Source organism: Paenibacillus thiaminolyticus (assembly GCF_007066085.1).
Lineage (GTDB): Bacteria > Bacillota > Bacilli > Paenibacillales > Paenibacillaceae > Paenibacillus_B > Paenibacillus_B thiaminolyticus.
The window spans coordinates 1-461,373 of record NZ_CP041405.1; the positions used below are offsets into that span (position 1 = coordinate 1).

385 protein-coding genes, 20 pseudogenes, 5 riboswitches and 2 other annotated features (1 of these 412 only partly in view) are annotated in these 461,373 nt (G+C 50.1%); of the genes and pseudogenes, 297 read left to right on the top strand and 108 right to left on the bottom strand.

Annotated features, from left to right (window positions below; all coding sequences use genetic code 11):
- Nucleotides 1–324 (top strand): glycoside hydrolase N-terminal domain-containing protein (locus tag FLT43_RS00005; protein WP_143797139.1); only part of this gene is annotated, 324 nt, incomplete at its 5' end.
- Nucleotides 325–366: 42 nt separating this feature from the next.
- On the opposite strand, the gene FLT43_RS29110 is transcribed toward FLT43_RS00005, so the two are convergent.
- On the bottom strand, nt 367–516 hold the full coding sequence (locus FLT43_RS29110; protein ID WP_185974557.1) for a hypothetical protein: 150 nt from the start codon (nt 514–516) through the stop codon (nt 367–369).
- Nucleotides 517–526: 10 nt separating this feature from the next.
- On the opposite strand from FLT43_RS29110, the gene FLT43_RS30690 reads away from it, so the two are divergent.
- The 6 genes and pseudogenes from FLT43_RS30690 (at nt 527) to FLT43_RS00035 (ending at nt 5,928) form a co-directional block, all read left to right on the top strand.
- Nucleotides 527–1,045, top strand: a complete 519-nt coding sequence (locus FLT43_RS30690; protein ID WP_423250186.1) for a hypothetical protein — start codon at nt 527–529, stop codon at nt 1,043–1,045.
- Nucleotides 1,021–2,714: pseudogene (locus FLT43_RS00015) on the top strand (glycosyl hydrolase family 95 catalytic domain-containing protein). The gene FLT43_RS30690 and the pseudogene FLT43_RS00015 overlap by 25 nt, the downstream one beginning before the upstream one ends.
- Nucleotides 2,715–2,837: 123 nt before the next feature.
- Nucleotides 2,838–3,251, top strand: a complete 414-nt coding sequence (locus tag FLT43_RS00020; protein WP_143797142.1) for a hypothetical protein — start codon at nt 2,838–2,840, stop codon at nt 3,249–3,251.
- Nucleotides 3,248–3,508: a hypothetical protein gene (locus FLT43_RS00025; RefSeq protein WP_143797143.1), complete on the top strand. Its 261-nt coding sequence runs from the start codon at nt 3,248–3,250 to the stop codon at nt 3,506–3,508. The genes FLT43_RS00020 and FLT43_RS00025 overlap by 4 nt, the downstream gene beginning before the upstream one ends.
- Nucleotides 3,509–4,707: 1,199 nt before the next feature.
- A pseudogene (locus FLT43_RS00030) lies at nt 4,708–5,272 on the top strand (TetR/AcrR family transcriptional regulator).
- A complete protein-coding gene (locus FLT43_RS00035; RefSeq protein ID WP_087443919.1) occupies nt 5,269–5,928 on the top strand; it encodes an HXXEE domain-containing protein in 660 nt (219 codons plus the stop codon). Before FLT43_RS00030 ends, FLT43_RS00035 begins: the two are co-directional and overlap by 4 nt.
- 89 nt (nt 5,929–6,017) lie before the next feature.
- Here the strand turns inward: FLT43_RS00035 and gltS are convergent.
- The 3 genes and pseudogenes from gltS to FLT43_RS29830 all read right to left on the bottom strand — a co-directional run bounded on the left by gltS (nt 6,018) and on the right by FLT43_RS29830 (nt 8,172).
- Nucleotides 6,018–7,203, bottom strand: a pseudogene (gltS, locus tag FLT43_RS00040) (sodium/glutamate symporter).
- The gene (gene hutG, locus FLT43_RS00045) at nt 7,187–8,011 is read right to left on the bottom strand and encodes a formimidoylglutamase (protein ID WP_244951368.1); all 825 of its coding nucleotides are present in this window, start codon (nt 8,009–8,011) and stop codon (nt 7,187–7,189) included. The pseudogene gltS and the gene hutG overlap by 17 nt, the downstream one beginning before the upstream one ends.
- The gene (locus FLT43_RS29830; protein WP_244951369.1) at nt 7,921–8,172 is read right to left on the bottom strand and encodes an arginase family protein; all 252 of its coding nucleotides are present in this window, start codon (nt 8,170–8,172) and stop codon (nt 7,921–7,923) included. The genes hutG and FLT43_RS29830 overlap by 91 nt, the downstream gene beginning before the upstream one ends.
- A gap of 136 nt (nt 8,173–8,308) precedes the next feature.
- On the opposite strand from FLT43_RS29830, the pseudogene FLT43_RS00050 reads away from it, so the two are divergent.
- A pseudogene (locus FLT43_RS00050) lies at nt 8,309–9,205 on the top strand (LysR family transcriptional regulator).
- A gap of 39 nt (nt 9,206–9,244) precedes the next feature.
- Here FLT43_RS00050 and FLT43_RS00055 read toward each other — a convergent pair.
- Nucleotides 9,245–10,261, bottom strand: coding sequence for a PocR ligand-binding domain-containing protein (locus tag FLT43_RS00055; protein ID WP_087443915.1), 1,017 nt, complete (start codon nt 10,259–10,261; stop codon nt 9,245–9,247).
- Between the two features lie 207 nt (nt 10,262–10,468).
- Here FLT43_RS00055 and FLT43_RS00060 point away from each other — a divergent pair.
- The 3 genes and pseudogenes from FLT43_RS00060 (at nt 10,469) to FLT43_RS00070 (ending at nt 14,750) form a co-directional block, all read left to right on the top strand.
- A pseudogene (locus FLT43_RS00060) lies at nt 10,469–11,598 on the top strand (glycerol dehydrogenase).
- A gap of 2 nt (nt 11,599–11,600) precedes the next feature.
- Nucleotides 11,601–13,361 carry a dihydroxyacetone kinase subunit DhaK gene (gene dhaK, locus FLT43_RS00065; RefSeq protein ID WP_087443913.1) on the top strand — a complete coding sequence of 587 codons (1,761 nt, stop codon included), beginning with the start codon at nt 11,601–11,603 and terminating at the stop codon, nt 13,359–13,361.
- A 969-nt stretch (nt 13,362–14,330) separates the two neighbouring features.
- A complete protein-coding gene (locus FLT43_RS00070) occupies nt 14,331–14,750 on the top strand; it encodes a hypothetical protein (protein ID WP_115057784.1) in 420 nt (139 codons plus the stop codon).
- A gap of 204 nt (nt 14,751–14,954) precedes the next feature.
- Here FLT43_RS00070 and FLT43_RS00075 read toward each other — a convergent pair whose 3' ends face one another.
- Nucleotides 14,955–15,251 (bottom strand): hypothetical protein, encoded by a 297-nt coding sequence (locus FLT43_RS00075; RefSeq protein ID WP_143797144.1) that lies wholly within the window; start codon nt 15,249–15,251, stop codon nt 14,955–14,957.
- A 151-nt stretch (nt 15,252–15,402) separates the two neighbouring features.
- Here FLT43_RS00075 and FLT43_RS00080 point away from each other — a divergent pair, with 151 nt between their 5' ends.
- Nucleotides 15,403–15,621, top strand: coding sequence for a helix-turn-helix domain-containing protein (locus FLT43_RS00080; protein WP_172879231.1), 219 nt, complete (start codon nt 15,403–15,405; stop codon nt 15,619–15,621).
- Nucleotides 15,622–16,588: 967 nt separating this feature from the next.
- On the opposite strand, the pseudogene FLT43_RS00085 reads toward FLT43_RS00080, so the two are convergent.
- A pseudogene (locus FLT43_RS00085) lies at nt 16,589–17,594 on the bottom strand (IS3 family transposase).
- Between the two features lie 113 nt (nt 17,595–17,707).
- Between FLT43_RS00085 and FLT43_RS00090 the strand changes: the two are divergent.
- The 5 genes from FLT43_RS00090 (at nt 17,708) to FLT43_RS00110 (ending at nt 21,488) form a co-directional block, all read left to right on the top strand.
- On the top strand, nt 17,708–18,640 hold the full coding sequence (locus FLT43_RS00090) for a restriction endonuclease (RefSeq protein WP_087443910.1): 933 nt from the start codon (nt 17,708–17,710) through the stop codon (nt 18,638–18,640).
- A 142-nt stretch (nt 18,641–18,782) separates the two neighbouring features.
- Entirely contained in the window at nt 18,783–19,022 is a 240-nt protein-coding gene (locus tag FLT43_RS00095; protein WP_087443909.1) for a hypothetical protein, read from the top strand.
- A gap of 308 nt (nt 19,023–19,330) precedes the next feature.
- The gene (locus FLT43_RS00100; protein WP_127510923.1) at nt 19,331–20,419 is read left to right on the top strand and encodes a hypothetical protein; all 1,089 of its coding nucleotides are present in this window, start codon (nt 19,331–19,333) and stop codon (nt 20,417–20,419) included.
- Nucleotides 20,420–20,486: 67 nt separating this feature from the next.
- Nucleotides 20,487–20,666 (top strand): hypothetical protein, encoded by a 180-nt coding sequence (locus FLT43_RS29575; protein ID WP_115057785.1) that lies wholly within the window; start codon nt 20,487–20,489, stop codon nt 20,664–20,666.
- Between the two features lie 174 nt (nt 20,667–20,840).
- Nucleotides 20,841–21,488, top strand: coding sequence for a phage integrase N-terminal SAM-like domain-containing protein (locus tag FLT43_RS00110; RefSeq protein ID WP_087443907.1), 648 nt, complete (start codon nt 20,841–20,843; stop codon nt 21,486–21,488).
- A gap of 291 nt (nt 21,489–21,779) precedes the next feature.
- Here FLT43_RS00110 and FLT43_RS00115 read toward each other — a convergent pair whose 3' ends face one another.
- From FLT43_RS00115 to FLT43_RS00125, 3 genes are read right to left on the bottom strand one after another with little or no spacing between them, the layout of a single operon-like run.
- Nucleotides 21,780–22,523 (bottom strand): ABC transporter permease, encoded by a 744-nt coding sequence (locus FLT43_RS00115; protein WP_087443906.1) that lies wholly within the window; start codon nt 22,521–22,523, stop codon nt 21,780–21,782.
- Nucleotides 22,510–23,244, bottom strand: coding sequence for an ABC transporter ATP-binding protein (locus FLT43_RS00120; protein WP_087443905.1), 735 nt, complete (start codon nt 23,242–23,244; stop codon nt 22,510–22,512). Before FLT43_RS00120 ends, FLT43_RS00115 begins: the two co-directional genes overlap by 14 nt.
- 60 nt (nt 23,245–23,304) lie before the next feature.
- Entirely contained in the window at nt 23,305–24,066 is a 762-nt protein-coding gene (locus FLT43_RS00125) for a MerR family transcriptional regulator (protein WP_087443904.1), read from the bottom strand.
- Nucleotides 24,067–24,254: 188 nt separating this feature from the next.
- Between FLT43_RS00125 and FLT43_RS00130 the strand changes: the two genes are divergently transcribed.
- The 3 genes from FLT43_RS00130 to FLT43_RS00140 all read left to right on the top strand — a co-directional run bounded on the left by FLT43_RS00130 (nt 24,255) and on the right by FLT43_RS00140 (nt 28,019).
- On the top strand, nt 24,255–24,803 hold the full coding sequence (locus tag FLT43_RS00130) for a histidine phosphatase family protein (RefSeq protein ID WP_087443903.1): 549 nt from the start codon (nt 24,255–24,257) through the stop codon (nt 24,801–24,803).
- Nucleotides 24,804–24,987: 184 nt separating this feature from the next.
- Nucleotides 24,988–25,692 carry an ABC transporter ATP-binding protein gene (locus FLT43_RS00135; RefSeq protein WP_087443902.1) on the top strand — a complete coding sequence of 235 codons (705 nt, stop codon included), beginning with the start codon at nt 24,988–24,990 and terminating at the stop codon, nt 25,690–25,692.
- Between the two features lie 2 nt (nt 25,693–25,694).
- Complete coding sequence (locus FLT43_RS00140) at nt 25,695–28,019, top strand: ABC transporter permease (protein ID WP_087443901.1); 2,325 nt, start codon at nt 25,695–25,697, stop codon at nt 28,017–28,019.
- Nucleotides 28,020–28,128: 109 nt separating this feature from the next.
- Here the strand turns inward: FLT43_RS00140 and FLT43_RS00145 are convergent, their stop codons facing one another.
- Complete coding sequence (locus FLT43_RS00145; RefSeq protein ID WP_087443900.1) at nt 28,129–28,854, bottom strand: CAP domain-containing protein; 726 nt, start codon at nt 28,852–28,854, stop codon at nt 28,129–28,131.
- Between the two features lie 415 nt (nt 28,855–29,269).
- On the opposite strand from FLT43_RS00145, the gene FLT43_RS00150 reads away from it, so the two are divergent.
- From FLT43_RS00150 to FLT43_RS00160, 3 genes are all read left to right on the top strand, one after another.
- Nucleotides 29,270–29,731: a GNAT family N-acetyltransferase gene (locus FLT43_RS00150; RefSeq protein ID WP_087443899.1), complete on the top strand. Its 462-nt coding sequence runs from the start codon at nt 29,270–29,272 to the stop codon at nt 29,729–29,731.
- A 168-nt stretch (nt 29,732–29,899) separates the two neighbouring features.
- Nucleotides 29,900–30,247, top strand: a complete 348-nt coding sequence (locus FLT43_RS30695) for a serine hydrolase (RefSeq protein ID WP_115057786.1) — start codon at nt 29,900–29,902, stop codon at nt 30,245–30,247.
- A gap of 318 nt (nt 30,248–30,565) precedes the next feature.
- Nucleotides 30,566–32,086, top strand: a complete 1,521-nt coding sequence (locus FLT43_RS00160) for a serine hydrolase domain-containing protein (protein WP_087443898.1) — start codon at nt 30,566–30,568, stop codon at nt 32,084–32,086.
- Between the two features lie 210 nt (nt 32,087–32,296).
- Here the strand turns inward: FLT43_RS00160 and FLT43_RS00165 are convergent, their stop codons facing one another.
- Nucleotides 32,297–32,989: a metallophosphoesterase family protein gene (locus FLT43_RS00165; protein ID WP_087443897.1), complete on the bottom strand. Its 693-nt coding sequence runs from the start codon at nt 32,987–32,989 to the stop codon at nt 32,297–32,299.
- Nucleotides 32,990–33,021: 32 nt separating this feature from the next.
- Between FLT43_RS00165 and FLT43_RS00170 the strand changes: the two genes are divergently transcribed.
- From FLT43_RS00170 to FLT43_RS00195, 7 genes are all read left to right on the top strand, one after another.
- Nucleotides 33,022–33,534 (top strand): GNAT family N-acetyltransferase, encoded by a 513-nt coding sequence (locus FLT43_RS00170; RefSeq protein ID WP_244194293.1) that lies wholly within the window; start codon nt 33,022–33,024, stop codon nt 33,532–33,534.
- Nucleotides 33,535–33,574: 40 nt separating this feature from the next.
- Nucleotides 33,575–34,438, top strand: coding sequence for an alpha/beta hydrolase (locus tag FLT43_RS00175; protein ID WP_087443896.1), 864 nt, complete (start codon nt 33,575–33,577; stop codon nt 34,436–34,438).
- A gap of 78 nt (nt 34,439–34,516) precedes the next feature.
- Complete coding sequence (locus FLT43_RS30700) at nt 34,517–35,011, top strand: DUF6933 domain-containing protein (RefSeq protein WP_373994928.1); 495 nt, start codon at nt 34,517–34,519, stop codon at nt 35,009–35,011.
- A 68-nt stretch (nt 35,012–35,079) separates the two neighbouring features.
- Nucleotides 35,080–35,490 (top strand): NUDIX hydrolase, encoded by a 411-nt coding sequence (locus FLT43_RS00180; protein ID WP_087443894.1) that lies wholly within the window; start codon nt 35,080–35,082, stop codon nt 35,488–35,490.
- 289 nt (nt 35,491–35,779) lie between these two features.
- Nucleotides 35,780–36,634 (top strand): MBL fold metallo-hydrolase, encoded by an 855-nt coding sequence (locus tag FLT43_RS00185; RefSeq protein WP_087443893.1) that lies wholly within the window; start codon nt 35,780–35,782, stop codon nt 36,632–36,634.
- Nucleotides 36,635–36,871: 237 nt separating this feature from the next.
- Nucleotides 36,872–37,324 carry a GNAT family N-acetyltransferase gene (locus FLT43_RS00190; protein ID WP_087443892.1) on the top strand — a complete coding sequence of 151 codons (453 nt, stop codon included), beginning with the start codon at nt 36,872–36,874 and terminating at the stop codon, nt 37,322–37,324.
- Between the two features lie 128 nt (nt 37,325–37,452).
- Entirely contained in the window at nt 37,453–37,731 is a 279-nt protein-coding gene (locus FLT43_RS00195) for a hypothetical protein (protein WP_087443891.1), read from the top strand.
- 602 nt (nt 37,732–38,333) lie between these two features.
- On the opposite strand, the gene FLT43_RS00205 is transcribed toward FLT43_RS00195, so the two are convergent.
- Nucleotides 38,334–38,594: a hypothetical protein gene (locus FLT43_RS00205; RefSeq protein WP_087443890.1), complete on the bottom strand. Its 261-nt coding sequence runs from the start codon at nt 38,592–38,594 to the stop codon at nt 38,334–38,336.
- 45 nt (nt 38,595–38,639) lie between these two features.
- Here FLT43_RS00205 and FLT43_RS00210 point away from each other — a divergent pair.
- Nucleotides 38,640–39,104, top strand: a pseudogene (locus FLT43_RS00210) (shikimate kinase); the annotation flags it as partial.
- 121 nt (nt 39,105–39,225) lie between these two features.
- Nucleotides 39,226–39,453: a GNAT family N-acetyltransferase gene (locus FLT43_RS29835; protein WP_315971114.1), complete on the top strand. Its 228-nt coding sequence runs from the start codon at nt 39,226–39,228 to the stop codon at nt 39,451–39,453.
- Nucleotides 39,454–39,693: 240 nt separating this feature from the next.
- Here the strand turns inward: FLT43_RS29835 and FLT43_RS00220 are convergent, their stop codons facing one another.
- Nucleotides 39,694–40,740, bottom strand: a complete 1,047-nt coding sequence (locus FLT43_RS00220; protein ID WP_087443889.1) for a phosphotransferase enzyme family protein — start codon at nt 40,738–40,740, stop codon at nt 39,694–39,696.
- A 186-nt stretch (nt 40,741–40,926) separates the two neighbouring features.
- Complete coding sequence (locus tag FLT43_RS00225) at nt 40,927–41,193, bottom strand: CD3324 family protein (RefSeq protein WP_087443888.1); 267 nt, start codon at nt 41,191–41,193, stop codon at nt 40,927–40,929.
- A gap of 915 nt (nt 41,194–42,108) precedes the next feature.
- Between FLT43_RS00225 and FLT43_RS29580 the strand changes: the two genes are divergently transcribed.
- From FLT43_RS29580 to FLT43_RS29840, 18 genes and pseudogenes are all read left to right on the top strand, one after another.
- Nucleotides 42,109–42,234 (top strand): class III lanthipeptide, encoded by a 126-nt coding sequence (locus FLT43_RS29580; protein ID WP_187144231.1) that lies wholly within the window; start codon nt 42,109–42,111, stop codon nt 42,232–42,234.
- A 586-nt stretch (nt 42,235–42,820) separates the two neighbouring features.
- Nucleotides 42,821–44,095 carry an EF-P 5-aminopentanol modification-associated protein YfmF gene (gene yfmF, locus FLT43_RS00230; RefSeq protein WP_087443887.1) on the top strand — a complete coding sequence of 425 codons (1,275 nt, stop codon included), beginning with the start codon at nt 42,821–42,823 and terminating at the stop codon, nt 44,093–44,095.
- A 5-nt stretch (nt 44,096–44,100) separates the two neighbouring features.
- Entirely contained in the window at nt 44,101–45,384 is a 1,284-nt protein-coding gene (gene yfmH, locus FLT43_RS00235) for an EF-P 5-aminopentanol modification-associated protein YfmH (RefSeq protein WP_087443886.1), read from the top strand.
- 619 nt (nt 45,385–46,003) lie between these two features.
- Nucleotides 46,004–48,610: a class III lanthionine synthetase LanKC gene (gene lanKC, locus FLT43_RS00240; RefSeq protein WP_164776400.1), complete on the top strand. Its 2,607-nt coding sequence runs from the start codon at nt 46,004–46,006 to the stop codon at nt 48,608–48,610.
- 41 nt (nt 48,611–48,651) lie between these two features.
- A pseudogene (locus FLT43_RS30705) lies at nt 48,652–48,768 on the top strand (hypothetical protein); the annotation flags it as partial.
- Nucleotides 48,769–48,781: 13 nt separating this feature from the next.
- Nucleotides 48,782–48,928 (top strand): class III lanthipeptide, encoded by a 147-nt coding sequence (locus FLT43_RS29115; protein ID WP_164776402.1) that lies wholly within the window; start codon nt 48,782–48,784, stop codon nt 48,926–48,928.
- Nucleotides 48,913–49,044, top strand: coding sequence for a class III lanthipeptide (locus tag FLT43_RS30710; RefSeq protein WP_187144230.1), 132 nt, complete (start codon nt 48,913–48,915; stop codon nt 49,042–49,044). The genes FLT43_RS29115 and FLT43_RS30710 overlap by 16 nt, the downstream gene beginning before the upstream one ends.
- Before the next feature lie 13 nt (nt 49,045–49,057).
- Nucleotides 49,058–49,198 (top strand): class III lanthipeptide, encoded by a 141-nt coding sequence (locus tag FLT43_RS29120; RefSeq protein WP_164776404.1) that lies wholly within the window; start codon nt 49,058–49,060, stop codon nt 49,196–49,198.
- Nucleotides 49,199–49,234: 36 nt separating this feature from the next.
- Nucleotides 49,235–49,369, top strand: a complete 135-nt coding sequence (locus FLT43_RS30715; protein WP_206108492.1) for a class III lanthipeptide — start codon at nt 49,235–49,237, stop codon at nt 49,367–49,369.
- A gap of 36 nt (nt 49,370–49,405) precedes the next feature.
- Nucleotides 49,406–49,531 (top strand): class III lanthipeptide, encoded by a 126-nt coding sequence (locus FLT43_RS29600; RefSeq protein WP_206108493.1) that lies wholly within the window; start codon nt 49,406–49,408, stop codon nt 49,529–49,531.
- 33 nt (nt 49,532–49,564) lie between these two features.
- Nucleotides 49,565–49,690, top strand: coding sequence for a class III lanthipeptide (locus FLT43_RS29605; protein ID WP_187144229.1), 126 nt, complete (start codon nt 49,565–49,567; stop codon nt 49,688–49,690).
- A 33-nt stretch (nt 49,691–49,723) separates the two neighbouring features.
- Nucleotides 49,724–49,849, top strand: a complete 126-nt coding sequence (locus tag FLT43_RS29610; RefSeq protein WP_187144229.1) for a class III lanthipeptide — start codon at nt 49,724–49,726, stop codon at nt 49,847–49,849.
- A gap of 33 nt (nt 49,850–49,882) precedes the next feature.
- Nucleotides 49,883–50,011: a class III lanthipeptide gene (locus tag FLT43_RS29615; RefSeq protein ID WP_220182441.1), complete on the top strand. Its 129-nt coding sequence runs from the start codon at nt 49,883–49,885 to the stop codon at nt 50,009–50,011.
- 165 nt (nt 50,012–50,176) lie between these two features.
- Nucleotides 50,177–51,019: a class I SAM-dependent methyltransferase gene (locus FLT43_RS00245; protein WP_087443884.1), complete on the top strand. Its 843-nt coding sequence runs from the start codon at nt 50,177–50,179 to the stop codon at nt 51,017–51,019.
- 177 nt (nt 51,020–51,196) lie between these two features.
- On the top strand, nt 51,197–52,957 hold the full coding sequence (locus tag FLT43_RS00250; RefSeq protein ID WP_087443883.1) for an ABC transporter ATP-binding protein: 1,761 nt from the start codon (nt 51,197–51,199) through the stop codon (nt 52,955–52,957).
- 612 nt (nt 52,958–53,569) lie between these two features.
- The gene (locus FLT43_RS00255; protein ID WP_164776295.1) at nt 53,570–54,025 is read left to right on the top strand and encodes a pyridoxamine 5'-phosphate oxidase family protein; all 456 of its coding nucleotides are present in this window, start codon (nt 53,570–53,572) and stop codon (nt 54,023–54,025) included.
- 526 nt (nt 54,026–54,551) lie between these two features.
- Nucleotides 54,552–55,058 carry a DinB family protein gene (locus FLT43_RS00265; RefSeq protein WP_087443882.1) on the top strand — a complete coding sequence of 169 codons (507 nt, stop codon included), beginning with the start codon at nt 54,552–54,554 and terminating at the stop codon, nt 55,056–55,058.
- Nucleotides 55,059–55,700: 642 nt separating this feature from the next.
- A complete protein-coding gene (locus FLT43_RS29840) occupies nt 55,701–55,955 on the top strand; it encodes a hypothetical protein (RefSeq protein WP_244194292.1) in 255 nt (84 codons plus the stop codon).
- 271 nt (nt 55,956–56,226) lie between these two features.
- Here FLT43_RS29840 and FLT43_RS00275 read toward each other — a convergent pair whose 3' ends face one another.
- Nucleotides 56,227–56,637, bottom strand: a complete 411-nt coding sequence (locus FLT43_RS00275; RefSeq protein ID WP_087443881.1) for a winged helix-turn-helix transcriptional regulator — start codon at nt 56,635–56,637, stop codon at nt 56,227–56,229.
- Between the two features lie 153 nt (nt 56,638–56,790).
- On the opposite strand from FLT43_RS00275, the gene FLT43_RS00280 reads away from it, so the two are divergent.
- The 8 genes from FLT43_RS00280 (at nt 56,791) to FLT43_RS00315 (ending at nt 65,762) form a co-directional block, all read left to right on the top strand.
- A complete protein-coding gene (locus FLT43_RS00280) occupies nt 56,791–57,351 on the top strand; it encodes a DJ-1/PfpI family protein (RefSeq protein WP_087443880.1) in 561 nt (186 codons plus the stop codon).
- Nucleotides 57,352–58,223: 872 nt separating this feature from the next.
- Nucleotides 58,224–58,907, top strand: coding sequence for a response regulator transcription factor (locus FLT43_RS00285; RefSeq protein WP_087443878.1), 684 nt, complete (start codon nt 58,224–58,226; stop codon nt 58,905–58,907).
- Nucleotides 58,908–59,909, top strand: a complete 1,002-nt coding sequence (locus FLT43_RS00290; RefSeq protein WP_087443877.1) for a sensor histidine kinase — start codon at nt 58,908–58,910, stop codon at nt 59,907–59,909. It abuts the gene before it with no gap.
- A 94-nt stretch (nt 59,910–60,003) separates the two neighbouring features.
- Nucleotides 60,004–60,687, top strand: coding sequence for an ABC transporter ATP-binding protein (locus FLT43_RS00295; RefSeq protein WP_087443876.1), 684 nt, complete (start codon nt 60,004–60,006; stop codon nt 60,685–60,687).
- Entirely contained in the window at nt 60,684–63,281 is a 2,598-nt protein-coding gene (locus tag FLT43_RS00300; RefSeq protein WP_087443875.1) for an ABC transporter permease, read from the top strand. Before FLT43_RS00295 ends, FLT43_RS00300 begins: the two co-directional genes overlap by 4 nt.
- 138 nt (nt 63,282–63,419) lie before the next feature.
- Nucleotides 63,420–63,857, top strand: coding sequence for a LytTR family DNA-binding domain-containing protein (locus FLT43_RS00305; RefSeq protein WP_087443874.1), 438 nt, complete (start codon nt 63,420–63,422; stop codon nt 63,855–63,857).
- Between the two features lie 12 nt (nt 63,858–63,869).
- Nucleotides 63,870–64,325 carry a DUF3021 family protein gene (locus tag FLT43_RS00310; protein ID WP_087443873.1) on the top strand — a complete coding sequence of 152 codons (456 nt, stop codon included), beginning with the start codon at nt 63,870–63,872 and terminating at the stop codon, nt 64,323–64,325.
- Nucleotides 64,326–64,463: 138 nt separating this feature from the next.
- Nucleotides 64,464–65,762, top strand: a complete 1,299-nt coding sequence (locus FLT43_RS00315) for an alpha/beta hydrolase family protein (protein ID WP_087443872.1) — start codon at nt 64,464–64,466, stop codon at nt 65,760–65,762.
- Between the two features lie 501 nt (nt 65,763–66,263).
- Here FLT43_RS00315 and FLT43_RS00320 read toward each other — a convergent pair.
- Entirely contained in the window at nt 66,264–66,788 is a 525-nt protein-coding gene (locus FLT43_RS00320; protein ID WP_087443871.1) for a hypothetical protein, read from the bottom strand.
- Between the two features lie 45 nt (nt 66,789–66,833).
- Nucleotides 66,834–67,739 carry a LysR family transcriptional regulator gene (locus FLT43_RS00325; RefSeq protein WP_087443870.1) on the bottom strand — a complete coding sequence of 302 codons (906 nt, stop codon included), beginning with the start codon at nt 67,737–67,739 and terminating at the stop codon, nt 66,834–66,836.
- Between the two features lie 260 nt (nt 67,740–67,999).
- Here FLT43_RS00325 and FLT43_RS00330 point away from each other — a divergent pair, with 260 nt between their 5' ends.
- The 19 genes from FLT43_RS00330 to FLT43_RS00425 all read left to right on the top strand — a co-directional run bounded on the left by FLT43_RS00330 (nt 68,000) and on the right by FLT43_RS00425 (nt 110,911).
- Nucleotides 68,000–69,616 carry an ABC transporter substrate-binding protein gene (locus tag FLT43_RS00330; protein ID WP_087443869.1) on the top strand — a complete coding sequence of 539 codons (1,617 nt, stop codon included), beginning with the start codon at nt 68,000–68,002 and terminating at the stop codon, nt 69,614–69,616.
- Nucleotides 69,600–70,589 (top strand): ABC transporter permease, encoded by a 990-nt coding sequence (locus tag FLT43_RS00335; protein ID WP_087443868.1) that lies wholly within the window; start codon nt 69,600–69,602, stop codon nt 70,587–70,589. The genes FLT43_RS00330 and FLT43_RS00335 overlap by 17 nt, the downstream gene beginning before the upstream one ends.
- Nucleotides 70,586–72,217, top strand: coding sequence for an ATP-binding cassette domain-containing protein (locus FLT43_RS00340; RefSeq protein WP_244194291.1), 1,632 nt, complete (start codon nt 70,586–70,588; stop codon nt 72,215–72,217). Before FLT43_RS00335 ends, FLT43_RS00340 begins: the two co-directional genes overlap by 4 nt.
- 27 nt (nt 72,218–72,244) lie before the next feature.
- A complete protein-coding gene (locus tag FLT43_RS00345; protein WP_087443866.1) occupies nt 72,245–72,985 on the top strand; it encodes an ABC transporter ATP-binding protein in 741 nt (246 codons plus the stop codon).
- Nucleotides 72,986–72,993: 8 nt separating this feature from the next.
- A complete protein-coding gene (locus FLT43_RS00350; protein ID WP_087443959.1) occupies nt 72,994–73,632 on the top strand; it encodes an aspartate/tyrosine/aromatic aminotransferase in 639 nt (212 codons plus the stop codon).
- Nucleotides 73,633–73,636: 4 nt separating this feature from the next.
- Nucleotides 73,637–74,269 (top strand): hypothetical protein, encoded by a 633-nt coding sequence (locus FLT43_RS00355; RefSeq protein ID WP_087443865.1) that lies wholly within the window; start codon nt 73,637–73,639, stop codon nt 74,267–74,269.
- A gap of 746 nt (nt 74,270–75,015) precedes the next feature.
- Nucleotides 75,016–82,176: an amino acid adenylation domain-containing protein gene (locus FLT43_RS00360; protein ID WP_244194289.1), complete on the top strand. Its 7,161-nt coding sequence runs from the start codon at nt 75,016–75,018 to the stop codon at nt 82,174–82,176.
- Nucleotides 82,177–82,186: 10 nt separating this feature from the next.
- Nucleotides 82,187–88,585, top strand: coding sequence for a non-ribosomal peptide synthetase (locus tag FLT43_RS00365; protein ID WP_164776296.1), 6,399 nt, complete (start codon nt 82,187–82,189; stop codon nt 88,583–88,585).
- A 13-nt stretch (nt 88,586–88,598) separates the two neighbouring features.
- Complete coding sequence (locus FLT43_RS00370; protein WP_087443862.1) at nt 88,599–90,659, top strand: condensation domain-containing protein; 2,061 nt, start codon at nt 88,599–88,601, stop codon at nt 90,657–90,659.
- A gap of 18 nt (nt 90,660–90,677) precedes the next feature.
- Nucleotides 90,678–99,488: a non-ribosomal peptide synthetase gene (locus FLT43_RS00375; RefSeq protein ID WP_087443861.1), complete on the top strand. Its 8,811-nt coding sequence runs from the start codon at nt 90,678–90,680 to the stop codon at nt 99,486–99,488.
- 158 nt (nt 99,489–99,646) lie between these two features.
- On the top strand, nt 99,647–100,546 hold the full coding sequence (locus FLT43_RS00380; protein WP_087443860.1) for a GHMP family kinase ATP-binding protein: 900 nt from the start codon (nt 99,647–99,649) through the stop codon (nt 100,544–100,546).
- A 60-nt stretch (nt 100,547–100,606) separates the two neighbouring features.
- Nucleotides 100,607–101,878: an MFS transporter gene (locus FLT43_RS00385; RefSeq protein ID WP_087443859.1), complete on the top strand. Its 1,272-nt coding sequence runs from the start codon at nt 100,607–100,609 to the stop codon at nt 101,876–101,878.
- Nucleotides 101,879–102,211: 333 nt separating this feature from the next.
- Nucleotides 102,212–103,738 carry an argininosuccinate lyase gene (locus FLT43_RS00390; RefSeq protein WP_087443858.1) on the top strand — a complete coding sequence of 509 codons (1,527 nt, stop codon included), beginning with the start codon at nt 102,212–102,214 and terminating at the stop codon, nt 103,736–103,738.
- Nucleotides 103,728–104,780: a PLP-dependent cysteine synthase family protein gene (locus FLT43_RS00395; RefSeq protein ID WP_087443857.1), complete on the top strand. Its 1,053-nt coding sequence runs from the start codon at nt 103,728–103,730 to the stop codon at nt 104,778–104,780. Before FLT43_RS00390 ends, FLT43_RS00395 begins: the two co-directional genes overlap by 11 nt.
- Entirely contained in the window at nt 104,755–106,011 is a 1,257-nt protein-coding gene (locus tag FLT43_RS00400; protein ID WP_087443856.1) for an ATP-grasp domain-containing protein, read from the top strand. The genes FLT43_RS00395 and FLT43_RS00400 overlap by 26 nt, the downstream gene beginning before the upstream one ends.
- Nucleotides 106,008–107,063 carry a low-specificity L-threonine aldolase gene (gene ltaE, locus FLT43_RS00405; protein ID WP_087443855.1) on the top strand — a complete coding sequence of 352 codons (1,056 nt, stop codon included), beginning with the start codon at nt 106,008–106,010 and terminating at the stop codon, nt 107,061–107,063. Before FLT43_RS00400 ends, ltaE begins: the two co-directional genes overlap by 4 nt.
- A 366-nt stretch (nt 107,064–107,429) precedes the next feature.
- On the top strand, nt 107,430–108,323 hold the full coding sequence (gene prpB / locus FLT43_RS00415; protein WP_087443854.1) for a methylisocitrate lyase: 894 nt from the start codon (nt 107,430–107,432) through the stop codon (nt 108,321–108,323).
- Nucleotides 108,324–109,448: a bifunctional 2-methylcitrate synthase/citrate synthase gene (gene prpC / locus FLT43_RS00420; RefSeq protein WP_087443853.1), complete on the top strand. Its 1,125-nt coding sequence runs from the start codon at nt 108,324–108,326 to the stop codon at nt 109,446–109,448. It abuts the gene before it with no gap.
- 23 nt (nt 109,449–109,471) lie between these two features.
- Entirely contained in the window at nt 109,472–110,911 is a 1,440-nt protein-coding gene (locus tag FLT43_RS00425) for a bifunctional 2-methylcitrate dehydratase/aconitate hydratase (protein WP_087443852.1), read from the top strand.
- Nucleotides 110,912–111,137: 226 nt separating this feature from the next.
- Here the strand turns inward: FLT43_RS00425 and FLT43_RS00430 are convergent, their stop codons facing one another.
- Both FLT43_RS00430 and FLT43_RS00435 read right to left on the bottom strand, forming a co-directional pair.
- Nucleotides 111,138–112,835 carry a sensor histidine kinase gene (locus FLT43_RS00430; protein WP_087443851.1) on the bottom strand — a complete coding sequence of 566 codons (1,698 nt, stop codon included), beginning with the start codon at nt 112,833–112,835 and terminating at the stop codon, nt 111,138–111,140.
- Nucleotides 112,832–114,367: a response regulator transcription factor gene (locus tag FLT43_RS00435; protein WP_164776298.1), complete on the bottom strand. Its 1,536-nt coding sequence runs from the start codon at nt 114,365–114,367 to the stop codon at nt 112,832–112,834. Before FLT43_RS00435 ends, FLT43_RS00430 begins: the two co-directional genes overlap by 4 nt.
- Before the next feature lie 349 nt (nt 114,368–114,716).
- On the opposite strand from FLT43_RS00435, the gene FLT43_RS00440 reads away from it, so the two are divergent.
- The 11 genes and pseudogenes from FLT43_RS00440 to FLT43_RS00490 all read left to right on the top strand — a co-directional run bounded on the left by FLT43_RS00440 (nt 114,717) and on the right by FLT43_RS00490 (nt 125,569).
- A complete protein-coding gene (locus FLT43_RS00440; protein ID WP_164776300.1) occupies nt 114,717–116,315 on the top strand; it encodes an extracellular solute-binding protein in 1,599 nt (532 codons plus the stop codon).
- A gap of 20 nt (nt 116,316–116,335) precedes the next feature.
- A complete protein-coding gene (locus FLT43_RS00445; RefSeq protein WP_087443848.1) occupies nt 116,336–117,226 on the top strand; it encodes an ABC transporter permease in 891 nt (296 codons plus the stop codon).
- A 27-nt stretch (nt 117,227–117,253) separates the two neighbouring features.
- A complete protein-coding gene (locus tag FLT43_RS00450; protein ID WP_087443847.1) occupies nt 117,254–118,117 on the top strand; it encodes a carbohydrate ABC transporter permease in 864 nt (287 codons plus the stop codon).
- A gap of 150 nt (nt 118,118–118,267) precedes the next feature.
- Nucleotides 118,268–120,493 carry an amylo-alpha-1,6-glucosidase gene (locus FLT43_RS00455; RefSeq protein ID WP_181823477.1) on the top strand — a complete coding sequence of 742 codons (2,226 nt, stop codon included), beginning with the start codon at nt 118,268–118,270 and terminating at the stop codon, nt 120,491–120,493.
- 146 nt (nt 120,494–120,639) lie between these two features.
- Nucleotides 120,640–120,771: a DUF4937 domain-containing protein gene (locus tag FLT43_RS30720; RefSeq protein WP_390943647.1), complete on the top strand. Its 132-nt coding sequence runs from the start codon at nt 120,640–120,642 to the stop codon at nt 120,769–120,771.
- Nucleotides 120,722–121,024: pseudogene (locus FLT43_RS29845) on the top strand (DUF4937 domain-containing protein); the annotation flags it as partial. The gene FLT43_RS30720 and the pseudogene FLT43_RS29845, both read left to right, overlap by 50 nt.
- Before the next feature lie 158 nt (nt 121,025–121,182).
- The gene (locus FLT43_RS00470; protein WP_087443844.1) at nt 121,183–122,259 is read left to right on the top strand and encodes a FecCD family ABC transporter permease; all 1,077 of its coding nucleotides are present in this window, start codon (nt 121,183–121,185) and stop codon (nt 122,257–122,259) included.
- Nucleotides 122,256–123,035 (top strand): ABC transporter ATP-binding protein, encoded by a 780-nt coding sequence (locus FLT43_RS00475; protein ID WP_087443843.1) that lies wholly within the window; start codon nt 122,256–122,258, stop codon nt 123,033–123,035. The genes FLT43_RS00470 and FLT43_RS00475 overlap by 4 nt, the downstream gene beginning before the upstream one ends.
- A 28-nt stretch (nt 123,036–123,063) precedes the next feature.
- Entirely contained in the window at nt 123,064–124,131 is a 1,068-nt protein-coding gene (locus FLT43_RS00480; protein WP_244194305.1) for a methyltransferase domain-containing protein, read from the top strand.
- A gap of 33 nt (nt 124,132–124,164) precedes the next feature.
- Nucleotides 124,165–125,181, top strand: a complete 1,017-nt coding sequence (locus FLT43_RS00485) for an ABC transporter substrate-binding protein (protein ID WP_087443841.1) — start codon at nt 124,165–124,167, stop codon at nt 125,179–125,181.
- Between the two features lie 25 nt (nt 125,182–125,206).
- The gene (locus tag FLT43_RS00490) at nt 125,207–125,569 is read left to right on the top strand and encodes a (2Fe-2S) ferredoxin domain-containing protein (protein ID WP_087443840.1); all 363 of its coding nucleotides are present in this window, start codon (nt 125,207–125,209) and stop codon (nt 125,567–125,569) included.
- A 561-nt stretch (nt 125,570–126,130) separates the two neighbouring features.
- Here the strand turns inward: FLT43_RS00490 and FLT43_RS00495 are convergent.
- The 4 genes from FLT43_RS00495 to FLT43_RS00510 form a co-directional block, all read right to left on the bottom strand.
- A complete protein-coding gene (locus FLT43_RS00495) occupies nt 126,131–126,445 on the bottom strand; it encodes a DMT family transporter (protein ID WP_087443839.1) in 315 nt (104 codons plus the stop codon).
- The gene (locus FLT43_RS00500; RefSeq protein ID WP_087443838.1) at nt 126,445–126,783 is read right to left on the bottom strand and encodes a DMT family transporter; all 339 of its coding nucleotides are present in this window, start codon (nt 126,781–126,783) and stop codon (nt 126,445–126,447) included. The genes FLT43_RS00495 and FLT43_RS00500 overlap by 1 nt, the downstream gene beginning before the upstream one ends.
- A 57-nt stretch (nt 126,784–126,840) precedes the next feature.
- The gene (locus FLT43_RS00505) at nt 126,841–127,410 is read right to left on the bottom strand and encodes a TetR/AcrR family transcriptional regulator (RefSeq protein ID WP_087443837.1); all 570 of its coding nucleotides are present in this window, start codon (nt 127,408–127,410) and stop codon (nt 126,841–126,843) included.
- A gap of 140 nt (nt 127,411–127,550) precedes the next feature.
- Nucleotides 127,551–128,711, bottom strand: a complete 1,161-nt coding sequence (locus FLT43_RS00510) for a hypothetical protein (protein WP_087443836.1) — start codon at nt 128,709–128,711, stop codon at nt 127,551–127,553.
- Between the two features lie 138 nt (nt 128,712–128,849).
- Here FLT43_RS00510 and FLT43_RS00515 point away from each other — a divergent pair, with 138 nt between their 5' ends.
- The 5 genes from FLT43_RS00515 to FLT43_RS00540 all read left to right on the top strand — a co-directional run bounded on the left by FLT43_RS00515 (nt 128,850) and on the right by FLT43_RS00540 (nt 134,054).
- Nucleotides 128,850–129,773, top strand: a complete 924-nt coding sequence (locus FLT43_RS00515) for a VanW family protein (protein WP_164776305.1) — start codon at nt 128,850–128,852, stop codon at nt 129,771–129,773.
- A gap of 200 nt (nt 129,774–129,973) precedes the next feature.
- Nucleotides 129,974–130,471 carry a GNAT family N-acetyltransferase gene (locus FLT43_RS00520; protein WP_087443834.1) on the top strand — a complete coding sequence of 166 codons (498 nt, stop codon included), beginning with the start codon at nt 129,974–129,976 and terminating at the stop codon, nt 130,469–130,471.
- A 447-nt stretch (nt 130,472–130,918) separates the two neighbouring features.
- A complete protein-coding gene (locus FLT43_RS00525) occupies nt 130,919–131,506 on the top strand; it encodes a hypothetical protein (RefSeq protein WP_244194288.1) in 588 nt (195 codons plus the stop codon).
- Nucleotides 131,507–131,510: 4 nt separating this feature from the next.
- A complete protein-coding gene (locus FLT43_RS00530; protein ID WP_087443832.1) occupies nt 131,511–132,746 on the top strand; it encodes a hypothetical protein in 1,236 nt (411 codons plus the stop codon).
- A 588-nt stretch (nt 132,747–133,334) separates the two neighbouring features.
- Nucleotides 133,335–134,054 (top strand): HEAT repeat domain-containing protein, encoded by a 720-nt coding sequence (locus FLT43_RS00540; RefSeq protein WP_087443831.1) that lies wholly within the window; start codon nt 133,335–133,337, stop codon nt 134,052–134,054.
- Between the two features lie 223 nt (nt 134,055–134,277).
- Here FLT43_RS00540 and FLT43_RS00545 read toward each other — a convergent pair whose 3' ends face one another.
- Nucleotides 134,278–134,484, bottom strand: coding sequence for a hypothetical protein (locus FLT43_RS00545; RefSeq protein ID WP_240927463.1), 207 nt, complete (start codon nt 134,482–134,484; stop codon nt 134,278–134,280).
- A 331-nt stretch (nt 134,485–134,815) separates the two neighbouring features.
- Between FLT43_RS00545 and FLT43_RS29130 the strand changes: the two genes are divergently transcribed.
- From FLT43_RS29130 to FLT43_RS29620, 7 genes are all read left to right on the top strand, one after another.
- Nucleotides 134,816–134,980, top strand: coding sequence for a hypothetical protein (locus FLT43_RS29130; RefSeq protein WP_164776308.1), 165 nt, complete (start codon nt 134,816–134,818; stop codon nt 134,978–134,980).
- Nucleotides 134,980–135,639, top strand: a complete 660-nt coding sequence (locus tag FLT43_RS00550) for a response regulator transcription factor (protein ID WP_208620095.1) — start codon at nt 134,980–134,982, stop codon at nt 135,637–135,639. Before FLT43_RS29130 ends, FLT43_RS00550 begins: the two co-directional genes overlap by 1 nt.
- Nucleotides 135,640–136,121: 482 nt before the next feature.
- Complete coding sequence (locus FLT43_RS00555) at nt 136,122–137,321, top strand: FAD/NAD(P)-binding oxidoreductase (RefSeq protein ID WP_087443828.1); 1,200 nt, start codon at nt 136,122–136,124, stop codon at nt 137,319–137,321.
- A 93-nt stretch (nt 137,322–137,414) separates the two neighbouring features.
- Nucleotides 137,415–138,860 carry an MBL fold metallo-hydrolase gene (locus tag FLT43_RS00560; RefSeq protein ID WP_087443827.1) on the top strand — a complete coding sequence of 482 codons (1,446 nt, stop codon included), beginning with the start codon at nt 137,415–137,417 and terminating at the stop codon, nt 138,858–138,860.
- Nucleotides 138,861–139,060: 200 nt separating this feature from the next.
- Nucleotides 139,061–139,450, top strand: a complete 390-nt coding sequence (locus FLT43_RS00565; protein ID WP_087443826.1) for a hypothetical protein — start codon at nt 139,061–139,063, stop codon at nt 139,448–139,450.
- A gap of 235 nt (nt 139,451–139,685) precedes the next feature.
- Nucleotides 139,686–141,098 (top strand): TraB/GumN family protein, encoded by a 1,413-nt coding sequence (locus FLT43_RS00570; RefSeq protein ID WP_373994953.1) that lies wholly within the window; start codon nt 139,686–139,688, stop codon nt 141,096–141,098.
- A gap of 62 nt (nt 141,099–141,160) precedes the next feature.
- Nucleotides 141,161–141,616, top strand: coding sequence for a hypothetical protein (locus FLT43_RS29620; RefSeq protein ID WP_208620093.1), 456 nt, complete (start codon nt 141,161–141,163; stop codon nt 141,614–141,616).
- A 1,630-nt stretch (nt 141,617–143,246) separates the two neighbouring features.
- Here the strand turns inward: FLT43_RS29620 and FLT43_RS00590 are convergent.
- From FLT43_RS00590 to FLT43_RS00610, 5 genes are read right to left on the bottom strand one after another with little or no spacing between them, the layout of a single operon-like run.
- On the bottom strand, nt 143,247–144,461 hold the full coding sequence (locus FLT43_RS00590) for a M24 family metallopeptidase (protein WP_087443822.1): 1,215 nt from the start codon (nt 144,459–144,461) through the stop codon (nt 143,247–143,249).
- Nucleotides 144,462–144,484: 23 nt separating this feature from the next.
- Nucleotides 144,485–145,240, bottom strand: a complete 756-nt coding sequence (locus tag FLT43_RS00595) for an amino acid ABC transporter ATP-binding protein (protein WP_087443821.1) — start codon at nt 145,238–145,240, stop codon at nt 144,485–144,487.
- Nucleotides 145,241–145,255: 15 nt separating this feature from the next.
- The gene (locus FLT43_RS00600) at nt 145,256–145,900 is read right to left on the bottom strand and encodes an amino acid ABC transporter permease (RefSeq protein WP_087443820.1); all 645 of its coding nucleotides are present in this window, start codon (nt 145,898–145,900) and stop codon (nt 145,256–145,258) included.
- 27 nt (nt 145,901–145,927) lie between these two features.
- Nucleotides 145,928–146,752 carry a transporter substrate-binding domain-containing protein gene (locus tag FLT43_RS00605; protein ID WP_087443819.1) on the bottom strand — a complete coding sequence of 275 codons (825 nt, stop codon included), beginning with the start codon at nt 146,750–146,752 and terminating at the stop codon, nt 145,928–145,930.
- A gap of 42 nt (nt 146,753–146,794) precedes the next feature.
- Nucleotides 146,795–147,376 carry a TetR/AcrR family transcriptional regulator gene (locus FLT43_RS00610; RefSeq protein ID WP_087443818.1) on the bottom strand — a complete coding sequence of 194 codons (582 nt, stop codon included), beginning with the start codon at nt 147,374–147,376 and terminating at the stop codon, nt 146,795–146,797.
- 441 nt (nt 147,377–147,817) lie between these two features.
- Here FLT43_RS00610 and FLT43_RS00615 point away from each other — a divergent pair, with 441 nt between their 5' ends.
- The 12 genes from FLT43_RS00615 (at nt 147,818) to nrdF (ending at nt 160,844) form a co-directional block, all read left to right on the top strand.
- Nucleotides 147,818–148,372 carry a histidine phosphatase family protein gene (locus FLT43_RS00615; RefSeq protein WP_087443817.1) on the top strand — a complete coding sequence of 185 codons (555 nt, stop codon included), beginning with the start codon at nt 147,818–147,820 and terminating at the stop codon, nt 148,370–148,372.
- A 49-nt stretch (nt 148,373–148,421) separates the two neighbouring features.
- Nucleotides 148,422–148,883 (top strand): DinB family protein, encoded by a 462-nt coding sequence (locus FLT43_RS00620; protein ID WP_087443958.1) that lies wholly within the window; start codon nt 148,422–148,424, stop codon nt 148,881–148,883.
- Nucleotides 148,884–149,019: 136 nt separating this feature from the next.
- A complete protein-coding gene (locus FLT43_RS00625; RefSeq protein ID WP_087443816.1) occupies nt 149,020–150,249 on the top strand; it encodes an aminopeptidase in 1,230 nt (409 codons plus the stop codon).
- Between the two features lie 254 nt (nt 150,250–150,503).
- Nucleotides 150,504–151,547, top strand: a complete 1,044-nt coding sequence (locus tag FLT43_RS00630) for a helix-turn-helix transcriptional regulator (protein WP_164776430.1) — start codon at nt 150,504–150,506, stop codon at nt 151,545–151,547.
- A 120-nt stretch (nt 151,548–151,667) separates the two neighbouring features.
- Entirely contained in the window at nt 151,668–152,609 is a 942-nt protein-coding gene (locus tag FLT43_RS00635; protein ID WP_164776429.1) for an ABC transporter permease, read from the top strand.
- Nucleotides 152,606–153,382, top strand: a complete 777-nt coding sequence (locus FLT43_RS00640) for an ABC transporter permease (protein WP_087443813.1) — start codon at nt 152,606–152,608, stop codon at nt 153,380–153,382. The genes FLT43_RS00635 and FLT43_RS00640 overlap by 4 nt, the downstream gene beginning before the upstream one ends.
- Before the next feature lie 61 nt (nt 153,383–153,443).
- Complete coding sequence (locus FLT43_RS00645; protein WP_164776427.1) at nt 153,444–154,190, top strand: ATP-binding cassette domain-containing protein; 747 nt, start codon at nt 153,444–153,446, stop codon at nt 154,188–154,190.
- Nucleotides 154,172–154,900, top strand: coding sequence for an ATP-binding cassette domain-containing protein (locus tag FLT43_RS00650; RefSeq protein WP_087443811.1), 729 nt, complete (start codon nt 154,172–154,174; stop codon nt 154,898–154,900). Before FLT43_RS00645 ends, FLT43_RS00650 begins: the two co-directional genes overlap by 19 nt.
- 24 nt (nt 154,901–154,924) lie before the next feature.
- The gene (locus FLT43_RS00655) at nt 154,925–156,511 is read left to right on the top strand and encodes an ABC transporter substrate-binding protein (RefSeq protein ID WP_087443810.1); all 1,587 of its coding nucleotides are present in this window, start codon (nt 154,925–154,927) and stop codon (nt 156,509–156,511) included.
- A gap of 830 nt (nt 156,512–157,341) precedes the next feature.
- Nucleotides 157,342–157,713: a class Ib ribonucleoside-diphosphate reductase assembly flavoprotein NrdI gene (nrdI, locus tag FLT43_RS00660; protein WP_087443809.1), complete on the top strand. Its 372-nt coding sequence runs from the start codon at nt 157,342–157,344 to the stop codon at nt 157,711–157,713.
- 10 nt (nt 157,714–157,723) lie between these two features.
- The gene (gene nrdE / locus FLT43_RS00665; protein ID WP_244194304.1) at nt 157,724–159,778 is read left to right on the top strand and encodes a class 1b ribonucleoside-diphosphate reductase subunit alpha; all 2,055 of its coding nucleotides are present in this window, start codon (nt 157,724–157,726) and stop codon (nt 159,776–159,778) included.
- A 70-nt stretch (nt 159,779–159,848) separates the two neighbouring features.
- Entirely contained in the window at nt 159,849–160,844 is a 996-nt protein-coding gene (nrdF, locus tag FLT43_RS00670; protein ID WP_087443807.1) for a class 1b ribonucleoside-diphosphate reductase subunit beta, read from the top strand.
- A gap of 578 nt (nt 160,845–161,422) precedes the next feature.
- Here nrdF and brnQ read toward each other — a convergent pair.
- Nucleotides 161,423–162,784 carry a branched-chain amino acid transport system II carrier protein gene (gene brnQ, locus FLT43_RS00675; protein WP_087443806.1) on the bottom strand — a complete coding sequence of 454 codons (1,362 nt, stop codon included), beginning with the start codon at nt 162,782–162,784 and terminating at the stop codon, nt 161,423–161,425.
- 60 nt (nt 162,785–162,844) lie between these two features.
- Nucleotides 162,845–163,101: a binding site (T-box leader), on the bottom strand.
- 330 nt (nt 163,102–163,431) lie between these two features.
- Here brnQ and FLT43_RS00680 point away from each other — a divergent pair.
- From FLT43_RS00680 to FLT43_RS00730, 11 genes are all read left to right on the top strand, one after another.
- On the top strand, nt 163,432–164,871 hold the full coding sequence (locus FLT43_RS00680; RefSeq protein ID WP_087443957.1) for a pyridoxal phosphate-dependent decarboxylase family protein: 1,440 nt from the start codon (nt 163,432–163,434) through the stop codon (nt 164,869–164,871).
- A 253-nt stretch (nt 164,872–165,124) separates the two neighbouring features.
- On the top strand, nt 165,125–166,336 hold the full coding sequence (locus FLT43_RS00685; protein ID WP_087443805.1) for an MFS transporter: 1,212 nt from the start codon (nt 165,125–165,127) through the stop codon (nt 166,334–166,336).
- A 61-nt stretch (nt 166,337–166,397) separates the two neighbouring features.
- On the top strand, nt 166,398–168,239 hold the full coding sequence (locus FLT43_RS00690) for an ABC transporter ATP-binding protein (RefSeq protein WP_087443804.1): 1,842 nt from the start codon (nt 166,398–166,400) through the stop codon (nt 168,237–168,239).
- On the top strand, nt 168,236–169,975 hold the full coding sequence (locus FLT43_RS00695; protein ID WP_087443803.1) for an ABC transporter ATP-binding protein: 1,740 nt from the start codon (nt 168,236–168,238) through the stop codon (nt 169,973–169,975). Before FLT43_RS00690 ends, FLT43_RS00695 begins: the two co-directional genes overlap by 4 nt.
- A 156-nt stretch (nt 169,976–170,131) precedes the next feature.
- Complete coding sequence (locus FLT43_RS00700) at nt 170,132–170,530, top strand: hypothetical protein (protein ID WP_087443802.1); 399 nt, start codon at nt 170,132–170,134, stop codon at nt 170,528–170,530.
- A 3-nt stretch (nt 170,531–170,533) separates the two neighbouring features.
- Nucleotides 170,534–171,130, top strand: a complete 597-nt coding sequence (locus FLT43_RS00705; protein WP_087443801.1) for a gluconate 2-dehydrogenase subunit 3 family protein — start codon at nt 170,534–170,536, stop codon at nt 171,128–171,130.
- A complete protein-coding gene (locus tag FLT43_RS00710; RefSeq protein WP_087443800.1) occupies nt 171,127–172,701 on the top strand; it encodes a GMC family oxidoreductase in 1,575 nt (524 codons plus the stop codon). Before FLT43_RS00705 ends, FLT43_RS00710 begins: the two co-directional genes overlap by 4 nt.
- Before the next feature lie 223 nt (nt 172,702–172,924).
- Entirely contained in the window at nt 172,925–173,656 is a 732-nt protein-coding gene (locus FLT43_RS00715) for a hypothetical protein (protein ID WP_087443799.1), read from the top strand.
- Between the two features lie 32 nt (nt 173,657–173,688).
- A complete protein-coding gene (locus FLT43_RS00720; protein ID WP_087443798.1) occupies nt 173,689–174,135 on the top strand; it encodes an Imm63 family immunity protein in 447 nt (148 codons plus the stop codon).
- Nucleotides 174,136–174,194: 59 nt separating this feature from the next.
- On the top strand, nt 174,195–174,593 hold the full coding sequence (locus tag FLT43_RS00725) for a hypothetical protein (protein WP_087443797.1): 399 nt from the start codon (nt 174,195–174,197) through the stop codon (nt 174,591–174,593).
- Between the two features lie 10 nt (nt 174,594–174,603).
- Complete coding sequence (locus FLT43_RS00730) at nt 174,604–175,590, top strand: SMI1/KNR4 family protein (RefSeq protein WP_087443796.1); 987 nt, start codon at nt 174,604–174,606, stop codon at nt 175,588–175,590.
- Nucleotides 175,591–175,647: 57 nt separating this feature from the next.
- On the opposite strand, the gene FLT43_RS00735 is transcribed toward FLT43_RS00730, so the two are convergent.
- Complete coding sequence (locus tag FLT43_RS00735; protein ID WP_087443795.1) at nt 175,648–176,277, bottom strand: GNAT family N-acetyltransferase; 630 nt, start codon at nt 176,275–176,277, stop codon at nt 175,648–175,650.
- A 319-nt stretch (nt 176,278–176,596) separates the two neighbouring features.
- On the opposite strand from FLT43_RS00735, the pseudogene FLT43_RS30625 reads away from it, so the two are divergent.
- The 7 genes and pseudogenes from FLT43_RS30625 to FLT43_RS00765 form a co-directional block, all read left to right on the top strand.
- Nucleotides 176,597–176,873, top strand: a pseudogene (locus FLT43_RS30625) (GntR family transcriptional regulator); the annotation flags it as partial.
- 308 nt (nt 176,874–177,181) lie between these two features.
- The gene (locus tag FLT43_RS29135) at nt 177,182–177,598 is read left to right on the top strand and encodes a condensation domain-containing protein (RefSeq protein WP_373994952.1); all 417 of its coding nucleotides are present in this window, start codon (nt 177,182–177,184) and stop codon (nt 177,596–177,598) included.
- Between the two features lie 27 nt (nt 177,599–177,625).
- Entirely contained in the window at nt 177,626–177,775 is a 150-nt protein-coding gene (locus FLT43_RS29140) for a hypothetical protein (RefSeq protein WP_164776425.1), read from the top strand.
- A 156-nt stretch (nt 177,776–177,931) separates the two neighbouring features.
- Complete coding sequence (locus tag FLT43_RS00750) at nt 177,932–178,549, top strand: TetR/AcrR family transcriptional regulator (RefSeq protein WP_244194302.1); 618 nt, start codon at nt 177,932–177,934, stop codon at nt 178,547–178,549.
- 67 nt (nt 178,550–178,616) lie between these two features.
- On the top strand, nt 178,617–179,852 hold the full coding sequence (locus FLT43_RS00755; protein WP_087443793.1) for an MFS transporter: 1,236 nt from the start codon (nt 178,617–178,619) through the stop codon (nt 179,850–179,852).
- Nucleotides 179,849–180,106: a thioesterase II family protein gene (locus FLT43_RS30725; protein ID WP_087443792.1), complete on the top strand. Its 258-nt coding sequence runs from the start codon at nt 179,849–179,851 to the stop codon at nt 180,104–180,106. The genes FLT43_RS00755 and FLT43_RS30725 overlap by 4 nt, the downstream gene beginning before the upstream one ends.
- Nucleotides 180,091–180,585 (top strand): annotated as a pseudogene (locus tag FLT43_RS00765) (thioesterase II family protein); the annotation flags it as partial. The gene FLT43_RS30725 and the pseudogene FLT43_RS00765, both read left to right, overlap by 16 nt.
- Before the next feature lie 417 nt (nt 180,586–181,002).
- Here the strand turns inward: FLT43_RS00765 and FLT43_RS00770 are convergent.
- Nucleotides 181,003–182,256, bottom strand: a complete 1,254-nt coding sequence (locus tag FLT43_RS00770; protein WP_087443790.1) for a M48 family metallopeptidase — start codon at nt 182,254–182,256, stop codon at nt 181,003–181,005.
- Nucleotides 182,257–182,676: 420 nt separating this feature from the next.
- On the opposite strand from FLT43_RS00770, the gene FLT43_RS00775 reads away from it, so the two are divergent.
- Nucleotides 182,677–185,520 (top strand): KAP family P-loop NTPase fold protein, encoded by a 2,844-nt coding sequence (locus tag FLT43_RS00775; protein ID WP_244194287.1) that lies wholly within the window; start codon nt 182,677–182,679, stop codon nt 185,518–185,520.
- 108 nt (nt 185,521–185,628) lie between these two features.
- Nucleotides 185,629–186,786: a DUF6348 family protein gene (locus FLT43_RS00780; protein WP_087443788.1), complete on the top strand. Its 1,158-nt coding sequence runs from the start codon at nt 185,629–185,631 to the stop codon at nt 186,784–186,786.
- Between the two features lie 132 nt (nt 186,787–186,918).
- On the opposite strand, the gene FLT43_RS00785 is transcribed toward FLT43_RS00780, so the two are convergent.
- A complete protein-coding gene (locus FLT43_RS00785; RefSeq protein ID WP_087443787.1) occupies nt 186,919–187,695 on the bottom strand; it encodes a Cof-type HAD-IIB family hydrolase in 777 nt (258 codons plus the stop codon).
- 165 nt (nt 187,696–187,860) lie between these two features.
- Here FLT43_RS00785 and FLT43_RS00790 point away from each other — a divergent pair, with 165 nt between their 5' ends.
- The 18 genes from FLT43_RS00790 to FLT43_RS00865 all read left to right on the top strand — a co-directional run bounded on the left by FLT43_RS00790 (nt 187,861) and on the right by FLT43_RS00865 (nt 213,155).
- On the top strand, nt 187,861–189,789 hold the full coding sequence (locus FLT43_RS00790; RefSeq protein ID WP_087443786.1) for a hypothetical protein: 1,929 nt from the start codon (nt 187,861–187,863) through the stop codon (nt 189,787–189,789).
- Nucleotides 189,790–189,875: 86 nt separating this feature from the next.
- A complete protein-coding gene (locus tag FLT43_RS29850) occupies nt 189,876–189,989 on the top strand; it encodes a YjcZ family sporulation protein (protein WP_240927465.1) in 114 nt (37 codons plus the stop codon).
- 209 nt (nt 189,990–190,198) lie between these two features.
- Nucleotides 190,199–190,741 carry a hypothetical protein gene (locus tag FLT43_RS00795; RefSeq protein WP_087443785.1) on the top strand — a complete coding sequence of 181 codons (543 nt, stop codon included), beginning with the start codon at nt 190,199–190,201 and terminating at the stop codon, nt 190,739–190,741.
- A 63-nt stretch (nt 190,742–190,804) separates the two neighbouring features.
- Complete coding sequence (locus FLT43_RS00800; protein WP_087443784.1) at nt 190,805–191,188, top strand: hypothetical protein; 384 nt, start codon at nt 190,805–190,807, stop codon at nt 191,186–191,188.
- 447 nt (nt 191,189–191,635) lie between these two features.
- Nucleotides 191,636–192,019 (top strand): hypothetical protein, encoded by a 384-nt coding sequence (locus FLT43_RS00805; protein ID WP_087443783.1) that lies wholly within the window; start codon nt 191,636–191,638, stop codon nt 192,017–192,019.
- A gap of 782 nt (nt 192,020–192,801) precedes the next feature.
- Entirely contained in the window at nt 192,802–194,253 is a 1,452-nt protein-coding gene (locus tag FLT43_RS00810; protein WP_164776423.1) for a BglG family transcription antiterminator, read from the top strand.
- Nucleotides 194,254–194,415: 162 nt separating this feature from the next.
- A complete protein-coding gene (locus FLT43_RS00815) occupies nt 194,416–194,781 on the top strand; it encodes a hypothetical protein (protein ID WP_087443780.1) in 366 nt (121 codons plus the stop codon).
- A gap of 231 nt (nt 194,782–195,012) precedes the next feature.
- The gene (locus FLT43_RS00820) at nt 195,013–196,731 is read left to right on the top strand and encodes a methyl-accepting chemotaxis protein (RefSeq protein ID WP_087443779.1); all 1,719 of its coding nucleotides are present in this window, start codon (nt 195,013–195,015) and stop codon (nt 196,729–196,731) included.
- A gap of 262 nt (nt 196,732–196,993) precedes the next feature.
- The gene (locus FLT43_RS00825) at nt 196,994–198,796 is read left to right on the top strand and encodes an RICIN domain-containing protein (RefSeq protein ID WP_087443778.1); all 1,803 of its coding nucleotides are present in this window, start codon (nt 196,994–196,996) and stop codon (nt 198,794–198,796) included.
- Between the two features lie 267 nt (nt 198,797–199,063).
- A complete protein-coding gene (locus FLT43_RS00830; protein WP_127510999.1) occupies nt 199,064–199,483 on the top strand; it encodes a hypothetical protein in 420 nt (139 codons plus the stop codon).
- Between the two features lie 22 nt (nt 199,484–199,505).
- Complete coding sequence (locus FLT43_RS00835; protein WP_087443776.1) at nt 199,506–201,779, top strand: TULIP family P47-like protein; 2,274 nt, start codon at nt 199,506–199,508, stop codon at nt 201,777–201,779.
- A gap of 112 nt (nt 201,780–201,891) precedes the next feature.
- Nucleotides 201,892–203,367: a TULIP family P47-like protein gene (locus tag FLT43_RS00840; protein WP_164776694.1), complete on the top strand. Its 1,476-nt coding sequence runs from the start codon at nt 201,892–201,894 to the stop codon at nt 203,365–203,367.
- Between the two features lie 23 nt (nt 203,368–203,390).
- Nucleotides 203,391–205,127, top strand: a complete 1,737-nt coding sequence (locus tag FLT43_RS00845; protein ID WP_087443774.1) for a TULIP family P47-like protein — start codon at nt 203,391–203,393, stop codon at nt 205,125–205,127.
- Nucleotides 205,128–205,460: 333 nt separating this feature from the next.
- Nucleotides 205,461–205,619: a hypothetical protein gene (locus FLT43_RS30980; RefSeq protein WP_479691902.1), complete on the top strand. Its 159-nt coding sequence runs from the start codon at nt 205,461–205,463 to the stop codon at nt 205,617–205,619.
- 281 nt (nt 205,620–205,900) lie between these two features.
- Complete coding sequence (locus FLT43_RS00850; RefSeq protein WP_087443773.1) at nt 205,901–208,462, top strand: binary toxin-like calcium binding domain-containing protein; 2,562 nt, start codon at nt 205,901–205,903, stop codon at nt 208,460–208,462.
- Between the two features lie 62 nt (nt 208,463–208,524).
- A complete protein-coding gene (locus FLT43_RS00855; protein WP_087443772.1) occupies nt 208,525–211,077 on the top strand; it encodes a binary toxin-like calcium binding domain-containing protein in 2,553 nt (850 codons plus the stop codon).
- Nucleotides 211,078–211,223: 146 nt separating this feature from the next.
- Nucleotides 211,224–212,468, top strand: a complete 1,245-nt coding sequence (locus tag FLT43_RS00860; RefSeq protein WP_087443771.1) for an anthrax toxin lethal factor-related metalloendopeptidase — start codon at nt 211,224–211,226, stop codon at nt 212,466–212,468.
- Between the two features lie 75 nt (nt 212,469–212,543).
- On the top strand, nt 212,544–213,155 hold the full coding sequence (locus FLT43_RS00865) for an ADP-ribosyltransferase (RefSeq protein WP_087443770.1): 612 nt from the start codon (nt 212,544–212,546) through the stop codon (nt 213,153–213,155).
- Between the two features lie 198 nt (nt 213,156–213,353).
- Here the strand turns inward: FLT43_RS00865 and FLT43_RS00875 are convergent, their stop codons facing one another.
- The 3 genes from FLT43_RS00875 to FLT43_RS00885 all read right to left on the bottom strand — a co-directional run bounded on the left by FLT43_RS00875 (nt 213,354) and on the right by FLT43_RS00885 (nt 216,052).
- Nucleotides 213,354–213,593: a transposase gene (locus tag FLT43_RS00875; protein ID WP_087443769.1), complete on the bottom strand. Its 240-nt coding sequence runs from the start codon at nt 213,591–213,593 to the stop codon at nt 213,354–213,356.
- 18 nt (nt 213,594–213,611) lie between these two features.
- The gene (locus FLT43_RS00880; RefSeq protein ID WP_087443768.1) at nt 213,612–214,418 is read right to left on the bottom strand and encodes an N-acetylmuramoyl-L-alanine amidase; all 807 of its coding nucleotides are present in this window, start codon (nt 214,416–214,418) and stop codon (nt 213,612–213,614) included.
- A gap of 215 nt (nt 214,419–214,633) precedes the next feature.
- Nucleotides 214,634–216,052 carry an AcpB/EbpR/MafR family transcriptional regulator gene (locus FLT43_RS00885; protein WP_087443767.1) on the bottom strand — a complete coding sequence of 473 codons (1,419 nt, stop codon included), beginning with the start codon at nt 216,050–216,052 and terminating at the stop codon, nt 214,634–214,636.
- A 390-nt stretch (nt 216,053–216,442) separates the two neighbouring features.
- On the opposite strand from FLT43_RS00885, the gene FLT43_RS00890 reads away from it, so the two are divergent.
- The 3 genes from FLT43_RS00890 to FLT43_RS00900 all read left to right on the top strand — a co-directional run bounded on the left by FLT43_RS00890 (nt 216,443) and on the right by FLT43_RS00900 (nt 219,727).
- Entirely contained in the window at nt 216,443–217,726 is a 1,284-nt protein-coding gene (locus FLT43_RS00890; protein ID WP_087443766.1) for a helix-turn-helix domain-containing protein, read from the top strand.
- A 534-nt stretch (nt 217,727–218,260) separates the two neighbouring features.
- Nucleotides 218,261–218,473 (top strand): aspartyl-phosphate phosphatase Spo0E family protein, encoded by a 213-nt coding sequence (locus FLT43_RS00895; protein WP_087443765.1) that lies wholly within the window; start codon nt 218,261–218,263, stop codon nt 218,471–218,473.
- 45 nt (nt 218,474–218,518) lie between these two features.
- On the top strand, nt 218,519–219,727 hold the full coding sequence (locus tag FLT43_RS00900) for a transcriptional regulator (protein WP_087443764.1): 1,209 nt from the start codon (nt 218,519–218,521) through the stop codon (nt 219,725–219,727).
- 88 nt (nt 219,728–219,815) lie between these two features.
- On the opposite strand, the gene FLT43_RS00905 is transcribed toward FLT43_RS00900, so the two are convergent.
- Nucleotides 219,816–220,772 carry an alpha/beta hydrolase gene (locus FLT43_RS00905; protein ID WP_087443763.1) on the bottom strand — a complete coding sequence of 319 codons (957 nt, stop codon included), beginning with the start codon at nt 220,770–220,772 and terminating at the stop codon, nt 219,816–219,818.
- A 378-nt stretch (nt 220,773–221,150) separates the two neighbouring features.
- Here FLT43_RS00905 and FLT43_RS00910 point away from each other — a divergent pair, with 378 nt between their 5' ends.
- A complete protein-coding gene (locus FLT43_RS00910; RefSeq protein ID WP_087443762.1) occupies nt 221,151–221,987 on the top strand; it encodes an ATP-grasp domain-containing protein in 837 nt (278 codons plus the stop codon).
- A 308-nt stretch (nt 221,988–222,295) separates the two neighbouring features.
- On the opposite strand, the gene FLT43_RS00915 is transcribed toward FLT43_RS00910, so the two are convergent.
- The 4 genes from FLT43_RS00915 to FLT43_RS00930 form a co-directional block, all read right to left on the bottom strand.
- The gene (locus tag FLT43_RS00915) at nt 222,296–222,631 is read right to left on the bottom strand and encodes an antibiotic biosynthesis monooxygenase family protein (protein ID WP_087443761.1); all 336 of its coding nucleotides are present in this window, start codon (nt 222,629–222,631) and stop codon (nt 222,296–222,298) included.
- Nucleotides 222,632–222,878: 247 nt separating this feature from the next.
- The gene (locus tag FLT43_RS00920; RefSeq protein ID WP_087443760.1) at nt 222,879–225,437 is read right to left on the bottom strand and encodes an ABC transporter permease; all 2,559 of its coding nucleotides are present in this window, start codon (nt 225,435–225,437) and stop codon (nt 222,879–222,881) included.
- A 5-nt stretch (nt 225,438–225,442) separates the two neighbouring features.
- Entirely contained in the window at nt 225,443–226,147 is a 705-nt protein-coding gene (locus FLT43_RS00925; RefSeq protein WP_087443759.1) for an ABC transporter ATP-binding protein, read from the bottom strand.
- Between the two features lie 224 nt (nt 226,148–226,371).
- Nucleotides 226,372–227,349 (bottom strand): DMT family transporter, encoded by a 978-nt coding sequence (locus FLT43_RS00930; protein WP_087443758.1) that lies wholly within the window; start codon nt 227,347–227,349, stop codon nt 226,372–226,374.
- Nucleotides 227,350–227,453: 104 nt separating this feature from the next.
- Between FLT43_RS00930 and FLT43_RS00935 the strand changes: the two genes are divergently transcribed.
- Complete coding sequence (locus FLT43_RS00935) at nt 227,454–228,422, top strand: AraC family transcriptional regulator (protein WP_244194285.1); 969 nt, start codon at nt 227,454–227,456, stop codon at nt 228,420–228,422.
- A complete protein-coding gene (locus FLT43_RS00940) occupies nt 228,419–229,891 on the top strand; it encodes a protein adenylyltransferase SelO (RefSeq protein WP_087443757.1) in 1,473 nt (490 codons plus the stop codon). The genes FLT43_RS00935 and FLT43_RS00940 overlap by 4 nt, the downstream gene beginning before the upstream one ends.
- A gap of 244 nt (nt 229,892–230,135) precedes the next feature.
- Here the strand turns inward: FLT43_RS00940 and FLT43_RS00945 are convergent.
- A pseudogene (locus FLT43_RS00945) lies at nt 230,136–231,651 on the bottom strand (FAD-dependent monooxygenase).
- A gap of 468 nt (nt 231,652–232,119) precedes the next feature.
- Between FLT43_RS00945 and FLT43_RS00950 the strand changes: the two are divergent.
- From FLT43_RS00950 to FLT43_RS00960, 3 genes and pseudogenes are all read left to right on the top strand, one after another.
- Complete coding sequence (locus FLT43_RS00950; RefSeq protein ID WP_087443756.1) at nt 232,120–232,668, top strand: GNAT family N-acetyltransferase; 549 nt, start codon at nt 232,120–232,122, stop codon at nt 232,666–232,668.
- A gap of 1,132 nt (nt 232,669–233,800) precedes the next feature.
- Nucleotides 233,801–234,010, top strand: a pseudogene (locus tag FLT43_RS00955) (glycine betaine ABC transporter substrate-binding protein); the annotation flags it as partial.
- A gap of 80 nt (nt 234,011–234,090) precedes the next feature.
- Nucleotides 234,091–234,801: a DsbA family oxidoreductase gene (locus tag FLT43_RS00960; RefSeq protein WP_087443755.1), complete on the top strand. Its 711-nt coding sequence runs from the start codon at nt 234,091–234,093 to the stop codon at nt 234,799–234,801.
- An 80-nt stretch (nt 234,802–234,881) separates the two neighbouring features.
- Here the strand turns inward: FLT43_RS00960 and FLT43_RS00965 are convergent, their stop codons facing one another.
- On the bottom strand, nt 234,882–235,244 hold the full coding sequence (locus FLT43_RS00965; RefSeq protein ID WP_087443754.1) for a winged helix-turn-helix transcriptional regulator: 363 nt from the start codon (nt 235,242–235,244) through the stop codon (nt 234,882–234,884).
- A gap of 145 nt (nt 235,245–235,389) precedes the next feature.
- Between FLT43_RS00965 and FLT43_RS00970 the strand changes: the two genes are divergently transcribed.
- The gene (locus tag FLT43_RS00970) at nt 235,390–235,989 is read left to right on the top strand and encodes a nitroreductase family protein (protein WP_087443753.1); all 600 of its coding nucleotides are present in this window, start codon (nt 235,390–235,392) and stop codon (nt 235,987–235,989) included.
- Between the two features lie 239 nt (nt 235,990–236,228).
- Here FLT43_RS00970 and map read toward each other — a convergent pair whose 3' ends face one another.
- From map to FLT43_RS00985, 3 genes are read right to left on the bottom strand one after another with little or no spacing between them, the layout of a single operon-like run.
- Entirely contained in the window at nt 236,229–236,975 is a 747-nt protein-coding gene (gene map / locus FLT43_RS00975) for a type I methionyl aminopeptidase (protein WP_087443752.1), read from the bottom strand.
- A gap of 11 nt (nt 236,976–236,986) precedes the next feature.
- Complete coding sequence (locus FLT43_RS00980) at nt 236,987–238,270, bottom strand: acyl-CoA thioester hydrolase/BAAT C-terminal domain-containing protein (protein WP_087443751.1); 1,284 nt, start codon at nt 238,268–238,270, stop codon at nt 236,987–236,989.
- Nucleotides 238,267–238,944: a TetR/AcrR family transcriptional regulator gene (locus FLT43_RS00985; RefSeq protein ID WP_087443750.1), complete on the bottom strand. Its 678-nt coding sequence runs from the start codon at nt 238,942–238,944 to the stop codon at nt 238,267–238,269. Before FLT43_RS00985 ends, FLT43_RS00980 begins: the two co-directional genes overlap by 4 nt.
- 1,307 nt (nt 238,945–240,251) lie before the next feature.
- Here FLT43_RS00985 and FLT43_RS00990 point away from each other — a divergent pair.
- Nucleotides 240,252–240,704, top strand: a complete 453-nt coding sequence (locus tag FLT43_RS00990) for a 6-phosphogluconate dehydrogenase (protein ID WP_087443956.1) — start codon at nt 240,252–240,254, stop codon at nt 240,702–240,704.
- Nucleotides 240,705–240,902: 198 nt separating this feature from the next.
- Nucleotides 240,903–242,879, top strand: a complete 1,977-nt coding sequence (locus FLT43_RS01000; protein ID WP_087443748.1) for an elongation factor G — start codon at nt 240,903–240,905, stop codon at nt 242,877–242,879.
- A 74-nt stretch (nt 242,880–242,953) separates the two neighbouring features.
- Here the strand turns inward: FLT43_RS01000 and FLT43_RS01005 are convergent, their stop codons facing one another.
- The 4 genes from FLT43_RS01005 to FLT43_RS01020 form a co-directional block, all read right to left on the bottom strand.
- Nucleotides 242,954–243,415 (bottom strand): SRPBCC family protein, encoded by a 462-nt coding sequence (locus tag FLT43_RS01005; RefSeq protein WP_087443747.1) that lies wholly within the window; start codon nt 243,413–243,415, stop codon nt 242,954–242,956.
- Nucleotides 243,416–243,458: 43 nt separating this feature from the next.
- Nucleotides 243,459–243,836: a VOC family protein gene (locus FLT43_RS01010; protein ID WP_087443746.1), complete on the bottom strand. Its 378-nt coding sequence runs from the start codon at nt 243,834–243,836 to the stop codon at nt 243,459–243,461.
- Nucleotides 243,837–243,907: 71 nt separating this feature from the next.
- Entirely contained in the window at nt 243,908–244,753 is an 846-nt protein-coding gene (locus FLT43_RS01015) for a helix-turn-helix domain-containing protein (RefSeq protein WP_087443745.1), read from the bottom strand.
- Nucleotides 244,754–244,776: 23 nt separating this feature from the next.
- Nucleotides 244,777–245,766, bottom strand: coding sequence for a zinc-binding dehydrogenase (locus FLT43_RS01020; RefSeq protein ID WP_087443744.1), 990 nt, complete (start codon nt 245,764–245,766; stop codon nt 244,777–244,779).
- Between the two features lie 132 nt (nt 245,767–245,898).
- On the opposite strand from FLT43_RS01020, the gene FLT43_RS01025 reads away from it, so the two are divergent.
- The 18 genes from FLT43_RS01025 to FLT43_RS01105 all read left to right on the top strand — a co-directional run bounded on the left by FLT43_RS01025 (nt 245,899) and on the right by FLT43_RS01105 (nt 263,049).
- A complete protein-coding gene (locus FLT43_RS01025) occupies nt 245,899–246,762 on the top strand; it encodes a LysR substrate-binding domain-containing protein (protein ID WP_087443955.1) in 864 nt (287 codons plus the stop codon).
- 87 nt (nt 246,763–246,849) lie between these two features.
- Nucleotides 246,850–247,971 (top strand): DUF3626 domain-containing protein, encoded by a 1,122-nt coding sequence (locus FLT43_RS01030; RefSeq protein WP_087443743.1) that lies wholly within the window; start codon nt 246,850–246,852, stop codon nt 247,969–247,971.
- Between the two features lie 54 nt (nt 247,972–248,025).
- Entirely contained in the window at nt 248,026–248,547 is a 522-nt protein-coding gene (locus FLT43_RS01035) for a hypothetical protein (RefSeq protein WP_087443742.1), read from the top strand.
- 157 nt (nt 248,548–248,704) lie between these two features.
- A complete protein-coding gene (locus FLT43_RS30630; RefSeq protein ID WP_307719739.1) occupies nt 248,705–248,887 on the top strand; it encodes an NUDIX domain-containing protein in 183 nt (60 codons plus the stop codon).
- Between the two features lie 56 nt (nt 248,888–248,943).
- The gene (locus FLT43_RS30635; protein ID WP_307719738.1) at nt 248,944–249,126 is read left to right on the top strand and encodes a hypothetical protein; all 183 of its coding nucleotides are present in this window, start codon (nt 248,944–248,946) and stop codon (nt 249,124–249,126) included.
- A 16-nt stretch (nt 249,127–249,142) separates the two neighbouring features.
- Nucleotides 249,143–249,364, top strand: coding sequence for a helix-hairpin-helix domain-containing protein (locus tag FLT43_RS01045; RefSeq protein WP_087443741.1), 222 nt, complete (start codon nt 249,143–249,145; stop codon nt 249,362–249,364).
- 573 nt (nt 249,365–249,937) lie between these two features.
- A complete protein-coding gene (locus FLT43_RS01050; protein ID WP_115057891.1) occupies nt 249,938–250,501 on the top strand; it encodes a hypothetical protein in 564 nt (187 codons plus the stop codon).
- A gap of 171 nt (nt 250,502–250,672) precedes the next feature.
- Nucleotides 250,673–251,716 (top strand): helical backbone metal receptor, encoded by a 1,044-nt coding sequence (locus FLT43_RS01055; RefSeq protein WP_087443739.1) that lies wholly within the window; start codon nt 250,673–250,675, stop codon nt 251,714–251,716.
- Nucleotides 251,717–251,752: 36 nt separating this feature from the next.
- On the top strand, nt 251,753–252,733 hold the full coding sequence (locus FLT43_RS01060) for a FecCD family ABC transporter permease (RefSeq protein WP_164776252.1): 981 nt from the start codon (nt 251,753–251,755) through the stop codon (nt 252,731–252,733).
- A 3-nt stretch (nt 252,734–252,736) separates the two neighbouring features.
- The gene (locus FLT43_RS01065) at nt 252,737–253,549 is read left to right on the top strand and encodes an ABC transporter ATP-binding protein (RefSeq protein WP_087443737.1); all 813 of its coding nucleotides are present in this window, start codon (nt 252,737–252,739) and stop codon (nt 253,547–253,549) included.
- Nucleotides 253,533–254,051 carry a HugZ family pyridoxamine 5'-phosphate oxidase gene (locus FLT43_RS01070; protein ID WP_087443954.1) on the top strand — a complete coding sequence of 173 codons (519 nt, stop codon included), beginning with the start codon at nt 253,533–253,535 and terminating at the stop codon, nt 254,049–254,051. The genes FLT43_RS01065 and FLT43_RS01070 overlap by 17 nt, the downstream gene beginning before the upstream one ends.
- A 29-nt stretch (nt 254,052–254,080) precedes the next feature.
- Nucleotides 254,081–254,551, top strand: a complete 471-nt coding sequence (locus tag FLT43_RS01075) for a DinB family protein (RefSeq protein ID WP_087443736.1) — start codon at nt 254,081–254,083, stop codon at nt 254,549–254,551.
- Nucleotides 254,552–254,649: 98 nt separating this feature from the next.
- On the top strand, nt 254,650–255,591 hold the full coding sequence (locus FLT43_RS01080; RefSeq protein ID WP_087443735.1) for an ABC transporter ATP-binding protein: 942 nt from the start codon (nt 254,650–254,652) through the stop codon (nt 255,589–255,591).
- An 11-nt stretch (nt 255,592–255,602) separates the two neighbouring features.
- Nucleotides 255,603–256,361 (top strand): ABC transporter permease, encoded by a 759-nt coding sequence (locus FLT43_RS01085; RefSeq protein ID WP_087443734.1) that lies wholly within the window; start codon nt 255,603–255,605, stop codon nt 256,359–256,361.
- On the top strand, nt 256,358–257,350 hold the full coding sequence (locus tag FLT43_RS01090) for an ABC transporter permease (RefSeq protein ID WP_087443733.1): 993 nt from the start codon (nt 256,358–256,360) through the stop codon (nt 257,348–257,350). Before FLT43_RS01085 ends, FLT43_RS01090 begins: the two co-directional genes overlap by 4 nt.
- A 100-nt stretch (nt 257,351–257,450) precedes the next feature.
- Nucleotides 257,451–260,039 carry a winged helix-turn-helix domain-containing protein gene (locus tag FLT43_RS01095; protein ID WP_087443732.1) on the top strand — a complete coding sequence of 863 codons (2,589 nt, stop codon included), beginning with the start codon at nt 257,451–257,453 and terminating at the stop codon, nt 260,037–260,039.
- A 51-nt stretch (nt 260,040–260,090) separates the two neighbouring features.
- Complete coding sequence (locus FLT43_RS01100; RefSeq protein WP_255321568.1) at nt 260,091–261,203, top strand: GNAT family N-acetyltransferase; 1,113 nt, start codon at nt 260,091–260,093, stop codon at nt 261,201–261,203.
- Between the two features lie 256 nt (nt 261,204–261,459).
- Nucleotides 261,460–263,049: an alkaline phosphatase family protein gene (locus FLT43_RS01105; RefSeq protein ID WP_244194283.1), complete on the top strand. Its 1,590-nt coding sequence runs from the start codon at nt 261,460–261,462 to the stop codon at nt 263,047–263,049.
- 172 nt (nt 263,050–263,221) lie between these two features.
- On the opposite strand, the gene FLT43_RS01110 is transcribed toward FLT43_RS01105, so the two are convergent.
- Nucleotides 263,222–265,270 (bottom strand): serine hydrolase domain-containing protein, encoded by a 2,049-nt coding sequence (locus FLT43_RS01110; RefSeq protein ID WP_087443730.1) that lies wholly within the window; start codon nt 265,268–265,270, stop codon nt 263,222–263,224.
- Between the two features lie 454 nt (nt 265,271–265,724).
- Here FLT43_RS01110 and FLT43_RS01115 point away from each other — a divergent pair, with 454 nt between their 5' ends.
- Nucleotides 265,725–266,537 (top strand): GNAT family N-acetyltransferase, encoded by an 813-nt coding sequence (locus FLT43_RS01115; RefSeq protein WP_087443729.1) that lies wholly within the window; start codon nt 265,725–265,727, stop codon nt 266,535–266,537.
- 177 nt (nt 266,538–266,714) lie between these two features.
- Complete coding sequence (locus FLT43_RS01120) at nt 266,715–268,796, top strand: serine hydrolase domain-containing protein (RefSeq protein WP_087443728.1); 2,082 nt, start codon at nt 266,715–266,717, stop codon at nt 268,794–268,796.
- Nucleotides 268,797–268,858: 62 nt separating this feature from the next.
- Here FLT43_RS01120 and FLT43_RS01125 read toward each other — a convergent pair whose 3' ends face one another.
- From FLT43_RS01125 to trhO, 3 genes are read right to left on the bottom strand one after another with little or no spacing between them, the layout of a single operon-like run.
- The gene (locus tag FLT43_RS01125) at nt 268,859–269,131 is read right to left on the bottom strand and encodes a YuzB family protein (protein WP_087443727.1); all 273 of its coding nucleotides are present in this window, start codon (nt 269,129–269,131) and stop codon (nt 268,859–268,861) included.
- Nucleotides 269,128–269,793 (bottom strand): helix-turn-helix transcriptional regulator, encoded by a 666-nt coding sequence (locus tag FLT43_RS01130; RefSeq protein WP_087443726.1) that lies wholly within the window; start codon nt 269,791–269,793, stop codon nt 269,128–269,130. Before FLT43_RS01130 ends, FLT43_RS01125 begins: the two co-directional genes overlap by 4 nt.
- Before the next feature lie 17 nt (nt 269,794–269,810).
- The gene (trhO, locus tag FLT43_RS01135; RefSeq protein WP_087443725.1) at nt 269,811–270,710 is read right to left on the bottom strand and encodes an oxygen-dependent tRNA uridine(34) hydroxylase TrhO; all 900 of its coding nucleotides are present in this window, start codon (nt 270,708–270,710) and stop codon (nt 269,811–269,813) included.
- A gap of 346 nt (nt 270,711–271,056) precedes the next feature.
- Between trhO and FLT43_RS01140 the strand changes: the two genes are divergently transcribed.
- From FLT43_RS01140 to bshB2, 7 genes are all read left to right on the top strand, one after another.
- A complete protein-coding gene (locus FLT43_RS01140) occupies nt 271,057–271,593 on the top strand; it encodes an NADPH-dependent FMN reductase (protein ID WP_087443724.1) in 537 nt (178 codons plus the stop codon).
- Nucleotides 271,594–272,450: 857 nt separating this feature from the next.
- Nucleotides 272,451–273,182, top strand: coding sequence for a LytR/AlgR family response regulator transcription factor (locus FLT43_RS01145; protein ID WP_087443723.1), 732 nt, complete (start codon nt 272,451–272,453; stop codon nt 273,180–273,182).
- Nucleotides 273,183–273,465: 283 nt separating this feature from the next.
- Nucleotides 273,466–281,448 carry an S-layer homology domain-containing protein gene (locus tag FLT43_RS01150; protein ID WP_087443722.1) on the top strand — a complete coding sequence of 2,661 codons (7,983 nt, stop codon included), beginning with the start codon at nt 273,466–273,468 and terminating at the stop codon, nt 281,446–281,448.
- Between the two features lie 290 nt (nt 281,449–281,738).
- Complete coding sequence (locus FLT43_RS01155; protein ID WP_087443721.1) at nt 281,739–283,145, top strand: BglG family transcription antiterminator; 1,407 nt, start codon at nt 281,739–281,741, stop codon at nt 283,143–283,145.
- Nucleotides 283,146–283,816: 671 nt separating this feature from the next.
- The gene (thrS, locus tag FLT43_RS01160; protein ID WP_087443720.1) at nt 283,817–285,730 is read left to right on the top strand and encodes a threonine--tRNA ligase; all 1,914 of its coding nucleotides are present in this window, start codon (nt 283,817–283,819) and stop codon (nt 285,728–285,730) included.
- Between the two features lie 150 nt (nt 285,731–285,880).
- Entirely contained in the window at nt 285,881–286,231 is a 351-nt protein-coding gene (locus tag FLT43_RS01165) for a YojF family protein (RefSeq protein WP_087443952.1), read from the top strand.
- 27 nt (nt 286,232–286,258) lie between these two features.
- Nucleotides 286,259–286,936, top strand: a complete 678-nt coding sequence (gene bshB2, locus FLT43_RS01170; RefSeq protein ID WP_087443719.1) for a bacillithiol biosynthesis deacetylase BshB2 — start codon at nt 286,259–286,261, stop codon at nt 286,934–286,936.
- Between the two features lie 90 nt (nt 286,937–287,026).
- On the opposite strand, the gene FLT43_RS01175 is transcribed toward bshB2, so the two are convergent.
- The 4 genes from FLT43_RS01175 to FLT43_RS01190 all read right to left on the bottom strand — a co-directional run bounded on the left by FLT43_RS01175 (nt 287,027) and on the right by FLT43_RS01190 (nt 292,341).
- Complete coding sequence (locus tag FLT43_RS01175; protein ID WP_087443718.1) at nt 287,027–288,145, bottom strand: mandelate racemase/muconate lactonizing enzyme family protein; 1,119 nt, start codon at nt 288,143–288,145, stop codon at nt 287,027–287,029.
- Between the two features lie 82 nt (nt 288,146–288,227).
- Nucleotides 288,228–288,611 (bottom strand): YmaF family protein, encoded by a 384-nt coding sequence (locus tag FLT43_RS01180; RefSeq protein ID WP_087443717.1) that lies wholly within the window; start codon nt 288,609–288,611, stop codon nt 288,228–288,230.
- A gap of 240 nt (nt 288,612–288,851) precedes the next feature.
- Nucleotides 288,852–291,494: a magnesium-translocating P-type ATPase gene (mgtA, locus tag FLT43_RS01185; RefSeq protein WP_087443716.1), complete on the bottom strand. Its 2,643-nt coding sequence runs from the start codon at nt 291,492–291,494 to the stop codon at nt 288,852–288,854.
- A 373-nt stretch (nt 291,495–291,867) separates the two neighbouring features.
- Nucleotides 291,868–292,037, bottom strand: a riboswitch (M-box (ykoK) riboswitch).
- 70 nt (nt 292,038–292,107) lie between these two features.
- Nucleotides 292,108–292,341 (bottom strand): hypothetical protein, encoded by a 234-nt coding sequence (locus FLT43_RS01190; RefSeq protein WP_087443715.1) that lies wholly within the window; start codon nt 292,339–292,341, stop codon nt 292,108–292,110.
- A 249-nt stretch (nt 292,342–292,590) separates the two neighbouring features.
- Here FLT43_RS01190 and FLT43_RS01195 point away from each other — a divergent pair, with 249 nt between their 5' ends.
- The 10 genes and pseudogenes from FLT43_RS01195 to FLT43_RS01240 all read left to right on the top strand — a co-directional run bounded on the left by FLT43_RS01195 (nt 292,591) and on the right by FLT43_RS01240 (nt 303,348).
- Nucleotides 292,591–293,022 carry a ribonuclease domain-containing protein gene (locus FLT43_RS01195; RefSeq protein WP_164776244.1) on the top strand — a complete coding sequence of 144 codons (432 nt, stop codon included), beginning with the start codon at nt 292,591–292,593 and terminating at the stop codon, nt 293,020–293,022.
- 15 nt (nt 293,023–293,037) lie between these two features.
- Nucleotides 293,038–293,313, top strand: a complete 276-nt coding sequence (locus FLT43_RS01200; RefSeq protein WP_087443713.1) for a barstar family protein — start codon at nt 293,038–293,040, stop codon at nt 293,311–293,313.
- Between the two features lie 340 nt (nt 293,314–293,653).
- Nucleotides 293,654–293,842: riboswitch (cyclic di-AMP (ydaO/yuaA leader) on the top strand.
- 109 nt (nt 293,843–293,951) lie between these two features.
- Nucleotides 293,952–294,133, top strand: a riboswitch (cyclic di-AMP (ydaO/yuaA leader).
- A gap of 119 nt (nt 294,134–294,252) precedes the next feature.
- Nucleotides 294,253–294,669: a hypothetical protein gene (locus FLT43_RS01205; protein ID WP_087443712.1), complete on the top strand. Its 417-nt coding sequence runs from the start codon at nt 294,253–294,255 to the stop codon at nt 294,667–294,669.
- Nucleotides 294,670–294,800: 131 nt separating this feature from the next.
- Nucleotides 294,801–294,863 (top strand): potassium-transporting ATPase subunit F, encoded by a 63-nt coding sequence (locus FLT43_RS30730; RefSeq protein WP_369124651.1) that lies wholly within the window; start codon nt 294,801–294,803, stop codon nt 294,861–294,863.
- Between the two features lie 32 nt (nt 294,864–294,895).
- Entirely contained in the window at nt 294,896–296,575 is a 1,680-nt protein-coding gene (gene kdpA / locus FLT43_RS01215; RefSeq protein WP_087443711.1) for a potassium-transporting ATPase subunit KdpA, read from the top strand.
- A 12-nt stretch (nt 296,576–296,587) separates the two neighbouring features.
- Nucleotides 296,588–298,621 carry a potassium-transporting ATPase subunit KdpB gene (gene kdpB, locus FLT43_RS01220; RefSeq protein WP_087443710.1) on the top strand — a complete coding sequence of 678 codons (2,034 nt, stop codon included), beginning with the start codon at nt 296,588–296,590 and terminating at the stop codon, nt 298,619–298,621.
- A gap of 31 nt (nt 298,622–298,652) precedes the next feature.
- On the top strand, nt 298,653–299,273 hold the full coding sequence (gene kdpC / locus FLT43_RS01225; protein ID WP_164776248.1) for a potassium-transporting ATPase subunit KdpC: 621 nt from the start codon (nt 298,653–298,655) through the stop codon (nt 299,271–299,273).
- Between the two features lie 82 nt (nt 299,274–299,355).
- Nucleotides 299,356–301,671 (top strand): annotated as a pseudogene (locus FLT43_RS01230) (universal stress protein).
- Nucleotides 301,672–301,868: 197 nt separating this feature from the next.
- Nucleotides 301,869–301,979: pseudogene (locus FLT43_RS29860) on the top strand (VOC family protein); the annotation flags it as partial.
- Between the two features lie 169 nt (nt 301,980–302,148).
- Nucleotides 302,149–303,348, top strand: coding sequence for an oxalate decarboxylase family bicupin (locus FLT43_RS01240; RefSeq protein WP_087443707.1), 1,200 nt, complete (start codon nt 302,149–302,151; stop codon nt 303,346–303,348).
- A 135-nt stretch (nt 303,349–303,483) separates the two neighbouring features.
- Here the strand turns inward: FLT43_RS01240 and FLT43_RS01245 are convergent, their stop codons facing one another.
- The 7 genes from FLT43_RS01245 to FLT43_RS29150 all read right to left on the bottom strand — a co-directional run bounded on the left by FLT43_RS01245 (nt 303,484) and on the right by FLT43_RS29150 (nt 306,672).
- A complete protein-coding gene (locus FLT43_RS01245; protein ID WP_315974111.1) occupies nt 303,484–304,548 on the bottom strand; it encodes an alpha/beta hydrolase family protein in 1,065 nt (354 codons plus the stop codon).
- A complete protein-coding gene (locus FLT43_RS29865; RefSeq protein ID WP_244194281.1) occupies nt 304,549–304,863 on the bottom strand; it encodes a hypothetical protein in 315 nt (104 codons plus the stop codon). It lies immediately after the preceding gene.
- Between the two features lie 109 nt (nt 304,864–304,972).
- Entirely contained in the window at nt 304,973–305,131 is a 159-nt protein-coding gene (locus FLT43_RS29870; RefSeq protein WP_244194280.1) for a hypothetical protein, read from the bottom strand.
- A gap of 1 nt (nt 305,132) precedes the next feature.
- The gene (locus tag FLT43_RS29875) at nt 305,133–305,372 is read right to left on the bottom strand and encodes a MerR family transcriptional regulator (RefSeq protein ID WP_244194279.1); all 240 of its coding nucleotides are present in this window, start codon (nt 305,370–305,372) and stop codon (nt 305,133–305,135) included.
- Between the two features lie 206 nt (nt 305,373–305,578).
- Complete coding sequence (locus FLT43_RS30420; RefSeq protein ID WP_255321566.1) at nt 305,579–305,701, bottom strand: hypothetical protein; 123 nt, start codon at nt 305,699–305,701, stop codon at nt 305,579–305,581.
- Between the two features lie 63 nt (nt 305,702–305,764).
- Nucleotides 305,765–306,244: a helix-turn-helix domain-containing protein gene (locus FLT43_RS01255; protein ID WP_164776242.1), complete on the bottom strand. Its 480-nt coding sequence runs from the start codon at nt 306,242–306,244 to the stop codon at nt 305,765–305,767.
- Nucleotides 306,196–306,672 (bottom strand): hypothetical protein, encoded by a 477-nt coding sequence (locus FLT43_RS29150; RefSeq protein ID WP_167386826.1) that lies wholly within the window; start codon nt 306,670–306,672, stop codon nt 306,196–306,198. The genes FLT43_RS01255 and FLT43_RS29150 overlap by 49 nt, the downstream gene beginning before the upstream one ends.
- 490 nt (nt 306,673–307,162) lie before the next feature.
- Between FLT43_RS29150 and FLT43_RS01260 the strand changes: the two genes are divergently transcribed.
- From FLT43_RS01260 to FLT43_RS01275, 4 genes are all read left to right on the top strand, one after another.
- A complete protein-coding gene (locus FLT43_RS01260; protein WP_087443704.1) occupies nt 307,163–308,218 on the top strand; it encodes a FecCD family ABC transporter permease in 1,056 nt (351 codons plus the stop codon).
- Nucleotides 308,219–308,223: 5 nt separating this feature from the next.
- Nucleotides 308,224–309,258 carry a FecCD family ABC transporter permease gene (locus FLT43_RS01265; RefSeq protein ID WP_087443703.1) on the top strand — a complete coding sequence of 345 codons (1,035 nt, stop codon included), beginning with the start codon at nt 308,224–308,226 and terminating at the stop codon, nt 309,256–309,258.
- A gap of 51 nt (nt 309,259–309,309) precedes the next feature.
- The gene (locus FLT43_RS01270) at nt 309,310–311,040 is read left to right on the top strand and encodes an ABC transporter ATP-binding protein (RefSeq protein WP_087443702.1); all 1,731 of its coding nucleotides are present in this window, start codon (nt 309,310–309,312) and stop codon (nt 311,038–311,040) included.
- Between the two features lie 135 nt (nt 311,041–311,175).
- A complete protein-coding gene (locus FLT43_RS01275) occupies nt 311,176–312,012 on the top strand; it encodes an ABC transporter ATP-binding protein (protein WP_087443950.1) in 837 nt (278 codons plus the stop codon).
- 549 nt (nt 312,013–312,561) lie between these two features.
- Here the strand turns inward: FLT43_RS01275 and FLT43_RS01280 are convergent.
- From FLT43_RS01280 to FLT43_RS01290, 3 genes are all read right to left on the bottom strand, one after another.
- Nucleotides 312,562–313,959: an ATP-binding protein gene (locus FLT43_RS01280; protein WP_087443700.1), complete on the bottom strand. Its 1,398-nt coding sequence runs from the start codon at nt 313,957–313,959 to the stop codon at nt 312,562–312,564.
- A gap of 61 nt (nt 313,960–314,020) precedes the next feature.
- Nucleotides 314,021–316,006: a DUF4339 domain-containing protein gene (locus tag FLT43_RS01285; RefSeq protein WP_087443699.1), complete on the bottom strand. Its 1,986-nt coding sequence runs from the start codon at nt 316,004–316,006 to the stop codon at nt 314,021–314,023.
- A 53-nt stretch (nt 316,007–316,059) separates the two neighbouring features.
- Complete coding sequence (locus tag FLT43_RS01290) at nt 316,060–317,268, bottom strand: tetratricopeptide repeat protein (protein WP_087443698.1); 1,209 nt, start codon at nt 317,266–317,268, stop codon at nt 316,060–316,062.
- Between the two features lie 312 nt (nt 317,269–317,580).
- Here FLT43_RS01290 and FLT43_RS01295 point away from each other — a divergent pair, with 312 nt between their 5' ends.
- From FLT43_RS01295 to FLT43_RS01310, 4 genes are all read left to right on the top strand, one after another.
- On the top strand, nt 317,581–318,369 hold the full coding sequence (locus FLT43_RS01295) for a class I SAM-dependent methyltransferase (RefSeq protein WP_087443697.1): 789 nt from the start codon (nt 317,581–317,583) through the stop codon (nt 318,367–318,369).
- 18 nt (nt 318,370–318,387) lie between these two features.
- The gene (locus FLT43_RS01300; RefSeq protein ID WP_087443696.1) at nt 318,388–319,272 is read left to right on the top strand and encodes an aminoglycoside 3'-phosphotransferase; all 885 of its coding nucleotides are present in this window, start codon (nt 318,388–318,390) and stop codon (nt 319,270–319,272) included.
- Entirely contained in the window at nt 319,244–319,861 is a 618-nt protein-coding gene (locus FLT43_RS01305) for a DNA-3-methyladenine glycosylase family protein (RefSeq protein ID WP_087443695.1), read from the top strand. The genes FLT43_RS01300 and FLT43_RS01305 overlap by 29 nt, the downstream gene beginning before the upstream one ends.
- Before the next feature lie 78 nt (nt 319,862–319,939).
- On the top strand, nt 319,940–320,623 hold the full coding sequence (locus tag FLT43_RS01310) for a DNA alkylation repair protein (protein ID WP_087443694.1): 684 nt from the start codon (nt 319,940–319,942) through the stop codon (nt 320,621–320,623).
- 173 nt (nt 320,624–320,796) lie between these two features.
- On the opposite strand, the gene FLT43_RS01315 is transcribed toward FLT43_RS01310, so the two are convergent.
- The 4 genes from FLT43_RS01315 to FLT43_RS01330 are packed head-to-tail and all read right to left on the bottom strand — an operon-like array spanning nt 320,797 to nt 323,459.
- Entirely contained in the window at nt 320,797–321,615 is an 819-nt protein-coding gene (locus FLT43_RS01315) for an SPL family radical SAM protein (protein WP_087443693.1), read from the bottom strand.
- A 12-nt stretch (nt 321,616–321,627) separates the two neighbouring features.
- Nucleotides 321,628–322,344, bottom strand: a complete 717-nt coding sequence (locus FLT43_RS01320) for a 2OG-Fe(II) oxygenase (RefSeq protein ID WP_087443692.1) — start codon at nt 322,342–322,344, stop codon at nt 321,628–321,630.
- The gene (locus FLT43_RS01325) at nt 322,337–322,885 is read right to left on the bottom strand and encodes a methylated-DNA--[protein]-cysteine S-methyltransferase (protein ID WP_087443691.1); all 549 of its coding nucleotides are present in this window, start codon (nt 322,883–322,885) and stop codon (nt 322,337–322,339) included. Before FLT43_RS01325 ends, FLT43_RS01320 begins: the two co-directional genes overlap by 8 nt.
- The gene (locus FLT43_RS01330; RefSeq protein WP_087443690.1) at nt 322,869–323,459 is read right to left on the bottom strand and encodes a bifunctional transcriptional activator/DNA repair enzyme AdaA; all 591 of its coding nucleotides are present in this window, start codon (nt 323,457–323,459) and stop codon (nt 322,869–322,871) included. The genes FLT43_RS01325 and FLT43_RS01330 overlap by 17 nt, the downstream gene beginning before the upstream one ends.
- A gap of 1,224 nt (nt 323,460–324,683) precedes the next feature.
- Here FLT43_RS01330 and FLT43_RS01335 point away from each other — a divergent pair.
- The 7 genes from FLT43_RS01335 to FLT43_RS01365 all read left to right on the top strand — a co-directional run bounded on the left by FLT43_RS01335 (nt 324,684) and on the right by FLT43_RS01365 (nt 330,969).
- Nucleotides 324,684–325,019: a hypothetical protein gene (locus tag FLT43_RS01335; RefSeq protein WP_087443689.1), complete on the top strand. Its 336-nt coding sequence runs from the start codon at nt 324,684–324,686 to the stop codon at nt 325,017–325,019.
- A gap of 169 nt (nt 325,020–325,188) precedes the next feature.
- Nucleotides 325,189–325,617: a MarR family winged helix-turn-helix transcriptional regulator gene (locus tag FLT43_RS01340; protein ID WP_087443688.1), complete on the top strand. Its 429-nt coding sequence runs from the start codon at nt 325,189–325,191 to the stop codon at nt 325,615–325,617.
- Nucleotides 325,618–325,689: 72 nt separating this feature from the next.
- On the top strand, nt 325,690–327,978 hold the full coding sequence (locus tag FLT43_RS01345) for an ATP-binding cassette domain-containing protein (RefSeq protein ID WP_087443687.1): 2,289 nt from the start codon (nt 325,690–325,692) through the stop codon (nt 327,976–327,978).
- Between the two features lie 38 nt (nt 327,979–328,016).
- On the top strand, nt 328,017–328,331 hold the full coding sequence (locus FLT43_RS29880; RefSeq protein WP_244951370.1) for a hypothetical protein: 315 nt from the start codon (nt 328,017–328,019) through the stop codon (nt 328,329–328,331).
- Between the two features lie 569 nt (nt 328,332–328,900).
- Complete coding sequence (locus FLT43_RS01355; protein WP_087443685.1) at nt 328,901–329,155, top strand: hypothetical protein; 255 nt, start codon at nt 328,901–328,903, stop codon at nt 329,153–329,155.
- 143 nt (nt 329,156–329,298) lie between these two features.
- Nucleotides 329,299–330,249, top strand: a complete 951-nt coding sequence (locus FLT43_RS01360; RefSeq protein WP_087443684.1) for a LacI family DNA-binding transcriptional regulator — start codon at nt 329,299–329,301, stop codon at nt 330,247–330,249.
- Nucleotides 330,250–330,330: 81 nt separating this feature from the next.
- The gene (locus FLT43_RS01365) at nt 330,331–330,969 is read left to right on the top strand and encodes an HAD family hydrolase (RefSeq protein WP_087443949.1); all 639 of its coding nucleotides are present in this window, start codon (nt 330,331–330,333) and stop codon (nt 330,967–330,969) included.
- Between the two features lie 74 nt (nt 330,970–331,043).
- Here the strand turns inward: FLT43_RS01365 and FLT43_RS29885 are convergent, their stop codons facing one another.
- The 7 genes from FLT43_RS29885 to FLT43_RS01395 all read right to left on the bottom strand — a co-directional run bounded on the left by FLT43_RS29885 (nt 331,044) and on the right by FLT43_RS01395 (nt 337,116).
- A complete protein-coding gene (locus FLT43_RS29885; protein WP_244194278.1) occupies nt 331,044–331,385 on the bottom strand; it encodes an aldo-keto reductase family protein in 342 nt (113 codons plus the stop codon).
- Complete coding sequence (locus tag FLT43_RS29890) at nt 331,310–331,588, bottom strand: polysaccharide pyruvyl transferase family protein (protein ID WP_244194277.1); 279 nt, start codon at nt 331,586–331,588, stop codon at nt 331,310–331,312. The genes FLT43_RS29885 and FLT43_RS29890 overlap by 76 nt, the downstream gene beginning before the upstream one ends.
- Nucleotides 331,589–331,941: 353 nt before the next feature.
- Nucleotides 331,942–333,075 carry a glycosyltransferase gene (locus FLT43_RS01375; RefSeq protein ID WP_087443683.1) on the bottom strand — a complete coding sequence of 378 codons (1,134 nt, stop codon included), beginning with the start codon at nt 333,073–333,075 and terminating at the stop codon, nt 331,942–331,944.
- Nucleotides 333,072–333,800 carry a glycosyltransferase family 2 protein gene (locus FLT43_RS01380; protein ID WP_307719683.1) on the bottom strand — a complete coding sequence of 243 codons (729 nt, stop codon included), beginning with the start codon at nt 333,798–333,800 and terminating at the stop codon, nt 333,072–333,074. The genes FLT43_RS01375 and FLT43_RS01380 overlap by 4 nt, the downstream gene beginning before the upstream one ends.
- 384 nt (nt 333,801–334,184) lie before the next feature.
- Nucleotides 334,185–335,063: a sulfate ABC transporter permease subunit CysW gene (gene cysW / locus FLT43_RS01385; RefSeq protein ID WP_087443682.1), complete on the bottom strand. Its 879-nt coding sequence runs from the start codon at nt 335,061–335,063 to the stop codon at nt 334,185–334,187.
- An 80-nt stretch (nt 335,064–335,143) separates the two neighbouring features.
- Nucleotides 335,144–336,007, bottom strand: coding sequence for a sulfate ABC transporter permease subunit CysT (gene cysT, locus FLT43_RS01390; RefSeq protein WP_087443681.1), 864 nt, complete (start codon nt 336,005–336,007; stop codon nt 335,144–335,146).
- Between the two features lie 38 nt (nt 336,008–336,045).
- Nucleotides 336,046–337,116 (bottom strand): sulfate ABC transporter substrate-binding protein, encoded by a 1,071-nt coding sequence (locus FLT43_RS01395; RefSeq protein WP_087443680.1) that lies wholly within the window; start codon nt 337,114–337,116, stop codon nt 336,046–336,048.
- Between the two features lie 662 nt (nt 337,117–337,778).
- On the opposite strand from FLT43_RS01395, the gene FLT43_RS01400 reads away from it, so the two are divergent.
- Nucleotides 337,779–340,316, top strand: coding sequence for a DUF4855 domain-containing protein (locus tag FLT43_RS01400; protein WP_087443679.1), 2,538 nt, complete (start codon nt 337,779–337,781; stop codon nt 340,314–340,316).
- Nucleotides 340,317–340,427: 111 nt separating this feature from the next.
- Here FLT43_RS01400 and FLT43_RS01405 read toward each other — a convergent pair whose 3' ends face one another.
- Nucleotides 340,428–340,721, bottom strand: coding sequence for a YerC/YecD family TrpR-related protein (locus FLT43_RS01405; protein WP_087443678.1), 294 nt, complete (start codon nt 340,719–340,721; stop codon nt 340,428–340,430).
- Between the two features lie 319 nt (nt 340,722–341,040).
- Between FLT43_RS01405 and hppD the strand changes: the two genes are divergently transcribed.
- The 9 genes from hppD to FLT43_RS01450 all read left to right on the top strand — a co-directional run bounded on the left by hppD (nt 341,041) and on the right by FLT43_RS01450 (nt 350,154).
- A complete protein-coding gene (gene hppD / locus FLT43_RS01410; protein ID WP_087443677.1) occupies nt 341,041–342,153 on the top strand; it encodes a 4-hydroxyphenylpyruvate dioxygenase in 1,113 nt (370 codons plus the stop codon).
- A gap of 30 nt (nt 342,154–342,183) precedes the next feature.
- Entirely contained in the window at nt 342,184–342,795 is a 612-nt protein-coding gene (locus FLT43_RS01415; protein ID WP_087443676.1) for a flavin reductase family protein, read from the top strand.
- A gap of 25 nt (nt 342,796–342,820) precedes the next feature.
- A complete protein-coding gene (locus FLT43_RS01420; protein WP_087443675.1) occupies nt 342,821–343,756 on the top strand; it encodes a fumarylacetoacetate hydrolase family protein in 936 nt (311 codons plus the stop codon).
- 58 nt (nt 343,757–343,814) lie between these two features.
- Entirely contained in the window at nt 343,815–344,996 is a 1,182-nt protein-coding gene (locus FLT43_RS01425) for a homogentisate 1,2-dioxygenase (RefSeq protein ID WP_087443674.1), read from the top strand.
- Between the two features lie 38 nt (nt 344,997–345,034).
- Nucleotides 345,035–345,763, top strand: coding sequence for a CoA transferase subunit A (locus FLT43_RS01430; protein WP_087443673.1), 729 nt, complete (start codon nt 345,035–345,037; stop codon nt 345,761–345,763).
- The gene (locus FLT43_RS01435) at nt 345,760–346,419 is read left to right on the top strand and encodes a 3-oxoacid CoA-transferase subunit B (protein ID WP_087443672.1); all 660 of its coding nucleotides are present in this window, start codon (nt 345,760–345,762) and stop codon (nt 346,417–346,419) included. The genes FLT43_RS01430 and FLT43_RS01435 overlap by 4 nt, the downstream gene beginning before the upstream one ends.
- A gap of 20 nt (nt 346,420–346,439) precedes the next feature.
- Nucleotides 346,440–347,558 (top strand): histidinol-phosphate transaminase, encoded by a 1,119-nt coding sequence (hisC, locus tag FLT43_RS01440; protein WP_087443671.1) that lies wholly within the window; start codon nt 346,440–346,442, stop codon nt 347,556–347,558.
- A 111-nt stretch (nt 347,559–347,669) separates the two neighbouring features.
- Entirely contained in the window at nt 347,670–348,848 is a 1,179-nt protein-coding gene (locus FLT43_RS01445) for an acetyl-CoA C-acetyltransferase (protein ID WP_087443670.1), read from the top strand.
- Nucleotides 348,849–349,092: 244 nt separating this feature from the next.
- Nucleotides 349,093–350,154, top strand: coding sequence for an LLM class flavin-dependent oxidoreductase (locus FLT43_RS01450; RefSeq protein ID WP_087443669.1), 1,062 nt, complete (start codon nt 349,093–349,095; stop codon nt 350,152–350,154).
- A 193-nt stretch (nt 350,155–350,347) separates the two neighbouring features.
- On the opposite strand, the gene FLT43_RS01455 is transcribed toward FLT43_RS01450, so the two are convergent.
- On the bottom strand, nt 350,348–350,704 hold the full coding sequence (locus FLT43_RS01455) for a DUF1801 domain-containing protein (RefSeq protein WP_087443668.1): 357 nt from the start codon (nt 350,702–350,704) through the stop codon (nt 350,348–350,350).
- A gap of 447 nt (nt 350,705–351,151) precedes the next feature.
- On the opposite strand from FLT43_RS01455, the gene FLT43_RS01460 reads away from it, so the two are divergent.
- Together FLT43_RS01460 and FLT43_RS01465 are read left to right on the top strand one after the other, a co-directional pair.
- Complete coding sequence (locus FLT43_RS01460; protein ID WP_087443667.1) at nt 351,152–351,610, top strand: hypothetical protein; 459 nt, start codon at nt 351,152–351,154, stop codon at nt 351,608–351,610.
- A gap of 458 nt (nt 351,611–352,068) precedes the next feature.
- Nucleotides 352,069–352,953: an endonuclease/exonuclease/phosphatase family protein gene (locus FLT43_RS01465; RefSeq protein ID WP_087443666.1), complete on the top strand. Its 885-nt coding sequence runs from the start codon at nt 352,069–352,071 to the stop codon at nt 352,951–352,953.
- A gap of 205 nt (nt 352,954–353,158) precedes the next feature.
- On the opposite strand, the gene FLT43_RS01470 is transcribed toward FLT43_RS01465, so the two are convergent.
- Nucleotides 353,159–354,043, bottom strand: coding sequence for a LysR family transcriptional regulator (locus tag FLT43_RS01470; RefSeq protein WP_087443665.1), 885 nt, complete (start codon nt 354,041–354,043; stop codon nt 353,159–353,161).
- Between the two features lie 168 nt (nt 354,044–354,211).
- Here FLT43_RS01470 and FLT43_RS01475 point away from each other — a divergent pair, with 168 nt between their 5' ends.
- The gene (locus FLT43_RS01475; protein WP_087443664.1) at nt 354,212–354,961 is read left to right on the top strand and encodes an SDR family NAD(P)-dependent oxidoreductase; all 750 of its coding nucleotides are present in this window, start codon (nt 354,212–354,214) and stop codon (nt 354,959–354,961) included.
- A 261-nt stretch (nt 354,962–355,222) separates the two neighbouring features.
- On the top strand, nt 355,223–356,197 hold the full coding sequence (locus FLT43_RS01480) for an NAD(P)H-dependent flavin oxidoreductase (RefSeq protein WP_087443663.1): 975 nt from the start codon (nt 355,223–355,225) through the stop codon (nt 356,195–356,197).
- Nucleotides 356,198–356,285: 88 nt separating this feature from the next.
- Here the strand turns inward: FLT43_RS01480 and FLT43_RS01485 are convergent, their stop codons facing one another.
- The 3 genes from FLT43_RS01485 to FLT43_RS01495 all read right to left on the bottom strand — a co-directional run bounded on the left by FLT43_RS01485 (nt 356,286) and on the right by FLT43_RS01495 (nt 360,218).
- Nucleotides 356,286–356,840, bottom strand: coding sequence for a GNAT family N-acetyltransferase (locus FLT43_RS01485; RefSeq protein WP_244194276.1), 555 nt, complete (start codon nt 356,838–356,840; stop codon nt 356,286–356,288).
- Nucleotides 356,841–357,035: 195 nt separating this feature from the next.
- The gene (locus FLT43_RS01490; RefSeq protein WP_244951380.1) at nt 357,036–358,319 is read right to left on the bottom strand and encodes a lytic polysaccharide monooxygenase; all 1,284 of its coding nucleotides are present in this window, start codon (nt 358,317–358,319) and stop codon (nt 357,036–357,038) included.
- Nucleotides 358,320–358,739: 420 nt separating this feature from the next.
- Nucleotides 358,740–360,218 (bottom strand): aldehyde dehydrogenase family protein, encoded by a 1,479-nt coding sequence (locus FLT43_RS01495; RefSeq protein ID WP_087443660.1) that lies wholly within the window; start codon nt 360,216–360,218, stop codon nt 358,740–358,742.
- A 288-nt stretch (nt 360,219–360,506) separates the two neighbouring features.
- Nucleotides 360,507–360,605: riboswitch (glycine riboswitch) on the top strand.
- 149 nt (nt 360,606–360,754) lie between these two features.
- Here FLT43_RS01495 and FLT43_RS01500 point away from each other — a divergent pair.
- The 9 genes from FLT43_RS01500 to FLT43_RS01535 all read left to right on the top strand — a co-directional run bounded on the left by FLT43_RS01500 (nt 360,755) and on the right by FLT43_RS01535 (nt 375,175).
- Complete coding sequence (locus FLT43_RS01500; protein WP_087443659.1) at nt 360,755–362,095, top strand: alanine/glycine:cation symporter family protein; 1,341 nt, start codon at nt 360,755–360,757, stop codon at nt 362,093–362,095.
- Between the two features lie 467 nt (nt 362,096–362,562).
- On the top strand, nt 362,563–362,715 hold the full coding sequence (locus FLT43_RS29155) for a hypothetical protein (protein WP_167386825.1): 153 nt from the start codon (nt 362,563–362,565) through the stop codon (nt 362,713–362,715).
- Nucleotides 362,716–363,037: 322 nt separating this feature from the next.
- The gene (locus FLT43_RS01505) at nt 363,038–365,560 is read left to right on the top strand and encodes a GH39 family glycosyl hydrolase (protein WP_244194275.1); all 2,523 of its coding nucleotides are present in this window, start codon (nt 363,038–363,040) and stop codon (nt 365,558–365,560) included.
- A gap of 168 nt (nt 365,561–365,728) precedes the next feature.
- Complete coding sequence (locus tag FLT43_RS01510) at nt 365,729–367,024, top strand: MFS transporter (RefSeq protein ID WP_087443657.1); 1,296 nt, start codon at nt 365,729–365,731, stop codon at nt 367,022–367,024.
- Nucleotides 367,017–369,317, top strand: a complete 2,301-nt coding sequence (locus tag FLT43_RS01515) for a beta-glucosidase family protein (protein WP_087443656.1) — start codon at nt 367,017–367,019, stop codon at nt 369,315–369,317. Before FLT43_RS01510 ends, FLT43_RS01515 begins: the two co-directional genes overlap by 8 nt.
- 5 nt (nt 369,318–369,322) lie before the next feature.
- On the top strand, nt 369,323–371,632 hold the full coding sequence (locus tag FLT43_RS01520) for a glycoside hydrolase family 3 protein (protein WP_087443655.1): 2,310 nt from the start codon (nt 369,323–369,325) through the stop codon (nt 371,630–371,632).
- 354 nt (nt 371,633–371,986) lie between these two features.
- Nucleotides 371,987–372,877 carry a carbohydrate ABC transporter permease gene (locus FLT43_RS01525; protein WP_087443654.1) on the top strand — a complete coding sequence of 297 codons (891 nt, stop codon included), beginning with the start codon at nt 371,987–371,989 and terminating at the stop codon, nt 372,875–372,877.
- Nucleotides 372,877–373,761, top strand: coding sequence for a carbohydrate ABC transporter permease (locus FLT43_RS01530; protein ID WP_087443653.1), 885 nt, complete (start codon nt 372,877–372,879; stop codon nt 373,759–373,761). Before FLT43_RS01525 ends, FLT43_RS01530 begins: the two co-directional genes overlap by 1 nt.
- 64 nt (nt 373,762–373,825) lie before the next feature.
- Entirely contained in the window at nt 373,826–375,175 is a 1,350-nt protein-coding gene (locus FLT43_RS01535; protein WP_087443652.1) for an ABC transporter substrate-binding protein, read from the top strand.
- 102 nt (nt 375,176–375,277) lie between these two features.
- Here FLT43_RS01535 and FLT43_RS01540 read toward each other — a convergent pair whose 3' ends face one another.
- The gene (locus FLT43_RS01540) at nt 375,278–375,739 is read right to left on the bottom strand and encodes a VOC family protein (protein WP_087443651.1); all 462 of its coding nucleotides are present in this window, start codon (nt 375,737–375,739) and stop codon (nt 375,278–375,280) included.
- Nucleotides 375,740–375,855: 116 nt separating this feature from the next.
- Here FLT43_RS01540 and FLT43_RS01545 point away from each other — a divergent pair, with 116 nt between their 5' ends.
- Nucleotides 375,856–376,737 carry a Mur ligase family protein gene (locus tag FLT43_RS01545; RefSeq protein WP_244194273.1) on the top strand — a complete coding sequence of 294 codons (882 nt, stop codon included), beginning with the start codon at nt 375,856–375,858 and terminating at the stop codon, nt 376,735–376,737.
- Between the two features lie 103 nt (nt 376,738–376,840).
- The gene (locus tag FLT43_RS01550) at nt 376,841–377,020 is read left to right on the top strand and encodes an H-type small acid-soluble spore protein (protein WP_087443650.1); all 180 of its coding nucleotides are present in this window, start codon (nt 376,841–376,843) and stop codon (nt 377,018–377,020) included.
- 61 nt (nt 377,021–377,081) lie between these two features.
- Here the strand turns inward: FLT43_RS01550 and FLT43_RS01555 are convergent, their stop codons facing one another.
- From FLT43_RS01555 to FLT43_RS01565, 3 genes are all read right to left on the bottom strand, one after another.
- Nucleotides 377,082–377,951, bottom strand: a complete 870-nt coding sequence (locus tag FLT43_RS01555) for a cation diffusion facilitator family transporter (RefSeq protein ID WP_087443948.1) — start codon at nt 377,949–377,951, stop codon at nt 377,082–377,084.
- Nucleotides 377,952–378,110: 159 nt separating this feature from the next.
- A complete protein-coding gene (locus FLT43_RS01560; RefSeq protein WP_087443649.1) occupies nt 378,111–379,349 on the bottom strand; it encodes a cation:proton antiporter in 1,239 nt (412 codons plus the stop codon).
- A gap of 2 nt (nt 379,350–379,351) precedes the next feature.
- Nucleotides 379,352–379,843 carry a cation:proton antiporter regulatory subunit gene (locus tag FLT43_RS01565; RefSeq protein WP_087443648.1) on the bottom strand — a complete coding sequence of 164 codons (492 nt, stop codon included), beginning with the start codon at nt 379,841–379,843 and terminating at the stop codon, nt 379,352–379,354.
- A gap of 234 nt (nt 379,844–380,077) precedes the next feature.
- Between FLT43_RS01565 and FLT43_RS01570 the strand changes: the two genes are divergently transcribed.
- Both FLT43_RS01570 and FLT43_RS01575 read left to right on the top strand, forming a co-directional pair.
- On the top strand, nt 380,078–381,040 hold the full coding sequence (locus tag FLT43_RS01570) for an ABC transporter ATP-binding protein (protein WP_307719682.1): 963 nt from the start codon (nt 380,078–380,080) through the stop codon (nt 381,038–381,040).
- A 6-nt stretch (nt 381,041–381,046) separates the two neighbouring features.
- Nucleotides 381,047–381,883, top strand: a complete 837-nt coding sequence (locus tag FLT43_RS01575; RefSeq protein ID WP_087443647.1) for an ABC transporter permease — start codon at nt 381,047–381,049, stop codon at nt 381,881–381,883.
- Between the two features lie 174 nt (nt 381,884–382,057).
- Here FLT43_RS01575 and FLT43_RS01580 read toward each other — a convergent pair whose 3' ends face one another.
- The 3 genes from FLT43_RS01580 to FLT43_RS01590 form a co-directional block, all read right to left on the bottom strand.
- Entirely contained in the window at nt 382,058–382,684 is a 627-nt protein-coding gene (locus FLT43_RS01580; protein ID WP_087443646.1) for a uridine kinase family protein, read from the bottom strand.
- A 32-nt stretch (nt 382,685–382,716) separates the two neighbouring features.
- Nucleotides 382,717–384,174 (bottom strand): RtcB family protein, encoded by a 1,458-nt coding sequence (locus tag FLT43_RS01585; protein WP_087443645.1) that lies wholly within the window; start codon nt 384,172–384,174, stop codon nt 382,717–382,719.
- A gap of 313 nt (nt 384,175–384,487) precedes the next feature.
- Nucleotides 384,488–384,700, bottom strand: a complete 213-nt coding sequence (locus FLT43_RS01590) for a cysteine-rich CWC family protein (protein WP_087443644.1) — start codon at nt 384,698–384,700, stop codon at nt 384,488–384,490.
- Between the two features lie 174 nt (nt 384,701–384,874).
- Nucleotides 384,875–385,133, top strand: a binding site (T-box leader).
- A 71-nt stretch (nt 385,134–385,204) separates the two neighbouring features.
- Between FLT43_RS01590 and FLT43_RS01595 the strand changes: the two genes are divergently transcribed.
- The 22 genes from FLT43_RS01595 to FLT43_RS01700 all read left to right on the top strand — a co-directional run bounded on the left by FLT43_RS01595 (nt 385,205) and on the right by FLT43_RS01700 (nt 410,889).
- On the top strand, nt 385,205–386,884 hold the full coding sequence (locus FLT43_RS01595) for a glutamine--tRNA ligase/YqeY domain fusion protein (RefSeq protein ID WP_174818150.1): 1,680 nt from the start codon (nt 385,205–385,207) through the stop codon (nt 386,882–386,884).
- A gap of 260 nt (nt 386,885–387,144) precedes the next feature.
- A complete protein-coding gene (locus FLT43_RS01600) occupies nt 387,145–387,798 on the top strand; it encodes a FusB/FusC family EF-G-binding protein (protein ID WP_087443642.1) in 654 nt (217 codons plus the stop codon).
- Nucleotides 387,799–387,998: 200 nt separating this feature from the next.
- Entirely contained in the window at nt 387,999–388,811 is an 813-nt protein-coding gene (speD, locus tag FLT43_RS01605; RefSeq protein WP_087443641.1) for an adenosylmethionine decarboxylase, read from the top strand.
- 139 nt (nt 388,812–388,950) lie between these two features.
- A complete protein-coding gene (locus FLT43_RS01610) occupies nt 388,951–392,424 on the top strand; it encodes a BadF/BadG/BcrA/BcrD ATPase family protein (RefSeq protein ID WP_087443640.1) in 3,474 nt (1,157 codons plus the stop codon).
- Nucleotides 392,425–392,456: 32 nt separating this feature from the next.
- The gene (locus FLT43_RS01615; RefSeq protein WP_087443639.1) at nt 392,457–394,094 is read left to right on the top strand and encodes a 2-hydroxyglutaryl-CoA dehydratase; all 1,638 of its coding nucleotides are present in this window, start codon (nt 392,457–392,459) and stop codon (nt 394,092–394,094) included.
- An 880-nt stretch (nt 394,095–394,974) separates the two neighbouring features.
- A complete protein-coding gene (locus FLT43_RS01620) occupies nt 394,975–395,517 on the top strand; it encodes a MarR family winged helix-turn-helix transcriptional regulator (RefSeq protein ID WP_087443946.1) in 543 nt (180 codons plus the stop codon).
- 133 nt (nt 395,518–395,650) lie between these two features.
- Nucleotides 395,651–396,136 carry a hypothetical protein gene (locus FLT43_RS01625; RefSeq protein WP_087443945.1) on the top strand — a complete coding sequence of 162 codons (486 nt, stop codon included), beginning with the start codon at nt 395,651–395,653 and terminating at the stop codon, nt 396,134–396,136.
- Nucleotides 396,133–396,999, top strand: coding sequence for an SDR family oxidoreductase (locus tag FLT43_RS01630; protein WP_087443637.1), 867 nt, complete (start codon nt 396,133–396,135; stop codon nt 396,997–396,999). Before FLT43_RS01625 ends, FLT43_RS01630 begins: the two co-directional genes overlap by 4 nt.
- A 355-nt stretch (nt 397,000–397,354) precedes the next feature.
- The gene (locus FLT43_RS01635; RefSeq protein ID WP_087443636.1) at nt 397,355–398,077 is read left to right on the top strand and encodes a response regulator transcription factor; all 723 of its coding nucleotides are present in this window, start codon (nt 397,355–397,357) and stop codon (nt 398,075–398,077) included.
- The gene (locus tag FLT43_RS01640; RefSeq protein ID WP_087443635.1) at nt 398,067–399,083 is read left to right on the top strand and encodes a sensor histidine kinase; all 1,017 of its coding nucleotides are present in this window, start codon (nt 398,067–398,069) and stop codon (nt 399,081–399,083) included. Before FLT43_RS01635 ends, FLT43_RS01640 begins: the two co-directional genes overlap by 11 nt.
- A gap of 98 nt (nt 399,084–399,181) precedes the next feature.
- The gene (locus FLT43_RS01645; protein WP_087443634.1) at nt 399,182–400,102 is read left to right on the top strand and encodes an ABC transporter ATP-binding protein; all 921 of its coding nucleotides are present in this window, start codon (nt 399,182–399,184) and stop codon (nt 400,100–400,102) included.
- Nucleotides 400,095–400,829 carry an ABC transporter permease gene (locus FLT43_RS01650; protein WP_087443633.1) on the top strand — a complete coding sequence of 245 codons (735 nt, stop codon included), beginning with the start codon at nt 400,095–400,097 and terminating at the stop codon, nt 400,827–400,829. The genes FLT43_RS01645 and FLT43_RS01650 overlap by 8 nt, the downstream gene beginning before the upstream one ends.
- Before the next feature lie 40 nt (nt 400,830–400,869).
- Nucleotides 400,870–401,469: an undecaprenyl-diphosphatase gene (locus FLT43_RS01655; protein ID WP_087443632.1), complete on the top strand. Its 600-nt coding sequence runs from the start codon at nt 400,870–400,872 to the stop codon at nt 401,467–401,469.
- Between the two features lie 176 nt (nt 401,470–401,645).
- Nucleotides 401,646–401,918, top strand: coding sequence for a hypothetical protein (locus FLT43_RS01660; protein WP_127510978.1), 273 nt, complete (start codon nt 401,646–401,648; stop codon nt 401,916–401,918).
- 228 nt (nt 401,919–402,146) lie between these two features.
- Complete coding sequence (locus FLT43_RS01665) at nt 402,147–403,145, top strand: beta-ketoacyl-ACP synthase III (protein ID WP_087443630.1); 999 nt, start codon at nt 402,147–402,149, stop codon at nt 403,143–403,145.
- Nucleotides 403,135–404,343 (top strand): ATP-grasp domain-containing protein, encoded by a 1,209-nt coding sequence (locus FLT43_RS01670; protein ID WP_087443629.1) that lies wholly within the window; start codon nt 403,135–403,137, stop codon nt 404,341–404,343. Before FLT43_RS01665 ends, FLT43_RS01670 begins: the two co-directional genes overlap by 11 nt.
- On the top strand, nt 404,340–405,338 hold the full coding sequence (locus FLT43_RS01675) for an NAD-dependent epimerase/dehydratase family protein (protein WP_087443628.1): 999 nt from the start codon (nt 404,340–404,342) through the stop codon (nt 405,336–405,338). Before FLT43_RS01670 ends, FLT43_RS01675 begins: the two co-directional genes overlap by 4 nt.
- Nucleotides 405,339–405,497: 159 nt before the next feature.
- A complete protein-coding gene (locus FLT43_RS01680; RefSeq protein WP_087443627.1) occupies nt 405,498–406,370 on the top strand; it encodes an MBL fold metallo-hydrolase in 873 nt (290 codons plus the stop codon).
- Nucleotides 406,367–407,689 carry a F390 synthetase-related protein gene (locus FLT43_RS01685; RefSeq protein ID WP_087443626.1) on the top strand — a complete coding sequence of 441 codons (1,323 nt, stop codon included), beginning with the start codon at nt 406,367–406,369 and terminating at the stop codon, nt 407,687–407,689. Before FLT43_RS01680 ends, FLT43_RS01685 begins: the two co-directional genes overlap by 4 nt.
- On the top strand, nt 407,686–408,849 hold the full coding sequence (locus tag FLT43_RS01690; protein ID WP_087443625.1) for a GNAT family N-acetyltransferase: 1,164 nt from the start codon (nt 407,686–407,688) through the stop codon (nt 408,847–408,849). Before FLT43_RS01685 ends, FLT43_RS01690 begins: the two co-directional genes overlap by 4 nt.
- A 14-nt stretch (nt 408,850–408,863) precedes the next feature.
- Complete coding sequence (locus tag FLT43_RS01695) at nt 408,864–409,733, top strand: SDR family oxidoreductase (RefSeq protein WP_244194272.1); 870 nt, start codon at nt 408,864–408,866, stop codon at nt 409,731–409,733.
- A gap of 193 nt (nt 409,734–409,926) precedes the next feature.
- Complete coding sequence (locus tag FLT43_RS01700) at nt 409,927–410,889, top strand: stalk domain-containing protein (RefSeq protein WP_087443624.1); 963 nt, start codon at nt 409,927–409,929, stop codon at nt 410,887–410,889.
- A gap of 181 nt (nt 410,890–411,070) precedes the next feature.
- On the opposite strand, the gene FLT43_RS01705 is transcribed toward FLT43_RS01700, so the two are convergent.
- Entirely contained in the window at nt 411,071–412,051 is a 981-nt protein-coding gene (locus FLT43_RS01705) for a DMT family transporter (protein WP_087443623.1), read from the bottom strand.
- Between the two features lie 118 nt (nt 412,052–412,169).
- Between FLT43_RS01705 and FLT43_RS01710 the strand changes: the two genes are divergently transcribed.
- Complete coding sequence (locus FLT43_RS01710) at nt 412,170–412,739, top strand: helix-turn-helix domain-containing protein (protein WP_087443622.1); 570 nt, start codon at nt 412,170–412,172, stop codon at nt 412,737–412,739.
- 206 nt (nt 412,740–412,945) lie between these two features.
- Nucleotides 412,946–413,362, top strand: coding sequence for a DUF1259 domain-containing protein (locus FLT43_RS01715; RefSeq protein ID WP_087443621.1), 417 nt, complete (start codon nt 412,946–412,948; stop codon nt 413,360–413,362).
- On the opposite strand, the pseudogene FLT43_RS30425 reads toward FLT43_RS01715, so the two are convergent.
- Nucleotides 413,359–413,583 (bottom strand): annotated as a pseudogene (locus FLT43_RS30425) (GMC oxidoreductase); the annotation flags it as partial. The gene FLT43_RS01715 and the pseudogene FLT43_RS30425 overlap by 4 nt on opposite strands.
- 442 nt (nt 413,584–414,025) lie before the next feature.
- Here FLT43_RS30425 and FLT43_RS01730 point away from each other — a divergent pair.
- From FLT43_RS01730 to FLT43_RS01740, 3 genes are all read left to right on the top strand, one after another.
- The gene (locus tag FLT43_RS01730) at nt 414,026–414,808 is read left to right on the top strand and encodes an alpha/beta fold hydrolase (RefSeq protein WP_244194271.1); all 783 of its coding nucleotides are present in this window, start codon (nt 414,026–414,028) and stop codon (nt 414,806–414,808) included.
- Nucleotides 414,805–415,653, top strand: a complete 849-nt coding sequence (locus tag FLT43_RS01735; RefSeq protein ID WP_373994951.1) for a DUF2785 domain-containing protein — start codon at nt 414,805–414,807, stop codon at nt 415,651–415,653. Before FLT43_RS01730 ends, FLT43_RS01735 begins: the two co-directional genes overlap by 4 nt.
- Nucleotides 415,654–415,818: 165 nt before the next feature.
- Entirely contained in the window at nt 415,819–416,388 is a 570-nt protein-coding gene (locus FLT43_RS01740; protein WP_244194270.1) for a YkoP family protein, read from the top strand.
- Nucleotides 416,389–416,420: 32 nt separating this feature from the next.
- Here FLT43_RS01740 and FLT43_RS01745 read toward each other — a convergent pair whose 3' ends face one another.
- Entirely contained in the window at nt 416,421–417,290 is an 870-nt protein-coding gene (locus tag FLT43_RS01745) for a metallophosphoesterase (RefSeq protein WP_087443620.1), read from the bottom strand.
- Between the two features lie 172 nt (nt 417,291–417,462).
- Between FLT43_RS01745 and FLT43_RS01750 the strand changes: the two genes are divergently transcribed.
- Complete coding sequence (locus FLT43_RS01750; RefSeq protein ID WP_087443940.1) at nt 417,463–418,572, top strand: MGDG synthase family glycosyltransferase; 1,110 nt, start codon at nt 417,463–417,465, stop codon at nt 418,570–418,572.
- Between the two features lie 119 nt (nt 418,573–418,691).
- Nucleotides 418,692–418,856 (top strand): annotated as a pseudogene (locus tag FLT43_RS30430) (response regulator); the annotation flags it as partial.
- 735 nt (nt 418,857–419,591) lie between these two features.
- On the opposite strand, the gene FLT43_RS01760 reads toward FLT43_RS30430, so the two are convergent.
- On the bottom strand, nt 419,592–420,527 hold the full coding sequence (locus FLT43_RS01760) for a DMT family transporter (RefSeq protein ID WP_087443618.1): 936 nt from the start codon (nt 420,525–420,527) through the stop codon (nt 419,592–419,594).
- 149 nt (nt 420,528–420,676) lie between these two features.
- On the opposite strand from FLT43_RS01760, the gene FLT43_RS01765 reads away from it, so the two are divergent.
- The 3 genes from FLT43_RS01765 to FLT43_RS01775 all read left to right on the top strand — a co-directional run bounded on the left by FLT43_RS01765 (nt 420,677) and on the right by FLT43_RS01775 (nt 424,689).
- Nucleotides 420,677–422,083 (top strand): aminotransferase-like domain-containing protein, encoded by a 1,407-nt coding sequence (locus FLT43_RS01765; protein WP_087443617.1) that lies wholly within the window; start codon nt 420,677–420,679, stop codon nt 422,081–422,083.
- A gap of 198 nt (nt 422,084–422,281) precedes the next feature.
- On the top strand, nt 422,282–423,469 hold the full coding sequence (locus FLT43_RS01770; RefSeq protein WP_087443616.1) for a multidrug effflux MFS transporter: 1,188 nt from the start codon (nt 422,282–422,284) through the stop codon (nt 423,467–423,469).
- Between the two features lie 779 nt (nt 423,470–424,248).
- Entirely contained in the window at nt 424,249–424,689 is a 441-nt protein-coding gene (locus FLT43_RS01775) for an RNA polymerase sigma factor (protein WP_164776575.1), read from the top strand.
- Between the two features lie 355 nt (nt 424,690–425,044).
- Here the strand turns inward: FLT43_RS01775 and FLT43_RS01780 are convergent, their stop codons facing one another.
- Genes FLT43_RS01780 through FLT43_RS01790 form a run of 3 tightly spaced genes read right to left on the bottom strand, consistent with a single transcriptional unit; the run spans nt 425,045 to nt 428,711 of the window.
- Nucleotides 425,045–426,235, bottom strand: a complete 1,191-nt coding sequence (locus FLT43_RS01780) for an MFS transporter (RefSeq protein ID WP_087443614.1) — start codon at nt 426,233–426,235, stop codon at nt 425,045–425,047.
- 2 nt (nt 426,236–426,237) lie between these two features.
- A complete protein-coding gene (locus FLT43_RS01785) occupies nt 426,238–427,518 on the bottom strand; it encodes a hypothetical protein (RefSeq protein ID WP_087443613.1) in 1,281 nt (426 codons plus the stop codon).
- 20 nt (nt 427,519–427,538) lie between these two features.
- Entirely contained in the window at nt 427,539–428,711 is a 1,173-nt protein-coding gene (locus tag FLT43_RS01790; protein ID WP_087443612.1) for an ROK family transcriptional regulator, read from the bottom strand.
- 647 nt (nt 428,712–429,358) lie between these two features.
- Between FLT43_RS01790 and FLT43_RS01795 the strand changes: the two genes are divergently transcribed.
- Nucleotides 429,359–429,460: a CPBP family glutamic-type intramembrane protease gene (locus FLT43_RS01795; protein ID WP_244194269.1), complete on the top strand. Its 102-nt coding sequence runs from the start codon at nt 429,359–429,361 to the stop codon at nt 429,458–429,460.
- Between the two features lie 6 nt (nt 429,461–429,466).
- On the opposite strand, the gene FLT43_RS01800 is transcribed toward FLT43_RS01795, so the two are convergent.
- Nucleotides 429,467–429,784: a hypothetical protein gene (locus FLT43_RS01800; protein WP_127510959.1), complete on the bottom strand. Its 318-nt coding sequence runs from the start codon at nt 429,782–429,784 to the stop codon at nt 429,467–429,469.
- A gap of 355 nt (nt 429,785–430,139) precedes the next feature.
- Here FLT43_RS01800 and FLT43_RS01805 point away from each other — a divergent pair, with 355 nt between their 5' ends.
- The 4 genes from FLT43_RS01805 (at nt 430,140) to FLT43_RS01820 (ending at nt 433,267) form a co-directional block, all read left to right on the top strand.
- Nucleotides 430,140–430,406, top strand: a complete 267-nt coding sequence (locus FLT43_RS01805; protein WP_087443610.1) for an FAD/FMN-containing dehydrogenase — start codon at nt 430,140–430,142, stop codon at nt 430,404–430,406.
- A gap of 69 nt (nt 430,407–430,475) precedes the next feature.
- Nucleotides 430,476–431,183 (top strand): response regulator transcription factor, encoded by a 708-nt coding sequence (locus FLT43_RS01810; RefSeq protein WP_087443609.1) that lies wholly within the window; start codon nt 430,476–430,478, stop codon nt 431,181–431,183.
- Nucleotides 431,176–432,540 carry a sensor histidine kinase gene (locus FLT43_RS01815; protein WP_087443608.1) on the top strand — a complete coding sequence of 455 codons (1,365 nt, stop codon included), beginning with the start codon at nt 431,176–431,178 and terminating at the stop codon, nt 432,538–432,540. Before FLT43_RS01810 ends, FLT43_RS01815 begins: the two co-directional genes overlap by 8 nt.
- 79 nt (nt 432,541–432,619) lie before the next feature.
- A complete protein-coding gene (locus FLT43_RS01820) occupies nt 432,620–433,267 on the top strand; it encodes a histidine phosphatase family protein (RefSeq protein ID WP_244194268.1) in 648 nt (215 codons plus the stop codon).
- A gap of 40 nt (nt 433,268–433,307) precedes the next feature.
- Here FLT43_RS01820 and FLT43_RS01825 read toward each other — a convergent pair whose 3' ends face one another.
- Nucleotides 433,308–434,051 (bottom strand): YheC/YheD family protein, encoded by a 744-nt coding sequence (locus FLT43_RS01825; RefSeq protein ID WP_087443607.1) that lies wholly within the window; start codon nt 434,049–434,051, stop codon nt 433,308–433,310.
- A 357-nt stretch (nt 434,052–434,408) separates the two neighbouring features.
- Between FLT43_RS01825 and FLT43_RS01830 the strand changes: the two genes are divergently transcribed.
- The 4 genes from FLT43_RS01830 to FLT43_RS01845 all read left to right on the top strand — a co-directional run bounded on the left by FLT43_RS01830 (nt 434,409) and on the right by FLT43_RS01845 (nt 439,020).
- Entirely contained in the window at nt 434,409–434,891 is a 483-nt protein-coding gene (locus FLT43_RS01830) for a carcinine hydrolase/isopenicillin-N N-acyltransferase family protein (RefSeq protein WP_244194267.1), read from the top strand.
- Nucleotides 434,892–435,267: 376 nt separating this feature from the next.
- Nucleotides 435,268–436,800 carry a spore germination protein gene (locus FLT43_RS01835; protein ID WP_087443606.1) on the top strand — a complete coding sequence of 511 codons (1,533 nt, stop codon included), beginning with the start codon at nt 435,268–435,270 and terminating at the stop codon, nt 436,798–436,800.
- Nucleotides 436,793–437,890: a GerAB/ArcD/ProY family transporter gene (locus FLT43_RS01840; protein WP_087443605.1), complete on the top strand. Its 1,098-nt coding sequence runs from the start codon at nt 436,793–436,795 to the stop codon at nt 437,888–437,890. Before FLT43_RS01835 ends, FLT43_RS01840 begins: the two co-directional genes overlap by 8 nt.
- Before the next feature lie 8 nt (nt 437,891–437,898).
- Nucleotides 437,899–439,020 (top strand): Ger(x)C family spore germination protein, encoded by a 1,122-nt coding sequence (locus FLT43_RS01845; RefSeq protein WP_255321621.1) that lies wholly within the window; start codon nt 437,899–437,901, stop codon nt 439,018–439,020.
- 135 nt (nt 439,021–439,155) lie between these two features.
- On the opposite strand, the gene FLT43_RS01850 is transcribed toward FLT43_RS01845, so the two are convergent.
- Nucleotides 439,156–439,551 (bottom strand): hypothetical protein, encoded by a 396-nt coding sequence (locus tag FLT43_RS01850; RefSeq protein ID WP_127510960.1) that lies wholly within the window; start codon nt 439,549–439,551, stop codon nt 439,156–439,158.
- Nucleotides 439,552–440,055: 504 nt separating this feature from the next.
- Here FLT43_RS01850 and FLT43_RS01855 point away from each other — a divergent pair.
- The 10 genes and pseudogenes from FLT43_RS01855 (at nt 440,056) to FLT43_RS01900 (ending at nt 447,031) form a co-directional block, all read left to right on the top strand.
- Entirely contained in the window at nt 440,056–440,994 is a 939-nt protein-coding gene (locus FLT43_RS01855) for an ABC transporter ATP-binding protein (RefSeq protein ID WP_087443602.1), read from the top strand.
- On the top strand, nt 440,991–441,722 hold the full coding sequence (locus FLT43_RS01860; RefSeq protein ID WP_087443601.1) for an ABC transporter permease: 732 nt from the start codon (nt 440,991–440,993) through the stop codon (nt 441,720–441,722). Before FLT43_RS01855 ends, FLT43_RS01860 begins: the two co-directional genes overlap by 4 nt.
- A 106-nt stretch (nt 441,723–441,828) precedes the next feature.
- Nucleotides 441,829–442,458 (top strand): 3-hydroxyacyl-CoA dehydrogenase family protein, encoded by a 630-nt coding sequence (locus FLT43_RS01865; protein WP_307719722.1) that lies wholly within the window; start codon nt 441,829–441,831, stop codon nt 442,456–442,458.
- Between the two features lie 187 nt (nt 442,459–442,645).
- Nucleotides 442,646–442,818, top strand: a pseudogene (locus FLT43_RS29900) (transposase); the annotation flags it as partial.
- Nucleotides 442,819–442,853: 35 nt separating this feature from the next.
- Nucleotides 442,854–443,102 carry a phosphopantetheine-binding protein gene (locus tag FLT43_RS01875; protein ID WP_087443600.1) on the top strand — a complete coding sequence of 83 codons (249 nt, stop codon included), beginning with the start codon at nt 442,854–442,856 and terminating at the stop codon, nt 443,100–443,102.
- On the top strand, nt 443,099–443,833 hold the full coding sequence (locus tag FLT43_RS01880) for a thioesterase II family protein (protein WP_087443599.1): 735 nt from the start codon (nt 443,099–443,101) through the stop codon (nt 443,831–443,833). The genes FLT43_RS01875 and FLT43_RS01880 overlap by 4 nt, the downstream gene beginning before the upstream one ends.
- Nucleotides 443,834–443,838: 5 nt before the next feature.
- Nucleotides 443,839–443,976, top strand: a complete 138-nt coding sequence (locus FLT43_RS29160) for a hypothetical protein (RefSeq protein WP_164776578.1) — start codon at nt 443,839–443,841, stop codon at nt 443,974–443,976.
- 12 nt (nt 443,977–443,988) lie between these two features.
- Complete coding sequence (locus FLT43_RS01885; protein ID WP_087443598.1) at nt 443,989–444,573, top strand: class I SAM-dependent DNA methyltransferase; 585 nt, start codon at nt 443,989–443,991, stop codon at nt 444,571–444,573.
- A gap of 523 nt (nt 444,574–445,096) precedes the next feature.
- Nucleotides 445,097–445,696 (top strand): annotated as a pseudogene (locus tag FLT43_RS29165) (DUF2239 family protein); the annotation flags it as partial.
- Between the two features lie 444 nt (nt 445,697–446,140).
- Nucleotides 446,141–447,031, top strand: a complete 891-nt coding sequence (locus FLT43_RS01900) for an alpha/beta fold hydrolase (protein WP_087443596.1) — start codon at nt 446,141–446,143, stop codon at nt 447,029–447,031.
- Between the two features lie 680 nt (nt 447,032–447,711).
- Here FLT43_RS01900 and FLT43_RS01905 read toward each other — a convergent pair.
- Nucleotides 447,712–448,029, bottom strand: a complete 318-nt coding sequence (locus FLT43_RS01905; RefSeq protein ID WP_087443938.1) for a magnetosome magnetite crystal formation protein family — start codon at nt 448,027–448,029, stop codon at nt 447,712–447,714.
- Between the two features lie 138 nt (nt 448,030–448,167).
- Between FLT43_RS01905 and FLT43_RS01910 the strand changes: the two are divergent.
- Nucleotides 448,168–448,363, top strand: a pseudogene (locus FLT43_RS01910) (SDR family oxidoreductase); the annotation flags it as partial.
- 448 nt (nt 448,364–448,811) lie between these two features.
- Here FLT43_RS01910 and FLT43_RS01915 read toward each other — a convergent pair.
- Nucleotides 448,812–449,939, bottom strand: coding sequence for an SGNH/GDSL hydrolase family protein (locus tag FLT43_RS01915; protein ID WP_087443594.1), 1,128 nt, complete (start codon nt 449,937–449,939; stop codon nt 448,812–448,814).
- Between the two features lie 204 nt (nt 449,940–450,143).
- Nucleotides 450,144–451,085 carry an LCP family glycopolymer transferase gene (locus tag FLT43_RS01920; protein WP_115057889.1) on the bottom strand — a complete coding sequence of 314 codons (942 nt, stop codon included), beginning with the start codon at nt 451,083–451,085 and terminating at the stop codon, nt 450,144–450,146.
- A gap of 234 nt (nt 451,086–451,319) precedes the next feature.
- Here FLT43_RS01920 and hpaB point away from each other — a divergent pair, with 234 nt between their 5' ends.
- The 3 genes from hpaB (at nt 451,320) to abc-f (ending at nt 455,442) form a co-directional block, all read left to right on the top strand.
- Nucleotides 451,320–452,771, top strand: coding sequence for a 4-hydroxyphenylacetate 3-monooxygenase, oxygenase component (gene hpaB / locus FLT43_RS01925; protein ID WP_087443592.1), 1,452 nt, complete (start codon nt 451,320–451,322; stop codon nt 452,769–452,771).
- 309 nt (nt 452,772–453,080) lie between these two features.
- Nucleotides 453,081–453,773, top strand: a complete 693-nt coding sequence (locus FLT43_RS01930) for an aspartate/glutamate racemase family protein (protein WP_087443591.1) — start codon at nt 453,081–453,083, stop codon at nt 453,771–453,773.
- A gap of 112 nt (nt 453,774–453,885) precedes the next feature.
- Nucleotides 453,886–455,442 (top strand): ribosomal protection-like ABC-F family protein, encoded by a 1,557-nt coding sequence (abc-f, locus tag FLT43_RS01935; protein WP_087443590.1) that lies wholly within the window; start codon nt 453,886–453,888, stop codon nt 455,440–455,442.
- A 546-nt stretch (nt 455,443–455,988) separates the two neighbouring features.
- Here the strand turns inward: abc-f and FLT43_RS01940 are convergent.
- Both FLT43_RS01940 and FLT43_RS01945 read right to left on the bottom strand, forming a co-directional pair.
- Nucleotides 455,989–456,294, bottom strand: coding sequence for a DUF5316 domain-containing protein (locus FLT43_RS01940; RefSeq protein WP_087443588.1), 306 nt, complete (start codon nt 456,292–456,294; stop codon nt 455,989–455,991).
- 221 nt (nt 456,295–456,515) lie between these two features.
- Complete coding sequence (locus FLT43_RS01945; RefSeq protein ID WP_244194265.1) at nt 456,516–460,388, bottom strand: glycosyl hydrolase family 18 protein; 3,873 nt, start codon at nt 460,386–460,388, stop codon at nt 456,516–456,518.
- Nucleotides 460,389–460,490: 102 nt separating this feature from the next.
- Nucleotides 460,491–460,573, bottom strand: a riboswitch (cyclic di-GMP riboswitch).
- Nucleotides 460,574–461,085: 512 nt separating this feature from the next.
- Here FLT43_RS01945 and fabG point away from each other — a divergent pair.
- Nucleotides 461,086–461,373, top strand: partial view of a 3-oxoacyl-ACP reductase FabG gene (fabG, locus tag FLT43_RS01950; protein WP_087443586.1) — the beginning only. Its footprint extends 492 nt past the window's final position; the window shows 288 of its 780 coding nt (coding positions 1–288); the start codon lies at nt 461,086–461,088; its stop codon lies beyond the right edge, outside the window.

A 461,373-nucleotide genomic window follows, 5' to 3' on the forward strand; every position in this document is an offset into this window, starting at 1 on the left:
GGAATGCAGGAAGGAGTCATCATGCATACGGTATTCTATGAAAATGCCCCAGGCGGCTGGAACGAGGCGTTGCCGCTCGGCAACGGGCATTTCGGCGGAATGATGTTCTTCGAGGATAATAGGTTGACGCTGGCGATGAATCATTACGAGGTGTATTACCGGAAGCTTCACCGTTATAGCCAGGCGTATCGCTGCGGTGAGAGGCGATCGTACCGGAAGATGTACGGCCGCACTTACGAGGAACTGAAGGAACGGGCGCGCGAGATGTACCGCGATCCGGGCAGGAGCCGTTCTTCCTCTATGGCGATGCGCTGTCGGGCATAATCTGCATCGCCGCTACGGCAAGCCGGCCGGCGGCGTGTCTCATTATCCGACGGGGAGATCGCCCTGTTCCCATCCGCGGAGCTGGCAGACCCCGACCGCTATGTCCTGCAGCTTGATGTCGAGCAAGCATGTGTCCGGCTGCGGATCGAGCAAGGAGAGGACAAGCTGGAGGCCTGCACGATTATCGCCCAAGACGGGGACTATGTCCTGCGAGATTCGGCAGACGTCTCCATCGCTGCTGGAGGCGGTCTCACTATCCCTTCCGGTCCGGAGATATGCGGAGTTGGCCGCGGATTATTGGCGGGTCGATGACACGACCTTTTGCTATCAGGGCTCCTTCTATCCGGACGGCGAAGACCGTGGGGTGTATGAGCCGTTTTCTTTTCTCGTCATGACGAGGATCGCCGGAGCGCAGGGGATAGCGGACATAAGCGACGATGGAATGCGAATCCGCCTTGCGGCTGCCGAGCCGTCGGTGACGCTGCTGACGACCGTGGTGACCGGGGCGCCGGATCTGGAGGCCGTCGCCCTAGAGCGGCTGAATCGGGAGGCTGCGGGTCGAGCGGCTGAAGGAGCGCCATCGTGTACTGGACGCGCTTCTGGGAACGCTCCTCCGTCTCGCTCCCCGATCCGCTGCTGGAGGATCTGTGGCATATCAATCTGTATGCGATCGCCTGCAGCAGCGAAGGCGGGAGAATGGCCGAGCAGGCCTGCGGTCTGAACGGCCTGTGGGATATTAAGCAGCCGACCAAATGGGGCAGCATGTGGTATTGGGACGTCAATATTCAGGCGGCGTTCTGGCCGCTCTATACGACGAATCATCTGGAGATTGCCGAGGTGTTCCACGACGGGCTGCTGTCGTATGCCGATGAAGCGGAGCGGATGGCGCGGAATTTTACGGGCTGGACGGCATCGCGGGCGATTATCCGCATGCGCTGTACTACAGTATCTGGCCCTGGTGCGCGCAATTTTTGTGGGACTATTACCGCTACAGCATGGACCGGGAATTCTTGAAGGAGAAGGCGTATCCGCTGTTCAAGCGCATTCTGCGGTTCTGCGAAGGGATTGTGGAGGCGGACGGCGAGAGCGGTACATATGCCGTCTTCCCCGATATCTCGCCGGAGCAGGGACCGCTGACGCGGAATTCGGTCAGCACGCTGTCGACGGTGAAGCATCTGCTTCGCATCGCTGTTGAAGCGAATAGGCTGCTGGGCGAGGCGGAGGAGGATCGCCGCCGCTGGAGCGAGCTGGCGGAGCGGCTTGCCCCTTATCCGACGGGCGAGTCGAAGCGTTACGGCTCCGTGCTGCGCGATTCGGAATGGGCGCCCGCCGGCATGCCTCTGCGCCATCCCTCGCTGCTGATGCCGATCTATCCGATCGGCGAGCTCAGCAAGCATAGCGCGCCGGAGCTGCGGCAGTTGGCGGAGAACACGCTCCGCTATGCGGAGCATCATACCGAATATGGCGTGTTCCAGTTCGGCTGGCTCTCCTGCGCGGCCTCGCGGCTGGGCAAGGGGAACGCCGCGCTCCGGCTGCTCTATGAGCAGGGGATCGATCTGTCGCTGCGGGGCAATGGCTTGTTCGCGGAGGAGACGGAGCGGTGGATGAATTACTGCAACATTACGAATGAACCGCTCTATCATCCGCATATGATGGAGGCTTCCGGGAGGTGGTCGCCGCTATCAATGAAATGCTGCTGCAAAGCTGGTCCGGCGCCATCGAGGTGTTCCCCGCCATCCCGTCAGGAGCCGGAGCCGGATCGGATGGCCGGTCTGTATGCGCATGAGGTCGGCCACAAGGTTCGTCCTTACGCCAGGTGGGAGGAGTGCAGCTTCCGCAATCTGCTGGCGGCAGGGCGTTCGAGGTCAGCGCCGCCCGGAGGAGGGGCGCACGGCCTGGGTCCGGCTGAAGAGCAAGGCGGGACAGCGCGCCGTATTGGTCCATCCGTTCGGCCCGGAGGCGGAAGCGGCCGTGGCGCGGCTGGACGAGTCCGGTGGAGGAGGATTCCGCATCATTTGGAGCAGGGGCGGCTCGGCTTCGACACGGAGGCCGCCGGAGATTATGCCGTGTATCCGGCGGCGGTGGATGGTGGTCTCTCACTGGTTTTGTGCGGGAGGCGGGAGCCGAGGATGCGGCCGCCGGGTCGGCAGTTGGACAGTCGGATGAGCCAGGCCAGTCCGATAATCCTGGTGAGGCCTGCCAGTCTGGTGATGCGGGTCGGGGCGGTATGGCAGATCGATCTGCTGAGGCGGGTCAATCTGGTGTTGTGGAGCAGTACGGTAAGATGGGGAAGTTCGGTGAGTCGGGTCAGTCTGGTAAGGTGGTGCAGTGCGGTGAGGCAGGGCAATCTGGTGAGATGGAGCAGTACGGTAAGACGGGAAGTCCGGTGAGTCGGGTCAGTCTAGTGAGATGGAGCAGTACGGTAAGATGGGTCAGGCAGGTGAAGTGAGGCAATCAAGTGAGAAGGGCCGTTCAGTGAGGCAGGCCGTTCCGGCGAGACGGGCGAATCCGATGTGCCCGGTCAAGCTGCTGTGCCGGGTCCGGGCCGCAGCTCGCCGCGTGTGCGCGAGGCGCATACGGGCCGGCGGGTCTTTCTCGGGAAGGACCGGGATACGCGGCATTATCAGCTGCTGGATCATTTCACCTTCGATTATTATGCGGGCAATTACCGGGAATCGCGTCTCGCCGCCTACCGGATCGATTGCGGCCCGGGGAAGCGGGCCAAGGATTACGGCCAGGCCTTGCCGCGGCAGGTCCATATAGACGGCATCGTAGGCCAGACGTTCCGCCCGTTAACGCCGCAGATGGCCTTTACGCCTTATACGGGCATCGGGTGGATGGACGGTGGGGAGCTGATCGCGGAAGACCGCGGGCGCCGGATGAGCTGCGCCGGGATTTCATCGGCGGGACGGAGGAGGCGCTCTTGATCGAGCTGCCGCGAGGCCGCTACGATCTGCTCTTCGTCTCCGGAGACAGCGCCAGCCCTTCGTATACGGCCATCGAGATCGAAGGGCAGTGCGTCTGGCAGCCGGAACGGCCGCTGCGCACAGGAGAATTCGCGACCGACATTGTGCCGATCGCGCAGAGACGGGACGGCTGCGCGGCGATCCGCTTCAGTGCCGGGAAAGGTTTGCCGTGGCGGGTGAATGTACTCATTGTGAACAAGAATTATCCGTATTTGTGAGATCTCGATGTTCAAAGAGTAGGCCGATGTTAGCGAATGTCGCAATTAGTGCGGTCGTGCCGAAGTAATCCGAGTAAATTCGTAGGTCAGCCATGTCTGCAGCCGGATAGCGGGCATTGCGGCGGATTGTAACTCGCTGCTGCAGCGGGGTCGCGGAAGCTTAATGCGCGCGTGCTGGGTGTGACCAGTAGTATGAGTCGTGCTGCGTCTGGAACAAGTAGTGTGGGGATGGTGCTTCCGCGGAAGTAGTATGGGTTGCATGACTCATCTGGGCCAGTAATATGCAGTGAGTGCTGCGTCTGCAACAGTAGTTTCTTTAGACCAGGGGCGATGGCCCCTGGTTTTTTGGGATATTCCACTGATGAAAGGGGAGTGACGACCTGGAATCCTGCGAAACTACAGTATTTTTTCCACTTGGCGGGTAATATGGGGGAAATTCCTGCATGGGTACATCATTTTGCTCGATTCGTGTCCAAACCAAGCGATAACATACAAAATTGGTGCATTTTTGCAGGATTCACTCGTTCGAATAGCGGGGTCTATGAAAATACTGTACTTTTGCAGCATTTTGGAGGGGAGAGGAGCTAAGTCTATATAATTGTGTAAAAAGCAAATGGCAAAAAAGAGCCATAGCGGGGAGTATAATTGGCCCGGACGAGTGCGAAGGCGAGTGTGAGCGCAGCTGGTCCTGGCACGCTCCGGACGCCCGGGAGGAGGATGCGAGCGCGGCTCTTCGCGGGCGTCGGCGGCGGCTTCTTGGGGTTGGAGGGCCTTGGCGCAGACAAAGGCAAGACAGCGGTGAACAGACAAAGGCGAGGCAATGGTGCAGACAAAAGTGAGACAAAGGCGAGACAATGGTGCAGACAAAAGTGAGACAAAGGCGAGACAATGGTGCAGACAAAAGTGAGACAAAGGTGCGGATCAAACGGTGGACAGAAGGTTTTTGTTATGGCTAGCGGATTGCTTTGTTCTGGAAAAGGTGTTACACTCGTTTTAAACGATGATTTAAACATCGTTTAAAAGGATTTCATTTTAAAAGAATGTTCTCTTTCATTTTCAAGAGGTTGTTCTCTTTCATTTTTAAGAGAATGTTTTCCTCCATTTTTAAGAGATATCTTCCTTCATTTCAGCTCGACCAAGACCAACGCAAATTGGGCAAGTGTAATGCTCTTACATCAATTCAGAATAAGGAGGGTTCGATGACACCGCCAGACCAGAGTACTGATACGAAAGAGAAGATTTTGCAGACGACATTGGACGTCATCAAGCGGGAAGGATTCGACAGCGTGACGGTTCGCAAGATCGCGTCCCATTCCGGCACGAACATCGCGCTTGTCAATTACTATTTTGGTTCCAAGGATAAGCTGATCAACGAGGCGATCAAGGGCTTGCTGATCGGCTTTCGCGATACATTCGATGTGCTGGATGACGTATCTGTCCCGCCGAAGGAGCGATTGAAATTCTTTTTGGCCCGCTATGTTCAGGTCATTCAGCAATATCCGGAGCTGGTGCTTCATACGATAGCCGCCGGCTCGGCGATGTTCGCGTCCCAGCATGAGTATGGGGAATTTTTGCGGGCCACGGCCGGAATCGTTAGTGATAATGATTACGCAAATTTTTGGCGCCATTTTTCTCCCCGCATTAATGAAGCCGCTGCTTGAATCCGGGGCCGGGGTCAAGCAAGCTCCTATCGACAGGCAAATCGATTTTTTGTTTGAACGCTATTTTCCTGAACAGGGAGAAGCAAAGGAGCGAGGGGAATGAAATTTCTAAGAGATTATTGGCAGGATCTAGGTCTCGTTGTCGCCTTCTTCGTATGCATTGGCCTGCTGGCAAATGGAGATCGCACACCGGAAATCGAGATTATCTTATGGCTCAGCTTTGTGGCGATATTGGTGCATCAATTCGAAGAATATCGGTGGCCGGGTTATTTCGGAGGGCTGTTTAACGCCGTCATTTTTCGAAGCGAGCACCCGGAGCGCTACCCGTTGAATACGCAATCCGCCATGATCATCAACCTCGGCATCGCTTATCTGTTCTATCTTCTACCCGTCTTTGTACCGCATCTCATCTGGCTCGGGCTTGCCCCCGTTTTCATGGGCTTTTTCCAATTTATATGGCATGGCATCTTTGCTAACCTCAAGGCGAAAACAATATATAACCCCGGCTTGGGCGCCGTTCTGCTGCTTCATTTTCCGATCGGCGGCTGGTATATCTATCATATCTTGACTCACAATCTGGCAAGCGCGTGGGATTGGATTTTGGGCACGGTTTATTTTGTGATCGCCGTCTATCTTTTCATCATCAAGGGGAATATGTGGCTGAAGAACGAACACTCGCCCTATGCGTTTACTCCGAAGCAGCTTGGCCCGTACAACTTGTCCGCAGAACGAAAAACGCAGCACGGGGATCGGGACTAGCCAACGTTCGCAGCGGATACTTGCATGACAAGGTCCGTCTTCTTCAGCCTTTTCCGTAATGAAGCGGCGTTGATGCTTGTGAGACTTTTTTACTTAAATAAGTTAAGCGTCGTAATAATGATTGGCATAGCGAACACATCAATCAGAAAGGCGCCGACAATAGGAACGATCAGGTACGCTTTGCGGGAAGGGCCGAAGCGCTCCGTGACCGCGGCCATATTGGCCATCGCATTGGGCGTGGCGCCCAGTCCGTGGCCCGTGAAGCCTGCGACCATTACGGCGGCGTCATAGTTTTTGCCGAGCAGCCGGAACAAAATGAAAATACCGAACAGGACGATAAATACGACCTGGACCAGCACGATGACGAGGATTGGAAGCGCCAGATCGGCTACCTCCCAGCTTGATGCTCATGAGCGCCATGGACAGGAAGATGCCAAGCGTAACGTCGCTAATCAGGTTGATGCTTTTCATATCGATCGCTTGTGGCTTGAATTTATCCACGGTATTGCGGACGATGACGGCGACGAACATGGCCCCGACATAACCGGGCAGGACGAAGCCGGTGGCTGACGAGAACAGATCTCCCAAATATGTCCCTAACGCCATGCAGAAGGTAATGAGCAAGACTTGAATGAAGAAAGTATGAGTCGTAATCGGCTGTGCGTGTTCTTTTACGTCCACAGCATCCTCAATGGCTTCGGTTGGTTTCAGATTGTATTTGCCAAGCAGATACTTGACCGTCGGGCCGCCGACCAAGCCTCCGGCGATAAGACCGAACGTGGCCGCCGCAATCCCGATGGACAGTGCGGACGGGATGCCCATCTCTTCGATGGTTTGTCCAAATGCGGTTGCGGCTCCATGTCCGCCTTCCATAGACACCGCTCCGGCCATCATCCCGATCAGGGGGTGGATGCCGAACAGGGAAGCGAGGGAGACGCCGATGACATTTTGCGCCAGAGCGAGGAAGCCGCAGGCTAGCCAATAGATGACGAGCAGCTTGCCGCCCAGCTTGATGAGCTGGAAGCTGGCGCCCAAGCCTACCGTGGTGAAGAACGTGAGCATGAACAGGCTTTGGAGCGAGGTGTCTAATGTAATGGATAACAGGCCTGTCGTCTTCAGAATTGTAGCGATAATGGCGAACAAGAGACCTCCGACCACGGGGGCCGGAATACAAAACCTTTGCAGCACGCCTGTCTTTTTGACAATGAATGTCCCGAGTACGAGCAGCGCGACGGCCAAAAATATCGTGTTCACTTGATTAAGTGCCAATGTCATCGTTGTCCCTCCCTAAAATGGCCATGATGGCTTCATTCGTCAAGTAAGCACCTAACTTTACGGTTCTGCCCTGTTCGTCTACGGCCGGATTCACTTCGCAAATATCAAAAGAAAGCGCTTTCGAATGTGATGCTGCCGCTCGGATAAGGCTGCGGACAATCATCGGATTCAATCCGAAAGGGGACGGGGCGCTGACTCCCGGCGCAAATGCCGCATTGATCACGTCGGTGCACAGGGTAAGCATCACATAATCGTGCTGGTCGATAAATTCGTGCAAGGCGGATGTAATCTCATCCATCAGTCCATCCTGCATCTCTTCTTCCAAAATATAGCCCGCGCCAAGCTCGTCCGCCTTGTCGAACAGCTCCTGGGTATTGCCGAAGCGCTGAATGCCGAGCACAAAATAATGGCTGTTGCGGTCCTGCTCCAATATTTGGCGGAACATCGTGCCCGAGGAAGGCTGCTGGTCATAGGCGCGCAAATCGAAATGAGCGTCAATGTTGATGATGCCCAGCGAAGCGTCTGCGCCGATATAGCGGCGGACCCCTAGATAATGCCCATACAGCGTCTCATGGCCTCCGCCTAATATAATCGGAGTAGCCGCTGCGGACAGGATGCGGTAGACCGCCTGGCCCAATGCTTCCTGGGCTTCTTCCAGCTGTTCGCCGCGGCAGCTTATATTGCCGGCGTCGGCAAGCCGATGGCCTTCCTCGGCTCTCAAGGAATGCTTGCAAGCGCCCGCCGGATCGCATTCGGAGCTTGTGCCGCCCCGACTCGGCCCTGATTCCGCCGCACGCCTTCCTCGCATTCAAACCCGATAATGGCGCAAGTCTTGGCAGAGGCAGCAGAGGCAGTCTGCCATGTATCCAGATCGATCGGTTCCACGATTTGATGGTAGCGGAAGCTGCTTCTTCTCTCTGCATGATCCGTCCGTCCGGTCCACACATCAGATCCAACCTTGTTTTGCAATTTTCCCATCCTCTCTATGAGTTTCTGACCTGTATTCGGTTGTTTGTATTATTATAAGATGACATTCTTATAATTTAAAATATATAATATTAATAAATTAATAGCTTGGAGTTATAAATTAGAAAGGAAGATAGCGTTGGACATCAAGCAATTGTTTTATTTCGTGACGGTTGCCGATCAGTTGAGCTACTCCAAAGCGGCGCAAAACTGCATATTTCCCAGCCTTCGTTAAGCAACGCCATTAAAATCTGGAGCATGAGGTCGGTTCGCCCTTGCTGGAACGAAGCACCCGAAAAATAGAGATGACGGACGCCGGCAAAGTGCTGTATAACAAATCGCTTCAGCTCCTGTCCCATATGAACATTTTGAAAAGGAGATGCAAGAGGTAAGGCTGACGGGAAGCGGGAGCTTATCATCGGCATGATCGAGTCGGTGAGGCATTGGGTTCCGAAAGTCATTCGCGAATACCAGGGCCGGTTCCTTCGATACGGATCAAGCTAATCGAGGTGTTGAGCCGGAAGGCGGTCATCGATTCCTTGCGGAAATATCATACCCATCTCATCATTACCAATCAGTGTATTGAGGAGGAGGACATCGAATCGCTTCCTTTATATAAGGAGAAATTGGTGCTCGTGCTGCACCGGGATCACCCTCTGTCCGTGAAGGAATCCATTACCTTTACAGAGCTGGCCGAGGAGCCTTTTATTATTAGCATGGAGGGTTCCAGACGAGGGAGGATATTTTGAAAGCCTTCGCGCTTGAAGAAGCATCCCCGAACATCCAATTTGAAATTGAACGCTTTGAGACCGCTTTGACACTCGTCCGAGAAAATCTGGGGGTTGCCATCATCCCTGAAAATTATCTAGTTGAACCGAAGGATGCCTCCATGGTCCGGAAAATGATGGATTCGCCTGCGCTCGAACGAACGGTGTATCTAACGTATATGAAAAACCGCTATTTGGCTCCCGCGGTCCAGAGCTTCCTGGAAGACATTCAACGGTGCTTCGCCTCAGACCACAAAGCCAACGTCTGACGGACGTTGGCTGCGCCGCTCGCGATGGAGCAGATCTCTCTAGCGCTGGTAAATCTGCCGATAGCGGGCCGGCGTAATGCGCTCGAATTTTTTGAACGTTTTGATGAAATAGCTTGGTTCGCTGAACCCGAGATCGTTGCTGATCTGCGAGACGGACAGCTCCGTCGTCTCCAGCAGCTGCTTGGCCCATTCCATCTTCAGGCGGGGGATGAACACGGAGAAGTTCTCTCCGGTCTCCTTCGTAAAGATGCGGCTGAAATAGCTCGGACTGACATGACAGAGGACCGCCATATCGGCCAGCTTCACATTTTCGCTTTTATGACTATAAATATAATCGAATGCCGGCTGCAGAATCGGGTTGGACGCTTCCGTTCTCTGCTGGGTCATGCTGTTGATGTGACTGTTGAGCAGCGTGTTTTCCAGTTCGCTTTTCATGGTCTGAATATTGCGGAACGCATGATCGGCCAACGAATCGATGATCGGGTTATTGCCGGTTAACGCTTGCCGGTACATGTCGATGGTCGCATTTTTATGAATCGCTTCCTCTACAATATAATTGCATAGATGATACAGCATCTCCGAGATCGTCACCACTTCGTCATACGACAGGACCGGCAGCGAATCGTAGTCCTGCTCCAGGGTGCGGAATTTGGCGTTGGCGACGGCATTGGAGGGACGCGTCACGATCTGCTCCAGGTCCATCGGGTTGTCGCGCAGCTTGACCTGACCGGCCATGATGGCGCCCATATATTGATTGTGAACGATAATCGGGATGGCAATATCGACAATATTGAAGTGGCAAAGGTAGATATAAGGCTTGTTCAGCCGCACCGCTTCCAGACCGCCCCGAGCGTCGCATTTTTGGCAGTAGGGCGACAAGGCTTCGTCCCGGCGTATCGCCTGGCAGAAGCTCTGGCAGTGACTGTGCTTCGTGACGGGCACGCCTTTATAATCGGTCGTGATGACGGCCATTTTCGTAACGAGAGAGAGCGAGTCCTGCAGCGTCTGCCATTTTTCCATATCAATGATGCTGTCCAAATGAAACCGCGAGGTCATAATCACTCATTCTCCTTCCGTACGCTCTTCCCTATTATAGCACATAATAATCGGATGACAGGACAAGATAATACTATTTTTGAATAAGAGGATAAGAAAATACGATGAGAAAGCGCTTTATTTTGCAGGGATAGTTCCATGATCTTGTACCCGGCCGCAACTATAATGGAAGTGGAAGTTCACACAACACAGAGGAGGATTACGCAAATGAGAAAAGCGTTTATCAGTCCAGCCAAATATGTACAAGGTGAAAATGAACTCTTGAATCTCGGATATTTTATCAAAACCTTCGGAAAATCGGCTCTGCTGATTGCCCATGCCGATGATGTGCAGCGCGTCAAGCCGAAGCTTGAACATACGATGAAGACATATGGAGTGACGCTAGTTGAGAGCGGTTTCAACGGAGAGTGCTCCCGTCAGGAAGTGCAGCGGTTGAAGAAGCTTGCGGCGGAGCATAATTGTTCCTGCACGATCGGGCTGGGCGGAGGCAAGGCGATCGACACCTCAAATGCGTCGCGGAAGGCGAAGCGCTCATTATCGTTCCGACGATCGCGGCGACGGATGCGCCGACAAGCCATTCCGCCGTGCTGTATACGCCGGAAGGAGAGTTCGACGATTATGCTTATTTCAAGCAAAGTCCGACGGTCGTCATGATCGATACGACGGTGATCGCGAATGCGCCGACGCGCTTCCTGGTCGCCGGGATGGGGGATGCGCTGTCGACGTATTTCGAAGCGAGAGCGACGTCGAATTCGTATTCGCGAGTCAATGCAGGGCTGCCATGCGGCGAGCAAGAGGGGGTAGGTCCGGCAGTCGGCACCCGTGCCGCGCTGGCTCTGGCCAAGCTGTGCTATGAGACTTTGCTGGAGGATGGAGCCAAGGCCAAAGCGGCCTGCGACGCGAATCTGGTGACGCCTGCGTTTGAAAATATTGTGGAAACGAATATCCTGCTGTCCGGCCTGGGCTTCGAAAGCGGCGGTCTCGCGGCGGCTCATGCGATCCACAATGGCTTGACGGCACTGGAGGGTACGCATCATTATTATCATGGGGAGAAAGTGGCCTTTACGACGCTGGTGCAATTGGTTCTGGAAAATGCGAGCACCGCGGAAATGAATGAGGTGCTGCAATTCTGCGTCAGCGTGGGCCTGCCGGTCTGTCTGGCTGATATCGGCGTGACGAGCGTGACGGATGAAGAGCTGCGGAACGTGGCGGCCAAAGCCTGCATCGCGGAAGAGTCGATTCATTCGATGCCATTCCCGGTTAATGAAGAGATGGTGGTGGCCGCGATTCGCGTCGCGGATCAGATTGGCCAGCAATTTAAGCAAAAGGGTGAATAATCGTGAAGAAGATTATCAATAAGCCGGAGACACTTGTCCGGGAAATGTGCAGCGGCCTGGTGCTTGCTCATCCGGAGCTGGAATTCATCAGCAAGTACAAGATCGTGAAGAAGAGAGAGCTGAACGGGGAAAAGGTCACCTTGATCAGCGGCGGAGGAAGCGGCCATGAGCCGGCGCATGCCGGCTTCGTCGGGCAAGGGATGCTCGATGTGGCGGTGTGCGGCGATGTGTTCGCCTCCCCGTCCCAGATTCAGGTCTATCAAGCGATCAAGGCTTCCGCCAGCAAAAAGGGCACGCTGCTCATCATCAAAAATTATAGCGGCGACATTATGAACTTCAAAAATGCGGCCCATCTCGCGGAAGAAGACGGCATCAAGGTCGATTATGTGAAAGTGGACGACGACATCGCGGTGGAGGACAGTCTGTATACGGTCGGCCGCCGAGGCGTGGCCGGAACGGTGTTCGTGCATAAGATCGCCGGCGCTGCCGCCGAAGCGGGCCTGGAATTGGCGGATGTGAAGGCTGTCGCCCAACACGCGATCGACCGGACGAGAAGCATCGGCTTCGCCCTCACGTCCTGCACCGTCCCGGCCAAAGGGACGCCGACCTTCGAGCTGGGCGAGGATGAAATCGAGTACGGCGTCGGCATTCACGGCGAGCCCGGCATTCGCAGGGAGAAGATGCAGTCGGCGGATGAGCTGGCGAAGAAAATGGTGGCGGATCTGTTCCGCGATATGAAGCTGGATGATGGCTCCGCTGATGAGCTTGCGGTGCTGGTGAACGGGTTCGGCGGCTCGCCGCTGCAGGAGTTGTATCTGCTCGCTAACGCGGTCGTGCGGGAAATCCGCAGTCGTGGAGTCTCCATTTTTAAGGTCTTCGTCGGCAACTATATGACGAGCATCGATATGGCCGGGGCTTCCGTGTCTTTGATGCGGCTGGATGAGCAGTTGAAGCCGTTTTTGGAGGCGGACTGCGATACGCCGGCGCTGCAGGTCAGCGGGCCGTTCGCGCCGCTGGCTGTCCAGGAGGAGGCAGCGGAGACGGCGGAGAAGCAAGCGGTGTCTTATCGCTGCGAGACGGATCCTGCCTATGCGAAGATTGAGGGGAATGTGTTCTCGCTGAACAACTTGATCTATCTTACCGACAAGATGAGCGAGATTATTATCGAGAATGAAGTGCCCTTCTGCGAGCTCGATTCGCATGCCGGGGACGGCGACTTCGGCATGAGCGTCGCGAAAGGCTTCAAGCAATTGAAGCGCGAATGGCATGAGATTCTGGCGCATCACGCCGGGAATATCGGCGAGTTCTTCCATGCTTGCTCCCTGGTCATTATGGAGCATTGCGGCGGCGCTTCCGGGCCGATCTGGGGCTCGGCGTTCCGGGCGGCCGGGAAATATGCCGGGGACCGCACCGAATTGACGGTCCCTGAATTCGCGGGGATGATGCAGGCGGTGGTCAAAGGGATTCAGGACACCGGCGAACGCTCCTTCGGCCGCGGTGCTGTCGTCGGCGACAAGACGCTGATCGACGCGCTGGCTCCGTTCGCGGACGCCTGGGAGCGGAGCGCCGTAGCGGGCGACGAGGTGAAGACGGCAGCGACCGCAGCGGCGGAAGCTGCCGTCCAAGGCGCGAAGCATACGGAGACGATCGTCGCCCGTATGGGCCGGGCAGGCACGGTTGGCGAGCGCAGCCTCGGCTACCCGGACGCCGGCGCCTATGCGCTCGGCGTGATTTTCACGGAGTTGGCGCGGGTGATGGAGTAGCACTTGGCCCCTGCGGTTGCAGGGGCCAGGCTCAGGTGCAGGCGCTGCGGCAGATGCCAGTGGCAGGTGCACAGGTGGAGCGCTGCTGGACTTCTGAACTGCCGGGCTTCCGGGGGGAAGTGCCCCGTCCGGGGGACAAATGCTGCAAAACTACAGTAATTTACTCCTTTGGCAGGCGGATAAGGTCAAAAAGCTGCGCTGGTGCAGCTTTTTGACCTTTTTTGCCCCGTCAGGAGCAAAAGTGGTGAAAATTCCTGTAGATTTGCAGGAATCATTTTCGGGTAGCTAGTTGTCTCGGAGAATACTGCAGTGGTGCAGCAATTTCTGAACTTTCGAGGGATCAAAGTCGCATTAACAAGTGTCTTTTAAACAAATTTATGATTTATTTCTTTGATGTGCTGAAAACAAAACGGATGTTATAGATGACGGGATGAGTTAGTCTAAATGATTTCCAGCAAAACGCACGAAAATCTCCATTAAAGCTGGTGTTCGTATATTGTTAACTGAAAGCATCGGAGACACTTCGCTCTTCCTAAAGGTAGGGGAGGTGTCTCTTTTTCTATGTACGATGATATTTCCAACATTACACTCTGTAGGTATACTTAGGGGAGGAGCAAGCGTTGTGAGAGGGAATTTGGAAAGGTAGAGTGAAGTGGAGTTGGCGTTATGATCCTGCTCGTCGGATTATACGTATACGCGCCTCTTTGTAGGCTAAATTTAGAATACAGTAACGAGAGTTATGACAAATGATTTTTTGATTTATTCAGACACCAACTGGCAGAAAGTAGACATGAAATTAGTCAGGTTCTGAGCTTAAAAAAATGATATAATGAAAAAAATAAAAAGACAGATGATATAGTGTTTTCCACTCTAAAAGAAATGTGTGATTATAATTTATTTGAGCCTAATATGAGTCCTAATGAATTTTTTAGACAAAGTTGGATCATTGATGTCCATGAGGCAGACGAGATGACGCAGCGATTCGTTGTATTTCTCATCATAGATGCAATTGATACATACCTCGCTCGTCTACGGGACTCAGCCTTGGATGATGAGTTTAACCGAGCGTTACGATTAATGATTGTTATTGATGAGGCTAGAAAAGTACTTGGGTTTGGGCAACCTTCTCTGATTAATATAGTAAGGACAAGTAGATCAAAAGGCGGGGCGGTACTCTTTATAACGCAATCTCCAGATGACTTTGCTCAAGATGACGAGAATTATCTTGAAAATATTGGCTTACCAATTTGTTTTAGAACTAACGCCAGAAACTCCTCCTTAAAATCTGTTCTCGGCGGTTCGGTTGATCTTGCAGGACTTGGTAATGGTGTTTGTGTAACCAGATTACCAGAAAATCCTACACTGGTTAGAGTTCAAGCTTGGCAGTAATCCTCCTGATAGATCAATACTTTGTAATTAAGAGCGGTAGTACAGAATTCAATACTGAACTGCCGCTTTTTTGTGTTTATTTGGAAATGTTTCGATAGTATGTCCTCATCTTGTTTAAGGATTCAGTTTACTTAACTTTATATTTATTGTCCTGACAAGTGTTGTAGACGATCCAAGATAATAAAAAAGGACAAGGTAAACAAGCTAAAAAGAAAAGGGCCGCAAGGCCCTTAATTCATTGAATATGTAATTCATTAAAAGATACAAGGCATCTTTAAATCCTTGTAAATATATTTTACTTTCCAAAACGATTTGTAATGAAATTTGGGCGTCTTCATAGAGAAATAGGGTGTGTTGAAGGTTATCTGGAAGCGAATCTCGAATTAGTTTTAGATACTTCTGACATTCAGAAGAAAGTTGTTCAAGGTCTGATTTTGAGTATAGCGTTTCTATACGATTGCGAATTAAAGGTTCAGCTAAGACTTCAAAGGATTCAGGCAATGACTTACCTCCTCTCTTTAACTCTATAAGATTATTATATACCTTCGTAGGGTTAATTGTAAAGAGAATTATTAACTTTATAAGGTGAAATGATGACTTCTAATTGAAAAAAATGATTTTCAGAGAGATAATATATTGAGCATGGGAGGGAATCTGTTTGATAAAGTGTAATATCAGAGTTTTAATGGCTGAGCACCGAATAGATGATATAACAGAGTTAATGACCAGATCTGGACTGAGTAGAAATTCAATTAACAAACTGTATAAAGAAATAAATATTGAGACAACAAAATTAGAAACATTATTTAAACTGTGCGATACATTTGGATGCAAACTATCAGATTTAATTGAATACACGCCTGATAATTAAAGAGTACTAAACGACGAGGGAATATTCGCAGAAGGACCCCACCGTACAATGCATCTACGCTGTGGTACATTCGCCCCTTGGTTGTCAGATGTATAAACAAAAAGAATATTCAGACAACACACGACCCAACCTAAGATAAGAGTTATCTAAGCCCGGGTCGCGTCTTTTTACATTGCTCTGGGGTTGATGGGGATTATGGAGTTAATGTTAATTACACTGATCAAAAACAATTAAACATGAATTGATTGAGAGATAGTTATCGTAAGAGAATAAGAAGACTTAAGGTATGCTTTTATATAAATGTTAGTTAATTGGTAACTATCTTTCTTCAATTTTGGTATGTGATGAGTAATTGGGAAATGATTAATATATAGAATCTCTGAAAGACCTATTGATAGCTATTCAATAAAGGCCCAACTTCAGCTAACATCATATCTACGTTGCGGACTGCACCCTTGGTTCGCAAGCCAGAGAAGTTGATTCAGCGAACAACCCTGCGAGGCTAAGTGCTTCGCACCCAGTCGCTGGCGTATCTTTAAGCCTCTCGGGCTCGTGAATATAGAAATGTCCTGCGAAATAATTCCGAAACGAAAGGTGATTGTTTTGAACGAAGTTGAAGTAACACTACAAGATGTTTTTGCAGAAGAGCTTGATTCGATTCTCGGCTGATATTATATCTATGATGAATTTATTAAGTACTGGCCAGGTGTCTATATTAACGATATAAAGTTTCAAAGTTACTCAGTATCAATTTCATCATTATATTCGATGATGCGTTTTCTGGTTTTATAACTGAAGAAGACTTCAACGATTTTCTTCATACCTTTCTGGGAACCGGAAACATGCTTCAATGAACTACGATTACCTGAAAGCGGTGTAATGATCGCTAGCGTACAAATTAAAGAACCTATAATAAATATTAGATTTAACAATGAAATCTTATGAATCTTGGATTGTCAACAGTATATCAAACAGCTTTCTTAAGGGCTGATCTTCTGTAGTCAACAGGACTCATATAGCCTAAAGTTCCATGTATTCGGTGATTGTTATACCAATTTACGTAGTCGTACAGCTCTAACTCAAGATGCTGAAGGCTCTGGAAGTTCATCTGGAACTCAGTAAGTGTCTATCGATCAACTTGTTCTTGAATTCACTACCACGATCCTTGTGGAATAACTGAATTTGACGTAGAGGCAAAGGCATACCGACCAGGGGGGCATCCTTTTTCAGGCCTGCGCTAAAGCCAATGATCTCTCGATTAAAGAGGTCAACCAGTACACAAATGTACTGCCATCTGTTTTGACTTTGACATACGTCAGAACGCTTACAACGACGCGTTTCGCTTCAGTTTGCTGGAACTGACGGTTCAGTTCAATTGGCTGCTGCGACTGGTTACATGCCGCTTTGTGAGGTTTGTATTGAGTCACCGTGTACGTAGAAACAAGTCCCTGTTCCTTCATGGATGCGTCCAATTCGACGTCTAGATCGATAAGTCCGCGTTCATGAAGCTTGGCTTTGATCTTTCTTGTGCCATAGGCTTTCCGGTTCTTTTCGAAGATTTCAACGATAGGTTTTGTCATCTCGTCTTCATAGTGACGTTCTTTTTCTTCATAATAGTACGTGCTTCTAGAAATTTGCAGGACGTCGCACATTGCTGATACCGAGTATTTGTCACGATTTCGTTTGATGACACTTACTTTCGTCCCATGATAAGCGCGGCTTGCTTTAAAATGTCGTTCTCCATTTTGAGTAGCTGATTTTCTTTTCGCGGAGCGATAAGTTCATTTTCTTCTGGCGAACGATTGTCCTTCTCTGAGAAGGGACCTGACAGATGAGCTTGTTTGATCCAGCGATCTAATGCAGATGCTGTTAGTTCTTATTCACTTACAATATCTGCTCTTGATTTTCCTTCTCGTATAACTGAACCATCTGTTTTTGAATTCATCTGTAAATGTACGTCTTTTCCTTGGCATAGTAGATCCGCTCCTTGGTCTGATGTGTTCATTCTACTAGCCCATATTTTTTCTGTCCAATTAAGTATAGCCGATCCAGACTAATAAAATTAAAGCAAAGGAAGAATTCCACAGTGCTTTTAGAAAATTATTATACTGAAAATTATAAAAGCTTTGATGAATGGTTTGAACTGATTAGAAAAGGGGAATTTGTATATCCACAGCTAAGGATACCTTACGAAGAGTGGCTTGAAGAATATATTGACAACATAAAGACAAAAACAATACACGAAGTAAAAGAACTTTTAAGATGCTTATTAGTTCCAATACATCGAAAAATTGATGTTGAGGATTATAAACTGTATCGTACCTTGAAGGATTCTGACCCCCTAAAAATTGAAATGAAAGAATTATTATTAAGTATGGACTCAAATGAAATGTACAAAAGAATAGAAAATGGAAACGATGCTTGGGAAGGTTTGACTTGGGTGTTAGAACTATTACCCTTCTCACCTTATCAAGCGGTTGTTGCATTAGAAGGTTATGCCTATTCCCAGCCTAACCTCCCTGATGATAGGATCATAGGACTTAGCCAGTGTGTAAAAATTATCTATGCTAGATTTATTTATCTAAATAAACCGAAAAGAAATCTATTGAAATTACAACCAATTGAATTTGAATGGCTAATTGAATACTTATATTCAAAAATGGGCTACAAAACTCAATGGACATCTGCAACGAGGGATGGAGGAAAAGATATTATCGCCTCAATTACACGAATAGACGGTGAAGAACGTGTCTATATTGAGTGTAAGTTATACAATACCACAGAATTAACTAATAACCATGTTAAATCATTCGCATATACAGTTAATAATGACAAAATCAATAGAGGTGTTATATTCTGCACTGGCTATGCAAGTGCGACTCTTAGTAATATTGATCAAAGAATCACCATTATTAATTATGAGAACATCATTTTACTCTTGAATTCTCACTTGGGTAGTGACTGGGATGAGAGACTCGAAACTATTATAAAACTTCAAAAAAATAAGTTGATTAAATAATTGGCTATAAAGCAGGTACTTAATCTAACACTGTTTTTACACTTCGGGCGTGGCGGCCCTCGGTTCGCGAGAAGTAGTTGGCAGGGGAGGGTTTCAGTGGCCGCATCGGCTAACTGGTCGCGGCGGGCTCCTCACGGAGTCGATGTTCACGGGCAGCCTCCATGTCGTGTGCGGCATCCATCTTGATGAAGAGCGGGATGAGTTGTGGGTATACGAGACGCCCGCTGTCCAGATTAGGAAGTTCAGAACGGCAGAGTTGATTCAACGATATAATCCTTATCAATGGTCCAATTCGCGGTACATGATCTCCAACGCCGTGTCCATCAGCGCCCATGCCGGAGTGGCCGCCATCAGCCATGAGGGGAGGATTCGGCTTGGTTGAAGTGAAGCTCCGAATGGAAGATATGTCGAATGGCGGTTCGCCTTAGTTGAGGTTGAAATCGCGTTTATGGGAAGGGGGAGGCTATGTTTTCCTATGATGCGCTGCCCGAATCGATACGGACTCGTATTGCGGACAAAGTGGCGGAGCTTATGGATGACAGGATTTTTCGAACCTATGGTTTGCATGAGGATCCTTATCATGTTTTAAATTGGTGTGTTACTTCTTATCTGGCACCCGACAGAATTTCAAAAGTATATTTGGGGCCCATCTATATCGGCGTGATCCAGGACAAAAATAGGGAAGAATCCTTGCGGCATGTATTAACGAGGCTCTATTATATTACGGATATCGTGACGAAGGCGGATGAACTGCGCCGGTTGGTAATGCTGGCAAAAATCCATAGTGTCTCGGTCATCGTCGACGAAGCGGTGGAGACCCCGTTCATTGTGTCCATTCGCACGGGTCCGAGGTATGATTTCAATGATACCAAGATTGTCGTGAAGGTAAAGCGGCATGACGTGGCAAGCTTGCGCGATGTAGTGGCAGGGAACTACAGGAGAGAACTGGTGCACGGGGCACTCTATGCGCTGCTGGGGTATCCGGGGAACGAGAAATATGGATTAACCCGCTGGCTTCGTTCGCTTGGTATCCGTACCGGCCCGGAGGCTGTGTATGCGATCAAAGGCTGGCAGCGGTTCTTCATGACGGCTACAGTGAACGGCACAGAATATCTCTTCGGGATTCCGCATTCCAACGTGCCTGTTAACGACAAATTGTTCACCCGCAGGGCGTTGAACCTGAACGATGGCCAGCTTGTTCGGGAAGGCACGATGGAGGATATCTCCATCTTCACGCAAATGCTAAACCTGTATTTGGGTGAGGCTGCGGTGCCTTGGGCTCTATCCAACAGCAGAACGGCACAGGAAAACGTCTGTTCAGAAGAGGTTACAACAGCCGTGTTCGACGGGAAACGCTTCCGGATGGTACTGCCTGGGGATGTGCAGTCGGCATGGATTGTACGGCATGCGAATATGCCGCGGAGCCTAGAGTTACCGTATACTTTTCCGCAGCTAGGTACGATTCTGTACCTGATGGTGTTGTATGGATGTGGGCTATTGGATACGTCCACCGGATTGGGGCAGCAGTGGGCTGAGATGAAGCTGAATATTCAGCCTAAGGAACTGCTAGGCGAATCCGGTGTGTTCGTCGACAATAAGGGTACCTGTCTCGTGCAGGCGAGCATCGATGGGACAACTTACTTAGGAATGGACCGATACAAATCCGCAGCTTGGTATATACTTGATATTCCGGCCCGGCGCTTCGTTCCAATTGAGGACAGGCAGCATGACCGAATTGTAAGCGCCCTTGAGGAATACGCGGCGTACCTGTTAGCTTAAACGCGGAATTGAACAAGTCATACGCATATTCAATTTGTTCGAGAAATTTATGAGAAACAGATAATTAATGCAGGAAGGGTGGGTTTACAAAGTAGAGCTAAAGGTATTAATTAATGACGAAGAAATTCAATTAAAGGTTACAAAGTACAACTTTCAAAAAGCTGCTCATTCAATTTTAGCAGGAGAGTGCCCATATAAAGAAGACTTTGCAGAACACATCCTAAATCCACCATATGAAGGACCATAATGTTCTTAGACATTCGGGGGCATTAGCTAAACAGGACTTCTAAAAGTAAATCATCGTTTGCCGAAAGAATCGGAGGCGCTTCATTCTGGTATAGGCGGCGGAGGTGTCTCTTTTTCTATGTAAGATGATATTTCCAATACTAGACACTGTCGGTATACTTAGGGGGAGTAAGCGTTGTGGGTAAGAATTTGGAAAAGTTCAGTGAAGTGGGGCTTGCGTTACGCTTCGTATGATGCTGAGTTGATAGAGCGGACGAAGAAATTGTCCCGTATATTTTGGAGTCCACGGCATCGCGCGTGGATCGTGCCAGATGAACAGTCCATTTATGAAATGATGGAGATTTTAAAAGGTGAAGGGGTGAGCATCTTCACAGTTGTTAAGGAAAATGAGCTCCTTGGATTTTGGATGCAGAAGAATCTAGTAAAAGCGACTACCAAACATAATATTAAGGGAGAAAGTAAGAAGCAGGCTCTTGTTGATGCAATGCGTGCTCACGGCTACAGTGCGAAAACGATTCGCGCCAATGTTGGTCATGTCAATCGTTATAAGGCCTACCTGAATCAGGGCGGACAGGTGAGAAATGATCAATGTCTTCAAGAGTATGCTCTCCATTTATTGTCTCGTTTCTGTACACACTCTTATGTAAATCAGGCAATTAGCGCAATATCGCTTCTGCAAAAAGAAGTATGGAAAATGGATCTCGCGGAGAGGGGACGGAGAAAAGGGGGAGGTAAGAGACCAGTTCGTCCTCGAGGCAGGCAGGTTTCGTACATTCCCGCGAATTTGTATAGGTATCCGCGTAGTTATCACACTATGAGTTGATTTTTTGCGAACTTGGAGGAATATCAAGGGAGGAATTAATTTGCCTTGACTTATGGTGTATTTTGCAATTTCAAAACCCCTATCGTCTGGTGATCTTAGTCCTGATCTTTTATTAGTAAGCATCACTCTGGATGCTATTCATATGGTAGGTCAGATATCCAGGGAAGAAAAAGGTGTGACTCATCTCGTACATAACGATCACCCCACCACCAAACCGCGCCGCGGCCAGTCAATTCGTGGACGTAAGGTGGTGGGGCGTCGTATCGTTTTCCGTGAAATATCCTTCGGCTGCTATTCCCACTTGAAAAATCGAAGCGAAACGCTAGTGCAGATTATCACAAGTAGAATCATCACGATAACCGGAAGTAGAACACTCTGGATAGGCAAGCCAAGCGAAGCAGCTTTCATCAGCTTAATGCCCTGTGTCAGCGGGAGTATATCGGCTGCTTTTTGAAGTGCCTTGGGCATAACCTCATAAGGTAAGGTAGCACCCGAAAAGATGATCATTGGAAAATATAACACACTGGCTAAGATACCTGCTATTTTACTGTTTGGCGCTATTCCACCTACCAGCAGTCCTATGCTGAACATAGAGAGCATCACCAATAGGTATGAACCTATAAAGTGGGACCACGACCCGTTCAATTGGTACCCAAAGAAAATCGTTGCCGTAGCATAAACAAGGAGGAGAGAAATGATGGAATAAAGCGCGTAGATGACAACCTGTACCGCTAAAATAAGGGAAGGACTGGTCGGCGTTACCTTGAACCGCTTCAAGATTTTCTTATGGCGGTAGTCGGATATGACTAAAGGAAGTCCCATTACTCCACCAGCACAGATGGCAATCGATGCCACTGCTCCAAAGGATTGCTCCAGAAAGGTATAGTTCGCACTATCGAAGGCTGGCTTATTGCCAAAAACAGCACCAAGAATGATCACGACTGCAACAGGCATGCAAATGGCAAAAATGAACATGTCCATCCCACGCAGGGATAACTTGAGCTCCGTTTTGAGCAGAGTGCTAAATGCTTTCATTCTCTTCTTCCTCCCCGTCCGTATGCCAGAGATAGGCATCCTCCAATTTTTCATAAGGGCTGGCTGAAACGGCTTCCTGCACAGTTCCATAAAAGATGCTTTTCCCGTTTTTTAAAATCATGATTTTGTCACACAGAGCTTCTACCTCGTCCATAAAATGAGAGGTCAACAGGATGGTCAGTCCTTTCGCCTTTAAATCAGAAAGAGATCTCCAAACATCACGCCTCGCTCTTGTATCCAGTCCGGTGGTCAGTTCGTCCAAAAACACAACCTCGGGATTTGGAATCAACGCAAGGACAATGAATAAGCGCTGCTTTTGCCCCCCCGAAAGTTCGCTTACCTGGCTTTTTAATTTTTCTGAAAGTCCGAACTGCTTTATTAAATCCGTGTAATGTAAAGAAGTCTTGTAAAGGGACTGCGTAACCTCACAAAGCTCGGCTACCGTTATTTTGTCTTGATAATGAGCCTCTTGAAATTGAACACCGACTCTCTCAAACAGCTTTTTGCGGTCTTTTTGCGGATCCATCCCCAAAATAGATATCGTCCCGCGGTCATGTTTTTTTGTGCCCAGCATGCACTCAATGGTGGTGCTTTTTCCCGCACCGTTAGCTCCGAGCAAACCGAATACTTCCCCCTGGCTAACGGAAAAATCGATATTTTCTACTGCATTGAGAGCGGCATAAGACTTACTCAATTGATTTACCTGGATTGTTGTTTTCACGCTGCGAAACCCTCCTTTTTATACTATGAAAAAAGAATAACACCAGGCTTAAGTCTGGTGTTAAAGTGTAGGGTTTGTGTTGAATCGCTTTTTCATTTTTTTCAGACGGGTAAGCATATCGTATGCGTTCTTTTCAGCATATTGCAGGGAAGTAAGCAGCTTGTCGCACACGGAAATGATGTCCTCATCTTCTTTCGGGGTATCAATTATTTTACGGATATCTGCTTGGGGATTGCTGGATAGAGCGCAGAGCATCCGCAAAATCGCGGCAAGAGAATAATTCGCGCATCGCAGAGAACGTATGATTTTCAGCCGCTGAAGGTCTTCATCGGTATACACCCGATAGCCATTTTGCTTTCGTTTCACAGTCAGTAACCCATTAGATTCCCAATTTCTTAGCGTATCCATGGAAATTTGCAGGTGGTTGGCTGTTTCCTGTCTGGTGAGAACAACGCGGTCCATTTCTTGTTCATGGCCCGATAGTAACTGCTCGGCAATAGCGATAGCTTCTTCGGCATTTCTTTGTTCTTTTTTAATTTGCTGCAAATAACTTTTTGCAAGTTGGATGGCTTTGTCAAAATTTCCGGTAGCCGATGTCTTAATGGTCTCAATTGCCATTTTGCGCAGTCCGTTTTGCAGAACTTCTACCTGTAAAGCGGTTCTGACCAGCTTGATTTGCTCCATGTGAAAATCTGTGAAAATGCGGTAGCCGTTAGGTTTGCGCTCTGGTGTAGGGATTAGCGCAAGTTCTTCATATAGACGCACCGTATTGGGGTGGATGCCGTTGCAACGCGCTATTTCTGCTGTCTTATAGGTAATCATTTCATCAGCCACCTCCGATTGTGTAACAATTATAGCATCCGCTAAAAGTCTGGTGTTATAGTGGAGGCTTCCCCAACACGAATGGGAGCCTTCCCTCACGGAAACAATAAATTTGCTGCTGTCTTTTTTGGTGTCTAAAGGAAAACAAAGCGTGTTGTCGAATGGTTATGCATAAAGGAGGCTGGAACATGATCTATGTGGTTCGACACGGGCAAACCGATGTGAATAAAGAAGGTAGGATCCAAGGGAGAAACGGGCTGCCCTTAAATGAAAATGGGATCAAGCAAGCGGAGGATCTCAGAGAGTCACTTCAACATATTACGTTTGATTACGTATTTTCTTCTCCACAAGCAAGAGCTGTGCAGACAGCCGAGATTGCAACGGGGATGCAAGCTGCTGTCGATCCCAGGCTGAATGTGTATGATCTGGGGGAAGCGGATGGGTTGCCGAAGAGCGAAGTGAAAATGTCGGGGGGCATTCCGGATCCTGCTGTCTATAAAGGGGTAGAAGATCCCCGCAGCTATGCGCAGAGAGTATTTGCATTTATGAACGAGATGATGGCGAAGGACAATTTACAGGAAGCGAATATCCTCATATCGGGTCATAAATGCATCACGGGATGCATTGGCGCCTATTTCAATGGGATTCCTGACGATTGGAATATTTCGATATACTCTTCAGGCAATGGCGAGTATAAGGCATACCCATTCCAATTCAATCGTAATGTCCAATTATAAATAAAGGTGTAGAGTATGGACCAAGTGTTGCGGCACTTGGTTTTTTTTTATTGGCGGCAGATCGAACTCCTTCTGGAGACCGAGGCCAAGATACATCGGCTGCAGGATGCAGCTTTTTTCGTTTGGTATATTATGGAGGTTACCACTTACTGTATCGTATGACGATAGCGAGGAGATGTAATAAATGAAAAAGTTAATCGAATTCAAGGCAGTAACGAAAGAATACAAAATAGGAGAAGTGCCAATCAAGGCTCTTGATGGTGTTGATTTTTCCATATCAGAGGGAGAATTCGTCGTCATTTTAGGAGCAAGCGGTGCTGGTAAAAGTACGATTTTGAATATACTTGGCGGGATGGACACGGCTACCTCCGGTCAAGTGTTTGTCGGTGATCAAGAAATAACAAGATTGAGCGAAAAAAAATTAACAGCATATCGCGGTGAGAAAGTTGGCTTTGTATTTCAATTCTATAACTTAATTCCGAATTTAAACGCGCTAGAGAATGTTGAATTTGCCACGGAAGTATGTAAAAACCACCTGGATGCGAAAGATATTCTACATAAAGTCGGCTTAAAGAATCGCATCAAAAACTTCCCTTCCCAGCTGTCTGGAGGAGAACAGCAACGAGTCGCTATCGCGAGAGCTGTGGCCAAAAATCCTTTACTCTTACTCTGTGATGAACCAACCGGAGCTTTGGATTATGTTACAGGCAAGTCTGTCTTGAAGCTTCTTCAAGATTTGAACAGGGACACGAAAAAGTGCGTCGTTCTGGTCACCCATAATTCCGCAATCGCTCCTATGGCCGATAAAATTATTAAGGTGAAAAGCGGAATGATCGAAAGCGTTACGATTAATGATGAAAAACAAAGTGTTGAAGGGATCGAGTGGTAATTATGAAATTATTTTTAAAATTATTAAGGGATGTTAAACAATCGATAGGGCAATTTATAGCCTTAGTTTTGGTTATCGCAGTAGGGGCTTTTTTCTATACGGGGTTAGTCACCTATAGTGGTAATCTTAGTGCTTATGTAAAGGATTACTATAAAGAACATCATTTAAGCGACTTAAATGTATATTACAGTCAAATTTCCAAAGACGATGTAGCTACTTTAAGCAAAATTGAAGGGATTAATAAAATAGAGGGACGTTATACCTTTGATGCCACGCAAGCCTTTGAAGATTATAAAGCTACATTAAAAATTCATTCGATCCCGGTACAAAATGAAATTAATACGCTTTCTATGATTGAAGGGCATATCCCGACAAAAAAGGATGAGATCTTCTTAGATTCCCATTATGCCAAAGAACATCAGTATCGTGTCGGTGATCAAATCAGTATAAGTGCTAATGAAAAAAATTTTACATTTACCATTAGCGGCTTGGGTGAGAATGTTGAACATGCCAAAAAGAATGAAACACAAGACCATAAAACCTTCGGAGTAGCTTATATTGCTGAAGAGACAATACCAGAAATCGCAGACGGCTTTACCTATAATGAAATCATGATTGATGCTAAAGAAGGTTACGATATTGACAAGTTAGGTAAATCAATTGAAGCACAAACTAAACAGCTTCCTTATTTGGATCAAGTTAGTAAAGAACGGACTTTCAGTTATTCTAAAATAAATCAAACAATCTATAATAATGGGATGATGAGTAAGGTTATCCCTTTCGTTCTCTTTTTGATTTCAGCTGTTATCCTGTTTCTTACCATGTCGATGATGATAGATTCGCAAAGAAATCAAGTAGGTATTATGAAGGCTTTGGGTGTAAAAGACAGAAACATCATGCTTCATTACATGGGATATCCTGTTCTGGCAGGTATCGTAGGCTCAATCTTAGGTTGTGTCATTGCTGCTAGTGTGTTTATTCCATTTGTAACTGTGTCGAGTGCAAGGTCCTTCTCTCTGCCAGACATTACATACTCACTTTCTTTATTTTCGATCATTCCTCCCATTATTTTCTCAAGTGCTTTTGGAATGCTGGCATGTTACTTAAGCGGTAGAAACATACTAAAAGAACGCGCAGCTCAAGCTATGCGTCCAAAACCGCCAAAGACGATGAAGAAGCTATTAATCGAGAGAATTCCGGGTTTATGGAGTCATATTTCCTATAGTTATAAACTCATTTTGAGAAATATATTTTTAAATAAACAAAAAGCAATAGCAAGCTCAGTTGGTATTGTTGTAAGCACGACTTTATTGATAACTGCTTTGGGTACACAAGCAGCCTTGTTAAAAGTTGCTAGCCAAGTTGAAGATGTTTATTCCTATGATTTACGAATAGATTATACGAGGGGAACATCTTCTGATTCGATAAAACTACCCTCCGGTATTACAAATCGTTATGATTTAGCAACCTTTCCTGTTGAATTGATAAAAGATGGTGAAAAAGAGAATGCCTCGTTAGTCGTTACGGAAAAAGAAAACAAACTCATTCATTTCTTTGACGAAAATGACAATAAGTTATTTTTAGAAAATAATGGCGTACTGGTACCCAAATCTTACGCCAACAAATATCACATTGTAGAAGGGGATACCATCCAAATCAAGTTCACAGCACCAGAGTTTCAGAATAAAACTGTAGATATGAAGGTTATAAAAATATCTAATCAGTATTCAAATCCGTCGTTTTATGGTACACCAGCCTATGTAAAGAGCTTTGACATAGAATATAATCCATCCACGCTTTTAGTTGAATCAAATAGCTCTTCAGATCTTATAAGCGTACGTAACTTCTTTGAACAAGACCCTCAAGTAGATACAATTATAGACAAAAATGATCTAAAGAAATCAGCTCAATATATTTTGAAGCAAAACAGTTTTGTATTTATCATGTTTATCATTTGTGCCGTCGTACTCTCCTTTGGCGCGATCTATACGATATCTTCCATAAATATTTATGAAAGGAACCGTGAGCTTGCAACACTTAAGGTATTAGGCTATCAAAAAAATAAAATAAACCGGCTTATCTTTTTTGAAAACATCATATTAACCACATTTGCAGTACTTGTAGCTTTACCGCTAAGTAGCTATATGTATTCAATGATTATAAAGGTGCTGTCTAGTACCCATCAACAAATCCCAGATAAATTAAACATTTTTATCATGTTGGTTTCCATTATTCTTGCGTTCTTACTTACCATTCTCTCTAACTTACTGCTTAGGAGAAAAGTTAGCAAAATAAATATGACTGAATCATTAAAAAGTATAGAATAAAATGGTGAACCCTCGACAAGCGATTACGGATTGGCGCAGGACTCACAAGAAGTATCAAAAACCCGCATGGGGGTTTTTGATACTTTTTTAGTTGGGGAGATGAAAGGCGTTATCCCTTAAATTCCTGGACCCATGTATTGTTATAGTAAGCAATACCGATATGGGTATAACTATTATTCAGTATATTTGCTTTGTGGCTCGGGCTATTCATCCAATCATTCATAACCTGGGTAGGGCTGGGTTGCCCTTTTGCGATGTTTTCTCCAGCGGAATTGTATGTGATCCCGAATTTCTTCATCATATCGAAGGGGGATCCATGTGTTGGAGAATTATGATCAAAGTAATTGTTGTTGTACATGTCCTGTGCCTTGACCATAGCCATATTTGACAATTCTTCACTCATACTCAAGGAACTTAGCCCTGTTTTGGATCTTTCTTGATTTACTAGATCCAGAACCTGTTGCTCGAATTGGGAGGAATCATTATTCTTAGTATCATTTAGACCTTCCTGTGCTTGTCCTGTTGAACCTGTCGGCTCCTTTGTTTCAGGATTTCCTGTAGGTGCCTGGTTTGCTGGATTTCCAGCCGGTGTTTGAATCAGCTCCAACAAATCCAATGGAACTCCATTTTCTGCTTCTTTTGTTGTAATAGATGATCTCTCTGTCCCAGACGTAGCTGTTGATGATGCTTGTGTGAGGACAGAGTTTGGCGCAGCAGTATGAGCATGAGGTGAAATTCGTGTTTGCTCAGGAGTCGCTTGCTTTTGCATCATATTGTTCTGGGCCGAACAGCCTGTGACCAATAATAATACTGCTAAGACGAAAAACCTTACCATTTTCCAACCTCCTAGGTCCGTTAATTCATGCAGTTACCGGATTTAGGATTTCCTGCATGTCCTTTACTTATTCCTCATTATGATTTTTCTCCTTAAACCGGCATGACCGGTTTGTAAGCGCCCTTGAGGAATATGCAGCGCACCCGTTAGCTTACACGCTTCCGCCGGAAACGCCTTATGGTCTAAAGGAAAACAAAGCGTGTTGTCGAATGGTTATGCATAAAGGAGGCTGGATCATGATCTATGTGGTTCGACACGGGCAAACTGATGTGAATAAGAAGGTAAAATCCATGGCGAGTATAAGGCAGACCCATTCCAATTCAATCGTAATGTCCAATTATAAATAAACGTGTATCAAATAAAGGTAAGCAATATTAGCATATGAATGGATGGACAGACATGAGGAGATCTAACTATGAGAAAACTATCTATATGTCCCGTCACACGGGATAATTGGGAGAAAGCCATTCAAATTAGGATTCATGAGGAGCAAGTGCTTTTTGTTCCTAGCATTTATGAAGCATTGACGTATGCGTATATCAAGCCATGGGATGAGGCGCTGGATCCTTTCCTTATATATGAAGAAGAGGTCGCGATAGGATTCTTCTACATTAGTTATACACCGAATAGCGCGGATAATTACTGGCTTGGCGGGTTCCAAATCGATAAATCATACCAAGGAAAAGGATACGGCAAGCTGGCATTGAGAAGGATCATTGATTTCATTCGCGAGACTCATCCTCTATGCAGGCTGATCTCCTTAACGGTTGAACAGGACAACAAGGCAGCTCAACGGCTGTATGAAAGTATTGGCTTTGTGAACCAACAGGAGAATAATCAAGACGGTGAAGTCATTTGTAAATTTTTTCAAAATTAATTGAAGGTTGAAATCATGGCAGCGCCAACATGAATTGATAACAAAGTTATACCATTAATTACATATACTGAAGAAGAAAGCGAAAGGTTCGGGTCTTCAGCAGCTTCTATTGTGATAATTCAGGACAACAAAATTTTAACAGAATGATATTCATGCCCTGAATACGAGTTGGGCAATACCATAATAAGAGATTCAGCAACAAAATCAGGTGCTAAATATTTTGGATCAAATCGTATTGAACGCGAGGAAGTTGCGTGTGACCTCATAAAAGAACTTACAGGATATAATATTGCTGAACTAATTACAGAACGAATATGTAAACCGATGAACTTAACTGACACGGAGTGGATTTCGGTACCTAAAGAAAAATTAGTTTGTGATTTTCAAGCTACAGACGGCTATGCATCCGTTAGAATTGAGTCACATGAAGGCCATGAAAGAAATCTGTATGCAAGTGTGAGAGACCTGGCACAGTGGGGGAATTTACATCTAAATAAAGGTTTAATAAAATCATAATCAGTTAGTATCACCTGAAGTTTTTATGCTCATTGAAAAATTACGAATGGATACCCAAGATAAGAACCGTATTTTTGGATGGTACTATCAGGATAAGTGCTATTATGCATCAGGTGCAGCAGGTTATCACTGTGTAATTGTGCTAATGATATTGTTAGTACGCGCTGCGGCATCTACCGGAGCCTTGGTCTGCAAGATGCGATTCGAAGTAGTGATTAGACAGCCCATGAGGATAAGTCCGTGGCGCTCCTCTTAGCCTTCCAGTCGTCAATACAAAACGTTATATGCAGTCAGTGAATCTATCTATAGGAATTAATAGTGAAGAATCAGTTAGTGAGGTGGAAAGTGAGAAGGTTTACATGTAGATTATGGCTTGGTTTAAGCCTTTTTATTTTTTTGCTTGTATTTCATCCATCTGAGATTTTTGCTGACATTAATCATTTAGATGAGACAATCAAACGGATCGAAATTGAAATAGAGACGAACATGAAGACACATCATATTCCGGGTATGGCGTTTGCACTCGTTGACAAAAAGGGTGTTTTATATTCCAGGGGATTTGGTTTGTTGGATATAAGGGATGATTCTGCGAAGGTGAATGAACAAACGAATTTTATGCTGGGCTCATTATCTAAAGTATTCGTTTCGTTAGCTGTCATGCAGCTTTATGAGAAGGGCATTCTGGATATTGACCTGCCGGTAGTCCATTATCTACCGTGGTTTTCGGCAAAAGAGGCTACGCTTTCCAACCAGATCAAGGTACGCCATTTGCTAAATCATTCAAGCGGTTTGCCTGACAGACTGAATGTACATGACATTACTTCACTCGATAAACAAGACCGGATCAATAAGATGATCCGCAAGATTAGCGAGGTGCAATTGACCGGACAGCCAGGCGAAATATTTGAGTATACGAATATGAATACGGATTTGCTGCAGATTCTGATCGAAGAAGTTACGGGGGAGCCATTTGCACAATACATGAAGCAGCATATTTTTGTTTCGCTTGATATGGAACGAACCGGGTATTTTGCTTTTGATGGGAGTCACCTGTCCAATTCAGCGACTGGACATCGCTATCACTGGGGACAGCTAGAACCCTTTAAGGAAGAATTGTCCTATGCCACCTCCGGTTCAGCAGGATTATCGTCCAATGTTAGCGACTTGGCGAAATTTATCGTAAATTTATTGAATGATGGTGAAGGACATAGAAGTTCGCCCATCTCATCAGACAGCATTGATCAAATGTTCATGCCTAATCAATATGGAGCAGGATTCAACTGGCATGTATTTCCTCATAATATTTATATGGAAGGCGGATTGCCGGGTTTTACGACAATCCTGATTCTTTCTGCTGACAAATCTTTTGGTCTTGTTCTTTTGTCCAATTCCAAACAAGACATTACTTTTCATTCCGGTTTTAATCTATTCCGAATCGTGGCAGGAGGAACTCCCAAGCCTTTACTTGCATCTGATTTTCCGCACGTAAGTTTAAGCGCCAGGCTCATTGTGATGCTCACGGCGCTGATAGGCCTAGGGTTGGTATGCGTAGCAGGAATGATCGGTTGGGGTTTATGGAAAGGAAGGAGAAGATTTGTTTTCGGTAAGCCCAATGGAAGAAAGCTGGCTATTCCACTGCTTATCCTGTCATTGTTCTTTGGTTTCATGTATTACATTTACATTTTGCTTCCCGTCAATATCGGGGTGCCTTCATTGCACGACTATAAAAAAGATCCAGATATCGTGCAGGGCCTAGAGATATTTACGAGCACATTTGCTGCATTTACGATCATACTGTGCTTGAAGCTGCTTTTCTTCGTAAGGGGGAACGGGCGATGAGCGAACCCATAGGGATAAGCCGTTCAGAATGACTATCCGTATATGTTCGCTTGATACGCATGTCTGTGGTGTAATAAATGAAGAGGCTTTTCAATTAAAAGCCTGAAAAGCTTCTTCAGTGTTCATACCATGATTCATTCTTTCCGCGAGATGCAGTGTACTTTTCGAAGTCCTGTTTAACTAATGCCCTCCCCCCGTTTGTCTAGAAAATTATGGCCCTTCGTATGGTGGATTTAAGATGTGTTCTGCAAAGTCTTCTTTATATGGGCACTCTCCTGCTAAAATGGAATGAGCAGCTTTTTGAAAGTCGTACTTAGTAACCTTTAATTGAATTTCTTCGTCATTAAGTAATAACCAGCAAGCACCTTTAGCTCTGCTTTGTAAACCTACACTTCCTGCATTAATTATCTGTTTATCATAAATTTCACGAACAAATTGAATATGCGTATGACCACATATCATTTTATCTTGTTCAATTCCTTTTATCATTTCATAAACTTCACTTTCTGGAGTGTCAACTCGTATTGACTCTGTATCACTTCTTGGAGATCCATGAACAAATAATTTACCTTCAATTTCATAAAACTTACGAAAAGACACAATCCATTCTAATTGTTCCTTGGTAAGCTGTTCAACACACCAGCAATTCATCTCATCAACAAAATCTTCAGGGTGTTTTGGATTCAGGTAGTATTCATACATCTCTCTATCACTATTACCCATGATAAAAATAAATTTTTCTTTTTGTGAGTAAAGGAAATCCATAACTTCTCGTGGTTGCGGTCCCCAAGATAAATCCCCACCAATTATAACTTTCTCTACATCCTCTTCTTCAAGTTCGTGAAATACAGATTTTAAAGCATGATAATTACCATGAATATCATAAACCGCAGCGATTTTCATTATCTCACCCCACCTGCACTGTATGAGAGATATTGGCTACTATATTTTCTTTACCATTCATCAGAGGACTTTACTTGCATTTTCTTCCTGAACTCGGAAAAATAAAGCCGATGTCACCGCCGGCCAATTTTTCGTATGAAGTGGTTGGGAAGGATGAAGTTTCCAAGTTGTTGGGGCTCGAAGGATTTGATAATGCAATTATATCTGATATGACTCATCCCTATCATACTGTATTGGTCATACTTGCCAAGAAAAATGGTAAAATTGTTGGCATGGCAGGGGCGTGTAATGTATGTACAAAGATGTGGCAAATTGGTATAGAGGTACTTCCTGGATACCGTCATTTGGGATTGGCAACTTATCTTGTAAACTGCCTAACTTTTGAAGTATTAAATCGTGGTCGTGTACCACTTTACGATGTTATCTCAAGTAATATCGCCTCACAGAGAGTGGCTTACCGGGTAGGATATTATCCGAAGGCTTCTGTACTTTTTTTAGATGGGACACGCTGCGTGGCTACCGCCCCTTGGTTGTCAGATGTATAATCAAGGAAGAAATACGTTAAAGCGAAACGGAGATGAAGCAATGAAAGAAACAAGAATATATAAACAAGTTAATAACTGTTCAATATATGCAGATATTTATTACCAGGGCGCGAATTCGCCGGTTATTGTGTACATTCATGGAGGAGCATTGATTTTCGGCGGCAGAGAAATGCTTTCCTCAGAACAAATCGAGTTTTTTACCCATTCAGGGTTCAGTTTGGTTAATATTGATTACCGGCTAGCACCAGAAACAGAATTTGAATGTATTATAGAAGATATTAGAGATGCATTGGATTGGGTGAGAACAACAGCAACAGAATGGTATGATTTTGACATCGAGAATATTGCGGTAATGGGTAGTTCCGCAGGCGGTTACCTGAGTTTATTAACGGGAACAATGGATATAAAACCTAAAGCCATTGTCTCATTCTACGGATATGGAGATATTCTAGGTGAGTGGTATGCTCAGCCTAGTGAGTTTTACTGCAAGAAACCGATGATTACTAGAGGATCCGCAATAAAGCAAATAGGTGATGAAGAACTAACCGCTGGTAAGTGGAATAGATTTGAGTTTTATCTTTATTGCCGCCAACAAGGGGTTTGGATTCAAGAAGTAACAGGAATGGATCGTATGAATGATTTAGATAAACTAACCCAATTTAATCCAATAAATAATGTTTCGGCAGACTATCCACCCACATTATTTCTTCATGGGGATCAAGATACGGATGTTCCCTATGAACAATCTGTAATTATGCATGAGAAGCTCAAGGGAAAGGGAGTTTACTCTAAACTCATTACAATGGAAGGTGCGGATCACGTTTTCGATCGTAATTTTAAAGAGCCATCTGTGCAAAGAGCATTTCATGACGTCTTGGATTTCCTTAAAGCCTATTTGGTGTAAGTGATTCGAAGAAGTACCGCACGTCAGCGAGCACAATGTTCACGCACCGGGGCATAGGGCCCTCGGTCCGCCCGAGGCATTTACGGGGGAGCGGCGGACACCCCTGCGAACCTAACCGCGTCGCGGCCGGCAGCTAAAGCTCCTGTTGAATTAGGGGAGACAGACCCTCTGTTTAGTTGGCATGTGAATATTTTGCAACTCAGGAGAAAGCACATCATATTTGTTAATGATTCTAGTCGCTTATGTTTAATCGTTAATGGCATCAGGAGTTCCCAAGTAGTCAAATTGCAAGAGAAGTTTATATCCGAACTGAAAGAATATTTACTGTTAGAAGGAGTGAAAAGAAGTCTAATCAATCAATATTTATTTGAAGCAGGGGAAGTAAGCATAGGCAAAACAAATGCTAAGAGTGTTCTTGGAACCATGAATGAAATGTCATTTTATTGTAAAAGCGCGGAGTTTGACCATACGTTTGATCTGTGTGCTTGGTTAAACTCGCTGATGTATAAACCAATTAATTATGAAGAACCTATTAAAGTATTCAAGCAAACCCTGGAAACCAAATATTCATAAAACTTTCTGAATGTATCGAGGGAGGCACTGGCATTACATATCGACTATAAATGCAAGGAGGATCATAAATGTCATTCCCAAAGCATCAAGTAACAGCAGGAGCCGTCATATATAATGATCAAAATCAAATCGTGCTAATAAGAAATCCAAAGAGAGGATGGGAATTGCCAGGAGGACACATTGAAGAAAAAGAAAATATTAAAAATGCACTAATTAGAGAAATTAAAGAAGAAACAGGTCTTGATATAGAAATAAGTAAGTTTTGTGGGATTAGTCAAGAAGTCAGCAAGTCAATCATTAACACTTGGTGGACGGGAACCGTAATTGGAGGGGAGCTTTGTACTAGCATTGAGAGTATTGAAGTTGACTACTTCGAGAAGGAAGAGGCAATAAATCAAATCGAGAAAGAAGAATTTAAGATAGAAATCGAACATGTGATGAACACAGAATTACACCCATTTGTAATAATCTTTAATTAAACAGAGAAATGTTTCGAAGAAGTCATAAGACTTCAGATAGTAACCGTGTCGCTAAGTGGATTTTCGATGATGCGAATTCAGACGACACCTGCACTGGTTCTGGCTAAGCCCCGGGTGACGTACATAAGTGTTCCGGAACACATACCAACATTATAGGAAATCAGCGAAAAGGAGGTGATTCCATTGGTAAAAAAATAAAATGAGAAAATCTATATGTTAACCGAAAAGTAGCATGCAGATTTTCTCTGTACGATTGAAAAGCTATTATTAACTATAGAGGAGATTTGACATGCTAAATAAAATAGGGAAATCTATCTATTATTTATCTAACCAAAATGATAAAGAAAGACCGACATTAGGATTAGTGTGCGGGGATAAATATAGCCTTGTAATTGACGGCGGAAATTCAGTTCAACATGCTAAAGATTTTTTACATGAAATAGAAACTTTAAATGTTCCGCCCGTTAAATATTTGGTCATCACTCATGCGCATTGGGATCATTTCTTAGGGATGAATGAATTCAATGCTGCGATCATTGTTAATCGTCTAACTCATCAACGGATGAATGAGTGGCGAAGCTATTCTTATGATGATCGTTCTCTCAAAGAATATGTAGATTCCAATAAGATGACTTTACAGTGTATGGAGATTATACAGAATGAAATACCGGAGAGGGACTCTTTTAAATTAAACACTCCAGATATAGTTTTCGAAGGGTCTCTCCATATTGATTTGGGGAATAAGGTTTGTATTCTTGAAAGAATTAGAAGTACTCATACTGATGATTCCACAATCGTTTATATACCGGATGAAAAAGTCATTTTTTTAGGAGACAGTGCTTATGGAACAACGACTAATTCATTATTTCATTACAAACAATCTCGGTTGCTGCCGATGATCGAGGATATTCAAAAGTATGATGCGAATCATTTCTTACTTGGTCATGAATCAATTTGTGATATTAATGAGATGAATGTATTTTGGCAAGAGCTCATCTCCAGCAGCAGAGCCGCAAAATCCATATCTTTAGACAGAGCTATAGAGTGTTTTGAGCAAGATAATAATAGGTATCCTAATGAGAATGAACTTTTCTTTTTAAAAGCTTTTGTTAACGATCATATATTAAATCAGAATAGAAATTAACAGAATAAAAGTGGATCGATGAGGTTGCTGACATCCTATAACACGTAACACCGTATCTATGCTGCGGACCGTTCGGTCCTTGGTCTGCAAGAGGCAATTCAAAGAAGTACATTCAGCAGAGAACCCTGCACCGACTAAGCGCATGATTCCCAGCCTGACGGTCTTAAGTCGGTGAGGGTTCGTAGATACACGAACGTTATCTGCAATTACCTAACACATTAGAAAGAAGGCGATCTCGTGGAAGTAGTATTAAAGGACATAGACGAAACGAACTGGCAAGAATGTATTTTTCTAACGACTGATCCTGATAAAAATCATTACCTTGTAGAGAAATTTGTAGCTTCAAATGCAGTATCGATTGCCCAATCAAAGATAGAAAAAGGATGGATAATAAAAGCAATTTATAGTGAAGATACTATGGTGGGATTTACAATGTATGGGTATTCAGAGGAGGATAAATGTTTTGAATTATGCCGTATTATGATTGATTATAAATTTCAACGTCAAGGATTCGGTAGAAAGGCACTAAGTCTCATCATTAAAGAGATGAGTAAGAACAAGGAATGCTCAGAAATATATTTATCGTTTGACCCAGAAAACCATTCCGCAAAAAAACTATATGAAGAATTTGCATTTGAAAATACAGGTAAAATCGTAGACGACGAAGTTCTTTATTGCTTGAAATTATAAGATAATTGCAGGTGAAATCTACGGACAACCCTGCGCCGACTAAGCGCAGGCTCCCAGTCTGACGGCCTGAAGTCGGTAGGGTTCGGATAAAACCATCTAAACCAATCAAACATGAAAGGGGGACATTAGTGAATAAATTACTTCTATCTGCTGGATCAATTTTTTTAATATCTGGAGTTATTTTATTCGGAATGGTACATATGGCAATAGCCAATTACGCGCCTAATATGCCTGGATGGAGTGACCCGCCTGGAAAGTTTTCATTGGCTATGGAAGCAACAATGCTAATAGCTCCTTATGTTACTGGTATTCTGTTTATGATTATTGGAATATTACTATTTCTAGCCTTATATCGAGATCTAAGTAAGAATAACAAAAACAAAGTGCAGTGTATTGATCAGAAATAAAATCCTGATAAAGATTATTCATTTCGTTTTTCAGAGAAGTCTCGGCCATCTGATAATACCGTAACTAAGCTGCGGGCTACGCCCTTGGATCGTAAGATGCAATAGGCAGAAAAGTTGAATCAGCGAGCAACCCTGCGAGGTGAACTCCGTCGCACCTAAGTAGCTTACATCCTTTAAGCCTCACGGGTTCGTAGATATACACGAACGTTATACGCAAGTTCGTTAAGCTTTTATGAAACAACTAAATTCTCAAAATCTATTAAACCATAGGTATAAAGAAAATGGACACCTAATATAGCATCGAAACCATAGGGTTCTTTAGTAAGTCCTAGTTGAATTGTGAAGTCTTTAAGAAGGATGCTATCAATAGAGAGATTTGAGACAATCTGTTAGTAACATAATTCGCTTAAGCCACCAACTCCATACATCCGCACCGATTTTCCGTTAATAAAGTCTATATCTAAGCCAATAGGTTCAACGAGATCAGTATCGAAGATTGTGGTGGAGCAACCGGTATCCAGTAAGACATTATGTAGAAGAGTTGATTTATTCTTATAAGATAAAGAGAGAGACAATAGGAAGACCATTTATAAGATGGATTTTCATTGAAGGCCTCTAATTCCGCTAAAGGGCTGTTCAATGACTTCAATACATTCATTTCCGGTGTAGAACACATAGAGTTCTCTAGCGGGCTCTGACCGATGAAGTTTTTTATAGGAAGCCCAGGCATATTTAGGGTTGTCATATTCACAAATTACAGACATTTCCTCAATCGTTCTCTTGTGATTATTTGAATGAGCAGCCAGAGCTTCAACTAGAACCCAACGCTCGGGATAAACATCACGGATATTTACCCATTTCATATATGAACACCTCCGAAAAGACCTGATAAATCAATTGTACAACCCTATATGTCGATTGCTTTCGTATCCCAATTTTTTGATTATGGAACTCCTTCTGGGAAGCGATTAGTCAATTTGATTCGTCGTGAAATTTTTGAGGAAGTTTCCAAAAGCGATCTGCCAGGCTTGATCTTTACCTATGTATGGGGGCTAGACCTCAAAAATGACTGGGACTATATTGATCGAATCACAGAGATATTTGAATCAAGGGGCGGAACTGTCTATTTAGTTGAATTAGAAGCAGATTACGAAGAGAGACTTAAGCGGAATAAAACCGAAAACAGGCTCAAACATAAGCCTACAAAAAGAGATATTCAAAGATCGGAAAAAGATTTAATAGATACAAATGAGAGGCATCGATTAAATTCATATCCCGGAGAAATAGCAAAGAAGAATTATATAAGAATCAATAACACTCATATTGATCCAAACATTGTAGCTAAGATGATAAAGGAAGAACTTGATCTTTAGAAAAGCTTCCGAGGAGGAACACGATGAACATTCGATTGGCAACAAATGAAGATGTTGATCAGCTTATTCGAATGAGATGGGATTTTACGAATGAATATAGGGAGAGCTCCGATTGAAGAAGATGAATATACCTAGACCTGGGAGGAAGACAAATCCATTTACATATATGACAAACGTATATACATTGCCGGAACATCGGGGAAAGGGATTAGGAAGCCAGATGCTTAGACAGATTGAACGGTGGTCAAGGAAGAATGAATTTGAATTCATCATCTTTTGGCCAAGTGAATGGAGTATAGAGTTTTATGAACGAAATGGATATAAGCATGTAAAGAACCCATGGAATTAATGTTGGAATAGATTATCGGGCGTACTCCTTGTCAATCAGGTAAGGCCGAATTTGATAGCGAAAGCAATAGTTTGAATATAGATGCATATCTGCCTAGGGGACTTACGGCCGTAAAAATGAATGATGATGGTAAGGTAGATGAAATCATATTTGTACCAAGACTATCTATTGATGTAACTGGATGAAAAGATTTTCTGCAGAGCTGCGACGCAGGTCAAACGCTGCATTGGCAGCTCTTTTTCATTCCTTACTCAGGGGAGCGGCAGCAGAATAGCCCATGCTCACTGGCTCGATTCTCCGAAATAAAAACGATGATTGTTGTAAAAACTTTCGTAAATACGCTAATGCGAAAGGTTGTTCGGATATGAGATTGTTCGTCTCTTCCGGGTTGGAAGCATGATGACAGCCGTTCTCGATCATGAACATGACGAAAAAGCATTCTACATCGCGAACGTAGTCCAGAGGCAGCTTTCTCGCGCTCTCATATCCTTCAATAAAATATTCTCGCTGCTTCGGGCTAAGCTCTAATAAAGCCCCTGCCATATCATAGAGGTAATAGCCATATCCACATCGTCCAAAATCAATCGGACAAGGCTCTTCTCCGTTAAATATGATGTTCCCGGAATGTAAATCCCCATGGATCAGACCATAGTTATCCTCATTTTTCTCCATAACGGAGACATGCGACATGATTTTTTCTGCGGCAGCTTGGTATATGCTCCATGCTTGTTCGGATAAGAAACGAGAATAATAACGCTCCAGCTTCTTCATCTCGCCTGCAAAGCTGTCCACTCCCCATTCCGGACGAGTAAAGCCGGGAGGCAGCGTAATCCTGGCTGCTGACTCATGAAGACGTCCCATCATCGCCCCCATTCGATAAATTTGGTTGTCCGTCATTTCACTAGCGTGTTGTCCTTCCACCCAGCGCATTAACGTAACATAGGGCCGGCGATATCCCATTTCTGTATCAATTTCCATGACATAGGAGCCATCCTTGCCCGCTACTCCTTCCGGCACGTTCAGTCCTTCGGATTGAGTCAGAGCCTGTAGCAGCGCAAGCTCTGAGCATATCTCTTCTTTACTGCACCGTTCTGAATGAATACGAAGCAAATAGCGCTGCTGCATGCTCGTCTCGATCTGATACGTAATCGTATCCGATAGCTGAATGAATTGTATTCTTTCCCATTCGATCTCATACCGCTGCAGTGCGGTGAGAGCTACAATTCTCGCTCGCGCTAACAGTAATCTTCTCTCTTTATCCGTGTCCAATTGAAAGAAATCTAACATTTGTCTCCAACCCCTATTTTGAGGATTTTTTAACCTCTCGTCATCAGGATTCATACCAAATCATGCAGCTCGCCTGTTGGTATTATTGTATATAGAGGCATACAATCCGGATAGGGAAAAGATAATTAAAAACAAACATTACAAAAAAGCTGCACCAGATGATGCTCTGATGCAGCCTAACAACCTCTATGATTTTGCATATACGATCTTTTTGATGCTTTCCTCCGACAGGCAGTACTGTTCCGCAAGATCATCAATCGTTAAACCTTCTTCGAATTGATGGCGGATATCCGCGTTTCTCCGGTTCAACAGCTGTCTGCTGCCTGTATTCTCGCCCCACTTCTTATGCAGCGACTTGGGTGTGGGGATATACACCAATCCGCCTTGGATATATTTCTGTATTTCCCGGATTAATGCCTCTGGGAAAACATGATCTGCGTTCACATATTTCATCCTCGCTCTGCTCCTTATATAAATACTGATGAAGGAAGCAAAGTCCAAGCTATCAGTAGCTGCAGCATAAGATGCGATGTATGGGCGGTAGCGAATTCTCCAGCTCTATGCAAACAACCGCCATTGTTCATAGTTCAGACTCTGCATAGAGCATCCGGTAAACCTTCCTCGATAATTCATGAGTTCCTCCTTCTGATAGGTCACATGATTACTTCGATTTATACTTCTTCGTCGCCTCTCATATTCCTTCTTTCTCTAATTAAGACGCCTCCCATCTTCCAAACACCGCATCATCACTTCTAAAAGCATCTAAACTGGTGTTCATCTCTCAGCCGCTGGTAGATCCGTATGCCGGTATGCCGCTGTTTCCGGGGAAAGCAGGCGAACTTCTTCCAGCCATGTGTCCACGATCTCCAGATAGGGCCCCATAACTGGTCTTTTACGCTTTCTTTAAGTATGGATTCTCATAATATGCCTATTTTAGTAAGAATTTATCATAAGCGATTATGAAATCAAGAGGTATTATTTCAGAAATACGATATGCTTAATTTCAATTATTTCGTAATCAAACATTTATTTACCAATTAATAAGCTTCCATTACAAATAATGGTGTGATAGAATATAATCAGCAGGTAGAAAATGAAAATAGTTATATCTAGTTGTTAATTATACATATATCAGGAAAATAGGGGGGCGCTTAACCTTCATGGCTCATATTATGCTCGATTCTATTAAAATGTGATTTTAAATTGAAAATAATGGTCATTTTTATATCCAGCACAATTTTCTTTTAGATTAGCCATTGGTGTTTATACAGGGAGTTCAGAAATAATTTTAGCATGAATGGGGGTAGGTCGACACCAAGTATTCGGTACGGTTAATGAAAGCCAAATTATTTAAAGGAGGTGAAAAAAATGAATGCCGTATTGGAACTGCAAAAATTAGCGCATGACACTGATGGTAAAGGCCAGGCAGCGGATGCAGGAATCACAACAATCATAACAATATGCTCGGTATTAAGTGTTTATAAGTGCTGCTAAATGAAAGCCGAATTTATTCTTGATCAAACCAAGTAACAGTTACTAAATAATTCTGGGTGCTTAGTTGAGTGGAGTTCAGCAAAGCACCCAGAATTAACTCATTAAACTCATAAATCATCAAAAATCAAGAGAGGCTGATAAATATCGAAAAAGTAGCCAAAAACCCCGAGCCATTTGAGGAGGGCACACAAGAAATTTGGCTTGATCCAGAATTTAGTAATATCCTTGCGCCAGTAGAGACATATAGGCTCTTCGCTCTACTGGACGGGGAACTGCCTTTCAAGGAGATTGATAGATTGAAAATCGGACAAGGGAATTGGTACAGATGCGAGCGATGCGTGGCTCCATGCTGTCACCAGTTCTTTTTTGTATTTGGGGACCAGAATACGATATGCTTAATTTGAATTATTTCGTATTAATAAGCTTCCAGTACAAATAATGGTATGATAAAATATAATAATACAGGTAGAAAATGAAAGTAATTATACCTAGTTGTGAAGTATACACATATCAGAAAAAGAGGGATTTACTTCAACTTTTTTATCAAAAAGAATAACAATAATTGCCAATGAGGGGGATATAGGAGATGGATGAAATAGCTATTCGTTCGAGTGAACAAAACGGGTTGCACCTTCATCTTTGCAACACAGATAAATTTAAGACAATTAGTATAATGTTGACGATGAAGTCACCTCTTCAAAAAGATTTAATTACTGCAAGAGCATTAATTCCCCATATTCTGAATGGAGGTTCAAAAAATTACCCACACCATAAGCTAATAAAACAAAAGCTTGATGAGATGTACGGTGCAACTCTTTCCCCAGATGTAAAAAAAGAGGGAGACAATCATATTATATCTTTTAGAATGGAGATCCCTGCAGCTCAATATCTTAATGTGACTAATGCGTTACTAGAATCAGCTTTGGATTTATTACACGATATTGTTTACAGTCCCGTTCTTGAAAATGGGGTATTTAATTCTTCAATCGTCGAACAAGAAAAGCGCTCCTTAAAGCAACGACTTGCCTCAATGTATAATGAGAAAATGTTATATACTAGTGTTCGTTTGATAGAAGAGATGTTTGAAGGTGAACCGTATCAGCTTCCTGCATATGGTAGCGAGAAAGATATTGATTCCCTTAGTGATTTATCCATTTATCAAATCTATGAAGATCTGCTTCAAAACGATCGGTTTGATTTATACATCGTTGGTGCTTTTAATGAGGATGAGGTTAAACTTATGGTCCATGACGTTTTTTCTGAACAGCATAACAACAAACCTGTAAATACCATTTCTCCAGCTAGAAAAGATAGAAATGGTATTAAGATTATTCAGGATAAACAGGACGTAAATCAAGGAAAGCTTCTTTTGGGTTATAGAACTTATTCGACAATACAAGATGAGGATTTTGAAGCTACAAGGTTGGCAAACGCGATTTTTGGCAGATATCCATCTTCCAAATTATTCATTAATGTGCGTGAAAAGAAAAGTCTTGCTTATTTTGTATTTTCCCAACTAGAGAGCAATAAAGGGTTGTTATTAACGATGGCCGGAATTGATTTCGATAATTATGAACGTGCAGTTGAAATTATAAGAGAACAAGAGTACGCAATGAAAGAAGGTAACTTCACTGAGGATGAAGTTGAACAAGGTAAAGCAATGTTAATTAACCTATTACTTGAAGCATATGATACTCCTTTAGGAATTATAGATATATCCATGGAAGCGGTTGATAGCGGGTTTTCAAGTAACATAGTTGATCAGATAAACAGAATAAATAGGGTATCCAAAAGCGATGTCATTCGCGCTGCTAACAAATGGGAACTTGATACAATCTACTTTTTAAATAGAAAGGAGTAAATAAGATGGAGTCAATGGTCTATAAAAGAGTACAAGAGACAATATATTATGAAAAGCTCACCAATGGTCTTGAAGTTTTCATACTTCCTAAGAAAGGATTTCATAAAACATTTGCCACATTCACAACAAAGTATGGTTCAGTAGATAATAAATTTTCAACTCCAGGAAATAATTGTGCCACTCAAGTTCCAGATGGAATAGCGCATTTTTTAGAACATAAAATGTTTGAAAGTGAGAAGGTTGATGTTTTTCATACATTTGCAAAACAAGGAGCTTTTGTTAATGCATTTACCAGTTTTACTCGCACGGCGTATACATTTTCAGCAACATCTAACATAAATAACAATTTGATAACCCTTCTAGACTTTGTTCAAGAACCATATTTTACGGATGAAAACGTAGAAAAGGAGAAAGGAATCATTGAACAGGAAATAAAAATGTATCAGGATAGTCCAGACTGGCGTGCTCGATTTGGAATCTTAGAAAATATGTATAAGAGTCATCCGGTGAAAATTGATATAGCTGGAACAATAACTTCTATCAATCAAATCACTAAAGAGGATTTATTCACTTGCTATAATACTTTCTATCATCCTAATAATATGTTACTTTTTGTTATTGGGCCTGTAGTTCCTGAAGAAGTAATAAGGCTTATCCGAAGCAACCAGAACCAAAAAACATTTCGAGAACCAACAGAAATTCATCGAATATACCCCGAAGAAGAAGCAAAAGTGAACAGAAGGTCAAGTATTATGAAGATGCCAGTTGAAACACCTAAAGTGTTAATAGGATTTAAAGAATCTAACCCTAAAAGACAAGGTCAAGACATGCTTAAATATGAGTTATCTCTAAATGTTTTACTAGAATTAATGTTTGGTAATAGCTCTGAAGCGTACGAAAAGATGTATAACAATGGTTATTTAGATGAGACATTTACTTTTGATTATACAAATGAACAGGGCTTTGGTTTTTCGGTAATTGGCGGAAACAGCCAAGAGCCCGAAAAACTCATAAACATTGTAGATGAAACGATTGTTGGTTTTAAGAAGAAATCAATAAAGAAAGAGGACGTACAACGTGTAATTAAGAAAGAGATGGGTAACTTCTTAAGAGCCATTAATTCACCTCAATTTATCGCCAATCAATTTACACGTTATCGCTTTAATAAGATGGACCTATTTGAAATTTTGCCAACACTTGAGAATCTAATCGAAAAAGAGCTTGAGGAAGTACTCCATCAACACTTTTCTGATATATCCAGAACAACATTAATTGTAAACGGGGATTAAATTTAATTACTGCTAAATTTTTTATATAATACAAAACTAGAGAGAACAGTACTCTATTACTAGAAAATAAAAATATAGTATTAAATAACTAAAAATAATCAGAAAGCGTTGACACAGTCATCTCCAAATGTTACTATAAACTCAATATTATTATTAATGGTAATAATTACTATATTTTCTTACACCATACTTCTAGGCTACTACATTCGTACAGAAAAGTGGCTAAGTGATTTTATCCCCTTTTGTATGCACATTACAAGCTTATATCTAATCAGCAAGCTTTTTTGTGACAGCCAGACATCTCCAATAGTCAATCATAATACTCACATTCAATCCTGTCTCAATCACTAGATTTACCTTCCATAATAAACCATGCTAGAGGGTTTATAATAACTGAGATAGGACACACCCATGTTGCTTCCCTTATTACAGACTAGGTAGTATTACATTATAAAAAATTTCCAAGAGCAAAAAAAGAGATTTCCGATATCACGATTTCAAATCCTTTTATTGGCATCTTACCTGAAGAATATGTAAGGAAATGTTGCGGAAAATAGGCGATATTTCCCTATACATATGGAATATACATAGAGAAAGAATAAAAAATGGGGGGATATGTATGGAAGGAAATATGCTTTATCATCAGTACATGAAACCGGATTCAGAATATTACGAAAAAATGAGCGCGATAGAAAAGGCATATGAAGTGAATGAGATTCCTGATACATATGATGTTATTTCAGACAGTGACTCCGTTTGGAAGCACTATCATTTCAAGGGATTAACACTACCAGAACAGGGATGGAAAATTCATGTAACTGCAACATTTGAAGATTCACAGAGTGTGCTAGAAAAGGTTGCTCGATTATGTATAGATAGAAAAATTGAGTTCAAGCACCTTAAGGATAGAAACAGTTTTATTGAGATGAATTCGAAAAATGCTAATCGTGCTTCTTCTGGGAAATTTATAACAATATACCCTATTAATAATGAAAGCTTTGTTGAATTGTTGGAATTGATTTCTTCAACAATTCAGGATTTTCAAAAAGGACCTTATATTCTTAATGATAAGAGATGGAAGAATAGCAATGTATTCTATAGATATGGAGGATTTAAAACTATAATTAATGAACATGGCGAACATTGCATTAGAGATGAGCAAGGAAATTTAATTAAGGATCAAAGAACTCCTTTTTATCAGGTTCCTGACTTTGTAAAGGATTTCGATGATTATCTGAATACCATTAATAATGACTTGGAAACTAAAGCGGAAGGCAATTTAGAGAAATATGATATTGAAACTGCACTTACCTATAGTAATGCTGGTGGGGTATACCGTGCGACTCGAAAGAAAGATAATATGAAAGTGATTATCAAGGAGGCCAGACCAAATGCTGGTTTAGATGGGGCAGGTCAAGATGCCTTATCCAGGCAAAAAATTGAATATGATGCCTTAAAAAAACTTAAAGATGTACCCGGTGTTGTTAATTTGATTGAGTATTTCCAAGAATGGGAACATTACTTTTTAGTAGAGGAATTCATAGAAGGGCAAGACTTAAGGCAATGGATTGCCCGAACTTTTCCATTCGTTAAAGACAGTGAACTTATAAGGGATCACGCTAAAAACGTTAAAAAGATACTGTTACAACTTTTCCCGCTTATAGATCATATGCATCAAAATGGAGTAGCTATGGGTGATTTGCAACCATCAAATGTAATGGTAACCGAGGACTTAACCGTTAGGATAATAGATTTTGAAACTGCTATGCCTGTAAACTCTGAAGACAACCCTAGTATGGCTACGACTGGATTTGTTTCGCGAGAAATGAAAGTTAGTGGTGCAAGAGATTGGTTCGGATTAAAGAAAATTGTAATGTTTTTGGTGCTTCCAGTCCTTTCGTCAGAAGACTTAGAGGGGTATCTACAATCTAACCATCATAATTGGATAAAAGAAAACTATGGAGATTCATTTTATCGTTTCATTGTAGATTTACAAGAAAAATGCAATAAGAGAATAAATGATTATCAACAGTATACGCCTAAAGAAATTAACCTTAGTGATCAGTCAAGTGACTTTAACATCTCGTCTATTATTTATAAGTTAATAAAAGGAATCGAAAATAATTTAACCAATGATGAAAGGTTCATTAACGGTGACATTCGTCAGTTCATGATGAGCGGGGGGAAATTTAACTTTTTGACTGGAGGAAGTGGCACCGCTTTTACACTTACTAAACAACAATCTAAAACTGTAGAAGTAGATAACTGGATTCAAAGTTTTTTATTAGACAATTTAGCTCGAATTGAAGACAATGGATTATTGACTGGAAAGACAGGAATATTGGCTTTGCTTTATGCAAAAGGTTATAAAGAAGTTGTCTTTAATGAAGTGAGGGTTTTAAAAGATAATATTAATGAAACTAATATTTCTTTACGCTCTGGTCTTTCAGGGATAGGTTTATTCGTAATTAGTTTATACCTGGAAACAGAAAACAAGGAATATTTACAATTTGCAATAGAAATAGAAGAATTAATTGACTTTAACAGAGTTAAAGGTGAACCGTTAAGAGTTAATGACTGGATGGCGGTTGATATAGGTGCAATTGATGGATTATCTGGGGTATCGCTGTTTTATTCAGCACTTTATTCAGCGACCAATAATAAGAAGTATCTAGAAAAGGCTGAGTTAGTACTAAAGGAAGATTTAGAATCAACAAAAAAAGATGATGTAAGTGGTGTATTACAAACATTGGATAAGAGAAATCGCCTATTGCCTTATCTTTCTGGAGGATCTATTGGAATTGCTATTTCAATTTGGTTTTTAAATCATGTCAGTGGACAAGACCTTTATAGAGAAGAGATGGATGCGGTTTCAAAATTATCAAAGATTTGTTGTACAATTAGTGGAAGCTTATTTGATGGCGCAGGTAGTTTTCTTTTAATCCCTTCTATGATGGAACATGGTGAAAATCGCGAGGAAATTGTTAGTGAGGTATTGAAGTTACTTAATCTCTTTTTAATTGAGAAGAATGGTTATTATGTATACCCAGGACAATTTTCTTTTAGATTAGCCGATGATGTTTATACAGGAAGTTCAGGAATAATTTTAGCATTAATGGGGGTAGTTAAAGATAATCCACTCTATTGGTTACCATTGATTAATTCGGATGAATTTCTAGAAAAAACAAAGGCCAAGGCTCTAGTAGTCACTAGTGAACAACGGTGATATGATTACATGTTTAGCTTGCAAAATAAGCGCATGACACTGATGGTAAAGGCCAAGCGGAGGATGCAACAGTCACAACAATAATAACGACTCTAGCAACTATTTGGTCGACACCAAAGTTTTTCGGTAAGGCTAGAATGAAAGTCAAATTAATTTAATGGAGGTGAAAAAATGAACGCCGTATTGGAATTACAAAAATTAGCGCATAACACAGATGGTAAAGGCCAAGCAATAGATGTAACACCAACAACGACTGTATTTCCACCGCCTATTTATTCAACTGTTAGTGTTAGTGCTTGGGAGTGTTACAAAAATTAGCGCATGACACAGATGGTAAAGGCCAACCAGCGGATGTAACACCAGTAATAACAATTACAAGAACAATATCAGATACTTGTTGGTCGACACCAAGTAATCAAAGCCAAATTATTTAAAGGAGGTGAAAAAATGAACGCCGTATTGGAATTACAAAAATTAGCGCATGATACAGTTGGTAAAGGTCAAGCAGCGGATGTAATACCCACAATAACAACGATTACAAATACTACTAGGTGGTCGCTAACAAGTAATTTTTTGTGCCGCCAATGAAAGCCAAATTAAGATTATTTAAAGGAGGTGAAAAAAATGAACGCCGTATTGGAATTACAAAAATTAGCGCATGACACTGATGGTAAAGGCCAAGCTGATGTAATACCCACAATAACAACGATTACAACTACTAGGTGGTCGCTAACAAGTAATTTTTTGTGCCGCCAATGAAAGCCAAATTAAGATTATTTAAAGGAGGTGAAAAAAATGAACGCCGTATTGGAATTGCAAAAATTAGCGCATGACACTGATGGTAAAGGCCAAGCAGCGGAAAGAACAATCACAATCATCACTATAGGAAAGTCGACATTAAGTGTTTATAAGTGCAATTAATGAAAGCCAAATTATTTAAAGGAGGTGAAGAAAATGAACGCAGTATTGGAATTGCAAAAATTAGCGCAAGCCACTGATGGTAAAGGCCAAGCAGCGGAAGCAACAATCACAATCATAACTGTAGGAAAGTCAACCTTAAGTGTTTATAAGTGCAATTAATGAAAGCCAAATTATTTAAAGGAGGTGAAGAAAATGAACGCAGTATTGGAATTGCAAAAATTAGCGCAAGCCACTGATGGTAAAGGCCAAGCAGCGGAAGCAACAATCACAATCATAACTGTAGGAAAGTCAACCTTAAGTGTTTATAAGTGCAATTAATGAAAGCCAAATTATTTAAAGGAGGTGAAGAAAATGAACGCAGTATTGGAATTGCAAAAATTAGCGCAAGCCACTGATGGTAAAGGCCAAGCAGCGGAAGCAACAATCACAATCATAACTATTGGAAAGTCGACACTAAGTGTTTATCAGTGCAATTCATGAATCTTCAAAAATTAAATAGGATTTAACTGAATGCAAAAGTTCAATTTTTGATCAAAGCAAGTAACAATTACTAAAATAATTCTGGGGTGCTTAGTTGAGTGGAGTTCAGCGAAGCACCCAGAATTCACTCATTATACTCAAAAATCATGAAAAAATCAAGAGAGGGTGATAAATATCGAAAAGTTATTAGAAATAGCCAAAAACCCCGAGCCATTTGAGGAGGGCACACAAGAAATCTGGCTTGATCCAGATAGAGCTGATCTTGTTTTGAAGGGTCACTTTGACGAGAATATACCTGGTGGTAGCAGGGATAGCAGTTTTATTGATGAAACTATTGATTTTATTAATAACCTTGCACCAGTAGAGAAATATAAAAAGGTTATTGACTTAGGTTGTGGTCCAGGGCTCTATTCACAAAGATTAGCAATGAGGGGTTACGATGTTGTAGGTGTAGATTTTAACCAAAATTCCATTGACTACGCAATTAGGGAAGCTCAAGAAAAGAATTTATCAATAGATTATAGGAATGAAGATATTACTAATATTGACCTAGAAAATGATTTTGATTTAGCCCTTTTAATTTATCAGATTTATGGTGTGTTTAATCCAACTAAGAGAAAAAAAATACTTAGCAATATCCACCGTGGGTTAAAACCGGGAGGATTAGTATTATTAGACGTGTTATCAGACACTAGTTATGAAAAGTTCGAACCAAAAATTGTGTGGGTATTATCTAATGAAGGTAGCATATTTTCAGATAAGAGCCATTTAACTTTATACGCGGCACTTAAGTATCCTAATAAAGTTACTGTGGAAAGAAGTATTCTAGTTTTTGATGATGGTGAGTTAGTAAATTATAATTATTGGAATCAAAATTTCACTATTGAAGATTTAGAAAAAGAAGCGGATGAAGCAGGATTTACTCTTGAAAAGGTATATGCAGATGTTAATGGTGGAGAATACGTCAACAATAGCGAGTCCTTCGCCGCAGTTTTAAAAAAGAAATAATCAGATAAGAAAATCCCATTTAAGGATTCAGTGTTTGCAAGAATAGGAATAATTTAATCCCCTGGCTCTAACACTGAATCCTAAAGGTAAAATGTCTAAGGATATGAAAGTTTCACATATTTAATATGTGTTTAAATAAGTCGTTCAAAAATAAAAATAAAAGGATAAACATAAAATATGAAAAGACTCACTTTAAAACAATTTATCGGTATTCTAGATAAGTACAGACCTTCTGGGTGGTTACTTTTCATAGCACTTGTATTATCGATAATTCAAACGGGTATATCTTTAATAATTCCATTAGTTTCCATGGAACTTGTCGATTTATTGGTTGTAGAAGAATTTAACATTTTCACTTTATTAGGCTTGTTACTTCTTTTTATGTTCCAAGTTTCACTTTCTGGTATTTCTCTTTATATGATGATTTATATTGGTGAAGGAATAATTGTCCGCCTAAGAGAAGATTTATGGAGAAGAGTAGTAAGATTTCCTGTTAAATTTTTTGATGCAAATAATTCAGGAGAAATAATGAGTAGAATTACAAATGATACTATGGTAATGAAGAATTTCTTTGTAGAGCATTTGATTCCTTTCTTTACAGGGCTAATTACTATTACAGGTTCTCTTTTCATTCTTTTTCTAATAGATTGGAAGATGGCGCTTATTTTTTTACTAGTTTTTCCTGCTGCATTTTTGGTTCTAAACCCACTTGGTAAAAAGATGTACAGGGTTTCCAAAGATGTGCAAACTGAAACAGCCTTATTTCAAGGAAATCTTAGCAGGGTATTAAGTGATGTTCGTTTAGTAAAGCTTTCAGTTGCTGAAAATGAAGAAGCTGTTCAAGGAGCTAAGCGCGCAAGAAGATTATATAAATATGGCTTAGAATCTGGGAAAGTAATAGCAGTAGTATCACCTCTTATTACAACAACGCTCCTTATTGTATTAGTTGGCATATTTGGTTATGGAGGCTATCAAGTTGCAACAGGCTCTTTGTCAGCAGGAGCTTTAGTAGCTATAGTATTTTATATATTCCAAATTATGACTCCTGTAACATTAATGGCTCAATTTTTCACTCAAGCCCAAAAAGCAATGGGAGCAACAGAACGTGTCAATTCATTATTAGTAGAAGAGCTTGAAGAAGTTGTTGTATCCAACAAAGAAAATGTCAAAGAAGACATTGAAGCTGGAATTACCTTCTCAAATGTTGTATTTTCTTATAGTGAAAAGGGAGAAGTATTAAATAATATTAGCTTTACAGCTAAGGAAGGTAAAAAGACGGCAATTGTGGGTGAAAGTGGAGTCGGTAAAACAACTTTATTCTCATTACTTGAACGATTCTATATTGTTGACAGTGGGGATATTTTTTATAATGGTAGATCGATATATTCTCATGAATTAAGTGAATGGAGAGAGAAGATTGCATACGTTAGCCAGGATACCCCTATTATGGAAGGCAGTATTAAGGACAATTTAGTGTATGGCATAAAGAAAGATATAAGTGATTCCATTATTTTTGATGCACTAAAGAGTGCAGACTTAGACTCTTTTGTGTCATCACTGCCTCAAGGACTAGATACGGAGGTTGGTGAAAAAGGTATCCGCTTATCAGGTGGACAAAAACAAAGAATAGCAATTGCTAGAGCCATCATAAGAGATCCAAAAATACTACTATTAGATGAAGCTACAGCTCATTTAGATAGTCAATCTGAGGCACTCGTTCAAGAAGCTTTCAATAATTTAATGAGAGATAGAACAACGATAATTATTGCACACCGTCTTTCAACTATTAAGGATGCAGACTGTATTGTAGTTATACAGGAAGGTAAAGTATCAGGGTGTGGTTCACATTACGAATTATATGAAACAAATCAGTTATATAAGAACTTATTTAATCAGCAAACATTTTCTAAAGAATTGGTTCTTAGTGGGAATGTGTGAAAAATTTCAATGAAGAAGGCCTTTTTGATGTATTTTTTATCCCCTCAAAGGTAGACCTATTTACATAAAAATCTGGATACTCGAGGGGATTTTCTATTTTCTCTAATTGGGATTCGAGATTTCTTTGTATCCCGATTTACCCCATATGACTTGTCACAGTTGATCCTTAAAGTTCAATTCTCATTTACTATCTATGCATTAGTTCCACATTTACGAGCTTTCCTAATTTGGCGCGGCGCCGGCCATCGAGTTCTGCCGTTTGGTCCGCATATGGGCAAGGCTCTATGCAAACAACCGCGTTCATAGTTCAGACTTTGCATAGAGCATCCGGTAAACCTTCCTCGATAATTTATGAGTTCCTCCTTCTTCTAGGTCACATGATTACTTCGATGCTATACTTCTTCGTCTGCGCTCCTCATATTTCTTCTTTCTCTAATAAAGACGCCTCAACTCTATTGAACTCTAACACCGTATTCAGCTTTTGCCCCTTGGTAATCAGATGTATAATTATGGAATAGGACTCAGACAACACACGACCCGGCCAAAGATAGGAGCTATCTAAGGCCGGGTCGCGTCGTCAATAAGGTAATTATTCAAAGGGAGGGAAAAATCATGAGAATAATTAGATCTCGGGGAAAAAGCTTTGATTTAGATAACTTCTTAAAGAAACCGTTATTTGCTCATCTGTCAACCATGTCGGAAGAGGGTCCACGAGACTCTCCAGTTTGGTTTCATTGGGAAAGAGAACGGATATGGATTATTGGAATTACTTCTACAGATAGTTTTCCAAAGAGAATCGAGAAAAATTCAAAATGTGCAATTGGAATTGTTGATTTTGATCTTTATAGTGGACTTGTTTTACATGCAGGATTTAGAGGTGATGCAGAGGTTAAATCATTTGATCATGAGATAGCATATCGATTACTGTCACGATATTTAGGTCTGCATGAAGAACGATGGGATCCAAGATTTCGGAATTTAGATGACAGCAATGTATTGATATGTTTTAGACCGGAAACCGTCGTAATCCGAGATCAATCATACGTTCCAGCAAAAGAAATGATATAGATCGGCGCAAAGCATAAATATCCATATATCAGACAAGCCAGTGCTGCAGAATTCAATACAACTTTATCGTACGACTCAAGCGAATTTGATGGTCATGCTCTTTCTCAACACGGTTTATATCCATATAAATATTTGGATCATCAGTGGACAGATGAATACCGATATCCTTTTTGATTAAGATCGACGATGAAATAGCAGGTTTCATCTTTGTACTAACAGGTGTACCCAAAGAATATGTTAAATTGAGTACAGCCAATGAGACAAATGTCATTAGTGATTTCTTTATTATTCGGAAGTTCGGAAGAAGGAATTATGGGAAGCAGGCGGCGTTCTACCTTTTTGACAGATTTCCTGGTGCATGGGAGATTAGACAAACAGAAACAAATATACATGCCACTCAGTTTTGGAAGAGAGTAATTGATGAATATACGAAGGGGGAGTACATAGAAAAGCATGTTGAAGATGACCGATGGCGGGGACCCGTTCAATGTTTTCAATCCGCAAAATAAAAGAAAGGAAGATGTCCATGGAACTGAAAGAAATCAAGCAAAAATTAAAAGAAACAAGAGATGAATTACTTGAAATTGTTAATGCATTGAATGGAGATCAATTAAGCAAGCGTAAAGAACCAAACAGTTGGACTATAAGTCAGGTATGTCAACACTTAATTAAGACAGAAGAATTATATGTCATGGCAATAAAGAAAGGATTAAAGAGTACAGAAGATTCGTTTAGCGAGAATATACCCCAATGGGAGCTTTTGGTTGATAGAAGTAATAAGATAGAAGCTCCTGACATTGCTAAACCGGACGCTGAAGCTTTAGAAGGTACAGAAATAATTGAAAAATTAACTCATTCAAGAGAGAAGTTAAACGAAGTATTAAACACGGTTAAAGACCCATCACTGCTAAGCAGAAGATATTTTGTACACCCGGTTTTTAAAGAGATGTCATTAATGGAATGGGTTAAATCACTGTACTTGCATGAACAAAGACATATTAAACAAATTATTCAAATTAAAGATGGAATTTAGTAAGCAATTGCATGTTAGAAGAAGGCGGATACATTCGATAACACCGTATCTACGCTGTGGGCTTCGCCCTCGGTTGCAAGATGGGGGAGGCGAGGAAGAAGATTCAGGTCTCAAGTTTTAAAAGCGGAGGCATCACCACGTGGATCGTGAAAATCGATGAGTATGGTATAGAGATAAATACACAAGAAATAATTCACCGATTGCAGGCTAGACCAGAGGTGAGCATAGGTAGTCATTGTGGGCAATTGATTATAAACAGATTACAGGGGTCTATAGTTACCTAGGTTTTTCTTCTTATGCCCATCATATGTGCGGGAATCAATGTATTTTATGAAAAAGCCCTCTAACAATTCAATTCGTTGGTCCTTAAAGGACAACTTATGGGATTTGACATTGTTCAACTGCGCTTCTAACCCACCTATTTTTCTCATTGCCTCCTGCAACTGTCGTTCGCAATCTGGGAGCCTGGAGCGGAGGCAAGGCCGCCTTCCCCGCGGCTCTAGTATTTTGCTAAAAAGATCAACATCAGGAGGAACCGATGAGCGATTAACCGATCGATATTGCCACTTTTCATGAGACGATTTTTCAACTTCTAGGAATAGCCGCGATAGAAAGCGGCGTCGAGAACCTGGAGCCTATTCGATGCGGAGATGCTGCCGCTCTCCGCATACGCTCATCTGCCTCATGCCGCGCTGTGGCGGACGGGAGGGGGGGCTGGAAAATGAAGTTCTTATCCAGTTCGAGTTCGCCATCGATCAGTCGGTAGAAGGCTTGCAGTCACTGGAATTCCTTGCTTGGTTCGTCCGGGATTACGCGCGGGGCGGCAAGAAAATTCAATTGCGCCCCTTCGCGCTTCCTCCAGAAACGCCTTATGCCAGACATTGGGGAAGACGCTGAAATTTCATATCGATCTATTTGTGGATGGAAACGAGGACACGTTAGAGCCCCTTGTGAGGATTGAGACGACGCAATACAGTCGCGGTTTTACGAACGATTCGGGTTTGCTGTGGAGCGGGCTGTCCCGGACGGCTTCGCACCGGGCTTCGATCTTGTGGAGATGGAGCTCGATCTCTCGAAGCAAGACAATGCAGAGCAATGGTCATGACAAAAGTACCGGCAATGTGATGTTCCGAGAAGCGTGACGGCGCAAGGTGCGACCCTCATGGTGCTATCCTTTGTCGCACGTGTTGGAGCATTCCTCCGAGCCGGCTTCTCCCATTTCCAATTTCAGTTGGGAGATCCGCTTTTCGCCCCAATCGTACATCATCTGAATGATCGGCAGCAGGGTCATCCCCAGCTCGGTCATTGAGTACTCCACGCGCGGCGGCACCTCCGGGTACACTTCCCGGTGCACGATGCCGTCCTCCATCAGTTCTTTCAGTTGGCTCGTCAGCATTTTGTGCGTAATTTTGGGGAACAGGCGCTGCAGCTCGCTGAAGCGATGCGGTCCTTCCACCCCGAGATGCCACAGGATGACCACCTTCCACTTGCCGCTGAACATGGAGAGGGTCAGTTCCTTGGAACAGGTAAAATCACCGTTTTTGAGCTTTTCCTTGATTTCTTTTCGTATGTCCGTCATCGATAAACTACACCTCTTCGTTGTTCTTATCCAATAGTACCTTTTTCGTAACCACCGCACAAAAAAGTGCATTCTTCCCGCACCTCGCGATACGGGATATAATGGCGTTAATCGAACATCATTCTTCTTATATTGTAAAGGAGTGACACGACAATGTCTAAAAAAGTGCTGATTCTGACCGGCGATGCGGTTGAAGCATTGGAAGCATACTATCCCTATTATCGTTGCTTGGAGGAAGGATTCGAAGCTACCATCGCTTCGCCGACGGATACGAAAGTACTGCATACCGTCGTCCACGATTTTGAAGACTGGCAGACGTTTACGGAAAAGCAGGGCTACCAGTTGGAAGCCCATGCTTCATTTGAGCAGATCGATCCCGAGCAGTATGATGCCCTGATTATCCCGGGCGGACGGGCACCCGAGCATATTCGCCTGCATAAAGATTTCCCGCGGATTGTCCGCCATTTCTTCCAGAAGGATAAACCGGTCATGATCCTATGCCATGCCAGCGTTGCGCTGACCGTGATCGCCGAAGAGATCAAAGGGCGGGAAATGTCGGCCTACTTCGCTTGCCGTCCGGAAGTGGAAGCGGCAGGGGCGAAGTATATGGAAACCCGGTTCCACGTGGATCGCAACCTGATTTCAGGCCATGCATGGAACGACTTGCCGCAGCTGATGAGAGAATTCGTGAAGCAGGTCAATGCTTTAGCCTAAATGTAATCAAATAGGAAGAGCAAAGGACAGCATGAGGTTGCTGTCCTTTGTTGTATTATACGTTTCCACTATTATGAAATGAAGTTATACTAAGGGGAGTAAGCGAACACAGCAAACACAGAGCTGACGCGTTTCGCAGCAAGGGAGTTGTTGAAGGGTGTTTCAAAGAAAAATTCCGATCTCGGTTCACATGAATCTGTTATTCGGACCTTTTGGTGCAAAATTAATAGTGCCCATATTTTGTTTTTACATGCTCATGTATGTTTCTCTTTTCAATTCCTTAATAGCGAACCGAACTGCTATTTTTTTCGCTATACCTTTTCTCATCATGTACGGTGTTTATTATCTTTTCATCCAAAGAAAATATATGAGAACGATTAAACTGCTTAGGATTGGACTGGATGTCTTGCAGCCGTTTCTGTAATAATCATATTTCTATTTGTATATAAAGCAGGAAGAGGTTAAGTTTAACGTCTTCTACGATGATCATAGTGTACAGGATCTATATTGCGAGTTGTATATCAATATATTAGTGCAAGACAATGTTCTTGAATTGAAAGAGACGGACACTGAATATCGGGAGAATATAGTAAGAGCCTAGGCAAGTAGCGGATGATTGAATTGCCCTTCCTCTATTAACCCCCAAAACCCTTGCTTAACAAGGGTTTTTCCCGCCCCTTCTTCGGCGCTATCTACCTGTTGCCCCCGCCATCCTTTGCATTTTCCCCCGCCTGGGTTGCGCTTCCACCGCATCCTTTTCATACGAGCTATATTATCAAAACAGTATCCGTTTGTTATAATGTCTGAACGAAGTTGGAAGAATGGATGTTATATACTTGTCTCAAAGTAAATAGAGTTAGGATGAGCGTCAGATGAAAATTTTGTTGGTGGAAGATGATAAAACGATCGCGTCCGGACTTGAATATTCACTGCAGCAGGATCATTTCTCTACGGTGCTTTGCCATGATGTTGCATCGGCCAAACAGGTGATTGCGGAAGATCTGGCTCAATTCGCATTATGTCTGTTTGATTTATCCCTACCCGATGGCAGCGGCTATGAATTGTGCAAGCTCGTCAAAGAGCGGAGAGATATTCCGGTCATCTTTTTAACGGTGATAGATGATGAGGTCAATGTTGTCATGGGGTTGGATATGGGGGCGGATGATTATATTACGAAGCCTTTTCGCGTTCGCGAGCTTCTGTCGCGAATCAAATCCGTCTTACGGAGATACCATAAGCCGTCTCAGACCAGGTCGATCATCGAGATAGATCAGGTTCGCATTAATATGCTCGAGGGAAAGGTGTATAAACACGGCGCGGAAATTCCGCTGACGGCTTTAGAGTATCGCTTGCTGCTCATTTTCGCCAATCATATTGGGCAGGTGCTTACGAGAAACCAGCTGCTGGAGCAGATCTGGGATGTCGCAGGGGACTTCGTGAATGATAATACATTAACGGTGTATATCAAAAGGCTGCGGGAAAAGCTGGAGGATCAACCGCAGCGTCCGACGCTCATCAAAACCGTCCGCGGTCTGGGCTATAAGGTTGGTGATTAGATGCTGCGGAACCGGGAGATTCAAATTTTGCTGCTAACGATGGGCTTCATCAGCTTGACGGCGACCGTTGCTGCCGCTTGGATATCGCCAGTCGCTGCGGCGCTCGTGTTCGCTGCCTCCGCTTTGCTTATGGGGAGCAGCCTCGTATTCACGCGGTGGAGATATCGCGAACTCGAAAAGCTGTCTTCCTATTTGCGCCAAATTAGCAGCGGCAATGATTCGCTTGATGTTCGCGATAATCAAGAAGGCGAGCTTAGCATTTTGAAGAATGATATTTATAAAGTGACACTCATGTTGTCTGAGCACCGCTCTCTTTTACAGCAAGATAAAATCCAACTGACCGATGCCATTTCTGATATCTCCCATCAGCTCAAAACGCCGCTGACTTCCATGACGGTCATGGCCGATTTGTTGCGCGATCCCGAGCTGCCTCAAGCGAAAAGAACGGAGTTTACGCGCAATATTCGGATTCAGCTGGAACGAATCGATTGGCTGGTCACTTCCTTGCTGAAGCTCTCGAAAATTGAAGCAAAGACGGTTTCCTTTAAAAAAGATCGGGTACCGGTGAACATACTCGTGCAAAAGGCGTTAGAGCCTGTTCTCATTCCGATGGATATTAAAGATATATCGGTTTCGGTTCAGGGAGAAGATACCGTCGCATTTGATGGCGATCTCCAGTGGACGGCCGAAGCGCTCATCAATATTTTGAAGAACTGTGTCGAGCACACGGAGGAAGGCGGAGCGATCGCCATTTCTTTTTCGGAAAATGCGTTATTTACGGAACTCATTATCGAAGATAATGGCAAAGGAATCCCGAAGGAAGATTTGCCCTATATTTTTAAACGGTTTTATAAAGGGAAGAATGCGAGCGAGGGCAGCATCGGCATTGGTCTGTCGATGGCTCACAGCATGATTACAAGTCAGAACGGTGTGATTGACGTAGCGAGCGGCAAGGATAAGGGGACGCAGTTTCGGATTAAGTTTTACAAGCAGGTGATTTAAGCCCAGGTGACTAAACTGTCATTTTCGGAGTCACTGGAAAGTCATTTTAGACAGATAAAATGAGTTCCATCAGCACATCTATGGAGGTTGTATCATGACCATTTTACAAATCGAACATCTGTCTAAAATTTACGGGAAGGGCGAATCATCGATTAAAGCGCTTGATGATGTTTCTTTTTCGGTCCAAAAAGGGGAGTTCGTCGCCATTATCGGTCCATCCGGATCAGGGAAATCGACGCTGCTGCATCTGTTAGGCGGCGTGGACCGGCCGACCAGCGGCAAAATCCTCGTTGATAATACGGACATGTACAGCTTGAATGAAACGCAGTTAGCGATTTTTCGACGCAGGCAAATCGGCTTGATCTATCAGTTCTACAATCTGATTCCCGTCCTGACGGTGGAAGAAAATATTACGCTGCCGCTCTTGCTTGATAAGCAGAAGGTGGATCGGAAGCAGCTTGACGATCTCGTCAAGACATTGAGCCTGCAGCAGCGTCTGAACCACCTGCCGAATCAGTTATCCGGCGGACAGCAGCAAAGAGTCTCGATTGGCCGAGCGCTCATTGGCAATCCGGCGATTATGCTGGCGGATGAGCCCACCGGCAACCTGGACAGCAAGAATAGCAGCGAGATCATCGACTTACTGAAAATGTGCAACAAAACCTATCAACAGACGCTGATCGTGATTACCCATGATGAACGGATTGCTCTGCAAGCCGACAGGATCATCTCGATTGAAGACGGACGGATCGCCAAGGATGAGGTGATTCGCCCATGAATATCGTCAATAGACTCACCGTCAGACATATGAAGCACAACAAGAAACGAACGCTGGTGACTATCATCGGAGTCATGATTTCGGTGGCGATGGTGACGGCTGTGTCCACGCTTGCTTTTTCTTATTTGGATGTCATGAAAAGGCAAACCATCGCGGATGGAGGGGAATGGCATGTCCTATACAAGGATGTAAACAGGGAACAACTTGAAGCGATTCAAAATGATGATGCAACAAAAACCGTTGTGCTCATAAGAGATCGCGGCTACGCTCCTTTGGCGGGAGGTCAAAATCCAAGCAAGCCATATTTGTTCATCAAGGAGTATAATGCACAAGGTTTAGCGGAATTCCCGATTGAGTTGAGCAAAGGGCGTCTTCCGCGCACAGACAATGAAGTCGTGATTTCCGAGGCCATCGCAACGAACGCAAAGGTCAACTGTGAGATCGGCAATCAGCTCCAGCTCCAGGTTGGCGAACGGTTCACTGAAGGCACGGATAAGCCGCTGAATCAATGGAAAGCATTACGAGTGGAAAATGACAAGGTGACCGAGACCTTACAAAATGTCGCGACAAGGGAGTACACGATTGTCGGCATCATCAAGCGCCCTGCCTGGGAACCGACGTGGGCGCCGGGATATACGGCGATTAGCTATGTGGATGAGAACCTGCTGGGGGCGAATGATCGAGTCAATGCGGCGGTTGTCTTGCAGAAAGTCAATCGTTCCTTGTTCGCTCATGCGGAAGATTTGGCAAAGAACAACAACATCGAATCCGTCCAATATAATCACGAGTTGCTTCACTATTATGGCGTGGCCAAGACCGAAGCTGCGCAAAACACGTTGTTTTCCTTATCAGCCATTATTATGGCCGTCATTATGATCGGTTCGGTTTCGTTGATCTATAACGCGTTCGCGATTTCCGTCTCGGAGCGTTCCCGTCATTTAGGGATGCTTGCGAGCGTAGGGGCTACGAAGAGGCAGAAGAGAAATTCAGTGTTCTTTGAAGGTGTTATCATTGGGTTGATCAGTATTCCCACGGGAATGATATGCGGTCTTGCCGGGATTGGGATGACCTTGTGGTTCATCAATTCCATGCTTCAAGGGGCATTGGGGATTACGGAAAAATTAACGGTCATCGTCACGCCCCTGTCGCTCTTGATTGCCTGTGTCGTTTCGATGCTGACGATTTTCATTTCAACGTATTTCCCAGCCATAAAAGCGTCTAAGATCTCCGCCATTGATGCGATTCGCCAAACCACCGATGTGAAGCTTGCGGTTAAAGCCGTGAGGACGCCGATGTTCATTCGCCGGCTCTTCGGAATCGAAGCAGAGATAGGATTGAAAAACTTAAAAAGAAACAAGCGAAGGTACAACGCGATTGTATTTTCACTCGCGATTAGTATCGTTCTGTTTCTTGTCGTCTCCTTTTTCACCGCCAGCTTGAAAGAATCGTTGGTACTCTCCCAGGATGGCGTCAATTATGATCTTCAAGTGTCGTACGGCAATGAAAAAAGAATAGACGATCGGTTGCTTCAATCCATTGCATCCCTTGATGATGTAGAGGAATACAGCGTCATTCACGAGTTATACGGGGAGGCTTGGTTGGAAGAAGCAGTAATCGCTGATCAATTGAAAGAGATGGCAAAGGAGGATCAAAGCAGGCTTAGGGATGGAAAATACCCTTACTTTATTCGGATAAATGCATTAAATGATCCTAACCTGAAGGCTTATGCTAAAGCAGTTGGTGCAGATTACAACCAGCTAACGGACCCAACACATGTAGCGGCGATTGTAATCGATACGATTCACTATAAAGATATGGAAACTGAAAAATACGTCGAAGCGAAGGCCATTTATAAGAAAGTTGGCCAAAGTATCGATGTAATCTCTACACGTATAGATGGGGACTCAGTAAAAGAAATACTTGTAAACAAAGTGAAAATAGCTGCACTGACCGATCAATATCCGATGGGGATGGTTACAGAAGGGTTAGGCAGATTAAATATTATCGTGTCAGCGCGAATCATGGATCAGTTTATGTACGATAAGGGGAAGGATGTGAGTCACACCTATCTCTACCTGCAAAGCTCGGATCCAATGAAAACGCAACAGAAAATTGAAGATATGAAAGAGGCGAATTTGGTTGTTCACAATCTGTATCAATATCGAAAACAGAACGAACAGAAGATTCTGTTGATGTCCGTATTTTCTTACGGCTTTATCGCATTAATTTCATTGATTTCGATTGCGAATATTTTTAACACGATCTCCACGAGCATCTCTTTGCGCAAGCGGGAATTTGCGATGCTGAAATCGGTTGGAATTACTCCTAAGGGCTTTAACAAAATGATGAACTATGAAAGCATCTTTTATGGAATCAAGTCGCTGTGTTACGGGCTTCCTAGCAGCTTCGTCGTGATGTACTTGATCTACAGAGCGATGATGAACAAATTTAACTATGGATTTGTATTTCCATGGATGAGTGTTATGTATGTTATCGCTGTCGTATTTATCATTGTTAGTTCAGCGATGCTCTACTCCAGCGCCAAAGTAAAAAAGGAGAACATTATTGATGCAATAAAGCAGGAAAGTATATAGGTTGGAGTAAATAGACCCTGATGTTGAAGTCAGGGTCGTTTTTATTGCGGAAAAGATATTCTCGGCTTGACATAATCGAATAGAGAGGGATATGAATGGATAGTCGGAGTACATAAATAGGCGGTGGCATAAGAAGCGATGAAAATATCAATCGAAGAAATCAATATCCTAGAGGACGAAGAAATCATCATACGATGTCATGAGGTCAATGAGGAAATTTTGAGCCTTGTGCGCCGGATGAAAGTGAAAAGCAAGGTGCTAATGGGCTTTCATGAAGATGCGATTCACCAAATCAAGCTTAGCGATGTGTACTATTTTGAAGCGGTGGATAACAAGGTGTTTATGTATTGCCGGGATAAGGTCTTTGAAGCGAAACAGAAGCTATACGAGCTCGAACAGTTATGTGAGGGACGGAAATTTTTCCGCGCATCGAAATCCAGCATCATCAATATCGCCAAAATTTCGTACATCAAACCGTCACTTAGCGGGAGGTTCGAGGCAAGAATGGATAATGGGGAAACGGTTATGGTGTCGCGTCAATATGTACCGATTCTTAAAACGATGCTTGGACTATAGGGAGGGGAGAAAATGAATTTTTCAGAGATTCTAAAAAGACTGGCAAGAGATTACTTGCTTATTTTTGCAGGAATTGTTATTTGTGTCTCTCTGTTTAATCACATATATGCCGTGATGAACGCTCTGGATGCTTCGGAGTTCTCACTCGGTCTCCGTCATATATACGCAATCATGATGTGTGCATTGGTGGGCGTATTGCCAAGTCTTATCTTCTATTTTCCCTCCACAATCAGTGAAAAGGGAATGCGTATGCGAATCCTGATCCATTTTATTATCGTGGAAGCCGTGCTGCTTATTTTCACGAATAGGATGGGCTGGGTTACGGGAACAGCCGGAGCAACGATACTTGCATTACAAGTTGCCATCATATACATGCTGGTCTGTTTGCTTGGATGGAACAATGACCGCCAAGTCGCTAGGGAAATCAATGAGCAACTAATGAAGCTTAAAAAAGCAGATGAACAGTAAGGCGGGGAAGCAGCAGCTTACCCCGTTTTTTTTACAGCTTACCTTGCTTATCATGCAGCATGCCGCAATGCATATTTACGCTGCGCACAGGGTTGTGTATGCTGATGCTGCACTAGATAAACAAAGGGGGCTTGGATTATGGGGATCCTTCTCTTGGTTATTGCAGCCGTTTTTGAGGCAGCATTGGCTGTATATTGCATTTGGACAAAGTCGAATCAGAACAAAGTCAGAGGCATGATGAGAATCGGGGCGTTGGCCTTATTCGTTATGTTCACGCTGGCTTCGGTCATTGAGTGGAGCTTCCGCTGGGTGGGAATTGGCCTGCTGCTGCTTGTCTGGGCGGTGCTTGGAGTGAGAACGCTGATACGCAGCAAGGAGGAGCGGCAGCAATACAGATGCGGCCGCATTGTCAGAAATGCTGTCGTTATGCTTGTGCTTGTCGTAATAGCTGTAACTCCCGCCCTCGTATTCCCGCAGTATGCATTGCCGCAAGTTACGGGGGAGTATCAAGTCGCACGCGTATCTTACACCTATATGGACAAAAACCGCATGGAACAGTTTACCGCCACGGGAGAAAACCGAGTCGTCAATGTTGGGTTTTGGTATCCCGACAATGCAGACGGAACCTACCCGCTTGTGGTATTCTCGCATGGAGCCTACGGCATCAATGAAAGCAACGCCTCTACCTATATGGAGCTTGCAAGCCACGGCTATGTGGTGTGTTCGATTGATCATCCTTATCATTCCTTTTATACGGCATCGGTCGACGGAACAGTCGCACTCGTCAATTCGGAATATATGCAGGAAGTCAACAATTCCAACAAGGGCGTGTACACGGTTGAGGAAACCTACGGGCTTATTCAAAAATGGATGAAGCTGCGCACGGATGATATGAACTTTGTGATCGATACGATTCTGGAAAAAGCCAAAACTGGCAGTGAGAACGTGTATCAATTGGTGAATACCGAAAAAATAGGTGTATTCGGCCACTCCATGGGCGGTGCAGCGAGTGTGTGGCTCGGCAGGGAGCGGGAGGATATAGGCGCCGTTGTAAATATTGACGCCCCGCTGTTCAGCGAGCTTGTCTACAATCGAGAGACCGACGATTTTGCGGCAAGCGGCCAACCTTATACGACCCCGCTTCTTAATATGTATTCTGATAGTGTCTGGGTGCAGCTCAATAGCAATTCGACGTATGCGGCGAACAAAGCAATTGATGAACATGGCAAAGTTTATACCGTTCATTTTCAAGGCGCGAAGCATATGAGTCTTACCGATCTGGCACTCTTTTCACCGATGCTTGCCAATATGCTGCAGGGCGGCAGGGCAGAAATTGATGTCTACTACGGTATTGAGACGATGAACCGAATCATACTGGAGTTTTTCGATTGCTATCTCAAGGGGAAGGGCAGCTTCACTTCTGCGGGGACCTATTAATGACAAGTGAGGTTACAAGCCATACCTGGTTCATTCAAGGGAGGCCGCTCCGCGGATCCTGGCTTCGAACAAAAACCGCTCAGGCGGCTTGATTCGCTGCCTGAGAGCATTTGAGCGGCAAAATCATATTTCTTTGATGTTAAGAGCTGCAAATAGATTTCGAAGGCAATGGCATTTTTGAACCGTATGCGACGACGAAGCCGTCTCTCGTTTTGTTGGGAAGGGAAGGCGTGGAGATGACCCGGTCTTTTCCTTGTTTTTTGTGTCAAGAAATATACCACCTTTCACTGACATGGTTATATACATATTCAAGCGAGAAGGAATTGGATAGAGATACTTGCCGAACGTCTCAACGTTGATGTCATACATTCGGGAAATGGAATGCAGAGGATGAAGTACGAGAATTGAGTCTGCAGTATGGAAGGGGGGGAACGTATCGTTCCCCCTTAACCTCCAATTCCCAGACGCAGGCGGGTTCCCGCCCCAATAGGCCCGCCGCAATTACGAGAGCCGCTTCACATCGAGCAGCTCATCCTGCGGCATAGCCAACGCCTGCTTCGAGAGCTCCAGCTTCAGCTTGTCAAAGCGCGCGATATCCTTAACCGTCATTGCTTGATTGCGGCCTTTGGCCAAGAAGTCGTAGAATTCAAGCGGAAGGAAGTCCTCCTTCAACGCCACTTCAACGGCCGCGCCATCTATCGTCGAGATGACAAAGGCGTAGGATTGAGCGCGATGCGGGTCGTATTGCGCGACCGGGTAATGGACATCCACCGTGTACGCCCCGCGCGTACCGGCGCGAGTCACGAATTCGAACGCATCGCGGAAGCCAGGGCCCGCATGCCCGGAGAGGATGCGGAGCGAGCCCCGCTGCGGCGGTTCTGTGCCGAACAATTCATGGATGGCCGCCTGTTGAACGCGAAAAGCGACAGCGATAGCCATAAGGGCCAGCTCACCATGATATTTCTTTATATCTTCAAAGCGGATTTCGATGATTTCCTTGTTGTCCCTAATGTGAATAACAGACATAGGTTAACCTCCCGGATGCACCCTCCCGCAGGGGCGCAGTAATTGTTACTCGTTGCTGGCAGAACGGAATACGCCCTGAACATACTCGCAAAAATCGGACTCAATGCGTGTCAGCGGAGTGCTCTTCCGCCGGACAAATCCGTTATTTCGCTCGATTCGCAAACCGAACACAGGCTTCGTTACGAGCTCGCCTGTATCCAGCATTCCACGCACGGCATAGTAGGGTATAAAGGCAGCGCCCAGTCCAGCCTTAATCGACTTCTTGATTACTTCAAAGCTGCTCATGTGAATCGTGTCAGGTTCTATCCCCAACGAACGGATCGGAGATAATATGCAGTCCTGCAAATAGCTGTTTTGCGGAAGCATCAGCGGTATGCGGGCGATATCGCGAGCGTAGAGCATTTTGCGCCCCGCCCAATCGTGATCCGGCGGAAGCACGAGCACAAACTCATCTTTGAACAGTGTGAAGGAGTCAAGTTGACCCTGAACGTACTTGTCTTCCTCATAAATAGGCAGGAAGGCCATATTGATTTTTTCTTCCATAAGAAGGCCGATCAGATCTGTATAACAATGGGTATGGAGCTCAAAGCGCTGCTGCGGAAAGCGATGGTAAAACTGTGCTAACATATCCGGCAGTATGTATACCCCTAAGTAATTGCTTGCATACAACGAGAGGACCGGATTCGAGAGCCCCGCGTTTTTGATGTTCAGCGAAGCCTCCTCGAACAGAACGATCATTTTCTTCGCGTATTGATGCAAAATTTCCCCCTGAGCCGTCAGCCGAACCGATTTCCCCGAACGGATGAACAGGGTCGCCTCGAATTTCTCTTCCAGCTGTTGAATGTGATTCGTCACCGTCGGTTGAGAGCAGAAGAGCCGCTTTGCCGTTTCGGAAAAAGACCCGCATTCAGCCAACGCGAGAAACGTTTCCATTTTATCTAGAACCTTCACGAGAGGAGCCTCCTAAGGGGGATGGGAATCGTAGTGAGTATACTATGAATGAGATTGAGAATCAATATCGATTGAGATGTGATGCCTATCGTGTTTTTTAATACATCGATTAAATAATAGTATGAAAGCGAAACCAACCCGGTTAAATCGGTATGATTTCATATAACACTCCTTATACATGATATTGATTTTCATTCTCAATTAATTTATCTTAAATTTTGTACGTTACAGCTAGAGTTGAGAAAAGGAGTGTTATTGTTATGCGTTTTCGCACAGCATCATATTTCATCTTATTGGTAACGGCATTCCTGTTGCTCGCGGGATGTCGTTCAGCGAATACATCTTCAGCGACAGAAGCTGCAGAGACACCACAGCTCTCTTCGTCAGCGCAGCAGCCTTCCATTCGCATCGGATGGCAGGACAGCGGCTATCCATCGCCGTTTGCCTTCAAGCCGTCAGGTCCGGGCGGTTTTTTGCGGAATAGCTTCCTGTTCGACACGTTAACCTGGAAAGACGATACGGGGATTATTCCATGGCTTGCTGCCTCGTGGAAGGTGTCTGAAGATGGATTGCGTTATACGTTCACGCTGGAACGGGATGTGAAATGGCATGACGGAACGGCCTTGTCCGCCGATGATGTCGTGTTCACATTTGAATACTTCAAGACGCATTCGTTTCCCTGGACAGGCGACCTAAGCCAAATCCAATCCGTGACCCGCACGGGGGACGGAACGGTAGAGTTTCAGTTGAACAATAAGTATGCTCCGTTTTTAACGGATCTGGCCGGGATCGTGCCGATTATTCCGAAGCATGTATGGGAAAAAGTTAGCGATCCGATTGCTTATCGCGACCCGTCAGCCTTGATCGGAACCGGTCCGTTCACCCTGAAGCAGTATGATGAGAAATCGGGGCAATATTGGTTCACCGCCAATGAGAGCTATTTCAAGGGAAGCGTTAATGTTAAGGATGTGGCTTACATAGATGTGAAGAATAAAGTGCTGTCTCTGCAAAAAAATGAAATCAATGCGGCATCGACGTTAAGCTATCAGGAAGCGGAGCAGCTTCAGAAGGAAGGCTTCCAGATGATGAAGAGCGAACCGACTGGCAGCGCGGTACGCATCGTATTCAACCTTGATCATCCGCAATTACAGGATAAACGATTGCGCCAAGCATTGGCCTATGCGCTTGATCGTGCGGACATGGCCGGCAAAATAGCGGGCGGGACGCCGATCCCAGGCAGCGGCGGAATTATACCGCCGGATTCGCCTTGGTATAACGGTAAGGTGAAGACCTATGAGTATAGCACGGCCAAAGCAGAACAAATGTTGGACGAGCTTGGTTACCGCAAAGACGGCACCGGCGTACGCCAAGATCTGAAGCTAAGCGTGATCGTCTCCTCGACTTCCAAAGAAGCGCAAATGATGAAGGAGATGCTGAAAAAGGTTGGCATAGAATTGAACATTCAACAGGTGGATGGAGTGACGTTCACCTCCGCCATGGGGGAGAACAAGTACGATATGGCCTTGACGGGGCATATCGGATTAAGCGGCGATCCCGATTTCCTGCGGCTGTGGTTTTTGGGGAAAGCAAGCAATTCGTTTGCAGCGAGAGGAAGCTCATTTGACCATCCGCAATTCCAGCAGTTAGCCCAAGAGCAGCTGCAAGAGCTGGATTCGGCAGCACGCAAGCAGATTGTTGGCGAGATGCAACTGATTTTGTCAGAGGAATTGCCCACGCTAGTCTTGTATCATCGTCCATTTTATTTCTTGTATAAGGAAGCCGAGTTCGACCGTTGGTTCAATACGTATGGCGGTATAGCCGACGGAATACCGCTCTGGGACAACAAGGCGGCATTTATCGATGCGAAGAAGAAGTAAGAACACGTTCACCTATTTGGTTGTGCTGTTATTTGTACTGCTCTTAAATTTTGTCCTCCCTCGGCTGCTGCCGGGGGGGCCTGTTGATTTTTTAGAGGGCGGGGAAGACGGCCCCATTTTTATTTCGGATGTGCAAAAAGCATCGATGATGGAATACTATCGGCTCGATGAACCGGCATGGATGCAGCTTGTGAACTATGTGAAGGGGATCATCACCTTCGATTTCGGGCAGTCGTTCACCTATAAAATGCCGGTCTATGAAGTGATTATGAGCCGGCTTCCATGGACGCTGCTCATCGTCGGCGCTGCCACCGTACTATCCTTCCTCATCGGCATCGCCGCCGGATTGGTATCGGCATGGCGGCATACGGGGAATCAGGACCGAGGCTGGTTCATTGCCATGATTAGTGTCAGCACGATCCCGGAATTTTTGACAGGGATGCTGCTGGTGCTCGGGCTTTCCGTGAAGTGGGATTGGTTCCCTCTTGGCGGCGCGGAGACGCCTTTTTATGCGGCTAACGGCTGGTGGGATCATGTGCTTGACGTGTCTTGGCATGCGGTTCTGCCAATCGTGACCTTGACGGCGGCGAATATGGCCAGCATTTATTTACTTATGCGCAATGAAGCGATTCGGGTGCTGCGCGAGCCGTTTATTGAATTTGCCTTAGCCAAAGGTGTGAACAGGAGGACGATGTTGGTTAGACATGTCCTGCGCAGCGCCATTCTTCCGGTTCTAACCCTGATTGTGGTCCGCCTTGGCGGGTTGCTGGCGGGATCGGTCCTCGTCGAGACGGTCTTTTCATACCCGGGCATCGGCAAGTTGCTGCAGGAAGCGATACTGGCGCGGGATTACCCGCTGCTGCACGGACTTTTCGTGCTGATGACGGTATTTGTATTGCTGCTGAACATGATTGCAGATCGGGTATATCCGCGGCTAGACCCTCGCATCCAACTCGGAAAAGGGGGAGCATGATGAATCCAACCAAAATGGCAGGCATCGTAATTATCGCCTGTTTTGTCGTACTGGCTCTTGCCGGGCCACTGCTTGCAAATGCAGACCCCTTTGCCTTTGATCATGATCGGCTGCTCGCTCCATCAAGCGCGAATTGGCTCGGCACGAATGCGCTGGGGCAGGATGTCTTCAGCCAGTTAAGCTACGGAGCGCGTGCGACCTTCCTCATCGGGCTGGGTGTTGCCCTGCTGAGCACCGCACTCAGCGGCATGCTTGGCCTTGCGGCAGGGTATGTCAGAAGACTTGATCCGCTGATCAATGGATTGGCGAACGTTCTGCTCGTGCTGCCTTCTTTGCTGCTGGTGCTTCTGGTAGCCGCCTTTACGGCAGGCGGTGTCTGGCAGCTGATTATTACGCTAGGCCTGCTTACTTGGCCTGGATATATGCGGCTGATCCGATCCTCCGTGTTGTCGCTGCGTGAACGTGAATTTGTGAAGGCGTCCCAGTTGTTCCATGGAACACCGTTCTATATATTACGAAAGCACCTGATGCCCTTTATCGTTCCATTGCTGCGAACGAAGTTCATTCTATCGTTCCGTCAGGCCGTAACGATGGAGGCGAGCTTATCTTTCCTTGGTCTTGGCGATCCGAACCAACCGACATGGGGGAAAATGCTGGAGCAAGCGTTCCATAACAACGAGACCTGGATGACGGCGGCCTGGCAGTGGACGATTGTGCCGCCTATGCTGGCGCTCCTGCTGGTTACGATCGGGCTGGCCTTGGTAAGTGAAGGTGAACATCAACAGGGAAGCAGTTGGCTTCGTTCCTTCCGCCCCAGCAGCAAGGTGAAGCCTCGGCGTGCCGAGCCGCGGCCTTCACGTGCTGCTGAACCAGATGAACCCGCGGTTGAGGTTCACGATCTAAGCGTAGTGCATCAGGGGCGCACGATATTGCAGCCGATGTCTTTTGCCGTTAGAGCGGGAAGCATTACGGCGATTATTGGCGAATCAGGCTCAGGCAAAACGACGCTGGCAAGGGCGGTATACGGGTTGCTGCCGGATGAGGCAATGAGCGGATCGGTCTATATTCGCGGTGGCGGATCGGCGGAGCAGGGACTGAATCGTTGGGTCGACGCCGCATTCATTGCGCAGGATCCGCGGCTTAGCTTTCATCCGCTGTTGACCATTGGGCAGCAATTCATGGAGGCCATGAAGGGAAGGGGCACATCCAAGGCTGATGTTGCCGGGAAGCGGCTGGCCGCTGAGCAGGCCATGCGGGAAGTCCAGCTTCCGGAACGGCTGCTGGACAGCTATCCGCATGAATTAAGCGGAGGCATGCTGGGCCGCGCCCTGATTGCGCTGGCGCTTATCAATAAGCCGGCCCTGCTGATTGCGGATGAGCCGACAAGCGCGCTTGACCCGCTCATCAAGCGGGAAATCTTCCGCTTGCTCATCGAGAAAGTGAGAGCGCATGGGATGACCCTGCTGCTCATCACCCATGATGTGCCGTCAGCACTGCGTGCAGCGGATGATGTGATGATTATCAAGGAAGGCCAACTTGTGGAGCATGCGTCTGTGGAGAAGTGGCTGCAGAAGCCTGCCACGAGCTATAGCCGCGAGCTGCAGACATTTATCCCATCGATGAGGTGAGACCTATACAGGCAAGGAGTGCATGTGATGCTGCTAGAGCTACAGCAAATTTCAAAGCGTTTCGATCCGTTTTTGCCCTTTGCGGTTCAGAACATATCTTTCTCCATCTCCGATCATGAAATATTTGCGCTAGCAGGTGAAAGCGGATCCGGAAAATCGACGCTGGCCCAGCTCATTGCCGGGTTGCAGCAGCCGACGGAAGGGAGGGTATTGTGGAAGGGGACTCCCCTTACGCCGCAAGCGAGCGTGCAGCTCGTATTTCAGAACCCGGATCGATCACTTAACCCGTATTGGAAGATCAAAGATATTATTGCCGAGCCGCTTCGGTTGAAGCAATGGACGCGCTTGGCGTCGCAGCGGAAGGCCGAGGAACTGATGGAACGGGTTCGCCTGCCTCATGAGCTATTAGAGCGGCGTCCCGTCGAATGCTCAGGCGGACAAAAGCAGCGGATTGCCATCGCGCGCGCCTTAGCGCTGGAGCCTGAATTGCTCATTGCCGATGAGATTACATCGGCCCTGGATCCGATGACGGAGCGGGACATTTTAAGCTTGCTGTCGGAGCTGAAGCAGGATCATTACATGTCCATCTTATATATTACGCATCGGTTGGACACGATTCACGGCTTCGCCGATGTTGTCGGTGTGATGAAAAACGGCATGCTGCTTGAGAGCGGAGCGGCAGCGGATATCATGCTGCATCCCGTTCACGCCTATACCCAATCACTCATAGCGGCTTGTTATGATGACAATTACATAGGGAGGTTATGAATAGCAAGATGACGGAGCCTATCAAAATCGCTTATTTGGATTCCTATTCGGACAGTCCCTCGCGGGTGTATCGGCATGAATTGTATGAACATCGGTTAGAGCGCATGTTCTTATACGATATGACGATAGATAGACTGGCGCCATACGGCGCGCTGATCGTGCCGAATAATATAGACGAGGAATTTTTATATCAGCATCGTGATTGGATAGCGCAGTATCTGGAACAGGGACGAATTGTCGTGTCCTTTGCCCAAATCTTTTTGTCGTGGCTGCCAGGCAATGGCCTATGGAATCGGAGTCCGCTGGACATCAACGAACGGACGATCCTTGCCCATGACGAGCATCCGCTTTTTCACGGTGTCACGGAGTATGACTTGAATTATCGGCGCGGGGTCAAAGGCTTTTTCTCGCGGGGCTATTTCGAGGCTCCTGCAAATGCGGAGATCGCGCTAAGAGATAATGCGGGGCAGACCGTTGTGTACATTGATCGTCATACGACCCGAGGCACGATTATGGCAGGCGCCGGGACCGATCTGATAGGCTACGGCTTGTCCGACACGACTACGGCACGAAGATTAGGGCCGCAGCTGCTGGCTTGGATCGATAGGGAGTATCTGTATAAGCGGACCACCAATAAAAGGAGTTAAGGCGATGAAGACAGCTATCTTATACAGCGGCATCAGCTACCAGCATTATTTTTTTACGAGAAAGGACGGAAAGTACAGACAGCGGTTTACGGATAGAATCTACTTATTGGATTTGCATCGAACCGATCTGCGGCCGTACGATTACGTCATTGTGCCGACTCGCTTGAATCAAGATATACTATTCGAGCATGCGGAGCAATTCCGTCAATACTTGGATCAGGGAGGACACATCATCAGCTTTGGGGAGATCGAGAAGCCGTGGCTCTCTCCCGTCAGATGGAAGTTTTACCCGACGAATTTTCACTGGTGGGTGAATCCGGGCGCGGATTTGCCATTGTATCCGGCTGATGCCCAACATCCCTTATTTCAAAGGATTACGGTCGGCGACGCGAAGTGGCATTATCATGGCGTGTTCCGGTTGGAAGCGGGGGCAGGAGCGGAGCCTGTTCTCGTGAATGAACTGGGCGAAGCAGTTATTTGCGTCGATCGGCAATCACACGCAGGAAATATGTATATGACAACGCTGGATCCGGACTATCATTTCGGACAAGGGTTTATTCCAAAGGTGGAAACCTTCCTGGATGGTTATCTTGCCTGGATCGAAGAGGATATGATGAACAGACCGATTCATTCTTAAAGCTTGTCAGGCCTTCGAGAGAGGCCTTATCGATTAAGGAGTTGTTCCCAGAGTAGATCTTCTGCCTGGCGGCAACTCCTTTCTCTATTCCTTTTCCATTTACCATACTTTTATCGATGGAATTTATGCAAGCCGGGCATAAGTAGTAACAAGTCTGCTGGTTCATTTCCGCATTTTCATCGTTGGCATAAGATTTGACATATCGTTTAGATGTGATATAATTTACCAAAATGATATAGTTACATTAAATACCTTTTATTCCGAATATAGCCGCACATACCCTGCAACTGCTTATTTCCAAGGAATTACTTAGATATGACTCCTTCCATTCAGTAGAATCAGTAGCTACTACACCACGATTCGAATAACGCTTTAACCATTCATCATTTTGTGCAATCTCACCCATTGGTTTCATTCATCCAACTGCTTCCTCAAATAAAATCTTATCTCATCTTAGAGCGAATTCATGGCTAAGTCGACCCCAAGTTGACAAAATAACTTTCTTTAACAATACTGGGCAGCATTATCTTTCTATTCTCAAGATAAGAATAAAATTCTATTAAAGAGTAAAAATATAATAAATTACATAATATAGTCGTTGTTCGTGTTGAACCATTTTCCATTCAACGACTCGACTTTATAAAGGGGTGAGGGACGAATTAGATGGCCGTTATAAGTCCAGGAATTTGTGGTTATTAAAGGCCCCCATTAACTGCAAATCATGAAAAGGGAGGAAAAACATGTCCATGGAAGAGCAAGTGAATTACTGGCTTACAGAACTAGCGGGAGAGATTCCGTTGCTGCAGCTGCCGATCGATAACTCCGGCAATAAAAATTATAGCTACGCGAGAGAGATTGAATCCATTGTTCTATCTGAATCTATCAGTGAGCGAATAAAATCGTTAGGTTTGCAAGAAGAAACAAACGTATTCACCTTACTCTTAACCGCATACCAAAGCTATCTTTATCGGTATACAGGTCAAAATGATATTTGGGTTGGTGTGATGACAGGTTGCAGGTCTGCTCTTTTTGTAAATCGAGCTTTTGTAAATGGAACGATGAATTTTAAGCAGCTATTGGCCGAGGTGAAGGATAAAGTAGCAAAGGGGCAAGCCAATCAAGATGTACCCTACGAAGTTATTGCAGAAAAACTTGCGAGCATTCACGCAGGAAGCACGGAATTATTTCAAACCCTGTTCAGATATATAGAACCCGGAGACGAAGATGCGAAGGGCATGCTTTATAACGATAGCAGCTTGCCGCTTATAAGGCTGCATGTTGACATAGCAGAGGCGGCAGACGGGTTGCAAATATCATTTGCTTATAACGCCTGCTTGTTTGCAGAACAAACGATACGACGAATGATAGAGAACTTTCGCTGCTGGATTGAGCAAGTGACAACACATGTTGACACACCGATTGATCAGCTGAGATTGATAACCAAGGAGCAAGAAAGGGAATTATTGGACGCGGGGTGCAGGAATGATGCCAATATGCTCCCTGACACGATTCTGACTGCTTTCGATGGCCAAGTACAACGTAACCCCGATGCAATCGCGCTTGTATTTGGGGAAAAGAAATCTACATACCGGGAACTGGATGTACGTTCGAATCAATTAGCGAATTATCTTCGCAAGACAGGCGTAACCAATGAAACGCTGGTAGGTATATGTTTGGAACGTTCCATCGACATGCTCGTGAGTATATTAGGAGTAATGAAAGCAGGAGGCGCTTATGTGCCGATGGATCCTGCCTATCCTATTCAAAGGCTTCACTATATTATAGAAGATGCCGGCTTACAAGTCATCATTACGAATGAAGCGTTCCTTGCTGCCGTGCCTGAAGGCGTACAAGTTGTTCATTTATCTGATAATGATAATACGTTGTGGGACGAAAGTGCGGAAAAACCTGATATCAAAGTGAACGGGAGCAATCTCGCTTACGTCATATATACTTCGGGTTCGACAGGGAATCCGAAAGGTGTCATGATAGAGCATCACTCCATTATGAATTTTCTCCAAACGTTAGAAAGCCGTGATGAGCTTGCAAAGTCGGACAGACTTTTGCAAAAAACGTCCGTTTCTTTTGATGCGTCCGTGTGGGAACTCTTTTGGTGGATGTTGAAAGGGGCCAGCTTGTATATCCTTCCGAACGGCGATGAGAAGGACCCTGTCCTGCTGGTGAAAGCCGTGGAAAGGTATCAAGTTACGCACCTTGATTTTGTACCGTCCATGTTAAAAGTAGTATTGGATTATATTGAGAATCAGGGTTCTTCTTCTAAATTATCCTCTTTGAAATATGTCACCGTTGGCGGAGAAGTGCTTCCATCTCACGTTGCACAGAAATTCGCTGATTTATTGACCACTCCTTACGGCACAATCTTATATAACGCTTATGGGCCGACGGAGACCACAGTCGATGTTGCCAGATTCAAATGCGATCCAGATGAAAAACGCGATCAAATTCCAATAGGAAAACCGAATTCAAATACGCAATTATTTGTGTTGAGTGAACATTTACAAGTTCAACCCGTTGGCGTAATTGGCGAACTCTTTGTCGGCGGATCCGGGGTAGCAAGGGGGTACTTGAACCGTCCCCAATTAACCGAAGAACGTTTCATCTCCAATCCTTATGGTCCGGAACCACACTCGCGTTTGTATCGGACGGGTGATTTAGTTCGGTATTTAGCTGACGGAAATCTAGAATATATTTGCCGAACTGACAATCAAGTTAAAGTAAGAGGATATAGAATTGAACTTGAGGAAATTCAAGTCATATTAAGCAGCCATCCGAATATTGATCAATCCATTATCGTGGCAAAAAAAGATGCCCAAGAAAATAATAAACTCGTCGCTTATGTGATCGGTACGGGAAGTATAACGGATTGGCGTGAGTATCTGAAGAATCGGCTTCCAGAGTATATGGTTCCAGCGTATTTTGTGAAAATGGATGCATTCCCTCTTACTCCTAGCGGCAAAATTGATGTGAAATCGCTGCCTGAGGTGGGGAATAGCCGTCCCCATATTACAACGGACTATATCAAGCCAGAAACCGATTTGGAACATAAGCTCGCGGACGTATGGAAAGATTTGTTCGGATACGATGAGATTGGGGTAGAGGATAATTTCTTTGAATTAGGCGGACATTCCCTGCTCGGGACTCAAGTTCTCGCGAGAATCCGTGAACTCGTCAAAAAAGAACTTCCGTTGTCTGCCCTATTTACCTATCCGACGATCCGGAGCATGGTGCCAGTACTCCATGCTGCAGATGATTTCATTCCGATGGATACGTTCCCTCGCATTAGCAGGGCATCCCGGGATAGAGAATTGCCGCTCTCTTATTCGCAAGAAAGGGTTTGGTTTTTGGAACAGTTAAGCTCCAATAATTTAGCTTATATATTTCAAGCAACGATGAACGTACGCGGTAGGCTGGATATTCCCGTACTTGAAAAATGCTTCACCGAGATTGTTCGCAGACATGAAATATTCCGGACCGTGTTTCTTGATAAACATGGGAAGCCGTATCAGTTCATCTATGAACCATTCGATGTACAATTGCCCGTCATTGATGTCTCGCATTTACCGGAGAGCGATCGGGATCAGGAAGCTCAGAGGTTGATTCAATTGGAGATCACGAAGCCGATTGATATCACGCAGTTACCATTGGCCAGATGGATTGTGTTCACAATATCTGAATTCGAGTCCGTCATCCTGTTGATTGAACATCATCTGGTTCATGATGGATGGTCATTCCGCAAATTTTTAAAAGAACTCTTTACGCTTTATAGTGCGTATGTTGAGAATAAACCGTCTCCGCTCCCAGAACTGCCTATTCAATTTGCAGACTACTGCGTATGGCAGAATGAGATGTTTCAACGCGGCAAGGAAAGCAAACAGTTAACCTATTGGACACATAAATTAAGCGGAGCAAAAGGGGTTCTCGAACTGTCAACCGACAGGCCTCGACCTGTGAATCAAACCTTCAACGGGAACTCTATCATTAGGCTCATCCCGGAAGAACTCTATCTTCAGCTCCGTGATTATTGCGTGAGAACGAATACGACCTTATTCATGGTGATGATGGCTGCTTTTCAAACCTTGCTTCACCGTTATTCCAATCAGGAAGACATTATTGTGGGGTCGGGTATCGCGAATCGGCGTTGGCAAGAAACCGAAGAATTGATCGGCATGTTTGTAAATAATATCGTGATCCGCACGCAATTTACCGAAAACATCACGTTCCAGGATGTTCTGCACAAAGTAAGGACATCTTCATTGGAAGCCTATGAAAATCAAGATATTCCTTTCGATCAAGTCGTCGATGCATTAAGACTGGAACGGGATCAAAGCCGCAATCCGCTCTTCCAAGTGATGTTTAGCTTTCACGATACCAAAATCACCAATCTGCCTGTTCACAATTTGGATGTTCAACTCCTCGAAGGGTTTAGCAACGGATCTGCCAAGTTTGACATTAATGTGGTGGTAATCAATCACTCTGAACTTTCATCTTCCCTTTTATCAGGCGATGAATATGACAGTATAAGCATGGACTGGGAATACAATACGGATTTGTTCGATGAAACGACCATTCGCCGTATGATTGAGCATTATATCGAATTACTGCACAGCATTCTTGAGAACAGCAATCAAACGGTACATTCCCTGCCAATGTTGCCCGATGCTGAACAGAATCAACTATTACGGGAGTGGAATAACACCAATACGAAGCTTGAGGATACGAGAACGATTCACCAAATCTTTGAGGAACAAGTTGCCCGGACACCTGAACGAATCGCAGTTGTATGTGAGAATGAACAGTGGACTTACAGGCAAATCAATAACCTTGCCAACCTCCTGGCAAGCAAATTGCGGAATCTGGGCGTGAAGCCGGATACAGTGGTAGGCTTAATGGTTGAACGTTCTCCCGACATGATTATCGGTATCCTTGCTATTTTAAAAGCGGGTGGAGCTTATCTTCCTATCGATACGGCGGCCCCCACAGAAAGACTTGCCTATATTCTTGAAGATAGCGATACGAAAGCCATCGTCATGCAAGAGAAGTTCAAGACATCCACCGATTTCCAACGACCTGTTCTGGTATTGGGCGAGAACATGCCTGATCAACATGTGGATTGCGACAACCTTGAGCCGGCTGCTAATTTTAAGAACTTGGCGTATGTCATGTATACATCAGGTTCGACGGGGACGCCAAAAGGCGTCATGATTGAACATGATTCTGTAGTCGATCGAATTCATTGGATGGTAAAGCGCTATCCGATGGATCAAAATGATACGATACTGCAAAAAACATCATTTTGTTTTGATGTCTCGGTAACCGAATTGCTGATATGGTTTTTCAGTGGCAGTAAGCTTTGTTTTCTCGCTCCTGATGCTGAAAAAGATCCGGAGCTCATTGTAAACACAATTGCCGAACAAAAAGTGACCTTTATTCAATTTGTTCCATCTATGTTAAGTATCTTTTTAGACCATCTGGAGAACAGCAACACTAGCGCCTTAATTAAAAGTTTAAAACGTGTATTTACGATCGGCGAGGCTTTGACCGTAGAGCAGGTACAGCGTTTTGAACGCTTGATCAAGCAGCGTAACGATACGACTCTTCACAATCTGTATGGCCCGACGGAAGCGACGATTGAAGTGACCAGCTATGATTGTCAGGCGGAGAGCAAGGTAATCCCAATCGGGAAGCCCATTGATAATGTGAAAGCCTATATTTTCAATAAGGAACGTAACTTACAGCCCGTCGGCGTGATTGGAGAACTATTTATTGGTGGCACTGGACTCGCAAGAGGGTATGTAGGAAAGCCCGAGTTAACAGCGGAACGTTTTGTCCCCAACCCTTGCGGCAGTGATCCAGAAGAAAAAGTATATCAGACCGGTGATTTAGCGCGGTGGATGCCAGATGGCAATATAGAGTTCATTGGCCGTATGGATACTCAAGTCAAAATTCGCGGTTATCGAATTGAACTGGGCGAAATCGAAGCGGTGATGAGGAAGCTGCAAGATGCGGGAGAAGCCGTTGTCATGGCCCATGAATATGAGCCGGGCGATACACGGCTAGTGGCCTATTACAATGGCACGGCAGAGGCCAGTCAAGTAAAGCTCCATCTGCAGAAGCAGTTGCCCCACTATATGATTCCATCTTATTTTGTACAGATGGAGGCACTGCCGCTCACATCGAGTGGGAAATTGGACCGTAAAGCATTGCTGGCGCCAGACATGCACGCCGTAAGTCATCACGATACAGCGCCTCGTAACTCAACCGAGGAATTACTGGCACTGATATGGAATGAGATTTTAAGAGTAGAGCCTATCGGGGTCTTTGATTCGTTCTTTGATTTGGGCGGGCATTCCCTGTTAGCTGCGCAGGTCGTCTCACGCGTAAGAGAAGTTTTCGGTCAGCATCTTCCGCTGAGAGCCATATTTGATTGCCCGACCATTGAGAGCTTGGCCAAGCGGCTAACCGAATCGAGACAAGGCGGGAACATCGCTCATCTGCCCGCACTCCATCCAGCGGAAAGAACGGGAGCTTTTCCGTTATCCTTCGCTCAGAAGCGGTTGTGGTTTTTTGACCAATTGGAGCCTGACAGCTATTTCTATAACATTCCTTATGTATGGCGTTTGAGCGGTTCATGGAATGCAGCCGGATTAGAAAAAGGATTCAACCAATTAATTGAACGCCATGAAATGCTGCGTACGGTATTCGCTAAGCGAAATGGCGCTCCTGTCCAAATCGTCCAGCCGTATCAACCAAGATCGCTGCCTGTCATTGACGTGAGCGCTCTCTCCGCGGAAGCAAGGGAGAGCCAGATCAATCATCACATCCAACGGAATGCTGAGCTCGTATTTGACTTGAGCCAGGGACCGCTGATAGAGGCCGAACTGATTAAGAAGGACGAGTGTGAGTATATTCTTCTTTGTACGGTGCATCATATTGTGTCGGATGGTTGGTCAGAGGCTATTTTATTGGACGAATGGTTGGCATTTTATGAAGAAGCGGTAAGCGGAACGCCAGCCGATCTTCGACCGTTAGCCATTCAATATAGTGACTTTGCTGTATGGAACAGACAATGGTTATCCGATGCGATGATGACAGAGCAATTGGAGTATTGGAAAAATGAACTTGCAGGCGAACTTCCCGTGCTGCAGCTGCCAATCGATCGGCCTCGGCCAGCCATTCAAAGTTATGCCGGGGATATGCAGCAATTGGAATTGGCGCCTTCCTTGCTCGAAAAACTGAAAATGTTCAGCCGGCAAGAGGGCACGACATTGTTCATGACATTACTGGCCGCCTACCAAGGTTTTCTCTCCCGCTATACTGGACAAACCGATATTTTAGTTGGAAGCCCGGTTGCCAATCGCAATATCACAGAAATCGAGGGCTTAATTGGGTTCTTTGTCAACACGCTTGTCTACCGCGTGAATGTGGAAGACAGTCCAAGCTTCAGACAATTGATCGCCCAAGTCAAAGAAAAAGCATTGCGCGGGCAAGAAAATCAGGACGTACCGTTTGAAAAAATAGTAGAGACCCTTCAACCAACACGAAACCCAAGTTATGCCCCTATCTTCCAAACGATATTTACGATGCACACCCATCTGAGAAAGATAAAGGAATGGCCAAATCGCAAAATTGAGCCTGTGAAGACGTGCATCAAAGTTGCTAAATATGATTTGTCTGTAACGCTAGAAGTGAACAATGAGAGAACCTTGGATATTTCGTTTGGTTACAACAAGGATTTATTCGATCATTCCACCATTGAACGCATGATCGGACACTTCGCGAATTGGTTGGAACAAGTAGTGACATATCCGGATGAGTCCATTGACAATTTGCGGCTCATTACGGAGGATGAGGAAAAACTATTGCTGGAGCTGTGGAGCAGCAATTAGGAGGCGCCGTATGAAACGTGATGCAGAAATAATGTCGAAGCAAGATTCCATCACCGCGTTATTCGAGGAACAAGTTGAACTTCATCCTGATGCCGCAGCATTAGTATATAAGGACGCTCGCCTAACTTATCGGGAGCTCAATACCAGAGCCAATAAGCTGGCGAATTATTTGAAAAAGTCTGGTGTTAAACCGGATATGCGAGTTGGCTTGTATATGGATCGCTCGTTTGAAATGATTATTGGCATGTTATCCATTTTAAAAGCAGGCGGGACCTATGTCCCGCTTGATACTGCCTATCCCGATCGAAGACTGCTTTATATGCTTCATGATGCAAGCATTACGATAGTGCTGACCCAAGAAAGCTACTTCTCCCGGCTGCCGGACGGAGTGAAGCCTGTCTGTCCCGATCTTGACCATGCACAGATTAATGATGAATCAGATGCTAATCTAGGTGAGAGTGCGTCTCCGGAAGACGTTGCGTATTTGATGTATACTTCCGGTTCGACGGGGAATCCGAAAGGGGTTCTTATCCCTCATCGAGGCGTGATACGGCTCACTAAAAATATATCCTATGCAGAGCTTACGCCACAGGACACGATGCTGCAGTTTGCATCGGTCTCATTTGACGCGGCAACATTCGAAATATGGGGCAGTTTGTTAAATGGAGCTACATTGGTTATTTATCCATTCAACGGTCTTTCTCTTGACGAGCTGGGACAAGTTCTGCGCGATTATCAAATCAGCACGTTAGTGTTGACTTCCGCAGTCTTTCATCAAATGATTGATTTCCGGATCGAAGATTTTAAAGGGGTGCGTCAATTGTTGGTGGGTGGGGACAGTGTATCCCCTAAGCATGCTCAGCTAGCATTGGATGTGCTAGAAGATACGTTACTTATTAATGGCTACGGTCCTACGGAAAGCACGACATTCGCGTGTTGTTATACAGTAAAAAAGAAAAGCGCCATCCAACACTCCGTTCCCATCGGCCGTCCTATTAATGATACCGAAGTCTATATCTTGAACGACAAGCAAAAACCCGTTCCTATTGGTCTTCTTGGGGAATTATACGTGGGCGGCAAGGGATTGGCTTTAGGGTATTTGAATCGGCCTGAGATTACTCAAGACAAATTTATTAAGCATCCCTTTAATACAGACCCTGAAGCCAGATTATATAAGACAGGCGACCTGATGAAATATTTGCCTGACGGAAATATTGAATTCATCGGGCGAAAAGATAATCAAGTGAAAATAAGAGGGAACCGGATAGAATTAGGCGAGATTGAAGCCGTGTTAAGTCAGCATAAGGACGTAAGAGAAGCCGTCGTCATTGTACACGAATATGAACCTGATGATAAGCGGCTCATCGCCTATATTGTCGGAACCGGGGATGCCGATCAATGGAAAAAGCATGTAAGCGAACAATTGCCTCCTTTCATGGTTCCTTCCTATTTTGTAACAATGGACTCTCTACCGCTTACAGTTAATGGGAAGATCGACCGCAAGGCATTACCGCTGCCAGAAACGCGAGCAATAGATGATAACTATATTGCGCCACGCAACCGCACAGAGGATCTAGTCGCATCGATTTGGCGTGAAATTCTAAAGGCTGAACGCATCAGCATCCATGACTCGTTTTTTGATTTAGGCGGTCACTCGCTGCTCGCCACACAGGTCATTTCCCGTCTGCAGGATGCGTTTCATCTGTCTATTCCGCTGCGGGCATTGTTTGATTGTCCGACTGTCGCAAGCTTGCATACAAGAATCATGGAGATTCGTCAACAGGGAAAAAGGGAGCGGACTCCGGCGATTAGGCCAGCCCATAATAGGGAGAAGCTGCCGTTATCCTTTGCACAGCAGCGTTTATGGTTTTTACATCAGTTGGAGCCGAATAGCACAGCTTATAACATTCCTTATATGTGGCGGTTAACCGGAGCTTGGAATGCGAACGCGTTGGAAGCGGGATTGAATGCGCTCATCCAACGTCATGAAATACTGCGCACCGTGTTTCCCAATGAGAACGGCCAACCTATACAAACCATCGAACCCTATCGCTTCAGAACGTTGCCGGTGATAGACCTAAGCGATCTCACCGCTGCAGAGAAAGACGAGAAAATCAATGCTTACACGGAACAGGAAGCAGGCATTACGTTTGATTTGACGCGAGGTCCTCTCGTACAGGCAAAATTACTTGCAACAGGGCAAGAGGAGTATATCCTGCTCTGCACCATGCATCATATCATTTCCGATGGGTGGTCTGAGGATATTTTCTTAAATGAATGGCTGGCCTTGTATGAAGAGGCACACAGCGGAACACGGGCGGAACTTGCGGCATTGCCGATTCAATACGCTGATTATGCCCTATGGCAGCGTGAATGGCTGACGGATGAAGTGATGGGGCAACAGCTGGAATATTGGAACACAGAACTGTCCGGAGAGCTTCCTGTCCTGCAATTGCCTATCGATCGCCCTCGGCCAGCCGTTCAAAGTTATGCGGGAAGCATGCATAAAATCGTGCTGCCGCCGTCATTGCTTGAGAAGCTGAAAGCAGTAAGCCGGCAGGTGAATACCACGTTATTCATGACTATGTTGGCAGCTTATCAAGGCTTTTTATCCCGATATACCGGACAGACCGATATTTTGGTGGGGAGCCCGGCAGCTAACCGGAATATCAAAGAGATCGAAGGATTAATCGGATTTTTCGTGAATACGCTAGTGTACCGGGCGAATGTCCAAGACAATCCTACGTTTAAGCAATTGCTTGCTCAAGTCAAAGAAAAATCGCTTCAGGCGCAGGAGAATCAAGATGTCCCGTTTGAAAAAATGGTAGAGATGCTTCAGCCGGAACGCAATACGAGCTACTCGCCGATTTTTCAGACGATGTTCACCTGGGCAGAAATGAAATCTGCGGTCTATCACACATCAAGCGGCATGTTGGAAACATTGGATATCGATCATAGCGTATCTAAATTTGATATGGAGCTATCCATGTGTGAATCCGAAGACGGTCTAGTCGCGAATATGATCTATAATACGGATCTCTTTAATGAATCGACCATCAGGACAATGGCTGGGCATTTTGAGAATTGGCTGCAAGAACTTGTGAACAACCCGGACGTACCGATCGCAATGCTTGAATTATTGAGCGAGGAAGAAAGGCGCCAAATCGTAGTGGAATGGAACCATACAGAAGCACCGGTTCCAGAGGATACCTGCTTGCACGATTTATTTATGCGGCAAGCAAGCAAGACGCCGGAATGGATAGCCGCTGAAATGGGTAATGACAAAATTACCTATCGGGAATTAGATAAACGGTCGAACCAGCTAGCGCACTATCTGGTCTCGCTGGGCGTTCGGCCCAATACGCCTGTCGGGATATGCATGAACCGCTCCATTGATCTGGTTATATCGTTGCTGGGTATTATTAAGGCAGGCGGAGCCTTTCTTCCATTAGATACAGAGATGCCTCAAGCAAGAATGTCCAAATTGCTCGAAAGCTCCCGGACGAATATTTGTATATCCCAGCTGGAGTTTATGGAGCTTTTTGATCAGGCTGCTCATGTTCAATGTATATATCCCGAAGCGGAACGGGAAAAAATAGCAAGCATGCCCGAGGCGTTGCCGGAGCAAACGGTAAAACCTGCAGATTTGGTGTCGATTTATTACACTTCAGGCTCGACGGGAAATCCGAAAGGGGTTGAAAATCACCATCTTGGGTGGGTAAATCGAATGCTATGGATGCAGCGCCAGCATCGTTTGGAGCAAGGGGAGTCCGTCCTGCAAAAAACGACATTAACATTTGATGATGCGGCTGTTGAGTTTTTTTGGCCGCTGTCTGTAGGAGGACGAATCTCATTATTGGAGCCGTGGCTGCATCGGGATCCGGAAGCGATTATTAAGGCGGCCATTCAATATCAAGCGGCTTGTATTCAATTTGTGCCGAGCATGCTGAATATGTTTCTCGATGCACTTAGTCCAGAGGATATACAACAATTGCATCATGTCAAAAATATTGTCTCAAGCGGTGAGGCGCTGCTGCCTGAAACGGCAGGCAAGTTCTTCAGAAAATTAAATTGCAAACTTCATAATACGTGGGGGGCCACGGAAGTATCGATTGACTCCACCATTTACACCTGTACGCCAGATGATGCGCTCGACAAGGATTGTGTCAGTATAGGCAAACCGATTGATAACAATAAAATATATATACTGGACCGGAATTTGAAGCCTGTTCCTATTGGCGTGATTGGCGACCTTTATATAGGCGGCATTGGATTGGCAAAAGGCTATTTATATAATAGCGAGAAAACAAAGGAAGTATTTATCGATAGTCCATTTGTGCCAGGGGAAAGGATTTATCGAACCGGGGACAAAGGGTATTTCCAGCCTTCGGGAAATATTAAATATGCAGGCCGGCAGGACAACCAAATCAAGATTAGAGGCATACGGGTTGAATTAGGTGAAATTGAAGCGACATTAAGCAAGCATCCGTCCATTCGTGAAGCAGCGGTTATTTCGGTTCAGAACGATAAATCAATCACGGAATTGGCGGCTTATATTGTGGGAGAAGGGGATATTTACGACTGGCGAGCGTTTCTGAAGGAGCAGCTGCCGACTTATATGATTCCAACGTATTTCGTTCAATTGGACCATATTCCCAAGACAACGAGCGGAAAAATTGATCGCAACGCGTTGGACTTGCCAGAGATGAAACCAATCAGTTCCTCCATCATAGAACCGCGAACGATTCCCGAGGAACTCATTCACTCCATCTGGTGCGATATTTTGCAATTGGAACGGGTTAGCATCCAGGACTCATTCTTCGATATGGGCGGGCATTCCTTATTGGCTACCCAAGTGATTTCTCGCATGCGAACGGTGTTCGGGCTGGACATACCGCTGCGAACGATATTCGAGTATACGACGATCGAAGCAATAGCTTCCCGGATCTCGGAGATAAAGCAGGGTGACGAGACGAACACTCGCGTTCGTGAAATATCGAAAGTTACCCATAATACAGAATCGATATTCGAAGCATCCCATGGTCAAAAAAGACAATGGTTCCATGCCGCGTTCAGCAATCAGAAAGCGGTTGGCGGGGTTTATCCCATTGAATTGGAAGGGCCCGTGGATGATATATTCATGCATAAGTCAATGGGCATCATGATTGAACGCCACAGAATCATGCGCACGACCATCATAGCGAACGAAGGCCATTTGCAGCAACAAGTGCATAGCGATCTTGCGGTGCCGAATGAGTACATTGATTTATCATCGTTATCAGAGACGGACAGTTACCAGCGAATCAGACAAGATTTACAAGCCGCATTGGATCAACCGTTCGATTTAGCCCGAGAGTCTTTTTTTCGGATGACATTATATCGAATCACACCAACGAAACACTTCCTTATTTTGTCCGCTCATCATATTGGGTTTGATGGTTGGTCGCTAGACGTGTTTATGAAGGATTTAGCGGATATTTATCAGACAATGAAGAGCGGGATAAGCTACGATGAGCGTTCGAAACCGCTGGATTATATTGATTATACCCTGTGGCAGCAGACACGATTGAGCAATGGAGAGTTGAACCGGCAGCGGGACTATTGGCTCACACAGCTGCAGCAAAGTGTAGACGCGCCGCTTATGCCGCGTGACTCGCATGCATTAACTTATGAAAACTTGGGTTCGAACGAGCTCTCTCTCAACTTGGAACCACAGATGGCGCAAGCGCTCCATGAGTTGACTCGAATGGCCGGCGGCACCTTGTATACTACGATGCTCGCTGCCATCAATATTTGGCTGTCACTTATTACGGAGCAAGACGTGATTACGGTCGGATCGACCTTGTCTGGCCGTACGCAAACTGATCTTGAAGGAATTATTGGTCCTTTAATTAATCCAGTCGCGATGCGTACCGATTTATCCGGTAACCCGACTGTCTTAGAAATGATGAACAGGACGAGAGGAACCGCTTATGGCGCCTACGAGAACCAGGATTATCCGTATAACTTGGTCGTAGAGGATCAACTGGCTGCCAAAGGCCGTAAGATGAATTTATATTCCCTTGTTTTTATTGGACAAAATGCATCGGACATCCGGATTGAACTAGACGGGCTAACCTATAAGCATTGTCCATTAAGCCGTTTTCTGGATGAAGAGATGATCAAAACTTATGAAGGCAGTCATTTTGTACAAGACGACCAATTGGATATCATGTTATTTTTGTTTACTCGATCAGAACAACTCACGTTAACTGCACGTTATAATACGGACGTTTTGAGCGCGAATTCCATGAATGCGTTTATGAAGCAGCTTGAACATATCATCGCCCACATGATTGAAGACCCAATGCAGCGCTTATCTCAACTGAATGTGGTTGAAGAATACGATTTTAATGAGCTGTTCAACTAACGGGGAGATAGGAATGACAACGACAACGTTTATCAAAACCATTGCTCTGTCTGAAGCGCAAAAAGATTACTATTTGCACTATTTGATGCATCCAACAAGCCCTTACTACAATGAACAGCTTGTCTTTCAAGTTCAAGAGCGATTGGATGCATCCGTTGCCATACGTACTCTTTACGAGATCACCGCACGTCATGAAATATATCGTTCCTTATTTATTTTGGAAGACGAGCCTATGCAAAAAGTATATAGCGAACCGGTCTTGGATTTTGAACATGTCGCTTCCGCCGGCTGGACCGATACGATGATTAGGAAGTACCTTAACCAAGAATTCAGCAAACCATATAAGTTGGAAGAGGGTCCGTTATTCAGCTTCAGATTGTTGGATTATCAAGAGAATGGAAGTATTTTATGCTTTAAATGGCATCATATTTGCACGGATGGATGGAGCTTCTCGTTAACGATCGAGGAATTCACCCTGATCTATCAACAATTGAGTACAGGCTCTACCCTTGACTTACAACCGCTGCCATCGCAATACTCCGATTTTATTGAGTGGGAACAGAACTATGTAGCCAGCGAAGAAGGGGAGGCAGCGAGAGCCTTCTGGAACGATAAGCTTGGCGGAGCCCTTCACAAGCTGGAGCTGCCCGCAGATCACAGCCGACCGAGTACCCCTACGTTTCAAGGAGGGATATCGTTATTTACATTTGACCGCGAATTGCGACATGAACTTCTTGCCTATCACAAAAAAAGAAGCTATCCGATAGATGTCGTTTATTTGTCTCTGTTCATTGCTTTTCTTCATCGTCTATCCGGTCAAGATGACATCATCGTTGGCGTACCGCGATTCGGCAGGCCTAGAGAAGATTTTCATAGCATCATGGGCTCTTTCGTAATTATGCTCCCCTTGCGAATCAACATGAAGAAGAATATTTCGTTTCAAGAGTTAGCGCTGCTTGTTCATGAGGAACTGACCTTATGTTCACAGTATCAAAATTACCCGCTTTCCTTAATCGTGAGCGAGCTGAATTATACGCGCGACCCAAAATATTCTTCATTTTTCCAAGCCTGCTTCGTGCATCAAAAAGCGATTAAGCAGAAGGCGGCTATCATTCTAGGGAATGCTCGGAACTCTTTTCATAGCCATGGTTTAACCTTAACTCCTTATGATTATGAGAAGAATGTATCCCAGTTTGATGTGAGTCTGATCGTGGAGAGAGACAGCAATAATGATATATTGGCTGGTTTCGAATATAATCAGGATATTTTTCATGAACACACGATTGCGGCATGGATTCGCGATTTCGAAGCTTCCAGTCTGTTCTATTTGAAGCATGATGATGAACAGATATCTATCCATGATAGGAAGCCCAAAATAGACTACGGGTTGAAACCGTATCGAGATCTTCCCTCTCTAAAGATATTGCCCGAAGATGGCATGAAGAGATCTGACGGTTCAACAGCGTTAGAGCTAGAACAGCTTGAATTTTCCTATCGGTTCATGGCTGAGATCTCTCAACTCGCCACAGCTTGGAGTAGGTCGTCGTATACGATACTCATGACCGCATTTATTTTACTTTTATATGTGGAGACCGAGAAGGAGGATTTGGTTATCGCCTGTCGTGAGGGATGGGATGAGGTACATGATGCTCCTATTATCCTGTCCCTGCGAATCGACCTGTCAGGCAATCCGCACGTTTACGATGTGGTCCAGCAAGTGCACACAAAGATAGATGAAGCCCATCATAACAGAGCCTCCTTTCTTCATGGCGGCATGAATACATGGCAGCCGAGACTTCATGAGCTTCAAATCCTATTTGAGATGAATCAGGATGACTCTCGCTTACATATCGATTTTCGATTGCGAATCATTGAATCCCAGGATCAGTTACATGGACGTCTCACCTATAATGTGAATGTCTTTAAAAGGGATACGATGCAGCGGGTGCTGACCCACTATGAATATGTATTAGAAAGCATGATAGCCCAACCTCATCAAAGAATTCGCGAAATTCCCAGTCATCTTAACAGCCAATTCCTGTCAATAGATGACTATGAAGAATTATTTGAATAGAGAAAGAGGTGCATTGGCTTGAAGCACTTAACCAAAGAGAATGTGCTGGAAGTCATTGAGCTGTCCATGGTGCAAAAGCAATTGTTAAGCAAGGATAAGATTACAACCGTGCGTTACCTCATCGAGCGGCAAATCGATCCGACAAAAGCAGAAGACACGTGGGAAGACATCGTCAACGAAAATTCGGTCATGCGTACCGTTTTCCGCAAGCTCAAACATAAATATGTCCAAGTCGTACTGAAGCAGTTGAAAATTCCCATTGACTGGCAGGATTTACGGCATTTATCCCCTGAACAGCAGGAGCAAGCCTATCTTGCCATGGTTGCATCCCACCAGGAGCCGATTCAATTTGAGGTAGGTCCATTAATCCGAGTATCTATCCTGCAAATGAATGCCAATAAAGCAATCATCATCTGGACAAATCATTCATTATGCATGGATGATGCGAGCCGTGAGCTTATTGTTCAGGGATGGCTTAATAATCTGCTGGGCAGCCGGGTAGATGATAATAATCGAAAATCATCATTTAAAGAGTATATTACATGGGAGTCAAGTCAAGACGGCTCCAAAACCAAACATTTTTGGCTGGACAAATTCCATAAATTTGAGCATGATTCCGTTTTTTACCCCGTCCATGGGACGCACAACGAAGGGAATCATCATCTTAGCTGCTGTGCCGCTCTTCCCGAACCATTCGCTAAAAAAATAAAGAGCATGGCATCGCAGCAGCGAGTATCTGTTGAAGCCATCTTTCAGAGCGCTTGGTTCCTGTTATTAAACATATATAGCGGCGATGAAAAAGCAGCAATAGGCGTTACCGTGACGGGCAGGCCCGAATCATTGGATGGGGCTAATGCCATAATTGGGCCCTTGGCTCATACCTTGCCTGTCTTCATGACATTGGATCCGAACCAGACGGTATGCGAGCTTGTGCAGAACGTTCAGGCAAGCTGGGAAGAGCTGCAACAAAACCAAATCATTTCGCTGAGTATGATCCGCAATTATGCAGGTGTCTCGGAGGACCTCCCTCTATTTGGGACGACGCTGACGATGCTGAATGGCGAAGACCATCATTTTGAATCTGAAATGCTGTATCGCGGCGGTCATGCGTCATTGGAGTTAATGGTGACGGTTGGGCGGAGCATGAAAATTCAACTCTATCATTTCCTTGCTTCCTCCCATTCCGATCTAGACAGGCTGCAGTCGCATTACCTCCATATTCTTGAGCGGGTGTGCTCGGAATTGGACAGTAAAATTAGGGATTTGAATGTAGTTCCTGAGGAAGAGCAAGAGCTGATGGCGAAGGCGATGGGGGATTTTGCGAGCTCGAATCGGAGAATGGATCGATTGACTCAGCAAATTATTGAAGAGCGGGTTAAGCGACAACCTGATGCTGTCGCCGCCATCTATAGGAATCAATCCATCACGTACAAAGAACTAAATGAAAATGCAAATCGATTGGCGCATTGGCTGCGAAGAGAAGGGTTCGGGAGAAATGATCTTGCGGCCATATTTGCGGAGAGAAGCATCGATATGCTGGTTGGCATTCTGGCCGTGCTGAAAGCGGGAGGAGGCTATGTACCGCTCGATACGGCCCATCCCGATCACAGGCTGCTTACGATTCTTGGCACGAGCAAGGCCAAAGTGATACTGACCGAAGCGAGTTGGCAAATGCGCAGCATGACCTTGGTTAGCAACCTGGACCATAAGCCTGTCGTATTTTGCTTGAATAAGGGTGAGGTCGTAAGTCCGGATATGTCTTCTCTCCAAACATCCGATACTCGCGATCTTGAACTCATTAATTCCCAAGATGACTTGGCCAATGTCTTTTTTACCTCTGGCTCAACCGGCCACCCCAAGGGTGCAATGATCGAACATAGGGGGATGTTGAATCATCTTTATGCCAAAATTGACGTCTTGGGCCTGAATCAAGACAGCATCGTCGCACAGAATGCTTCCCATTGCTTCGATATTTCGGTCTGGCAATTTCTCGCCCCTTTGATGGCGGGGGGAACGCTTATTATCTATAACAATGAGACGGCAACGGATCCGGAAGCATTGCTAACATCCTTGAATCGAGACGGTGTAACCGTGATTCAGATGGTACCGGCGATGATTGAAGCATTGCTCCATGCAGCTCTCGACCTTCCGCCGGAACAATATGCCTTGCCCCGGTTAGAATACATGATCTCTACCGGTGAGGGATTGCCGGTCACGTTGTGCAAAAAATGGCAAACCATCTATCCCGATGTCACCGTTGTGAATACGTATGGAGCGACAGAGTGCTCTGATGACACGATGCATGAAATCATTGACTGTTCTTATCAGCATGATGATCACCCATATGTCGCGCTGGGAGGCTCGCTCCCCCATATGAAACATTATCTCCTGGACCAATGGATGCGACCGGTTCCGATCGGATGTCTGGGTGAAATCTATATTTCCGGAGTTGGAGTAGGCCGTGGATATTTACATGACACCGAACGTACGGAGCATGCCTTTTTACAAGATCCATTTGTGAAGAATAGGGAAGAGAGACTGTATAGAACAGGTGATTTAGGCCGTTATTTGCCAAGCGGCAGACTTATGTTTGTTGCGCGCGCCGATTTTCAAGTGAAAGTACGCGGACATCGCATTGAGCTCGGGGAAATAGAAAATGCTCTTTTGAGTCACCGCATGATCAGGCAATGTGCAGCGATAGCACGCGAAGATGGCAATGGGAATAATCGAATTCTAGCTTATGTTGTCATGAATGAACAACAGAATGAAAATGAACTGCAACTCTATCTGAAGTCGCTCTTGCCAGAATATATGCTTCCTGAGCATATTATGATTCTTGATTCCATGCCCCTGAATCGAAATGGAAAAATCGATCAAAAAGCATTGCCAGAGCCGGAAACGATGCAAAAGAGGACGGAAGCTTTCGCGGCTGCGCGCAACGATCTGGAAAGGAAATTAACTGCCATTTGGAGTGCCGTGCTGCACATCAATGAAATTGGAATAGACGACGATTTCTTTCAGCTCGGCGGGCATTCCATGAAAACGATCCAGGTTCGCTTGCGGATAAAAAAAGAACTTGGGATGGAAGTCACGATTAAGGAGTTATTCGATCATCGAACGATTCGGGAGCTGTCCTCTTTGCTTGAACAAAGGGAAAAACCGTCTGCCGAACATTTCCGGCTTGAGCATGATCGAACAACGATACCCAAAGCAGCGGAGTCTCCGTACTATCCCGTTTCCCATGCGCAGCGAAGATTGTTTTTTATTCAACAGATGGAACCCAATAGCACGGCTTATAATATGCCGTCTATTTACCATATAACTGGGCCATTGAAGGAATCTATTTTGTATAAGGCTTTTGATCTGCTTGTGCAAAGACATGAAGTGCTGCGAACCAAATTCCTGTTGCGGGACGGACACCCCGTCCAACAAGTGCTGCCGAGTATTGATTTTACATGCGCATATGCCGATCTGTCCGAGGAGCCGGAAGCATGCAAGCAAGAGGCTATTCAACGATTCATACAAAAAGAATCCGAGACCTGCTTTGACTTTCAGCAGGAGACTCTGTTCCGAGTGAAGCTGTGTAAGGTTGCGGAAGAAAAATATATGTTATTCATGAACATGCATCATATGATTAGCGACCAATGGTCATGGGACATCTTCATGGGGGATTTCAATAGAATATACGAATCCTTGCAGCAAGGAATCGATCCCGTCTTGCCTGCTTTGAACATCCAGTATAAAGATTACGCCGTCTGGCAAAATAACGCGATCAATAACGGAGGGTTGGCGGATTCAGAATCATACTGGCTGAAAAAGTTCCACCAAGATATTCCGGTGTTGGACTTGCCAACCGATTTCCAGCGTCAGCCGGTACAAACGTTTGCTTCGGCAAGTGAAGACTATTTTATTCCGGAATCAATTGTTAGCTGGCTCAGAGAGATTGCCCGGAAGCACGATGCGTCCATGTTTATGGTGATGTTATCATCCGTAAGCATATGGCTGTCCAAGCTAACGAATCAGCAGGATATCATCATCGGCACGCCGGAAGCCGGACGCAATCACATGGATATCGAGGAAGTGATTGGTTTCTTCATTAACACGCTCTCCTTGAGATTAGAAGTGAATACGGAGCATACCTTCATCGAAGCGTTAGCCGATTGCAAACAACAAGCGCTTGAGGCCTATATGCATCATGAGTACCCATTCGATAAATTAGTCGAAAAAATCAATCCTGAGCGAGATATTGGCCGCAACCCTATTTTTTCTGTCATGTTTCAATATATTGACAAAATAGAAGAGAAGAACCAGATAACGGGGCTGGAAGTTCAGGCTGTCGAATCCAATAATTCCATGACGAATTTCGACTTGTCCCTTGTATGCTTGGAGCAAGACAATGGGGCCAGCTTGCGTATCGAATATCGGTCGGATTTATATGCGCCCGCAACCGTTCAACGGATGATCAGGTATTGGGGCAACGTCATTGAACAAGTGGCCAATCAGCCGGATATTCGATTCGAACATATCGAGTTATTGTCCGCAGACGAAAAACAAGCCATGTTGACTGGGTTTAAGGAAATCCATGATTCCTATGGGGATGATCATAAAACGATCATTGATCTGTTCGAGGAGCAAAGTGAGAGAACTCCGGATCACATTGCGCTCGTGTTCGAAGATCAAGAACTGTCCTATTCAGCATTAAACGAACGGGTGAATCAACTGGCGCGGACCTTGTTAGCTTCCGGCGTCAGCGCCAATCAACTCGTTGGCATTATTGCCGAACGTTCCATGGAAATGATTGTCGGCGTATTAGCGATTCTCAAAGCAGGCGGGGCCTATGTCCCTATTGACCCTAATTACCCGGAAGAGCGTATCCGGTACATGCTGGAACATTCGGGAGCCGAAGTGTTATTGCTCCATCGTTCCATGCGCAATCAAGTCACCTTTGACAACAAAATCATCGTGCTTGACGATCATGAGTCCTATCATGATGACAAGACGAATCCGGGACTGCCGATCCGTCCCGATCAGCTTGCCTATGTTATCTATACATCGGGCACTACGGGACAGCCGAAGGGAGTCATGATTGAGCACCGGCAGCTTCAATATATTGCTCAAGCATGGACACAAGAATATAAGCTGGACGAATTCCCTGTCCGATTGTTGCAATGGGCGAGTTTCTCCTTTGATGTTTTTACTGGCGATTATATTCGATGCTTGTTGCACGGAGGCAAACTTGTTATTTGTCCAACCGAATCAAGACTTGATTTGGAGCGAATCTATCAGCTAATGAAAAAAAACGAGATTACGATGTTAGACTTGACTCCAGTTCTTGCGATTCCTCTAATGGACTATATATATGAAAATAATCTCAACATAGATTTTTTGAAAATAGTAATTCTTGGATCGGATATATGCCCGATACAAGCATTTCATCGCCTTATAAGCAGGTACGGCAGCAAAATGAGGATTTTAAACTGTTATGGCGTGACAGAGGCGGCCATTGATTCCTCCTATTTTGAGAACGACGAGCAGCAGGCTTACCGGTTTTTGCCGATTGGCAAACCGCTGCCTGGGGTGAAAATGTATATATTAGACTCTAACGGTAATGTACAGCCTCCAGGCATTCCCGGCGAACTATTTATCGGAGGGCTCGGGGTGGGGAGGGGATATTTCAAGCGCCCGGATTTGACACAGGACAAATTCGTGGATAACCCGTTCTGCGCCGGCGAGAAAATGTATAAGACGGGAGATATGGCACGATGGCTTCCTTGTGGGAATATTGAATTTTTAGGGCGATTCGATAATCAAGTCAAGGTTCGCGGCAATCGAATCGAATTGGAAGAAATAGAATCTGCGCTCATAAAAAATGGCCATATCCGTGAAGCGGTAGTTATCGCAAGAGAGGATGAAACCGGTCAAAAAAGGTTGTATGCCTTTTATGTCGCGGCGGAGATGCTTGCATCCAGTGTATTGAAAGAGCCGTTAAGAAAAACGCTGCCGGCGTTTATGGTACCTTCCTATTTTGTCCAGCTCGATCGGCTGCCGGTAACGCCGAATGGAAAGATTGACCGCAAAGCGTTAACGGTGATGAACGTAACGCCGCAGAGTGAAATGGAGTATATCGAACCTGCCACTGAAATCGAGAAAACATTAGTGAGGGTGTGGCAGGAAGTTCTGCATGAGAACAAGGTTGGGGTCTTGGATAATTTTTTTGACCTTGGAGGAGATTCCATCAAATCAATCCAGGTATCCTCTCAATTATCCGGCTTAGGTTACAAGATGGAGATAAGAGATCTTTTCCGCTACCCAACTATCGTAGAACTCAGTACCAGGATCAGACCGTTGCATCGAAAAATCGATCAGAAAGATAGGGAAGGCGCTGTGCAACTCACGCCGATCCAACATTGGTTTTTTCAAGAACATGCCCAACATCCGCATCACTATAACCTGGCTTTTATGTTGTATCGCCAAGACCGGTTTGACAAGATCATCGTTCGCAAGGTTATGGATAAGCTCGTGCAGCACCATGATGCGCTAAGAATGATATTCCGCCGAACGGAAACGGGCTATGAAGCCTATAATCGGGGCTTGCATGATAGCGTCCTATATCATCTTGAAATCTGGGACTATCGAGATAAAGACAGGAATGAGCTGGAGCAAGCAATGGATTTGAAATGCACCGAGATTCAATCCAGGCTTCATATTTTTGAGGGACCATTAATCAGGCTGGGGTTATTTCAATGTCCGGACGGCGATCACTTGCTTCTTGCCGTTCACCATTTAGTCGTAGACGGGGTATCATGGCGGATTTTAATAGAGGACTTCCATACATCTTATGTACAACTCCTTAATCATCAGGAGATTCGTCTGCCGTTAAAGAGCGATTCCTTCCAGCGATGGGCGCAAAAGCTGAACGAATATGCCAAGCGTGAAGATATCGAGCATGAGAGTGCATACTGGAAGAGCATTGCGGAGCTGGAGATTGAATCGTTGCCGACGGACTACAATAAGCAAAAATCACTGCGGAAACATACCAGGACAACAACGATAAATTTGAATGAACAGCAAACCGCGGAATTGCTAAAACAAGCCAATCGCGCATATAACACGGAAATCGACGAGCTTTTGTTGTCTGCTATTGGAATGGCCTTCAAGAAATGGGCTGATCTCAATCGCTTCATCATTAACATGGAAGGACATGGCAGGGAGTCGATTATGCCTGATGTTGATATTAACCGCACAGTAGGATGGTTCACAAGTGAATACCCCGTAGTAATAGACATTGGAGATGAACCAAATCCATTAGATATCATTAGTAAGGTACAAAAAGATATACGCCGGATTCCTCATAAAGGGATTCACTATGGAGTGTTGAGATATTTATCCGAACATTCACGCAATGACAAGATGGATATAAAGCCTGAAGTTAGCTTTAATTATTTGGGACAGTTCGATCGGGACAGCAAAGAAGATGATGGCGATGTCCAATTTTCCGCATTTTCAGGTGGAGATTCCATGAGTCTCGATCAGGTTAGAGAATGCAAGATCGATATTGAATGCGTTGTGTTACATGGCCGTTTGAGCTTAACGGTACATTATAGTGACCAACAGTATAAAGAGGAAACCATAGAACGACTAACTGCATTCCTCCGGGAAAGCCTAAGCGAAATCATTCAACACTGCATGAGCAAGTTGCGCAATGAAGTCAAGTTACGTGAGAACGACAGCACCCAAAAACATCTTGCCTCATGTAACGCATCATCCGGAGAATGGGTAGATCTGGAGGGAGTGGTGGATGGATTTTTTAACGCTTCTTATATGAATGATATCCCCGGCGCCATCGTGGCGGTTGTCCATAATGGTGAAGTGAAAGTAAAGAAGGCATATGGCTATGCCAATATACAAGAAAAAGTGCCGATGAGCGCGGATGATACCGTAATAAAGGTGGGGTCGATTTCCAAGGTCGTTACGGTTGCTGCCATTATGAGGCTTGTGGAGCAAGGACGCATTGGATGGAACGATGATATTCAGCAATATATCTATGAAATCGAAATACCGCGGAAGATAGATGGGCCTCTAGCAGTCGAACATTTACTTAGTTACACGTCTGGATTTGGTTCGCCAGATAAGGGAAATGAGCAAAGTTATAATTTTGGCGGACGTGAATCCCTAACATTAAGGGACTACATTCTTCGATATATGCCAACCGTGGTTCATCAGCCTGGCCAACACTACAACAATGAGAATTTTTCCTTTATGTTGTCAGGTTATTTGGTTGAAAAAGTAACGGGAATTCCGTTCCATCGCTATGTAAGTGAGCAATTCTTTGAGCCTCTTGGCATGACAAACAGCAGTTTTATTTTAAATCCAGAGTTAGAGGCGAAAATGGCCACAGGCTATGATCTGGAAAACGAAGCTGTTCCTAGGTATGATTTTAGCCCTGCAGATTCACCCGATGGCAGCATGCTGTCAACGGGGCACGATATCTCCAAATTTATGCTGGCTCTATTAAATAAAGGCGTTTATGGCGGAAATGCAATCTTGAAAGAGGATTCGATAGTTAAAATGTTCTCAAGCAAATCGGTATCTCTCCCGCAATTGACCGATACAGGGTATGGATTTATGACGAAATTCCATCCGGAATATTCAAATGACAATATTTTGGCGAAAGCAGGCGAAGTAATTGGATATAACTCATTCATGTGGTTCTTGCCAGAGAAAAACACGGGTGTGTTTATCAGTGCGAACAAAAGTTACTTTAATAAAATCGAATTTTTTGAGTATTTCATGAAACAGTATTATCCTGCGGAAGCATTCATCATGTAAGTCAGTCATGGTGTTTCCCGCCTGCATGTTACGGTATGGGGCCGCTGCCATCGCATTGATCGATCTAACGGACAGAAACGGTGGCGGCTCTTATCATACGATTACGTAGCAGGGATTGGTGAGTCAACACGATCATATTAGTTTACACGGGGGTGCCTATGAGTACGATAAACACAAGTTCCACTTGTAGCTTTCCTAATATCAAAGATGTAGGAAGTGGTGTAGCTAACGGGACTTTCGGGGAACTTTTGCAGGGTATACTGGAGGAAAATAATCTCGATTTTTTAGTGACTTTGCCTATCAAAAAAGCGTCCTGCGCAACTTTTTATTCCATTCCAACTTATGATGAGGTTGTCATATTGCCATGCTCAAAACAAAAATCAAAACGACTCGTCGAGACCATTTTAAAGCATTTTAGGTTCCCGGCAGGAGGAATTTTGGAGATCAATTCGGAACTTCCCGTTGGAAAAGGCTTTGCCAGTTCATCGGCAGATTTGGTGGCTGCCTCCCGTGCTGTTGAAGATTGTTTCAATATAAAAATGGAACACTCATTATTAGAATGGTTTTTGTCTAGTATCGAGCCCACTGATGGTGTGATGTATGACGGCGCCGTTTCTTACTACCATAAAGAGGTCAGGTTAAGAGAATATATCGGGAAGCTGCCTGAATTATGTATTTTGAGCATTGATGAGGGAGGGACTATAGATACGGTTGAGTTTAATAAGCGAATAAAACCTTTTAGCAGAGAAGAAAAGCTGGAATACAATTTTTTGTTGCAAAAACTTACAAAAGCTATTAGAGAAAGGGATGTTCACGCCATAGGACTGGTCTCTTCCAGAAGTGCGGTATTGAATCAAAAAATCCTGCCAAAAAAATATTTGCCGGAAGTGATGAAGATTAATGAGGAGATTCGAGGTTTAGGCGTCGTTGTTGCGCATAGTGGAACCAGCCTAGGCATTTTTTTGTCGAAGGAAGAACCTGATTTCCATCAAAAGCTGGAACTGGGATACCGATATTTAAGTGAATTAAATAAAGAAGTTCATATTTACCATACGTAGAAATCTTAACATTTTTACAAAACCGATTTCATCCTGTTGTATTTGGAGAGGATTAATGAGATGGGACAGCCGGTAAGCGTTCATCAAAAAGTATCTTTTCGGACGTTGCTTCGCTTGAAAAATTATCGTTATTTAATTTTCTCGCAACTTGTCTCGAATATGGGAGATGGAGTATATCGATTGGCGCTTATTTGGTTAATGAAGGTCTTAACGGAAAGTCCTTTGTTAATGTCCATTTTATTAGCAGCGGAGACAATTCCATTAATCATATTCGGATTGTTCGCGGGAGTTGTCGTTGATAGAGGAAATAAAAAGAAGATCATGGTCATCTCGCATCTGTTGAGAGGCGCACTCATTTTATGCATAGTCCTGTTGTTACTGCTAAAAATGTTACACCCCGCCGTACTTATCATCATTGCTGTTCTGCTTACTTCGGTTAGCGCCTTCTTCAAGCCTGCACTAACCGTGGCAATACGGACTTTAGTTCCCGAAGAGCATATGACTCAAGCACAAAGCTTTTCGCAAGTTATTCAGACCGTTGTCAACTTGGCAGCTCCGGCATTGGCAGCGGGATTAATATTTTATGGAATGGAATATGCTTTCATCTTAAATTTCTTAACTTATCTTGTAGGAGCACTGTTAATTTTTTTGATTAACGAGAAAGAGCTTGCAAAAACCGATGTAAATGAATTTACCGCAAGGATGATCATGACGGATTTGAAGGATGGTATCCATGCGATAACGAAGCATGATTTTTTGAGAAATTGTATGATATATTTTACCATCCTGAATTTTTTGACGGCTCCTGAAGCGATTTTGCTTCCATTAGTCGTTACTGATGTCTCCGGATTAGCCATGCTCGAGATCAGTTTTTGTATAGGTATTTTGCTTGGTTCAATCGGTATTAATTATCTGAATCGATATTATCCCATTGTTTATATTTGTTTTGGAATCGGTCTATTCAGTATTGGAATAGGTATGTTTGCCTTTGGTATTCCGCTTATTTGGCAAGTAATCTGTGTTTTTATCAATGGAATCGGCTCAGCATTTGTAAATATTAAAATGAGCACCATGATCACCCTGATGGTACCAAAAGAAGTATTAGGCAGAGCATCAAGCTTGATTAGCGTCATGGTGCTGTGCGCCATGCCGGTCTCCACCTTCTTAGTAGGCTTGATTAGCGGTATGGTTTCTATTTTAACGATATTCGGAATCATTGGCGGGGCCGGTCTTCTCGTTGTTGCTTTCATGCTAATGAATCCTCACTTAAGAAAAAGGAGCGAAGAGTCTCACCATTCGACGGATCAGAAATCAAAAGGTGTCTCTCTTTAGTCGCATATAACGAAATAGGGCGGGTATTTGCTTACACATGTGTCTCTTGAATCCTTGACACGAAAATTCAACTCATATATATTGAAAATAATAATAATATTGTAGAAATATGGATTACCCGCCTTGGTTCTTCTGACAGTCTGCTTCACGAAATCTCTCGCCCAGTCATTTGGCATAGACCGCCTAGAACATTACTCGTTCATAACTTCTGCTCTCTCAACATGTGAAGCAATTCCCGATAACGATGTCACACAACAGACAATCGCAACAGACAATCTGGTGTATAGTTCCTTGCCATATCCTTATCCAGTCGGAAGCGAGGTGTATTTCTGCATGAGCGGAAAATTAACGGGACGGATTGCTTCAACACCAGCCCGCCTCCTGCATGACGAAGTGTTGGAGCCGCAATTCCAGTACGAGGTTGAATATTTACTGCCTGCGTACATTCAGATTGAATTAGCCATGCTTTTGGAATATGTCAGAATGGGCTTGATCACGCGACAGGACGCTTTAGAGATTGCAAAAGCGCTTCAGGCCGCTGAACGCGGCACAGTTGCACCGGACCCCGGGCGCAATATGTCCGATATCTCCTTTGCCCTTGAACGCCATGTTGAAAGTTTGCTGTCCCGGCCGGTACCTCGCTGGCACATCGATCGCAGCCGCAATGATGTGCAAGCCTGTGCCCAAGTCATGTTCGGCCGTTCGCAATGGTTGGAGACGGCGGACGAATTGGGGCAGCTTATTCGATCGATACATAGGTTGGCCGTCCGCTATCGATCGGTCCCCATGCCGGGATATACCCACTACCAATCTGCACAAATCATTACTCCCGGGTTCTATCTTTCCTCCATTAACGGTGAATTCGTGCAAACGATGACTCGCTGGATGCACATCTATGACGAAATGAATCAATGCCCGCTAGGAGCCGGGGCCATGGCCGGATTGGAACTGCCGTGGAACCGTCAACGGTTGTCCAAGCTGCTCGGGTTTCGACAGCCGCGGATGAGCGCGTTGGCGGCTGTCGCGTCTCGGGAATGGGTATTAAGGATCGCTGGCGAGCTGTCCACTTTCTCCGTACTGGTCTCCCGATTTACGACGGATTTGATTCAATGGGGCAGCAGTGAAATGAATTTCCTTCACTTGCCGGATGACTTATCGGGTATTTCTTCCGCCATGCCGCAGAAGAGGAATTTCCCGATTCTGGAACGGATTCGAGGGAAGAGCGCCCATCTGTCCGCATTTTATATGGACATGGTTCTTGGACAGCGAAATACGGCCTTCACGAATTTAGTGGAAACATCGAAAGAGGCCGGCACCCATCTGCTGGCGTTGTTCCAACAGACGAGAACCTTGCTGCGCTTGCTGAAAACGGTTACCGACCATTTGCAATTCAACGAGGAGCGCATGCTCAGCATATGCAAACGGGACTTTTTCGGAGGATTCACGCTGGCGAATCAGCTGACCTTGGAGCAGGGAATTCCGTACCGCACAGCGCAGGTGATCGCAGGCCGATACATCGCTGCTGCCCTTGAACACGGGGTGTCCCCGAATCCGGGCGATGCGCGCCTGCTGCAGGAAGCCTGTGCGGAAGCAGGCTTTTATGTGCCGGATACCGCCCGTCTCCTTGCCTCTTCCTTCGATGTGCTGGCGAGTCTGTACGGCAAGAAGTCTACGGGCTCGACTCATCCCGAGGAGGTACAGCAGATGCTCGCGGCCCAGATGGAGCAGGCGGAGAGGCTGGAGCTTGAGCGGCAAGAGCGAGAGGCTCAATTGTTGGCGGTAGAAGCCAGGCGAGAGAGACTATTGAAGGGATTGCTCTTTAACAAGAAAGGGAAGGGTGTGGGACTAGGTGCGGTATGAACAATGGGCGGATGCAATCGGAGAGACCCCGTTGGTTAAGCTGCGGGTGGACGAACGGTCGATTGGCTCCGTCTACGCGAAGCTCGAGTTGATGAATCCGTTCGGCATGAAGGATCGTGTGGCCAAGCAAACGATTCTGGCAGCGATACGGTCGGGAGAACTGAAGAAGGGCATGCCGATAATCGAGAGCTCGTCAGGCACGCTGGCTTGCGGATTGGCGCTTGTTGGGCGCCAGTTGGGCCATGACGTCCACATCGTGACCGATCCCCGTATTGACCCGATTACGTATGCGAAGCTGACATCGCTTGGCTGCCATGTTCATGTGGTCTCGCAGATGGGCAAGCAAGGCTGGCAAAGCGCGAGACTGGAACGTCTGCATGAATTAATGAAGGAATACCCTGGCGCGTTCTGGCCCCGACAATACGATAATCGGGAGAACCCTCGGGCCTATGAAGCGTTGGCTTCCGAGCTGTTACGGGACCTTGAGCGCATTGATGTGCTTATTGGCTCCGTCGGAAGTGGAGGTTCCTTGTCCGGCACCGCCAGAGAGCTGAAGCGGCATAACCCGGATCTTCGCGTCGTGGCGGTCGATGCAGCGGGGAGCGTAATATTCGGGCAGCCTGATCGGCCGGCGCGCCTGCAAGGCGGCTTAGGCAACAGCCTTATAGCGAAGAACGTAGATTTCGCCATCATCGATGAGGTGCATTGGCTGAACGATGAAGAGGCTTTTGCGGCGACGCTGCAGTTGGCTCGGAACGAGCATATTTTCGCCGGCAACAGCTCCGGTTCGGTATATGCGGTAGCTTGCTGGCTGGCAAGCCAGGTGGCGCAAGGCTGCAATATCGTGGCGATATTCCCCGATCGCGGGGACCGCTATACCGATTCGATTTATAGTCACTCCTACCGGGAGAGCAAAGGCCTAACGCGGCTTCACCTGCCTGACACGCCACAGTGTGTTGAACCGGATACCGTCGTGTCTGCCTGGTCCTATTCCAAATTAGTGGGGATGCAGCCTTATGAACAAACAATTGCTATTCGTTGAAGCGAATACAACGGGGACGGGCATGATGGCGATTCGAAAGGCGCGCGAACTCGGGTTCGAGCCTGTATTTCTCACCGAGAGGCCTGAACGTTACAATGGGCTGAAGGAGCTGGATTGTCGCATTGTCTTGATCGACACCAATTCCGAGGCTGCCTTGATCGATTGGGTCACACAGGAGAGCGCGCAAGACAGAGACATCGTTGGAATAATGTCAACAAGCGATTACTATATCGAATCGGTGGCTAGGCTTGCCCGGCATTTCGGTTGGATCGGCAATTCCCGGGAGTCGATCGCGGCATGCCGTAACAAAGTGATTTTCCGGGAGAAGCTTGATGCGCATCAGGTGGCCCAGCCCAGATTCCTCGCGATAGACTCTATGGAGGCATTAATGGAGGCCCGCTCTTCCATTCCCCTTCCTTGTATCCTGAAACCCGCAGACGATAGCGGATCGAATCATGTGCGTCTATGCTTCCGCTGGGATGAAGTGGAACAGATGACAGCTGAAATCCTTGCGATTAAGCATAATGCCCGCGGACAGGCCACGGCCCGGACGGTACTGCTCGAGCAGTATATCGAGGGGCCTGAATTTAGCGTGGAGATGTTTTCGTGGCAAGGGCAATGTTTCGTCATCGGCATTACAGAGAAAAGGTTGACCGGATATCCCTATTTTGTCGAAGCGGGACATCTCTTCCCTGCCCGGCTGTCCGTAAATGTGCGGCAGGAGATTGAGCAGACAGTGGAGCGGGCGCTGGCCGCGGTGAACTATCGCTTCGGCGCCTCGCATACCGAAGTGAAGTGGACCCCGGAAGGCTGTGTCGTCATCGAAAGCAACGCGAGGCTGGCCGGCGGCATGATTCCGGAGTTGGTTCGCCGTTCAACAGGAATTGATCTGCTTCAGGAACAGATCTGGTGTGCGGCTGGAAAGGCACCTGAATGGCCGCAAACGGTAGAGTATACAAACTATGCGGGCATCCACTTTCTCGTGTCTGACGTTCTGGGGACCTTTGTTGGAATCAATGGCATTGAGGCCGTTAGCGGGATACCCGGGATTGCGGAAGTAGCGATCACAGCGCAAATCGGTCAAAAGGTTCAACCGCCGCAGAACTTCTCGCATCGTCTCGGATACGTCATCGTAGAAGGCAATGATTATGAGGAGACGGATAAACTTATCTCACAGGTGCATGAGTTCATAAAGGTGCAAGTCAATCAGCACACGGGGAGCGGGGTATGAGACAGGTGATAGAATTGAGAAGCGATACGTTCACGCTGCCGACGCGCCGCATGATAGAGGCGATTCAAGAGGCGGCACTTGGTGACGATGTGTACGGGGAAGACCCGACGGTTCGCCAATTGGAGCAAGAAGCAGCCCGGCAGCTAGGCAAGGAGGCGGCGATTCTCATGCCGAGCGGCACGATGGCCAATCTGGCATCGTTAATGGCACATTGTCCACGCGGATCCAAAGCGATCGTAGGCGACGAGACAGACATATACATCTATGAAGCGGGCGGCGCATCCGTATGCGGCGGTATCATGTACGAGCCGATTCCGACACTGCCGGATGGACGATTGGCCATAGCTGATTTGGAACGGGCATTTCCACTGGAGCCGGAAGATCCGCAGTTTGCTTTGCCTGCATTGATCTCTCTGGAGAATCCGCATAACCGGATGGGGGGACGTGTCCTGCCGCTTGCATACTTGGAAGAGGTTCGCGCATTTGCAAATGCAAAGGCCGTGCCAATCCATATGGACGGAGCGCGTTTGTTCAACGCTGCGGTTGCCCTTGGAACAGATGCAGCGGAGATAGCGCGTTATGCGGATTCCGTGCAGATTTGTCTGTCGAAAGGGTTGTCTGCGCCGATTGGTTCGATTGTCACCGGGACAGAGGACTTTATTCGGAAGGTGTACCGACTGCGCAAGATGCTGGGCGGCGGTATGCGTCAAGCAGGCATCATCGCGGCACCGGGCCTGGTTGGGCTGGAGCAGATGACGGATCGATTAGCGGCCGATCATGCACATGCGCTCCGCTTGGCCCGTGGTCTCGCGGACATTCCGGGAATCGTGATTCAAGTGGAGGATGTAGAGACCAATATCGTGTTCTTCCGGATCGAGCATCCCGCTTATACGTGGCAGACATTCATCGAAGCTGCGCATGCGCGCGGGCTTCGCGTGGCTGAGCTCGGGCACGGCAGAATTCGGGCCGTGACGCATTCCGGCATTCAGACAGCCGATATTGACGAGGCGCTGAGAATTGTACGCGAGCTGTTGACAGACCCTGCTGTGTAGGAGATCAACAGGTTGTTCAACATGCTGTCAGGCGTTTATGGACTTGCGCCGCTAATTTCCGTTGAAGGAGGTTAACGGCATGGGGTCCTTTTTTTCTAGGAGAGCATGGAAGTAAGCAAAGTAATCTGGCAGCGTTGCCTGATTTCTTTTTTTCTCTGCATTCGCATAACACTAGAGGGAAGGCGTTTGCCAATGCGCTTATCCGCTATAAGGAAGGCATCCGCGATTTCGACAGATCCGCGGCAGGACTCGGAGGCTGTCCCTATGTTCCTACATGAATGCTCCGATCGTCATTTTGCGCCGAAAGGGCCGTTCAAGCTTGGTTGAAGGGGAAAGAAGATAGAAAATGAAAGGGGTGTGGCAAGTATGACCCGTTTAGATTCTCCAGGCTTACGTTTGCGTCAAGCTGTTGAGGAAGAGCGGCCGCTGCAGGTGGCTGGCACGATTAACGCCTATGTTGCTATGCTGGCCAAGTCCGCAGGCTTCCGCGCGATTTATTTGTCCGGGGCCGGTGTGGCCAATGCTTCATTCGGCTTGCCGGATCTGGGCATTACGACACTGAACGATGTGACGGAGGATGTCCGCCGCATCACTTCGGCCGTCGACCTGCCGCTTCTGGTAGATGCCGACACGGGATTCGGAAGCGCCTTCAATATTGCCAGAACCATCCGGGAAATGACCAGAGCCGGGGCGGCGGGCGTGCATATCGAGGATCAAGTGATGGCCAAGCGATGCGGGCACCGGCCGAACAAAGCGATTGTGAGCAAGGAAGAAATGGCCGATCGGATTAAGACGGCTGTCGATGCCAAGGCGGATGGTTCCTTCGTCGTTATGGCGCGCACGGACGCTCTGGCTTCCGAAGGGCTCGATGCTGCGCTCGAGCGGGCGGCCGCCTATGTGGAGGCCGGGGCGGACATGATTTTTGCCGAGGCGGTTACCGAAGTGTGGCAATACCGGAAATTCGCCGAAGCCGTGAACGTGCCGATTCTTGCGAATATTACGGAGTTCGGCCAGACGCCGATGCTGTCCGTTGAAGAGCTTGGAGCCGCCGGAGTCAGCCTCGTGCTCTATCCTCTGTCCGCTTTCCGCGCTATGAATGCCGCGGCTTTACAGGTGTATGAGACGATCCGCCGCGAAGGAACGCAGCAAAGCGTCATCGATATGATGCAAACACGCAACGAGTTGTATGAATTTTTGAAGTATCACGAGTACGAAAAAAAGCTGGATGAATTGTTCGCTGCCGACAAGGAGGGACAATAAATGACAACGGCGAAAAAACAAGGCGGATTAGCCGGAATCATCGCCGGCCAAACCGCGATTGCTACTGTGGGGAAAGAGGGTAAGGGCCTGAATTATCGGGGGTATTCCATCTACGATCTGGCCGAGCATGCGACCTTCGAGGAAACAGCCTATCTGCTCATTTACGGAACATTGCCTTCTTTCAGTGAACTGGATGCTTATCGCTCGAAGCTGCAGCGCCTGCGCGGACTTCCGGCTGCTCTGAAAAGGGTGCTGGAACAACTGCCGGCCGGATCGCACCCGATGGACGTTCTGCGCACGGGGTGCTCGGTTCTCGGCACCATGGAACCTGAGGGTCTTGGACGCAGCCAAAGCGATATTGCCGACCGCTTGATGGCCAGCTTTGGCTCGATGCTGCTGTATTGGCATCATTATGCCCAGACCGGCACCAGAATTGAGACGGATACGGACGATAGCAGCATCGCCGGACATTTTCTGCATTTGCTGCACGGCAAGAAGCCGGAACCGCTGCATGAGCGGGCGATGGACGTTTCTTTGATTCTGTATGCGGAGCATGAGTACAACGCTTCGACCTTTGCATCCCGCACCGCCGCTTCTACTTTGTCGGACATGTATTCGGCGATTACTTCAGGCATCGGCACGCTGCGCGGTCCGCTGCACGGCGGCGCGAACGAGGCGGCGATGGAACTGATCCAACAGTTCCGCACGCCGGACGAGGCGGAAGCGGGCCTGCGCCGGATGCTGCAGGAGAAAAAACTGATCATGGGCTTCGGGCACCGGGTCTATTCCGTCTCCGATCCGCGCTCCGATGTCATTAAGGTCTGGTCGCGCAAGCTGTCGGAGCATGCAGGGAACATGAATCTTTATCACATTTCCGAACGCATTGAATCGATGATGCGGGAAGAGAAGAAGCTGTTTCCGAACCTGGACTTCTACAGCGCTTCGGCTTACCATCTGATGGGCATCCCGACGGCGATGTTCACGCCTGTGTTCGTGATATCCCGCACGAGCGGATGGTCCGCTCACATCATCGAGCAAAGGGCGAGCAATAAGTTGATTCGCCCCAACGCGGAATATATCGGTCCAGAACCCCAGCCGTGGCTGCCGATGGAATCGAGAGCATAACTACTCACTAGGAGGAATGCATTGTGTCATCACATATCAGCAATGTAAGACCTGAGCCGGATCAAGTGATTAAGGATATCGCCGCTTATGTAGGCCAGACGATTGATAGCGAGGAAGCATACCGAACCGCCCGATACTGCTTAATCGATACGCTCGGCTGTGGCATGCTGGCGCTTCGTTACCCGGAGTGCACGAAGCTGCTCGGACCGATTGTGCCGGGAACGGTCGTGCCGAACGGTGCCAAGGTGCCGGGTACTTCCTACCAGTTGGATCCCGTTACAGCCGCATTTAACATCGGCGCTATGATTCGTTGGCTAGATTACAACGATACGTGGCTGGCTGCGGAATGGGGCCACCCTTCGGACAATCTGGGCGGCATTCTGGCCGTTGCCGATTATGTAAGCCGGAAGAACGTTGCGGAAGGAAAAGCTCCGCTGTTGATGCGGGACGTATTGACGGCCATGATTCAAGCGCATGAAATTCAAGGCGTGATCGCACTGGAAAACAGCTTCAACCGTGTAGGACTGGATCATGTCCTGCTCGTCAAAGTGGCTTCGGCCGCCGTTGTTACGAAGCTGCTCGGCGGAACCGAGGAGCAGATCATGAATGCGGTGTCCAACGCATGGATCGACGGACAATCCCTTCGCACGTACCGTCATGCGCCTAATACGGGCTCTCGCAAATCGTGGGCCGCAGGCGATGCGACAAGTCGTGCGGTGCGTCTGGCCATGATGTCGCTGAAGAGCGAAATGGGCTATCCCTCCGCATTGACGGCGAGAACCTGGGGCTTCTACGATGTTCTCTTTAAAGGCAACGAGTTCAAGTTCCAGCGTCCTTACAGATCGTATGTTATGGAGAACGTGCTGTTCAAGCTTTCGTTCCCCGCGGAATTCCATGCGCAAACGGCCGTGGAATGCGCGATTCAGCTGCATCCGGACGTCAAGGAGCGGCTGGACGACATCGACCATATTGTGATCACCACACACGAATCGGCGATCCGCATCATCGATAAAAAAGGACCGCTGTACAACCCGGCGGACCGCGATCATTGCCTGCAGTACATGACGGCAATCGGGCTTATTTTCGGTGAGCTGACGGCGGATCATTATGAAGATTCCACAGCAGAAGATCCGCGTATCGATGCCCTGCGAGAGAAGATGACGGTAGTGGAAAATCCGCAATATTCCAAGGATTATCTCGATCCGGAGAAGCGATCCATCGCCAATGCCATTCAAGTGGTGTTCAGGGACGGCTCCAAGACGGACAACGTAGCCGTTGAATATCCGATCGGCCACCGCCGCAGAAGAGCGGAAGGCATCCCGGTGCTGGAAAAGAAATTTAAGAGCAATTTGGCGACGCGTTTCCCTGCAAAGCAAGTGGCGGACATTCTGGAGCTTTGCGACAATCAAGAGCGCTTGGAAGCTACAGCCGTACAAGTCTTCGTGGACAAGTTTTTTATCTGAAAAGTAAGAACCCACCCTAAGGTTAGCGCCCAGGTGGGTTCTTATGTGCTTGCAACTTAGAAGGGATAGGCCCATCCAAGCCAATTGTTAGCCGAGTGTTTGCCGCACTCGGCTCCTTTAATGGTATGATATCACAATTGGTAAAAGAAGTGAACATCACTAGCGTGCAATTTGGCCTGCAAATGAGCAAAACCCGGAGCTGCATGCCGGCAACCCTGCGGACAACTTACCGATCCACAGGAATTGTCAGCGTGACCTGTGTTCCAACCTGAACAGCACTGTCTATGGTCAAGCCGTACTCTGGCCCGTACATGAGCTTCGCGCGGTCGTTTACGTTTTTGAGACCATAGCCTTTGGACTGGGTTTGCAGCAGCAGAGGAAGCCGCTCCGGCGGAATGCCCACTCCATTGTCCTGAACTTGAAACACAATGCAGTCCTGTTCCCGTGTTCCCGTCACGCAGATGTTCCCGCCTCCTTCTTCTCTGTTCTCAATGCCATGCAGTATGGCGTTTTCGATAAGAGGCTGCAGCATTAAGTTCGGCATGCGGCAGGACAGAATCTCATCCTCGATCTGATATTCCACTTCGAAGCTGTTGCTGTGCATGATAAGCTGAATCCGCATATAGGATTGTACATTTAGAATCTCGTCCGAGACCAGAATCATATTGTCGCCCTTATTCAGGGTGGTCCGATAAAAAGTGGACAGCAGCTGAGCCATCTCGCTAATCTCCGGGGCTCGAAGCCGAATCGCCCTCCAGTTGATAAGAGAGAGGGAGTTGTACAGAAAGTGGGGATTGATCTGAGCCTGGAGCGCTTTCATTTCATACTCTTTGCGCGCGATCTCCTCCACGTACACTTTATGAATAAGCGTTTTGGTCTCTTCCACCATATGGCCAAAGCCTCTGATTAAGTCACCGATTTCATCTTTCGAGTCGCTTGTGACCGTAACCTCAAGCACGCCTTTGCTGACGAGATTCATATTTTGATGCAAATGATCGATGCGGGACATCATCCTTCTGGCAAAAAAGGTGCCGGTCACAGCGACGGCAATAATGCAGGCGATCATGATCAGCACGATGGTCAAAATAATGAGCCGAGCAGAGGCCGTGATCAGATTCGTCGGCTTATATAAAAACACATTCCACCCCGAGATCGGGATCATGGACTGCAATACGGTGTAGTCCTGTTCATTCCAGCGCAGCTCATGACCTGCTTGAATGGGAATCTGGGATTTTCCCTTTAGCTTTTCCGATGAATAGACTGAATGGCCGTCTGCGTCCGTGACGAGAATCTCGGCTCCATTGGCCAGCAAAGACTCGAAGGATTGGAACAGGGAAGCATATTCTACTTCGGTGTACAAAATATTATCTTTCGGATTTCTTAGTTTCGTGTTAAAAATGCGCCCAACGCTGAACATCTTATTTCCATTAAAAAACCAAAGGTTTTCCGTCGTTGTCATCACTTGCGGGTACCAATCGGCATTGGTTATCTCCTCGATAGGAATGACGGTGCTCCCATGCTTCGGCAGGTTCGTTCCCGTATACAGCGTGATTCGCTTGATATCCGGATTCAAATATTGGGCGGTATAAAAATTTTGGTCAATGACGTTTTTGAGCTGATCGTACATCGAATAAGCACTATCATACGTATGATTGGCTGCATTAATGATCGCTTGATTGAAGCTCAAAAAGGTGATGATTTTATTGTATGTATTCAGCTGGTTGTTCACCGCTTGCACACTTTGCTCCAGATTCGCATTCAGATCCGCTTCAGACTGCGCCAACAAAAGCTGCCTGGTCTCAAAAAAACAAAATCCGCCCAATACAATAACGGGAATTAAGCTGATGAAGAGAAAGGCAAGTTTGATTTTGGTTTGGAATTTCATGTCGCGAATGAATTGCTTATGCGCTTGCCATCCTCTCATGCTCTTTCTCCTGCAGCCACGAATTGCCGGTATTTTTCGGGAGTGCGCCCATAAAAGTCTCTATAGTTCTGGCAAAAATACGATACATCCCGATATCCCACGGCGCTCGATATATCGGACACTTTGAGATGAGTGCTCGTTAACAATTCCTGCGCCTTCTGCATGCGCACGTTTTTGATGTATTTGTTCAAGCCGCAGCCCATACTCTTCTTGAACATCGAACTCAGGTAATGGGGCGATAAATAGACTTTGGCAGCGAGAGAATCCAGACTCAGGTCGTCAGCATAATGGTCTTCAATATACTTGGTGATGCAGGCAATATCCCGGTTGCAAGAAGCTTCGGAATCTGTATATTTCTCCTCCAGCCGCAAGACGTACTCATTGATGATTTTTTTGATATCCCGGATGTCTTCGGCTCTGTATATTTTCTCAATCCCGTGATTTAGCTCCAGTTCAGACACATCCACCATAAGATGGGTGACGATTTCTTGGCAGAGACTCGAAAACATATATTTCACATACAGTTGCGAGAACTGAACCTGCTTTTCATATTTTTGATACAGGATTTCGGTGTTGCCCTTCAGGCCGAAAATATCCCGGTTCTTAATATTGTTCCGAATCTTTTCCAAGATAGCGCTATCACATTGTTCCGTGTCATCGGAATCATAAACGTTGTCATCCGTTTCTTCAAAAATGAAACGATCCGGCGAGAAAAAGCGGTACTCCATCAGCTGCTCTAATTGGTTAAGCCCGGCAGCCAGATCTTCAATCGCCGTCGGCTCCTCGTTCAAGGCTGCATAGCAGATCGAATTAAATCTCGTTAAAATGCTCTCGTGAATACGCTGTGCCAGGTCACGATAGGATAAGCCAGAGGAACACTTCCCCTCGGGAAAGAGCAGCAAGCTCTGATAGCCATTCAAATTAATATAATCCGCCGGCGTGTCCAACAGGGACAGGACATAGCTTTCGAATTCCGCTCCAACATGCTCGAAGAAGTTTTTTTCACACTCCAGCAGCAGCATTCTGTGGTAAGCAGCCGGCAAATCCAATGAAGCTCCCTTCAATGAAGGAGGGGCGCCCACACCGTTGACGAGGGTGAACAGCACATGTTTTTTGACATAGGCTTTTCTCATTTTCGATGCTTCGTCTTCTTGCTTTTGTTGCGTTATGTCTTGGATGACTTTGTGCATCGTATCTTGAAAGGCATCCACATGGATTGGCTTGAGAAGGTAGTCGGACACGCCAAGAGAGATGGCCGTCTTGGCATATTCAAATTCCGCGAAACCGCTGAATATGATCACCTTCAATTGCGGTTGAAGCTGCAGTGCCTGCCTGGTAAGCTGCAGCCCATCCATAAGCGGCATCTTCACATCGGTGAACAAAATATCGGCAGACTGGCGGCGCAAAAATTCGAGCGCCTTTTTGCCGTTTTCCGCAAACTCCACTTTAAGAGGAAATTGAAGCTCTTCGATCAGAAAAGCGATACCTTCTCGTTCTTCCTGTTGATCATCTGCGATTAAAATGGTTAGCATGTGCATCCTCTTTTCAAGCGTTATCATCATTTATTATAAGCCTTTTCAAAACGAATGAAATAGAAGGAGCGCTCATTAGGAAACTTCGTAAAAAATTCGCGTAAAGCACAATTAATTCATATATACGGCCGCGAAGGAAACGCATTAGAATTAGAGACGTGCAAGACATGTTGGATATCCATGTTGAAGCAAGCCGGCGTTTTGAAATCGTTCACACCACTGTAAAGGAGCTTATGTCATGATCACAAAACGGAGACACGGTTTTTTCTTTGCGATAGCATTGCTATTGGTTATTGCTATGGCTGGATGTCAAAAAGCGGACAAGCCTGCTGAGGAATCCGCTGTGGATATGAATGACCCTGCGTGGAAGGAAGCCAAGACGGCATCTTTTGCGCCTTATCCTGACACCGTTACCTACACGGTGGGCCAGGTAGCAGGGAACTACTCTTCGCTGAAAGGCACGCTCTATGAGAAGGACAATGCGACCGACAATGTATGGACAAGATATATCAAGGACAAGCTGAATGTCCAAAATGAGATTGCGTTCGAGGCCAATGACGGGACAGACTATCAGCAAAAAGTATCGATGGCGATCGTAAGCGGCGAGATTCCCGATATTATGGTCGTTCCCGATCATGAGACATTGGAGCAGCTGTACGAGAACGATCTAATCGAAGACCTTACCGATGCCTATGAAAATACAGCCAGTGAGCGAATCAAGGAAATCTATGATTCCTATGATGGCCGCGTGCTGGACACCGCCAAGTTCGACGGCAAGCTGATGGCGCTTCCAACTACGGAAATTTCTCACGGTCCGGGCGTCCTGTGGCTGCGCAAAGACTGGATGGACAAATTGGGGCTTACCGAACCGAAAACAATCGAAGATATTGAACATATCATCACCCAGTTCGTCGAAAAAGATCCCGGCGGCAATGGACCTGGAACTACGGTCGGTCTTGTCATCGATAATGAACAGCCTGTCGGAATTTCCGGCGGTCAATATGAAGTGAATAACATATTTGCCTTATATGGAGCGTTCCCGAAGCAATGGATCGATGACGGCACGGGCAAGGCTGTATACGGTTCCATCCAGCCTGAAATGAAGCCCGCTCTTGCCAAAATCGCAGATATGTATAAAAAAGGACTCATTGACCGCCAGTTCGCCGTCCGCACCTCGGATGACCGCAAGGCGCTGCTGACAAGCGGCAAGAGCGGATCGTTCCTGGACAACTGGTGGGGAAGCTGGACCGTGGCTGACTCGCTCAAGCTCAATCCGGATGCCGAGTGGGTGTCTTATGTCGCTCCGCAATCGGAAGACGGCTCGGTCACGATGTTCACGGGCAAGCCGACCAGCAGTTATCTGGTGGTCCGCAAAGGGTTCAGCCATCCCGAAGCCGCAATTAAGATCGCGAGCGTTCAATTCGATTATCAGCGTTATCAAGAGAAGGACGAAGCTATTCTCAAGGAATTCGAGGATTACAGCGCGCATAATGTAGGCGGAACTCCGCTCGCCGTCAACATTGACTATTATGATGCATTCTACCGCAATGTCGGAATTATGGAAGAGGCGTTGGAGACAGGCGATGCCAGCAAATTAACGAGCAATCTGGATATTGCGGCTTATAAGTCTTACAAAAAATATTTGGATGATTCGAAAAATGGAAATCAAGTCGATGCCAATGCATGGGCTGGATATACATCGAGCATGACGACGGCGAAGCTGGTCAACAGCTCCAACATCAAAGAAGTGAACCCTATCTTCTTCGGCAGCACTCGCTCCATGTCTTTGAAATGGCCAACCTTAATGAAGATGGAGCTTGAAATGTATCTGAAGATTATTACAGGCGAGCAAACGCCGGATGACTTCGATAAATTTGTTGAGAATTGGAAGAAAACCGGCGGCGACATCATTACGGAAGAAGTGAACGAAGCGATTGCCTCCAATTGACATGAAAGAGAGAGTTCTTCATGAAGAATAGAAACGATCAGATCGCGTTCCACTCCATGATGGCCGCAGGCATGATCTTCCTGATTATTTTCTCGTTCATCCCGATGTTCGGGATTGTGATGGCTTTTCAAGATTATGTTCCTGCCAAAGGGATCAGCGGTTCGCGATGGGTAGGTTTGGATAATTTTAAATTCATGCTGCAAATTCCGGACAGCAAGCAGATTTTTATCAACACGATCGTCATCGCAGTATGGAAAATTATTGTGGGGACCTTCGTTTCGATTACGTTTGCTTTGCTCCTGAATGAGATTCGATTGAAGTTCGCCAAGCGGTTCATGCAGACGGTTGTGTATTTGCCGAATTTCTTGTCATGGGCCGTACTGGCTACCGTCGTGATGAACATTTTTTCCTATGAAGGCCCGATCAACGCATTTTTAGGTTGGTTTGGCGTGGACCCGATTTTATTTATGGCGAGCAATGAATGGTTCAGGCCGATGCTGGTGTTGTCCGATGTGTGGAAAGGGTTCGGATATGGCTCGATCATCTATCTGGCCTCGCTGACCTCGATTGATCCGGGACAATACGAAGCGGCGTCGATTGATGGGGCGAACCGGTTCCAGAAGCTGTGGTATGTCACGCTGCCCGGCCTGATGCCTACGATCCTGCTGGTCACGACGTTGAACCTGCCGAATGTGTTGAATGCCGGCTTCGACCAAATTTTTAATCTTTATAATCCTTTGGTATACGAGACCGCCGACATCATTGACACCTATGTGTACCGGGTAGGTCTGGTCGAAAGACAATATAGTCTCGGAACTGCAGTCGGTCTGTTGCGTTCCATTGTCGGCATTATCTTGATCTTGTCTGCGAACAAATTGACGCAAAAGCTGACAGATTATCGCATTTTCTAGGGGGTGTCTTCCATTATAGCTCAGACGATGAAAAGCCGCGTCGCCGACGTGATTATCTGGATATTGTTATTGGCGCTTACGTTGTCTTGTCTGTTTCCGTTACTCAATATGGTAGCTATTTCACTGAGTGATAATGCGGCCGCTTCCGCTAATTTAGTGGGCCTGTTCCCGGTGAATTTTACATGGAGCTCCTATGAAAAGTTGCTGTCAGACTCGCAATTTTGGCGTTCGTTCATGATCTCGGTCGAAAGGGTCGTCTTGGGGCTAGGCGTAAATATGGCGCTGATGATCCTGATGGCCTACCCGTTATCCAAAAGCTCGAAGCAATTCCGGGGACAGAAAGTGTATATGAATGTCGTTATTTTTGCGATGCTGTTCTCCGGGGGACTCATTCCGACGTTCATGGTCGTCAAGCAGCTTGGTCTGCTCGATTCTATTTGGGCGTTGATATTGCCGGGGGCGGTGCCTATCGGCAACGTCATCCTGCTCATGAATGCGTTCCGTGCGGTTCCGAAGTCGCTGGAGGAGGCGGCCAAGATCGATGGAGCCTCGCAGTGGAGGATCTTATTCTCGGTCTATCTGCCGGTCGTATTGCCTACGCTGGCAACGGTCATGCTGTTTACGATCGTCGGCCACTGGAACGATTATTTCAGCGCGTTAGTGTATATCAACAAGACTTCGAACTATCCGCTGCAGACCTATATTCAGCAGCTCAGCGTGGAAGTACAGAACATCACGGACCCGGCGAAATTGGCCGAATACGCAAAGATTTCAGACCGGACGCTTAATTCCGCCAAAATCGTTGTGTCTACGCTGCCATTGCTTTTGATTTATCCTTTCTTACAAAAGTACTTCGTGTCCGGAATTGTTGTCGGTTCCGTCAAGGAATAAGTCATTAGGTGATTCGCAGCAAAATACAATAGGGTGAAAAGAAGCCGTACTATACGATACGTCAGGTATGCTGCCTCGCCGCAATGATTCCACAGCGCGGCGAGGTTTTGCGTATCGGCGGCAGACTACATGGCGTTCAGGAGGTTAGCAATGACGAATGCAGGTGGAACATCAATGTTAGATGACATGAACATATTCGTGCCGAAGGAAGCGAACCGCGCGATTTCTTTTACCAATAAGGAGTCCGCGTTTTACTTTACGCAGTCTCACTACACAGATCATCCGGAGCATGCTTATTTTGAAGGATGGAATATTGCAAAGCGCCGGATCCTTCAGGGCTACAATTTATATGAAGGCGGCCGCAGGCTGGATAATCAGCATTCGCAAGTGCATGTCTATCCTTACAAAATGGTGCGCGAGCATGGTTCTCTTACAGAAGAGCTGTGGATGCTGGATTATCGAAATGTGCTGGAAATCAGCCTTCTCGGTACGCAGCAGCCGACCATCGGCTTGGAGCTAAGAGGAGAGAATGTGAAGCCCATAGGTCAAGAGGGTCATATCCTGATCTTTTCGGCTGTCACAGAAGGCTGGGTGATCGCTGTAGGCTCCAGGCGGCTGCAGCCATTAACGCTGCAAGGGCACATCATCGCTGCGGATGCGAAGGAGGAAGGCTTCTGCATCGCTGCCGGCCGAACGGCAGAGGAAGCCGTCGCGCTGCTGCATGATACGAGGGGGCAGGCCGATCGCCTCAAGATGGAGCGAGTCAAGCGCATGGAACGTCTGCTTCGCGAAAATACGTATCTGAAAACCACAGATGACACACTGGAGCTGGCTCTGCGCTGGGTAAGCATCACTATGGATCAGCTCGTCACAAGACAGCAAGGAGACGGCATCTACGCCGGGCTTCCTTGGTTCAATGAATATTGGGGGCGGGATCAGTTCATTTCGCTCCCGGGGGCAGTCTTGGTTAGCGGGCAATTCGACACGGCACGCAACATTCTGCTTTCTTTTGCCGAATTTCAGAATGCGGATCAGGATTCCCGATTTTACGGCAGAATGCCGAATATCCTTGCCCCTGAAAATATCGATTATCATACTACAGACGGCACGCCGCGGTTTGTTATCCAGTTGCAGGATTATGTCAAATATTCGGGCGATACGGAAATCATTAAAGATCTGTATCCGGCCGTCATTCGCAGCATTCAAGGATCTATTGACCACTGGATGGACGAGAAGGGCTACCTGATGCATGCCGACAATGAAACGTGGATGGATGCGCGGGACAGTCAATTGCGATCCTATTCGCCAAGGGACACGCGGGCCAATGATATTCAGGCGCTATGGTACAAACAGCTGCTAGCCGGAGTGTACTTCGCCGAGTATATGAAGGATGACGAACGTGCGGAACAGTGGAAGCAGATAGCGGATCGGTTGAAAGAGAATTTTGAGAAGGATTACCGCGATGCGGAGCATCCTTATTTGGCCGACCGGCTGGATAAGGAAGGCAACCCGGAGTTCTCCCTGCGTCCGAACCAGCTCTTTGCCTTTGACATGTTCGACGATCAGGAGTTCGCTTGTCAGGCCATCCGCACGGCTTGGGAAGAGCTTGTATATCCTTGGGGAGTCGCTTCGCTGGACCGGCGTCATCCGTTGTTCCATCCGTTCCACTTGACGCCTCTTTATCATAAGGATGCCGCGTATCACAATGGCGCCGTATGGCTCTGGCTGAACGGCATCGCAATGCAGCGCATGATTGAGGCGGGAGAGGAAGAGACAGCCTATCGATTATTCAAGAACATGAACGGGATGGCGCTGACCCAAGGGGTCGTTGGCGGACTGTGCGAAAATATGGATGCTTACCCTCATGAAGGCGAGAGCTGGGCGAAGCTGACGGGGGCGTATCTTCAAGCCTGGTCCAATGCCGAGCATTTGCGGGTATGGTACCAATACTTTTTGGGAGTACGGCCGGATCTGATTCAGAAGACGTTAGTCCTCGCTCCGCGAATACCGGAGGAGATTCCGGATCTGAAATATGCGTTCAACGTGGGCAAGGGCCGCATTGCCGCAGAGTACCGCAATGAAGGGGCCAGGGTATATCGGTATCAGTTCCAGGACCTCTCCTTGCGGGCAAGAATTGATATTTCGCCTTTTGAGCCGCTGGAGATAGAGGTGCGCCCTGATTCGGAGCTAAGGATAACGCAGGCCGACGGGACGCTGACCGTAACCTTGCTCGATCATAACCATGACATCATCCAGGCGATCCAAGCCTCCGTCTCGCCAGCGCGCGCAGAGGAGCGGGCAAGACAGCGCCGCATCCTGAAGGATGTCCGCTTCGCCGAACCGATGGATATACAGAAACATCCGGTGATGAGATAGGGTTGCCTCAATAAAATAGCGAGTATAAAGAGAGATCCCTGCTATCAAGAAATGGCAGGGATCTTTATAATGGAAGGAACACAGATACCGCAGGGCTAACTTTGAACACATTATTTACCGAGGAAGATGATTCGATGTTTATAAAAATGATCAAGTGCATTGTCAATGAAGACTCGAAGGCAGTGTTTCACCACGCGCAAGCGAAATGGGGGCAGTTGGAATCCGTTAGCGGATTTATCGCTCAAATGGGGGGGCTGGAATCTGTTACAAAAGAATGAGGCCGTAATTATCGGGATGTGGGAATCCATGAATGCGTATACCTATTTTATGAATGAACTTCACGATCAGATTATGGATACGAATAAACAGAAAAAGTCGTATGAGAAGATAGAAGTTAGTTTATGGGAAACTGATGAAACGATCCACGTAAACGATATACAAGCGCTTGAGCGGTTAACGGTTTTAGATATAGGAACAGACCGTGTAGAAGGGAATGAAGTGAATCAAAAAAACGATGATATAAGTCACTGAATGGTTGATTCATTCGTTATAACATGGAAAAGAATGCTTTTTACATTGTGCAGCGAGTAGAGCTTTTTTCGTTCTTGGTAGGATGCCGGCCCAAAAAAATGTGTCACTGTCTCCCTAAATCGTAATCATTACGTATAAACAATGACGAAGGTTGTGAAATGATGAAAGAACCGGCAGATCTTCGCCGCCGCTCCTTCTTTTTTACGGTCATTCTATTGGCGCTGACGGCGGGGCTCGTCCTATCGGTTACGCTCGCGGTGATGCTGGGGCCCGTGCCGATTGCGCCGGCAACGGTCTGGAAGATTGCCTTCTCTCATCTGCCTGGCTTCAATGGATGGATCGAGGAGACATGGGATAAGGGGCAGGGGCATATCGTGTGGGATATTCGATTTCCGCGGGTGCTGCTTGGTGTCGTCGTCGGTGCGGGGCTGTCCGTTGCCGGTGCCGCCATTCAAGCGCTTATGCGCAATTCCTTGGCTGACCCGTACATACTCGGCGTGTCGTCGGGAGCGTCTGCGGCGGCCACGCTTGTCATACTATTCGGCGCGTTCCGCTTCTTCGGCCAATATGCGCTTTCCTTATCCGCCTTTCTCGGTTCGCTTGCCGTGATGGCCATCGTCATGGTTCTGGCACGCGTGGGGGGCAGGATAGCGACGAGCCGGCTGTTATTATCCGGCATCGCGGTGTCCATGATGATGTCGGCCATCACCAATCTGATTGTGACGATGGCGCCGCGCGAAGAAGGCATTCGTTCAGCGATGTATTGGATGATGGGAAGCCTGACGGGGGCCAAGTGGGAGTATTTGACACTCCCGGCCTTGATTGTGATTGCCGGAACGGTCTTTTTGCTTGTTCAGTACCGGGCTCTGAACGCCTTGCTGATGGGGGAGGAGGCGGCGCTTACCCTTGGCGTCAATCTCCATGCCTTCCGCAAATGGCTGGTCGTTGTAGTCGCCTTATTGACGGGAACGATTGTGTCTGTGAGCGGCGCGATCGGCTTTGTCGGCTTGATGATCCCCCATATTGTGCGGCTCATCGTCGGTTCGGATCACCGCCGCGTTCTCCCGGTCAGCCTATTGCTGGGGGCTATCTTCATCGTCTGGGCCGATGTATTGGCGCGGCTTGTGCTGGCGCCCGAGGAATTGCCGATCGGCGTTGTCACCGCCTTATGCGGCGGGCCTTTCTTTATATGGCTGTTGCGGCGGAACTCATATTCTTTTGGAGGCGGAAAATGAACGTTGAAGTGAAAGATCTATCGTTCAGCATTCAGGAGAAACGATTGATTGAAGCGATATGCCTGGATGTGCGGGAAGGCGAAATGGTTGGCTTGATCGGTCCGAACGGCAGCGGGAAATCGACGCTGCTCAAAAATATATATCGTGTGCTGGCGCCCGATTCGGGCGAAATATTGCTGAATGGGCAACGTATATCCCGGTTGCCGCAAAAGGAATTGGCCAGACAGTTGGCGGTGGTCGGCCAGGAGTCGTCCGCCGCGTTCGATTTTACGGTCCGCGATATCGTGATGATGGGGCGCAGTCCGCATAAGAAAATGTTCGAAGCGGACTCGATGGAGGATTACGAGATTGTGGAGCAGGCGCTGATGCGCGTCGGCTTGCTGCACGCCGCGGGCAGCAGCCTCTCCGACTTGTCCGGCGGAGAGAAACAGCGTGTGCTGATTGCGAGGGCGCTGGCGCAGCAGGCTCGCGTTCTGATCCTGGACGAGCCGACCAACCATCTGGATATCCGGTATCAGCTGCAGATGATGGATCTGATCAAGGCGCTGAAGCTGACCTGCCTCGCCGCGCTGCATGATCTGAACATCGCGGCTTGCTACTGCGATCGCATCTATGTGCTGCAAGAAGGCCGGATGGCGGCTTCCGGAAGCCCCGAGCAAGTGATGCAGCCGGATTTGCTCTACGACGTGTTCGGGGTTCGGACGGAGATTGCCATCCATCCGTTGACGGGGAAGCCGTCGATTACGTTTTTGCCGGACATGATCGCGAGCTTATGACACAGGAAGGGAGGCGGAGCCATTGGCGATGACCCGATGCAGTTGCTGTCAATTCATGTATGACGAATGGTATGGCGATACGCGCAACGGTGTCCCTTCCGGCACACCGCTTGAGGACTTGGCCGGTACACTATGCTCCCGCTGCGGGATGCAGGGCAACCGGCATGAATGTCAGCCGAGCCCGAAGTACGCGGGGCAGGAGGCCGAATATTATGACCAGTTTGCCGGAAAAGCGGGGATTGCGTTCTACCGGCACTGGCTGGAGCAAGCGGCGGAACCGCCGAGCGTACTGGAGCTTGGCGTCGGAACCGGACGTCTGGCGGTCGAGCTGGCCGCCCGGGCTGAGCGCTACTGCGGCGTCGATTGGAGTCCCCAGATGCTTAAGGCTGCGGATACGAAGCGCAAGCGCATGTTCAAGGAGGAAGCGGAGCAGCGGCTGCAGCTGGCGGAAGAGGACGTTCTTACGTTTGAAGCACCCGCCGACTATACCCATGTGCTATGTCCGGACGGGTTTTTGCAGCATTTTACGCGGATGGAGGAGCATACTGCGCTGCTGCGCAAGATCCATCGTTGGCTGCAGGCAGGAGGCTGGATCGCCGTCGATCTGATCCTGCCGCCAGGAGGCGCCGCTTGGCAGACGCTGGAGCGCAAGCGCGTGCAGCCTCGCAAGCTTGTTCGCCGCCAGATCGACGGCTCAACCTCACTGTCCCGGCAGATCTTCCATTGTGCCATCGCTTACGAGACGTATATCGACGGGGCCATGGAATCCCGGTACCTGGCAGAACGCGAATATGCGTTGATGACGCCAAAGGAAGCCGCGCTGCTGCTTGCTGCGGAAGGATTTGAAGTAACGAGGATAATTCAAAATTATGGCTGGTCAACGCCTTGGCGAACCGTGCTCCCCCCGGGAGTCAACGACAGGGGAAGCGGACCGGATGCCTCAGAGACGATAGACGAAGCGATCGCGGCCGGGAAGTGTGTGCAACCGTATCGTGAGAATGCATGGCAAGATGGCGGATATCCGCTGCGCGGCGCGCTGACTGCACTATCGCCCGCTACCTCGGCCACGATGACGTTGATTGCCCGGAAGAAATGATAGATGACGAATGAATAGACGGAGGAAATTGGAATGAATCGAAGAACATTCACCAATAGATTTCTATTGCTAGGGATGACCATGATGCTCGTATTGCTGTCGGCATGCGGCAGTTCGGAACAGCCGGATGCGAAGCGCCAGGCGCAAGGGGAGCAGCCGGCGGCGCAAGTGTCCGAGAGCGGAACGGTCGAGCTTGAAAATATGGGAGAACAGCTGAGCTTCCCAGACGCGCCGAAGCGGGCGGTCACGCTGAACCAGCATGCGACCGAAGTGATGTTGGCGCTCGGTCTCGAAGATTCGATGGTCGGAACGGCTTATCTCGATGACAGCATCCTGCCCGAATATAAGGAGAAATACGACAAGATTCCGGTCCTCGCGGACAAGTATCCGTCAAAGGAAGTGTTCTTGTCGGTGTCTCCCGATTTTGCCTATGCGGGATGGAAGAGCGCGTTTGGGGACAAAGCGCTTGGCTCGCGGTCGGATCTGGCTGAGCAGGGCGTCCTGACTTATGTGCAGGAATCCTCCAGCAAGGCTGCGCCGACGCTTGAGGATGTATATCAGGACATCTTGAATATCGGGCGCATCTTCCGGGTGGAAGACAGAGCCGAAGCGCTCGTGAACGATATGCGCCAGAAGCTGGAGGACATCCAGGCGCAAATCGGCACCGTGAGCGTGCCCCTGAACGTATTCGTGTTCGACAGCGGGGAAGACAAGGCCTACACGGCAGCCAATACGTACTTAACCAGCTTGATTGGCAAGGTTGGCGGAAAAAATATTTTCGACGATATCGACAAAGGATGGGCCGAGGTCAGCTGGGAGGAAGTAGTGAACCGCGACCCGGACGTCATCGTCATTGTCGATTATGGCGACACGACGGCCGCACAGAAGCAGGAGCTGCTCTTGAACAAAGTGCCGCTGGCTGATGTGAAGGCGATCAAAAACAAGCGGTTTATCGTGCTGCCGCTCTCGGCGGCTGCAGAGGGCATCCGGGCGCCGATCGCTTTACAGACGCTCGCTGCCGGCTTGTATCCGGATAAAGTGCAGCCATAATAAGTAACGGGGAAGGAGAACATTCATGCCAACATGGAATTTGGAGGAGACCCGCCATCATCTGCTGATATGCAACGGCGGCAGCTGCATGAAGCAGCAGGCCGAGGAAGTGACGCAAGCGATCCGGGATGAAATATCGGCACTCGGAGCGAAAAAACAGATTCATACGACACGCACCCGCTGCAATGGCCGTTGCACGGACGCTTGTGTCGTCATCGCCTACCCGGAAGGGGTCTGGTATAAGGAGATGACTCCGGAGCTGGGAAGGGAATTGGTGCGCAAGCAGTTGGCCGGCGAGCGGCTGGAGGAGCAAATGGTCTACTCGTATGATCGCCGCTTCATCGCTACCGGCCAATCGGTCGCAGGAAAAGATAAACCGCCGAGATAGATCTTGCCATAGCCATAGACATACTCATAGCCATAGACATACTCATAGCCATAGTCATAGACATACTCATAGCCATAGTCATAGCCAAGCCGCGTCCGCCACAGGCGACGTTCTTGACACAGACGTCTGTAGGGGGAGCATGACTTTTACCGATATCTATTCATAATCTAGTCCTGATCATAAGGGGCTGTCTCAAAAGCCGTTTTTTTGCTGCAGCGAGACAGCCCCGACTCTGCTTCTTACTACTCAGCTTGCTCAAAAATACTGTGAAAATGCAGTTTTCCTTGATGACGTGTACTCCCTTCCAGGAATTGCTGCTAAACGGCATTAATTTCAGACTCTCCAATAAATTTTAGACAAAAATAGGTGAAAATAATGTATTTCTGCAGCAATATCGCCAAATCGTGGATCAAATAGAGTAAATTGCTGCATCAGTGCAGGATTTTACGGCCTCATACATCTTCCGCCGCTTTTCGCTTCCATTTGCGCAGGCAGCGCAGACGAACAAGGCTGCCGAGTCATCTCGACAGCCTTCGCTTCCCGTCAAGGGAATATCCTTTCTTATGAGACAAGCTTTAATCCGGTAACGCCAATAATAATCAGACCCAAGCTGACAAGACGGGCCGCGCTTTTGGATTCTCCGAAAAAGATCATATTGATCAGCACGGCGCCTGCCGTTCCGATTCCAATCCAGACCGCATAGGCGATGCTCAACTGCAAATAGCCGAAGGCCTGATACAGCAGCCCGAAGGAGAGGGCGAACCCGCCCGCGAATAGTGCGCCATTGCGGATATTTTTCTCCTGGCTGAACAGCTTCAACCCGACAACACCAGCGATTTCACTTATAGCAGCTAAGGTAACGAATAACCAACCCATTATTGATGCCCCCTGTCTTCCACTTTATTGTCAGCTAGCTTCAAACCAATAACTCCGGCTACAAGCAGCCCGATAAAGAGCAATTTCAGGGCGCTCATATTTCCGTCAAATAAGAAGTAATCCATCAATACCGTTCCGATTGAACCGACCCCGGCGAAGATGGCATAGACGGTCCCGGTAGGCAGTCCTTCACAGGCCTTGGACAGGAAATAAAAATCAACGATAATGACACCTACGAGCAGTATCCAATGCCATGCCGCATCTGCTGTACTGAACCCAAAAACCCAGACCATCTCTAATAAACAGGTGAGGACTACATACATCCAATATTTATTCATCTCATACACTCCCATATGAATGACATTCAGTCATTTTTGTAGAAAAGACGACATACTTTACGGACGCAAAGCATGCTCTAAAAATGTCAGTAATTCAGCTCTTTGACTGGCTTCATTTTGTGAGTCGTAAGCGTCATATAAAAAGACTTGCTCCGCAGCAGATTCAATCAGCCCAAGCACTAATTTGGCGGTACGAGCGGGATCCAGGTTATCGCGAACGAGGCGGCGCTGTTTGTTCGTCTTGAACAGAGAAGCGACCAAATCGTAAAGCGGAGCATAAATGTTTTCCCATTTGCTCATATTTTCGGTTGTGGACAGGCCTGCATAGACAAGAACGGACACGTCACGAAATTCAGCCGTAACCTGGAAAATGGCATTCACCAATTGACTTAGTTGCTCGGTCAACGGATCGTCAAGTGAAACCGTGGCTTCAATTTTCTTCATAAATTGCAGCACAATTTGCTCCGCGATCACAGGCATAACCGATAATTTAGAGGGGAAATACAGATAAAACGTTCCCTGGGCAATCTCGGCCTTTTGAACGATGTCTGATATTTTGGCCTTTTCAATCCCTTTTTCTTTAAAAACCTCGATGGACGCTTGAACGATCTTTTCTCTTTTGTCCATTAGCAGTACCTCCCGACTGAAATGACTGAACGTCATTCATTGTAACAGAACCCTTTTTATAAGTCAATTATCTTCGGAACTTCAGGAGTCCGTCGCAATATCCCCATCATTGAAAATTAAAGCACATGACGGGGATTTTATCAATTCCTTTGCTTCAGATTGCTCCTTACATTGGTTAATTTCCAGGGCGAATGTAAAGAATCCCGCGCAAATTCAAATTGGAAGGCCGCGCCCTTTTCGGGTTGATTTTTGCGCCGCCACGATACGGAGTGAGTCACTTCCGCCGTCAGGCTATGGACAATGCCTTGTTCGGTGCTCCGCGTGTTATGGTTCCGTTTCTTTTTGGTCGTTAATCGAAAAGTCGTTCCCCTTTCCATCTCTTTCAAAAAGTAGTCTGCAGCTTCGGGATTCAGTCCATTCGAGACGCTTTTCAAGAGATCAACATCCCGTACGGACAATGCTCCAATGAAAATCTCCGACAGCATGGCGGGAGAAGCCATATTGAAAAAGCTCTCGCGCTGGCCGGAGGCCGTATATACCATCAACTGGTGAAATAAATCCGGATTGGCGGAGCGATGGGTGCTGCTGTTCAAAAAATGAACGCAGAAGTGGCCTGAAAATCCATTACCAGGAATACCATCTCCTCCATGCGGCATCCCGTTCATGGAAGCAGCAATCTTATGTTTGTCCGTAACGACTAATATCGCTTTTCGTTTCCAGCTCCATTGATTATCATAAATTTGCTTCATAATCTTGGTGTCCTCTTTGGTCAGCGGCTGCACGTCGGCATGTCTGCTTCCGGCTCGCCGTTGCACGCGAAACGAAAGTCCTTTTTCCAAATCAATAATGGAAAAGGTGCTTTTTCGCGGGACCAATTGCTTTGCTTCACTCCAAGGGATGCTCATTCCATAGTGGCGTGCCTTTAATTCTGCACAATATTTTTGCAATAGCTTCGTTGCTTTTGGAGACAGGATAAGCCGTTTTGACTCCGTTGCGCTCCAAAAGACCCCAAGTTTCTCCATGCGGTATGTTCTCGACTGACCTTTCCACGAGATCAGCAAATAAATATCGGAAAGCGCGGCCGGGTATGAAGCCTCTTCCTCCTTGCTAGCCTTCAGGAGTTGAACGGCATCCTTCGGATTCAGAACGAGCTTCTGTTCGAACGTGGCAGAAGGAGTGGTTCGTACACTGATGACAACCGTGGATTGCGGTGTGCGCGCAGCATAGACGATGGTATTGTGAACGGGGAGGAATGAAATGATCAGCAAGAATAAGATGATGCGAGTCATCAATGGATTCATGGTCAGGCCTCCATGTCAATTAATTCTAATCCATACTTATGGATAGTGTTGTCATTTCTTTTCAAATTATGTGCCTATAATCAGCCGCGCTTCAGGGAACTGTATGTAGGTACATTTTGTGAATTGGGGTGTCCCGATTTGAGTTGGACTACATATGTTCAAATCTTGCTTCTGCTGCACCAGGCCCTCGTTCCCGGCAGTGTGCAGATCGGCGTACAGGGGCGCAGCGTCGCGACCGCGAATCGTGCCGATTATGTGGCGCCGGTGTTCCCGCTCTTGAATGATGAGAAAATAGACCGGCTTCTTGATGAACTCGATAAGAAAGTGTATCAAGCGCCCAGGAATGCCCGGATTGGCGACTACGAGGAAATTATCCCGGAACAGAGCGGTTATAAACTGGATCGGAGGCGTTTTCGTGAGCAATTCTATTCCTGCCTCTACAGCACCGGTTCCCAAGCTATCGAAGCGCCGCGCTTGAAGGTCCATGCCACAGTTGATAGCGAACTGTTGGCCCATATCCGTGACAAGAGAATCGGATATTACGTGACCTATTACAATTCCAGAAATAAAAACCGGTCGCATAATGTGGATCTGGCGGCAAAAGCCATTAATAACAGCGTCGTGTTCCCGGGCGAGCAGTTCTCGTTCAACCGGGTTGTCGGTATGCGAACCACGTCGAAAGGATACAGGCAAGCGCCGATTATCGTACGCGGGGAATATTCCGAAGGGATTGGCGGAGGAATCTGCCAGGTATCCTCGACCCTGTTCAATGCCGTGGACCGGGCAGGGCTGGCCATCAAGCAGCGTTACTCCCACAGCCGGCATGTGCCCTATGTACCGCCCGGCCGCGATGCGACGGTGAGCTGGGGCGGGCCGGATTTTACATTTCAAAATCGGTACAATCAACCGGTTCTCATCCGCGCCCATGCCAGCGGGGGCCAAATGGTCGTTGCGGTGTATTCTTCCGAATTGATTACGTATATTCCGCGCGAGGTCCCGGGCACGACCCGACGTCTGCCGGAAGAGATCTCCCTCGATGTAGAAGTGAAAGTGAGGGAATAAAAAAGACGCGCATGCCTGGCTGATGCAGGCATGCTTTTCCGGCATTTCATGAAAATGGTTGTTTTCTAGCAACCGGTTATCTATACTTTTGATTAATCGCTGGCTTGAGGAAGCTTATTCCATTCTGGAGCGCTTTAAAGGATGATGCGCGTTCGCAGCAATTATCTGATTTTAACGAAAAATGAGAGGAACTGGTAATTATGACACTTCTTCATTATTTCCCAATGACAGAGGACTATGCTTCCATCATTGCGAAGTGGACTTATGATGAGCCTTATTCGCTCTATAGTATGGACGGGGATGAGGACACCATTGCGGAATTTATGGACGGGGACTATTTTTATGCTTTGGATAACGATAATGTCTTAATTGGGTATATTTGTACAGGGAACTCAGCACGTGTGCCGGGAGGATATGACATCGGAATCTATGACCAGGATACATACCTGGATTTAGGATTAGGGCTGCATCCGGAGTTTACCGGGAAGGGCCTGGGAATCGGGTTTGTCACGAGCAGCCTTGATTTTATTCGCGAGCGGTATCAAGCCCCCGATATTCAATTGGTTGTGGCCGCATTTAATGAACGGGCGATTAAAGTGTATGAGCGTGCCGGATTTGCTAGGGGAGCATTATTCCAAAGTAAAATCGGAGAGCAAGATGTAGACTTTATGGTGATGAGGCGCTCGATGCAAGCGTAATGATCCAATGTGCACTCAACCTATCACATCGTGTTCGCATTGGGACATGCCGAAGGAGGCCGTAATGATAAAATCAATGCAGTATCGCGAAAGTTAACCCGGGGAATGTAGCCTCGAAAAGAACTATCGAAAAACTGGGTTTACGATTTGAATATGTATGCTGATGAGTATATGAAAAGGAACTTTTCGATCTGATATGGGCTCTCCCTGAGGTTTCGACCTTTGGGACAGCCCATATTTTCTATTCGATCAAATCGATACGCCGTGGATAGATTTTACAGCAGGGTGATCATATAATAGATTCAGAGAACAACATGACAATACTTGGGTGTTAAGGGGGAAGCGAAAGAATATATAGGATGCAAAGCCTTATTGCAACATTAGAAATAGACGGAGAATGGGAACTATCACGAAGAGACAAGAAAATACAGAGGGATGGTCGACAACGTGGTTACATCATTAGAAACAAGGAAAACAAATAAATCCAAGATTTTGATTGGTTGTGCCGGGGCAGTAGGTATTATTGTCTTGATCGGTGTAATTTGTATCATTATGATGCTTGGATTTCGCAGTGATGCCGTATCTTTGCAAAATCGTATCGAAGCCCAATATATCGCGAATAAGAGCAATTACGATTCCATGTGGAAGAAATTCAAAGAAATGACGCAGGTATCTGAATTACAGGCTGAACAATTTAAAGATGTCTACACAGGACTCATTGAAGGCCGCAACAAAGATACTAGTCTTTTATTCAGAATGGTTCAGGAACAAAACCCTGCTTTAAGTCATGAGATCTACAACAATCTCCAGCGGGAAATTGCTTCTAGCCGTAACGTTTTCGATAACAATCAGAAAAAAGTCGTGGACATCATCCGGGAATATAATACTCGCATTAATACCGGAACTGGCTTCATTTTTAATGCTTTCTTTGATTTTCAACCTATTGACGCCAATAAATATATTGTAACATCTGAGAAAACTTCCAACGCGTTTGAAACGAATAAAGACGATGTGATTGATTTGAAAGGAAAGTGACATCATGTTTATCATTCCATTCGTCATTGCCGTTATCGTTTCATTCGCCTTTGAATACGTTAAAGGAACTAATTTCCGGAGAGGTACCATCGTTTCGGCGATGGTACTTGTCTTTACCTTTTCGGTCGTTGTCATGGACTATTTCGTTCAAACTTATGATACAGAAGTATGGTCTGGGACGGTAATCAACTGGTACCATAAAGACGCTTATGACGAGTGGCACCCTGAGAGTTGTACGACAACGACAGACCGGCATGGTAATTCAACTACATCTTGTACTCCCGGTTATTGGGAGCATCACAATGCAGTCAATAAAATTAAAACAACGGATAATGGATGGATGAAAGTCACCTATTCTCCTGATGGATATCTATTTGATGATGATTGGCCTGCCACTGCTTCTGAGTTAAAACAAATGTGGCCTCCTGGAACACCAAGTGCATCCGTTCATCGCTATGAAAATAAAGTTCAAGCTTCCTATTCTCTCTACAAGATTGATGGGATTGATGAAAAAGACTTCCCAGATCTGCCAAAGTATCCAAACGCAGTTACCTCGTTTATCACGATAAATCGTATTGTTGGAGATGTTCCCAATAAGGAGAAGGCGAATCGAGTTCTCAATCAAAAAAATAGTGAACTAAATAAATTCATTCCTGATCCAGAAAGGCCCGGAAAGAAAAGATCGTGGAAACAGGTAAACCTGATTTTTGTTAATGTCGGCGAAAATAAAAATGAGGATTACGGCTACGCACTTCAAAACGCATGGAAGAATGGGAATAAGAATGATTTTATTGTCAGCTTCAGTATGAATCGTAATGGGAAGCTGAACTGGGTTCATGTTTTCTCTTGGAGCGAAGTGGAAATTCTTAAGATGGAGGTTAGAGATTACTTAATGAATAAGGGAAAAGTCACTGACTTCGTCCCTGTAGTTAAAAAAGTGTCAAAGATGGTAGCTGAAAAATTTGAAAGGAAGGAGTTTGCAGATTTTTCTTATCTTAAGGTTGAGGTATCGGAAATCGCGCAAATCATCATATGGATACTAGCTGGGGTAACCTTAGTGGGACAATATAGTAATTATTATAAGAATGAACGTGCAGAAATACAACGCTTACGTAAACAGTTAGCGCCACGGACAATTCAAGTAGGAGATAAGATTATTAAAATTAGGGTTTTAAAAAATGATACAGATTATTATGATATGCAAAGTAAATATATTGTGAGGGACGAGGAAACATTGTAATTATTTGAAAAAAGATGTAAAAGTTACTCGCAGTAAACATATAGTTGAAAAAGGATGGATTTGATCATGGAGATCATTCTCATTCGTCACGGCCAAGGCGAACATAATTTGAATGATCCTGAGAGTCTTAATATTACACATCCCCGCTTAACGACAAAAGGCAAAGATCAAGTCCGAGAGTTAACATCCTTGTTTTGCGGAAGAGGAACTATTTATGGTTAGCCCTACAGAAGAACGATTGAAACCACGACCATTTTAGTTGGCGATATGTCTTTTCCCCGAAAGTACATAAGTCCGATGGCAGGCCCAAGAATGTTTCCCTAGAATCCGGAGTGGAGTACATTACCTTGCAATGTAATTGTATCGAAAGAAAGAATCGAACAAGACTGGAACAATAAATAGTTATCGAACGACAATGGGAGAACAAGGATTAACCAGATCTGACTTTTTGGGTGAAGTACGCTACTTCAAGAGCAGGTTGAAAGAGATGCAAGATAGATTCTCACCCGTTTGAATGATCTAACGATTCCCTTGAAAGGGAGTTAATAAAGAAGCTTTTTAAATAACATATTAAAGGGAGAAAAGATAATGAATGTTGCAGAGCTTTATGACGAGCTTCCTATAGAACTGCCAGGGGATGTGATGGATGCTTTAGCGTCTCATCATGCCAAGCAAGTGGCTGGTGAATTTTTCTTGAGGCTCATGAATCGAGACGAGATCATTGAACTTCATGAATGTCTGGCTGATCTTAAAGAATTTCAAGACATTCTCCCTTTATGGAGCGATGACAATTCGAACTATGTTGGACTTTACTGTCGGGGACCGTTAAAAAACAAGGTTTGTTATATTAGTCATGAGGAAACCGATCTGTCGCCGGGCTTCCGAAGTGTAAGTTCTTTCCTTGCTTCGCTGGAACAATCTTCCGATCTGGATTGGGATGATTTAAAAAAGGACTATCCAACAGAAGCTGATATCGATACACAGCATCTCGAAGATGATAGGAAATGTATCGATGAGTTGAACGCTCTGTTACATTCGCATCAGCTTGATGATGACTATCGAGTTCAGTTGATCTATTCCGTAATGGCTATTACGCCAAAGACAGATTTGGATAGCATCGTGAAGTATTTAGATGATGAGGATATGTATGTGCAGGAAAGAGCATGCGAGATTTTGGGCTATCACAGGCATGTCCCGGCAAAAGAAAAATTACGGGAGATTGCGCAATCCGGCATGCCGAATGGGAGACAAGCAGCGAAGGGAGCTTTGGCAAGAATTCGAGAGACAAGGGAAACATCAAAATCGTAAATTGAATGTACCTGGTCCAGCTCTTCTACGAGGTACGATGCTAAAAAATCAGCGCGAAGAGGTTCTCTTTTCCGCTTCGCGCCAAACCGCAAACAAGGTTGTATGGAAGCGGGACTATCGCTTTGCTATTGATTTGCAGCTTTCTTGTTTGTAAGAGATCCATTCGTAAGAATTTAATTATAAGGTGTCGGACCATAGGTCCGACATCCGGGAATCGATCTTTTTATTGGGTAAGCTTCGAAATGCCATTGATGATTAGATAGATCCCGATCACCCGTAGGGGGATTCGGGGAGCAGTGCCATCCTTCCGAAAGAGGGCTTTGGCCAAGAGACCGATATAAATATGGATCAAACATCCGCTGAGCAGCTCCACGATACCGATGATGATAAAAAGTGAATTCATCATGCACACTCCTTTTCCGTTGTTCATTTCATTCGTCCTTTCTTCGTTCCTTCTTCGTCTTTGCATCCGAGAGTTACGATTTTCTCTTGCTTCAGGAGCAGAGACAGATTGTCGAAAACCGTTCGATTGCTGTGCTCGGCTTACAAAGAATATTGTAGAATGATGGCGAGCTGCGCCCAATTCACGAAAGTAATCAATTGCCGCATCATTTTTCCTCGTTTTTTCGATGACTTTCGTTATCTATGAAACCTCAAAAAGCCATGATATGATTAATTGATATGATCGAAGAATAGGGAACCTATATACAACGGATACCGATTGTGCTGTTGATTTTCAGCGCCCGCGTGTCCTATAGAACTTGGATAAGGAGCTGCAGGAAGCTTATGCCGCGCTGCAGATCTATTTGTCTGCCGTTGAAGAGCTGGCCATTGCCAACTTACTATGGATGTCCGGTGTCCTTCGCAGCCTGAGCAGGCTTGGGGAAGGAGCGGGCAGCATGCATAATCGAAGGGGGACGCTATGATCAAGGTAATGATTGTAGATGACCAGGAGATCGTCCGGGAAGGGCTTAAAATGATACTGAGCATGTACAAGGAGGTCTCCGTCATCGGTGAAGTGCCTAACGGCAGGGTGCTGTTGGAGCAGCTTGAAGTGATGAACCCTGATGTGATTCTAATGGACATCAGAATGCCGGTGATGGACGGGATTACGGCTGCTCAATTGGTGAAGGAGCGGCATCCGGAGATCAAGGTTATCATTCTGACCACCTTTGATGAAGATGAATATATTATCCAAGGCTTGAAGAACGGAGTGGAAGGATACATATTGAAAGATTCCGGTTCCGCCGATATTTTAAACGCCATCAAAACGGTATATGCCGGCAGTGTGCTTCTCAATTCGAAGGTGACTGAACGCATGGTAGAGGCCATATCCTCCGGACAGGACAACCCCATGCCGTCTCGCCAAGAGGCTCCCGTACCGGACAAGCTGGGACTGCTTACCCCGAGAGAGGCGGAAGTTGCCCGGCATATCCTGTCCGGCAGCAGCAATAAAGAGATTGCTCAAGCTCTGTTCGTCACCGAGGGGACGGTTAAAAATTATGTATCCCGAATTCTGGATAAGCTCGAATGCAGAAACCGCACGGAGCTCGTTCTATATTTGAGCAAGCTGGGCCGAGTGTAATACGCGCGCATATCCATGCTCCAACCCTGCCAAATTTTTGCCTCCAATGGGCATGTAAAGCACCGGACCCAGTTGCTGCTGCGGTATGAACAGCCCGTTTTCAAGCAAAGCATAACAAAACCTCATTGGCGGACTGGCGCAAGATACGATACCATGGCCATGCCGATGGGAGAGACCATTCCGCCACCCTTCCCTGAGTGCGAACAAGAGCAATTCCTCCATTGTCTTACGCGAAAACGATCAAGATAGATTCGAATGTGTACAATCCTATCGAAGTCAGAACCCCAATCAACTTGAAATGGATCCGACCTCCAGTTCGTTCACCGAAATGTAAAACATAGAAGCCGAAATCCGGCCATATAATTTGACCATTGGTGCATTAAGGAGCCGCATGCGAACAATCAAGGGCAGCGGCAGTCAAGGCCTCACAGGTTGGATGCAGAAGGACACTAGCAGCATTTGGAACAGGGGGAAGGTAAGTGATGCCAGAGCAACTTCACTATGCCGTCGCCATTGTGGGGGCAGGCAGCGCCGGATTATCGGTTGCGGCCCGTGTGCTGCGAACATCGGCAGCGCTGCACGGCTCCGTCGTGATCATCGATCCGCAGGCCAAGCATTACTATCAACCCTTGTGGACACTCGTCGGCGGCGGAGTCGTGCGCAAGGAGGTGACGGAGCGCGAACAGCGATCGCTTATCCCGAAGGGAGCCGATTGGCTGCAGGAAGCGGTCGCGCATTTCCACCCGGACGAGAACCGCATCGTTACAAGCACTGGCACCGACATCCGGTACGATGTGCTCGTCGTCGCGGCGGGCATCCAGGTCGATTGGGATCGGATTAAGGGATTGAGGGAATGCATCGGGCGCGAAGGCGTGTGCAGCAATTATGATTACCGCTATGTGGACAGCACTTGGCGGTCGATCCGGGAGTTCCGCGGCGGGACCGCGATTTTCACGCAGCCGAACACGCCAATCAAGTGCGGGGGCGCGCCCCAGAAGATCGCGTACTTGGCTGATGACGCATTCCGGAGCTCGGGCGTCAGGGAGAAGACCGACATTATCTTCGCATCCGGCAATGCGTCGATCTTCGCCGTGCCGAAGTATGCTGCGGCACTCGACAAGGTGGTGGAGCGCAAGGGAATCACGGCCAAATACAAGCGCAATCTGGTCGAGATTGACTCCGTCAAGCGGGAAGCGGTCTTCGAGCATGTGGACACGAAGGAGCGGGAGACGCTCCGGTACGATATGATTCATGTCGTGCCGCCGATGTCCGCCCCGTCCTTCATCCGGGACAGCCCGCTTGCCGGGCCGGGCGGATGGGCCGAGGTCGACAAGCATACGATGCGGCATGTCCGGTTCGCGAACGTGTTCGCTCTGGGCGATTGCAGCAATCTGCCGACCTCGAAGACAGGCGCGGCCATTCGCAAGCAGGCTCCGGTGGCGGCCAACAATGTGTTGAACGTGCTGGCGGGGAAGCCGCCGGATGCAATCTACGACGGGTATACCTCCTGCCCGCTCGTAACGGGCTATAACCGGCTCATTCTCGCGGAGTTCGATTATGATCTGACGCCGCGGGAGACGTTCCCGTTCGATCAGTCGAAGGAGCGGTACAGTATGTATCTGCTGAAGAAAGATCTGCTGCCTAAGCTGTATTGGCACGGCATGCTGAAGGGACGGATGTAACCACAGGCTCATAAGGTCAACAGAACAGATAGTCAATAGAACAGATATATAACGTTAGTTGAATATGTTCAGAGAAAGGGGAGAGCGGCATACATGCTGCTGCGCTATTTTTATGATGAGAAGCTGGCCCACGCTTCGTATCTCGTGGGTTGTCAAGCAACGGGGGAAGCGATCGTGATCGACCCCGCGAGAGATGTTGTTCCGTATCTCAAGACGGCTCAGGCCGAAGGCTTGAAGGTCGTCGCCGCGGCGGAGACGCATATCCACGCTGACTTCGTATCGGGCGCCCGCGAGCTCGGGGAGGAACATGGGGCGACACTCTATGTGTCGGGAGAAGGCGGACCGGATTGGTCTTATGCTTACGTGAACGGCGGCGAGGGCGGGGCATCGATCAAGCATTGGCTGGTCCGAGACGGAGAGCGGTTCCAGGTAGGGCGGCTTGAGTTCGAGGCGCTGCATACGCCGGGCCATACGCCGGAGAGCGTGTCGTTCCTGCTGACAGACCGGGGCGGGGGGGCCGATAGCCCGATGGGCATATTTACGGGCGACTTCGTCTTCGTCGGCGATATCGGCCGGCCGGATCTGCTGGAGAAAGCGGTGGGCCTGGCAGGCACCGCCGCGGAGGGAGCGCGGCAGATGTACCGCTCCCTGCAGCGCTTCAAGCAGCTGCCCGACTATTTGCAGGTATGGCCAGCCCATGGAGCGGGCAGCGCCTGCGGCAAGGCGCTTGGCGCGATCCCGTCCTCGACGGTCGGTTACGAGAAGCGCTTCAATTGGGCCTTATCCATGGAAGACGAACCGGCTTTCACCGCTGCATTATTGGCCGGACAGCCCGAGCCTCCAACCTATTTCCCCCGCATGAAGCGGGTGAACCGCGATGGACCGGAGCTGCTCGCCCGGCTTCCCGCACCGGAGTGGATTGAGGGCACAATGACGGCTGTCTCCGGTCTAGCGGAGGGAGACGCGGTTGTGATTGATACGCGGTCTAGTACGGAATTTGCATCCGGGCATGTAAAGGGAACGATCAATTTGCCGTACAACCGTTCCTTCACGACATGGGCCGGGTGGCTCGTCGATGACGAGCGGCCGCTGTACGTGATGGGAGAAGCGGATCAACTGCCTGAGATTGTCCGCGATATGCGGTCGATCGGCATCGACCGGGTTGCGGGCACGATCGAGGCTTCCGCACTGTGGAGCGGCATCGATGCGGCGGCGTCAGGCCTGGAATCGTATCGCGAAGTGGCCCCGGCGGACATCGCCGATCAGGTTCTGGGCGGGAAGGTCGCGGTCGTGGACGTGCGCTCTGGAGCGGAATGGGAGGAAGGCCGCATTCCGGGCGCGAGCCATATTCTGCTCGGGACGCTGCCGGGACGCATCCGCGAGGTGCCTGACGGCAAGCCAGTGCTGCTCCAATGCCGGACGGGGGCGCGCTCGGCGATTGCGGCCAGCATTCTGCAGGCGCATGGCAGTATGAATGTAATGAACCTGCAAGGGGGCATCATCCGATGGCGTGAGGAAGGCTTGCCTATAGCCAAGTAATCGGTCTGCTCCATTGGATCGGCTCTCCATAGGCCTCCATGATCTGTGGAGAGCCGATCTTTGAAAATTGATGAATTCTACCAATAAAACTATAAAAATAGAAAATAAAGGTTTACATTATGTTATATCTTTGCTATATTTAAGAAGGTAAAACTTACATATATTACATCAAATATAAAATATTTAAGGAGTGATGTGAAATGAAGAAGCTTCTGCTTTCACTGTCCGCTTTAGCTGTCCTGGCCACCGCTTCGCCGGCCTATGCTTCTCAGAACCCTGTTCCTGCCGTCTCTGCCGGCCCGGTCGTTCAAGAAGGCCAGCAATTCATTAAGTATTATGCGCTGCGGCCGAATGAAGTCACACCATGGGAAGGGATTTACCTGAAGAAAGGCCAGCAGCTTACGATTTATGCTCAAGGCAGCTACGCCTATTACTCGGTATACAGTACAAACTATCATCTCGGGACTTTTTACAATAGCAATGTAGGCAGAATTTTTACGGCGACGGAAGACGGCTATCTTTATTTTCAATTTGCTGCTCCATCTTCGTACACGATGAATTACTTCACGGTTACATACCAAGTTAGCTGAGTGGCGACAGCAGGCGATCTAGCGGAATAATGCCGTGTTTACCGGCAAGGACGACAAGGTGAATCAGGGAGAACCTGATTCACCTTTTGTTGTTCGAACCGTATGCCGTCATCGCTGCGGTTACAGTCTGGAAGGGGTATGCAGCGGATAAATGTCTGTACGCGATTCCCGAATATCTTCCTTTTCATAGGGGAATGAGATATAATAATTAGGCGTTTTTTTGTACATATACCCTATGGAGAGGAGAATAGCAGTGAAATGCAGCAGATGGAGTAGGGTGAAGCGAAGTGTGGCCAGCGGACTGGCCGTCTTAATCGCCATGCTCGGATTCGTCATTCCGGCGCAAGCGAATGAAGGACCTGCGGCCATTCCGCAGATCAGTACGTGGTCGATAAAAACGCTGAATGAGGGGGAGAAATACGGGATTATCCCGCTTGCGTGGTACGTTGACGGCACGTTCCAACAGCCGATCACGCAGGATAAGTTTCAAGCGCTCATCGAAGCGACCTCCGCCAAATTGGATGCGCTCGAATTAAAGAAAACAGGGCAGGTCGCCATTCCGTCCGGAACGAAGGAAATTACGAGAAAAACGGTGATCGATGCCGTGTATGGCGTATTCGCCCAGTACGAATGGCCTGAATCACTTGATCTGGATATGTCCGATCCGGTAGCGTTTTTGCGGAAGAACGGCATTATCTATGGAACAAGCAAAGGGCTGGAGCTAGATAAGCCAAGCACCGTAGAGCAAGCGTCTGTCATGGCAAGCCGTCTTGTCCAATTCGGTTATGATGCGGCAGGAGGCGGGGCGAAGGGGCTTCTCTGGAAAGCCACGAAGGGGCAAAATACGCTCTATCTCCTCGGGTCGATTCACCTGGGCATTCCAGACATGTATCCGATGCAAAAATCAATCCGGGACGCGTTTGCACAGTCTGACACGCTGTGGGTAGAAGTGAATTTGCTCGACACAGAAGCCTCGATGCAGTATTTCACCCAACTCATGACGTATCAAGACGGCACCCAATTGAAGGAGCATGTGTCGCAGCAAACCTATGAGAAGCTGCAAAAGGTGCTAGAGCAATTGAACATGGCGCAAGATAACTTCGATCCGTTCAAGCCGTGGGCAATCACGACCAATCTCACGATGGCCACTATGTCAGGTGAATCTGCAGACATGGCTCAAGGGGCAGCCCTCGGTGTCGATATGTACTTCACCAACTCGGCCTTGTTGACAGGCAAGCCGATCCATGAGCTGGAAGGACTTAAGTTCCAGGCAGATCTCTTCAATAATGTGCCGCCTGCGGTGCAGGAGAAAGAATTGAACGAGGTGTTGGATCAAATCCTGGCGCCTGCCGACAAGCCGGATGATGCGAGCAAGCAGTTGAGACAGTGGCAGCTCCTGTGGGCCAAGGCCGACCTCGAAAAATTCTCGGAGTCCTTCACGGGATCGGATGAAATGGTGAAAAGCGATTCGGCGCAGCGCTTGTTCGGGGAACGGGATAAAAATATGGCCAAAAAGCTGATGGAGCTGCTGGATAAGGAAGGGGCATCCACGCACTTTGTCGTCGTCGGAGCCGGTCACTTCGTTATCAAAGACATGATTATCGATCAGCTCAAAGCGAACGGCTATGAAGTGGAGTTCGTGAAATAGAATACAGCAACGGCAAGGCTAACCCGTACGCCATACCGAATGGCGGCGGGTTAGTCTTTTTGTTGAAATCACACATTGAAGATCAAGTCAGGTATGTTGAAGATGTCGCCGTTATTCAAGCCTATGATGATGATCAAACGGCAACCAGAGAGCTGGTTCGCTCGAAAGACGATGAGCTTGTTTACCATACGGCCAAGGAAAGATCGAAATCCAAATTAAGCCGTTGTTCGGTTTCAGAGGAAATTATGATAAGCATCGAGTATAAAGATGGCTTGCTGTTCACTTCATTGGTAGATCGAATTCAAGGGTGCTCGGAAATCGTTGATAATATGGTCATCGACACATGTGCTGCTGAAACGATTCTTTCTCCGGATGCAGTTGTGGATTTGCAGAAGTTTACGGCAGCAGCGAGGGAGCTACAGCGAGATCAGATCCCGGGACAGCTTGTTCAACCGTTCGCGACCGCCCTCCGTGACCAGCACCATATCCTCGGCTTACAAACTCGCTCCCTGCCCTAAGCTTCACGGTATCCGTCCTGTCGTGTGTTGCATTAGTATACTTTGGAGCATTGGACTATCTAATAGACGAGGAAAATGGAAAGACTGGCTGGCTTGTGGCCGCATACTTGGGATGGGGTCTAGGAGTTATAAGCAGGCTATTTGTAAAGGACGAGCCGCAAAGCGGTGATTGCTCTAGGATAAGTGCCCCTGAGGGGCCACAACAATAGTTAACACAGGCGAAAACATTCAGTACCACATTGTATGAAGCTCTTTTCATGACTTAGGTGGAGTATACAAACAGCCTTTATACAGTGTATAAAGGCTGTTTGTTGTTAACCAATTACTTATAAAGCTTTTTTTTCAGTTTTATTTGCTGTAGAGTAAGTCCAATTAATATCACCGTTAACAGTAAGGATTGAATGAGGTTCTCCGCATCTACAAACAAAGTTGTATAATAGGACACCAAAACTGCGACTGTTACAATTCCCAGAAAGATGTTGTTTCGCAAGATAAGGTTCTTCCTAAACAAAAAGTGAACCCCCAGAGCAATTACTAGGGCGTAAAACAAGAGAAAGGACAGGGTTATTATTAACGATTCAGTTATAATCGAATCCACTCCCCTCCACTCTTTATGTTTTATCCTATTATAACACATAAAATTACATAATTTACTACTCGTTGATTGTCACGAATTTGTCCTCATTAGCATTAGCTCTTATTTGTCCATTTCTACAATTATAAAGCCTTGAGGCTATCTCATAGTCATTGCCAAAATAATTCGGGCGGCAGGTCAACAGAGAATGTGGGGGGCGGAAAAACGGCGGCGGGCAAAGCGGTGGAGGAGGGGGAAGACAGAGAAATCCTGCGCCAATCAGGCTGTTGGAAAACCCCTGTTTTTTTCGGAGGGGGGATTACCTAATCGAAACTCGGCATTCAGGGCGTCATCGCCTTCTGGAGACATCATAATATCCTAGGGTTTTAACGTGTGGAGGGAATTACTGCTATTTTACAGGAATTTCGGCTCAATGAGTCCACATTTCGAGGAATTGCTGCACAGCTACATCATTTTAGGCCCTTTTGAGTAAGTCGAAGAGAAACGGGTGAAATTGCTGCAGTTTTACAGGATTCCCGTTCTGGTGAAGTCGTCCCTATCGAATTGCTGTAGTTGTGCAGGATTTTGCCTACTGAATCAACGTGTCTTGAGAAACCGTGCAGTTTTGAGGACTTCGCCTATCGGAAAGACATTTTCATTGTGCAGTTTTCAGGCACTTCGATCAGAGCGTTTGAAATCAAAATTTTTCTACTGAGAGACAATTCCTAATGAAGTGCCCAAAAATCCTTTGGACTTTCTCAACAGACTGGCCACTGCAGGAATTTACGCTATTTGCTATGCTATTTGAGAAGATTCCTGCAAAAGTACATCATTTCCGCCGATTTTTTCCTTCCATTCATTGGCATGGCTGAAATTCATGCCGTTCCAGGAATTTCGGTAACGCAGTAAACGTCCTAAAGAAAAACAGTATTTTTACAGTTTTTTCAGCAAGCTAAGCTGTGAGAAGCAGGGGCGGGCCGTCTCGCTGTCAGGTAACAGACTGCTTATGGGACCAACCCCTTATTCAACATTCATATCGGCATCGCAGCAGGGGAGCTACAGCGAGATCAGATCCCGGGGCAGCTTGTTCAGCCGCTCGCAGCCATTGTCCATGACCAGCACCATGTCCTCGATCATGATGGAGCCAATGCCGTAGCCGTAGTAAGGCGTCTCCAGGCAGATGACCATGCCCGGAACGAAGACGGCTTCCTCCGCCGGGCTCAGGAACGGGGCCTCCTCGGCCGCGAGGCTCAGGCCTGCGCTGTGTCCCAGATGGCCCCGGTTGTAATTCGGCAGTCCGGAACGGCGGATCACCTGCATCGCATCGTCAAATGCGCGGCTCATCGGCAGACCCGGCTCGATCAGCTCCAGCAGCCGGTCATGTCCGGCCCGCAGCGCGCCGTAGATGCGCTTCACCGTGTCCGAAGGCGAGCCGAGCACGAAGGTGCGGGCTATGTCCGAACCGTAGCCGGCCACATCGACGCCGACGTCGAATTTGATCACGTCGCCGGGCTGACCCGGACGGGTGTCGAATATATGCGCCGGTGCGAACTTCGCCCCGACGGAAATCATATGGAAGCGGGAAGGCGCTCCATCCGCATGGGTCAGCAGAGCACGCCGGAACGCGTCGGCAATGTCGGCCGCCGAGCTGCCGGTCCGGATCTCCTTGATCGCTTCGGCGATGCCGATCTCGGCGTAAGCGCAGCTCTGGCGGAGCAGCCCGACCTCCCAAGGGGTCTTGCACGCACGCAGCTCGGCCAGCAGCCCGCCGGCCTCCGTCAGATCCAGCCCCCGCACAGCTTCGCGCAGCGCGTTCACGGCAGGATATCGCATCCCGCTCAGCTCGACGGCCACCTTGCCGCTGCGGATTCCGTATTCCGCCAGCACCTCCCGGAGCAGCCCGAACATTTCCTCGACTTGATGGTTGACGGGCCGCCGTCCTTCGTACCTGCCGCCGCGCAGCCCGAGCGGATCGTCAACGTCGACCCAGGTCGGGTACGTTCGCAGCTCGCATTGGGGCAGATCGTCCGGTACGCCCGCAGCCTCGAACTCATTCATGATGATTACCGTGCGGCGGGACGGATCACGGAACATCACCGCCAGCGCGACTTCGTTCATGCGCAAGGTATACATGAACGTGCTGGGGTGCCCGGACAAGTAATAGAAATTTTCGCAGCTCGATGCCACGATAGCTTCTACGTTCTCTCTTTCCATAATCGTACGCGCCCGTTCCGCGATATTTTTCAAATGCTCTGCTTTGCCGTAAACCATAGTGTCAACTCCTTCAAAGCCGCTCATTCTTCCGGCTCACTGCCAAGCTGCCGCAAAAACTTGCGGGCCCGCTCAGTCCGCGGCTGAGTGAAAAATTGCTCTGGCGAGCTTTCCTCCTGGATTTTCCCATCGCTCATAAAGATAACCCGATTCGCCACTTCCCGCGCGAATCTCATCTCGTGGGTGACGACAATCATCGTCATCCCTTCCGTAGCCAGCTGCTTCATCACCGACAGTACCTCTCCCGTCAATTCGGGATCGAGCGCAGATGTCGGCTCGTCGAACAGCATAATCTGGGGCTGCATCGCGAGGGCGCGGGCAATGGCTACCCGCTGCTGCTGGCCGCCGGACAGCCGGGAAGGATGTTCATTTTTTTTGCCTAACAGCCCGACTTTGGCTAGCAGCGACTCACCAATTTCGAGCGCCTGGGCTTGGTTCATTTTTTTTACGATCATAGGGGCCATGGTGACGTTCTCCAGGACGGTCATATGGGGGAACAAATTGAACGATTGGAACACCATTCCGGTTAATGTGCGAATCTGCCGCACCGCTTCCTTCTTGGCGGCTTCGCCCATGGAAGCGTTCCAGGCCGCATCGCCCACCCGAATCGATCCCGCATCCGGCACCTCCAGCCCATTCAAGCAGCGCAGCAGCGTGCTCTTGCCGGAGCCGCTCGGCCCGACCAGGACTACGATTTCCCCGGAGTCAATATGAAGGTTGATATCGTCGAATACGGTTAGTTCGCCGAAGCTTTTTCCGAGATTGTGTACCTCTATCATGTGCATCACCCGTCCTTAATAGGCTTTTGACAACCGCGTCTCGATACGGTTCAGAATGAATGAGAAGAACACGCTCATCACCCAATACATGAGAGCGATCGCCACATAAAAAGGCATGGCGACATAGTACTGCGCAATGAGCAGTTGAGCGGAGCGCAGCAGCTCCGTTACGGTCACGATGGAGACGAGCGACGTCTCCTTCAGCATCCCGATGAACGTGTTGCCGAGCGGCGGGATCGCCACCCGGGCCGCCTGCGGAAGCACGACGCGCCGCATTGTCTGCCAAGGCGTCAAGCCCAGGGACTGAGCGGCTTCCGTCTGCCCGCTGGGCACGGATAGAATCGCGCCGCGGAGCGTCTCGGACAAGTACGCGCCGATATTGATGCTTAGTGAGATAAAGGCCGCGCTAAGCGGCCCCAGCGTGATTCCGAAATCAGGCAGTCCGTAATAGATAAGGAAGATTTGCACCAGGATCGGCGTGCCCCGAATAAGGGACACATACCCTTTCGCTAGCGTACGGACGAGCCGGGTTCCTTTCAAGCGGGCAATGGCGACGACGATCCCGATAATGAGCCCGAAAAACATGGAGACGATCGTAATCAGCAAGGTGTAGTACGCGCCTGTTAATAGAAATTCAATATTATGAAAGACCAGCTCCATTATCTGTCTCCTCCTGGCTCTTGCTCATTAGAAGTTCGGATCGACATCGAACCATTTATGGAAAATTTCCGTGAATGTGCCGTCGGATTTCATCTCGGCGAGCGCTTTATTGATCGCATCGAGCAGTTCCGGATTATTTTGGCGAATCGCAATCCCGGCAAAATCTTCTTTAATCGGCTCGCCGACCGCTTTCACCTTGAACTGATTTTTCTCGATCAGCGGCTTGAGGGCGAACACATTATTGATCGTGGCGTCGATGCGGCCGACGTCCAGGTCTTTCAGCGAGGTGATGACATCGTTATATGTGGCGATCTCGAACTTGCCGACTTTCGGCATCGCGACGTCGCGCAAATATTTCTCATCGTTCGTCCCGAGTCCGACGCCAATTTTTTTGTCTTTGAAATCTTCGATCTTCTGAATCGTCCCGTTGTCGCTCTTGACGATGACGTTGACGGCGTTCTTCACGTAAGGCGTGGAGAAATCCATCATCTTCTTGCGATCCTCGGTAATCGTGACTTGGCTGACCAGCGCATCGTATTTATCCTTCTGCAGTCCTTCAATCAGTCCGGAAAATTCACCTGAAATGAATTCCGCTTCCACACCAAGGCGTTTTGCCACTTCTTTGGCGACATCCGCATCGAAGCCGTCGACCTCGTGCTTGTCGTTCAGGAAGTTGTATGGGGCATAGGTGCCCATAAGTCCGACTCTGATTTTGCCGGCCTTCTTGATCTGTTCGAGCGCATTAGCGGCGCCGGCATCTTGGGCCGGCTTGCTTCCGCATGCAGCAAGAGCGACAGACAGAACCGTGAGCAGCAGTGCAGCTTTGACGAATTTTTGTAGTTTGACAGACATGATGATAGCCTCCTTATGGGTCTTCCTTATAAGTAAAATGGGTTATCCGAGCAACCCCCGGAATTCGAATTTGGCGGTTTCTTCGGCGATTTCCGATGGGGAATAGGCGGACGTATAATCGACCTCTAGCATCGGTCCGAACAGCCATTTGGACAATACGCCCGTTATGAAGCAGACGAGAAGGCTGGCCCGAAGCGGCAGATCATTCGTACGGGGAAGCATGCCTAGCTCCATTGCCCGCTGAATGTTATGCTTGAACGCCTCCTCGAACGCAACCCACGTGTGCGAGACCGCTTCCCGCACTGGAGGGTCTGCGCCTTGGCCTTTTATAAGCAGGAAAGCCATCAGCTCCCGGTTCCGGTCGGCGAAGGTGAACAGATCGGTGAGCAGCCGTGCGGATGAACGGACCATATCATCTACCGTGCCCGCGTGCTTGCGGTAGCCTTGCTCAATAACGTTTATCAGCTTCTCTTTTCCGTCTTCGATTAATTCCAGCACGAGCTGTTCTTTGCTTTGAAAATACCAGTAGAACGTTCCTTGCGACACTCCTGCAGCTTTGACGACATCGGAAATTTTGGTGCTGTGATATCCCTTGCAGGCAAATAGCTTCAGGGCGGCGCCCATCAATTGATGACGGCGGTCCTGTTCGTGCTTCGGTCCGGCAGCCAGCTTCCATTGCCCCTTTCCACTTAACTGACGAGTCAGTTAATGATAATTCCGATGGGATTACTATATTTTAAGTTTAGGTTGGTGTCAAGCTATATTTTTGAAAGTGCCGGTCAATCAGAATGGAGCAAAGTCTTTTCATCATGAAATCTGATTTATGCGTGATAGAGCAGCTAAATGGATGGGGATGAAAAATCCGGTTTGCCATTGGTGAACGGCATAGAAGCCGCATAAAGCTGAACGAGTGAGCAACGTCGTTTGGGCGCTATGAGGTAATATTTCATTTCCAAAAATATGAACGGGAGGTATACTAGAAGGAAAAATGGAGAAATGCTCCAAAAGGCGGTTCCCGATTGGAAATTAGGAGAGATTGCTTCATGATGGAAACGAAGGAGACTTATGAATATTGGATTAGTTCGGCATTTTAAGGTTGCCTATCAACCCGATAACCGATGGATGACATCAGAGCAATTCAATCAATGGGTAGAACGCTATGATTATTCAGATATTTGTGTAAGCGCCTTCCTTGGTTGTGACTTGAAATGGGATATTTGCCTATCCAGCGATTTACACAGAGCGGTGAAGACCGCCGAATTCATTTATGAGGGTCCCGTAATCAAGACTGCGCAGCTCAGAGAGATTGGAATGAGCTGGCCTAGCCAATCAAGTTTCAAGCTTCATTATTATGCATGGCAGATCCTTGCCAGGCTGGCTTGGTATTTCTCATATCCTTCACAGGAAGAGAGCAGACGAGAAACCGGATTACGTGCCAGGCAGTTTATAGACCATATCGAAGAGAACTACCGAGAATCTAATGTATTAATTGTCAGCCACGGGGCGTTTATAAAATGTTTGACTCAAGAATTACTTCGCCGGGGCTATAAAGGGAAACGGCCATACAAGCCTGAAAACGGAAAACTGTATACATATTTAAAAACAATATACCAACAGTAGAAGATCCGTTTGATGTAGCGAGAGATGACTAATGTCGGAGGCATATCTCATGAACGAAAAATCTCAGCTGCTCGATAAATTCAGCGAGTGGAACCGTTTTGTGCTCCAAATTGCAAATATGGAATGGCAGACCTCGATTGAAGAAGGCAAATGGACGATCCATGATATTGTCAGCCATATGATGATGTGGGATAAATACTTCTATGAAGAAGCCATCTATCCTATCGCCAATGAGGAGCAAGTGACAGTGAGTCATCTTGATTTTGATGCGTTTAATAAAGAAGCCATCGAATATGGCAAAACGGTAGCCAAGGATGAATTGATACAGTTGACAACGCGTTACCGCAATCTGTTAGTGGAAACAATACAACGGTTCGACGACGATACGTTTTCGAGAGAGTATACGGAAGGAAAATTTACGGTCAAATCTTATCTGCAAGATTTTATTGCGCATGATCAGCATCATATCACCCGAATCGAAGAATACAAAAGAAAATCAGACATCAACTAATATCTAGAAGGAGAACGACATGAAATATTAGCATGGTATTTTCACCATCAAGAACCGATTCTGAAGCCATACAACCCGAAGCTTAATCGATAGGCAGGGCGGCTGGAGTCGCGACAATGAATCCGGGAGGTGCATGATGAAGAATTTCACAGAGAAGCTTGAGAAGTATGCGGAGCTGGCGGTGAAGGTGGGCGTGAATATTCAGCAGGGTCAGACCCTTGTCATCAAAACTACGCTGGACGCGGCCGTATTGGTTCGCTTGATTGCAAAAAAGGCTTATGAGGCAGGCGCGAACGATGTCTTCGTCCAATGGAGCGACGATGCGGTTGACCGCTTGCGCTTTGCGATGGCGCCGGAAGAGACATTGCAGACATTCTCCACCTGGTATGCGAAGGAACGGGAAGAGTTTGCCGCTAAGGGCGCAGCGTTTATGTCCATCGTTTCCTCCGGTCCGGATTGGCTGCAGGGGATTCAACCGGCACGCATTGCTAGCTTCAACAAGGCCAAGGCGACAGCGATGTATCCTTATAGCCGTTACATCCAGACGGACAAGGTGAGCTGGACGATGATTGCCGCTCCATCGGCTGCCTGGGCGGCGACAGTGTTCCCGGACGTGCCCGAAGAAAAGCAAATCGGCCGCCTGTGGGAAGCCATTTTCCACGCAACACGGGTCAATACGGACAATCCGGTCGAGGCATGGAAGCAGCATATCGCCACGGTGCGGGGCAGGGCGAATGAGTTGAATGAGAAGCGCTATCAAGCGCTTGTGTTTACATCGCCGCATACCAATTTAACGGTGGAGCTGCCGGAAAATCATATCTGGATCGGGCTTCAGAGCACGAACGAGCAGGGAACCAGCTTCATTTCCAATATGCCGACGGAGGAAATCTACACGGCCCCGCTAAAAACTGGCGTGAACGGGTATGTGTCCAGCACGATGCCCCTTAGCTACGGCGGAAATATTATTGATCGCTTTACCCTTACCTTCGACAAAGGCCGGATTGTTGATGTGAAGGCGGAAGAAGGGGAAGAGATTTTGCAAAATCTCATTGCTACGGATGAAGGGTCTCATTATCTTGGGGAAGTGGCGCTTGTTCCGTTCGATTCGCCGATTGCCCAGTCCAAGGTGCTGTTCTATCATACCTTGTTCGATGAGAATGCTTCCAGCCACCTGGCGATTGGCAGCCCATATCCTATATGTATAGAAGGCGGGAAAAACATGCCCGCGGAGGAACTGGTAGCGGCCGGGTTAAATGAAAGCGTCGCACATGTTGATTTTATGATAGGCTCTGCCGATATGGACATTGATGGAATTAGGGCGGATGGAACGAGAGAACCTATTTTCCGAAAGGGGAACTGGGCGTAAAAGGACGACGAATGCATCAACATGTCAACGCTGCCAAATACGATAGAAGCTCTTGCACGGAGATGCTGCGGGAGCTTCTTTTTATGTGCTTCCGATGATTGCCGAGCCGCGCACAGGGAAGGTTCCATGTTTCCAACAGGACAGGTATTCGCTATAATATAAGTGATAATGATAATTATTCTCGACAATAGAAGGGGGAGCGGATGCCCGAGTTGGACGGCCTGTGTGTCCGGCTCATGGTGAGGCGTGTAAGCATGAGACAACATTATTTCATTGACAGTCCGGATACGTATGCCGAGACGATGCGCCAATTGTCCGGGCAGAGCGCGCATGAGGAGAGCCCGCATGCCTGTTCTGTGCGCTACGATATTAGAGAAGAGTATGGAGCGGGCCGTGTCGAAATGTTCCGCGTGATGAACAATTCCGCGATTACGCTCTATGATGTTACGTTTCATGACGATGTCGTGTTCGAATATGCGATGACGGGCCGTTATTTCGCGGTGAAATATTGCGTGGATGGGGAACTGGAGCTGCAGGAGCATGGCCAGGAACCGTTATTGTTCAGAAAGAACAGCTTGTCTGTATCCAAGTCTTGCGCCATCCGAGGCTGCACCCGTCATCGTGGAGGGCAGCGCTATCAATGCGTGTCCATCATCTCGGACTCGGACCATATGTCCAAGTTGTTCGGCAGCAGCGGGGTAGACGTATGGAATCATGCGATGGAGAAGCTGGACGGTCCCTCCCGGCAACGGCTATTCACCGGTGTGCAAGCGGGCGCGGACGTGTCGAATATCTTCTGCAGCATTTTCCACTGCGCGCTTCCGGAACAATCGAAAATATTATATTACGAAGGCAAAGTTATGGAGCTGCTGTCCCTGCTCCTGGCGGTGGAGCTGCCCGGACTGGAAGACGAGGCGGAAGCGGTCCTGCTGGATGACTATGAGATCCGGCAAATCCGGCTTGCTCATGATCAATTGATGGACAACCCTGGCAATCCGCCCACGTTGGCGAGGTTATCCAGGGAGCTGGCGATCAGCCGCAATAAATTGACCAAGGGTTATAAGCAGATATACGGCTATACGATCTACGTTCATTATCGCAAGGCGTGTATGCAGCAGGCGGCTGCGCTTCTGGCCGATCTCAACAAATCCGTTCAAGACATCGCGTTTGATGTCGGTTACTCCAATGCGAGCAATTTCTGCAACGCCTTCAAGCGCGAGTTCGGGCTGACTCCGCTGCAGTATCGCAAGTCCACGCTGAGAAGATTATCCGGGCAAATGAGTACGCCATCAACATAATCGGTGCTGCGCCCACAACAATTCGATGTCATCCTCCCGTATAGTGAGGGGTGTATCCAGGTCAGGAGCTCCCGCGTATACAGGGGGATGTTTTGTTTTTTGGGAAAGGGGGCAACAGCTATGTTCGGCAATCGCATCGTTCGCGGCGCGGCGGATATGCTGCTTACACTTCTCGCCGTCAGCATGCTGTCGTTCCTGTTGATGCGCGTATCGCCTATCGATCCGGCTGAAGCGTTCGCCATCCGCAATTCAATGACTCCTTCGGATGACATGATCGCGAAGCTGAGACATGAATTGGGATTGGACGGCTCGCTCCTCAAGCAATATGTCACTTGGCTGACAGACGCGATCCGCCTCGACTTCGGGAAGTCGCTTAGGAACGGCAAGCCGGTGTTCGACGAATTCGCCGCTACGATTCCGTTCACTTTCCGCATCGTGGCGCTGAGCGCGGTCCTGCAAGCGCTGGGGGCGATTGGGCTGAGCTGCCTTGGCTATTGGCTGCGTGATCGATGGGCAGGCTACCTTCTTCGGGTTCTTATGATCGCAGGCGTGTCGATACCGGCCTTTTATCTGGCGGCCGTATATTTGGATGTCGTAGCGGTGAAGCTCCGCTGGATCGCTGTCGCAGGCGGACAAGGCATGATGAACATATGGAGTCCCGCTCTCTGTCTCGCTCTTCCGATGGCCGCCTTCTACGGCCGGCTGCTGACGACCGTGCTGGTCAAAGAGATGGGCGAGGATTACGTCATGTACGCCCGCTGCCAAGGGCTGAAGGAGAACTATATTTTGTTCCGCCACGGCTTGCCGCATGCGCTCCTTGCGCTGCTCCCGAACTTCATGCAGAGCATCGGACTGACCGTGGCGGGGGCGGCCGTTATCGAGCAAATCTTCTCAGTTCCGGGAATCGGCAATGTGATCATCACGAGTGTCATCAACCGTGACGCGCCGATGATCCACTTTTCGATTCTGCTGCTTGCCGCGGTCTTTATGCTGACGAACCAGATGTCCAGTGCCGTACGGCTGCTGCTGAAGCGCGAGCCCTCAAGGGGGAGCTTGCCATGAGACGACGTCGCAGGCTGCGGATCGGGGCCGCTGTATTTGTGCTCTTTGCCTGTGCCTTTGCTTATCTGCTGGCGCCGCATGACCCTTATCTGATCGATCTTAGCCAGCGGCTGCTGCCTCCAAGCGCGGAGTATCCGTTCGGAACCGACTCGCTGGGGCGCTGCTTGCTGTCCCGGGTTCTGCATGGCGGGAGAACGACGCTGGGCATTGTGCTGCTGACATGGCTGACAACCTTGGCCGCCGGCCTGCCTATCGGTATTCTCGCCGGAATGTGGCGAAGCCGATGGCGCTGGTTGGGCGACAGCTTCCTGAATGTGCTGGCTTCGTTCCCGCCGATTGTCTACCTGATTGTCTGGATAGGGGCTTGGGGCAGCGGAGTATATACGGTCGTCGTCGCATTGACGGCAGCGTCGCTGGTCAGTCTGATCAAGCTGGTGAAGGCAAAGGCGGAGATCGAGCGGGATAAAGCATACGTCTACTGCGCTGCAGCGTCGGGCGCTTCCCGGCTTCGCATCATGTTCTGGCATCTGCCGCCGAACCTGATTCGCGAATCCGTGGTGATGCTAAGTCTCATCAGCTCGGATATCGTGCTGATGATTAGCGGTTTTTCGTTCATCGGGCTGGGCCTCGATCAGAACGGGATCGACTGGGGCGCCATCATGCTGGATGGCCGATCGGTAGCGATGCTTCGCCCGGATATGATGCTGTACCCGCTGGCGTTTATTTTTTTGTGCGCATTCTCCTTCAATGTGCTGGGAGAAGAGCTTACATAGGAGTGGATAAGCGATCTTCAGTCTGAATCGAATCAGTGTATCTGCGGCCGACGGGAGACGATTGCTCCACGAGATCAGCTGCCGCGTGCGGCATGGGGAAGCCATTGGCGTGACCGGCGAGAGCGGATCAGGCAAGACGACGCTGCTCAAGGCGGCGATGGGCGTCCTGGGCCAAGGCTGCGCGCTCGAGGACGGAGCCATTCAATTGGATGGCCGTGATCTTCATTCGCTTGGTCCCGCGGAGCGTAGAGAGATGGGCGGCAGAGCGATCGGGTTCATCCCGCAGCTCCCGATGACCGCATTTGACCCGCGGCTCTGCGTGGGAAGCCAGATGCAGGCTATCTTCCGCGCACGGCTGGGATTGAACCGGCAGGAGGCGGCGGGGCTAACGCGGGCCAAGCTGCAGCAGGTTCATCTTCCCGAGAGCGATCGGGTGATGGCAAGCCGGCCCGGGGCATTGTCCGGCGGCATGCTGCAGCGGGTGGCGATCGCGATCCTGCTGGGTCTCAATCCGCCATATATTGTAGCGGATGAGCCGACGTCCGCGCTTGATGCGGAGAATCGGGAAGCCGTCATTCAGCTGCTGCATGAATGCAAGCTGTGCTCCGGATTGCTGATCGTCTCGCATGACATCGGCGTGCTGAGCCGAATTTGCGATCAGGTGCTGGTGCTGCATGACGGCGTGCTGGTAGAGCAAGGGAAGATGGAGGAACTGCTGGCGCGGCCTCGGCACATCTGGACCTCGCAGTTGGCCCGAAGCGCCGCACGGCAAGAGGAAGGATATTGGAAATGGGAGAGATACGAGTAGCGAATGTGACGAAGTTCTATGGCAGCGAACGGCGCCTCGATGTGAAGGCGCTGGGCCGGGTCTCACTTCGCTGGCAGGAAGGGGAGAGCCTTGCGCTGATGGGCGGCAGCGGCAGCGGCAAAAGCACGCTTGCCCGGCTGATCCTGGGCTTGGAGCGGCCCGACACCGGAGACATCCGGCTGGACGGGATCAGCCTCGTCGGGCTCCGCTTCAAGGCGTGGCGCTCTTACCGCAAGGTGCTGCAAGGTGTATTTCAGGATGCATCCGGCACGCTGAATCCCCGCTTGTCCGCTTACCGCAATATGGAGGAAGCCCTGCTCAATCTGACGAATATGACCCGGCGGGAACGCCGGCGAGAGATTGAAGGGCTGATGGAGCGGTTCCAGCTGGAGCGGGATCTGCTGCGCTTGCCGGTGCGCGAGCTTAGCGGAGGCCAACAGCGCAGATTATCGCTGATCAGGGCTTTGTCGGTAAGACCGCGATATTTGGTGCTGGACGAGGTGCTAAGCGGTCTGGATGCCGTGTCTGCCGATGCGGTTCTGGCCACCTTGGCCGATTACCGGGACAGCTACGGCTGCGCCTATTTACTGATTACTCATGATGCCTATAGCGCATACCGGCTGGCGGACCGATGCCTGCTGCTGGAGGGAGGACGTCTGACAGCCGAGGCGACCCGGCTGGAACGGCCGCAGGCGGCCACACGCATCTAATGATTATTACCGGAGGAGAACGAGATGAGAACCGATCTATTTCGTATCAAAACAGTAATTGTAATGATATGTATTCTTTTAACGGCAAGCGCCTGCTCCGCGGGCGGGGCGAATACAGACAAGGACACGCTCGTCATCGGCTATGCCGGGGAACTGAGCAACTTCTATCCTACGATGACGGACATGCATAACAAGCCGGTCATTCAACTTGTGTACGATATGCTCGTTCGATATGAGAACGGCGAGATTAAGCCAGGGCTCGCTACGGAGTGGACATTCAACGAAGCGGGCACGGAACTGACGCTGAAGATTAGGCAGGGCGTGAAGTTCCATGACGGAGAGCCGTTGAATGCAGCGGCCGTCATTGCCAATCTGGAATATTACCGCAATGAAGGCAATGCTTCCTTCCTGAAGGCGGTATCGACAATTGAGAAGCTGGAAGCGCTGGATGAATATACGGTTAAAGTGACCTATCCAACGCCTTACTATCCGGTGCTGCACGACTTGTGCACGCCATACCTGGCCATCGTGTCGCCGGCATCGATTATTAAAAATAATTACCAAGCGATGAACGGAACGATCGGAACCGGTCCTTATATTCATGAATCCTTCACCAAGGGGGAGCAGACCGTATTTAAGAAGAACAAGGACTATTGGGGAGAAGAGCCTGCGTTCGAGCGGATTATCGTTAAATATGTTCCGGACCCGGCCACGCGGCTGAAGGCGCTGCAGGCGGGCGAGATTGATGCCGTCTTCAGTTCCACGATGATTACGAATAATGAGTTCAAGCAGGCTGCATCCATGTCCGGCGTTCAAGGGAAGACCTCGAAGGGGAGCCGAACGCGAGCGCTGGCGCTCAATGCTTCAGGGGAAAATCTGGGCGATCTGCGGGTTCGCGAGGCGATCGCGCATGCCATCAATAAGCAGGAGATAGCCGAGGGCTTAACGTTCGGCTATGAGACGGCGGCCGATGAGATGTTCGCAGATATCCCGTTCATTCAGAACGGGCTGCGAACGCAGCGGGCCTACGATGTGCAGCAAGCCGCCAAGCTGCTAGATGAAGCGGGCTGGAAGATGAATGAGAGCACAGGATACCGGGAGCTCAACGGCAAGCCGATGAAGCTTCGCTTCACGTATGAGACGGGAGATGCGTTCAATAAGGAGCTGGCTGCCGCCCTGCAAGGCCAGTTGAAGGAAGTAGGGCTGCAGGTTGAGGTGGAAGGAACCGACGTGATGACATGGTGGACAGAATGCGTGGAAGGGAAGTTCGACATTACGATCTGGGGTTCGAAGGGAGCCCCTGAGGACCCGCATCACTTTATCGGCCCGATGCTCGATCAGACCGCGCATACGGCGGCCATGTCCGCTCTGCCGGAGGCGGCCGACATTAAGGAGCGCATCATGAACGTATTGCACACGCGGGATGAGGCGGCGATTGCATCCGGTTACGAGTTCTTGTTGAACTACTTGAACGATCAGGTCATCGTCATTCCGGTTACACATGCTAAGGAATTGATTCTATTCCGCAGCGACAAGGTAGCGGATTATACGTTCGGCGGACTTGAGAACGGCTTCAATCCCGCCGGGGTGCAACAGGCGGTTACCCGCTGATCGACATCACTTCCGCTGCAGGCAGCGAGGGAATAAAGAGGAGCCCTAGGCCGGATTCTGTGTAGCACAGGATCCGGCCTTATCCTTTGTCGCAATGACGCGAAATCGCACCGTTGCCCGGGAAATTTTTAATAGAAAAGTTCAATAGATGGAGTTCGAACGATCCTCCCAAAGAGGTCTTTTACTTGTATAGTTAATGTTATTAAATATAATCTGGCCCATGTAACTCGAGCCTGACAGCCGGCATGGGTGATCGGGTCGATGAGTATATTTAATCTCATTAAATAACTCGAAAATCCGGTTTGAGGCTCCCTGTTTCCTGCTGCGAAAATTGTATTTTTGCGGAGAAGTACTGAAATTATCCCTCTATATGAACGGGTGCTGAACGGCTGCTAGGCGGCCCAGCTGGCAGAAAAGGATATCCCGCTTAATTCCAAAAAAATTGAACACCAATAACGGTCATAGATGTGGTACGATAGATATGTTTTTTGTCACAGGCCGACATATTTCGTTGCTGCCGATGGCGGATAAAATGGGCTTGCCATTTATCTTAAAATTGGTTATGATTCAATAACGAGCTATATATAGTATGCGAGGATGAATACATACACTATATATTGTAACGGCAAGTGGAGTTCCCTGCTTAACCAATAGCCTATATTTCTATCATTCTCTTCGAAGAGTAAGGAGATGGAAGTGCCAATTTGCACCCGATGCATCGGTTCATCAAGGTGGCTGGTTCCTGTCTCTTTCTTTGAGATGTGCTCTTTTTGGCGAGTACAGGCGACTCTATTTGAAATTTGAAGATTTGATTGCGACGGAGGGATCACGTGCTTATCGCTTACGACTCGAAGACCGGCAACGTGAAGCGTTTTGTCGAGAAGCTGAATTTGGATTGTGTTCGCATATCGGAAGAGACGAAGCTGACCGACCCCTTTATTTTGATCACGTACACGACAGGGTTCGGACAAGTGCCTCAATCTACGATGCAATTCCTCGAGGAGCATGGCCATTTGCTGCAAGGCGTCGCTTCCAGCGGCAATATGAACTGGGGCATCCGGTACGGACTGGCAGCCGATCATATTTCTCGATTATATTCTGTGCCCGTGCTGATGAAGTTCGAGCTCAGCGGCACGAAGAAAGATGTAGAACAATTTTCTCGGGAGGTCCATTACTTTGATACCAAAATGGATACAGCTTAACAACGAAATTATGGTCCAGAAGGACGGCAAATTCCAATTTGACAAAGATCGCGAAGCGGCGAAAAGCTATTTCATCGACTATGTCAATCAAAATACAGTATTCTTCCATAATCTTGAGGAGAAGATTCATTATCTGATAGAGAACGACTACTATGAAAAAGAATTGTTCGACAAGTACGAGTTCAAGGATATTAAGCGTCTCTATGAATATTTGTACGGGAAGAAGTTCCGCTTCCCATCGTTCATGAGCGCGTTCAAGTTCTATAACAACTATGCGATGAAGACCAATGACGATACAAAGTTCCTGGAGCGCTACGAGGACCGGCTGGCCGTTGTCTCCCTGTTCCTGGCGAGCGGGAATATCGACAAGGCGTTCGAGTATGCCGAATTGTTAATCTCCCAGGAGTATCAGCCAGCGACGCCGACATTCCTGAATGCCGGGAAGAAGCGGAGAGGGGAGCTGGTCAGCTGCTTCCTGCTCGAAGTGGATGATTCGATGAACTCGATCGGATTCTCGATCAACTCGGCGCTGCAACTGAGCAAGATTGGCGGCGGCGTCAGCCTGAATTTGAGCAAAATCCGCGGTGCCGGCGAGCAGATCAAAGGGCTGGACGGCAAGGCAAGCGGCGTACTTCCGGTCATGAAGCTGTTCGAGGATGCGTTCTCCTATGCGAACCAATTGGGGCAGCGCGACGGCAGCGGTGTCGTCTACTTGAATGTATTCCATTCCGATATTCATGAATTTTTGGATACGAAGAAAATCAACAGCGATGAGAAAATCCGGATCAAGACCTTGTCGCTTGGCGTTGTGGCTCCGAATAAATTTTTCGAGCTGGTCGAGCAGGACAAGGATATGTACTTGTTCTATCCGTATACCGTGTACAAGGAGTACGGCAAGCACCTGGACGACATGGACATCAGCGAGATGTACGATGAGCTTGTCGACAATCCGAATGTACGGAAGAAGAAGATTGTCGCGCGCGACCTGATTTTGAAGATTGCGCAGATTCAGATGGAATCGGGCTATCCTTATATCATGTTCGTCGATAATACGAATGAATATCATGCGCTTAAAGAAGTCGGACGCGTCAAGTTCTCGAACCTGTGCAGCGAGATCGCGCAGCTTAGCGAAGTGTCCACGATCAACGACTACGGCGTAGAGGACGAGATCCATCGCGATATTTCCTGCAACCTCGGATCGTTGAACATTGTTAACGTCATGAAAAATAAGCGGATGCGCGACACGGTGCACCGCGCGATGGATGCGTTGACCGAAGTGAGCGACCGCAGCAATATCAGCATTGTGCCATCGGTGGCCAAGGCGAACCGCGAGCTCCATTCCGTCGGCTTGGGTGCGATGAATCTGCACGGCTTTTTGGCGAAGAACAAGATCGCCTATGAATCGAAGGAAGCGAGAGACTTCGTTCGCGCGTTCTTCATGATGGTGAATTTCTATTCCCTGGAGCGTTCCATGCTGATCGCGCAGGAGCGCGGCATGACGTTCACAGATTTCGACAAGAGCGAATATGCAAGCGGCGCGTACTTCGACCGTTACTTGAATACCGACTACAGACCAAAGACGGAGCGAGTGCAGCAGCTGTTCGAAGGCCATACGATGCCGACCCTCGAAGATTGGGCCCGCTTGAAGGAGCAGGTGATGGAGCATGGCTTGTACCATGCGTACCGTTTGGCGATTGCGCCGACAGGCTCGATCTCGTACCTGCAGTCCTCGACAGCGTCCATCGCGCCGATTACGCAGCGAATCGAAGAGCGCGAATACGGCGATTCGAAGACGATCTATCCGATGCCGTACATTAGCGATGAGAACTACTTCTATTACAAAGAAGCTTATGATATGGATATGTTCAACTTGATCGACCTGGTTGCGGATGTGCAGGTCCACGTGGACCAAGCCATTTCGACCGTCTTGTTCGTGAAGGATGATCTGACGACCCGCGATCTGGCGAAGTACTATATCTACGCACAGAAGAAGGGGCTCAAGACGCTCTATTATACCCGGACGAAAAAGAAAACGATCGACGAGTGCGTGAGCTGCGTCGTATAAGTTGAATAAGTCGTATCAGCCGGAGCCTTATAAGTTGCAGAAGTTGCAGATATAGAAGGAGAATTCGTCGATGAAAAATTTTGAAGCAGTGAACTGGAACCGGCCCGAGTCGGATTATATGGAAATGCTGTGGACGCAAAATACGTCCCAGTTCTGGCTGGATACCGAGATTCCAATCTCGAAGGACCTGAAGTCATGGTCCAAAATGACCGAAGACGAGAAGCTCGCCTACATGCATGTGCTTGGAGGCCTCACGCTGCTCGATACGGAACAAGGCAACGTCGGCATGCCGGTCATTGCGCAGCACGTCGAAGGCAAGCAGAAAAAAGCGATTCTGATCTTCCAGGCCGCGATGGAAGAGATTCATGCGAAAAGCTATAGCACGATCTTTACGACCGTGGCCAGCACGGCCATGATCGACGAGACGTTCGACTGGGTGAAGGAGAACAAGCATCTGCAGAAGAAGACCGCGATCATCGATGGTCTGTATAAAGGCATCAAAGACAATGATCCGGTCAGCCTGTACAAGGCAATGGTCGCGTCGGTCTTCCTGGAAAGCTTTTTGTTCTACTCGGGCTTCTTCTATCCGCTGTATTTGGCTGGACAAGGCAAAATGGTGGCAAGCGGGGAGATCATCAAGCTAATCATCCGGGACGAAAGTGTTCATGGCGTTTTCGTTGGCTTGCTTGCGCAAGAAATCTATAATATGCAGAGCGCAGCTATGCAGCAGGAGCTGTCCCAATTTGTGCAAAATCTGCTTCTTGAGCTGTATGAGAACGAGCTGGAGTATACGCAGCATCTGTATGATGCGATCGGACTTACGCATGAAGTGAAGAAGTATATTCGCTATAACGGCAACAAAGCGCTGATGAACCTCGGCTTCGAGCCGCATTTCCCGGAAGAGGAAGTCAATCCGGTCGTTCTGAACGGCATTCGCACCGAGACGAGCACGCATGACTTCTTCTCGACGAAGGGCAGCGGTTATCAGAAGGGGAAAGTAGAGCCTTTGCAGGACAAAGACTTCACGATGCTGAATGATCGCGTGAAGCAATCGGAGATTTTTTAACGAACATAAGCTGCACCCTTCAGAACGGGCACAGGACGAAGCCGCTGGCTTATCCGCTGCTGCTGAGGGGTGCTTTTTTATGCAGCGATGTGGGTTGCGGGCCGTGATATGTCGCGTGGGTACCGCGGTATACTGTGGCCGTGTGGCCTGCACCGGAATTGTACAGCGTTTGTGCTGCAACTCGTGTACCGTGCCCCTTCTTGCATCGATAAGGCTTCCGCTTGTGGAATTCCGTTAGCTTGGAACAGCGATAAAGCGCGTAAAACTTAAAAATGCTGCAAATCTGCAGCTTTCTCGTGATCACGACGGCACCTTAGAGGGAATCCTGCGAAAGTGCATCAATTTCACTCCTATCACTTAAAAAGAAGAGAAAAACAGTCAAAATGATGTAGATTTGCAGGAATTTCACTTCACAGTAGTATAAATGTAATAAAATAATGTATAAATGCAGGATTTTACTATATTACCACCAAGCCAACACACTTCATCAACAAGTCACAGGACATCCCGGCGCCCGCAAAAACAAAAAAGCCGGCACCATGCCGGCTTTGCAAGTTTCTACTCAATTTTTTTGCATCTTAGTCTTCATATTGCGAAGCCGGGGCACCGGCACGTCCCCGATTCCATATCGCCCCGATTATCCATCCTGCAAGCCATCCAATAATCCCGCCTGCTACCGCCGGAATGACCCAGCCGATTCCCTGCTTATACAAAGGAATGTGCTTGAGCCACTCCGTAACCTGTTCTACCGGGACTTTGGCCTCCTTCAACCCGTCAAATAAGCTAATGAGCACAGTTCCGATCAACGCGCCGGCATAGACGGATGGGCGCCCGCCGAATAAGCTGTGGCCCAAGGACATTATGATTAACACAATAGCTACAGGATAGATGACCAACAGCACTGGAACTGATACCGACAGAATGGTATTCAACCCCAGATTGGCTACTAATAAGCCCACAACGCAAGTCAGGAACGCGACTTGATTATAACTGAGCCGGTGGAATAAGGTGGAAAAATACTGGCTGCAAGCGGATACGAGCCCGATGCAGGTCGTCAGGCAGGCAAGCGTAACGATGATGGCCAGCAAGATTAATCCGGACTGTCCGAACAGTTTTTGGACGATTAGCGTTAGCAACTGCCCTCCATTTTTCGCATAGCCGAATTCAGTTACACTTGTCATCCCGAGCCATCCCAGCGCCGCATAGACGAGCGACAAGCCCACGCCTGCGATGATGGCGGCTTGAATCGTGGCTTTCGTAATCGCGCGCTTGTCCTGGACGTCTTGATCGCGGATCGCATTGATGACGATGATGCCGAACGCGAGCGCGGCGATCGTATCCAGTGTCATATAGCCCTCCATAAATCCTTTGAAGCCGGGCGAAGTCGCATACTCCTGTACCGCAGGCTGCGCTTCTCCAAGCGGATTCATCATCGCAGCGATGAAGAGTCCGGCGATGGAGACGAGCAGCAAGGGCGTAAGAATCTTCCCGACACGGGCCACCAATTTGGATGGATTCAAGCAGAGCCAATAGACGAGAACAAAGAACGCGAGCGTATAAGCCAAGAGCATCCAACCGTTTGGTTGAAGCGGCTCGGGCAAAAAGGGGAGCATTCCCATCTCGAAGGACACATTAGCTACACGGGGAATCCCCATAAAAGGGCCGATCGATAAGTAGGCGATGACGGCAAACAGGATGCCGAACTTCGGATGCACCCGGCCAGCGAGATGCTGCACGTCCCGGCCCGTCAGGGCAATCGCGATGACGGCGAGCAGCGGCAAGCCAACGCCGGTCAGAATAAAGCCAAGCATGGCGACGGCGAAGCTGTCTCCCGCCTGCTGCCCTAGTATCGGCGGAAATATTAAGTTCCCTGCGCCAAAAAATAACGAAAAAAGCATGAGTCCCACGAAAAATACGTGGCTTCCCGATAGTGATTTCATCTATTCTTCCCCCTAGACTTCTTGACGATTTCTTACACAAACGCAAAAAATCCGCCCCTTCACAGGGACGGAATGTGATCCGCGTTACCACCCATTTTCACGGAGCAAGTTCTTATCGTTCCCGCACCATGCAGCTCATTACGTACTGATATACCATACGAATTCCGGATAACGGTGGAAGTCCGTCGCAGCTTACTCGAGTTCAGCCGCGCTTCTCGGAGATGACCTTCAGTTATGAGCCGAACGTTGGCTTCCAGCACACACCAACTCTCTGGAGATCGGGATTCATAGCTTACTCTTCTCGTCCATGAAAGTTTACGTCAAGTGTTTGTTATCTATTTTCACATAATACCATGGAGCTTGTCTAGGCACAATATATCACAATCATATTCCTGCTAGGGAAAGTTGCCGGCATTCCTCCCTCATTTCCTCCGTTTCCTTTACCTATTCCTATGCCCGGTCATCGGAAATGGTGCCCCCGAATGTTCATAAAGTCCGGATACCCCCGGCTCGTCATTCTGAATCTTCCCCTAGAGTTTCGGTATATTGCGGTTTCATTCGAAAATGCGTCCATGCGGGTGATTGTGAGTGTATACTCGGAAGCAGCAGGAATTCAATTTCACAACGTGAAGGGGATGCATTACGGCATGGCGAAAAATTTCAATCTGGATTTGGATAGGGAAGAACGGATGCACATCGGTGAGTATCTGCTGGAACGGATCAATGACTATATGGGGAATATCCGCGAAATCCGAGTCTCGCCTGAGCTTGATGTGGATGCGATCGTTCAGTTTGCGCAAAGAATATCGTTCGATCATCCTGTCGGCGCGCAGGAGGCGATTGATCATATTGTGGAGGGATTAACTCAATTCCAGGTACATACGCCGCATCCGCGGTATTTCGGTCTGTATAATCCGCGGCCCAACTATATGGGGATTATGGCGGACACCCTTACTGCAGCCTTCAATCCGCAGCTTGCAGCATGGACCCATGCACCCGCAGCGGTCGAAATCGAGAACTACGTGCTGAAAGAAATCGCAGCAAAATTCGGTTATTCAGCCGAAACGGCAGACGGGACATTTACGACGGGGGGAGCGGAGGCCAATCTGACGGCCGTCCTGACCGCACTGATTCATCATTTTCCTTCCTATGCGAAGGAAGGGCTGAGGGCGCTCAAGGCGCAGCCCGTCATGTATGCTTCAGCGGAGAGTCATCATTCCTTGGTGAAGGCTGCACGTTCTTGTGGGCTAGGCACAGATTCGCTTCGCATCATTCCGGTGGACTCCGGATTGCGCATGGATGTCCGCGCGCTTGAGCAGCAGATTGCAGCGGATCGCGCCGCCGGGTATGCTCCGTTTCTCATCATCGGGACAGGGGGAACGACTGGAGCCGGAGCGATTGATCCGATTAGCGCACTCGGCGATGTAGCTGAAGATGAACGACTGTGGCTGCATGTGGATGCGGCCTACGGCGGTGCCTGCGTGTTCGCGCCAGAACTGCTGGAGCAGCTTCGTGACATTCGGCGGGCCGACTCGCTTACCTTCGACGCGCATAAGTGGATGTCAGTTCCTATGGGGGCGGGAATGTATTTGACGCGGCATCGTGATGTTCTGCATCAAGCGTTCAGCATCACAGCCGATTATATGCCGAAGGAGGGGGCTGGCCTGGATCGCGTTGATCCGTTCACCCATTCGATTCAATGGTCACGAAGATTTATCGGTTTGAAATTGTATTTATCGCTGGCGACGGCGGGCTGGGATGGCTACAGTAGAGTGATTCGGCACCAGGTTGCGATGGGGGACCGTTTGCGCCAAGAACTAGCGCGCTCGAATTGGACGGTCGTCAATGATACCGTGCTGCCCGTCGTATGCTTTACGGATATCCGTGTCCCGGCAGAGAGCCGTTCGGAGTTCGTATCGTTCATCTGTCAAGAGGTGCTTCGTTCCGGACAGGCTTGGATATCAATCTATGAAATGAACCAGGAACTGGCGCTGCGGGCTTGCATTACGAACTACGAGACGACAGAGGAAGATATTATCGCGCTGGTGGAACTGCTCAATAGTGCGAGGGCAAAGATGAAGAACTAAACATAAAGCTTACCTAATCAAAATATTGCTAGGAATCGACTTGTTACGGCCGCTGCCGCAGAGTCGATTCTTTTTTTTGATTCCGGCTGCAGAGACGGCAACCGCGCAGAAAATCCGTTTTGAAGCAGACATAATCCGTTCATCGGTGGCTGGCGCCTGATTTCTCGCCTAGCATAAAAAGGAGCATGTGCCATGTAAAGCAACGAAGGAAGCATGACGGTGCCAAGAAAGATGCGAAAGGAAAGATGTAAAGATGACTCGAGTTCGATTCAGTATATTTTTTAGCGTGTTCGTAGCAATGGTCGGGTTGATGATTATCGCCCCCGTGATGCCTCCGCTGATACGCGAACTGGGGCTGAGCGAGACGCATTCGGGCCTGATTATCTCGCTTGGATCGGTCGCCATGGCCGTGATGGCGCCGGTGTGGGGGAGATGGAGCGATGTGCGGGGAAGAAAGCCGGTTATCCTGATTGGCTTCCTCGGCATGTTCATCAGCTACGTGCTGTTCACGGCGACGATATATGCCGGCTTGTCCCAGTTGATCAGCGGCGGCCTGCTGGTTGCGCTGCTCATCGTGGCACGCGGCCTGGTCGGCCTGTTCATTCCTGCCGTTCCCTCCGCGGCGCAGGCGTATATGGCGGACATCACGGATGAGCAGGGCCGCTCGGCAGGGATGGCGCTGATCGGCGCCGCCAATGGCATGGGCCTCGTGCTTGGCCCGGCCATTGCCGGAGCGTTCGCGCTTATCAGCCTTATTTGGCCGCTGTATATTGGCGCGCTGCTGCCGCTTATCGCGATTGTCGTCGCCCTGCTGCTGATCCCGGCGCACAAGGTGAAGATTCAGGCCAAGCCTCCGAAGTTGAACCCGTTCCAACCGGGTCTTCGCCTTTATTTGTTCGCGGGACTGGCGACGATGCTGAGCATTGTTACCTTGCAGGTGGTCGGGGGCTTCTATTTTCAGGATCAGTTGTCCATGACGACGCAGGAGACAGCGAGGATGTTGTCCATGGGCTTGATGGTAAGCGGGGTGGCGATGATTGTTACGCAGGGGCTGCAGATGAAAAAGCCGAAATGGCAGCCGAAGCCCTTGATTCTGGTCGGATCGGCGCTGCTCATATTCAGCATGCTGCTCTTTCTGTTCGTCATTGGCCTCGTCAGCTTCTACGCGGCCTTCTTCTTGTTCGGCGTCGGAGCCGGGCTGATGATGCCGGGCTTCATGTCCGGCTCCTCGCTTGCCGTGGCCCCCGAGCAGCAAGGCGGCGTAGCGGGGCTTGTCGGCTCGGTCTCCGGCATCTCTGCCGTGATCGCCCCGATTGTGAGCACGAGCCTGTACAAGCTCGATAAGCATCTTCCCTTTGCTGCGGTCGCTGCCTTAGTGCTGCTTATGGCCATTACGCTGCTAGTCGGCCGCGCGAAGCTTGCCGTAAGCAAGGAAGAAGCCGAAGCGGCAAATGCGGAGAAATAGGTATGTACCTGTCCTTGAGCCGAGTATAAGCATGTCATGAGATGAATGAGGTGAGCCGCCAATGAAGGCGAAATCTGAAATGTCGGGGCTGCTGCATATTGCCGGAGAGAAAAAAGGGTTACTAACGGTCGCCTGCCTTTTTTCCATCCTGTCGAGTTTGCTGCAAATCGCTCCTTTTGTCGCGGTATACAAAATTGTCGAGGAATTGCTGATGAATGCGCAGCGAATGGAGGGGATCGATAAAGATCTCATCCTGTATTGGGGCATCTTTGCCTTTCTAGCTTTGATAGGGGCGTTGATCACGTTATATATCGGCGTGATGTGTTCTCATATCGCGGCGTTCAACATCCTCTACCGGCTGCGAGTGAGGCTGGCCGATCACGTCGCCAAGGTGCCGATGGGCTATCATACGAAGACAGCGACGGGAGAATTAAAAAAAATTATCGAGACGAGTGTCGAGAAAATCGAGAAATTCATCGCTCACCAGCTTCCGGATATCGTATGCGCCGTCGTGATCCCGCTGCTGCTGATCGGCTATTTATTCTGGCTCGATTGGCGGATGGCTCTCGTGCTGCTTGTTCCTATCGGCATCGGCTTATGGCTGCAGGCCCGCCTTTTTGCAAGCGCCAGCGGCCAGCAAGCTTTTCGCGATTTTCAATTCGCGGTGGAAGAGATGAATGCGACCGGCATCGAATATGTGCGGGGGATGCCTGCCGTGAAAATATTCGGGATTCCGGCGGATTCCTTTTTGACGTTCAAGCAAGCCGTTGCCCAGTATCGAGATATTTCGCTAAAGGTTACGGAGCTTTTCAAAACGCCCTACAGTCTGTTTTTCGTTCTTGTCAGCTCTTTATTTACGTTCATCGTGCCAATCGGTATTTTGCTGGCCAGCGGCAATTCCGGAAATCAAGCCTTTGCCATTACGTTCATTCTGTTCCTGATTATTACGCCTAGCTTATCGGTGCCTTTATTGAAGCTGATGTATATCGGAGGCGGGATGAGAGAGATTGTGGAAGGCAATAAGCGGATTGAAGCTGTGTTCTCCGAAGCGGTCGTGGCAGAGCCGGCTTCGCCCCGAGTACCTGCGTCGTATGATATCACCTTTCAACACGTATCCTTTGCCTATGAGAAGCAGGGGAGCAAAGATTTTAAACCGGTATTGAACGGCATTGATTTTGTCGCTAAAGCGGGGGAAATGACGGCGCTCGTCGGTCCATCCGGCGGCGGAAAATCGACCATCGCCAATCTGCTGCTTCGCTTCTGGGACGTTCAGGAGGGCGTCATTGCGATCGGCGGCGTGCCGATTCGCGAGATGGGCACGGAGAAGCTGATGGACATAGTCTCGTTCGTATTCCAGGATGTTCATCTTTTCTACGATACAATTGAAGCGAATATCCGGATGGGCAATACGGCAGCGCCGATGGAAGATGTCATTGCGGCCGCGAAGACGGCTTGCTGCCATGAATTCATTGTCAGACTGGAGCACGGGTACGATACCAAAATCGGAGAAGGAGGGACCTATTTGTCAGGCGGAGAGGCGCAGCGGATCGCGATTGCCCGGGCCTTGCTGAAAAACGCGCCGATCCTGGTGCTGGATGAAGCGACCGCTTATGCGGATGCCGAGAACGAGAAGAAGATCCAGCAGGGCCTGGCCGAACTGGTCAAAGGCAAGACCGTCCTCATCATTGCCCACCGCCTGTCTACCATTCGCGCGGCGGAACAGATTCTGGTCGTGAAGCAGGGAGCCATCGTCGAGCGGGGAACGCATGACGAGCTGCGCGTCTTGAACGGGTTGTTCGAGCAGATGTGGCAAGCTCATATCAACGCGGCGTCATGGAGACTGGGAGCGGGAGACAAGCTGCCGGGACGGGCGGAATGCTGCACAGGAGGGCGGAACGGATGAATCGGTACCTTTACAATATATCAGGGGGGAATCCCCGGAGCTTATGGCCGTCCAGCTTGGCAGCGCTTCTGGATGGATTTGCCAAAATCATACCCGCTGCGCTGCTGATCGATATCATGAATACGATTTATATCTCGTTCGCGCATCCGGAGACGGGCTTGAATAGCGGGCGTTTGTGGGCGGTCTGCGCTATTTTGTTCGCTTGGCTGCTCGTGTCCTATGCGGCATGCTCCTTGCTGTATGACAAATCGTTCAAAGCGGCTTACCGTCTGGCGGCATCCGGCCGGCTGACCTTTGCCGAGCATTTGCGGCATTTGTCGCTGGGGTATTTCGGCAAGCGCGACCCGGGGGATATGACGAACTTGCTGTTAAATGACTACGGGCAAGTCGAGCATACAATCTCCCACAATGTTCCTCAGCTTATCAGCGCCGTCCTGCTGCCATTTTTGGCCGTGGCCGGACTCGTTTTTCTCGACTGGAGAATGGCGTTGGCCATGTTCATCGCCGTTCCGTTCGGGGCGCTGCTGCTGTGGCTGACAGATGCGCTTCAGGCGCGTCTGAGCGAGAATCATGTTCGGGCCAAAAATGAGGCCGCCAGCCGGCTGCAGGAATATTTGACCGGGATTCGCGAGATTAAGGCTCACCATATGGGCGGGGAGCGGTTCGAGAGGCTGCGTCTCTCCTTCGAACGGCTGATGCGGGCATCAATCCGGCTGGAAGGCGTAGTAGGCCCCGTGATGATGGGCGCGATGCTGCTGATCCGTTCCGGGATGACGATCATGATCTTGGCCGGGAGCTATTTGCTCGCAGGCGGAACGCTGTCGCTGCCCGTCTTTCTTCTTTTCCTGCTGGTGGGGACCCGAATATTCGATCCGTTGACCGTCGTGCTGATGAACTATGGGGAAATGCGCTATTCCGCCCACAGCGCGCAGCGCATTATGGAGGTGCGGCAGGAGCGGCCAATGGAGGGAACGAGCAGTATCGATCCGCATGGGACGATTGTATTCGACCAGGTCACCTTCGGTTATGATGCCGGCAAGCCGGTCCTGCGCGACTTGTCCTTTACGATCGAGCCGAATACGATAACCGCTTTGGTGGGGCCGTCAGGCAGCGGCAAGAGCACGGTGACGCGCTTGATTGCCCGCTTCTGGGATGTTCAGCAGGGGGCGATCAAGATTGGCGATCAGCCCATCCGGCAGGCCGACCCCGAGAAGCTGTTGCAGCATATTTCGATGGTGTTCCAAGATGTGTATCTATTCCAGGACACGATCGGCAACAATATCCGAATCGGGAACATGGAAGCGTCGCAAGCGGAGATCGAGGAGGCGGCCAAGCGCGCTTGCTGCCATGAGTTCATCTCGCAATTGCCGCAGGGCTATGACACGCCTGTAGGAGAAGGCGGCTCGACGCTGTCCGGCGGCGAGAAGCAGCGGATATCGATCGCCCGCGCCTTATTGAAGAACGCGCCGATCGTGCTGCTCGACGAAGCGACGGCCTCGCTCGATCCGGAGAATGAAGCGGCAGTTCAGCAGGCGATCAATGAACTGGTCGCCGATAAGACCGTCATCATTATCGCGCACCGCTTGAAGACGATTCAACATGCGGACAAGATCCTCGTGCTTGATCAGGGCCGACTCGTCGAAGAAGGCATGCACCCCGAATTGGCGGCCCACGCGGGATTGTATGCGAACCTGTGGGGCTTGCAGCAGGATGCCGACGGGTGGCGGGTGAAATAAGGCAACGCGTGTTCCATAGAAGCTCCCTGAAGCCTTGGCGGAGGAGCTTTCTTTATCATCGGCGTGTCTCATATGGCGAAGAAGCAGGAATAGCCGGACATCATGCAGGAAATAATTGAATTAACTTCTAAGAATCTGGTAAAAAGGGGTCGCTGCATGAATTGGTCTGCATGGTCGATGGATCGAGTTCTTATTTTGTTTGTCAGTCTGGCGTTTCTCTTGATGAGCATCCAGGTGACAATGTTTCATTATCGCCAAAATTTTCACCATAAAGCGATGTGGGTGCCCGTGTTTCTCTCCCCCCTATTTTTCATTGCCGGGATCGTGTTGACCTGGTATAACCAGGCCTGGCTTGCCGCTCTGTTCCAGGTGCTGATGTGGCTTGGCTTGATATCCGGCCTGATCGGCTTTTATTTTCATTTCCGCGGAGTCGGGATTCGGGTCGGGGGATGGGCCTTGCGCAATTTTATGATTGGTCCGCCCGTCATCCTCCCGCTCATGTTCTCCGCGTTAAGTGCGCTTGGCTTGGTTGCGATGTACTGGAAGGTGGGCTGACCGATGGCACAGCATAGTCATTATCCGTCTTTTGATGTGATGAAGGAACGGCATGAATGGGATGACCATACCCAGAGCATCGTGATGTCCCGCGCCAAGCCGAACAATGTCCTTCACTTTTTAACACCGCCTGAGGCCGGCATGATCCGGCGCATTGGCTCGCTGCTCGTCGGCGATGAGACGCCGGAAGCGCTTGATTTCGTGCTTGTTCACATCGATCGGACGCTGCATCAATCCCCCGGGGAGAGCCAGCGCAAGACGGGCGTTACCGAAGCGCCGAAGCTGCTTCGTGCGGGACTCCATGCACTGGAGCAAGCAGCTCAAGCCTTGCACTCTTCCTCTTTTATGGACCTGAATGCGGCTGAACAGAAGCAATATTTGCAAGATATGAGCCAATCCGCTGCCAAGCCCATAGGGATCTGGAACGGCATACCGCAAGCCGAGCTGTTCAGGAAGCTGTTGAATCTGACGGTCGAAGCGTACTGTTCTCACCCGAAGGTATGGTCCGACATCGGATACGCCGGTCCGGCCTATCCGCGGGGATATGTCCGCACGCAGATGGGACAATTGGATCCATGGGAGGCTCAGCCGGAACAATGATGAACCGAAAATATGCGAACGAAGAAGTGGATGTCGTCATCGTGGGCGCGGGCGCCGCAGGCGGCGTACTGGCCAAAGAATTAAGCGAAGCGGGCATGAGCGTGGTCGTCCTCGATGCCGGGCCATTCCGCGATCCGCAGAAGGATTTTGCGAGCGATGAGCTGGCGATGAGGAACCTGGGGTGGCAGGATACTAGAATCGTGGACGGGAAGGACCCATTGACGATGGGGCACAACAATTCCGGCCGCGGGATCGGGGGCGGAACCGTTCACTTTACGGCGGTGTTTTTGCGGTTCCACGAGGCGGATTTCAGAGCAAGAACGCTGGATGGCGTGGCGGAGGATTGGCCGATCGGCTATCACGACCTGGAAAGATACTATGCGAAGAACGAAAAGGAAATTGCCGTATCCGGACCGAAGTATTTTCCGTGGGGCAACTATCATGGACCGTATCCTTATCCGGAGAGGGAGCCGCTCAGCCCGAACGCGTACATGTTCATGAATGGCTGCGACAAGCTCGGCATCCGCTCCTCAGTCGCTCCGCTCGCGATTCTGTCCGCGCCGTTCGAGGGCCGCCCGCCTTGCATCAACCGGGGCTTCTGCAATCAGGGCTGCATGCCTGACGCCAAGTTCAGCACGCTCATCGTTCATATCCCGAAAGCGATCCAAGCCGGTGCCGAAGTATTGGCCGATTGCATGGTGACCCGAGTCATCATGGGCACGGACGGGAGGGCGAAGGGAGTCGCTTTCATTCATGAAGGGAAATCGTATGAGCAAAAAGCGAAGCTCGTCATCTTATCCGCCTACGTGGTCGAGACGCCGCGCCTTCTGCTCAACTCGGCGACCGCGCAATTCCCCGACGGGCTGGCGAACAGCAGCGGCTGGGTCGGGAAGGCCGTCATGGTCCACAGCAGCCACGACGTCTATGCCAAATTCGACAACGAAATCAGATTGTATAAAGGCACGCCTGTGCTGGCTACAACCCAGGATTTCTACCGGACCGACCCGAACAATAACTTTGTGCGCGGATATACCCTTCATTCTCACGGGGCGCGGCCGCTCGAGTTCGCGAGCGGGATCTCGAAGGCCGAGGGAGGTCCGGTGTGGGGGGAACGGTTACGGGAGACGCTGCTCGATTACAACCATTATGGAAGAGTCACGTTGGTCGGCGAAGTGCTGCCCCATCCGGAGAACCGGGTAACCTTAGCGGATGAAAAAGACGAGTACGGCCTGCCCCGCGCCAAAGTCACCTTCAGTTACGGCGATAACGATCGCAAGCTGATTGACCATGCGGTCGCCAATATGAAGGCCATTCTCGACGCCGCAGGCGGCAAGGCCGAATTCGTCATTCCGGACAGCGCCCATATGATGGGGGGGTGCCGCATGGGGAATGATCCGGAGTCATCGGTCGTCAACTCCTATGGACAAACTCATGACATCCCCAATCTGTTCGTCTGCGACGCGAGCATCTTTGTCACGTCTGGCGCTGGCAACCCGACGAACACCGTCATGTCATTGGCGCTCCGAACAGCCGACTATATTAAGGAAAAGGCAAAGAAAATGGAGTTGTGATAAAGAAGTAACCTCACCCCTTTCGCACCGTTGCGGAAGGGGTTGCTGCTTTATTGTAGACCTCCCTTTTCCTGGGCAAGCAATCGGTGTTTTTCCCCAGCATAGTTCCCGGGACGCATCGAAAACAAGACGAGACTTGGTATGATATAAACGAAAGGCATCGCGGTCTGTTCAATAATGAATGGATAGGCCAAGAGACTTCCATAGCAAAGGCGGTTCAAACATGTATATCGTATCTCAACGGCTGGTTCCGGTTCCGTCCGGTGTCATTTGCCAGGCCGAGCAAGACATGCAGGTCGCTTTACCCGACGGCTACAGCCGCTTCCTTCAGCAATACGGCGAAGGGACATACAGGGGATGGTTCAATATCCACTCGCCGGATCCTGACGTATTGCCTCCGTTCGCCGAATACGATCTGTGGGAGCATAAGGAGACAAGTCCGATCACCCAGGAGCAGCTTTGCCAATGCGTGGCTATTGGGACAACCATTGATGGCGATTTCCTGGCCGTGCATCCGCAGGCGGAGGGGCTCGTGTGGCTGCCGAGGCATTCGGAGACGATCCGGTTCATATCGCCCGAAGCTGCATCCTATACGGAGACGGTGGATCGAATCTATCAAGAGACGTTCGGCGCTGCCGAGTCGGCTGTCCCGGCTTATTTCGAACCGTGGAATGAGACGACACAACACGCCTTTTTTCTATTCACTCCCGAGAACGGCAGCAGTCTGAGCTTGCGCGAGCTGGGAACACGCTGCCGGGACTTTTTCCAACCGGATCTGCTGATCGACAATGAACATACCGGGATGAGCTTCATCCTGGAACTGGGCGGCTACATCCGGTTGAATTATGCCTATGGGCGGGAGGTTGCAGTGTTCTATGAAGAGGAAGCGGCCGAGCTATTCGGGGAGATTGCCCATTTTCTGCGGAGCAATCATTGCCGCCCAGCTCCATTGTGAGCTTCAGGGCCTCAAGGGGGAAGCACTTATCCATGATGCATAAGGAACAGGAAATTACGGCTAGGATTATCCGCCTGCTGCAGCACACGTCCATCTACGATGACTCCTATGAGAACATGGTGACACAGCCTTTTCAACAAGACTATATCGGCGATCTCAGCCCCTGTGTGCGCATTCGAGATCATGCGTATGAGCTGGTTATGTATGAACGAGGCGTGCAGATGCTACGCAAATCGACCAAAAATGTGGATGACGTCATCTATTGGATTTTGGAAGATACCGTAAGCACAATCGCTCATGTCAAGCTGCTGCACAAGTACAAGGCGGACAATGTGAATACCCGCTTGCGATACACAAAGGAGATTATTCAGGAACTGACAAGCACGGTGAATCAGGCCTTCCATGACATCGGCGGTATATATGAAGAATGGCATAAGGCCGGCAGGCGGCGCGAGCTGGAATCCAACCGTTCGTTGTGAAGCGGATTTCCGCTGTTTTCGAATGAGAAGTTATATTGTAGAGAGGGGTTGGGCTAACAATGGTGTCGCTAGATTACATATGGAATGCCGTACATAGAGAACTTTTCTTTGAAAAAATATTTTCAGCGGACATCGATTGGGATGGACAATTAGACAGACGCGACACGGGGGAATTCGATAAGAATTGGATCTCGAACCATGAAGTCGTGCAAAATGCCGGGGACCCCATGTTTCCCGACTCGGAAATTGACAAACTGCGGGAATTCGCATGTAAGAAAGTCTTCGCCATCACGCAGAACCCCGATCTGGCGGGGTATGTGTCCGATGATTTCGGATTGATCGGAGAGGCTGTGCAGAAAAATGCCGTGACGCCCTGGATTAAAGGACTGATCAAGGATTATATAGAAGGAACATTTCCGATATCTTCGAGAGTAGACGAGAACGGAACCGATGAATAGAGGTGACAGCATGAACCAAGAACTGGTGAAGCATTTTGGAAAAGTTGATTTTGCTGATTTCTGGAACGATAGCGAGTATGCATTAGAGGAATATGTTGGCGAGCCGCCGACAGACGAGCTTATCGCTTCTATCGAGGAGGAGCTGGGATATAAGCTGCCTGCGTCTTATATTGCGCTCATGAAGCAGCATAATGGCGGGGTGCCGGTGGATACCTGCTTCCCGACAGAGGAAGCCGCTTTCTGGGCAGAAGATCATATCGCCATTACCGGCATGATGGGCATCGGGCGCGAGAAACCGTATTCTCTATGCGGGGAGTTCGGCAGTCCTTTTATGATAGAAGACTGGGGCTATCCCGACATCGGCGTGGTCATTTGCGACTGTCCTTCCGCCGGGCATGATGTCGTGATGCTCGACTACCGGGCATGCGGCAGGGACGGGGAGCCTGCCGTCGTCCATGTCGATCAGGAACTGGACTATGCCATTACGCTTCTGGCGCCGAACTTCGCCGCCTTCATTCAAGGGCTGGTGAATGAGGAGGTATTCGATACCTCCGAACAGGACAAGCAGGAGGACTTGCGGATAGTGGCCCATGGCCAATTTTCACCGCTGCTGTCCGAACTGTGCGCCCATGCTGACGAAGTGGCGGATATCGAAGGCGTCATTCGAACCATCTGTACAGACATCGTTGAAGACAAGGGGTATTTTGCTTTTCACGCGGATGAGCGCTCCATACTGATGTACGATCTGCAATTCTGGCTGTATACGAAGACGTATCCGGAGACAACCCGAGAGCAGTATCTGGCCAACTACGAGAAAATGATCGCCTTCGGCGGAGCCTTCAGCACAGGAGGCTATGCGCCAGCCTTTATTACCGACTGGCTGGACGCCCGGCTGCAGCAAGGCCAGATTACGGACAGCAGTGGTATTCTGCGCTTGACGCCCGCCGCAGCGGAGGAGTTGATTGGGCAACTGAAAGCGGTTGGTGGGGCTTCCTGATTCCAGGTCACTTCATTTCCATTGTGCGAATGCTTCGTTTTTCAATCGTTCTTAATTCTACATGAATCGTTTCCGCAAGCGAATGCGCTCAAATCGCTCTATGGTTGTGAATGGCACATGCCTGCCGATGCGGACCATCAGGCAGTTCGCCGGATGGGAGCATATTTCCGGGTCGTCGGTCTCATATCTTACCATATCTACGCATGCCATTAACTGTTCTGTCATGTTGCGATATTCCCAAGCGCTAAGCTTGCTGTGCTCCAAATCCCAATACCAGCAATATTCGGTCGCGAATACGATGACGTCTTCCATTTGATCATGGGCAAAAGCGAGCTGCAGCATTTCCTTGCCTAATCCGAGCGAGCGGTAGCCGCCGGCGACTTCAATGGCGCCGAATTCGATCAGATCTTCCATCCGCGCCTCCCCCCAAGGTTCTCGCTCATCCGGATAGTGGAACGTCACATATCCGACTATCGTATCGCCATCGCGCGACACAATAATTCTCCCCTCAGGAAGAGCCGCAATGTCCTCAAGAGCCCGCTGCTGATCCTCAGGAGCGCGAAATGTCTTCAGGCCGGCATGCATGTGAAGGCTGCGCAGCTGCTCCGTGGCGACCGGTCCTTCCACGATCAATACGCGATTGTTCCGTTGCAGCCTCCGGGAGGAATATAGCTTCCTATGCTTCATGATGGTTACACCTCATCGATATAGTGATGATTTTTCAACATCGCGGCCTTGTTGCAAGCAGTCTGGGCATGCATTCCCAATCGTACCAAGTATGATGAAATGCAGTCTCCGAAATGGGATAGAAGGGGATGATTGCTTCATCGTTCCAGACAAAATACAATTGATCCTCATTTCGATTTACGGTCGCTTTACAGCCGTATCCTTCGTACGTTCCCATATAATTTGCATAAATTTTCTTATTGAGTGCATAGGGTGGCGGACGAGTCGGAACAGAAATTTGCTCGCCGAACAGTATTCCCCGTTAACGACTCCGTAAGTTTTGGCTGCACGTATGGCGGTTCCGCTATTACAAGAGTCCGATATGGAAGACCTGGAATTTAGTTTATTGGATGTGGCAGGCAACCCTGAAATCATTCGTGCGCTGGAAGGAAGCATGTCAAAATTCAGCGTCTTAAAATTTCCCGAATTACTTCCGTAAATGGTCTCAAGTCAGTCGAACAGGATCGGCAAACAGAGAAACGAACGCCCCTCTAGTGGAACAAATCTGGTTAAGTCTTGGAGAATTACTCACTGATGAAACATATGGAAGCAAGTAAATTGTGATGAGCAGGAAATAGTTGAGACCGTTATTGCAAGTGATGAAAAAAATCCAGGGATATGTTTTTTGTGGAGCTTCGTAGGGTTTGGTCTATTCTATGCCATTTTGGTTTTTGCTGTCAATCTATGGTCTTTTATGACGGGGGCATGAAGTACAGAGCAGACGATACAATCGGTTTAGTCGCTCTCTTTTCTGGGATAATCGCAATGGTATTATTTCTCCAAGCTACTGTTATGGTAAGTGGAGATATGCAAAAGCTAGCCGCTGTGGAAGCGCCTCACTCTATGAAAGTGCTTTTTGCCAATCGTGTTATTAGCTTCTCCGCTTCCTTCTATTTTATCATGGTGCGGCATGTTCATCATCATGCTGGAGTGGTATCGCAATATTCCATTGGAGCCAGGCAAGAATCCGTTATTTTCCACCATGTTCAACCTGAATAATTTTACAGTTCGCCCTGTGGAGGCTGCCGCCGCGGAGCTGCAAGTTTCTCCGTATCCGTATGAGTGGGACTTCTGCGAATACGATATCTATGTAAGTGCTCAGGAGCTGGACCGCTCATTTGTTGTTCAATTCGACTATAGAACCGGGCTCTTCGAGCGCACCGCCATCGAACAATTGGCGGCCCATTACGCCCGGTTAGTAGAACAAATCGCGGCCGCTCCAACTGCGCCGGTGAAGGAATTGGCTTATATTAACATTTGTAGGGATTCTGTGTTACACTGACCTTAACGCCAATAAAGGAGGAGAAAAATGAAAAACAAATTTTTCAAATTCGGTGTCGTTAAAAATGAGGAAGTGCCAGAGGAAGTAAATGAACTCGTCCGCGAAGTGGAGAAGCTTCCGGATACCATTGCTAACACGATTAGCGAGGCCTTTAAGGAAGAAACGGAAGAAAAGTAGAACGCCGAATTCGCTTTGCATATCGCACTCGACGCCCTCTTGCAATCAGGTGAGACCGCAGATGAGATGCAGGAGGGCATCTTGCGGGATTGACGGTAATTTATGGGTGTGCTACGATTGGACTGACCGGTCAGTTTATTATTGGGGGGAGCTTGAATCGAGGTTAAACGCAGGAAAGATGTAGCCCAGATCAAGAAAGACATTGCGCGGAACACGAAGGAATTATTTGCCCAGAAAGGGTACAGCGCTACATCGATGGAAGAGATTTGTGCCGTCAACAATCGAAGCAAGGGCAGCATTTACTATCATTTCAAGAGTAAGGAAGAGCTGTTCATGTTTTTGATTAAGCTGAATAACGAAGAGTGGATGGACTCATGGCTGGCCAAGGAGTCTCAATATGAGACCGCCGTCGAGAAGCTGTACGGCCTCGCTGATCATTATGTCGACGATTTGGCGAATCCGCTCAATCATGCGATTCATGAGTTTGTCTCCGGACAGGTAGTGAGTCAGGAGATGCTGGATGAGATGCTGGCCCTTATACGGATTCCCTATATAACGTATGAGAAGATCATCTTGCAGGGGATTGAGCGCGGCGAATTGAAGCCCGATGAGACCCAGGATTTGATGTACGTCATCAGCGGTCTATTTAATGGCTTAAGCACGCTGTATTACGAGAAGGATCTGAAGGAAATTCGCCGGCTGTACAGGAAAGGGGTAGACAGTATCCTGAAGGGGATCCAACGAGTTGAACCACGCAAGACAATGAAAGACTGATGCCGCTATCAGTTTTTCTTTTGAACTTCAATAGACCGAACGGTCGGTTTAAAAAAAGGAGTGTCCTATGAACCAGTTATTCAGAAACAAAGCCTTCCTTATTATTACAGGCTCTGATCTGCTTCAAAACCTGGCGATATGGGTGCGCAACATGGCGATTCTTTATTTCATCATGGAACAAACGCAAGGGGATCCTGTGGCCGTATCATTGATTACCGTGCTGGAGTATGTTCCGATATTTGTGTTTTCGATTATCGGAGGCGCGCTGGCCGACCGCTGGAATCCCAAGCGCACGATGATCACCGGCGATATTTTGAGTGCGTTGTCTATCGTGGCCATCATTGCCGTATTGGCTTCGGGTTACTGGGTGGTATTATATGCCGCCACTTTTGTTTCTTCGATTGTAAGCCAATTCTCACAGCCTTCGTCCGTGAAAATCATCAAGCGGAATGTCGGAGACAAGCATGTGCAATCCGCGATCGCGATCACCCAGAGCTCCCAGTCCCTGTTCCTGATTCTCGGCCCGATAGCAGGCACATTCATCTATACGGTTCTGGGGATTATGGCTTCCATGTACGCCCTTCTCGGTTTGTTTCTCGCCTCTGCCTTCATCCTTTCCTTTTTGCCCAAAGATACGGCAAGCAGGGACACGGACACTTCGTTGCTTGCCGACATCAAGGAAGGCTGGGGCTACGTATTGCAATCCCGTTCACTGCGAATGTTAGCACTTGTGTTCATGTGCCTCGGCCTGTCCTCCGGACTTATTAATCCGCTTGAGATTTTTCTGGTTACGGAAAGGCTCGGTCTTGAGCAAACCTCGGTTCAGTTCCTGGCGGGCGCCTCCGGATTCGGACTTCTGGCTGGAGGAGGAGTTGCCGCGGCCGTCAGCGGCAGGCTGAATCAGAGCGCAACCCTCCTTTTCGGGATAGGTTTTCTGGCGGCAGCCACGCTAGGGGAAGTGCTCTCCGGATGGTTTTGGCTAACTCTGGTCGCCAGCTTCCTCAGTTCGGTCAGCCTGGCCTTTGTCAATGTCGTCATCTCCACGTATTTAGTCGCCAGAATCGATGAAGCGATGATCGGGCGAGTCAACGGAACCATCGCTCCTCTGTTCGTGGGAGCCATGCTGTTGGGTTCTGCTTCGTCCGGCGTACTGATGAACGCGACTTCGCTGTTCGCGGTTTATGCGATTTCCGTGCTTGTTCTGCTTGTCAGCATATTGCCTGGGCGGCGAGTGCAGTTCGCAAGCAATAAAGACGGCTCCGCCGCAGCGAATCTGGCTGTTCCAGGTCAAGCAGTAGAGTGAGAGGGGGAGTCTATGAACCGAACCGGATTCACCTTTTCTGTTTTCCTTATGCCGGCGGCTCGGCCATGATGTACTGCCGTTGGCGCAGCCTGCTTCCTGCATCTATTCAGATCCACCCGATTGAGTTATCAGGGAGAGGCAAAAGAATGAACGAGCCTTTCTACCAAACGATGGAGCAGGCGGTGGAAGACGCATATTTATCAATACCCGTCCATGTGCTTGACCTTTCTTTGGATATAGCATGGGAAGCCTGATAGCCTATGAGCTAGCCCGCTATTTACATGAAAAGCACGGAAAGGAGTCTATTCATTTGTTTGCGGCCGCTAGAAGGGCTCCCCAAATCCAGGGGGATGGACAAAAACTGTACTGCCTCCCGGAAGCAGAGTTTTTGAAGGAAATTATCAAGCTGGGAGGGATGTCCGCGGAGGTGCTGGAGAACAAGGAACTCATGGAGATGATCCTTCCGCTGCTTCGGGCAGACATGCAGATTGTCGAAAAATATAGCTGGCGGGCGTCCAAAGCCGTCCTTCGTACGGATATTACGGTGTTGGCAGGCACCCGGGATGTTGTCCCCGACGAACATATGGAGGCATGGAAGGAAATGACTGCTGGCCGCTGCAAGATTGCCAAGTATGAGGGAGATCATTTCTTCATACACCAGCACTATGAGCTTATTGGGGAGCATATATCGCGTGTATTGCTGCAATGGAAGGAAGCGGTTACTAGCGTCTGAACAGAGCCCTTTCGGCTTCCCGATGGAAAATCGAAAGGCTGAAATTTATTTTTGCATCCGTTTATAAGGGTGGAATGAGTCGCAAGCAACATATTAGCGGCTAAATAGAAAGGGGGTGTCTCAATAGTAGTAAATACCTGCAGTGAGATAATCCCCCTTGATTCTCTAAGCTCAACTCGCGGAAAAACTGCAAAATTGCAGCTTTCCTGTATGACGTGTACTCCGTTACAGGGAATCCTGCAAAACGGCATCAATTTTAGACTTCCAATAGAAAAAAAGTCAAAAGTCGCTGGAAATAATGTACTTTTGCAGGAATTTCATCAAATAGCAGCCTAATTAACGTAAATTGCTGCATTGACGCAGGATTTCACTGCCCCATCCATCTTCCGCTGCTTTGCGAGTAAAACATCGTGCGCTTCACAACGCCGCCCGAATATCATCCAGCAGGTAGCGCTGGCTTAATTTCTCCAGGCGCGCGAACTCTTCCTCCAGCTGATTTTTCAAGCTGCTGTCGGGCACATATTGCGGCGTCAGTACCTGATGATGCTGCAGGCTCTTTAATCTGTACTGTGTCGGCGGATGGGTGGAATCCAGTTGCACAGCGATGGAATCGCAAATCCGTTGGACTCGCTTCTGCTCGCCTGCGGGGATATGCTCCATCTTCTGGCGGAATTCCCCGAACAAATCCGAAGCAAAGCGGTAGCGGGCAATTCGCTCAGCCGTGAGCCAGAATACGGGAGCAAAGTGACATTTGCTTAAGGCCGAGCAAGCGGCATCGGTTCCCGCGATCTCGCCCGCGACTCGGTCCGCCAAATACTCGGCGCGCTGGCTCTCATCCCAGACCGTAATACCGAGACCGTAATACAGGATGAAAATAAGATTAGCCAGCAGCAGCTGGGCATAACGAATCGGTGTGGAGATCGGCCCGAGCACTTCGCCCTCTTCGCAGTATGGATGCACGAACTCGTACCAAGAAGCCATAATATGCCTCGCTGACTCGATAAACCAGGAACGGGTCACATCCTTATGCGCATGATGCGCGGTCTCGTGGGCGAGGATCGCGATCTTCTCCGACAGACTCAGTGCCGAAAATAGGGGTACTCCAATCCCGATGATCTTGGTTCGGCGCCGGCCGAACTTGGTAAAGTACGCATTGTATGAATTCGTCATCCGAATCTCGTCGATCGGCGGTGCTTGAATGGCTCCGGCAATGTCATCGGCGAGACGATACAGCCCTGGATATTCCTCCCGCCGCAAAGGCTGGCCCGACAGCTTCCGCCTGTAGGGCAGCATCAAGCCGATGAATAGAAGAAACAGGACAAAGGCCAGCTGGGTAAGCAATACCGAATTGCTATAAAAAAACCAATTCACCGCAATAATCGGCAGGCTGAAGGTAGCTGCATGGACACTACCGGCTAACAGATAAGCGAGCGCTTTGCGCCAGGTCAAGGGATACATAATCCGCTCGGTGTGCAGATTCTCCTCAAGCAGTTGATGTGACTTTTTAAACCCCATGCGGTAATTGATCCGTTCCAAGAGGCCCAGCGAAGAGATGTGGCGCCAGTTCGGATCGATGTTCCAATTGCATTCCTCGCACCAGGTAACATACCCCGGCACGACATCCATTTTGTGCCCGCATTCCGGACAGTATTCCGTCGTATGATTTGTCATTTTCCCACTCCATTATGATGAATTCATAGAAATTCCCTTATTATGTATCGGTAAATGACACCAAATTGTGAGCTGCTTGGAAAATAGGGGGGCGATCTAACGTCTGAGCAGCGTATGGTTCTGTTTGCGGGCATTTGGGAAAAAATTCAGAAATATCTTTTAAATGGCATAATATACCTAATTGCATATTAGACATAAGACGAGAGGATAAACTAGCGCTGGTGCGAATAAAGGGATGGTGGGGATCAGAAGATGCTAGATACTAACGATAAGCGCGAATTTATGAAAATAAATTATTACCTCCTATGTAAATTATTCTTATTCGGTGTCTTGCTAGCGGAGCTTGTACTTGGGGGTATCGAAGTTATTCTCAGTTTTTACTGCAGCTCCATTCATCATCAACAGGAAGCCTGGTTCTGGATGATAGGCGCGCTGTATCTTCTCATCATGATGTTCTGCCTCGTGAAAAGAGAGGTATGGAGACACACCCGTAGCATCATAAGGAGCGGGAGATACGATCTCCTTCTCGTTTTTGCTGCTGGCATGCTCTCCATGTTCTTCATTGGCGGGATTGGAATCGGTGATCTTCGTAATTGGGTTGCGGCGCTGGCTTGGCCACATCTGGCTGTGCTGTTCTCCCTTCCTCCCGTGTTCTGTGCGGCGATAGCCGTGAGAGAGCGGCAGATGAATCGGATGACAAGAATTTATAGAGATTCGAGCTTCATCAGTGATAAAGAAGGACAGAGCAGACATGATGATGCGTTTGAATTTTCAGAAATGGCCGTGAGATTCGCCGAGAGGGTATATAATCAAGGTTCGCCGGAAAGCTTGGTATTCGGAATCGATGCGCCATGGGGAACAGGGAAATCGACCTTCGTCAATCTGTGCAAGGAACATTGGGACAACCACTACCATGATAAAATTATCGTGTACATGTTCGATCCGCTTCGGTTTGAGAACAGCGATAACCTAATGGAGAAATTCGCGAATGGTCTTTTGAAGGTAATCAAGGAGAATTTTTTCGCCCCGGAACTGGAATCTCTGATGGCCAAGTATGTCAAGCTGTTGCATGATTCGAATTTATCGTTGTCTATTATGGGATTTCGCTTTGGGTTGCCTTTCGACAAGTCCTCCATTGATAAGACATTTGACAGGCTAGGCATGGTCCTGAGAAGCATCGATAAAAAAATCGTGATCGTTGTGGATGATTTAGACCGCTTAACCTTTTCCAATATTAAAGAGATCTTGTTCGTTATTAAAAAATCGTTTATTCTTCCTAATTTATCTTATGTCCTCTGTTATGACACCGAGAATCTTACGGCACTCGATCATCAAAAATTAGATACGGAAAAAATTAATGAGTTTCTGGAAAAGTTCATCAATATCAAAACGAGCTTGTACATCGATTATAAATTATTATTGAAATATTTTACGGAGAACACGGATAAATCATTAGCCAGGAACCTGCTAAGCAATCCTGAATTGGTAGCCAAAGCTGTCGAGGGGCTCAAGGATATATTTCATTCCAAGGAATATGATTTGTACATTCCTTTTATAGGGGATGCAAGGAAACTGAAAAGACTCATTAATACGATGCTCTTACTTGAGGTTGAACAGTTGGATTTCTCGAATTCGGATTTTGATAAGCATGATCTCATTCATCTGCTGATTATCTACATCAATTACCCGAATATTTTCAGAAAAATATACAATACGGAGGCGCAGGGGAAACGAGGTTTTTTTTCGCTGATTCGAAAATATGATGACGACTATCCGGCAGACGATGAATCGCATAGTGAAGAAGATATCTATAAAAATTCGACAAAGTATACGGTATACCTCGAGGGTCTGACTGAAAATCAAAGGTTTATAGTAAATAAAGTGTTTGATGCCAAGCAAAGGCTGGGATCGGCGAGCCATATTTCTCAGGAACAATTCACTTCCTATGCTTGCTTCAATGGATCGAAGTGGAGTCCTGGCGGCAGAAATCTCGAACAGTACTTAAATCTTATCATTAAAGTCTCCCGCCCAGCCCACACGCAGCAGTATAAGTTTTATGTCAATTTGAAAAATGAACTGCTGCATAGAACAAGCATTACTCAGGTGCTGCAGCGTGAAGAGTTTTCCTTCTCAAGCGGGGAGGCCAATCATGAGAAAATTTGGCGAATTCTAATTAACTCGCCGCACAGTGAATATACACCGGAAAAAGCAAATGAAATTATTTCTTACGCCCTGGATTCCTTGCCGCAATACTCAAGTCTTGACATCCATAAGATGAACATTGGTTTTCGAAGCTTTACCCTTATTTTTTTCATCGCAAAATTACTGAATAAAATTGGGTGGACGGACGAGGAAGGGCAGCATTGGAATAACAGCGACAACCATGTCATTCAAATTGCAGAATGGATTTTTGGCGAGAATCAGCATAGACAGGATGGAATACTGGAGAATCTGGCTGCCAAAGAAAGAGGTATTCTTGGTTTGCGCGATTTATTAATCTTCCGTTTATGCTGCTGCGCGGACAGAGGCGGGGATATGTTTAATTTGTCAAGGGCATTGTCTATACACGGCGGACCCGATAATCCTACAGAAGGAACTGTCAATGATATCGTTATTGGAGAAATGCGCGAAATCTCTCAATATATATTCCGGATATTCAAAAACAGATATATTGACAAGGAAATCAATATTTTTGATGAAGTGATGGGGCTGGCTGCAGAAGAGATTTGCGGCCGTTCTTACGGATATATTCAATTACAGATCCCGGCTAAGGATTTCGAGAAGAAACTGCAAAGATGGAAATCGAAGCTGCTCAATTTTATTATTTATCAATTGGGGAGCACGATCTACAGCAACGGCATTCCTTGTGGTTACTACAATATGCAAGGCGATAAAGACGGGCAAGGCATCAATAAGTCGATCAATAGCTATCTTTTTAACATTTGTTTTAATCCCCGGCTGCATGCAAAAGGCTTTGATTATTTTATGGATTACCTTTTTATCAATTTCGAAACGACGTTCGGTCATACCAAGCATCGTGTGCCCCGCCTGGAAGGATTTTTGAAGGTCCTTGATCAAGAGCGCATCAAAAATTATTGGATTAAGCACAGAGACAGGATAAAAGGAAGGCAATGGAACGGGGAAGAGAAGTGGATGATTGGCGAAGACGAAGCATCCTTTACCCGTCATCTAGAAGAGACGTATAAAGTATTGGATGAATTGATACAGCGGGATGATAGGCCAGCAAATGAGAAAGAAAGTTAATTCCTCGGCTCGCGTATTCCAAGATATGTATTGAGAACGCATCGAATTGCCGATAAGGTAGAAGTAACGTCTAGTTGTAACTGTTGAAGTCGAGAGAGGAGCTGCACGATGAGCACAGAGAGAGAAGAATGGGCATTGGATGATGAACAGATTGAGGATCCTGCACATTTCCTGCTGCACCGCGGGATGAGAGGGCTGTTCGAGGCGGAGGAGATCGTAGAGGGGGATTGTATCGTGATTCCTGCATGGGAGCTCACGATCCGTCCTCATGTGGCCAGATGGTCCGAACAGTCCGTTATGCTGCAGTTTCATTTGAGTTCCCCGAAGTGGGATCGCGATATCATGGAAACGTCGGCAGGCATGGGCAGCAGCTTAAAAGATGCTCTCGGCATGGCGATCGGAAGCTTTGCCTTCTCGTTAATGGAGGGTATCGCTTCCATGGAGCAAGACAGGGAGCCTGACGAGCTCCGCTCGGAATACGGTGACACGATACATCATTGGAAAGTGTACAAGAGCAATGTCGTGGGTCTGGGCGAGTCTTCAGAAGACATGCGTGCAACCCCGTATTGGGAAGCGCTCAAGGATGAGATTGCGAAGCGGGTCGGCAATCAGAAGCTCTGTTACATCAAAATCTATGGCGCGAAGCATGGCGGCGATATTACCGGCGAATGCCGCATTAATGATATTCCAAGCCCTGAACTTGGCCAGATCGTAGCCGATATCGTAAGCCAATGGCAAGTCGAAGGCTTTGCTTCCCAGAAGCAATTTATGTTGCTGCGGCAGTCCGAGGAGACGTACACGCCGTATCCTTATCAGGCCGAGGAGATCGCGGCCGCTGCACGCACCGCCGTGCAGATGTTCATGGAATGCGCTACGCAGGAGAAGTATGAAGACTTTCCGGAGCGCTTAGCAGAGCGCTTGCAGGATGCCAGCTTGGCGGAGGAGCTGTATTCATTTTTGCCGGAAATTTGTGCCGAGCATGCCTTCGATACGCTGACCTATAACGAGGAGTGCTTGCTGTTTAGGGGCGAGGACTCATTCCCCGTTTATCGGACTCAGTTCGCCAGCTATTATATGATCGCTGCTGCTTTATTTGAGGGCTTTCGCACGGATCAATTTGATGATGAAGTGTATAGGCAGTACATCGGCACCAGTTCGATATACAGTGTGATTTGCCAAGCGAAAGAGGAGGGCGCGGATCTGGTGGAGCATGGCGGCGTGCTGACGCTTTCCTTCGGGATGTCCGACCGCTATCAGTTCAGATGAACAAGGGATGTGCGGGCATCCTTATAAGCAAAGCTCCTGTCTTACCTGCTGGCAGGAGCTTTTTCTGTGGAGATATAGGTGATACGCACAAAGGGGGCAGCTGGACATCGCCCGCTCGCCCCTTGCAATATCTTAGTTAATTAATCCGGCATGCCGCAGTCCTTGGCGGATACCGCCTTCATCTACGGAAGAGGTAACATAATCAGCAAAAGGCAGCAGTTCCGGATGAGAATTGCCCATCGCAATCCCGAGACCAACTTGCTGAAGCATCTCCATGTCATTGAGTCCATCACCGAATGCGACGGCATTCTCCGGAGCCAGGTTCAATCGTTCCAGCATGGCTTTGATTCCGACGGCCTTGGAACCGCCCTTGATCAAGACGTCCATCGCTTTGGAATGCCAGCGGATCAAGCGAAGATCATCGAAGACGTTGTCATACAAATGCTCGTCCTGCGCTTCGCAATGCAGGAATACTTGATAGATATCCGCTTTGCTCCAGAACTCGGGATCATGGCCCGGCCGATCAATGCGGAGGGAATCGATAGCTTCCACGACGAAGGGATGCGCTTCGTCATTCGCGTAAAATTGCTCGCTGCCTTCAAACACGAGGGGATGTCGATGGCGCCCCGCCAATTCCACAAGCTTCGCCACACTTTCGCGCGGAAGCGGGCGCTGATAGAGGGGTTCGCCTTTGTACACGACATAGGCCCCATTTAAGCTAACAAAAGACTCAATCTGAAGCTGCTCGGCAAGCGGCTTAAAGAAATAGGGGGCGCGCCCTGTGGCGATGACGGGTTCAATCCCGTTCTCTTTCAACTCTGCAATCGCCTCGACGGTGTCTTGCGGCACTCGCTTCTCATCATTGACCAATGTGCCATCGATGTCAAAAAATACAATGTTGTAACTCATGTCAGGTCTCTGCTCCCATCTCTGTCTATATCAATGTTGTTCTGCTACCAGTGTAGCATTGATTCGGGTCTAGAATAAATAGCTTCGTTTGAACAATGTGTACCAAAGCTGAATTCAGTGCTGTTACTAAGAAACCGAGAATGAATAGAAAGGGCGAAAGGCCGTATGAAGTCGAACCCATTATCCACGCGGGCGAAGGAATGGATTCAGTTATGTGATAGAAGGACAACAACTACAGATTCACAAACAGTAAAGAGAGTGCTCCAACAGAATAGGATTCCTGTCTTCCAAGCATTGATCGATTTCCAGGAGAGTTTTGGGGGGCTAAGCTATTCCTTCGGAAGCTGGTTAAATCATAGCTGGACATTCGATGTCATGATGAATTCTGACATGGACTGCGGCATACCCAAGGTCTTCAAACATAAAGACACGGATATGGTGGAATGTCTCCACTCTATCTCTGAAGGCATCCATACAAGCGGTTATATGGACCCGACCGGAAAGCTATATTTTATAAATTCAGAAAATCCGTATCCTATTGCGAATACTATAGAGGAATTGTTGGAGAAGCATGCAATTTACTACAGCTTATTGCGAAAGCAAAAACAATGGGCGGTCCGAAGTCTATATGAGTCTGAAGTTGCTGCATGGCTCTCTAATGAGGAGCACTCACCAATCCCGCTAGAGAGCAGACCTGGAGACTGCAAGTGGTGGCAAAGTCGCGACGGCGAATTAGTTGTACATATAGATGGTGTTGCGGGAGCTTTGTATGCAGCCAAGGCTTACGCTGCGGATGCCGCTGTGTTGCGGCAGCACGGCCTTTCCAGTAGTTTGTCGCTCCAGGGGTTCCCGTTTGCCTGTTATTTTGACCCGAAGAAAGAAACCGTCGAATTAGAGAATGCGAAGGAAATGTACGGCTTCAATCAGCGGCTATACCGAACCTGTAATTATTCCAGGGTTACCGTTCAACAGGTGAAGGACATCAAGGAGGTGCCGTTGTATTTATCGGGACAAAAGGATATTTGCGTCAAAAAGCGCATTGAACAATTTTGGATGAAGATTCCTTATCTTACACTCCTTGAAGAAGATTATGATTCTTCCCTGATTGCGTTCGCCAGGCAGATCGGGGATGACATGATCTTAAAGCTGATCTCGTATACAGCGGATATGACGGAAGCAGACGACAGAAATAGAAGAACAACGGCAGAACAAAACGTGGATCGATTGTTGTACCAAGAATATTTGCGGCGCATGTCCTTACTTATGGAAGGGCAAGCGCAGGGAGTAAGCCCACTCTATTTTTACCCCGCTCATATCGCAAAATTGCCGGAAGAGGATGATATCGAAAATGATTATTGTGTAATCAAAAGAATGGAGTATTCCTATGTACGATTCATTAGCAAGATGGCGTTATTTTATATGAAATGTGCGCAGCAAGGAAATGATGCGGCCGTTCAAGCTTACCGCGTATATGAACCGCTGCTGCTGATGTATTGTCTAGGCGGTTATATTCTTAAGGAGCATGGCTTTATTGAGGTTGGCGGCGGGGCCTTCCATCAGTCCGGCTGGAGGCTCCTGATTGGTACAGAGCCTATTGACATCTATCGCAGGGCCATTCAAGCTTGGGAACGGCGGAATTGGGAGCACGCGATGGGCCAGATTAAGCGGATCAAATGGGCGGAGATGAGCGATGAGCAGCCACGGGCTAGTGATGAGATATGGGAAGCGGCGTTTTCTCGAATGGAACGCCAAGTAGGGATCGATCTTTCAGAGCCTGTATTTCGCTCTGTGGACGAACAGCAGCTTTGGGCCGATTTACTGGAAGCTTGCCCTGAACTGCGCAATCTGCAGGGCACTTTGGATTGCTGCATTTGTGAACGGTACCTCAGATGGGCGGCATTGCTGGATTGCAAGCATCCTATTGCGGTGAAGTATCCATGCTTGTATGAACCTTTCATTGAAATGCTGCATAACGGGAACCGGGCCGGGGAGCGGGAAGAGCGGACAAGGCGGTTGATTGCGTTGCTGGAGCAAGAATCTATGCTCAATTATGCTGAGGCCTTGAGGGAACCAACAGTAAATGATACAGCCTAATTATTTTCTGTATGGGATATAGCCAAGTCACAACGAAAGCAACTTCAATATGATGAGTATGAACCTAGGGAAAGGGGGTTACTCAGATGGGTGAAGTTGGATCTTGTTCTTGCGGAATCGGCGGTCTCTTTACTTCGACGGGTGTGATTTTGGTTCTGTTCATATTGCTTGTAATCGTTTCTCGGGCCTTTATTTACTAAGAAAATGGCTGTGTCCTGCGCCTGCGCTCATGGATCACTTTCATCGCATGCCCTGCTGAAGAAGCAGGGCTATTTTTTATTGCGCGTAGGCATCCGCCTGGTACGGCTCCTGGGGTTAGACCCGAGGCTCTTTTCTGTACGCGCCTCTCATGGTAACATCTACCTATAGTGGTGGAGAGCAATAGACTTATGCTATTGAGGTGTTGACGATGGGATTGGATTATCAGTTTGTTGTTGTGATTAAGGAGCATAGTCGTGCTGCATTATGGAAATATGTAGAGGAGCATGGTGAACATTTAGACAGCTATATCATTGCCCACTTTCCGATGGACTCCTTTATTTTGAAATATTTAGAGGGCGGCTATAGCTATGCCCCGCATTATGATGCCGAGGAGATTCAACAGCATATTTTAGGGGACGGAAGAGCCCGCATTGGCGGGATCGATATTGGGGAACGCAGGCTGGAACATACGGAGAGTGAAGTTGCCATCGCCTTTACCGCGGTAACCTCTGATATGAGTTTACTGTTTCGGGATTCCGTCTCGGTTCACCGCTGGTTTATCGGGTTAAGCCGGGCTGCGGATGCCGTAATGTCGTATCTTGATTTGGAATATGAAGGAGATCGGCTCATCTATTATCGGGGGAACGAGATTACCATTGAACTCAAAGGCGAAGGACATTTGCATGTAGGCAAGCAAAAGTTTGTTGAAATAATAGAAGCGTATGCGAATCGAACGGAGCATTTTGACTGATGGAGTTGATCAATGAACATACGAATTGAATGAAGGGTTTGGACAATAGGAGGAAGATAATCAATGAAACTTATAAAAGGACTTGTCATCCTGATCTCCTGCGCAGTTCTGCTGCTTGCCGGGTGCTCCAAAAAAAATGTTTTTGAAGGCATTGATTTTACAAAAGTAGGCGAAGAAGTTGTCGGGTATTTATATGTGGATGGCAGAGTCTATCTTCTTTCGACACATAGGAATTTCCCGGAAGAGGACCTGGGTAAACAAATCGGCGAGATTCACGACATTGTAGACAAGCCCGCCGTGGATGGAGATGTAGTATATCCCGAGTCTAACCGTAAATTGGAAATCCGCAAAGGCGATAAAATCTTTAGAGTAAAAAAAGGTGGAAACTTGCTTGTCGTCATCCAAACGAGAGAAGGTTATATATCAGGAACTCTTATGCCCAAGTAAGTTCCCCTCCGTTCCTCTATCATTCACGGCCAACATGGGGAACGCAGCAGGGGATGCGGCTAATGCGGATGTAGCGTGGCTAATCAAATTCGAGCGATACCGCCCGCGGCTACCATGATAAAGTAGCCGCGATTCATTATGACCCTGCGAAAAAGGTGACTTGTCGGAATTATTTAATCCCGGTGATATCATCAATTTGAAGTTTACCGTTGAACAGATCGATGGTCAGTTCGAAATCCTTGATTATATCCGGATGGATTACAATAATGAAGTCGCGAACATCAACGACTTTTTACTTGAAGAATCGTAAAACAATAGCCCTCCCTCGAAATAACGGTATTTCACGTATCTGTTATTTCGAGGGGGGTTCTTTTTCTGAAAGATACTTGTATTGCTGATAGGGGCGCTTTGAAGTGCTGCAAAAGTTACGCGAGAGGAAGATAATCAATGAAACTTATAAAAGGACTTGTCATCCTGATCTCCTGCGCAGTTCTGCTGCTTACCGGGTGCTCCAAAAAAGATGTTTTCGAAGGCATTGATTTTACACATGTAGGCAATGAAGTTGTCGGGTATTTATATGTGGACGGCAGAGTCTATCTTCTTTCGACATATTATAAGTTCCCGGAAGAAAGGCTAGGCAAACAAATCGGCGAGATTCACGACATTGTAGACAAGCCCGCGGTGGATGGAGATGTAGTATATCCCGAGTCTAACCGTAAATATGAAATCCGCAAAGGCGATAAAATCTTTAGAGTAAAAAAAGGCGGAAACTTGCTTGTCGTCATCCAAACGAGAGAAGGTTATATATCAGGAACTCTTATGCCCAAGTAAGTTCCCCTCCGTTTTTCTGTCATTCGTTGCAAACGCATACAATCACCGGCCCGATTGGGAAGAAGAAAGTGGGCAAAGTTGAATATGAAGGCGTAAGTAGCGAAGTCAAGAAGCCAACTGACCGTTCAACTGGAACATGGCGAAGAAAAAACGATAGATGTCCCGGGCCGTGGCCCTATCGATTATGAGACAGGACAGGCTTCAAAGCGGGCGTTGAAATCGAGTGGGAGCGGACCCGGACGGAACGATTCTCGAAATCGTGTTGGACGAAATCGGCGTTAAAATACACTCGTTCCCCGGAAATCATATATACCACATTTTTATCGGCATCCAGCGCCGATATCACTTTCGTTTTGTTATTATCAACGAAGCAGAAATCTTTAGCCAGATTGTTCCACTTCCGGGCACGATGATAAACTTAGAGGGCTTTTCCCGATTTTGCCCCGACTGACAACGCCACATTGTCATCTTGCAGCCGCAAGAGGTAGCATTGGCGACACGCGAGGAGAAATGGAAGTTTGCCCTTGTCGGCGAACTAAATCTGGTAATTAGGTCGTAGTTATAACTAACCAAGATCATGCTCATATTTTGGTAAAAAATAAGTATATACAGTACTTTATACATATTATGAAGGTATGTTCATGTATTAAAGTATAAATTTTAGTTCTATTTATCTATGAACAGCTCTGTTGGAATCCTCCATAATGAAAGTTGGTTTACGCTCCTAAATAGTTTATCGATAACAGGCTAGTGAGTTTGGAAGACATCAGAGGTGAATGGAAGTGAAAACATCAAATCGACTTGTTGCTTTATACCAATATTTGGTTGAGCATGATGGTTGGATTACAACCCAACAATTAGCTGCGATGCTGTGTTGTTCCGTTAGTACGATAAGAAATGATCTTGAAATACTAAAGTCTTTTTTACCGGATACTTGGTTTATTGAAAGCCGGAGGGGCAAGGGGGTTCATATCAATCGTCCCTCGAACCAACCGATTGTACCATTTAAACAGTTACTAAATGAAACGGATAGAGTTCAAAATCTAATAGGATATCTCATTCATAATGAGTCAGGGTGTACATTGACAGAGCTCAGCCAAAAATTATTTTATAGTGTCAGTACAATCAGTAAAATTATAAAGATATTAAAACATGAGTTGAAAAAATACCACCTAAAATTAGGTACAAAACCCGTGAAAATTCATGGAAATGAGTTTCATTTACGCCAATTTTATTTTGACTATTATCTGAATAAAAACTGTACGGCTTGGATACAACAAGATACTTTAAACTCGATATGTACTCTCATGAAATCAATTGAACAAAAAGGGAGATTTAAGTTTTCTGACACTGCTTATATCCAACTTCCGATTGTATTGTCTATCTGGCAAAGTCGCCTTTTAAAAAAACAGTACATTTCAAAATTTGTTTATCCAACCCTTTTTTACGAATCCAGTGATTCATTTCGGTGGATTATTCCAATGATTGAAGAACATTTAAAAAAACTGTATATAAGGGTAAGTTCTCATGAATTACAATATGGAGCGGCTCTGATACTTGGGGTACCGCGAATTGAGGGAAAAATGGCAGGTAGCACGGAGACTCTTAATGAAATGGCAGAGCAGTGTCATAGGGATCCTGTAAATAAATTGATTCAATCCATAGAAGAAAAAGCACGGTTGCCTTTTTCCGACGACCCCATTTTGTTTCAACAATTATATGACTATTATAAATACGCAAGTATAAGATGGATTACCGGAATTCACAGTAATGCGAATCAAAATACGATAAAGATTAAAGAGAGTGAATTCAGTCTTTTTAAGTCAGTCCATGAGGCCATGCACCACTATTTTAATTATGTAGAATCCATTAGGGAAGATGATGTTGCCGACATTACGATGTTCTTTGTGGCCAGCAAGCTAGGCTATCATATGCAGCAGAAAGAAAAAACAATACTATTGTATGTTAGTGAAATCGGTGTTATGAGATATGTGAAGTTGAAGCTGCTTGAAAATATCTGCGGACGAATCAAAATATTTACTACAAATCATGCCCATGAGATGCAATATCTAGCCTCAACGAAAAATATAGATATCATAGTGACGACCAATCAGCAAAGTTATACTCTGCTGCCCAATAACATTCCTATCATCCATATAGACCCAATACCGTCCAGCTATGATATGAATATTATTCAAGATGCATTAAAACGGGTGTCTGATCATGGTAACTGAGGGTAAAACGATTCCGTTTGTTCTGAACTCTTCGCACGTATCCCCCTTCCGTCATTTCATCTATATTATCTCCCTTTATCTAGTTACATATTTTCTGATTAGTGTTACTTTTCAAATGTTACCGTTAGTGTACTTTACGAAATGAGGAAGGAACAACGTAGTATGAATCGTAGTGTGAATAATAAGTCTATTTTATTTCAAGTGATCGGTGAGCTTAATAGAGGCGAGCTTCAGTTTCAAGTTTGGGAATGGAAGTTATTGATTGAGACGAACAAATATCTTGAAATTAAAGCACCGAATGGGGTGGTCAAAAGAATTTACAAGGAGAAAATAAATGTGGTTATTGGCAACACAAAATACTATGCCGATGGACATCTATCGTGTTCAGCATTTTGCAGTAGGGATGATATTTCAAACATAAAAATAGCTATCGTAACACAACTCAAGCAGCAAATAGCTGCATTCATGTCTGACCTTCAAATAAACCAAAGTGCTCTCTCCAAAAAAATGAATAATGATGAACTGTAATTTAAAAAGTAATTTTGTATATTTATTCTCTACTTCAATGCTAAAAAAAGATAATGTACGTAAAATCTAATCAATTAAAATAATGATCTATGTAATTATTGACTTAAGTTTAAGTTGATATAATGAAACGGGGAAGAAGGGGGATAGCTATTAAAAGGTTTTCAACGTTTGCTTTCAATTGAATCAAGTTATTTCAACAAACAAGTTATTTCAACAAAGAGGTGGAATTGAATGATTACGAAACTGAGAAATATCTCGGCGGGAAAAAAGCTGTCACTATTGGTAACCACATTAATTCTATTCGTTGCCATTTCCAACATTATCAGTATCAGTGTCTTGAATTCGTTAACGAAAAACACGGAACAAATCATTAATGAGCGCTTAGTGCCTTCCATTATATTGGGCAGCTATTCTTCTTTAAATCAGTTTATACATACCCAAATTTTACAAGACATACTCGAGACTGATTATCAAAAAAGGATAGACATAGAAAAAAATGTGATGGATGCAATTGAAAAAAATAGAAAAAATCTTGCTGCTTATCAAGAAACGAACTTATCTCCTGACGAGGAAGTCCTCATTAACTCCATGCTCAGTATATATCCTAAATACTTGGATGCCGTTACACACGCCCTAGGACTGTCAAGAGAGAATAAGAGCAAAGAAGCTTATGATTATATCCAGACTACAGGACTCGCTATATTGAATGAAATGGATGATCATGTTGAATCTGTAAATAACTTGAATATTAAATTAGCCGAGCAATTACGTGATGTGAGCTCGCAACAAGCAGTCACCACGAGAAGTTTGCTTCTAGGCGTAACCATCCTGCTTATGCTAATTGGAGCCGGCATGGGGATCGCATTTACCAGGATCATTGTCAAGCCGCTCAAAAAAGTCAGCGAAGTCATGAAAAAGGCCGAAGAAGGGGATTTTACCCAGAAGATTGATTATCCTTTTTCAGATGAAATCGGCCAAACTTCACATGCCATTGATCAGATGCTCAATAAGGTGAACGGGTTTACCAAACAAATTGCACAAACATCACAACAGATAGCGTCATTTACCGAGCAGCTTAACGAAAGCGTATCGCAGACGAGTGCAGCAAGTGAACATATTGCACAAAATGTACAGGAAATAGCGGAAGGTGCGGACCACCAGGTGCAGCTGGTGGATCAGGCTGTAGGGAGTTTGAATCAGATGGTAGAAGATACGGATGTGTTAATCACGACTCAAGTTGCCTCCGTTAACGAAGCCGTAACGAACGCATCCGATAAATCAACGGAGGGAAATAAAGCTATTGAGTTTGCCGTAAACCAGATGCAATCGATTCATCGAGTGATATCTCACCTCGAACTTACCATTCAAGGTTTGCATCGGCGCTCTAACGAGATTGCTCAAATCATGGACTTGATTAAAGACATTGGAGAACAAACAAATCTCCTGGCATTAAACGCTGCCATTGAGGCTGCGCGAGCAGGGGAAAGAGGACGCACCTATATGGTTGTAGCTAAGGAAGTACGCAAGCTTGCTGAACAGTCTTCTCATTCAGCGGATCAAATCGGCAACTTAATTAACGCGATACAGGATGAAGCGTCCGAGGCGGTGCAATCCATGCAAAGGACAAAAAATGAGGTGATATCCGGGGTGAACGCCGTTGGCGATGCAGGACAGCTTTTCGAGGGAATCAAGGAATCGGTAGATGAAGTAGCCATCCATATTGGAAAGGTGATCTCTTCCGTAAATCAAATGACAATTGACGCCGAAGCAATACAAAATACGGTTCAATCTGTTAATCATTCAGCTATACTTTCTTCTTCCCGTTCGCAAAATATTTCTGCGGCGACACAGGAGCAACTCGCTTCGATGGAAGTAATCTCTGCATCCACCGGCGAACTGACTCAAATGGCTGCTGATCTTCGCTCTCAACTTTCCCGCTTTAAAGTATAAGAGGAAATCCGAGCTTTTTTACCTCGATAAAACGGGCCGTTTCAGGTTTCATTCCTGAACGTCCCGTTTTTCTTTTTTTGGCAGAGCGGGCCCGACAAGATCGAGAGCGTTCACATTAAGGCAACTATTTTTTCATTCATAGGTGAAAATATATGTGCTTTTTTTTACAAAGTTACAGATATACTTTGCTTGTAATCGTGATTCGCATAAGGTGAGGGTTATTTCCGTGAATAATTTTGACCGTAAAAAGGAGAGGGTACTCATGAAAAAATTAAATGATGAAAAAGCAGCTAATGTTCTTCCAGACGGTAAATACAAAATACAAATCGATGGCAGCAGTGAAAGTAAAGTTTTACAACATGAAGGAACGACAGCGGTAATTGCAGAATGGGCTGGTGAGCAATCTCAAATCTGGGACATTAGGTATCAGTCCCCTAATTGGCAAGGGATTGGCGGATATGTTATCCAACCGGCAAATACGGATAGATATCTTGCATGGGATAGAAATAAGGGGAGTTCTGTCATTGTATCTACAATTCCTGCAGCAGATATACAGTATACACGTTTTTGGAGAGTTGAGAAAACTCAAAACAACACTTATATATTTAGGAATAACCATGCTCCGAACCCGAATCTAACGATAAGCGCAAAAACACTTCAGGTACTAAGCGGACATAATTACGAGTTTACTTTGAGTACAGACTTGAATAAACCTATTCCTAAAGGAAGCGCGTTAGTAATTACTTCAGATCCGCAATATCCTTGGACCAAAAATACAGATAATAACGTACCAGAAAGTGATAGTGAGAAAGAAAGAGAGTCTGAAAGGTTAATACGAGAGCAATATCAAAGTATTAATAGTTATAATAATACGAAACAACAATCTTCGGTTATTATCAATGGAGATATAACCGCATTCGGGCATTCTTGGCAGCGGACCAAAATGCTTAATACACTTCTTCCTATCCTCAATAGAAAATACTACTTTGGGCTAGGCAACCACGATATTGAAAATAATCAAGGTGACTGTGCTGATGATGCATGTTTTGGCGGATCGATGTTAATGCTAAAGAGTCATATTGAGAAGCTTGGTTTGCCGACATCCCAATATGATATCAAAAAAGCCTCTACTAGTTGGAGTGAACCTTGGAAGGGCAGTTTTGCTTATGCAATTGATTTCGGTATTATCTATTCACTACAATTAAATAATTTTCCAACCATGAACGCATATGGAGGAAGCTATTCGAATTATTATCAGATCCATGAAAACTTAGATTGGATAGAAGCAAATCTGAAATATGCTTCGAAACTAGGTAAAACAATTATTGTCAATGTCCATAAACCGAACGACTGGAAGGGGGGACCGAACCAGAGATTTATTGACCTATTAGAAGAGTATGATGTGAAAGCTGTATTTGCTGGACATTATCACAAAAACTTAGGAACCTATTCAGCAAGCAAATTTTTTGGTAAGGTACCTGTTTTTTTATCGGGTAGTGCATCTCAATCTACTTATTTGATTGTAGAATATGATCTCGATACGATGAATGTGTACAAAGTAACAAATAATAATTGGGAAGAAAAAAAACTAGTGAAAAGTATTAAATTGAATAATGGCAATTCCATTACTTCCAAAATTGTAAAAATTGTAAGTGCTTTAAATGACTCCAGTGTCGTTGATATGTCTTTACAAAAAAACGGGGATGTTCATTTATGGAAATATGGCGGTGCTTTAAACCAAAAATGGAAACTTATCTATGATGAAACGAAAAAGGCGTATCAATTTAAAAATATGTACGATGAGAGCCTAGTATTAGCCTGGAATGACTACATGGGTTCAAGGAATGTATTTGCTACACCTAATCAAGGGAAAGATGAGCATTATTGGCTCCTTGAGGATACAGGAGATGGCTATTATATTTTAAAGAATAAAAAGTACCCTTATTTCGTATTGGATGTAGATAAGGCTGACACTGACAATGGCACAAATATTAAAGTAAATGAGCAGCATGATTTTAGCAGCCCGTATATTAAAGCACAAAAATTCAAATTGATACAAGTTTGATAACCCTTTCAAATGGTTCTTTTGCATACAGTTCTCAGGCTGTCGAGAAAATCTCGACAGCTATTTTTATATCATACCCTCCGTTTAGGTTTCTCTACACTTTTTTCATTGATAGATGAAAATATGTATCCTTTTTAAGGAATTTCAAAAGCTATACTTTAATCGTATCAGAAAGGAGGATTGATTTTTATAAGGAAAAAACTAGGAATAGATTTTATCTGTCAAGCCTTTTCAAAATCTTGTTCGGTATTGAAGGATGTGATGAAAGTGAATATTTTTCCTTATCATTATGATGATGCACAGACCTCATTCCATGGAACTTTTTCGATTAAGAAAATAAACAAAGAATACCATTCCAATTATGCTTACTTTCAAATTCATTTTTTAGATGGCCAATTCCTTTTGAAAGATGCGCATCAAAATAAGATGTATGAAGAAAATGTCACAGGAGCTAAGGCTGTCGTAGCTCTTAAAAAAGAGTACTTGCAAGAAATTCCGCCGACCCATCAAAAAAACCTGATTTTTAGAAATGCAAGCGGATTAGAGAAAAACAAATATGACTTGATGGTCGTAAGCACCGATTTAGAAAATAAATTAGCGAATAAGTTGGTTTTAAAAGGAATGCTGCATCAGAGAATAAAGGAGCTTTTGATAGGGAATGAAAAGTACCTGTTGACAATTACATGAGGAAAATAGAGGAGGAATCAATATGAGTGCCGGTAAACTGGATACCCTTACAATCTATGATTGGAATCAAACGGTTAATGATGTGAAAAATCAAGGAAGCATCCTTGCAAGGAACTTTCCAAGCTTCTTCTCTCAAGAAATGAATGAGCAGACGATGAAGGCAAAAGTAACAGGAATATGGCTGAAATGGGAACTCACGAATGAAGGCACGGGACAATATCCTATTTATCAATGTTATATAGAAGATGGAACCTTTGAAGTGGATGTAGAAAATAAAAAGACGAAGTATGACTTAAAAAACAGCTGGATTAAAATTTGTGCGAAAATCGAAATCGATAAGAGCAGTTCCACTGACATGTATAAGTTCTCAGAAAAAGAAGATGACTTATACTCTATCAACCATTCTTTCCATTTTGATAAAGGGAACAGAATTGCTTCTAATCTGTTAGAGCATTTGCTCGTATCGTGGTTTAAAGAACATAGAAATCTATTAAATAATCATGTTAACAATTACAGGATTCATGTTCGCACGTCAAATGACTTGACCCTGGCTGGATGGGATACCGGTTATGTAACGTCGTTCTCAAATGTAAATAAAACCATTCTGGAGAAAGAACTGTATCCTAAGGATTTTGATAACGAAATGATGGATAACTCATTGGGAATCCCGCTGTTTTTTAGTATGAAAGGAACATTTGATTCTTGGGAAATCACCACAGGAGCAGACGGCCAAAATGTAAACTTTATTTTAAAACTTGGCGAGAATAGTGCGTTTACTAATGAAAGTTCAAATCTTACCTACGACTTTTCTTCTGATGCGTTCTTGAAAGTTCAAGTGAGATTAGAATATTTCAATTCAACAGAAAAAACGATTGAAGATCCTACCGGTTTGAATGATGGGAACCAAGTCGAATTGAGAGTGAAAACAGACCGGGACCAAAATCAGAATCCCCCAGTGGTTCTTGTGGATTCGTACTATTCCGAAGACCTTACAAGTCCGTTGTTGAACAGTATCGCAACGAGTATGTTCAAGGAATGGTTAAATGAAAACATCGATAAATTCGAAAATATTTTTTCCTACTTTCTTTTACAAGAAACTGCAAAAAATGAAGATTTCCAATGGTTGAAGCCGACGACCGCTTATTACGGAGTCGCAAGCGTCGAGGATGAAAATAAGAAGCCGGATTTGGACAAGAGTGTCTTTTCCGTTATGTCGATGGTCGAGAATCATGTGAATAAATTTCCACAGCACACCGTAGATGCCCGATTATTACACGCAGTGAACAATGAGTCAGCCTTTGGAATTGATATGCCATTATTTGTGGAGAAATGGGTAGAAAATGCGTTAGTTGCGATGCAGATTGGTACACCAGAACAATTTGAAAAAACAGATAATGGATTGGTTATCTCGAATAAAGAGAGAATTAAGTTTGCCACAATAGAAAATGATTCGGGGAATGACGTGCCTGGTTATGTTGATGAAGGTAAATTCAGACTGGGCATAATCAATAATCAGCTTGTGCTAGAGATGGAAGATCTGTATTGGGAACAGGCAAGAGGAATTATGGGCCATGTTAATTATAAGCAAAGCTTTGACATTACCTTAAAAAGCGGTGTTGATGAATTAGGTAAAGAATATAGCAACGTCTTGATTCCAATTGAAAATACGGATCCTACGATGTTAATGACCTTTACGATTGAAGATTGGAAGAAGAATGAGAATTTGATTATTGAAATCGTTACAGGGGTCGCTATCGGAATTTTGGTAGGTTTCATTCCTGTCGGTAAGATATTCACAAAATTAAAAGATGTTGTAAGAAAAGCTTTTCGGCAATCCGGTAACCGTATGTCAGCCGAACTAGGATCAAGTGTCGCGATCGCCATGAGAGAAATAGCTCAGGAATCCGGAGAAACAGGGGCAGCATTCTTCAGAAGAATGAGTCAGGAAGCAGCTGATGAAGTTACCTTGTTCACTAGACCGGGAATCACTACTCAGCAAATCATAAATGAAGTAGCAAATAAGCCGGAGAGCTTTTTCTCAAAGATATGGAAAAATAAATATAAGGTTATAGGAGGAGTAGTTGGGGGAGCAGTAGGCGGAATGGTACCAACGGCCATTATTGGAGCCATCCAAAATGCACAGCAAGAACATTATTCATTACTCCCAACAATCCATGAATTTGTCGCAAATTGCGTAGGAACAGTAAACTGGCCCGATAACAGTGAATTTCAAATTGAAACCGCTCAGCTTCAAGGCATTTATTTAATGGGTGGAAAACTAAATAAGGAAAAGTAAAAATTTGAGCAAAAGCAAGCCTTTTAGATTAAGAAATTACATTTAAATGCGGGGAGCGCCGGACAAGACGTTCCCCACTTTCAAAATTTGAAGTAATGAGGTGATGATGCACGTGACGATTACCCATTCAACTAGCACTTTTAATTGGGATACCGTATTTGCCATTCCTATTGCAGAGGTTAACCGCATTATAAGGGAGCAAAAAAGCAGTCCGCAACATTTTGAGCTGAATGACTCCAATCATAATTTCAAAGGGGATTTTGGAGAATGGCAAATTATTACCGGCGGTGACGGAAATAGCATTCGAATGAATATACCTGTTCGGAATTTTCAGACATTTCTGAGTGAGGATCTGTTTATAGGTGAATTTGGATTTCAATCCGCGGATTTGAATGTCCAGGTTAAGCTCAATTACCTGCCACATGAAAATATATCGAATAAGACAACGAATGAACAATTATATGACTTGAAAATTAAATCAATAAGCTCTGATCCGCTTTATGATCCTGTAGTGATAGCCATTTCGCTCAAAAATGTTGAAGGCCTATTTTTCCCATGGAGCTTGAGAAGCAGTTTGTTTATTGATCTCCAGACGATCTTGAAGGAATTATTTATGCAGCAAATCATTAAATGGTTGACATTGAACTTGGAAGCATTCAACCACACCTTTAGTGTCGTTAACTTAAATCTGTATATTAGCGATGAGGAACCATGGACTTGGTGCAAGCCTTCTTATGTCGATTATGCATACACAGATATTGAAGAAGACCTGGACAAAAGCTTGTTAGGAGTATTGTGTATGACAGGAGGAAGGAAAGGGGGAATACAGCAGCAGCAAAAGTTGGACGCCTATGTCATTCCGGAATCGTCGAATGCCGGGTTTCTAATCGCAGAAGAACGATTTTTATTAGATGTATTATTACCAACTTTACCAATGAAGTTCGAATATTCAACGATCAATGACTATGAGGTAATCAATGCAAGCGGGGAAGCAGGTCAATATCAATATATATTGAGACTGAAAAAAGACAGAAAAATTAAGTTGGATAGGGTAGAAGTGAATGGCTCAAGATACGATCCGTACATGACCGAGATGAGCCTAAGCTTAGTAAACGACACATTAAAGCTGGAAGCAGCCACAGAAACTTCTATAGGAGCAGGTGGCGTGGTAGGTTGTAGAACGATCAACTGGTATAAGTTAAAACTGGCGGAAAACGGAAATGGCGAACAAACGATAGCATATGAAGAAGCTCTACAGCCTACGGTAACACATTATGTCATCAAAGAAGGCTCAAATTGGGTATGGGAAGTTATAGCAGTCATTATAGGACTTTTAGCTCAGGCTGTCTTAGCCATATTTACAGCAGGGGCATCCTTATTGATAGGCTCCATTGTCATCTTAATATTGACGGGTGTTTTGGCTAAAACCCCTGATATTATTCAAAATTGGAATATTCATACGTCCCCGAGCATCGAACCTTTTTTAGAAAATACGACTTCCGAAATTATTTGGAATGCCAGTGACACTTTTAAATTAGATTATGCCGGGTTAGCAGGACCGCTCCAATTAGGCGGGAAGTTTGCATGAAAGAGTAGAAGGAAGGTGTTCATATGAATACTTACGGGTGGGACATCATTTATGTGAATTCGAATGAGAGTATAAATAAGCAACTAAAGAAGTATATGAATGAAAATAAAATAACCTTTACCTATGAGGATGAAAACACATTTGTCAGCTTAACTTTTGATAATTGGGAGATAGTTCCCGGGGGATCAAGCAAACTCTTGCGATTGAAAGCACTTGTGAAAGAGGGAGAGCTGACCTTTATGGGGCAGCGCACACTGTTAAACGGGATCTGCCCTCTCTTAGAAGTTCAACTTGGCTTCTTTGATGACAAAAATGATTCCTATATTCAGAAGTTGATGTTTAACTTTCAAGTAAAGGGAGAGAAGGAAGGGGATCAAAGGGAAGGAGCAATTACGGTAATTAATCCGGATGTAAATAAAATATTTGCTGAAGGAAGCATGATTTACACCCTTTTAAACTTAACATTAGCAGATATGTTTATAGCTAACAAAGAGAAAATATCTTATATATTTGCACAACTGAATATATCACCGGACATTCCGTGGATGCAACCTAAAAAGTACAAATATTCTTATTATTCTCCTACTTCCAGTAAAGATAAAGGTTTTTTGTCCGTTCTTTCTGTCGTAACGAATCGGGACATATCTGGACTCACCGAGGGGATTGATGGTTCAATCCTGGATAATAATCATGATAGTTTTCTGGTGCTGTCTGAACGATTGTTTCTGGAGCATATCATTATGCCGGAATTGCCAAATTCATTTGGGAATGGGACAACAAAAAACCATTTTAAATTTGAAGGTACATCAAATACAAGCGGGGTCATTAAGAATAGCAGGAATATAAATTGCGGTTCGGTACGATGGGGTTTGATCGATTATTATCCGATACTAACGGATTTAAAAATACAAGTCGAAGGGAACAGCCTTCGGATGAAAGCATCAGGAAAATGTGATATTACGGGACTGGCAAGCTCGTATGTAACATTTGAAGTCGAAACGAAAAATACTTTTTATTTTAATAAAGCTTCGAAGAGAATTGAATTTAAGCCTGACAGTAATCCAAAGGTAAGTTACGAGCGCCATATTCCATGGTGGATATGGATATTAGGAATAGCAGCTCCTATCGTGGATGTTATTATCCATTTTGTCACTGAGGCAATTTCCGGTTCTGTTGCCGGAAATATCAAAATTGATACCAATACTTCTATTGGTGAGTTAAGAAGTGAAGTAGTGAAGTGGAGTGGTATGGATGAAGAAGAGATTACAGATTGTGTGTTTGATGTAGCTTTCTGTATAAAAGGTATTAAATTGAATAATGGTAATTCCAAGAATTACAAAATTGTAAGTGCTTTAAATGACTCAAGTGTCGTTGATATGTCTTTACAAAAAAATGGGGATGTTCATTTATGGGAATACGGCGGTGCTTTAAACCAAAAATGGAATGTTATTAATGATGAAACGAAAAAGGCGTATCAATTTAAAAATATGTACGATGAAAGCCTAGTATTAGCCTGGAATGACTACATGGGCTCAAGGAATGTATTTGCTACACCTAATCAAGGGAAAGATGAGCATTATTGGCTCCTTGAGGATACAGGAGATGGTTATCATATTTTAAAGAATAAAAAGTATCCTTATTTCGTATTGGATGTAGATAAGGCTGACACTGACAATGGAACAAATATTAAAGTGAATGAGCAGCATGATTTTAGCAGCCCGTATATTAAAGCACAAAAATTCAAATTGATACAAGTTTGATAACCCTTTCAAATGGTTCTTTTGCATACAGTTCTCAGGCTGTCGAGAAAATCTCGACAGCTATTTTTGTATCATAAATTTTCATACGACATAGCGCGAAAGAAAGAATGGGCAAAACCGCTCCGGACACCGGTTATATGATTCGTGGTGGGAAGCCGGAAGGTTATTACGGAGTGCCCTCCGTTTATGTTTCTCTTTTTTTCATTGATAGATGAAAATATGTATGCTTTTTAAGGAATTTCAAAAGCTATACTTTAATCGTAACTGAAGGGAGGATTGATTTTTATAAGGAAAAACTAGGAAAAAAATTATATCACTTTTTCGTTTAAGAAAATAAACAAAGAATACCATTACAATTATGCTTACTTTCAACCGACTCATCAAAAAAACCTAACTTTTAGAAACGTAGGTGGATTAGAGAAAAACAAATATGACTTGATGGTAGTAAGCACCGATTCAGATATAGAGGAGGAATTCTCCAACTTTCAGTAAAGATAAAGGTTTTTATCCGTTCTTTCTGTCGTAACGAATCGGGACATATCTGGACTCACAGAGGAGATTGATGGTTCAATCCTGGATAATAATCATGATAGTTTTCTGGTGCTGTCTGAACGATTGTTTCTGGAGCATATCATTATGCCGGAATTTCAATTTAAACAAGATAGTCCTCCGAAAGCAACTACTGAAAAAGTTATACCATGGTGGGTCTGGATTCTTGGCGCTATAACAATTGGGTATAAAAGGTAAAAATTACTAGGAAGGAAGGAAGAACGATGAAAGAGACGAGGCGAACCGCGGAAAATGAACAAGATCAGCAAGTATTAAAGTCTGTGGGACAATTTTTCTATGGGGAGAATTTGGACGAACCGGCTTTTGTCAGCGGGCGTGGGATGAATGGGTTTAAGATCGATCCTGGCCAGTTGGAAGGAGCCGATTTGAACAAGAAAGTAAAATCAGCCCGATGGATTGCCGATTTTACACCAAAGCAAACGGGCCTGTATCAATTTATGACCAGTTCAAATCCGTATACACATATCTTTGTGGACGGACAAGAAGTAAAAGATAATGAAGTAACATTGACAGAAGGCGAGCATTATACATTTGTTGTCCTCTATTTTGGGAACCCGGACGTAAAGCAAGAAGACTTGCTTCAACTAGAAGTGAAATATACATGCAACCGGCAAGAAACCGAAGAGATCGCAGCAGAGGACTTCTCCATTCCCAGAGAAATTTCCTTCGATAGTCTCCCCGAGGGCATTGTACCTCGAACGGAAGGGAATGAAGAAAAGCTTATAGATACGGATAAGGATGGAATTTATGATGAATGGGAAATAAACGGATATACAGTAATTAATAATGTGGCTGTACCATGGAATGAGAAATATGCCGCTCAAGGATACAAAAAATATATGTCCAATCCGAACGAATCCCATACGGCAGGGGACCCCTACACTGATTTGGAAAAAGCTAGCGGAAGAATAGATCGCAATATACACAAAGTGGCTTGGGATCCGCTTGTTGCAGCGTATCCAAGTATCACGGTGGGGATGGAAAGACTAATTCTGTCCGATAATACAGAATTTAGTTCATCGTCAGGAAAGAGTGTCAGCCGGGAAACCTCTTCCAGCTCCAGTGCCTCCAATACGGAAGGAATTGATGTGAGTGCGGGTTTTTCCCTCTTGCAAGGGTTCTCAGGATCCGTTACCGGCAGTTATTCGCATACGTCTACGCATACGGTTAACTCTGCACAGACTTCAGGACAGGACTGGTCCACACACTTAGGTTTACACGCTGCGCAGGCAGCCTATGTAAATGCCAATATCCGCTATTACAATACCGGAACAGCTCCCGTGTATAAATTTATTCCTACGACAAACTTAGTGTTAGGGAAAGAGACGATTGCTACCATCACGGGACAAAAGAATCAGGAAGCTTTCAGCTTGGGTCCGAGCCAGGCCTACCCTAAAAGACACTTACATGGTATTGCCTTAAATACGTTAGATCAGTTCAGCTCCACTCCTATCTCCATGAATATCAATCAAGTGGACAGGCTAGAAAATGGAGAGAAATTGAAATTGGAAACGACCCAATTTCAAGGAGCATTTGCAAGAAGAGATGCGGCAGGGAGACAAGTCGTTACAGAGGAGAACGAGTGGGCCAATTATATCCCGCAAATCGAACGGGTGACAACCGGAATCCTGATTGATATCAAAGGCGGAATGATGATAGAGCGCCGGATTGCGGCAAAAGACCCTGATAATCCAAATGACCTTACGCCGGAGCTTACACTGGGGCAAGCATTGGAAAAAGCGATAGGGGCTTACGAAGAAAAGGATAGATGGTATTTTGACCGTGCGGATAACACACATATTCTGAGTCCGAACCTGGTCCATTTTATTTATGATCGGAAAACAGAAAAAAAGATGAATAAGGAACTGGAAAGGAACAAGAATGTAAAAAATATTTATGATATGACAATCCGGCCGGGGATGAATATTCACATCAGTGTACCGTTAGTATGGGATGATTTTAAGGACGATGAGGGAAACTGGAAGGGAGGCTCATATGCTCCAACGAATGGGTTAAATAACGGCAGATGTTACAAGATAGATCCGAATAGAGAAGTGTACAAGGAAGGGATTGTTTTAAAACCCAATTCAAAATATCTAGTAATCATGGATATGAAAGGAAATGGTGCGGGTAAGGCTGCAATTGAGTTCGGTGGAACAACAAATGAATTCGATATTCCTAACGGATATCGAAGACAAAAGGTAATGGTTGAAGTATTTGATTTCCCAGCCGACTTTAATAAATTGAAAATTTCGACAAATAGCACAGGAAGCGCTTACATTGATAATTTTTCGATTGTAAAGGTCGGAAATGCATGGGACAAACTGAAAGAGGAAAATGAAGATTATTCTAAAAAGGTTGCGGGGCGAACTTTTTCCTTTACGTCCTTGAATCCAGAAAGATATATGACTAGCTTTGCAGGTGAAGCCATTATGGCAAACTCAACAACAATGTTTGATCAAAAATTCAGGTTAGAATACCGGAGGCCTAGGGGAGCATTCTACATTCTTAGTTCTTCCAATAAAGTCTTGACATGGGATAGAGGGAGCCAAAAATTGATTTTTGCAGACAATACATCTGTGCTAAGCCAGCTTTGGTTCTTTCAAAAATCCGGAAGCAAAGGCTATAACATCGTAAGCGCTGCAGATAGAAGTAAAGTGCTGGAATACGGCCTTGAAGCCGTAAATCATACAATCCCGATTCGAATCGCGACATTAGATGAAGCAAAAAATAATCAATATTTTACGATATCCCCTCCATTTTAATAAATGAAGCTATAACTCGAAATGAATAAGAAAAAAGAGTTCTAAAGAAGGAGAGAAGAACAATGGAAAAAACAAGCCGAATCGAGGAAAATCAACAAATACTAAAATCGGTGGGTCAATTTTTCTATGGAGAGAATTTGGATGAACCGGCTTTTGTCATCGGACGTGGAATGAATGGATTTAAGGTAGATCCCAGCCAATTAAAAGGAGTCGATTTGAAAAAGAAAGTAAAATCAGCCCGATGGATTGCCGATTTTACTCCAAAGCAAACCGGCCTCTATCAATTTATAACCAGTTCAAATCCATATACACATATTTTTGTGGATGGAAAAGAAGTAAAGGATACGGAAGTAACACTGACAGAAGGAGAACAGTATACATTTGTTATCCTCTATTTTGGCAACCCGGAGGTGAAGGAAGAAGACTTGTTTCAATTTGAAGTGAAATATACATGCAACCAGCAAGAAACTCAAGAGATTGAAGCAGAAGACTTCTCTATTCCCAGACAGGTTTCTTTTGAATATCTCCCCGGAGGCAGTGACAACACAGATGATGAACAGCCTCTTCTTGATACAGATAATGACGGAATTTATGATGAGTGGGAAATAAACGGATATACCGTAATTAATCATTTAGTTGTGCCATGGGAGGAAAAATATGCCGCGCAAGGATACAAAAAATATGTGTCCAATCCCAACGAATCCCATACGGCAGGCGATCCCTACTCTGACTTGGAAAAAGCCAGCGGAAGCATAGATCGGAACATAAAAAAAGTGGCTTGGGATCCGCTTGTTGCAGCATATCCAAGCATCACGGTGGGGATGGAAAGGTTAATTCTTTCCGATAATAAAGAATTTAGTTCATCATCAGGAAAAAGAATCAGCCGGGAGACGTCTTCCAGCTCCAGTGCTTCCAATACGGAAGGAATTGATGTGAGTGCAGGTTTTTCTCTCTTTGAAGGGTTTTCAGGCTCCGTTACCGGGCATTATTCGCATACATCTACGCATACGGTTAACTCTGCACAGACTTCAGGACAGGACTGGTCCGAACAATTAGGTTTAAACTCTGCGCAGGCAGCCTATGTGAATGCGAATATTCGCTATTACAATACCGGAACAGCTCCTGTGTATAAATTCATTCCCACCACAAATTTAGTGTTAGGGAAAGAGACGATTGCCACCATTACAGGACAAATGAACCAGGAAGCCTTCAGCTTGCCTCCTGATCAAACATATCCTAGAAGACATTTACATGCGATAGCCTTGAATACGTTAGATCAATTCAGTTCTATTCCTATTTCCATGAATATCAATCTAGTGGATAGATTGGAAAATGGGGAGAAATTAAAGTTGGAAACGACCCAATTTCAAGGGGCGTTTGCAAAAAGAGACCCCGCAGGAGGACAAGTAGTCATCGAAGAGAACGAGTGGGCGAATTATATCCCGCAAATCGAAAGTGTAACAACCGGACTCCTGATTGATATTAAAGGCGGCCTAATGATGGAGCGCCGTATAGCAGCAAAAGATCCTGATAATCCAAATGACCGCACACCGGAACTTACGTTAGGTGAAGCATTGATCAAATCGATAGGGGCCTATAAAGAGGGAGGAAATTGGTATTTCAAAGATGAGTATACAGATGAAGCACGTATTCTGAGTCCGAACCTGGTCCATTTCATCTATGATAGAAAAACAGAAAGAAAGATCAAAAAAGAACTCGAAGGGAATAAAAATATAAAAACGATTTACGATATGACAATCCGGCCGGGAATGAATATTCAAATCAGTATCCCGGTAGTATGGGATGATTTCAATAATGATGATGGAAACTGGGACGGAGGTTCGTACGACCAAAGTAATGGTTTAAATAATGGAAGATGTTACAAGATAGATCCGAATAAAAATGTGTCCTACGATATGGGTGAAATTACTTTAGAAGCAAATTCTAAATATCTTATTATCATGGATGTCAAAGGAAACGGTACGGGTAAGGGCACTGTTGAATTTGGCGGAACAACACGTGAATTCGATATTTCTAACGGATACAAAAGGCAAAAGATGATGTTTGAAATATTCGAATTTCCAGATGATTTTGGAAGCCTCACTATTTCAACGAATAGTACGGTATATATTGATAATTTTTCAATTGTAAAGGTAGGGACTGCTTGGGATAAATTGAAAGAGGAAAACAAAGAGTTTTCCAAGATCAATGATCAAAAGGATTTTTATTTTGCATCTACCGATTTAACACAATATATTACCAATTATAAGGATGAAGCATTTATAAAAAAATGGGATGTTAATTCCAAACAAGACTTTAAGCTGGTCTATCATGTGTATAGGGGAGCCTTTTACATTTATGACATACCGGCAAAGAAAGTTCTGACATGGGACAGAAGAAATCAGAAATTAATATTTATGAATGATTTGGATGTACGATATCAGCTTTGGTTTTTACAAAAATCAGGAAACAATGGATATAACATTGTAAGCGCCGCAGATAGAAGTAAAGTATTGGCTTATGACATTTCAAAACCAGATCTAACACCACTTCAAATTGCGACATTAGACGAAGCAAAAGCGAATCAATATTTTGTGTTATCGCCCGTAAAATAATATGTAGCACCTAGGGAATATATCTAAAGATCGAAATTGGTCTTCCTGGACAAACCTTGCCTTTTCTGGCGGGTTTGTCCCCCCCCCCCTAATATAGGTGCAGATATCAGGTAACTTTAATAAAACAAGATATGGTGGAATGACTGATGGATAAAAAACCTCTGAATTTCAAGAAAGATGAACGTAAAGCCGAAGCATGGAGTAAGAAGCGTTATTCGGCTTGGATTGAAACACTACCACAAAATCGGCAGGAAGCACTCGAGGCATTTAAAAGATCATCAAAAGAAATGAATAGAAAATTGAATGAAGTTCGTGGAAATATTGATGAACTAACTGATGAACAATTAAAAAATCAAATCAAAGAAATGAACATCATGATCAAACAACCCGTTAATCTATTAAAGGAAAGACAAATCATTTATACCCATTTTGATCCGAAAGCTTTAGGCTATTCCAATGAATTGCAAATGTTGGTTGGAAGCGAGAGCAGACAGTTAGATCGCGGAAAAATTAAAACTGTCTTAAATGAGTATCAATATGGGAATTTGACCGACTTAAAAACAGGAAATTTAACACTTACCGGGGGAGAAACAGGACAGTACTATGTAGCGGAGTTAGAACTGCCGAAAGGCACCTATGTAGGCCATCTGGGAGATGGACAAACGGTATTGCCAACGGATTATGCGATAGAAATCACGAATAACATGTTTAGTAAACCGAAGGTTATTAGAGAAAATGGAAAAGAACTTATTAAAGTAAATGCAAGATTAATCAAAAAAGAGAAGATTGAAAGCAAAATACGAGTTACGGAAACTACCTTGACTAAATTATTCAAGAACGGTTCTTTTGTTGTCAAATTAGATATTGGCGGGGGATTTGAATCCTATGCAATAGATCATGCGAAAGAAGCCATTTCTACTTTAATCAAACAATTACCATCAAAGTTATTAAATGATGCTATTGATTATTTAGATTCCATAACATTTACGGATGTGAAACTTAATAATAATGATGGAACATTAGGTTATCATGATTCGATGAATGTGTTTGTAAGAGTGAAACACGAAATATTGATTCAAAAATTAGATCCAATTGTTAATCAGTCTGCCGTGTTATTACACGAAATGGGCCATGTAGTGGATTCAATGTTATTGAATGATACTTCAAAAAATAGAAAATTTATTGATATTTATAATGAAGAAAAAGATAATCTGACGAGTTTAGTGACACACAACAATTATGGCAGGGAAGACTCGGTAGAATTTTTTGCGGAAATATTCAAGGCAATGTACTCCACAGATCCGAAGCAACAAGATGCTGTTAAAAAAGAAGCACCTAAAGCTGTTGATTATATAAAAACTAAGATAAAGGAATATATAGAGGATAATTAAGTAAAATAACAAGCAAATTTGGGCTCGAAAATGTTTCCTGCCAAAATGCTGTGTAGGGAGTAGGTGAGTCGCAATATGATAGATTTTCGTATTGACACAGTAAAAGCAAAAAAATGGGGAGAGAAAAAATATTCCCGCTGGAAATCCGTATTAACAGAGAATGAAAAAAGACAAATTACGGACTATACCAAAAACGCCAGTCCTATAAACAGTTATCTTAGAGAAAATAACGGCAACTTAGGGGCCAATCCTAATATGGACGAGAAAATTGAACTCATGGACAAAGCGTTAAATAAGTATAAATTAAATGATACCATAACCGTATATCGTGGGACGGACGGCATCATTTTCGGAGAAGAATTCCAGACCACTTTAATGAAGGGAAATAAAGTTAATGAGGAGGTGGCCAGGAAGATCAAAGGACAATTCGAAGGCACTATGTTATTGGAGCGGGGCTACTTAAGCACATCAATCGTTCTTGGGAACAATTTTCTGGCAAGAAACGTTCTTATAGAACTAAAGGTTCCTAAAGGGGAGAGTGCCGGGTATGTAGATCCAATTAGCTATTTTCCTGGCCAACTTGAGATGTTATTGCCCAGGAATACTCAATATTATATTGATAATATAAGGACGATTGTCAATGGCGGATCACAAAGATTAAAAGTTGAAGCTAGAATCATAAAGTAAATCTTCACTCGCAGAAACTCGCAAAGACCTGAGTACATCTCGGGTCTTTGTATGTTTTTTAGCGTCCTGAAGGAGTAAGTGCTGCAGCCGCAAATGATAACTTCGCGATGGTGGAATTTACAGATGGCTTTGAGACATCGGAAGATAATAATGAAGCCGGCTGCTGATGCAGTCGGCTTGCGGCTCAACACTCTATTGTTATTTCCTTAAGGCGCTTTTCCCCGTGCTGTACAATTCGCAAGAGGTAAGGCCACAGATAATTCCATACATGACGCCAATTTTCAAATCGCCTGGAGCGAGATAGACAACGCCTGCCGCGATACCAAGGATAATCGACAGTACCGGAGCCAGGCGAATCGGCAGGCCGATCCCTTTTGCTATTTCCACTAATCCGACAATGACGGCCACGATCATAACCTCAGTAATCTCCATATTCATCTATTCCTCCTCTCCGATTTATGCATCTCTCAGTTCATAGCTCCACCCGTGTTCGTGGAACCATTTCTCCGCACGCGCCAGATTCTCGCCGCTTAACTCTCCAGTAACCGCATAAGAAGTGCCATTATTTAAAAACTGAATCTGTGCCCAAAATCTCTTCTCCAGGAACATCTGAGAGATCTCATGAATAGCGGCTATACTCAATCCGCCTGTAACGATTTTCTTTTTGCCGGAGGTCACAGGTACCTCTCGGCCAGTTACTGTCTTCACGATGGAAGTAATGACATTATGTTTATTGTTCAGAAGCTTCCGCATATCGTCAGGATTCGTGATAAAAGCCAGCTCTATTAATATGGCCGGGGCGTTCGTGGAATTAAGCACCCGAAGCTCCTTTCGCTCCTTCGCTCCTCTGTCCCTAATTCCAACCGCCTCAGAGATTGCCCTGCTGACGCTTGCGGACAAGGCTTGTTGATCGTAATAAAGAACTTCTACCCCTGTAGCCGTTGATGCGGCCGCGTTAAGATGCAAGGAAATGTCTAGTCTTCCATCTTTATTGTAGTTGTTACAATTGCAGACGATGTTGGCCAGGTTCTCATTCTGCGTTTTCCCCATGTCATCCGTAGTGCAGGCGACAGTTTGACCCGCTTGATTGAAGGCATCGATGAGCATAGCTGCAAATTCTCTGGCGACTTCATGTTCCTTGTAGCCGCATCCGGTTGCGCCCGGAACAAATGCGTTGTGCCCCGCATGGACGGTAATCAATTTATAACCCATGTTTCTCTCTCCCTTTTTAACAATGTGTGATCTTTTGATGTCCTTTCTCATTGCAAATCTTCCTTGCAGTTACACCTAAAATATACCTTTCGAGATTCCTGAAGGATGAAACATATTTTCACCCATGAATGAAAATGTCTATGCGAGAAAAATGTAAAAAGCATCAGAGCTGAATGAGTCGGCTGCTGATGCTTATTTATTGGACCGAACGAAATCTCTGCAAGTACGAATGGAGCACGGTATTGTTATTTTTGATACCCCCGTTTTTATAAGGATAGACTAAGCAGTTGTTTAATAGATTTTAAATCTTTCAAGGCGAGTTGATCTGGAATCCAAATGACAGGAATTTGAGTTTTATTGATTTTGTAATTGGTGATAATGAAATCGAACTTGACCGTATTGCTTGGTTCGGTTTGAAGGCTTAGAACGTTACCCAATTCATTATTTAATTTGTGATAGATGAATTTCTTCCAATTGGTTGGTCCGGATAAAAGCAGTAAAACCTTTTTTTTATAATTTGACAGGAGAATAGATAAAATATGAAACGTGATGTGGTAGCTCTCATCTTCAGATAATCTCTCTCCATTTATTTCTTTATTCCACGTGATAATAAGAGGGTGAATGATGTTGTAGCCCTCTATTAATTCAAGAGGAATCGTCTTAAATTTACCCCAAAAGTATTCTAACGGTAAATTGAGATTTTTAAATATATAGATCTTGTGGAAAGAAAAATGGATGTTATGTCTTATTTCTTCTATTACTTTGGCATTCATATTTACTTCACTTGAAATCATGTCAATTAAAGCAAGGTGCTTATCGTAAAGTTGTTTATAGGTTCCACGATAGTAATTCTTGATTTTACTTTTTTCATTATCATCCCCCTCGGAGATGAGGAAAAAAAATAGTGTAAAAAACTTAAGTTCATTTTGCTGGAAGCTGACCTTATAGAAATTTTCAATCGCAGAGACAATGGCATAGGTGCAATCTAACTTTTGAGAGCTAAATATGTAGTCCATATTGAAACTTTTGGAAATAAAATGTTTATATATATTTCGATTTACAGACACATTGATGAGTATGGTTAATAGATTATAATCGATCTCAATTTTATAAAAACGAATATAGTTCTCAATTTTTTGTTGCAAGTCTAGCTCCGGTTTAAAAATTTGTTTATACTTTTGCACGTTAAAAAAAAGAACCATATAGAAGTATCTAATATTCAGTTCCTTTCCAATTATTTGAATCGTTGTTCTGAAATTAAAATCAAGATTAAAATGTCTAAGTATTTTTCTGAAATTATTTAATTTTTTCTTCAATGTTAATTTATCTAAGTACAATATTTGAGACCATTTTTCCAGGCTATAATACTTCTGATTGAATATTCCCATTAAAATGTTGTAAAGCTCACTGTTTATTAGATAAGTAGCTATAATAGTGGAAAGATGATCTAAAGGATCTTTTTTTAGAACGTAACCTTTGGAATTAATGCTTATTATATCCCAATTCTCTGGGAGATTTTGTTTTAATTGAGAAATGTCGCTTATAATCGTTCTGCTTGTACATTGCAGCTTACGGGCTAAAGAACTTGAAGACACGATACCTTCGCTATCAATTAAGGATTCTAATATTTGGATTTTTCGAATAATTGAATGATTTTGAATTAAGTGAGTGGTGAATTTATCCATTTAGTCTCCCCCTCGAAAAGCGATAAATGGTTAAAGTACGGATTTACGAATTTCCCCTAAACATATCTTTCTAATGTTTGTCTTCTTAATGAAAATCTTTATTATTTTTCTCCTTCTCACAATTTATATTTCAATTAGAAAGTAACGTAATTTTGTAATGAAAAACGATACATAATTTCATTAATAGATGAAAATATGTATGGTTTTTAAAATGTTTGTAAAGGTCTGCTTGTGAAAGGGGGAACGAGGAAGGATTTAAGAGACAACATATTAAAAAGGGAGGAGATTAACGAAATTTGGGTTTATTTGTTGGATAGTGTTTACAATAATCAAATTTTATGGTAATCTATCGATAATCAAATATATGCAATCCCAAAGGAAGGTGAGGCTGTGAGTACCGTTGCTGCGAAGCCACAGAGGTTGGGGGAGCTAATACAGTACTATCGGCAGAAGAAGGAATTGAGTCTGTCGAAGCTGCAAGAAGCGGTCGGCATAGATAAAGGCAGCCTGTCGAGAATTGAAAACAGCGAGGTCAAACGCCCTGATTTTCAATCCATCCTGTCGATCGCCGCGGTATTGGACATTCCCCATGACGCCATCGTAGAACAGTACATCGAGATCGGACATAAATCGGAAGTCATATACAATATTTTACAGAACGAATTGACAACACTCGAGCATCCTTCGCTCATACCGAAAATTGCCGCCAAGTTTCTTGAAGCGCCCAATGAAGACAGCCTGGATGCAGTAGAGAAGTTGTATCGAACGATAGGCTCCGTGAATCATCCTTCCACTCAGTTATCTTTATACACCCTCATCGTTGACTACTCGCGGGCTCATGGAATTATGCCCTATATCGCTAAGGGATTATATCAGAGATACATGATTGAACGAAATGATTTCAGCAGGTTGAAGGAAACGTATCAGGTTGGAAAAAATGTGCTGGACTATGCTAATTTTTTGAGCGAGAAAGATCGGATACTTCTATATTATGGCTTGAGTGTTCACGCTTATAGTCTTATGTTTTATCATGATGCCATAAAATTCGGTAATTATGTTGTGGAAAATGGGGCAGGAGAACCGCTAGCAAATGCAACTCATAATGTTTGCAATGCTTATTACCATTTGGGGAATTATGACGATTGCAATTCCTATCTCGAAAAGTATAGTCATTTCCCGTATCCTTTCGTCAAAGAGAATGTTGAATTAATGACTGCCTTTCTTAACGGGAAGAAAGGGAATATTGAGTCCGCCATTACTCAGTTTAATAACTGTTTAGATAACCTGTCCTCATATAATTTGATTCATGCCGTAACTGAATTAATGGAACTATATCTCTATAAAAACGATCTTGTTGCAGCAGATCAACTCCTTATGTATGAAGAACAAATAATTGAGAGCATCACTCAACCACGAACTACGCCATATGAAAGGTCAAGATTAGCGCACTACTTTCGCATCAAAGGACAATTGTTAACTCGTAAAGAACATGAAAAAGACGCTGTTGATAGTTTCTTGAAAAGTACATTAGAGTACGTAAAAATTGGTCGTTTTACTGAAGCTTTTGAATCATTGTCGTTTGTGACGCAATCAATGATACATAATCAGTCAGTTTTCAATAGTGAGATAATCAAAAAAGTTAACAATCTTTTACAAAAAATTGCTGCAAAATAATTAAGGAGGAATATGGTGTCATGAGAAAACGAAAACTTCTTTTCATTGCCTCTCTTCTAGTTTTTGGAGCAATCAGCATGGAGCATATTGTTTCATACATCGATGCCCCGTGGATAACTAACTTCTAATGCATATAACATCTTAAAACACTAGTCATGGCCGCCATTCGTTGGTGGGGTACCATCATTAATTAAGATTAAGAAAGGATTGGTAACATGAAATAGTTATTTTCGAAAGCACCGATTCTTTTACTGGCAATGTTGCTGATAGTTTTAGGGGCTGCACTCACTCCCAGCGTTGTCTCTGCAGATCCCCCTTGGATCAAGCCATCGGTCTATAGCAGCAATAACTCGTTCGACAGATAGAAATTTGAAAAGTCTCTTCGAAAGGAGATTGATGTATTATGACGCCTTTATGGGCGTCTTTTTGTGTTTTATGTATAAAGTTGTTGCATAATAATCCAGAATCAAGTCATATTTACCAACTTCATCTATAATCAAGTCAAATAATACAGTTTATGGATGAGGTGTGGAAATGAACCATCAACCGGTATACAAAGGCGATTTAATCCCTTTTACTTATAGCTATGAGAAAGCTGGCTGTTTAATTGAAATCATTGAGAGCACCCGACAGGAGCTTATAGAAACGGCCACGGAAAAAAAGTGTCTTACCGATGAAACCGTTGTAAGATTAAGCCAAAAGTTGGACACATACCTTTTGGAGTTTCAAAGAAGGAGCTGCGGCTAGAAAAAAAGGATCTGATATTCCGGATTATTAGGGGAAGGTGAAGCTGTGAATACCGGTGCTGTAAAGCCTAAAAGCTTGGGGGAGTTAATTAAGCATTATCGGCAAATGAATAGCGAAATTGCAGATCAGTATACTGAGATTGAGCATAAACCTGAAGTCATATACTCTATTTTACAGACCGAATTGGGAACACTCGAGCATCCATCATTAATACCCGAAATAGCCGCCAAATTTCTTGAATTATCAAATGGCATGGAGGGAGTAAAAGAGCTGTGCAGAGTAACAGACTCGATAGATGATACCGCCATTCAATTAGCCGTGTACAACTTAATTATTGATTACTCTCGCTCTCATGGAATGATGCCCTATATTGCCAAGGGATTATACCGAAAATACATGATCGAACGAAATGATTTCAGTAAATTGAAAGAAACCTATCAACTGGGTAAGTGTGCATTGGACTATGTACAGTTTCTGAGCGACAAAGAACGAATTATATTTTATTATTCAATAGGTGTTCATGCTGACAGCTTAATGAACTATGATGACTCTGTACCCTATATGAAATATGTGGTGGAGAACGATAACTCAGAAGATGGTGCATATAGAGCGAATGCTTATCTTAGCCTATGCAATTCTTCCTATAATACTGGTGATTACAGGGCGAGCCAGGTATATCTAAATGAGTACAGTAAGTACTCTTTTTCGTATGTAGCCGATAATGTGCATTTTATGTCGGCTTGTATAGATGGCAAGATGGGGAACGTGGATAGTTCGATTTCCAAGTTGCGTTCTTATTTACAAAATACTTCTGAATACAACCTTATTTATGCTGTTGCTGAACTACTTGATCAATATTTACAAAAAAAAGACTTTCATTCAGCAAAGAAGCTTCTTGTCTATGAAGAACAAATGGTGAAGTCGCTGGAGGATATGCGCACAACGCCTTTTAAACGAGCGCTGTTAGCTCGTTTTTACAAGAATATGGGGGATATCTTGTATCACGAAGATATGGACAAATCGTTGGAATATTACAAGAAAAGCGTTTTGGAATATGCGGGGATCGGGCAGTATGACAATTCGCTGCATAGTCTTAGCTATATTTTTCAGGCCATTGCGAAAGGTGTCATAGTAGATAAGGAGACCTTAAAAGAACTTGATTCCGCCATAAAATCAGTGGGACAACTCTTATGGTCCAGATCAGCATATCTGGTAGAGATGGCATCGCGGTGTTCATGGGAAGTAGCCAGATGAAAAGGGAACCTAAATATATTCAAACGCCTCAGAATGTTGAAAAACCCTGTCCTTTTGTAAGGTACAGGGTTTCTCACATGAAAAGGACTCAGGTTACGAACCTTCCGATGAACCCGGACACAGTTTTTTCGTACGTTTCCCGATCCATCCGGTATGCTTCTCCATGTCCGGCTTTCGGAACGATGAATAGCTCTTTCTCGGCTGGGCAATTTTCGTAAACTTTATGCACCATCTCCGTCGGCACGAACGTATCGTTGGCCCCATGAATGAAGAGAGTCGGCGTTTTCGACTTTTTCACCTGCTCCAGCGCGGAGGCTTCTCCGAAAAAGTAACCAGCCCGCAGCCTGGTCAACAGGCTGGTAGTATCCACGATCGGAAATGCCGGAAGATGATACATGCGCCGCAGCTGGAAGGAAAGCTGATCCTTCACGGAGGTATAACCGCAGTCTTCGACGATGGCTTTCACGTTCGGCGGCAAATCCTCGCCGCTGGTCATCATCACGGTTGCCCCTCCCATCGACACGCCGTGGAGAACGATTTGCGAATTCGTCCCATTCGCGTCCAGAACCCTCTGAATCCATTTCAAATAATCCTTACGCTCGGGCCAGCCGAAACCGATATAATGGCCTTCGCTTTCCCCATGCCCCCGAGCATCGGGGAGCAGGATGTTGTAGCCTAATTTATCGTGGTACATTCTGGCGTAACCGCTCATTTGCGTGGCGTTCCCGGAATATCCGTGCGCGATGATGACTGTTTTGTCCGACGGCTTGGATGCCGGTAAATAATACGCCTTCAGATGAATGCCGTCATCCGAGTCCATCTCCCAGCGCTCAAAGCTTTGGTTGTTCCACCATTCCTTGTCCGCCCGCCTGGTTTCCTTCGATTCCTCCAGCTCCGGACTGGTTTTCAGGTCGGGATTATCGCTCAAAAAGTCCTTCGAAGCGCGCGCAATTGCCACGTGATAAAAGTAAAAGCTCCCCGCGGTAAGGATGACAATGATAAATACAATTAAGGAAATAAAGCCTGTCACCATTTTTTTCTTCAATTCTGTTCTCTCCTAGTAAACTCTCATGTTAGTTATTTTAATATATCATAATGATCTTCGTCGTTTCCATGCTGCCGAGACTTGCTCGATAGCCTGAGAGACCTTTTCTTTCGCTAACCAGCGCCGAGACGTTAACTAAAAAGTTCAGTATACATTTCTATTGACATTATTTTCTGACTAGAGTAATATATCTGGAAATTACATGTTTTGTTGTGAAGAGAAAGAGTACGTTATAAGTCTTGTTCCCCAGATAACTGGTGATTCGATGAAAGCCAGTGTCGAGGTTATAACTGAAAATCATCTTATATCTCTCGTCTCTTAATGAGACGAGGTTTTTGTTTTTATCTATCAAAAATAAGTTAGAGCAGGTGAAGGTGCATGAAGAAACTATTATTCGTAACAGATTTATACTATGTCGCAAAAGGAAGAAATTATTATGAGGAGGATCTGTTCCTTACTTCGAAACTTAGAGAAAATTTTCACTTGGTCATTTGTCATCCGGAAGACACGGAAACATTTGAGAAAGATTTTGACTTAATTGTGTTTCGCAATGCCGGTCCAGTAGCGAATTTCAAGGATAAATATCAAGCATTCCGAAATAGAGTCGTTTCGGGCCATTTAAAAACATACAATTCATTTGACGGAAAGGCTGATATGAATGGAAAAGAATACTTAATCGAGTTAACAAATGCTCATTTTCCTGTCATTCCAACAATTGATACGCTTGATTCCCTGGATAAGCTCCCAGATGCAGAAACCTATATTGTAAAACCGAAAGATGGTGCGGATTCCATTGGCATGGAATTAGTTACGAAAGATAAATTGAGTGAAAAAGTGAATTCGGGCTTAAAAAATACATTGGTACAACCATTTATTAACTTTGAATATGAAGTCTCATTTTATTTTATCGATAAAGGATTTCAGTACGCTCTTTATGCGCCAGATAAAAATAAAAGATGGGAACTAAAAGAATATATACCTACTGAAGAAGATGTAGCTTTTGCTAAACGATTTATCGAATGGAATAATCTTAATTGGGGAATCCAGCGAGTCGATGCCTGTCGGAATGAACAAGGAGAGCTTTTATTAGTCGAATTGGAAGATCTAAACCCGTATCTGTCCTTGTTAGAATTGAGTGATGAAACACGCCAGAACTTTGTAGAAGCATTGAAAAAATCATTACAAAAAGCTCTTCAACATGAACAGAGCCTTTAAAAAGGCAGCTTTATAATATCACGGGGAGGCAGCGAATCCTGCACAGATGCAGGAATTTTCACTAGTTCAGCTGCTATCTGATGCCAATCCTGCAAAAGTGCATCATTTTCGCCGATTTTTGCTTTCTATCCGCTGACATGGCTTCAATTCCTGCAGTTTTGCAGGAATTCCAGTGATGGAGGGAACGCCCCAAGGGAGTGCTGTAGTTTTGCAGTTTTTTCGGCAAGCCGCGCTGCAAGAAGCAGCGGGGCTTTCTGATTGCAGAATGACTTTTGGGACGGCCCCTAGCAAAGGCGGTTCATTCAACTTCACTTCGCATTCGGCGCTTCAAATCCGTAATCGCGCTCGACCTTGCACACTCTCGTTTTATAGGTTCGGTACCATTCTGCCATTCCTTTACGCTGCGCAACGAGATGTCTCTCGTTTTGCTTCCATTTTCGGATCGCTTCGAGAGAATCCCAATAAGACACCGTGATGCCTACACCTTCCCGCGCGCTTTCCACACCCAGGAACCCCGGTTGTAGCGATGCAAGCTTTACCATTTCCTCGGCCATTTCAGCATAACCATGATGCTCAGCTGTTCGTTCAGAAGTGAAAATAACTGCATAGTATGGTGGCTGTGGGGTTTGGGCAATCCCGCTCATAAAGAAATCCCTCCAAGCAACAATAGAATGTTATTGATAAGCAAATCATCTCCAAAACTCAATGATAGAACTTACGTTCGTAAATGTCAAAATGAAATTTTGTACAGTATAAGGGAACTTGACACTGAATAACGGATACGAATCCAGGATTCTCTCCAGAGAACCGGAGGATACTAGACTACGAAGGAGGATCCCATTCAAAAGATCCCCTTCATTATTATAACGAATGAGAACACGCGGTAATCTTCTACAATCCACGCAGCAGATGAAGAGGCTTGGTTCGGAACGTTTGGAGGGAAGCGAGCAGTGTCACGACCGCGGAGGACACCAGGGATAGCGCAATGCCAATGCCGCACCAGGTAAGGCTGATATCAATATTCCCTTTCACGAATAGACTCAAGGCAAGCACGGCAAAAATGAAGCCAAGCGCAGAGCCGATCACTCCGGCGATAAAGGCAAGTATCAGGTTTTCGGTCAGGATGGAGCGCAGCAAACGGCCGGTGGACCATCCGATGGTCTTGAAAATGGCGACATCTCTTTTTTTCTGGATGAGCGAGATAACTGCCTGGTTCCCGATCATCAGAATCGCGGTCGCGAACGAAAACAATGCAATCGTGGAAAAGAAGGTGCTTTGTGTGCTAAGCGTCTTCTGCAAGCTTTCGATCACGGTTCCATTCACAGAATAAGCGACAGCGGAGGAGGGTAAGGACTGGTTGAGCGCCGCCATCGTATTCTGGAGCTCTCGGGCTGATGCTTCGACGTAATAGATGATACGCGTCGGTTGTCCATACGCTTCCAGCGTGCTCATCGGGATACGGATGCCAGCCGTCTTGATCGCACCGGATTCGAAGAAACCGACAATCTCCAGACGAAGCTGGTGGTTGTTCAGCGTTACTTCCACGATATCGCCTGCTGCGATGCCCACATCCTTGGCGTAATCCTCCAGCAATACAGCGGATAGCTTACCATCGTCATCGGCTTCCAGATCACGGCCTGCCTTGATCGTATAGGCACGGTCGCTAGAAGACGGATCAATGCCTTGAATCGAGACATCGGTGCTATCCAAGTAAGATAATTTACCCCGTTCTCCGGCCGCACGGAATTTCTGGACGGCCTCTTCTCCATTGATGCGGGAGAAGACTCCCTTCATCTCATAGCTTTTGTTGTACTGCTCAATGCCGGGCGTGTGCTGCAAGGCCAATTGTACGGCTTGCCCATCCTTGACCGCAGCGGAGAGAATCAGGTTGCCCTTCAACTGCTGCTCCATTTGATGTTCCACGGAGGTAACGAGATTGTCGGTAAACAACTGACTCGCCACCACTGACAGTACGGCAACGGATAACGTAACCGTCAACAGCGCATTGCGCTTATATTCGGAACCTAGATTGTGAAGCGGGATGAACCAGCCAGATGGGGCGATATGCTTCAGCAGGCCCAGCAAGCGATAGAACAGTCCGTATAAGCGAGTGAACAGCATAACGACTAGCATCATGACGCATAAGATGATTACCGACAGGACAAAGGCGGTGATCCATTTCAACGCTGCCGCATCTTGGCTGCTGGCAAGCAGCGTCTCGTGAAGGTAGACCCCAATCTCCAGACAGACGATGAGAAACAGGCGCAGCTTCACCCGGAAAGGAAGCTTGCGGCTGATGGGGATGGAACTGGATTGCTGCAACAGTTCCAACGATGACACGTGCATCGATCTGTAAATGGGCGGCCAGGCAGAGATGAGCGCGATACTGATACCGACAGTACAGGTAAAGACAACAGCCTGCCAAGAGAACTGCCATGCCAAGGGTAGTCCGAGCATCTTGGCGATATACGCGGTCAGTCCGACTCCGAACAGACTGCCTGCCGCAATTCCCGCTGCGGTGCCTAAGATTCCAATAAAGGCTGCTTCAAGCAAAAAGTAGCAGGCGATGCGACGCGCTGTCATGCCGATTGATTTCATGATCGCGATGTCACGCTGACGGGAAGACACCAGGATGGTCATCGTATTGAAAATGGTGATGCCCGCAATCGCAATCGCTAGCAGGGAAAAAAGCTGCATAACGAGTAAGGTCCCCTTCGAATCGGCGCTCGCCTGCACTTTTTTGTCCTCGATATCTATGGCCTGGCTGCCGATAATTCGCGTTTGAATCTGTTCCTTGATATCCTGTGAAGCGCCCGGATCATGGAGACGGATGAACGCTTCGTTGATCGTCCCTGCGGGCAGGCCCATCAACTCCAGGCTTTTTGGATATGATATATAAGCCATTCCCCAGAAGCTGCTATCCGTATAGCTCTCTTGTACCCCATCCACCAACCCTTTGACGCGAAAGGAGCTTAGGGAACCGTCGTTGTGATTGACGAAAGAGACGGTGTCGCCAGGACTTGCCTGGAGACGGTCGGCCGCCTGCCGTGACAGCAGCACTTCATCCGACTGTAGTCCGCGCAGCAGGGGGAACTGCTCTTCACCATAAAACGGGTACACATCCGGATCGATCCCTTTCATTACGATGTTCGACGTCTTGTGGGAGGAAATAATCATTGTTTGCGACACGTAAGCTCCCGTGAGCGCTTGGCGATCTGACTCGGCTATAATATGCTGCATGGCGTTCAGTGTCGTCGGTTGAAGATAGGATCGCACGGCGATATCGGCGCCTAGCAACTGCTTCGCGGATTGATTCACAGATTGGGGCACCAGTTGAGTCAGTGTTGTCATGCAGTAAAAACCAGCCAATCCAACAGCAATGGACAGCAGGGTAAAGAGAGTGCGAAGAGGAGTTCTAATAAGACTTCGCATAGCAGAATGAAACATCATCTGGATCACGTCCTTTTCTGGAAATTAACGATTTCCTGCTGAATCATGCCGTCCGAGAGATGGATTACCCGATCCGACATACTGGCTACATGCGAATCATGAGTGGCCAGGATAAACGTCATATGTAAGCGATCGCGAAGAGAAAAGATCAGATCCAGGATGAGCTCTCCTGTCTTCCGGTCCAGATTTCCGGTAGGCTCATCAGCGATGACAACCAACGGATCATTGGCAAGCGCGCGAGCTATGGCCACGCGCTGCTGCTGCCCACCCGATAAGCGTGTAGGCAAGTGATGCATGCGCTCCTTCATGCCGACGAGCTCCAACAGCTCCCTGGCCCGTTGCTGCATTTGCCGGCGGTTTTTTCCTTTGGTGGACATCATGGGAAGCATGACATTCTCGAGAGCGGTCATCGTGGAGATCAGGTTGTAGGATTGAAAGACAAACCCGATCTTGTTCGCCCGGTAGCTGGCCAACTGTGTCTCCGTTAGATGGGTCACATCCTGACTTTGGATGAACAGATGTCCATTTGTAGGAAGATCCAAGGTCCCTAATATTCCCAAGAATGTTGATTTTCCGCTGCCGCTTGGACCCATGATGCTTATAACTTCACCTTTGTGGAAGGCGGCGCTGATCCCTTTGAGGATACCCAGATGTTCTCCTTCAGTTTCATAACCTTTGAAGATGTTGAAGGCTTGTACGATTGGTTTCATAGTTAGCGTCCTTACTCCTTTTTTATTTGTGAAATTTTCCTTACTATAAAGTCGGACGATGATTCAATGGAAAAATACGTCAAACAAACTACATTCTTGAATCTTGTCGCGGACAAGGCTCCCGACGCCCACGTCAACCGATAAAAGCGGCCTTCATTGCTTACGCAAGAAGGCGTGCTGGCCGTTGAATGAATGACGGAAAATAAGAGGCAGTAGAGTGACCGTCAGGAACCGCTGCCTCTTGTGAATCCTTTTATATCTGGACTTTTCATTTCCTTTGGCTTCGCTTGAGCGGAAGCCGATTCTTTTTTCAAGGCCAATATCAAGATCATGCCCAGGATACAGGCGGCGCCGACCCATTGGAACCATCCGAACGGTTCATTCAGCCACAAGACGGTTGCGAATACAGCCGCCAATGGCTCTAAGCTGCCGAGAAGGCTTGTTTCTTTTGGCAACAGACTTTGCAAGCTTTCGATATAGAACCAAAATGCAAGCATCGTACCGAAAATAATAACAAAAAACAAATAGCCATAAGCTTCGGCCGTTAAGCTGTGGAAGTCCATGCGCCATGGCGGATGGATGAAGCTTAAGGCGACACCGCCCAAGACCATCGCCCAGCCGACAATGACAAGGGAATCATACTGCGCGAGCAACGGAACCGCATATAAAGTATAAAAGGCCAGCGCGACTCCAGATAACACACCCCATACGATGGCAGGTGCCGGCACCGACAGCTGAGAGATTGAACCATTTGTCAACAAAAAGAAGCAGCCTGCCAAAGCAAGAGAAACGGTAAGCACATCCTGCCGCGTTAGAACGGATTGTCTGCGAATCAGGGAGTACAGAATGATCATGACCGGTGCTAAATACTGCAACAGCGTGGCAACGGCCGCATTGCCATGTTGAATGGAGGCCATATAGGTGTATTGAACCGCAAGCATGCCGAATAATCCGAAAATAATGAGCCGACAAGCAGTCTTTCTATTTTTCCATACCCCTAAAATCTGTGAACGTTCTTTTCGGCAGAACTGAACGGTTAACAGGAGAACGCCAGCGATAAGCAAGCGAGTCGTGACAAGCCAATTGACCTCAATGGCGAATTGTTGAAACAGTTTTTGGGCAACTGTTCCTCCGATGCCCCACAGGATTGCCCCTGTGATAACTAGAAATAACCCCATTCTTCTCGTATTTGTCTTCCTCATTGAACCATCACCCTTAAATCCAATAATAGTGATATAATAAGGGAAAAATTCGGAAATTAATACTTCAATCGAATGAAAAAATATCAAGATATTGAGGCGGTTATGTGCAAATTAAAAATTTCAAGATTGACCACAACTTGAGAGAGCTGACCGAGCATCGCACAGTGGAATTGCCGATTGCCTGTTATGAGACAACGATTAACCAAAATATCAATGGTTATATACCGCTTCATTGGCATGATGAATTTCAATTTGTGCTGATCCGCAAAGGCGAAGCCGTCTTTCAAATCAATGAAGAAAAATTAGCGGTTCAAGAAGGAGAGGGGCTCTTCATCAACAGCGGCTGTCTTCATATGGCTGAAGATAAGCATCACTCGGGCTGCGTTTATCTCTGTTTAAACGTATCCCCGCAATTCGTGCTGCCGCAAGAGCTTAATGCGAACTATGTGTATCCTTACCTACATGCGACGAATTTGCCATACGTATACTTGAATGCACATGAGCCGTGGGGGAACAACATTTTAGATGCCATCAGCAAAATTCATCAATGGATTACACAGAAAACGCCTTACTATGAAATCGACATCAACCTGCAGCTCACGTTCATCTGGAAAAACTTAATCGTGAATGGCTTTCCGTTAGAATATGATCAGACGGCCATGGTCAAGAGTGAGCGAATGAAGCAAATGTTACAATGGATACACCTCCACTATGCGGAGAACATCAGGCTGGACGACATTGCCAGAGCGGGTCAATTAAGCCGTTCCGAATGCTGCCGGTATTTTAAGCGAATGCTGAAAACAACGCCGTTGAGCTACGTGCTAGCTTATAGAATTCAAAAAAGCTTAGTCTTATTGCAGCACGCCGACGCCAATGTGACGGAAGTTTCCTATCAAGTCGGATTTAACAGCACGAGTTACTTCATTGATAAATTCCGGCAGACGATGAACATGACCCCGTTCGCCTACAAAAAATCGAGCTTAAACAAAGAACAACCGGAATCGCGAGGCATAATTAATGAACAGGAGTACACGCTACATTCATTAGAACATAGGAAAAAGGAGATACGATGACAGAGAATAGAGCAATCCCGGAAGGATGGAACTTCGATAACAGTTATGCTCGACTGCCGCAGTTATTCTTTACGAGGCAGAATCCTACCCCAGTGCGGTCGCCGAAGCTGATTATTTTTAACGAAAAGCTGGCGGAATCCCTTGGGCTGAATGCCCAGGCACTGCACAGCGATGACGGAGCGGCGGTGTTCGCCGGCAACCGGATTCCCGAGGGAGCCGCGCCGCTTGCCCAGGCTTATGCGGGGCATCAGTTCGGGCATTTTACGATGCTGGGGGACGGACGGGCGCTGCTGCTCGGCGAGCAGATGACGCCCATGAAGGAGCGGTTTGACATTCAATGGAAGGGCTCGGGCAGGACGCCCTACTCCCGCCGAGGCGATGGCCGCGCGGCTCTAGGGCCGATGCTGCGCGAATATATCATCAGCGAAGCCATGCATGGACTTGGCATTGCGACCACCAGCAGCCTGGCCGTCGTGACGACCGGCGAGCCGGTGTACCGCGAGACCGAGCTGCCTGGCGCGGTGTTGACCCGCGTGGCTGCCAGTCATCTGCGCGTGGGCACATTCGAGTACGCTGCGGAATGGGGCACGGTTGAAGATCTGAGAGCTCTGGCCGATTATGCCTGGCAGAGACATTTTCCGGAAGCTGATGAGGGCGAGAACCGTTATCTATCCCTGCTCAGGGAAGTCGGCAAGCGCCAGGCCGGATTGATTGCCCAATGGATGCTCGCGGGCTTCATTCACGGGGTGATGAACACCGATAATATGACGATTAGCGGCGAGACTATTGATTACGGGCCATGCGCCTTCATGGATGCCTATGATCCGGCGACGGTATTCAGTTCCATTGACGTTCAGGGCCGCTATGCTTACGGCAATCAGCCGTATATGGCCGCATGGAACCTCGCGAGACTGGCCGAGGCCTTATTGCCGCTTCTGCATGACCAGCAGGAGCAGGCTGTCGAACAGGCCGAGAAGGAGATTGCGGCGTTCACCAAGCTATATCAACGTCACTGGCTTGCGGGAATGCGGGCGAAGCTGGGGCTGTTTAACGAAGAGGCGGAAGATGAGGCCCTGATCGAAGAGCTTCTCGAGCTGATGGAGAAGCATTCGGCCGATTATACGAATACGTTCCGAACCCTGACTTTGGGTGAATCGGAGGAGTCGGGGCTGTTCGGGACCGGCGAATATGCGCAGTGGCATGAGCGGTGGCAGGCGAGACGGGGCAGGCAGGAGGAGACTCCAGACTCCTCCCATCAATTGATGCGGAACAGCAATCCGGCGGTTATCCCGCGCAACCACCGGGTCGAAGAAGCGCTCGAAGCAGCGGTTGAGCAGGGAGACTACAGCGTGATGGAACGGCTGCTGGCGGTACTCGCGAACCCTTACGCATACTCCCCGGAACAGGCTGAATACGCCACTTTGCCGGACCCGTCCTCGTGTCCGTACCGGACCTTTTGCGGCACCTGAACGATTGTCACATTGAAGTATGAGGGAGGCGAAGCGGAACGAGCGTTCTTGCATCGCCTTCCCGATTTTTGCAGTAGAATAGAAAGAACAGGTTAGGGATAATCCTGCGATCCAGGGCCGCTGCTTCCCGGATTAGCGGCGAGAACGGTAGAGACAGACGTTGCCGAACCCGCGGACAGCCTGAGGGCGGCCGCATGCAGAGCATGATACTAAGCGGCGGCCCCCTTGGGCTGCATTCCCCTTGCTACACTCTAGCTTCGGAACCAGGAGCAGATAACATCCAGGCTCGCAGCCCTTGATACCGATCTTCCGCAGAAGTGTCGCCCTGTGCCATCACCCACGCGATGTGTCCGTCCGGGCGAACGAGCAGCGCCTCGATGCATTCCAGCATCCTCGATTTTGGCGGTGACGACGCGGATATGAGAATAGGCGCATGATTCCAGCAGATCCTCCGGAAGCGAACCGGATCCTGGATGATGAATAAGCACGAATTGCCCGCCATGCATCAGTTGATAGAGCGTCGGACGAGCGCCATCTGGCAGGACGAGCCTCAGATTCGGGCAGCGCCGGCCTATCCACGGATTCGTGCCTGTGCCCGGAAGAGGCTGATAAGCGATGTAGGTCGCTCCGATCTGCTCCGCCATCGACCGATTTGCGTCAGGGAAGGAGAGGAGGCGCGATACCAATTGTCTGAGGGCGGTTCCCGTCTCCGAGAAGTCGGTCATCAGTTGACCCTGGGCTCTCGTATCGGCGAGAAGTTGCCGTCCTGCTTCATGTCTCTCGGCATGGTAGCTGTCCAGCAGCCAGTCGGCCTTCGCTTCATCTCGGAGGGCGGCCGCCAGCTTCCAGCCCAGATTGAATGTGTCTTGAAGTCCGACATTCAAGCCTTGCCCTCCAGCCGGGAAATGGATATGGGCCGCATCGCCAGCGAGAAATACCCGGCCAGCCCTGTATATTTCCGCTTGCCGATTGGCATCGCCGTATCGGGACAGCCAGACGGTGGAACGAATGCGGAGCGTCTTGCCGGTAATCCGTTCGATCCCGCCCTGCAGCTCTTCAAGCGTGACCGGCACATCTGCAGGCAGATGCTGATGGAGCGGGTCGATGATCGCGAACCGGTAGGTCTCCTTGCCAAGCGGAACCATGAGTAATAATCCATGCTTGTTGGTCATGGATAGAAATGGGTGCTCCGGCGGTTCCTCCGGCACGATGTCGCCTAAAATGCCCGTCGAAGCCGTGTCGGTCCCCGGGAAGGGAATGCCCGACTGCTGACGAACGAAGCTTCGCGCTCCGTCTGCTCCGATCACATACCGTGCCTCCAGCAACATGGCTCCATCCCGACTATGCGAGTGAACGTGAACCGCTTGAGCATCCTGTGTTAATCCGGTAACTTCATGCCCCCGCCATATGGCTGCCCCAAGCTCTCTGGCACGCTGCTCCAAAAGCTCCTCCGTAACAAATTGGGGAATCAATAACGTAAAGGGATAATCCGTCTCCAGAGCATCGAACCGCAATCGGGTCTCCAGATTGGCATAATGGCCCGTCGGCAGCGTTTGTCCCCGGGCAAGGAAGCGATCCGCGATTCCTCGCATCGCCATCAGCTCCAGGGAGCGAGAATGAAGGGTAAGCGCCCGTGAATTCCGCACCCGTTCCGTGCGACGTTCGAGCACAAGTGCGTCAACGCCGGCGAGCGCCAGCTCACAGGCAGCCATCAGTCCTGCCGGACCGCCTCCGACAATGATAACATCAGCCTTTTTCATACCAGTCACGCTCCATTCTTTTAGGAAGATATAAAAGTCAAATAATATTGTTTCAAATGAAACAATATTATTGTTGCATGGAGTGTCCAGTATGTCAAATTCAGGAAACAGTCGAACTCCTGTTATATGAATTATTCCTATTTTGACTTAGGAAAAGTAGACCCGCATTATGTACAATTATTGTTGTGCGGGAAACAATGATTGTGCGCCCGCAGAATTGTGGATGCACTAGACAATAATGAAAGAGTGTTATAAGATTAAGACTATTTACCTCTTAATGAAGAATTAGGGATTCTGCATGTCGTAACTGAAAACGTAAGGGTAAGGGGCGGTGATACAATTTCTACATGAGACTTTGAAAGACTTTATGAGGGACGTTTAGACGCTCATTTAAACATTTGGATTAGACCAAAATGGGTGTGTAAAGATTAAGGGGTATCCACTATATTTTGTGATGGGGTGAACATAATGATTTATCGTAAAGCAGAAAAAACAATAGAAACGGATCGATTACTTCTACGTCTATTTAAAGAATCGGATGCACAAAATGTTACTGAATTATGTAATAATTATAATATATACAAAAGCACATTGACTTTACCATTTCCCTATACTTTAGACTGTGCTCTATCCTGGATTGCAAATCATGAGCAAAACTTTGAATCAGACCGAATGTATGAATTCGCTGTAACCGACAAAAATAGCGGACAGTTATACGGCGCTATTGCTATTTCCAATCATAAACCATACAAAAACGGTGAAATTGCTTACTGGATAGGAGAGCAATATTGGGGGAAGGGATATGGAACCGAAGCAGCCAAAGCAGTGATCGAATTTGTATTTAAAGAGAAGAATTACCATCGCGTTTATGCACGTTATCTTAAATCGAATCCCGCATCCGGAAAGATCATGGAAAAGTGCGGAATGACATACGAAGGTACTCTAAAAGATCATGTTTATAAAAACGATTCTTTCGAGGATCTTGTTTATTATGGAATTATTAATCCGATGAAATAAGGATACTTTATTAGACGGTCCCCCTGATCCTCAACGTTCGACTTGCCGAATTACTGCAAAAGTGCAGTTTTTCCTTATGGCGTATATTCCGTTACAGGGATTCCTTCAAAGCTCAGGCTGGTGGAAAACCCCTGTTTTTTAAGAAGGGTTGGAGATGTCCATTTATTTAATCATTACTTGGCACCCAGAGCGTTTTAAGCCGATTTTTTCTGCTGAGAGACGAGATCCACCATATAAAATGAAGTGGTGAAAATTCCTATGGACTTTTCAACGGCCTAATTTCACGGGACCCAAGAGACCGCGTCGGATCCTGGGGGCATCATCGCCTTCAGGGGGCATCATTGCCTTCAGGAGCATCGTTGCCTCATGGGGCCTGAACATGTGGAGGGAATTGCTGCTATTTTACAGGAATTTCGGCTCAATGAGTCCACATCCCGAGGAATTGCTGCATATCTACATCATTTTAGCCCTTTTGCTTAAAGTGGAAGAGAAACGGGTGAAATTCCTGCAGTTTTGCAGGATTCCCTTTCTGGAAAAGTCGTCTATATCGAATTGCTGTAGTTGCGCAGGATTTCGCTTACCGAATAGGCGTAGAAATCGTGCAGTTTTGCGGATTTCGCCTACCGGATAGGCGTGTCTAGGGGAATGGTGCAGTTTAGCTCCATGAATTTCAGTCTAGTCAACAGGCAGAAATCAAAAAAAATGGTGAAAAGGATGCTTATTGCAGAAATTTCATAAAATATCGGCTCAAGATAGGATAATGGAAAAACGGCTGACATGCAGCCGTTTTTTTGTGCTTGGGAAGAGCCGAGGAAGTTTAGGCCGTGCCTGATTCACGATTGAGCGATGCGGCCATGGGACATTCAATAACAGGATAATCCAATGATGCGGCGATGCCCGTCCATCCGGTAACGGGTCGAACCGAAGGAAAGGGGGTTCCGGTTCATGAGTCCTATTCGACGTGTGGAGAGAGCGGCAAGATCAATTATTCAGCGCTCTGCTGGCGTATGTTCAGATTTCATTCATCGCTCTGTTCCTAGCCTTGATGATCGCAGTTCCGCTCGGCATCCATAAGACGCGCCGTCCACCGATGCCGCGCCAATCTACGAACAGGTGAGGGGAGGATGACAAGCATCTGTCCCCGCATTATCAGGGCGTGCCGCTTATGCGCAGCGGCAGCCATACAGCGAAGCGGTATCCGGAGCTGATTGAAGCCTTGAGCCGGCTTGCAGGCTCTATTACGGATAACGAGGTGCGCGAGATGAATTATCAGGTGAATGCGGAGGGTAGAAGCGCCCGGGATGTCGCGAAGCAATTTTTGACGAAGGCGGGGCTGCTGTAAGGCAGGTTGGATTTATCTTTATTTCGAGATATAATGAAGAAGAAGGCAAATATAGGTTGGCAGTCAGGAGGAATGACAGGATGAAAGTGGAGATATGGTCGGACGTTGCATGTCCATTTTGTTATATCGGGAAGCACCGGTTCGAAGAAGCGTTGAGCCAGTTCGGGCACGGGGATAAGGTGGAGGTCATTTACCGCAGCTTCCAGCTCGACCCGAATGCGGAGAAGCATCCAACGAAGGATGCGTATACGGCAATCGCCGAGAAATACGGTGTCAGCCGAGAGCAGTCGATCGCCATGCACGAGGATATTGTCCGTCAAGGCAAGGAAGCGGGGATCGATTATCAATTCGATTCGATGATTATGACCAATACGATGGATGCGCACCGCCTGATTCATTTCGCCGGACAGTACGGGAAGCGGGAAAAGGTGGCCGAATTGCTGTTCAAGGCGTACTTCACCGATGGGAAAAATGTCAGCGAGAAGGATACGCTGCTTGCCGTTGCCGCCGAAGCGGGACTGGAGCGGGAAGCGGCCGCGTCGATGCTGGAGAGTGAGCAATTCACCTTCGAGGTCGAAGAGGAGATGCGCGAAGCGAACCAACTAGGCTGCCGCGGCGTGCCGTTCTTCGTCTTCAACCGGAAGTATGCGGTAGGCGGTGCCCAGAAGCCGGAGATGTTCCTCGAAGTGCTGGACAAAGCATGGAGGGAAGAGAACCCGTTGACGGTATTGACTCCGGAAGGCGGCGAAGGGTTGTGCACGGACGATTCATGCGGGATTGGGGAAAAATAATCCGGGGATAGCAGCAGGCGGTATTTCCCGGAGAAGGGCATGAGGGAAGCCGATTCCCAGGTGCAGGGGCCAGGTGGAACTCACCTGGTCTCCACGGCCTGCTGCTGCTTTTTTTTCTGGTTCATCCGTTCGGAATGGGCCTTGCCCCAATTATGCATCGCTTCCAGAATCGGCACGAGGCTCTGGCCATATTCCGTGATGGAATACTCGACCTTGGGCGGGACGACCGGGTAGACGACGCGCTGCACGAGATCTTGCTCTTCCAGCTCGCGCAGCTGCAGTGTCAGCATGCGCTGCGTGATGTCGGGATTCAGCCGCTTCAACTCGCTGAAGCGCTTCGTGCCTCCGGTAATGAGCTGCATGAGAATAATCGGCTTCCATTTGCCGACGATGGCATCCAAGGCGACGACGACCTCGCACGGCACTGGATTGTTCTTGTTCATTTCATTCGCTCCCCCTGTATAAAGACGGTATCTTTGGTGATACTACAGCACATAGATGTGCCTACTTATATTAAATCGATCTATCGTTTATTATAGCATGTGTAGGCAATACGATCTTATCGGTAGATGAAGAGGAGTGGTTCAGTTGAGTAAAGAGTTTCTCGACGCAGTCAAGAAAAGACGCAGCATTTATGCTATCAGCAAGGAGTCTGTACTGAGCGACGAGCAGTTGGAGCGCTTGATTGGAGAGGCTGTATTGCATACACCTTCCTCCTTCAACTCGCAGAGCGCCCGCGTCGTCGTCTTGTTGAACGAGCAGCACGACAAGCTGTGGGATTTGACGACCGAGACGCTGCGGCAGGTAGTGCCGGCGGAGAACTTCGGATCGACTCAAGACAAAATGACTGCCTTCCGCAACGGATACGGAACCGTTCTGTTCTTCGAAGATCAAGCGGTGATTCAGGGCCTGCAGGAGCAATTCGCTTTGTACAAAGACAATTTCCCGGTCTGGTCGGAACAGTCTTCGGGCATGCTGCAATTTGTCGTATGGACCGCACTGGAAGCGGAAGGCTATGGCGCAACCCTGCAGCATTACAATCCATTGATCAACGATGCGGTGAGCAAGGAATGGAACATACCGGACACTTGGAAATTGATCGCGCAAATGCCGTTCGGCAAGCCGACCGCAGCACCGGGCGAGAAACAGTTCGCACCGCTCGAAGATCGTCTGAAAGTGTTCAAATAAGCCAAAACACCAACAAGCATCCGCCGACATCCGGATGACAGCAAGAGGCTCAAGCGTCGATTCGCTTGAGCCCTTTTTTGCGTGCGTTATGAAGACCTAATCCTAATCATCGTGATTCGAACAGGAGCTGCGCGTTATCGAGGAAGGGAGGCTTCCTTAGCGACGCGAAGCCGTGGTGGGCGAGACAGGAGGAGAACAAATAGAGCAGAACGAATCGCTAGATTCGTTCTGCTTATAGGCTACAGCTTCGTCAATATGTCAGGACCGTTGTCGGTAATCGCCACGGTATGCTCATACTGGACGCAGATCGAGTGATCCGCCGTCCGGGCGGTCCAGCCGTCACTCTCGACATAGGCGTGATAGTCGCCCAAGGTCAGCATCGGTTCGATCGCGATGACCATGCCCTGCTTCAATCTCGGCCCCGTACCTGAGCGGCCATAATGGGGGATGGGCGGCTCTTCCCACAGCTCCTGGCCGATGCCATGCCCGGTGAAGTCTCTGACATTGCCGTATCCATGGCGGTCGGCGAATGTCTGAATCGCGAAGCCGATATCGCCGACGCGATTGCCGGCGACGGCCTGCTCGATGCCGAGGAACAGGCTCTGATGGCAGGCGTCCATCAGCTGCCGAATATCATCGGATACGGTGCCCACGGCATATGTCCATCCGGAATCGCCATGATAGCCGCGATAATGCGCTCCGATATCGATCGTGACGACATCGCCATCCTCGAGCGGCTGGTCATCGGGGAAGCCGTGACAGATGACATCGTTCTTCGCCACGCAGATCGAAGCGGTGAAGCCGTGATGGCCGAGGAAGCTCGGCACGGCTCCGCGCGAGCGGATATGCTGCTCGACCAGCCGATCAAGCGCTGTCGTCGCGACGCCCGGCTTGATCGCCTCGCCCAGCTTGGCATGGCATTCCGCTACAATTCGCCCGGCCTCTCTCATGAGGCCAATTTCTTCATTTGATTTCAATATTATCATGGACTCTCCTCCTAATCTTCTGTCCGTGTGCAATGATGATCCAGGAAGTCCAGCATCTCCGCCCATGATTCCGCGCAGGCCTCGGCATCCTTGCCGTCGCTTCCGCCGAGCAGCAGCATGCCGCCGCGATGGACGGTGCTGGGCAAGTACGGCGCCTGAATCATATGGCCCGCGTCCGGATAGGAGAGATGCCGGACGGGATAAGGGAATTCCTTCTCTCTCAGCCGCGATGCGGCTACCTCGGAGAAGTAGGTGGAAGGCCAGGTCTTATCATCTCCGCCGGAGATGAGCAGCACCGGTCCCCGGATTCGCTCCAGCGGAATCATGGCGCCGCCCCAGTCCGGCTTCAGCTTGACGCTCTTCTCATACAAGGAGGCGAAGGAGAGCGGTTGCTTCGTGAACCGCCGGCTCAGTATGCGGAACAGCAGCGCCAGATTCATGCGCAGCGGCACGAACGGCAGCGGTTCTCCCTTGTGCGTCCAGGAGGAGGCCGGCGTTCCGCCGACGAAGCTCGAAAATAGATACGGGCTCGGCACGTAGCTTACGATGGGATGAAGCTCCGGATAGGTCGCCCCGAGCAGCAGCGCCAGCTCTCCTCCCTTGGAACGGCCGACGACCGCGATGGACTCGTGGCGGATCCCAGGCTGGGACTTCAGCCAGGAGACGGCCTTCTCGAAGTATTCAAGCGGGATCTCCCTCAGTTGGGAAGGAAGCGGGCCGACCCCGAAATATGCCAGGGCAAGGGCAGCATATCCGCGTGAGGCCAGCAAGCCGGCCATTAATTCATTCACGCCGCCTCCCGAACCGGCCAGTACGAGGACGGCTGGAGGACGCTCTGCCGCAAGGGGCCGGAAGAAGGTGCCCGCTATCCCGAGTTCATCCGGGTCTAGCGGAATCCGTTCCACCTCGTCAGCGATGACTTGCCGGACGATCTGGCGTTCTGCCACGATTGTTCCCTCGGCCTCGGCAGTCAATGTCACCTGAAGCGGATCGGAACCGGCCTTCTGGAAAATCTCCGGATCGGAAGCTGACGGCTTCATGGACCAGAAAAGACCCATCGCGTCGGCCGTCTGGTATGTTCCTTCCAGCGGGGCCTGCCGGCCCAGATCGATAATCCCGCTGTCGTCGCTGCGGAAGACGGCATAGGAGCGCCAGGCTACGCCCTCCTCATCCGTCGTCGCCGCCCGCAGCGTAACGGTACAAGCCGTTGGAGCGTGAGTGACGCGAATGTCCAGCCTGTCATCGAGCAGCGACGTCTCGGCGACTTCGAGCTGAAGCGGATTCATCATGATCATGAATTGCCTCCTTCATCGAGCCTATGCATTATGGCGATTGGTGGTGTCATTTCTTGGGGCCTATGTATCATCCCGCCGCATAGCAGATCTACCGCTTCATTCACCAGGGCGCCCAGCTCCTCCCGGGCGGCCTGCCGGCCAGATAGATTCGCCATTGCGCCGAGGAGGGCTCCCCAGTACAGATCGGCGGCTAGAGAAGGGTCCGATCGGCGTAGAATCCCGGTTGTCATGCCCTCCCGGATCGTACGAATAAGCGAGGGGCGAAGCCGGAGAAGATCCCGCTGCTCCGCGGCCTGCTCGCCGAAGACGGCAGGCAGATCTTCATCGATGCTGCGAGTGAGCAGGACGAACGACGGCTCTTCTACCGCTCGCTGCATATAATAACGGGCATGCCGCTGCAGACGCGCGGCCGGCGCTTCCTCCATGTCCAGCATTCGCCCGGCCCATTGCCGGGTCTGCTCGATGAAGTCGAGAAAGAGAAGCCGGAACAGCTCCCATTTATCCTGATAATAATAGTAGATAGAAGCTCGGGCGACGCCGGCCCGCTTCGCGATCTCATTCATCTCGGCGCGGTGGATGCCCCGGTCAAGATAGACGTCGAATGCCGCCTGGCGAATAAGCTTCATGCGCGCGGCCCGCATTCGCTCGTTCTGTTCCTTCGTTCGCGGCGACATCGGATCACCTCAATTCATTGACGTTGTTGTCAGTTTATTATAGCTTTCACTGACATCGGCGTCAATTTATACGGGTACTGGCATAACAATTGAAGGGGGGGTCTTATAAGCGGTGTAAAATGATTGCGGTGACGGGTCAACAGCGTATGTGGAGGCGGGAAAAATGGCGGCGGGCAAAGCGGTGGAAGAGCGAAATTCTGCGTTAATCAGGCTGTTGGAAAACCCTTGTTTTTTTCGGAGGGGTGATTACCTAATCGAAACTTGGCATTCAGAGCGTCATCGCCTTCTGGAGACATCATAATCTCCTGGGGTTTTAACGTGTGGAGGGAAATGCTGCTATTTTACAGGAATTTCGGCTCAATGAGTCCACATTTCGAGGAATTGCTGCACAGCTACATCATTTTAGGCCCTTTTGAGCTAAGTCGAAGAGAAACGGGTGAAATTGCTGCAGTTTTACAGGATTCCCTTTCTGGTGAAGTCGTCCCTATCGAATTGCTGTATTTGTGCAGGATTTTGCCTACTGAATCAACGTGTCTTGAGAAACCGTGCAGTTTTGAGGACTTCGCCTATCGGATAGACATTTCATTGTACAGTTTTCAGGCACTTCGATCAGATAAAATTTTTCTACTGAGAGACAAGTCCTGATGAAGTGCCCAAAAATCCTTTGGACTTTCTCAACAGCCTGGTTAATGCAGCAATTTTTGCCATTTAAGTTGTTGATTGATGGAATTTCTGCGAGAGTACATTATTTTCATCGATTTTTGTCTTTAATCTATTGGATAGTCTGAAATTGATGCAGTTTTGCAGGAACTTCTGTAACGGAATACACGTCATAAAGGAAAACTGCATATTCACAGTTTTTTCAGCCACTTAGCTGTGAGATGCAGGGGTGGGGCTTTCTCGCTGCAGCTAAAAAACGACTTATTGGGCAGCCCCTTCCACAATATCAGTTCATGATGACTTCACCGCAGTTTGAGGGGGTGTTTTGTTTCCTGCAGCTTGGCTTCCTTCCCTCCGCGCTTCCGCCTCTTCTTTCACTACCCGCAGAAATTCGGGAACATCAGGCCACATCACTGAAAAAGTCGGCTTCGGCGCCATCAATTAGTTCAGCACACTGTTCCGCAAAGACAAGTACATGTCACCAGCCCCATGCCACCGCGAGGTATGATGCGTCACATATCGTTCATAAATGTCCATTCTGTGAAAAATATGTGTCAAAAATCGTAACGATGGTGGTATAATAAAGGTAAAAGCTGCTAATGAGAGACCATCCGTAATCATCACTTTACAGAATGGAGCGGATCATTATGCATTATCGAATTATGTATCCGACAAGGACGAAGGAAGTGCTTGTGGCAACCTTCCTGCTCAGTGCAGCCATGCTGCATGTCGCGTTGATGACCGAACAAACCGTGCCTGCGTTGTTCTTCCTGCAAATGGCTGCCTTGGCGGTGCTCATTGGATCGCTGTGTGCGGAAGTATGCGTGCGCATGAAGAAGCGAACGGCAGACATTCGGGCGGAATCGGATTCCATCACGATTCGGGGGACATTCATACCGGCGGAGGAAGTAGCAGAGATCGTCGTGAAGGGGTATCGCCAAGCCGCTGTAGGCATCCGGCTGAAGGGGAAGAGCTCAATCCCTGGCTATTGCTGCTTCCGGTTCCCGGGAGGGGAGAACGGCGGCATGAGTGAATTGTCCCGTTGGGCCGAACGGCATGGCATCCCGGTGAAGCAGGGTTATTTCATGACCTGGCTGTAGCTGTTTCTATTAGAATGTAAGCCCTTACTTGGCAGCGAAAGAGCATCGCGGCGTTGTGCTGCGATGTTTTATTTTGTCATTTTTCCAATCTCCTATTATACTGAATGTACATTATGAACGGGAGTGTGATTAGCATGCGGCAAAGAACCCTATTGCGAAAGGAGAACACTATGAGAGAAGAAATGAGGATTTTTATAAATGAAAACAATCAATATTGGGATCGTCGCCCATGTCGACGCAGGCAAGACGAGCCTGACTGAACGATTATTGTATGAGACGAAGGTTATCCGGGAGCTTGGCGGGGTCGATTCGGGCAACACGCAGACAGACTCCCTGGAGCTGGAGAGAAGAAGAGGGATTACGATCAAGGCATCGGTCGTCTCTTTCGTCGTTAACGAGGTTAAGATCAATTTGATCGATACACCCGGCCATGCCGACTTCATCGCCGAGGTGGAGCGGGCGTTCGGCGTGTTGGACGGAGCGGTTCTTGTCCTCTCCGCGGTAGAGGGCGTTCAGGCGCAGACGAAGCTGTTAATGGCGGTGCTCGAGAAGCTGGCCATTCCGGTTATCCTGTTCGTGAACAAAATTGATCGGAGCGGCGCGCAGCCTGAGGCGGTATGCAAGGCGATTCGCGAACGGCTGTCCCGCTGCGTTATTCCGCTCTATGGGACCGTGCAGGCGGGGACGAAGCAAGCTAATATTGTCAAAAAACAGTGCGGCAAGGAGAATCCGGACTTCTATGCGCAATGCATCGAGCTGGCGGCCGACCATGATGAACAGCTTCTCGCTTCCTATGTGTACGGCGGCGAGATAAGCGGATCCCGAATCGAGGAGACGATGACCCGTCTTATCCGGGAGGCACGCGTTTACCCGATTCTGGCCGGTTCGGCCATGATCGGGATCGGCATCAACGAGCTGCTGGAAGCCATCGCCCGGTTCATCCCGGCACCGCAGCCGTGCGCCAATGCTCCATTATCCGGAGTCGTGTTCAAGATCGAACGGGCGCACTCCGGCGAGAAAATCGCCTATATCCGCGTCTTCAGCGGAAGCTTCGGCGTCAGACAGACGATTCATGTGAACCGGAAGCAGGCTGACGGACAGATTGAGGCCGCTTCCTATAAGGTTAAGCGGATCCAGCTCTTCGATCGCGGACGGACGGCTGACGCGACGAGCGCGGGAGCCGGCGAATTCTGCAAAGTGTGGGGCTTGAAGGAGGTCCGAATCGGGGATGTCATTGGAACCTGGTCGGAGCGGATTCGAGAGATTCACGTCGCCGCGCCGCAGATGGAATCGCGCATCGAGGCGGTTCCGAAGAGCCGCGATCATACGCTGTATCAAGCCTTGATGAATATGGCGGAGGAAGATCCGCTTATCCATATCTGGCGGGATGAGCATCACCAGGAGACCTATATTCGCTTGTTCGGCGAAGTGCAAAAAGAAGTGATCGAAACGACGCTCAAGGAAGCTTATCAGTTGGATGTTCGCTTCGCGGAGACGAGGATTGTCTGTATCGAGAAGCCGCGAGGAACGGGGACGGCAGTGGAATTCATGGGGGCGGAAGGGAATCCGTTCTATGCCACGGTCGGCTTCCGGATCGATCCGGGCGAGCCTGGAAGCGGCGTAACCTACCGTCTGGAGGTGGAGCTGGGGTCGCTTCCGCTCGCATTCCACGCGGCGATTGAAGATACGGTATATGCCACGCTGCGCCAAGGCTTGTACGGTTGGGAAGTGACGGACATTGCCGTCACCTTGACCCATACCGGATATGCCAGCCCGGTTACGGTGGCCGGCGATTTCAGGAAGCTGGTGCCCTTGGTTCTGATGGAGGCGTTGTCCCGGGCCGGGATGGATGTATATGAGCCGATCCATGAATACGAGCTAACCGTCCCTGCCGGCAGCATCAGCTCCGCCATGCATCGCTTGGCCGGCCTGCAGGCGGTGATGAAGGAGCCGGTCATGTCCGCCGGCACCTGTCTGCTGACCGGAACGATTCCGGTCAAGACGACGGAGGCGTTCAAGCGCAGTCTCCATGCGCTTACGGAAGGAGAGGGCGTGTTCATTGCGCGGCCGTGCGGCTTCATCCGGATGGAATCGGGGTACCCGGTGCGGAAGCGGTCCGACTATAATCCGCTGAACCGCAAGGACTACCTGCTTCACGTCCTTCGCGCATACTAGGCAGACACTGCACCATAAGAGAAGAGCCCCGGGCAGTTCCGGGGCTCTTCGTTGTGGGCAAGGTTATGGTAAGGTTATGGGCAGCATCGGGCCCCTTCGCCGGATTCAAGCATTGCCTTCAGGCTGGCCAGCATCTGCAGCCAAGCCTCGATATGCCACTGCCGCGCCTGATTCCATGCTTCCGTGTCCATCCAGCCGCTGTGCTCCAGCCGGACCGCGGTGCCCCGATTCGCCGGCTCCAGCGTGACCTTCACCAGCGTCAACTGCTCCTGCCGATTCATCGTATCGGCGAACGGATCGGGTCCCTTCCATTGGAACGTGAACGAACGCGGCTCGTCATAGCGGATGATTTTGCAGCCGATCGTGCTCATGCTGTCTTTGCGATCCGGATTGAAGAACAGCTCGAATTTGCCTCCGCTCTTCGGTTCAATGTCGGCAGCGGAAGCGAACCAGAGCGTAATGCGATCGGATTGGGTCCACGCGTTCCATACGCGCTCCGGTTCGGCTTCAATCCAGATTTCCTCGGTAATCGTCATCTATTGAGGTCCCCTTCCCGAATGGCAGCAGTCCGGTTGCGCATCATTGTCCAGACGGCTGCTTGCTGAATTCCAACAACTCGATGACATTCCCGAACGGATCACGGAACGCGTTGTAGGCTCCCGGCGGGCATGGCTGCGGCGTATCGTAGATGGTCTCGATCCCTTGGGCTGCGAGCTCGGCGATGGTGCCGGCCAGGTTGTCCGTCTCCAAGCCGAGCACGACTTGGGCCTGCTGCGGGTAATCTGTCCGGGCCGGCTGTTCAACCTGGTACAGCACGATCGGGATGTTTTTATGCTTCAAGCTGACCGTATTCGCATCGTACTCCCGCGATACCTCGAACCCCAATTTGCCACAGTAGAACTGCTTCGCCAGCTCCAGGTCGGATACATAAATTGAAATGACACATAGCTTAGGCATTTTGCTCCCCCTTATCTGGTCACTGATTGTACCGTTTCCATTATATCGGGGAGCGCTGCCGGGAAATTCTTCTACTTTGCGGTGTTGCTCTCCTTGTTCTTCTCGAAGAGGAGCTGCGGCAGGCTGATGACAATCGGCGGATCGTAGGGCAGCGGGTCCCGCAGTTGAATCGCAATTCCCAACTCTGTCTGATCATTTACCTCGATGGCAGAAGGATATTTGCCGCGGATGGCGCGATCCAGCACGAAATAATCCTTCGGGCGAAGACTCCACGGGATGCCGGCCGCGAGCGCGTGATATGTCCCTGAAGGCACATCCGCGAACGCGCACGTCAGCTTCCCTCCTGCGAGCGCGGTCCCGGCAATCGGCCGCTGATCCGGGATCGGACGAGGGAACAGGCCGACGAAGATCAAGCCGCGGAAGGAGGCTGGTGCTTCAATCCGGCACGTAATCTGCGGAGCCGCCTCCTTCCCGGGAACGGGAAGCGACAATTCGCGTTCCTTGAATTGATTCATATACGCCGTTAACGCGGCGGAACCAATTCGGAAAGCCCGCGGCGGCACGCCGACTTGCTGCTTGAACCGCGTGTTGAAGGACCCGGCGCTGCGGAATCCGATCGACAGCAGCACTTTGACGAGGAGCGACGGCGCCTGAAGCAGCGCCGATTTCCCGGATTCCATCCGTAGGGCGGACAGATAGTGGCGCGGGGAGATGCCGGTCACGCTCTTGAATATTCGCGTAAAATGATACGGACTGTATCCCACATGAGCAGCCATTTGTTCGGACGTGATATCGTCCTCCAGATGACTTTTCATATACAGAATGGCTTGTTCCGCCGCGACAATATGCTCGTCCTTCATCATCTGAATCCGCATTCCTTGCCCTTCCTGGGGTGTGAGCTCGCGCTTCGCGTTCATCGGACGTCAGCCTCCTTGGTCTTTTACTCTATGGTTAAGCCAATATTACCAAATTGCTCGGCCAGCCGCATCCGCTCGAAGGCTTGAACTGTATCTTGCAGCGGGTATACGCGGTCGACAACCGGCCGGATGGAATGGCGCTCGATGAAATTCAGCATGTCTTCGAACTCCTGGCGGCTTCCCATAGACGTTCCGATAATGCTGATCTGCGGGAAAAAGATCGCTCGCACCGGAATCTCCATCCTGTCGCCCGAGCTTGCGCCGAACGTGACGATGCGGCCATTCGGCTTGATGACTTCGAAATATTGCCCGAATGTCGCCGGTCCGATGCTGTCGAGGATCAGATCGGCCGCTTCTCCGCCGATCTCGTCCTTCCATTCACACTGGCTGTCGAAGGCCTGATGCGAACCAAGCTCCAGCGCCCTGAGCCGTTTCTCCTCACTCCGTGACGTGACGGTTACTCTTGCTCCGGCCGCCACAGCCATGAGCAGGGCATAGGTGGCGACCCCGCCGCCGATTCCCGGAATGACGACATGCTCACCGGGCCGAAGCCGTCCTCTCGTGAACAAAGCCCGGTAAGCCGTCAGGGCGGACAAGGGGAGCACGCCCGCCTCTTCCCAGGTCAGAAATGCCGGCTTCGGGAAGGCGTTGCGGGCGGGAACGATGATGCTCTCCGTGAAGGTCCCGTCCGATGGACCGCCGACGATGGCGGGAAGGGCAGGGACGATCTCCGGCGTCTCCCAGTCGAGGCAAGGATGAATGATGACCTCGCTGCCCACAAGGCCGGGAGGTACCTCTTCCCCCACGGCTTCAATCGTCCCGGCGCCGTCCGAGCCGAGAACCAATGGCGGATCTTGGGGCGTTCGGCCGGCCATCAGGAACAGATCGCGGTGATTGAGGCCCGCGGCCCGCAGCCGCACCTTCACTTCCCCTGCCCCTGGCTGCTTCGCAGCCATTTCCTTATATGACAAGCCTTCTAGACCACTCTGGCCTGCGTGCACAATTGCTTTCACATGAATTCCTCCTTATCCCAATCGGTTAATACGATGGCTAGGTCTGAGTGTACACAACGGAGATCATCAAGTAAAATGAACAAAAACGAAGGTGAGTATCATAAACTTTTATACCAAGCAGGTGACATCGTAGTGGAAAGCGGAGATTTGAAAATATTTCAGGCCGTGGCCCGGAAAGGCAGTATCACCAAGGCGGCACAAGCGTTGAATTACGTCCAGTCCAATGTGACCACCCGGATTCAGCAGCTGGAGGCTGAATTGAAGACCCCGCTGTTCCGCCGCTCCAATCGGGGGATGACGCTCACTCCCGCAGGCGAGAATCTGCTGGAGTATGCGGAGCGGATCTTGAGCTTGCTCGACGAGGCGGAGAAGTCGGCGCGCTACTCGGAGCATCCATCCGGACCGCTTCGCATCGGTTCCATCGAGACGGCGGCCGTTACGCATCTGACGCCGCTCCTGAAGTCCTACGGTCTCCAATATCCCGACGTACAGCTGTCGCTCCAGACCGGGGAGACGCACCGCCTGACGCGGCAAGTGCTGAACGACGAGTTGGACGGCGCCTTCATTTATGGTCCGGTAGAGCATCCCGATATCGAACATGTCGCCGCGTTCCGGGATGAGCTGGTGCTTATCTCCGAGCCGGGAACGGGCAGTCTGGAGGAATGCCTGGCGAAGCCGATGCTGTTCTTCGATGTCGGATGCTCTCATCGCGCCCGCGCCGAGCGCTTCCTGAGCGAATCCGGCCATCCTTCCGGCCCGGTCATGGAATTCGGCACCTTCGAGGTGATTCTTCGCGGCGTATCCGAGGGGCTCGGCGTGTCCATGCTGCCGAAGTCATCGATCGCCGAGGCGGCGGAAGCCGGCCGGATCGCAACGCATCGCCTGCCGCACGGGTACCGCGATCTGCATATCTGGTTCGTGCATCGGCAGGAGCCGGTCTGCTCCAGCGCTGTGACCGCATTCATCGCATTGCTGGATGCCGAACCTGCAACGTAATTCGAAGGAGGTTCAATTAGAGCCAGATGCCGGGATAACCAAGCGGGAACGGGCAGGTCTATTTATCGGAGAAAAGAGGGGCGGTCCATGGTTGAACCATTCCATAGCAAGCCGGCATTGACGCCAGCGCAGGCACAAGCCATACAGCATGTCCAGGCGTCCGCCAGCCTGGTACGGCAGCACGCATGCGAGCGCATCGAACGGCATTTGACGCGAGCGGGCTTCCCGTCCGCCACATTGCACGACATTCTTGCCGCCGTGCGCGAATCGGTCCGGGTGACGGTCAATTTCCACCCGGACCGGCTGCTTGCCGGCGGCTCGCTCGTCGTGGACGGTCTGCTGCGGGACGGGGTGTACCGCAGCCAGTTCGAGACGGGCGTGACGAGCGCCAGCCCGACGGCTTACCCCGGCGGGGACCGCGACCGCTGGGAGCGAAGGCTGTTCGGCGGCGCTTATCATCAGGCCGGGCTAGCACACCGGGAGCGCCCGAAATACGGGGCGCTGAACCTGTTGCAGCACCCCGAAGGGGGCGCGCCGAGTTTCGGCTCCTGCCATGTGGTGCTGCGCAGCTCTATGCTGGCCCGATGCACATATACGCTCGGGGACAGCTATTCCGAGCCGGAGCATAGCGGCACGATCGATGTCTTCGAGCCGCTGCTCGCGGAGCTGCTGGACGAGGCAGCGGCCGCAGGCTCCGCGCCGGGCCGGGATGCCGGCGGCAGTGCCGCGCTTCTTCGCCGTCTCCTCGCATCCGGCGAAGAAGCACCCTCCAGCATCCGCAGGGATCTGGACCAATATATCGAGGCTCAGATTCACGGTGATGTCGCGCTGGCCTCGGATGTGGAGGCGATCGTGGCCGATCCGTCCTTCCGCGGGACGCGAATCGGCGAGCGGCTTGCTGCTCTCGCCTCCAGGTATCATGTAGCGCTGCACTGGCATCATGGGTTCCAGCTCGCCGCCTCCGATGTGCCGGATGACTTCCGGGGATCGAAGATGCCGCCGTTGGCGCGCCGGGTCGTACGGGATTTCGCCACCGTCCCGGGGCACTTGGATGCGCACGCGATCGGGGATGCGGCCCGTTCGCTTGCCCGTCATCCCGAGCTCTGGGCCGATTGGGGCACGCCGGGGGAGACATGGCAGCATCTCAAGCAGCTGTGGCATGTTCTCGCGCGTTTCGGCCATCCTTATCAAGGTCATGGGAAATTGTAACTTGACCGCCAGCCAATAGTTTATATACAATCGGCTGGAGGAGTGATATGTATATTGTTGGTAAATCTGAATCGTCATATGTTGGAACGGCTCGATGATTGGGCGCTCGCATCCGTGTGCTATGAACCATTGATCCTGGCATACAAGGCAGCGTCGGCCCAAGGGGGAGACGGGCGCCAGCTCTTCTCCGAGATGACTGCGGCGCAGCAAGCGTTGTTCATCTTCCGGGTGTACCATGATCATGTCCGCCATTCGGCTGAAGAGCTGTACTGGTGGAGCGCTTATTTCATGGCGGAATCCGGACGGTGGGCCGCGTTGATTGGCAGTCTGCGTCAGTCGGATGACCGGCATCTGCTTCCGCTGCTGCAGGAGATTGACATCCTTCTGACGGAGCGTCAGCATCCGCGCCCTCTGGATCAGTTCGAAGTATCCCGGCACGATCTGGAGGATGACGAAGAACTCAGCTCCCTGTTCGGCCTGCTGTATGGCAGGTATGAGGCGGCAGCTTCGTACACGGTAGCGCGAATCGCCGGGCAGATCCGTCTTCATCCAGAACAATACGGCTTAACTAGTTGACGGGGACGATTCGTGTTCATGACAGGAAGGCAATACCCCGCTGTCGGGCCGGTGGAGTGCGGCTGGCGACAGCCGCTTTTTTTATAACCGAGGGCTATATACTTACCGGAAAATTACTCACGGCCCGGCATTATGAATCGCAGGGAGGGGAGCTTTCATGATGACCATGCCAACGCATATTGAAGCTGTAGGTGGTATTGTAGAGAATGAGCAAGGACATATTTTGGTAGTGAAGGCGAAGCATGATGGTTGGGTCTTTCCCGGCGGGCAAGTCGAGGCCGGCGAAAATCTGATCGGCGTGTACTCCAACACGGGAACCTATAAGTGGCATGATGGGTAACCGATGTTCCCGCCAAGCTCATGCTCGACTATGCCTGCAGGGCTGTAGGCGGACAATTGAGCACATCGGAAGAGACATCCGATGTCCGCTGGGTTGCGAAGGAGCATGTGCTCGACGTGATTGCGGCGCCCGCTATCCGCATTTGCTATCAAGCTTATGTGGATGCGGATGTCCGCATCAATTATATGGAATATGTGACGAAGCCAGAGTTCGAACTGAAGCTGGCACGAACGATATAGGAAGGAGGAATTGAACATGACCTCAAGCAATGAACCCGGCCAATCGACTGATCTGCCTGACAAATTGGCCAAGCCCGCCCGCAGAGCGCTTATCGCGGCTGGTTATGTGCGTCTGGAGCAGCTGGCGACAGCTCGTGAGTCGGAACTGTTGAAGCTGCACGGCATGGGGCCGAAAGCGATGGATCAGCTCCGTACGGCGCTTGCCGACAAAGGATTCTCATTCGCGGATCGGGAATGAAGGACGGAGCGGCGCTCCGTTTTTTCTTTACGTGGTGTTGATTCGGTGTCTTGCTTGGCAAGCGTCTTCCCAACCATTCTCCCAATGCTCCTCGTAAGCATTCCCTTCGCTCTCCCGTTCTCCCGCTGCCGCATGTCCTGGAAGCCACGCAAGCAATTTTTTCTCAATCCGTACGTTTCTTCCTCAATCCGAAGTAAGTGTGTGTTTCCATTGCCTACATGCCTGTATACCAAGCCCTTTTAAGCCTCTTACAGCCATTCTCCCCTCCGCTCAGACAGAACTTATATCTGATCCACATGTCACTTATAGAGACATACAGATTGAACTCCTTATGACCAGTATCCCCATCAGTCAGCCAGGAAGTACATGCATATAACCCCTTAACATCAATCTCCCATCCAGTCAGGAAAAGATATAGTCGGAGATTTTTCCTTTCGCACAGTATCCCAAGCACTCATGTACTATTTCATGATTCATATGACTAGTTAAAATAGAGTGAATTAACCCAGTGCTTTGGCGTGCCTTTGATAAGTGGAGACTAGTCGAAGGCCAATTCCATATGTGGATTCAAATGTGAAAAATCTGATTGCGACAATGTTCAAACTGACCCGACGGGAGAGTGAAGCAAAGGCCGTGCATCACCAAGAACGCCTGACCCAATGGGAGAATGAAGCAAAGGCCGTGCATCTCCAAGACTACCTTACCTGTCGGGAGAGTGAAGCAAAGGCTGTGCATCACCAAGACTACCTGACCCGACGGGAGAGAGAAGCAAAGGCCGAGCAACACCAAGAATACCTGACCCGACGGGAGAGTGGAGTAAAGGCCCGTGCAACACCAGGACGCCTGACCCGACGGGAGAGAGAAGCAAAGGCCGAGCAACACCAAGAATACCTGACCCGATGGGAGAGTGGAGCAAAGGCCGAGCACCACCAAGACTACCTGACTCGACGGGAGAATGGAGCAATGGCCGTGCACCACCAAGAATACCTGACCCGATGGGAGAGTGGAGCAAAGGCCGAGCACCACCAAGACTACCTGACTCGACGGGAGAATGGAGCAATGGCCGTGCACCACCAAGACTACCTGACTCGACGGGAGAGTGAACTAAAGGTCCACCGATACTTCATGCGTACATAAGTGACCGTCAAGGCAGATAAAGCGCCTTGGCGGTTTTTGTCGTTTTATAGGTGGTGGAACATCTTTTTAAATTTTTATTGAAAAAGATTCTCACTCGGGATATAATGAGAACCGTTATCATTTAATAGATAACGATTCTCATTATCATTTATAAGGGAGGAAGGTCATAGAATGATACATAGAAACGGTAAGGCGGCCGTCATTATTTTCATTATGATGCTGGTTGTAGCAGCTTGCGGCACAGCGGGAACGGAGCAAGCAGGGAGCGCGGCGCCGAATCAAGCGGTTGCGGAAGATAACAAAGGCGCGAGCGGAGAGGCTGCCCAGACAGAGAAAGGCGCCGAGGGTACTAGCAGCGAAGCAGGCAGCGAGCAATCGGCGAATGAAGAGGATGAGGCGATGGCGGAGCTGCTCAAGCAGTTCGGTGAGCAGAAGCCTGCTCGCATCGTGACGTTATCCGTCTCGATTACGGAAATATTGCATGAGCTGGGCATCGAACCGGTCGGCTTGCCGACGACAAACAGCAAGCTGCCGGAGTCGCTGGCAGACGTCCCGCGCATCGGTTCGTCCCATCAGCCTGATCTTGAGCAGATCGCGAAGCTGCAGCCGGATGTTGTCCTGGGCCCGGCTTCGATTAAGGACAGCATGGAGAAGAAGCTCGGACCGGCTTCACTGCCAAGCGCTTATTTGCCTGTCGATTCTTTGGAGCAGCTGAAGCTGTCGACGAAGACGCTTGGCCGCTTGCTCGGCCGAGACGACCAGGCGAATGCTTTCCTGCAAGACATCGAGCGGCAGGAACGCGAAGCGATCGAACAGGTGAAGGGCAAGCCGGCGCCCAAGGTGATGTTCCTCTTCGGCTCGGCGGAAGCGCTGATGCTGATGAACGACAACACGTTCGCCGGAAGCCTGGCGCGCAATCTGGGGGCGGTCAATGTCGTGTCTGAAGAGCTGAAGCTCACAGAGGCTTATGTCCCGTTCAATATGGAGAGTATCGTCGCGGCGAATCCGGACGTCATTCTGCTCGTTGCCCACGGTGACCCGGATGCCGTCGTCAAAAAGTTCGAGGAGGACGTGAAGAAAAACGGCGCCTGGGAGAAGTTGAACGCCTTCCAGAACGGGAAGATGGCTACCCTTGACTTCGAGTTGTTCGGCATCGCTTCGATTGTCAAGGCGCCGGATGCTTATAAGGAAATGGCGCGCACTTTATATGAATAAGACGGAGGTTCCGGGATTGTGACGGAGAACAGACAGATGCGCAAAACAGCTCTAATGGGAGGAGCGGCCGTATTGCTTGGAGCGGCGGTGCTGCTCTCCATCGGCATAGGCAGCGTCGCCTTGTCTCCGCCCGACACGCTCCTGACCGTGTTCGGACGCGGGGATGCCGCCGCCGACACGATTCTGTGGGACATCCGGATACCGCGCGTCCTTCTCGCGCTCCTGATTGGCGCGAATCTGGCCGCATCCGGTGCCCTGCTGCAAGCCGTTATGCTGAACCCGCTGGCTGACCCGGGCTTGACGGGCGTGTCCAGCGGCGCTGCCGTCGCCGTGTTATTCATCATGCTGGTTGTTCCCGGGTATGCTTCCATGATACCGCTGGCGGCGATTGCGGGCGGCGGGATTGCGGCCGTGATGGTCTATGCCCTGGCTTGGAAGAAGCTGCACGGGGGATTTACGCCGATTCGCATCATTTTGTCGGGGGTTGCTGTTAATGCGGTATTCGGAGGCATCATCGGACTATTGTCGATTTTGTATAGCGATAAGCTTCCTTCTGCATTGCAATGGCTCAACGGCAGCCTGTCCGGCACCGGGATGCGGGACGTCGCCGTCATCCTTCCGTATTCACTTGCCGGCTGGCTGGGCGCGCTGCTTTGCATCCGGCAGGCCAATATTTTGCGGCTGGGCGAGCAGGCCGCGCATAATCTGGGGCAAAACCTGAACCGGATCCGCTTCACGCTGTCCTTCATTGCGGTCTATCTGGCGGCCATCTCGGTCTCGACTGTCGGTCTGGTCGGCTTCGTCGGACTCGTCGTGCCCCATATCGCCCGAATGATGATCGGCTCTGACTACCGCCATCGTCTGCCGATGAGCCTTGTGCTCGGCGCGCTCGTTCTGCTCGTGGCCGATACGATCGGGCGCACGGCATTTGCTCCGTTGGAGATTCCTGCGGGCATCGTCATGGCGATGGTGGGCGGGCCGTACTTCCTGTATTTGATGCGGAAAGGAGGAGCGTGACTTATGCTGATGGTGCAGTCGTTGACTATCCGGTATGCGGACAAAACCGTAGTCCATAACTTTTCCCTCAATGTGAAGGAAGGGGAAGTCGTCTCGATTATCGGTCCGAACGGCTCGGGAAAATCAACGATACTGAAGGCGATGACCCGTCTCATTCCTTGCGAGAGCGGCCGGGTATGCATTGCCGATCGGGAACTGCGTTCGCTCAGCACGAAGCAAGTGTCCCGTCTCATGTGCATGCTCTGCCAGTCGAACGCGAGTCCGGCGGACATGACGGTAGGGGAACTGGTCAGCTACGGGCGCATGCCGCATAAGAAATGGTATGAGCGCCTCGACGCAGCGGATGAAGAAGTGATTCAATGGGCCTTGGAGCAGACGGGGATGCAGGCATACAAGGAGCGGATCGTCGCCTCCTTGTCTGGGGGAGAAACCCAGCGGGCCTGGCTGGCGATGGCGCTGGCCCAACGTCCGAAGGTGCTGCTGCTCGATGAGCCAACCACGTATTTGGACATTGCGCACCAATTGGAGGTGCTGGAACTCGTGCGGACGTTGAACCGCGAACTGGGGCTTACGGTCGTCATGGTGCTGCATGATCTGAACCATGCGAGCGCCTACAGCGATCGGGTCTGTGTGATCAAGGACGGAATTCTGCGCCTGTACGGCACGCCGCAGGACGTGTTCACGATGGAGCTTATCCGCAGCGTGTACGGCGTGGAGACCGAGATCCAATACGGGCCAGACGGCGATTGTCCGCGGATTCATGTCTTGCAAAAATGGAATAGAAAAGCGGGGGATGTTCATGAAGCCATTGGCTAACGAAGCGGTAAAGCTTCAATATATGAAATTGGCGAATCGCGTGAAGACATTGATGCTGGGCACGATCGACGAGAACGGCCGGCCCTTTGTCTCCTATGCACCGTTCGTGAAGAAGGACGGGAAGCTGTATATCTATATTAGCCGCATTGCCAATCATTATCGGCATGTGGAGGCCAATCCGGACATCGATGTCATGCTGATTGAAGATGAATCCAATTCGGCGAACCTGTTCGCCCGCGAGCGCGCCCGCTTCGTGTGCCATGCCGTCAACATCGGCAATGAAGGCCATGAGGAGCTATTCGAACGGTTCGAAGCGTCGTTCGGCGCTCCCATGATTCGGGTGCTGTGCGGGCTCGATTTCTCGCTGTTCGAGCTGACGCCGCTGGAAGGCCGGTATATCGCAGGCTTCGGCCAGGCATATGATATCGATCTGAACAGCGACCGATTCGAACATATCGCGCGGGACGGTCATACACAATCCGCCAAGCAAGCTGCCACATGACAGGAGAATGGGAAAAGGAGCCGAATGCAATGACCTATTCATCCGTAGCCGTGATATGGAACACGCTTCATGAGCGCTTCTACAATATGGCCAATAGCTTGCCGGAGGAAGCTCTGGGCTTGCGCATCGGGGCCGCCTCAGTCGGCTATATGCTCCGCCATAATGCGGAAGTCGAGTATTTGTTCGCGGAATGGTTTTTCCGGCGCGCGCTGCCTCCCGGGCTGGAGCTCCTGACGAGCCGCGGGCCGGCGGCAGGCCGGGATCGGGCCGAATTCTTAGACCGGGAAGGCCTGCTGGCCCTGCTGCGTGCCTCGAACCAACACGTGCTGGAAGCGATGCGCGAACTGCCCGAGGAGGCCTGGCGTATGGCGGTGGATTCGCCGATGGGAGCCTCGACGCCGCTGGAGGCGGTCAGCCGGCTGCTATACCATACCGGCCTGCATGCGGGCCAGATTTCCCTGATCCAGAAGCATGCCCAACCGGCCGGGCAAGCAACGTGACAGAGCCGATGACAAGAATCAACCTTCGGAATCAACCGAACGGTTGATTCTTTTTTTGTCCCTTCATCGTAACATGAAGGCCAGAAGGAGTGATTTGCATGAGTCAACCGATATTGCAGGTGACGGGGTTGGAGAAGCGCTTCAACGATTTCCAGGCGCTGCAGGACATTTCGTTCGAGATTTTTCCGGGAGAGATCGTATGCTTTCTCGGGCCGAACGGGGCGGGGAAAAGCACGACCATCAACATATTGGCTGCGTTATTGCGATATGACGGCGGAGAAATCCGGTTCCAGGGGGAGCGGGTGGAGAAGCATCCAGTCCGGTTGAAGGAGAGCCTCGGCATCGTCCCGCAAGATATTGCGATATACGAGAATATTCCGGCGGAGGCCAATGTGAGATTTTTCGCCTCCTTGTACGGTCTGCGCGGCGAGGCGCTCCAGCGGGCGGCCGAGGAAGCGCTCGACTTCGTCGGGCTGTCCGGGCGGAAGCGGGAGAAGCCGCAGACGTTCTCCGGCGGCATGAAGCGCCGGTTGAATATCGCCTGCGCGATTGCGCACAAGCCCCGCCTCATCATTATGGATGAGCCGACTGTAGGCATCGATCCGCAGTCGCGCAATCATATTTTGGAATCGATCAAGGCGCTGCGCGACGAGGGGGCCAGTATCATTTATACGACGCATTATATGGAAGAAGTCGAAGAGATTGCGTCCCGCATTATTATCATCGATCACGGCCGCATTATCGCGATTGGCACGAAGGACGAATTGAAGGAGCAGCTGGAGGAAGAGAAGCTCTACAATGTCGAAGTAGAGGACGCCAGTGCAGCCAATCCGGATGAGTTGTACCGGATCGATGGCGTGAAAAAGGTGTACGTGGACCATAACCGCATCCGGATTACGACCTTAAAAGGAATCGAGAACCTCGATAAAATCATTGCGCTCCTGATGAGCCAGGGAATGAAAATTATCAATATGACGAGCGCGGCCGCCAGCCTGGAAATGGTCTTCCTCAAGCTGACCGGCCGGACGTTGCGAGATTGAGGAGGCCGGAGATGCCGTCAACTCTGTACAGATTCTACGCCATCCTGAGGCGCGATATCGTTAATCTGGTGCTTAATCCGGTGCTCCTCTTGTCGAATTCGGTATTCCCGCTGCTGCTGATGCTCATCCTCGGTTATTTGACCCGCAGCATCTATGGCGGCGGCGAAGTCTCTTCCTACGATTATTACGGGGTGACCATTCTCATATTTATGTCGCTGAACGTGTCGATGATCGCCTCGAACAGCTTCATGGAGAAGAGCTTGAAGCAGAGCAACCTGCGAATTCTGCACGCGCCTGTAAGGACTTCCTATCTGTATCTCTCAAAAATAGCAGCGACCTTCTTCTTCTCGACGCTGAGCACACTGCTGCTGCTTGCCCTGGCCCATTGGCTGCTCGATGTTCACTATGGCGGGAGCGGCTGGATCGTGGTCGCGCTGATTCTCATCGGCTTCAATCTATTCTCCGCCGCGCTCGGCGTGCTGATGTGCTGCCTGTGCCGAAGCGAGGAGACCAGCAACAAAATTTTGAGCTTCGTCAATAACCTGCTCGCTCTGATCGGAGGCCTGTTCTTCCAGTGGGACGGCCTGGGCCGCACCGCGGAGGTTCTATCCTATCTCTCGCCGGTGAAATGGGTGGCGGAAGCGGTCTTCCGCGTCATCTACGATCAGGATGCGGGGATGGCACTGCCGCTGCTGGGCGGCTTCGCCGTCGGTTCGCTCGTGCTGCTGTGGGGCTGCAGCAGGATATTTCATGCGGAGGACTATGTATGAGAGAAATGGCATATGTTTTGCACCATAATTGGTTGAGACTGATGAGCCGCAAGGCGATTATGGCGATTACGTCGTTCATGACGATCGCGGCGGTGGCTGCTGCTTTGCTATTGACATCGGCGAACGATTCGAGAGGCAGTCTCGCCCTTGTATCCGCCGCTTCCGAATCGGAGGGATCTTCCATATCCGGTTTGCACGATTTCGAGGTGAAGCGGCTCGCGGAAGCGCCGCGCAGATCCGAGCTGATGCGCAACAAATTTGATGCCGTCATCATCGATGAAGGGGACGGGAGCTATACGATCGAGACGATGAAGAGCGAGGCGTATGCCACGATGGTGCGTCAAGCGCTGGAGCATCCGGATCAGCCGCTGCCGGAAGCGGAGAAGCGGGGCATCGGTACGAACGTTGCCGGCTTTCTCATGATGTTCGTGCTGCTGCAGGGCATGTTCTATATGAATTTCTTTGCGGAGGACAGGGTGCAGGGCACGCTGCGGCGAATGGCAGCCTCTCCGATGTCCGTCATGACCTATCTTGCGGCCCAGGTCCTGTTCTGCTTCCTGCTTATCAGTGTGCCGGCTTATCTGTGCATCGCGGGAGCAAGGCTCCTTCTGCATGCCGATATCGGCTTCACGCTGCTGCAATATGGCTGGCTTCTCGCCGTATTGTCCCTGCTGGCCGCGGCATTTGCGCTGTTCATTACGGTCTTCATCGACGACATCGACAATGCGGTTACAGCGGCCTCCAGCCTGATTCTTGTCACTTCGCTTCTGTCCGGCGGCTTCTACACGATAGAGCATGAAGGATGGATGAACGTGCTGACCTATTGGCTGCCGCAGCGGCACTTTATGGCTGCCGTGACCAGCTTGGAGCGAGGAGCTGCGTATGGAGACGCAATCTGGCCTGCGCTGTATGTGATCGGTCTGTCCTGCATCCTGTTCGCGGCCGGAGCCATGATCTGCCGAAGAAGATGCCAGGCAGGAAGATATTGATACGTGCAAGCGGCTCCCGCGTGGTATAGTAAGAGGAGCGGATTCCCAGATGCTGGGTTGCCGTCATCGGCATTAGACAATTAGATGGAGTAGAGGACATATGGATCACATCAGGTTGATATCCGCCAAGCTTATGGCGCCGGTTCCGCGCAAGCATTATATTCGGAGGGAGCGGCTGTTCAGCAAGCTGCGGCATGTGCAGGAATACAAGGTCGTTGTCGTGCAGGGAGCTGCCGGGAGCGGGAAGACGACGCTGCTCACCTCTTATATGAAGGAGGCGGGCCAGCGTCATTTCCGCTGGATTGCGCTGGACGAGGACAATAATGACCTGTACTCGTTCTGGTATTATGTGCTGGGGGCCTTGAAGGAGGATCTGGGCAGCAGCGCCGACGGCTTGTATCAAGTTTTCGAAGCGATCCCGCACAAGCATGATATGGAAACGATCTTGACGTTGATCGTGAATCAGCTTTATCAGATGGAAGCGCTGACGCTTGTCCTGGACGATGCACATGTCCTTGATAAGGAGGAGGTGCTTCGTTCTCTTGAATTTTTCATCAAGTATAGCCCGGAGCAGGTCCGGCTCGTGCTGCTGAGCCGCGAAGCGCCGAAGCTGTATTTGGGTGAATGGATGATGGACGGCAAGTATGCGGAAATCAATGAATCCGAACTGAAATTTTCAGATGAGGAGGCGGCTCAGTTTTTGCAGCAGACGTTGGCATTGGAGGTGGACCAAGATACGGCCGGCAGATTGAATGAGCAGACGGAAGGCTGGGCGGGAGGCCTGCAGCTTATCGCACTTGCGATGCCCCATAAGACGGAGATGCCATCCAGTCATAGCAGCGGACTCAATAAATATATGGTTACTTATTTGTCCAACGAGATTCTTCGCTCGCTGGATGGGGATGAGACGCGGTTCTTGCTGCATACTTCCATTCTGGGCTATTTCGATGAAGCGATCTGCAACGGGCTGCTTGAGATTAGGGATGCCAGGATGTTCATCGACCGCCTGCAGGACAAAAATCTGTTCCTGGTCACGATTGACGAGAACGCCGGTTTATACCGGTATCATCATTTATTCCGCGAGTTTTTACGATATCGGCTCTCCACGGAAGGCGAAGGGGCGATTCACGATTTGCATGTTAAGGCCGCGGCGATCTATGAGCAACGGGGCGACCAGGCTGAGAGCGTGAAGCATTATATCCAGGCCCGGCGGTATCCGGAAGCGATGGACGTGATCGCCCGCATGCCGCAGTCGATGCAAGGCTGGGTGCTGCTGAGGCAGATTCCGTTGGCTTGGTTGAGCGAAAACCGGGATTTGCTGTTCCAGCGGCTGTTCTATCATTTCTGCATCCAAGAGTTCGATCAATGCAGATTGCTGCTGGAAGCGCTGCAGCCGGAGCACGGCAGGGAAGGGGATGGCAGCATCCTGCAATTCACCCGCTTCTTCATGGACGAGGCCGGTCCCGGCTTGGACTTCGAGCCCTTGCCGCTGCAGGAGATGGATCCGATCGGATTCTCGGATGCGACAAGAGCGATTATTTATATAACGAGCTCCATGATGCTCGGTCTCCGGGATCAGTACGCGCAAGCGCTTGATTGTGTCGAGCAGGCGCTGGCCCTGGAGGAGCGCAACCCGAACCCGTATATCCGCTTCTTCGCCTTGACGTGCAAGAACCAACTGCTTGAAGCCATCGGTGAGTTCGCTGCCTGCGAGCGGTTGTATGCAACGTTGTTCCAACTGATCGAGGATTATCCTTATCTGTCGCCGGCGATGGCGACGAATTTGATTGGAATCGGCGGCATTTATATGAAAATGATGCGGCTCGATGACGCGGAACACTGGTTCGGGAAGGTGAAGCGCCAACTTACTGCCAGCTACCCTTCCATGGAAATGGGATATGCCTACAACCGGTTCGAATTGGCCTTGCTCCGCGGGGACGCGAGGGTGACGAAGGAGCGGATGAGAGAGATGTGGGAGGAGCCGGCATTCCGCGATCATCCCTACTACCATCTTTCGCTGTTGAGATACCAGTTGTCACTCGGTGAGCCGGATTCCGAGCTGCTGCAGCGCTTCCTGTCACGGGTGCAGGCAAGGGAAGCAAGCGGCTGGCTGCGCTATGACGAACGGCTGCTCTATGCCAGAGTACTGGCCGCCCGGGGAGAAGCGGAGGAAGCGCTGAAGCAGACCGATGATATTCTGATGCAGGTGCGCAAGCGCAAGCTTCCGTTGATCCTGGTCGATGCTCTGCTGCACAAGATCATGATTCTGCATCAAGAAGGCTCCCGGCGCAAGCCCGAAATATTGAATCTCATCCGGGAAGCCGTTCATTACAGCTATGCGAACGAGATTGCCTATCTCTACCTGTTGGCCGGAGAAGCTGCACAGCAGGCGCTTCTTGAGCTGCTGCAGGAGAAGGAACAGGACCTGCTTGCGAAGGAGAAGGCCTTCATCCAGCGCGTCAGCTCGTTCTGGAAGCGGGATTCCGGCGGAGGCGATGTGCTGAGCGAGCGCGAGCTCGAGGTGCTGCAAGCCGCGGCCTCGGGGCTGAGGAACAAGGAGATCGGGGAATTGCTTTGTATTTCGGTTGCCACGGTCAAAACTCATATGATCCATATCTATTCCAAGCTCCAAGCCTCCAACCGGGTGGAAGCGGTTGAGAAGGCGCGCCAGCTCGGCTTGTTGGATTGAACGGAGTGCCGGAAGGAGCGCGGGCATCGATACATAAGACGGCATCAGAGTATCGGCACGAAGGCTCGAAGAGGATGTAATCCGGAAGGAGGCCGGATTGTACAGGTTCGCCAGCATCATGATTTGTGGATATGGCAGCTGGAGACGGATGCCGGCCTGATGCGGATGACGATGCACAATCTGCATGAACATGTAGAGCTTCACGGGGCGAACCGTATTCTCTTGACGGATATGAACGGGAGACGCGCAGAGATTCGCGATCTTCAGGCGCTGGATGGCGCCAGCAAAAAATGGCTAAAGGAAGTGTTGCAGATGATTCAATATGCTCGCTGCACGGAAACGGTAATGGAGTTAACTTATGAAGCGTTCCGCATCGGATTTTCCGACTACATTGTACCGATGGAGATGAAGCAGGAAGACTTCATCAAGCGATTCTTCGGCCCGGAAGGGAATCAGCCGGAGCATTCCTTCATCGCACTGGACGACGACAAGCCGGTCGGGGTGATTCTCGGAGGAGTCAAGCTGTACGAAGGACGCCAGACGATGCGGTGCGGGACATTGGCCGTTCATCCTGATTACCGCGGCTGCGGCATCAGCAAGGAACTGTTCGCCCGGCATAAGGAGGAGGCGATCGCTTGCGGCTGCACCCAGCTATTCCTGGAAGTGATTGTCGGGAACGATCGTGCGATCCATTTTTACCGCAAGCTCGGTTACCGTAAAATATATGATCTGTCGTATTATCAGCTGAAGGCTCTGTCGGGATTGGCGGCGGCACATGTGGAGGGGCTGGAAGTAAGGAGCCTGTCGCATGAACAGTTTGAACAAGAGATTCAGGATTGGCTTCACTTTCATATCAATTGGCAGAACGATGCCGACTATATTCGGCTGTCGGAAAACAACTCCTTCGTCGGGGCCTTTCTGGACGAGAAGCTGGTAGGCGGAATCTGCGTGAACCAGAGCGGGAAAATCAGCTTCTTATACGTCGATCCGGCCTATCGCAGCCGAGGCATCGCGTCGGCGATGCTGGGGGAAGGAAGCCGGATGCTCAACCTGACCGGCTTATCAATCGGCTTTCCGAACAACCACGGGCTGGAAGGCTTCCTGCTAGGCAAAGGCTTCGAGAAGAACAAGTTTGAGCAATATGAAATGTATTTATTTCTGTAGGAAATGGGTCTGATCGACGAGGGCCGTCTCCCAATGCCACCAGCCTTTGGGGCTATTGACAACTTGCCTTGTTTGCGCGCGGCGTTCTTTTCCAAAAAAACAGCATAAAAGCCCGTGAATATCGCACCCTATAAGTTGTATAAGGTGATTCATGCCAAGCGGGCAGGGGAAGGCTCTCGGTATTCGCGGATTGGCCAGACTTCCGCCTGTCATTGGCTCGTAACCTACTTCATGCACAGGGTGGGGTGACGCATTCATGCGGACCAAGATGAGCCGGCTGCTTCTATTGCTCTGCGTCCTGGTTATTGTTCCCGGATGCCACAAGCCAGAACAGAAACCGAAGGAAGACCGGATACAACTGCAGTCCATGGAAGGAACCGGTTCCAAAAAGGTGATCTATTTGTTGATCGATTCCTTAATGTCGCAGGCTATCGATCGGGGCATCGAACGAAATGAGCTGCCAGCTTTCCAATTTCTTACCAAGCACGGGCAATACTATAAGAACATGGTCTCTTCCTTTCCGACGATGTCCGTGTCGATTGATAGCTCTCTGCTGACGGGAACGTATCCTGACGGACATCGAATCCCGGGGCTGACCTGGTATTCCGCGTCCGAGAAGACTGTCGTTAATTATGGGACGGGGCCGATGGAGGTGATGAAGCACGGCGTCAACCCGGTATTGACGGATGCCTTGCTGAACTTGAACGGCTCGCATCTGAATCCGCGAGTCCCGACCATCTATGAGGACTTGGCACGCCGAGGACAGACCGCCGGCTCGATTAACGGGCTGATCTACCGGGGAACGAAGAAGCACACCTTAACGATCCCGGCTTGGATTCAGAGGCCTGCCTCCTTGCCGCGGGAGATGGAGGTGACAGGACCTGATCTGTTGGCCCTTGGCGCCCTATTGAATCCGTTCGAAGATGTGGCCAATCTCCGCGATGGCATTACCGGGCGTATGGGATTCAATAATACGTATTCGGTCGAGGCTGCGAAATATTTGATACGCACCAATCAACTGCCGGATTTCTTGTTTGTTTATCTGCCGGATCTGGATCAGAAAATGCACAAGCATGGACCCGGAGAACGGAAGGGCGTCAAAGAAGCGGATCGCCATCTCCGCTCCTTGCTGGAGGAATTCGGCTCGATGGAAGACGCTTTGCGGCAAGCGGTCTTTGTCATTGCAGGGGATAGCGGCATGACGGCAATTTTGCCTGCCAGGGACAATCCGATCATCGAGCTGCCTTCTCTTCTTGGCGATTATCGCGTGCTGCGGCCGGGCGAACAGGTGTCCGATAAGACCGACTTGATTCTCGCGGTCAATGAGACGATGGCCTATATTTACACGAACGGCAAGGACAAGCCGCTGCGAACAATAGCCGAATCGTTGTCTTCTGATTCGCGCATCGACCTGATCGCGTGGAAGGAACACGGCTGGGTGCATGCGGTTCCCGGGAACATGCGGCAGGAGATCCGGTACCGTCCAGACGGGCCGTTTATCGATACGTATGGGCAGGCGTGGGCAATCGAAGGGGACGCCAAGGTGATGGACCTTACAATTGACTCCGCGGGGAAGACGATTCGCTACGGCCATTATCCTGACGGACTGCGGCGATTATCGGCGGCGCTGCACTCCCATGAGGGAGAGTTCCTCGTCGTAACCGCAAAGCCGGGCTATGAGCTGGCGGACAGAAGCTCCCCGACGCATAAAGGCGGCGGGGGGCATGGAGCGCTGCGAAGCGAGGAGTCGCTCGTACCGCTGCTTATTTGCGGAACCGATCGGAAGCCGGAACATTTGCGCATCATAGACCTCAAGCCATTTTTGCTCGAATTGCTCTCGCGTTAGGAACAAAATCCAAGAAAAATTTGCGCTCGGAATAGGCGGTTGATTGCGTATAATGGTTCCACTAAAGCTTCGGGACGGTATGGGCAATCGACGAAGGCCGAACCTATCCTTATCAGCCATAACGGATAACAATAGGAAGCAGCTCCCGATAATCATGGGAGCTGCTTCTTAGCTAGAACAACCCGCCTTCGCGATATAACCCCTGGAAGGCGTGGTACAGCATAAATGCCGCTTCCTGGCGCAGCAGCGGCTCCGTGGCCCGGACATCGATGCGGCCGTCTGCGCCCGGCGCGGTATCCGGGCCGAACAGTTGGCGGGCCGCGATGCTCTGCACCGCTTCCAGCGCCCAGGAATCGGCAGCCCCGGCAAGTGCCGCTTCGGAAGGCTTCGCTGGAGCGGCCTGGATGAGCGTCCGCCATAGGATGGCTGCCGCTTCCTGACGGCTGATCATGCGATCCGGCTCGAAGGCGCCGCCAGCCGTGCCCTTGATGAGTCCGCGCTCGGCCAATGTATTGATATGCCGCAGGTACGGGCTGTCTGCGGTATCCGTGAATGCGGCCGCGCTCCTGGACAGCGGCAGATCGAGCATGCCGATCAGCAGGCGGGCGAATTCACCCCGGGTTACGGCTTCCTCGGCACGAAGCGGATAAACCTCTTGCCCCTCCAGCACGCCCAACTTCTGCAGTTGTTCTATCGCATCCCGGTACGGCTGAGCGGCCGGGACGCCGGTTCCGGTGCCAGGGGGCTGATCCGGGGCCTTGATCGCCATGCTGTACGGATTCAGATACATCATGTATCCGATGGCTCCGTCTTCCTTCTCCTTGAATGCCATAGTTAGCCCATAGTCATCGATGAAGAGCAGGGGGGCGATCTGCCGCAATTCAACTTTGCCGCCGACGGTGTCCTCGACGAGCAGCTTGCCATCATCGGATGCGGCAATGCGGGTCAAGTTCATTCCTTTGCGCGCGTCGCGATAGAGGCCGGCGAACCGCTCCAGCTCCGTCCGGCTCGGCTTGAGAAATACCGGCTTGGCAGACTCTTCCGGGAAGAAGCGATTCATAAATGCCTGCATGAACTCCACCCGTAAATGAGAGTTTTTCGTATTATAGGCGATGAAGATGCCGACTTTCTCTTCCGGCAGCAACCACATCCACGAAGAGAATCCGTCCGTATCTCCCGCTTTCTCGATTACGTGCCGGCCGTTATGCAGCGGATGCAAAGCCGCTTCGAAGCCGTATGTCATATTAGGCTTCTTCGGATGGATGGCATAGTGGAAGCGGTGCATCTCTTCCGCCGCTGACCCAGATAGAATACGATGGCCATCGAGTTCGCCGCTGTTCAGATGGGCCATCATGAACCTGGTCATGTCACTTGAGGTCGAATGCATGCTTCCGTGCGGTGCGATGGTCGGCGTATAGGCGTACGGAGCAATTGCCGCCCCGGAAGAGTCATAGCCGGCGGCCATGGAGGAGCGGGTGTCCGCATCCATGACGAAGCCGGAATGCGTCATGCCCAATGGCTTGAAGATATGGTTCTCCATATATTGCTCGAACGGCATCCCCGAGACTTGTTCGACAATATAGCCTTGCAGCAGATTGGCAAAGTTATCGTATTTGAACATATCTCCCGGCTTCCGCACGACGGACGGCATACGCTCCCGAAGATATTGCTCCATCGATGTGGATTGGCCGAAATCGGTATGGATATCCTTCATATCCATATCTGTATAGTCGAAGCCGGTCGTATGGGTCAGCAAATGCTTGATCGTGACCGGTTCCTTGAATGGGTTACTCAGCTTCAACCCTTCGCCCAAGTATGCTTCGATGTTGTCATCCAGCCCGATCCGGCCCTGATCGGCAAGCTGCATGACCGCTGTGGCTGTAACCGATTTGCTGATAGAGGCAATCCGGACGACCGTATCCGCCGTCATCGGTATCCGTGTCTCCGCGTTCGCCATGCCATACCCTTTATTGAGCAGAACCTGATTGTCCTTCACAATGGCAACCACTGCGCCGGGAGCGCCGGACGAGCGGAAAGAACCGCTTGCAAAAAACTCATCTGCAAATGCCTCTACGCGCTTCAGATCGCCTGGACTGAATCGCGCCGCTTGCGCCTCCGTTCCGATGTGATCAGACCCCTTTGCCGCAGCGGACGGACCGAAAGCCATGACGGCGGCAAGCGCCAGCGCTAGAATGCGGGCGGCTGTCTTTTCTTGTTTCATTGTTTCTTTTCCCCTTTCTCTGAGCCTTATTCATCAAGCCTTGTTCGAGTATATCCGGTGACGTGGCGTCACTTTCAACCCCCAATATGGAAGCATGGAAAGTGAAGATTTCCGGATGCGGTCTGTCCGGGTACGGCAGGACACAGGGCGGCAGGGCAGATATGAGATTGGCCCTGTCCAATTGCGCCTCATCGGACACGGCCTTATAATTAACATGCGATGGGACAATTCTCCTGACCGCTTTTACATCGAACGCAAGAAAGGGTGATCGTATGTTTTTTCCATCGGCCATCATCTTCAGATCGCTCCATGCAACGTCTGCACGATAAACAGATGGCGATAGCTGCATGGAGATAGTGTTAAAATATCGCCGATATTCATTCTGACTGGCTATTCTGTTTTGACGGCAGACTTGCGATCCTTACGAATTTAAAATATTAAGGAGCGAGTTGGAATGAAAGAAATGGATCAACGGATTTCCGCTTATATTCAACATAATTTTATGGAGAAAGTCTCGTTCGTCGCGCGGGAGAGCGAAGGCATGGCCGTCCAGACCACGGAACAATATATGCTGGTCGATTGCGGCATGCCCGCGGATACGTTCAATATTGGCGTCCTGCGGGCAGGTGACGCCGGATCAGAGTGCGCTGTGCGGCAGATAACAGATTATTTTGCGGCGCGGGCCTTCCCGATGTCGCTATGGTGCTGGGAGCCTCTGGGCGCAAGCGCCCGGCAGGCGATCGAACATGCCGGGCTAAGTCTGGCCGAGGTCAATGAAGGCATGTATGCGTATGCGGAGGACCTGTCTCCGGAGGCGTACATGCCGGAGGGCTTTGTCGTGCAGCGGGTCGGGACTCCGGCGGAAGTACGGCGATTTGGAACGGTCTTGTCGTGTCTTTTCGGAGAGAGCAGCGAAGCCAAGCATGTCAGCCTGTACTATGAGCGGCTTGCCGAATCCCAGCTATGGACCCGGCCTGAGATGGCGTTATATATCGGAGTGTTGAACGATGGCACGCCTGTCACCGTCGGCTCGACCATCCGCAGCCGGGACAGTGTCGGCATCTACGATATCGCGACCTTGGACGAATACCGGAAGCGAGGCTTCGGCTCTGCTATGTTCCATCATATTTTGTCTGACATCTTGACCTGGCATGACGGGCTTATCGTCCTGCAGGCTTCCGAAGCGGGGGCAGGCCTGTACAAACGGGCAGGCTTCCGCCCGGTATGCGCCATTCGGGTCTTTGAGAACGGGGATGGAATCGAGTAGAGTGGAATAAACGTTGACATCGGCCCGTGAATGCGGGCATCAGGCGGCGCCCCTTCCTGTATCTGAGGATCAGGAAGGGGCGTTTTTTGCCGTGCCCTTCTTTTTCCTATTTGATTGAACCGATCGCGCTGCCAGATCGTACTAATACATAGATCCACACAAAGGAGGAATTTTGGAATGAAGAAAAGGCTCTCTTGGGTGCTGGCCGTAGCGCTTGCCCTGTCGATGATCGCGCCGTCAGCGGCGATGGCATCCCCGTCCGGCAGCAGCGCTGCTGAGGCAGCGGCTCAGGGCTTGGAGAAGATCGCGGCCGAGAAGGCGGCGCTGCTCACCGAATCGTACGGGACGATCAGCGTACAATATGCGCTGATTGACAACGGCAAGATCATGGTGTCCGGCCAGACCGGCATGAACGATATGGAAGGGAAGAAGCCGTTAACCAAGGATACGATGTATGGCATCGGATCGACGAGCAAAGTGTTCACGGCCGCTGCCGTCATGAAGCTGGCCGACGACGGGAAGATCGATCTCGATGCGCCCTTGGTCCGCTACATTACCGACTTCACGATGAAGGACGAACGGTACAAGCAGATAACTCCGCGCATGCTGCTGAACCATTCCTCCGGTCTTCAAGGCTCCAGTCTCGGCAGCTCCTTCCTGTTCGAGGACAATGACACCTATGCGCACGATACCTTGCTGAAGCAATTATCCGCCCAGAGCCTGAAAGCGGATCCGGGAGCGTTCTCGGTCTACTGCAACGACGGATTCACGCTAGCCGAGATTTTGGTAGAGAGAGTCAGCGGCATGGACTTTACCGCATTTATTCATAAATATTTTACCGAACCATTGCAGATGACCCATACGAAGACATCACAGGACGAATTGGAAGCAAGCAAGATGGCCGGGCTTTATTCCCCTGTCTACCAGGGACAGCTTCCGAATGAAACCATAAATGTCATCGGGACAGGGGGAATTTACTCCACGGCAGAAGATCTGGTGCGATTCTCGCAACTATTTACGGGCCAGGCGGACGGTATCCTCTCTGACAAGGCGCTACAGGCGATGGCACAGGAGGAATACAAGAATGGCCTGTGGCCGGGAGATGCGGATAATGTCTTCAACTACGGTCTCGGCTGGGACAGCGTGAAGCTGTTCCCGTTCAACGAATACGGAATGAAGGGCTTGGCCAAAGGCGGGGACACGATACTGTATCACGCTTCCCTCGTCGTGCTTCCGGAGCAGAAGATGGCGGCAGCGGTGCTGTCCTCCGGCGGTTCCAGCTCGACGAACGAGCTGCTGGCGAACGAATTGCTGCTGCAAGCATTGAAAGAGAAGGGCGTAATCAAAACGATAAAGCCGGAGAAATCCTTCGGCAAGACGGTGAAGGCGGAAATGCCCGCAGAGGTGGCGAAGCATGCAGGTTATTACGGCACCTTAGGCCAGCATATCCAGATTGAGATCAAAAAGGACGGAGAACTGTCTTTGCCGCTGACATTTATGATGGACAATTCGAAGGAAAAATATGTGTATACGGCGGATGGAAGCTTCGTCAATGAAAACGGAACGTCCAAGGTCAGCTTCGTAACCGAGAAGAATGGACGCACCTACTTGTGGATGAGCGAATATGTGACGATGCCGGGACTGGGGCAGCTTGCCATATCCCATTATGCGGCCGAGAAGCTGGAAGACAATGAACTGCCGAAGGAGACGGCCAAGGCATGGGCGAAGCGGGAAGGCATGACGTTCTATCCCGTGAACGAGAAGTATACTTCCCTCATGTATCTCATTATGCAGCCGACGGTACAGATTACCCGTACTGACGAGCTGCCGGGCTATCTGGGGGACAAAAAAATTACAGGTCCGAACACGGCGGCGAGCCAGCTTCAAATCCCGGGAATGGCAGGCCGGGATATGGCGGAAGCCCGCTTCTTTACGCAGGATGGCGTCGAATATATGGAAGGGGCTGGAAGATTACATGTGAGCGAGGCGAAAGTAAAGCCGCTCTACGCGGGCAAAGAATCCAAGCTCACGCTGCATGCCAACGGGCACGCCAAATGGTTCACGGTTCCGAAAGCGGCCGCAGGCAAGACGATGACCGTCGCGCTGCCGAAGAAGGGCGCGTTTGCGGTCTATGACGAGCAAGGCCTATGCGTGAATTTCACGGTCGTCAGCGGCAATAACGAAGTGACGCTGCCGGAGAACGGCACAATCGTGTTTGCTGGCGCTCCGGGCTCGGAATTCGGCATCGCCTTGAAATAACCGCACCTAAAAAACCAGTAAGACACAAGAAGATGTGTTTTACTGGTTTTTTCGCGTTTCCATTATTCGTCGTACCCATCTTCCTCTGCATATTCATCCAGCTCTGCGGTGATTTTCTCCTTCACACGGTCAAGGCATTCGTTCACGGAACGGGCCGTAACGCGCTTGCCATTGACGAGCGCATAAGGCTGCCGGGCGCACAGGCCGCACAGCGACAGACATTCCATACGCAGGACGGCAATGTCGGGATTTTCCGCTTCGAACGCTTCCAGAGCGTCGGAATTGATGCCGTTATTGGCGCAGATTTCCACGATGACGAAGCCCATATTGTTCATGATGTTCCCCCCCTGGCTGACCGGATTCCGCCTTCGGCCCCCTTGATCTTATAGACGCACTTCCTGTCTCCGCTAGCCAGGCACGATGTCCGTTCCACTTCCGCGCCGAGCAAGTCTGCGAACAGACCCAGCTCGCAAGCGCAGGCGTGATTATATTGGTTCGCAATCCGGGCAATCGGACAATTGTATTCGGTCAAGACGAACTCGCTTTCGCTTATTTTATCCCATTCGGCCATATAGCCGCTCTCATTCTGAATATCGGACAGCAGCGCGACCTTGTCGGCCAACTTCTTCCCGCGCAGGCCGGACTCGTATTGATCGTACAGGGAGCGCTGCCGGAGATCGAACAGGCGGTTCACTGCGGCTTCGCCGGAATCTTGAGCGAGTTCGGCCAGGAGCTCAAGGGCTGCGGCATGATATCTCTTCGGAAAATAATCATCGGCGCCTGGAGTTAAACGATAGACGGACATCGGACGTCCCATCGGCTGGCGGACGGTGCCGGATTCGATCAAATGATCGCGCTCCAGCGTATTCAGGTGCCGCCGCACAGCCATCAAGGTGATGCCCAGCCGCTCGCTCATCGCTTTGGCGCTTAGCTCGCCATCCGTCTTGAGCATTTGCATGATTTTCTCGCGCGTCGGTAGCGGAGCGTTATCCATCATGAGCCATCACCGCCTTGTTAACGGGCTGCTGCCGCGGAGGCCGAGTCATGCTGCCGGCATTCCTCCGAACAATACCCTTCGTGCTCGGCTTGGCACGCCTCGCAGCACAGATGCTGGCGATGGCAGGTATCATCCGTACAGTTGATATAATTTTCGCTCGGCTGGCCGCAGTGATAGCAGGTGCCCACGACGACGTTCTCGTCCGTATGGTTGATCGGAACCGAGATCCGTTCGTCGAACACATAACAGCTGCCATCGAACAGCCGGCCTTGCGTAACCGGGTCTTTGCCATATGTTACGATGCCGCCGTCCAATTGATATATATCCTCGAAGCCTTCCTTGCGCATGACGGCGGTCAGCATCTCGCACCGGATTCCCCCCGTGCAGTACGTAAGGACGGTCTTGTCTTTATGCTGCTCCATATTGTCCCGAAGCCAGTCGGGGAATTCCCGGAAGCTGTCCACGTCCGGTCGAATCGCGTTCCGGAAATGGCCCAGATCATACTCATAGCCGCTCCGCCCGTCCAGCACGATGACATCGTCACGCTGCAAATATTGCTGGAACTCGGCCGGACTGAGCCGGCCGCCGCCGTCGGTGTTCGGGTCAAGCTTCTGATCGTAGCGCAGCGTAACCAGTTCTTTTTTGTGACGGACGAACAGCTTTTTGAAGGCATGCCCGTTGTTGTTGTCGACCTTGAACAAGAGATCCTCGAACAGGGGATGGCCGTGCATATCCGCCATATACCGTTCGGTCTGTTCCACCGTTCCGGACAGCGTGCCGTTGATGCCTTCGTCGGCAATCAAAATACGCCCCTTGATGCCGAGATCCTTGCAATATTGCAGATGTTCGGCCGCAAAGGCTTCCGCGTCAGGGATCGCAACATATTTATAAAAAAGAAGCACTCGATAGTCTTTCATCGTGCGTACTCAATCCTTTCGTTATCAGAGTCGTCAACAAGAAGAGCGGAAGAGAGAGGAGGGGCCTCTACCTTCCGCCGCAGTTCCACTGCATAATACAGCTTACCAATGCTTGTCAATCACAATAGACTTATTCTAACGAACGATACATACATAGTCAACATAGAAGTTTATAATGTATCTATAAGTGAACCCGGATGTCACAGAGACGTCCGGGCGCTCTCGAATTGACAAATCCAATGAGTGTGTATCATAATTATTATACATTAATGTTGCAAAAGTATCAAAACCATGATATGGATGTCGAACCACGTCACGGTCGGCAGAAGAGAGGGAGTGTTCGGGAATGAAATTACTCGGTATATCAGGAACGATCGTTGGTTCTAAGACGGGGATCGCGGTGCAGAGCGTGCTGAATGCGGCGAAGCAATTCGATCCCGAGATCGAGACCGAATATCTCGATATGAAGGATTATCAGGTCCAGTTCTGCGACGGGAGAGATCCGTCAGCGTATACGGGGGATACGAGGACCGTCATCGATATCGTGTCTTCCGCGGATTGTTATATTATCGGGACGCCGATTTTCCAATCCTCGATCACGGGCGTGCTGAAAAATCTGTTCGACTTGGTTCCGACCACGGCTTTGTACAATAAAGTGATGGGATTTGTCGCCACGGGCGGCACGTACCAGCATTACCTCGTCGTCGAGAATCAGCTGAAGCCAATCGCCGGTTATTTGCGGGCGTTCGTCGCGCCAAGCTACGTCTATTTGCATGACGATCATTTCAACGCGGAGCGGCAGATAGCCGATCCGGATATTCGCGGCCGCCTGGACAGACTGGCCCGTGAAGTCGTATTCATGAACCAGAAGCTGAAAGGCTGAGCTTCGCTGCAGGGGAGCCATTGAGCGGTTGGTGACCCACTCCGGCATGGAAATCGTGTCTGCGGATTACCCAGACCTTCCTGTTGGAGCAGGAGCAGGATAAGAAGGCAGAGCGGCTCTCAAGGAACAATACGGCACGACGTGCGTACGGTTATTTGCGCGAGAAGTGCCTGGAGCATGCAATGAAGCTCGCCGCAAATATGAATCCTTCCGGACTGCTGCGTAGGTGATTGCCGCAAATGTTACCGTGCCGGTAGCGGCAGAAATATGGGTACTGTTATCGGAGTAGACGTCAAGACGATTAGGTCTTGGCTTTTTTTTCCTCCTTAGTAGTGCATGTCATATTTCTACCCTTTAATACCTTCTGCAAATACAAAAATGAAGATTTAAATCCGCCCGAGAAACATTATAATACGGCTACGTTTCAATTGAAGAAGATAAGGGGGATAAAAAGGAAAATTCTTACAACCACTCCATGTAATCCTTCGGGATGAATTTATACCATAAGTCCCCCCCCCAACCCTTCACAAATTGAAACTGACGAATTATTAACAATAACAAACCGTCCGTTGTTGTTTCTACTACAAAATCCCGAACTAACAAAAATAATATAGGCCAAGAGCTTTGCTACCTTTTGGATCTGACTAGAAAGGTAAAAATTAGTATAGTTAGGAAGATCAAACATATAAGCATTCAGACTCGGGATTGAGCATGTCTTCACCGCTAATGTAGATTGATAACTGAAGCTTGGCAAGGAGGTGGCATTGCGAAAAGAAAGAAATCAGGAGAAGGGGACCAAGGTGTCCTTCCGATTTCTCTGGACAAGTTACATAGTAAAGCAAGAAGGAGTGAGGCTTATGATGCCCCCGATTCGCACGTTGGTAGTTGATGATGAACGACATAGCCGTGACGAGTTAATCTATTTATTGAAGCAGCATTCAACTATAGAAATTGTAGGCGTGGCAGACAGTGGGGAACAAGCCGTCTTGCGGGCAATTCAATTGCAGCCGGATGTAATCTTTCTGGACGTTGCGATGCCAATTATGAGCGGGATTGAGGCAGCGAAGGCGATTGCCAACATGAAGGATGTTCCGCGGCTTGTCTTCGTGACCGCAAACAGACAGTTCGGAGCAGAAGCTTTTCGTCTGGAAGCGTTTGATTATTTATTGAAGCCGCTCGATAAAAAACATCTGGCGGACACCGTCAGGCGGCTGGAGAAATGGACTTGCCCGCCACACGCGCCGCCACCGCCAAAAATAGGAAGCAAGCTTGCGGTTGAGGTGGAACAGGAGATCATTTATATCAATCCGAAGGATATCATTTTTATCACGCATAAGAATGGCGTAACCCGAGTTGTCACGATAACGCGAGAATATCACATGAAGACTTCTTTAAAGGAACTGGAGAGTCGAATGCGCCATCATTCCTTCATGCGTATTCATAAGAGCCATATTGTGAATTTGCATTTTGCAAAGCGGCTTATTCCCTGGTTCAATGGCGCTTATCAACTTGAGCTGTCCGGGGCGGACGAATTTGTATCCGTAAGCCGCAATTACGTCAAGGCTTTCCGCCGGGCACTTGAATTGTAAGACCGGATCAGGCAGCCACAGAGGATGAAAGAGTGCACGTTAAGTGCCGGATCATACATCTTGACGGTCCATTTCGACATGATAAGTGCCAAATAAACACATAACAAACGCTTTCCTTTATAATGCTTTGCAGGGCATGGCCGGGGCTGGGTCAACCTACCCAGATTGCCACTACATAGGAGGGGAGTGCAATAGCTAGGGGAAACCGCTAATGATAGCTAAGAACTATCATTATATTACAAAAAAAATCAAAATACTATGAGAGGAGAGGGATAGACCAAAAATGAAGTATCGAATGAAATTGTGGAGGCAAACATTAGCATTATTTCTTTCCTTGCTCCTTCTTCTGCAGGCAGTGCCGTTTTATGCCCTGAACGCTTCTGCCTCTGCGGATGAAGACGGAGATTTTAAAGCGTGGGGAGAAAATGTCCCGAAGGCGAACCGCATGGATGTGAACTGGGAGCCGCCCGACGATGGCAATGATTACGGTTATCTGTATTATCAGAGGAAATTCGACCCTTCTTTGCCGGAGGATATGCAAGAGCAATTTGAAACAAGATCCACCAAATATAATAAACCCGTTAATGTTCTCGTCATATATCCCGGCAGCAGCGGCTTCTACAACGCTGGCAACCAATCGTATATAAAATACTGGCTGCAAGGCACTTCCGGTGTCGGAGATATTGACAGCCTTTTACGGATCACGGATGTCAGCCAAGCTAACTTTGACGCCAATCCCGACGCCTATTTAAAAAACAGTGAAGGGAAATATGTTATCGATGTTGTCATCATAGGCGTGGCTGACCTTAACGGCAGCGTCAATACCAGCGAAGCCGCTGTGAATGCCATTGAAGATTTTATAAAGACTGGCAGGGGCGTATTATTCGGACATGATACGCTAATTGACAGATCGAACTCTAATGTAGGGACAGGCTTAGAGAACATTACAAGTTCTACCGCTAACAGAGGGGAAGGCTGGCAATACACGAAGCTGAGACATTATGCAGGCATTATTGCGAATAGTGCTGTGGCACGGCTTGCTCATCAAACAAATCGTGCGTTGGTGGTGAGGGACGGTTTTTTGCTTAAATATCCGAACGTCATAAAACCTGGAGACATTTTATCGGTAAATAACACGCACGTAAATGGATCCAGCGCCAAAGGAACCATCTGGTTGCAGTTTGCCAATGCGAACGGCACTTTGTATCAAGGCGATGATACGGTTGGCTATGATGATGGCACAGGTTATGCCCTATATCACAGCAACTATTACTTAACGACGTATCATAATACCGCTTTTATCCAGACCGGACACACAACCAATGCGAACATTCCGGTTGCCGAAAGAAATATTATCGCAAACACGGTGTTTTTCCTGGCTCAATTAACACATGACACCAAATTAAATGACAACGCCGCTACCGATGAGGCGCCGCCGGATGCGCCCGTGGCCAGCTACCATTCAGCTAACGGAACGGCCCAATACAAGACACTTATCACGGCGAAGGATAACGGGACAACCTATCAGGGTTATGTGGAAGCGATTGATCAGAACCCGAACATTACCGAACGCAAAAAGTCAAATATTTTCGAAGAAATGGTAACAAGCGGGACGAAAGGCTATTTAATTCACAAATCCGAAAATGCAGATGACGATCCGTTAACTTACGCTGAAATGGATGAGAATGACAATCCGGTTGTTCCAGCCCAGTATTTGCACAATGACGATATAGACGGTCTATTATTTACGCTTAATAATTCGGATACGGGTTATATTCATGTCCGTGCGGTGGACTGGGCGGGGAATGTAGGTCCTGTCAGCCATAACAATATTGGCGATTTAATGCCTTCCTTTACGGTCAATATCATAGGCAAAGTACAGGGGAAAACAGAACCGCAGGAACCGTTATACACTATTCCGCTGCAAATGAGAGCGAACGATGAACCGTTTCGGTTTCCCGCTCTGACTGTGCCAGGTTATAAATTAACCGGGCCGGAGAGCGGCTTTATCGAGATTAATCCCGCGACCGCGGAACAGGAGCAGCCGTTTGTTTTTTGGTACACGGATAACATGACGACCGTAACGATAAAAGCGATGTATGAAGGCACAGCTACGCCTATAGAAAGCTTTTCCGAGTATAGAGTAGCCGCAGAAATAGGAAAACCATTCTCGCATGATCCGCCCGTAATTAGGGGATTCGATTATGAAGGAGCGGCAAATAACAGTACAACGCCTGACGGCAACAGTATTGCCAGCGTAGCCGCGAATGGGGAACACGAGATTATATTCTACTATACCAAGCAGACTACCGAAAAAGGACTGATTATCAATATCGTCGATATCGATAACATCCCTTTAGGCACCGTTTACCGTTCTCTGGTAAAAGGCGTTCCCCAAGACATGACCTATCCGAACGATCCGAAATCCGTGGAAGGGCTGGAGGTTTTAAAGCATTATACCTATAAGTCGGTTGAGCCCGACACGGTAACCTATGATGGTGTTAACGATATCAACGTGACTTATGTTTATGAAAGAATAAAGCGCACGGTGAAAGCTGCGGCTTATGACGAGGCTACAGGAGCGAAGATTACAGATATACGCAGCGAGGATCTGACTGTAGGCGATACGCACCAGATTCATGCTCCGCCAAGCTTGACTCATAACGGCGTGGATTACTCCATTATAGGCGAGACGACACAGGATATTTATGTGTCCAACGGTGCAGCGGCTGTTGAAATCAAGTTCTATTATAAGGCTGCAACGGAAGGTACGGTCCATGTGGTGGCTTGGTATGATACGAATGGCAGCGGAATCTATGAGCCGGGTATAGATCAGGTGATTCAAAGCTATGATTTATCCGGAACGGTTGGTTCGTCTGTTTCTATACCGGCGCCGACCATACATGGCTGGCAGCTTGCGGGCGGAGAGGCAGAATCGGTTACCGCCACAGTTAGTGCAGACGCCCAAACCATTTACTTTCAATACAATAAAGATGTGTGGACTGTAGAGGTCCAATTAATGGATTACTTATCAGGCGCGGAAATCACAACGCTGGGCTCGATAAGCTATGAAGTGCCTAAGGGCGACTCGTTGACGGTATATGCGCCTAATGTGCCAGACTATATACTTACAACCGGTGCGGTGAATACCAATCCAATTACCTATCCGATTGTAGACGAGAATAAAACGGCAACCTTTTATTATACGCCTTTAGAGGATGCGATAGACGCCGCCTATGTGGACGTCACTATCAAGGGTGTCGGCAATGGTCTGACATTATACAGCTACACCAAGCGCATATTGAAGGGGACAGAACCAATCACGCTAAGGGATGAAGCGGACGTCTTCTCGATTCCGGGCTATGTTCTGGACGCGGGCCAGAACCATGTGTTTACGCCGGACGGCAGCGTTGCCGAGATGATCTTTACCTACACCTCGACCGCGGCGACGGTAACAATCAACATGGTTGACGGCAGCGGCAACGAGGTGGCGCCAAGCTTCAACGTGGCGGCGACGACGGGCGAAAGCTTCAGCTACACGGCGCCATCCGTATCGGGCTACAATCTTGAAGGGGCCTTGACGCAATCGATATCCAGCGTGAGCAGCGTCAACAACAGCCTGACTTTTGTGTACAGCCAGGCGAGCGGTAATGTAATGGTTGTGCTGACAGAAGGCGGCCGCATCATCAAAACGGTCAGCGAAACATTCGCGGTCAACGAGACGCGTGAAATCCCGGTTCCGGATCTTGCGGCGGATTATTACACCGCACTGAGCAAGGCTGACACGGTTACTTACCGTGGAACCGCGTTGACGGTGGAATACCAGTATACGAAGGATCTGGTGGATATCCCGGTTCAAGCGGTGGACTATTTGACGAACGACGTGCTGGATACCGTTACCCTAGCCAACCAGCGCAAGGGAGAGTCGTTGACGGTAGGTGCGCCGAATGTGGCGGATCATGTACTGGTAGGCAGCCACACGCAGACCGCAATCGCTGACGGCAGCGAAGTTATCTTCAAGTACAGAACGCTTGCGAATGATGAAGTCGCAGTCAAAGCGGTGTCGCAAGACGGCGTATCGCTGCAAAGCTATGTGATGAGCGGAACGGTCGGCGAAACGGTCTCCGCGATGGCGCCCGGCATACTGGGCTGGAGGCTGACCACAGGCGCGATCCAACAGGCACTGGTGGGAACCGACAAGGAAATTGGATTTACGTATGAGGCGGATGTCGTCACGATCACGGTCAAGTCGATCGATGAACAAGGCGCGCCCATCGGCGAGGCAGCGTTCCAGACGGCAAGGGGCGGCAGCTTCGAGGCGCATGCTCCGCACGTCCCTGGGTATGTGTTAGACGACGAAAAAACCAAGGAATTGACCTATGTTGTTAGCGATACCAGCGTTACCTTCCGTTACAAGAGCATCGAGGATGTGGTCCCTGACTACACGGTAGCGATCACGGTGATCGGGAAGAGCGCAACGGAGGAGTTATACGAGTACGATATTACCCGACCGAAGAACAGCGGAGCTTTGGAAGTGGACGCATTCCAGGTCAGAGGTTACAAATTAATAAACTCTTCGCCGGTAAGCGTCACGGTGGGGGATAAAGATGAGACGGTTACCTTCGATTATGAAACGTTGGCGACGGTCGTTGCGATCCGCATGGTTGACGGCAGCGGCAACGAGGTGGCGCCAAGCTTCAACGTGGCGGCGACGATGGGAGACAGCTTCAGCTACAGTGCGCCATACGTCTCGGGCTACAATCTGGAAGGGGCCATCACGCAGACGATATCCAGCGTAAGCAGCGCCGACAGCAGCCTGACCTTTGAGTACAGCCAGGCGAGCGGTAATGTAACGGTTGTGCTGAAAGAAGGCAGCCGCATCATTAAAACGCTCAGCGAAACGTTCGCGGTCAACGAGACGCGGGAAATCCCGGTTCCGGATCTTGCGGCGGATCATTACACCGCACGGAGCACGGCTGACACCGTTACGTACCGTGGAACTGCGTTGACGGTGGAATACCAGTATGCGAAGGATCTGGTGGATATCCCGGTGAAAGCAGTTGACTATGTGACGAGCGAAGTGCTGGACACGGTTACCAAAGCCAACCAGCGCAAGGGCGAGGCGTTGACGATAGGCGCGCCGAATGTGGCGGATCATGTACTGGTAGGCAGCCAGACGCAAACCGCAATCGCCGACGGCAGCGAGGTCATCTTCCACTACAAAACGGTGGCGAACGATGAAGTCGCCGTCAAGGTGGTGTCAGAAGACGGCGTCTTGCTGCAGAGCTATATGATGAGTGGAACAATTGGCGAAACGGTCTACGCGACAGCGCCGAGCATCCTGGGCTGGAGGCTGACCTCCGGCGCCAACCAACAGGCACTGATCGGAAGCGACAAGGAGATCGTATTTACGTATGCCGCGGATGTCGTCACGGTTACAGTTAGGGCGATCAATGAACAAGGAGTGTCCATCGGCGAGGAATCGTTCCAGACGGCAAGGGGCGGCAGCTTCAAGGCGTATGCTCCGCACGTCTCGGGGTATGTATTAGACGACGAGAGCGCGAAGGAATTGATCGATATCGGAGCCGACACCAGTGTTACTTTCCGTTACAAGAGCATCGAGGATGTGGTTCCTGACTACACGGTAACGATCACGGTGATCGGGAAGAGCGGTACGGAGGACTTATACAAATACGGTATCACCCGACCGAAGAACAGCGGAGCTTTTGAAGTGGACGCATTCGAGGTTAAAGGTTACAGCTTAATTAACTCTTCGCCGGTAAGCGTCGTGGTGGGAGATAAAGATGAGACAGTTACCTTCGATTATGACACATTAGCGACAGTCGTTGCGATCCGCATGGTTGACGTCAGCGGCAACGAGGTGGCGCCAAGCTTCAATGTGGCGGCGACGACGGGAGAGAGCTTCAGCTACAATGCGCCGTACGTCTCGGGCTACAATCTGGAAGGAGCCATCACGCAAACGATATCCAGCGTAAGCAGCGTCAGCAACAGCCTGACCTTTGTGTACAGCCAGGCGAGCGGCAATGTAACCGTTGTGCTGACAGAAGGCGGCCGTATCATCAAAACGGCGAGCGAAACGTTCGCGGTCAACGAGACGCGGGAAATCCCGGTTCCGGATCTTGCGGCGGATCATTACACCGCAATAAGTACGGCTGACACGATTACTTATAATGGAACCGCGTTGACGGTGGAATACCAGTATACGAAGGATCTGGTGGATATCCCGGTTCAAGCGGTTGACTATGTGACGAACGACGTACTGGACACCGTTATCATAGCCAGCCAGCGCAAGGGCGAGGCGGTGACGGTAGGCGCGCCGAATGTGGCGAATTATGTCTTGGTAGGAAGCCAGACGCAGACCGTAATCGCCGACGGCAGCGAAGTCATCTTCAAGTACAGAACGCTTGCGAATGATGAAGTCGCAGTCAAAGCCGTAGCGGAAGACGGCGTATTGCTGCAGGGCTATATCATGAGCGGAACGATCGGTGAAACGGTCTACGCGACGGCGCCGAGCATACTGGGCTGGAGGCTGACCACAGGCGCGAACCAGCAGGCCCTGATCGGAACCGACAAGGAGATCGTATTTACGTATGCGGCGGATGTCGTAACGATCACGGTGAAGGCGGTCGATGAACAAGGCGCGTCCATTAGCGAAGAGACGTTCCGGACGGCAAGAGGCGGCAGCTTCAAGGCGTATGCTCCGCACGTCTCGGGGTATGTGTTAGACGACGAGAGCATCAAGGAATTGAGCGATGTGGCAGCCGATGCCAGCGTAACCTTCCGCTACAAGAAGATCAATATCGAGACATACAGAGTAACTGTCCATTACGTGGAGCAGGAATCGAAGGACAAGTTGAGAGACTCTTCCACTTATATCGGCAAGGAAGGGGAAGTGTTGTGGTTAAGAGCAGATCAGATCACGGTAACTGATGTCGTATACACGCCCTTAAGATACAATGAGCTATACACGATTACCACGGATCCTGCTCAAGAGTATACGTTTGAGTACATTGAGGGTGAAGATGCTGATATCCAGCTTCTGACGATTAACCATCTGGAAGCAGGCACGAACCATGTGCTGAATGAGTCCGAGCTGGTCACAGGACGGTCCGGCGAGGAAATCCGGTATCTGGCGACTCCGATAACGGTATCTGGCGTAACCTATAAGCCGGAGATGCCAGATTACTCTTATATATTCGATGAGCGACAGGACCAAGCGCTTACTATTTTCTATAACAAGGACGTATCGGAGACCGTGCGCCAGGTCTTGGTGAAGTATGTGGAGCAGGGGACAGGCTTAGAACTGGCTGCGCCGATGACGATGAGCGGCAAGCCGGGAGACACGGTAGCTTTGACGCCGGTCTATGTATCGGAATATACGCCAGTGACATCCAGCCATATGTATACGTTCAGTGAACAGGAAAGACAGGAATACACGTTCTATTACACGAAAAACTCATCGAATTCTGGCAATACGGATTCGGGCAATACGGACACAAGCCCATCTCCGGTAACACCGCCACACCCGGCGCCGGAGGAACCAATAGAACCGGAGACGGATGCGTCACAGGCGGGGACGGAAACACCAAAGCTGGAGATGGAGCATCATTACAACTACATTACCGGCTATCCGGACGGGACGATTCGACCGGAGAACCGGATTAGCCGAGAAGAGGTAGCCGCTATCTTCTATCGTCTCATGGAGGATGAGAGCCGGGAGCACTATATCTCCGATAAGAACTCCTTCTCGGATGTAACCGGCAGCCGGTGGTCGAACAAGCAGATCTCGACGCTCGAAGATGCCGGAATGATTACCGGGTATCCGGACGGCACCTTCAAGCCGGGTAACTTCATTACACGGGCGGAGTTCGCAGCGATTGCGTCCCGATTCGACCAGCTCAATGATCAAGCCAATGACATGTTCTCGGATGTGTTCGGACATTGGGCGGAGAAGTATATCGTATCGGCTGCGAACAAAGGCTGGATCAAAGGCTATCCGGACGGCACCTTCAAGCCGAACCAGTATATTACGCGTGCAGAAGCAATGGCTTTCATCAACGGTATGCTGAATCGGAAAGTGAAGGCGAACGATATTCATGAGCATGCGAAGCAGTGGCCGGACAATAAGCCGGGCAAATGGTACTATACACATGTATTGGAAGCGACGAATTATCATGACTATAGCCGCAACGAAGATGGCTATGAAGTATGGCAGGCCGTTCATCCGGATCGAATCCATCCGTAAAGCGTAAAGCAGCCTTGCCTGCATAACATGAAGCTCCTTTCGAGGATTGTCCCGGAAGGAGCTTCTGTAATGAATATGATTAAATGAACATAATGACATACTGATTTCTCTGTTCTGGTTTCCCGTTTTCTCTGCAGGGCAGGGAGGGATTGCCGTTAAATTTTCATAATTAGTTGTGAACTAATACATACTTCTATTCACTTTATCCATGATAATGTATATTTTAATATTCCAAAATAAAATTGATAAATTTCTGTCAGGTCGGGAACACATCAGAGGTGATTGCAAGCGTGAAATCTTCAAATCGACTTGTTCTTTTATACCAATATTTAGTTGAACATAATGATTGGATGACAGCTCAACAATTAGCCGCGGTGCTGAGCTGTTCTGTTAGCACGATAAGAAAAGATCTTAAAACGCTAAAGTCTTTTTTGCCGGATACTTGGTTCCTGGAAAGCCAAAGGGGCAAGGGGATTCGCCTGAATCGTCCCTCTAACCAGCCTATTTTACCATTCGCACATGTCGTAAGTGATACCGATATACTTCAAAATCTAATAAGATATCTCATCCATAATGAGACAGGGTGTACATTGACAGAACTCAGCCGAAAGTTATTTTATAGTGTCAGTGCAATCAGTAAAATGATGAGGATATTAAAGCAAAAGTTGAAAAAATACCATCTAAAATTAGATACAAAACCAGTAAAAATTAGTGGAGATGAGTTTCATTTACGACAGTTTTATTTTGACTATTATCTAAATACGAACTGTACGGCTCCTATCCAACAAGAAACGTTAACATCGATACGCACGCTTATGAAAACAATTGAACAAACTGGAGGATTCAAGTTTTCTGACATTTCTTACATACAACTTCCGATTGTCTTTTCTGTTTGGCAAGGCCGCCTTTGTAAAAAAAAGTTCATCACAAATTGTCCCTCTGTTTTTTATGAATTAGGTGAGCCGCTTCGATGGATGATCCCCATTATTGAAAGACATTTAAAAATTCTTCATATTAGGGCAAGCTCTCATGAATTACATTATGGGGCAGCACTGCTGCTCGGTGTGCCACGAAGCGAAGGCAAAATAGTAGAAGTGTTAGAGCCATGTTATATCGATTCTGTATGTAAAGTGATTCAATACATGGAAGAGAAAACGCGTTTTCCATTTTCCGACGATAACATTTTATTGCAACAAGTATATGATTATTCTAAACATGCAAGGATAAGATGGATTACAGGAATTCATAGTTATGCCAATCAACATGCGATAAAGATAAAAAAGTGTGAATTCACTCTCTTTACCTTAATCCATGAGGCCATGCATCAATACTTTCATTATACAGATTCAATTAGGGATGATGATGTAGCAGACATTACGATGTTCTTTGTTGCCAGCAAGCAAGGATATAGAATGCAGCAAAAAGAAAAAACGATATTATTGTATGTAAATGAAATCGGCGTGATGAGATATGTCAAGCTGAAGTTGCTTGAAAATATTTGCGGACTCGTCAAAATTATGACTGCACATCACGTCCACGAGATGGAACACTTTGCCTCCAATAAAAATATAGATGTCATCGTGACGACCAATCAGCAAAATTATACTCTATTAACTAATGGGATTCCTGTCATCCATATCGGGCCAATCCCAACCAGCAATGATTTCAATATCATAAAAGATACATTAAAAATGTAGTCTGCGCATTGTAAATACGGGTAACCTATCCCGTTTTTTCTTTTACCCTCTGGCACCTTCCTCACACCCCTTTTCATCTACTTTTTAAAACCAACGTTGACGCGGAATTGACGCATGTCTGCAGGAACCCCTGCTCACATATGCTTCGACTCTATGGAACTGTACTGGTACAGCTTTTTTTCACTTCACCGCATTAGGCAAGCTGTCTGTGATGGAGAAGGTCGCGAACGGTATTTTGCAGAAAAATCAACGTGAGCAAGGGACTTGACTTTTTTCGAAATACGTGTGTAATATTAAGTCCATATTCATCAGGCGATGACCAAAGACATGATTCCCTGCACGGGCTGCCCAGAGAGAGAAGCGCAAGCTGCGAGCTTCTTCGGCTACGGTTGCGGAATTACCCCTTTGCAGCCGTGGTGTTGAACCCGTCGAACGAATGATGTGCGGCGGCAGTAAGCGGCACCGTCTCATCCTCGTTACCGGATGTCCAATGAAGGATCTTGCATCTGCACGGCTAGTGAAGCGAACCTGCCAGGCGGCCATGCAAGGTCGAAGTAGGGTGGAACCACGAGCAGAACGCACTCGTCCCTGTCAGGGAGAGTTGCGTTTTTTTGCGTTCCCGCGTGCGTTCATCAAGCTTGGACCAGTATGGAGGAAAGGGAGGCTGAAGCATGGAGATCAAGGTTACATTTCCAGACAATTCGAACAGGAGGTATACGCAAGGCACGACCATCGCGGACGTGGCGGCTTCGATCAGCACCAGCTTGAAGAAGCAGGCCATTGCCGGCAAAATCGATGGCGCGCTCGTGGATCTGAACCGGACGATCGAGCATGACAGCCTTGTTGAAATTATTACGCAGGACAGCCTGGAAGGGCTGGGCATCCTGCGTCACAGTACGGCGCATGTCATGGCCCAAGCCATTCAGCGGATATATGGAGCCGATCAAGTCAAGCTTGGGATCGGTCCGGTCATTGAGGATGGTTTCTATTACGATATCGATATCGAGCGGCCGCTGTCCACGGAGGATCTGGCGGCCATTGAACACGAAATGTCGCGCATCATTCAACAGAATCTGCCGATTGAGCGGCAGGTGCTCGGCCGTGAGGAAGCGCTGCGGCTATTTGAGCAACGGGAAGAGCCGTTGAAGCTGGAATTGATTGATGATCTGCCTGCGGACGCGGTCATCAGCATTTATAAGCAAGGTGAATTTGTTGATTTGTGCCGCGGTCCGCATATGCCGTCCACCGGACGGGTCAAGGCGTTCAAGCTGCAGAAGGTATCCGGAGCCTACTGGCGGGGCGACGCGAACAACAAAATGCTGCAGCGCATCTATGGCACGGCGTTCGTGAAGCAGGAGCAGCTTGACGAGCATCTGCACCGGCTGGAGGAAGCGAAGAAGCGCGATCACCGCAAGCTGGGCACAGAACTGGGCTTGTTCATGTTCTCCGAGGAAGCGCCGGGCATGCCGTTCTATTTGCTGAACGGGATGACGATTCGCACGGAGCTGGAGAACTTCTCGCGCGAGCTGCAGCGGCAGCGCGGTTACGAGGAAGTGCGGACGCCGTTCATGATGAACAACCGGCTGTGGGAGCAGTCGGGGCATTGGGATCATTATAAGGACAATATGTACTTCACGAAGGTTGACGAGACGACATTTGCGCTGAAGCCGATGAACTGCCCGGGACATATGCTGATTTTCAAAAATAGCCTGCACTCCTACCGGGAGCTGCCGATCCGGCTTGGCGAGTTCGGTCAAGTGCATCGCCACGAGATGTCGGGCGCCTTGAACGGCATGCTTCGTGTCCGCACGTTCTGCCAGGATGACGCGCATATTTTCGTCCGCCCGGATCAGATCGAGAGCGAGATCAACGAAGTCATGTCCTTGATTGACGAACTCTACAACATTTTCGGCTTCGAGTACAAGATCGAATTGTCTACCCGGCCGGAAGATTCCATGGGATCAGAGGCGCTGTGGAACGAGGCGGAACGGGCGCTGAAGCAAGTGCTTGATCGCCGAGGCGCCGATTATCGGATCAACGAAGGAGACGGCGCCTTCTACGGGCCGAAGATCGACTTCCATATCCTCGATGCCCTGAAGCGGAGCTGGCAGTGCGGAACGATTCAACTGGACTTCCAGATGCCGGAGAAATTCGGCCTCGCCTATATCGGCGAGGATAGCCAGAAGCATCGCCCGGTCGTGATCCATCGCGCAATGTATGGCTCAATCGACCGGTTCATCGGGATTCTGACAGAGCACTATGCCGGCGCCTTCCCGCTGTGGCTGGCCCCCGTTCAAGCGAAGGTGCTGCCTGTATCCGAGATGTTCACGGATTATGCGCTTCAGGTGAAGCAGGCGCTCGCAGCGCGCGGCATCCGTGCCGAAGCCGACGGCCGCAATGAACGGCTCGGATTCAAAATACGCGAAGCCCAACGCGCCAAAATTCCTTACATGCTCGTCGTCGGGGAGCAGGAGCAGCGGGATGGAAGCGTGTCTGTACGGAAGCGGGGCGAAGGCGATCTCGGATCGCAACCCATTCACGAATTGGCGGAGCTTATCGAGACAGAAATCCGGAAGAGACAGTAGATCCCTTCCCATTTCTCTGAAATTCCGGTACACTAAAAGAAATGGATGCACAATAACCGCCGCCGCTGCGCGCATCGGCGGCAATATCAAGAAGATAGCCCCTTGCGCCTCCGGCGGACGAGGGGCTGTTCCATGTCCGGGGGAATGAATATGCAGTTGATACAGCCAGAGAAGGTGCAGCATGCGCTGCAATTATGGCGAGAGAAGCCATTATATCTCCATCTCGAGATGACGACCGGGGCCTATGCGTCTCATCGCGACAAGACGAAGCATACCGCTTCCGCCTTCGTCACCAATACCGTCATCCGCTATGCGGAAGGCTCCATCGCCGGGAAGGGACCGTACCGCGTCGGACTGAAGACGCCGGGCGGCTGGGTATACGCGGAAGGCTTGACCCATTGGGACGAGCAGGCACAGGCGCATGGCAGATTGATTATGGCGGGCCATGATCAAGAAGGCAGACTGATTGTCAGTCTGCAGCTAAGCGAAGAACCATTCTAAGATGACGAAGAGGAGACCAGACATCATATGAACAGACAGCGTCATATTGCCGTCATCCTGCCGCACCCGGATGACGAAGGAATCATCGCCGGCACATTGGCCGCACATGTTCACGAAGGAACGGCTATCACCTACGCCTGCCTGACATTGGGGGAGATGGGGCGGAATATGGGCAATCCTCCGTTCGCGAGCCGGGCTACGCTGCCGATCATCCGCAAGGGAGAGTTGGAGGAAGCGTGCCGCCGCATCGGCATTCGCGACCTGCGGATGTGGGGATACCATGACAAAACGATAGAATTCGAAGACGAAGAGAAGCTCGCGGACCGGATCGAAGCCTTGCTGGCGGAAGTGGAGCCCGAATGCGTCTATACCTTCTATCCCGGGTACAGCGTTCATCCGGACCATGACGCAACCGGGGCCGCCGTCGTGCGGGCAGTGGGGCGGATGCCGGCGGCCAAGCGTCCCCGCGTCCTGTGCATCGCGATTGCCACCGGCCGCGAGAAGCTGCTCGGCCCGGCGGACGAGGTTCACGATGTCAGCGATTATGTCGAGCAGAAGATTCATGCGATTCATGCGCACAAGAGCCAGGTCCGGCACCTGCTTGGCGGCGGAACGGTGGATGATCCGGCGTTCCGCGCGCGATACAGCCGGGAACGGTTCTGGACGTATCTCTTCCCCGAGGAAGAAGAAGGGGCTCGCGCATAGGAAAGGCGGAGCTTGTCCAACTGGCATCTCCAGGCCCGGAGGGACGGTAGAAGCGAGCGCTTCTGCAGCTGCCCGGAAGGGACGGCATGCCTAGGCGTAGGCGCTGCCGTCCCATTGATAGAACGCGAGCAGGTCTAGATCCAGTTCAACTCCAATCCCCGTTCCTTCAGGAAGGGTGACGGCACCGTTCTTCGGCCGCAGCGGGACAAGGCGGGTGAACGGATTGTCCATCACGTCCCATTCCACCGGCTCGATCGAATCCTTGTCCATTTTGGTCCACGGTTCGATACATGCCTGGGCGAACATGGCGTATAAGCGGGACAGCGCCCCGTCATAGGCATGCGGAGCCGCGCGCATGCCGAATGTGCGCGCCAGGCCTACCGTATGCCTGTATTCATCGATCCCGGCCATATGCATCGGATCGGGCGTAATGATATCTATCGCCCGGCGCGTCAGCAAGGGCAGGAAGGCCGCTGCCGAGCCAAGATTTTCTCCGCCGGCAATCGGGACGGCGATCCGCTGTCTCAGCAGCGCGTACTCTTCGACCTGCGCCACAGGAAGCGGCTCCTCCAGCCACATCAGATTGGGCCACGACTGCAGCAGCGGCTGCCATTGCAGCGCCGCCGTGGCGTCATAGCTCTGATTCGCGTCGAGGGCCAAGCCGATGCCGCTCGACAGCAGCTTCTGCACCTCCCGCACATGATCCTGATCCTCAGCGAGAGACTTTCCGCCGATTTTTAGCTTGATCTTGTCGAATCCGTCGCTCAATGCCCTTTCCACTTGCTGCAGGGACAGCTGCTTCCAATCCGCGTCTTTGCTGTACGATTGGAAAGACGCGTATACGGGCACGCGATCCCGCTGCTTGCCGCCCCACAGGCCGCATACCGACAGACCGGACGCTTGGGCCATAATTTCCGTGCATGCCATGCTGACGGCTGCAGCCGCGCGCGAATGCCAATTCTGGATCGTCCGCAGCCAAGTGCCGCGCTCGAAGACCGGCTTGCCTAGCATAAAAGGAATAATCCGCTCATGGAAGCCGGAGTGCAGCGTCGGCAGCCAGTCGGCGCATTCTCCCCATCCGGTAACGCCGGTGTCGGTTGTCACCCGGATCATATAACTCGTCCGGTACATTTTCGGGCCATTGGCATCGCCATATGGCCGGGCAAGACGATAGAAGAGCGGAAAGGTCTCGATCTGCTGTATCCGCAAGGAACGGATCCCCCTTATACGTCGTTTTGCCGCTTAGTATGTGCCGGGACGGTAATTTTATGAAAAAATAGGGAATTACGCCTTAGCGGGAGATTTCATTCCCCGTTCTGCCTTCATAATGATGGGCGTGGGGAGTGCTTCCATTCACGGTCGTGACTCCTTCGAACATATGAATATGCCCGCCGCCAGGCAGGGGAATGGCCGGACCCGTCGTGCCTCTGATAATATGCGAATGTCCGGCATTGAATGTGGTCTTCGCATGATAGTCATGCGTATGCTGCACTCCGCTCGGGGCCGGTTCCGTCGTTCCGGCGTATTCATGCCGATGACCGACATTTACGGACGTGATGCCGGAAAATTCATGTACATGCACAGGTCTCCCATTCCAAGAAGTAATATATAGCTTATGGGAGTGCTCCTTCCCCTCCTCGCTATGATGCACAAATCCGGTAACCGGGATTTCCATGATTGCAATCTCCTTCCATCGATGATTACCTACATCGTATGATTGGGGGAGTTCAATGGTACCGCTCAAGTCAAGCCAATTTTGCGGCTTCGGGACAAGCTGCGCCCCGGTGCTGACGGGGGATGCGGCGGCTGGGATTCCCGCCAAGAGCCCTCCTTGCACAGAACAAACCCGATCGGGCATGTTCGCCTGATCGGGTTAGCATCGTTCCGGGCTAGCCGGCTGCCGGAATCGGCACGATTACAGCCATTCTCCGAATTTACGGATATACCAGCTTTTGACCATCTGGGTCAGCACGCAATAACAGAGCAAGGTCGCGACAAGCCATGGGAAATACGACAGCGGCAGCGGCACCAGGCCGATGGCAGCGCCCATTCCCGTAAATGGAAGCGCCACTCCGCATGCCATGATTAGACTCGTCAGCAGCAGGACGGGTCTGCTCGCCGTGCTTTGGACAAATGGGATTTTCTCGGTGCGGATCATATGCACGATAAGCGTCTGCGACAGCAAGCCCTCGATGAACCAACCGGAATGGAACAGCGCCTGCTGATCGACGGAATTGGCCGAGAAGACATACCACATCAAGGCATACGTCGTAATATCGAAGATCGAGCTGATCGGACCGATGAACACCATAAATCGGCTGATCGATTTTGCATTCCATTTCTGCGGCTTCCGCAAATACTCTTTGTCCATTTTATCCCACGGAATCGAGAGCTGGGAGATATCATAGAACAGATTTTGCAGCAGCAAATGGATCGGCAGCATCGGCAGGAAGGGAAGGAAGGCGCTGGCTGCCAGGACGCTGAACATATTGCCGAAGTTGGAGCTCGCGGTCATTTTAATATATTTGATCATGTTGCCGAACGTCTTCCGTCCTTCGATGACGCCTTGCTCCAGCACCATTAAGCTTTTTTCCAGCAAGATCATATCCGCCGATTCCTTAGCGATATCGACCGCGGTATCGACAGAAATGCCTACGTCCGCTTCCTTCAGCGACACGGCGTCATTGATGCCGTCGCCCATGAACCCGACCGTATGGCCTCTGCTTTTGAGGACACGAACGATTCTCGCTTTTTGCAGCGGATTGATCTTGGCGAACACGGTAGTTAGCTCCGCGATCTCGGCCAGCTGCTCATCCGTCAGCGCATCCACGGCCTCACCAAGCAGAACCGCCTCGGTCCGGATCCCGACATCCTGGCATACTTTGCAGGCGACGGCCGCATTGTCTCCCGTGATAACTTTCACATTGACTCCGTTGTCTGCCAGTGCCCGGATAGCCTCCTTGGCGGAAGGCTTCGGCGGATCCAGGAAGGTGAGACAGCCAACCAGCACAAGGTTCTGCTCATCCTGGATTCCGTAGGGCTCCTCCCGGGATGGGACTCGCTTCATCGCTACGGCGAGTACGCGCAAGCCGTCTTCGTTCAGTTCCTGAGCGAGCCGCTGCGCTTTGTCCGCCCGCTCCGGCGTAAGCGGAACGACTTGGCCCTCCTCATAGACATGGGCGCAGATGTCGAGTATTTCTTCCATCGCTCCCTTGCACACGAGCAGATGCTCTTCCTGCGAGGCGCGGAGGACGACAGACATGCGGCGACGGTTGAAATCGAATGGAATCTCATCGAGCTTCTTATATTCATTTATCAAATGGGAATACTCGGTATGCTTCAATATGGCGGCATCCAGCAGATTAGACAGGCCGGTCTGATGGTAGCTGTTCAAGTAAGCATATTCCAGCACGCGTCTGTCCGGATTGCCGTTCGTGTCAAGATGCTGTTCCAGTACAATATGGTCTTCCGTCAACGTTCCCGTCTTGTCCGTACACAGAATATCCATCGCGCCAAGATTCTGGATCGCGTGGAGACGCTTCACGACGACTTTGTTGCGGGCCATTGTTGCCGCTCCTTTGGCCAGATTCCCGGCCACGACGACGGGCAGCATTTCGGGCGTCAGTCCGACGGCCACCGACAGGCCGAACAAGAGAGCGTCCCACCAGTCTCCCTTCGTGAATCCGTTGACGAAAAAGATAACCGGAACCATAATCAGCATGAAGCGGATTAGGAGATAGGTGATGCTCTTCACGCCGAGATCGAAGCTGGTGAGCGGAGCTTTGCCCGTCAGCTGGCTGGCCATTGAACCGAAGTACGTATCCGGACCCGTCGCAATTACGACGGCCGTCGCCGAGCCGCTGACGATATTCGTTCCCATGTAGCACATATTCGTTAACTCCAGCGCGTTGGCGGGATTGCTTCGGCGCGTATTCCCCGGCCGGGACATGCCGCTCGGCAGCGTATCGATTTTTTCGACCGGCATCGCTTCGCCCGTCAGGGCGGATTCCGCGGCATAGACATCCTTAGCGGCGAGTAGCCGGACATCCGCCGGGACCATGTCCCCGGCGGACAAGTGAATAATATCCCCGGGCACGAGCAGCTTGTTGTCGATGTCCTGGCGGCGGCCTTCCCGGCTAACCGTGGTCGTCGTGCTGACCAGGGCCCGCAGCTTCTCCGCCGTGCGCGCAGAACGGAATTCCTGGGTGAACGTGATGATGACGCTGACGGTGACCATAGTCGAAATAATAACTACGGCTTCGATATCCGAATCGGCTATATAAGAGAAGGCCGCAAGGAACAGCAGGATCAATATAAATGGATTGGCAAAGCAACTCAACAGTTGAATATACCATGCCGGCGGCTTTTCATGAGCCACTTCGTTTTTGCCGCAGTCCTCCATCCGGGCGTTAGCCTCGGCATCGCTCAGGCCCTCGGGGCGGGTGTTCCATTCCTCCATCACATCTTCTTCCAGCAATACGGAGGCCTGGATGAGGCGCTCTGCGATGCGTTTCGTCAGTTTATCTTTATTTTTCAAATTTTTCAATTTCCGTGCCATTGTCAATTCCTCCTCTCGCAGGTCATCTTAGAATCCCTACGGTATCGATTCGTTCGAACACAAACATAAAAAAGCTCCCCCTGTATTCCAGAGGGAGCCTGAACCGTCTACCGATGCGTTCAAGTCACATACGCATACTTAAATAAACCCGCCGCCATCGATTTTTTGCGGGGGAATGAAATAAGTCGGGTATCGCTTGAAGAGCAACAAGCAGACGGCTCTTCCTCAGTACAGGATGTTGTCGCCTATGCGGCTGTTGACTGCTAGGTCCGCTGTCCATGGACGCATTCCCCCTTTTCACAATAGAAATGAAAAAACCCTCCAGCAGAGCTAGAGGGTTGAAATACGCGCAGAAATAGAGACTACAACGTCATTTGCTCCCCCTAGTCTAGTTTTAGCACTATACAACGTAAAGAACGTCCGCTCTTAGCCACCTTAAGAAAAGCCTTAATCCGGCAGTTCCTGTTCTACCCATTGGTATCTTTCGATATTTCCGGGCAGTGGCCTATGTTTGTATAGGAGCCTCACCTAACGAGGATTTGATGAAAATTACTTTGTTATCATATGTCTTGTTTGAGTCGTTTGTCAATGGCAAGTCATCAAATGGAATAAATTATGATTTTCTTTTCGCTCTTCTCCGTTTTCTTGCGCTGGAGCAAAATACATCCTTCTCTTTTACGGGAAACACATGCTTGAAAACCGGCACACAGAAATGTTGATTAATGATCTCGATCGGGTGAACGACTTCGACCTTCTGCGGATGATACGTTTTGTTGAAGATATATTGAGGCGGATCGAATACCGCTTTGCTCGGGCAGAACTCTTCGCCTTTGCATCCATGAGACATGAGTCTCAGCTCCTCTCTCCCAATAGTGTCGAACCTAGTGCATTATATGCATGGCGTTTTGGCCTTGATTGGACATTCTTCCCGCAGACAGCCACCTAGAAATTGATAAACGCGGAATTGGAGGGACATTTGCAAGCAAGGGGTTGAAATTCGAGAAAAGATAGTTGATACTACAGCGAGAGGGCAGGAAGACAGGAAGATTATCATCAAGCTTCCTGCTCTACGAAGAGCGAAGCGGGGTAGACATTGTTGAAAGTCATCAAATCAGTGCTGGTCTTTCTATTGAGCTTGCTGCTGCTAGCGGGCTGCGGTCTGGACAGCAAGCCATCCGCGATTCCGGATTCGGGCAAGCAGGAGCTGACCGGCTTCGAAGAGGTTGCGAACTATATTAAGTCACACCAGCAATTGCCGGATAATTTCATCACGAAGGAGGAAGCCAAGAGGCTGGGCTGGGATGCCCGCCAAGGCAATCTGCACGAGGTTGCGCCAGGTAAAAGCATCGGCGGCGACATATTCCGCAACCGTGAAGGGAAGCTGCCCAAGCAAAAGGGCAGAATCTGGTATGAAGCGGATATCAACTATACGGAGGGCCATCGGGGGAAGGACAGAATTGTATTTTCCAACGACGGGCTGATCTATAAGACCGAAGATCATTATGAGACGTTCGAACCGATAGATTGAGAAAGGGGGGAGCCCGTGCGTAACGTAGTCGTAGAGGGAAGCTCCATCGAGAGCAAGGAGCAACTGCATACATTCCTGCAGGAAGCGCTCGAATTGCCGGAGCATTACGGCCGCAACCTGGACGCGCTATGGGATTGTCTTGCCGGATATGTCGAGCTGCCGCTTACGGTCACCTGGCTGGACTATGAGACAAGCGAGCAAAAATTGGGCGAATACGGCCGGAAGCTGCTCGATCTATTCGAAGAGGCGGCCGAGGAGATCGAAGGATTTTCGTTTGTCGTCCAGGCTTGAATAGACGGACGGAAAGACCGCTCCAGCACATAAAGTAACCGTTTCTGGGTCAAATGGAGGCATCGCCGCAACCATTGACAAGGAGACGGTTTTTTTGTGCATTTCGGGAGCCGGGACCAGTTCGACGAAGCCCGTTTTTTCCGCGAAAAGAGGACGTTCTCCCGCTGAACCAGGATAACAGTGAAAACGCGAGCTACAGCGAGCCCGGTAAAGAAAGCTGCTTCTGTAACCGCTGCCGCTTCCTCTACTCTTGCTAAAAAGGAATTTTTCTGCCTTTCCGCCTCCTTTACAAAGTGTAGAGGCAAGCGTAATATACGATTCATAAATTTCAAATATTTTCATTTCACAATCGCTGAGTTTCCGCAAGGAAAGCGGGGGAACCAACGGTGACGCCTGATCGGTGTGAGAGTCGATCAGCGGCACATGGGGTGAATCCTGAGCGCGGCGCCTAGGGCCGCATCACTCAGGTAGGGCGACTCTCACCGCCCGAATCCGACAGCTAACCTCGTAAGCGTTGTTGAGTGCGGCATTCCGCGATCCGCGGCTGCTGCGCTCATGAGGGAGAGGATGATGAACTTGTGACCATTGCGGCCGCAGGGGGGGTCCTCTGCGGTCTTTTTTATGCCAATTGCACATGATTGTCTGTATCGCTGAATCCCTGCACGGCAGGGAGCGGGGGAACCAACCGGATGTCTGGGCACATTCATGGGGTGAATCCCGGGGCATGCGGCGGCGCGAATGATGCGCCATGTCCCGAGGTAGGGCGACTCTCTCGCCCGAATCCGACAGCTAACCTCGTAAGCGTACCGAGAGAGGCAACGAACGTCGTGAAAGACACGGTTATTTTTGCTGTGCCTGGAAGCCGCGAGAAGAGTTCCTCTTGTTGCCGGCTTCTTTTTTTGTTGCTGTCTCCGGACGAAGAATCGGAGGAGAGAAGAAATGGGTCAACAGGAAGTCGTATTGGTGTCTGCGGCGAATGCCGCAGGCGAAGCGTTCGTCAAGCTGCTGGCGGAGAAGGACATTCCCTTCGCCGCCCTGGCGAACAACCGTGCGGAGCTGAAGCGGATGCGCGCTCTGGGCGCTCGCCATCTCATTATGCTTCATACGGCCGATGAGAAAACATGGGTCATCCCGCAGCTGGCCGTCGGCAAAATCTTTTTGTTCGAACGAAGCTTGAATCTGTGCTGCCGGTACCTGCAAATCTGCCGGATCTGGACGTCGAAGCCGATTTATGTTATTACGGAACATCCAAATCCGCGGCTCGTCTACCGCGGCTTGGGCGCCAACTATGTCATTTATACAGCGAGCCGGAATTATTCGTTCCTGGTAACGGACGATCTGGCCGCTCATTCCTAAGGAGGTATCCGCATGTCCGATCTCGTTATGGCTGTGCTCATTGCTGCGGCATTCGCCCTGTTCTATGGCTTCTTGGCCTGGTGCGGGCGGGTCGTGGATGAAGGAGGAGAGCGAGGATGATCGTTATCGGGATGGTTACTGTCTTTCTCTTCTTATATTTAGGCTACGCTCTGGTTCATCCGGAGAAATTCTGAGGCAGTAGAAGGAAATAAGGGAGGCAACCTCTATGGACTGGCTGCAAATCGCCGTCGTGCTGCTGGCGCTGTTATTGCTGGTGAAGCCGCTTGGCACTTATATATACCATGTGTTCTCCAATGAGCCCAATCGCACGGACCGGCTGTTCGGACCGGTGGAGAACGCGATTTACAGATTGGGCGGGCTTGCCCGCCGTCCGGATATGAGTTGGAAAAAATATATGTTCAGCCTGCTCGCCACGAATCTGATGCTCGTCGCGGTTAGCTACGTTATATTGCGGCTCCAGCATCTGCTGCCGCTCAATCCGAACGGAACGGATCGAATAGAGCACACGCTGGCGTTCAATACGGTCATCAGCTTCATGACCAACACGAATCTGCAGCATTATAGCGGCGAGACGGGATTGTCGTATTTCTCGCAAATGGCGGTCATTACGATGATGATGTTCACTTCCGCCGCAACCGGATTGACGGTGGCAATCGCGTTCATGCGCGGCTTGACGGGCCGGGCTATCGGCAACTTTTTTACCGATTTCGTCAAGGCGCACACGCGCCTTCTCCTGCCGCTCGCCATCGTGATGGCGCTCGTGCTGGGGGCGCTCAAGGTGCCGCAGACGCTGGCTCCGGTGACGGAAGCGGAGACGCTGCAGGGCGGGACGCAGCATATCGCTGCGGGCCCGGTCGCATCGCTTGTGTCCATCAAGCATCTCGGGACGAACGGCGGCGGCTTCTTCGGCGTCAACTCATCGCATCCGTTCGAGAATCCGTCTCCGCTGACGAACGTGCTCGAGATTCTGATGATGTGGTGCATTCCGGCCGCGCTTACGTATACATTCGGCCGCTTCGCGTCGAACCGGAAGCAGGGATGGGTTATTTTTAGCGCGATGTCCATTCTGTTCCTGCTGTTCCTGAGCCTGGCCTACTATGCCGAGAGCGCGGGCAATCCCGCATGGAGCGCGCTCGGGGTGGATGCGTCCCAGGGCAATATGGAAGGCAAGGAGGTACGCTTCGGCATCGCCCAGTCCGCGCTGTTCACGACGGTAACAACTGCCGCGACGACTGGTTCGGTCAACAATATGCACGACACGCTGACCCCGCTGGGCGGATTGGTGCCGCTCGCGCAGATGATGCTGAACTGCGTCTTCGGCGGGGACGGCGTCGGGCTGGTGAACATGCTGATGTATGCGATCCTGGCGGTGTTCCTCGCCGGACTGATGGTCGGGCGCACTCCCGAATTTCTGGGACGGAAGATCGAAGCGAAGGAAATGAAGCTGATTGCGATTGCCATCCTGGCGCATCCGCTGATCATATTGGCGCCGACCGCGATTGCGTTCGTTACCGATCTGGGCCGAGGGGCCATTACGAATCCGGGCTTCCACGGCATTACCCAGGTGCTGTACGAGTATACGTCCTCCGCCGCCAATAATGGTTCGGGCTTCGAAGGGCTGGGGGATAACACGCCGTTCTGGAATCTGTCGACCGGACTCGTCATGCTGCTGGGACGCTATATCTCGATGATCGCTCTGCTTGCCGTGGCCGGATCGCTGCTCCGCAAGCAGCCCGTTCCCGAGACGACCGGCACGTTCCGGACCGATAATAAGCTTTTCGTCGGTATTTTGGTCGGAACGGTGCTTATTATCGGGGCACTTACGTTCCTTCCGGCTGCCGTGCTTGGTCCTATCGCGGAGCATCTGACGCTCCGGAATCTGTGAGGTGAATCGGAAATGAATACGACAAATCGCAAGCGCATGCTGACGAAGGAAATCGTCAAGCAGGCAGGGAAGGACAGCCTTCGGAAGCTGAATCCGGTGACGATGATGAGAAATCCCGTCTTGTTCGTCGTCGAGGCCGGCACCTTCGTTGTCCTGCTGATGCTCTTGTTCCCGGGCTATTTCGGCACGAAGGAAACTATGGGCTTCAATCTGGCCGTGTTCCTGATTCTGCTGTTCACGCTGCTGTTCGCCAATGCCGCAGAGGCGTTGGCGGAAGGGCGGGGCAAGGCCCAGGCGGGCGCTCTGAAAAAATCGAAGGTGGGCATTGTGGCGAACAAGGTTACGGGAGACGGAGTTGCTATGGTGGCCGCATCGGAGCTGCGCAAGGGCGATATCGTCCTCGTCTCGCAAGGGGACGTGATTCCCGGTGACGGAGAAGTTATCGAGGGTCTCGCGTCTGTGGACGAATCCGCGATTACGGGGGAATCGGCTCCCGTAATCAAGGAAGCGGGCGGTGATTTCAGCTCGGTGACCGGCGGCACGCGCGTTGTCAGCGACGCCATCAAGGTACGAATCACGAGCGATCCGGGGGATACGTTCCTGGATCGGATGATCTCGCTCGTTGAAGGAGCGAAGCGGCAGAAGACGCCGAATGAGATCGCGCTCAATACGCTGCTGATCAGCTTGACGCTTATTTTCCTGATTGTGGTTGTCACTCTGGCCCCGATGGCGGCCTACCTGAATATTCAGCTCGATGCGGCGGTTCTCATTGCGCTTCTCGTCTGTCTGATTCCGACGACGATCGGCGGGCTGCTGTCTGCCATCGGGGTAGCCGGCATGGACCGGGTGACGCAGTACAATGTGCTGGCGATGTCCGGGAAAGCGGTGGAGGCCGCAGGGGATATCAACACAATGATCCTCGACAAGACCGGAACGATCACCTTCGGCAACCGGATGGCCAGCGAGTTCGTGCCTGTCGGGAATGAACAGCTGCGCACCGTGGCCGAATGGGCCGCGATTAGCTCCCTGAACGATGATACGCCTGAAGGCCGCTCCGTGCTGGAGTTGATGAAGAAGGAAAATCTTACGTTCGATCCTGCCCTTGCGGAGGGCGGGGAGTGGATTGAATTCAGAGCGGAGACCCGCATGAGCGGCGTCGATCTGAAGGACGGGCGCCAAGTGCGTAAAGGAGCCGTTGATGCAATCAAAAAATGGGCGGCCGCCCAAGGCGGGACGATCCCTGCGGATCTGGACGAGCAGGGGAACCGGATTGCCTCACAGGGCGGCACCCCGCTCGCGGTCACGGTAGACGGGCGGATTGCCGGACTGATTTATTTGAAGGATATGGTGAAGCCGGGCATGCGCGAACGCTTCGAGCAGCTTCGCAAGATGGGTATCAAGACGATCATGTGCACGGGCGACAACCCGCTGACCGCCGCGACCATCGCCGCCGAAGCCGGCGTGGACGACTACATCGCGGAGAGCAAGCCGGAGGACAAGATCGCCGTCATCCGCCGGGAGCAGGCGGCAGGCAAGCTGGTCGCCATGACCGGGGACGGTACGAATGACGCGCCGGCTTTGGCCCAGGCCGATGTGGGGCTGGCGATGAACAGCGGCACGATCGCCGCGAAGGAAGCGGCCAATATGATCGATCTCGATTCCGATCCTTCGAAGATCATCGAAGTGGTAGGGATCGGCAAGCAATTGCTCATGACACGGGGCGCGCTGACCACCTTCAGCATCGCGAACGATATCGCGAAGTATTTCGCGATTATCCCCGCCATGTTCATGGTCGCGATTCCCGAGATGAGGGCGCTGAATGTGATGGGCCTCGGTTCGCCCATGTCGGCCATATTATCGGCATTACTATTTAATGCCGTTATTATTCCGCTGCTGATTCCGCTGGCGATGAAGGGCGTCTCCTATCGTCCGGTGAGCTCCGGACGGCTGCTCAGCCGCAATCTGCTCATCTATGGCCTCGGCGGCGTCGCCGCGCCATTCATCGGCATCAAATTAATCGATCTGGTCGTTCATCTCTGGGTATAACCGAGTCGGGAAGGAAGAGTGAAAAATTATGATGAACCATTCTGTACAGGCGCCACAGGAGCAAGATGCCCGAAGCGGCGTATCGGCTGTCCTTAGCATAGCGCGGCTCAGTCTCGTCTTCATCGTGCTGTGCGGCATTCTCTATCCGCTCGCCTGCACCGGACTGCTGCAGGCCTTGGTGCCGGAGCGCGCCAATGGAAGTCTTATCCGTGACAGCAGCGGAGCCGTCATCGGCTCCGAGCTGATTGGCCAGCCGTACGACGATCCGCGCTATTTCCATGGCCGGATATCGAGCATCGCCTATCAGGCGGAAGCGTCCGGCTCGAATAACTATGCTCCGTCCAATCCGGAGCTGCTGGAACGGATGAAGGCATCCGTCCGCGACTGGGAGCGCGGCAATCCGGCTGATCCGGCCGCTCAGCTTCCGATCGATCTGGTCACCAACTCCGCTTCGGGCCTGGACCCGCATATTACGCCGGAGACGGCACGGGTTCAGATTCCGCGCATCAGCGGCTTGACCGGAATCGCGCCGGCGGAGCTGGAGAAGCTGGTTGGCGAGCATACGGAAGGGCGCGATCTCGGGCTCTTCGGCGAGCCGCGGGTTAATGTACTGGCCCTGAACCTGGATCTCCGGGCGCTGCTGGACCGGTAACGGAGCGGCGCTGCTCTGTTGCCGGTACGCTTATCGCCTTCGCCCAATCAGAAGCAGGGCTTTCCCAAAGGGGGGATCACGCGTGGAAGAACAACGGCGGCAGGCGCCGGATGAACGATTATTGCCGCTCCAGAATCGGAGGCACGGCAGCTTGAAGCTGTATATCGGCCCGGTCGATGGCTGCGGTAAGACGTATGAGCTGCTGCAGGAAGGGCAGCTGCTGAAGCGCCAGGGCGTCAATGTGGCGATCGCGGGCGGCTCAGGATTGGGCGCGGGCTTATACCCGGCGGGCCTGGCGGAATCGGGAGCGGAGCTTGAATCCATTCCCGGCATTCCGTGGCCTCCAGGGAATGCGGGCCAGCAGGATCTCGATGTGGAGGCGATCCTGGCCCGCAATCCGGACGTCCTGCTTGTTGACGGCTTAGCCCACCGCAACCGCCCGGAGGCGCGGCGCTGATCGCGGCTTGATGATATTCGCTGTCTGCTCGCCCATGGCATCAGCATCATTACGACGGTGAATGTCTATGAGCTGGACGGGGCGAATGAGGAGGCCCAGGCCTTGTCGGGCTTTGCGGGCGAAGCCGCGGTAAGCGCCGACGTGCTCGCGCTAGCCGACGAAGTGAGGCTCATCGACGTCACTCCGGAGACGATGATGGCCCGCTTGGCGGCGGCCGAGGGCGTAAGCAGGGAAGGAGCGGCGCTTGCGGGCGCCCCCGCATTCCAGCGCGATCAGGTGGCGCTGCTGCGGGAGCTTGCGCTGCGGCTGGTCGCCAAGGACGCGCACGCTTCGCTCGCGCAGCGCCGGGAAGCGAAGGGGATGGACGGCCCGGCCGGTTCGGCAGAGCGCATCCTCGTCGCCGTGCAGTATCACTGGAACGGCTCCCTCTATATTCGCCGCGGCCAGCAGATATCCAGGCGGCTTAATGGCGATATGCTGGCCGCCGCATTCATTCGGCCGGGGAAGAAGCTGTCCCGGGAGGAGCGCGCCTTCCGGCGCTCGATGCGGAAGCTGACGGAGAAGGTAGGCGGACGATTCGAGGAGCGTCCGCTTCCTTCCCGCCGCTTCTTACCGGACGCGCTTATCCGCTATGCGGCCGAGCGGCGGGTGACCCGGCTCGTACTGGGCCATTCCAAGCAGACCCGGCTCCAGGAGCTCTGGCACGGCTCCGCAGTCAATGGCCTGCTGCGGAGGATGGATCGTATCGATCTGTTCTTCATGGCGGATCGTACTCAATATGAAGGGGAACGTATGCTGGCCGCCAAGATGAGGAAGCCCGACATCGCTGCAAGCAAGGGACAGGCGGCCTTGCGGGAAGGTTGGGGTGGCGCCGCCGAGCCGAAGCGGGGCCGCTTCAAAGTATATGTCGGGGGCGCTCCCGGCGTGGGCAAGACGTACGCGATGCTGCGCGAGGGCAATGAGCTGCAGCGCAAAGGGCTCCATGTCGTGATCGGATTACTGGAGACGCACGGCCGCAGCGATACGCAGGCGCAAGTGGGAAGCCTCGCCATCGTGTCGCGCCGGATCGTCACGTATCGGGGAGCGCGCCTCGAGGAGATGGATACGGAGGCGGTGCTGCGCACCCGGCCGGATGTCGTGCTCGTGGACGAACTGGCTCACACCAATGTCCCGGGAAGCGCGCGGAAGAAGCGCTATATGGATGTGCTGGAGCTGCTGAACGCAGGAATATCCGTCATCTCAACCGTTAACGTGCAGCATCTTGAGAGCTTGAATGATGCCGTAGCGCAGTTGACCGGCATTCGCGTGCTCCATGCGGCGGATGAAGTACAGCTTATAGACGTGACTCCGCAGATGCTGCGGCAGCGGATGAGGGAGGGCAAAATCTATGCGAGGGAGAAGGTGGAACAGGCACTAAGCCATTTTTTCACAACGGAAAACCTGATCGCCCTGCGAGAACTGGCTCTGCGAGAGATCGCGGACGATGTCGACGAGCGGCTGGAATCATGGGAGCGGTCCTCTTCGCTGCGTGGACCTTGGCGCCGGCATGAGGCCATTATCGTCTGCGTCCCGAATGCGCAGCATGCGGAAACCTTGATTCGCCGCGGATTCCGCATCTCCTGGCGCCTCAAGGCCGAATGGCATGTGATCCATATTCGTCTCGAAGGGAGGGGAGCCACGGAGGAAGAGAACAGCCGGATCGCCCGGCTGGAGGAGATGACGGTTCGCTTGGGCGGGACATTCCAGGTTCATGAGGCGGCGAAGTCCGAGCGCATATACCAAGTCATTCTACGCCAAGCGGATGCATGCCGGGCGACGCAGCTTATCGTCGGCCAACCCAGGAAGAGGACACTGGCGGAAGAGCTAGTCCGCGGATCGACGGTCCGGTCGCTGCTGCGCCATGCGCGCGATATGGATGTGCTGGTCGTATCCTGCCAGTGACATGGCGGCTGATGATACGAATACCGTAGTTATGGCGAAATTTAAGCAACGATGTGTGCGGGCGCGGTTGCGATATGCCGCAATACAGCGACTTGGCAATAAGTGCAGGAAGCTTTTTAGGAAAGGAAGAGATCGGATGTTGACTATCGAAGCGTTGGATCATCTCGTCTTGACCGTGCAAGATATCGAAAAGACGTATAGAGGAGGGACCAGTGGTCCGCACGGGCGCTGTCGGCCGCATCATCTCGGTCTATGTGCGGGATCCGGATGGAAATCTGATCGAGATATCCGTCTATGTGGATAAATGAGCTCTGATCCGAAAGCATTTCGCGTCTGTCTCGCTTATTTACGGGAATAATCATCGCCTCCGCCTCATATGGTTCAAGTGATTTGTGCGGGGAGATACCCTGCAGATCCTCAATGGTTCGCCCAGGAAGATGCCAGGCTACAACAACTTGAGGCGGAGGTGGTTAACGGGTGCAACACAATCCGAAGCAAGAGCAGCCGGAATGCATCCCGCATCCGATTCGGAAAAGCGACGGCGCCGGTGCAACCGATTTTGGCCCGCGCGACGTAATGCGCGACCGGGAGAACCCGGATATGTTCGTGCCGCCGGTTACGGACGAGGGACTCTTGCCGAATTTGAAGTTCTCGTTCTCCGACGCGCATATGCAGCTGAATCAGGGAGGATGGTCCCGCGAGATTACGGCGCGGGAGCTGCCGGTCGCGAAGACGCTGGCTGGCGTGAATATGCGTCTTACGCCGGGAGGGGTAAGAGAGCTTCATTGGCATCAGCAGGCCGAATGGTCCTTCATGATATTGGGCCGGGCGAGGATTACGGCGGTCGATCAGAACGGCCGCAATTTTATTGCCGATGTCGGTCCGGGCGATTTGTGGTATTTCCCGCCGGGCATTCCTCATTCCATTCAGGGGCTAGAGGAAGGCTGCGAGTTCCTGCTTGTCTTCGATGACGGCAATTTCTCCGATCTGAACACCTTGTCGATCTCCGATTGGTTCGCGCACACCCCTAAGGAAGTGCTGTCGGCCAATTTCGGAGTGCCGATAAGCGCATTTAAGCATGTGCCGGCCGAGCAATTGTACATTTTCCAGGACGAGGTTCCAGGTCCGATCTCGGAGGCGCAGGTGCCTGCCCCGAACGGCACTGTCGAGCGGAGCTTCGTGCATCGTCTGCTCGCCCAGCCTCCGCTGACGACGCCGGGAGGCTCCGTCCGCATCGCCGATTCCTCCAACTTCCCCGTATCCGTTACGGTGGCCGCCGCCCTGGTGGAGATTAAGCCCGGCGCGATGAGGGAGCTGCACTGGCATCCGAATAATGACGAATGGCAGTACTATCTTAGCGGTCAAGGGCGGATGACGGTCTTCGCGGGCAGCGGCACGGCACGGACGTTCAATTACCGGGCAGGGGACGTCGGATACGTTCCGTTCGCGTTCGGCCACTACATTCAGAACACGGGCACGGACAGCTTGTGGTTCCTGGAAATGTTCAAGAGCGACCGCTTCGCCGACCTGTCTCTCAATCAATGGATGGCGCTGACTCCGCATGATCTGGTGAGAGACAATGTCTATGGGTCGCCAGAGCTGATGAAGTCGCTCTGCAAGACGAAATGGCCTGTCGTCAAGTATCCGGGAATTCCGCCGGTCCTTGAACAGGACTAGGCCAGCCGGTATGTTACTTCGGCAACCGCCGGCGCGCGACTTCGGCAATAGCCGGAAATTGCGAACAGGTGTCATAGAATGGCGGTGAGAAGAGCGGAGGCTTCTGACCCGTTCCGTGCCGGCCGGGTCTTGCGCCTACCGGGATGGCGCTGCCGCCGCCCCGGTCGCTGTCAGCTTCGGATCGGACTCCACCTCGGGATACCGCGGCGACGGGCCGTCCAGCAGCGGCGCTTCCTTGCCGAGCAAGTAGCGATCGAAGAAGGAGCGGACATAGTCCCGCTTAATGCGGACGGATTGGTCCGCAGACACCTCCTTGGCGAACATCGGAGACAGGAGGGCGACATCCGCGAAGCTCTGATGGAAGAAGCCCTTGACGGTCAAGTAGTAGCGGTCGGCAGAGCTTTTCTCGAAGACGGACTGGAGATCCGGAATATATTCCTCGTAGAACAGCTTCTCCCGCGTGCCTTGGCCGATCCCGCCTTCTTCTGCGGCCTGCTTCCCTTCAAGCTGCTCCCGGATCATATCCGCCGTATCGGATGTCAGCATATACAGGAACGGCTGCTTCAGGCCCGTGTGCGCCACGCTGCCCCAGAAGCCGCCTTCCAGGCTTGCCCCGGCCTTGAACCGGCTGTCCTTGGCCAACGTCTCGGCCGTCGTCGCCCCGCCGTAGGAATGCCCGAAAATGCCGACCCGCTCAAGGTCGAGCTTGCCGCGCAGAAGCTTGTCCGCATCGCCCGTTCCGGAGTTCCATTCGGTCAGCGTGTCCAGCACGAAGCGGGCATCCTCGGAACGAATGTCTATCCCGGTCACATTCGCCTCATACTGCGCTGCGGAAGTCGGGTACTCGGGCCCGGGGCGGTACAGTACGCTCCTCCCATCGGGGAAATCCACCTTGGAGGACGTGTACGGATGATCGGTGCCGACGACGATATATCCGTGGCTGGCCAGCTCTTCGACTATCGTCATGCTCTGATAGCGCGTGGAACGAACCCCGGGAGAGAACAGCAGGACCGGATACTTCGGCTGCGTACCCGAGACGGCGGGTCCCTCGACCGTATGGGTCGGAATGGCGTCCAGATATCCGAACAGGGACGGCGGGAAGCGGAAGACAAGACTCATCGCTTCGGTCACTTCCTTCGGATAGGGCTTGCGCGGCAGCTTGGCCGCCGCATCGTGATCGGCCGGATACCAGACGGTGATTTACGCCAAATAGACGGAACCCCCGGACAACGCCAGCCCGAGCAGCGACAGCGCTGCGATCGTAAGGCGAGACGGGCGGGGCCGGCCATCCCCGCTGTGAATGAGTCGGACGAGAAGCATCAAGCCTAGAAGCAAAGCCAGGATATAGGCCGGCACCATCTGCAGCCGAAGCTGGCCGATGCCGGCATGCAGCAGGAACGCGGCGGCCAGGATGAACAGGGCGGGCCCATCCAGCCGCTTGTTCTTCCTCCCGAAGCAGATCCACCCGGCTGCCAGCAGGTTGGCGGCGATAACGACAAGTTCCAATCCAGTCATATTACATACCTCCAGTGCAACGAACTCGCTCCCGGATTCCGGGAACGGGTTCTTCTGATTTTCACCTGTAGTATAAAGTCTGTAGCATGCTACAATGTCAAGTCCTGGTTCATCCATCGTCATCATCGTTCGAACGAAATGTCTGCAAATACTGCTCAATGTCCTCCTCCGCGGTTGCCAGCAGTTCGATCAGCAGCCCCTTCATCTTCTGCAGTGCTTCGATTCGCGCTTCGAGCTGGCCGATTTTTTCCCGCACCACTTCTCTCAACTCATCCGCCTCCATTTGGGTTGTCAGCAGATGCAGTGCTTCTTTTAATTTCATTCAGCGAATAACCGAGCGACTTGGCGTCTCTGATGAATTTCAACCGGACCCGATCCTTGTCTGTGTAGACCCGGTAGCCGTTGGGCGCCCGTTCAGGGGCAGGCAGCACTTCTTGGAGTTCATAGTACCGGATCGTTTCCTTATGCACTCCGGTGAGCTTGGCGAGCTGGCTTCTTGTCATCTTCATCCTTCCGCCCTCCGTCACATGCAGATGTATGCTTGAAATTGTACAAAGAAACGCTCTTGTTTGTCTATTTCCGGCCGGGGCAGGCGGGATACAATGGCAAGCGAACGAATGAGAATGAATAGGAGCAGACCGGATCATACATGCGGGGAGCTCGAGCAGCCCCTCGTCTTCGGACAGGAGATTAAGGAATTGACGCACAGGGAATGTTACCCGCTCTTGCCCATGAGGCGAGGCAGCTCATCAAGCAGCAGCTCTCTCGTGAGGGCATCCGCGTAGTTCCATTTGACGGCTTCGCGTTTTTTGCCCAGCCAGCTGCCGAGCGTATGCAAGCGATGCTCAAGCAAAGCGAAGGAATTGAACGTGACCGTAGGAGCGATTCTGGAGATGCGGCTCTATTGGCGCTCATCCGCGTTGGCGAAGATGATGAGATCCGGATTGATCGGATGTCCGACATCTGCGACAGAGATGAACCGATCTCGAAAAAGAAAATGATTGCTGAAGCGGTTATGACCGCCAATCGCATCCACGCCAAGCGCCAGCAGATCCCCGAGCGTTTCCCCGTAGTAGAAGATTCGCTCTGGCCGGGCCGGAATCTCGACTTCATGCCCTGTCCAATCTGTTACCCGCGTCCGGCTTCTCATGGAACGGGCATATTGTCTGGCCGTCACTCCCGTTGTCTGCCGGAAGCGGCGGTTGAAGTAATATTCATCGGAAAATCCGACTTGGCGGGCGATCTCCCGCAGCGGATCCTGCGATGCGATCAAGAGCTGCTTGGAGCTGTTGATGCGCAGCTCGGTCACATAATCAAGCGTCTTCTTGCCGGTCAACTCATGGAAGAGGGCCGTATATTGCCACTGCGACAGTCGGGCCACTCGGCAAGCTGCCGGACCGTTATCGGCTCCCCATAATTGCTCTGCAAATAGCCGATTGTATCCTCGACCGACTGGGCCGGGTTCGGCGCATGCTCGGAGCGGAAGTTCTGCTCGAACAGAAATCGGAGCAGCTCCTGAAAGCGAAGCTGCCGCCGGAAGGACTCCAAATCGGACCGGTGATGTCTCCTTGCATGCAGCTCGTCCGCGATACGAATAAGCCGGGAGAACGGATAGGCCGCAAGCTCATAACGCTCCGGCATTAGGCTGCCCGTATAATCCGTATGCCGGGAAAGACCTACCTGGATGGCGGCGAAGGCGAGCCAATAGAAGCGGACGGCGTTATCATATCCGTTGCTGATGCGAGCCGCGTTTCCGGGCGCGAGCAAGTAGCATTTGTCAGCACCGAAATGGAAGGGACGGCCATCCACGGCAAGACTGCCGAACCGCTTGTAAAAATGAGCAAGGAATGGTTGTTTTCCGTATGTATGCCGCCGGTCCATCCGACAGGCCGGGCAATCAGCCCGATGTTCGACAAAAGAAAGAGCAACGAACGGAGTGGAACGGAAGTGTGAGCGTCTTCAGTCATCACATTGCTGCCCTTCTCTAATTGATAATGATTATCGGTAATTATTGTAGTAGAAAAATAGAGGCTTTTCACTGGCTAATGAAATGAGGGGCATTTTATTTTGTGTAAAAGAAAAGGCGAGGAAAAAAGGACGTCGGGAAGCCGCCCGCTTGGCTAATGGGCCGCCGCTGAAGGAGTTAGCCGGCAACCCGTCCCTCGATGGGGGAGGAAGGGCTTTCGATTTTGTGCAAAAAATCGCTTTCGTTTGTCCATTGTCACTACTGTGCGATCGACCTAGAATGAAATTGATGAAAATGAGAATCAATATCAAAACTACCATAAGGGTGACATGCATGAATCAAGCGGCAAACGTGTTACGCAAGGAAACCGTCCCGGAGGAAGTCGAATTCCGGTCGCGTCCGTGGGCGGGCGGCATCATGATTATAGGCGGCCTGATTGCGTTGGCATTCGGCCTCGTCTTATCGATATCGTTCGGCGCGGCGGATATCAAGTTCGCGACCGTATGGGAAGCGATCTTCCGCTTCAATCCCGACGTGACGCAGCATCAGATTATTCAAGAGCTCCGATTGCCGCGTGTCTTGGGCGGGGCGATGGTCGGAGCATGCTTCGCTGTGGCCGGAGCCATTATGCAAGGCATGACCCGGAACCCGCTGGCGGATTCCGGACTGCTCGGACTTAATGCGGGGGCCGGATTTATGATGGCCATCTGCTTCGCCTTTTTCCCGGGCTTGCCGTTCATGTATCTGATTTTGTACGGCTTCCTGGGCGCCGGGCTCGGGGCCGGGCTTATCTATGGCATCGGCTCGCTGGCCAAGGGCGGACTTACGCCGGTGCGCCTTGTACTGGCCGGAGCCGCGCTCAGTGCGCTGCTGTCGGCGCTGAGCGAAGGGATCGCGCTCTATTTCAAAATCGGGCAGGATCTGGCCTTCTGGTATGCAGGCGGTGTAGCCGGGACGAAATGGTTCCAGCTCAAAATCATGTTCCCTTGGATTGCGGCCGCGCTCATCGGCGCAATCGCCATCTCGCGCTCAATCACGATGCTCAGTCTGGGCGACGAGATCGCGAAGGGGCTGGGGCAACGCACCGGACTGGTGAAGCTGGCGGGTACGATCATTGTCCTGATTCTGGCCGGTGCGGCCGTGTCCGTTGTCGGAGCCGTCGGGTTCGTCGGTCTCATAATCCCTCATCTGGCGCGTTATCTGGTCGGCGTCGACTACCGCTGGATTATTCCTTGCTCGGCGGTGCTCGGCAGCCTGCTTGTCGTATTCGCCGATCTGGCCGCGAGAATGATCAATCCGCCGTTCGAGACGCCTGTCGGCGCGCTGATTGCGCTTATCGGCGTTCCGTTCTTCCTCTTCCTGGCGCGTAAAGAAAGAAGGGAGCTGTAAGCGAAATGGCACAGATTACACCATTGACGCCCGAGCGCCGCAAGCGAAACCGCAGCCTTGCGATTATGGCCATATTGGGAATCTTGATTATACTCATGTTCATGGTCAGCATGAATACCGGATTCATCCGGCTGTCTCCGCTGGATCTGGTACGCACCCTGTTCGGAGCGGGGACCGATAAGCAGCAGCTGATTCTATTCGAATTCCGCCTGCCGCGGATCGTCCTCTCCCTGCTTATCGGGGCAGGCCTGGCCGTATCGGGCTGCGTCATGCAAGGTATCTCCCGCAATGCTCTGGCCGATCCGGGCATTCTCGGCATAAACGCCGGCGCCGGACTTATCGTGATGCTATTCTTCTCATTCTATCCGACGACGGCTGCGGCTCCGGTGTTCCTGCTGCCGGTGCTGGCCTGGATTGGCGCGGGACTGACGGCCGCCCTCATCTGCGCGCTGGCCTATAAGCGGCATGAAGGGATGCGGCCGACGCGCCTGCTGCTGACGGGCGTGGCCGTTGCGGCGGGAATCAGCGCCGCCATGATCGTGATGACGCTGCGGCTGAGCCCGGAGAAGTATCAATTCGTGGCGACCTGGCTGGCTGGAAGCATCTGGGGAACGAACTGGAAGTTCGTGCTGGCGCTGCTGCCGTTCATCGTGTTGCTGCTGCCCTATGTCTTCTGCAAGGCGCGCGTCATGAATGTGCTGAATCTGGGCGAGCAGATGGCAGCAGGACTCGGCGCGAATGTGTCGCGTGAGCAGCTGAAGCTGCTCGCGGCAGCGGTCGGTCTCGCCGGCTCCAGCGTCGCCGTAAGCGGCGGCATCGGCTTCGTCGGACTGATCGGCCCGCATCTGGCCCGGCGCCTTGTCGGACCGAAGCATCAGCTGCTGCTGCCGGCTTCCGCGCTGACCGGCGCGCTGCTTGTGCTGGCGGCAGACACGATCGGCCGCTGGATTTTGCAGCCGTCCGAGGTGCCGACAGGCATCGTCGTCGCCGTTATCGGCGCCCCTTATTTTCTCTATCTGCTTGCGCGATCCAAAGCGTAAGCAAGCGATGGACAGACGTCCTGATCATGAACGAAAAGAGAGGTTATCACTGTGTTTCGACGCTTTTTTGCTTACTATCAGCCCTATAAATGGCTATTCATTCTCGATTTCTCCTGCGCCATCCTGGCCGCATTGCTGGAGCTGGCCTTCCCGATCGCCGTCAACGGCGTCGTGGATCAGCTGCTGCCGAGCGGCAACTGGAGGTGGATTCTGTATGCCTGCCTCGGGCTTCTGGGCATTTATGTCGTCAGTGCCGGACTGCACTTCGTCGTTACCTACTGGGGGCATAAGCTGGGCATTAACATTGAGACGGACATGCGCAAAAAGCTGTTCGATCATGTGCAGAAGCTGTCTTTCCGCTTCTTCGACAACAACAAGACAGGCCATCTCGTGTCCCGGATGACGAACGATCTGATGGATATCGGCGAGATTGCGCATCACGGGCCGGAGGATCTCTTCATCGCCGTCATGACGCTGGGGGGCGCCTTCGGCATCATGCTGAGCATCAACTGGGAGCTCGCCGTGCTGACATTCATCATCGTGCCGCTCATGATTTATTTGTCGCTCTACTTCAGCCGCAAAATGTCGCGGGCCTTCAAGCGAATGTTCGCCGATATTGCCGACTATAACGCGCGGGTGGAGAACAACGTGAGCGGCATCCGGGTCGTTCAGGCGTTCGCCAACGAGAAGCATGAGATTCGCCGCTTCGCCGAGAACAACGCCCGCTTCCGGTTGACGAAGCTCATTACGTATAAGATTATGGCCTGGAATTCCTCGATCAGCTTCATTCTGATGAAGCTCATCTCGCTGTTCGTGCTCGTATGCGGCACATGGTATGTCATCAACGATCAGATGACGTACGGGGAATTCATTGCCTTCGTTATGTTGTCTAACGTATTTCTCGGCCCGATCAAACAGATCAATGCCGTCATCGAAATGTATCCGAAGGGGATCGCCGGCTTCAAGCGGTATCTCGAGCTATTGGAGACAGCTCCCGATATTGCTGACGCTCCCGATGCCCGTCCGATTGGCAAGCCGCAAGGGAATATTCGCTACAGCGGCGTAAGCTTCGGATATGAGAACAAGGAGAAGATCTTGAACGGCATCGACTTGACCATTCGGGCGGGAGAGACCGTCGCGCTCGTCGGCCCGTCCGGCGCTGGCAAGACGACGCTGTGCAGCCTGCTGCCGCGCTTCTATGAGATCGGCGAAGGCTCGATATCGATCGATGGGACAGATATCCGGAAGATTACGCTCGAATCGCTCCGTTCTCATATCGGAATTGTGCAGCAGGACGTGTTCCTGTTCGACGGCACGATTCGGGAAAATATCTCGTACGGCAAGCTTGGCGCAAGTGAGGAAGAAATATGGGAGGCCGCGCGGAAGGCTCAGCTGGAGGATCTGATTTTGTCTTTGGAGGAAGGAATGGATACGCTCATCGGCGAACGCGGCGTCAAGCTGTCGGGCGGTCAGAAGCAGCGCTTGTCGATTGCCCGCATGTTCCTCAAGAACCCGGCAATCCTCATCCTGGATGAAGCGACCTCGGCGCTGGATACGGAGACCGAGGCGGCGATTCAGGAGGCGCTGGCCGCGCTCTCGCAGGGAAGGACGACGCTTGTCATCGCGCATCGGCTGGCCACAATCAAGAATGCCGATCGGATCGTCGTCGTCACCGAGCAAGGCATTACGGAGCAAGGGAAGCATGATGAACTATTGGCGGCCCAGGGCATCTACTACCGGCTGCATCAGGCTCAGTTCGGCGTTGGCATGATGATTTCATAAATTTTGTAGAGGCTGTTCCCACAGTCCGCTTTGATCACTAAATGATAGAGGAAGTATGTTGAAGCCGGCTTTTATGAACACGTATTTCTCGAGTTCTATAGTATAGAATACCGGAGCGAAGGGAGCAGGACGATGATGAAGGAACGGCTTCAGACACAGAAGCTCGACATTGGTTACAGCGAGAGGGCGATTGTGCAAAATTTGAATCTGTCCATTCCGCACGGCAAAATAACGGCCCTCGTCGGAGCGAACGGCTCCGGGAAATCCACGATTCTGAAAGCGATGGCCCGCCTTATGCGGCCCAGTTCGGGGGGCGTGTTGCTTGACGGCCGATCGATTCACTCCATGTCGACGAAGGAGGTGGCGAAGCAGCTTGCCATCCTGCCTCAGAATCCGTCGGCCCCGGACGGTCTGACCGTCGCCGAGCTGGTCGGATACGGCCGCTTCCCGCATCAGAAGGGATTCGGCTCGTTGTCGGCGGAGGATCGGGATACCGTCGCTTGGGCGATTACAATGACGGGCATGAACGCCTTCCGCGACCGGCCCGTCGATCAACTGTCCGGAGGCCAGCGCCAGCGTGCCTGGATTGCGATGGCGCTGGCCCAGCAGACGGACATTCTGTTCCTTGACGAGCCCACGACCTTTCTCGACATGGCCCATCAGCTGGAAGTGCTCCAACTGCTGCACAAGCTGAATCGGGAAGAAAGCCGCACCATCGTCATGGTCGTCCACGATTTGAATCATGCCTCCCGCTATGCCCAGCATATGGTCGCGATCAAAGCGGGTACGGTCGTCGGCGAGGGAACGCCGGCAGAAGTGATGACACCGCAGGTGCTGCGGGAGGTCTTCGGCATCGAGGCCGATATCGTGGCCGATCCGAGGACTGGCGTTCCGCTCTGCTTGCCTTATGAATTGGCGGGCTGCGCGGCTGCAGAGACCGATGCCGTGGAGCGAAGCCTTGACACCGCATGAGTAAAGAGGACGGCATGGATCAGAAGGGAAAGGGGGCACAAGGAAGGGGCTCTGCCATAAGTAGCTTTAGCTACAGGGAGGCAGCCCCGCCCATGATTCCGGCTCACAGCGAAGTGGATGAAAATACTGTAAAAGTGCAGTTTTTCTATATGTCGTGTTTTCCGTTGCCAGAAGTCCTGCAAAACTACATCAATTTGTGACTGTGCAATGGGCAAAAGACAAAAATCGATGGAAATAATGTAGTTTTGCAGGAAATTCATCAGGGAGGGGCTGAAATAGCATAAATTCCTGCACAAATGCAGGATTGGCTGCCTCAACCATCTTCAGCTGCTCGTCCCGCCACTCATCCTGCTCTTCATCCTGCAACTGACCCCGCTACTGGTCCGCTACTCATCCTGCAACTCATACTGCTACTGACCCCGCTACTCATCACGCTGCTCATCCCGCTGATGGCCCCGCCGTTCCCACATCTGCCTTATCAGTTGTCCCGTCTTGCCATGCGTCATACATCATTCAAGCCCGATGGGACAATCCATATTCGTTGATAAGTTAAATCCGCCGGCCGTAAGTGCGCAAATAATCCTCCACGTCATTGTATGCCCCGGTCTGATTAGCGTATTTGACGTAGTTCTTCGCTTTGCGCAGCCATTCCAGCGTAGACGGGCGCGCGGTCTCCAGCAGCGCTTCGAAATCGGACATCCGAATCGGACGCTCCTGGCCGGATTCGAGAATTTCCCCGAGCACCCGCTCGGCTGCGCTCTCGCATAAATGCTCAATGTCCGCTCCGGAGAAAAATTCGGTCCGGTTCGCCAGCCGCACGGTGTCGATGTTCCCGATATAGCGGCCTTCCAGCTTCAAGCGGAACATGTGCTCCCGCGCTTCCTCGTCCGGAGGCGCGACAAAGACGAGCCGATCGAAGCGGCCGGGGCGCTTGAGCGCGTCATCTACGTCCCAAGGCATGTTCGTCGCGCCGATGACGAGCAGCTGATCCGTGCTCGTATCGATGCCCTCCATCTCGGCCAGGAACGTGTCGATCATGCCGCGCATGCTGGACGAAGACTTCGAGCGGTTGAAGCCGACGGTATCGATTTCGTCGAAAAACAGGATGCTCGGCTTATGCGCACGCGCGTTGTCGAATAAATCTCGCAAATTTTGCTCGCTGACGCCGATGTATTTGTCCAAAATGTCTGCAATATGAATAGGGAAGAACGCAGCCCGGCATTCGCCTGCGGTCGCCTTGGCCATAAACGTTTTGCCGCACCCCGGCGGGCCGTACAGAAGCACGCCTCCGCCTGCCTTTTTGCGGAATTTGGAGAACAGTCCCTGGTTCTGGAACGGACTGATAATACGCAGTTGGATCGTCTTCTTCAGTTCCTGCAAGCCGGCGACATCCGCGAACGTCACTTTGTGAGGCGCGTCCGCTGGCGAAGCCGCCGCGGATTTTCCGCCATCCAGCACCTGCAGACCGATGCCCGAGCGGGCGAAGACGGCCGCATGTCCGGCCTGAGCGGTTTCCCATTCCTCGTCCGCGACATCCTCAACTTCGATTTCCTCGTCATCTTCATCATCTGCCTCTTCGGAATCTGGCGCACTGCTTCCCATGCCAGTTCGGGACTGGGCGCCAGATTCGCTGCTTCCCATGCTAGTCCAGGACTCGGCGCGAGATTCTCTGCTTCCCGCGCCGGCCTCTCTGCCTGCGTTCCCGGCCGCAGCGTGCTGCTCTGCCGAACCGCCGCCATGCTGCAGCCGCGCAGTCGCTTCCGACAGCCCCGCCAGCAAGGCGGAGCGGAGCGCATCGTCGGCGCAGACGGCAAGCGCGGCGCTGTATTGCCCGATCGCGTCCACCCATTGTCCGCGTGCCGCGTATTCCGCTGCCAGCCAGTAGATCGCTTCGGCATCGTTCGGATGCTGCTGTGCCATGCGCAGTAAAAAAGATAGCCTGTCCATCCTCTTCATCTCCTTGCTTATGTTTCCTCATTATGATGTTCTATCGATATATCCTTCGCGATTAGACAAAGCCGGCAGCTTCTGCCGAAATCCATGCCGGCAACCCTTTTTTCCAGCAGCGGGTACGTACCGGATCCAGTTGTCCCGTGTCTGCGGCCCATTTCAGTTCCGATTCGCTATGCACGCCGCGGAGCATTCCGCCTTCCGCCACAATCCAACGCTCCTCTTCCGTATTCCGCACCGGAAGATTCCAGCGCGGCGCGTAGGAAGCGTCATAAGGGTAGCGCACCGGATTATCCGCCGCCGTCAGCGATGCCGCATACACTTGGAGATCGCTGAGCATGGCGTGCAGCGAAGCGGCGTCTCCGCGGCGGAACATCTCTTCTTCGCCGACATAGAGCGATTTGTTGCGCACAGTGAATTGCAATTCAGGCAATCCGGCCAGAGGGAGAGCGGCTCGCGCCCGCTTGCAGTAAAGTGTATCGTTGCAAATGCTAATGGCCCGTCCCGTGATGGTCAATCCGTATTTCCACGGGGTTCCCGGTTCGGTCTTGCAGAACGCCAACAGCGGTTCCGTGCCGGGGATGCGGAAATGCTCACGGATAAGCTGATCTTTTTCTTCGTCCATATCGTAATCATTCAATTTGTCAAAAAAAGAATGCGCCCGGCAAACCGCTGCAATGAACTCAACATCCAGCAGAGGATAAGTATCGTCAGGGTAGACGGCAGCAATCGGAGCGTCAAGCCCGGCCAACTGGGGCAGTGCCTTAATTTTGTTCAGCATATCGAGCCATTCCGCTCCGCCGATCGGACTGCCGCTGACCGAATACGTTTCTTCGCCATCCAGAACCAAATTTTCCTTTTTGGGCACAAACGCTAACTCGACTTGACGGAGCCGATGCCAAGGGATAAAAACGCAGCCTTCCGCGAGCCCCTTCCAATACAGACCCTGATCAGTGAATACGACGCCATTCTTTCCTTTGCTGATAAGGGAAAAATCGAAATACGCCCAGACGGACCAGTCCGCGGGAAGCGGATAATTTCTCATTACGCGTTCATTAATTTTCTCCGGCAATGCTTTCTTATAAATGGCATCGCCGCCGTACGGCTGCAAGACTCGCAGTATCGCCTGCCGCAGGGATATCGCTTCTTCCGGGCGGTCTTCCGAACCAGGCGAATGCAGCGTCTCCGCATCTTGACGCACAGCGGCCAACTGCGCTAGCTCACCGATATCGGTGAACAGGTCAATCCATTCCGCATGCTTGAGCGGATTGCCAAGCAAATTGATCTCGTTCCCGGACAAATGCAGCGTCGTATCATCGGAAGGCCCCCGGGCCGGGGGAGTGAATTGCCGCCAGGACAGGAAGTTTATCGTGATGACTCTCCAGTATATTCCCTCTTCGGTGAACGCGATCCCGCCCTTGCCTTTGCTGAAAATCGTGAAATCAAAAAAGGCGAGCACGGTCTCGTCCCGCGGGATATTGCACCTGACACGAACGGGGGCCAGCAAGTCATCGGGAATCGGGTGAAGATAGACTTTATTCCGGTGATAAGTCTGGCAGACGCGAAGCAGCGCTTCATGCAGCGTCTCCTTGTCCTGCGCGTCGCTTCGCTCCTTCTCAAGCTCCGAAGCTTCCTGCGAAGCGAATTCGAGCGCCGTATCCCGCAGCCGGGTCACTAACGCTGCCAACTGCTCGCCGGGCATAGGCGAGGAGGACAGGCCGAGCTGGAGAATCGAATCGAGAACCAGGTTTTTCTTTTGAATTTCAATCGTTTTGAGTTTGGCGAATTTTATCCATGGGATGAAGGTTTTGGTCCATACTTCTTTGCAATAGAGCCCGCCTGCGCCGATGGCGATTCCGTCCTTGCCGTATCCGAAAATCGTGAAATCGTAAAAAGCGATCAACCGCTCATCAACCGGCACGGCGAATTTTTGCCTTACTCTCGTGAGAATGTGATCGGGGATCTGTTCGGGATAACATTTATCCCCGTTATAAGGTGAACAAGCTTCTCTTAACGCTTGAATGAATGCTGTAGAATGCTCCACAGATACTGCGACTCCTTTCCTGCTATCCTTGCATCGAATCTAGCAGACCTTTCTTATTTCCGTCTTGTAAACAATTGCCCGATAAGATAAAAAGGCGCGACAAGCACAAATAGCAAGATCCAGTACGGATAGTGGATCAAGCAGCGGTACAACCATCTTCGAACCGGAGTGGAATAGAGCTTAATCCGATTCATCTGGGATAACGTGTCCAGCCAGGAATGAATATGGACGTTGCCCGGATATTCCGTGTCCAGCTTGCGGAAAAGCCGCTCAGCCGACAAATACTGTTTGTCGTCATACAGCAGCTTCCCATAGGTGACCTGCATCTCCAAGTCGCTGGGCTCCAGCTTCAAATAGGTTCGAAGTTCCTTCAATGGCCGGGCGCCGTAGTCAAGTTGAATCTGAGCAGCCAGCCTCCAATGATCAGCTTCTGCAGGATGTATCCGGCATATGGCCTTCCAATATTGTTTTTTGGCGTTGTAATATGTTTTGGCATTTTGACGGTAGGCATCGATCGTTTGTTCCACCGTGAGCGCATCCGAGTAATTCGGATCCAGCATCAGCGCCAGCTCGCAATGAGATTGGGCGGAGCCCAAGTCGCCATACATCATGTAATGACAAGCAAGGCGAACATGAAGATTGGTATGCTCCGGATCGAGGAGGATGCCCTCCTTCAGATGTTCGAATTCCTTTTCCGGAATGCGCAGCGCTTCATAGCAGAGGGAGATCAGAAAATGCGATTCGGAATCGGGCTCCAGCCGGAGCGCCTCATGCAGCATCGCGATGGCCTTGTTCACTTGGGAGCCGTAATCCGGCCGGAACCTGTATCCGAACCGTTGGAAGGCCCGATCACGATCCAGGCCTTGATACCATGCTCTGGCCAGCCATTTTCGATAATAAGGGGATTCCGGGTTCAACCCGACACATTGCTCGAAATAGTCCGCCGCCTGTCTGAAGTCACCTGACTCATAGCAAAGCATGCCCATCAGATCCAAGCCCGCTTCCGCGCCTGGATGAGCAGCAAGCAGCTCGCGCGCCGTATTCTCCGCTTCTCCATACCGCTCCATTCGGAGATAACATAATGACATCAGATATAATGCACCTTCGTGCTGGGGAAAATAGCGCAGCATCTCGGCGGCGCTCGCTATCGCTTCCTCATGTCTGCCTGCATTCGTCAAATCGTCCGTTTTCAGGTATAACTGTTTCTCCAGCTCCCAATCATCATCCAATTGTATGGTTTCGCTTTCTGTTGTCTCGCTCATTCCTCATCCTTCTCCTGTCGGCATCGGTATGTACTCCTATACGTCCTATACGCCCGGGTTCATGGCCCGCGCATCCTTGCAGACGGGTCCGTCTGGGCATACCTTACATCTTTCGGCAAAATATGCGGGGATACCTGCTTCCCGAATAAAGTTAGCGGACATCACCTCGTTTTTTTGCGGCGGGTTGAGATGTTTATCGACAGCAACGGTCATTAGAAACGCAAGATACCGGTCTTGATTTTTCCAAAAGGGATGGTAGACTTGATGTACTTTTGAAATGGGCAGGTTCAATCTGTATCCGGAGGTGTTCATTTGTACCCGAAGCTGGAAGATCCAAGGAATCACCAGGAATGGCTTCCGCCGCACTCCTTCGCTTGGTACGCTCAAATCGCGGCCTTATCCGGCGCATATGCATATTCATGGAATTCGACGATAACGGAGCCGAATGCCGAAGTTCGATTCGAGCAGGAAGTGAGAGAAATGGTCAGCGATCGCATCGTGCTTGACGTAGGCTGCGGCCACGGGGAATTCACGGCGCAATGGGCTCCGAGCGTGAAGCGAATCATCGGCTTGGATGTGACGAGCGGCTTCATCGCGGCCGGAAGGGACCAGCCTCCGCCCAATGTCGCCTTCGTCACCGCCAATACGAAGGAACGGCTTCCGTTCGCGGACGGGGAATTCGATTGCGTCTATAATCGCAGAGGTCCGACCTCATGCTATCAGGATATTGCCCGAGTCATGAAGCCCGGCGGGCGCATTCTCGCGCTTCATCCGGGCGATCGGATGTCAATGGAGCTGCCACGTTTGTTCCCCGGATTTTTCGAGCCTTCCCCGGACGGAACACCTATACTGGATCGCCTTGCGCAGCGACTGGAGCAGGGAAGGCTGAAGCAGGTTGAGATCGAGACCGTCACCAGCGTTCAATATTTGCATGAGCCGATGGATGTGATCCGCATTCGCTGCTTCGGACAATCGCCTGCGCTTATCGCGAAAATTATCGAGGAGTCTTTGTCCGGCATAGAAGCGATTTTCCGCCGCCATGCCATGGCTCAAGGCTTGCCGGCGACGTATGAACAATATCTAGTACGGGCCGTTAGCTAACGGCGGAAGGGATTGGAGATGAGCAGAGACGCGATAGTCAGGTTCGCAGCTTATCCGGAAGCGGTGCAGGCATATTGCAGGGGAGCAGCTGTTACGGTCGTGAAGGACAAACCCCGCTCCGCCGTGTATCGGGTGGATCGCGCGGACGATTCTTTTTATGTGAAGGTGACCGCAGCGGGGGAGATGGAGAACGAAGCGCGAATGACGGGGCATCTATCGAAGCTCGGCGCCTGTCCGGACGTAAGAATGTACAGGACCGACGCTTTCCGGGATTACCTCATCACGGATCGAATCGTCGGCGCGGATGCGGCGAGTTCCGAATATATTGCTGAGCCATCCCGGCTGTGCGACGTGTTTGCCGACAGCTTGTCCTATTTCCATCGGCTTCCCGGCACGGGCTGTCCCTGCACGAACGGGTTGGAGGACATGGTCAGCCGGGCGGAGGAGAATTACCGGAATGGGAAGGCGGAGATGAGCCTGCTCCGGCATGCGGGATATGCGAGTGCCGATGCGGCATATAAGGATATGATGGCTCTATACCGTGGCTTATCCGGCTGTGGGGATCGGACGATTATTCATGGCGACTATTGCTTGCCGAATCTGATGCTGCACCAATTCGAGCGGAGCGGTTACATCGATGTGGGCTACGGCGGCTTGGGCGATCCGCATTATGATCTGTTCTGGGCGCTGTGGTCGCTGCAATTCAACCTGGGGAGCGACCGCTATGCGGAACGCTTCATCGAGGCCTATGGAAGAGAACAGGTGGACGAAGAGCGGCTGCGGCTGTGCGGACTCGTATCCGTGTTCAACGGCTTCCGCGGGCAAGATTATTACGAACGGCAAGATCATAAGCCGAACGGAGGAGGGGAGCGGCTTGGGGAACGTCGTGACGAAGTATTTTGATTACGGGGAGCGGGAAATCAATTATTTGCGAAGCGCCGATGCGGCGCTTGGGGCTGCGATGGCCCGGCTCGGCCGGGTGGAGCGGGTCATTATGCCCGATCCGTTCGCCGCGCTTGTTCACGCTATCGTGGGCCAGCTTGTCTCCGTGAAGGCGGCCAACACCGTCTGGGAACGGATGCAGGAGCGTCTGGGGGATATCTCTCCCCAGAATCTCGCAGCGCAGCCGGCTGAACGGATTCAAGGCTGCGGCATGCCGATGATGAAGGCGGAGCGTATTCGCGAGATTGCCTGGCTTGTCGCAAATGGCGAATTCGACCTGCAGGAGCTGTATCGCTTATCCGATGCGGAGGCAACCGCCCGCTTAATGACGCTGCCCGGAGTCGGGAAGTGGACGGCCGAGATGCTGCTTATCCATGCTTTGGAGCGGCCGGACGTCGTGAGCTGGGGGGATATCGCCATTCGCCGCGGCATGATGGCCTTATATGGTCTTCACGAGATGACGAAGGCGCAGTTCGATCGGTATCGGCAGACGTATTCGCCGTATGGTTCGGTCGCTTCCATTTACTTGTGGGCCTTGTCTTTTGAATAAGCGGCTCGGCGCCTGGCCGGACGGCGGGCGGGAACGAGGCGGACGTCACGAAAAGCAAGCTGGAGAGGAGATTTGGACATGGACACCACGATTCGAGCACAGATTATGGCGCTGGCGGATGAGAAATACCGGCAATTTTCAGCTTCCTTGATTCCGAATATTAATAATGTTGTCGGGGTGCGGCTGCCGGAGCTGCGCAAGCTCGCCCGGAACATTGCGAAGGGCGACTGGCGGGCTTATTTGGCGCAAGCGGACAGCGACTATTTCGAGGAAGTGATGCTGCAGGGCATGGTGATTGGTTGCGCCAAGGCGGATGTGGAGGAGATTCTGCATCACATTGCCGCATTCGTGCCCAAAATCGACAACTGGTCCGTATGCGACAGCTTCTGCTCGGGCCTTAAAATCACCTCATTGCATAAAGAGCGAGTCTGGGAGTTCATCCAGCCTTACCTCGAATCGGACCGGGAATACAACATTCGCTTCGGCGTCGTGATGCTCTTGAATTATTATATCGATGAGCTTCATATTCACCGTGTGCTGGAGCGGCTGGATCGGATTACGCACGAGGGCTACTATGTCAAAATGGCGGTAGCTTGGGCCGTATCGATCTGCTTCGTGAAGCTGCCGGACATCACCATGGACTATGTGCGAAGCAATTCGCTCGACGACTTCACCTACAATAAAGCGCTGCAAAAGATTACGGAGTCATACCGCGTCGCTCCGGAGACGAAAGCGCTGATTCGAAGCATGAAGCGGAAATAAGGAGTTAGGACGCGGTACGCTACTCGGGAGCGGCAAATCGCCGGCATCGGGTGAGAGGCTTGCGCTTGTACAACGCAAAGAAGCAGAGTCATTCCGGTAAATATGCCGAAGCGGCTCTGCTTCTTTGATTTTTACCCCGGGTATGTCTCCAGGCTCAACCACGACATAGAGCGTCAAGGCTCGAATCCCGCCTGGCTGATGAACAGTTCCTCTTCGGAAAAATGCCGCCGCAGCCGGTCATAGACGATGCGATAGGCGGAGGGATGATACCATTCCTCCAGTCCCAGCTGCCGGTACAACGCTAGCATGTTCAATTGGCGCGTTCTTTTTCCGCCGCTCCCGTCCCCCATAAAATAATCGTCGATGCATACCCGCTTCACGAGCGGGCGGAGCACGGCCCCGAACGCTTCGCTGCTCGGCAGTACCGGCGCGATCGTGGCCTGGGCCGGCACGCCGGCTTCCGCTAGCAGCTCGAGCGTCTTGAGCCGTGCCGGAATGGGTGGAGCTTGGGGCGAGAAGTGCTTGCGTATCTCTTCAAGGTCCGTCTCCACGGTCATACTGACGCGAACGGCATCGCCAAGGCGGACCAGCAGGTCGATATCTCTGCGCACGAGCGGGCTGCGCGTCTGCACGAGCAAGAAGCCGGGCGGACACTCGGCCATAATCTCCAGCAGCGAACGGGTAATGCGCTCTTGATGCTCGATCGGCTGATACGGATCGGTGCTGGATGACATGAAGATGGTAACAGGCCCTTTCTCCTTGGCCCGCCGGTATTCCTTCCGGAACAGCTCGGCCGCGTTCTGCTTGACATCGATCCAGCTACCCCATTCCTCGTCGCGGAAGATCGACACCGGCATGCGGCGCACATAGCAGTAGGAGCATCCGAATGAGCAGCCTGTATAAGGATTAAGCGAGTGGCTGTAGCCCGATAGGAACCCCGTGCCTTTATTAAGAATAGTTTTCGGTGATTTGTAAGTGCATGCCGGCTTCATGTCCGTCCTCCTTTACTTCGCATCATGGAAGATGATGCCCAGACTATATCTCGTGCCTTCCGTAACCGTGCTGACGCCATGCCGAACCGCGGTTCGATAATACCCGCGCAGGCCTTGCACCGGGCGCTGATTCGTCGGGAAAATGAGCCCTTCTCCTTGCGCCAGCGTCAGGGCGTGCCCCCGGCTCTGCGCCCGCGGCCGCTGCTCCACCAATAGGAACTCGCCTCCCTTGTAATCTTCCCCTAGGCGGTTCAGCGCGAATACAACCTGAAAGGGGAAGAACACATCGCCGTACATATCTTGATGGAGGCAATTGTAGCCGCCCGCTTCATATTTCAGGATCAGCGGGGTAGGGCGGGTCTGGCCTGCTTCGCGGCAGCGCTCCTGGAATTCGGCCAGCCGTTCCGGGTATGCTGCCGCGCCGCCCCTTAACCGCTCCGTCCAGTCATTCGCTATCCGGGCCAGGCCGGGGTACAGCTTTTCTCTAAGCTGCTGCAGCAGCGGCGGAAGCGGAGTATCATAATATTTGTACTCTCCGATTCCGAAGCGGTATCTCGCCATGGCAATCGTCTTGCGGAAATTCGCTTCCTCCGTATAGGTGCCGATAATATGCTCGCAGGCGGCTGCATCCAGCAGCGGCGGAAGCTTCGCATAGCCTTGCTCGTCCAATGATCGCCGGACGCAGCTCCAGTCGAGCTGTGACATCCGTTCTGTCAGGCGGTCAAGCATGCATCTGCGCTCCCCCTGCGGTCAGGACTTCCCGCTCCAACCGGAGCAGCCTCGCTTTCATGTCCAACCCGCCGCGGTAGCCTGTCAGCGCTCCGTCCTTGCCGATGACGCGATGGCAAGGAACGGTGATGAGAACGGGGTTGGCCCCGATGGCTGTTCCGACGGCCCGAACAGCGGACGGACGCTGAAGCTGCTCGGCAAGCTCGGAATAGGACAGCGTCTGTCCGTATGGGATGCCGCATAGCGCGCGCCAGACCGCCAATTGAAAAGGCGTTCCTTGCAAGTCCAGCGGCATAGCGAAGCTGCGCTGCTTGCCCTGCAGATAGCCGGCAAGCTCCTTGGCATACGGCTGCAGCTTCCCGTCATCCCGCTGCAGCATCCTGCCCGGCCAACGGCGGCCTGTCCATTCGGCGATGGCCGCGAGCGGCTGGCCCGGAGAGCCGACATAACAGAGTCCGGCGTTTGTCGCCGCAATGATGAGATTCCATTCCTCGTGCGCGACAACGGACCAATAGATGGGTGTATCAGCTTTCTTTTCCATAGTCGATATCCTCCTTCGCTGCCTCCTGCTGCCGCTTCCGGTACTCGGCCGGGGTGCAGCCGGCAGTCTGCTTGAACAATGTAATGAAGTAGGGGGGATTGGCCAACCCGACGGACTGCCCGACCTCGGCTATCGCCAGCTTCGTTGATCGAAGCAGTTCCTTGGCTTGACCGATCCGCCGCCGCTGAACGTATTCAACCGGGGTTACGCCCATGATTTTTTTGAAAATCCGGTGCAAATGATAAGGGCTTCCGTGACTGATCTCAGCCAGGCGACTTAGCGTCAGCTTCTCCGCATAGTTCCGGTCGATATACGCGGTCACGATCGCAATCCATTCATCATCCGGCAGCCGCTCTCCGGTCGGCTTGCACCGCTTGCATGGACGGTAATGCGCGGACAGCGCCGCTTCCGGACTGCGGAAAAAGCCGACATTTTCGCGCTTGGGAGGCCTGGATTTACACGAAGGGCGACAAAAAATGCCCGTTGACTTCACGGCGTACCAAAATTGACCGTCATAAGCGTTGTTATTGCTGACAATGGCCTGCCACATTTCATCGGTTACAGGCTCCGGCATGTGCGCTCACCTCCACCCCTAGTATATCCTTCGGAATAGGCGTTTGTACGGGAATACGAATAGAATAGCAAGATACCGAAATTGTATAAAACAATTATACTTCAGACCGCGACTGGAGCGGCACAGGCAGATGCTTCCGCATGAAAAAAACGATACAGCCATTCTGTTCCCGCCAATCGATTGGAGTCCGGACAGCACGAAAAATATTGACCTCCGTGTGGAAAATGCATGATCCCCGGCCTGGCGCCGCGGCCCGGAATCCGTTCCTCCCAAACTCCCCATGGGTCAGGTAGTCGTATATGCTCGGAGTTCCTTATACCCAATCTCCCCATGGGTCAGGGATTCTCGTATATGCTCGGATTTTCTTACAGCCGATCTCCCCGTAGGTCAGGAAACTCGTGTATGCTCGGAGTTCCTTATAACCGATCTCCCCACGGGTCAGGTAGTCGTATATGCTCGGATTTTCTTACAGCCGATCTCCCCATAGGGTCAGGAAGCGAATATACTCGGATCTTCATATAGCGAATCTCCCGATGATTCAGGAAGTCGACCATGCTTGGATCTCCCCATAAATCCGAAAGAAAGCAAAACTGGCATATTAGAAAAATTACGAAGAACCAGAACTAAGATGTTACGCATGGGGAGGTTCTAGCATTGAAACAAAATACATTTGCTGATTAAGTAATGGAACCCATGAAATGAACCTGACTTAACGGGAGAGTGAACCAAAGAGCTGAAGTATTAGACTTCCTGACTCGTTGGGAGAGTGAACCAAAGAGCTGAAATGGAAGGCCATCCTGACTTGACGGGAGAGTGAAGCAAAGAGCTGAAATAGAAGACTGTCCTGACTTGATGGGAGAGTGAAGCAATGAGTTCAAATAGAAGACTTCCTGATTCAACGGGAGAGTGAAGCAAAGAGCTGAAATAGAAGACTGTCCTGACTCAATGGGAGAGTAGTGCAAGGTGCGGAAATAGACGGAGGGCAATCCGCCTCAGGCCTGAAAGTTAGGAATGCTCCCGGTATTTATTCGCGGTTATCTGTCTGCACGGGGCCGCTTTTTCTATATCTTTTTTATTTTCATGTTGAGCTTACCTTAATTCTGACACATTCCCCCTGTATTGTATGGATTGTAGCCACCGCAACGTATGACAAAGGGTTCTCGTACAGTTGCGGCAGGTAAAACCAAGATTGCAGCAGCAATCACAACCAGGAGGAGATTCAATATGAAAAAGAAATTGTCTGTAGGTATCGCTTCATTAGCTGTTCTTGCTATGGCCGGTTCGGCCTATGCGGCGGATGTACCGGGCAGCAGCAACGCCAGCAACACAGTCAAGGTCTCTACGGCTCAAGCTGCGGTGGCAACCGAAGCTGTGACCGGCGGTCAAGGCAAGCAGCAAATACTTGCCAAAAATATCTTCGGTGATGGCTCCGAGATCGCAGTTAGCGCTATAAGCTTTGATGAGATAGCCAAGGAAAAGGCGAAGGAAAAGGGCATCACCGTGGAGGAACTAATTGCACAGTTGAAGCGGGAAGTGAAGACAAGCCAAGTGGACAAGTGATGATGATGAAGAAGTAAGACTGACAAGCCTCTGGCCGTGATGCCGGAGGCTTTTTTTATAGGAGGAATACATTTGCCCACGCCTTATTAGATGTACGTCAATGATTGCCAAGAGGAAACTATATTGCTATAATGATATCAAATAAGCATCCATGAAATGGGGTATTGTCATGCAGCCTGAACAACCAGGAGGGCTGGAAAATTCGCTATCACATCTGCAATGCGTACTGGTTGCGAGACGGGCACGAATTAATCCGGAACAGCTTACATGGGCGCAGTACGATATTTTGGAGCTGCTGCGCATTCGCGGTCCGCTTATGCCTTCGGAGATCAGCGAGAGGCTGGGCATGTCGCGCTCGGCCATCTCGAAAGCTCTGCGAGTCTTGAAGGACAGGCAATTCATCGAACAGTCGGCACGCCAGCAGGATCGGCGGGAACAGACGACGACATTGACCGCTGAGGGCAGAGCGTTCCTGTCCTTCGCCGCACACAGCCGGCGTGAAGCCGCGGACATCGCCGCTTCTGTCCTTACGCCCGGGGAACAGGGCATGTTCGCCGAGCTATGCCGGAAGGTAGCGGACGCGCTCGATGACGCTTAGTTCGAAATATCAGTCATATAATTGCAAATAGGAAATTAACTTTCGGTTTTTTCACAAAAGGCAGGAGATAGTATGAGCGTGAAAAGTCAATTTCCCGACCATCGGCACAATTGGATTCATTTGGCGGGCGCCAGGGAAAATAATTTGAAAAACGTAACGTTGAGCATTCCAAAAAAGAAGATTACGGTGTTCACAGGCGTGTCCGGCTCCGGCAAATCCTCGCTCGTCTTCGACACGATCGCGGCGGAATCGCAGCGGCAGCTGAACGATACGTTCACCAGCTTCGTTCGCCATCGGCTTCCGCATTACGGACAGCCGGATGTCGATTCGCTAGAAAACCTCTCGGTCGCGATCGTCGTCGATCAGAAGCGCATTGGCGGCAACGCCCGCTCCACGGTCGGAACCGTAACCGACATCTATTCGCTGCTCCGGCTCCTGTATTCCCGCATTGGTAAGCCATTCGTCGGCTACTCCGACGTGTTCTCCTTCAACAACCCGCAGGGAATGTGCCCGAAATGCGAAGGGTTGGGAACGGTAGCTGCCATCCACGTCGAACGCCTGCTCGACCGGAACAAGTCTTTGAACGAAGGCGCGATCCAATTCCCGACCTTCCGGCCCGGCGAGTGGCGCTGGAAGCGCTACGTCTGCTCCGGCCTGTTCGATAATGACAAGAAGCTCCGAGATTATACGGAGGAAGAATGGGACACGCTCTTGTACAAGACGGATGTGAAAATCAAGGATCCGGGGCCCGGGTGGCCGCCGACCTCCAAATATGAAGGCATCATCCCGCGCTTCGAGCGGAGCTTCCTCGCCAAGGAATCCGAGGAGGCCAAGACGCGCTACAAGGAAGAGTTCGACCGCATCGTAACGCGGGGGCGGTGTCCGATCTGCCACGGTGCCCGGCTTCAAGCGAGTGTGCTGAATTGCACAATCAACGGCAGAAGTATTGCCGATTGCGCGGCGATGCAAGTTACCGATCTCGTTCCCTTCATGCGCGCAATCGATGTGCCTGCCGCCGCCACAGTCGTCTCCGCTATTCTTGAACGGCTGGAGAGCCTTATCGGCATCGGACTGGGCTATCTCAGCCTGAATCGCGAGACCTCCACGCTGTCCGGCGGCGAATCGCAGCGGGTCAAGATGATTCGTCATCTGGGAAGCAGTCTGACGGACATCACTTATATTTTCGATGAACCGAGCATCGGCCTGCATCCCCGTGATGTCCATCGGCTGAATACGCTGATGCAGCAGCTTCGGGACAAGGGCAATACCGTGCTTGTCGTCGAGCATGATCCTGATGTGATCGCGATCGCTGATCACATCGTCGATATGGGGCCGGAAGCTGGCTCCAAGGGCGGCCGGATCGTCTATGAAGGCAGCCTGGAAGGGCTGGCCGCCTCCGGGACGCTCACCGGGCGGCATCTCGGCCATCGGCCGCCGCTCAATCAGGTGCCCCGGCCGCCGCAGGGATGGCTCGCGATCGAGCGCGCTTCGCTGCATAATCTGAAGGATGTCAGCGTGAAAATACCACAGAGCGTGCTGACGGCCGTCACCGGAGTCGCCGGCTCCGGGAAAAGCTCGCTCGTGAATGGGGTGCTGCCTCAATTCTATCCGGAAGCCGTCTTCATCGATCAAGGGGCGCTTCGCGGCTCCAAGCGCTCCAATCCCGCGACGTATACCGGAATCATGGATCCAATACGGAGCCTGTTCGCTCAAGCGAACCGGGTGAGCGCTTCGTTGTTCAGCTTCAATTCGGAGGGGGCCTGCCCGGAATGCAAAGGGCTCGGGAAAACCTATACCGACCTGGCCTTCATGGATCCGATAGTCAGCGTCTGTGAAGTATGCCAAGGCCGCAGATTTACCGAGGACGTGTTGCAGCATACGCTGCGCGGCAAGCATATCGGCGACATATTGGAGATGAGCGTGGCGGAAGCGAAGGAATTTTTCCGGGAAGATGCGATACGGCCTGTCCTGGAGCGGTTGAGTGATGTCGGGCTGGATTACATTACGCTTGGGCAGCCGCTCAGTACCTTATCCGGAGGGGAAAGACAACGGATTAAGCTCGCCGCAGAGATGGAGTGCGGAGGTCAAATCTATGTATTCGATGAGCCCACGACCGGATTGCATATGTCCGATGTCGCACGCCTGATCGGTCTGATGAACCGGCTGGTCGATAATGGCAGCACGGTGATCGTCATCGAGCATAACCTGGATGTCATCAGTCAGGCTGATTGGATTATTGATATGGGCCCCGGGGCCGGGCATGAAGGGGGACAGGTTATTTTTGAAGGTACTCCGGAGAAGCTGATTCACTGCCGTCATTCCATAACAGGTCAATATGTGCAACGGCATGTCCACGTGTAGCAACCAATCCGTTGGACCGTCACGATGGGTAACTTTTCATGGGCAAAAGCAAGAATCAAGTGAAGGCGTTTATGATTTTGGTTGACTGGATCGCACGATGGACAAGCTTCATGAAGAAGAAGAACAGCCAGACCTGTGAAGGAACAGGCTGTTCTTTTTTCTATCCGGTGCGAAGTCTTTTGCGAAGCTGCTTTAAGGGTTGGTTTCTTCTTCCGCCCATGCGCATGCGCTGCTGCGTCAATCCGACGGCTGCCGCGCCGACGCCAATCGCTAATAAAGACCAAAGCGTTTTCCGATTATTCCAATTCTTTAGAAACCCAAACATTCCGTTCATCCCGATCCCACCCCCTTAACGGAACTTGAATAATGGCATTCGCACACCATTCTTATTGTGCGCCCGCATCGGCGGTCACATGCAAGGAATCCTTTCCGGCTACAACGGATTATGAACTCACGCCTTATGGCTAAGGCTCGGCTGTCATAATTTCGTCGCTACAGGGAATGATAGTCTCACAGGGGATCCGATACCGCAGGAGGAATTCGGCATGAAGAACCGTGTGATAGCACTTATTGTCTTCACTTTATTATGCTCATGCTTCCCGGCAACAATCCGGGCAGAGTACAGGACGGAACGAAAAGCGGCCGCTGCGTTTGTCCGGGGCAACGATCTGTGGCTTGCGGGCTGTATCATCTTGCAACGGGCCGGATACGCCAGGCCGGACAGGGGCTGAACGCACAGTGGTCGCCATCGCGCAATTTATTGGCTTTTCAATCGAAAGAGCCTCGTCGTACCCTCTACGTCATCGACGGAGGTCAAGCGGCTGTCTCGCCGTATCGCGGACCAAGTCGGCAATTATCCCTGGCAGCCGGATGGCACAAGTCTCTTATACTCTAAGGAATCCCGCCTGCTTGCGGACGGAAAATGGCCGGTAGACGGAAAATTGAAGGCTATGGACGGGAAGCGACCGGCAATAAGCGGCTTACGGTAATGACCGGCATGCCGTCGCTTCTGCAAAAAACATATACGCCATCGGGAAATGCCGATCGGGATCTCGCGTGGTTGGACCAGGATACCCTTGTCGCAGCCCGGGCGAAGGAAGCCGTCTGGACCGGCGATCCAAGTGACGAGGTCATTAGCTGCCCAGGGATGATTCCGGATGCCGAAGCAGGGAAATAACATGAAAAAAGCCGCAGATTCATCTGACGGCTTTGTTGTATTCCGCTCACGGCATTTGCCCAGATATGTATAATATCGGTATGATAGAAGGAGCTATAACTAGTTCCATAAAAGCGGGGCTCATATAAGGAGGATATGATCCTGTGCCGAATATACACGATATCGCGAAAAAAGCCGGGGTATCGGTCTCGACCGTATCCAGAGTGCTGAACAATTACAAATATGTGTCTGAAGAAAAAAGAAAGGCCGTTCAGCGGGTTATCGATGAATGGAGCTTCGCTCCCAACCGCAATGCGATTGGCTTGATTCGAGGGGAAACGAGGATGATCGGGGTTATCATGCCCTACAACAACAATCAGGCCTTCGATCAGATGCTGCATGGCGCCTTGAACCGATCCCGGGAACTGGATTACTCTGTCGCCGTGCTGCCGACCAAATACGATAAGAACAAAGAGCTGGAATATCTTTATATGCTGAAAAATAAATGGCTCGATGGCGTGATTATCACCTCCCGGGCGAATGATTGGGAACAGATATTGCCTTATGTCGAGTATGGGGCGATCATTGCTTGCGAATTCACTGAGCATCCGGAGATTGGATGTGCTTATATCGATCGATATGCCTCTTATGTCGACTCCTTTCAATTTTTAAAGGAGAAGGGGCATCAAGCCGTGGCCTTCACGACGGCACGCGGATGGGAGAGCAAGAGCACACAGCAGACCATCGCGGCGTATGAGAACGTATTCGGAGCGGTTCCGGACCGGTACTTCATCTCGGATTGCTATTCGTTCGAGGATGGATATCGAGCTGCCGAGAAGCTGCTAGGCCTTAGCGATAGGCCGACGGCCATCTACGCCAACGGGGATGAGGTGGCGGGCGGGATGTACCGGTATGCTGCATCGGCCGGACTGACTATTCCGCAAGATGTGGCCATACTAGGGCAGGAGAATCAACCGATCGGAGTCGCTCTTGATCTGTGCTCCGTCGACCATCGGCTTGTCCAGGTCGGCGAGCAGGCCTTCGACCTGGCGGTGCGGCGTTCGCGCGACAAGGTGAACATACCTTACCGGATTATTAAAAGATCTTCGGTATAATATTTCATTTCAAGGCTTGATCTGAAATCCATTTCATCCTGTACCATAGATTGTGAATAAGGATAGGGGAGGATGAATGGCATGTATCAAGCTTTTCTCTTTGATCTGGATGGCACGATTATCGATTCGGAGATGATAGGGCTTCGTGCGCTGCAAGAGACGCTGGCCGAGCTGGGTCTCACGTATCAGCTGGACGAGCTTCGCTTCTCGCTGGGAATTCCTAGCTACAAAACGATGGAAATGTTAAACGTGAAAGACATTCCTGCCGCCATAAAAATCTGTGTAGAGAAAGAAAAACCGTATATGAGCAAGGTTCCCATTTTCGAGGGAATGCGAGACGTCATTGCCAAGCTTCCGGCTTGCGGGATCGTAACGTCCAAGACGGCGGAGGAAATGAATGACAGCTTCTATTTGCTCGGCATCGATCATTATTTTCAAGCGGTTGTGTGCGCCAGTGATACGAGCAAGCACAAGCCCAATCCGGAGCCGCTCGAATTGGGGCTGCGGCGAATGGATTGCACCGCGGATAACGCGATTTATATCGGGGACTCGATCTATGATATGAAGTGCGCCAAAGCGGCGGGAGTCGATTTCGGCCTCGCGCTGTGGGGGGCGAAGTCGGCATCCGGATTCGAGGACGCCCGGTATATTTTTGAGACGCCACACGATATTATGAAGCTGCTGGATGAGTCGGCTAAGAGCGAACTTGCGAAGAAATGATATTTGCGATCGGCAGAGGCCATCCTTGTTCGGATGGCCTCACACGAACTCCGTTGTCAAGGCTTTTCTCTACGTTAAAATAATTGCTCCAGGAAAGGCTTTTCCAAGCTTGCTGTGACGGATTGCCGATGGCTGCCGATGCGGGTGACAATCGGCATCTTGTTGGCTAGCGCATGAGCGGCTGTGTCGCGAATGCGTCCGGCCAGCTGCGCCGCGTCCGTGGAGATGGCGAATTGGGGCAGACCGATGGAATGGGCGAAATCGAACGATTTGATGGTCAGGTCGAACCGTTTCATTAGCTGCAAATAGGTTTCATACGAATGAACTTCCGCATCGTACACTACTTTGTCGGGAGCGGCAATCTTATCGCACAGCCGCTTGCATGCCTCCCGGTCTTGACCCCATACCGGATACACATATATTTTTCGTCGATGAGGAAGCGGGCTGCGGAAGCCACCTGATTCTCGACGTATGCTTCAAACGCTGGCAGGGACGAGAGCATGGCCGGATCGCCGCTTACCCTCACCCGATCCATCGCGGCGCCCATTTGCCGCATATATTCGAATGTCCATGGTCCGCGTACGCCGCAGTATACCGCATGATCGACAACTTCTTTCACTTTCAGGCACAACTCTTTGCCCTCGGGAGGAGCACTGGAACCGAAGCTGAACGGGTGCAGGCGATCATGGCCGCTGGCCAAATGATTACGCGCTTTTGTTGCCGTACAGCGTCATGCAATATATTGAGATAGCCTGGTATGAGCAGGGAACCGCCCCCCATTACTATCATGTCATACTTTGTCATATCCTTGATGTCGACTCCAGGGATTGAAGGAATGATCAGATACTCCTCCGGGCTCAAATGAAGCTTCGCCAATTGCTCGAACATGGCCCGCATCCATTCATCGCCCAGATTGTTGAATCCAATCCATCCTAACTATAATACTTTTTTCACGTTGATATCACACTCCTGTCATTGGGTTCGGGCTTGGACAGCCGAATAGATTGCATCCATCCGCGCAACGATCTTCTGGATATCGAAATGATTCAATATCCATCTTCGGCCTTGCGAACCGATTTCCTCAAGCGCGTCTCGATCCGCTAATGCGATTTTCAATGATTCGGTTACTGTTTCTTCCGTCGCCTGACGTACAGAATCGTGGTCGCCGAAATAATAGTCCCACGCTTGTCCATACACAGATGGCTCGACCAGGCCGAAGAAGCCATGGTTGCCGATCGCCAGCACAGGCTTCCCGCAAGCCAACGCTTCGAGGGCAACGCGGCCGGTGCCGACGACGATATCCCCAAGCGCGTAATATTCACGGATCTTCGTCTGATTCCCGGCCATATGAATAAAGGGTTGTCCGGTATCTTGATGAATGGTATTGACCATCTCGTTAATTTCGGAGAATTGGATGCCGTCGCCGACCACGACCAGATGCACATTCGGCACCTCCGCTTTGCGCAGCCGTTCGGCGGCCCTTATTAACATCGTGCAGACGATGGCCTTGTCCCAAGCGAGCCGGCTTGCATAGACGACAACGTTCGCATCATCCGGAATCCGGAGCGACTTCCGCAGTTCATGAGAGCGTGCCGGGTAGAACTCCTCCGGGTCGACCCCGTTCGGCACTACCAGGGAAGGTATCCCATGATGTTGCAAATAGCGATGCACAGGCTTGCTCACACTGATAACCGCGTCGCTATGTTGAGCCGTCCGGATAAGCTGTTCCTCGGGATAATAAGCCCCGTGAACCGTAAAGACGACAGGTATGCCCAGTTCTTTGGCGGCCATAGCCGCATACATTCCCGATGGAGTTTGATGAACATGGACGACATCGATTTTGCGGTGCAGCATAATCTGCTTCAAGGTGCGGCTTGTCTGCTTCTGCGAGCAGTCCAGCATGAAGGCGCCCGCTGTTAAATCGACGGCATGAATCGGGCATGCCGCTTGGGCGAAGGAATTGTACACTAAGCCGCTAGCTCCGGCGTATACCGGTTTTACCCCTAATGTTTGCAGTCCTTTAACCAGACTTGACACATGCGTTTCCGTGCCGCCGACGGCCAAGCTATCCATCACTATCAGCACTCGGTAGGCTTTAGTTCTCATTGCGCTTCAGCCGATCTTTTCCAAAATATTTCCGGGACCGCTGATTCAGATGCGTGCGGAAGTAATACAGGATATCGGGCATATTTTCGATATTCAGGGGTTTCACGTTCATTCACGTTCACTGCCCTGGCTATAAATTCATAGTCCTCCGCGCCTTCTATTCTCCTGGTATGACCGCCGATCCGATCGAACAGCTTCCCGCGGAGCATGATGGTTCCATGGCATACACCGTGGCCGCCGTTGGCATATGTCTTGCGTATTTGTTCCCTGTACCGGATCCAGCCCGCTTTTGATTTCTGCTCCAACAGGTTGTGCTCGAACACTTCATAGTTGGTTCCCGCCAGCTCGATCTCCGGACGGTCCTGCAAAAAGGACACTTGCCGCTCCAGGCGTTCATGATGTGAAATATCATCCGCGTCCTGGGCAGCGATATATTCTCCGGAAGCCAAATATAAGCCGGTGGTCACCGCCCCGGCATAACCGATATTGCGGGGCAGGGGCACCGTAATAAATGTCCGGTCGGCCAATTGCTCCCAATTGTCTTGCAACCAGTTCTCCACTTGCAGCACAGAATCGTCTGTCGAGGCATTATCGACGAGAATGATTTCCCAGTTCGGGTACGTTTGCCGTAAGATGCCCTCCAGGCAATCTGTCAAAAAGGCTGATTTGTTATAATTCGTAATCACGATGCTTACGAGACCGGGCACTCTTGGGCAGGTCATCATTTCTCACCACCTTCTTCCTATTGAATTTGGAACGAAATAACTTGATTCAGATGCACGAGCACCATCGATCCATCCGATTCCCTGATTTCTGCATAGTTCGCTCCGACCTCGGTTATAATGCCTTGAATCGTTCCCCCGTACGAGTGTCAATTCAACCTGGCGATGAACGTATCTGTCGATGTTTACTTTCAATTTCACAAAATTTCACCTGCTTTTCAATTGCACATTAATAGAGTATAGAAAAAGGAGAATGTTTGACTAAACTTCTCTCTATCTTTTGGCAAAGTTGTTCGTTTGAACGATAAAATGTGATGGGAGAGGGAGAAAATGAAAGAAAAAAAGAACATCTGTCTCAGATGTCCTTCAATAAAGGCCGGATTCCGCTCAGGCGCGGGTTCGTTCGAGCCACTGCTTCGCCGCGAGCGTGAGCAGCGCCAGGGCGGCCAGCAGCGAGGCCGAGGCGAACGCGGCCGAGAACTGGTACTCGTTATACAGGATTTCCACATGCAAGGGAAGCGTGTTCGTCTCGCCGCGAATATGGCCGGAGACGACCGATACGGCTCCGAATTCGCCCATGGCGCGGGCGTTGCAAATGATAATGCCGTAGAGGAGCCCCCATTTGATGTTCGGGAGCGTAATGTGGCGGAACATTCTCCATCCCTTCGCGCCAAGCGTGGCCGCCGCTTCTTCTTCCAGCGTGCCTTGAGCTTGCATGATTGGGATAATCTCTCGCGCCACGAAGGGGAAGGTGACGAACAGCGTGGCGAGCACGATGCCCGGGAGCGCGAACACGATCTGCACGTCATGCGCCGCCAGCCAGGAGCCGAACCAGCCATGGGCCCCGAACAGCAGAATGAAGAGGAAGCCCGCAATGACCGGAGAGACGGAAAAGGGCAGGTCGATGAGGGTAATGAGCCATTGCTTGCCGCGAAAGGCGAACTTGGTCAGGCACCATGCGGCGGCGATGCCGAATATCGTATTCAGCGGGACGACGATAAGGGCCGTGATGAGTGTCAGCCGGATGGCCGCCAGCGCGTCCGGCTCGGCCAGCGCCGCGAAGTAGATGTCCGCGCCCCGCTTGAACGCCTCTGCGAAGACGGCCGCGAGCGGGAGCAGCAGGACGAGACCGATGAAGGCGAGCGCGACGGCGATAAGCAGCCTGCGGATGAGCGGGGATTCGGTCGTGCAGCCGGCGCGAGGCGTAAGCTTGCGCGAGGCTGGCGGCGGGGAAGGGGAGATGGTAGCGGACGGAGAAGCGGCCATGCGTTAATCCTCCTTCAGGATGAAAGTAATCTCATAACGGGCGGCGGCCCATGAATGAATCCGGCAGGCGTTCATGCGCTTCATAGCGAGGTCATGCGCCGCGCCGCCTTCCATTGCAGCGTATTGATAAGCAGCTGCAGCAGGAAGGACAGGATGATCATAACGAGCGCGACGGCGGTGGCGCCTGCGTAATCGTATTGTTCCAGCTTAGTCATGATGAGCAGCGGAGCAATCTCGGTCTTGTACGGCATGTTGCCGGAGATGAAGACGACCGAACCGTATTCTCCGATGCCGCGGGCGAACGCAAGCGCGAATCCCGTCAGGAGCGACGGAAGGAGCTGCGGCACGATAATGCGGCGGAAGACGGCCAGCCGCTTCGCCCCGAGCGTGGCGGCCGCTTCCTCGACCTCTGTCTCCCATGACTCGAGCACCGGCTGAACCGTGCGGACGACGAAGGGGAGACCGATGAAGACGAGGGCGATTGCGATCCCGATCGCAGAGTAGGCGCTCGGGATGCCGATCGCGTACAGCCAGCGGCCTATCCAGCCGTTCTCGGCGTAGATCGCCGTGAGCGCGATGCCCGCAACTGCGGTCGGCAGGGCGAAGGGCAGATCGATAATCCCGTCGATCAGCCGCTTGCCGGGAAATGTGTAGCGCACGAGCACCCAGGCGACGACAAAGCCGAACACGACATTGACCAATCCGGCGGCGAACGCTGTCGCGAAGCTGATGCGGTAGGCCGCCAGCACGCGCTCATCGAAGACGGCAGCCCAGAAGCTGCTCCAGTTCAGCTCAAGCGACTTCAGCACGACGGCGGACAGAGGGATGAGCACGAGCAGCGACAAATAGCCGACGGTAAATCCGAGCGTGATGCGGAACCCGGGAAGAACCGCATACGGCTTGCCTTTAGGCGGGGTCCGCTTTGGGGGTGGTGTGGCAGTCATCGGGCATTGGCGCCTCCTTTTTCCAAGTGATTGAACGTTTACCGTTTATAGATTTCGTCGAACATCGCGCCGTCGGCGAAATGCTTCTTGTGGGCCTCGGCCCAGCCGCCGAACTGCTCCTGAATGGTCAGGAGATTCACTTGCGGGAAGCGCTGCTCGTACTTGGCGGCAACGGACTCCAGCCGCGGCCGGTAATAATGCTTGGCGGCGATGTCTTGCCCTTCCTCACTATACAAATAGTCGAGGTAAGCTTCCGCCGCTTGGCGTGTTCCCCGCTTATCCACGATCTCGTCGACGACGGCGACCGGCGGCTCCGCCAGAATGCTTAGGCTCGGCACCACGATCTCGAATTTATCCTTGCCCAGCTCGTTGGTGGCCAGAAATGCCTCGTTCTCCCATGAGATCAGCACGTCGCCGATGCCGCGCTCCACGAAGGTGGTCGTCGCTCCGCGCGCGCCGGAATCGAGAACGGGCACGTTGCGGTAGAGGCTGCGCAGCCATTCCTGGGCCTGCTCTTCCTTATTGCCGCTTGCCGCGAGCGCATAGCCCCAGGCGGCAAGGTAGTTCCAGCGCGCACCGCCCGAGGTCTTCGGATTCGGCGTGATGACCTGGACATCCTGCTTTACGAGATCATTCCAATCGCGGATGCCTTTCGGGTTGCCCTTCCGCACGAGGAAGACGATGGTAGAATAATAAGGGGCGCTGTTGTCTCTTAAGCGCTTCTCCCAGCCGTCCTTGATTAGGCCGGCCTGTTGGATGGCATCGATATCATAAGCCAGGGCGAGGGTAACGACGTCCGCCTGCAGCCCGTCGATAACGGAACGCGCTTGCTTGCCGCTGCCGCCATGGGATTGCTTCACGGTGACAGACTGACCCGTCTTCTTCTGCCAATAAGCCGCAAACGCCTTATTGTAATCGGCATACAGTTCACGCGTCGGGTCGTAGGATACGTTCTGAAGCACGATTGGCTCCGTGCCGCCGCTGCCGTCCGTTCCGCCCTGGGCGTCCGTCTTCGCGCCGCCGGCTCCGCTTCCGCAGGCGGCGGTCAGGCTCAAGGCCGCGACGAGTGCCCATAGCGTCGCTTTTTTTCGGTATGGTCTGCCGTTCATCTTCCATGCTCCTCTCTCTCGGCCGCTTGATTGCTTATCGCTGCGCCGTATCATAACCGCAGCAAATGAGGTGTGTACGCCCATTTTACCACGCAACTCCGATGGGACAACTTGGATATTCGAGCGTATGCATGTATGGTATCAGCCCTGTGGAGCCATAGTCAATAAAGATTTGCAGGAATGCAACTTATTCCCACCATCGTCAGAAGGAGCGGTATTCTCTGTCGCGAAAACGTTTCATATCCGTGCCGATCCGGTTGAATAAGGACCGGTTTATTCCAAATTGCGCATATGAAACAGAGGCGATATCTCTTCGCGAATCCGATCGAGGAAAATCTATGCGTAAGCAAGAGAGCGAGAATTCGGCGCTGTGGTTCGATCGCTAAGGTTCGAAAAGCAACGGTTTAAGCAGGACAAACCAATTTCTTCGACAGAAGATCTTGCGGACCGGGAAGGTAAACAACTGTATACGAAAGTCATAAGAAATCTCTTTGCACGGGGCAGAAGGTCTCTTATTGTTAAAGTGAAGGCGCTTACATAAATGACTTCGAAGGCTTCGAGTCCTGTGCTGGAAGGGAGGGAATTGATAATTGCCGGGCGCGAGGCAGTCGTGCCTAGAGAAGCAGCATAGGGATTGTAAACCACACTCAGGAGGGAAAAAGATGGTGTCTTTGAAAAAGAGAATATCCATGGCCTTATGCATGATGATGCTGATTACCTTCATCCCGGTCCCGAATGCGCATGCGGCCGGGAACGAGCCGGAGCTTCGCAATCTGGCCAAGGATTCCACCTATGAATGGTCGGAGGCGCCGGATTACCGCTACCCGGATACCGGTAACAAGCTGACGGACGGCAAAACCGGCGGCACGAACGTGCTGGACCCGGCGTGGACCGGACATTTGCAGAAGCAGACGCGGGAGATCGTATTCGATCTGGGAGAAGCCAAGTCCATCTCCAGCATCAAGTCCCACTTCCTTCAGGATTGGCCCGGATCGGCCATCTTGTTCCCATTGACGGTATCGATGTATGTCTCGAACGATAACGTGAATTGGGGAGAGGTATCCCACAAGGCGACCGAGCTGCTGTGGGTGGACGGTCCGCCCGCAGAGCAGTACTATGTGTGGGACGGAAGCAAGGACGGCATTCCTGCGGCGGGACCAGACGCCAAAATGGCTTATGCGCGCTACGTCAAAGTAATGTTCTCGATGCACCCGAAAGCCTGGACCTTCCTCGACGAGATCGAGATTATCGGAGCGGACGGCAAGCAGGAGGGCGCCACGGAGGTGCCGGCGAAGTCGTTCGAATATTTGCGCCCGGGCGCGGATACGGCGGGGATTCGCAATCTGTCGCTCGTCTATAACGGATACTACAGCGATATGCCGGAATGGACGAAGGACAATTTGCTTCCCGAGATTGGCTATGTCAATAAAAATGGCGAGCTTACGGACTGGTTCTTCGATGGCGTGCTGATGCTCGGCCTGAAGTCGCCCGAAGGACGCGATTTCGGCGTTGACTCCCTCCTGCCGGACTGGAAATGGTATCTCGATAAAACCTTCAAGCCGCAAGGCGATATGAGCCAGTTGAATGAAGCGGTGAAGGAAGTCGGCCAGAAGCTGAAGCAGCCGGACTACAAGATGAAGGTTGTGGCGATGATCCCGCTTCCGGCCGAGCATGTGACGGACTTCGGCGATGTGGACGGGGACGGCGTATCCGAGAACTTCAATGAAGGAAGTGTCGGCCGGGAGCAGGCGCTGGCCAATCGGCAGAAGGCGGTCCGCTGGTGGATCCAGGAAGTCCTCCAGCGTTGGGAGGAGAACAATTACTCGAACCTGGAGCTTGTCGGCCTATATTGGCTGGATGAGTCGCTTAGCACCAGCGAATCGGGTCCGGATTTCGTCCGCATGGTCAATGCCGATGTGCATGCGCAGGGCTTGACATCGTTCTGGATTCCGCACTCCATGGCGTATAAGGCCTATATGTGGCGAGATGTCGGACTCGATGCGGCAGCCTACCAGCCGAATTATTTCTTCGAGCCGTTGTCTATCGATCGTCTGGTGGACGGAGTCACAACGGCGAAGCGGTTCGGCATGGGCGTCGAACTCGAGTTCGACAACCGTATGCTGAAGGACGAGGCATTCCGCAAGCGGTTCCATGAATATCTCGATGCTGGTTATGAGTATGGCTTTGCTGGCCCAGACACGTTCAAGGCGTACTACAAAGGAAGCGGCCCGGTGCTGCGCGATGCGGCGAACAGCCAGGATGCGCAAATTCGCGAGCTGTACGACAGACTGTATCAATTCGCGAACGGCAACAACACAGGCGGCAATACCGCGCCCGCAGCGTCGGATGCCTCGTTCCGGACGGCGGCGAATACCCCGGTAAGCGGCACGCTCACGGCCAGCGACAGCGACGGGGATGCGCTGACATACAGCATTGTGGACAATGGTACGAAAGGCAAGGCCGTGGTGACGGATGCGGCGGCCGGCGCCTTCACCTACACGCCGAACGAGGGAGAGACAGGCACGGACACGTTTACTTACAAGGCGAATGACGGCCAATCCGATTCGAATACCGCCACCGTAACCGTAACTATCGATTCAGCAGCGGCAGGATGGCAGACCCAATTGACAGGGGCAAGCAACGTTCAGCCCGGGGAGAAATTCACCGTCACGTACGGCTTGAACGGCGGCTCGGAGAACATCTATGCGCAGGATATTCGAGTCGAGTATGATCCGGCCTTCATGGAATTGATGTCCGTCAAACCGATCAAGAATGGCATCAGCCTCATCGATAGCGACAAGAAGACGCCGGGCAAGCTGCATCTGATTGTGGCCAGCCAAGGCGAGGGCAACGCGGTGAATGGCACGGCGGATCTGCTGGTGCTGACCTTCCGCGTGAAGAAGGAGACAGGCTCGAACACCGGCGTCATCTCAATCTCCAGCGCGGTGCTCGGCGACGAGCAGGGGCGGGAAGCGCAGGCGACGCCCTCTTCGAAGACGATTCAAGCCGGGGCATCACTTCCCGGAGACTACAATGGGGACGGGAAGGTAACCGTTGGCGATCTGGCTATCGTCGCCTCTCATTACGGCAAGACGAAGCATAGCCCGGACTGGGAGCAGGTGAAGCATATGGATGCGAACGGCAACGGGAAAATCGACGATCAAGATTTGGCCTTCGTCAGCCGCAAGCTGATGAACTAGAAGGGGCCGACACGAGCTAAGCGCTTCCGCTTAGTAGGTGTCGGCTCTTTTGCGCTATGACCACTGGCTGTGACGGGACGGGGAGAGCTTCGCATGCCCCGATTTTGATGGCTACTGCTGTTCAAGCCTGTCGAGCATGAGCCGGTAACTTCCGTTGCCATAGTGCAGGATTCGCTTGACACGCGAAATAATGGCCGTGCTTGCGCCGGTCTCCGCTTCAATCTCCATATACGTGCTGCCGTTCAATAGCATTTTGGCAACTTCCAGCCGTTGGGACAAGGCCTGCAATTCTTTTGGAGTCGTCAAGTCTTCGAAGAAATCATAACATTCCTCCATGCTTTGCAGTTTCATAATGATCTCCAGCAATTGCTCGATTGCCGGATCGCCGGAACGCTTGGCATACATATCGTCCTATCAACTCCAATTCGAAATGAATACCACGAATGCGCATACTCCTTATTTTTTGACAAGAAGCCGCCTTTTTCCTTCTGTTTGTTCAAAAAACATTCACAAATTCAAAAAAACCAGTTGGATGCTATTTTGGTGCTTTACTGCGATATCGCAACGGTGCGGTTTACCCCTGCTGGATTCATGCACATATGTGCTGCCGCGGCTATTCCGCCGTGCGTTGGAGCAGACTCGCGTTCGAGTACGCTTTTGCTAGATATTGGAATGCATCATATACTTTCATTGGCAACAATCAAGCGAGTGTAGGAGGGTGTTTATGAAAAAACAAGCGGTAACCGACAGAACGGAGCAAGAAATTTTCCCGATCCAGGACATCGACTACATTGAATTTTATACGGGGAACGCGAAGCAAGCCATGCACTATTTCGTCAAAGGCTATGGATTCCGGCCTATCGCCTTTTCGGGCTTGGAGACCGGCAACCGTGATCAAGTATCGTATGTTATCGAGCAGAATAAAATTCGGTTCGTTCTCTCCGGCGCTCTCTCCGACAGTCATCCGATTGCCGAGTTCGTCAAATTGCACGGCGACGGGGTCAAAGATGTCGCATTGCGGGTCAGTAATGTTGAAAAGGCTTACAAGGATGCGGTATCACGCGGCGGAATCGCCATTATGGAACCGGCTGAATATTCGGATGAGCACGGCAAGGTCAAAAAAGCGGTTATCGGCACGTATGGCGACACGATTCATACATTGATAGAGCGGGACGATTATAACGGATTGTTCCTGCCTGGGTATCAGTCGATTGAAGATAGCCTGCCGCACCAGCCGGCCGGACTGATCGGCGTCGACCATGTCGTCGGCAACGTGGAGCGAATGGACGAATGGGTTACTTACTATGAAAAAGTGATGGGCTTCAAGCAAATGATTCATTTCGATGATGAGGATATCAGCACGGAATATTCGGCCTTGATGTCCAAAGTGATGCATAACGGAGGCAGAATCAAATTCCCGATTAACGAGCCGGCGACCGCCAAGCGCAAATCGCAGATCCAGGAGTATCTGGAATATTACAACGGGCCTGGGGTGCAGCATCTGGCCTTGCTTACGAATGACATCGTATCGACCGTGACGGCACTCCGCGCGAACGGGGTGGAGTTCCTTAGCACGCCGGATTCCTACTACGATATGCTGACCGCACGGGTAGGACAGATCGATGAGGATATCGCCAAGCTGAAGGAACTGAAAATTTTGGTCGACCGCGATGATGAAGGCTATTTGCTGCAAATCTTCACGAAGCCGCTTGTCGACAGACCGACGCTGTTCTTCGAGATCATTCAGCGCAAAGGAGCCGTCGGCTTCGGCGAAGGCAATTTCAAGGCCTTGTTCGAATCGATCGAACGGGAGCAGGAACGGCGCGGCAACTTATAGACCCGCGCCGCAGGAAGGAGTAGAAGCCGCATGGATATTGCACCGCACGAGCTGCACTGGAGAGACGCCTACAAGCTGATGATAGGCTCCATCCTGCCGCGTCCGATTGCTTTTGTGTCCACGATCGATCCGAACGGTACGGCCAATCTGGCTCCGTTCAGCTTTTTTACGGCCATCTGCGCGGAGCCGTTCCTGATCGGCTTCGCCCCGATGCGCCGCGGGACGGACGGCCGCAAAAAAGATACGCTTGTCAATATTGAAGCGACCGGCGAATTCGTCGTCAATATCGTCGGTGAACAGATCGTCGAGCCGATGAATGAGACCGCCGCCGAATTCGAACCGGATGTGGATGAGTTCCAGGCGGCGGGCTTGACCCCGATCTATAGCCAGCTCATTCGTCCATACCGGGTGAAGGAAAGCGGTATCCAGATGGAATGCGTGCTCCATGATATCCTTCATTTCGGCGATCAGCCGGGCGCCGGCAGTTTCGTCATCGGCAAGGTCGTGCTGATGCATATAAGCGACGAGCTGTACGCCGACGGCAAAATCGACATGGAGAAGCTGCTTCCGATCGGGCGCATGGCTGGCCATGTCTACACCCGGGCCGTCTCCGACACATTTATGCTGGAGCGAAAAAAGTAGCGGCATACGGAAAGCGGGAGGTTCTATGAAGTTCGTAACATTTGACACCGGAACCGGCACGCCGCGCTCCGGTTGGCTGCGGGAGGGCTGCGTCATCGACATGCAGGCCGTCAGCGAAGGCCGGCTGCCTGGCGAATTGCTGGAACTGGTGCGCTCTCACGAGGATTATATGGAGGAGGTCAAGCGAATCGACCGCCGCCTTGGCGCTGGTGCGGAGTCGCTGCTCGCGCATGCAGGCGTCTATCCAGTGAGAGACGTCGCCTTGCTCGCGCCGATTCCGAAGCCGCCGAGCGTCCGCGATTTCTATGCCTTCGAAGCGCATGTGATCGCAGCAAGGCGGCGGCGGGGGCTCGATATCGTGCCGGAATGGTACCAATTCCCGGTGTTCTATTTTAGCAATCATCAGGCCATCGTCGGCCCGGACGCGATTATCCGCAGACCGGCCGCCACCGCCGCTCTGGATTATGAGCTGGAGGTGGCCTGCGTTATCGGCAAGGAAGGACGCGATATCAGGGCAGAGGAAGCGGACGCCTATATTTTCGGCTATTGCATCCTGAACGACTGGAGCGCGCGCGATCTCCAGCGGGAGGAGGTCAAGGTCGGCCTCGGCCCGGCCAAGGGCAAAGACTTCGCCACGTCGCTCGGTCCGTATCTGGTCATCAGGGACGAGCTGGAGAGGCACCGCGCAGGCGGGCGCTACGAGCTGGAGATGGCGGCCCGCGTCAACGGAATCGAGCTGTCGCGCGGCAATCTGCGCGACCTCCATTATACGTTCGGGGAGATGATCGCGCGGGCTTCGGCTGACGCCACGCTCTACCCCGGCGATATTATCGGATCGGGCACGGTCGGGACCGGCTGCATTCTCGAGCTGGGACCGGACGTGCACCGCTGGCTGGAGCCCGGCGATGTCATCGAATTGGAAGTCGCGGGACTCGGCTTGCTGCGCAACACCATCGGTTGAAGCGGCGAAGAAGCCGCGCTCGACCGGTGCTGAATTGAGAGAGAGGAGGATTCATGTCATGGCCTATTATCGCCGTATGGGAGACATTCCGGGCAAGAGGCATACGATGTTCCGCAAGCCGGACGGCACGCTGTACCGTGAGCAAGTCATGGGAACGAAGGGCTTTTCCGGCATTCAGTCGATCTTGTATCACCATTATCCGCCGACGGCTGTCGGCAAGGCGGAAGTGTACGCCGCCTTCGACATTGAATTCGAAGAGCAAGGAGCGCTGCGCCACCGTCATCTGCTGACAGGCGACTGTTCGGATACGGGCGATGCCGTTGCAGGCAGACGCTATATGCTGGGCAACGAGGATTTGCTCATCGCCATTGCGAACGTCGATCGGCCGATGGATTATTTCTACCGGAACGGGGACGGGGACGAGCTGTTGTTCGTGCATGAAGGGGAGGGCACCGTAGAGACGATGTTCGGTACGCTCCGTTATCGGCCGGGAGATTATATTGTCATCCCGATCGGCACGATCTATCGCGTCATTCCGGAGCCGGGGCGTACGAAGCTCTTGGCCGTGGAGACGAACAGCTGGATTACGACGCCGAATCGCTACCGCAACGCGCATGGCCAGCTTTTGGAGCATAGCCCTTTCTGTGAGCGGGATTTCCGCGGTCCGGAGAAGCTGGATACTTATGCCGAGCTCGGCGAGTTCGAGGTAAGAACGAAGTCTAGGGGACATATCCACCTGCATATGTTTAATCATCACCCGTTCGATGTCGTAGGCTGGGACGGGTATTTGTATCCGTGGATTTTTAACATAGCCGATTTCGAGCCGATTACGGGCCGCATTCATATGCCGCCGCCGATTCATCAGACCTTCGAGGGGAATAACTTCGTCATCTGCTCCTTCGTTCCCCGGTTATACGATTATCATCCCGAGGGGATTCCGGCCCCTTATTTCCACAGCAATGTAGATAGCGACGAGGTGCTCTATTATGTCAGGGGCAACTTCATGAGCCGCAAGGGCGTTAAGGAAGGGTCCATCACCTTGCATCCGTCGGGCATTCCGCACGGCCCGCATCCCGGCAAGATCGAAGACAGTATCGGCAAAAAAGAAACTACGGAGCTTGCAGTCATGATCGATACGTTCCGGCCGCTGCGCGTCGTCAAGCAGGCACTGGCGTATGAGGATAGCCAATATATGTACAGCTGGTGTGCCGATTCGCAGGAAGCATCGCGGACTGTGTAAAACAGGTGCAAGATATGCCGATGAAAGGAGCGCATGGCATGAAGCAGCATGGGAAAGTCGTGCATTCCGCCGCCGAGGCGATAGAGGGGATTCAGGACGGAGCCACCTTGATAGTGGGCGGATTCGGCCTGTGCGGTATCCCCGAGCTGGCCATTGCGGCGCTGAGAGACAGCGGCGTGAAGAATCTGACCGTCGTCAGCAATACTTGCGGCGTGGACGACTGGGGGCTAGGCCTCCTGCTCCCGAACCGCCAGATCAAGAAAATGATCGCCTCGTATGTCGGGGAGAACAAAACGTTCGAGCGCCAGCTGCTGAGCGGCGAGCTGGAGGTGGAGTTCGTTCCGCAGGGCACGCTGGCTGAGCGCATCCGTGCGGGCGGAGCCGGCATCCCGGCTTTCTACACGGCGACGGGCGTCGGCACGATGGTGGCGGAAGGCAAGGAGCATAGACAGTTCAACGGCCGCACCTACTTGATGGAAAAGGCGATTGTCGGCGATTATGCGTTCGTGAAGGCGTGGAAGGGGGATTCATTCGGTAACCTGGTCTACCGGAAGACGGCACGGAACTTCAATCCGCTGGCAGCGGCTGCGGGCAAGATTACGATTGCCGAGGTGGAGGAGCTGGTCGAGCCGGGACAATTGGATCCGAATGATATTCATACGCCCGGCATCTATGTGCAGCGGGTGCTCCACGGAACCGGGTACGAGAAGCGGATTGAACGGCGCGTCGTGCAGCCGGCGACGCTCGGAACGGGGGGATTCTCATGAGTGACGCACGCGAGGCCATCGTCCGGCGGGCCGTGCTGGAGATTAAGGACGGGATGGCGGTCAATCTCGGCATCGGCATACCGACCCTGATTGCAGGAATCATTCCGCCGGAGTGCAATGTGCTGCTTCATTCCGAGAACGGCCTCCTGGGCCTCGGTCCATATCCTCAGGAAGGGAGCGAGGATCCGGATCTGATTAACGCGGGTAAGGAGACGGTGACCGTCGTGGAGGGCGCCTCCTATTTCGACAGCGCCGAATCGTTCGCCATGATCCGGGGCGGACATATCGATCTCGCCATTTTGGGCGGAATGGAAGTATCGGTGCGGGGTGATCTGGCGAATTGGATGATCCCCGGCAAAATGATCAAGGGCATGGGAGGCGCTATGGACCTGGTGAACGGCGCCCGGCGCATCGTCGTCATTATGGAGCATGTGAACAAGCACGGCGAACCCAAGATCAAGCGCGAGTGCAGCTTGCCGTTGACAGGCACCCGAGTGGTCGACCGGTTAATTACCGATTTGGCCGTGTTTGATTTTACTGAAGAAGGCATGGTCTTGATCGAGACGCAGCAGGGAGTTGACGTAGAAGAGATTCGGCACAAAACCGAGGCGCCGTTCCGGGTAAGTCCCGCGTTGGCGTCCCGGGCATCGGAGTAAAGGAGCAAGGAGGATATTCTATGCAAGTCTCTGTCAAGATTCCGACGAGAAAAGAAATCGAACCATTAGGCGTATACGTCCCGGGCAAACCGATTGAAGAGGTAAAAAGGGAGTTCGGCCTTACTGACATTATCAAGCTCGCGTCCAATGAAAATCCGTACGGCTGTTCGGAGCTGGCCACCCAGGCCGTCGTACGCGGGATGGAGAAATGCGCCCTGTATCCGGAAGGCACCGCCCCGGAATTGGCGGCGAAGCTGTCCGCGCGCCTTGGCGTGGCGCCTGAGTATTTCATTATCGGCAATGGGTCCGACGAGATCATTCGCTTATTGACGCGGAGCTATATTGCAGCAGGGGACGAAGCCGTTATGGCCGATGTCACGTTCTCCCGCTACGAGACGAACGTCCTCATCGAGGGCGGCGTTCCGGTAACGGTGCCGCTTATCGACGGCGTTCATGATCTGGCCGGCATGCTGAAGGCGATATCCAGCAGGACGAAGATGATCTTCGTATGCAACCCGAACAATCCGACGGGGACGATCGTGGGACGCAGCGAGCTGCTTGCCTTCATCGAGCAGGTGCCGCGCCATATTATGCTGGTCATCGACGAGGCTTACTACGAATATGTGTCCGATCCGGACTATTTGCAGACCGTGCCGCTCCTGGCCAGCCATCCGAATCTGGTCATCCTGCGCACGTTCTCCAAAATCTACGGTCTGGCGGCGCTGCGTGCAGGCTACGGCATGATGCAACCGAGCATCGTGCAAGAGCTGATCAAAGTGAAGGAGCCGTTCAACTCGAACCGGATGGCGCAAGCCGCGGCAAGCGCCTCATTGGACGATCCGGCGTTCGCCGCCGACTGCGCGCGGCGGAATGAGGCGGCCAGAACGAATCTGGTCGCGGAACTGAAGCAGCTGGGGCTGTCCTGTTATCCTTCGCATGCCAATTTCCTGATGGTGAAGCTGGACCGCTCCGGAGATGATGTCTTCCAGTCCTTGCTGGCACAGGGCGTCGTGGTGCGCGCGGGCAGTCTGCTCGGCTATCCGGACACGATCCGCGTATCCATCGGAACGGAGCAGGATAACCAGGTGTTCATCGAGGCCCTGCGGACTATTCTAGGACCTGGCGGCCAGTCGGCGTAAGCGAAGCGGGAAGCATTCTCTTGCCTATCTAGTATCTAGTGCATAGGGTCTTTGAATGATCTATTGCACTGCGTCTGTGATAATCTTGCTTAGCGGAATGGGGGTGACGTTCTGACGGACGTCGTTATTGCGAGCGCCGTGCGAACGCCGATCGGCGCGTTCATGGGCGGATTGAGCGAAGTACCGGCTGTCGAGCTGGGAGCGCTGGTCATCGCGGAAGCGCTGCAGCGGGCCGGGCTGCGCCCGGAAGCGGCGCAAGAGGTGATGATGGGCAATGTGCTGCAGGCGGGCATCGGCCAAGGTCCCGCTCGTCTGGCCGCGATGAAGGCGGGCCTGCCTTGCGAGGTGCCGGCCGTAACAATCAATAAAATATGCGGGTCGGGGCTGAAAGCGGTCATTATGGCCGCACAGGCCATCAAGGCGGGCGACGCGGATCTTATCGTCGCCGGCGGCATGGAGAATATGTCGATGGCGCCTTATTTGCTGGCGCAAGGAAGAGCCGGTTATCGGCTGGGGGACGGAGTGGTCGTGGATAGCGTCCTCAAAGACGGGCTTACCTGCTCGATCTGCGGCATCCATATGGGGCAGACCGCGGAAAATATCGCAGCAAAGTATCAGATTGCGAGGGAAGAACAGGATGCTTTTGCCTTGATGAGCCAGCAGAAAGCCAGCGAGGCATGGGAGCGCAGCGAGTTCTCCGCCGAGATCGCGCCGGTGGACATACGGACCAGGAAGGGTCTGACGAGGATCGAAGCCGATGAGCATCTGCGTCCGGATGTGACGGCCGCTAGCCTGGCGCGTCTCAAGCCTGCCTTCCAGCCGGACGGCACGGTGACGGCCGGCAATGCCTCCGGGATTAACGACGGGGCGGCGGCGCTTGTCATCTGTTCCGGCCGTACGGCGAAGCAGATGGGGCTGCCGGTGCTTGCGCGCATCCGCGCTTACGCCTCCACAGGCGTGGATCCGGCCTTGATGGGCATGGGTCCTGTATCGGCCGCGCAAGCGGCGTTGAAGAAGGCCGGAATGTCGATCGCGGATATTGACGTGGCGGAATTGAATGAAGCTTTCGCCGCTCAGTCGATCGCCGTCATCCGCGAGCTCGGGATCGATCCGGCGCTTGTCAATGTGAACGGGGGCGCCATCGCGCTCGGGCATCCGATTGGCGCCAGCGGTGCGCGCATTCTGGTGACGCTGCTGTATGCAATGAAGCGCAGGCAGGCGTCCACCGGACTTGCGGCCCTGTGCGTCGGCGGCGGTCACGGCGTCGCCGTCGTCGTCGAGCAAAGGTAACATATCAATATAGGTGCACCTCCGATTCTCCTTGGGTCGGAGGTGTTGTCGTTTGAACGTTTGATCGCAAGGCACAGTAGAGAGGCAGCTGCCTTACTGCGTGGAGCGATTTTTTTACACACAGAAAATAATTGAAAACTACAAGAATGACCTATGAAATAATGAAAATAAATGATAAATTAATATACCGTCCGGAGTGTGCGTATGATGAACATGAACATCAATGGAAAAGAGGAAATGGATAGTGGAACTAGGTATAAGCACGTTTGTCGAGACAACACCTGATGTCAACACGGGAACAACGATAAGTCACGCGGAGCGGCTGCGTGAAGTAGTGGAGGAGATTGTGCTCGCGGATCAGGTAGGACTGGATGTATATGGGGTAGGTGAGCATCATCGTCATGATTTTGCGGCATCATCTCCTGCGGTTGTATTAGCTGCTGCTGCTTGTAAAACAACGAAAATTCGGCTGACGAGCGCTGTCATGATTTTGTCGTCTGCTGATCCCGTACGTGTATTTCAAGATTTTGCAACACTTGATGGCCTGTCTAACGGACGGGCGGAGATTATGGTCGGCCGAGGCTCCTTTCTCGAATCATTCCCCTTGTTCGGTTACGATCTGGACGATTATGAAGAGCTGTTCGATGAGAAGCTGGAGCTGCTGCTGCACATTCAGAAGTCGGAAAAAGTCAGTTGGAGCGGGAAGCATCGCCCAGCGATCCAGGATCTGGGCATTTATCCGCGCCCCGTACAGGATCCTTTGCCGGTCTGGATTGGAAGTGCAGGAAGTCCGGAATCCGCGATTCGTGCAGGGGCAATGGGCCTTCCATTTGTTCTCGCCATTATCGGAGGAGTGAAGCCGCTCGACTACGCTTCACAGGTTGAGCTGTACAAGAAAGCGGCTGCCGAAGCTGGTCACGATGTAACCCGTCTGCCGATTGCTTCTCATTCCCACGGTTTTGTGGCGAAGAATCAAAAGCAAGCAATCGAAACGTTCTTCCCGTCTACATTTGCCAGAACGAACGTGAGAGCCGCTGAAAAAGGGGCGCCTCCGTACACGAGAGCAGACTACGACGCGGCCTGCAGCTTGGAAGGCGCCCTATATGTTGGCGACCCGGAAACGGTAGCCCAAAAAATTATTCATCTTCGCAAGCATGTTGGCGTTACCAGATTCATGTTACATATGCCGCACGGTACAATGCCTCATGAAGAGGTCATGGAAGCGATACGGCTATTCGGAACGGAAGTAGCGCCTCGTGTAAGAGAAGAGGCAGCACGTTGGGAGCAACATCAATTGTTGAGCTAGATTCGAATAGACGCTGCCTGGATGAGGCAGCGTCTATTATCGTTTCTGAACGTTGTTCCCATAACACGACATATATGAAGGTATTGGCAATGTAACATGCCATTGTCATGACAGCAGGAGCAGATGTTGATAACGTTCGAAGAAGCAAGATATGCTGGCAGCTTTGCCGTTTCCGTTAGTGGTGGAACTATAATTACAAAATCCCGTTAAAATAATCTTTTACGCTCTGCATCACAAGTTTAGCTGATTTTTCATCACCGTACTTAATGTTGACGCATTTCTTCCCGAAGGTGCTATCCGGCAATAGGGTCGCCAGATGCGATACGCGTTCCTCATCATGAAAATGTATGGAATAATGCGCTTTTGCGGCCGAAACAGCTACATATCCATCGTACATTTTCTTACCTGCCCACCACATGGGCATACCATAACTTATTTTGGGCGTAATTTGAGGAAACTCAACTCTCATGAAGTCCACAAATTCGCAGACCGCCTTCTTTCCTTTTTCATGCAGGCTGTTTACGTATTCATTTACTGTCGTAAATCCCATTGATAACACCTCGCAGCATTAGACATAATATACAACAGTTCTAAGGCTGCCATTACAACTACCCCGAAATGCTGTACCGTGAACTATTCCTCACTAGCTCATTATACACCGGTTGCCAATATAACAATCATATCGCTTCGGGCAAGTGGGCCCGAAGTTATGTTTTCCATGCTATCCAATTTGAACCCTATCAGTAGAAATATATCAGTATCCCGTGTACTACAAGCCGGATGGAACGTATTCCTTACAACTAACGATCGCGAAGAATGGCCTAGGATCATCACACAGGCCGTCATATTTGGCTGCTTTTAATTGAATTAATCCACCTAAAAACAGTAATTATGTGGAAAAAACTACAAGAATCCATATACTTCACAAGTAAGATAATGGTATTATCTAGGTGGGAGTTGGAAGACGGCTCTACTACATATATAAAGGTGAGATACGATGAAGAAGTTTTTCTCAACGCTTTTGGTATTCGCATTAATGTTGGTATTCTCAACGAGTGCATTTGCAGCTACGGGGCTTGGTGACACAAAGGACAGTGCAATTGATTTGTATCCGGAAGGCCTACTTGACTTCTATCCAAAAAGCCCAGTCCACCTGTCTATTGAAAACAGCAAAGATGAAGATTGGTTTAAATGGACAAATAACACGAGAAAAATGAAAGGTATTACAGCTTTATTCATAGGAACAGAAGATTATGAAAATTTCAGATTTGGCTATATTATTAAGTACAAAAACGGTGATGAATCAGACCTAATGGACGCTCTACGTTTTGGCCAGTATCAAGCGTTTGAAACCAAAAATATACCAGACGGTGCTACGGTGTACTTTGTGGTCAAAAAAATAAGTGACGGTACAGCACAGTACCAGTTCGGATTCTATATTGATGATAACTTTTAAGTAGACCATTTTAGGGCCGCTGAATAACCAGCGGCTTTTTTAATGCCGGAATTTTCTTCCTTATGCGGTGCGAGGCAATGGGTATATTCTGCACCCGGCAAGAACGGAAGCAGCGAAATGAGAAATGGTTCGCTGGTTGAATAACGAACACGCGAAGCTCTCGCTGCCGTTAGCGTACGCCGCTGCCTGCATTATGCCAGCTCCAGTCTGATTGAATGGAGTGGCGGCTTCATACTCAAATGGAACGGGTGGATCGGACTCGTCGCCTGGATAAGGATGCTATTGGCTTCGATCCTATTTTTCAGTTCGGGTGTAGATGCGGCCCGCTCCAAGCCACCGCGCTGAAAGTTATGGGAGGGACAGTTCCAATCGGGGATCGGGTGAGATAAAATAGAAGAGTGCAGCGTACACCAACCATCGAACATCGATCGCCACATCGCCAAGAGGAGTGAACAGTTATGATGCTACATAATGAGAACCAATCATTGCGATGCATGTCTTTTAACATTCGGTATGGTAGCGATAACACGGAAGATGGGGAGCAGAGATGGAGCCGCAGGGCGGATATGGTCGCCAGCATGATCCGCTTCCACCGCGCAGATACGGTCGGCATGCAGGAAGCGCTTCGTCATCAGATTGCCGATTTGGAACGAATGCTGCATGATTTCGGCTGGGTAGGCAAGGGCAGAGAGGATGGAGCCGATGCAGGGGAATACTGCGTAGTCTTTTACCGCAAGAGCCGCCTCGAGCCCCTTGAGAACGGAACATTTTGGCTCTCCGAGACGCCGGAGGTGCCTGGCCGGCTCGGCTGGGACGCCGCCTGCCCGCGCATCGCTACGTGGGTTCGATTTGAGGATAAGCTGACGGGAACGCGGTTCATCCATTTCAATACTCATTTCGATCATGTTGGGACGGTAGCGATGGAGCAGAGCGCGCTCTTGCTGTTGAACCGGATCGAGAAACTGGAAGAACGTTGCCCAGTCATTGTCACAGGGGACTTCAACTGCTCCGAATCATCCGTGCCGTACGGCATCCTTACCGGAGCCGGGAATGGCTTCGGCGCGCTGCGGGATGCCCGTTACGCTGCGCAGCATCCGCACTTCGGGCCGTCGTTCACGTTCCACGGCTTCCAGCTTCAGCGGCTGATCGAATGCCTGTATCGCGACGGCGAATGCTTCAAGGGCGATAATGGAGAGGATCTCGATTCGCCGATTGATTATATTTTCGTCAATGAACAGGTACGCGTTCTGCAATACGGGGTTCTGGCGGACCAGCAGAACGGCCGCTTCCCTTCGGATCATATGCCGGTTGTGGCCGATATCCTGTGGAATGAGCAGCTATAGATTAGGATGAGCAAGTAGATGAGGGCTAGTCCGTTCCCGTTATCGTGAACGGCCCAAGAGCAGTCCCCGGCGCAGTCTCTTGACGTCCGTATGATAGACGCAAGATGAACTCGCATGCTGGATGCAAGGGAATCCGCATAATGGATGCAGGACGAACCGGGGACTGTCTTTTTTATGCAGCGGCAGTTATTATCGTGAATGAAGATTAGAGCTCGGCCTGAAGCCTGTTCAGAAATCGCTTCGCCGCCTGCGCGATATGCTTCTCCTTCGGATGCACCCACCCGTAATAAACCGGTTCGGTAATCGGGGATTCCAGCGGTAGCGTGATGATATGCTCTCCGTCTTCCTTGAACGAATAATCGAGTCCGATCGTCACCGCGATTCCTTCCTTGACCGCATTGTGAATCGCCTGTGTATTGTTGCTAATGAATAGAATGTCAACCTCGCCATAGGCCGCGACGAACTGATCCATGAAGTCCCGGATATGCTCGTCATCATACAGCACGAGCGTCTGCTTCGCTAATGTATCGGGCGTGATTGCGCTCTCCAGACGAAGAGGGGACTGCTCATGGACGCCGACCACCAATTTGCCTTCCAAGAGCCGTTCGAAGGCAAGGCAGCGTTGTTGATGGAGCAGGCTTGCCGACAGTGCGATTAATCCAATGTCAATCTTATCATGCTTCAGCAGCTCCAATATTTCCTTCGGGCCCTTCTCCATAATCTCCACCCTTACCCCTGGATAATCCCGCTTGAAGCGGGAGACGACATGCACCAGCAGATGCATCGGTCCCGGTATGGTGGCGATTCGCAATTGTCCGCTCAAAGCGTCGCTATAGGATTGGGCTTCGGCCCTGAGCTCCTGGAGCGCGACTAGCGCTTCATGAGCCTTGGCGATGAGGGCTCTGCCTTCCGGCGTCGGGACGGCTCCCAATCCGCGCGAGCGGTGGAACAGGCTCACGCCCAATTCCGATTCGAGCAAGGAGATGGACTGACTTATCGCCGACAGCGTGACATGCGAATGCTCCGCCGCTTTTGTAAATGATCCGGTTTTGGCCACTTGGACAATGTATTCGAGTTGTTCGAGATTCATAGACTTTCACCTCTTATTAAGTATTACTTAATTATATATTAGTTTATATAAATTTTAGTTAATAACAAGCGGTGTTACAATAGGGGCATAAGAGGATGCTTGAAGTCAATGAACTTTCTCACAATTCAGTAATCTGGTTCTGAATGAGAATATAGGGAGGAATGAAGCATGACGGAGAACAGAGTAGCGGTTATCACTGGCGGGGCAAGCGGAATCGGCAAGGAAACGGCGCTGAAGTTCGCGCGGAAGGGCGATCGCGTCGTGGTCGCCGACTTCAACGAACAGGCCGGACAAGCAACGGTTGATCTTATTCGGGAGCAGGGCGGACAAGCCATCTTTGTCAAGACGGATGTATCCAAGCTCGAGGACATGGAGTCCTTGGTTGACACAGCGGTCGAGACGTTCGGCCGCATCGATGTCTTGTTCAATAATGCCGGGATCGGACGGGTTACGCCGGTGCTCGACCAGAATGTGAAGGATTATCATGATGTCATCAACGTGAATCAGCACGGGGTAGCCTATGGGATTATCGCGGCCGGCCGCAAGATGAGAGAGCTGGGCATCAAGGGCGTCATCATCAATACGGCCTCGGTATTCGGCTTCCTGGCTTCGCCGGGAACGTTCGCTTACCACGCGACGAAGGGCGCGGTCATTATGATGACCAAGTCGGCGGCGCTGGAGCTGGCGGAATACGGTATTCGCGTCGTGGCGGTCGCGCCGGGCGCCGTCGACACGCCGATTATTCAGGGCTACAAGGATAGAGGCATGGTAGACTCGATGAAAGCCAAAGTCATCGGCAATAAATTGACGCGGCCCGAGCAAGTGGCCGATGCGGTCTATTTGATGTCTCTCGAGGAAGCCAGCGCGATCAACGGAAGTGTCGTGATGGCAGATGAAGGGTATGCTTCCTTCAAATAAACGGAGCGCTGCCGCATGGGGACTTTCAACAAGAGGATAATGGAACGTAAGCGCTGAGTCTTCGGTCTTCGAATCCGATAGGCTCGGCGCTTTTTTTCGATATGCGGTGATAAGGGGCGGAGACCATAAGAACAAGTGATAAAGGGAAGAACTGGATCGTATGATTGAAATAACTGGCCATAATTGGTAACCTGTAATTAATCGACAGAATTGGTTGCTAGATTTCAGTGTCACATAGAAATGGTTGAAGGGATGAGGATCATGTCGCAACAGCAATTCGCACGGCTCAAAGAGCGGCTTACAGTACCTGTTATTGCCGCTCCTATGTTTCTGGTTTCAAGCCCGGAAATGGTTATTGCAGGCTGTAAAGCCGGTATTATCGGCTCGTTCCCTCTGCTGAACGCCCGTACGAGCGATATTTTGGGAGAATGGATGGAGCGGATTACGCAAGAGCTGGCCGCAGCTCAGCAACAAGAGAGAGCACAGCCCGTTGCTCCCTGGGCGGTCAATCTGATCGTGCACCGAACGAACAAGCGCTTCGAATCAGATCTCGAGCTGATCAAGAAGTTCCAGCCGCCGATTGTGATTACATCGCTTGGGAATCCGCAAGCGGTTGTCGATATCGTGCATGAATATGGCGGGCTTGTTTTTTCCGATGTGATCAATCTGACTCATGCGAGAAAAGCGGCCGATACGGGTATTGATGGCTTGATTCTCGTGTGCAACGGCGCCGGCGGACATGCCGGAACGCTCAACCCGGTTGCCTTTCTGAGCGCGGTACAAGAATTCTGGAATGGGATTACGATTGTCGCCGGCTGCATCTCCCGCGGGCAGGATATCGTAGCGATGGAGGTGCTCGGCGCCGATATGGTCTATATGGGAACGCGCTTTATCGCTACGGCCGAAAGCTACGCAAGCGAGGCTTATCGAAGCATGCTCATGACATCGAATGCGGAAGATTTGATTTATACGGATGCATTGAGCGGCGTCCACGGCAATTATCTCGTTCCCAGCATTCGCAATGCAGGGCTTGATCCGAACCAATTGCGGAAGAAGGACACGATGGATTTCTCTTTTGCGCAAGTCAGCGAAGCCAAGGCATGGAAAGATATTTGGTCGGCCGGACAAGGCGTGGGGGCGATCAAGCGGACGGCGCCCATTGCCGACGTCGTTGCCGAACTGCGGGAGGAGTATCAGCAAACCTATGCTTCTCTCGTCCCTGCTTGCATGGGCTGACACGAAGGCCAAGTGATGCTGGCAGTTTATGTTGTAGCAAGCGAAAAGGGGCGATGAGCCCCTTTTCTGTCGTTACGGGCTTCCAAGCTCATTGGGGATACAGCTCTTGAAACTCTTCCTTGGTCATGCCGAAATAGACTTCATCATAATATTGCCCGCCGGTATAAATCATCCTTCTCAATCTTCCTTCTTCCTTAAATCCCAGCTTGCGATGCAGGCTGATCGATGCCTGGTTGAAGGAGTACACATTTATGGTCGCCTTCTCGTAGCGCAGCTCCAGGAAGTAATGCCTCAGCACGGTTACAATCATGTCTTTTGCGTAGCCTTTGCCCCTGTAGGCGGGCAAGACGGTTATGCCATAATCAAAGGTCCCGTTCTTGGAATCGCAGCCCGCGACTTCGATCGTTCCGACCACATTTCGCTCCTTATCTTCCGCAATCCAGAAAAAATCATCGCTGTCTTTGGATGCGCCCTGCGATATTTGTTCCATCCACTCCTCGATTTGCGCCTTCGTCCGCGGAAACGCGATCGAATCATGACTTTGCAGAATGGCATCGTCCAGGCTCTCAAAGACGTGAATATCTTCGGTGTCGGGAGCGCGAAGCTGTACGGCGGCGCCCTTCCAATATGAAATCATCTGCATGTTTCCTTGCTGCCTCCTATATTTGTCTATGTACGGATGCTGTTCACCCATATCTTTCTATCATTTTAGTAGAGATAGACTAGAATTTCCACTTGCTGCCGTTTGATGCGAGGGACTCAGTATCGGGCAGACGCATTTATGGAAAAGGAAGAAGCCCTGACGTTCAGGGCTTCCGTACGCGTTCGCTGCTGCACCTTATTTCAACAGCCATAGGGCAGGGACATTCGGCGGCTCCCAGCCGACCAGCGAGGTATGCGCGACCCGCGCCTCATACGTCCTGCCGTTGTACGTGACAAGCGCGCCGGCCGCATACGAGGTGTTCGGAGCCCAAGGCGTCGCGGCAGGGGCGGGCGCTGTCGTAACGTTCAACGCGCTGCTGGGCAGGGAGACATTGCCGGCTGCATCAAACGCCACAACCGTAAACGTATAGGAGGTCTCCGGCTGCAGACCGGACACGGTGTAGTTCAATCCGCTCGTCGTTCCCGCCAGAGCCGTTCCGTTATAAATGCGGTACCCGGCTACACCAACATTGTCCGTGGATGCGTTCCAGGTCAAGGTCACGCTCGACGAAGTGATGGCCGAAGCGGTCAAGGACGATGGCGCAGCAGGAGGCTCCGTATCGGGCTGCGGGGGCAGGGTGGTGAAGGTGACGACATTGCTGCTGGCCGATTGATTGCCGGCGGCATCGACGGCCCGGACCGAATACGAATAGGAGGTGCTAGGCGTCAACCCTGCAAGGGTATAGGTTAACGTCGACCCGTTCGTGGAAGCCGCCAATGTGGAGCCTCGATAAATCTTATATCCCGTGACGCCGGCATTGTCGGTCGAAGCATCCCATGTCAAAATGGCGCTCGTAGACGTAACGTTCGATACGGCCAGGTTCGCAGGCGCTGCGGGAGGCGTCGGATCGACCGGGGAACCGCCCCCGAAGTCCACATCGATGACATTGTAGAACGCATTCGCCGTATCCGCGATTTCCCATACCGCCAAGATGACCTGGTAGCCGGTGCGGCTTGGGACATCGCATGTATCTGAATAGGAATGTGGCGGCTGCTTGCCTTTGTAATCGACGCTGCAGAACGGGGTCAAGTCGAAGGAAGCACGCGTGAGCGGCTCATCCGGATTCCAGTTCTGCTTCGTGATGTAGTACTTCCAGCTCGTGGTTGCATGATTGGCTTCAATGGTCCAATGGAACGTCGTCGTCCCCGGCGTAATGCTGACCTTGCTCCAGCGGGTGGCCGATTGCTGATCCAGCTCCGGAAAAGCTCCATTCGCACTTGCGATCTTGCCGTCGGCCGGACCGGCGGCAGGGAAGCCCTTGTGCGCTTCCAGGCTTTGCGGTTCGTAGATGATGAACCCGCATTTTTTGTTGACGCCCTTGGCGCACAGGTCGGCGCGGCTGCTTGGGGAATCAATGTAGCCGTGGGCAAGCGCCTTGCCGGAGAAGACGATCATGACGAACATGAGGGCGAGCGCCATGCCGCTGGATAGCAGCCATCTCCGGAACAATGGATGGGGTACATAACGATTTGCCAACTTCATTTTCCTCCTTGCGATTGGAATGGATGTGTATAAGAACTCAAGCTGAGCTTATACCGGATGAGGACAATAGACCTCCGCACGGGCATCGAGATATACGCTTTAACTTCGCCGCGCGCGGATGTATGATCGGGGAATACGGATTCGATATGTATTTTTATTCAAGCGGTTTATGTCTTATTAATGAAAAATAGAAAAATTATGAAGAACGGCTGCTGCGCCTTGGCAGGGAACAGACGGGAGAGAACAATGGCAAAAAGACGCCAAGCCGCGCGGCTTGACGTCTTGCCGAATCCCGTTGTACACGGCTTCGGTCCGGATGCGGCTAGCGCCGTCCGGCGTAATCTAGTCACTGCTGTCCTAGTTCAGGTTCACCCACACCGTCTTCACTTCGGTATAGTTGTCGAGCGCATAGGAGCCCATCTCCCGTCCAAGGCCCGATTGCTTGTAGCCGCCGAACGGAGCGGCCGCGTCGAAGGCGTTGTAGCAGTTCACCCAGACCGTGCCCGCTTTCAGCTTGCTTGCCAGATAGTGGGCTTGCTTCAGATTTTGCGTCCATACTCCCGCAGCCAAGCCGTAATCGGATTGGTTGGCCTGCTCAATCAAATCATCGAGCGTATCGTACGGCATCGCCGCCACGACAGGCCCGAAGATCTCTTCGCAGGCGATCGTCATCTTCGGATCGACATGCGCGAATATCGTCGGTTCGACGAAGTAGCCCTGTCCGCCAGGCACTTTGCCGCCGGCAACCAGCTCTGCGCCGGCCGCTTTCCCCGCCTCGATATAGCGCTTCACGATGTCATGCTGCTCGGACGAGACGAGCGGGCCCATCTCCGTATCCGGATCGAGGCCGCTTCCTACCCGGATCCGCTTCGCCTCCGACGCCAGGTCTGCCACGACGTTATCATATAATTTCTTTTGCACGTAGAGCCGCGAGCCTGCCGAGCACACCTGCCCCTGATTGAAGGTGATGCCCCGCAGCGCGCCGGGCACCGCCCGGGACAGATCGGCGTCCGGGAGGATGATGTTAGGCGATTTGCCGCCGAGCTCAAGCGTTACTTTTTTGACCGTATCTGCGGCTTCGCGCATAATCGATTTCCCGACAACCGTCGAGCCGGTGAAGGCGATCTTGTCGACTTGCGGATGCTGGACGAGCGGCGCGCCCGCCGTCTCGCCGAAGCCGGGGATGACATTGATGACGCCAGGCGGGAACCCGGCTTCCTGGGTCAATTGGGCCAGGTAGAGGGCGGACAGCGGCGTCTGCTCCGCCGGCTTCAGGACGATGGTGCAGCCGGTAGCGAGGGCGGCGCCGAGCTTCCAGGCCGCCATCAGCAGCGGGAAGTTCCACGGAATGATCTGGCCGACCACTCCGACCGCTTCATGTCTCGTATAGGTAAGGAAGTTGCCTGCCGTAGGAATGGTTTGTCCGACGATTTTCGTAGCCCAGCCGGCATAATAACGGAAATGCTCGATCGTGAGCGGAAGATCAGCCGCCTTCGTCTCCCGCAGCGGCTTGCCGTTATCCAGCGTCTCCAGCTCAGCAAGCTCTTGCTTGTTCGCCTCGATGAGATCGGCCAGCTTATAGATGAGGCGGCTGCGAGCCGCCGCGCTCATGGTGGACCATTTGCCATGATCGAATGCATGGCGCGCTGCCTTGACCGCCCGGTCCACATCCTCCTCACGCGCTTCCGACACGACCGCGAGCACTTCTCCCGTAGCCGGATTGATCGATGAAAAGACGTTGTTCTGGACGGATTCGACCCACTCTCCATTGATGAACAGCTTCTTCGTGCCTTGCAAAAAAGCTTCAACCTTCGGACTGATTTGGAACGATGACAAGCATAATCACTCCTTCGTGAGAATATTCATTGACAATGATTGCAGGCTCTCACAAGATATGTATTCTCCAGGAGGACGAATCATGCCCGTTGTGAGCGGGAGAAAGCAGGTGCGGTTCTTTTTCCATAAAATAGATCCTTGCGGAATCTGAGATGGTTCTCTATAATGGATGAACAACTTCATAACTGGATGAAGTATACGGGAGACAGGATCAACCTGGCCGAAGGGGCAAAGCTCTCAGGCGCTTGTTATCGTTCGTAAGCGAATTGGATAAGCAGGACCGTATACGGACAGGACTCTGGAGAGACTCCATCGCGGAGCACCGAAGGGGCAAGACGCAGCAAGAAGCGCGTTAAAACTCTCAGGTAAAAGGACAGGGATTGCAGATGTCAGGCATCTTTATGCTGGTATTGTGATTGCATTCACATATCATTCTTTTTGCTGTTCTGCAAAAATGTCCCCCGGAGTCAAATCTATCGATTTGGCTCTTTTTTATGTCGTCAGACATTGATTTTAATATGAAGAGGGGAATTGTAATGCATTGGTTGGAAGTATGGCTGGATCGGGTGAATCAATTTGTGTGGGGGCCGCCGCTCCTCATCTTATTAGTGGGGACCGGTATTTTTCTAACGATTCGGCTCGGGCTGCTGCAGGTGCTTCGCCTGCCGCTGGCGCTCAAGCTCATATTCACTGCGAAAAACGAAGGCAAAGGCGACGTCACGAGCTTCGGCGCGCTGGCTACCGCCCTGGCGGCCACGATCGGAACGGGGAATATTGTCGGCGTCGCCACCGCGATTCAGATAGGCGGGCCGGGCGCGCTGTTTTGGATGTGGCTGGCCGCATTTTTTGGCATGGCGACGAAGTATGCGGAAGGCTTGTTGGCCGTGAAATTCCGGAAAATCGACGAGAACGGGCAAGTGTCGGGCGGCCCGATGTACTATATCGAACAAGGCTTGGGTGCGAAGTTCAAACCGCTTGCGATCTATTTCGCGGTGAGCGGGGTATTGGTAGCCTTATTAGGCATCGGCACTCTTCCGCAGGTGAATGCGATCGTATCATCCAGCCAGACCAGCCTGGGGATTCCTGTAGCGGTAACCGCAGGAGTGGTGACCCTCGCGATAGCTCTAGTGACGATTGGCGGTCTCAAGAGCATTGCTAGGGTGACCACCAAAGTCGTGCCTGCGATGGCTATCATCTATGTCGTAGCCAGCGTCATCGTTCTGATCACTTTCGCCGACAAGATTCCGAACGCGCTGTCGCTTGTTTTCCAGAGCGCCTTCAGCCCGGCTGCGGCGGGCGGCGGCTTCCTCGGAGCGACCGTCATGATGGCCATTCGGAACGGCATCGCGAGAGGGGTGTTTTCGAATGAATCCGGGCTCGGCAGCGCTCCGATCGCGGCGGCGGCGGCCAAGGTGAAATGGCCCGCGGAGCAGGGACTTGTATCGATGACCGGTACGTTCATTGACACGATTATCATTTGTACGCTGACCGGCCTGACGCTGATTGTGACCGGGGCGTGGAACGGTATGGCGGAAGGTGCGGCCATGACGCAAGCGGCGTTCGATGCCGCGATGCCTTTCGGGTCTATCATTCTGACGATATGTCTTATGTTATTTGCTTTTACGACGATTCTGGGGTGGAACTATTACGGCGAGCGCTGTATTGTCTATTTATTCGGCGTGCGGGCGATCTTGCCTTACCGCATTGTGTTCATCGCCATGGTCGCGGCAGGCGCGTTCATCAAGCTGCATGCGATCTATCTGCTCTCGGACATCGTGAACGGGCTGATGGCTCTCCCGAACTTGGTCGCACTGTTGGGATTGTCCGGCGTGGTCGTGGCAGAGACCCGTCTTTATTTGCGGCATATGAAGCAGTGAGGCGCGTTCAGGCAGGCAATGCCCGGAACCCGGAATGGCAGAACTAGCAAGACTAGCCGAACCTGTTGTTCGGCTTTTTTTGCTATGTGGGGGGAGGGCATGGCAGGTCACGGTAGGCCAGGGCAAGGCCGGTCAAGGTAGATCACGATAGCTCAGGGCAGTTCAGGTCAGGTCACATGAAATTGCTGCACAGGAGCATCATTTTGAGACACAAGAAGCGAAATTCCGAGTAAATCCTGCAAAACTGCATCATTTCGCTCCTTTTGACCTCTATCCGTACCGAAGTGCAGGTAATTGATGTAGTTTTGCAGCATTCCTTTTTTCGTATACTCGTGTCATTGAAATTCCTGCATTATTGCAGCTTTGGTAGAGCAGATGAACAGAGTGGAGGGAGATATGCAGCTTTGGTGGAGTAGATGAACAGAGTGGAGGGAGAGATTGCAGCTTTGGTAGAGCGGATGAACTGAGTGGAGGGAGAGATTGCAGCTTTGGTGGAGCAGATGAACAGAGTGGAGGGAGAGATTGCAGCTTTGGTGGAGCAGATGAACAGAGTGGAGGGAGAGATTGCAGCTTTGGTGGAGCGGATGAACAGAGTGGAGGGAGATATACAGCTTTGGTAGAGCGGATGAACGGATGGGACGGAGTAACGCAGCTTTGGTGGTATAAAATGAACATATGGGATGAAGGAAATACAGCTTTGGTGGGGTGGATGGACAGATGGCTCAGAGTTCTACCGCATAGGCGGAAGAGATGACGAATGGGCGGAAGGACATCCAGTTGGTTGTGTATCCAGTCAAAGGTACGGAAGCCAATCCAGCTTGCTGTGCAGACGAACGAAGGGGCGGGCACGATTAAGTTTTTCCTTTCCTCCCGACTTCATATAGAATGTAGGTATATAGATAGACGCAACCGCTAGAAATCGTACTAATGGAGGATATCCCGGTGAATCCGATTTATGAATTCGTGGAAACGGACGAGGCATTGCCATTCGATGTATCGCTGCACAGCGTGAACTACGTGCCTAATCACTGGCATAACAGCATGGAAATCATCTTTGTGCTTCGGGGTACCTTGGAAGCGACGGTGAATCAGCGGAAATATGCCTTGTCCGAAGGGGACGTGCTGCTGATCAATCAAGGCCATGTTCACGAAGTCATTGGGCTGGACGTCAATATCATTGCGACGTTTCTTATCCCGTCCAAGTATATGAAGGATCACGTGAACGGCGTCGAAGCCATCAATTTCGCATGTTATTCGGGGGAGGCCGGCAAGGAAGAGAAGCTGGCGTTGGACCGCATCCGCCAATGCCTGGCGGAGATGGTGCAGTTGAAGCACAAGAAGGGGGAGGGCTATGAGCTCGACATGCAGGCGCGCATGCTGAGCGTCTTTTCGATCCTCCTGAAGCAATTCAAGCGGCCCGCGATCGAAGGCGTAATGAATGAGAAGTATATGGATCGGATGCTGCGCATCATTACCTTTATCGACGAGTATTATCAGGAGCCGATCACGCTGCAGGCGATCGCCGAGCGGGAATATTTGTCCGTGCCGTATTTGTCCAAATTTTTCAGCGAGAACATCGGCCTGAACTTCCAGGCTTATCTGACCAGCATCCGCTTGAAAAACACCGTTGAGGATCTGTTGCGGTATGCCGACGCGCCGATCGCAGACCTGGCCATGAACCACGGGTTTCCGAATGCCAAGTCTTTTTACGCCGCCTTCAAAGCAAAGTATCATATGACGCCCAACGAGTATCGCAAGCAATACCGGCCGCCAACGGATCACAAGGAAAAGTCTTCTGACAACTATTTGGCGTTCAATCAGACCAGCGCGCTGGGCATCATCAACCAGTATTTGCAGCGCAGCCAATCCGTTGGCATGGCCGATGATATTCGCGAGGTGGAAGAGACCGCCTCTGAAGTGGATCTGTCCGTCCCGGGCGAGCCGATTCGGCATACGTGGAAGCAGTTGATCACGATCGGCAAAGCGAAGGAAGGCTTGCATGCCGATGTTCAGGACCAGTTGCGCCATGTTCAGCGGATATGCCCCTTCCGCTATTTGCGGTTCCACGGCATCTTCGACGATGCAATGATGGTATATGACGAGGACGAGGCGGGACAGCCCCGGTTTAATTTCCGGTTCGTGGACCAGTTGTTCGATTTCCTGCTCTCCGTCGGTCTGAAGCCGTTCGTGGAGCTGGGCTTCATGCCCTCCTTGCTGGCGGACGATCCGGGCAAGAAGGTGTTCTACAAGGCAAGCTGCGTCAGCAAGCCGAAATCGATCGACCGGTGGTGCCTGCTGGTGGACCGGTTCCTTCGCCACTGCCTGAACCGTTACGGGGCGGAGGAAGTGGAGACCTGGAAGTTCGAATTTTGGAATGAGCCAGAGCTGAAGACGTTCTGGCCGGGAACGTTGACGGAATATATGGAGCTGTATCTGCGGACCTATCAGACCTTGAAGGGCGTATCGGAGCGGCTGCGCATCGGCGCGCCCGGCCGCATCATTACCATTCGTTTGCAACGGCTGAATGACGAATTTTTTGCGTTCTGCCGCCGCAATCAGTGCTTGCCGGACTTTATTCCGCTGCACTTCTATCCGCATGAAAATATGGAGGGCATGCTCTATTCAGAATCGGGGGATCCGCTGCCGCTGCAGCCGTACCGCCGAATTTTGGAGGAGTTCATCGGGATTTCCCCGAATCCGGATTTTTTGCGGGATATGCTGGCGCATGAGATGGAGCTGCTCGCCGAGCAAGGGTTGTCCGGCAAAGAGTTGGTTCTCACGGAATGGAATTCGACCGCGTACCATCGGGAATTAACGAATGACACCGTATATAAGGCGGCCTATCTCGCCAAAAACATTATCGATAATCTGGACAGCATCAGCGGCTTCGGCTACTGGGTGCTGAGCGACAATATCGAGGAGACCGCCGCCTCGGCCCATCTGTATCACGGAGGACTCGGACTGATCGCCCAGCACGGCATTCCGAAGGCCGCGTTCGTTGCGTACGAGCTGCTCGCCAAGCTCGGAGATCGTCTCCTTGCCCGCGGAGATCGCTTCATCGCGACCGCCGGCCGCGGGGGGTATCAGATCCTGACCTTCAATTACTGTCATTTCGACGACCTGTATGCGATGGGGGATACGTCCTTCATCAATGCCACGAACCGGTATAACGGGTTCAAGGATGAAAAAACGGTAAAAATGCAGGTCGAGCTAAAAGGAATCCGCCCCGGCGCCTACCGGGTGGTCACCTATACGATCGGCCGCAAGCACGGGAGCAGCTATGACCGCTGGGTGGAGATGGGAGCGCCCGAGCCGCTGGCTGCCGAGGATATCGCTTACCTGAAGGCGAATTCCGGCCCCCGGATGCATGTCCAGTATGTCGATCTGGAAGAAGACCGCAGAACCTATGTATCGGTGCTGGAGCCTCACGGGGTGCAGCTGATGGAGCTGATCCCGGTGTATTGACGATTGAGTCACTTTTTAATCTCGGATCACGATTCCATGAAAGCGTTTGTAAAAAAGACGTTAAAAATAACTACAGAAGACTATAAATAGCCGCCTGTCTCGGAACAGGGGCTTTTTTTTATAATGTATTTGCAAACGTTTTCAATTCTCTCTTAGGAGGAACTTACGATGGCTGAACCAATGATAAAAGGGCAAGTCCGAACTCCGCTGGGCCGGTTGACGTTCGGCATCATCTTCGGTTATGGCTGCATGATGCTCGGGCTCATGACTCCGGCAATACTGCTGCTCACCTTCAAAATGATTGAGGTCGATCCGAATGGCTACACCGCTTCGTACGGCTTAGTCGCCGGCGTCGGCGCATTTTTCGCCCTGATCGGGAACCCGCTCGGGGGCGCGATCAGCGACCGGACGAACATCTCTTTCGGACGAAGACGGACATGGATATTCCTCGGCCCGCTGGTTGGATGCGCTGCGCTGCTGTGGGTGGGGATGGCCACGGAAATATGGCAAATCCTGATCGGCTGGGCGATTGCGCAGCTGTTCTTCAACTTCGGCATGGCGGCTTATACGGCGCTTATCCCGGATCAGGTCATGGAGGAGAGACAGGGAACGATATCCGGTATGGTCGGGCTCGTCTTGCCGGCGGCCGTATGCATCGGTATGGTGCTGATGATGCTGATGAACTCCGCCTCCTCGGACATGAAATGGATGGTGATTGCGATCATCGGCATCGCGGGTCCGGTTGTCAGTTTATTTGTGATTCGCGACGGCAAGGTAGAGATTGTGAAGACCGGGCAGCAGAAGCTGTCGGTCGGCGAGAAAATCAGCAAAATCTATCCGAGCCCAAGAAAGTTCCCGGAATTCACCTGGGCACTCGTCTCGAAGTTCCTGCTGATGATGGGATATTGCAGCACGCTGTACTTGACGGTCATGCTGGTGAACCGGATGGGCTATACAGAGAGTCAAGCGACGAATAGCGTCGGCACCCTTAACATTGTTTGCTTGCTTGCGTCGGCGGTAACGAGTATTTTAGGCGGCATCCTGTCCGACAAATTCAAGAAGCAGAAGCCATTCTTATATGGTTCGGCGTTCATTATGGTGCTGGGTATCTTGCTGTTTGGCTTTGTGCCTCAATATACGGCATTTATTGTAGCGTCCGCCATCATCGGCTTGGGCTTCGGCTGCTTCAGCGCTGTCGATATGGCATTGGTGGCCCGGATTCTTCCGCGGAAGGAGGATGCCGCCAAAGACTTCGGCCTGATGAACGTCGCCAATGCGCTGCCGCAATCGATCGTGCCGGCGATCGCTCCGCTGCTGCTCGGCATCGGCGGCTGGACGTTCTTCTATATCGTGTTGGCGCTCTGCGTCGTGCTGGGCATGGTGGCCGTCAAGCCTTTGCCGGAAATCGGACAGAAGAACAAAGACATTTCATTACCGCGAACGGGAGGATTATCGCATGAGTAGGCAAGTGAAAGACATCATAAAAGAAATGACACTGGAAGAAAAAGCAAGTCTGTGCTCGGGACTGAATATGTGGCAGACGAAGGCGGTCGAGCGGGTGGGCATCCCCTCCATCGTCATGACCGACGGCCCGCACGGGCTTCGCAAGCAAGCGAATCCGGCCGATATGTCGAGCAAGACCGTTCCGGCGACATGCTTTCCGAGCGGTGCCGGTCTCGCGTCCTCATGGGATCGGGAGCTTATCGAGGAAGTGGGGGCTGCCCTCGGGGAAGAATGCCAGGCGGAGGATGTTCAGATTCTGCTTGGCCCCGCGGTGAACATTAAGCGTTCTCCGCTGTGCGGCCGCAATTTCGAATATTTCTCGGAGGATCCGTATCTGTCTTCGGAAATGGGCGCCCATCATGTGCGTGGAGTGCAAGGGCAGGGTGTCGGCACTTCGGTCAAGCACTTCGCGGTCAACAATCAGGAAACGCTGCGCAATTCCATCAATGCGGTCGTCGACGAGCGGTCATTGCATGAAATCTACTTGCGCAGCTTCGAAGGTCCGGTTATGGACGGGAAGGCGTGGACCGTCATGTGCGCCTACAACCAGGTGAACGGCGAGTTCTGCTCCGAGCACTCGCAGCTGCTGACGGACGTGCTGAAGGAAGCTTGGAAGCATGAAGGCTTCGTGATGACGGACTGGGGCGCGATTAACGAACGGGTGAAGGGATTGAAGGCAGGGCTTGAGCTGGAAATGCCTTATGCCGGACCGGATCACGACCAATTGATCGTCGATGCGGTGCGATCGGGCGAGCTGGATGAAGCGGTCCTGGATCAGGCGGTGGAGCGTCTGCTAACTGTTATTTTCCATGCCTATGACAATAAGAAACCGGGCTTCACCTACGACAAGGAAGCGCATCATGTCTTGGCGCGGCGGGCGGCGGCGGAATGCATGGTCTTGCTTAAAAACGATGGCGGCCTCCTTCCGCTGGATAAAAAGCAATCCGTCGCGGTGATCGGCGCCTTCGCGGCGCAGCCTCGCTACCAGGGCGGCGGCAGCTCGCATATTGTGCCGACGCGGATGGACACCGCGCTCGAATTCATGAAGGAGACGGCGGAAGGGGAGGTCGCCTTCGCTCCCGGCTATCGGCTCGAGGAGGACGCGATCGATGAAGCTCTCATCGCGGAAGCGGCAGAGCTGGCCGCGAGCGTGGATATCGCCGTTATCTTTGCCGGTCTGCCGGATGCCTTCGAATCGGAGGGACTGGACCGGACCCATCTCGACATGCCGGCGTCGCATTGCGCTTTAATCGAGCGCGTAGCGGCCGTGCAGCCGAATACGGTTGTCGTCCTGTCCAACGGATCGCCGGTGGCGATGCCATGGCTGCCCAAGGTGAAGGCGGTGCTCGAGGGCTACTTGGGCGGGCAAGCGGCAGGCAGCGCGGCGGCGGACGTGCTCTACGGCGATGTCAATCCGAGCGGGAAGCTGGCGGAAACGTTCCCTGTCTCGCTGGAGCAAACGCCATCCTATCTTAACTTCCCGGGCGGGAAAAAAGAAGTATTTTACGGGGAAGGGATATTTGTCGGTTACCGCTACTATGAGACGAAGAAAGAAACGCCGCTGTTCCCGTTCGGGCACGGTCTCAGCTATACGACGTTCGCTTATGAACAAATTCAAATCGACAAGTCAAGCATGAAGGATACGGACACGGCTACCGTAACCGTTACGGTGCGCAATACGGGCAGCCGCGCAGGGAAGGAAGTCGTGCAGCTCTATGTGAAGCATGCCGGCAGCAGCGTGGTTAGACCGGTGAAGGAGCTGAAGGGATTTGCCAAGATCAGCCTGGAAGCCGGCGAAGCGGCAGCGGTCAGCTTCACTCTGGACAAACGCTCCTTTGCCTATTTTAATACCGATATTCACGACTGGTTCGCCGAGAGCGGAACCTATGAGATTCTGGTCGGCCCTTCCTCGGCGGATACGCCGCTGACGGCAGCGCTAGACGTTCATTCGACAGCGGTTCCGTTCGCGAAGGTGACCCGCACTACGCGCTTCCATGAGCTGCTGGCGATTCCGGCCACGGCTCAGCTCGCCGAGCAAGCGATGAACGACAGCTTGGAGAGCGTGAAGCAAATGGGGGCGATGTTCGCGGAGAGCATGGATGACAGCGGCCTGGCGCAGCTGTTCGAAGCCGTCGCGGAGTGGAAAAAATATGACGGGCTTCGCTCCTTGTCGGGCATGATGGGCAGCGGTATGACAGAAGCCGAGCTGGAGCAGCTGATTGAGCGGCTGAATGAAGCCTTGGGATTGAAGTAAAGAGAATGGATAGCGGAGGGATTGGAGACGTGACACAGAAAAAGACAACGGTCGCACGGCAAGAAGAAACCATTGCGTATGTACACAATAAGCAAGGGCCGACGCTCGGATATTCCAAGGCGTCAGGCGTCTCGATATTGGAGCAGGACGGATTCTATTTCAAGGATTTGAATCGGAGTGGAACCCTGGATAAATACGAAGATTGGCGGCTGCCCGCGGAGGAGCGGGCGAAGGACCTCGCTTCCAAGATGTCGATTGAGCAAATCGCGGGCTTGATGCTGTACAGCCGGCATCAAGCCATTCCGGCGGCAAGCGGCGGCTGGTTCGCGAGCACCTATGACGGCAAACCCTATGAAGAGAGCGGCGCGAAGCCGTGGGATCTGACGGATGAGCAGATCAAGTTCCTGACGGAGGATCATGTGCGGCATATTCTGGTCACCTCGGTGGAGAGCCCCGAGACGGCGGCCCGATGGAGCAATGCGGTGCAGGCCTTCGCGGAAGGCACGGGCTTGGGCATTCCGGCCAACAATAGCTCCGACCCGCGGCACAGCTCTGATTCCAGCTCCGAGTTCAATGCCGGGGCAGGAGGCGCCATCTCGATGTGGCCCGAGCCGCTTGGCCTGGCGGCTGCCTTCGACCCGGAGCTGGTGCGCCGGTTCGGCGAGATCGCGGCCAAGGAATACCGGGCGCTTGGCATCGCCACGGCCTTGTCGCCGCAGATTGATATCGCGACCGACCCGCGCTGGTTCCGGTTCAACGGTACCTTCGGCGAAGACTCGCGTCTGGCGACGGATATGGGGCGCGCCTATATCGACGGCTTCCAGAGCTCGGCGGACGACGCCGAGATCGCGGACGGCTGGGGATATGACAGCGTCAATGCGATGGTGAAGCACTGGCCGGGAGGCGGCTCTGGCGAAGGCGGACGGGATGCGCATTATGCGTGCGGGAAATACGCGGTCTACCCGGGGAACAACTTCGAGGAGCATCTGAAGCCGTTCACGGAGGGAGCCTTCCGGCTTGACGGACCTACGAAGATGGCCTCCGCGGTCATGCCGTACTACACGATATCCACCGATCAGGATACCGTTAACGGGGAGAATGTCGGCAATTCATATAACACCTATCTCATCCGTGATCTGCTGCGGGGGCAATACGGGTATGATGGCGTCGTCTGCACGGACTGGCTGATTACCGCCGATGAATCGGGCGGCAAGGACAGCTTCCTGTCGGGTAAGCCGTGGGGCGTCGAGGAGTTGTCCGTCGCCGAGCGGCATTACAAGCTTATGATGGCCGGCGTCGATCAATTCGGCGGCAACAACGAGGTCCAACCCGTGCTGGAAGCATACCGCATGGGCGTGGCGGAGCTTGGCGAGGAGGCCATGCGGAAGCGGTTCGAGCAGTCTGCGGTGCGGCTGCTGGCCAATATGTTCCGTCTCGGTCTCTTCGAGAACCCGTATCTGGACGCCGAGGCGAGCGCGCGGGTTGTCGGGAACCCCAACTACATGCAGGCCGGTTATGAAGCGCAGCTCAAGTCGATCGTGATGCTCAAGAACAAGAGCGGAGTCCTGCCGCTCAAGCCTGGCAGCACGGTCTATATTCCGCAGCGGTACACGCCGCCAGGGAAGGATTGGTTCGGCAATCCGACGCCGGAGACGCTCGAATATCCCCTTAATCTGGAGATTGCCGCAAATTATTTCAAGGTGACGGATAATCCGGATGAGGCCGATTTCGCGCTCGTCTGCATGCGCAGTCCGAAGTCGGGGACGGGATTTAGCCAGGAAGATGCGGACAATGGCGGGAACGGGTATGTGCCGATCAGCTTGCAGTATAAGCCCTATACGGCAGTGCAGGCGCGCAAGCAGAGCCTGGCCAGGGATGTCCGGGAAGGAGATGCGCAGAACCGTTCCTACTACGGCAAAACGGTGACGACCCATAACGAAGCTGATCTGGACGCCCTGCTGGATACGGCGGAGCGGATGAAGGGCAAGCCGGTCATCGTCTCCCTCTTGCTGTCCACCCCGGCAGTCGTCGCTGAATTCGAGACTGCGGCAGACGGAATCCTCGCTCACTTCGGCGTCCAAGATCAGGCCATCCTCGATGTGCTGACCGGAGCCTCGGTGCCATCCGGACTTTTGCCGATGCAGATGCCCGCCAATATGGAGACCGTGGAAGCGCAGCTGGAGGATGCCGCTCATGACATGGAGTGTCATGCCGATTCGGAGAACCATCGGTATGATTTCGGGTTCGGGCTCAATTGGAGCGGCGTGATACAGGACAGCCGGACAGAGAAATACAAAAAAGATCGCAGTGAATGATCTGACAAGCAACGAGTGAGGGGAGAAGGCCGTGCCACGCGATGTGGCCCGGCCTTTCTGCATCCGAATCCAGATGTGGACAGACCGTACAAAAAAAGGTATTGCCAAATCGAACGGAACTGGATATTATTAACTCATATTCATTCGCGGGCCACAAAGTTAAAGCCCTTTAACTTTTAGGAGAGAGGTTCGTAAGCGTATTCATTGATGCGTTGCCGATAGCTAAGGCCCATACTGGGCAGGAGAATGAGACCGCGGAGAAGAGGGCTGTTTTGCATTAAAGTTAAAGCGATTTAATTTAATGGGGCTTGGGAAGCACTGCTGACTGCATAAAAAGGGGGAGGGGTTGTGAGGATGAAGCTATCTGAGTCCAAGCGCGACAATATGTATTTTTACTTATTTATTTCGCCGTGGCTGATTGGATTTATCGTTTTTGCGCTATACCCGATTCTGGCATCACTGTATTACAGCTTCACCGATTATGACATTATCAGCAGTCCGCATTTTATCGGTCTCGATAATTACAAAGAACTGTTCGAGGATGAATTGTTCTATAAATCGATTGCCGTCACGCTGAAGTACACCTTGATTAGCGTTCCGTTAGGGCTATTTTTATCGTTGATTTTCGCGATGCTGATTAATATGAAGATCCCGGCGCGCGGATTTTTCCGCACTGCGATGTATTTCCCGAGCATGGTCTCCGGCGTGTCGATGTCGCTGCTCTGGTTCTGGATTTTCAATCCGGAGGTTGGTGTGTTCAACTATATTCTGTCCTGGTTCGGGGTGAAAGGACCGGCATGGTTCCTCGATGAGAACTTTGCCATCTGGGCGTTAATCATTATGACGTTCTGGGGCGTAGGCGCGGGGATGATCATATTCCTGGCCGGCTTGCAGGGCGTTCCGAGCAGCCTGCTGGAAGCGGCGAAGCTGGATGGCGCAGGCCGCTGGACAACGTTCTGGAATGTTACGTTCCCGATGATTTCACCGGTATTTTTATTCCAGTTGATTATGTCGGTCATTGAATCGTTCCAGGTCTTTACCCAAGCTTATGTTATGACCCAAGGCGGCCCGAATTATTCCACCCGGTTCTATGTCTATAACGTCTATGTAAGCGCGTTCAAAGACTTCCGGCTCGGATATGCGTCGGCGATGGCCTGGCTGCTGCTGCTTGCGATTCTCATCATTACGGTCATCATTATGCAATCATCGAACCGGTTTGTCTACTATGAAGGAGGGCGGGAGTAATGAGCGGCAGTGCGATGGATACGAATCCGAAGCTTAGCGGGGATCGCAAGAAAAGAATGACCCCGGGACAAATGTTCGCCTTCCTATTATTGATTGCCATTACGGTGACGATGCTGTTCCCGCTGGTGTTCATGGTGTCGACGGCATTGAAAACATCGAAGGAAATGCTTCAGTTTCCGCCAACCATTATTCCGCAGACGTTTGCTTGGGATAATTTCAAGACGCTGTTCACCGACAACGAGATCAAGTTCGGGATTTTATACAAGAACAGTCTCATCATTGCCGCATTCTCGGTGTTCGGCACGGTTCTGTCTTCCTCGCTGGTGGCCTACGGGTTTTCCCGATTCCGGGCCAGAGGCAAAAAGCTGATGTTCATGCTGATGATTTCGACGATGATGCTGCCTTATCCGGCCGTCATGATACCGCAATTTTTGCTCTTTTCCAAGCTGGGGTGGATGAATACGTTTTTGCCGCTCACCGTACCGACGTTTTTCGGTTCCGCTTATCAGATCTTTTTGCTGAGACAGTTTTTCATGTCGCTGCCGAATGAATTATATGATTCCGGTAAAATCGACGGCTGCGGCGAATTTCGGATGTTCTGGAACATCGCGCTGCCGCTGTCCGGCCCGGCCTTGGCTACCGTTGCCATCTTCACATTCATATGGACATGGAACGATCTGTTGGGCCCGGTCTTGTACTTGAGCTCGCAAGATAAATTCACTTTGCCGGTCGGTCTGGCGGCGATGATGTCGTCCAAGTTCCGAATTGCTCCTTACAACTTGTTGATGTGCGCATCGATAATGACCACCTTGCCGGTCGTCGCGATCTTCGCCGTCGCACAGAAGCGCTTCACAGAGGGGATTGTGCTGACAGGTATTAAGTAATTGATTCCGCGTTCCGCCATCAATTACTTGATATACTCTAATACGTTTAAGGGGGATGTATGGAATGAAGCAAGGCAACAAAAAGTGGTTCATGCTGCTGAGCCTGACCCTCGCTGTCGCGATGCTCTTGTCCGCTTGCGGCGGGGGAGAAGGGGACAACGGCTCGGGACCGGTGACGATTACGTATTATACGATCGACTCTCCGGACCGGACGTATGTCGAGAAGCTGATTCCGGACTTCGAAAGCAAGCATCCGAATATTAAAGTCAAAGTAGAAAAAGCGCCTTATGAGCAATTTGATTCCAAATTGCAGGCGAATATCGCGGCGAAAAACGCGCCCGACGTGACGTCTCACTTCGGCTACGGCGGCTTCGCCGAGTATTTTAATAAGGATTTGCTGGCCGATTTGACCGCAATTATGAAGGAAGACAACTTCAACCCGGCCGATTACGGCATCAAAGAAGAGCTGATGGACATTTATAAAGTGCAGGACAAAACATACGGCATTCCGTTCAGCAACTATGTAACGATACTGCTCTATAATAAAGACTTGTTCGATAAAGCAGGCGTGCCGTATCCTCCTTCGGACTATGAGGATCCGAGCTGGACGTTCGATAAAATGGTCGAGCTGGCCGAAAAGCTAACCATTCGCGACGATGATATCGAGAAAGCGCAGTATGGCGTCGATTTCAACTGGGGCGAGCTGGATATGAGACCGGCCTACTTCGGGGCCATAGTCTATTCCGATGACACGTGGACGAACGGCGGCAAGCCAAGCGAGACGCATTTCGATTCGCCGGAAGCGATTGCCGCATATAAGAAATGGATTGGACTCATCTGGGATAAGCAGGTCTCTCCATCTCCGGCCTGGTCCAAGTCCGTGGCAGGACAATTCGGCGATCCGTTCCTGTCCGGCAAAATCGGCATGTCGGTGGGCGGCTCCTGGAATTTGGCGAGTCAGGATCAATACAACTTCAAGGTCGGAGTCGCTGCCGTTCCGTTCGGCGGCAATGAGAAGGAACGAAGCGTACTGTATGTTGACCCGCTGTTCGTACTGAAAGATTCCAAGCATCCGAAGGAAGCCTATGAATTCATTAAATATATGATCTCCAAGGATGTGCAGGAAAAATCGATCGAATTGAGCGGCGGCACGCCTCCGATCAATGAGCAGGCGAAAGAAAAATACTACAATAACTTCGAAGGCGTAGATCCGCAAGTTATTAAAAACGTATATGACGGAGCCAACAAATACGGCGTAGAATCGTTCAACCATTTGGTCGCGAACTACTCGCAAATCAATGAATTGTTCATTAATGAGTTCGCCGCCGCCCAGAACAATACCAGGAGTGTTGAAGAAGTGATGCCAGAGATTCAGAAAAAATTAGATAAGCTGTTGGAACGGGTAAATCGATAAGGCGGTTGTGACAATTCTAAGGATAGATCAGATTACAATGAGATAGCTGAGAGAAGGACGGCATCGATAGCGATGCTGTCCTTTTGCATTTTGGCGATTCGGTTACCAGTCTACCTGCCGGCCGTGCGCCAGTTCCCATTCTTCCCAGGACACTACGCTTAATTCTGGCTGCGGCTTATCGGGCAGCATGGAGAGAAATTCGAGAGAATGTCCGTCGGGGTCGGCAAAGTAGATCGATACGGCTGGCATCCATGCAAAGACAAAGGGGCGTTCCGTGCCATCATTCAAGAAGTTCCGCACAGGAAGTCCGCGTTCTTGTAAAAACGGAACTGCATGCTTCATATGATCGATCGTCGTGTGAAAGGCAAAGTGCTGCCGAATGACTTGAGCCGGTTCTTTTTCCCATATGCCGAGCATTGCTTTTCCTCTCTCACCAATCCAATAGAATCTTACTCGCCGATTGTCGTGATAGGCAAATTCCAGACCAAGCGTGTTCTCGTAAAATTCGGCTGATCGTTCCAGATTGGTCACATGGATATGTGTCTCGAACAAACCTTGTATCAAAGCATTCACCTCCTTATTGGAAAGTATATTCCAAGTTGACGAATAGAAGTAGAATACGGATGCAGAACATCAATTCATGTAACAGGAAAAACACAACATTTCGGGAATAGGTATAGATGGATATCAAGATTGCCGCGGCTAAGGGAGTGCTCTTCTCGGGGCTGGGGAATTCGTTCTCACTGGATCGCACTCGGCGGAAATTCGCCATTCTGAACGCAGATGACGAGGCGTCGGCCTATTTCCGCGACCTGACGTCAGCACAGGTGATTACATATGGAATTCATAAGGATGCCGATGTGAGAGCGGCAGAGATTCAATTGACTTCGCGAGGAACAACCTTCATGCTGCATTCCTTCGCAGGAACGATGGCGATGGAATTGAAGTTGGTCGGCATGTTCAATGTATACAACGCGCTCGCTGCGAACGGCACGGCACTTGCGGAGCGCATTACGCTTGAGATGATCCGGCAAGGACTGGCAGACTTGACGAGTGTGCCCGGCCGGATGGAGGTCATTGACGAAGGACAGGATTTTCTTGTGCTGGCCGATTACGCCCACACACCGGACGGCTTAGATAAGGCACTCAGCGCTGTGCGCGAATTCGCGGAAGGCAAGATCATCACCGTGTTCGGCTGCGGCGGGGACCGAGATCGGAGCAAACGGCCGCTTATGGGCCAATTGGCCGCAAAATACAATGATGTAGTCATCGTCACTTCCGATAATCCTCGCAGTGAAGATCCGGTAAGCATCCTGAAAGATATCGAGAAGGGCATGCATGAAAACGGAGCCCGCGAAGCATCGTATGTCCTCATTGAAGATCGAAGGCAAGCGATTGTCCGGGAGATTGGGATAGCCGGCCCAGGCGATATCGTGTTCATTGCGGGCAAAGGTCATGAAACCTATCAATTGATCAACGAGCAGACGCTGCATTTTGATGACCGGGATGAGGCGAGGGAAGCGATCCGGCAAAAAATGCTGGCCGAGCGGAAGAGGCAGTGACGGGAAATCGGAATCAGTCCATTGAGCCAACGTATAACAACATGGCATGTTACGTATATTATAGAGCGTATCATGATAGAGGCCCAGATGGAGGTTGATAGGAATGAATACGCAAAGAGCGATCGAAATCTCAGCATCGCCGGTTATGGTAGACGTGACTTACCAAGGGGAGCCCGTATACATTCAACATGTGAATGAAGAGGACGGCATCGCAAGAATTTACCCTCTTAGCCATCCGGAAGAGGAACGGGACGTTCCGGTTAACATGCTTAGCGAACGGTGAATAACAAGGAGGCGGCCTGGCCGCCTCCTGTTACTTTCTACAGAACATCGCAGCCGCTCCGCTATCGATGTTTTATTTCATGCTCCGGTTCAACATGAATGAATACTTGCGCCCGGCGGAACGCCGCCGTAATCGCCTGCTCGATGTTATCGCATAGTTGGTGCGCCGAGTCTATGTCCATCTTGGAGGGGACCACGAGATGGAAATCGACATATTCGACGGGACCGGAACGCCGGGTGCGCAAGTCATGGAACTCAATATATTGTCCTTGATAAGATTGAATCACTTGCACAATTTCTTCTTCCTCTTCATCGGTCAAGCGTGCATCGAGCAGCGGAGGGAAGGATTCCTTCATTAGCTTGTACGCCTCTCTCATGATGTACAGAGCCAGAATGATGCCGATGATCGGATCCAATATCGTCCATCCTGTCAAGGCGGCCAGCAACAGGCTGCCTCCGACGCCTAATGATGTATACACATCGGTAAGCAAATGCAGCGCATTGGATTTCATGGCAACCGAATTCAGCTCTGATGCCGCTTTGCTTACCCGGCGCGATACGAAGAAATTGATTCCAGCCCCGACAAACATGACGAAGACGCCCAAGTAAGGAAGCTCAATTGGCGTAGGCTCGAACAGCTTATGAACACATTCATAGATAATCCAGGCGCCCGCCACAAAAATAAGCAGCGTCTCAATGGTTCCCGAGATGTTCTCCACCTTGCCGTGACCATAAGGATGGTTCTTATCTGCTGAACGGCCCGACAGCCGCACCGAGAAAAAAGCGATCAAGGAAGCCGCCAAATCCAGGGAGGAGTGGATCGCTTCCGAGATGACGGCAATCGAGCCGGTAAAAATGCCCACGATGAGCTTCAACAAGACGACGAAGGCATTACTGAGCACTGATAAAATAGCTATTTTTGGACCATTCATATGCATCACAACCCCAAGCTTCGTTATTGTTCATATACAATAACAAACGAAAGTCGAGTGGGTCTACAGAAACCTTTTTTCATACTCGCCGTCATGTAGCCTACATTAAAAACTGTTGCTCCTTCACAAAACTTGACGGGTACCGCCATTTGATGCCTCTTAGCTTTTGCCAGAGGGGTTCTTCGCTTGTCCGGGTACGCTTCCTTTGCTTTTTTCCCATCGGAAGATCTTATTCAATCCCTTGAAAATGAGTCTGGATTCCTTCGTCAGCAGCGGTCCCAAAATGGCAAGAATGAGCACATACAGTGCCGCGAACGGCTGGAGCAGCTCAAGCAGTCCGCCGGATCTGCCAAGGTTCGCCATAATGATGGAGAACTCGCCGCGCGATACTATGGTCAGCCCGATATTGGCCGACGCCTTGGGAGACAAGCCCGCGCTCTTGCCAGCGAGCATACCGGCAAGGAAGTTGCCGAACAATGTCACCGCAACGGCTCCCACCGACAGCCACAAAGCTCCGCCGAGCGCGGAAGGAACGATGGTCAGTCCGAAGCTGAAAAAGAATAACGCGCCGAAAAAATCACGGAACGGCAAAATCATCTGTTCGATTCGTTTCATGTGCATCGTTTCAGCGAGTATGAGCCCGGTCAGAAGCGCGCCGATCGCTTCAGCTACATGAATCGTCTCCGCGAACCCGGCCACGAGGAATAAGAAGCCGAATACGAGCAGCAAGAACAATTCATTGGAGCGGATGTTGAATACCTTATTCAGAAGAGGCGCAGCTGCGCGTCCGACAATCAGCAAGAGAAGCATGAATCCTAGAGCGTACAAGGCTGACAATATTACGCCGCCCACAGAGGACGAGTCGCTGAGGACCAACCCGGACAGGACGGAGATGTATACCGCGAGGAAAATGTCCTCGAACATGATGATTCCCAAAATCATCTCGGTCTCGGGATTGGCGGTTCGCTTCAAATCAACGAGCACCTTCGCCACGATCGCGCTGGATGAAATGGTCGTAATGCCGGCCATAACCATCGTTTCCTCAATAGGGAAGCCGTTGACCCACCCATAGAGCAAGCCTAATGTGAAGTTAATAAGGATATAGATGGTTCCGCCCATGACGATGGAGCGGCCTGATTTCATTAAGCGGCCGATCGAAAACTCGAGCCCCAAATAGAAGAGCAGAAAAAGCACGCCAAGCCGTCCCATAAAGGCAATGACCTCCGCGCTCTCGATAAATCGGAAGTCGAATGCGCCAAAATGGGGCGCATGCGGGCCTACGGCCATGCCGACCAAAATATAAAAAGGAATGACCGAAGTCCGAATGCTGGCCGCGAGCAGTCCAACCAGGGCAATGAGAATAACAGCAAGTCCAACTTCCAGTACGAGATGATCCATGATCAGCGTCTCCCGGTTTGCAGCAGCTGCTTCAACTGCTTCAATTGGTGGCGTTCGCCCGCGACGACGAGGATGGTGTCTGCCTTAAAGATATACTCCGGTCCGGGATTGATATGCTTGGCGCCTTTCTCGATGGCGGCAATAATCGTGACTCCCGCCGTCTGCCGGATATTCGCCTCGCCAATCGTGCTGCCGATACAAGCTGCGTCAGGCGCGACTCTGTACCATTCAATCGTCAAATCCTCTAACGCGACATCCATCGTCTCCAATGCCTTCGGCCGGTAAGTCATTCCGCCGACGATGGCGGCAAGTTGTCTTGCTTCTTCATCCTCAAGCGTAACCATGGATGTGCAATCATCCTGATCAAGGTTATCAAAATGATACACTTCACGCCGGCCGTCGTCATGGATGACAATGACCAGCCTGTCGCTGCTTTGCGTGACCATTTCGTATTTATGACCGATGCCTGGCAGATCGGTTTCTTTAATGTACATGCTCTCAACCTCCTCAATTGCGGTTAGTGTGTGAATAAAGCAGGGATTTTAATCAGGAAATGGGGGAAATGGAAGCGGACGAGCCATCCGTGCCATAGGGTTAACATTAACGAGCTGGCAAAAATGTCCTTGACTTATGAACTGGGAAAATGTTACGATTCTTATCGACCGACAGTCTGTCGGGCGTTGTGGAGGTATGAAAAATGGAAATCCCAATAAAAGGAGCGGAATCCAATGACTAAAACAGAAGTGGTTATGCAGGCTGCTGAAGCGGCGATTGGGATGGACAACATTATCGTGGTGAAAGATTTTGTGAAGAAATATGGGGATTTCACAGCAGTTGACAGGGTATCCTTTGAAGTCGAGAGTGGAAGCATCTTCGGCTTTTTAGGACCTAACGGTGCGGGCAAAAGCACCACAATCAACACCTTATGTACGATCATGGAGAAAACTTCGGGCGTGCTGCTCATCGACGGCAAGGATGTACACCGGGATAAAGACAAAGTCCGAAGCGTGATTGGGGTTGTGTTCCAAGATTCCACCCTCGACAACAAAATGACGGTTGAAGAGAATTTGAAGATGCACTGTTATTTTTACGGTTTGCCGAAATCCATTATGAATGAGCGTATTGATTTTGTGCTGGAGATCGTTGATTTGCCGAACTGGAAAAAGGCAATGGCCGGCAGCTTGTCGGGAGGCATGAAAAGAAGAGTCGAGATCGCTAGAAGCCTCCTGCATTTTCCTAAAGTTTTGTTTTTGGATGAACCTACGACAGGGCTTGATCCGCAGACGAGAGCGAATACTTGGGAGTACATTATCAAGCTGCAGAAGGAGAAAAATCTGACGATATTTTTAACGACTCATTATATGGACGAGGCTGAAATTTGCAATAAAGTAGCTGTTATGGACCGCGGCAAAATTATTGCGTTCGATGAGCCGCATGCATTGAAGCAGCGATACACCAAAGACAAAGTTCATATCGCTAGCAGCGACGAGCATGCATTAGAAAAGTTGTTACAACATTTTGAGATGAGCTATGAGAAAAAAAACGGTTACTTCGCCGCAGAATTTACCCGTTTATCCGACCTGCTGGACATCGTCAGCGAACATCGGCCGGCGATTACCGATATCGAAATTAAAAAAGGTACCTTAAACGATGTGTTTCTCGAAATTACGGGCAAGGATATAAGGGGGTAACTGGGGATGCGCATTGTGGCGGCGATATGGTTTCGCAATGTCAAACTTTTTATCAGAAATCGTGTGCAATTGGTTTTAATGCTGATTATGCCGTTTTTTTATTTATATTTGTTAAGCGCCGCTTTTGCAAGCACATCGGTAACCAATCCGGTACATTATGTGCTGGCTGGTATTGTGATCATTGTCGTGTTCCAGACATCGCTGAATATCGCAACCTCGACGATCGAAGATATCGTGTCCGGTTATATGAAAGAAGTGCTTGTTAGCCCTGTTAAGAGAATTCAGATTGCGGCCGGACAAATGCTGGCCTCGGCAACGATTGCTACGTTCCAAGGGATTATGATTTTGATCATCGGGTATTTTATCGGTATGACCTATTCATCCATCATGACTCCCTTGGCCATCATCGGCTTTATGATTTTAGTCGGACTTGTCTTTTCGGCGTTCGGATTATTTTTAGCGACATTAGCCAAAAATTCGCAGACCTTTCAGATTGTCTCGGTCGCGGTTACAACGCCGTTCACTTTTTTATGCGGCGTGTACATTCCGCTTCGTTTGCTGCCCGACGGCTTGCAGTTTATCGCGTTGTTTAATCCGATGACCTATGCCGCGGCATTTTTCAGAGCGCTTAGTTTAGAAAAAATGTCTTTGCCGCCAGACGAGTTAGTCGCCGAACAGCTTGCATTTAAAGTAAGTAATATCGTGATAACTCCTCAACTTGGCATCCTCTTTATCATTTCATTCGGGATCTTATTTTTATTGCTCTCGACGATTGCCTTTGCCAAAGTTGACTTTTCCAGAATGAACCGGGCGCAAGGTACTAAAGATATTTTTCAGCAGTAGAAAAAGGGGCAATGCGGACCATGTTTCGCTATGTTTACACGTTAACGAATTCGCGGTCCGCATACTGCCCCTTTAAACCTTTCAGCTTCTCGTATTTATCGCCGCGCTAATGATTCCTATACCAATGGCGGAACATGCGATCCCATTTCTCGTTATATTCCGTAACCCTCACATTTATTGATAGGTACCTCCATTTTCCGTCCCGTGAACCACCAGATCGGCTCTTAGATGGGGGAGGTGCTTCACCATATAGATGTCCTCCGCAACCATCCAGTTGTTCACCCACATGTCGCGCGCTCCTTCTCCGTCTCTATCCAGTCCTCTCGACAGTCTCGTCTCTCTTGGACAATCGACCCATATCGTAACATCGTATTGCTTCGCCAGTTCGTCCCGGATGGAATATACTCCTTCCACAATGACCACCCCGCCCACCGGAACCGTATGCCATTCCGCCAACGTATCGGTGTCCCAATCATACCGTTGGTAGCGGCCTTCCCGGTCTTGGCTCAGTGGGGCCAGCACTTGGCGGCGCATGCGCTGCCAATCGACATCCGCGCCGACAGGCTTCTGCATGGGGGAGCCTTCGACAATGTGAGCGGATGGCAAGTAAAAATCGTCCATATGCACAATGGTAACCTTCGGACATTCCGCCGCTAATGCAGATGCGAGGGTGCTTTTGCCGGATCCTCCGCAGCCATCGATTCCGATGACCAGGGTCGCATGTCTGCGCGGCACGATGTCTATCGCTTGAATCAACTGCTCGATCGTTTGAAATGCGCTTTTTTTCATGACAAACTCCATCTGTCCCTCCATTTTCCGGTTTACGGCGCGAGTTAACCGCCTTTGACTGTCGCCAATGGCTTGCATCTTGCCACGACGCCGGCAAGACCTGCTCCGACGACGCTCTCGATAATCTGTTCCACATCCTTGTAGGCTTGCGGCGCCTCGTCAATAATCGATTCCAGCATGCGCTGGTTCACGACGACCTCGTCTTCCGTCCCCGCTTGAAGCGAAGCTGCGAACTCGTCAACCGTTACGAGCTGCTTCGTGGCGCTGCGTGAACGGACGCGCCCCGCGCCGTGGCAGATGGAGTAGTAGTTGGCCGCGCCGGTGTCCCGGCCGGCCATGAGGTAAGACGCGCTGCCCATGGAACCCGGGATGAGCGCCGGATGTCCCGTCGCCGCATACGGCTTTGGATTGTCCGGATGATGCGGCGGCAGCGCGCGGGTCGCCCCTTTGCGGTGCACGAACATGCGGCGTCCGTCATGGCTCTCTTCCCATGCATAGTTGTGCATCAAATCATACAGCGTCGTCATCTCGACCTTCGGCCCGAGCACATCGCGGAACGCTTCGCGAATGCCGAATGCCATCAGATGGCGGTTCACTACGGCATAGTTCAGCGCCGAATACATCAGATGGACATAGCGCTCTGCAACCGGCTCCGCCAGCGGGGCGAAGACCAGCCTTGGATCGGCCGTCCCGGCTCCGGCTGTGCGCATCCATTGCGCCATCTCCTTGCTGCATTGCTGGCTGACGGCGCCGCCCCAGGCTCGCGATCCGGAATGGATCATGATGATGACCTGGCCGTCGAACAATCCCCAAGCTTCGGCCGTATCCCGGTTCGACTCCTCGATCTCCACCGCCTGGATTTCGGCGAAGTGGTTGCCGCCGCCGAGCGTTCCAAGCTGGCGGTGCGCGCGATGCCATGCAACGGCCGGCATCTCGTTCAGCATTTCCGTGTCGAACCCGAATTTGCTATGCTCCACATGGGTGAGGGAGGTCATTTTTTTCGGCGTATACGAGTCCGGCACATATTTTTTGGGCAAGCCATGAAGCCCTTTGACCAGCACATGCTCCAGGCGGATGTCCGAGAAATGGCCGCGCGCATGAGAGTCGACCGGAACCAGCTTCTCGATCGCCTTCACCAGCTTGCGCCGCAGCTTCACATCCTGCAAATCGTCGCGGTGCACATTCGTCAGATGCACCCGCATGCCGCATCCGATATCGCTCCCCACGATAGAAGGGGAGACATAGCCATCGCTGGCGTTCCAGACCGCCGTCGTGCCGATGCAGGTGCCGACACCGACATGGACATCGGGCGTATAGCTCATATAGACGCGGTTCGGGATTTGCAAATTATTGTTGGCCATTTCAAATACTTTGGCCCCCAGCTCTTGATAGAGGGCGTTATTGGCATAAACATGGAGCGTGCCCGCAGGCAGCTCGACGGTGCGGTAATAGCACTCTTGAGGCGGCAGATCACTGCCATATACAAAATGATTCGTATGCATATATTTTGTAATTCCTTTCTCATTTCCCATTCGATTTATTGAATAATACAAAATAAAAAGACCGCAGACTCTCGTCCTGCGGCCATTTGATCATAAGAAAAAAGCCACAGACGTCATCGTCTATGGCTAGCAACCGATATAAGCCTCCCCGCGAGGGGATCAACCGATTATCTTGTTCTCACTCCGTAGAGGCCGACGAGAGACTGTTCCCAATCGATATGCAGTTGCAGTGCAGCAGCTTGATTCCATGTCATCTTCATCAACCTCCTTTTCCAAAATATACATTCATCTTAAAATGGCACCGCCATCGATGTCAACCTTTATTTTTCTCCACGAATGCTTTGACACAATCTTCGCATACGCATGCTTGCCGGCGCTGTTCCGCCGGTATCTGCTTCAGCAGCTCCTGGGGAACGGAGCGCTTCATGCACCAGCATTCGGTATGAGGCCGCCCGGCCGCATATGCGCAATGATTGGGCTGTCCGCATAACGGACAGCGTTGAGGATCGATTAGAACGGTATTCATATGTATATACACCTGCTTCGGAGAAATTTGTGCGTCTGTACCAAGTATACCAGAATGCGCCGATTCCAAATACGGCACTGATCACTGCTAACCGATAGTTACCCTCATTTACAAGCCCGATCGCTGCCGCGCATGTTTACTTTCGCTATCATTGATGATACTATGTACCAAATAATAAACGCGATGAAGAGAAGAGTAGATGAATGAGGAAGCTGTACAGAGAGCTCCGGCAGCTGAAAAGGAGCAGGATTCCCTTCGTTGAACCAAGCCTCTGAGCGGCGCATCGGAACGGGTTGCCGGGATGGTGCGACAGGAGCTCCTGTTACAGAGCTAGGGTATAAGCATCCGATGCGGCTGCCGTACCTGATGAGGCGGATATAGCGATATATCGGCGAACCGGGGTGGCACCGCGACAGCAAATCTCGTCCCCAAGACAGCAGTCTTGGAGGCGGGATTTTTTTATTTTCTGCAAGAAGAACAAAACATTAAAGGAGGTTGTGCATGATGAGTCATGGCAAAGAAACGGCGGAAGCCGCCAATTTTTTGGCGAAGCTGGTGAGGGACGATATGACACAAGGGGAATATCACAGGCCGATCGCCACCAGATTTCCCCCGGAGCCGAATGGATATTTGCATATCGGGAGCGCGTATGCGATTCATGTGAACCATTCTATCGCGAGCAAGTATAACGGGGCGTTTCATCTGCGATTTGATGATACCAATCCGCTGAAGGAGGATATCAAATATGTGGATGCGATCCGGGAAGACATCGCGTGGCTGGGATATCAACCGAAGGTGTACTTCGGCTCGGACTATTCGGAACAAATTTATGAATGTGCCGTCAAGCTGATTCGCAAGGGGAAAGCCTATGTCTGCGAGCTGACGCCGGAACAAATGACCGAATTCAGAGGGACATTGACTGAGCCGGGGACAGATAGTCCGTTCCGCAATCGGCCCGTGGAGGAGAACCTGCTCTTGTTCGAACGAATGCGAAAGGGAGATTTCCCGACTGCATCCAAAGTGCTTCGCGCCAAAATCGATATGTCCTCGCCCAATCTAAATCTGCGGGATCCCGTGCTGTACCGCATCGTGCATGCGGAGCACTATCGGACGGGCAATGACTGGTGCATCTATCCGATGTATGATTTTGCCCACCCGATTCAGGATTGGATCGAAGGAATTACCCATTCCTTCTGTTCGGCCGAGTTCAAAGACCATCGTCCGCTGTATGAGTGGGTGCTCCGTGAGCTGGAAGCTTCGGAACCGCCGAAGCAGCGGGAATTCGGGCGGTTAAGTCTGTCCGGAATGGTGACAAGCAAGCGGTATTTGCGGGAACTGGTGGAAGGGGGCTTCGTCGACGGCTGGGACGATCCGCGGCTTCCGACCCTCCGCGGGCTGCGGCGCAGAGGGGTCACCCCTGACAGCATCGACCGATTCATGGAGGAGATCGGGATATTGAGACAGAACAGCGTAGTGGACTCCGCCATGCTTGATCATTTTATCCGTCACGATCTGAAGGAGAGAACGATCGGCTATATGGCTGTGCTGGATCCGGTGAAAGTGATCATTACCAATTATCCGGCCGAACAGACGGAATTGCTCCTCCTCAAAAACAAGGAAGGCGATGAAGCGATGGGAAGCAGGGAGGTTCCCTTCTCCAGAGAGCTGTTCATCGAGAAGGAGGACTTCATGGAGCAGCCGATTGCCGGGTTCCACCGGCTCTCTCCGGGAACGGAGGTGCGGCTGAAGGGGGCGTACTTCATCCGGTGCGAGCATGTGGTGAAGGATCCAGACACGGGAGAGATTCAGGAGCTGCACTGTACCTATGATCCCGCGACCAAGAGCGGGTCCGGCTTCAACGCCAGAAAAGTGAAAGCGACGCTTCACTGGGTGTCTGCGGCGCATGGCATTCCGGCGGAGGTTCATGTGTACGATACGCTGCTGCGGCCTGGCGCTGCGCTGCAGGAGTCGGGAAATCGCTGGGAGGATCTGCTCAATCCTCATTCGCTCGTCATCATGAAGCATGCGGTGCTGGAGCCCGCCTTGAAGGATGCTTCCGCCAATGAAAAAGTTCAGTTCGTGCGGCACGGCTACTTCTGCCTCGATACGAAATATACGAAGGCGGACAGACGCGTGTTCAATCGGATCGTCTCGCTCAAAGATTCATGGAAAAGGGAAAGATAGGCTTCTCCCCCTAAAAAAGAGGAGTTGCCGTTCAGACTATATTTCCCTTATAATGGACAGCACAAGGGAGGTCGGTAGAAATGGCAAATCAGTTTGCCGGAATCGGCAGCGACTCATGCAAAGCCTAATATTGGGGCGATACTTTGCATGGGGCGGACAGCGATCATAAGGACATGTCGCCCGCGAGAGCTTGATATCGTTTCTAATAATGGGCTTTGCACCTTATTTCCATTCCATCATAAATAAGGGGCTGAAAAGCAATGTTACAACCATTTATTAGAAACCATCAATATAACTTGATTAAGAAGCAGACCGATCTGCTGCAGCACGCCTGCAACACGGTGACCGATCCGAAAGTCGTGGAATCGGTAAGATACAGCGCGCTCACCAAAATCGTCGAAGCGTTCCCGGATGCGGAAGAGGCGCAAAAGCAAGTGCTGGAGAAAATCTCGGCGCTTCATTCAACGGTGGAATTCCAGGACTATTTGGAATCGCTGGCGCCGTACATGGCGGAATTTGCGCCCGTGACGGAGAAGCAGTTCAGGAAGCTGTTCCCGAAGATCAAAAAGTTGAAGGTTCCCGATGCCGCCGCCATCGATTTCCGCTATGTCACTTATGTTGGCTGGACCGACATTGCGACGAATCGAATGTTTTTGGTATACCATCTGAATGGCCAGCTTGTCGGCATTGAGGGAAGATATACCCCGACGAGCAAGAAGAGCGTATGCTTTTTGTGCAACCGGCATCAACAGGTCGCGTTATTCTCGGCTGTTACCAAGTCGAAGCCGGCCAACGCTTCGCCAGATTACTACAAAGCAATCGGCAACTATGTATGCGTGAATAGCGACGCCTGCAACAAGCACATTATGAATGTCGGCACATTGGAGAAATTTATAGGCAACGTTCTAGGTTGAACGTATCGATACAACAGAGAGAGGCTGCTGGAGCATATCCGGCGGCCTTTTTTTATGCAATCTGCAAATAAGGCAGTCATCGGTATAACAATAGGCGCAGAAGAGGGATACTGAAGTAATCGGTGAATCAATAGGTGAGTTCCCGTCCTTGCGGCACGTCGTGACCGCGTGACAGTTCATTATCCAAAGGAGCATCTATCATGGCAGTCTCTCCACAGCGGCGCATCCAGCTGCATGGCTTTAACAATCTGACGAAATCATTAAGCTTCAATATGTACGATATTTGTTATACGAAAACAAAAGAAGAGCGTGAAGCTTATATCGAGTATATTGATGATCAATATAATGCGGACCGGTTGACAGAGATATTGAACACGGTATCGGATATGATTGGCGCGAATATCGTCAACACCGCCAAGCAAGATTATGTTCCTCAAGGAGCGAGCGTGACCATGCTCGTATCCGAGGGGCCTGTAATTGAGGTTCCCCGGACAACAACCGAGGCAATTCCCGAGCCGCTTCCCGAGTCGGTGGTTATGCAGTTGGATAAAAGCCATATTACGGTCCATACCTATCCCGAATACCACCCGAATGAAGGGATCAGCACCTTCAGAGCGGATATCGATGTAGCCACTTGCGGCGAGATCTCGCCATTGAAAGCGCTGAATTATTTGATTGATTCTTTCGATACCGACATTATGACAATAGATTATCGGGTGCGGGGATTCACCAGAGATATGGATGGCCGCAAATTATATATCGATCATGATATCCGTTCGATACAAGACTATATTGACGATCGCATTCTCCAGCAATTCGATCTGATCGATGTCAATGTGTATCAAGAGAACATCTTTCATACCAAGTGCCGGCTCAAAGCGTTCGATCTAAATAACTATTTATTCGGCTATTCCAAAGCGGAAATAACAGCAGAGGAACAGCAGTCCATCACGAACAAAATTAAAACGGAAATGGATGAAATCTTTTTTGGCATCGCCTCCTTGCATTCCTGAAGCCATAAAAGCAGCTTGAGCAGCCGCTCACGCCGCCTTTGTGGTTTTTTCTCTTTTTCATACGAATTTTCGGTGTGATAAATATCACACTCGAAGTGTACACTAAGCAAAACTTGGACTGGGATAAGGAGGTAATGGAATGTCAACCATAGCCCGGGAACTGGACTCTCTCATCATTGGAATTGACGTCGGTTCAACGACGGTCAAAGCAACCGTGGTGGATCCGGACAGCAAGCAGATCGTATGGTCGGATTATCAGCGCCATCATACGAAGCAGGCAGAAAAAGTGTTGGAGCTGCTGGTGGCCATCGGCAACGAATTCCCGGATGTGAAGCCGGAAAATATCCGTGTCTTCGCGACGGGCTCCGGCAGCGGACCTGTCGCTCCTCATATTGGCGCGAAGTTCGTGCAGGAGGTCAATGCGGTCACGATGGCCGTGGAGCATCTCCATCCCGATGTCGGAAGCGTCATCGAGCTCGGGGGACAGGATGCGAAGATTATCATTTTCAAGGAAAACAAAGAAACGGGCAATAAGCAAGCGCTTACCTCCATGAATGACAAATGCGCATCAGGTACAGGCGCCACGATCGACAAGTGCATGATCAAAGTAGGGATGCCTGCAGACGAAGTAGGCAGGCTGTGTTTTGACGATTCGAAATTGCATCATGTCGCTGCCAAATGCGGTGTCTTTGCCGAGACGGATATCGTGAATCTCGTAAAAAGCGGCATTCCATCGGGGGAAATCATGTGCTCGCTCGCGGATGCCATCGTCATGCAAAACCTTTCCGTGCTTACGCGGGGCAACACGCTGCGGCATCGTGTCCTGCTGCTGGGCGGGCCGAACACCTATTTGCCTTTCCTCCAGGAATGCTGGCGGTTGCGAATTCCTCAGACCTGGAAGGAACGGGGCTATGAATATCCGGCAGATGTGCCCATCGACAGCTTGATCTTCGTGCCGGAGAATTCGCAGTATTATGCGGCTTACGGCGCTGTCCTGTACGGGCTGCATGAACCGGCGGATGCCGGCTTATACACGGGATTGGAGATGCTCAAGGAGTTCATCGCCCACGGCCGCAAGGCCAAGCTGGGCGAGAAGGCGGGCCCGCCGCTGGTGGCGAGCGAGACGGAGCTGGAGCAGTTCCGCCGGAGCTACCGCATCCCTAAGTTCACTCCCGCCACGTTCGAACCGGGACAGAAGGTAAGGGCGGTCATCGGATTAGACGGCGGATCCACTTCGTCGAAAGCCGTGCTGGTCGATGAACAAGGAGATATTTTGCTGAAAGAATATCAGTTGTCCAAAGGCAATCCGCTGGAAGATACGAAAGAAATGCTGAAGCGGATCCGGGATACGCTGATGGGGCAGGGGGCCGAGCTGGAGATCATCGGCTTCGGCGCTACCGGCTACGCAGCAGACGTGCTGGAAAAAACGCTGCGTGCAGACGTCAATATCGTGGAGACGGTCGCGCATATGATGAGCGCCGTTCACCAATTCGGCGACATCGATGTGATCTGCGATATCGGGGGTCAGGATATCAAGGTTCTCTTCCTCAAAAACCGGGACATTCGCAATTTCAAGCTGTCCAATCAATGCTCCGCCGGCAACGGAATGCTCCTGCAAGCGATGGCGGATCAGTTCGGCATTCCGGTTCAAGAGTATGCAAATACGGCTTTTCATGCCGATTTGAGTCCCAAATTTTCATACGGCTGCGCGGTATTCCTCGATGCGGACCGGGTCAATTTTCAGAAGGAAGGGTATTCGAAGGAGGAATTGCTCGCCGGACTCGCTCTCGTCCTGCCCAAAAACGTATGGCAGTATGTCGTGCAGATTCCGCGGATGTCCGAGCTCGGGCGCAAGTTCGTGCTGCAGGGCGGAACCCAATACAATCTGGCAGCCGTCAAGGCCCAGGTCGACTATATCAAGGAGCGGGTTCCCGATGCCGAGGTATATGTTCATCCTCATCCGGGAGAAGCGGGGGCGATCGGAGCCGCCATGGAAACGCTGCGCGTCGTGAAGCGGCGGGGGTATTCCGGCTTCCTGGGCCTGGATGCCGCTATCGATCTGCGTTATGTCAGCCGCAACGATGAATCGACCCGCTGCAATTTTTGCCCCAACCACTGCAGCCGGACGTTTATCGATTCCGAGACGCCGGACGGCATGACGGCCCGTTATATTAGCGGGTTCTCTTGCGAGAAAGGGACGGTGGAGGATCAGGAAGCGGTCTTGAAATTAACGAAAGAGCGGCAAGCGTTGAAAAAGCATTATCCGAATCTCGTCGAATATGAAGCGCGGCGCATGTTCCAGCATTTCTACGATGCGGAACCGCTTCCGGAGGCGGGGCTGGAGGTGGAGGACATCCTGATGAAACGCCGCTTGTTCGGCTTTGGCATGCGCAAAATACCGAACCGGCGCCCGTTCGCGCGCTCTTCCGCCGAGTCGATGGAGCGCCGCCAGCGGATCCGGATCGGGATTCCGAAAGTATTGAACATTTGGTCCACCGCACCGTTCTGGCGGACCTACTTCGAGGCGCTCGGCATCGATAAGCGCAACATTGTATTCAGTGATAATACGAGCGAGGAAATGTGGCAGGAAGGCGGCAAATATGGTTCGATCGATCCTTGCTATCCGTCGAAAGTGGCGCAGGCTCATGTCCATAATCTGCTGTTCAAGCACCATGAGTCCAAGCCGCTCGATTACATCTTTTTCCCGTGCATCACGCATATTCCGACCCATCTTCACCATGTAATGGACTCGTCGAGCTGCCCGATTGTGGCGGGCGCTCCGAACGTGATCAAAGCTGCCTTTACCAAGGAGGTCGATTTTTTCGAGACGAGAGGAATCACCTACCTGGATCCGGCGGTTACCTTCACCGAACCGAACATGCTGAAAAAGCAGCTGTTCGAGGCATTCGCCGAGAAGCTGCAGATCACGGAAGACGAGAGCGATTTTGCCGCTGAGCAGGGGTGGAAGGCGATGGATCGGTTCGATGCTGACATGCAGGCGAAGGGCCGGGAGATTCTGGAGCAGATCGAGCAGGAAAACCGCCTTGCCATTCTGATGATCGGGCGGCCTTATCATTCCGACCCCGGCTTGAATCACGGCGTGCTCGAAGAGTTCCAGGTGCTCGGCTACCCTGTGTTGTCTATGCGATCCATTCCGAAGGACGAGGCATGGCTGCAGCGCTTTTTCAGCGAGGATCTGAAGAGCGGCCGAGTAGAATATGCGCTCGAAGTAAGCGATGTATGGCCTGAAAATTTCAGCTCCAACAGTGTGCAAAAAGTATGGGCGGCGAAGTTCGCCGCGCGGCACCCGAATGTGGCGGTGTTGGACTTGTCCAGCTTCAAATGCGGTCATGATGCGCCTACCTACGGGCTGATCGAATCGATTATATCGACGGCCGGGACGCCGTATTCGGCGCTGCATGATATCGACGCCAATAAACCGGGCGGCTCGATCAAGATCCGGGTGAAGACGTATGCGCATAGCCTCGGTCTGCATGAAGAGCGGCTGCAGGATCTGGCCCGCAAAAAGGCGGAGCTGCAGCAGCGGCTGGATCAAAAGCTCGCTGAGCTCACGGGCAGAAAACCGGGAGATCAAGCCGAGAAGGTTATATAACATTCAATGATAACGAGGGAGTGACCTAGAGTATGTCTGTTGCGGGCAGTAAGAAAAGAGTCAAGGAACAAACGTCTATCGAGGAGACGCTGCTGAACTTTCAGAAGGAGGAGGAAAAGGCGCTGGGCCTGGATCAGCAGACGGCGAGCCAATGGTTCGATCCGGTACCGCGCCAGTTCTTGGCCAAGGACAAAGCGACGACAACCCTTCTCTTCGGGGGCTTGACGATGGCTCACGATTATTTGGTCGAGGGCGCGCTGACAGGGCTGGGGTATCGGGTGAAGCATATGGATTGTCCGGACAATGAGTCCCTGCGCTTTGGCAAAGAGTTCGGCAATCGCGGACAGTGCAATCCAACCTACTTCACGGTCGGCAATCTGATCAAATATTTGCATCACCTGCGGGATGTGGAGGGGAAATCCAAGGAGGAGATCATCTCCAGCTATTTGTTCGTCACGAGCGGTTCCTGCGGCCCGTGCCGCTTCGGCACCTATGTTACGGAGTACCGGAAGGCGCTGCGCGATGCGGGTTTCGACGGGTTTCGGGTACTCATTTTTCAGCAGACGGACGGGTTGAAGCAGGCGACCGGCAGTGAATCGGCATTGAAGCTGGATACCGCGTTTTTTCTCAGCTTTTTGAAGGCCGTGCTTCTGGGTGACATCTTGAATGCGCTCGCTTATCGCATCCGCCCTTATGAAGTGGAAGCCGGGGCGACGGATGCTGCGCTGGAACGGTGCAAGCGGTATATCTATGAAGCGCTGAGCGGGCGCCAACGGCTGCGTCCGGCTCTGCTCAAATCCCGCCGGGAACTGCAGGCCGTCCGGGTAGACCGGACCAAGGTCAAGCCGAAAGTAAGCATTATCGGGGAGTTCTGGGCGATGACCACCGAGGGGGACGGGAACTATCAGCTGCAGCGTTTCCTGGAAAATGAAGGAGCCGAGGTCGAAGTGCAGTCGATGACGGCGTGGATCTTGTTCCTGATCTGGTCGGGGCGCTTCGATACGAAGGAGCGGATGACGCTTCGTCAAGCCGACTCGGGGAGACATGGCCTGGAAGGGAAAAATCCGCAGAAGCGGCTGCGGATGCTATGGCTCGCCGATCGCGCGCTGCGGGTCATGTTCCACGCGTATGCGAGGACGATTGGCCTGTATCACTATCATCTGCCCGACATGGAGGAGATCGCCCAGGTGGCCCATGAGCACTACAACAATCATCTCCGGGGCGGAGAAGGCCATATGGAGGTCGGCAAGCTGATCTTGAACGTCAAGAAGCGGAAGGTGAACATGACGATCTCGGTCAAGCCGTTCGGCTGCATGCCATCTTCCGGGGTATCTGACGGAGTTCAGTCGTTAATTACCGAGAAATATCCCGACGCGATCTTTTTGCCGATCGAGACGACGGGGGACGGGGCAATCAACGTGTACAGCCGGGTGCAGATGATGCTGTTCAAAGCCAAGCAGGCGGCACAGCAAGAATTTGACGAGGCATTGTCGAAAAAAAGCATGACTGCGGCTCAGCTGCAAAAAATAAGCGATCGTTCGCGCTTTACCCGTCCGCTGCAGACAAGCCGTCATGTCGTCGCTTGCACAGCGGCGAACGGCGTCTATGGGGTTCCTCGGATATTCAACGGGTTATCTTTGCGGCGAGCGAAGCGGGTATGTAAGACATGATTGGGGCTGTCCCATGGGTCAATGAAAACTGAAGGGGGCCGGACGGGACCGTTGCCTCCTGGGGTTTGAACATGTGGAGGGAATTGCTGCTATTTTACAGGAATTTCGGCTCAATGAGTCCACATCCCGAGGAATTGCTGCAAATATACATCATTTTAGGCCCTTTTGCTTCAAGTCGAAGCGAAACGGGTGAAATTCCTGCTGTTTTGCAGGATTCTCTTTCTGGGAAAGTCGTCCATATCGAATTGCTGTATTTGCGCAGGATTTCGCTTACTGAATAGGTGTAGAAATCGTTCAGTTTTGCAGATTTCGCTTACCGAATAGGCGTGTCTGGAGAAATCGTGCAGTTTTCAGGCCGTTGGAAAACCCCTGTTTTTACGAAGGGGGTGGAGATTGTCCATTTTCCTACTCAAAACTCGGCACCCATAGCGTTTTAAACCGATTTTTTCTACGGAGAGACGAGATCCACCACATAAAAAATGAAGTGTCAAAAAATCCCTTGGACTTTCTCAACAGCCTGATATGTGCAGGAATTTTCGCGATTTCAGCGGCTATCTCATGCCATTCCTGCAAAAGTACATCAATTTCGCTGATTTTTGCTTTCAATCCATTGGCATAGCTGAAATTCCTGCTGTTCTGCAGGAATTCCTTTAACGGAGGAAACTTCACAAGGGGAAACTGTAATTTTGCAGTTTTTTTGGCAAGTCGAGCTGTGAGAAGCAAGTGGGGTTGTCTCCGTGTAGCTAAAAACTACAGATGGGACAGCCCCGTTGTGAATGCTCGCGCTCAGTTCATACGGGCAATCGATCAGCCTAGGCTGGAACATCCAATCTCGGAGATTATCGTTGACAAAAATATAATTAGGTGCCATACTATGTTCATGTCCAATCACAAAAACATGTCACATGCCAATGATGCCGTTCCATCGCTTATTCAATCCAAGCGCCAGATCGAACGCTATAACCTGGACGTCGACGCCCAGGCCATCCTGGTCGCAGCCAGACTGATGGAGGCCGGCTCCAAGCTTGGACAAGCCGCAGAGCTTCATTTCTCCCGCTTCGGCTTATCGACAGGGCGGTACCGTCTGCTGGCGGACCTTGAAGATAACGAAGGAGAAGAGCTCCCTTCGCAGTTGGCGGAGCATCTGGGGGTTACCCGCGCTACGGTGACCGGCCTCATCGATACCCTTGAGCGGGATGGTCTTGTCACCCGCCGCACCAGCTCCAGAGATGGCCGGCAGAGATCTGTCGTGCTGACGGAGCAAGGGGAGAAGAAGCTTCGTGACATGGCTCCCGACCATTTTGCATGGCTGGAAGCCATGGTCGGCTTGCTTACGGTGGAAGAACGCAGCGTATTTCTCGATCTGCTGGGCCGAGTAACCCAAGGCATCTCGGGGCTTGCGAATGAACCGAGCGAATCATAGGAACATGTCAGGAAGTTGGAAAACGGGCTAGTGCAGCTAGCCCCTTTTCACTCCCATATAGTTAGGAACCTAACTATAATTCCGGCAAACGACGATATTCCAGAGGAAAGGATGACACCAAGCATTGAACAAGATGGAATACACAAGCAAGACAGAAGAGGCTTATGGCATCAAGGCTGCGGGAACCGGTACGAAGCCATTCGTGCTGTGGCGGGAAGTGGCCATGGCCTATATTGCTCCTGCCATCATGGCCGGCATTGGAGGCTTGGTCACCGGAGCAAGAGATCTTCAAATCGCGGCATTGACCTCGATCGGCGGAACGTCCGCCCTCGCAGCCTGGATGATTGGACACTGGCTGCAGAGACGAGGAGGACATCAACGATGGATCATCCGTACCCATCGCTTGACTGTGACGGGGCTGTTCGCCTTGGCGGGGGCTGCGCTTGGCCTATTCGCGGCATGGCTGACCACGTGGTACGCCGGCGGCCCCTTGCCCTGGCTCAGCCGGCTATGGTTCGATTTCCCGATGTCGGCGGCGATTGCATGCACGACGATCACATGGCGGTGGCATCCTGCCGCCCGCCAACATGCGACACACAAAGGAGAGGGTAAAAAATGATAGCGATTATTGGAGCAACAGGAACGATTGGAAGTGCGTTGGTACAACGTCTGGCTGAACATGGCGCGCCCGTCCGGGCGCTGAGCAGAGAGCCTGAGAAGCTGCGTCATCGATTAAGCCAATGGGGCATGCCGCCGATCGAGGTTGCGGCGGCCGACGCTTCCGACCCGGAATCGCTGCGCCGGGCGTTTGCGGGAGCCAGCCAGCTCTTTCTTGCCATGTCGAATAGCCCGAGACAGATCGAATGGGAGACTTCGATCATTCATACGGCCGCCGAAGCTGGGATCGGGCACATTGTGAAGATATCCAGCCCGGCCTATGATCAAGGTGCTCCGGTGGAAGTGGCGCGATGGCATCATGAGATCGAGAACGTCCTCCGCCATTCCGGAGTTGCGCATACGGTGCTGCGCCCTTATGCGTTTATGCAAAACTTACTCCGCTCGGCAGAAACGATCGCCGCCCAACATGCATTCTTCGGTTCGATGGGGGATGCGGCCTGCAACTTCATTGACTGCCGGGATATCGCCGATGTGGCCGCCGAGGTACTGACTCATCGCGAGAAGGCCGGACAGATATATTCATTGACCGGCTCGGAAGTAGTCAGCTATCCGCAGATTGCGGACAAACTGTCTGCCGTGCTGAAGCGGCCGATCCGCTACATCAACATGGCTCCGGAAGAGCAGCGGGCGGTCTTGATTGAACACGCGCAGATGCCGCCTTGGCTCGCCAGCCATGTCGTCGAAATTCAGGCCATGTCCGTGGCGATTCCCGAGAAGCCTACGGATACGGTGAAGCGGTTGCTCGGCAGAGAGCCGCGAACGATGGACGCCTTCCTGCAGGAAAACGCGGACAGGTTCCGGTAAGGGTTCGTCCAGAAAAATGAAATTGACCTGCATGGAATTGTCAGGGGCTGCAACCGGCCCCTGATTTTTTTGACATATGCCCTCTGTACTCCGATGCTTATCCCCCCAAGTAATATCCAATTTTTCTTCAGCTTTGTCTGTAGACAGAATTTTCTTCAGTTCTGTCTTCATATCAGAAGCAACCCTTTCATTTCCGTCACATTGATAGCGGACGAGCCCGTAATCCTGTAATATGATCATGGACGATGTGATCAACAAGCGGCCATACGCGATGATCTGCAGCGGGATCGGGCTTGTCCCGAGATGAGACCATGTTATCAATGACCGCAAATTACGTTGTGGAGACGGTGAGAAGATGGAAGGGATTCGCGTGCTTATAGCCGATGACGAACAAGAAATACGAGACTTGGTGAAAAAGTATCTGGAACGAGAAAGGTATCAGGTCGATACGGCGGCCGATGGAGAGGAAGCCCTTCGCCTGTGCGAGAGCCGTAAATATAACTTCATTCTGTTGGATCTGATGATGCCGAAAATCGACGGCATTGAAGTGTGCAGGAGATTGCGCAATATGACGAATATTCCGATCCTGATGCTGTCGGCTAAGGACCAGGAGATAGACAAAATTTTGGGGCTTGGCATCGGCGCGGATGATTATATGACGAAGCCGTTCAGCATCAATGAATTGGTTGCGAGAATCAAAGCCCATTTGAGACGGTTTTTGGTGCTGGGCAGCGAGGTCCATGGCAGCGCGGACCAGGAGGAGCCGCTCATCCGGTATAAAGGCTTGACCATCGATTTGAAAAAATATTCCGCGGCGATAGAAGGGGAAGAGATTGCGCTGACGGCCAAAGAATTTGAGCTGTTGAAGTTTTTGGCCTCCCATCCGGAGCAAGTATTTACGAAGACGCAAATCTTTCGCCAGGTGTGGGGCAGCGCTTATGTGGAAGATGATAATACGGTGATGGTTCACATCCGCAAGCTCAGAAAAAAGATCGAAGCCGACCCGTCCGATCCGAAATGGATCCAGACCGTGTGGGGAATCGGGTACAAGTTCGCAGGTGAAAAAGATGAAGCGTGACAAAACGCTCCTTCTTCTCGGCGCGCAATTATTGCTTATGACGGGCCTTATTGCGATAGAGGCAACGAACCAGTCCCAAGTCTTCCTGCGCGGGGCTTTATTTATTGCGGTTGCGGTGATCACGGTCATTCTGCTGCTCATGCGTCTCCGATTCCGGGCGAAGCTGACGGGCATGACCGCGGCGCTGAAGCGGGCAAACAGCGGAAATGTGAACACCCGCCTGCTGGCGAATGACGATCCGCTCATCAATGAAGTCATATTCGCGATCAATGAGCTGATTGAGCAATTGGATAAAATCCGGGTCCAGACAATCAAATCCGAGGCGGCGAGAAAGAGTCTTTTGTCTAATATTTCCCATGATATACGAACACCGCTGACCTCGATTATCGGATATGTGGATGCCCTGAAAGATGAAATTGCGGCCTCGCGCGAAGAAAAGCAAGAATATATCGGCATCATTTCGAGGAAAGCAACGGCCTTGAAGCAATTGATCGATGAAATATTCCATCTGGCCAAGCTGGATGCCGATGAAGTTCCGCTGCGGCCGGAGACGCTGGATTTGGCCGAAATGGCGCGCGAGGCGGCCATTGCGTTTTTGCCTGAGCTGAAGCAGGCGGACATGAAGCTGACCGCATCCATTCCGGAGGAAACATGCATGGTTACGGCAGATCGGCTCAGCCTGGAGCGGATCCTAAATAATATAATGAAAAATGCGGTCCAGCACGGACGCGAGGGACAAGCATTGGGCATCGAGCTGACGGAAGAGGGCGAATCGTATCATCTGACCATATGGGATAGGGGGCAGGGCATCCCGGAAGATGAATTGGTCAACGTGTTCGAACGGATGTACCGGACTGAGCGGTCGCGCAATCCGATGTACGGGGGAAGCGGCCTGGGGCTTGCCATCGCCAAGGCGCTGGCCGAGAAAAACAGCGGGAAAATAAGGGCGGAAAGCGAGCCGGGACAAAGAACCGCATTCACCTTCTCCCTCCCGAAGCACAGTTAAGAGTTAATTAAGAACGGATTAAGAGACATTTAAAACCGCCTGTGTATCATAGAGCTATAGGCCGATGAAGATATCGCGCCGCAGCAGGAGGTGCAGCAATGACCGCAATTATTACAACGACCCAGTTAACGAAGGCCTATGGCGATCAAATCGCGGTGGACAACTTGAACATGACGGTGAAGCAAGGACAGATTTACGGCTTTCTCGGCCAGAATGGCGCAGGCAAAACGACGACCATTCGCATGCTGCTCGGGTTAATCAAGCCGACGCACGGAGACATCGAAATGTTCGGAGAACATCTGTACGCCAAGCAGAAGGAGATATTGAGAAGGGTAGGCTCTATCGTCGAATCTTCAGGCTTCTATGAAAACTTGACCGCCCGGGAAAACCTGCTCATCAATGCCAAGCTTATGGGGGTTCATAAAAAGAATGCCATCGCAGAAGCGCTCGAGATCGTCGGGCTGCAGCATGAGCGTGCCAAGCTGGTCGGCAAATATTCCTTGGGAATGAAGCAGCGGCTGGGCATTGCCCGCGCCATCCTTCATCATCCGGAGCTGCTCATACTCGATGAGCCAACCAACGGCCTGGATCCGATCGGCATCAAGGAGATCCGGAAGCTCATTAAGTCACTAGCCGAAGAACGAAACATTACGATTCTGATCTCGAGCCATATTTTATCCGAAGTCGAGCAATTGGCGGATCATATCGGAATTATTCATCAAGGGAAGCTGCTCGAGGAGATCTCCTTCGCCGAGCTTCGGCGGCGGAACCGAAAATATCTGGAGTTCCAGGTCTCGAATGATAATCGGGCGGCTATGCTGCTGGAACAGCATTTCGCCATGTCCGATTACGAGGTGCATGACGGGGGGATCATCCGGGTGTACTCGCATATCGGTCAACAGGGGCAGATCAATAAGATGCTGGTTGATCATCAGATCGAAGTCACGAGAATTGCATTGAGCGAAGATGGATTGGAAGATTATTTCATCCAATTGATAGGGGGCGGGACGATTGGTTAATTTGGTGTACACCGAGCTTCTGAAGCTGAAGCGGGCCAAAATGTTCGTGGTCAGCCTGATTGGAGCGGGCGCGGCCCCGGCCATGGTCTGTATCGGCTATCTGGATTACATGGCCAAAAAACCCGGCATGCCCGTCTTATTCAGCGAGGCATGGTCGCAGACCAATCTGTATACGACCCTGCTTATCGGGACGCTGCTGTACGGCGTCATCACCGCCTATCTGTTCAACCGTGAATATGCGGAAGACACTGTGAAAAATCTGTTGACCATCCCGGTGTCCAGAACCGGTCTCATCGCCAGCAAGCTGGTGCTGCTGTTCTTGTGGATGATGATCCTGACCTTTACGTCGTGGGGACTGACATTCATCTTCGGATTGCTCGCGCAGTATGAAGGCTTGACTGCCGGCGCCGTTCTGCAATCGCTGAAGGAGTTTTTCATCGGGGGAAGTCTGCTGTTTCTTTTGTCGACCCCGACGATGTTTGTCTCTTTTTTGTTCAAAAACTATGTGCCGACCATTATTTTTACGGCCGTGATTACGATGGGGAACGTGGCGCTGGCCAACCGGGAATATAAGGCGATCTTTCCGTGGTCGGCTGTGCATGTAATCGCGGAGAACGGCTTCGTCCCTGCTTATCCTCCGCTCTATTCCTATGCGGTGATTATTGCTGCCGCGGTCATCGGGCTGGCGGCCACGATCGTGTACTTCAACAAAACGGATATTCATTAACGACAAACGTCGTCTCATGAATTAGAAACAGAGGAGGAATATCATCATGTCTCAATGGAATATCGATATCTTTCGCGCCATTAATGATCTAGGCAAGCAATTCGCTGCCCTCAATCCGGCCGCCGTCTTCGTGGCGGAATATATGGTGTATGTGCTCGCCTTGGCCATGCTTGTCTATTGGTTCACCCGCAGCGGCCGGAACCGAATGATGGTCATCCAGGCCGGACTTGCGTTTATTTTAGCGGAAATCATGGGAAAAGCGGCCGGCAAGCTCTACTCGCATCATCAGCCGTTCGCGGAGCTGCCCGAGGTGAATAAGCTGATCGACCATGCTATTGATAACTCTTTTCCGAGCGATCATACGATTCTCTTCTTCTCGGTCTGTGTCTCCTTCTGGCTCGTTCGCAAGAAGGAAGGATGGCTCTGGCTGGCGCTCGCATGCTGCGTAGCCGTCTCCCGGATCTGGGTCGGGGTTCATTATCCTGTGGATATCGCCGCGGGGGCGCTTCTGGGCATGGTGTCCGCACTGGTCATGTACTGGCTCGTTCCGAAGCTCGGGTTCGTCAAGCGCTCGCTGGATCTGTATGAACGAGCGGAGCGGCGCATCCTGCCGATGAATAACAAATCCGACAGCTTATAATTTGTTCACGCTCTATTGCAAACATACACGCATCGTTGTCCCGCTATGAATATGCTTTAATGATATTGAACATAGAGGTGATGATGATGGCGTTACCGCTTCATCAGAAGTGGCATAATCAGCCGGTGCTTGTCGTTACGAGAGATGGCAGGTATTATATCGGGGAGATCACGGCGGTGGATAAAAGCAAAATCACGCTGCATGGCGCAGTGACGACGAAAAAAGCAGTTCATAAGCAGAAGAGCAGAAAAGGGAAACCGGTACAAACCTCAGGCCTTCTCGATATGTTTTTGGGTGCACGAAATAACGGTCCAGAGAAAGGAGCCGCAGAGGCGGGTCCCGAAAATCGTGCGGCAAGCGCGTTCGATGGGGGGAAATTGCTGCAGGGCATTCAATTGTGCATGGGAATGATTAAACATGTCATTCCTTTAATGAAGTTATTTGCGTAAGGGATGTAATGAATGGGTGTGAGCAAGTAGAAAAGTCAGCTGCCTTCCCGCAAACAAGCGGAAGCCGAGCTGGCTTTTTGATTCTCTGAGCCTGCCGCTGTCCGCGATACAGGAGAATATAAGTGGGATGAGCCGCAGGCAGGAGGTTATTTTTCTCATCTACAGTCCGGAACTCTGTGATAAAATGACATATAATGAGCATTTTTTCATCATGGGGGAGGACATGTAGTGCGCAGCCGACAAGTGAAACTGCTAGCTAGCGGCAAATATTTGCCCAAACGAAAACTGACATCCGCCGATATGGATCGGCTTCTTGGCGTGCCGGACGGCTGGGTGCAGAAAAAATCCGACGTACTGGTTCGTCATTTCATTGAGGATGAAACGGCTTCTTATATGGGGGCGCAGGCTGCCCGGGAAGCGATGCGCCAGGCCGGGCTTCGTCCAGCCGACATTGATTGCATTGTATGCGCGAGCGGCACGCAGGAACAGCCGATTCCGTGCAATGCGGCCCTGCTGCAAAAAGAGCTGGGACCGGAATGGGCCGGCATCCCGGCTTTTGATATGAATTCGACTTGTCTGAGCTTCCTGGTCGCTCTTGATGTCATATCTTATATGATCGAAGCTTCCCGCTACCGCCGGGTGCTGATCGTCTCGTCGGAAATCGCTTCCGCCGGTCTGAATTGGCAGGACAAACAGAGCGCCGCCCTGTTCGGTGACGGGGCTGCCGCGGTGATTGCCGCCAAGGCGGAGGAGACGGAATCGTCGCGAATCGCGCATGCGGCGATCTCGACTTATGCGGACGGCGCCGAGCTGTCGGAAATTCGCGGCGGCGGCTCAAGGCTGCATGCGGCGGCCTACAATGAGGGAAATCGGGAAGATTTTTTGTTCCGGATGGACGGCCAGGCCATTTATCGGATGGCTTCGAAGCTGCTGCCGGAGTTCACGAAGGAGCTTCTGGGGACCGCCGGAGCGCGCATGGCTGACTTCCGGCTTGTCATCCCGCATCAAGGCAGCGCGATGGCGATGAGGCTGTTGCGCAGGAAGCTCGGAATCGCCGAGGAGCAGCTTCTGTACATTACGCCGAATCACGGCAATACGATCGCGGCTTCGATTCCGATGGGCCTGCATGAAGCGGTGACGCAAGGACGCATTCGGCGCGGGGACCGCATCCTGCTGCTCGGGACGTCGGCGGGCCTGACGCTCGGAGGTATGATTATTGACTACTGAAGCGGAACCAGCCGCCGTTCTCATCACTGGAGCGAGGGCGCCGGCGGCGCTGGAGTGGGCCCGCCTGCTTCATGCGGCGGATTGCCGGGTCTATGTCTGCGACAGCCTGCCCGCTTATGTCAGCCGCTACTCGCGCGCGGCAGCCGGCGCATTCACCGTGCCGGCGCCGAGGTTCGGCGCGGAGGCCTTTGCCGATGCGGTCGCGGAAGCGGTTGCGAAGCATCGCGTTGGGCTGGTCGTTCCGACATGCGAGGAGATTTTTTATTTGGCCCGCTATCGCGAACGGCTGGAGGAAGCCGGCGCCGCATTGTTCGCGGACCGTCTGCCGGCTTTGCTGCGGCTTCATCATAAGCTGGACTTTATCCGGACCGCAGCCTCTCACGGCTTCCACGTTCCGGATTCGCGTCTGATCGGGACGCCGGCCGACTTGAAGGAAGCGCTGTCCGCTTGGACTGACCGGGAACGGGTCGTGCTGAAGCCGGTCTATTCCCGGTTCGCTTCCCAGGTGCAGATCGGGAGCCCCCGTCCGGGCCGCGGCCATATTCAAGCGCCTGCGAATCTGTCGCCCGGGAATCCGTGGGTGCTCCAGCAATATATCGAAGGAGCGCCGATCTGCACCTACAGCATCGTGCGCCACGGACGCGTGGTGGCGCATGCCGCTTATGAGGCCCGCTACCGGGTCGGGCTCGGAGCGGCCGTTCAGTTCGCGGCGCTCGACCACCCGGGCGCGCTCATCTGGGTTCGCCGCTTCGCAGAGGCCGAACGGCTGACGGGGCAGATTGCGTTCGATTTCATTGAGGCGCCCGACGGGGCGCTGCTCCCGATCGAATGCAATCCGCGGGCGACGAGCGGAATTCATCTGTTCGCTCCGGAGGACAGGATCGCGGAAGCCGTGCTGCGGCATAGGGAGCCGGAGCGCGAACAGGCGCTGATCGCTCCCGCGGGCGGACGCCAAGCGATGATCGGCTTCGCGATGGCCGCATGTCTGCTGCGCCGGAGGCTGACGTGGACGGAGCGCAAGGAAGCTCTCCAGGCCCTGTGCCGGAGCCGGGACGTGCTGTTCCGGGCTCGCGATCCTTGGCCCGTCCTGGGGCAAGTCCCGGCGATGTTCGCCTTGCTGTGCCTTGGACGGGAGCATGGCGTGCCGCTGATGGAAGCAAGCACAATCGATCTGGAATGGAATGGTGATATGACATGAAGGCATTGGTAACAGGGGCAACAGGATTTCTCGGCATGTGCCTGGCCCGGCGGCTGGAGCAGATCGGCTGGGATGTCACCGCCGTCGGCCGCGACCGGGGGCGGGGCGCGCTGCTGACGTCCTCCGGCATCCGGTTCCTTCCGTTGGATCTGCGCGACAAGGATGCCGTACTGCGCGCAGGGGAACGGCAGCAGGCGGTGTTCCACTGTGCGGGGCTGTCCACCGTATGGGGGAGGTATGCCGACTTCTATGCGGACAACGTTACGGCCACCGAGCATCTGCTTGAAGCCGCGCGGCGTCACGGGGCGCAGCGGTTCATATTCGTCTCGACGCCGAGCGTCTACTTCGATTATACCGACCGCATTGACGTCGCTGAGGATAGCGAGCTGCCCGCCCGCTTCGTCAATGATTATGCCCGCACCAAATATATGGCGGAAGAGCGGGTGCGCGAGGCGATGAACAGCGGACTGTCCGCGATCATCCTGCGCCCGCGCGCGCTGTTCGGCCCCGGTGACCGGGCGCTGTTCCCGCGCTTGATGAGGGCCAACCGGGAGCGCGGCATTCCGCTCATTGACGGCGGCCGGGCGCTGTTGGACTTGACCTATGTGGACAATGTCGCGGAGGCGCTGGTCTGCTGCGCGAGAGCGCCGGAATCCGCCTGCGGTCAAGTGTACAACATCAGCAACGGCGAGCCGATCCGGTTCGTCGACGCGGTGAACCGCTTGTTCGCGGAGATGGGGGAGAGGCCGCGGTATCGCCGCGTGCCGTATCGGACGGCCTTCGGCGTGGCCGCGGGAATGGAGGCGATGTACCGGCTGTTCAAGCTGAGCGGGGAGCCTCCGCTCACGCGCTATTCAGTCGGCGTCGTCAGCCGCAGCCAGACGCTGGATATCCGCAAGGCGAGACAGCAGCTCGGATACGATCCGCAAGTCAGCTTGCAGGAAGGGTTCGCGCGCTTTGCGGCATGGTGGAAGAAGGAGAATGCGTCCCGTTAAGCATACGGAGCTGCTGAACAGCAACTTTTCAGAATAGTCAGGATAATAGGACAGGAAAAGATAGGATAGATTGAATAGATGGAATATGAGGATAGATAGGATTGATAGGATTGATTGGATTGATTGGCTAGATAAGATGGTTAGGAAGGAGTGGAAGCCATGAGCAGCATCAATCGTACCCAAGTTCGGCTGACGTGGCTGATGGCCGGCTGGTGCACGCACCCGGAGTGGGTGACGATACGGAACGGCTCGCTGCGCAAGGCCGTGTTCCCGGCCGGGTTGGCTGTCATCGAACACCCTGACAGAGGACTTGTCCTCTTCGACACGGGTTACGCCTCCCGCTTCTTCGCCGCGTCAGCGGGATGGCCTTACCGCTTGTACCGGATGATCACGCCCGTCCGGTTCGAAGACGCCGACGGCGCCGCCGCGCAGGTGAAGGAACGGTTCGGGGCGGAAGCGGCCGATGTGGGGACGATTATCGTCTCCCACTTCCATGCGGATCATATCGGGGGAATGAAGGATTTCCCGAACGCCCGCTACCACTGCTTCCGTTCCGCCTACGAGGCGGTTCGGGGCAAGCGCGGGTGGTCTGCGCTGCGGGCCGGTTTTTTGCCGGAACTGATGCCGGATGATTTCGAGGCGCGTTCCATTATGATAGGGAATACTGGCGAAGGGTCGGGACAGATCAAGCTGCCGGATGGGCTTCCGTTCGCTTATGGCTCCGACCTGTTCGGGGATGGCAGCGTCGTGGCGGTGGATGTGTCCGGGCATGCGCATGGGCAGATGGGGATCTTCGTGACGACGGAGCGCGGGACATTCTTCCTGTGCGCGGACGCCGCCTGGTCCAGCCGGGCCATCCGGGAGCGCCGGCCGCCTCATCCGGCCGCCGGGTTCATTATGTCCAGCCGGTCCGATTACCTGGACCGCTTCGACCGCCTGTGCCGGCTCCATGACGCACGTCCGGATATTCGCATCGTGCCAAGCCATTGCCGGGAGGCAGACCGGCTGGTCAATCAGGAGGGGGATTCATGAGAGCGGCACCGCTCATCGAGTTTGCTTCACGTTATATTCATACGCTGCGAATCGGGAAGATTCGCTCCCGGTCTGCGCTGGAGCGGTGGCAAGAGCGGAAAATTATGCGCCATATCGCAACCGTGCGCGCTCAATCCTCTTTTTACCGCGAGCTGTGGGAAGAATGGGCAGACACCGAGTGGAGACAATTTCCGATAATTGAGAAAGCGGAGATGATGGCGCATTTTGATCGGCTGAACACGGTCGGCGTCAAAAAGGATGAAGCGCTGGAGATCGCGCTGCGGGCGGAGCGCACCCGGGATTTCCGCTCCGCGATTGGCCCGGTCACGATCGGGCTGTCGTCGGGAACGAGCGGGAACCGCGGCCTGTTCCTCGTCAGCGAGCGCGAGCGTCTCGCCTGGGCGGGAGCCGTCGTGGCGAAGCTGCTGCCGGGAGCGCTGCTGCGCGGCGAACGGATCGCCTTCTTCCTCCGGGCGGACAGCAAGCTGTATCAGAGCGTGCGGCAGGGCCGGCTGCAGTTCGCCTTTTTTGATCTGCTGTCTTCGTATGACGAGCATATCGAACGGTTGAATGCGCTGCGCCCGACCGTTGTCGTAGGGCCGCCATCCCTGCTGCGGATGCTGGCCGCGTCCCGGCGGGCGGAGGAGCTATCGATCCGGCCGCGCAAGATCATCTCGGTCGCGGAAGTGCTCGATCCGCTCGACCGCCCCTTCATCGAGGCTGCCTTCGAGCAGCGGCTCCACCAGGTGTACCAATGCACCGAAGGGTTTCTCGCGTCGACCTGCGCTTACGGCACGATTCATGTCAATGAGGATATCGTCCACATTGACAAAGAATACGTTGACGCGGCTCACGGCAAATTTATTCCGATCGTGACCGACTTCTCCCGTCTTGCGCAGCCCATTATCCGCTATCGGCTGAACGATGTGCTGACGGAGAAAAGGGACCGCTGTCCGTGTGGATCGCCGTTCACGGCGATCGAATCGATCGATGGCCGCTGCGACGATCTGTTCTATGTGCCGGCCGCCGAGGCTAGCGGGAAGACGATTCCGCTATTCCCGGACTTCATCTCCCGGGCGATTATCGGGGCATCGGATCGGATTGAGGAATATGAGGCGGTGCAGTTGTCGCCGGTGCGGATGCGTGTCGCTCTGCGTATCGCTCCCGCATCGCGTCCGCAGGCAGAGGAAGCTGTACGCGCCATGCTGGACGACCTGTGCCGGAGGACGGGCTGCCAGCCGATGGAGATTGAGTTCGCGTCGTATGCGCATACAGCAGGAGACCGGAAGCTCAGACGGGTGCGGAGGTGCTGGACATGAGCACAGACTCCGTTCAGCTCTTCGATGCGTCCACGATCTCCGCTCTTGCCTGGCCGGATACCGCGGACGGGCGGTATGCGAAGAGCTTCCTGCTGCCGCTGATGGAAGCGAATGTGTCCGCGTATATCCGCAACGCGAACACGAGACTGATGGCATTGAGCGTGGACGGCATGATTCTGCCTGTAACGGTAGGAGATGGGGAATACGGCGACAATACCTTCGTCTGCTCCCCATACACCCATTATGTCCGTTATGCGAAGCAGGAGCTCGACAGGCTCCCGAGCCGGCCGCTGCGGGCGTGCCTGTCGGTACTGCTGAACGGAATCGGCGCCGGACTGCGGGCGGCCCGGTTCGACTCCTGCGTGATGGTCAACAATTGGCTGTTGTCAACCAATCTGTATCCGGCACGGCTCGCGGGAAGCCATATGCGGGACACCGTCCGCTCGCTGAAGCGGGAGTTCCCGCGGCATGCGATCATGCTTCGCTCGCTGACTTCTTCCCTGCATGCCCCTCTGCTAGAGGCTTGCCGCCAAGAAGGCGCCTGCCTCGTGCCGAGCCGGCAGGTGTATATCCTTCATCCCGCCGACCCCACAGGGCACAACGCGAAGGCGCGCTGGCTGCTGAAGCGGGATTACGCGCTGATCGAACGGCATGGCTACACGATCGATGGCCCCGGCCAGATCCGGGAATCCGATGTGCCCCGCATCGAGGAGCTGTACGGCAAGCTCTATCTGGAGAAGTACTCGCGCTTCAACCCGGACTTTTCCGGCGAATACATTCGCCTTGCGCTGCGGGACGGGATTTTGCAGCTGCACGGCTTGCGCCGAGAGGGTCGTCTGGATGCGGTGCTCGGATTTTTTGGCCGTGACGGGGTGATGACGACGCCGCTATTCGGCTACGATACGGCGCTGCCACAGGAGCTCGGCTTGTACCGGATGCTGTCGGCGGCTCTTCTGGAGCTGGCGCGGGAGAACGGCTATCTGCTGCACGAGAGCTCGGGAGCCGCGCAGTTCAAGCGGAATCGGGGTGCACGGGCGGATATCGAGTATAGCGCCGTGTTCTGCGACCATCTGCCGCGAGGCACGCAGCTCGCATGGCGTTCGCTCTCGGGTCTGCTGACGCGCGTCGGCATTCCGGTGATGCGCAAATATAAGCTGTAGGGAAGGGGAGAGAGATGGATAAGAATATGCGCGCCGCAGATGAAGCGGCAGAACGCCCGGTGGCCTTCGTCACGGGCGCTTCGAGCGGGTTCGGCATGCTGTCGTCCATTAAGCTGGCGGAACAGGGGTACCGGGTTATCGCGACGATGCGGGCCACATCCCGGCCGGAGGCATTGACAGAGCTGGCGGCTGCGCGCGGCGTGGAGTCCCGCTTGGAAGTGCGCCGGGCCGATGTCACGGATGCGGCTTCCATCGAAGCGGCCGTAGCGCATGCGCTCGGAACCTATGGCCGAATCGATCTGCTCGTCAACAATGCGGGCTATGCGCAGGGCGGCTATGTGGAGGAAGTGACGATGGAGCAATGGCGCGCGCAATTCGAGACGAACGTGTTCGGCGCCATTGCCGCAGCGAAGGCGGTGCTGCCCCATATGCGGGAGCAAGGACGCGGCACGATCATCAATATCGGAAGCATTAGCGGACGGATTGCGTTCCCCGGGTACGCGCCGTATGCCGCGGCCAAGTTCGCGATCGAAGGCTTCAGCGAGTCGCTCCGGCTGGAAATGAAGCCATATGGCGTCGATGTGGTGCTGATCGAGCCTGGCTCGTATCCGACGAACATCTGGGAGAAAGGGTTCGCCTCAATTACGATAGACGACGCTTCGCCATACCGGAACCGTCTCGAGAGCATTCTGCGCTTCTCCCGGCAAAGCGCCTCCTCCAAGGCTGATCCATGGGAAGTCGCCAATCTGATCGCACGCATCGCGGCCGACAAGCGGCCGCGCCTTCGCTATCCGATCGGGAGCGGGGTGCGCCTGCTCCTCGCCGCGAAGACGCTTCTGCCATGGACGCTCATTGAGAAGCTGGTCGTGCGTCTCCTTCGCTGATCGGTCCTGCCGCAGATCGTCCTGCGGCAGATCGGTCGTGCGGCAGGAAGCGAACAGGGCTCCCGGCCAAAAAATGCGCCGCACTGTGCAACCTTGCGTGCATGTTCTCCGTCTGAGAGTGTGAGTAAGGGGTCAACCAATTGCGCAATTGGACTCCATCGTATGACCTGCACTCCAGAGAGGATGACATCGAATGAACAAAGCTATCGCCGCATCTATCGCTCTGGCGCTCGCCCTGGCGGCCGCACAGCCTTTGGCCGCGCCGGTGAATGCGATGAATGAACAAGGGACGGCAGTGCCTGTGGAGCAAGAACGTGATTTTTATGATAAGTATATGAAGCAGTTTGTCTATAATGAGAACGGAGAGATCATGGGCACGGCCCGCGAGACGAGCCTCAACACGGACTGGCTGCATAACGTCTCCGAGCGTAGCAGCCTGACCGTTGACGGCCAGAGCGTCGATGCCGACATTGTGCTGGACGGGAACTATCTTCTCATACCGCTGCGGCCGGTCATGGAGGGCATTGGATACGAGCTGACATGGAACGCCAAGAACAAGTCGGTCGAAGCCGTGAAGGGCCCCCTCTGGACGAGCGTGGAACTGAACAAGGACCAATATGAATACGCCAAGATGCCGCTGCAGCTTGGCAAAGCGCCCGTACTCTTGGCCCATATGACGTATGTGCCGCTTCAGTTCGCCTCCGAAGTGCTGAAGGCAGACGTGATCTTGAACGAGCAGGGCGATATCACGATACAGAGCCGGCCGGAGCAGATCCCGCAAGATTCCTTCGGGGGCATGCATTGGGTGATCGTCGTCAATGGCGAGGGCATCGGCGTCCCGACTGAGGACGTATTCACGACGGAAGATGACGTTATGGTGCCGGCGGAAGCGATTGGGAAGGCGCTCGGCTATACGGTCGAGTATAATAAAGATACGGGCGCTTACGAATTCGTGCGCGGCGCGAAGTGGATAGCGATTAAGGAAGGCGGGACGGCGGCCGCCGTCGGCAAAATGAACATCGAGTTGAACACGGCCCCGATTGTCAAGGATGGCATGCTGTATCTTCCGTTCGGCTCGCTTGAGGATGTATTCAGCGTGAAGGCGCGCATCGATCCGACGGGCGTCATTGGCATCCAGGAAGAGTTATCCTCATAGACAACAAGAGATAGACACATACCAAGAAGATATGAAAAAGGAAAAGACATGCTTTGGAGATCACCCGGACCGCGGGAGAGCTAGAGGCATGTCTTTTATATATGGCTCACATAAGACGCAGGAAGAAGCAGAAAGCGACACCAATGTGTCGCTTTTCTTGATCTCCCGCCATCACGCGCCCTTACGCGCCCTGCTCCTTGGCGGGCGCCGCAGGCTTCGCCGGCGCGAACCGCCGGCCGGACAAGCTGGTCGCCACCATGCCGATAATGACGATGATCATGCCCGCCATGGACCAGCCCTGCGGGAAAGAGCCGTTCAGCAGCAGCACTTCGCCCAGCACGGTAAAGACCATCGTGCCGGATTGGGTCGATTCAACGGCGGCCAACAGCATCGTGTTATGCTTCGCCATATCGGTGGCGAGGAAGAACAGCAGGCTGGCGATAACGCCGGAGCAGACGGCGAGCAGCAGCGCCTGCAGCAGCTGCGGGCTTGTCGGCCAGCCGACGGTTGCTGTCCCGTACAGGCCGAGCAGGAGCGCGATCGGCAGACTGCTGATCGCCATGCCCAGCGTGCGCTGGAAGGTGTCCAGCCTGCCGTGGCACAGCTCCATCATCTTGCGGTTGCCGAGCGGATAGAGGAAGGCGGCGACGAGCACCGGCATGAATCCCGCCAGCAGCTCGGACATCGTAATCTGGCCCGCTTCGGTCACTTGCATGAGGATGACGCCGATCAATATAATGACAGATATACGCAAGCTTCGATAGGGTATGGCTTGCCGCACTCTGCGCGGCCCGTCCGGCGCAGGCACAGTGACGAAAAAGAGCGGCGACAGCAAGGCGCCTGCCAATATCGTTATCTGCCACGTTCCGGAAGTAAGCCAGGACGGGGCGTAGACTGCCGCGAAGCTGAGCAGCGAGTAAAAGCCGATGCCGCCGAGGGTGCCCCAGAGCAGCCAATGCAGCGGATGCTTGCGCATCTCGCGGAAAAGGCCCGCCAGATTGCCGCGGAAGGCGACGATGGCGATCAGAAAGGGAAGCGCCAGCAGAAAACGGAGCGACGCGGTCCAGGCCCAGCTCGTGCCAGACAGATTCATGGCCCGATTGATGATAAAGGTCGCCGAGAAAAATAACGACGATAATATGCCAACGATGATGGCTCTCATTTGCTCACCTCATTGATAATCATTTTCATTCGCCTATAGTAAAGAATAATATACTATAATAAGATAAAAGTAAACTAATATATTGTGAAATTAATTCTTGGTAAAGGTGTGATGCGGAATGAAGCCTATTCATGAAGAGGAGACGAAAATGCTGATGCAGTCTGTCGGCGGCAACCTCCGCAGGCTGCGGAAGGAGCGGAAGCTGAGTCTGGAGGAGCTCGCGGCGCTAACCGGGGTAAGCAAATTGACGCTCGGCAATATCGAGCGCGGGGATACAAATCCGACGATCGGGATGATGTGGAAAATTTCGAAGCATCTGGACGTTTCTTTAATGGCCTTGTTGAAGCCGGGTCATGCGGTATCGCTCTCCCGTGCCGGCGAAGGGCCGAAATATGACAGCGACCATCCGGGCTGGACGCTTGAACCGATGTTCAGCGATGTCCGCGAGAAGCTGGAGATGCACCGCGCGTATGTACAGCCGCATACCGTCTATATCCCGGAGAGCCATCATGCCGGCACAATCGAGATCGTGACGGTGATGGCCGGGTCGATCGAATTAACGATCGGAGAGAAGACGTATTCATTGAATAGATTTGATTCCATCCAATTCTCGGCTACGGAATCTCACCGCTACCACAATGCTGGCGAGGACGAAGCGGTATTGCATTTAACGATGTGTTACCCTTGAACACGCGCGCGGCGCGTTTTTGTGTGATGGGGAAGAGCGGAGGCGAAAACAACAGTCTATGGGGAAATGCCTGCCGGGAGCACGGCGTACACCCAAAACGAAAAAAAGAAACCGTTTTTAGCGACATTCCGGTTCAACTGGGCATTCACATATACACTTCACCCATGACAGTAATACAATGTGGCAAAACCAAGAGGAGGTTTATCATGGCGAGTGTAAAAGCGAGTGCACAGTTCAGAAGATTATGTAATCAGTTTGCCAGAATATTAGGAGGGGAGCATGAGATCGACCCGGGGCCTGTCTGTTTTGTCAGCCGTCCGAGAAATTTTAAAGCGACCATTCTGGGAAGACGCACAACTTCACCTTTGGTTCGTTATCAGCTCTTCTCCTTCGAATCGCTGGATCGATCCGGACGCGCCCTTTGTCTAGGGGAAACGGCTCTGTTCCAGAATCAAGCTAACCGGTTAATTCGTAATCTTCAACGGAACGGAATTAAGGTAACGGCACTCCATAACCACTGGTTAAATGAAAGCCCCCGTTTGATGTACATCCACTGGGAGTCGATTGATAATCCTATTGATTTTGCCAGAAAAACGAAGCGGTCGATTGCTTTCTTGGGCTAAGCTTGACGTAAGGCCATGCCTCGGAAGACGCCGTCTTTCTCCATGTACCGCTGGATCCGGTTCCATGCAGAGCTTGGAGAAGACGGCTCACCTTCCCGATCGTTATTCTTCTCCCCAGTGTACCCAATAAGATATGCGGATGCTGAAGTATTGCCATCTACCGTAAATGGAATGATCGAAGCGTCAGCAACAATTAAGTCTTTTACTTTGCGAACATTGCCTGTGCCTCTTTGCGATTCGTTGAGAGGACCGCAAAATTTAACGTGTGATTCCGAAAGCGCTGCCCTACGTTGGGATTGTTGAAAACTCCTACTACTCCATCACTGCGGCAGGCCGTACATACTGTTCTCCGTTAATAGAGGAACCGCCGCCGGCAAGGCGGCCTGTAGTCCATTCAAAAGATGGATCATCAACACCTTCCTGCGGGTTACCTACCTTGCCTTATTGGGGAAAAAGCGCTCCTCTTTTCATTGACTGCTTTAGAATATTACTTTGCACTGTCCAATGTGCCTATTTTGCAATTCGTTCGGGAAAGTATGGCTGAAAGATGCAGGAGTATGACGAATAATGGAGAATTAGATCACATGAGTTAGATGATGCCAATATATAGTAAATAATTTATGGCATTAATTATCTCAATGAGAGGGTATAGGAGAAAGGAAAATGCGCGAGAAAATAGACGATGTGAACACCACTGGCGGTATTATCGAAAGCTTTCATACCATTAATAATCTCAGATTGTATAGTAAATCTTCACGGAAGGGCAAACCTAACGTCATCTTCATCGCCGGATTAGGCGATAGCTCCGAGACATGGAACGAGGTCCAGCACCGGATGGCGCAGGTAACGTCTACCTTGTCTTATGACAGGGCAGGCGTTGGCAGGAGCGAAGCGGCGCCCGTGCCGCGGACTTGCCTGGATCTGGCCGAGGAACTGTCCGCGTTGCTGGCGGCGATTGATATGGAACCGCCCTATCTGCTGGTGGGTCATTCTTTTGGGGGCTTGGTCGCCCGATTGTATGCCAGCCTATATCCGCAGACCGTCTGTGGCATCGTCTTGGTGGATGCCGCGCCCGAATTTAAGGAGCTAGCCTATGAAAAGGTGCTGCCCAAGCATCTGATAGCCGGAAACCGGGAATATTACGAGAATCCAATGGTGAACCGGGAGAAGATCGATAAGGTCGAGAGTTACCGCCAGGTCGCCGAGCATGCCCGGACAAGCAGCATTCCTCTCGCCATTATTACAAGGGGCTTGCCTGACAGCGGGGAGGACTGGCCAGCTCGAGCCATATTGGCCGTGGAGCAGAAGCTGCAAGCCGAATTCATGCGATGGTCCACATCAAGCAAGCAGCGAATAGCCTGCCGCAGCGGGCATGATATTCATCATGACGAACCGGATATTGTCATTGAAGAGATATTGATTATGCTGAAGGGGATGGGGAATTGAGCGAGCAAAGGATGACATTCATGAGGATCCTGCAACGGATTCAGAAGGAGGATTACCGGCTTCGCGAAGGCGAGCGGCTCCAAGATGTTGCTGCTCTCATGCTGCAATACATCGGCGATCCGGATCCGGAATTACGGGATGACCTCATCTATTCGACATTTTATCACTGGATAATCAAGAAGAAGTCGTTCACGGAAGCGGAGCTGCGCAGCCTATTGACCGTGCTTACGGATGATCGGCATTTATTCTATCATATCGGCAGCGAGGGCGACTCAACTGTATTTACGCGGTCATTCTCAGTCTTGCCGATCGCGCTGATTGTGCGGCGCCACAAGCAGGAGCCATTTCTGGATCTTGCGGAATTCCAGCATGTGATGCATTCATTAATTCGCTATGTGCAGGAGGAGAAGGATCTGCGCGGCTATGTGAATGAAGGAGGCTGGGCTCATAGCGCCGCCCACGCGGCGGATGCTTTGACGGAATTGGTGCAGTGTCCGGAATGTGATGCAGAGGGACGGCTGAAGGTTCTTGCCGCCGTTCAAGGAATGCTGCATAACGGGAGCCATATTTTTAACGAGGAGGAGGATGAGCGGATTGCCTGCATCGTGGATACGATCATAGACCAGGAGCTGCTTCCTCCGCAGGAGATCGAACGCTGGATAACCGGTCTGGCCGAATGCGGCAGTTGGTCGAGAGCCCGCAGTAACAGATTCGCCCAAGTGAACAGCAAAAACTTGGTGCGCTGCCTTTATTTCAGAAGAAAGCGGGAATGCAGGAATGGTCTTGCACCTGTGCTGGTTGCCGCCGAAGCGCAATTGAACTGGTTTGCCGCCACCGCCCGATAAGGGCGGTGTTTTTTTTGATCGCGGAGCACTGATCATGTATCGCGCTCACGTATAACGCTCACGAATCCATACTGAAAATTACCATGGCTGAATATGACTTTCGGAAGGATGATTACCGCCCGGCCTCGATAAAATAAATGTATCTTCAGTAAAGGGGAACCGTTCATGTGGATAAAATCGTTAGTCTTATCCATCTGGAATGTCATTGATCCGATCTATTATGCGTGCACCCGGCTGAAATGCATTGTGCAGCAAGACGGGAAGCGGAGCGCATTTCGAGTCAGGCTTACGTCCTTCCGCGGCAAAAGGGTGCTTCTCTCCGATGGAACCCTGATCACAAGAGGCGATACCTTGTTAAAGATTCATTTGCATAATGTCCTTCTGTTGAACAACATGCTGTTGATCAAGGGCGAGCTTCGAAAGGGAAAATTTTTGTACCGTATCATTGAAAAATCGCTGCCTGACCTTGCCCACTATGTGCGGAATCATCCCAAAAAAGAGGAGATTAAAGGAATTATCGGGATAACGATGTTAAACCGGGGAGCAAGCGGATTAGGATTTGAGACGATACCGATCAACAGCGCCGTCTATAAAGGGCTCAAATATGTAACCATGACGCCGATCTACTTCTTTTCCGCGAGCGATCCCGTCAAACATATCAAAAAACAAACGCCTGCTTATTTATTCATGTCAAAACATGCATTGCTGGAAAGATACGGGGCACCCAAAACGTAGTCTTGCTTCGTCATGGAAAAAGACTCTGATGGCTACATGGCCGCCAGAGTCTGTTCTTGTTGTATTCGCGATGCGGATGATGCCAGCGGCAAGCGATGGATCGTGATTTCAGGCCGGCTGCCAACGCGAATATTGACTCCGGTCTGACCCAAGCCCTCACTGATATAGAATGGCTTCCCGTCATGGACATGCAGCCCTTTAATCATATTCATGCCGACAAGCTCGCCCATAGCCGCCAAATGATACGGCTTCGGCCAATGAATTTGTCCTCCATGAAAATGACCGGACAGCAAATAATCAAATGAATATCGTCTCATCTTCAGCACAATATTCGGATCATGCGTAAGCACAAGGCGGTATCCATTCCCGATTCCATGGAAGGAAGCCGCGAGATCGCTCCGTTCCGTGCTGGCATCATCAATCCCGATAATATTCAGCCGCGTTCCGTTAATGTCAATGACGTCATTCTCGTTCCGCAGCGTTGTACAACCGTTCTGCTCTAAGGTTTGCTGTAAAGAAGCAAAGTTTGCCCCCTTCAGCACATAATCATGATTCCCGAACACCGCGTACATGCCGTATTTCGGTCTCAGGCGGTTCAGCACTTTCAGATAGGGAACCAGCTTCGGTATGGAGCGCGGCCGATCGAGAAAATCGCCGGTAAGCGCGATGAGATCAATCTGTTCATCTGTGAGCCTGTCGAATAGTTGATTCGCCGTAATCGAAATGTTCTCCAGATGCATGTCCGATAAATGAAGCACATGAATGTCCTGTCCGGACCGATTCTGTGCGCCGCTCGCCAAGCTGATCTTATTCATATTTACTTGCTGCGTATTCAGATAAGCTTTATATAAAAGGCATGCCAGCATAGCCAAGGTAATTGTGATAAACCCAAATAATAGCATAGCTTAAAACTCCTTTCTATATACCAGTATATAAAAATCGGCAGGTCCATGTCTGCGGTAATTCATGGAGCGGGGCTGTACTCCGAGTTCGAATCAGGGCTTCATGTATGACGGCAGGTGATTTCGCGCAAATTATACATTCAAGAGGAAGCTTGGTATGCGGAGGATTCACATGGCCACAAAAGTTCTGTTACTGCCGTTTTTGCAAATCAAAATGGGACATCACCAAGCGGCCGATGCGCTGGTGGAGCATTTGACAGCGATCGATCCGTCCATCGAATGCGAAATCATTGATATTTTAGACTACAGCTACGGCAGCCGTGTGGAAGGTTTGGTTTCTTCCGTTTATTTGAAATGGATTCACTTCCTTCCGGTCACTTACAGCTGGATGTACCGCAAAAACTGCGGCGGCCAGCTCCACAACAAGAGGCGCTATCGGCTGTATGAGATGATTTTTTTGAAAGCGATGCAAAAATTGATACGGGAAAAGCAGCCGGATTGCATCCTGTGCACTCATGCTCTGCCGTCTTACTTGCTTGACCGATTGAAATGCAACGGACTGCTTGCCATTCCGGTCATCAATGTGTATACCGATTTTTTTGTCAATGATGTGTGGGGGAGGGACGGCATCGATTATCATTTCGTTCCGGATGCGCATGTCAAGGCTTGGTTGACGAGCCGTTCCGTTCAAGCCGAGCATATTTTCGTAACCGGCATACCGCTGCATCCCCAATTCACCGCCCCGCGTCCGCAACGGAAGCAAGCGAATTCCGACATCACGGTATTGATTACAGGGGGAAATCTCGGCACCGGGGTCATGAAATCGATGTGCCGCGCTATCGGGAAGACAGAGGGAGTGCGTTATATCGTATTGTGCGGGAAGAACAAAGCTCTCTATCGCCACCTGAAGAAGAAAAACTGCCCCAACATTGTTCCGATGCCCTATGTTGAATCGAGAGCGGAAATGAATGATTTATATAATCAAGCCGACGCGATACTGACCAAGCCGGGGGGAGTAACGATTAGCGAATGTCTGTATAAAAAAGTGCCGATTTTCGTCTACCATGCCTTGCCCGGACAGGAAGAAATCAATCTGCTGCGTCTGCTGCACCAACAATTGATCGTTCATGTGAAGGATTGGGAAGAAGAGACGATGGACATGCAAGTCAAGCTGTTATGGAATAACCCGATGATAGAGCGTCTGACGGCACAAATGAATGACTACGGCCGGCAAATCTCGGATTTGAGAACAACGCTTCGTCATGTGCTCAAGCTGCCGTAGTATGAACAGGAGTTGGAATGCAAGAGTTGATGCGGCGTCCCCAAAGAGTTGGTGTTGGTGAATTGTCATGATCATTTATATAATAGATTCGTAAATAATGTTGAACCGAGAAGTGGAGCATGAGCAAAATATTAGTGATTGAAGATGATTTTGATATTCAGGAATTGATAACAGAGTTTATGAACGCTCAAAATTACAAGATCGATGTGGCGAACGATGGGGTGGAAGGAGTTCGATTATTCCAGAATAACGAGTATGATCTCGTTCTGCTGGAAGCCGCATTAAGAAGAGGGAACGCAACCGCTGCGGGGATTCTCCGGTGCAACGAAGTTACGCTGAATAAGGTCGGGTTTACGGTAAGATGAGCGAATCCCTCAGCTGAAGAGGATGCTTGAGGAAGCGGGGAAAACTAGCCTTGCGGATGCGAAAATTTTAAGAATCGCCATGGAAGAAGTACAAGCATTCATGAGCGGACAGAAGCCGGCGGAAGAAGTGAGCAAGCTGATTCAGAACAGAGTACTGACCTATTTGAATGAATAAACTGCGGCATCGGGGAGCCGGTCATATATTGCAAAAAGCCGCATTGCACCACTTCCGTAGACACGCCTATCCGGTAAGCGAAATCTGCAAAACTGAACGATTTCTACACCTATTCGCTAAGCGAAATCCTGTGAAAGTACAGCAATTCGATATGGACGACTTTACCAGAAAAGGAATCCTGCAAAACTGCAGGAATTTCACCCGTTTCGCTTCGACTTGAAGCAAAAGGACCTAAAATGATGTAGATTTGCAGCAATTCCCCGGGATGTGGACTCATTGAGCCGAAATTCCTGTAAAATAGCAGCAATTCACACCACACGTTCAAGCCCCAGGAGGCCCTTCGGGTTTTCCACCAGCCGCATTAATGCGGCTTTTTTGTGCTGCCGGCAGCGTTCCGGGAATCCGTTCACGCTGCCGGAGGCTATTTGACGGGAGAATTTGCCGTGATGACGCCAACATGCCGGGTAGATAATGGAGCTCTATCGGGAGTGAGCCTCCTGAAGTGCCGCCTCTTCCCTCTGCGGCTTCCGGAATAACTGCTGCAGGCTGTCCCAATTAACAAGCACGGTACCTGCAATGACGGTGACGGCACCGATTCCTGTAAGCCAGGTAACCGACTCTCCATATAGCAGGACACCGATGACAATGGCGACCAACGGGGATACATACAGCCAGGTAGAGGCGAAGACAGGACCCGTCTTGGCTACCAGCCAGTAGAACAGGCTGTGCCCGATCATCGAACCGATAATGATCAGGTAGAGCAGGGAGCCGAGCGCTTGCGCGGACAGCAGGCTCTGGAAGTGCCACGGCTCTGTGCAAGCAGACAGCAACAGCAGCAGTAAGCCGCCATAGATCATCTGCGCAGCGTTAAGCGCGATTGGCGACACCTCCGGGAAACGCTGCGTAACGCGCTTGGAGTACACCGCGCCCCATGAATAGAACACTTCGCCAGCAATAATGACAATGCTGCCAATGAGCAGCCCGAGACTGGCGGATAACGTCATGCTTGGCCAGATGATAAGGAAGATTCCGAATAATCCGACAAGGCAGCCAAGCAGAGAACGGCCGGCCGGCTTTTGGCGCAGCATGATCATTTGCAGCACCAGAATCATCATCGGCCCTGTGGCCGATAAGACGGCAGCGACACCGGAATCGACATATTGCTCGCCCCAATACAAGGCGGCAAAGGTGCCGAAAGTGAGCCCGATACCGGTAAGCAGCATATCTTTATGCAGCAGGAGCGAAAGCCTGGCTTTTTTCCTCCACACCATCCAGCCGAATAACAGCACCCCCGCGATGAAGAATCGGATTCCTGCCGATAAAAACGGCGGGGCAGAGACATCGACACCGATTTTGATGGCGAGAAAAGTCGTGCCAAAGATAAGACAGACAAGTAAGTAATTCAAGATGATCATGAGTGCTCCTCCTTTTCCCATCATCATATACGGACAGGAATAGAACAGATGCATGCCAATAGAACAGACGGAAGCGGATTGGGGTACAATACTATTGAGAAGTCTTGTCTGTACAGACTTTCGAACAACCTCGACAGGGGGCCGGCTGCATGCTTTTTAGACAAGTGTACGATCACATCATAACGCGAATGGAACGGGGGGAATGGAACGCACATGACAAGCTTCCTTCGATTCGCTGCCTTGCCCTTGAATTGAGGGTGAACCGGCTGACGGTACTCAAAGCCTACCAACTGCTTAAGCAGAACGGAAAAGCATATGTAAAGGAGAAATCGGGGTATTATGTCTGCCCCGAAGCCGGAAGCCAGGTTGCTGACGGGCATGATGAGCCACTGACGGCCGTTTCCTCCGCGATGCAGTTGAACAGCAAGCTGTCCGACATTCATAAGATAACGGCTTCCTATCAATTTTCCCAAGCGGTAATCGATCCGAATTTACTGCCGAATCTGTTTCTATCCGAGTATGTGAAGAAGGTATTTGACATCTACCCGAAACTAATGGGGACCTATTCCACCCCACAGGGTGATGAAGAGCTGCGTGAATTCCTTTGTCAGTATCTCAAGCGCCATTTCCGGATTCATCTGCAACCAAGCGAGGTGTTGATCACGACAGGCTCGCAGCAAGCGATCGATCTGGTTGGCAGAATCTTCATCCGCCCTCTGGATGCGATCTTGGTGGAGCAGCCGACATACAGCGCGGCCCTTGATATATTCCGGGCACAGGGAGCCAGATTGATTCCCGTAGCGATTTCTCCGGAAGGCTATGATCTGGACGCGGTCGAAATGCTGATGAAGCAGCAACGGCCTCGATTCTTCTACATGAACCCGACTTTCCATAATCCAACGGGCTACACATTGCCAACCAATCAACGCAAGCAACTGGTGGAACTGGCCGAACGGTATCGTTGCGTGCTCATCGAAGACGACGCGTTTTACGATATCTATTTTGATGAACGTCCGCCGCAGCCCTTATTCACGTATGATACCGAAGGATGGGTCGTATATCTCCGCAGCTTCAGCAAATATGTGGCGCCAGGCTTGCGGATATGCGCCGTATTTGGACGCAAGCCGGTCATTGACCCTCTAATTGCGGCCAAGGCGCTGGCTGATAACGGAACGCCGTTAGTGACGCAGAAAATATTTTTGCATTATTTTCAGTCGGAACGGATGCAGCAGCATCTGGAAAAATTGCGCATTGCTCTGCAGATTAGAAGAGACATTATGGAGGGAGAACTGGCCGCGGCGCCTATCGATTGGCGATGGACCAGTCCCAAAGGGGGGCTTAATATATGGCTTCAGCTTCCAGATACCGTTCCGGCGGCCGCGTTATTTCACGAGAGCTTACGGCAGTCCATTTCCTTCGTTCCCGGTCACATCTGCGATCCGCTACATGACATGCAATCGTGGATTCGGCTATGTTATTCCTTGGTGAATGAAGAGCAATTGCATGTTGGCGTTCAACGGCTGGCGGATATTGCGCAGCGCATCCAGAAGCGGTGACCGGCTAATCCATTCTTCTGTGAACAGATTGTCAGTTATCTGGAATCTTGTTATAATGCTTGATATGCTTTAACCCCCTATAAGATAAAAGGTGAACTGTTATGCTCTTATTTTCCAGATTGTGCAAATGCAAACCCCCGATCCCGTAATTTCTTTGCCGCGAATCGAGATTTTCGAATTTATAGGGGGATATTCGCAGTGCAAAGAAAAATCTCAACGCCATCATTATGGTTGCTCATTTGTTTAGTCGGTTTTCCGCAAATTAGCGAAACGATATATACGCCGTCCTTGCCGGATATCGCTAATCATCTGCAGGCAAGCGGCAACATGATTCAACTGACGCTTAGCATTTACTTCTTTGGTTTCGCCTGCGGCGTATTTTGCTGGGGAAGGCTCTCGGATTCCATCGGGCGGCGACCCGCATTGCTGTGGGGAATCTTCGTCTATGGAGCCGGAAGCTTGGGCTGTTATCTGTCTCCTTCTGCTGAATGGTTATTGGTAAGCCGCTTCATCCAGGCCTTTGGCGCCAGTACCGGTTCCGTCGTGACTCAGACCATTTTGCGGGAGAGTATCGATGGAGCCAAGCGTCATGCCGTGTTTGCTCAAATTTCCGCAGTGCTGGCCTTCACGCCTGCAATCGGGCCCTTGATTGGCGGATGGGTGGATCAAGCGCTTGGTTTCCGGGCGGTGTTCGCCACACTGGTTGTGATGAGCATTGCTATCTTTATGTACACGCTGGCGGCTCTGCCTGAGACACGAGTGTCCGCCGCGGCGAAGGTGAGCACATTGGCGGTAGCCAAGCGCCTCGCGTCGGACGGAAGGATATGGGCCTTTGGTTTTCTTATCGGTGCCACCAATGGGATATTGTTCAGCTACTATGCCGAAGCGCCATTCATTTTAATTGACTTTTTTCGGATGACCCCGGGGATGTTCGGCTTTTTCGGTATTTTGGTCGCGATGTCTTCCATATTCGGGGCGATGTTGTCGAAAAAACTGGTCGCCAGCTTTCCGGCAGAACGAATTATCCTGATGGGTTGTACCGTGACGGCTGTCGGAGCTATATGCCTTACGGGACTGGCTCTATATGGAATAAGCCCGTCCGCTATTTTTTTGGTTCTTATGGCCGCCTGCATTTTTATCCTTTTGCTAGGGATAGGCATGGCGATTCCGAACTGCCTGAGCCTGGCGCTCGTCCGATATGGCGATGTGCTTGGTACGGCAGGCGCGATATTCGGATTAGGTTACTATGTGGTGGTGAGCCTGATTACGAGCGGCATGAGTTACTTGCATAATGATTCCTTGGTCACGATGCCCGCGTATTTTCTCGTACTGGCTCTTATGATGATCCTTGTCAGCCGCAGGGTGGCGAGACCCAGAACGAAGTAACTTGGGGAGTTTGAATAAGTAACGAAGAAGGGGCTGTTTCATAAGCCGTTTTGTACCACCTGCAGGTTGGCCGGAAAATTCAAAAAAAGCTGAGTTAGGGTTTACATTTTTAAGGGGTGTCCCGAGTCATTTTCAATGACTTTGGGGGCAGCCCCTTTTCTTATGCCAGAACACGGGTCTGGGTGCCCCTTTTTTACATAAAAACACAATTAAGGCGGGGGAGGCAGCGGCGGGGCGAGTGGCCGAAGAGGGAGGAGGCAGCGAATCCTGCACAGATGCAGGAATTTCCACTAGTTCGGCCGCCATCTGATGCCAATCCTGTAAAAGTGCATCATTTTCGCTGATTTTTGCTTTCTATCCGCTGACATGGCTTCAATTCCTGCTGTTTTGCAGGAATTCCTGTGATGGAGGGATCGCCCCAAGGGAATGCTGTATTATTGCAGTTTTTCGGCAAGCCGCGCTGCAAGAAGCAGGGCGGGGCTGTCTCACTGCAGATATTCAGTTATTCAACGTAAGGTCAAGCTCACTAGCGCTTATTGTCGCTGGCGAGACAGCTTCTGAAGTTGAAACCGCTCAGCACCAGATGTATGATGCTACCAAATGAGCTTGCCGGAACGTTCAGGGGGCGGGCCAGCAAAAAGCGGAAGCATGGATAAGATGTCTGGAAGCCTAAAGGAGCTACGCCAAAGACGCATGGGCGCGGACAATAAGTGTTCAAAAAAGAAGGCCGGATGGCATCCATATTTGTGAGACCGTTACAGACGCAGGAGGATGGCAGAATGAGAGCCAAAAAGGAAGCAGGCCTTGTTACGGAAATACCGAACACGATTGCGCAGGCCGAATATGACCGGATATGGGTGAAGCGGGCACAGCTTGGGGATACCGAAGCCTTCAGTGAGCTTATCGAACAACATCGGAGCACGGCGCATAGATGGGCCGATCGGATGACCGGAGATCCTCATCCGGCGGATGACGTGGTGCAGGATGCGCTTATTTGCGCCTTTCTGCATCTAGGCTCGCTCGAAGATACGAGCCGGTTCCTTCCGTGGTTCTACCGAATCGTGATTAATCAAGCGAGTATGCGCTTGCGCCGCGGCGGCCCATACAGACAGGAGAGGCCATTCACATCCATAGGCGCCGCCATGGATGACGGCTCAACGGCAAGAGGGTATATATGGGCGGGGCTGGGGTCACGGCAAAATCAAAGAATCCGCGGATAGCGTGGGAATTTTTGCATCATTACCTGGTAGGGGTCATTCTTGGATGCCCCCGATTTCGCAATCGCAATCGGAACGCCGAGGTTTGACAGAACACCGGATTTGGTCCCGTTACCTAAAGGAGCTTGATCAAGTGCAGATCAGCGGCTTCTTCCTGAACAAGAATTGGAATGCTTCCCGGCGACTGATCAACGAGGATATTTACAAAGATGATTGTGGAAGTTGCCGGCGTGGCGCAAATGTTGCGTTCCTGGACGAGATATGCGTAATTCGATGAATCGGGCAATCGCAATCGAGATTGATTAAGCAGCATCCCGGCCTCTCGGTTGGAAAAGCGGGGATGCTGTCCTGTGCAACGTTAGGAATCAGGCTGGCCAGCCTGATTCGGCGTGCGAATCAGGAAAGCCAAGATGCTGATGATGGCCGTGAAGACGAAGAGCAGATTGAAGCCATTCTGAATGCCGAATGCTTCCGACACTTGTCCGATCAGGATGCCGACAACCGCTCCTCCCAGGCCGGATGCGACATAGATGACGCCCTGCAGAGAGCCGGCCTGCTTCGTCAGCTTGGAGGCAATCCCTTGCGCGGTCGGGAACAAGACGGACATGGCGAGCCCGAAGAGCATAATCAGGTAGCTGAAGCTCGTCATGAACATTCGCCCGAGTACGAGGGAAGCAAGCGCGAATAGCGAGAAGGCAACCAAGGTGCGCCGTTCGCCCAGCTTGTAGATGATGAACCCGCCGACGAAGCGTCCGATGGTGAACAAAAAGGCGAAGCTGGCAATAATATAACCCGCTGTCGAGGCCTTCTGATCTGCGGTCATTCCTGCGATATCCAGAGAGTTGAACAGAATAGGGAAGAAGTTCAAGAACCCGGCTTCCGCCGCGACATAGAACAGGATGAACAGGATGACGAACAGTATCTGGCGATCCTGGAACAGCTGCAAGACCGATGTCAGGCTGACTTTATCCTGATCTTGATCCGTGGTTGTCTTCGCCGGCTTGAAGGACAGCAGAGCGAACAGGATGAGGGCAATGAGAGCCGATACCCCGATATAGAAATATCGCCAGCTAATATTTTGCGCAAACATGACATTTAATAGAATCGGCGTAACGATCATACCGACACCGAACAAGGCATTGGCCAGATTGAAGATAACGCCGGCGCGTTCCTTGAAGTAGGTAGGGATAATGGTAGCGACCGACACGGTCATGGAACCGATGCCAAGCCCGACAATCAGATAGAAGCCGAGAAAGAAGGCGACGGTAAAGGAAGCGCTTGTTCCTATCAATCCGATCATCATTAACACAGTGCCGACGCTCATGACAGCTTTGATGCCTTTGCGGTCTGCGAATATGCCGGCGATGAGGCTGGCCAGCAGAAAGCCGATTTGGAAGATTGACACCATGATGCCAACCTGGCTAATATCGAGTTGAATATCATGCTGGACCCGTTCCAATATTATGCCTTTCGTATTTTGAATGCCGCCCAAAACAAACATCGTCGCAAAAATGAGGAAAAAGATGATAGAACGCTGCATTTTTTGCATGATTAGTTCGTTCCCTTCTCTCGATGACTTTGAATCGCTTCGAATAGCTCGCCGGCAGCCCAGCCATAGCAATAATAGAGCAAATCGTCGGCAGCGCTGTTCTCTCCGGCCTTGACGGCCTCGATCAGGTTGTCCGGCGTTATATTCCACATCTGTATGCCGCTGAAGATTCGTGTCCCCGGTGCCGACTGAGCCCGGACGATATTATTCTGATCGGCCACGAATTGAATCGGGAAGCCTTCGGTCTTGAACGTCTCATACGACAAATCATAGGGCAGATGGAAAAAGCGCTTGAATGCCCGGAATGCGGCTTCCTGCTCCTCGGACGCATGGGCCAAATAATGAATCAGCCCTTGCACGTCCGCGCCGCCGCCCAGCTTGTGATAAGGAAAATGCTTCAGGGCCGGGGAGAGCTTCGTCAGGCTGGCGTAATTCTGGCCAAGCATCCAGCTGTATGCGGGCGGCCACAGATCGAGCCAGATCGTGAAGTCTTCATTCACTTGTCTGACCCGGGCGATCAACCGTTCCACGAAGCTGGATACGCTTTCTTGACGGAATGCAATCCAGGCTTGAATCCGTTCGTTCTGTTCGGCGAATTCCACGGCCTCATCGAACTGCTTATTCTGCAGCAGCCGGGCCCACTTGCGCAATGCCTCCTGAATCGCGCCGGCATCGAGGCTTTGCCGCTTCATTTTCTCCTGACAATGCGGGCAGAAGCAGGTCAAGAGCCCTCTCGGATTGACTTCCTCTCCCGCCCAATCCGGATAGCGGATGCGGTCAATCATATAGGAAGTGAAGCCGTAGCGCTTGTACAGGTCGACAAATGCTTTCTCCCAGAAGTCAATCACATCGGGAGCATTCGGGCATAGCCAATGGGAAATGGCCCGGCCGTCCATGTCAGTGACGAGATTATTCTTCAGCAGTGCGCCTTCGAAATGGCCGTTCAATATATTGAGCCATGGAATGACTTCGAACTCCTCGTCCTGCAGCGCTTCTTTGATGATGAGCAGCGGATCACTTTCTTCCGACAAAGTCGGTTCCCGGCGCTGATCCAGCCCGGATTCGAGATACGAAGGCAGAATGGCATGCATCGTGCCTGTGCCGTAGACGACGTCATGCACGGGATTGCGAGGCAAGATCCCGACCGGATACGGATTGCGCTCGTAGATCGTATTCACTTCAGGGAAGATGTACTTCACGTCTTTCAATTGGCGAATGTAGGGAATGATCTGCGGCATACCTTCATCCAAAATATCATGCGGGTGTAATTGAATGCCTGACATGATGCTCCACGCTCCTTCGATTAGTAAAGTTGTTTGTCTTGCATAAATTGTAAAGCGGGAAATGCCTGGTTCAAGCCTAATATCGCAATGCCCTGCAGCGCCGAATGGTGCTGCATGCCGGATATTTCAATCGAGACGCCCGTCACATCAGTCGTATGGAGCCGTATTTTGCGATGGAGCCGTTCCAACCGCAGCGATGGGGTCACGCCTCCCATCAGCAAGATTTTCTCGGGATTGAGCAGCGCAATGATATTGAGAATGCCAATCGCCAATTGGTCCTCGAATTGGTCTACCAGATAACTGGCTTGCAAGTCGCCCTGTTCCGCGAGCCGGAACACATCTTTGGCGGTTACCGGACGATGAAATAAAGCGGTTGCGGCCTCTTCCAGCCCGGAGCCGGAGCAGAGCTTCTCGAAATGGCCTTTCGCAGAAGGCGAGTAGAGCTGCGGCTGCCGGAACAGCATGTAGCCGATTTCGCCCGCCGCGTTTTTGGCCCCTCGAATCACTTTGCCGTCGATGAGCACTGCCGAGCCAAGTCCGGTGCCGATTCCGATCAGCACCGCCGAGTTCAGATGCCGGAGCGCCCCCGCGTACATCTCGCCGACAAGGGCCGAACGCACGTCATTCTCGATCGTAACGGGCACATGGAACCGCTCATGGAAAAATTGCGCTAACGGCACATTCGTCCACTCCGGCAGGTTGGGAGATCCTTCTAATACGATGCCCGCAATCGGATCGACGATACCCGGAGTCGCGATGCTGATAAAAGCGAGACGTTCGGCGGGCTGTCCCGACTGCGCGATGAATGCGCCAATGTCATCCGCCATTTGCGATAAAAATTCCCGGCTTGAGGCGAGGCGATAGGTAGACACTGTCTTTTCCATCATGCATTCGCCGGCCAGATTGTACAGTCCGAGATGGATGGTTGTCCCGCCCAAATCAACGGCGACGCCGAAGGCGGCGTTCTTGGAGAAATGAAGCCGCGTGCCGCGCTTGCTTGCGTCAGCCTCATCCTTCTCGTCAAATATAAGCTTCTCGTCGATAAGCGCCTTCACGATATCGGATACGGTCGCCTTCGTTATTCCGGAATGCTTCGCGATATCCGTACGGGAGAGGGGGCCTTTGTCCTTAATAATATTGAGGACCAATTCCTTGTTCAGCTTGCGGATCGTGCTTGGTAAATTCGCCTGCATGGTTCTTGATCACACTTCTTTCCCATCGTAGTCCCTTATTCATTAAGTTTATATTATAAACTTAATCCGCTTTTAAAAAGAAATATCGAACTTGTCTTCAGAAATGTAAGGGCTTTATCTTGTTTATAAGTTTATAATACATCCTTAAATAAGAAATCGTCAATCTCAAAAGGCTTGACTAAATGTTCCAGCTACCGGCAGGAAGTCATCAGGCTTGCTCTGCTTCTCCGAGAAATATTAACCTGAAGGCATGATCACGCGGCGGATGGCATTCCGCAGCAAGGCGGATGGTCCGCCTCGCATATAAAGTAGGTACGTCGGAGCGCGCCTGCTTTTTGTAAGTGTATAACAAGAGGCAGACACCATAGCGATAAGGTGTTGAGGAGGGAGCAAATCAGCCAGCTTACGGATATCATTGCGGAGCTTCATCGCTGCGGAGAAGAAATTCCAATAGATACGGATGCGGTGAAGGAAGACTTTCAGCTTCCATTTTGCACCCGCTGACATAGCTTGTCGAGCACATTTTGAATATCCTCTAGCGATAGGATAGGGCTAGTGATTTGAGCAGCGTGATTCGTACCGCAATGTACGAACTGAGATGTTCCTCTGCTTGAACGCCATGCCCGTGAACTTTATTAGCGGGCGTTGTGCTTGCATGGACCTATGAACGAACAGGTTCGGTCGTGCCTGGCATAGTCGTCCACAGCGTGTTCAATACGATTGCCGTGCTGCTAACTGTGCTGAGTTAAAGAAGCTCAATATTTCCAAAAACCGTACCCGAATAGAGCGCTTATAGAGATCGCCATCACGACGCCCGCAGCATGCACGGTACGAATCAGGCTCTGACTGTTGAAGAACCCTTTTCCAGAGATGTCCACTATCGTGTCATGCACCGGAAGATGCCCTAGCAGGGCGATCGGCATAAGAAGCGTAACGAGGCTAATCTGCCCGACCGCACTGCCCAGCATGGACCACCGGCTGCGCGTAACAATGCTGGAATCCTTCTGAGCGCTGCTGAAGCCATAAGACCAGCGATTCAACGAAATGCCGAGCCTGGAGGCACTGAACCCCACAATGACGCCTCCCAGCGGCTCCATAAATCATAAAGGCCATATGGGGATACATGCTTCTCAGCGTAAGCATCAATAAGATCATCAACAGAATTATGTACAAAAAAGCCCAAACATAATGCTTAGCGCTCATGTCATGATGATGTTCCTCGCGCTCATGCTACCGAATTGTCGTATAGAGCGGCGCCAAAACACCACTGCAGCATGCGCTCAATGACAACAGCAGGAGCGGGAGCCAGCCGCCTAGAGTGGTGGAGTAAGTGAATCACCGAAAAAGCTCCTTTATAACTTCTTCACAACTTGCAAATACGTTCTTCATAACTCTCCTTTATATTATAACCATAAGGAGGAGATACTAATGAAAAAAGTATGGCTAGGCATTACAACCGTGGTCTTGGTTATGGGAATTGGCACAGCCGGCGCATATGCTGCATCAGCCGATAACAATACCGGCGGCGACCGCAGCTTCTTTGAACAGATGCTGCCGCACGCGAAGCAAATGCATCCCGAGCTCTCGGATCAACAAATTGAGCAGATGTACAATAGCTGCCACAATGGCAATGGCACGGGACGGGGAATGATGAACAATTCTCAATGGCGCGGTAGTATGATGAATTTCAATTAATACTGTGCTATGATAGGCCTCGCGAATATCGCTAGGCCTATCTTTGTATATATGGTGAGGTTGATACGTATGGACCGTGCAAAAATTTTGATTGTGGATGATGAGGCGGATATCCTTCAGGTGATTAAAGCCTATCTGGAGAAAAATGAGTACCTGGTGTATGAGGCAGATACCGGGAAGGGGGCGCTCAGTCTATGCGAGCATCTGCAGCCTGACCTGATCATATTGGACTTGATGCTGCCTGACATGTCCGGTGAAGAAGTCTGCAGAACCATCCGTAAGACATCCAACGTTCCCATCCTGATGCTGACCGCCAAAAGCAGTGAGGATGATATGGTAAATGGAATTCTGATCGGCGCCGACGATTATATAATGAAGCCGTTCAGCCCCAGAGAGTTGGTCGTTCGCGTGATTAGTTTGTTACGAAGATCGCAGCTTCCTGTCGCCTCGCAGCCAGACAAGTCTCTTTCCTTCGGCAACAACCATCTGACCATTGATTCGCAACGGCATGAAGTGAAAGTCAGGGGAGAGCTTGTCTCACTCACACCCATTGAATTCAAATTGCTTGAGCTTCTGGCGAAGCATCCCAAGCGAGCGTTCAGCCGTTTGGAACTCGTCAATCTTATCCAAGGGGACACGTTTGAAGGATTTGAGCGTACGATCGATGTTCATATTAAGAACATCCGCCAGAAAATCGGGGATAACCCGAGAAAACCGAATTTTATTGCGACCGTTTTTGGGGTCGGTTATAAATTCCAGGTGAATCCGGATGAATAATGGACTGCGGAAAAGGCTGTTGTTGTCGCATATCGGGGTAGCGCTCACGTCTCTGCTGACGATTACGCTCCTTGTCTATTTGGTTATGACTTTTGCTTTCGGCCAGTATATGAAGAACCAGCAGCAAGCAGAAGCCGACATGTTAATTACAGATTTGGAGGCCTCCTACAACGTGGAAGCAGGCGGGTGGACGATGGGCTCCTTCATGCAGATTTCCCATCAAGCCATGCACCGCAATTATAAGATCAAAATCTACGATGCCACGAACCGATTGATCTGGGATACGAGCAGCATGGGAATGATGATGCATGCTTCTTCGGGAAGTATGGAAGCAGGGTACAGCGAGCACGATAATATCTTTTCCCGTGATATGATGAAAAACGGGCAAAAAATCGGCATGATCGAAATTCAAGGAATCGAGAGCGCTTTTGCCTCTCAAAATCAAGAGTTCCTGCGGTTGTTTAACTCTTTATTATGGGGTGCCCTCCTTTTCGTGATCGTTGGCGTCTCTTTCTTTAGCGTCTTTATGGCGAACAGTCTAAGCCGGCCTCTTATGCGAATCAAACAGATTGCCACCCGAATGAGAACAGGAGATTTGTCCTCCCGGGTTGCCCTGGCGAACCCGACAACCGAAATCGACGAGGTGGGCTTGGCGTTGAATCATCTGGCAGACGCCCTGGAGCAGCAGGATAAGCTGCGCAAAAATTTGACTGCGGATATCGCCCATGAGTTACGCACTCCGTTAGCCACGATTCAAAGCCATATCGAAGCTTTTCAGGATGGGGTGTGGCAGGCGACGCCTGATAAGCTGGAAGTGTGCCATGAGCAAGTGATCCGATTGGTGAAGCTCATCCATGATCTTGAAAAATTAACGGCTGCGGAGAATCCGATGCTGCAGCTGCAAAAAAATAAAGTGCGCCTGAATGAAGTGATCCAAGATTCCGTAAAAACGGTAACCGGCCAGTTCGATAATAAAAATATTTCAATGGATATAGAGCAAGACCATGATGTATTTTTGAGCGGCGATTATGGAAGGCTCGTTCAGGTTTTTGTGAATCTGCTCAATAACGCATACAAGTATACGAACGAGGGCAGTATCCGTCTCGTCATATCGGAAGAGCCGCCTTATGCGAAGGTCACCATCACGGATACCGGAACAGGCATCGATCCAGCAGAGCTGCCGTTTATATTTGAACGATTTTATCGGGGCGAGAAATCCCGGAATCGCAAGACGGGAGGAGCCGGGATTGGGCTGGCCATCGTAAAAGCAATCGTGGAAGCGCATGGAGGGAGTATTGAAGTCGCAAGCGCGGTTGGCCAAGGCAGCAAATTCACAATTCGTCTTCCCAAACAATAGTTAACGGCATAAAATAACACATTGGAGAGAGAATATAGCATGTTTGATCAAACTGTTCTGAAAGGAAGTTTTAACCAACATGCTCCCGAAGAAAATGCTGCTGCTCCCCCTCGTTTTTCTCACTTTGCTGCTCCTGTCCGGCTACCGCGCTGAAGCTGGCCACTTGCCTGAAGCTGAGAACCCATCGCTCGTTGAGGCACTCCGGAACGGCGGCTATATCCTGTATATGCGGCATGGCGAAGCGACGATCGGCCTAGATTTACCGCATGTGATCTTTGACGACTGCGGAACGCAAAGAAATCTGAGCGGGCTTGGCAAAAGGCAGGCTCAGGCGATCGGCCAGATCATGAACAAATTAAACATACCGATTCAATATCCCGTATGGGCGAGTCCTTATTGCCGCACTCGGGACACGGCCCGGATTGCATTCGGCAACCAGAACGTTAAAGTGGTCCCCCTTCTCGCTGACATTGTAAAAGTGAGCAATCAAAGCGTGCCGGCCGAAGAAAAGCAAAACATTGTTGCAAACTTTACAAGAATGCTGGAAACCGCCCCTGCTCGCGGTTTGAATCAAATCATCATCGGACACAGTTTGCCTGCCGGAACGGCGATTGGCGAGATTCCGTATATGGGTACCGCCGTAATCAAACCCAAAGGGCAGGGGAATGGTTATGAAGTTATACGAATAATCAGCTTGGAACAGTTCATGAAAGCCGCCTACAGATAGTTTATCTGCAGGCGGCCTCTTTCGTTGTCTCCTTCACGGCTTACTTGAAGCGGCCATACGCTTGGGCATAACGCCGAATCCGGCGATAGGCGGAAGGATTAAATGTCCGATAAACATATATGGCTGGGGTTGTGTTCACTTCCAGGATCCAGGGCCGCATGTTTTTATCGAGTGCGATATCGAGTCCAAGCTGTTTTATACCCTTATATTTTTTACTTAATCGCTTGCCTGCCGATAATCCCATTTGGTTCAATTTGCGGCGCAGCTTGCGGATGGCGGCCTTATTCTTATGAGGACGGAGCAGGGTAGACAGCGATTCCATAGCCCCGCCATTGCTGACATTCGTAACAATCTTATTGGCGGCTGCCTTGCGCCCGAGGATGGACATGGCTTCCCATTTATTGTTCGGATTTTTTTGAACCAATACCCGGAGATCGAATTTTCTCCCGCGGTGGCTCATCATGTGAATGCCCTTCTGCACCAAATACTTCCGCTTCCCAATTCTGGACTTGATGCTGGAGTGCAATTGTTTCACGGAAGGGAACACTTTGGTTGAAACTCCTTCTCTCAGCTCATACTCTCCTTTGGAGCGCCTTTTCGCGCGCATGACTCCTTTCCCGTGAGTACCTTTGTCCGGCTTCACATACACCATGTTGTAGCGGTTGAGCATATCCGTTAAGCTGCTGGAATTGTATACGGCGGTCTTGGGGATGTAACGCTTCAACGAAGAGTTTTGCAGCACGCGCGTCTTTTTCCATTTGCTAAATACATGTTGAGCAGGCAAACAAGCATCACCCTTTTCCAATAAATTGATTGTATCTGGTTGAGAGTTCTACAGGGACTAGGATTCGATTATGTGCTATCAATGTATGACGGTGTGCCCGATTCGGAGTGGACAACAACCTATTGGGACGGAAATGGCGGCGGAACGGCACCAAGTTGATTTTTAGAAGATGTTAGAGCAGCGGGCGATTACATTGAAGCAACACTATCCGGAAGATATTCTCTATTATATCCGTCCTATGGAGGGGCAGGATTATATATCAGCAGCGACCGCACACAAGAGGATGATGCTAATCGATAAAATCTGTCCCGGCTTTACGGATGAGAAGAAATTCCGTTATGCACCAATGCGAATATTTTGGTAGCCGATGCGTCCTATGATGTTTCCATATTCGAGGTGGCCAGCTTCTCATCAACCCAAAAAAGAATTGCGGTGCGGAAACCCGTTGGCGGTCTGATCGCAGCTACCAATCATTATGTGAGCCATGAAATGAAAGAATTCGATGAACATCATTTCTGGAATTCCGAAATACGTTATTCATCCGTCTGGAATTCCTTATTGCGGGAAGCGCCCTATATGAATGATGAAAAGGTAAAGAACTTGCTGTCCACTCCGTATCCGTATGGTCCATGCTGTCACTTTTATGCAAGCGGGATGGGGACGTTAAGAAGTATGGTCTTTAATATTACGGAAAAGAAGCTGCAGGTTAGCTTTGGTCCGCCGGATATGAATCCATGGCACTCCATTGATTTTGATGCTCCAGTCGGGCTTGATGAAATTGTATGCCGATACGATAATGTAAATATCAGCAATCCGGAACAATTTTGGAGAGAGCTGTGAATCTAAAATGACAGTGAAGTCGTGATATACCGCATGATCGGCAGTACCAAAAAGCTGGCTCAGGCGGCAAAAAAGGAGCCATCCCCCGTAAAAGGAACAGCTTAAGCGCTTAGTGGAACTGACAGGCGAGGCGTAACCCGCCTCAATTGCCGTGTGCTCCCAAAACGGAATGAAGAGAAGAGGGGATTATGCGAATGATTAAGCGATGCGAATGGGTAAAGGGATTGTTCGCAGAAAGATGTTTGGCGGGATTGCGTGATAACGCAGTTCCGCTTTTTTGTTTTCCTTTGCACCTTCTTTCCTGGAACAGGGATATTTGAACAAATATAGGGGGATTCTACAGTGTAGCTATCATACGTGATAAGGAGGCAGGGCTGTGGGCTTGCTGCATAAGATTTTCAACAATAATCAGCGAAAGAGCAAACCAAGGTCAAAAAAGTCTGTATTAGCTCCCCAACCGGTATTCCCGAACGTTCAGGAGAACATTCATTATTTAAGAGAAGCCCTGTTTCATACGGACGATCTCGTGCGCCAAAAGGTTTCCGTCCCAGGACACACGAGCGAGTTTCTCTTTCTGCACACGATGTGCGACCAGAACAAAATCCGCGAGGAAATCATAAAACCCATTTCTCAAAATAAAGACGAAGATCTAGAAGACATAATACTCGCGATGCGTGCCAATAAACATGATGATCTTGAGAAAGTGATTGATTTACTGGTGAAAGGAAATGCCGTGCTTTTTATCGAGGGGAAGAGAGAATGCTTTGTCATCGAGGTGAAAGCGGAGCATAATCGAAACGTCACCGAACCGAACAATGAGAAAATCGTGGAGGGTTCCCATGAAGGTTTCGTGGAGAATATCAGCATCAATCTCCAACTCGTTCGGAAACATATCGAAAATCGAAATTTGGTAGTGAGGCGCTATAGACTCGGGAATGACACCAAAATCGAGGCGGTCATCGTTTATTTGCAAAATCTGGCCAATCCCGGCCTCGTTGAAGAAGTCGATCGGAGAATCCAAAATATCGATGCCGATAATATCACCGCTTCCGAATTTATCGAAGAATATATTGAAGATGCCCCTTTTTCGCCGTTTCCGCAGCTGCTGCATACGGAGAGACCGGATCGGGTCATCGGGAATCTGCTGGAAGGCAGAGTCGCCCTCATGGCCGAAGGAAGCCCAACGGCTTTAATCCTGCCCGCGACCTTTTTTTCCTTTTATCAATCGCCGGACGATTATAGCTTTCGGTCTCTTCAAGGGTCGTTCATCCGCTTGATCCGGGTCTTCAGCTTTGTAATAGCCATCGCTCTTCCGGCTTATTATATTGCGGTGGTTTCCTTTCATTACGAAGTGATCCCCCAGGATTTGCTGCTGCCCATAAAAAGCAGTGTCGAGCACATTCCGTATCCGCCGATACTGGAGGCGCTGTTCATGGAGCTGACGATCGAATTGCTTCGCGAAGCCGGGATTCGCCTCCCCGGGCCGGTAGGACAGACGATTGGGATCGTTGGCGGCCTCGTCATCGGAGATGCCGTTGTCAAGGCAGGTCTCGTATCGAACGCAATGATCATTGTCGTCGCTTTAACGGCGATTGCTTCGTTCGTGGTGCCTTCCCATGAGATGAGCGCGTCGGTCCGCATGCTGCGCTTCCCTGTCATGATTGCCGCCTCCTTATTCGGATTTATGGGGATTGTCTTCAGCTTACTGATCATTCTCATCCATTTATGTAAACTGGAATCATTCGGGACGCCCTATTTTGCGCCAGTCGCACCGTTCCGATGGAAGGATTGGAAGGATACGATTATCCGGCTTCCGCAATGGATGTTGAATCAGAGATCGAATGATCCAGCCCCGCAAAAACTAGTTCAGGAGCGACCTTCACGAGAGGAGAAGCAGACCGATGAGTAGCGCCAAGGATCGAATTACGCCGGGGCAGCTTATATTTTTGATTACCCAGACTCAGATTGGAATCGGATTATTAAGTCTGGCAAGCAAGGTACATGGTGCGGCGAAAGGGGATGCATGGATATCCGTGCTTCTCGCTGGGATGCTTGCTCAGTTGTTTATTTTCATCATATGGTGCTTGGGCAGAAGGTTTCCATCGCTGACGCTGTATGATTATTTGCCTGTGCTGTTGGGCAAATATATCGGAAAATGTATTCAATTTTTATATACCGCTTATTTTATTTCTGTATCCAGCTATATCATTATACAGTTCAGCGACACGATGCGAGAATGGGTATTAATCGATACGCCCAAATGGATCGTCATGAGTATCATGTCAGGCGTATGCTTTTATTTGCTCCGGGAGAGCTTGCGAACGATTGCCCGTTTTTTTGTACTCGTCTTCTTCTGCAATTTTGCGGTGATTATCATTGCAGCATGTGCGTACACCCATGTTAACTTCCTGTATGCGCTGCCAGTGGGGCAGGAAGGCCTATTGAAAATAGCGAAGGGAGTGCATGAGGCCGTAAATTTTTTTGCGGGGTATGAAATCTTGTTGGTGTGCTATCCCTTCGTGGAAGGAGACAACACTGTCAAATTAAAGGCAGCGACCTTTGCGAATATTTTCACCACCTTGATGTATACGTTTGTGATATTTACCAGTCTTGTCGTATTTAGTCCTCCGGAATTGGAGCTGCTTCCTCATCCGTTGCTTTACATGGTTAAGGCGTTATCTTTCAGTATAGTCGAGCGGGCGGACCTCTATTTCCTCTCCTTGTGGGTGGTCGTGGCGACTACCTCATGCATAGGTTATATGTTTATGGCATCCAAAGGGGGAGCCAGTCTTTGTCAGGCGCAGCACCGGAAGGCGGCTCCGTACGTGGTGGTGCTTGCCTTTGTCATTTCCCTGTTCTTTCAATCTCCGCTCTTGATTAGAGAATATGGAAGAATTTTATCCAACGTAACTTATGTGTTTGTACTTGGGATACCATTCGTTCTGCTCATGATTTCCGTTGTGTTCAAGGTAAAGGAAGCAAGGAGGAGTGCGGGATGAGATGCAGAATGGCGATCATCTTATTCGAGGCTTGCGTTATCGCAACGCTGCTTGCGGGCTGCTGGGATCAGCAAATGCTGAAGGATGACAGAATTGCATATATTATCGGATTAGATTTGAATCCCGATGGGAAGCTTCAGTCGACCCTTTCAATACTTGATGTGAGCGGCTCGCAAACCGGTTCGGAGACGGGAATGAAGAAGCAGAGCGAGATCCATACGGAGACGGGAAACACAAGCAGACATACCCGGGACAGAATTGACAGGGAAGTGGCCGGCAGATTATCGCTCTCCAAGCTCCGCGTGATTCTAATCGGAGAGGACTTGGCGAGACAAGGCGTGTACCCGTTTCTCGATGTGCTTTACCGTGCTCCTAGAAGCGCGCTGAATGCGAAGATCGCTGTCGTTGAGGGGAAAGCTCATGACATGATCAATCTGAAACTTAGAGGCTCAAACTTGATTGGCGAGCATTATAACACTCTCATCCGAAGCGCGGAGCGCAGAACGGTTGTACCCGCGGTTAATCTTCAACTGATACGCCCTCCCATGTTGGATCTCGGCGATGATTTTGCCGTCCCATATATATCACATCATGGGCAGAATCCTTCGGTTTACGGGATAGCATTATTTGCCGACGATAAAATGGCAGGCAAGTTAAAATCAGAGGATTCATTGTTGTACCTTCTCATGGCCAACAAATTAGCCAAGACCGCTAACTTGACGCTTAAAGTCAACGAGGAAGGAAAACAAAGACCGGAACAATTTATAGGGATGGACATTCAAAGTGTTAAGCGGAAGTTGAAAGTGTATGTGCAAGGCAACCGAAATATTAAAGTGACGCTGGATTTGAAGATAAAAGTAACCGCCATAGAGTACCCGAAGGATCATTTAAATGATCGGCGAAGAGTAGAAAAGTTAGATAAGAAACTGTCGGAAGAGCTGACCAAAAGAGCGCGGGCCATTACGGAGAAAATGCTGCAGAACCATCATGACGGGTTCGGAATCGGCCGAAGAATCATGGCTTACTATCCCAATACATGGAGAAGATTGAACTGGAAGGAGGATTACGCGAAGGTGGAGCTGGTCCCTAACGTAAAAGTAGAAATTGTGAACCACGGAATCATGTACTGAATATATGCGCCCCGAGTATGTAACCTTCCGCCTGTCTCGTGCATCTATACAACGCGCTTATTGGTCGAAGTGAAAGGGGTTAACATTGTTGAGAAGCCGAAAAAGCAGCCGGTTCATATCGGCTGCTTTTTTAAGTTAATCTAATTTTTCTTCCTGCTTATAGAACGAAAACGCGATGCCTGCGCCAGCCTGGAAATTTAGCAGAGCGATGATTTCTTTGGTGCTTTGGCTCATTCCGCTTTGCACAAGGGGGGCATGGTCAGGCAGATTCTGATCGTTTCCCATGGCATCTGTCCCCACGGATTGTCGTGTCTCGCTTAGCAGCACTCTGCTGCCATCGGGTCTGACGATATATTGCCTAATATATGCGCCTTCGCGAGTCGTAACGAGCTTCCCTTTTTTGTCCTCTTGTTTTTCTTCTTCCTGTTTTGCCGCATCCTTCAGGACGGATTCAAATAATAAATCATTATTATTTTGAGTTTTCCGTTGGGTCGAAGACGGAAATCGATAGTTGGCATCAATACGCATCATAACTCCTCCTTTCCCGATGTCCCCCATCCATTGGAATTGGGGGGATGGTTCTATTATCGGAAGGAGGGCTTCGTTCCATTAGCCTTTTGGGGGGCTGTCTCTGCGTCGTATACTAAAATATATATTTTTCAAATAAACAATGGTACAATCTGCTATTATCTGTTATATTTTGAAGAGATCAGCATCGAAATGACTTCACTAACGGGAACGCTAATCATTAGCAAGCCGTTTTTATTTTTATCATTTGTCTACCTAGCTCCATTCTCCTAATGCTCATCGCGAGATTCGAACAGACCACTCCATAGAACGCACACATCCATCAATGCAACATCTCAAAACATGCCGGAACCGCTGTGTTACAGAGCCGTTCCGGGATCCGGCGGACTCATCTGCGCAGGTTCTAGAACGGAACCAGCGGAATAAAGACCTGGGTAAGGGGATGCAAGTATTTTTTTGAGCAAAGCTTCATAGTCATTTTTTATACACTAATCAATGGAGGTTGTTATGCTGCTTAATGTTCAGAACCTCACCAAAGTTTTTTCCGGTAAAAAAAGTACGAAGACCGTTGCCAATGATAACCTTAGCTTCAGTGTGCGGGAAGGCGAAATTTATGGGTTACTGGGACATAACGGAGCAGGGAAAACGACCTTGGTCAATCAGATTATCGGACTGATGAAGCCGACTAGCGGAGAGATTTCCTTACTAGGCAGATCTATCATTGAAGACCCATCCTTTGCCCGATCCATGTGCTCCGTTCAGCCGCAGTCTCAGCTGCCTCTTGGTTACTTGACGCCGGTACAGGCCGTATCCATCATGGGGAAAATGAGGTCCGGCGACAAGCAGGAAGTGAATAAGCGGATGAACATGCTTTTTGAAGCGCTTGATATCGGCGAATGGGTGAACAAAGAAGGCGTTCATCTGTCAGGCGGAGTTCGCCGGCTGGTCGCATTTTGCATGGCGGTGGTTGTGCCTGGCAAGCTCGTCATTCTTGATGAGCCGACGAACGATGTGGATCCGATTCGGCGCCGCTATCTGTGGGAGTTGATCCGCAAGTTAACGGTGGATGGAACATCTGTCATCTTGGTGACCCATAACGTGATTGAAGCCGAGAAAGCGGTGGACCGGGTAGCTATCTTGAATAAAGGCAAGTTTCTGGCTGAAGGCACCCCAGCCGAAGTCAAAAGCTCGGTCAGCAATCTGATCCGGGTTGAGGTGAGCCATGTGACGAGCGTTCAGCAAATGCAAGCTCCCGTGTGGGCCCTATCCACGCATTCACAAGCTTCACGCTCCGTTTTTTCGGTTAAGCCTGACTCCGTTCCGGATGTAATCGAGTGGGCCAGGAATAAGGTAGACGAAGGGGAAATCATGGACTATTCTTTATCGCCGACAACGCTCGAAGATGTATATGTTGAGCTGACAAGCAAGAGGGAGATCGGTGCATGAAGATAGCGAACGATTTCAAATATGTCTTTCAAATGCAGTTGTTTCGAAGCATCGGCCCGCTTATGTTTTTTACAATCATCCAAGTCTTCATGTCTCTGGGGATTGTAATCGGATTCAGGTATCTGTTTGATGATCTGGATAACCAAAGCCTGCTGTATCTTGCCACTGGAGCTCCTACATTCATTCTCGTCCTCACGGGTCTTGTTATTTTGCCGATGCAGATCGGCAACGCCAAAGTCGAAGGCTATGTTGAATTTACCCGCACCTGGCCCGTTAACCGTGCCGTGATCATCGGAGCGGACACGTCGATCTGGCTCGGAATAACGATACCGGGATTATGCATCGCAACCCTGTTCGCCCATTTAATGTTTAATCCCGGATACGACATCTCATGGATAGTCATTCCGGCTTTGCTGTTAATTGCGTTAACATCCATCGGCGTAGGCTATGGATTTTCGTATCTGTTTCCGCAGGATGTGACTTTTGCGGTGTCCCAATTTATTGCCTTCGGGGCCCTAATGTTTTCTCCTCTTAATTTTCCGATTGAGCGGCTGCCGGAATGGTTTCAAGCGGTACATTACGTGCTGCCGTTCTACTCCATGGCCGAGGTCATGCGCGCTTCATTGGCCGCGTCAACCTTCGAGGCTTCGATATGGAACTACATCACCTTATGTATTTGGTGCGTGGTAGGATACGGCGGCGCGATCTGGATTCTGAACCGGAAGTAACTACGATGAAGTGAGGAGTGGCCTGCATGAGCGTGATTGCCGTAGTGGGGGCCGGAGTGATGGGTGTGGATGTTCCACACTCTCCTTCCACGGCTATAAGGTGATTGTGAAGGATATAGATGCGACGTCTTTGCAGCAAATACCACGAAAAATCGAACGCAATATTCGAAATTATCGTATGATTTCTCCGGCCTTGCGCGAATGGGAAACGGACGGCATCCTCAGCCGGATTGCCGTAACGGATACATATGAGCATTTTGCAGAGGTTTCCTGGGTGATCGAAAACATAACCGAGGATTGGGAGGCCAAAAGCCGGCTATATCGGGAACTGGGCGAGGTGTGCAGCAAAGACACGTTCTACGGTGCCAATACAAGCTGTATTTCGCCAACCAAGCTTGCCTCCTTGCTGGACAAGCAGCAGATTCTCGTCGAGGATTCTCCCGGCTTCGTGTCCAACCGGTTGTCTCATTTATTCATGAATGAAGCGGCGTTCCTGGTCCAGGAGGGGGTGGCGAAGCCAAGGCAGATCGATCTGATGTTCAAGAAAGGTTATTCTCATAAAATGGGTCCACTGGAAACAGCGGATCTGATCAGGCTGGATACCGTCGTTCGTTCGCTGGATGTCTTGTATAAGGAATACGGCGACTCGAAGTTCAGATGCTGCACGTTGTTGAGGAAGATGGTCGATGCCGGCTTGCTTGGACGCAAAAGCAGCCAGGGATTTTATCATTATTAGAACGGATCCGGGCACGTTCGCTGGTCCTGGCGCACTAGCTTAACAAATCGTTCGGCGCACGGTTGCTCCATCTGTGGAAAGGCTGCCAATGGGGAACAGAATCAACCAGTTTGTTGCCGTAGCTGTCCTCCGGCGGCAGGTGCCGGCGATGGCGGTCTCCGTTATCATCAAGCCTTAGAAAAGGTAGCTAAAAAAGGTAGCTAAAGAACAACGCATTTTGTCACGCAGGAAAAAAGGTTCCTCTCGTTGGCATAAGCAACGGTTGAAGTTGGCGAAGTGCACGAAAGGATTGCCAACCAACGAAAAGACTTTCTACATAAGAACCCGCACCAATTGGCGAACCGGTATGATTGCGTGGTTAGTTCACAATATACAGAAACAGAGGAGTGACGGGCATGGCGGGATTGGCAGATCTAGTAGAGATATTGAACAAGGATGCGGGGTTCGCGAAGCTGCTGCAGGGAGCGGCGGAAGATAACAGCTTGCTCTCGCTTGGCTTCGATTCGCTGGATGTGATGATGGTGACGCATCTCCTTGGCGTTGAGTATGACACGGAGCTGGAGCTTACCAAAAATTCGACGCTGGCCGAGATCTTGGAGCAAATTAACCAGCATAAGCACGAATGTGAAGGAAGATCGGTATGAGCATGATCGATCTGTTCTGCATTCCCTATGCCGGCGGCTCCGCGCATGCCATCTATGGCAAATGGGTTGAAAAACTTGACCCGGGAATCAAGCTGCATCCTTTGGAATTGGCAGGGCATGGCCGAAGAATGGGGGAGCCCTTTCACGCGAATGTCGCGGAAGCGGTCCAGGACTTGTTGAACAAGATGCGTCCTTCAATTGTACAGCGTCCGTATGCCGTATATGGTCATAGCATGGGAACGGGCTTAGCCTATGAGCTCACAGTCGCTGCCCGGGCATCCGGACTGCCGCAGCCGGCGGCGCTCTTTTTATCCGGCCGCATACCGCCCCATCTGAAGTATAACGAAGAGCCTATGCACAAGCTGTCTGATACGGAGTTTTTGGAGAAAATCCGCAAGATAGGCGGAACGCCGGCACAGTTCTTCGAATCCAAGGAGCTGCTGAAGCTTTTCCTGCCGATTCTGAGGCATGATTACCGGATGATCGAGCAATATCGGCCGAACGGAAAGCCGCAGCCGATCGATGGGGATATTGTCTTTTTTCTAAGCGATGAGGATCAACATGTCAATTTGCCCGATATTTTGGAGTGGGAGCAATACAGCAAGCGGTCATTTGAATATCATCCATTTCAGGGCGGGCATTTCTTCATCCATGAAGCATGGGATCAAATCTGTATGCTGATTAACCGCAAGCTGCTGGGAACATGGCAGCGCGAACTTTCGAAAGGGTGATGTGCGTGAACGAAGTATTTGATGTGCTGGGTGATGTATACAATAAATATTGGCGCCAGTTCACGTTGTTCCAATATCCTAATATAGAGGAACTGGCTCTCTCCAAGCTCCCGGGGAACGCGAGAATTCTGGATGTCTGCTGAGGAACGGGAACCATCGCGGCCAAGCTGTGCGAGCAAGGGTTCACCGTAGAAGGGATTGATATTTCAAGCAAGGTGATTGAATATGCAAGGATTAACGCTCCCGAAGCGACGTTCACTGTCGGGGATGCCCGTTCCTTCCACTATGAGTCTCCCTTCGACGCGGCAATCACGACACTGGACAGCTTCAATTTGATGACGGATCCGAAGGATCTCAAAAATATTTTTATTCATGTTTATCAAGCTTTAAAGCCAGGGGGCATTTTCTATTTTGATATGAGAAATGAGGAAGGCTATCTTCGCTATTGGAATGGAAGCCAACTGTCTTTTCTTGAAGCGGAAGGGGTAGCCTCATTTCACTCGGTGTATGATGAGGGAAGCCGGCTCGGACTGATGAAGGTGGCTTACTTTACCCGAAATGCGGTAGAAGCATGGGATCGGAACGATTTTTATATTCCTCATAAATGCTATCAGGAGGAGGAGGTTGTCGCCCTGCTGGAAGAAGCGGGCTTCGGCCATGTCCAAACGGTTCGGAGGAGTGAAGGAGTGTACTCCGAAGTGTGCGGCAGATCGCATTATACGAGTATGAAGGCGGGCTGAGGAGTGGCAGCTTAGCGGGAAAATGAAGTAGCCGGGCATCGAGCAAAAAGCGTTCGGGCTCGTGACGGCGCAATCGAGAAGAACCTCCGACTTCACGGTTATCGTGAATGTTGGGGGTTCTTGCTTCGCTAAAACGTAAGATGAAGAAGCTCGAGGAGGAAAATAAAAAATTGCGAGAACAACTTAAGTTTTCGTATGCAGAGGTCCATCAAAGGATCTGATAAAACGCTCTTCCCTCTCCTGCTTGAGCTAAACTAGACAGGATTCTTGAGCAACAAGTTGAAGTGCCAAAGAAACAGTCTCATTGCAGTTCTTTGCTCAACTAACGGGAAGTTTTGCGACAAAACACAGCATGTACAACATAAAGCAAACACTAGCCCTCAACAGCGCGGTTCCTCTTAGGCCGTGTCTTTTGCATTTATTCCCTTCATAACGAACGACAAAATACATTTTACCCGGGTAATATTGACTTTTTATTTTTACCCGGGTATAATTGGTGAGGCATTCAGAGGAGGAGGTCAGCATGAGAAATGACCTAACGCGCTTTTACTGCACGGCATTTTTGGGTGTGGGAGTCGTCGCCAGTGGTTCATTACAGCACGTTGTTACTACAGTGAAGGATGCTCTGGATGACAGAGACCTCACACAGCTGCTTTTATTTGACGATTCCACGGGGAAGCCAATAGATGTTGATTTTCGTGGGAAGACAGATGATGTCCTCAAACGATTAGGAGAACAGTTTGGTGACTTACCCGGTACGGAAGTGAATCACCAGCCTACACGGCGGGTCGGTCGACCCAAGCTGGGCGTTGTATCCGGTGAGGTTACGTTATTGCCACGGCATTGGGAATGGCTCAAGAGTCAACCTGGAGGGGCGTCGGTAACATTGCGAAAACTCGTTGATGAGGCTCGCCATGCTGGAGGAAAACAGAGCAAGATACGAGAGTCACAAGAAGCAACATATCACTTTATGACAGCTATGGCCGGGAACTTTCATCAATACGAAGAAGCTCTGCGGGCACTGTATGCTGGTGATTTGGATCGTTTTTACCACTTTATCGATGACTGGGCACCTGATATCAGAAACCATATCAAAAGATTATCCGCTAATGCATTCCCTGAATCTATTCGTTACATCGAACCATCGCAACGCGCTGGCATGAGGTTCATGCAGCGAGGCATCGAGGGGAGCATCGTCATGTTGAACCTGCTGCGTTTTCGTGATGTTGCCGATTACACAGCCAATCCTGAACTAACACCGGAGATCCCAATCAGCGGTGCCGAAGCATTCAACCGCTATATTGAGCACACCCTCCCATTTCTCCGTGAAAGCGGAGGTGAAGTCATGTTTCTTGGCGATGGCGGAGAGTTTCTTACCGGACCCGAAGACGAAAGATGGGATCTTGTCATGCTGATCCGCCAGAGCAGCGCGCAGTCGTTTCTTGCTTTTTCAGGTCATCAAGACTACCTGGCCGGTATCGGGCATCGGACTGCAGCGATCGAAGATTCACGCCTTCTGCCTATGGCAGAACTTCCGATACCGAATTAATTGGAGGAGAACATGATCATGAACATCTTGAAAGTCAATGACGTTGAGTTGGCCTATGACAGTTTCGGTAACCAAAATGACGAGGCTATTATCCTAATCGCCGGGCTTGGAACCCAGATGATCCGATGGTCGGTTCCGTTTTGTCGGATATTAGCAGCGAAGGGCTTTCGCGTGATCCGCTTTGACAATCGCGACGCAGGTTGCTCGACACATTTTAGCCATTATCAGGCGCTGGATTTTGACGCACTGGCGACTGCTCTCATGTCGGGACAGCGACCGGACATCCCTTATACTCTCGACGACATGTCCAACGACGCTATCGGACTGCTCGACGCCCTTTCCATTGACCGGGCACATTTCGTTGGCAGGTCGATGGGCGGAATGATAGCCCAGATTGCAGCCAGTGAGTACCCTGAACGGGTTTTATCACTCACCTCCATTATGTCTAGTTCCGGTAATCCCACCCTTCCGCAAGCTTCCCCGGATGTCATGGCGATGATGACTAAACCGGCGCCGAACCCCTTTGAGGATGAAGCAGGATTTTTGGCGCACAGCCTCTCTTTTGCCAAACGCATCGCCGGCACCGGCTATCCGTTTGAAGAGGACGCTTATCGGGCGCTCATTCTGGAGGAAGTCCAGCGAGCCTACGATCCAGGCAGTGTCGGACGACAAATTGCTGCTATCGCTGTCTCCGGTGACCGTCGTCCGCGGCTGGCGACCATAAAAGTACCAGTACTTGTCATTCATGGGGTGGACGATCCCCTGTTCGTCCCGGCGTGTGGCGAGGACACGGCTTCTGCCATCCCCGGCGCCGAGCTAATGTTGGTTGATGGCATGGGACACGACCTGCCGCACCAACTGTACAAAGTAACCGCTGATGGCATAGAGCGAACGGCTCGCCGTAATTGACACGCGCTTCCTGAATAGCAATCAGCCGGAGTCCCGCGGTGTCCAATGGGGCTGAGTAGGCCCAGGGGCGCAGCGCTAATCCATTTGCACCCTTGGCGCATACGACCCGGGTGGAAGCGGCGGTGCTCTTGGAACGGTTGTTAAAGCAGCTCCATTTCATCAATATAACGGGGCTCCTAACAAAGAATCCATGTGAACGTATATGAGGAATCGATCGAATAAGCGCCGGTTTCATGATAACATCGTGAGCCGGCGCTTTTTTCTGTGAGGATTTTTCCAAACAGACGATGGTCAGATTCATAAACGAATTATTCAAGTAACGTAGAACGATAGTTAAACATAAAGAGTTCCACATATTAGTCATGTATAATATGTAGAACTCTTTATTTTATTTGATCAACGGAAATTAAACTGACGCTGGGCAGCGCAACGAAATATACGATGAATACAGGAAGCACAATGTTCGTCAAGGATGGAAGCAAGACGGAGATGGGGGCGCGGCCGGAGATCGTAAACGGAACCCTCTATGTTTTCCGCTTTTGTTCTACGTGGAAGCTTTGGATTACCACATCGCGGCGGACTGGAACAAGGGGACAGTCAGATTGACCAAGATTAAGATGTAGGTTCGAGATAGGGAAGAGGGAGATGCCGGCCGGCTTCTCCCTCTTATGTGTTCATAGTTATGATTTGATCACTTGAATCCCTTTGACAATGTTCCAAATGAAGAAGTATACGCTAATGATACCGCACAGCGCGACGGTGATAACCGAACCGATCCCCAGGGTTACCTCTACCTCCCGCACACTCATGCTAATGATTCCTAACGCGGCAAACCCTACAATAGCTGTCACCGTAGGAAGAATATGCGTCCACAGCGCTCGTTTGGCATGGCTCTTGCTCTCAGCGTCTCCGACAATCCAGACGAGAATGGGGAATAAAATCGGGGCAAAGAGAACACTCCAGTAGGACAGAGCAGATACTAGTTTGTTTCCGTTCATATCTATCACCTCAAGCAAGTTTGTCATTGTTGTTCCATGGCTTAAATATACAGGAGAAGACTCCTGCATACTAATCGATCCAGCTTTCACGAGGCTTATGAAATTGTAAGATTTCAAAAATAAAGTGGAGGATCGGTGCGCCTCAATAATGGAGGGAGAATTATCAATATTTCGTCGTTTGTCACACGAGCGGCTTCCCCGAGTGGGTCTTTCCGCTCTCAATAGGTGGGGCGAGCCTGAAGATGTGGCGGATGTCGCCTCCTTCCTTGCTTCATCGGATAGCCGATGGGTAACCGGCCAACTAATCGACGCAAGCGGAGGATCCCATCTATAAGCTGTACTGATGTGGCGCCGATTACGACCTTGAAAGGGTAAATGAATGGGAGTGTCTCACAGGCACTGCAAGATGATTGTGGTGAGGAGTTAACATAGAATGTGGATGCGGGAAAAACGACGGCGCGCAAACCGGTGGAAGATGGATGAAGCAGTGAAATGCTGCGTGGATGCATCAATTTCTGCTCTTTAAGCCGCTATTTGATGAAATTCCTGCAAAAGTACATTATGTTCATCGATTCTTGTCTTTTATCGATTGGATCGTCAGAAATTGATGCCGTTTTGCAGGATTCCCTGTAATGGAGTACACGTCATAAAGGAATGGTGTATTTTTGCAGTTTTCGGCGAGTCGAACTTTGAGAATCAGGGGGGCTGTCTTTATTATTTCACCTGTCTACCGTAAGGGGAGCAATTCACTTTTGAGACATCCCTCTTTTTTTGTAGCCGGATCAGGCAAGTTCGTGCTGCAGCAGCTGCTTGAAGAGCGGCGTCAGCTTGCCGGCCATACGCATAAAGCCGAGATCGGTTGGATGGATGCCGTCGACCGTGCATTCAAATCGGGTATCATCGGTGCCAAGCAGTCCACGGCCGTCGTAAAAATGAAGATGTGAATCGCCTTGCTGACGAAGCCGCTCAACAGTTTCCCGTTGGATCCGGCCCATCTCCAGCCGCAATTGCCGCAATTCCGGCACGAATGACTCGCTTGGGTACTCTATTTTCGAAATAACGAGGATCGGAACAACGGGATGAGCTGCCCGGTAAATACGAATAAACTCCGGCAATGTCTGCTTGAGCAGATCCGGATTAATGGCATTGGCTTCGTAATCAAGCACCAACATCGCCGGATTGGCGATCTCGGTAATCACATGCGCCATCTCCGGTTCCCCGCAGCCGCTCCCGGAAAATCCGAGATTTATAAATTCCAGAGGAATGCGGCGGCTCAAAATATTCGTGTAGGCCATTCCAGGCCGGGACGCACAGGCACCCTGTGTGATCGAGGTGCCGTAGATGATGACTTTTTTGTCATTGCGGTAGGGGAGCGGCGCTTCGATTACCGCATCCGGATTGACTCCGATCGCCAGAGATTTCACACCTTGGTAGAGCGGAAAATTCAATGTCACATGACGCATCTCGAAAGAGGAAAAATCATACAGCATCGCTTCGAAATAGTCCTGGGTATGATCATATAGGCTTGTTTTATAAAAAACTTGTTCTCCGGGCTTGCCTAAATAAAGATCAAACCCGCATTGCCCCGTGGCAGGCATATGATACAAATCGGCCTTATTGGCCAATTGCACGCGGATGGCCAACTGACTGGAGCTGGTCTGGAACGCAAGCTGTCCGCCTGCGGTATGGTTAGCGAGCACATCGACAACGGGAGGGATGGGTTGACGTGAACGAAGAGGAAGTCTTCGGAACAATCGTTCCTGCTCGAACCAAGACAAGCCGCTTAACCGAAACGGCTTGTCGGCAGGGGATAACCATCGCAACCCCGCCAGCTCATTTTGTTCCAGGTGCATATAAGGATCAAGATCGGATACTTTCTTATCATTCCCATCGATTGGTTGGTCAGCCATGATAAAGATAAGCCTCCTTAATAGAAGTGTTATGCCTCTTCGATATTACCATAATATCCCGGGAGCGGGTAGATTCACTGGTGCCTCATCGTGATTGCGTAACCGGAAAGAGGCTTTCACGTATAAAGTCATAACCCCGAGTCGGCGAAAAGCAGAAAGCAGCTCTTTTACAAAATACTAGAGCTGCTTTTTATATGAAGTATATCAGGTACCGGTAAGATCGAGCGAGACATGCTCTTTCAATATAGCAGAGATACGTTCACGCTCTTCATCGGATACATGATAATAATAAATGCCATGAATCATTTGGTTGGAGCCTGCGATCTCCTGCGTCGTGATTTGATACTCGTCCCAGTCCTTTTTGAATTGGAGAAAAAAGGCCTTCATTTCTTCAAACGAAATATTGGTTTTTATATTTTCCCCCATGATGTTCAATATTTCTTCCATTTTGAGAACAGAGGATAACGATGCCGTTTTATTGAGTAGTATCGTTAACACCTGACGCTGCCGCTCGTTCCGCCCCAAATCGCCTTTCGGGTCCGACTTGCGCATGCGGGTATAATGCAGTGCACTTTCCCCATCCAACTGAATAAGTCCTTTATCGTAGTGATGCTTCTTCTTACCGTATTGATCCATCTGATCAAAGGCAAAGGCATTCTCCACTTCGATGCCTCCGAACACATCGACAAGCTGCGTCAATCCCTCCATATTCGTCTGTATAACGTAGTCGATCGGTTGATCCAAAAACCGCTCGACCGTCTTTTTCATCATTTCGGTTCCGCCAAAGGCATAGGCATGATTGATTTTGTCCATTTTATCTTTGCCGGCAATTTCGACGCGGGAATCGCGAGGAATATTAAACATGAATACACTTTTGACCTTCGGATTAACAGACACGACGATAATGCTGTCCGCCCGTCCTGCATCGCCGATTTTCGGCCGATCGCCGATACCGAGCAATAAAAAAGTAAGCGAGTCCCGTATTTCTTCAGGCTTCGGCATCTGCTTGTCTTCTGCCTCATCGAACGTGATCTGCATTTTATCCACCGTTTTTTCCATCGACCGGTACAGATAAAATGTGTAGCCTGATGCAATCAAGAGGAGTGACAATAAGACTGATGAACTGATGATCATATATTTTTTCATAATAACCTCCGGCAATCACGGAATGTAAGCACAAGGGCTCCCTCAACGAGAAAGAGCTGGCAACGCTCTGGCGCGTTTCTTCGCTCTCTATGCGCTGTTTATCATATTTCACCGTGCAGCAGAAAGGGTTATGAAAAGGTTAAAGCCCGATTCATGACACGAATGGAGGGACATTCGTTCAAGCCAAGCTGTCCTGGAACGAATAAAGTATCTAAAGACGAGGAGGCGATCTGAATGCCGGTCAAAAACGGGAGCGAGTATATCGAGCGGATAGATAAAAATTCCCCAGACGTTTGGATCGCAGGAGAGCGGGTGCACGCACCTATGTCGAATCATAAAGCTTTCAAAGGACTTATGGCGACACAAGCTTCCATGTATGACATGCAGCATGCCGAAGAATCGCAAGCTACAATGGTATATTCTTCGCCCTTGACAGGCGATCCGGTCGGCTTGTCCTTCAAGCAACCGAAGACAAAGAAGGATCTTGCGCTGCGCAGGCAGATGATGCAGGCATGGGCTAGCATTCATCACGGCTTCCTGGGACGATCTCCCGATTACATGAACACCGCTATTATGGCTTTCTCCGCTGCGGCGGGAGTCCTAGAAGAGAAATATCCCGAGTATGCTTCTAACTTGAATCGTTATTATGAATATTGCCGGGAAAACGATATTACGCTTTCTCATGTGTTCATCCAGCCGAAGGCGGGAAGAGTCTCCACTTTTCTCCGGACATTCGAAGAACCGGAGGCCGCACGAATCATCGAGAAAAATAAAGACGGGATCGTGATTCGCGGGGCCTTTCTGTTAGATACACAAGGGGCAACCTCGGATGAAATATTGGTCTTCCCCACGCCTTTCTCTTTATCAGGGGAGGAGATAAATCCTTACTCCTTCGCCTTTGCTGTTCCGAGCAACCTGAAAGGCGTTAGTTTTGTCTGCAGGGAAAGCTTTGTTGGCGGAGAATCGACCTACAATTATCCGTTGAGCTCCCGGTTTGAAGAAATGGATACGCTTGTGATTTTCGATGATGCTTCCGTTCCGTGGGACCGCGTCTTTGTATGCGGGGATGAAAAAATGGCGTATCGGTTATTGGATGAAAGTCACTTTCATACCTATGCCGGCACCCAGATCATGTGCAAAACTATTGCCAAAACGGAGTTTTTGTTAGGAACCATTGACATGATGGTTACAGCCTGCGGATTGGAGAGTTATGGCCATATTATCGAAAAGGTGACAGAGGTGATTGTCGCCTTAGAAACACTCAAGGCATTTCAGCTTGCCGCCGAGAAAGGGGCTTCTTCTGATCGATGGGGCAATATGCTTCCCGCCCGGAAACCGCTGCTTGCGGCGAATGTATATTTCCAACAGGTGTATCCGCGTATGATAGAAATCATTCAATTAATTGGCGCCAGCAATCTGATTATGATTCCGGAAGAAAAAGATTTTGCGGCAGCCATGAGCGATCAATTGCACCGTTACATGAAGGGCATCGATCTGGATGCCAAAAAGAGCGTGCAGTTATCCAGATTGGCATGGGAACTGAGCGTCAGTACATTTGGCGGCAGGCAGACCGTCTATGAGCGCTTTTTCTTCGGAAATGCCTCTGTGGTTAATTCCCGGCTGTATGCGGAATATCAAAGCACCAGGCAGAAGTATCAAGACCGGATCAAGGACTTTTTGTCATAGTGAGAAAGAGTCCTTGTTGCCTAGGCGTAAATCCGTGTAACTCTTCGCAGCTTGATTGAACCGTAAAAAAAGAACAGGCAAGCGGCCTATCGCTTCGGGAAGCGCCCATCCGTACCTGTTCCTGCTATATTGTTTCTCTGGAACAAAATCACCTAAGAATGGGAGCATATTGAGGTAAATATTAGACATACATCAAAAAAATCAAGAATGATTTTGACCTGAGAGCCCTGCTTTTTAGCGGGGCTTTCTTTCTTTTCAATGACGATGGTATGATATTCCTATATCTTGTTGGAAGGAAGCGGGGTTCTCATGAAAACGATTGGACTTATAGGCGGGATGAGTTGGGAATCAACAGTTGAATACTATCGAATTATTAACGAAGAAGTGAAAAATAGATTGGGAGGATTGCATTCCGCAAAATGCCTAATATACAGCATTGATTTTGAAGAAATTGAACGTTATCAGGCAGAGGAGAAGTGGGAACAGGCGGGTACACTATTAGGTGAGGTTGCCCATTCATTAGAAATAGCGGGAGCAGACTTTATCGTGATTTGTACAAATACAATGCATAAAGTACTTGAACATATTGAAGAAAAAATAGACATACCCATTCTACATATCGCAGATGCAACGGCAACTCAAATTCAAAAATCAAATATTGGCACGATAGGGCTGTTAGGTACCAAGTATACAATGGAACAAGAATTCTATAAATCACGGTTGGAGTCGAACGGGATCAAGGTGTTAATCCCCGATCCTGCAGAACGGGAAATGGTTCATAAGGTCATATATGAAGAGTTATGTGTAGGTAACATTAGGCAGTCATCAAGAGAATATTATAAACAAGTCATCAAACGTTTAGTTGATGATGGGGCGGAAGGAATCGTTCTCGGTTGTACTGAAATTGGTTTATTGGTGAAAGCAGAAGATTCAGAGGTGCCATTATTTAATACGACGGTAATACACGCTGTTGAATCCGTTAATATAGCATTACAACCATAACTGGAAAGGGAAGGCGCATTCTTCATTCGGGCGGCTATTTTTACGCTTACTTTTAGGCCCGAGAACGTTTATAATAAATCAAGCATAAAGTATATAAGAAAAGGTGTCATGGATGAGCATATTAAACGTAGAACGACTAAGCCACGGCTTTGGAGACCGTGCAATCTTCAAGGATGTATCCTTCCGCCTGCTCAAAGGCGAGCACATTGGACTTATCGGCGCCAACGGAGAAGGCAAGTCCACATTTATGAATATCATTACAGGCAAGCTTCAGCCAGATGAAGGCAAGGTTGAATGGTCCAAGCGCGTACGCGTCGGCTATCTCGATCAGCATGCCGTTCTTAACAAGGGCTTAACGATTCGAGATGTATTGAGGGGAGCCTTCCAATATTTATTTGACCTGGAACAAGAAATGAACGACATGTACGGCAAGATGGGGGACGTAACGCCAGAAGAGCTGGAGAAGCTCCTCGAGGAAGTCGGTACGATTCAAGACACATTGACGAATCAAGATTTTTATATGATTGATGCCAAGGTCGAAGAGACGGCACGCGGACTCGGTCTGAATGATATCGGTCTGGAAAAGGACGTCAACGATCTGAGCGGCGGGCAGCGCACGAAGGTGCTGCTGGCGAAGCTCTTGCTGGAGAAGCCGGACATCCTGTTATTGGACGAGCCGACCAACTATCTGGATGAACAGCATATCGAATGGTTGAAGCGATATCTGCAAGCTTATGAGAATGCATTTATTCTCATCTCGCATGATATTCCATTCTTGAATAGCGTTATTAACCTGATCTACCATATGGAAAACCAGGAGCTAACGCGCTATGTCGGTGACTATGACAAGTTCCAGCAAGTCTATGAAATGAAGAAGCAGCAGCTGGAAGCGGCTTATAAGCGTCAGCAGCAGGAGATTGCCGACCTGAAGGACTTCGTCGCACGCAACAAGGCGAGCGTAGCCACGCGCAATATGGCGATGTCGAGGCAGAAGAAGCTGGATAAGATGGAGATTATCGAGCTGGCGAAGGAAAAGCCGAAGCCGCAGTTCAACTTCAAAGATTCCCGGGCATCCAGCAAGCTGGTGTTCGAGACCAATGATCTTGTCATCGGTTATGATGAACCACTGTCCCGTCCGTTGAACCTCCGTATGGAGCGCGGTCAGAAGATCGCACTTGTCGGTGCGAACGGTATTGGTAAGACGACGCTGCTGCGCAGCATTCTCGGCGAGATTCCGGCGATATCCGGTTCTGTTGAACGGGGAGACAATCTGGATATCGGCTATTTCGAACAGGAAATCAAAGATGCGAACTACAATACATGCATCGAAGAGATCTGGAAGGAGTTCCCTTCCTTCACCCAATTCGAGGTGCGTGCGGCACTGGCGAAGTGCGGGCTGACGACGAAGCATATCGAGAGCAAAATCGCCGTGCTCAGCGGCGGCGAGAAGGCGAAGGTTCGCCTCTGCAAGCTCGTCAACATTGAGACCAACCTGCTCGTGCTCGATGAGCCGACGAACCATCTGGATGTCGATGCGAAGGAAGAGCTGAAGCGTGCACTCAAGGCATACAAGGGCAGCATCCTGCTCATTTCCCACGAACCTGAATTTTATCGTGAGGTCGTGACGGAGACATGGAACTGTGAGTCCTGGACGACGAAAGTATTTTGATGTTGGAGCATCGACTCTATCGCACTTAGTGTGATAGAGTCTTTTTTAAGATTAAAGAATTTATAAATTTTAGGGGGGGGGAAAGCAGGTCTTCCGCCTTGCTTCTGTTCTTGGTAAGGTTAGGATATGGAGACGAGCATCTTGAAACGAATCTTTTTGGGATCAAAACTGGGCACTCTGTCTCCTGGGGCTTGAACATGTGGAGGGAATTGCTGCTATGTTACAGGAATTTCGGCACAATGAGTCCGCACCCCGAGGAAATGCTGCACATCTACATCATTTTAGTCCCTTTTGCTCCAAGTCGAAGAGAAACGGGTGAAATTGCTGCCGTTTTGCAGGATTCCCTTTCTAGTAAAGTCGTCCATATCGAATTGCTGTATTTGCGCAGGATTTCGCTTGCCGAATCAACGTGTCTGGAGAAATCGTGCAGTTCAGAGCGCTTTACATCCATTTTTTCTACGGAGAGACAAGTCCAAATGGAGTACCGAAAAATCCCTTGGACTTTTTAACGCCTGGGAGGGAAGACGGATTTGGGGGGCGGACACTTTAACCTCCTAACCATTTCGAACCGAAGTAGAGGATGAGACACGCAAGCAGATTCGGTAGAGCGACCAGTAATAAAAAAGTGGATAATCGGAATCTGCGATTCATGGATTCCTTGCCTTCGGTCGCCAAGTCCACACGTCTGGAATCAGGGTCAATCATGGCACCAGAAAAAAGAGCGGCTATTACTAAAGCAGCCAATCCAACATACCCGGATAACTTCATCGCAATGGAAATATCCCAAGCGACGATGGACATAGCGGCAATGGCGCTAAGTATAAAAAGTCCAATCCCGAGTGCTTTTTTCATTATTGCCTCCTTGTCATGACTGATTAAGTTTATATTACCATATCCTACAGATCATGAAATAGCGGCACTCTGTATTCTATGACGGCGTTGGGGTGTCTGGGCATGGCTGATCGATTCCTTCCGCAAGAATGAAAGGAATACCCATAAGAGCAAGCAGAAGGGACTAACCCATGCAGGGTTAGTCCCGGTAGATACAGCTTAAATAGAGCTTCGACTTGCTATTATTCTACAAGCTTCCAGGAGTCATCGCTTCCCGGAATGCTCTGTGTCCACCACTTGGCTTGATAGAGCTTGCCTTCATAGCGAACCAAATCGCCTCCTACATACACATTGCCCGGCACGTAATCCACACTGCCGTCTTCATTTGGAATTACTTCTTTTTGCCATGCTTGGGAGGTATCCGGTGCTTGGCCTTGTACCCACCATTTCGCGGTGTATTTCTCTCCTTTGTAGATGACCGAATCACCTTCGAGGTAGACCTTCTTCGGATCATACGTATCCGCAAGTCCATCGATAACGGTAATATGGCGCTCTGCAGAGGCTTGCAGGCCTTGGCTGTCTTCTACGGTATACACCAGCTTGTAGGTTCCCGGAGTAGAGGAATCAACCGTTCCTTCGATCACGAGGCGATCGGTCAGGTCGCCGTCCTCTTCATCCGAAGCGGTAACCCCTTCTCTCGGATCGAAGTGCTCGCCAACGAGAATCGTTTTATCCGTTGCGCCATGAATCACAGGCTTGTGATTGATCTTTTCTGCAACAGTGATTGTACGTTCAGCAATTGCTTGCTGCCCTTGGCTGTTCTCTACGGTATATACCAGCTTATAGGTTCCTGGAGTAGAGGAGTCAACCGCTCCTTCGATGACGATCCGCTCGGTCAGGTCGCCGTCCTTTTTGTCCGTAGCGGTAACTCCTTCTCTCGGATCGAAGTGCTCGCCAACGAAAATCGTTTTATCCGATGCGCCATGAATCACGGGTTTTGAAGCGACCGGCGGGGTGCTTCCATTTCCGAATGTCTTGAAAATATCGGTAAATTGATATTGAGACGTTACGCCGCTGTTATTTTCCAACATCGCATCCCGGTTCATCGACCAGAAGGAGGTCATCGCCAGCCCTTTCTCGATCGCATGATCCACAACCCACTGAGACCACTCCGTCGTGAAGACCGGATGAGCCGCTCCTTCAAAACCAATGGACGGCGTGGTTCCAATGATGCCATAAGCCTCTTCATCGGTTAGATCAATGTTGGCAAACTGCTTGAAGTACTGCTTCACTTGATTCTTCGTCGAATCAACGGCTCTCAGAGAAGCGGAACCATAGTTCTCGCCAGGCAGGAGCGTTCCGTTGCCATAGCACATCGTCATGATGTTCACGACTGTGACATCCACGCCGGCAGACAAGTAAGCTTCCAACACAACCAATTGAACAGAAGTCAGACCGCTTGGCAGTACAGGGAGGGTTAATACGATATCGACTCCCGTTGCATCTTGCAGCTTCTTAATCGCCTTCGCATTGGCGGCATTCAGGGCTTTGTTCTGAGCGCCGCCCTCAATGTCGAGGTCCAGTCTCGTCAGTCCATAGCCTTGAACAAGCTCCAAATACGTATTGAAGAGGATATCGGTGTCTTGAGTGACTTCCCAGAATGTAACGCCGTTCAAACCGCCCAGCGAGATCGTGACATCGCCGCCCATCTCGCGAATCTCCCGGATAGACTGCTTGATTCCTTGATATTGGGCGTTATCAGCATTTTTTTCATTGAGGACGGAGTACCCTCCCCATCCCCATTGCACTTTGCCGTCAACGATTTGGCGCGAAATGGTTTGAATAAAGCCGAGATTGAAGAATTTCACGCCTGTGTCCTCGGAAATTCTGGCGAGGTTAGGGGCGCCGTTGTTAGAATAGCCCGGCTTGGTAACCCATGCAACCATATCGACGAATGGAGAATTGACTTGCTTCGGCCACTCGATGCCTTGGCCAACCCCAAAATCATACCCCGGAGCTGCCGCTTCGATAACGGTAATGGTGCGTTTTTTCTCGGCCGTTAATCCTTGTGAATCCGTAATGGAGTACACTAGCTCATACTTGCCGGCCACATTCGTATTGACTTCTCCCGTCACGGTAATACGGGATGTCAGATCTCCGTCTTCTGTGTCCGTAGCGGTTACGCCGGCCAGCTTATCAAAGTTGTCGCCGACTTGAAGCGTCAGGTCCGTTACGCCATGCAATACAGGCGGTTGATTGTTGCTTGGAGCTTCATCACCCAGAATGAGTTGTCTGTTCATCTCCGGGCTGTTATTCGAGACCCGCTGAACAAGCTCCATGCTTGTAATCTCGGCATCTCCCTTAAGTTTGAACGTATAGGATCTGCCAGGCTCAATCGTCTTGGCGTCATAAACCGATTTCAAATCGACGACTGTATACCCGTTCTCATTGGTTACGGTTCCCGCCAAATAATCGCCGGAAGTGAACGATCCATCGGCTTGGATGTAAAGCTTCGGCAGCTTAACTGTTTTTGCTCCTCTTTCCACGGCTCTCAATACTTGATTCGATTCGGTCAAAGACTCGTTATTGACGAGGGTAATTTCATACCCTTTATTGTTGCCCCAAGGCTCTGTATACGGTTTCATAGCAACCGTCACGTCCAGCTTGGTATATTGGATCTCATGTGTTTTCAACGGCTGGCTTCCGAAGAGGCCTTCTTTCGTTACCTTTGTTAATTTGTCGCGCTTGGCCGGGTCCGTAGTAGGGGCATCATTGGAAGCCATCCAAGCAATGACGCCGCCTAGGCCGCGCTCAAGCACATATTTCGTTTTCTCTTGAATCGATCTTTCATTGTCATACGTGTAGAATACGCCAGTTGTATTATCATATAGATATGGAGCTTTAGCTGCATCATCCCAGTATTCTTTGAGATTCGGGTATGCGGCCTTCAACTTGTCGAGATTGCGATAAGACCAAGTCCCTGTTCGGCGGCCGCCGTCCCCCAGGACGAGAGGGGATTCACCAACCGCGCCGCGGGATGGAGTCTGATCCGCATCCTTGGCAGATAGTGCGGCGTCACCGAATAGTCCCGGATGATTCGGATCGGATCCTTGAGACACCTTATCCCAGCCGCGAGTATAGTAGGCCGCCCCGATAACAATCTTGCTCGGTTCGGCACCTTGCTGAATCAAATAGTTCACGCTCTCGTCAACAGATAGGTTGTTGCCGGTGAGCGGGTCATTTGGATTCGGATACAAGCCGGTATGATGGCCGCTTACCTCATCCCATGCGCCGCGCATGTCATAAGTCATGATGTTGGCAAAGTCTACAATGTTGAACAGTCTTGGCACATCAATGCCGATATCAATCTTAGCCTTCGGCGCTGGGAGCGCAACAGACAGTTCATACGCTTTACCAAGCTCGGCTCCTTGTTTATTCAATGCGTTTTTCAAGTCTTGCAGGAGCACGATATAATTATTTTTATCCTCCGGCGTGGCGTATTTCGTGCCTTCATCGTTTTTATTATCGACCAGATCAGGCTGGCGAACTTCAGCCGGGAACTCCCAATCCACATCAACGAAGTCCATGTTCGTGTACTTGATGAATTTCATGACATTCTCCACCAGATTCGCCCGCTTCGAAGCATCGGCCGCTACAACGGAGAAGTCGCCTGATTTGGACCATCCGCCAAGAGAGATGCCGATTTTCAGGTTCGGGTTTTCTGCGCGCAATTGCTGCAGGGCGATAAGGCTGCCTGAATTGGCCATATCCCATTGTACGCCATCCTGGCCGACAGGCGCGCCCACAGCCGCATCCTTGTCCGTAAAGACGAGGTTGCCTTGAGCGTCAAAATCGAGGAACGCATAGTTCAAGTGGGTTAATTGATCGGCGGGAATATCCTTGGGATAAAAGTTCCCTTGTCCTCCCCAAATCGACCAATCGCCATAGTACATGACATTCCGGATTTCCTGTGTCGAGTTCTTGACCACAGGTTCCTGTGCTGCAGGAACAGTCGTTCCTGCATAAGCTGGCGCCAATGAAGACACGAACATCATGATGGTCATTACCGTCATGGCGAACAATCTTCGGGCACTCTGCTTTCTCCTAGTCTTCATCCGTTATTCACTTCCTATCAATAGATTATATTAATAGGCAGCTAGGGCAGGGTAACGCTTACATTTATAACGCATACGACTAATAGGGCTTGGATGCTATTAATCGGCAACTGGCTGGCATAGAATTTTCCTTAGCCCCTTTAGCTTTGCGTCACTAGATTTCCCTAGCTTTGCCTAGTAATACCTGGACATAAATGCATACGCTTTTACTTTTAATGGCGGCGATGTATTGTATAACGATGCATGTATGCACCGTTTAATATACAGTATTTTCTCGTTTATTTAATGGGTCTTGCAGCTCATATGTGAATATATGAACATAGGTCGATTCTATTATTCACTTGCAACATATAAGGTTAATAATGCGGATGCGATAAGGGACCGTATTTTGATTTCATATGGTTTCATGCTGTGCATCTTCCTAGTAACTGCGCCATTCCCTTGGCATTCCTTGTTCTGCATTTTTACATTTTTAAGATGTCCGGCAAGGTTTGGGCCAATAGGTCTTAGGGAGGAGGGGAGATATATCTTGGATTGGATGAACTAGCCGGAGTTCGCAAAATGATAACCGAATATAACTATCCTTATGGGAGAGGTTCAGCAAGTTGCCTCCACATTTGGAATTGTAGTACGATGATAAGGAATCCAAGCAATGGGAAATTGTAACTCATATTACATAGGATAGGAGTGTTGCTACATGCTGACGCCACTGAAGGATAAGACGGTCGTCGTGACCGGAGCCAGCAAAGGAATCGGCAAAGGAATTGCGAGAACCTTCGCCGCACAAGGGGCGAAAGTCGCGGTCGTCGCACGCAGCTTGACGAAAGCGGAGGAAACCGCGGCGGAAATCCGGGATAACGGAGGTATTGCTCATGCCTTCCAAGGAAATGTCGCCGATTTGGAGTCGATGAAGTGCGTTGCAAGCGAGGCGGCCGCTACTTTCGGGGGGATCGACGTTCTGTGCGCCAACGCCGGTATTTTTCCG

Coding starts and splice junctions, on each gene's coding strand:
- FLT43_RS30690 (WP_423250186.1), top strand. CDS start 527: ATGTCCTGCGAGATTCGGCAGACGTCTCCATCGCTGCTGGAGGCGGTC.
- FLT43_RS00035 (WP_087443919.1), top strand. CDS start 5,269: ATGAAATTTCTAAGAGATTATTGGCAGGATCTAGGTCTCGTTGTCGCC.
- hutG (WP_244951368.1), bottom strand. CDS start 8,011: ATGCGAGGAAGGCGTGCGGCGGAATCAGGGCCGAGTCGGGGCGGCACA.
- FLT43_RS00055 (WP_087443915.1), bottom strand. CDS start 10,261: ATGACCTCGCGGTTTCATTTGGACAGCATCATTGATATGGAAAAATGG.
- FLT43_RS00070 (WP_115057784.1), top strand. CDS start 14,331: ATGACGCAGCGATTCGTTGTATTTCTCATCATAGATGCAATTGATACA.
- FLT43_RS00095 (WP_087443909.1), top strand. CDS start 18,783: ATGTTCACGGGCAGCCTCCATGTCGTGTGCGGCATCCATCTTGATGAA.
- FLT43_RS29575 (WP_115057785.1), top strand. CDS start 20,487: ATGCAGGAAGGGTGGGTTTACAAAGTAGAGCTAAAGGTATTAATTAAT.
- FLT43_RS00115 (WP_087443906.1), bottom strand. CDS start 22,523: ATGAAAGCATTTAGCACTCTGCTCAAAACGGAGCTCAAGTTATCCCTG.
- FLT43_RS00125 (WP_087443904.1), bottom strand. CDS start 24,066: ATGATTACCTATAAGACAGCAGAAATAGCGCGTTGCAACGGCATCCAC.
- FLT43_RS00130 (WP_087443903.1), top strand. CDS start 24,255: ATGATCTATGTGGTTCGACACGGGCAAACCGATGTGAATAAAGAAGGT.
- FLT43_RS00135 (WP_087443902.1), top strand. CDS start 24,988: ATGAAAAAGTTAATCGAATTCAAGGCAGTAACGAAAGAATACAAAATA.
- FLT43_RS00140 (WP_087443901.1), top strand. CDS start 25,695: ATGAAATTATTTTTAAAATTATTAAGGGATGTTAAACAATCGATAGGG.
- FLT43_RS00145 (WP_087443900.1), bottom strand. CDS start 28,854: ATGGTAAGGTTTTTCGTCTTAGCAGTATTATTATTGGTCACAGGCTGT.
- FLT43_RS00150 (WP_087443899.1), top strand. CDS start 29,270: ATGAGAAAACTATCTATATGTCCCGTCACACGGGATAATTGGGAGAAA.
- FLT43_RS00165 (WP_087443897.1), bottom strand. CDS start 32,989: ATGAAAATCGCTGCGGTTTATGATATTCATGGTAATTATCATGCTTTA.
- FLT43_RS00175 (WP_087443896.1), top strand. CDS start 33,575: ATGAAAGAAACAAGAATATATAAACAAGTTAATAACTGTTCAATATAT.
- FLT43_RS00180 (WP_087443894.1), top strand. CDS start 35,080: ATGTCATTCCCAAAGCATCAAGTAACAGCAGGAGCCGTCATATATAAT.
- FLT43_RS00185 (WP_087443893.1), top strand. CDS start 35,780: ATGCTAAATAAAATAGGGAAATCTATCTATTATTTATCTAACCAAAAT.
- FLT43_RS00205 (WP_087443890.1), bottom strand. CDS start 38,594: ATGAAATGGGTAAATATCCGTGATGTTTATCCCGAGCGTTGGGTTCTA.
- FLT43_RS29835 (WP_315971114.1), top strand. CDS start 39,226: ATGAATATACCTAGACCTGGGAGGAAGACAAATCCATTTACATATATG.
- FLT43_RS00220 (WP_087443889.1), bottom strand. CDS start 40,740: ATGTTAGATTTCTTTCAATTGGACACGGATAAAGAGAGAAGATTACTG.
- FLT43_RS00225 (WP_087443888.1), bottom strand. CDS start 41,193: ATGAAATATGTGAACGCAGATCATGTTTTCCCAGAGGCATTAATCCGG.
- FLT43_RS29580 (WP_187144231.1), top strand. CDS start 42,109: ATGAATGCCGTATTGGAACTGCAAAAATTAGCGCATGACACTGATGGT.
- yfmF (WP_087443887.1), top strand. CDS start 42,821: ATGGATGAAATAGCTATTCGTTCGAGTGAACAAAACGGGTTGCACCTT.
- yfmH (WP_087443886.1), top strand. CDS start 44,101: ATGGAGTCAATGGTCTATAAAAGAGTACAAGAGACAATATATTATGAA.
- lanKC (WP_164776400.1), top strand. CDS start 46,004: ATGGAAGGAAATATGCTTTATCATCAGTACATGAAACCGGATTCAGAA.
- FLT43_RS29115 (WP_164776402.1), top strand. CDS start 48,782: ATGAACGCCGTATTGGAATTACAAAAATTAGCGCATAACACAGATGGT.
- FLT43_RS29120 (WP_164776404.1), top strand. CDS start 49,058: ATGAACGCCGTATTGGAATTACAAAAATTAGCGCATGATACAGTTGGT.
- FLT43_RS30715 (WP_206108492.1), top strand. CDS start 49,235: ATGAACGCCGTATTGGAATTACAAAAATTAGCGCATGACACTGATGGT.
- FLT43_RS29600 (WP_206108493.1), top strand. CDS start 49,406: ATGAACGCCGTATTGGAATTGCAAAAATTAGCGCATGACACTGATGGT.
- FLT43_RS29605 (WP_187144229.1), top strand. CDS start 49,565: ATGAACGCAGTATTGGAATTGCAAAAATTAGCGCAAGCCACTGATGGT.
- FLT43_RS29610 (WP_187144229.1), top strand. CDS start 49,724: ATGAACGCAGTATTGGAATTGCAAAAATTAGCGCAAGCCACTGATGGT.
- FLT43_RS29615 (WP_220182441.1), top strand. CDS start 49,883: ATGAACGCAGTATTGGAATTGCAAAAATTAGCGCAAGCCACTGATGGT.
- FLT43_RS00250 (WP_087443883.1), top strand. CDS start 51,197: ATGAAAAGACTCACTTTAAAACAATTTATCGGTATTCTAGATAAGTAC.
- FLT43_RS00255 (WP_164776295.1), top strand. CDS start 53,570: ATGAGAATAATTAGATCTCGGGGAAAAAGCTTTGATTTAGATAACTTC.
- FLT43_RS00265 (WP_087443882.1), top strand. CDS start 54,552: ATGGAACTGAAAGAAATCAAGCAAAAATTAAAAGAAACAAGAGATGAA.
- FLT43_RS29840 (WP_244194292.1), top strand. CDS start 55,701: ATGCGGAGATGCTGCCGCTCTCCGCATACGCTCATCTGCCTCATGCCG.
- FLT43_RS00275 (WP_087443881.1), bottom strand. CDS start 56,637: ATGACGGACATACGAAAAGAAATCAAGGAAAAGCTCAAAAACGGTGAT.
- FLT43_RS00280 (WP_087443880.1), top strand. CDS start 56,791: ATGTCTAAAAAAGTGCTGATTCTGACCGGCGATGCGGTTGAAGCATTG.
- FLT43_RS00285 (WP_087443878.1), top strand. CDS start 58,224: ATGAAAATTTTGTTGGTGGAAGATGATAAAACGATCGCGTCCGGACTT.
- FLT43_RS00290 (WP_087443877.1), top strand. CDS start 58,908: ATGCTGCGGAACCGGGAGATTCAAATTTTGCTGCTAACGATGGGCTTC.
- FLT43_RS00295 (WP_087443876.1), top strand. CDS start 60,004: ATGACCATTTTACAAATCGAACATCTGTCTAAAATTTACGGGAAGGGC.
- FLT43_RS00300 (WP_087443875.1), top strand. CDS start 60,684: ATGAATATCGTCAATAGACTCACCGTCAGACATATGAAGCACAACAAG.
- FLT43_RS00305 (WP_087443874.1), top strand. CDS start 63,420: ATGAAAATATCAATCGAAGAAATCAATATCCTAGAGGACGAAGAAATC.
- FLT43_RS00310 (WP_087443873.1), top strand. CDS start 63,870: ATGAATTTTTCAGAGATTCTAAAAAGACTGGCAAGAGATTACTTGCTT.
- FLT43_RS00315 (WP_087443872.1), top strand. CDS start 64,464: ATGGGGATCCTTCTCTTGGTTATTGCAGCCGTTTTTGAGGCAGCATTG.
- FLT43_RS00320 (WP_087443871.1), bottom strand. CDS start 66,788: ATGTCTGTTATTCACATTAGGGACAACAAGGAAATCATCGAAATCCGC.
- FLT43_RS00330 (WP_087443869.1), top strand. CDS start 68,000: ATGCGTTTTCGCACAGCATCATATTTCATCTTATTGGTAACGGCATTC.
- FLT43_RS00335 (WP_087443868.1), top strand. CDS start 69,600: ATGCGAAGAAGAAGTAAGAACACGTTCACCTATTTGGTTGTGCTGTTA.
- FLT43_RS00340 (WP_244194291.1), top strand. CDS start 70,586: ATGATGAATCCAACCAAAATGGCAGGCATCGTAATTATCGCCTGTTTT.
- FLT43_RS00345 (WP_087443866.1), top strand. CDS start 72,245: ATGCTGCTAGAGCTACAGCAAATTTCAAAGCGTTTCGATCCGTTTTTG.
- FLT43_RS00350 (WP_087443959.1), top strand. CDS start 72,994: ATGACGGAGCCTATCAAAATCGCTTATTTGGATTCCTATTCGGACAGT.
- FLT43_RS00355 (WP_087443865.1), top strand. CDS start 73,637: ATGAAGACAGCTATCTTATACAGCGGCATCAGCTACCAGCATTATTTT.
- FLT43_RS00360 (WP_244194289.1), top strand. CDS start 75,016: ATGGAAGAGCAAGTGAATTACTGGCTTACAGAACTAGCGGGAGAGATT.
- FLT43_RS00365 (WP_164776296.1), top strand. CDS start 82,187: ATGAAACGTGATGCAGAAATAATGTCGAAGCAAGATTCCATCACCGCG.
- FLT43_RS00370 (WP_087443862.1), top strand. CDS start 88,599: ATGACAACGACAACGTTTATCAAAACCATTGCTCTGTCTGAAGCGCAA.
- FLT43_RS00380 (WP_087443860.1), top strand. CDS start 99,647: ATGAGTACGATAAACACAAGTTCCACTTGTAGCTTTCCTAATATCAAA.
- FLT43_RS00385 (WP_087443859.1), top strand. CDS start 100,607: ATGGGACAGCCGGTAAGCGTTCATCAAAAAGTATCTTTTCGGACGTTG.
- FLT43_RS00390 (WP_087443858.1), top strand. CDS start 102,212: ATGAGCGGAAAATTAACGGGACGGATTGCTTCAACACCAGCCCGCCTC.
- FLT43_RS00400 (WP_087443856.1), top strand. CDS start 104,755: ATGAACAAACAATTGCTATTCGTTGAAGCGAATACAACGGGGACGGGC.
- ltaE (WP_087443855.1), top strand. CDS start 106,008: ATGAGACAGGTGATAGAATTGAGAAGCGATACGTTCACGCTGCCGACG.
- prpB (WP_087443854.1), top strand. CDS start 107,430: ATGACCCGTTTAGATTCTCCAGGCTTACGTTTGCGTCAAGCTGTTGAG.
- prpC (WP_087443853.1), top strand. CDS start 108,324: ATGACAACGGCGAAAAAACAAGGCGGATTAGCCGGAATCATCGCCGGC.
- FLT43_RS00430 (WP_087443851.1), bottom strand. CDS start 112,835: ATGAGAGGATGGCAAGCGCATAAGCAATTCATTCGCGACATGAAATTC.
- FLT43_RS00435 (WP_164776298.1), bottom strand. CDS start 114,367: ATGCTAACCATTTTAATCGCAGATGATCAACAGGAAGAACGAGAAGGT.
- FLT43_RS00440 (WP_164776300.1), top strand. CDS start 114,717: ATGAATGACCCTGCGTGGAAGGAAGCCAAGACGGCATCTTTTGCGCCT.
- FLT43_RS00445 (WP_087443848.1), top strand. CDS start 116,336: ATGAAGAATAGAAACGATCAGATCGCGTTCCACTCCATGATGGCCGCA.
- FLT43_RS00450 (WP_087443847.1), top strand. CDS start 117,254: ATGAAAAGCCGCGTCGCCGACGTGATTATCTGGATATTGTTATTGGCG.
- FLT43_RS00455 (WP_181823477.1), top strand. CDS start 118,268: ATGACGAATGCAGGTGGAACATCAATGTTAGATGACATGAACATATTC.
- FLT43_RS30720 (WP_390943647.1), top strand. CDS start 120,640: ATGATCAAGTGCATTGTCAATGAAGACTCGAAGGCAGTGTTTCACCAC.
- FLT43_RS00470 (WP_087443844.1), top strand. CDS start 121,183: ATGATGAAAGAACCGGCAGATCTTCGCCGCCGCTCCTTCTTTTTTACG.
- FLT43_RS00475 (WP_087443843.1), top strand. CDS start 122,256: ATGAACGTTGAAGTGAAAGATCTATCGTTCAGCATTCAGGAGAAACGA.
- FLT43_RS00480 (WP_244194305.1), top strand. CDS start 123,064: ATGACCCGATGCAGTTGCTGTCAATTCATGTATGACGAATGGTATGGC.
- FLT43_RS00485 (WP_087443841.1), top strand. CDS start 124,165: ATGAATCGAAGAACATTCACCAATAGATTTCTATTGCTAGGGATGACC.
- FLT43_RS00490 (WP_087443840.1), top strand. CDS start 125,207: ATGCCAACATGGAATTTGGAGGAGACCCGCCATCATCTGCTGATATGC.
- FLT43_RS00495 (WP_087443839.1), bottom strand. CDS start 126,445: ATGGGTTGGTTATTCGTTACCTTAGCTGCTATAAGTGAAATCGCTGGT.
- FLT43_RS00500 (WP_087443838.1), bottom strand. CDS start 126,783: ATGAATAAATATTGGATGTATGTAGTCCTCACCTGTTTATTAGAGATG.
- FLT43_RS00505 (WP_087443837.1), bottom strand. CDS start 127,410: ATGGACAAAAGAGAAAAGATCGTTCAAGCGTCCATCGAGGTTTTTAAA.
- FLT43_RS00510 (WP_087443836.1), bottom strand. CDS start 128,711: ATGAATCCATTGATGACTCGCATCATCTTATTCTTGCTGATCATTTCA.
- FLT43_RS00520 (WP_087443834.1), top strand. CDS start 129,974: ATGACACTTCTTCATTATTTCCCAATGACAGAGGACTATGCTTCCATC.
- FLT43_RS00530 (WP_087443832.1), top strand. CDS start 131,511: ATGTTTATCATTCCATTCGTCATTGCCGTTATCGTTTCATTCGCCTTT.
- FLT43_RS00540 (WP_087443831.1), top strand. CDS start 133,335: ATGAATGTTGCAGAGCTTTATGACGAGCTTCCTATAGAACTGCCAGGG.
- FLT43_RS00545 (WP_240927463.1), bottom strand. CDS start 134,484: ATGAACAACGGAAAAGGAGTGTGCATGATGAATTCACTTTTTATCATC.
- FLT43_RS00555 (WP_087443828.1), top strand. CDS start 136,122: ATGCCAGAGCAACTTCACTATGCCGTCGCCATTGTGGGGGCAGGCAGC.
- FLT43_RS00560 (WP_087443827.1), top strand. CDS start 137,415: ATGCTGCTGCGCTATTTTTATGATGAGAAGCTGGCCCACGCTTCGTAT.
- FLT43_RS00565 (WP_087443826.1), top strand. CDS start 139,061: ATGAAGAAGCTTCTGCTTTCACTGTCCGCTTTAGCTGTCCTGGCCACC.
- FLT43_RS00570 (WP_373994953.1), top strand. CDS start 139,686: ATGGAGAGGAGAATAGCAGTGAAATGCAGCAGATGGAGTAGGGTGAAG.
- FLT43_RS00590 (WP_087443822.1), bottom strand. CDS start 144,461: ATGGTTTACGGCAAAGCAGAGCATTTGAAAAATATCGCGGAACGGGCG.
- FLT43_RS00595 (WP_087443821.1), bottom strand. CDS start 145,240: ATGATAGAGGTACACAATCTCGGAAAAAGCTTCGGCGAACTAACCGTA.
- FLT43_RS00600 (WP_087443820.1), bottom strand. CDS start 145,900: ATGGAGCTGGTCTTTCATAATATTGAATTTCTATTAACAGGCGCGTAC.
- FLT43_RS00605 (WP_087443819.1), bottom strand. CDS start 146,752: ATGTCTGTCAAACTACAAAAATTCGTCAAAGCTGCACTGCTGCTCACG.
- FLT43_RS00610 (WP_087443818.1), bottom strand. CDS start 147,376: ATGGGCGCCGCCCTGAAGCTATTTGCCTGCAAGGGATATCACAGCACC.
- FLT43_RS00615 (WP_087443817.1), top strand. CDS start 147,818: ATGAATATTGGATTAGTTCGGCATTTTAAGGTTGCCTATCAACCCGAT.
- FLT43_RS00620 (WP_087443958.1), top strand. CDS start 148,422: ATGAACGAAAAATCTCAGCTGCTCGATAAATTCAGCGAGTGGAACCGT.
- FLT43_RS00625 (WP_087443816.1), top strand. CDS start 149,020: ATGAAGAATTTCACAGAGAAGCTTGAGAAGTATGCGGAGCTGGCGGTG.
- FLT43_RS00630 (WP_164776430.1), top strand. CDS start 150,504: ATGAGACAACATTATTTCATTGACAGTCCGGATACGTATGCCGAGACG.
- FLT43_RS00635 (WP_164776429.1), top strand. CDS start 151,668: ATGTTCGGCAATCGCATCGTTCGCGGCGCGGCGGATATGCTGCTTACA.
- FLT43_RS00640 (WP_087443813.1), top strand. CDS start 152,606: ATGAGACGACGTCGCAGGCTGCGGATCGGGGCCGCTGTATTTGTGCTC.
- FLT43_RS00650 (WP_087443811.1), top strand. CDS start 154,172: ATGGGAGAGATACGAGTAGCGAATGTGACGAAGTTCTATGGCAGCGAA.
- FLT43_RS00655 (WP_087443810.1), top strand. CDS start 154,925: ATGAGAACCGATCTATTTCGTATCAAAACAGTAATTGTAATGATATGT.
- nrdE (WP_244194304.1), top strand. CDS start 157,724: ATGGTCCAGAAGGACGGCAAATTCCAATTTGACAAAGATCGCGAAGCG.
- nrdF (WP_087443807.1), top strand. CDS start 159,849: ATGAAAAATTTTGAAGCAGTGAACTGGAACCGGCCCGAGTCGGATTAT.
- brnQ (WP_087443806.1), bottom strand. CDS start 162,784: ATGAAATCACTATCGGGAAGCCACGTATTTTTCGTGGGACTCATGCTT.
- FLT43_RS00680 (WP_087443957.1), top strand. CDS start 163,432: ATGGCGAAAAATTTCAATCTGGATTTGGATAGGGAAGAACGGATGCAC.
- FLT43_RS00685 (WP_087443805.1), top strand. CDS start 165,125: ATGACTCGAGTTCGATTCAGTATATTTTTTAGCGTGTTCGTAGCAATG.
- FLT43_RS00690 (WP_087443804.1), top strand. CDS start 166,398: ATGAAGGCGAAATCTGAAATGTCGGGGCTGCTGCATATTGCCGGAGAG.
- FLT43_RS00695 (WP_087443803.1), top strand. CDS start 168,236: ATGAATCGGTACCTTTACAATATATCAGGGGGGAATCCCCGGAGCTTA.
- FLT43_RS00700 (WP_087443802.1), top strand. CDS start 170,132: ATGAATTGGTCTGCATGGTCGATGGATCGAGTTCTTATTTTGTTTGTC.
- FLT43_RS00705 (WP_087443801.1), top strand. CDS start 170,534: ATGGCACAGCATAGTCATTATCCGTCTTTTGATGTGATGAAGGAACGG.
- FLT43_RS00710 (WP_087443800.1), top strand. CDS start 171,127: ATGATGAACCGAAAATATGCGAACGAAGAAGTGGATGTCGTCATCGTG.
- FLT43_RS00715 (WP_087443799.1), top strand. CDS start 172,925: ATGTATATCGTATCTCAACGGCTGGTTCCGGTTCCGTCCGGTGTCATT.
- FLT43_RS00720 (WP_087443798.1), top strand. CDS start 173,689: ATGATGCATAAGGAACAGGAAATTACGGCTAGGATTATCCGCCTGCTG.
- FLT43_RS00725 (WP_087443797.1), top strand. CDS start 174,195: ATGGTGTCGCTAGATTACATATGGAATGCCGTACATAGAGAACTTTTC.
- FLT43_RS00730 (WP_087443796.1), top strand. CDS start 174,604: ATGAACCAAGAACTGGTGAAGCATTTTGGAAAAGTTGATTTTGCTGAT.
- FLT43_RS00735 (WP_087443795.1), bottom strand. CDS start 176,277: ATGAAGCATAGGAAGCTATATTCCTCCCGGAGGCTGCAACGGAACAAT.
- FLT43_RS29140 (WP_164776425.1), top strand. CDS start 177,626: ATGAAAAACAAATTTTTCAAATTCGGTGTCGTTAAAAATGAGGAAGTG.
- FLT43_RS00755 (WP_087443793.1), top strand. CDS start 178,617: ATGAACCAGTTATTCAGAAACAAAGCCTTCCTTATTATTACAGGCTCT.
- FLT43_RS00770 (WP_087443790.1), bottom strand. CDS start 182,256: ATGACAAATCATACGACGGAATACTGTCCGGAATGCGGGCACAAAATG.
- FLT43_RS00775 (WP_244194287.1), top strand. CDS start 182,677: ATGATAGGCGCGCTGTATCTTCTCATCATGATGTTCTGCCTCGTGAAA.
- FLT43_RS00780 (WP_087443788.1), top strand. CDS start 185,629: ATGAGCACAGAGAGAGAAGAATGGGCATTGGATGATGAACAGATTGAG.
- FLT43_RS00785 (WP_087443787.1), bottom strand. CDS start 187,695: ATGAGTTACAACATTGTATTTTTTGACATCGATGGCACATTGGTCAAT.
- FLT43_RS00790 (WP_087443786.1), top strand. CDS start 187,861: ATGAAGTCGAACCCATTATCCACGCGGGCGAAGGAATGGATTCAGTTA.
- FLT43_RS29850 (WP_240927465.1), top strand. CDS start 189,876: ATGGGTGAAGTTGGATCTTGTTCTTGCGGAATCGGCGGTCTCTTTACT.
- FLT43_RS00795 (WP_087443785.1), top strand. CDS start 190,199: ATGGGATTGGATTATCAGTTTGTTGTTGTGATTAAGGAGCATAGTCGT.
- FLT43_RS00800 (WP_087443784.1), top strand. CDS start 190,805: ATGAAACTTATAAAAGGACTTGTCATCCTGATCTCCTGCGCAGTTCTG.
- FLT43_RS00805 (WP_087443783.1), top strand. CDS start 191,636: ATGAAACTTATAAAAGGACTTGTCATCCTGATCTCCTGCGCAGTTCTG.
- FLT43_RS00815 (WP_087443780.1), top strand. CDS start 194,416: ATGAATCGTAGTGTGAATAATAAGTCTATTTTATTTCAAGTGATCGGT.
- FLT43_RS00820 (WP_087443779.1), top strand. CDS start 195,013: ATGATTACGAAACTGAGAAATATCTCGGCGGGAAAAAAGCTGTCACTA.
- FLT43_RS00825 (WP_087443778.1), top strand. CDS start 196,994: ATGAAAAAATTAAATGATGAAAAAGCAGCTAATGTTCTTCCAGACGGT.
- FLT43_RS00835 (WP_087443776.1), top strand. CDS start 199,506: ATGAGTGCCGGTAAACTGGATACCCTTACAATCTATGATTGGAATCAA.
- FLT43_RS00845 (WP_087443774.1), top strand. CDS start 203,391: ATGAATACTTACGGGTGGGACATCATTTATGTGAATTCGAATGAGAGT.
- FLT43_RS00850 (WP_087443773.1), top strand. CDS start 205,901: ATGAAAGAGACGAGGCGAACCGCGGAAAATGAACAAGATCAGCAAGTA.
- FLT43_RS00855 (WP_087443772.1), top strand. CDS start 208,525: ATGGAAAAAACAAGCCGAATCGAGGAAAATCAACAAATACTAAAATCG.
- FLT43_RS00860 (WP_087443771.1), top strand. CDS start 211,224: ATGGATAAAAAACCTCTGAATTTCAAGAAAGATGAACGTAAAGCCGAA.
- FLT43_RS00865 (WP_087443770.1), top strand. CDS start 212,544: ATGATAGATTTTCGTATTGACACAGTAAAAGCAAAAAAATGGGGAGAG.
- FLT43_RS00875 (WP_087443769.1), bottom strand. CDS start 213,593: ATGAATATGGAGATTACTGAGGTTATGATCGTGGCCGTCATTGTCGGA.
- FLT43_RS00880 (WP_087443768.1), bottom strand. CDS start 214,418: ATGAGAAAGGACATCAAAAGATCACACATTGTTAAAAAGGGAGAGAGA.
- FLT43_RS00885 (WP_087443767.1), bottom strand. CDS start 216,052: ATGGATAAATTCACCACTCACTTAATTCAAAATCATTCAATTATTCGA.
- FLT43_RS00895 (WP_087443765.1), top strand. CDS start 218,261: ATGAACCATCAACCGGTATACAAAGGCGATTTAATCCCTTTTACTTAT.
- FLT43_RS00910 (WP_087443762.1), top strand. CDS start 221,151: ATGAAGAAACTATTATTCGTAACAGATTTATACTATGTCGCAAAAGGA.
- FLT43_RS00915 (WP_087443761.1), bottom strand. CDS start 222,631: ATGAGCGGGATTGCCCAAACCCCACAGCCACCATACTATGCAGTTATT.
- FLT43_RS00920 (WP_087443760.1), bottom strand. CDS start 225,437: ATGATGTTTCATTCTGCTATGCGAAGTCTTATTAGAACTCCTCTTCGC.
- FLT43_RS00925 (WP_087443759.1), bottom strand. CDS start 226,147: ATGAAACCAATCGTACAAGCCTTCAACATCTTCAAAGGTTATGAAACT.
- FLT43_RS00930 (WP_087443758.1), bottom strand. CDS start 227,349: ATGAGGAAGACAAATACGAGAAGAATGGGGTTATTTCTAGTTATCACA.
- FLT43_RS00940 (WP_087443757.1), top strand. CDS start 228,419: ATGACAGAGAATAGAGCAATCCCGGAAGGATGGAACTTCGATAACAGT.
- FLT43_RS00950 (WP_087443756.1), top strand. CDS start 232,120: ATGATTTATCGTAAAGCAGAAAAAACAATAGAAACGGATCGATTACTT.
- FLT43_RS00960 (WP_087443755.1), top strand. CDS start 234,091: ATGAAAGTGGAGATATGGTCGGACGTTGCATGTCCATTTTGTTATATC.
- FLT43_RS00965 (WP_087443754.1), bottom strand. CDS start 235,244: ATGAACAAGAACAATCCAGTGCCGTGCGAGGTCGTCGTCGCCTTGGAT.
- map (WP_087443752.1), bottom strand. CDS start 236,975: ATGATAATATTGAAATCAAATGAAGAAATTGGCCTCATGAGAGAGGCC.
- FLT43_RS00980 (WP_087443751.1), bottom strand. CDS start 238,270: ATGATCATGATGAATCCGCTTCAGCTCGAAGTCGCCGAGACGTCGCTG.
- FLT43_RS00985 (WP_087443750.1), bottom strand. CDS start 238,944: ATGTCGCCGCGAACGAAGGAACAGAACGAGCGAATGCGGGCCGCGCGC.
- FLT43_RS00990 (WP_087443956.1), top strand. CDS start 240,252: ATGCATTATCGAATTATGTATCCGACAAGGACGAAGGAAGTGCTTGTG.
- FLT43_RS01000 (WP_087443748.1), top strand. CDS start 240,903: ATGAAAACAATCAATATTGGGATCGTCGCCCATGTCGACGCAGGCAAG.
- FLT43_RS01005 (WP_087443747.1), bottom strand. CDS start 243,415: ATGACGATTACCGAGGAAATCTGGATTGAAGCCGAACCGGAGCGCGTA.
- FLT43_RS01010 (WP_087443746.1), bottom strand. CDS start 243,836: ATGCCTAAGCTATGTGTCATTTCAATTTATGTATCCGACCTGGAGCTG.
- FLT43_RS01015 (WP_087443745.1), bottom strand. CDS start 244,753: ATGAACGCGAAGCGCGAGCTCACACCCCAGGAAGGGCAAGGAATGCGG.
- FLT43_RS01030 (WP_087443743.1), top strand. CDS start 246,850: ATGGTTGAACCATTCCATAGCAAGCCGGCATTGACGCCAGCGCAGGCA.
- FLT43_RS30630 (WP_307719739.1), top strand. CDS start 248,705: ATGATGACCATGCCAACGCATATTGAAGCTGTAGGTGGTATTGTAGAG.
- FLT43_RS01045 (WP_087443741.1), top strand. CDS start 249,143: ATGACCTCAAGCAATGAACCCGGCCAATCGACTGATCTGCCTGACAAA.
- FLT43_RS01055 (WP_087443739.1), top strand. CDS start 250,673: ATGATACATAGAAACGGTAAGGCGGCCGTCATTATTTTCATTATGATG.
- FLT43_RS01060 (WP_164776252.1), top strand. CDS start 251,753: ATGCGCAAAACAGCTCTAATGGGAGGAGCGGCCGTATTGCTTGGAGCG.
- FLT43_RS01065 (WP_087443737.1), top strand. CDS start 252,737: ATGCTGATGGTGCAGTCGTTGACTATCCGGTATGCGGACAAAACCGTA.
- FLT43_RS01070 (WP_087443954.1), top strand. CDS start 253,533: ATGAAGCCATTGGCTAACGAAGCGGTAAAGCTTCAATATATGAAATTG.
- FLT43_RS01075 (WP_087443736.1), top strand. CDS start 254,081: ATGACCTATTCATCCGTAGCCGTGATATGGAACACGCTTCATGAGCGC.
- FLT43_RS01080 (WP_087443735.1), top strand. CDS start 254,650: ATGAGTCAACCGATATTGCAGGTGACGGGGTTGGAGAAGCGCTTCAAC.
- FLT43_RS01085 (WP_087443734.1), top strand. CDS start 255,603: ATGCCGTCAACTCTGTACAGATTCTACGCCATCCTGAGGCGCGATATC.
- FLT43_RS01090 (WP_087443733.1), top strand. CDS start 256,358: ATGAGAGAAATGGCATATGTTTTGCACCATAATTGGTTGAGACTGATG.
- FLT43_RS01095 (WP_087443732.1), top strand. CDS start 257,451: ATGGATCACATCAGGTTGATATCCGCCAAGCTTATGGCGCCGGTTCCG.
- FLT43_RS01105 (WP_244194283.1), top strand. CDS start 261,460: ATGCGGACCAAGATGAGCCGGCTGCTTCTATTGCTCTGCGTCCTGGTT.
- FLT43_RS01110 (WP_087443730.1), bottom strand. CDS start 265,270: ATGAAACAAGAAAAGACAGCCGCCCGCATTCTAGCGCTGGCGCTTGCC.
- FLT43_RS01115 (WP_087443729.1), top strand. CDS start 265,725: ATGAAAGAAATGGATCAACGGATTTCCGCTTATATTCAACATAATTTT.
- FLT43_RS01120 (WP_087443728.1), top strand. CDS start 266,715: ATGAAGAAAAGGCTCTCTTGGGTGCTGGCCGTAGCGCTTGCCCTGTCG.
- FLT43_RS01125 (WP_087443727.1), bottom strand. CDS start 269,131: ATGAACAATATGGGCTTCGTCATCGTGGAAATCTGCGCCAATAACGGC.
- FLT43_RS01130 (WP_087443726.1), bottom strand. CDS start 269,793: ATGATGGATAACGCTCCGCTACCGACGCGCGAGAAAATCATGCAAATG.
- trhO (WP_087443725.1), bottom strand. CDS start 270,710: ATGAAAGACTATCGAGTGCTTCTTTTTTATAAATATGTTGCGATCCCT.
- FLT43_RS01140 (WP_087443724.1), top strand. CDS start 271,057: ATGAAATTACTCGGTATATCAGGAACGATCGTTGGTTCTAAGACGGGG.
- FLT43_RS01145 (WP_087443723.1), top strand. CDS start 272,451: ATGATGCCCCCGATTCGCACGTTGGTAGTTGATGATGAACGACATAGC.
- FLT43_RS01150 (WP_087443722.1), top strand. CDS start 273,466: ATGAAGTATCGAATGAAATTGTGGAGGCAAACATTAGCATTATTTCTT.
- thrS (WP_087443720.1), top strand. CDS start 283,817: ATGGAGATCAAGGTTACATTTCCAGACAATTCGAACAGGAGGTATACG.
- FLT43_RS01165 (WP_087443952.1), top strand. CDS start 285,881: ATGCAGTTGATACAGCCAGAGAAGGTGCAGCATGCGCTGCAATTATGG.
- bshB2 (WP_087443719.1), top strand. CDS start 286,259: ATGAACAGACAGCGTCATATTGCCGTCATCCTGCCGCACCCGGATGAC.
- FLT43_RS01180 (WP_087443717.1), bottom strand. CDS start 288,611: ATGGAAATCCCGGTTACCGGATTTGTGCATCATAGCGAGGAGGGGAAG.
- mgtA (WP_087443716.1), bottom strand. CDS start 291,494: ATGGCACGGAAATTGAAAAATTTGAAAAATAAAGATAAACTGACGAAA.
- FLT43_RS01190 (WP_087443715.1), bottom strand. CDS start 292,341: ATGTCTCATGGATGCAAAGGCGAAGAGTTCTGCCCGAGCAAAGCGGTA.
- FLT43_RS01205 (WP_087443712.1), top strand. CDS start 294,253: ATGGGTCAACAGGAAGTCGTATTGGTGTCTGCGGCGAATGCCGCAGGC.
- kdpA (WP_087443711.1), top strand. CDS start 294,896: ATGGACTGGCTGCAAATCGCCGTCGTGCTGCTGGCGCTGTTATTGCTG.
- kdpB (WP_087443710.1), top strand. CDS start 296,588: ATGAATACGACAAATCGCAAGCGCATGCTGACGAAGGAAATCGTCAAG.
- kdpC (WP_164776248.1), top strand. CDS start 298,653: ATGAACCATTCTGTACAGGCGCCACAGGAGCAAGATGCCCGAAGCGGC.
- FLT43_RS29865 (WP_244194281.1), bottom strand. CDS start 304,863: ATGACTGGATTGGAACTTGTCGTTATCGCCGCCAACCTGCTGGCAGCC.
- FLT43_RS29875 (WP_244194279.1), bottom strand. CDS start 305,372: ATGAAGATGACAAGAAGCCAGCTCGCCAAGCTCACCGGAGTGCATAAG.
- FLT43_RS01260 (WP_087443704.1), top strand. CDS start 307,163: ATGAATCAAGCGGCAAACGTGTTACGCAAGGAAACCGTCCCGGAGGAA.
- FLT43_RS01265 (WP_087443703.1), top strand. CDS start 308,224: ATGGCACAGATTACACCATTGACGCCCGAGCGCCGCAAGCGAAACCGC.
- FLT43_RS01275 (WP_087443950.1), top strand. CDS start 311,176: ATGAAGGAACGGCTTCAGACACAGAAGCTCGACATTGGTTACAGCGAG.
- FLT43_RS01280 (WP_087443700.1), bottom strand. CDS start 313,959: ATGGACAGGCTATCTTTTTTACTGCGCATGGCACAGCAGCATCCGAAC.
- FLT43_RS01290 (WP_087443698.1), bottom strand. CDS start 317,268: ATGAGCGAGACAACAGAAAGCGAAACCATACAATTGGATGATGATTGG.
- FLT43_RS01300 (WP_087443696.1), top strand. CDS start 318,388: ATGAGCAGAGACGCGATAGTCAGGTTCGCAGCTTATCCGGAAGCGGTG.
- FLT43_RS01310 (WP_087443694.1), top strand. CDS start 319,940: ATGGACACCACGATTCGAGCACAGATTATGGCGCTGGCGGATGAGAAA.
- FLT43_RS01315 (WP_087443693.1), bottom strand. CDS start 321,615: ATGAAGCCGGCATGCACTTACAAATCACCGAAAACTATTCTTAATAAA.
- FLT43_RS01320 (WP_087443692.1), bottom strand. CDS start 322,344: ATGCTTGACCGCCTGACAGAACGGATGTCACAGCTCGACTGGAGCTGC.
- FLT43_RS01325 (WP_087443691.1), bottom strand. CDS start 322,885: ATGGAAAAGAAAGCTGATACACCCATCTATTGGTCCGTTGTCGCGCAC.
- FLT43_RS01330 (WP_087443690.1), bottom strand. CDS start 323,459: ATGCCGGAGCCTGTAACCGATGAAATGTGGCAGGCCATTGTCAGCAAT.
- FLT43_RS01335 (WP_087443689.1), top strand. CDS start 324,684: ATGAAAAAGAAATTGTCTGTAGGTATCGCTTCATTAGCTGTTCTTGCT.
- FLT43_RS01340 (WP_087443688.1), top strand. CDS start 325,189: ATGCAGCCTGAACAACCAGGAGGGCTGGAAAATTCGCTATCACATCTG.
- FLT43_RS01345 (WP_087443687.1), top strand. CDS start 325,690: ATGAGCGTGAAAAGTCAATTTCCCGACCATCGGCACAATTGGATTCAT.
- FLT43_RS29880 (WP_244951370.1), top strand. CDS start 328,017: ATGGGCAAAAGCAAGAATCAAGTGAAGGCGTTTATGATTTTGGTTGAC.
- FLT43_RS01355 (WP_087443685.1), top strand. CDS start 328,901: ATGGCCGGTAGACGGAAAATTGAAGGCTATGGACGGGAAGCGACCGGC.
- FLT43_RS01365 (WP_087443949.1), top strand. CDS start 330,331: ATGTATCAAGCTTTTCTCTTTGATCTGGATGGCACGATTATCGATTCG.
- FLT43_RS01375 (WP_087443683.1), bottom strand. CDS start 333,075: ATGAGAACTAAAGCCTACCGAGTGCTGATAGTGATGGATAGCTTGGCC.
- FLT43_RS01380 (WP_307719683.1), bottom strand. CDS start 333,800: ATGATGACCTGCCCAAGAGTGCCCGGTCTCGTAAGCATCGTGATTACG.
- cysW (WP_087443682.1), bottom strand. CDS start 335,063: ATGGCCGCTTCTCCGTCCGCTACCATCTCCCCTTCCCCGCCGCCAGCC.
- cysT (WP_087443681.1), bottom strand. CDS start 336,007: ATGACTGCCACACCACCCCCAAAGCGGACCCCGCCTAAAGGCAAGCCG.
- FLT43_RS01395 (WP_087443680.1), bottom strand. CDS start 337,116: ATGAACGGCAGACCATACCGAAAAAAAGCGACGCTATGGGCACTCGTC.
- FLT43_RS01400 (WP_087443679.1), top strand. CDS start 337,779: ATGGTGTCTTTGAAAAAGAGAATATCCATGGCCTTATGCATGATGATG.
- FLT43_RS01405 (WP_087443678.1), bottom strand. CDS start 340,721: ATGTATGCCAAGCGTTCCGGCGATCCGGCAATCGAGCAATTGCTGGAG.
- hppD (WP_087443677.1), top strand. CDS start 341,041: ATGAAAAAACAAGCGGTAACCGACAGAACGGAGCAAGAAATTTTCCCG.
- FLT43_RS01415 (WP_087443676.1), top strand. CDS start 342,184: ATGGATATTGCACCGCACGAGCTGCACTGGAGAGACGCCTACAAGCTG.
- FLT43_RS01420 (WP_087443675.1), top strand. CDS start 342,821: ATGAAGTTCGTAACATTTGACACCGGAACCGGCACGCCGCGCTCCGGT.
- FLT43_RS01425 (WP_087443674.1), top strand. CDS start 343,815: ATGGCCTATTATCGCCGTATGGGAGACATTCCGGGCAAGAGGCATACG.
- FLT43_RS01430 (WP_087443673.1), top strand. CDS start 345,035: ATGAAGCAGCATGGGAAAGTCGTGCATTCCGCCGCCGAGGCGATAGAG.
- FLT43_RS01435 (WP_087443672.1), top strand. CDS start 345,760: ATGAGTGACGCACGCGAGGCCATCGTCCGGCGGGCCGTGCTGGAGATT.
- hisC (WP_087443671.1), top strand. CDS start 346,440: ATGCAAGTCTCTGTCAAGATTCCGACGAGAAAAGAAATCGAACCATTA.
- FLT43_RS01455 (WP_087443668.1), bottom strand. CDS start 350,704: ATGGGATTTACGACAGTAAATGAATACGTAAACAGCCTGCATGAAAAA.
- FLT43_RS01460 (WP_087443667.1), top strand. CDS start 351,152: ATGAAGAAGTTTTTCTCAACGCTTTTGGTATTCGCATTAATGTTGGTA.
- FLT43_RS01465 (WP_087443666.1), top strand. CDS start 352,069: ATGATGCTACATAATGAGAACCAATCATTGCGATGCATGTCTTTTAAC.
- FLT43_RS01470 (WP_087443665.1), bottom strand. CDS start 354,043: ATGAATCTCGAACAACTCGAATACATTGTCCAAGTGGCCAAAACCGGA.
- FLT43_RS01475 (WP_087443664.1), top strand. CDS start 354,212: ATGACGGAGAACAGAGTAGCGGTTATCACTGGCGGGGCAAGCGGAATC.
- FLT43_RS01480 (WP_087443663.1), top strand. CDS start 355,223: ATGTCGCAACAGCAATTCGCACGGCTCAAAGAGCGGCTTACAGTACCT.
- FLT43_RS01485 (WP_244194276.1), bottom strand. CDS start 356,840: ATGCAGATGATTTCATATTGGAAGGGCGCCGCCGTACAGCTTCGCGCT.
- FLT43_RS01490 (WP_244951380.1), bottom strand. CDS start 358,319: ATGGCGCTCGCCCTCATGTTCGTCATGATCGTCTTCTCCGGCAAGGCG.
- FLT43_RS01500 (WP_087443659.1), top strand. CDS start 360,755: ATGCATTGGTTGGAAGTATGGCTGGATCGGGTGAATCAATTTGTGTGG.
- FLT43_RS01510 (WP_087443657.1), top strand. CDS start 365,729: ATGGCTGAACCAATGATAAAAGGGCAAGTCCGAACTCCGCTGGGCCGG.
- FLT43_RS01515 (WP_087443656.1), top strand. CDS start 367,017: ATGAGTAGGCAAGTGAAAGACATCATAAAAGAAATGACACTGGAAGAA.
- FLT43_RS01520 (WP_087443655.1), top strand. CDS start 369,323: ATGGATAGCGGAGGGATTGGAGACGTGACACAGAAAAAGACAACGGTC.
- FLT43_RS01525 (WP_087443654.1), top strand. CDS start 371,987: ATGAAGCTATCTGAGTCCAAGCGCGACAATATGTATTTTTACTTATTT.
- FLT43_RS01530 (WP_087443653.1), top strand. CDS start 372,877: ATGAGCGGCAGTGCGATGGATACGAATCCGAAGCTTAGCGGGGATCGC.
- FLT43_RS01535 (WP_087443652.1), top strand. CDS start 373,826: ATGAAGCAAGGCAACAAAAAGTGGTTCATGCTGCTGAGCCTGACCCTC.
- FLT43_RS01545 (WP_244194273.1), top strand. CDS start 375,856: ATGGATATCAAGATTGCCGCGGCTAAGGGAGTGCTCTTCTCGGGGCTG.
- FLT43_RS01550 (WP_087443650.1), top strand. CDS start 376,841: ATGAATACGCAAAGAGCGATCGAAATCTCAGCATCGCCGGTTATGGTA.
- FLT43_RS01555 (WP_087443948.1), bottom strand. CDS start 377,951: ATGAATGGTCCAAAAATAGCTATTTTATCAGTGCTCAGTAATGCCTTC.
- FLT43_RS01560 (WP_087443649.1), bottom strand. CDS start 379,349: ATGGATCATCTCGTACTGGAAGTTGGACTTGCTGTTATTCTCATTGCC.
- FLT43_RS01565 (WP_087443648.1), bottom strand. CDS start 379,843: ATGTACATTAAAGAAACCGATCTGCCAGGCATCGGTCATAAATACGAA.
- FLT43_RS01570 (WP_307719682.1), top strand. CDS start 380,078: ATGACTAAAACAGAAGTGGTTATGCAGGCTGCTGAAGCGGCGATTGGG.
- FLT43_RS01575 (WP_087443647.1), top strand. CDS start 381,047: ATGCGCATTGTGGCGGCGATATGGTTTCGCAATGTCAAACTTTTTATC.
- FLT43_RS01580 (WP_087443646.1), bottom strand. CDS start 382,684: ATGGAGTTTGTCATGAAAAAAAGCGCATTTCAAACGATCGAGCAGTTG.
- FLT43_RS01585 (WP_087443645.1), bottom strand. CDS start 384,174: ATGCATACGAATCATTTTGTATATGGCAGTGATCTGCCGCCTCAAGAG.
- FLT43_RS01590 (WP_087443644.1), bottom strand. CDS start 384,700: ATGAATACCGTTCTAATCGATCCTCAACGCTGTCCGTTATGCGGACAG.
- FLT43_RS01595 (WP_174818150.1), top strand. CDS start 385,205: ATGAGTCATGGCAAAGAAACGGCGGAAGCCGCCAATTTTTTGGCGAAG.
- FLT43_RS01600 (WP_087443642.1), top strand. CDS start 387,145: ATGTTACAACCATTTATTAGAAACCATCAATATAACTTGATTAAGAAG.
- speD (WP_087443641.1), top strand. CDS start 387,999: ATGGCAGTCTCTCCACAGCGGCGCATCCAGCTGCATGGCTTTAACAAT.
- FLT43_RS01610 (WP_087443640.1), top strand. CDS start 388,951: ATGTCAACCATAGCCCGGGAACTGGACTCTCTCATCATTGGAATTGAC.
- FLT43_RS01615 (WP_087443639.1), top strand. CDS start 392,457: ATGTCTGTTGCGGGCAGTAAGAAAAGAGTCAAGGAACAAACGTCTATC.
- FLT43_RS01620 (WP_087443946.1), top strand. CDS start 394,975: ATGTCCAATCACAAAAACATGTCACATGCCAATGATGCCGTTCCATCG.
- FLT43_RS01625 (WP_087443945.1), top strand. CDS start 395,651: ATGGAATACACAAGCAAGACAGAAGAGGCTTATGGCATCAAGGCTGCG.
- FLT43_RS01630 (WP_087443637.1), top strand. CDS start 396,133: ATGATAGCGATTATTGGAGCAACAGGAACGATTGGAAGTGCGTTGGTA.
- FLT43_RS01635 (WP_087443636.1), top strand. CDS start 397,355: ATGGAAGGGATTCGCGTGCTTATAGCCGATGACGAACAAGAAATACGA.
- FLT43_RS01640 (WP_087443635.1), top strand. CDS start 398,067: ATGAAGCGTGACAAAACGCTCCTTCTTCTCGGCGCGCAATTATTGCTT.
- FLT43_RS01645 (WP_087443634.1), top strand. CDS start 399,182: ATGACCGCAATTATTACAACGACCCAGTTAACGAAGGCCTATGGCGAT.
- FLT43_RS01675 (WP_087443628.1), top strand. CDS start 404,340: ATGAAGGCATTGGTAACAGGGGCAACAGGATTTCTCGGCATGTGCCTG.
- FLT43_RS01680 (WP_087443627.1), top strand. CDS start 405,498: ATGAGCAGCATCAATCGTACCCAAGTTCGGCTGACGTGGCTGATGGCC.
- FLT43_RS01685 (WP_087443626.1), top strand. CDS start 406,367: ATGAGAGCGGCACCGCTCATCGAGTTTGCTTCACGTTATATTCATACG.
- FLT43_RS01690 (WP_087443625.1), top strand. CDS start 407,686: ATGAGCACAGACTCCGTTCAGCTCTTCGATGCGTCCACGATCTCCGCT.
- FLT43_RS01695 (WP_244194272.1), top strand. CDS start 408,864: ATGGATAAGAATATGCGCGCCGCAGATGAAGCGGCAGAACGCCCGGTG.
- FLT43_RS01700 (WP_087443624.1), top strand. CDS start 409,927: ATGAACAAAGCTATCGCCGCATCTATCGCTCTGGCGCTCGCCCTGGCG.
- FLT43_RS01705 (WP_087443623.1), bottom strand. CDS start 412,051: ATGAGAGCCATCATCGTTGGCATATTATCGTCGTTATTTTTCTCGGCG.
- FLT43_RS01710 (WP_087443622.1), top strand. CDS start 412,170: ATGAAGCCTATTCATGAAGAGGAGACGAAAATGCTGATGCAGTCTGTC.
- FLT43_RS01715 (WP_087443621.1), top strand. CDS start 412,946: ATGGCGAGTGTAAAAGCGAGTGCACAGTTCAGAAGATTATGTAATCAG.
- FLT43_RS01730 (WP_244194271.1), top strand. CDS start 414,026: ATGCGCGAGAAAATAGACGATGTGAACACCACTGGCGGTATTATCGAA.
- FLT43_RS01740 (WP_244194270.1), top strand. CDS start 415,819: ATGTGGATAAAATCGTTAGTCTTATCCATCTGGAATGTCATTGATCCG.
- FLT43_RS01745 (WP_087443620.1), bottom strand. CDS start 417,290: ATGCTATTATTTGGGTTTATCACAATTACCTTGGCTATGCTGGCATGC.
- FLT43_RS01750 (WP_087443940.1), top strand. CDS start 417,463: ATGGCCACAAAAGTTCTGTTACTGCCGTTTTTGCAAATCAAAATGGGA.
- FLT43_RS01760 (WP_087443618.1), bottom strand. CDS start 420,527: ATGATCATCTTGAATTACTTACTTGTCTGTCTTATCTTTGGCACGACT.
- FLT43_RS01765 (WP_087443617.1), top strand. CDS start 420,677: ATGCTTTTTAGACAAGTGTACGATCACATCATAACGCGAATGGAACGG.
- FLT43_RS01775 (WP_164776575.1), top strand. CDS start 424,249: ATGAGAGCCAAAAAGGAAGCAGGCCTTGTTACGGAAATACCGAACACG.
- FLT43_RS01780 (WP_087443614.1), bottom strand. CDS start 426,235: ATGCAAAAAATGCAGCGTTCTATCATCTTTTTCCTCATTTTTGCGACG.
- FLT43_RS01785 (WP_087443613.1), bottom strand. CDS start 427,518: ATGTCAGGCATTCAATTACACCCGCATGATATTTTGGATGAAGGTATG.
- FLT43_RS01790 (WP_087443612.1), bottom strand. CDS start 428,711: ATGCAGGCGAATTTACCAAGCACGATCCGCAAGCTGAACAAGGAATTG.
- FLT43_RS01805 (WP_087443610.1), top strand. CDS start 430,140: ATGAAAAAAGTATGGCTAGGCATTACAACCGTGGTCTTGGTTATGGGA.
- FLT43_RS01810 (WP_087443609.1), top strand. CDS start 430,476: ATGGACCGTGCAAAAATTTTGATTGTGGATGATGAGGCGGATATCCTT.
- FLT43_RS01815 (WP_087443608.1), top strand. CDS start 431,176: ATGAATAATGGACTGCGGAAAAGGCTGTTGTTGTCGCATATCGGGGTA.
- FLT43_RS01820 (WP_244194268.1), top strand. CDS start 432,620: ATGCTCCCGAAGAAAATGCTGCTGCTCCCCCTCGTTTTTCTCACTTTG.
- FLT43_RS01840 (WP_087443605.1), top strand. CDS start 436,793: ATGAGTAGCGCCAAGGATCGAATTACGCCGGGGCAGCTTATATTTTTG.
- FLT43_RS01845 (WP_255321621.1), top strand. CDS start 437,899: ATGGCGATCATCTTATTCGAGGCTTGCGTTATCGCAACGCTGCTTGCG.
- FLT43_RS01850 (WP_127510960.1), bottom strand. CDS start 439,551: ATGATGCGTATTGATGCCAACTATCGATTTCCGTCTTCGACCCAACGG.
- FLT43_RS01855 (WP_087443602.1), top strand. CDS start 440,056: ATGCTGCTTAATGTTCAGAACCTCACCAAAGTTTTTTCCGGTAAAAAA.
- FLT43_RS01860 (WP_087443601.1), top strand. CDS start 440,991: ATGAAGATAGCGAACGATTTCAAATATGTCTTTCAAATGCAGTTGTTT.
- FLT43_RS01875 (WP_087443600.1), top strand. CDS start 442,854: ATGGCGGGATTGGCAGATCTAGTAGAGATATTGAACAAGGATGCGGGG.
- FLT43_RS01880 (WP_087443599.1), top strand. CDS start 443,099: ATGAGCATGATCGATCTGTTCTGCATTCCCTATGCCGGCGGCTCCGCG.
- FLT43_RS01900 (WP_087443596.1), top strand. CDS start 446,141: ATGAACATCTTGAAAGTCAATGACGTTGAGTTGGCCTATGACAGTTTC.
- FLT43_RS01905 (WP_087443938.1), bottom strand. CDS start 448,029: ATGAACGGAAACAAACTAGTATCTGCTCTGTCCTACTGGAGTGTTCTC.
- FLT43_RS01915 (WP_087443594.1), bottom strand. CDS start 449,939: ATGGCTGACCAACCAATCGATGGGAATGATAAGAAAGTATCCGATCTT.
- FLT43_RS01920 (WP_115057889.1), bottom strand. CDS start 451,085: ATGAAAAAATATATGATCATCAGTTCATCAGTCTTATTGTCACTCCTC.
- hpaB (WP_087443592.1), top strand. CDS start 451,320: ATGCCGGTCAAAAACGGGAGCGAGTATATCGAGCGGATAGATAAAAAT.
- FLT43_RS01930 (WP_087443591.1), top strand. CDS start 453,081: ATGAAAACGATTGGACTTATAGGCGGGATGAGTTGGGAATCAACAGTT.
- abc-f (WP_087443590.1), top strand. CDS start 453,886: ATGAGCATATTAAACGTAGAACGACTAAGCCACGGCTTTGGAGACCGT.
- FLT43_RS01940 (WP_087443588.1), bottom strand. CDS start 456,294: ATGAAAAAAGCACTCGGGATTGGACTTTTTATACTTAGCGCCATTGCC.
- FLT43_RS01945 (WP_244194265.1), bottom strand. CDS start 460,388: ATGAAGACTAGGAGAAAGCAGAGTGCCCGAAGATTGTTCGCCATGACG.